This window comes from Acidimicrobiia bacterium (genome assembly GCA_041394025.1).
Taxonomy (GTDB): domain Bacteria; phylum Actinomycetota; class Acidimicrobiia; order IMCC26256; family JAOSJL01; genus JAOSJL01.
This window is the reverse complement of the sequence record JAWKJA010000002.1, coordinates 115,344-576,716: the sequence shown is the minus strand read 5'-3', so window position 1 is coordinate 576,716 and position 461,373 is coordinate 115,344. Positions and strand designations below refer to the sequence as shown.

Genomic DNA, 461,373 nt, shown 5'->3' with positions numbered 1-461,373 from the left:
GGTGACGCCGACTCCTCACCGGTGACCCGGAACGTCGGGCAGTGAGGGAGGCAGAGCCCGCAGTTGACGCACGCCTTCAGGGCATCGTCGTCGAGGCCGAGGACGCCACCGCGGCCCGGCTCCGTGGTCGCCGTCGGGGTCGTCACAGCGGCAGGCGCCCGGGTGAGAACTTCCCGGTCGGGTCGAAGGCCGCGCGCACCCGGCGCATCACGCCCGAGGCGGGGAAGTCCGTCCCGAACGGGTCGACCCCGGGCGCACCCGCCACGCGTAGCAGCCACCCGCCGTTGTCCGTCGCCACGCGGCGGGCCGCGGTGAAACCGTCGAGGTCCGTGGTGCCGACGTGCACGGTCCCGACGCCCGTCTCGCTCACAGCCACGACCCCACGGAGGGCGGCGAGCTCCTCCGCCACCCGCTGGAGCCGACCGGGCGGCACCGACATCCGGCCCCGGTGTCGCCCGCTCACCGCCACCGGCGACTCAGGGCTGTCGATGGGAGTGAGGCCCGCCGTGCGGACCTGATCCGTCACGTCGTCGGCGTTCCCCTCGAGCAGCACCCGGGTGTGCGCACCGTCGTGGAGGACGCACGACGGCCGGAACAGTCGACCCAGGACGGGGCCGGGCGCCTCGGTGGTCGTCGCCCACGTGCTCACCGCGGGAAGCGGGGCGCACCGCAGCGTGACCTGCGTGATGAGCCCCAGGGTCCCGAGCGAGCCGACGAGGAGACGGCACAGGTCGAAGCCGGTGACGTTCTTCACCGTGGGCCCGCCACCGCGCACGAGCGAGCCACGGGCGGTGACGAAACGCACCTCGAGCAGGAGGTCGCGCAGCGGCCCGACACGCAGGCGGCGGTGCCCCGACAGGCCCGCGGCCAGGACCCCACCGACGGTCGCGTCCTCGTCGGGTGGGTCGAGCGCGCACTGCTGGCCGCTGTCGGCCAGTGTCGCCCGCAACTCACCGGCGGTGGTGCCCGCTCCCACGGTGACGGTGAGCTCTGCGGGGTCGTAGGCCACGATGCCGGCGGGCGCTGCCACCTCCTCACCGTCGCCGGGGACCCCACCCACCTCCCACTGCGTCCGGCCACCGACCGGCAGAACGGCGTCAGACACAGCGATCCGCTCACACACCTCGTCGAGCCCCCCTGAGGCCGCGACGCCGCGCAGAGCGGATCCCCGGGTCACGGGCCGCGAGTCCCACCGTCGGGACCCGCCCCGCCCGGCACGGGGAGCGGCCGCGCCGCACCGACCTCGGCGCACCGGCTGCCCGACGGGAGCACCTTGCCCGGGTTGGCCCGGGCCTGCGGGTCGAAGGCGTCGCGAAGGCGTGCCTGGGCGTCGAGGTCGGCGGGGGTGAACACCCGGTCCATGAGATGGCGTTTCTCGAGGCCGACACCGTGCTCACCGGAGAGGACGCCCCCGGCGTCGATGCAGGACGTGAGGATCTCGTCGCCGGCGTCGCGCACCCGCTCCCACACACCGGGAACGCGTCGATCGAAGGCGATGAGCGGGTGGAGGTTTCCGTCACCCGCATGGAAGACGTTCAGCATCTGGAGGTCGTACTCGTCGGCCACCTCGTAGACGCGCTGCAGGACGTCGACCAGTCGCGTGCGGGGAACGACGGCGTCGTGCAGGTAGTAGTCGGGCGCGATACGGGCGACGGCTCCGAACGCCGACTTCCGACCCTTCCAGAGCAGCGCCCTCTCAGTGTCGTCGGCGGCGACGCGCACGGAGCGTGCGCCGCTCTCTGCGGCCACCTCCCGGACCGTCGCTGCCTCCTCGGCCACTCCCGCCGCCAGTCCGTCGACCTCGACGAGCAGGACCGCCGCGGCGTCGCGGGGGTATCCCGCCCCGGCGAAGTCCTCCACGGCGCGGGTGATCGCCGCGTCCATCATCTCCAGTGCGGCGGGAACGACACCGCGGGCGATGAGGCCGCTCACGGTGGCACCGGCGTCCTCGACCGCCTCGAAATCGACGAGGATGGTTCGCAGCTCGGGCGGATCCGGTGTGAGGCGGACGGCGATGCGGGTCGCCACCCCCATCGTTCCCTCGCTGCCGACGAAACAGCCGCGCAGGTCGTAGCCGGGGCTGTCGGGCACGACACCCCCGAGCATCTCGATGCCGCCGTCGGGGAGGACGACCTCCACGGCGAGCACGTGTGTCCCCGTGACCCCGTAGGACAGGCAGTGCGGTCCACCGGCGTTGGTGCCCACGTTGCCGCCGATCGTGCACGCCTGCTGGGACGACGGGTCGGGGGCGTAGTGCAGGCCGAGATGCCGCACCTCGCGCGTCAGGTCGAGGTTGAGGACGCCGGGCTCCACCCAGGCGACGCGGGAGGCGGCGTCGACCTCGAGAACCCGGTTCATGCCGGTCGTGACGATCACCAGTGGGTCGCCGACGGGTGTTGCTCCTCCGGCCAGGCCGGTGCCGGCCCCACGCGCCACGAAGGGGCGCTCGTGGTGGTCGGCAACCCGCACGGCGGCGGCGAGCTCACGGGTTGTCCGGGGGAAGCAGACGGCGGCGGCACGCCCCTCCGACATGCCGGCGTCACGGGAGTAGAGGCCGAGCTCGAGGGGCTCACACCGGGCACGTCCCTCTCCCAGCTCGCGCTCGAGATCCTCCACGAGCGCCGCGGGGGACGTGTCGTCGGTCACCGCCTCAGCTTACGAGCAGCCATGTCAGTACCCGGCCTACGGGGGCGCGCCGGTACGATCGCTCCCATGACGGCGAGCACGGGCCCCGAACGCGAGTGGATCGTGTTCTCCGACCCCTCCGACGACAACCACCGCTGGGAAATCGACGTCACGTTCCTGGCGTCGTCGTGGGAGTGCATCTTCGGGTGCGGGTGCCAGGGCGTGCGCGACGAGCCCACACCCGACGACATGGAGGGGTGCTGCTCCTACGGAGCCCACTTCGAGGACACGGTCGACCGCGACCGGGTCGTGAAGGCGGCCGAACGTCTCACCGACGACGAGTGGCAGTTCGCCGCCGAAGGCCGGAAGCGAGGCATCTACGCCACGACGGGGCCGTCGACGTGGCGGACCCGACGTGTCCAGGACGCCTGCATCTTCCTCAACCGGCCCGGTTTCGCCGCCGGACCGGGCTGTGCGCTGCACCTGCACGCCTTGAACAACCCGGCCGTCCACTTCAGCGCGCTCAAGCCCGACGTCTGCTGGCAGCTCCCCCTGCGCATCGACACCCGCATCGAGGAGGACGACGACTCCGAGGTCTCGACGCTCACGGAGTTCGGCCGCGACGGCTGGGGTGAGGGTGGCGAGGACCTGGCGTGGTGGTGCACCGAGGAACCGGAGGCGTTCCGCGGCAGTCGCCCCGTCTACCGCTCGATGGAGACGGAGCTGCGGGCGATGATCGGCGACAAGCTCTTCGAGAGCATCGCGTCGTACCTCGACGCACGGTTCGCACACGCCGACACGGCCCCCGGACGCCACCCGTCGGAGGTGTCGGTCACGATCTCGGGCACGCGTCAGTAGGACGGGACGGTGGGTCGTTCAGCCCCACTCGATCGTGCCGAGGCTCATTCCGCCGTCGATGGTGAGGACCTCGCCGGTGAGCCAGGACGACGCGTCGGACACCAGGAACAGCGTGGCGTGCGCGATGTCCTCGGGCCGCCCGAGCCGCTTCATCGGGTGTGCACCGGCGAGCCCTTCCTCGTCGCTCTCGTAGAGGGCACGCGACATCGAGGTCTTGACGAGGCCGGGCGCGACGGCGTTGACGCGCACGGTCGGAGCCATCTCGAGCGCGGTCTGGCGGGTCAGGTGCACGAGTGCCGCCTTCGAGGTGTTGTAGACACCGATGAAGGGCCCCGGCTGGAGCCCGCCCACCGATGCCACGTTGACCACGGCGCCGCCGTTGTCGGCCATGTGCGCGCGCCAGGCCTCCTGCATGAGGAGGAGCGGGGCCTGGACGTTGACCTGGAGGATCTTCTCGACGGCGGGCTCCGGCGCGTCCATCATCGGTCCGAAGTGGGGGTTGGTCCCCGCGTTGTTGACCAGGATGTCGAGCGCACCGAACTCGCCCATGGTGTCGGCCACCGCATTCCGGCAGACGTCGGGATCCCCCACCGAGCCCTTGACGGTGAGAACACGCGCGCCGAGCGCCTCCAGCGCCGACTTCGTCTCCTCGAGCTCCTCGGGCTTGCGTGCGAGAACCGCGAGGTCGGCGCCCGCCGTGGCGAGAGTCTCCGCGATGGCGCGTCCGATTCCCCGGGTCGCACCGGTCACGAGGGCCGTGCGGCCCGTGAGTGAGGTGGGGAGCCCGCTCACAGGTAGAGGCCCGTCTCCCCCTCGTCGCGTTCCGATGCCAGGGCGTGCACGTCACGCTCCCGCAGGATGAGGTACTCCTCCTTGCGGATCTCGACCTCGTAACCGCTGTCGGGAGCGAAGAGGACACGGTCGCCGGGCTCGACGTTGCGGACCGTCGGGCCGACGGCGACCACCTCCGCCCAGTCGAGCCGACGGCTGCGGTCGGCGGTGGCGGGAATGAGGATGCCGGCGCGGCTCTTGCGGTCGCCGGAGTCCCTGACCGGGGCCACGAGCAGGCGGTCGGCGGTCATGCGCACCGAGTGCTTGACGTCGTCACCGGAAGTCATCGCGCCCGATCTCGTGAGGCATCAGGGCGAGACTACCGGAGGCCCCGGGCCTGACGGGCTTCGTGCTGCTCGGAAGCCCTGCGGTAGATTCAGGTCGTGGCCGCCGCAACCGATGCCTCCGATGCAGTCCTGCGCGCTCGGGGTGCGACGGTGTCACCCCTCCAGAGCATCCGGAACTACTTCCTCCTGACCAAGCCGCGGGTGATCGAGCTCCTTCTCGTCACGACGGTGCCCGCGATGATCCTCGCCGAGGGAGGCGTCCCCTCGCTCCGGCTCGTGTCCTGCGTGCTCCTGGGTGGCGCCTTCGCCGCCGGTGGTGCCAACACGGTCAACTGCTGGATCGAGCGCGACAGCGACACCCTGATGCGCCGAACCCACGGCCGGCCCCTGCCCCGTGGCGCGGTGGAACCGGGTCGCGCCCTCATGTTCGGTCTCACTCTCGAGGTGGTGGCCTTCGCCTGGTTGTGGGCAACCGCGAACCTTCTGTCCGCGACGCTCGCGGTGAGCGCCATGCTCTTCTACGTGTTCGTCTACACCATCTGGTTGAAGCCCCGCAGCACGCAGAACATCGTGATCGGCGGCGCCGCGGGTGCGGTGCCGGCGCTCGTGGGGTGGGCGGCCGTCACCGGCACGCTCGCAGCGCCCGCGTGGGTCCTGTTCGCCGTCGTGTTCTTCTGGACGCCGCCACACTTCTGGGCGCTGGCGCTGCGCTACCGCGACGACTATGCAGCCGCGGGCATCCCGATGCTGCCCGTCGTGAAGGGGGTGGCCGTGGCCACCCGCGACATCCTGATCTACTCGGTGATCGTCGTGGCCGTCAGCCTCACGCTCGGACTCACCACGACCGTCGGTCCGGTCTACGTGATCTCGGCAGCGGTGCTCGGCGTGTGCTTCGTCATCCAGGCCGCACATCTGCGCCGCCGGCCCGAGCCGTCGGCCGCCATCCGCCTCTTCACCTTCTCCAACACCTACCTCGCCCTCCTCTTCGTGGCGGTGGCCGTCGACACGCTCGTCCGCTGACACCCGACCTGCGACGCGGCTACTCCTCCCAGCGGAAGATCCGCACCGCGACGACGGGAGCGGCGACGGCCCACGCCACGAGGACGAGCGCCTCACCCGTGGGGAACGACGCGGAGGTGTCGAGCACACCACGGACGGTCTCGGCGAGTGCCGCGCCGGGCAGGATCCGCGCCACGGCCTCGAAGGCCCCGGGCAGCTTGTCGAGGGGGTAGGCCATCCCCCCCAGGAACAGCAGCACCAGGAACAGGCCGTTCGACACCGCCAGGTTGACCTCGGCGCGCAGCGATCCGGCGAGAGCGAGCCCGATGCCGGCGAAGGCAAGGGTTCCCACGAGCAGGACGAGGAAGGCCGGCAGGAGCATGGGTGTGAGCTCCCAGCCGAGTGCCCAGCCCGTCAGGACGATGAGAATCGACTGCACGATCTCGACCACGAGGACCTGGAGTGTCTTGGCGGTGAGGAGCCCCGCGCGGGACAGCGGTGTGACCCCCAGCCTCTTCAGCACGCCGTAGTGGCGTTCGTATCCCGTGTTGATGCCGAGGCTGACCATCGCCGTCGACATCACGGCGAGTGCCAGGACACCCGGCACGAGGAAGTCGATGGGCTCGGAGACCTCCGACAGCGAATCGACTCGCGCGAAGAAGATCAGGATGCCCAGTGGGATGGCGAGCGTCACGAGGAGACTCTCACCGCGACGCATCGACAGCGTGAGCTCGGTTCGCGCTTGGGCGGTCACCGCCGGCCGGTTCACGGGGCGTCGACCCCGAGGTCGCCCGGCACCACGGCGGGACGGCCGGTCCGGGTGAGGCGGAGGAACACCTCTTCGAGCGATCGACGCCCGGACCGCAGCCCCGTGAGTGTCACGTCACGTTCGGCGAGCCACGCAGCGAGGCCGGCGATGAGCGCCGGGGTGGCGGCGGTCCGGAGGACGTATTCGCCGGGTCGCTCCTCTGCGACGCGGTCGGCGCCGAGCCCCACGTGGCGGGCGAGGGCGGCGGTGTCGAGTGCCGGCGCGGCGGAGAAGCGGACCTCGGGGGGGCCGCCGCCGGTCGTGATGTCGTCGGGTGTCCCGAGCGCCACGAGACGCCCGTGATCGACGATGGCCAGCCGGTCGCACAGCTGCTCGGCTTCGTCCATCCCGTGGGTCGTGAGCACGACGGTGGCTCCCGACGCCCGGAGCTCACAGATGATGTCCCAGGTGTCGGCACGGGCGTGGGGATCCATGCCCGCTGTGGGCTCGTCGAGGAACACCAGCTCGGGTCTCCCGACGAGGGCGAGCGCCAGCGACAGGCGCTGCGACTCGCCGCCCGAGAGGCGCCGGGCCGTGGTGGCGTTGCGGTCAGTGAGGCCCACGACGTCGAGTAGGCGCTCGGGGTCGTCGGGGTCGGGGTAGTAGGCGGCGAACAACTCGAGCATCTCGAGGGGCCGCAGACCCGGGTAGAGGCCACCCTCCTGGAGCATCACGCCGATACGCGCGCGCAGGTCGGTGCCCTCCGCGGCCGGATCGAGGCCGAGGACCTCGACGGAACCGCCATCCGGACGCCGGTAGCCCTCGAGGATCTCGACGGTGGTGGTCTTTCCCGCCCCGTTGGGCCCGAGCAGGCCGAACACCTCCCCTGTCTCGACCGTGAAGCTCAGGTCGCGCACGGCGGTGTGGTCGCCGTAGCGTTTCACCAGGTCGTGGACGACGATCGCGGGACGGGTGCCGCTCACCGGTCGCGCCAGGCCACGAACACGGCGAGCTCCTTCAGGCCGATCCTCGCCTCCTCGGTGACGGGGGCCGCAGCGAGCGCGTCGAGCGACTCCGAGACCAGGTCCTCGATCGTCTCCTCCGCCGTCTGTCGGGCGCCCGTCTCCTCGATGACGTGTTGCAGCCGCTCGATGTCGTCGTCGGTGAGGTCCGGTCGACCGAGCCGGTCGAGCAGGCGCTGATCGGCGACGGAGGCCCGTTCCGCCGCAACGGCGAGCATGGGTGTGGGCTTGCCCTCGCGGAGATCGTCACCCACGGGCTTGCCGGTGAGCGCGGAGTCACCGAAGACCCCGAGGATGTCGTCGCGCAGCTGGAATGCCCGTCCGAGGGGCAGGCCGATCCTGCTCAGGGGCGCCCGCAACACGTCGAGGCGTCCTGCGATCGCCGCTCCGAGATGGAGGGGCCGCTCGACTGTGTACTTGCCCGACTTGAACACGGCGATCCGCTCGGCAGCAGCGTGGTCGCGGGTCCGAGCCGCGGTGCCCGCGAGGTCGAGGTACTGGCCGACGCACAGTTCGAGGCGGAGCTCGTCGAAGACGGCACGTGCCTGCGCCGACACGCCGGCGAGGAGCTGGTCGGAGTAGACGAAGGCGAAGTCGCCGATGAGGACGGCTCCGCCCTCACCGTACCGCCGCGACTCCCCCGCCCACTGCGAGGCGGCGTGCCGGTCCGTGAGGTGCCGGTGCGCCGTTGCCTGGCCGCGTCGCAGCGACGAGCCGTCCATCACGTCGTCGTGTACGAGGGCCATCGTGTGGAGCAGCTCGACCGCCGCCCCGGCGTCGAGGACGGTCTGCGAGGCGGGGTCTCCCCCACCTGCGACGTGGCCCCAGTGGCAGAAGGCGGGACGGAGCCGCTTTCCCCCTGCCTCGACGAGGCGGAGGAGCTCCCGGAGGGGCTCGTCGAGAACGGGATCCACTCCCGACAAGCGCTGTCTCTCGGACTCCAGCAGGTCGATGATCCGGCGCTGCGCGCGCCGCCCGATCTCGCCGAGCTGCGCCGGAAGCCGGTCGGGCGCTGCATCCATCGGCCCACTGTAGGCAAGGCCCCCTCGACGCCGGGACTCTAGGCTCGCGGGTCATGGTCGAGTTCCTGTCGCCGGAATGGGTCGCGGCCCTGGTGGAGCACGCAGGCGACCGGGGCGATGTGTCCGGCGTGTCCGTCGAGCACGTCGTGCCCGATGCTCCGTCGGGACCGGTGCGCTACCGCCTGATCCTCGGCGGCGAAGGGGTACGTGTCGACGCCGATCCCGCCGGGCCGGCGGACCTCACCGTGGAGACGGATTTCGCCACGGCGGTGCGGCTCCACCGCGGTGAGTGGAGCGCCCAGGACGCTGCGACGGCCGGTCACCTGAAGCTCCAGGGGCGGATCTCGGTGCTTCGCGACACCCGTGATCTGGTCGACGGCCTCGGCGATGTCTTCGGCGCACTCAGGACCGACACGGACATGGCGACACCCGACGCGTGACGGGAAGGACCTTCGGTGGTGACGCCCGACTTCGAGGAGCTCAGGATGCTCGCCCGGTGGTCGGGCGACGATCCGGAGGCCCTCGCCGCGGCTGCCGCTGACGCCCTGGTGTCCTTCGCCGTCGATCCTGCCGGCCTCGTCGTGGCGTGCCGCCGTCTCGTCGGCCACAACCGGGCCGTCGCCCCCGTCTGGTGGGTTGCGGCGAGCGTGCTGACCTCGGACGATCCCGCCGGTGCTGCGGGCGAGTGCGCACGTCGACTGGAACAGGCGCCGACGCTGCACGCCCTCGTCGACGCTGCACACGGCGACCCCTCCGACGACGTCGCCGGCCTCTCCCCGATTCTCGTCGAGGTCGAGGCCACCGACGGCGCGGCGGCGCTGCTCACCGGGGCGGCCGTGTCGCTGCTCGACGCCGAGGAACGGACCGCCCCGGTCTGGGCGGTCGTGCGCGTGGGGCGCTACCTGCCGGGCGAGCTGTTCCGTGCGATGTGCGAAACGCTCGCGCCGTCTCCTGGCGACGCCGCCGGACCCACGCTGCGAGAGCTGGACGGCTTCGCCGCCGTCGTCGGGCCACGCGGCCGGGGGACCGCGGAGCGCGCACTGGGCCGGCCGCTGTGCGGCGCACCACCCGAGTTGTTGCGCCCCTTCACGTAGCGCGCGGCGGGAGTCGGGCTACGGCGGGCCTCCCGGGTCCTCCTGTGGTGGTGAGCCCGGCGGGCCCGGGGGCAGGGCACCGGGAGGCGGGCGGCGGTCGGATCCGTCCGCGGAACTGGTCTCCCGACCGGTCGACACGACCGTCCAGGTGCTCGACACGCGCTGCACCCGTCTCCGCCACCGCCGGAACAAGAGGAGTTGGGCACCGGACCGGACCGGTGGGAGCAGCAGCAGGAGCCCCACGGCGTCGGTGAGGAATCCCGGAACGAGAAGGAGGAGCCCGGCGATGAGAACGAGGAGGCCGTGGACGAGATCTCGGCCGGGGATCTCCCCTGCGTTGAGCTTCTCCCGGACCCTTGCCAGGACGGCCAGGCCCTGGCGGCGCGCGAGCCAGGCTCCGCCGATCGAGATCACCAGCAGCAGGGCGACGGTTTCGGCGGCGCCGACCAGCCGGGCGACCTCGACCGCCAGGTAGAGCTCGACGACCGGGAGCGCGACCACGAGGATCACGACCAGCATTCCCATGTTCTGCAAGCGTACCGGCGGTGCCGCGCGACGCTCCGTCACATGGGGGACGGAGCACCGCCGTCGACGTAGATCGTCTGACCCGAGATGTAGCCGGCCTGCTCGGAGACGAGGTACCGCACGACGTCGGCGACATCCTCGGGGGCGCAGACACGGCCGAGGGGAAACCCCTCGTCGAGTGAGCGGATGTCGTCCACCCCCAGGGCGCCCTTGACGAGGCGCCGTCCCATCTCGGTGTCGACCAGACCGGGCGCCACCACGTTCACGTGGACGCCGTTGGCGATCTCCTCCTTCGCCAGTGTCACCGCCAGGGCCTCGAGTGACGCCTTCGCCATGCTGTAGGGCAGCGACCCGGCCGGAAGGAACTTGGTGGCGACGCTCGACACCATCACGACGTCGGAGCGGTCGTGGTTGCGCATCGACGGTACGAGCAGGCTGCTCAGTGAGAAGGCGCCGAAGGCGTGGACCCTCCACAGGTGCTCCACCTCGTCGGGGTCCGTGGCGACGACGGCATTGCCGCGGCTGGCGATCCCCGCCGAGTGGACGAGGATGTCGATCGAGCCGAAGTCGTCGAGGACCTCCGAGGCGATGCGCTCGTTGTCGGTGTGCGACCCGACCGAACCCGAGTAGGCACCCGAACGACGGCCCAGCGACTTGATCTCCCCCACCGTCGCGAGTGCGGCGTCTTCGTCCTTGCGGTAGTTGACGGCCACGTCGGCTCCGTCGGTCGCCAGGCCGAGGGCGACGGCCCGGCCGATTCCCCGCCCTCCGCCCGTGACGAGAGCGGTGCGTCCTTCCAGGGTCATGGCGGTCCTCTCACGGGGCGGTCAACGTGGCGGCCAGGGCGTGGGCCCGCTCGGCGAGACCGGGCGCGTCGAGCGATGCGGCAACCTCGGCGAAATCCTCGCGCGGGCCGTTCCAGCGCCAGGACTCCACCGACCCGATCTCGACATCGGCAGCGACGTCGGTCCGCAGACGAGCGAGGTTCCGGAACGCCTCGGCGTCGCCCATCTGGTCAGCCAGCGTGGCGGCCAGTCGCCGGGCACCGCGGACCTGCACGGACCAGTCCTCACCCAGGCGCGGAATCGCCTCGAGGTGCCCGTACTCGGCGAGAACGGTGGACGCCGACTTGGCGCCCCAGCCCGGCAACCCCGGGAAGCCATCGGCCGAATCACCGACCAGGGCGAGGTAGTCGGGAATGGATGGAGGATCGACGCCGAAGCGCTCACGCACACCGTGGGCGTCGTCGATCCTGTTGTTCCGTCGGTCGAACTGTACGACCCGGTCGCCGCGAACGCACTGGGCCAGGTCCTTGTCGGGCGTGCAGATCAGGACGGTGTCGACCTCTGGGGTCGCGTCCGCCACGGCGGCTCCGGCGGCGAGGCCGTCGTCGGCTTCGAACTCCACCATGGGCCAGACGGTCACGCCCGCGGCATCCAGGGCATCCTCGAGGGGCCCGAACTGGGACCAGAGGTCGGGGTCGATCCCCTCACCCGTCTTGTAGCCGTCCCAGAGATCGTTGCGGAACGACTCGACGACGTGGTCGGTGGCGACACCGACATGCGTGGCGCCGTCTTCCAGGAGTGCAAGCACGGAGCCGACGACACCGCGTGTCGCCGACACCTCACGCCCGTCGGCCGTCACGTGCTCCGGGAGCGCGTAGTAGTGGCGAAAGAGCTCGTAGGTACCGTCGACGAGATGGACGCGGATTCCCACAGCCGGGACGCTACCGCCCGGCACCCGTGCCCGTGAGTGCCCTGTCCCGGAACTGCTCGAAACCGGTCCGCACGATCCGGTCGTGGCCCCACAGCATGAGGGGGCGCCCGACGACGGCGAGCCGTCGCAACATGGCGGCGCGAAGCTCGAGGTCCCAGCTCAGATGCAGGCTGGTCCCCCCGGACCGCTCGGCGAGTTCCAGCCGGGCGGGGCCGGCGAGGTCGCCGTCGATCACGGCGTCGAGCCGACGGCCCGGCACGACAGCGCCGATCCGGATCTCGACGGTGAGTGTGTAGGGCAGCGGTGCCTTGATGACCCCGCGGGCACTGCCACCGGGCGTCAGACCGTCCTCGGTGTCGAGTGTGCGCAACCACGGCCACCAGTCGGTGTAGCGGTCGGTGTCGGACAGCGCCTCCCAGCATCTCTGTGGTGAGGCCGCGACCGTGAAGGCGTCGTCGAACGGGAAGCGATCGCTCCGGGCCGTCACGGCGCCGGCTCGCGGGTGAAGCACCGTTCGTGCAGGAAGACGGCCGTACTCCAGATCGCGACCGCCCCCGCCACGTGGATGCCGACGAGCACGGGTGGGAGCTCGTTGAAGTACTGCACGTAGCCGACCGTCGCCTGCGCGAGGAGGAGCAGCAGGAGGGTGCGCGCCGCGGGAACGAGGCGTTCCCGCCCGCTGTCGCGGGACTCCAGCCACGCGGTCGTCAACAGCACGATGACGAGAAGAATCACCGCGCCGGCGTGGATCCGGGTGACGTCCGGGAGTTCGAAGGAGAAGCGCTGAGCATCCTCGTCGCCGCCGTGTGGCCCCGACGCGGTGACGACGGTTCCGGTGAACACGACGACAGCGGTCAGCGCCAAGACCACCCGGGCGCGGGTGAGGAGCCGCCCTGAGACAGCACGTCGGGGTGGGCCGTCGGGCTTTCCCGCCCGGTAGTGCAGGACGACCGCGTTCCACACGAGCACCATGGACAGCAGGAAGTGCCCCATCACGAAGGGCGGTCGTAGCTCGAAGAGTACCGTCAGGCCTCCCAGGACGATCTGTGCGACCACACCGGCCACGAGGCCGAGCGAGAGGTACACGAGGTCGCGCCGTCGTGGTCGTCGCAGGATGCTGCCGAGCACGGCCGCGATGACCGCCATCGACACCAGGCCGGTCACCATCCGGTTCACGAACTCGATCATGGCGTGGTACTCGAGGGGCGCCACGAGCGATCCGGGCTCACAGTTGGGCCAGTCACTGCACCCGAGCCCGGATCCCGTGAGGCGCACGGCGGCACCGGTCACGATGATGAACGCCAGGGCGAGCAGGGCGAAAAGCGTCACCACGCGGTAGGTACGGGGCGAGATCGACACGGTGCGGGCTCGTGCGGTCGTTCTCACCGGGCAAACCGTACGGGAGCCTCCGCAGGCCGGTCCCATCGGTCCTGCACCGCCGGGCATTGCGTGTCGTCGGCTGGTCAGGGGAGACTCTCCCCGATGACCTCCTTCACGCGCATGGACGAGAGCACCGCCGAGCAGTGGGCGACAATCGGCGGGGAGACCCTCCGCAACCAGCCCCGTGTGGCCGAGGGGATCCTGGCGATGCTGCGCTCACTCGCCGCCATCACCGACGGTTTCGCCGTCGACCAGCTCACGCACTCCCTCCAGACGGCCGCACTGGCGGAGGCCGACGGCGCATCCGACGAGATGGTGGTCGCGGCCCTCTGCCACGACGTCGGCAAGGCCGTGTCGGTCCCCAACCACCCCGAGATCGCCGCTGCGATCCTCACTCCCTACGTGAGCGACGACGTCTCCTGGGCCATCCGGGTCCACCAGGACTTCCAGACGCGCCACTACAACCACCACTTCGGCGCCGACCGCAACCTCCGCGACAACCACCGCGGCCACACGGCCTACGAGATGGCCGAACACTTCGCCGACGACTGGGACCAGGTGGCCTTCGACCCCGACCGTCGCACTCCCCCACTGGAGCGCTACGAGGATCGGGTCCGCGAGGTGTTCGCGTCGCCTCGCTACTGAGTCAACACGTGCTGAAAGAGCACGTTCAGTCGATACGCCGCAGCTCCCGCCGGTAGCGGCGTGCATTGTCGACGTAGTTGGCCGCGTTCGCAGCGATCTCGTCGGCGTCGACGCTGTTGGGCCGGATCGTTGCCGGGACACCCAGCGCCATCGCCCCCGACGGGACGACCGTGTCGTTCGGCACCAGTGCTGCGGCGCCGACGAGCGCTCCCGACTCCACCGTGACCCGGTGCAGCACGATCGACCCCGAGCCGATCAGGGAGCCATCGCGGATCGTGCAGCACTCCATGTGCACGAGATGCCCGACGACGCAACCCTCGCCGACGAGGGTCGGGTGTGTCGCGGTGGCGTGGATCACCGAGCCGTCCTGGATGGAGGTACGCGCGCCGATCTCGATTCGCCCGTAGTCGCCGCGCAGGACGGCGCCGGGCCACACGCTCGCGTCGGCGTGCACCGTCACGTCCCCGATGAGCGTGGCGTCGGGATGCACGAAGGCGTCGGCGTGGACAGTGGGCTCGACGTCGCCCAGCGCGTAGAGGGTCATGGCCCGAGTCTGCCCTCCCTGAACGCTCGGGGTGCAGCCGGGGCGGGGCAACGAATCCGGCAGGCGGTCACATGGGATGGGTGGCCGCCCGGCGAGGCACCGCTACCCTGCCCTGTCCGTGGCCAACCACCTCCTCGATCTCGCCCTGTGGCCGCTCCGAACGGCCCGGCGCCTCGGCGCCCGCGCGCTCATGGACGTGCTGGACAGGCGCCGGCACCCCATCGTCCTCATGCACGGCTTCATGGGCTTCGCCCGCATGGGGCCCCTCGAATACTTCGTGGGCGTGAAGGAGGCGTTGGAGCTCGAGGGGTTCCGTGTCCACACTCCCACCGTGGACCCGCTCAACACCTTCGAGTACCGGGCCTACGAGTGGGTCTACGGGCGACCGCCAGGCACCGACGACGTTGCGAACGCCGAGCGGGTGTTCCGGCCCCGTGGCCGCGGGTACCGCGTGCTCGACCATCGATTTCGGCCGCATCTCGCCGACATCTACCTGCACACGCGGCGCCCCGTTCACCTCGTGGCCCACAGTCAGGCCGCCGTTGACGCGCGCTACGTGGCGTCGCCCGACGGGCTCGGCTCCTGGCGGCTCTTCGACGACCCCACATTCGATGAGGAGCTCCGTGATCTGACGGTCGCCGACTGCATCGCGTCGGTCACGACGATCGGTGGGCCCCACAACGGCGTTCTCGTCGCCGACGACACGGAGCTGGTCACAGATTTCGTGCAGAACGTCCTGCTCCCCGACATCGACCGTGTCATCTCGCTGTTCAGCCACGACGAGTCGGCGCTGTACCGGGCGGCGCGCGAGTTCGGACGGGCCTACATGCTCGGCGAGTTCAACCAGCGCTACGCCGACCACGACGACGTCGACTACTTCTCCGTGGCGGGAATCACCAACGAGTACCAGGTCACGTTGTTCCTCAAGCCCTTCTACGAGCTCACCCGATACAACGAGAAGTTCGAGAAGGACGACAACGACGGGTTCGTGCCGGTAGCGAGCGCGAAGTGGCCGGTCCTGTCGGTCGACGACATCACGACCGGTTCCGAGCCCTCGATGCACGGGTTCGCCCTGGATCGGCCCCACCAACCGGAACGGCATGGTCGATGGCAGTTCCTCGGCCTCGTCTACGCCGACCACGTCAATCAGATCGGGTTCCCCCTCAGCTTCCCCCGCAACCACATCTTCCACCACCTGAAGTTCTACGCCGGCCTGGCCCGGCACCTGACCGGTGAGCACCCCGACGGGACCCGCCTCCGCCCCGACGGGGCCTGGGGCCCGTCCCCGACCCCCTGACCCGCCGGGATGGTGCGTTCCCGTTGCGTATGGCAACACGAACGCACCATCTCGGGCAGGGGCGGGATGCAGCACGCGCTCAAGAATCGCTCCGGGTGTGCCGAAACGGTGGAATGCGTAACCATCCGATGCGCTTCATCGTTCCGGTCGCCGCCGCTCTCTTCGTCCTGAGCGCGTGCGTGCCACCCGATCCGCTCCCGCCGGGGACGAACCCGAGCCCGGGGATGCGCTGCCCCGTCACGGGATCGATCAGCTTCAGCAACGACTGGCATGCGCCCCGCGGCTCGTCGTTCCACGAGGGCAACGACATCTTCGCCGCCTACGGTCGGCCCAATGTCGCCGCCGTTGCGGGCACGATCGACCAGCGATGGGGATCCCGACAGGGCAACGCCATCTGGCTGCACGGTGATGACGGCAAGCTGTACTTCTACGCCCACCTGGCGTCGTGGGTCGGTCCCGACAACCGCCGGGTCAAGCCCGGCGAGGTGATCGGCTACACCGGCAACACCGGCGACGCCTCCGGCGGTGCGCACCACACCCATTTCGAGATCCGCCTCGACTGGGACAGGATCGTCAACCCGTACCCCGCTCTCACGGCGGCGTGCGGCTGACAGTATCCACCGGTCGGCTGTCGCCGAGCGCTCTGCGTCACCGCGCTAGCGTCGCAGCGATGCAGCACACCACCGGCACGACGACCCCGCCGGTCGTCGTCCACCCGCCTCGCGCTGTCGGTACGCCGTGAGCGAGACGGGTCCGGCGACGGGCCCGGGTGCCGTCGCCAAGGAGGCCGTCGGTCGTCATGCGGCCGGCCTCGTGTCCGACGGGATGAAGGTGGGCCTGGGAACCGGCTCGACCGTGTACTACACGATCCTCGAACTGGCCGAGCGCGCCCCCGACATCACCTGTATCGGAACGAGCGACAAGACCGAGGCGCTGGCGCGGGGCAAGGGGCTCACTGTCGTGACCCCCGGAGAGATCGGCACACTCGACATCGCCATCGACGGGGCCGACGAGGTCGATCCGTCGACCAACCTCGTGAAGGGTGGTGGTGGGGCCCTGACCCGGGAGAAGATCGTGGCGGAGCTCGCCGATGAGTTCGTCGTGGTCGTGGACTCCTCCAAGCTCGTCGACACGCTCGGCGCCTTCGGGCTGCCCTTCGAGGTCGTCGAATTCGGCGTCGAACCGGTCCGTCATCGCCTCCTGGGCCTCGGAGCGGCCACTGTCACCGTCCGCGAAACGACGAGCGACAACGGCAACCCGCTTCTCGACGCCGACTTCTTCCCCATCAGCGACCCGGAGTCGCTGGCGCGCGAGTGTGCCGACATCCCCGGCGTCATCGAACACGGGATCTTCCCGGCGCGGATCGTCGAGCAGGTCCTGGTGGCCGGCGACGGCACGGTCGAGCGCATGGACCGCAGGGGATGACCGGTCCGCGCTCGACCCTCGGCCCGAAGAGCGGACCCACCCGGAAGGGACAGACACGATGAGCATCACCACCTCAGCGGAATGGCAGGCACTCGCCGACCACTTCGACACCGTCGAGGACCTCCACCTGCGCGACCTCTTCGCCGATGATCCCGACCGCGGCACCACGATGAGTGCCGAGGCCGGCGACATCTACCTCGACTACTCGAAGAACCGGATCACCGCCGACACCCTGCCTCTCCTCCTCGCCCTCACCGAGCGCGCCGGCCTCCGCCGGGGCATCGACGCCATGTTCGCTGGAGAGAAGATCAACGTCACCGAGCGCCGCGCCGTCCTGCACACTGCCCTGCGGGCACCCCGCGGCGCCGTCATCGAGGTCGACGGCCACAACGTCGTTCCCGATGTCCACGCCGTCCTCGACCGCATGGCCGACTTCGCCGAGCGCGTACGCAGTGGCGCCTGGACCGGAGCGACCGGCAGGAGGATCCGCAACGTGATCAACATCGGGATCGGTGGCTCCGACCTCGGCCCGGCCATGGCCTACGAGGCCCTCAAGAACTTCTCGGACCGGGACATGACGTTCCGGTACGTGTCGAACATCGACGGTACGGCTTTCGTGGAGGCGACACGGAGCCTCGATCCAGCCGAGACGCTCTTCATCGTGTGCTCCAAGACGTTCACGACACTCGAGACCATGACGAACGCCCACACGGCGCGTGACTGGGTCGTGGAGGCACTCGACGACTCGGCGGTGGAGCACCACTTCGTCGCTGCGTCCACCAACGAGGAGGGTGTCGCCGAGTTCGGGATCGACACCGACAACATGTTCCCGTTCTGGGACTGGGTCGGCGGTCGCTACTCCTACGACTCTGCGATCGGACTCTCGCTCATGGTCGCCATCGGCCCCGAGCGATTCCGCGACATGCTCGCCGGATTCCACGCCATGGACGAGCACTTCCGCACCGCGCCCTTCGAGAAGAACCTGCCCGTGCTCCTGGGCCTGATCGGCATCTGGTACAACAACTTCTTCGGCGCCCAGACGGTGGCGATCCTCCCGTACGACCAGTACCTCTGGCGGCTCACGTCGTACTTCCAGCAACTCGACATGGAGTCCGACGGCAAGTCCGTCGACCGCAACGGTGACCCGGTCGAACTCCAGACCGGCCCGATCGTGTGGGGGCAGCCGGGGACGAACGGTCAGCACGCCTACTACCAGTTGATCCACCAGGGCACGAAGCTCATCCCGTGTGACTTCATCGGTTTCGCCCGCTCGGCCCACGACCTCGGCGACCACCACAACCTCCTGATGGCCAACTACTTCGCACAGCCCGAGGCTCTCGCCTTCGGCAAGACCCGCGACGAGGTCGAGGCCGAGGGCGTGCCCGACCACCAGGTGCCCCACCGGGTGTTCCGGGGGAACCACCCGACCAACTCGCTGCTCGTATCGGAGCTCACACCCCACACCCTCGGCCAGCTCATCGCCCTCTACGAGCACAAGGTGTTCACGCAGGGTTGGATCTGGAACATCAACTCCTTCGACCAGTGGGGCGTGGAGCTCGGCAAGGTGTTGGCCAACCGGATCATTCCGGCCCTCGACGCCCCCGAGGAGCCTGATCTCGACCACGACAGCTCGACCAACGAGCTGATCAGGCGGTTCCGCCGCCTCCGGTGACACCCGCGACCCGATGTCGCCGACCCGGTCTCGGTCAGCGGAGCGCCTCGGGGAGAGGCTGCGAGTGGATCACCGTGAGCGTGCTCGTTGCACGGGTCAGGCACACGTAGAGACGTCGCAGCCCGGCGCGACGGTCGTCCCCGACGATGTCGGAGGGCTCGACCAGGATCACGTGGTCGAACTCCAGGCCCTTCGCCTCGGTCGGCGTCACGAGGGCGATCGGGGCGTCCAGCGCGTCGGGTGAGCCCCAACCCGCTGCGAGGTCACCGAGCGACGAACCGAGTGCGACGCAGAGGCCGCCGGGGGCGATGACCGCGACAGTGCCATTCCCACCGACGCTCGCGCGGGCCGCCGCGTCCGCACTGCGCACGCGGTCGTGCAGGTCGACCCGGTCGAAGCGAGGGTGCGTCCCGGTGTGGCGCACCGCCTCGGGCGGCGTGAGCCCGGGTCCGCTGGCGCGCAGCAGTCTCACAGCGGGCTCCATGATCTCGGCCGGTGTCCTGTAGTTCACCGTGAGCGTGGCCGTCGTCGAGGAGCGCGCGTCAACGACGTCGAGTACCTCCTCCCACGACCCGGCGGCTCCCGGTCGGGACGCCTGACCGAAGTCGCCGACGAGGGTGAGCGATCTCCCCGGTGCCCGTCGCCTCACCATGCGCCACTGCATGGGTGACAGATCCTGGGCCTCGTCGACGAGGACGTGGCCGTAGCCGGGGACGTCGTCGTCGGGAGCGGACGGCGGCGTGCCGGCGCCGTAGCGGCGCGCGATCTCGGCAGCGCTGACCATTCCAGAGAGCCCGAGCTCCTCGACGACGCGTCCGGCCACCTCGAGCGAGTCCTCGTCCTGTGCGCGACGTGGTCGCCAGGGACGTGCATCCGTGGTCGGGCCGAGCAGTTCGTCGGCCTCGTCGATGAGTGCGACGTCGGCAACGGACCAGTGCATCGACGCCAGGTCGGGGCCGCGGTCCCGGACGATGAGCTCCTGCTCGTCGCGGGTGAGGATCCCGGTCGCGGCCGACTTCACGAGCTCCGGGAAGCCTGACATCTCACGAAGTAGCTCGGCTCCGGAGAGCACCGGCCAGATCCGTTCGAGTATCTCCCGCGTCTCGGGGCGCTCCCGGATCCGCCGGCGCAGGTCGTCGGACCACTCGCGCTCGGGCTCCTCGCCACGGGCGGCAGCGGAGGCGGCCGACCGGTCATCGACCGAGAGATCGTCGCGGCCGGCGAGAACCCGGAGGTACCCACGTTCGAGATGGTCGAGAACGCGCTGCTCGACATAGGGCCGCCGCGAGTTGTGGGTCCCGCGACGGCGAAGGGCTCTGCGGACGATCTTCCTCGAGGCGCTCGGGGTCATCGTGACGCGGTGACCGTCGACGCGGAGGTGGACCGGCCGGGGCAGGGGTCGCTGCCGGTCCCGGAGGGCGGCGGCGAGCACGTCGGCCATCCGCACATCCCCCTTGAGACGCTCGACCGCCGGAGGGTCCGACGCGCGCACCGCGATCGTCGGCCGGAGGCGCTCGATCGTCGTCAGGCGGGCCTCCCCCTCCCCGAGGCTCGGCAGCACCTCCTCGACGTAGCGCAGGAACACGGGGCTCGGCCCGATGAAGAGGACGCCCCGCCCGGCGAGTCGCTCACGGTGCGTGTAGAGGAGGTACGCGGCCCGGTGGAGCGCGACGGCGGTCTTGCCGGTTCCCGGCCCTCCGTTCACGATGAGGGCACCGGCGAGCGGCGCGCGGATCGCGCGGTCCTGGTCGGCCTGGATCGTGGCGACGATGTCTCCCATCCGGCCCGTGCGGTGCCCCGAGATGGCACGCAGGAGTGCTCCCTCGCCGACGAGGGTGTGGCCGGCGGCCCGGCTCCTGTCGGCATCGAAGACCTCGTCGTCGAGGCCGGTGATGACCCGGCCACGGGTCTGGAAGTGCCGGCGGCGCACCACGCCCAGGGGTTCCAGTGCGGTGGCCCGGTAGAACGGTGCCGCCACCGGTGCCCGCCAGTCGACCACGAGCGCCTCCCGCGACTCGTCGTCGACGCCGACACGGCCCACATAGGCGGGGTCACCGGCCTCGAGATCGAGGCGCCCGAACACGAGGGGGCGGTCGCCGATCTCCAGCGCGCTCAGGCGCCGGCGGGTGAGATCCACCGCAGCGTCCCGCTCGAGGCGGGCCTGGTGCGTCCCGCCTCGCCCGACCTCGCGGTAGCCGTCCTCGACACGCCGGGCGGCCGCGCGCATCGCATCGAGACGTTCGTAGGCGGCGTCGACGTAGCGCTGCTCCGAGGCGATCTCGGTGTCGTGCTGAGCGCCGGTGGCGATCACCGACTCGGCCGGATCTGGGGTGGGACGGGTCACAAGACAGGGCTCCTGGGAGCCGTCTATCGTACGCCAGCGTGACGGCCGACGACCTGATGACAATCGAACGGATCAAGCGGCTCAAGTACCGCTACCTACGGTGCCTCGACCAGAAGCTCTGGGACGACCTCGCGACGTGCTTCACAGACGACGCAGAGGCCTCCTACAGCGGAGGGCGGTACCACTTCGAGGGACGGGAGGCGATCCTCGACTTCCTCGTCCGCTCGATGTCAGCGGAGACGTTCCTATCGAGTCATCGCGTCCACCACCCCGAGATCGACCTCACCGGTCCCACGTCCGCCCGTGGCACGTGGGCTCTCGACGACGTGGTCATCGAGACCGCGTGGGACATCACGATCCGCGGGGCCGCCTTCTACGAGGACGAGTACGTCCTCCACGACGACACGTGGCTCATCGCGCGAACCGGGTACCGCCGCACCTTCGAGGAGATCCAGCCCCGTGCCAGTGTCGAGGGTCTGCAGCTGACGGCCAACTGGTTCGTCGACGGAGGACGCTCCAGCCTCGACGCGGGCTGAGATCAGGCGTTGGAGCCCGACGCCCGCCGTTCCGGGACCGGGGCCGGTGAGGTGTCGGGCATCGTCGGGGACCTCACGTCGGCCACCGGACCGGTCGAGGCCTGAGTCGGCACCGGTCCCTCGACATGCACGTCGGGCCGGTCGGTCCGTGAGCCGACGCGGCGGAAGGCCACGCGGAACGCCGTTCCGCCCGACGGTGACGGCTCGGCCCACACGGTCCCACGACAGGCCTCCGCCAGGCCGCGGACGACGGTGAGGCCACGTCCACGGCCGTGCCCTGGCTCGAAGATCCGCCGACGCCTCTCCTCGTCGAGTCCGGGGCCGCCGTCGCTGACCGTCATCACGGCACGGGTGACGTCCCGTTCGATGGTGCAGCGGATGGGTCCCCGGGCGTGCCTCGTCGCGTTCTCGAGCAGCGACCCGAGAATGCGGTCGACGGCCTCTTCGTTGGCGGTCACTACGCATGGTTCTCCCGGTCGGAACTCGACAGGGGTCCCGGCTGCCCGCGCATCGCGAGTGTGGCGGTCGACCCGGGCAGTGAGGTCCACGGCCCGCAACGGAACGTGAATGCTCCCCGCACGTCGCCATTCCTCGGTGAGGTGCGCGGTCATCTCGTCGAAGCGTTTCGCCTGGGCGTCGATGAGGTCCAGCAGCCCCTGCTGTTCGAGAGCAGCATGGGGATCGGACTGCACGGAGCCCATTCGAGCCGCACCGGCGGCAGCCGTCCGCATCACCGTGATGGGCGTGCGGAGCTCGTGACCGGCGAGCACCATCAGCTCACGACGGACCTTGTCCGACTCGAGCAGCGCCGCGATCTGTTCGGTCTCGAGCGCCCGGAGCCGCGAGTTCGCCATCGCCATGGCAGCGTGCCCCGCGAAGAGGGACAGCGTCGCGATCTCGGAATCCTCGAAGTGCGCGCCGCGTGGTGCCTCCAGGAGCACGACACCGACCAGCGACCCACGATGCAGCATCGGGGCGGCCATGGCCGTTCCGGCCTGTGTCCCCTCCCGCAGCGGGCGCTCCGCCACCCGCAGCGAGCCGAGCGCGGCGTCACGCGTGCGCAGGACGTGGCCGATGATCGAGCGCGCGGCACGGAGGGTCTCGTCGCCGGCGGCGAAGCGGCCCCGCGAGGCCACGATCTCGATGTTCTCGGCGTCCGAGCGCAGAACGGCTCCATCGTCACATCCGAAGAGCTCCAGTGCGGCCGCAAGAATCTCATCGAGGACCTCGCGCGGCTCGGCGACCGAGTTGACGGTCACGGCCGCGCGCAGGAGCGCCGCCGAGCGGTTGACGTCGCGAACGAGCTGTGAGCTGCGCTCCTCCTCGGCCGCGAGCAGCCCGAGGAGCCGGCGCAGATGCGACGCCCGGACGAGTCCGTAGACAGCCAGCACGGCGGACACCAGGAGGAGCGCAGCGGCGACCGGCCCGCGCCCGACGGTCTCCTCCGGGAAGACCTCCGGTGGGAGGAGCATCACGATCGCGACGACGAGCAGCGGGAGTGCGACCAGTGCGACCAGTTCCCACGCCCGCCGGTGGACCGAGCCCCGGACACCGACCGGCGAGAGGCGGACGCCCGCCGCCCGGGCCTCGCGTTCCAGGCTCGCCCGCGTCAGCCTGTCGGGGCGTAGTGGGTCACCCCCGTGGCGCTGTGTCGAACGGGCCGTCATGTGTCCTTCCCTGTCGTTCCCTTATCGGACGGAACCTCTCCGGACCTGAGAAGCCGGGCAACCGACCGCGCCCGTCCTACTGTGGAGAGGTGCCATCCCCCGAGCCGCCCGGTCGCCGCGCCGCGCTCCCGGCCGACGACTCCGACCCACCTGCGGACGGCCCGGCGCCCGTCCAGGGTCGGATCAGCAGGAGGAAGGTGGCTCTCCGGGTCGTGCTGCTCAGCATCACCGCGCTCAGCCTCTACCTCCTGGCTCCGAGCCTGATCCGGGTCTTCGGGCAGTGGCGCAAGCTCGAGGACATCAACCCCGTCTGGTTCCTGGTGATGGCACTCCTCGAGGCCGGGAGCTTCGCCTGCGTCTGGTACCTGTTCCATGTGGCCATCCGCGACGCCGGGTGGTTCGCCATCGCCACGGCACAACTCGCGTCCAATGCCGTGAGCCGTGTCGTCCCCGGTGGGGCCGCCGCCGGTGGAGCGGTGCAGTACAAGATGCTGGCCACGTCGGGGGCCGATCCGGCGGCCGCCGCCTCCGCGCTCACCGCTGTCTCGCTGATCTCCACGGCGACGGTCTTCGCGCTCCCTCTCCTGAGCCTTCCCGCGATCATCGGTGGGACGCCGGTCCCCAACGGTCTCGCACAGGCAGCCTGGATCGGCGCCGGTGCCTTCCTCGTGATGTTCGCTGTCGGCGTCGTCGCGTTGCGCACCGACCGGCCGGTCCGGTTCACCGGGGCGTTGATCGAGCGGTTCCTCGCCTTCGTGCGCCGCAGTGGGCCTCCTGCGGGAACCCTCCCCGACCGTCTCGTCGTGGAGCGGGACAGGATCAAGGTGTCGCTCGGCAGGCGCTGGGTCCGGGCCGTGGCGGCGGCGGTCGGCAACTGGGGTCTCGACTACCTTGCGCTGCTCGCCGCCCTCACGGCGGTGGGCGCACACCCCGACCCGTCGCTCGTCCTGCTCGCCTTCACCGCGGCGGCCGTCCTGTCGATGATCCCGATCACGCCCGGTGGGCTGGGTTTCGTGGAGGCGGGGCTCACGGCCACGCTGGCCCTCGCGGGTGTGAGTGCCGGCGATGCCGCCGTCGCGACCCTCGCCTACCGCCTCGTCTCGTACTGGCTTCCCCTCCCCGCCGGGGCGGTCGCGTACTGGTTGTTCGCGCGCCGCTACCACGTCCGCGATGACGGTGGCACCCTCATCGACACCGTCCAGTCGGCGACAGCGTCGCCGCCCGGGCGGTAGCTTCCCCCGAGGAGCCATGCCGACCCACGACTACGACCTCGTCTGCATCGGGAGCGGTCCGGCGGGCCAGCGCGCGGCCGTCCAGGCCACGAAGGTCGGAAAGCGGGCCCTCATCGTCGAGCGTGACCCACCGGTGGGCGGTGCCTGCCTCCAGACAGGGACGATCCCGAGCAAGAGCCTCCGCGAGGCCGTCCAGGCGATCACCGCCGAGAACGCCGGGCGGGGCCTGGTACCCCACGCCGCCCCCGTGCCCACCACCGGGGAGCTCCGCAGCCGTGTGGCCGAGGTCATCGAGGCGGAGGCGCGGGTCCAGGTGGAGCAGTTGCGGCGCAACCGCGTCGCGATGCACATCGGGACGGCGTCGTTCGTGGATGAGCACACACTGGAGATCGCTGCTCCGGAGAGCACCACCCGGGTGTCCGCCGACAACATCCTCATCGCCGTGGGCTCCCGCCCCGCCCGGCCCGACGGAATCGAGATCGACGGCCGCACGGTCCTCGTGTCGGACGACCTCCTCGACCTGGAGAGCCAGCCACAGCGGATCGTCGTGATCGGCGGCGGGGTGATCGGGCTCGAACTGGCGTCCATGTTCGCGACGCTCGGCGCGAAGGTCACCGTCGTCGACCAACGTGAGCGGCTCCTGGAGTTCCTGGACGACGAGATCAGTGACGAGCTGATCTCCCAGCTCCGCCACCAGCGCGTGACCTTTCGCCTCGGCGAGCGTGTCGAGCGTGTGACGACCGTGACCGAGCCACACCCGCAGGGCCTCGTCGAACTCGAGTCCGGCAAGTCCATCGTCGAGGACATGGTTCTCTTCTCGGCCGGGCGGGAAGCCAACACCGATTCGCTGAACCTCGGCGCGATCGGAGTCGGCACCGACACCCACGGCCGGATCACTGTCGACGACGCCTACCGGACGACCACCCCCAACGTGTACGCAGCCGGAGATGTCCTCGGCTTCCCTGCTCTGGCCTCGACCTCCGCCGAACAGGGTCGACTCGCCGCCTGCCACATGTTCGGCGTTGCGTCCCGCCCCATGGCCGACCGTTTCCCGATCGGGATCTACTCGATACCGGAGATCTCGATGATCGGTGCCAACGAAGCGGAGCTGACGAGCGACCGCATCCCCTACGAAACCGGCGTTGCCCGCTACAGCGAGCTCGTGCGCGGTCAGCTCCTCAACGACGAGAAGGGTCTCGTGAAGATGCTCTTCCATCGCGACACCGGTCGGCTGCTCGGAGTCCACATCATCGGCTCCGGCGCGACCGAACTCCTCCACGTCGGCCAGGCGGTGTTCATCCTGGGCGGTGGGCTCGACTACTTCCTCGAGAACGTCTTCAACTACCCCACGCTCGCCGAGGCCTACAAGGTCGCCGCACTCGATGCCGCCAACAAGCTCCAGGCCGTGGCGCGTTTTCGTGAACGCTCGGTCTGAGCGGGTGGCGCGAACGGGCCTCCCTCACGTCGCCACCCGGGTACCACGGCGCTACTGGGTCCGGACGTGGTGGTCGGCCTCCGCGTCGGGGTCCGTGTAGGGAGCGCCACGGACATCCACCACCACCTGCCGGAGACCGGCGGTGAACCGGAATGGGGCTGTGTAGTCGTCACACGGCGGGATTCCGAGGGCGTAGCCCACGGTCAGGCCGTCGCCGGTGATCGAGTAGCGGTTCAGGGTCAGACCGGCGAAATCGGCGCCGGCCACATCACGCCCGTCGACGACGAGCGTGGCCCGGCCGGCAAAATCGGCGCTGCGCTCGAACCGGAAGCCCAGGGTGTGCTCACCCGGCTCCAGATCGATCGACGCATCGAGCCTGCACTCCCTGTATCCCGAGACGTTGTGGACGTAGCTGAAGAGACCATCCACGAGGTGGAGCGACCAGCCGCCGAGCACCGAACCCTCAGCCACGATCACGCCCTCCGGCGAGCCGGTGCCCTCTGCCACGTCGATCTCGGCCGTGATCAGGTACGAGCGGTTCTTCAGGTTGACGGCGACCGGCTCCGGCACCATCGCCGCGTCCGGGTAGTAGACGTAGCGGTCACGCTCGGGTGGGCGCGGCCGGTCGAGCACGAACTCCGAGAACGGCCTGTTGTCGAGCGGGAGCACCTGGTACTTCTCGGCCTCGGCCCACCAGAGATCGACCATCACCTTCAGGCGCTCGGGCTCGGTGTCGGCGAGGTCGTCACACTCCGAGGGGTCCGCCGTGACGTCGTAGAGCTCCCACGCATCGGTGTCGAGGCCCGGCTCCTCGGCCTGGATGGGGTGGTACACAACCGCCTTCCAACCGTCGTGGTAGATCGCGCGGCAACCGAGCATCTCGTAGTACTGGGTGGTCCGGGGCGCGGGAGCGTCCGGGTCGGCCAGAGTGGGAAGGAAGCTCGCCCCCTCGAGGGGTCGTTGCGGTACGCCGTCGATCTGTCGGGGCGCGTCCACACCGACCGCGTCGAGGATCATGGGCGCGATGTCGATGGCGTGCACGAACTGGTGGCGCATCCCACCGCCCGCATCTCCGATCCCTCGGGGCCAGTACACGACGAGCGGGTCGGCGACGCCACCTTCGTGGACCTCCCGCTTCCAGCGGCGGAACGGCGTGTTGCCGGCCACTGTCCATCCCCACGGGTAGTTGTTGTGGATCCGGGGCCCACCGATCTCGTCGAGGCGCTCCGCTGCCTCCTCGACCGTGCGCGGTACGACGTTCCAGGCACGTGCGTCGTTGAGCGAGCCCGTCGGCCCGCCCTCGCTGCTCGCCCCGTTGTCGGACACCGCGATCACGAGCGTGTTGTCGAGATCGCCGGTCCGGTCCAGATGGTCGAGCACGCGACCGATCTGGTGGTCCGTGTGGGACAGGAATCCGGCGAAGGCCTCCATGTAGCGGGCGTAGACACGTCGCGCCCGTGCCGAGAGCTCCTCCCAGGCAGGCACCCACTCCGGGCGCGGCGACAACTGCGTCTGTGGAGGTACCAGGCCCTCGGCGATCTGCCGCTCGAATGTTCTCTCCCTCCAGTCGTCCCACCCTGCGTCGAAGTGGCCGCGGTAGCGGTCGATCCAGTCCGCGGGTGCCTGGTGCGGCGAGTGGCACGCCCCGGTGGCGAAGTAGAGGAAGAACGGCTTGTCGTCGTCGACGGCACGCAGGTCCGTCACGCACCTGACGGCCTGATCGGCGAGGTCCTCCGTCAGGTGGTAGCCCTCCTCGTATGTGCGCGGCGGTGTCGTCTGGTCGTTGTCGCTCCAGAGGACGGGAGCGAACTGATGCGCCTCCCCACCGAAGAAGCCGTACCAGCGTTCGAAGCCGCGACCGAGCGGCCAGCGGCTCCGGGACGCGGCGAGGTGGCACTCGTCCTCGGGGGTGAGATGCCACTTCCCCACGGCCCAAGCCGCGTATCCCCGGGGGACGAGAATCTCGGGGAGGAAGCCGTTCGAGCGGGGGATCCGCGCGTTGTAGCCGGGAAAGCCCGTTGCGAGATCGATGATCCTGCCCATGCCGTTGGAGTGGTGGTTGCGCCCGGTGAGCAGGCACGCACGCGTCGGCGAGCACAGCGCGGTCGTGTGGAAGTTCGTGTAGCGCAACCCCCGCCGCGCCAGACCGTCGAGTACCGGCGTGTCGATGTCCGAGCCGTAGCACCCGAGTTGGGCGAAGCCGACGTCGTCGAGAACGATCAACACGACGTTGGGCGCGTCGGGATCCGCGCGCACATCCTCGGGCCACCACGGTGTCGACTCCCAGTGGTACCGACCGATCTCTCCTCCGAAGGGTTCCGGTTCCATTCGACCACTCCCCCGGGTTGCCGGCGTTCTCAGTGCCCGGACTCTTTCGGGCGGTGTGCCCGCGGTCAAGTGGGACAACGCCGCGATCGGTGTGCCGGGGAGCGTGAGCACTACCATGGACGCCGCACCGCTCGACGCGTGAAGGGCCGGAGCCGGCCGTTTCCGGGCGGGAGAACGCCGGGACGGGCCTGACGAGGCGAGGAGACGACGATGGCCGGGCGCGGCAGACAGACCTTCGAGAAACGCCAGCGCGAGAAGCAGCGTCAGGAGCGCGCTGCGGCCAAGCGCGCCCGCCGCGAGGAGCGCAAGCAGGCCAAGGAGGAGGAAGACCCCGACGAGGTCGTCGACACCGACGACCTTCTCGAGCGGTTCCGCATCCTCAACGAGAAGCACGAGGCCGGCGAGATCGACGACGAGAGCTTCGAAGAGGAAAAAGAAGTCCTCTTCGAGGCCCTGGGAATGCAGTAGCGGCGCTCCCGACCTGCCCGTTCAGCCCGCACCGGGCATGCTGCCCTCGCGAACCGCCATCGTCACCGTCGAGCGGGCGCAGAGCCGCCCGTCGTCGTTGCGGCTCTCCACGTCCCACACCCAGCTCGACCGGCCTGTGTGGATCGGATGCCCGTTCGAATGCAGGGTGTCACCGAGCCGTGCGGCGTGGAGGAAGTGCGTGATGTTCGACTGGCCGACACACCACTTCCCTTGGGCGATCACCGCCAGGCCCGTCGCGATGCTCGCCAGTTCTTCGGCAATGGCGGCGTACATCCCGCCGTGCAGCAGGCCCATCGGCTGACACACCGCCTCGGTCACCGGCATGACACCGGTCGGGTGTCCGTTCTCGTCCACTCCGACGTCGAGGTCGACGGTGGCCGACCACACCCTGTCGAGCGGAACCACCAGGTCGGTCGGCTCGAGCTCGACTCTTCGTCGAGGTTGCTCCGTCACGGTGATCCCTCTCTCTTCTGGCGGAATCGAAATGGTCGCGCGTCGTGAGCCGGGTACTCGACACCTGCTTCGGTGTTGCCTAGGTTGCTCGAACAACTTTGGAAGGATGACGCACGACATGACCAAGGATCTCGGACCTCTCGACCCGGCGCTGATGGACAAGCTCGGGCCACTTGCGGCACTCGTAGGCTCGTGGAAGGGCGACCAGGGGATGAACGTGTCCCATGACCACGGCGTGGGAAAGGTCACCAAGACGCCCTACCGCGAGGAGATGACCTTCAGCGCCTTCGGGCCCGTCGACAACGGTCGTCAGCACCTCTACGGTCTCGACTACCGCACGGCTGCGTGGAAGGCCGGCAAGGAGGACCCGTTCCACACCGAAGTCGGCTATTGGCTCTGGGACAGCGCCACGAGCACGGTCATGCGGTGCTTCATGGTCCCTCGCGGCTCCACGATCCTCGCCGGCGGCCAATGCTCGCCCGACGCGATGACCTTCACGATGACGGCCGAGGCCGGTCAACCCGACTTCGGAATCGTCTCCAACCCGTACCTGGTGGAGAACGCCAACGTCGTCCGGTACACGAATACGGTCACGATCGACGGTGACACCCTGAGCTACGAGGAGAACACGGTGCTCGACATGAAGGAGTACGACGACCTCCTCGACCACCCCGATAGCAACGTCCTCACGCGCGCATAGCCGTCCGGCGTCCCCTCGACCGTCTCTACCGAAACAGGGCCTGGGGGCATCTGCCCATGGGCGAGACGCTGTGTCCGACCAGCGCCCGGCTCAGTCTGCGTCGTGGGGGATCCAGCGGTGGATCCTCCAGGTGTCGGGGACACCCTTGAGATCGACGGTTCTCGGCTCGTCGAACGCGAGGTCGGATCCCATCGTCGCGACGCGCACCGACTCGGACACGAGCACCTCGCCGGGCCCGGCCAGCCCCATGATCCGCGCGGCGGCATTCACGACGATTCCCGACACGTCGTCGCCGCGACGGTCGATGTCTCCTACGTGGACCCCGGCCCGGATCGCCAGGCCGTCGCCTGCGAGCGTCTCCTGGATCGAACGGGCTGCCCGCAGTGAGCAGGTCGCCGACGGCATCACGGCCAGGACACCGTCGCCGGTGTACTTGACGACTCGGCCCCCGAAACGTGTCACCAACCGGTGTGTGACGGAGTCGTGGACGTCGAGGAGCTCCCGCCACCGATCGTCTCCCTCACCGACGGCCCGTTCTGTGGACGACACGAGGTCGGTGAAGAGCACCGCGCCGATCGCCCGCTCCGGCGGCGGTATGGCCGCCGAGCCCGTGACGAAGCGGGAGATCTCGGCAACGACGTCGTCGACGTCCCCCGAGAGTGGGTAGAGATCCCTGCCGGGAAGCTGGACGAATTCGGAAGCGTCGATCGCCGCGGCGACCGCCCGAGCCGCCTCCTCGGCCACGATCGACTCCTGGCGGTGGATCACGAGCGTCGGGGCGCTGATGCCCTCGGGTGTGAGCGTGCCCTGGTGGCTGAGCATGCGGTCCCACAGCCTCCCGGCCGCCGTAGGGCTCGCTCCCACCCGGCCGGCACGCGACAACCATTCGCGAAACGACGGGTCTTCGTAGCGACTGGGAAAGGACTGCTTCTCCAGGGATCCCACCGAGCCGTCCCGGTCGGTCGTGTCGAAGTTCGCGAGGAGATCGTCGAGGTCGACCTCGGGGTTGAGGAGCACGAGTCGCCCGATCCGACTCCCTGGGCGCGATGCCGCCAGGCGCGCCACCCCGAGCGGCTCCCAGGAGACGACGACGGGCTCATCTGCGCCGCTCGCCTCGATGACGGCGTCGAGATCGTCGGCCCAGTGCTCCTGTGCCGAGCGGTCGTCGTCACTCAAGGTGTCGGAGAGGCCGACCCCGCGCTTGTCGAAGGCGATGAGGCGTCCGAGGGCGGCCAGGCCGTCCATGAAACGCCTCGCGACCCGGTCCTCGTGGAGCAGGTCCATGGGAAAGAACGTTCCCGCGACCATGACGACGTCGAGGGTTCCCCGACCCTCCAGAACCCGGTAGGCGACATGACCGTCGCCGACCGGAGCGTAGGTAACCTCGTCCATTCGTCCTCCCCGACGGCGACGCTATCCGAGCCGAGCCGGACGATCGCCGGGCACGATCGTCACGGCGCCCGGGGAGGAACGATCGTCACGGTGCCCTGTGCGGCACAGGCGATGTCATCGCCGACGGTGATGTCGATGCGGGCTACGCCGCTGCGCTTCGTCAGCGCGAGCACGTCGGTCGTCGCGAGGCACGTACCCGCGGTGACGGGCTTCAGCAGATTGAGCTTGAACTCTGTCGTGGCCACCCATGATCCGCGTGGTATCAACGGATAGAAGACGAGGCCAAGACAGTGATCGACGAACGCCGAGAGGCAGCCGCCGTGAAGTGATCCGAACGGATTCTTGAGGTCGTCGCGTACATCCATCTCGGCGAGAAGATGGCCCGCCGTCATCTCGACGTGACGAAAACCGAGGAATTCGCCGATCCCTCCGCCGGAGTCGGCCGACTCCAGCATGACGTCGGCCACCCTCGCATCGAAACTGCCGAGGCTCGCTTCGCTCATCGTCGTGATTCGGACTCGTCCGCCCGCCGACGAAGCAGCCACCAGACGACGAGCAGCGCGACGACCACACCGGCGATCGGTACCAGCCGTTTCGCCAACGACCCGCCGGCGATCTCCATCAGATCCACGGGCTCGGCCTCGGGGGCCGGTTCAGGATCGGCTGCGGAGGCAGCGTCCTGCTCGAGCATCGTCTCGAGGTTCCCGGCGAACTGGCCCATGAGCTTCTCGCTCACGTCGGCCAGGACACCCCGACCGAACTGCGCCACCTTGCCCGTGACGGTGAGATCGGTGCCCACCGTCACGCGGGTCCTCCCGCCTGCTGACTCGGTCAGAGTCGCCGTGATCACGGCGTTGGCGGTTCCGGCTCCCCTGCTGTCGCGACCCTTGGCAGCGAGGCGCACCTGGCGGGACGCGGCATCCTGCTCGGTGAACGACGCTGCACCCTTGTACTGAGCGGTGACCGGGCCGACCTTGACCTTCACGACACCGCGGTACTCGCCTGCTTCGTCGTCGATCTCCTGGAGCTGTGCCCCTGGAAGGCACGGTGCGATGCGTTCGACATCGTTCACCGCCTCCCACACAGTCTGGATGGGGGCGTCGATCTCGACCTCGTTGCTCAGATCCATTCCGTGCACGCTACAACCCGCCCGCCGATGCGTCGGACGTACTGCTATCGGTGGATCGGGCCGGTCCCATCGGTGAGTGCCGGCGCGTCCGTCCCCGTTCGAAGGGCGATGATCTCGGCGCAGATCGACACAGCCGTCTCCTCGGGTGTCCGGGCACCGATGTCGAGGCCGATCGGTGCGCGGAGCCTCGCGAGCCCGGCGTCGTCGACACCCGCATCGCGAAGGCGAAGGACGCGGTCGTCGTGCGTTCGGCGACTTCCCATCACTCCGATGTAACCCACGTCCGTCTCCAGCGCGGCGACGATCGCCGGGACGTCGAACTTGGCATCGTGGGTCAGGATGCACACGGCGTCGCGCGGACCGAGGGCCGTTGCGAGCTTTTCGATGACAGCCTGGGGCCACGACACGATGACGTCGGTCGCGCCGGGAAACCTTTCCGGTGTCGCGAACACCTCCCGCGCGTCGCAGACCGTCACGACGAAGCCGAGGGTCGACGCGACACGGACCAGCGCCGCCGTGAAGTCGACAGCGCCTGCGATGAGCATGGTGGGTGGCGGCGCGAACGACTCGATGAACACCGACACCTCGGTCTCGCCGGCCTCGCCGTGCTCGCCGTAGTGGCGGACCAACGAGCGGCCGGCCTCGAGCTCACCCCGTGCGTCGCGGACAACGACACGGTCGAGATCGGCGTTCCCGAGCGTGCCGACCGTCTCGCTGTCGGGCGACACGAGTGCCGTTCGGCCCGTGCCGGGTCCCGAGATGGCGGTGGCGAGTGACGCTGGCAGCCGGTTCGCGATTCGCTTCTGGAACTCCTCGAAAACGGTGCCGGTGAAAGGCTCGACGTACAGACGAACCGTGCCGCCGCAGGTGAGACCGACGGCCACGGCATCGGCGTCGCTGTAGCCGAAGCTGACGACGCGGCGCTCTCCGGTGGCCATCACGTCGAGTGCCTCGCTCACGACGGCGCCCTCCACACAGCCTCCCGACACGGACCCGACGACCTCGCCGTCGGCCGACACGGCCATGGCGGCACCGGGATCGCGCGGCCCCGAGCCCTCGAGGTCGACGACGCGGGCCACGGCGCATGACATCCCTTCCGACCGCCACCGCAGGAGATCGTCGATGATCTCTCGCACGTATGCCTCCAGTCAGCGGCCGGCGTCGACGAGCCCGCGCTGCACGAGGACCCGGGCCAGGTGCCGGCGGAACTCCGCGTCGGCGTTCAGGTCCGACGGCGGTTCCATTCCGTCGGCGGCGAGGCGCGCCGACGATGCGGCATCGGCGCCGCTTCTGACGGCCTCCTCGACGCCGGTCGCGCGTCGCGGTCTGCTGTCCATGTTCACGAGTCCGACGCCGCATTCATCCCCGTCGAGGTGTATCGCCGCACCCACGATGGCCCAGTCCTGAGCCCGTCGGTTGAACTTCTGGAACGACCATCCCGCCGTGGGGGCCTTGGGTACCCGGATCTCGGTGAGCATGTCGGTTTCGGTGAGTGCCGTCTCGAGAAACCCGGTGAAGAAGTCGTCGGCCACGATCTCGCGTCGTCCGTCGGTTCCGCTGACGACCAACGTCGCCCGGAGCGCGAGGAGGACCGCGGGGATGTCGGAGGCGGCGTCACCGTGGGACGCCGCACCACCGATGGTTCCGCGGTGGCGAACCTGGGGGTCACCCACCCGCGACGTGGCAGCCGCGAGCAGCGGCGCCTGCGATCGCACCAGAGGATGCGCTTCGACATCCCGATGGCGCGTCAGCGCGCCGATGGCGAGTTCGTCACCCGCGTCGCGCACGTACGAGAGATCCGCGAGCCGGCCGATGTCGACGAGGACCGACGGGGTGGCCAGGCGGAACTTCATGAGTGGCAGGAGAGAGTGGCCGCCCGCCAGCAACTTGGCGTCGTCGCCGTGCTCGGCGAGGGCCTCCAGCGCGACTTCCGCCGAGTCGGCACGGAGGTAGTCGAACGGGGCGGGGATCACGGAGCGGTCGCTCCCGCGCCCTGGAGAACGGCCCTCACGATGTTCTGGTAGCCGGTGCACCGGCAGAGGTTCCCCTCGAGGCCCTCGCGCACCTGCTGCTCGGTCAATTCGGGGGTCTCGCTCACCAGTGAGGTCGCCGCCATCACCATCCCCGGGGTGCAGTAGCCGCACTGGAGGCCGTGGCACTCCTGGAACGCCTCCTGCATGGCGCTCAGCGTCCCGTCGGCATCCGCGAGTCCCTCGATCGTGGTGACGTCCTGACCCTCGGCCTGCACCGCCAGGACGGTGCATGACTTCACCGCCTCGCCGTCGAGGTGCACGGTGCACGCCCCGCACGACGACGTGTCGCACCCGACGTTGGTTCCCGTCAGGCCCAGGTGGTCGCGCAGGAGGAACACGAGGAGAGTGCGCGGTTCCACGTCGACGGTGTGCGAGGTGCCGTTGACCTTGACAGTGACGTCCACGAGACTCCTCGGACCACTCCGCTGCGACCTGCGCCGTCCACTCTAGGTGAGCCCCAGGGGCATGCAGCTCAGAAGTGGACCTCGGCGACGCCGACCCCTACCGCAGACAGGGGCTGTCATCCGACCTCGCCGAGCGGGTCGGAGGTCAGTTGGCCACGCTTCCCGGCTCGGGCCGCTGGTGGATGCTCGAGGATCCGGTCGCGCCGGCGGACGCCATCCGGACGCATCAAAATCGAGAGGCCGATTCGTCGGCCCACCTGGCTGCCTGCTGGAATCGACGCCACTCGAAAGGACGCCTTCTGACCGTCAGGGGCCATCGCACATGACAGCACACAACCTCCTCGACCCGCCTCTTCTCGAGGGCAGTGTCGGGCTCCCCGACGGGCGCCAACTCGGGTTCGCCGAGTACGGCTCGCCCCACGGACGGGCCGTCTTCTGGTTCCACGGGACGCCGGGGGCCCGGCGCCAGATCCCGCCGATCGCGCGGGCCCTGGCCGCCGAGCGCGACGTGCGCCTGATAGCACTCGAACGGCCCGGTGTCGGCGACTCGACGCCTCACCTCTACGAGGCGGTCATCGACTACGCGGCCGACGTCGAGGTCGTCGCGGACCGGTTCGGGATTGGTCGCTTCGGTGCCATCGGGCTCTCGGGCGGCGGACCCTACGTCCTCTCCTGCGCGGCCGCGCTTCCCGACCGCTTCACCGCCGGCGCGATTCTCGGTGGTATTGCACCCTCCCAGGGTGACGACGCGGTCGAGGGCGGAGCCATCGGATTCGCCACACGCCTCGCCCCCGTCGTCGAACAGCTGCGCACACCCCTCGGACACGGGCTCTCCGCAGTGGCCCAGGTCCTGGCACGGATCAGCTCGCAGGTCTTCGACCTCTACATGCACGTGTCGCCCGAGGGGGACAAAGCCGTGTTCCGGCGACCGGAGATGAAGGAGATGTTCATCGACGACCTCTCGGGTGCCATCGCACGTGGCGGAATGCGGTCGCTCTTCTCCGACATCGTCCTGTTCAGTCGCCCCTGGGGCTTCCGGTTGGGCGACGTGTCGGCACCCATCCGCTTCTGGCACGGCGATGCCGACCACCTCGTCCCACTCGCGCACGGCGAGCACGTCGCCGCACTCGTTCCCGACAGCGACTTCTCGGTCCGGCCCGGTGAGAGCCACCTGGGGAGTCTCGATGCGGCCGAGGAGATCCTCGACGCCATCTTGTCCCTGTGGCCCGACGAGGACGCCGAGCGCCCGGTCGTCGCACCCCTCACCAGCGCGGAGGACTCGCCGGCCTGAGCCTCAGCCTTCCCCCGTCTCTGTCTCCTCTGCCGTCGCCTCTGCTGCCTCGGCGAGATTCTCCAAGGTGGTCTGCATCGTCGATCTGTTCCGCGCCGCCCTGTCGGCGACCCCCGTGGCGAGGCGCGCGATCGGTTTGAAGAACCCCGGGCGCAGGTCGGTCCACCACTCGGTGACCCGGCAGCCCGCGTCGATCGGCTCGATTGTGTAGCCCCAGTCGGCGACCGTCAGGGGGCCGACACTCACCCGGAAGGAGAACCGGCGGCCCGGCTCGGCGTCGGTGACCGTCGCCGTCGTCTTCCATCTCCTTCGGCCGTTGTGGTTGGCGCCGCGAAACCGGGAGCCCGCCGTCGGGCCGGTGGCGCCCTTCAGCCACTCCCCACCGTCGTTCTCGGGAGACCACTCCCCCATCCGCGTGACGTCGGACACCATGTCCCACACAGCATCGGGTGACGCCCCGATGTCCCGACTGACCTCCACACTGTCGCCCATGATGCGCCTCCGTTCGACAGGGGTGCGGGCCGGCACGTGACCGCCCGCTCGACGATCCATGGTGTCGCAGTCAGCGGATCGGCGCCATGTACGGTTCTGAGCGACGGGCCCGGTAGGAGTTCTGCGATGGGAACGATGTGAGCGTGAAACCTCAGGTGGAAGTCTTCGCCGACATCACCTGCCCGTTCACCCATGTCGGGCTGCGGACGGTGGCCGGTGCCGTCGCCGACATCGATCCCGACATCGAGCTGCGGATGCGCGCGTGGCCTCTCGAGTGGGTCAACGCCAGCCCCACACCGGCCGACATGGTCGGTGCCGAGATCCTCGCCCTCAGAGAGCAGGCCGGCATCGACGCCTTCGAGGGCTTCGATCCCGACACGTGGCCGACGACGACCATCCCGGCCCACAACCTGGCCGCCGCAGCCTACGACAAGGATTCCCGCACGGGGCTACGGGTCAGTCTCGCCGTACGCGACGCCCTGTTCGAAGACGGTCTCGACGTGAGCGACGTCGACGTCCTGGCCCGACTCGCCGCCGACCACGGTCTGGAGACCCCTTCCCCCGAACCGGTGGCGTCCGTCGAGGCCGACTACGCCGAAGGCACCCGACGGGGGGTCCGGGGCTCACCCGACTTCTGGGTCGGCTCCGACGAGTTCTTCTGCCCCGCCCTCACGGTGGAGCACGACGAGTCGGGATTCACCGTCGGGTTCGACAACGACGGCCTCCAGAGGTTCCTCGCGCGTCTCGGAAGCCTCTCGTAGTTGGGCCTGCCATGGTCGGTGACGCTCCCTCTCCCGTGCCCGACCCGGTCGGAGCACCGCGTCCGTTGGCGTACTTCGCCTACGGGTCCAACATGGACGCGCGACAGATGGCTGTGCGGTGCCCGACGGCGCGCGTCCTCGATCCGTCGGTCGCGAGTGCGAGCTGTCAACGAGCGGAGACCGCGTACGTGCGACGGCGACCGTCGATCCCCTTGAATCGTGTTCGGCGTCGGGCACGGAAACACAGATCGCCTTCAGCACCGAGTCGATCGAACACCACCTCGGAAACGAGCACCTCGCCGCCGTGAGCGTATTCGGCGACTCGTGCGGCAAGCGTGACGTTCATGCCGTGGTAGTCACCTCCGTCACTGATGACGGATCCCGTGTGGATGCCCATCCGCAGATCCAGCGTGCGGCCGATCTCATCGCTGTGTGCCAGCGCGGGGCCGATGGCGAGAGCGGCGTCGACGGCCTGCCGCGGTGTGCGAAACGCAGCCATGAAGCCATCACCCTGGGTCTTGACCACGCTTCCACCGTTGCTCGTCACCACCGATCTGACGATTGCGTCGTGAGCGCGCAACAGGCGCACCCAGGCATCGTCGCCGAGCGCACGGTTCAGGGACGTCGAGCCGACGATGTCGGAGAACAGGAGGGTGACCGTTCCGTCGGGTCCGGCGAGTGACTGGAGGCTCGCGAGCCCCTTCTTGGCCATATCGAGCAGGGACCCCAGCGGCTGCGCAACCAGGGGCACCAAGCTGGCCAGCGCGTCCGGCAGAGCACGAGCGCGGCGCTTACGGTCGCGGTTTCGACGGATGCGGCGGACAACTGCGACGGTCAGCCAAGCGAGGCCCACCGAGAACGAGTACTCCAGCGCGAGGAGCCACAACCAGTACTCGTCCACGGGGCGGGAAGCCTACGGCCGCGGCACGAGACGGCTGGTCAGACGTCTACAGCTCATGCCCTGGCCGCCGCTGGTGGTCTCGCTCGCGGACGAATGCCCCCGGTCGCTGACCGATTCCCGGGTCCGGTCTTGGTTTGTCGAGAGGGCTACGAGGTGGAGGTCCATCAGTGCCGCCGACTCGACCGGATCCTCGAGCTGTTCAAGAGAGCTACGGGACCCGCCCGACTAGACACATGGTGTGAGCTTCGGGGCTGCCGCCGTGTGCTCCGATGGTTGGGCGGAGGGTGGAGCGGCGACGAAGCGATTCGTAGTGCTCGGAGACGTTGGAGAACCGAACAGGAAGGTGACGAGCCGAGACCGAGGTGCCTTCCCTGAGCGGAGCGGTCGTGTCTCAGATGATGAGCGTGCCTCGATGAGGGGAAGACCGCCCAGCAGCAGTGGAAGCGTTCGCAGAACTGCGCGAGGAGCAATCCAAGCTGCTCCAGCTGTTCTACAAGGACCTCATCGACGAGGATCTATTCGCCGGGCTCTGGCCGCACGCCACCGAGACAGAACGCCGCACGCTCCTCGTCGACCTCGTCGACCTCGTCGAGCACGTCGAAGTACACGAGGACCGTCTCACCGTCGCCCTCCACGAAGCACCACCGCTCAACGTGGCCTTCTCCGAGGTCGGACTCGAGGACTCGGATTCGAGTCGTGTCGGAGGGGGGATTCGAACCCCCACACCCTTGCGGGCACCAGCCCCTCAAGCTGACGCGTCTACCAGTTCCGCCACTCCGACGTGAACCGTCGATTGTAACGGGCGCGCCGTTCTCTGAACGCCCCGAGATCACGGGTCGAGCGTCACTGTCAGGATCCCGGAACTCGCAACCTCTACGGTGGCTTCACCTCCAACTTGCCCTCCGGCGTCAGCTCCGCCTGCCAGTGGCGCTCGTGGAGCAACGTGTGATGTCCTCGGCATACGAGAACGAGATTCTCGAGCGAGGTGTCGCCTCCATCGGCCCAGTGCCGGACATGGTGGGCGTCGGTCCACTCCGGCGGACGGTCACACCCCGGCCACGCACATCCCCCGTCGCGAGCGACGAGGGCGTGGCGAATCCCGATCGGCACGATCCTGGTGCGCCGACCCACGTCGAGGACCCTGCTCGGCCCGTCGGTGATGATGCGGCACAGCCCCGCATCGCAGGCCAGGCGGCGGGCCATCTCACCACTCACGACACCTGCACCCTCGAGTTCCGCTGCCGTGGACCCTGTTTCGTCCCTCGAGGGTCTCGAGTGGGACGGTCAGCGCCACATGGGGTCGCTCCCCTCCCGACAGTGGGAGCTCACCTCCATCGAGTGCCCGGCGGGCAGCTCCACGAGCGTCGGCTCGCTTCCTCGAGCCGGTCCGCCGCCGTGGGCCGACGAGGCATCGCCACTGTCGGGCGCCATGAGCCGTCGAGGGCCGCCGCGACGACGGCACCACCTTCGCGTCGCTCACCGTCGAGACGGTACCGACCCGTGCAGCGTTTTCGACAGATGCACTTTCCGCGGCGGACGGACTCGACCTCGTCGGACACGACGAGTTCCGGTTTCGACGACGTGCCGCCAGTGCGTGACGACCCGTCGCAGTCCCGTGGGATCCACCACGCATGCCGCCCGCGCGAACTCGACATCGGCTTCGACCGCTGCTTCCGCCGCACGGGCCTCCAGGAGGTCGGCGTCGATACCCGCTGCGGCGCAGTCGAGCCGGTCGATGTCGTCGGTGAGATCAGTGCCACGGCCGATCACCTGAGCGTGGTCGCGGGAAATGTCGCCGGCGGCGAGTGCCTGCCGTGTCGCAGGGAGGTCACGGAGGCGCCGGGCGGTCCGAACCCGTGCGGACGCCGCTTGTGCCGTCATCCGACCGTGCGATCGGACCCACGCCTGGCACGAGAGCGACCCGTCGGCCCGCCATGCACCGGATGAGTCGAACTCGCCCAGCAGATCCAGCGCCTCGGCCTCGAGTCGGTTGATCTCGCGCAGTTTCGCCAGGTACCGGTCGCCGAGGGTTTCGTGCGGACCAACGGCGGATCTGCCATTCCCGAGGTCATGCTTCTCAGCGCGCACGTGATCACCTCCTCCCGTTCCGTGCCGGCGACGACACCGCGGAATTCAGTGCGCGCCGAGCCAAACGTCGGGGGAAGAGGTCGGATGCGGCCGACGAACCGGCCGGGCGGAGACGGCAACACGGCTCCGACCGACGAGAACAACTTAGAACCCGGGTGTGACACCTACGACCGGAACCGGGCCCTCCAGCGCAAGAAATCCCGACACTCCAGTCACGAGCGCCGGTGGGCCGGGCCCCCGCAGGGCGGGCTCAACCCTCCTCGGACGCGTCGGGTGCCACGTCGACGGCCACGCCGTCGAGGGCGCCCAGGGCGTCGACCGCCAGGTTCTCGACGCCGTCGGCCACGAGGAACCGCGTCTCGAACTGGATGAGCGGCAGCACCGAGAAGGTCCCGAGCACGGCACGCTCGGCGTCGCGGTAGAGGGACTCCCTCTCGAGCGGATCGGTGCTCGCCTGGGCGGCATCCAGGAGTTCGTCGACCTCCGGCTCGTCGACACCGATGACGTTCTCCGGCGAGGTGGAGCGGAACAGGGGTGAGAGGAACTGGCCGGCGGTCGGTGCGTCGCCGACCCAGCCCAGGAGGAAGAGCTCGGCGTCCCCCTCGGCCAGGAACGTCGCGTAGTCACCCCGGGCGTGGGGCCGGGCCTTCACGGGGATGCCGACCTCACCGAGCTGTTGGGCGATCCTGAGCACCAGGGCGTTGTTGACGGGGTTCTCGAAGTAGTCGAGTGGGAGCTCCGGCACGTCGCCGTCGGGGAAGGCCTCCTCCAGGAGGTCGCGGGCCGCCGAGACGTCCCTGGTGCAGACACCGCTGCAGGCGTTGTCGGACGCGCCGGGAACACCTGCGGGGATGAGGCCACCGAGAGACCGGACGCCGGCGTCGGCCGCAGCCGCGGCCAGTGCTCCCCGGTCGACGGCACGAACGATGGCCTCCCGGAAGGCAGAATCGTCGAAGGAGAAGCCGCGAAGGTTCAGCGCGAGGAGGGTCTCTGCCAGGTACGGCACGGACCCGGGTCCGCGCTCGACCAGCGGTGCCTCGTCGGGCTCACCACCGATGGGACCCGTTGCCAGGTCGATCTCGCCCTCCTCGAAGGCCGCCGTGGTTGCGCCCGTGTCCTCGAAGTGCGTGACCTCCACCGAATCCACGAGGGCGGCGCCGGGCATGTGATCGGCGAAGCGCTCGAGCACGAGAGGGCCCACGTCATCCTCGGGGCTCCCGGTGACACTGAACGGTCCCGAGCCCACGGGGTCGGCTGTCGGGTCGCCGTCGGTCGCGATCGCCGCCGGGAGGATCCCGAAGGCCGGGTGTGCGAGAACGACAGGCAACTCCGCGAACGGCGACGACAGTGTGATGACGAGCGTCGAGGGATCGGGCGCCGACAGGCCGCTGAGTTCCGTCGCCTCACCCGAGCGCACGGCGTCGTAACCGGCGACCGGGATGAGCTGGATGGCCAGGGGCGAGTCGGTCCAGGGGTTGGCGACACGGTCGAGTGTTGCCTTCACGTCGGTGCTCGTGACTGGCGTGCCGTCGTGGAAGGTGGCGCCGTCGGTCAGCGTGAAGGTGAACTCGGTGGCGTCGTCGTTGGCGGTCCACTCGGCGGCTACTCCGGGTCGCGGTTCGGAGGTCGCCGGATCGAGGTCGACCAGGCTGTCGTAGACGAGGTCGGCCACGAGGACCGAGTCGGGAGCGACCGACACCGCGGGGTCGAGGCCTCCCTCGTCGAGAACTCCGATCCGCAGGACCGACCGCGACGCTTCCGGGTCTCCGCCCCGGCTGTCACCGGCGGCGTCCGTCGACGATCCGCCGCCCGAGCAGGCGACGAGGCCCACGGCGAGCACAAGGGTCAGCGCGACGACTCGGGTCGTGGCACGCGAGGGGTGACGCAGGTTGCACATGCGCCGCCTCATCGGACGGTGCGCGCTCCGCTTCAGGAGCGAGGGGCTGAAAACCCGTCACGATCCGCAAAAGAAGGATCTGTCGTCACCATGTGTGGGAGCCGGCACCCCACAGACCGCGCTGGGTGGCAGCGGCGTGGGTCAGGTGAGGCGCAGGCCGAGCAGGATCGTCGTGAAGGTGAACACGACGGCCGCGGCGATCGTGAGGCGGTCGAGGTTGCGCTCCACGACGGTGGAGCCGGCCATGGCGCCGCCCATCTGGGCGCCCCCGAACATGTCGGACAGGCCTCCGCCACGCCCGGCGTGGAGAAGGATGAACGTGATCAGAAGCAGTGACATGAGGATGTGCACGACCATGAGGGCTGCGTTCAGCACGACCCACTCCTGGGGAGACTCGGACGACTCACGACGAGGCGCTCATGCTACAGGACGGCCCGTGCTGCGGCCGACACGCCCTCAGCGGCCGAAGGCCACGATCCGGGCGAAGTCGTCGGGGTCCAGCGAGGCGCCGCCCACGAGAGCGCCGTCGATGTCGGGGGTGGCCATGAGCTCCCGGATGTTGCCCGGTTTGACGCTGCCGCCGTACTGGATGCGCATGTCGTCGGCGGTGTCGCCGTAGAGGGCGCGTAGCTCCCCACGGATCATGGCGCACACGGAGTTGGCGTCGTCGGGCGTGGCGTTCTTTCCGGTGCCGATGGCCCAGATCGGCTCGTAGGCCACCACGCAGCGGTCGGCCTGTGTGCGCGCCACGCCGTCGAACGCGGCCCGCACCTGGGCACCGACGTGGTCGTGGGTCTCCCCCGCCTCGCGTTGCTCCAGCGTCTCGCCGACGCACACGATCGGCCTCATCTCGTGGCGCAGGACCGTCGTGGCCTTCCGGTTGACGTCCTCGTCGGTCTCTCCGAAGTGCTGGCGGCGCTCCGAGTGCCCGACGATCACGTACGACACGTTGAGCTTCTGGAGCATCCCGGCACTGATTTCGCCGGTGTAGGCCCCTTTGGCCTCCCAGTAGACGTTCTGCGCGCCGAGTTCGATGGGGATCTCGTCGGCCTCGAGAACGGTCTGGACGGACCGAAGCGACGTGAAGGTCGGGCAGACGACGACCTCGACGTCGCGGTAGTCGTCGTCCCTCAGGCGGTAGGCGGTCTTCTGCACGACCTGGATCGCCTCGAGGTGCGTGTAGTGCATCTTCCAGTTGCCGGCGATGATCGGCTTGCGGTCTGCCATGACGTCCTTCCGGTACTCGGGATCTGCCTAGTCGTTCGATCCGCCGTGGTGGGCCGCGGCCTCGCGCAGGGCGCTGAGCCCGGGGAGGTCGCCGTGCTCGAGCAACTCCAGTGACGCTCCCCCGCCGGTGCTCACGTGATCGACCCGGTCGGCCAGGCCGAACTGGCGGACCGCCGCCGCGGAGTCGCCACCGCCCACGATCGCGAAACCGTCGGAATCCGCCACGGCCTCGGCGACCGTTCGTGTGCCCGCGGCGAAGGGCTCCACCTCGAAGACCCCCATGGGGCCGTTCCACAGCACCGTGCCCGCTGCTGCCACGGCATCGGCGTACGCGGTGGCGCTCGCCGGGCCGATGTCGAGGCCCATCCAGCCGTCGGGGATCCCGGCAGCGGGGACGAGACGTGTCGCGGTGTCGGCGTCGATCTCGCGGGCGATGACGACGTCGGTGGGCACTTCGATCTTCCCGGCCGACAGCAGCTCGCGGCAGTGATCGACCCTGTCGGTCTCCACGAGGGAGGTGCCGACGTCGTGGCCCTGCGCAACCAGGAACGTGAAGGCCATCGCCCCGCCGATGAGAAGCGAGTCGCATCTCGTGAGCAGGGCGTCGATCACGCCGAGCTTGTCGCTGACCTTGGCGCCACCGAGGACGGCGACGAACGGCCGGGCCGGATCCGCGAGGATGCCGCTCAGGACCTCGACCTCGCGCGCCAGAAGCCGTCCGGCCGCCGAGGGAAGGCGGGTCGGGGGCCCCACCACCGACGCGTGCTCCCGGTGACAGGCTCCGAAGGCGTCGTCGACGTAGGCATCACCGAGGCGGCTCAGGCGGTCGGCGAACGCACTGTCGTTGGAGGTCTCGCCCGGGTCGAAGCGCAGGTTCTCGACCAGGAGGACGTCTCCCGGATCCAGTGCCTCGGCACGCCGGAGGGAGTCGTCGCCTGCGACGTCATCGGCGACCGGGACATCGGTGTCGAGCAGCGCGCCGAGCCGCGCGGCGACGGGCGCGAGCGAGAGCTCCGGTACGGGCTTTCCGCCCGGGCGACCGAGATGCGAGCAGAGAACGACAGCGGCGCCGCGGTCGCGCAGGTACCGGATCGTCGGAAGTGCCGCCGTGATGCGCAGGTCGTCGGTGATGGTCCCGTCGTCGAGCGGGACGTTGAGGTCGGCGCGCACGAGCACCCGGGCGGCGCGTTCGCCCCCGAGTTGCTCGAGTGGGAGGTCCTCGAGACGCGGCAGTGACGCCGCGTCGGCACCGTCACCCATGGCCGGCCCGCGTGTCCGATCCCGCTGCGCTACTCGCCGAGGAACTTCACGAGGTCGACGAGACGGTTCGAGTATCCCCACTCGTTGTCGTACCAGCCCAGGATCTTCACAAAACGCTGGTTGGTCATCGTGTCGACAGCGGAGAACACACACGACGCCGGGTCACCGACTATGTCGGCCGACACGAGCGGTTCCTCGGTGTGGCGCAGCACGCCCCGGTAGCTCTCGTCGGCGGCGGCCTTCTCGAAAGCTGCGTTCACCTCGTCGACCGTGGCGTTCTTCTCGAGGGTGGCCGTGAGGTCGGTGATCGACCCCGTGGGTGTAGGCACCCGCATGGCGAGGCCGTCGAGCCGTCCGTCGAGGGCGGGGATCACCTTGCCGATGGCGCGGGCTGCCCCGGTGCTCGACGGGATGATGGACAGCGCGGCGGCACGCATGCGCCTCACGTCGGCCTTGCCCTTGCGGCTCGTCTTGGCGATGTCCTGGAGCGACTGGTCGCTCGTGTAGGCGTGCACGGTCGTGACGTACCCGGTGTCGATTCCGAACGCGTCGTGGAGGACCTTGACCATCGGGGCGAGGCAGTTCGTCGTGCACGAGGCGTTGGACACGACGTCGTGGTTCGCGGCGTCGTAGACGCCGTCGTTCACGCCCATGCAGATCATGGCGTCGGCGTCGCCGCTCGGAGCCGAGATGACGACCTTGCGGGCGCCACCCTCGAGGTGGCCGGCGGCCTTCTCACGTGCGGTGAACAGGCCCGTCGACTCGATGACGACATCGACGTCGTGTTCGCCCCACGGGATCTCTGCCGGGTCCTTCTCCTCCAGTTTCAGGACCTCTTGTCCGTCGACGCTGAAGCCGTTGTCGGTGACCTGGACGTCGTTCGCCAGCACTCCCCCCACGGAATCGTGCTTCAGGAGGAACGCCATCGTGTCGGCGTCGCCGAACGGGTCGTTCACCGCCACGAGCTGCACGTCGGGCTTCTTGATGCCGACCTCCTCGGCGATGCCGGAGAGTGAGCCCACCCCGCCCGTGCGGTCGAGGACCGCCCGGTAGAACGAGCGCCCGATCCGTCCGAATCCGTTGACTCCGACCCGTACCGTCATCGACGATTCCTTTCGCGTGTGAGCCGTCCTCCGACCCTACCGCCTGCCCCGTCGGGCGGGCGCAGCGAGGTGCTCTCAGACGAGGTGCCCGAGCGCGGCGGCCAGGAGTTCCGGATCGTGTGCCAATCCGTTCGGCCGGGCGACCGGGGCGGCGACAGGTTCCGCGCCGAGACCGCGCACGTCGGAGGCACCGGCTGCGTCGAGCTCGTAGTGCCCGTCGGCTTCGTGCAGGAAACGGTCGACCCGACCGCCGTGGTCGAGGATGGCCCGGAGATGGTCGACGAGGGTCAGCTCCTCGGTCTCGGGGATCTGCGGCCCCAGGTTGGCGACCTGCACCACGACTCCAGGGGTGTCCCGCACAGCGGCGGCGACCTCCGGCACACACAGGACGGGCAGCACGCTCGTGTAGAGCGACCCCGGCGCCAGCACCACCTGGTCGGCCTGCCCGATCGCCTCGACGGCCTCGGGGCACGCGGCGGGAGCCGATGGAATCAGCTCCACGCGTGTGATCATCCCGGGAGCGGTGCTGACGGCGACCTGACCCTCGACGGTGCGGCCGCCGACGTCGCCACGCAGCTCCACGAGCTCGGTCGTGGCGGGCAGCACCGTTCCGGACGCCCCGATGATCCCGCCCGCCTCCGCCAGGGCCCGGGTGAAGTCACCCCCGAGTGTCTGCGTCAGCCCGAGCAGCACGAGGTTGCCCACCACGTGTTCTGCCAGCTCACCCGTCTCGAAACGGTGCTGGAAAGCACGCACCACCGGCGATCCCCCATCCGCGAGCGCACACAGCGCGCGGCGTAGGTCACCCGGTGGCGGAATCCCGTACTCCCGCCGCAGGCGTCCCGACGATCCCCCGTCGTCGGAGGTGTTCACCACGGCCGTCACCGCGCCCGCGTAGGTGCGGATCGCGCTCAGCGCCGCGGCGAGGCCGTGCCCTCCCCCGATCGCCACGACGCGCGGTCCGCTGTCGGTCATCACCACCCGGCCCGTGCGTCAGTCGCGGTCGACGTCGCGATGCCGAACTTGTGGCGTGAACCCCTCGGACCGCAGAAGGGACCCGAGTTGCTCACTGATCGCGACGCTCCGGTGGCGGCCTCCCGTGCACCCCACGGCGATCGTGAGATAGGCCTTGCCCTCGCGGACGAAGGCCGGGAGCAGCAGCACGAGCATGCGCCGCAGCTCCTCGAGGAACTCCGACGCCTCGGGCTGTTCGAGCACGTAGTCGCGGACTGGCTCGTCGAGACCCGACTGCGGCCGCAGCTCCGGGATCCAGTGGGGGTTGGGGAGGAACCGGCAGTCGAAGACGATGTCGGCGTCGAGCGGCAGGCCGTGCTTGTAGCCGAAGGACACCACGCTCACCTGGAGCGCCACGTCGGAGGAGGGATCCGCGAACAGCTCGTGGAGCCGGTCGCGTAGTTGATGGACGTTGAAGTCGCCGGTGTCGACGACGATGTCGGCGTGTTCCTTGAGCTCGTCGAGGAGGGCGCGCTCGTTGCGGATTCCGTCGCTCAGGCCCTCGGTTCCCGCCAACGGGTGACGCCGGCGTGTGGCCTCGTAGCGGCGGACGAGGGCGTCGTCGGGAGCGTCGAGGAACAGGATCGTGGTGCGTCCCCCACGGCTGCGCAGGAGCTCGAGGGAGTCGAGCAGCTCGGCCATGAACTCGCCGGAGCGCACGTCCACCACGAGGCCGTAGCGCGTCGGGCGTCCTTCACCGCCGGCGAGGTCGGCGACCTTCCCGATGAGCGCCGGCGGCAGGTTGTCGATCACGAAGTAGCCGAGGTCCTCGAGGACGTTGGCGGCCTCCGAGCGGCCGGCCCCGGACATGCCGGTGATGATGGTGACGTCCAGGGGTTGGGTCATTGCTCGTTCCGGTCTTCGGGCCGGTCTTCGGGCCGGTCTTCGTTCTGGACGTCGGGCCGGTCTGCGGACCGCTTCTCCGTCCTTCTCTCCCACGATGGCACGGCACCACCATGGAGGTGGGCATACAGGGCCCGACCCACGGCGTCGGGGAGCCAGCCGAGCCCGAGCAGCTCCTCCTCGGAGACCGCCCGGAGCTTCTTCACCGACCCGAACTGTCTCAGTAGCCGCTTCCGTCGCTTCTCCCCCAGACCGGGGACGTCGTCGAGCACGGACCGCGTCATCGTGCGGCCGCGCAGCTTGCGGTGGTACTCGATGGCGAAGCGGTGTGCCTCGTCGCGCACCTGTTGGAGGAGGTACAACGCCTCGGAGTCACGCGGGATCCGCACCGGCTCGTCATCACCCGGCACGTAGACCTCCTCGAAGCGTTTGGCGAGCGCCACCACGGAGAGATCCTCGAGGCCGAGTTCCTCGAGCACGCGCACGGCAACGCCGAGTTGGCCCTTGCCACCGTCGACGACGACGAGGTTGGGCGGGTACGCGAAGCGCTTCCCCCTGCGCGCCCCCTCGTCGCGTTCGCTCAGGTAGTTCGAGAACCTCCGGGTGAGCACCTCCTCCATCGCGGCGAAGTCGTCCTGGCCGTCGGTGGTCTTCACCTTGAAGCGTCGGTAGTCGCTGCGCTTGGCGAGCCCGTCCTCCATCACGACCATCGAGCCGACGATCTCGGTGCCCTGGAGGTTGGAGATGTCGTAGCACTCGATGCGGAGTGGGGCCTCGGCGAGATCGAGCTCACTCTGGAGCGCCGTGAGAGCACGCGCACGGGCGTTGTGGTCGGTGGCCCGCTTCATCTTGTGCCGGTTGAACGCCTCCTGGGCGTTGCGGGTGACGGTCTCCATGAGGAGGCGCTTGTCGCCGCGTTGCGGGACACGGACCGTGACCTTCGACCCGCGCGCGTCCGACAGGAACTGCTCGTAGAGCGACGGGTCGTCCGGCAGCTGTGGGACGAGCACCTGCCTGGGGATTTCGTCGGCCGAGGCGTAGAGCTGTTCGAGGATCCGGCCGACGAGGGCGGGTGTCGTGACGGGCTCGACCTTGTCGACGGTCATCCCCTTGCGGCCGACCATCCGGCCGCGTCGTACATGGAAGATCTGCACGCTTGCCTCGAGCTCGTCGTCCACGATGCCGACGGCGTCGAAGTCCTCCTCCCGGCTGCCGACGATCTGCTGGCGTTCGATCACCTTGCGGACCGACAGCACCTGGTCGCGCAGACGTGCCGCCAGTTCGAACTCCAGGGCGTCGGCGGCCTCGTGCATCCGCTTGTCGAGCCTGTCGAGGATGGCGTCGCTGTCGCCGTCGAGGAAGCGGAGCAGCTCGGCCACGAGGTCGTCGTATTCCTCGCGGGAGACGCTGCCGACGCACGGCGCCGCACACTTCTCGATGTGTGCGTAGAGGCACGGTCGACCGAGCGCCTCGTGGCGTTCGAACTTCGCCTTGGTGCAGGTTCGGATCGGGAACGTCCGCAAGAGGAGGTCGAGGGTCTCCCGGATGGCGTAGGCGTGGGCGAACGGGCCGTAGTAGCGGACGCCTTTTCGTTTCCTTCCGCGGAGGACCATCGCCCGGGGCCACTCCTCGTCGAGGGTGACGGCCAGGTACGGGTACGACTTGTCGTCCTTCAAGCGGATGTTGAAGCGGGGCTGGTGGCGCTTGATGAGCTCGTTCTCGAGGAACAGCGCCTCCACCTCGTTGCGCACCTCGATCCACTCGACGGTGTCGGCCGCGTCGACCATCTGCCGGGTCCTGTCGGGCAGGGCCGACCCCGTCTGGAAGTAGTTCGAGAGGCGGGACCGCAGGTTCTTGGCCTTGCCGACGTAGATCACCCGGCCGTGAGCGTCGAGGAACTGGTAGGAGCCCGGCGTCGTCGGGATCGTGCCGCGGGGCGGTCGTGTGATCACACCCCCATTGTGACCGCCCGTCGCGGTAGGATGGCGGTGCCGGGCCCGGACATCCGGCACAGATCAGGCTCCGAGGCCGACAACCCCGCGGCGAGGCGACCGGGCTGCCCCCGCCGGCCACATCGGAGCCATACATCGCAGGAGGCACACCATGCTTCGGCTCCAGGCTCCCCTGCCGGACCTCTACACCCTCGCGTCCGCCGAGGAGCTCGACGCCCGGATCATCGCGGCACGCGGAAAGCTCGGCGACCGGCTGCTGATCCTCGGGCACCACTACCAGCGGCCCGAGGTCTTCAAGTTCGCCGACGCCCGCGGCGACTCCTTCAAGCTGGCACGCTTCGCCGCCGAGAACTCGCAGGCCACCGAGATCGTCTTCCTCGGCGTCCACTTCATGGCCGAGTCGGCCGACGTGCTCACCGGCCCCCACCAGCGTGTGGTCCTGCCCGATCTCAACGCGGGCTGCTCGATGGCCGACATGGCCGACCTCGACCAGGTCGAGGAGGCCTGGGAGTCCCTGGCCGACGTCACCGACATCGACGCCGTCGTTCCCATCACCTACATGAACTCCTCGGCCGCCATCAAGGCCTTCGTCGGCGAGCACGGAGGAGCCGTCTGCACGTCCTCCAACGCCCGGGCCGTTCTCGAATGGGCCCTCGATCGCGGCGAACAGGTGATCTTCCTGCCCGACCAGCACCTCGGACGCAACACCGGCTTCGACATGGGTTACACCGACGCCGACATGTCCCTGTGGAACCCGCGCCTCGAGCTCGGCGGTCTCGACGAGCGCGCCGCCAAGGAGTCGACGCTGCTGCTCTGGCAGGGCCACTGCTCGGTGCACCAGCGGTTCCTCCCCGAGCACATCGACGCGTTCCGGAAGGAGCATCCCGACGGGGAGATCGTCGTGCACCCCGAGTGCATGCACGAAGTCGTGGAGCTCGCCGACCACGTGGGCTCCACCGAACGGATCCTCACCTACGTCACCGACGCGCCGGCCGGTGCCGTGATCGGTGTCGGCACCGAGATCCACATGGTCCAGCGCCTGGCCGAGGAGAACCCCGACAAGACTGTGCTCTCGCTCGACCCGCTCATCTGCCCGTGCTCCACGATGTTCCGCATCGACGCCCCACACCTGGCCTGGTGCCTCGACGAGATCGTGGCGGGCAACCCGGTGAACGCCGTCAGCGTCGACGACGACACCGCCGAATGGGCCCGCGTCGCCCTCCAGCGGATGCTCGAGATCACCTGACCCTCCGGCCCCCGACACCGGGAGCCGGATCAAGCAGACTCACCAACAATCAAGTCATAGAAATCGACGAGTCGCACGCCCTCGGGGTCCCAACTCCAGCGCTCGTCGACCAGGACCCTCCCCCGTCGCCCCATTTCTTCCGCCTCCTCCGGATGGTCGAAGATCCAGTCCACAGCCTCCGCGATGGCCGCGGGATCCAGGGGATCTACGGCGATGCCTGTCCCGGCATCCTCGACGTACTCACGCCACATCGGAAAGTCGGATGCCACGACTGGCACACCGGCCGCCATGTACTCGAAGAGCTTCACAGGCATCGATGGCAGGTGGCTGGGGGTAGGGTGAAGGACGACGAGGCCAGCCCGCGCATCAGCCAGGAGATCAGCCACGCCGGCGCGGTCTGTCCGACCGAGAAGGTCCACCCTTTCCGCTCCGCGACGTTCCTCCATCTCGCGTTCGAGTCGTGGCGGGTGAATGGGTCCGGCGATTCGGAGACGGGCACCGGAGTGCGTGACGTGACCGAACGCATCGACCATCTCCCTCGCTCCGCGCTCGGCAGTCACCGAACCGACGTAGACAACGCTGTTGCTGTCGCGGCTGTACGAGGATGTGCGGGAGAACTCGTGTAGGAGTGGGTAGTTTCGCACGACCGCCGTCCGGCTTTGCGGAAAACGGCGAGCGACCGTCGGTGTCGCCGCTACGACTCCACTGAGCGGCCTGACGAAGAGACGCATCGCCAAGCCCATCAGCCGGCCAACGGGTCGACGGAGGACAGCGGGAATCCAGTCCTTCGTGGCGATTTGATCCGGCAAATCCTCGTGGGCGTCGTAGACCACAATCTTTCCTCCGAGACCGAGGAGGAAGGCAAGCGGTAGGAGTTCCGGATCGTGAAAGTGGTACACAACGCCGCGTTCCCTCAGGGCTCGGATGACAACGGCCCACGTCGTGACCAACATTCGCGTCAATCGATTTCGCGGTCGCGCAACGCTGACGATGCGGATGTTCTCTCTGGGTTCCGACGCGCCCGGAGCCACCAGTACGACATCGAACCCAGCGGCTGCGAGTGTTCGACACTCCTTCTCGAGAATACGGACGTCCAACGCGGAATGGACCGACGTCACATGCACGACTCGACCGCGGGATCGGTTGCCTGCGCGGGTCATCGGGCCAGCAGTTGCCAATATCCATCGCCATGGCTCGGTCTGATCATCGCTACAGTCTTGCGGATGGCCAGCGTGACGGCGTTGACAGTGTGACCATCCAAGCGCACGAGGACGCAGCCGTTGAACCCGGAGCACAGATCGGTGCCGGAACCTCCATCTGGGCTCATGCTCTTGTCCGCGACGGGGCACGTGTGGGCGAGGACTGCGTGGTCGCTCGAGGGGTCTTGATCGACCGGAGCGTGGTAGTCGGCAATCGCTGCAAGCTTCAGGACGGTGCGCTCCTGTACCGGCCGGCGGTACTGGGTGATGGCGTGTTCGTAGGACCCGGCGCCATCCTGACCAACGACCGTCATCCGCGCGCTGTCGCACCCGACGGACTCCAGCTCGGTGGAGACGACTGGAAGCCCCAGCCAGTTCGTATTGGCGACGGGGCCTCCATCGGGGCAGGTGCAACCATCGTCGCCGGTGTGACGATCGGCGCCTGGGCGATGATCGGCGCCGGGAGCATCGTGACTGACGACGTGCCGGAGTTCGCGCTCGTGTACGGCGTGCCGGCGGTACACCACGGGTGGGTCGGCCGATCGGGTCGGGTGTTAACGGAGGAATCCGGCGGCCGTTGGCGCTGCCCGCTAACCGGAGAACGATTCGTCGAGACCGACGGCCACGTCCACATGGCTCCATGATTCCACTCGTTCAACCCATGATCGATCAAGCGGACCGCGGGCGAGTCGACGCCGTCCTCACATCCGGGAACCTCGCCCAGGGCTCCGAGGTTGAAGCCTTCGAGACAGAGTTCGCCGAGGCTCTCGAGAAGCGTCCCACCGTGGCCGTGAGCTCGGGTACGGCCGGCCTTATCACCGCCTTGATGGGACTAGGGGTATCGACCGGCGACGAAGTGATCGTTCCTTCGTTCACCTTCGCCGGAACTGTGAATGCCGTCACGCTGGTCGGCGCCCGTCCGGTGTTCGCCGACATCGAACCGGCGAGCTACTGCCTCGCGCCTGCCTCCGTCGAGCAGTGCATCACCCACCGAACAGCAGCGGTCATTGCTGTCCACCTCTACGGCCACACGGCTCCGATGACCGAGATCTGTGAGATCGCCACACGATCCCACCTTGCAGTCATCGAGGATGCGTGTCAGGCACTCGGAGCGACTCTTGACACTCACCCGGTCGGAACTCTCGGCGATGCCGCTGTCTTCAGCTTCTACGCGACGAAACACATCACAGCCGGCGAGGGAGGAGCGATCACGTGTCGTAGCGACGATGTCGCTCGGCGCTGTCGCACGCTCCGGAACCAGGGTTTCAACGACGAAGGTGCGGCAGTGGGCGTGGGATACAACTTCCGGATGACCGACATCGCAGCATCGCTCGCACGTTCGCAACTCGAGCGCGCGGAGGCCATGCTCAGGACGCGCCGTTCGCACGCGCGCCTGCTGGACACGAAGCTTCGAGGGGTCACGACTCCGACCGTGGCTCCGGGTGTCGAACACGCCTACGGCAACTACACGGTTCGCTGCGAACGGCGCGATCAGGCGCTTCGAGGCATCCGTGATCGAGGAGTCGACGCTCGGGTGTATTACCCGATTCCTGTACATCGGATGCCGGCCCACTCTTCCGAACTCGAGACCGGCGTTGATCTTCCGGAGACAGATCGGGCTTCAGCAGAGGTGCTCTCCTTGCCTGTCGGCCCTCATCTTTCGGCCGATGACATCAATCGCGTTGCCGCCGTCGTGAACGAGGTCACTGATCCATGAGTTCCCTCTTGCGAGCATGCGTAATCGGAATGGGCGTCATGGGCCGGCACCACGTGCGCGTTCTGGGAGAGCTCACGGGTGTCCAACTCGTCGGTGTCGCCGAACCGGAGGGACCGCATGATGCGCCACCGCTGACGTGCCCGATCTTCCGGGACCTCGATGAGCTGCTCGACCAGCGTCCGGACATGTGCGTCGTGGCAGCTCCGACAGTCGACCATGTCGAACTCGGGATGCGCCTGGCTGCGGCGGGGATACCCACGCTCCTCGAGAAGCCACTAGCTGCGACGACCACCGACGGGATGCGCCTCGTGGAGACGTTCGAGGCTGCCGGGGTTCCGGCGGGTGTCGGCCACATCGAGCGCTACAACCCCGCGGTTCAGGCACTCCATTCACGCCTGGCGGCCGGCGAGCTCGGAGAGATCTACCAGGTGGTCACGAGTCGACAAGGACCATTTCCCGACCGAATTCGCGATGTCGGTGTCGTCAAGGATCTCGCCACGCATGACCTCGACCTGACCCCGTGGGTCACGGGATCGACCTATGACACCGTGTCGGCGCACATCCTGCACCGCTCCGGTCGGCCACATGAGGATCTCGTGGCCGTCGCTGCAACGCTGTCCGATGGAGCCGTCGCCAGCCACCTCGTCAACTGGCTCACCCCCACGAAGGAGCGATACATCGCCGTGACGGGAGAACGCGGGCGCTTCGTCGCCGACACGCTGACGGCCGATCTCACCCGCTTCGCGAACGCCAGCGTCCCGGCTCGGTGGGACAACCTGGCCGGGTTCCGCGGTGTCTCCGAGGGCGATGTCCTACGTTTCGCCATCGACAAGCCGGAGCCGCTCGTCAGTGAGCTCTCGGCCTTTCGCGACCTGGTTCGTGGGGAGTCGGCTTCAGTCGTTTCGCTACACGAGGGCTTGGCAGCACTCGAAATGGCCGAACGCGTTCTCGAGGCAGCGGACTCCGACAGCGTCATCCGTCTCCACCCGATTCCGTGACCGTCGCAGTCATCGGTCTCGGCAAGATCGGATTGCCTCTGGCCGTCCAGTTCGCAGGCGCGGGCAACGAGGTGGTGGGCATGGACACTGATCCCGCCGTCGTCGTGTCCGTCAATTCTGGCGATCCATCCTTCCCCGGCGAACCCGGGCTGCGAGACGGTCTGAGAGCTGCGATCAATGCGGGTGTCTTTGCGGCAACGGTGTCAGCGGACGAGGCTGTCGCCGGAGCAACAACGGTCGTCGTGGCCGTCCCCCTCGTCATCGACGATCGTCAGGAGCCGCTCTTCGACCAGCTCGACAGCGCCACTGATGCAATCGGCTCCGCCATCCACGCGGGGACACTCGTCTCCTATGAGACGACACTTCCCGTGGGGACGACCCGACGTCTCGCAGCCGATCTCGCCGAGACGTCGGGCCTAGAGCTCGGAGTCGATCTCTTCGTGTGCCACAGTCCCGAGCGCGTCTCGAGTGGCAGTGTCTTCGCCGATCTGCGTCGTTATCCCAAGCTCGTCGGCGGAGTCGACGCCGCGAGCGGCGCGCGCGCGACAGCCTTCTTCCAATCTGTCCTCACTTTCGACACGAGGTCCGATCTTGCTCGGCCATCAGGGGTCTGGGATCTCGGTTCATCCGAGGCAACGGAGCTCACGAAGCTGATGGAGGTCATCTACCGCGACGTGAACATCGCTCTCTCCAACGAGTTCGCCGTCGCAGCGCAGCGCCTTGATCTGGACATCGAACGGCTCATCGAGGCAGCGAACTCGCAGCCCTTCAGTCATCTCCACTCGCCGGGAATCGCCGTGGGCGGCCATTGCGTCCCCGTCTATCCCCATCTCTACCTGTTCGGTGAGCCCGACGCCCGCCTTCCCCGAGCCGCCCGCGCCGTGAACGACGCGATGCCCGAGTACGGCGCCCGACTCCTCGAGGAGGCTCTGGGCGGCCTGATGGAGCGGCGCGTCGCGGTCCTCGGGCTCGCGTACCGGGGCGGTGTCAAGGAATCAGCCTTCTCCGGGACCGGACCACTCGTAGAGGCGCTCTCGGCTCGGGGCGCGAACGTCGCTGTGCACGATCCTCTCTACACGTCGGAAGAGATCCGCGCTGCCGGCTTCGAGCCCTACGCACTCGGCGAGCGATGCGACGCCGCCGTCGTTCACACCGATCACACTCAGTACGCCGAGCTGGGTCCAGCCGATCTCCCCGGAATCGCCGCCCTGGTGGACGGTCGCCGCCTGACGGACCCGGAGAACTGGCCGAACGTCACATGGCGAGCCATCGGAGGCGGCTCGCACGCTCCCGGTTAGGTCGTCGCCGTCCCCAGGCCTGAGCCACAGAGAGTCTTCATTTGTGCGACAACCACTTCCGCGGGACCAGCGAGATCAATGCTGTCGACAGCCGACGGATCCAACGATGGTACGGCGACCTGCGAGATCAGTGGGTGTGACGGCCGCTGGTCGAGCTCCTCTTCACCCCACAGGACCTCGTGGAGCTTCTCGCCGGGACGCAGACCCGTGTAGACGATCTCCACGTCTCGGTGTTTGATCGCCGCGAGTTGCCGAACCACCTCCTCGATCATGACCGGCTCACCCATGTCGAGGACGAGCACCTCACCCGGTCGCCCGATCGCTCCCGCTTGGACCACGAGCTGCACAGCTTCCGAGACGGTCATGAAGTAGCGGGTCACCTCAGGATCCGTCACGGTCACGGGCCCCCCGACGTCGATCTGCGACTGGAAGCTCTCGAGTGCGGACCCTCGGCTTCCCAGGACGTTCCCGAAGCGCACACTGACGTACCTCCGACCCGACGCAGCCGCCGCGCCCGAGGTGAGCCTCTCGGCGATGCGCTTCGAGTACCCGAGGACGCTGACAGGGTCGGCCGCCTTGTCGGTCGAGATGTTCACGAACGTGTCGACACCCGACGCAGTGCAGAGCTCGAGCAGCGTCTGCGTGGCGACGACGTTCGTTCGGAACCCTTCGGCGGGATGCCGTTCGAGAAGTGGGAGGTGCTTGAGCGCGGCGGCGTGAAACACGACGTCGGGCCTGGCCTGCTGCATGGCGGCCTCGAGGGCGTCCCTCTCGCGGATGTCGGCCAGAATCACACTCTCGTCGTTCAGGAGAGCCTTGCCGGTCAGGGAGAGCTGGACGGCGTGAAGAGCCGACTCGTCGCGGTCGAGCATCGTGAGAGCACCAGGCGCGAACCGGTAGATCTGACGGCAGAGCTCCGAACCGATGGATCCCCCGGCACCCACGACCATCACGCGCGCCCCGGTCACGTACTCCGCGATCGACTCGACGGACGTTTCGATTCCCCGTCGACCGAGGAGGTCACCGGGCGTGACATCACGGATGTCGCCCACTCCGAGGCCACCGAGTAGCTCACGTGTGGACGGAAGGACCTTGACGGCGATGTTCGCCTCGCGGGCGAGCGCCGAGAGTTCGGAGACGAGCGTCCTGTCGGCGCTCGGAATGGCGATCACGAGGGCATCGGCCCGGTGCTCCTTGGCGACGTCGACGATGTCGGCGCGTGTGCCGACGACAGGAATCCCCGAGATCTCGAGGCGTTGGCGGTGGGGAGCATCGTCGAGAAGGGCGACCGGGAGATAGGGGCTCTCGGAATCGCGCAGCATCGACGTCACGAGTCGGGTGGCGCCTTCGCCGCTCCCGAAGACGAGGACACGGGTCAGGTGCTCACCGGTGGGTCGCTTGCGACGTTCCAGGACCAGACGGGTCGCGTAGCGTGTCCCGGCCATGAGCACGAGAGCCAGGATCCCCCCACCGACCACGGCTGTCAGGGGAACCATCCGGGGGTGCGAGGCCATGAAGTCGACAACGAGGACGACGGTCGTCGCCAGGGCCGTCGTCCTGACGAGAGCGGCCACCTCGTCGAACGATCCGTGGTGCCAGCGACCGGCGTACAGGCCGAAGAGCAGCGCCGACGACATGTGCGCCGCCGCGACCACGGGCAGGATGAGCACCTGTCCGCCGGCACTGAGATCCGACAGGTTGAAATCGACGCGGAGGAACGACGCTGTGGTGATCGCCAGCATCCACGCACACACGTCGACGACCGACCACCGGAGCTGGCGGGGCGCGATCACCCGCCATCCGGCGTGTCGCCGTTCTGCGTTGTGGGCCATGCACACCCTCGATTCGGATTCCCCATACTATTCGTCCCGTTCGTTCCCCTCTTGAGGACCCGCATGACATTCGAGGCGGTCGCCGCACGCCGTGACGTGACACCGGTGACTGTGATCGTGCCGCTGTTCAACGATCGCGAGGGCATCGTGCGCTGCTGTGCGAGCCTCACAGAACAGCGTTCGGAGGTCTCGACCATTCGCGAGATCCTCGTCGTCGACGGTGGCTCCACGGACGGATCGCGCGAGGCCGTGTCCGCCTGCGCCGGTCGGGACCCGCGCGTTCGACTTCTGGACAACCCCGACCGGTACGTCTCCCACGCGCTGAATCTCGCAGTGAGCGAGGCGTCGACCGATGTGTTCATCCGGGTGGACTCACATACAACAGTCGCCGACGACTACGTCGACACCGCCGTCGCAACGCTCGAGACGACGGGGGCCGACGTCGTGGGTGGCCCGATGCGGCCGGAGGGGCGAGGGGACTTCGGAAAGGCCGTGGCCTGGGCCCTTCAGTCGCGGTGGGGAATCGGGGGTTCCCGGTTCCACCGGGACGACTACGAGGGCGAGGCCGACAGCGTCTACATGCTCGTCTGCACCCGGGCCACGTTCGAGAGGTTCGGGCCGTTCGACGAACGCCAGGTCCGGAATCAGGACGACGAGTACACGTACCGCGTGAGAGCTCGGGGGGGACGTGTGTGGCTGACCCCGAAGCTGCGTTCCACCTACGAGCCGCGCTCCGACCCCGCGGGACTCGCGACGCAGTTCTTCGGCTACGGCCGCTACAAGCCACGGGTTCTCCGGAAGAACCCCAGCGGCCTGCGGTTGCGCCACCTCGCGCCTCCCGCTGCGACGCTCGCGTGGTGCGCGTTGCCCCTGGGCCGTCGCCATCGCTGGATGGCGGCACCGGCGGTGGCACACCTCGCCGGGATCTCCCTCGCCGCGGCCACCGAAGGCCCGGCGGGATGGCGCGAGCGCGTCCTCGCACTCTGGATCATGCACGTGGCCTACGGGGCCGGGTTCCTCGTCGGGCTTCCCGACGCGTTCGAGCGCACCAGCACACCTGCGTAGTGGGTCCGCAACGATCGGAAGCCTTCGAGGAACCGGGCCACACGCGGAAGGTGTTCGAGGCGCCGCGCCAGCGGTGGGGCGAGGACCGCCCTCTCGAGGTGCCGATCGAAGCCCGGGAAGAGGCGGGCCAGGTCCGCGTCGGTGATCGGGCGGACGTGCCGGTTGCGCGGGTTGTCGCGAAAGAAGTCGAACCACACGATCGCGCCGTCGGTGCGCAGGACCCGCGTGATCTCCGACGCGATCCGGCCCGCCACACTGTCGTCGAGAACGGAGCTGAACAGCGTCGAGCAGATGACCGTGTCGACCGAGCCCGGGCGAAGGGGCAGCTGCTGGCCGTCGCCGCGTACCGCGAGGATGCTCGGATGCGAACGGGGCACCTCGCCGATCCGATCGGCGAGAACATCGATGCCAACGGCGGCGGATGCTCCGGTGTCGATCGCCCAGCGGAGAACGTCGCCGGTGCCGCAGCCGACCTCGAGGGTGGTGCCGAGCACGTGCGACACTCCACGGAGAGCCCGGCGCCATGCCTCCGAGCGCGCGGACGCGCGGGCTCTGACATCGGAGCGTGACGGGTCATAGAGGTCACCGGGCCGTCGCGCGCCGTAGACGCGTTCGACCCGCTTCCTCTCCTCCGACACGGGATCCACGGAACTACGGCACCCGGCCGTCGGCATCGGGGAGCAGCCCCTGGGCCCGCAGACGCTTCTCGATGGGGGTGGTGGTGCCGGGTGCCAACGCCCGGAGCACCAGTGAGATGAGAACCTCGGCGTCGATCCGCGGGGAGGCGTTCTCGACGTACCACGCGTCCAGCGCCACCTTGGTCGGGAGAATCCGCTCGCGGTATGCAGCGACCGGGTCCGACGCTCTGAGGGCGCGCCGTTCGTCGTCCGCGATGGCAACCTGGGTGGGCCCGCCGATGCCGGGGCGGGCCTGGAGGATCAACCGCCACCGTGGATCGTCCACGTCGACGAGCTCGGGGACCTCCGGTCGCGGGCCGACGAGTGACATCTCCCCGGTGGCGACGTCGATGAGTTGCGGGAGCTCGTCGAGGTGGGTGGCCCGGAGCCAGCGGCCGACACGCGTGACCCGCTCGTCGGAGGTACCCGTGATGCGCGCCCCGGCGGCCTCGCCTCCCGGTTCGTCGGCCGTCATCGAGCGCAGCTTCCGCATACGGAAGACCCGTCCGCCCTGTCCGACACGTTCGAGGCGGATCACCGACGGTCCCGCCGAGTCCCGGCGCACGACTATTCCCAGCGCCGCTATCACAGGAGCGGCGACCGCGGCGAGAACCGTGCCGAAGAGGCGATCGACGCACTGGCGCCACCGAAGCCATGCGCTCATGGAAGGGCGTCCGCCAGTGCGGCCACCACGCGGTCGACGTCGACGTCGGAGAGACGCGGGTGGAGCGGGAGGCTGAGGGCCCGGTCAGCGACCGACTCGGCGCCGGCCACGCCGGACGGGCCGACCGTTGCGTTGTCGCGGAACCAGCTCAGCCGGTGGAGCGGCGGGAAGTGCACACTCGTCCCGATCCCGGCTCCGCTCATCGCCCGACGCACCGCTTCGCGGTCGGTACCGGCCGGCACCAGCACCACCATCAGATGGTCGGCTCCCCCGGCCGCCAGCTCCGGCGGGACACACGTCACCCCGTCGACCTGCCGTAGCGCAGCGCGGTAGCGAACGACGATCTCGCGCCGTCGGCGCTGCATGTCGGGGAACCGTGCCAGCTGCGTGCGGCCGATCGCCGCCAGGAGGTCGGGGAGGTTTCCCTTGATCCCGGCCATGGTCACGTCGGGAACGTCCAGGGACCCCGGTCGATACCGGCCCTCGGCGCCTTCGCCCAGCCCGTGGAGCCTGTACCGCCGGGCGAACGCCGCCGTGTCGGGATCGGTGGTGGTGAGCGCTCCCCCCTCGCCGCAGGGCAGGTTCTTGGTGGCGTAGAACGACAGGCACGTGAGGGGCCCGTGGCCTCCCACTGCACCGCGGCCGTCCGTGGCACCGAACGCGTGGGCGGCGTCCTCGATCAATGGCAGGCCCGCCGCTGCGCACACCTCACGAATCGTGCTCGGCAGCGGCACACCGCCGACGTGCACACCGACGACGGCGTCGAGGCCCTGGTCGATCGCCCTCTCGAGTGACTCCTCGGCCAGGTTCAATGTCGTCGGATCGACGTCGAGGAGCACGATCTCGGCGCCTCGGCGCGTCACGGCGAGGGCGCTCGACGGAAACGTCCACGTCGGGACCCCGACCCGCGCTCGGGCGGTCACGGGCACGGAGGCGGCTGCGATCTCGAGTGCGGCGGTGCACGACGACGTGGCGACGACGAACGCCCCGTCGAGATGTGCCGCCAGCTCCTTCTCGAAGGCCTCGCACTCCGGGCCCGTCGTCCACCATCCGCTCCGGAGAACAGTCGCCACCGATGCGAGGTCCGCGTCGTCGGCAGCGGGCGGAGCGAAGTCGATGTGCCGTCCGGAGGCCTGCGCGTGATCCTGGGACACGGTGTGAGGATAACGACCACCCGCAGCGGCGACGCTCACCCCGATGGCGGGTCAGCCCACCGCCTCGTAGTGCGTGATGGTCACGTCGACACCGGGGAGGAACTGCGCGGTGTCGACCGCGTCGGGCTCGTACGGACCGACCGGCCCGACCGGAGGGCGGCCGTCGTCGATGTCGACCAGTGCGAACTCGTCGACGTCGAGCTCCTCCAGCACATCGGCGAGCTCCGTGACCAGGGAACGCCGGGGCAACGTGAGGTAGCGACCATCCTCGTAGAAGGCTCCGGCCTCACGCAGTTGGTACGGCGACGCCGAGATCACGACGGGCTCCGGGCGTTCCTCGAGGACCCGGCCGAAGTCCGCCAGGGCGTGCGACCGCTGGACGGTCCATGCAAAGCCGAAGACGGTGACGGCGATGGCGGGCCCGACGAGCAGGGCCGTCCCGACACGGCCGAGGTCGCGGAGTGCGACGGTCGCCACGACGAGGAGAAGCAGCCCCGACAGGAGGAGGTAGCGGCCGCCCCACTGGGGGCCGGCGCCTCCGACGTACGCCGTCAACAGGACGCCGGGAATGGCCAGGAGCGCTATCGCCCCGATCATCCGTCGGTCCGGTGTTTCCCACATCGCCACCACGCCGTACGCGGCGAGCGGGGAGGCGATGAAGAGCCCCGGCAGGAAGCTCAGCCGATCGGCGAACACGGCGACAAGAAGCGTCCACGCGGTGAGCATCATCGCCACGGGGACGAGACGGCCACCCCCGCGCCGCCGCAAGAACGCCGCCCCGCCGACGAGTGTCACCACGATGACGAACCCGATGGCTGCGTCGAGCGCAGGCTCCTGGATGCGGTTCAGCCCGAGCAGACTGCGGAAGGTTTCATCGATTCGCTGGGCGGAGTTCTCCACGGCGTCCCCCGCGGCGCCGGTCGCTCGCCCCGATCTCAGCGAGGCACCGAGCCACGCACGTTCGAGGAGGTCGTTGGCGAGCAACGGGAGGGCGACACCGACCAGTGCGGCACAACCCGCCGCGAGGCCCCGACGGGCCGCAGCCGTCAGCTTCCTGCGACTCGTTCGCGCATCCACGAGCAGCCGCACGAGAACGACGACGGTGGCGACGGCGCCGAAGAGAAGGGCCTCCGTGCGCATGGTTCCTGCCACACCGAAGAGGAGGCCTGCGACGCCTGCCCGCCACCACTCGCCGGAGTTCCGGAAGGCATCCACGAGGGCCACGACCGCCCACGCCATGAGTGCAAGGCCCACCGAGTGCTCCCAGAACACGAGTGCGTACAGGGCGACCGGTGACGCCAGTCCCGTGAGCCAGTAGGCGCTCCAGCCCGTGTGTGCTCCGAGCCGCATGGCGAGCGAGCGTGCAGCGAAGGCCGTTGCCACGGATCCGAGCATGGCGAGCAGGACGACCGCGCGGTAGCCGCCGACCCACCACAGCGGAATCGCAGGGCCGAGGAACGGAAGCGTCGTGACGGGGACCCACGCGTCGTCGACCCGATGCGTCTGGTACAGCGCGTGGAAGGACCCGTCCGGGTCCGCCTCCTCCGCCCAGTACCCGACGTCGATGTCGACGCCGCCGTTCTCCTCGGCGGCCCGGACGGCGGCGACCTTGGAACCGACGTCCGAGCTGAGGGAGCCACCCGGGTCGGTGACGAACGAGCCTGCGACGTAGACGAGGAAGAGCACGATCCCGGCCACGACGGGGCGGCGGAGGGCGGACGCAACGCGCGTGGAGGCGGACGGGCGGTTCCCCGTACCGGGGTCCCGCCCGATCTCGGGATCGTCTGCTGTCATCGACGGTGGAACCGGCACGGGGGGTCGCGGGTCAGCCGAGGCCCAGGATCGGTGCCAGGAAGCGCCCTGTGTGGCTCTCGGGAACCTTGGCGACCGCCTCGGGTGTGCCTTCGGCGACGACGGTGCCGCCGCCGTCGCCTCCCTCGGGGCCGAGGTCGACGAGCCAGTCGGCCGACTTGATGACATCGAGGTTGTGCTCGATCACGAGCACCGTGTTGCCGGCGTCGACCAGGCGGCCGAGAACCCCGAGCAGGCGCCGGACATCATCGAAGTGCAGGCCGGTCGTGGGCTCGTCGAGCAGGTAGATCGTGCGGCCCGTCGAACGCTTTCCCAACTCCGTCGAGAGCTTCACACGCTGCGCCTCGCCGCCCGACAGCGTGGGCGCCGGCTGGCCGAGGCGCACGTAGCCGAGACCGACGTCGACCAGGGTCTGGAGCCGTCGGGCGATGGCGGGCTGGTTCCCGAAGACCTCGAGGGCGTCCTCGATGGAGAGGTCGAGCACCTCGGCGATGTTGCGGTTCTTCCAGGTGATGTCGAGGGTGTCGCGGTTGTAGCGGGCGCCCTTGCACACCTCGCACGGCACGTAGACGTCGGGGAGGAAGTGCATCTCGATCCTCAGCGTGCCGTCGCCCGAGCAGGCCTCGCAGCGGCCACCCTTCACGTTGAAGGAGAAGCGGCCCGGCTGGTAGCCGCGCACCTTCGCCTCGTGGGTCTTGGCGAACAGGGCGCGGATCTTGTCGAAGACACCGGTGTAGGTGGCCGGATTGGAACGGGGCGTGCGGCCGATCGGCGACTGGTCGATGTTGATGACCTTGTCGAGGTGCTCCTCGCCGTCGATGCCCTTGTGGCGGCCCGGCACCTCGCGGGAGTTGTAGATCCGCTTCATGAGCGCCCGGTAGAGGATGTCGTTCACGAGCGTGGACTTCCCCGAGCCACTCACACCCGTGACGCAGACGAAGCAGCCGAGGGGGATCTCCACGTCGAGGTCGTGGAGGTTGTGCTCCCGGGCGCCCCGTACGGCGAGCCACTCCTCACCCGGGGCCCGGCGCAGCTCGGGGACAGCGATCTCCCGCTCCCCCGAGAGGTACTGACCGGTGATGGACGCGGGTGTGGCGGTCAACTCGTCGACGGAGCCCGACACGACGATCTCGCCTCCGTGCTCACCGGCGCCCGGACCGATGTCGACGACGCGGTCGGCGACACGGATGGTCTCCTCGTCGTGCTCCACGACGAGGACGGTGTTGCCGAGGGAGCGGAGGCGGAGCAGCGTGTCGATCAGTCGCCGGTTGTCGCGCTGGTGCAGGCCGATCGACGGCTCGTCGAGCACGTAGAGCACCCCGACCAGCCCGCTCCCGACCTGGGAGGCGAGGCGGATCCGTTGCGCCTCACCGCCGGCGAGCGTTCCCGACGAACGGTTGAGGCTCAGGTAGTCGAGACCGACGTCGAGGAGGAAGCGCAGCCGCTCGTTGACCTCCTTCAGCACCCGTTCGGCGATCATCGCCTCGCGTTCGGACAACTGGACCTCGGCGAAGAACTCGGCGGTCCCGCGAATGGACATGTCGCCGACCTCGTGGATGCCCTTGCCACCGATCGTGACAGCGAGCGACGCCGGTCGCAGGCGGGCACCACCACACGCCGGGCACGGAACGAGGCGCATGTAGCCCTCGATCTGCTCACGCGACCGGTCGGAGTCGGTCTCCTCGTGGCGACGCTCGAGCCAGGGGATCACACCCTCGAACCTGCTCGAGTACTGACGCTGGCGCCCGAAGCGGTTCCTGTAGCGAACGGTGAACTTCTGGCCACCGGCTCCGTGAAGGATCGTCTTCTTCGCCCTCTTGGAGAGTCGTTTCCAGGGCTTCTCGGTGGAGAATCCCTCCTCCTCGGCGAGCACTCCGAGGACGCGGCTGAAGTACTCGCCGCGAAAGCCCGCCCACGGGGCGATCGCTCCGTCGTCGAGGCTGAGATCCTCGTCGGGGACCACCAGTTCGGGATCGACCTCGTAGCGCGTGCCGAGCCCGTCGCAGGCATCACACGCTCCGTAGGGAGAGTTGAACGAGAAGTTGCGCGGTGCGAGCTCCTCGAAGGAGATCCCACAGTGGTCGCACGCCAGGTGCTCCGAGAAGGTGAGGAGCTCCGGTTCCTCGTCGTCAGGAGCGTCGCCGTCGGTCTGGCGGGGCACGATCTCGATCTCCGCGACGCCGTCGGCGAGACGGAGTGCGGTCTCGAGGGAGTCGGCCAGGCGGCGCTCGATGCCCTTCTTCCGCACGAGGCGGTCGACCACGATTTCGATCGTGTGCTGCTCGTAGCGCTCCAGCTCAGGCTGGTCGCCTCTCGTCTCCGACAGGTCGATCACCTCGCCGTCGACGCGCGCCCGGGTGAATCCCTGCTGCGCGAGCTCCGCGAGCATGCCGTCGTACTGGCCCTTGCGGCCCCGCACGACCGGCGCCAGCACCTGGAAGCGCGTCCCGTCGGGCAGCTCGAGGACCCGGTCGACGATCTGCTGGGGGGTCTGGCGGGTGATGACCCTCCCGCACTCCGGGCAGTGCGGCACACCGATGCGGGCGTAGAGAAGGCGCAGGTAGTCGTAGACCTCGGTGATCGTGCCGACGGTGGACCGTGGGTTGCGCGACGCCGCCTTCTGGTCGATCGAGATCGCCGGTGACAGGCCCTCGATGAAGTCCACGTCGGGCTTGTCCATCTGGCCGAGGAACTGACGTGCATACGCCGACAGGGACTCCACGTAGCGTCGCTGCCCCTCGGCGTAGATCGTGTCGAAGGCGAGGCTCGACTTCCCCGAGCCCGACAGGCCCGTGAAGACGATCAGCTCGTCGCGGGGAACGGTGAGATCGATGTTCTTGAGGTTGTGCTCACGCGCCCCGCGGATGACGAGGGAGTCGGTCATCGGCCCAGTGTAGCCAGGTCGGCACGTGGATCGAACGGATGTTCGGGGTGCGGTGAACCGGCTCAGCCGACCTCACGGAGCTCGCGCTTCAGGTCGGAGAGCTCGTCGCGCAGCCGCGCCGCCTCCTCGAAGCGGAGGTCGCGGGCGGCCTCGTGCATCTCGGCCTCGAGGGCCTGGATGAGGCGCCCCAACTCGTCGTCGGGCAACTCGGCGACGTCTTCAGCGAGCCGGCGCCGGCGCCCCGACCGGTCGCGGCTGCCGGCCGTGGCGTCGCCGTCTCGGGCCTGGACCATCTCCAGGATGTCGACCACCTTCTTGCGGATGGTCTGGGGATCGATGCCGTGCTCGGCGTTGTACTCGAGCTGTCGCTTCCGCCGACGCGTCGTCTCGCCGATGGCCGTGCGCATCGAGTCGGTGACCTGGTCGGCGTACATCACGACCTGCCCGTCGACGTTGCGGGCCGCGCGGCCGATCATCTGGATGAGCGACGTGTCGGAGCGCAGGAAGCCCTCCTTGTCGGCGTCGAGGATGGCCACGAGCGACACCTCGGGGAGGTCGAGGCCCTCGCGCAGGAGGTTGATGCCGACGAGCACGTCGTACTCCCCCAGCCGGAGGCTCCGCAGGAGATCGACCCGCTCGAGGGTGTCGACCTCGCTGTGGAGGTAGCGGACGCGCACACCCAGCTCGAGGAGATAGTCGGTGAGATCCTCGGCCATCTTCTTCGTGAGCGTCGTGACGAGAACTCTCTGGTCGGCCTCGGCCCGTTCGGTGATCTCGGAGACGAGGTCGTCGATCTGGCCCTTCGTGGGGCGCACGATGACCTCCGGGTCGACGAGACCCGTGGGGCGCACGATCTGCTCCACGACGCGATCTGATCTTTCGATCTCGTAGTCACCGGGTGTGGCCGACATGAAGACGACCTGGTTCACGCGCTCCTCCCACTCCTCGAAGCGCAGCGGGCGGTTGTCGAGAGCGGAGGGGAGCCGGAATCCGTGCTCGACCAGCGTGTCCTTGCGCGACTTGTCGCCGGCGAACTGGCCGTGGAGCTGCGGGACCGCCACGTGCGACTCGTCGACGACCATGACGAAGTCGTCGGGGAAGTAGTCGAGCAGCGTGTAGGGCGGCTGGCCGGCATCACGCCCGTCGAGATAGCGCGAGTAGTTCTCGATCCCCGAGCACATCCCGACCTCGCGCAGCATCTCGATGTCGTAGGTGGTGCGCATCCGCAGGCGCTGCGCCTCGAGCAGCTTGCCCTTCTTCTCCAGGTGTCGGAGCCGGTCGACCATCTCGAGCTCGATGCCCTCGATGGCGTCGCGCATCCGCTCGTCGGAGGTGACGTAGTGCGAGGCCGGGAAGACGACGAGACGGTCGAGGGGCTCCATCACCTCGCCTGTGAGGGGGTCGAACGCCACGATCCGCTCCACGTCGTCGCCGAAGAGCTCGATGCGCACGGCGTGCTCCTCGTAGGCGGGGAAGACCTCGAGCGTGTCGCCGCGCACACGGAACTTGTTGCGGGTGAACTCGTAGTCGTTGCGCTCGTACTGGAGGTCGACGAGCTTCGTGAGGATGTCGCGCTGGTCGTGGCTCTCCCCGACCCCGACCATCAGGAGCTGGCGGGCGTACTCCTCGGGGGCCCCGAGCCCGTAGATCGCGGACACCGACGCCACGACGATGACGTCGCGGCGTGTGAGGACCGCAGCCGTGGCCGAGTGGCGCAACCGGTCGATCTCGTCGTTGATCGAGGAGTCCTTCTCGATGAACGTGTCGGTGGCGGGAACGTAGGCCTCCGGCTGGTAGTAGTCGTAGTAGGAGACGAAGTACTCGACGCGGTTCTTCGGGAAGAACTCGCGGAACTCGGCCGCCAACTGGGCGGCGAGGCTCTTGTTGGGCGCCAGCACGAGCGCCGGGCGCCGGAGGCGCTCGAGCATCCCGGCGATCGTGAACGACTTCCCCGATCCCGTGATCCCGAGGAGCGTCTGGAACCGCTCACCCGCCTCGACACCCTCGACCAGACGCTCGATGGCCTCCGGCTGGTCGCCCTCGGGTGCGAAATCGGCGATGAGCTCCAGATCGGCCATGTGGCCACTGTACAGACCGGGTGTGACGACGAACGCGGCTTGTCAGTCCGCGTGCCGGGCCCGCCGGGCTGCGTCGATCTCGGCCCACAGGCGGTCGACCTCGCGCTCGAGGTCCTGCTCGTCACCGGAGTTGTCGATGACGGCGTCCGCCACGGCGCGCCGCTCCCCGTCGGTGGCCTGGCTGGCGATCCGGGCCTCGGCGTCGGCCTGCCCGAGCCCACGCCCCTCGAGGCGTCGCAGGCGCGTGTCTCGAGGCGCCTCGACGACGACGACCATGTCGTAGGTGCGGAAGCCCTTCTCGACGAGCAACGGCACCTCCATCACGATCACGGCATCCGCCGGGGCAGCGGCGACCCTCTCGAGGAGAGCCTCCCCGATGGCCGGGTGCGTGATCGCCTCGAGATCGGTGCGCGCGGCGTCGTCCTCGAAGACGAGTGCCGCCAGGGCGGGGCGGTCGAGAGACCCGTCGGGGCCCACAACCGCCTCCCCGAAACGTTCCACGACGGCGTCGAAGGCCGGGCGTCCCGGCTCGACGACCTCACGGGCCAGGGCGTCGGTGTCGATCACGATCACGCCGCGGCGGGCGAGCAGGTCGGCCACGGCCGACTTGCCGGACCCGATACCCCCCGTGAGGCCGACGGTGAACATGGGCCGGCAGTCTACGGACGTCGCTGCCGCCGGGGTCGTGGTGTCGTTCGCTCCCGCTGGTCACCGGGACGGCGACGGCATGGCATGGCGCGGCGTGGGCGGCGGCCCGTGGGACAATCGGGGGGTGAGCGTCACGCCGGGCCCCGTATCGACCACGTCGGCGCCGATACCCCCACTCGGCCGGGCGCGTACGGCGGCCGGCGACGCCTACCTCTCGGAGATCGTGCGGGACCGGTCGTTGGGTGTCCTGGCGACCTTCATCCGCTGGACGGCACTTCTCATCGCGGGCGCGCTGCTGTTGCTGCGTGTTGCTCCGCGTACGACCGGCACGGTCGTGGCGGCCGTCGCGCTCGTGGTGATCGCCACGTGGCGCTCCTTCGTCCCGATCAGGGTGGAAGGTCGCCCGGCGGGCCTCGGTGCCATCGGGATCGAACTGCTCCTGACGGTCGTCGCGGTGTCCATCAGCGGCGGATGGGACAGTGCCTTCGTCCTCACGCCCGCCACGCCCGTCGTGATCGCCGGGCTCGGCTCGGGCTATGTGGCCACGATCGGAGCAACGATCGTGGCCATCGGGGGGATCATCGTCGGTGAGCTGATCACGGGCGGCGTGAGCGACCACGCCCGATCAGGTGCGCAACTGACGCTCGTGTACGCGACGATTTCCGCGGCGTGCGGGTTTGCCCGCGGCCTCGCGCTCGACATCCAACGGCGCCAGGCCCGCGAGGCCAGCGACCTCCGGCGCCTGGGCGAGGTCAACGACCTGCTCCGGGCGTTGCAGAGCCTCAGCCGCTCACTGCCCGCCCGCCTCGATCTCACCGACGTCCTGGCGTCGACCCGCGACCAGATCCGCCGCATCACGGAGTACCACGCCCTCGTGGTGCTCCTGCGGAGGGAGGCGACCTCCGACTGGTCCGTCGAGATGGCCGACGGCACCTCCCTGCACCGAACCGTCGACGACGCGGCTCTCCCGCCGGCCGCTGTGATCGCCCTGGCCGACGACCGTGTCGTTCTCGAGACCGACCTCCTCGCCACGGGCCACACCGGCCTTTCCCCGAGCGCCCGGAGCGCGCTGTACATCCCGCTCATCGCGGGCGAGCGCACGACGGGGCTCCTGGCGCTGGAGCACCGGAGGCCGAGAGCGTTCGGAGCCGACGAGGTCCGGATCCTGAGCGGGCTCGCCACACCCGTCGCACTCGCTGTCGACAATGCCGTGATGTTCGCGAGCATCCGCACGCTGGCGGCCGAAGAGGAGCGCGCGCGCATCGCGCGTGAGCTCCACGACGACTTCGCGCAGTCGCTCGCGTACGTCTCGTTCGAGCTCGAGCGGCTCGGCGCCGAGAACGACGACCCGCAGATCGACCAGCTCCGCGACGTCGTGCACGCGCAGATCTCGGACCTGCGCCTGGCGCTGTACGACCTGCGGGTCACGGTCGACGACCGACGGAGCCTCCGAAGCGCCCTGGAGGACTACACGCGCCACTGGGCCGCCCGGACCGGTATCCAACTCGACCTCCGTCTCCCCTCCTCCGACCGTCGGCTCCCCCTCCCCGTCGAACGGGAGCTCCTCCGGATCGCCCAGGAGGCTCTCACCAACGTCGAACGGCACGCCGACGCCTCCGAATGTCGGCTGTCCTGGGAGCAGACCGGCAGCCGAACGCGACTCGAGGTCGTCGACAACGGCCGGGGCTTTCGCGGTGATGCCGAGCGGGACGGCCACTACGGTCTCACCGGCATGGACGAACGTGCCGCCGCCATCGACGCGCACATCACCCTGTGGAGCGCTCCCGGGCGCGGGACACGGGTGACCGTCGAGGTCGAGTGCCCGCAATGACGCGCGTGCTACTGGCCGACGACCACACGCTCCTCCGTCATGCACTGCGGTCGGCCCTGGAGGAAGCCGACTTCGACGTGGTCGGAGAGGCGGGCGACGGCGGTGAAGCCGTCCGGCTGGCGCTCGACACCGCGCCCGACGTGATCGTGATGGACATCACGATGCCGGTCCTCGACGGCGTGGAGGCGACCCGCCAGATCACCGCAGAGCTGCCCGATGTCAGGGTGGCGGTCCTCACGATGCACGGGGACGGGCGGCTCCTGGCCGATGCCGTCCGGGCCGGCGCCGTCGCATTCATGGGCAAGGACTCCGCCATGTCCGACGTCGTGGCAGCCGTGCGGTCCGTGGCGGCCGGAGAGGTTGTCCTCACCCCCGAGATCGGCGCCGGGATGCTCGGTGAGCTGCGGACGCCCGAACCGGGCGGCGACAGGGCGTCACCGCTCACGGGCCGGGAGGAGGAGATCCTCCAGCTCGTGGCCGACGGGCGCTCCACCGCCCAGATCGCCGAGGAGCTCTTCATCAGCACGAAGACCGTCAAGAACCACCTGGCGTCGGTGTACGCCAAGCTCGACGCCAGGGACCGCACCCAGGCCGTTCTCGACGCCGTCCGCCAGGGGATCGTGCAGCTGCGCTGACGGCGCCTCCGACACCTCCTGTTACCCGGCGGGCACCGGCACGGCGGCCGGCGGCCATCGCGCCCGGCCCGGGCCGTACCCGGCGACAGCGTACAGGTACTAGTCATTTCGAGCTAATGCGCCATCCTCACACATCGGGCACAATGGGCCGCACGACCCATACCATCCACCACGCTGCGTGTCGATAATGAGGTTGACACCCGGGAGCTCCCCGGGTTCCGTGATCCGGGACCCCCGGTCGAACAGGAAAGGCACAATCCATGAACCTCCTCTACGTGAAGGCTTGGCTCCAGACCCGCTTCGCCAACGACGAGCGTGGTGCGACCATGATCGAGTACGTGCTCCTCGCCGCGCTCATCGCCGTCGTCGTCATCGCCGCCGTGACGCTGGTCGGGAACGAGACCAGCGAGACCTTCAGCACCGTCGGCAATGAGCTCGACAAGGTCAACTAGCGAGGTCGACTAGCGGCGTCGGCGACGACGCTCAGGGCCGCCGCTCGGCGCCGGGTATCCGTGCCCGGTGACTTGGCCGGCGGCCCTGTCGCGTCTCGCCCGGCGACGGGTCGGGGGCGCTACTCCTCCCGGACGTACACAGCGGTTTGGTCGTCCTCGTAGGCCACGACCCATTCCGGATCGATGTCGAGGACCTGGTTGAGTGCCTCGTCCGTCGGCCACAGCACGACCTCGACGTCGCGTCGGTCGAGGACCTCCTCCCACCCCGAACCGACGGTCGTGACCTCGACGTAGTCGTCGAGAACCTCCCGGGGGTACATGTCGACGCGGTCGTCCATGAAGACCTTCTGGGACGGCCATTCCTCGAGAATCAGGTAGCCGGCCCACCCGTCGGTCGTGAAGATCCGGCTCCCGGTCAGGCCCTCCCCCTCGAGGAACTCGACAGCGTCGACCGGGTAGCGATCCAGGGCGAAGTCGTCCTCGGCCGCTGCCCCGGCTGTGAGCACGACGAAGGCGGCGGCCAGGACCGCCAGGAAGCCCCAAGCCGGGATCATCGCCATGGGTCGGGCTCGCCCGGCCGCCCGGTCGGTACCCACGGCCACGGCCCGTGCGGCGATGGGAAGGGTCACGAGGGGAACGACGGCGATGTTCCGCTGAGCCCAGAGTGCCATCAGGACGAACGGCACCAGGACGACGAGATCACGTCGGCTGATCCGGTGGACCCCCCGTGCGATCACGACGAGCAGGACGGCGAGCCACAACCCGAAGAAGAGGCCTGTCGGCTCCCGGAAGTCGGGGGACGCCCATTCGACGACTCTGCGGAACATGTCGCCGCGGTCGAGGACGCGCACGGGGAAGAGCACGAGCTTGTACCCCAGCGGTGTGAGGAACACTGCGACACTCGACAGCGCCGTGGCGATCAGGAGGCGCCGAGGCTCTCCCTCCCAGGGTCGGCGACCATCCCACCACCCACCGGCGAGGTGGAGCGCGATGTAGAGAAAGCCCAGGGCGAAGCTCCCGTGAACGTTGACCCACAACCAGAAGAGGAGCGGGAGGAGCCACAGCACGTGGCGCCGGGCCCGTGAGTCCCGGACCTCCACGATCCACACCAGGGCGGCGAACAGCACCAGCCCGAACGCCAGCGGGCGGACCGTCCAGAGCTGGCGAACGGTGAGCGCGGCGACGAGCGTCAGGCCGGCAGCCCGCCAGGTCTCCTTCGCCAGCCGTAGAGCCAGGCGGAACAACAGCACCATCAGGGCGGCGCCCGCCAGCGCACCCAGGAGACGGATGCCGAACGGGCCGACCGCGCGGTCGATTCCGGCATAGACCACCTCGGCCAACCAGGACTGCACGACCCACTCCGTGCCCGCGGCGGTGTACGAGTACGGGTCCGCCCGTGGGATGCCCCCGGAATCCAGGATCAGCTCGCCTGTACGCAGATGCCAGAGGAACGAGTTGTCGAACAGGCGCTGGAGCCCGAATCCGAAGCCGGCGAGCGCGAACACCACCGTGATGATGGCGTCGAAGCCCGGAGCACGAATCCGCCCACGGCCGTCGGAACCAGGGCTTCGACCGTTCTCCGCCGAGGTGGCGGGCGTCGACCCCTCGGACGACGACAAGGGGTACTACAGCGCGTCGAGGAGGCGGATCATCGCCGGCCCGATGATCACGACGAACACGGCCGGGAAGATGCAGAAGACGAGGGGGAAGAGCATCTTCACCGGCGCTTTCTGCGCCTCCTCCTGGGCACGGAACCGACGCATGACCCGCATGTCGGCAGCCTGCGACCGCAGGACCCGGGCGATCGACACTCCGAAGGTGTCGGCCTGGAGCATGGCGAGGATGAATGTGTGGAGCTCGGCAACCTGCGTGCGCTCGTCGAGAGCGCGCAACGCGTCGGCTCGCGACGAGCCGATCCGCGTCTCACGGAGCACCCGGCGGAATTCGTCGGACAGGTCACCGGGAATGGCCTGCGTGGTCCGGTCGAGCGCCTGCTCGAACCCGAGGCCCGCCTCCACGCTGATGACCATGAGATCCAGGAGGTCCGGCAAGCGTACTGCCATGGCGTGCTTGCGCGCCTCGACCGTACGGTTGAGGATGGCGTCGGGCGCCACGAACGATGCGAACCAGAGGAGCCCGACGGCGATGATCCCGAAGAGCCCATCGAGCCCGATCAGCAGCAGAAGCAGCGGCGCCCACACGATCACCGAGAGCGCCCCGAGCACCTTGTAGATCAGGAGCCGGTCGCTCGTCAGTGCCGGCGGACTGCCTGCGAACACGATCTTCTGCTCGACCTGCTCGACGTACCCCTCGGGCGTGAAGCGGCTACCGAGACGCGCCACGGCGTCGGCGAGTGGCTTGGCGACACGGTCGGTGAAGCCCTCGAGCATCTCCCGGTCGCGGGCATCGGTGACCTGGTAGCCCTCGAGCTGCTTCAGGGACTCGCGTGCCTCGGCCCGTTCACCGACCAGCGATCCGACGTACCAGACAATGGCGACGACGGACACCGCGAGGAGCCCGATGGCCAGATAGAGCATCTCAGACCTCGATCGCGACGATCTTGCGGAGCCAGAAGAAGCCGAGCACGGCGGCGGCTCCGGCAACGATCATGGCGATGATGCCCGCGGTGTTCTCGAAGAGTGCGTCGAGATACCCGGGGGACACCAGGACGAGTATGCCGGCGAAGGCGAAGGGGAATATCCCGAGCACGATGCCCGACAACTTGCCCTCGGCGGTCAGGGTCCGGATCTCGGCGCGGAGGCGCTCGCGCTGGGCCATGGTCTCGGCCACCGTGTCGAGCAGCTCGGCGAGATTTCCGCCGGCCTCACGTTGGATTCTCACGGCCAGGACGGCCCACTGGAGGTCGTCGCTCTCCATCCGGTCGGCGGAGTCCTCGAGAGCGTCCTCGAGCGTGCGCCCGAGCTGGACCTCGTTGAAGACCCGTCGGAGCTCCTCGCCCATGGGCCCCGACGCGTCGTTGGCGACGGCCTCCAGCCCCTGTTGAAAGGAGAACCCGGCACGCAACGATCCGGCGAGAAGGCCAAGCGTGTCGGGGAGTTCGGCCTCGAACCTCTGGAGCCGCTTGGCCCGTCGAGAACGGACGACGGCGATGGGAACGAGGATGGCGACGACCAGCACGATCAGCGCGGCCACCCATTCACCCGAGATGACGAAAGCCAGCACCGTGAGCACGAGCGCGCCTGCGACGTAGAAGAACAGCGCTTCGGCCGCACGGAGCGGGAGATCCGCCTGTTCGAGTTCGTTCTCGACGCGGTCCAGGAACCCGGCCCGCTCGGCGAACCGTTCGGTCGCGTCGACGGCGCTCCGCATGACGCCGGTCTCGGCGAGGTGGTAGTCCGCGTCGTCGGGGATCCTGCCCTGGAGTGCGGCGCTCTGGTACTCGGCGAGTTGCTCGGTGGGGTCGTCGCGCGTGAAGACCAGCACGAGGCCGATCGCCAGCGACACCACGGCGATGCCCAGGAGGGCGGCGATGAGGATCTGCATCGGGGCCTACCGGATCCCGACGACGCGCTGCTTGTAGGGCTGCTGCGTGAAGAGCTCGGGGGCCATCTCGAAGCCGTGGTCGGAGAGGCGCTCACTGAAGCTCGGGCGGATCCCGTTTGCCTTGAGGTGGCCGGCGAAACGGCCGTTCTCGTCGACACCCATCGAGTAGTCGTAGAGGTAGATGTCCTGGAGCACGACGACATCGCCCTCCATCTGGAGTACCTCCGAGATGTGGGTGACCCGGCGTGTGCCGTCGCGAAGACGCGACAGGTGGACGATCACGTCGAGCGCCGACGCCATCTGCTCCCGGATGGCCCGCATCGGGAGCTCCATACCGGCCATCAGCGACATCGTCTCGACGCGCGCCAGAGTGTCGCGCGGTGAGTTGGAGTGGACCGTCGTGAGCGAGCCGTCGTGGCCCGTGTTCATGGCCTGGAGCATGTCGAGCGCCTCACCACCGCGAGCCTCACCCACGACGATGCGGTCGGGCCTCATCCTCAGGGCGTTGCGGACGAGATCACGGATGGTGACCTCCCCCCTGCCTTCGATGTTCGGAGGGCGCGACTCGAGCGAGCACACGTGCTCCTGGTGCAACTGGAGCTCCTTGGCGTCCTCGAGTGTGACGATCCGCTCGTCCTCGGGGATGAACGAGGACAGGACGTTCAACAGCGTGGTCTTCCCGGTGCCGGTCCCCCCGCTCACGATCACGTTGAGGCGACCACGAACACACAGCTCGAGGAACTGCGCGGCCTGGGCGGTGAGAGTGCCGAACCGGATCAGGTCATCGACCTGATAGGGATCGGCCGCGAAGCGGCGGATCGTGAGGAACGGCCCGCCGATGGCCAGGGGCGGCAGGACGACGTTCACCCGAGACCCGTCGGGAAGCCGCGCGTCGACCATGGGTGTCGCCTCATCGACGCGACGGCCCACCTCGGAGACGATCTTGTCGATGATCCGTCGGAGGTGACCGTCGTCGATGAACCGTGCGTCGGTGCGCTTGATCTTCCCGTCGACCTCGATGTAGACCTCGTCGTGGCCGTTGACCATGACCTCGGTGAGCTCGGGGTCCCGCAGCAACGGCTCGAGAGGTCCGTAGCCGAGAACGTCGTCGGTGATGTCGGCGACGAACTGGGTCTTCTCCTCGGCGGACAGCGCCGCCTTCTCCAGCGCGAGGGCGGCGTGAACCTGCTCGTGGACCTTGCGCTTCAGCTCGAGATCGGAGAGCCGCTCGTCGTTGAGAGCGGGCCCGAGCTCCTGGATGACGAACTGGTGGACCTTGAGCCGCATCTCCTCGATCTCGGAGGTGCGGTGCGACACCGGCGTCTTCTGGAACTCCTGCCAGCGGTTGTATTCAGCCATGGGTTCTCCCGTGGACGTGGGGGCGCGGCGCCGGCTCAATCACGGTCCTTGCGGCGCCGGCGACGGCGCTTCTCCTTCTTGTCTCTCGTCTTCCGCCCGCCGCCACCGTCGGGCTCGCTCGACTCCGCAGGATCGGCCCCTTCGCTCGCGGTCGGCCCGTCGGGGCGCTCGATCGAGGGTGCGCCGTCGGTGTAGAAGTCGACGATCTTGACGAGTGCCTCGGCGGCACCCGACTTCGGGCTGTCGAAGATGACGGGAACGCCACGGTTCACGGCCTGGGGCACGGCGATGTCGGAGGGGATCGGGAACTGCACCTGGAGGTCGAGCGCTCGTTCGATCTCCTTCAGGTCGAGGCGGACCTTGGCGTTCGCCCGGTTGAGGACGAGCTTCAGCTTGGGCCCGGCGAGCGACAGCAGATCGAGCGTCTGCATGCCGACCTTGAGGTTCTTGATGCTCGGGATGTCCATGCTGGCGACGAGGAGGACCTCGTCGGCGGCCTCGATCGTGGCCAGGACGACGTCGTCGAACTGCGGGGGGAGGTCGACCACGACGTAGTCGGACATCGTCTGGAGCAGTGAGAGGATCTGGATGAACTCCGCCGGACGGATCTGGTCGGCGGCCGAGGGCTCGATCGGCGCCGCCAGGACCCGGAGGCCCGACGCAGGGTGTTCCACCGACAGGCTCTCCATGAGGCTCTCGTCGGCCGTCTGCACCGAGGCTGCGGCGTCGATGACGCTGTGCTTCGGCGGAACCCGGAGCATGACGGCGACGTCGCCGAACTGGAGGTCGGCATCCACGAGGAAGACGTTGCCGTCGGTACGCCGCGCCAGGTCGGCGGCGACGTTGACCGCGACCACGCTCTTGCCGACACCGCCCTTGGTGGAGAACGAGGCAATGAGCTTGCCGCGCTTCGAAGACGTGTCGGCCGCGACCGCCCGGGCGGCCTCCTGGACGAGTACGTCGCCGACCCGGGCGACGGCTTCACTCAGCTGGGCGTCGTCGGCGAGTGCCACGACGTCGCGCACTCCCGAGCGGAGGGCCGACTGGAGCAGCTCTGTCGTGAGCTCCTCGACCGCCATCACGACACCGGTGTTGGGCTGCGTCCTCGCCAGCCACTGGACCTGGTGGAGAGCACCGGCATCGCCGAGGCCGGGACCGAACACGACGACGGTGGGCCGGTCGACGCTCAGGTCGTCGGCCATGGCCTCGACCGTGTCGAATGTCGCCGACGGTGAGCCGCCGGACAGCTGCACCGACAGCCGCATGCGTGCCCCGGGGTCGGGGTCGACGATTCCGACGTCGTAGCGCGCGGGGCCCGGCTGGGTGTTCAGAGCGTTGTTCCCTTGATGTTCCACGGTGACCTCATCGTCGCGCGGTGGTTCGGTCGGTTGTCGGTCGGTTCAGTTGAACAGGTTCTCGTTGGTGACCTCCGGCGTGAGGGGCTCGGGCTCGAAGTCGGTCGGGGCCAGGCTGAGGTAGATCTGCCCACCGCCGAGGCTCGCCTGGGCCAGCTTCAGCGCCTGCGTGGAGGTGCCCTCGAGGGTGAAGAGACCGCTCGTGGCAGGAGCCGCCGGCTGCTCTTCGGCGTTGGCGTTGGCGTCGGCCGCGACCTGCTCGGGGAGCCCCGTCGACGAGCCGAGGGCGAGCACGTTCATGTTCTGGAGCATGAACTGCGTCCCCCCGTCGAGGAACACCATGACGTTGACCCGGTCACCGACCGATACGAGCCCGGCGACACCGCGCTCCGCGCTGGCGGAGATCGTGACGGCCTGGAGTTCCACGCCGGCATCGTCGCTGTCGTTCCGGAGGCGGTCGGCGAGCAACCCGCCACCGGGTGTGATGTCTTCGGGAGGGGCGAAGTTCGTCGGCGTGATGAACTGACCCTGATCGATGTCGGTCACGGCGACCGTGTCCGACACGGAGTTGATGTCTGTCAGTGCGTCGGGTGGGGCCTCGTCCTTGAGCGCGTCGGTTTGGGCGACGAGGCCGGACTCGGCAGCCTCGTCGCCGGTCGTGCCTTCGGGGATCGGAGCCACGGCGCGCAGGACCTTGACCGTTTCGACCTTGTCCTCCGCGCGCTCGTCGGCATTGCTGAGGTAGAGGAAAGCAAGGACGGCGGCAACAACACCGAGCCCAATGCCCACCAGGAGCAACACTGTCCGCCTGTTCTGCACTCTCTCAACTCCCGTCTCATGCGCCGAGCGCGTCGGCCGGTCCCCCCATGTATCGGATCCGGCGCCGCCGGCGTGAGGGAAGTCCCGGGTTTTTCGGCTGCGCCGGGCACAGCCCCCCGGGGCCGCCTAGTTTGCCCTATCTGTCCGGCATCCGGCAAGGACCGGCCCCCGAGGCACCCGCGCCGGGGCCGGAGCCGATCTGGGCCGTTTTCCTACGGCAGGCCCTGCCGGTGCCGACCGGAACACTGTGCGCTGCTGCCTAGACGGAATGTCACACTCCGTGTACCCTGATCGCCACGTCCGAATCGGGTCGTTTCGCGATTCGACCGTTCCTGCGGGGCGTCAGGGTCGTCGATGCGGCCGGGACGAACATCAGCGTGACGGACGGTGGGGGATCATGTCGGTGTCGACAGAGGAACGGGTGTGGTGAACGGCTCACGGCGGCGCATCTCCCGTCGGCGCGCCACACGCGGGACCGACACGCGTTCTGGCGAGCGCGGCGCCGTGGTCGTCGAGGCGGCCATCTTGCTTCCCGTCATCACCCTGCTTCTCTTCGGCCTCGTCGAGTTCGGGCTCCTCTTCAAGGACGAGCTCACGGTGTCGAGCGCCGCCGGGGCGACCGCCCGCGAGGGAGCCGCGATCCCCAAGCAACCCGACTACCAGGACGACATGATCGAGGAACTCAACAGGCGCCTCACCGGCACCGGGCTCGGCTCCGGCGACCAGTTCGTGATCTACAAGGCCGACCCCGGCCAGGACAACGGACTACCCGACGGTGCCACCAGCGAGGGAGAGATCTGGGACGCCTGTGAGGCGGCGACGGCCGATTGCACCCGGTACGAGTACAACGGCACCGACTGGGTCCAGAACGGCGCGGCCGACTGGACGGCCGCGGAGCAGTCGGCGTGCCGCGACGGCGAGCTCGACCAGCTGGGCGTGTGGGTGAACATCACCCACGACTACATCACGCGGTTCATCGGCGTGGGGTCCCGCCAGGTCACCAGCCGGTCGCTCTACGCCCTCGAACCTCGCCTGCCCGGTGAGTGCGAGGCAACCTAAGGGCTGACAACCTAAAGGCCGATACGTGTCGAAGAGAGACCGTCCATCCGGCAGCGTGCGCCGCCAGCACGGCTACATCCTGGTGTGGTTCGCCGCCATGATGGTTGTGCTGCTCGTGTTCGCGGGCTTCGCCGTCGACCTCGGCTTCTGGTACCTCACCGGCCGCAACGCCCAGCGCACCGCCGACTCGGCAGCACTGGCCGGTGTCGTCTACCGGGAAGGCGACGTCACCAACAACGACACCGCACGCGACGCCGCATTGGCCAACGCCACCGAGAACGGCTACACGACCGGCGAGGACGACACCACGGTCACCGTCCACTTCGACGACGCCGGGGGCACGACACTGCCGCTCAACCAGCTCCGCGTCGAGGTGGAACGCAAGGCCCCCAGCTTCTTCACCCGCCTGCTCGGCTTCAACGGCGTCGACATCAGCCGCGACGCCGTCGCCGAGTACGAACCACCCCCACCTCTGGGAAGCCCCAGCAACGTGCTCGGCAACGAAGGCCTGCTCCTCGGTGAGGCGTCGTGGAACTCGCTTCCGTCGGGCGACCAGATCCAGCAGTCCCTGTGGCTCGACATCCACGGCACCCGTACCCAGACGGCCCACGGCGACCAGTACCAGACCGACAACTGCCAGCCGGCCTGGGTGCCCCAGGGCGGTGGTCCCCTCTTCTTCTACGCCCAGCCCTGTGAGGCGAGCCCCGATGACACGGTGAACCAGGACTACGTGGGAGGGGGCCTGGGAGGAGGCGTCCCCGGCAAGGACGGGTACTTCTACGTGGTCGAGGTCGACGAACCGGAGGTCGGAGAAACCGTCGATATCCAGATCTTCGATCCCACCTTCATGGATCAGGGCACCGACTGCCGCGAATGGTCGATGCGGGAGGCCGCGTCGCCGGCAATCCTCTACAGCACCCCGATGGGGAAATTCGCCATCCCTCCCGTCGCCGACGGCCTGTGGGACCTGGGCCTCAAGAACAACCCTGTCCCGCTGAGGTACAACGGGTTCAACATCAGGGCGATGCCGAAGGTCTCGGGCAACGCCAGCCAGGTGGCGCAACTGGCGCTCGACCTCCTCCGGGGCCCGGCACCGCCACCGCCGACGTTCTTCTCCCCCACAGAGGTCGTGACGAAGTACAACTTCTGGGCCACGCTCCAGAACTACGGTGTGAGCGAGGCACAACTCCAGGACGCCATCGAACGCTTCAAGTCCGGCCCCGACCCGGGGCCGACGGCGCCGGCCGCCGACCGTCGTCCGACCTGCACCGGCGACACCCGTCTCCTGGCCAACCTCGCGCTCTTCCCGTGCATCTTCTGCGGCGGCGGTGGGGGTGGCCTCCCGCCGTGGGTCGGCGGCTCGACCGAGGGTCAGGGCGGCGTGACCCCTCTCCCCCCGGCAACCCCGGGCGAGGTCGGTACCGGGCCGCCTGGCTCGTTCGACTCCCCCGACCCGCCCCCGGCCGTGCCTTTCGCGTCCTCGTCGTCGGTTGCGGCGCGCCCGGAGATGGCGGCAGCCACTACCCCGCTGCGACCCGCGCGCAGCGACATGAGCGGTTTCGACAGTCTCCCCGAGACCCGCTACACCGTCTACGACAGCCGCGGCACGGTCGGCCAGCACGCCGACGACATCGCGGCCACCGAGGCCACCTTCCCGGGCGGGTCTGTCCCCGACTGCGCGCAGACGTACGGCTGGTACTCCACCTATCTCCCCAACAAGCCCGGGGTGGACCCGTGGAGCGAGTTCAATCAGAGAGAGGGCTACTGGTGGAACTGGCTCTTCAAGGGCCTGCACTCCCAGTACATCGGAAACGTCTTCGGCGTGAACTTCGGAACGGTGACCTACGGTGTCGATATCTCGTCGCCGGGTCCCTACGACTCCGGCGGAGTCCAGAATTACGGCCACACGTTCCGCGACACGGCACGCAGGTGGGTCACGCACTGCTCGGTGACAATCAGCAACGATCTGATCCACAACGGGAAGGTCCAGCTACTGGTGAAGGCGCAGACCAACTACCGCGACGGTGGGGTCACCACGGCGCAGTGCAACAGCCCGAGTTCCACCTGCGGAAAGGGCGCCAACCGGTTCTCGCTGCGGGCGCAGCGAAGTGGCGGCTCGCTGGGCACGACCGGGACGGACGTCAGCGTCTTCGCCGACCAGCGCATGGCCGTGATGGGGAACTTCCTCGATGCCTCGGGCGGCGACTTCTGGCTCAGCAAGGTTCTCGAGAACGCGTCGCGCGACCGCGCCCTGAAGGCGAGTTTCTTCGATCCCGGTGACATCGCCGTCTGTGCTGATGCCGACGGTGACGGTGTGCCCGACAGCGCCAGCGGCGACGACTGCTCACCCGCCGGCTACGGCAACAACGTTCACGGCACGCTCAGCATCATCCAGCCCGACGGGAGCGTGTTTCCGGGTTGCTCGTACGCCGTGTACGGACAGGCTGAACAGACCGTGTCGCCGTGTTCGATCGACGTCCTCGACAGCGACCTCAACGGGAAGGTTCTCGACCTCAAGATCCCGATCCCGGCCGGCGGCTACGACTGCAACGGCGACCCCGAGACCGACCCGACCGCGTGTTGGATCCGGGCGCGCTTCAACTGGAGCGACCCCGACCCGGGCTTCGTGATCCGCCCCGAGGACGTCACCACGTGGACGGTGGAGCTCGAGGGCGTCCCGGTCCGCCTCGTCGAATAGCGCCCGGGGGCTCGGGCCGAGGCCCCGGGAGGTTCTTAGTCCTTGAATGCCCGATATGTGTTATTCTCTAAGTCGGTACTGTCAGGACGTCGGCCCTCAGGCGCTGCCCCGGGCGGCCGAGTAGGGGAAATCGTGGACAGCGACCGAAGCCGACCATTCCGAAGTGGGCGCCGCCAGCACGGCTACATCCTGGTGTGGTTCGCCGCCATGATGGTTGTGCTGCTCGTGTTCGCGGGCTTCGCCGTCGACCTCGGCTTCTGGTACCTCACCGGCCGCAACGCCCAGCGCACCGCCGACTCGGCAGCACTGGCCGGTGTCGTCTACCGCGAAGGCGACGTCACCAACAACAACACAGCGCGCGACGCCGCCCTCGCGAACGCAGCCGAGAACGGCTACGTCACGGGTGAGGACGACACAACGGTCACTCCCCTCTTCGAGGATGCTGAAGGCGTCGAACTGCCGCTCAGCCAGCTCCGTGTCCAGGTGGAACGGAAGGCCCCCTCCTTCTTCACCCGGCTCCTCGGATTCGACGGCGTGGACATCACCCGCGACGCCGTCGCCGAGTACTCGCCCTCGCCTCCTCTGGGAAGCCCGAGCAACGTGCTCGGCAACCAGCCGATCATCGGCAGCGACACGTCGTGGATCGACGACTCGAGCCTCGACCTCGGCCAGAGCTTCTGGCTCGACATCCAGGGGCCCCGCACGCCGACGGTGGAAGGCGACCAGTACCAGACCGACCGGTGCAACAACATTCGCATCCCGCAGGGCGCACAGGGTCAGCCTCCGCCACCCCTCTTCAGCTGGATCGGGCCCTTCGACCCGGAGGCCTGCAATCCGGTGACCGGCACCAACGAGTACTACGAGGACGGCAGCGGAAAGGACGGCTACAACTACATCGTCGAGGTCGACGACGTGGACCCCGACAACCCCGGCACCATCGATCTCGAGATCTTCGACCCCGCCTTCCTCGACCAGGGCGTCGACTGCCAACGCTACACGATCGACGGCAACGCCGCGCTCGCCTTCGGCGCGATGAACCCCAGGAACCCCTTGGGTATCCCGTACGACGTCGTGAGCCAGCTCGGGATCTTCACCGAGGTCCCCATGGCCACTCCACTGAGGTTCAGTCTCGCAACCTGGAACCAGCGTGCGCTTCCACGGGTCATCGGCCCGATCGGTGCCGTGGCCCAGGCGATTCTCGACGACGGGATGCTCAATCCCGCCACACGACCCACCGACCCCAACATCTCCCATCCCCCGTGGCTCGGTATCTACCCCGCTCCCGTCTACAACGTCACCCGGTGGAACCTCTACGCAACGCTCTCCAATTACGGAATCACCGAGGCCATGCTCCAGGACGTCGTCGAGCGCTTCGCCCCCGGGCCGTTCGAGCCCGGCTGCACCGGCGATGACTCCAACGGCGCCAACCTCGTCCTGTCGCCCGGCCTGGCGTTCTTCGCCTGCCTCTTCGGGGGATGCGGCGGAGGTGGCTGGGGCGGTGGCACCGCTCTCGACCAGCCCGCCGACATCACACCGATCCAGCCGGTCGACCCCGGCGAGTCGCCGCCGATCGGGATCCCGGGCTCGCCGTCGTCGGAGTCGACGTCGCCGGATCCTGCCATTCCGTTCTCGGGCGATTCCGTCTTCGCTTCACCCGTGGTCGGCTCCTCCGCCACACCGCTTCGTCCTGCCCGCACCGACATGACGCAGTTCGACGGCCTGCCCGAGACCCGCTTCACCATCTCCGACGCCAACAAGACGCTGCGCGAGCACGACGACAACGTTCCCGTACCCTCTTGCCCCGGCGCCGGCGACGACGCCGCGACCTATGGCTGGTACTCGCCCTTCGTCCCCACCGCAGCCGACCTCGCCACGCCCTGGGACGACGGTGGGAGCGGATACTTCTGGAACTATGTGTTCAACGGGCGGTACGCGGCGAACGTGCCGGCGCTGTTCGACATCACATTCGGCAACGTCCGTTACGGCGAAGACCTCACCTCGGCGGCCACCTTCTGGGCCGGCGGAGTCCACGAACTGGGCCACGACTTCCGCAGCACGGCGCGCCAGTGGGTGAAGCCCTGCGGCGGGGAGATCCCCATCGATCCGAACTGGATCACCGGCGACGGCAAGGTGCAACTCGTGATCAACGTCGACACGGGGATCCGCGACGGCGGGACCACCACGCAACTGTGCAACTCCGCCGCGACGACCTGCGGACGTGGTGGGAACAGGTTCTCCATTCGGGCACGGCACAACGGAGCAGCCGACGGTGTCAACGTGTTCGCCGAGGGCAGGCTCCAGCTACTGGGTAACTTCCAGGGATCAACTGGGAACTTCTGGCTGACCGAGCTCGCCGAGAACGACACCCGCGACCGCGTGCTACGTCTCACCTTCCACGACCCCGGTGACATCGCGGTGTGCGATGACCTCGACGGCGACGGCAAGGTTGATCCCGATCCGAACCCTGACGACACCATCTCCGACGTGCGCTGCTCACCCGCCGGCTATGCGGAGGGTGACGCCGACGTGCCGAACGACGTCATCGGCACGTTGCGGATCCTCCAGCCGGACGGAACCGTGTTCCCGGATTGCGAGATCGCGAAGGTGAGCGACCCCGACACGATCCTGAACCCGGGCGACGACTGCGAGATCACAAACCTCGACTACAGCTTCAACGGCGATCTCCTCGAGATCCGGATCGACATCCCTGCCGGGGGTTTCCACTGCGACGGCGACCCCGACGTCGATCCGAGCGCGTGCTGGGTAGTCGCTCAGTTCGAGTATCCGGCTTCCTCAGCAGGCCAACTGGTGAAGCCCTCGGATGCCACCACGTGGAGCGCGATTCTCGAAGGAGTCCCCGTTCGACTCGTCGAATAACGCCCGGGCAAAGGCCCCGGCCCCCGGTGATTCCTACTCCGTGGCAGGTTCGGCGTGCTCTGGCTCGGACCCTGTGGGGACGGCACCCGGCTCGACCCCCGCAGCGTCGTCGGGTGCGGGTACTTCCGCCTGTGAATCAGCGGCTGACGACTCGGCGGGCGCGGATCCATCGGTCGGCGATACGGGTTCGGTGGTCGCAGCGTCGGTGGTGACGGCGCCGGACTCAGCCCCGTCAGCCACCTCGCCTGTCTGCTCCCCCGTGGCGGCGTGCTCCTCGACACCGGGGCCGACGTAGTTGCCCTGGTCGTCGTAGGCGTGTTCGCCGTAGAGGTCGCGGTACTCGGCGGCCACCTCGCCACCCTCGGCGGCCTGCTTGATCGACAGGGAGATACGGCGCCGGTCGAGGTCGATGTCGATGATCTTCACCCACAGCTCCTCGCCGGGGGTCACGACCTGGTCCGGGGCCTCCACGTGGTGGCCGGCCATCTCCGAGATGTGCACGAGGCCCTCGATCCCCTCGCCCACCTGCACGAAGGCGCCGAAGGGCACGAGCTTGGTGACCCGGCCGTAGACGAGCTCACCCTCCGTGTGGCCGCCGGCGAACTCCGACCACGGGTCGGCCTGGGTGGCCTTCAGGGAGAGGGAGATTCGCTCGCGCTCGAGGTCGACGTCGAGGATCTGCACCTTGACCTCGTCGCCGACGGTGACCACCGAGCTGGGATGGTCGACGTGCTTCCACGACAGCTCCGAGACGTGGACGAGCCCGTCCATGCCGCCGAGGTCGACGAAGGCGCCGAAGTTGACGACCGACGAGATGGTGCCGTCGCGGATCTCGCCGGGCTTGAGGTTGGCGAGGAACTCGTCGCGCTGTTCGCGCTGGGTCTCCTCGAGATAGGCGCGGCGTGAGAGGACGACGTTGTTGCGGTTGCGGTCGAGCTCGATGATCTTGCACTCGAGCTCCTGGCCCACGAACGGCTGGAGATCACGGACACGCCGAAGGTCGACGAGCGACGCGGGGAGGAACCCCCGCAGGCCGATGTCGAGGATGAGACCGCCCTTGACGACCTCGATGACCGGCCCCGTGACGACGCCCTCCTCCTCCTTGAGCTTCTGGATGTTGCCCCACGCGCGCTCGTACTGCGCGCGCTTCTTGGAGAGGATGAGCTGGCCCTCCTTGTCCTCCTTCTGGAGGACGAGCGCCTCGAGCTCGTCGCCGATGGTCACGAGCTCGGACGGGTCGACGCCCTGGCGGATCGACAGCTCCTTCGACGGGATGATCCCCTCGGACTTGTATCCGATGTCGAGGAGCACCTCGTCACCGTCGATACGGACGACCGTTCCGGTGACCAGGTCCCCGTCGTCGAACTCCACGATCGTCTGGTCGATCGCTTCCTCCATCGACATGCCACCGAGGTCGTCGTCGACGACCGTCGTGAGGGGCTGGATGGCGGCCGAGGCCTCGGAGGTGGGGGGCGGAGGGTCGGCGGGCGCCGGTGGGGGGCTCGGAGGTGTGGGGGGTGGCTCCGGGGGCGTATCAGGCGCTTCGGCGGGGGCGTCGGAGGTCTGTGGGGAGGTCGGGTCGTCGGACAACGTCGGGCTCGTTCCTGGTCGGTTCGCGTCCGTGGTCGTTCACGGGCCGCGGCACCCCCATCGTGAGAGTGCGAACGCACAGGCTAGTGGTGGGAACCCGTCGGAGGCGAGGCCACTGCCTGCTGACTCGATGCGTCACACGCGGTGTGCCAGGAGGAGGAGCTCGGGGTCGTCGAGCGTCGGTGGCGCGTTTCGGTACCGACCCGGCGTGACGCCGTGGACACCGTCGACCACCAGGCCCGACCGCTCGGCAAGCAGACGCAGCTCGCGGGCGGTGAAACCCGTGGTCCACAGCTCGGCGGGTCGGGTCGCACCGTCGACGTCGCGCAGCTCCGTGTGCTCGTGGAGCACGCCTGTCGACGGGTCGAGATGCTCGGACTCCTCGAGGTTCCGGGCCATGAACACGAGCGAGAAGGCGCTGAGAGCGAGTCGGCCACCCGGCCGAAGCGACGTCGCCAGGCGGTCGAACACCGCTTCGTCGTCTTCACCTCCGAGCAGGCCGAAGCCGCCCTGGCACAAACAGACCACGGCGTCGAACGCCTCACGGCGTTCGAGGTCGCGGAGATCCTCGATCTCGAAACCGGCGGGGAGGGCCTCGTCGACGGCCGCGGCCCGCGCCATGCGAATGAACTCCGCAGAGATGTCGAGACCGAGCACCTCGATCCCGCGACGGGCGAACTCCAGCGCGTGGCGCCCGGGGCCGCAGCCGGCGTCGAGCAGCCGGTCGCCGGCCGAGAGGCCGAGCGCGTCCATGAGGACGTCGACCTCGGCAACCGTGCCCTGCGTGAACGAGTAGCGCAGGTACGCCGGACCGAGGAAGCGTGCGACCTCCTCGAACCAGTGGCGGTCGCCCGGGCGTGGTGCCGGCGCGCCCGGGCCGCCCGGCTCGGCGCTCACGCCTTCGCCTCGGCCCAGTTCCTCCCGTAGCCGGTGTCGACCACCAGCGGGACCTCCAGCTCGTAGGCCGACGACATGGCGTCGCGCACGAGCTCCTCGACCTGGTCACGTTCCTCGTCGGGCGTCTCGAAGACGAGCTCGTCGTGGACCGTGAGGATCATGCGGGTTCCCAGGTCGGAGGCACGGAGTGCCGTGTCGACGTCGATCATGGCGAGCTTGAAGATGTCGGCCGCCGAGCCCTGCACGGGGGCGTTCTGCGCCATACGCTCCCCCATCTGACGGATCCGGAAGTTGCCCGACGAGAGCTCGGGCAGTTTCCGACGCCGCCCGAGGATCGTCGTGGTGTAGCCCTTCGTGCGGGCGTCCTCCACGGTGGTCTCCATGAACTCGGCGACGTTCGGGAATCCCTCGAAGTAGCTGTCGAGGATCTCCGCCGCCTGGTCCGTGGGGATGTCGAGGCGCTGCGCCAGTCCGTAGGCCTCCATGCCGTAGGCCAGGCCGTAGTTCACGACCTTGGCGAAGCGGCGCTGGAAGTCATCGACCTTCTCCTCGGGAACGTCGAAGACCGTGGCGGCCGTCGTGGTGTGGACGTCGGCACCGCGGGCGAAAGCGTCGATGAGGCCCGGGTCCTCCGCCAGGTGTGCGAGCACCCGAAGCTCGATCTGCGAGTAGTCGGCCGTGAGGAGGCCGCAGCCCTCGTCGGCGATGAACGCGCGGCGCATCTCGCGCCCGTCCTCGCTGCGCACCGGGATGTTCTGGAGGTTCGGGTGGACGCTCGAGATCCGGCCGGTGGTGGTGGCGGTCTGGTCGAACGTGGCGTGGATGCGCCCGTCGTCGGCCACGAGGGGCGGCAGCGCATCGGCGTAGGTACTGCGGAGCTTCTCGAGCTCCCGGAACCGGAGCAGGTCGGCCACGATCGGGTGCTCGTCGACGAGCTTCCCGAGCGAGTCGGCGTCGGTGGACGGTCCGGTCTTGGTCCTCTTGACCGGTGTGAGCCCGAGGTCCTCGAAGAGGACCGTTCGCAACTGCGGGGTGGACTTGATGTTGAACGCTCCCCCGGCGTGAGCGTGAATCGACGCCTCGAGCTCCGCTATCTGGTCGGCGAGCTCCCCGCGTAGTTCGTCGAGGAAATCGACGTCGATGCGGACTCCGCACTCCTCCATCGCCGCCAGCACGGACACGAGCGGGCGCTCGACGTCGGTGTAGAGGTCGGTGAGGTCCGCGCGGTCGAGTGCCTCGGCCAGCACGTCGCCGAGTTGGAGGGCCGCCGCCGCGCGGCGCGCCGTCGCCTCGATGGCGGCCCCGGCATCGAGATCGAGCGTGCCCTCCTCGGCGTCGGGTGAGCGCACCTCCACACCCAGGTGACGCAGCGCCAGGTCCTCCAACCCGTAGGTGTCGGCCGCCGGGTCGAGCAGGTACGCCATCACCTCGGTGTCACGGTCGAGGGCGCGCAGTGGTCCCCTGAGGCCGTGCATCAGCGTCTTGGCGCCGTGGACGACGAGCCGTGGCGTGTCGTCACCCAGGAGTGCGTCGAGTGCGTCGGCGGAGACACCCGTGAGGGCGTCGGCACCGATGTAGACGACACGTGGCGTCGAGTCATCCGACGCCGAGGCCGCGTCGTCGGAGAGGAAGGCGAAGCCCGCGGGCGCACCCCGGCCCGGTAGACCGTTCCAGTGGGCGTCGACAACAACACGCCCGTCGCCGGCCCGGAACCCGTCGAGGTGCTCGCGGGCAGTCGCGACGTCGCGCACGATCTCGGTCTCGAGCTCGAGCGTCGGGATGTCGTCGTCGACCTCCACGCCGGTGAACTCGACGAGCCTGTTCCACAGCGAGCGGAACTCCAACTGCTCGAAGAGCTCCCGCACGACGTCGAGGTCCCACGCCTCGGCGAGGGTCGCCACGTCGTCGGACAGAACATCCTCACCCGCGAGGTCGACGTCGCGGCGCAGCGTCATCATCTCCCGGTTCTTGAAGACCCGGTCGCGGTTCTCCCCCAGGTTCTCGCGCTGCTTCGGAGGAAGATCGTCGAGGTGCTCGTAGATGCCCTCGAGGTCGTCGAACCGGGCGATCAACTTGGCGGCGGTCTTCTCCCCGATGCCGGGCACACCCGGCAGGTTGTCGCTCTTGTCGCCCCGCATGGCGGCGTAGTCGACGTAGCGCCCCGGCGGGACGCCCGTGCGCTCCTCGATGCCCGCCTCGTCGTAGAGGACGTAGTCGGACACACCCCGCCGGTTGTAGAGCACACGGACGTGGGGGTCCGACACGAGCTGGTAGCTGTCGCGGTCGCCGGTGACGATGATCACGTCGTCCCCCGCCGCCGCGGAGCTCTCCGCGAGCGTTGCGATCACGTCGTCGGCCTCGACACCCTCGACCTCCAGGACCGGGATGCACAACGTGTCGAGAACCTCGCGAACGAGAGGAAGCTGCTCGGCGAACAGGTCGGGAGCCGACTCCCGCTGCGCCTTGTACTCCTCGTCCATCTCGTTGCGGAACGTGGGCTTCGGTGTGTCGAACGCCGCCACGATCCGGTCGGGCTCCTCGTCGGCGAGCACCTTGATCAGCATCGACGTGAAGCCGTAGACGGCGTTCGTGACCGTGCCGGACGCGGTGGCGAGGTCGGTGGGGAGTGCGAAGAACGCCCGGTAGGCCAGCGAGTGCCCGTCGAGCAGGAGGATCTTGCTCACCGGCGCGGGGCGACGACAGGCTGGGTCAAGGCGCCAGGTCGCCGGCCACGACCTGGTCGGCGACGTCGTGGATCTTGGCGCGCCGGTTCATGGCCTCCGTCTGCAGGAAGCGCCACGCTTCCTGCTCGGTCATACCCCGATCGATGAGCTTCCCCTTGGCGCGGTCGATGACCTTCCGGGCGTCGAGGCGCTCCTGGAGTTGGCCGACGTCGGCCTCGAGCGTCATGAGCTCCCGGAAGCGACCGAGTGCGATCTCGATGGCGGGCATGAGGTCGCTCTTCTGGAAGGGCTTCACGAGATAGGCGGCGGCCCCGGCCTCACGCGCCTGTTCGACCAGGTCGCGTTGCGAGAAGGCAGTGAGGATCAGCACGGCGGCGAGGCGCTCGCCGGTGATGTGCCGGGCGGCGGTGAGCCCGTCCATACCGGGCATCTTCACGTCGAGGATCACGAGGTCGGGGGCGAGCTCGCGCACCAGCTCGATGGCTTCGTCGCCACGGGCGGTCTCACCGACGACGTCGTAGCCCTCCTCTTCGAGCAGCTCCTTGAGGTCGAGGCGGATGATTGCCTCGTCCTCGGCGACCACGACACGCGTGCGCTCCACGTCGGCTGAGGTGCCGTCGTCACTCGCGGGAAGAGGATCGCCGGCTGTGCCGGGTGCCGACGCCGTCATCGCTTCGTGGTCTCCTTGTCGGGGGTCGCGTCGTTCGGATGGACCGTCGAGTCGCCGGGCTGCCCGGTGACCGTGTCGGGAGCAGTGTCGGCCGCCAGCCGGTCGAGCAGGGAATCCTGCTCCCGGACGAGCTCCTCGATGGCCTCGGCCACGGCGTCGCGGTGCCGACGGAGTGCGTCGGCATGACGGCGGGCGTCACGGGCTTCGACCTCCGCCAGCGGGGTCTCGGACACGAGCGCACGCAGGCGGGCGTCCTCTGCCTCCTCCTCCAGGAAGAGGACCTGTTCGTCGGCCACACCCAACTCGCTGCGCCGGCGCTTGAGGCGCTCGGCGATGTCCACGAGACGGCGCTGGAGGATGGAATCGGACACGGCGCCATTGTACGGGCCTTTCGGCGGGAGCCACCCACATCTAGGCTCCCGTGCGGGCAGCCGGGTTGCCCGTCCCGTCGAACCGAGGACTCATGATCGACGCCACGCATGGCGCCACTCCGATCTCGGAGTGGACAGCCGACGACATCCCCGACTGCACCGATCTCACGTTCGTGGTGACGGGGGCCAACAGCGGACTGGGGCTCGAAACAGCCCGGCAACTCGCCCGTCACCGGGCGTCGGTGATCCTGGCCTGCCGCAACACCGACAAGGGCCTCGCGGCCCTCGATGTCCTCCGAAGTGTCGACCCCGGAGCCCACGCCGAGGTCCGCGAGCTCGACCTCGCCGACCTGGGCTCGGTCCGTCGGTTCGCCGATGACCTCAGGCGCGACCGCGACAGCGTCGACGTCCTGGTCAACAACGCCGGAGTCATGGCCATCCCCCGCCTCGAGACGGCCGACGGATTCGAGATGCAGTTCGGGACGAACCACCTCGGGCACTTCGCCTTGACGGGACGCCTACTCCCGATGCTGCGCCGCGGAAACCGGCCCCGGGTCGTGACCGTCAGCAGCGGTGCCCATCGCGTCGGGACGATGAACTTCGACGACCTCCACGGCGAGGCTCGCTACCGTCGCTGGGGCGCCTACGGGCAGTCCAAGCTCGCCAATCTCCTCTTCACCTACGAGCTCGCGCGACGCATCGACGCCGCGGGCGTCGACCTCGTCGCCGTGGCCACCCACCCGGGCTACGCCGCCACGAACCTCCAGGGAGTCGGCCCGACCATGAGCGGGCGCCGGGTGAGCGAGCTCCTGGCGTCGGCGTCGAACACCCTGTTCGCGCAGAGCGTCGACCGGGGGGCGATTCCCACGCTCTATGCCGCAACCGCCGGCGACGTCGTGAACGGCGACTACTTCGGTCCCGACGGCCTCGGCGAGCAGCGTGGCCGCCACCCGCGCCGGGTGGGGAGCTCCCGTCGCTCCCGCGACGTCGCCGACGCACAGCGGCTGTGGGACCTGAGTGAGGAGCTCACCGGCGTGTCCTTCGACCTGGCGCCCTGACCCCTCACTGCACCGGGCCCGTCGACCCGTGGTCGGCCGGAGGTGCGGGCCCGACCGTCGGCCAGGCGGCACCCGCCTCACCGAGAGCTGTGCTCGGCGGTGTGTCGAGGATGTACTCGTCCATGATCCCGGCCCAGTCCCCGGTGGCGCCGAGGCGGGCCAGCAGGGCGCTGAGCCCGAGGTGGATCCGGTTGAGGAGCACCTGCTGGGGCGGCAGCGTGAGGTAGCGCACCACGTCGCTGTAGGGGCCCGACACGACGAGTGAGGCCTGGACCACCGACGCCACGTACTCCCGGGTGAACGTGAACGGCCCGGGCCCGATGGCCGAACGCAGCGCGAGCTCCGCCAACTCGGCGACGCGGTCCTGGTCGACCGGCGCGTTCTCGCGGAGCCAGCCGAAGCGGACCATCACGTCGAGGAGCTTCGCGGGGTCGCCGCTTCGAAGCGCCAGGATCTGCTCCCGCAGGGCGTCGGTGTCGCCCGGGGAGAAGCGCTTGACGAGACCGAAATCGAGGAACCAGATCGGGGTCGGGCCCGAACGGCCGCCCGCACCGAAGAAGTAGTTGCCGGGATGCGGGTCGCCGTTGAAGAGCCGCAGCCGGAAGACGGCGTCACACCAGAACCGGAACAGCTCCTCACCGACGAGGTCCTTCTCCTCCTGGGAACGGTCCAGGATCTCGTAGAGCGACTCCCCCTCGGCCCACTCCGACGTGAGCACGCGGGCGCTGGAGAACTCGTGGAGGACCTCGGGGATCCGGACCCACGGGTGGTCCAGGAAGGCCGCTCCGAACTCGTCCTGGTGGGCGGCCTCCTTGCGGTAGTCGAGCTCGTCGCCGATGCGGGCGCGCAGTTCGTCGACGAAGGGCCCGGGCTCGATGCCCGGCGCGATCGCCTTGGCGAGGGTCGTGAGGAGCAACGCGTTGTCGAGGTCCGCCCGGATGGCGACGTCGACGCCGGGGTACTGCACCTTCACCGCCACCGGCGTGCCGTCGAAGAGCCGCGCGCGGTGCACCTGCCCGATCGAGGCGGCCGCCACGGGCTCGGCGGAGAACTCGTAGAAGACGGCTTCGGGCGGACCACCCAGTTCCTCCTCGACCACCTGCGAGACGAGGCCCGGCGCCATCGGAGGTGCCGCCTGCTGGAGCCCCTTCAGCCCCTCGGCGTAGGCCTCGGGCAGGCCGTCGGAGAGCAGGGAGGCCATCTGCCCCAGCTTCATGGCCACACCCTTCATGTCGCCGAGAAGCTCGAAGGCCTGCTCGGCCGTGTGGACGTGGAACTCGTCGAGGCGCCCCCGGTCGGCACCCCCCGGCAGGCCGAGGCGCGCGGCGGCCGCCGCGCGCCGAATGGCGAGCCAGGTGAGCCGCCGGGTGCGGCGCACACGTGCCCGTGCCACCCCCCATCCGGAACGGCGGACCTCCCGGGCGGCGAGCACTCCCCCAACCGCCAGCCCGCCCAACACGCCGAGAGCTCCGGTGACGGCCAGGGCCCTGACGCTGCGCCGCCCGCGTGGTGGTGCCATGGCCCGGTTACGCTACCCACTCGCCTCCGACGCGTTGCCCTCAAGTGGCGGCCTGGAGGTCCGATGAGGCAAGGCCTTGCGCCGCAAGGGACTCCGGCCGGCACCACGCTTCGTGAACCTCTTGTCCGTTATGGGGAACCTCGCTACACTCTCTGTGGTCATGAACGCTTTCCTCCGCTCCTTCCGGTCTGCACGCGCGCGTCGCCTCGTCATTCCCGCTGTCGCGGCCGCCCTCGCGGCGGCACTGCTCGTCCCCGTGGGCGCCGCCGCGGGCGCCGATGGCCCCGACGCCGACAAGCCCGCGCCGGCCCCCGCCGACGAGCAGGCCCAGCTCTCGCCCGAGAAGCTCGACGAGCTCGAGAAGCTGCCCGACGTCGCCACCGCACGGCTCCTGGTCGAATCGACGATCGACGGCGCCTTCGAGGCGGCGGCCGATTACGACGAGCTGGCCGCGGAGGTCCGCGCCGCCCAGCAGGAGATCCGTGAGCACGAGGCCGAGATCCCACGCCTCGAGGCGGAGGTGCAGCTTCTCGACGACGTCGTGCGCGAAAGGGCCGTGCAGGCCTACACCGGACGCGACAACGAGACCGCCAGCATTCTCGATGCCACGAGCCTGATCGACGCGACCCACCGGGCGCACCTCATCGACGTGATCAACAACCGCGACGAAGACGTCGCGGAGACGCTCGAGGCCACACGCACCCTTCTCGAGGCCCGGCGTGAGCAGCTCGAGGAGCAGAAGGCCGAGCACAGCGAGCGGATGAAGGAACTCCTCGAGCTCCAGGCCACGCTCGACGAGCGCCTGGCCGAGGCCGAGGAGATGCTCAGGAAGTCGCAGGTCCTGGAGGTCTGGGAGGCCCTGGTCGACAACCGGGAGGCCGATCTCGCAGGGCCCACGCCCGAGGTCGCCGGCGAGAAGGCGACCGCCGAGCCCGACCCTCAGCCCTCAGGATCCGGCGACGTCGACGCACCCCCCTTCATCGCCGAGATCGAGCTGTGCCCGATCGACGCACCGGTGTTCTTCACCAACGACTGGGGGAACGCCCGCTCCGGGGGTCGCACGCACAAGGGCACCGACGTCATGGCCGAGTTCCTGACGCCGAACGTGGCGGTGGCCGACGGCAGGATCAGCAACGCGAGCGGCGGCCTCGGCGGCACCGCCCTCAACCTCGTCGGCGAGGACGGAACGAAGTACTACTACGCGCACCTCGCCAAGATTAATCCCGAGCTGCTGGCAGGCGACGGAACCGTCGAGGCCGGCGACGTGATCGGCTGGACCGGCGACACCGGGAACGCGAAGGGTGGTTCCCCGCACACGCACTTCCAGATCCACCCCGACGGCGGTGCACCCACCAATCCCTACTTCACGCTCTTCGTGGTCTGTCGCGACAACTTCGAGCTTCCCGGAAGCTGAGCCGACGACTCTCACCCGGCGTCGGGCGGGTCGTCGGCCGCCCGACGTAGTGCCTCCAGCCCTTCCTTGACGCCGTAGCCGATCAGCACGACGCCGCCGGCGAGGTCGGCCCACCACCACCCGAGGGCTGCGTTCAGGACGAGCCCGACCAGGATCGCCAGAGCAAGCGAGCCGTCGACGAACGTGACCTCCGCCTCGGTGAGGAGAACAACGTTTTCGGTCTCGCGGCCGGTGCTGCGTTTGGCGGCGGCGAGCCCGTACATCGCCACCACTGTCACCGAGAGCCAACCGATACCGAGCGCCGACGAGTCAGGACGGATCCCGGCCGCCAGAGTCGCAACGGTCTGCGCTGCGATGAAGGCCGCCAGGCCCAGGAACGCGGTGCCGATTCGGCGGACCGCGCGATGTTCACGCTCGGCGTCTGCGGACCCTCGCAGGTGCCACACGACGATGAGCGACGCGTAGATCTCGATCCCCGAGTCGAGAGCGAAGCCGGCGAGGGCGACAGAGCGCGCGCTGACCGCAGCAGCGACCAGGACGATGACTTCCCCGAGGTTCCAGGCGAGAGTGGCGTACTCGAGGCGGAGCCCTCGCCGCGTGAGCACCGCCGCACGATCCATCTCGCCGAGTGTCTAGCCGCCACCGGGCTGCCCATGCAGCCCGGGCGTCGTCCCGACGTGGTCCGCGCACGTGTCGTGCCCGGGGTGGGAATCGAACCCACATGTCCTCGCGGACAGCGGATTTTGAGTCCGCCGCGTCTGCCGTTCCGCCACCCGGGCCGGGGTGGGTGATCGTACCGATACAATGCGCCCCCGTAGCCATGAAACGTCGGACCCTGCGCCTCCTCGTTCTCGTGTTCGCCGCCACAGCCGTCGCCTTCGCGTTCGAGGGCCGGCGGCGGGCCCTCGACCGTAACGGCGATCCCGCCCGACGGGAGCACCTCACATGACCAACTTCCTCGTCGGCATCGTCGTCGGTCTGTCGGCGGCCGCCATCGTCGTGATCGTGTGGGCTCCCTGGCGCAAGGTTCGGGAGGAACCGCCCCTCGACGAGACGGTGGAGAGCCGGATCCTCCTCGGCGAGGATCCCGACGAGATCGCCCGCGAGATCGATGCGCAGAAGCGCCCCACGGAGCACGACGAGTGGAACACGGCCGAGATGGACGCCCTCCGCTCGCTCGACGATCCCGGCGCCTCCGGTAGCAGTCCCGGCAGCATCTGACGATCCGCGCCCGTCAGGAACCTGCGGGCCCTTCCGCACCGGCGGGTGCGATCACGAACAGGATCCGGGCCTCACATGCGAGCCCGCCGTCCACGCAGGCACGTCCGATGCCCTTTCCTCCCCGCGCACTGAGGCGCTCGAGCGTGACCTCCAGGCTGAGTTCGTCGCCGGGACGGACGAGGCGGCGGAAGCGGGCCTTCTCCACACCTCCGAAGAGGGGCAGCGACCCCGCGTAGCGCTCGTCGGCGAGTACGCCGACGGCACCGGCCTGGGCCAGCGCCTCCAGTTGGAGGACGCCCGGGAACACGGGGTTGCCCGGGAAGTGCCCGGCCAGGAGCTCCTCGTCGCCGCGCACGAGATAACGCGCCTTCACCGACTCCCCCGGCACGAGGTCGTCCACGGCGTCGACGAACCGGAATGGGGGCCGGTGAGGGAGAAGCGACACGGGATCGTTCGTCATCACCTCATGTAACCCGCCGCGCGGGTGCCCGGTCGAACGCGCCAACGGGCAGCCGGGAGACCCATGAGCGTCGCAGCGATCTTCCCAGGTCAGGGAACGCAGCAACACGGAATGGCCGCGTCGTGGCGCGACGATCCCGCGTGGGAAGCCGTCGAGCATGCGGAGGCGGCACTCGGTGAGCCGCTCGCGCCGCTCGTACTCGACGCCGATGCCGACCTCGGGCGTACACGCAACGCGCAGCTCGCCGTGCTTCTCACGTCCCTCGTCGTGTGGCGGGCCGTGACGAACCGAAGCGACCTCGCGCCGGGCTGCTTCGCCGGCCACAGCCTCGGGCAGGTGACGGCACTCATCGCCGCGGGGGTCCTCGGCCTCGACGAGGGCGTCCGGTTCGCAGCCCGCCGGGCGGAGCTCACACAGGCTGCTGCCGACGCTCACCCGGGCCGGATGGTGGCGTGTATCGGGGCCGACCCCGAGCAGGCCGCCGCCGCGTGCGACGCCGCCCCCGACGCCTGCTGGGTCGCCAACGACAACGCTCCCGGCCAGGTCGTACTGGCGGGAACGCCCGAAGGGGTCGAGGCGGCGACCGCCGCAGCCCGTGACTCGGGGATCCGCCGGGTGCTGCCGCTCGATGTCGGGGGTGCCTTCCACACGCCCCTCATGGACGACGCCCGGACAGGCCTCGTCGAGGAGTTGTCGACCATGACGTTCCACGACGGCACCGCACCCGTCGTCAGCAACGACGACGGCGCCGCGTACCGCGACGGCGAGGGATGGCGTTCGCGGCTGGCGGAGCACGTCGTTCGGCCCGTCCGCTGGCGCACGGTCATGGAGACGCTGGTCAGCGTTGGGAGCGACCCGTGGCTCGAGATCGGCCACGGCTCGATGCTCGCAGGACTGGCCAGGCGCGGCGCGCGCGACACGACGGTGTACGGGATCGCCGAGCCCGACGACGTCGACCACGCCGACGATCTCGGATGGACGACGTGAGCTCCGCCGACGTGGACCACACGCCGGGGGAATCCCTCTCGATCGAGGGGCGCATGGTCGTGTCTCCCGGGATCGGCACATTCCGTGCCGAGACGACCATCGGTGTCGGGACGAGGGTCGAGGCGGGCTCCCCCATCGGCTTCATCGAGGCGCTCGGCGACACCGTCGCTGTCGACAGCCCGTTCCGGGGCCGCGTCGAGCGACTCCTCGTCGAGCCGGGTGAGCGTCTCCGGAACGGTCAGGGTGTCGCCTGGTTGCGTCTCGAATGACGCATGCCCTCCGGGCTGCGATCGCCGGGACAGGGATATCGCTACCCGATCGCGAGCTGACGAACTCCGCACTCGAAGAACGCGTCGACACGACCGACGAGTGGATCGTGTCCCGTACGGGGATCCGGAGCCGACGCGTTGCCGCCGCGGGCGAGACAACCGCGTCCCTCGCCGTGGCGGCCGGCGCAGCCGCTCTCGACGACGCGGATCTCGCACCCGGCGACATCGACCTCCTCGTCGTGGCGACGGCCACCCCCGAGCAGCCGATCCCGCACACGGGTGCCTTCGTGGGCCACGAGCTCGGTCTGTCCTGCGGCTCCTTCGACGTGGCGGCGGGATGCGCCGGCTTCGTCACCGCGCTCATCGCAGGATCGGGGTTCGTGGCCTCCGGCGGAGCACAGCGCGTGCTGGTCGTCGGGTCGGAGACGCTCTCCCGGGTCGTCGACCCTCTCGACCGCTCCACCTGCATCCTCTTCGGCGACGGCGCCGGCGCCGCCGTCCTCGAGCGGTCCCCCGCCGACGGTCCCGGCGTGTTGACGTGGGACCTCGGGTGCGACGGGTCCGCGACGGGCCTGCTCCAGATCCCGGCCGGAGGAAGCCGGAAGCCGACCACAGCCGGCACCGTCGGCCGCGGGGAGCACGTCATCCAGATGGAGGGCCAGGGGGTGTTCCGGCGTGCCGTGCGCGCCGTGGTGCGGTCCGCTCAACTCACACTGGAGCGGGCCGGTGTGCAAGCCTCGGACGTCGCGTGGTTCGTGCCCCACCAGGCCAACATCCGGATCATCGACGCTGCAGCTCAACGACTCGGTATCGGAGACGACAGGACCGTGGTGAACATCGACCGGTACGGGAACACCTCGGCGGCATCGATTCCCGTGGCTCTGCACGAGCATGCCGCTTGCGACGGCTTCCGCGCCGGCGACCTCGTTCTCTGCGCCGGGTTCGGTGCAGGAATGACCTGGGCGAGTGCCCTCGTCCGGTGGGGACGACCGTGAGCCGGGTCGCCCTGGTGACGGGAGGCTCCCGTGGCATCGGGCGCGCGACCGCACGGATGCTCGCCGACGACAGTCACCGCGTCGCGATCCTCTACGCCGGGAATGACAGTGCGGCCCAGGAGACCGTGGGGCTCCTGGAGGAGGCAGGTGCGGAGGCCGTCGCCGTCCGGGCGGACGTTGCCGACACCGGCGCCGTCGACGCCGCTTTCTCGGAGGTCGAGGAGAGTCTCGGGGCCGTCGAGATCCTGGTGAACAGCGCCGGCATCACCGCCGACGGACTGATCGCCCGGATGTCCGACGAGCAGTGGGACTCGGTGATCGGCACCAACCTCACGGGCGCCTTCCACACCACACGCCGGGCGATTCGCCCGATGATGAAGGCGCGTTTCGGGCGGATCGTGAACGTGTCGTCGGTAGGGGGGCATTTGGGCGGGCCCGGACAGGCCAACTACTCCGCCGCCAAGGCCGGCCTCCTCGGACTCACGCGCTCCGTGGCCCGGGAGCTCGCAGGTCGCGGGATCACTTGTAACGTTGTCGCACCCGGCCCCATCGACACCGACATGACATCCGACATGCCCGACCAGTGGCGCGACGCCGCCACCAGCGCGGTTCCGATCGGTCGCTTCGGCACGGCCGAGGAGGTTGCGGCGGCGATCACCTATCTCACCGGCGAGTCCGCAGGGTACGTGACCGGGGCGCTGCTCCCCGTCGACGGCGGTCTGGGAATGGGCCACTGAGGCCCGGCCGCCCGTCACCGCTGCGCGATCGAACAGAAGCAACTCAACAGAGAGAAGGCGAGAGACACATGGAACGCGACGAAGCCCTCGGAGCCATTCGCGACGTTGCGGTGGAGGTCCTCAACGTGGAGCCCGACGTCATCGTCGACAGCGCCCGCTTCAAGGAGGACCTCGACGCCGACAGCCTCGACCTGGTCGAGCTGGTGATGGGTCTCGAGGAGCGCTTCGAGATCGACGTTCCCGAGGGCGACCTCGAGGGTGTCGACACGATCGGCAAGGCGGTCGATCTCGTCGTGGCAAAGGTCGACGCGGCCGGATGACCGCGGCCGTCGACCACCGGGGGCGTCCCCGGGTCGCCATCACAGGGCTCGGTGTGAAGACGCCCGCCGGATGCGACCTCGGCACGTTCTGGTCGACGGTCGTCAGCGGACGGTCCACCGCAGACCGGCTCACACTCGTCGACCCCGAGCCGCTCCCCGTGACGTTCGGCTGCGAGGCGTCCGACTTCGACGTGTCGCCCTACCTCGGGCCCAAGGAGGCCCGGAGGCTCGACCGCGTCACGCAGTTGGCGTGGGCCTCGGCGGCCGACGCCTTCGAGGACGCCGGCAGGCCGGCAGGAGACCCGGCCGCCAACGCGGTCGTCGTCGGCAGCGGCGTGGGGGGCCTGCGCTCGATCGAGGATCAGATCGGCGTCTACGCCGAGAAGGGCGCGGCGAGGGTCAGTCCCTTCCTCGTCCCGATGATGATGATCAACGCGTCGGCCGGTGAGATCGGCATGCAACTCGGGTGGACCGGCCCGACCTTCGTCGTGGCGACCGCGTGCGCCGCTTCCACGAACGCCCTTGGTGAGGCGGCCCGCCTCATCCGCGACGGAACCTCCGACAGGGTGATCGCCACCGGTACCGAGTCGTGCATGACGCCCACCTCGATCTCGGCCTTCGCCCGCATGGGTGCACTCAGCAGGAGGAACGACGACCCGGCATCGGCGTCCCGACCCTTCGACGCCGATCGCGACGGCTTCGTGATGGGCGAGGGCGCAGCGTCGATCGTCCTCGAACGGTTCGACCTCGCCGCAGAACGGGGCGTCGACATCTACGGGGAGGTGGCGGGTTACGGCCGTACCGCCGACGCGCACCACATCACAGCCCCCGCACCCGGTGGCGCCGGTGCCGCGGCCTGCATGCGGGAGGCTCTCGACGATGCAGGAGTGGACGCCGCGGCGGTCGGTCACGTGAACGCACACGGCACATCGACACCTCTCAACGACGCGGCCGAGTCCGAGGCGATCACCAAGGTCTTCGGCGGCCCCGGCCCGCCCGTGACGTCCACCAAGGGGGTCGTCGGCCACATGATCGGTGCCGGGGGCGCGGTCGAGGCCGTCGCGGCGCTGCTCGCGATGCGTGAGGGTATCGTTCCCCCCACCGCCAATCTCGAGCGGCCTGGCGACGACATCACCGTCGATGTCGTCGTAGGAGAGCCTCGCCGGATCGACCGGGCTCCCGCGGTCTCGAACTCCTTCGGCTTCGGCGGCCACAACGCCACCGTGATCCTCACGCCGCCCGACTGACCCGATGCTGCTCGACGGCAAGCGACTCGTCATCACCGGCGTGCTCACCGACTCCTCGATCGCGTTCGCCGCCGCCCGCCATGCTCAGGAGGAAGGCGCCGAGATCGTCCTCACCTCCTTCGGGCGCGCGGCGCGCCTCACCGAACGCGCCGCCCGGAGACTCCCCGAGACGCCCGACGTGCTCGAGCTCGACGTCACCGAGCCCGAGAACCTCGCCGCCCTCACCGACGATCTCGGCGAGCGCTGGGGCTCGGTCGACGGCGTGTTGCACGCTGTGGCCTTCGCGCCCGAGACCTGCCTGGGGGGCGGCTTCCTCGAGGCGCCGTGGGAGGACGTGAGCACGGCCCTGCGGATCTCGGCACACTCGCTCGCGGGGCTCGCCGGATCCGTCCGACCGCTCATGCAGGGAGGCGGCGCGATCGTCGGTCTCGACTTCGACAACTCCTCGGTCGCCTGGCCCGTCTACGACTGGATGGGTGTGGCCAAGGCCGCCTTCGAGTCCACCGCGCGCTACCTGGCGCGCGAACTAGGGCCGGAGAACATCCGGGTCAACCTCGTCGCTGCCGGGCCGTTGCGGACCATGGCCGCCAAGAGCATCCCCGGGTTCGAGAGGTTCGAAGAGGTCTGGGCCGAGCGCGCACCCCTGGGATGGGACGTTCGCGACCCCGAGCCCGTGGCGCGCGCCGTGACCGCCCTGTTCTCGGACCTCTTCCCCGCCACCACCGGAGAGGTCGTACACGTCGACGGCGGCTTCCACGCCGTCGGAGCCTGAGGGCGTTCCCCCACCCTCAGGGCTGGAGATCCTCGAGAACCGAAAGGACCTTCGTGACGGTCTGCTTCGGCGACACCTTGTAGAACGCCCCGGCGATCTTGCGGGAGCCATCGACGACGAAGGCCGACCGGATGATTCCCTCGTACTCGCGGCCGTACAGCTTCTTGGTGCCCCACACGCCGTACTTGTCCGCAATGGCGTGGTTCGGGTCCGAGAGCAGCGGGAACCCGAACTCGTGCTTGTCGTCCCACTTCTTCTGGGCCTCGGGCCGGTCCGGAGAGATCCCGACGACTGACGCCCCGAGCGCGCTCAGGCCCGGCTCGGCATCGCGGAGGTTGCACGACTGCGTGGTACAGCCACCGGTGTTCGCCTTCGGGTAGAAGTACACGACGACCGGAGATCCTCCATAGGCAGTGAGCCTGACCTTCTCGCCGTCCTGGTCCGGCAGGGTGAAGGCGGGGGCGCGGTCTCCCACCTCGAGCGTCGCCATGGGTGACCTCCGTGGTCCGGGGCGTCCGGGATGAGGCCGTAGCATGCCGCAGGTGCGGCGTCGGATGCTCGTTGGACTCGACGCGTCGGTCGACGACGCCGCCACCGCCGCGCGCCGGGCCCTCGGCCTGACGGGCCCGGCGCACGAGCTCACCGGACCGCTGACCGTGCAGATCGCCGGGCCGGCCGCGCTGGCGGTACGCCCGGAGGACGACCCTGGGCACGCCGGCTGCACGGTGACCCTGGAGGCCCGCAGCGACGTCCCCGTCGCCTACTTCCGTTGGTTCTTCCACCCCCTCGTGTGGGTGCTGCTGGGGCGGGCCCTGCGCCACGCCGCTGCCTCCCTGGAGGCCGCCGTCGCCGGCGTGCCCGCGCCCCCGCCGCCCGCACGAAGCCCCATCACACCGCCGGTGGCGTTCACCGCCGACCAGGCGGTGCTCCTCAGCGCCGTCGCCTGGGTCGCGGCGCTGGCCAGCTTCGGGGGTGGCCTGTTCGGCCAGAACGCCGGCTTCATCCAGGATGCCTTCGGGACCTCCGACAGCGGCCTCACGGTGTCACTGGCGTTCACGCGTGTCGGGGCGCTCGTGGCGATCGTCGCCGCCGCGCTGGCCGACCGGCGCGGTCGCCGGCGGATCCTTCTCGTGTCGCTCATCGGGATCGCCGTGGCGAACGGTGTCGCAGCCGCCGCACCCGGCCTCGGTGTCTTCACGGCGACACAGGTGGTGACGCGTGGCCTCGTGAACGCGGCCATCCCGGTCGCTGTCATCGCCGCTGTGGAGGAGGCTCCCGACGGGGCGCGGGCCTTCTCCGTGGCGATGCTGAGTCTGGCGGGCGGCGCCGGCTTCGCCGTGACCGTCCTCCTCCTCCCCCTCAGCGACCTCGGCACCGAAGCGTGGCGCATCGCGTTCGTGCTCAGCGCGCTCAGCATCGTGTTCCTCCCCCGGCTGTCGCGGGTGCTCGCCGAGACGACGCGCTACCGGGATCTCGACCTCCCGCCCGAGGAACGCGGCCAGGCCGACGAGGTCGTGTCGGGACGCTTCGGCAGGCGGATCCTCGTGTTGGCCCTCTTCACGTTCCTCACCTCCGTGCTCGCCGCCCCCTCGTCGCAGCTCATCAACGTCTACCTGGAGGACGACCGGGGGTTCTCCGGAGCGGGGATCACGCTGTTCCGTAGCGTCACACAGGGTCTTCCCGCCCTGATCGGCGTCCTGATCGGCGCGCGGCTGGCGGAGACGCGTGGGCGCAAGCCCCTGCTCAGCATCGGCCTGGCGTGCGCCACGCTCTTCACCGTCGCCTTCTACCTGTCCGACGGCGCGGCGTTGTGGATCACGTCGGCCGTGGGCATCGTGATCGTGGGTACGTACGGCCCCGCCCAGGGAGCGTTCTCCACCGAGCTGTTCCCCACGGAGGTGCGCGGCACATCCTCGGCGATGCTTCTCGTCTGCGGGGTGAGCGGGTCGATCGTCGGGCTCGTCGCCGCAGGGGCTCTCTCGGGTCCTCTGGGTGGCATCGGCCGCGCCGTCGCCCTCCTGGGGATCGCCCCCCTCGTGGCTGCGCTCGTGCTCGTCCCGTTCCTGCCGGAGTCGGCACACCGGAGGCTCGACGATCTCAGCCCCTCGCGCCGACCGGGAAGGTCCTGAACGCTCGCGTGTTCGTGCCCGGCACCGCACGCGGCAGGGGCCGCTAGCGTGGCGGGCCGGACCCGACACGGAGGAGCACATGGCCCCGGCCCCCACACTGGCGATCCTCGGCGCATCAGGCGACCTCACGGCCCGCCTCCTGCTCCCCGCTCTGTTCCGCAATGAGAAGCGCCGACAGCTGGGCGACCTCACGATCGTCGGCTACGCCCTCGAAAACTGGGAGCCCGAGCACTTCCGCGAGCACGTCCGCCAGGCCCTCGACGACTTCGAGTCGCCCGTTCCCCAGGACGCGTGGAACCGCTTCTCCGCTCGCCTCGACTACCGCTCGGGCGACATGACCGGACCGAAACTGGCGGTCCTCGACGACCTCATCGAGGGGCCGGCGGTCTTCTACCTCGCCCTCCCGCCGGGGGTCTTCGCGCAGGCGGCGCAGGGCCTGGGGGACGCAGGCCTCCACGACGAGTCGGCGGGCCCGCGTCGCCTCGTGATCGAGAAACCCTTCGGGACCGATCTGGCATCGTCCCGCCGGCTCGAGGCCGACGTGAGCCGCGACTGGACGGAGGACCAGATCTTCCGGATCGACCATTTCCTCGGCAAGGAGACGACACAGAACATCCTCGTGTTCCGGTTCGCCAACCGTTTCCTCGAGCCCGTCCTGAACTCACACCACGTCCGCCAGATACAGATCACGGCGTCGGAGCAACTCGGTCTCGAGGGCCGCTACAAGTACTACGACACGAGTGGCGCGATGCGCGACATGATCCAGAACCATCTCATGCAGCTGTTCACGATCACGGCGATGGAGCCACCGCCGCTCTGGGACGCCCGGGTGCTGCGCGACCACAAGGTCGAGGTCCTGAAGTCGGTCAAGCCCTTCGATACGCAGCATCTCGAGCACCGGGCCGTCCGCGGGCAGTACACGGCGGGAAGGGTCGGCAACGAGACCGTTCCGGGCTACCTCGAGGAGCCCGACATCCCGGCCGACTCCACGACCGAGACCTACGCGGCCATCCGGTTGGAGCTCGAGACCTGGCGGTGGAAGGGCGTGCCGTTCTACCTCCGCTCGGGCAAGCGGCTGCGCGGTGGCGTCACCGAGATCGCCATCGAGTTCGAGGCGCCGCCGAGCCAGCTCTTCCGTGAGACGGAACTGGCGGTGTGCGAGCCCAACTGGCTCGTGTTCCGCATCAAGCCCGACGAGACGATCGAGCTCGTGGCCCACGCCAAGAAGCCCGGGCTCGGCCTCGAGGCACATCCGATCTCCCTACGCACGCAGTACGCCGCCGACCGCTCCTCGGAGTACGACGCCTACGACCAGTTGCTGCTCGACGTCCTGGAGGGTGACCACACGCCGTTCCTCCGCTACGACGAGGTCGAGGCGGCCTGGGAGGTCGTGCAGCCACTCCTCGACGCGTGGTCGAGCGGTTCCCCCGAGGCGTACGAGGCCGGGTCCGACGGTCCTGCCGGTGCCGGCAGGCTCCTCGAGAAGGGCGACCACTGGCGCCCCCTCGTTCCGTGACGGGCAGCACCCCCTCCACCGACGGCGCCGTCCTGGCGGACTTCGACTGCACCGCCGAGACGTTCGACGGTGTCACCCGCGCCGTCTACCGGAAGGGCTCGGGCCCCGCCGTCGTGATCATGCACGAGATCCCCGGCATCACGCCCCAGGTGGCGGATTTCGGGAGGCGGGTGGCAGGCGCCGGGTTCACGGCGGTCATGCCCTCGCTCTTCGGGGAGCCCGGCCGCCCCCTCAGCGCTCCGTACCTCGCGAAGAGCGTCCTGTCCCTGTGCGTGTCGAAGGAGTTCTCGTTCCTCGCGACCGGCCGCACGAGCCCGGTCACGACGTGGCTGCGCGCCCTGATCGACGTGGCACACGACGAGTGCGGAGGCCCCGGCGTGGGTGTCGTCGGCATGTGCGCCACCGGGGGCTTCGCTCTCGCGCTGGCGACCGACCCGGCGGTGCTGGCCCCCGTGATGAGCCAGCCGGCGTCGCCGGCACCGCTCGGGCGTGAACGGCGCCGTGGCCTCGACATCGACCCCGACGACCTCGCCGCGGTAAAGGCCCGGGTGAACGACGAGGACCTGTGCGTTCTCGGTCTGCGTTTCACCGGCGATCCCGCGGTGCCGGCGGAGCGCTTCCGGCGCCTTCGCGAGGAACTGGGCGACGGTTTCGTCGCCGTCGAGATCGACTCCTCGCAGGGGAATGCCCACGGCATCAAGAGGACGGCCCACTCGGTGCTGACGAACGATCTCGTCGACGAGTCCGGTCACCCGACCCGCGACGCGCTCGACAGGGTCCTCGACCTCTTCGCGGAACGACTCTCCCCCCACAGCGGCCGCCACGCACCGGGCGGTTAGCCTGCGCCCATGGCTGTCGACGAAGAACGCATCGCCCTGCTGCTCGACTACGAGAACCTGGCACTGGGTGCCAAGGATCAGCTCAACGGAGCCGCCTTCGATCTGGGGCCCGTGGCTGACGCCCTGGCCGAACGCGGCCGGGTGGTCGTGCGGCGTGCCTACGGCGAGTGGAACTCCTTCGAGTCCGATGCTCGCATGCTGACGCGCCACCACGTCGAGCTCATCGAGATCCCCCAGCGGATGGGCATCAGCCGCAAGAACGCCGCCGACATCAAGATGGTCGTCGATGCGCTCGAGATCTCCTTCGAACGCGACTACATCTCGACCTTCGTGATCGGGACAGGTGACTCCGACTTCACGCCACTCGTCCACAAGCTGCGTGAGCGCGACAAGCGCGTCATCGGGCTCGGCGTCGGCGGCTCCACCTCGGCGCTCCTGCCCCCCGCCTGCGACGAGTTCCTCTTCTACGACCGTCTCGAGGGCGTGGAGGCCGGCCGGAAGAAGGCGTCGGGTCGGTCGCGTTCGCGCACGAAGGACGACACCGGTGACGACTCGGGCGACGACTCGGAGGCCACGGCCCGACCCCGCGGCGACCGTCCCGAGGACGCCGAACGGCTCGTGACACGCACCCTGTCCGGTCTCCAGCAGAACACCGGCGGGGCCGTGCAGGCGTCGATGTTGAAGAGGGCGATCCTCCGCAAGGATCCCACCTTCTCGGAGTCCGACTACGGCTTCCGCAGCTTCAGCGAGCTCCTGGCCAACCTCGAGAACCGCGCCGTGATCGAGCTGTCGCCGGGTACGGCGGCCGGGGACCCCGAGGTGCACTTCCCCGACAGCGCCGGCGGCGAGGAGGAGCAGGCCTTCGAGCTGTTGCGCACGGTCGTCGGCGGTGTCGAGAAGCGCTCGGGAGCTCCGGCGCTGTCGGGCCTGAAGGACAGGATGCGAAAGCGCGACGCCGACTTCTCCGAGAAACGCTTCGGCTACAGCGGGTTCCTCCAGTTCGCGAAGGCCGCCCGTACCCGCGGCGTCATCGAGATGGACTGGGACGACGACGCTGACGACTACGTGGTTCGCGTCGCGGGCTAAGGACAGGTTCTCTTTCCTCGGCTCGGGTGACGCTCAGCCCCGCCTCGGATCTCTGGGACCGAAGAAGCCGCCCTCGGGGCGTGCATGCATGTGGAAGTGGTCGGGGATGTTGCGCATGTTCCCGTCGAGGTAGTGCGCGCCGAGCTGCTCGTCGGCAACACGGTGCAGCGCATCGGTCATGTGCTCGCGAGCCTCGGGGGGCGGCTCCGTGCCGTGGTCGCGCCACACGACCATCGGCACGGAGCAGATCTCACACTCGGCGATCCAGCACACGTCGTCCTCGTGGTACCAGGGCGTGATCCTGGCGGCCTCGCAGAGCTCACACTCCGGCCCGAAGCGCCCCGGAGGGACACGACTGCTCATGAGCGCCTCACCGGGGTGCGGCGTCGAGCGCCTGGCGCAGCTCGCGGACGAAGTCGGCCGCCGCGTCGACCCCGCCACCCTCCAGTAGTCGGCGAACGAGAGCGCTTCCGACCACGACACCGTCGGCGTGTGCAACTGCCTCGGCGGCCTGCTCGGGTGTGGAGATCCCCACGCCCAGGAGAACGGGCGTGTCGGTGTGTGCGCGACACCGCTCACCGATCGTGGACGCCGGTGTGGCGAGGTCCGAGCGCTCGCCGGTGACGCCCAGGAGCGACACGGCGTACACGAAGCCCTTCGAGCGAGCGCAGATCCGGGCGAGGCGCTCGTCGGAGGTGGTGGGTGCGGCCAGAAGAACCGTCTCGATCCCGGCGGAGTCGGCGGCGGTTGCCCAGTCGTCGAACTCGTCCAGCGGGAGGTCCGGAAGGATCGCCGCGTCCACCCCCGCCTCGACGAGCGCCGCAGCGAAGCGCTCGTAGCCTGCGTGCATCACGAGGTTGACGTAGGTCATCACGGCGAGGGGAGCCTCCACATGGAGCGATTCCACCTCTCCGAGGATCGTCGTCGGTGTGGCGCCGGCGGCCAGAGCCTGCTGCGAGGCCGCCTGGATCGTGGGGCCGTCCATGACCGGGTCGGAGAACGGGATCCCGATCTCGACCGCATCGGCACCGGCGGCGACGACGGCCTCCACGACCTCGGTCCAGCCGTCGTGCAGCCCTCCGGTGACGTAGGGGACCAGCAGCGGCCGCCCCTGCGACCGGCGCTCCCGGAGTGTGGACTCCAGTGTCACGGCCGGTCGCGGCCCGCGAGCGCCTCGGAGACCTGCGCGGCGTCCTTGTCGCCGCGGCCCGAGAGCGTGACCAGGACGGTGGAGCCCGACGGGACCTCGCCTCCAGCCTCACGGGCGACCCAGGCGACGGCATGGCTCGACTCCAGCGCGGGCACGATGCCCTCGGTCTCGGCGAGGAGCCGGAAGCCGTCGAGGGCCTCGGCATCGGTGATGCAGCCGTAGTCGGCACGTCCGGTCTCCGCCAGGGCAACGTGTTCGGGGCCCACACCGGGATAGTCGAGCCCGGCGCTGATCGAGTGCGCCTCGCGGATCTGGCCGTCCTCGTCCTGGAGGTAGCGGGAGCGGGCGCCGTGCAGGACGCCCGGGACTCCCCGGTTGATCGAGGCGCCGTGGCGGCCCGACTCGAGGCCGTCGCCGGCCGCCTCGACGCCCACGAGGCGGCTGCCGGCGTCGAGAAACCCGGCGAAGGTGCCGATCGCGTTCGATCCCCCACCCACGCACGCGACGACGACGTCGGGGTCTTCGCCTCCCAGGATCTCGTTGCACTGCGGGCGCGCCTCGGCGCCGATCACGCTCTGGAACTCGCGGACCATCCACGGGAACGGGTGAGGACCGACCACCGAGCCGATGCAGTAGTGGGTGTCCTCGACCGTCGCCACCCAGTCGCGCAATGCATCGTTCGTGGCGTCCTTCAGCGTGGCGCTGCCCGACGTGACCGTGCGGACCTCTGCTCCGAGCAGCTGCATGCGCCACACGTTGAGGGCCTGTCGCTGCGCGTCGACGGCTCCCATGAAGACCACACAGTCGAGCCCGAACAGCGCGCAGGCCGTGGCCGTGGCGACCCCGTGCTGACCGGCGCCGGTCTCGGCGATGACGCGTCGCTTGCCCATACGCCGGGTGAGCAGCACCTGGCCCAGCACGTTGTTGATCTTGTGCGAGCCGGTGTGCGTGAGGTCCTCACGCTTGAGCAGGACCCGCACGCCGAGGCGATCGGAGAGGCGGTGGCACTCGGTGACAGGTGTGGGTCGGCCGGCGTATGCGCCGAGGAGCCCCGAGAGCTCCGACCGGAAGTCGTGCGAGCCCCAGGCGTGGCGGAACCCGTCCTCGAGCTCCTCCAGGGCGGGCACCAGCGTCTCGGGGACGAAGCGGCCGCCGAACCCCTCGAAGCGCCCGAGACCTGACGGCTCCGGGCCCGGCTCGGGCAGGACCACGGCGTCACCCCGTCGGGGTGCGACGCTCACAGGTAGTCCTCCCAGTCGAAGGGCCCCGCCCGCTCGGTGCCGGGCTCGGTCGCGTGGAAGGCCTCCTTCTCCTCGATCTCGGTCTCGGTGGCCTTGGCCTCCTCGATGAACCGGCGGAGCTTCCGGGGGTCTTTGCGCCCCGGGCCGCTCTCGACACCGGTGGACACGTCGACGCCCCACGGGCGGACACGACGGACCGCTGTGGCGACGTTGTCGGCGTTCAGGCCGCCCGCGAGCATCAGGCGCACCCCGCTCCGGACACCCTCGGCGAGCGACCAGTCGAAGATCCGGCCCGACCCGGGATCGGGTGCGTCGATGAGCAGCACATCGGCCGGTCCGTTGCCTGCCGCGGGGATCGAGTCGTCACCGGCAGCGAACGCCTGGATGACCATCGGCACCCGCTGGCGGACGTAGCGGACCTCGCTCAACGGCTCACGGCCGTGGAGCTGGGCCCCCTTGAGGCCCGCGGTGTTGACGACCTCGACGACCCGCTCACGGCGCTCGTCGCGGAAGACCCCGACGGTCAGGATCTCGGGTGGGAGGCGACGCGCGATGTCGCGGGCTGTCTGCGGGCTCACCTGACGGCGGCTCGGGGCGAACACGAAGCCGATGGCATCGGCGCCGAGCGCCACGGCGAGCAGCGCGTCGTCCTCGGTGGTGACACCACAGATCTTCACGAACATCGGGGGCCTACGGTGTCCCTGCCGGCACGACACCGGCCAGGCGCGCGACGAGTGCCGCAGGGTCGTCCGCGCGCACGAGCGCCTCCCCCACCAGAGCCGCGCGGTAGCCCGCCCCGGCCACGGTGGCGGCATCGTCAACGGTGCGGATAGCGCTCTCGGCGACGGCCAGCACCCCGTCGGGAATCGCCGTCGCCAGGTGTCGGGTGGTCTCGAGGTCCTCCTCGAACGTGGTGAGATCCCGGCTGTTGACCCCGAGGACCTCGCAGCCTGCTCCCAGCGCCCGGTCGAGCTCTCCGGCGTCGTGGACCTCGACGAGGGCCGTGAGCGCATGGTCGGCAGCCACGCCCGACAGGTCGCCGAGCTGCGTGTCGGAGAGTGCCGTCACGATGAGGAGGACCGCGTCGGCGCCCACGGCGCGGGCCTCGGTGACCTGGAGGGGGTCGATCACGAAGTCCTTGCGGAGAACCGGCAGGTTACAGGCGTCGCGGGCGGACACGAGGTCGTCGAGCGAGCCACCGAACCACTCGCGGTCGGTGAGCACCGACAGCGCCGACGCCCCACCGGCGGCGTAGGTACGGGCCGTGGCCGCCGGATCGAGGTCGGGCGCGAGGTCACCCTTCGACGGCGAGCGGCGCTTGAGCTCGGCGATGACGGCGAGGCCGGGTGCCGAGCCCAGGGCTCCCGCGAAATCGCGGGGTGGGGCCGCATCGGCGGCCAGCGCCTCGATCTCCCGGGCACGCGCGCGCAGTCGCCTCACCTCGTCGCGTTTCGTCGCCAGGATCCGGTCGAGGAACGTCACGGTGCCGATTCTACGACCCGCCCTGCACCATCCCGGGGAGCGCTGCGACGCGTGCGACCACGACGTCGCCGTCTCCGGCCGCCACGTGGCCGGCCGTTTCGGCGGCGGGCGCGACCGTGATCTGCACCGGGCCGGGCGGCTCGACCCGTCGGTGGGTGTAGCCGAGAGCCACCGGCCCGACAGGAGCCGCGGAGACGCTCGTGACCTCGCCCGCCCGCTCGCCGTCGTGGTCGAGGATCTCGGCCCCCACCGCCGGGGCGGGCCCGTCGGGTGTGAGACGTCGGAGGAACCGGTTGACCCGTCCGCGGCTGTCGATGCGGCAGACGAGCTCCTGGCCGAGGAAGCAGCCCTTCGTGAAGGACACGGCGTCGAGCTCGAGGCCCGCCTCCTGGGGAATCGTCCGCTCGTCGATGTCGTGGCCCTGCCGCGGGATCCCCGCTGCGATCCGGTGTGCCTCGGAGGCGCTGCGGCCCACGCGCACCGCCCCTGCCGCCGTGAGGTCCGCCCACGCCGCGGTGAGCGCCGCCAGAGGGCCGACGACGTCGACCCCAGCGTCGTCGGGACGCGCGACGCGGGCGATGCGCACCTCCCCCCACGCGACGTGGGCATGGGCGCCCGTCGGCGGTCGGGAAGCACCGGCGCCGGCGAGGACATCGTCGACCGCCGGCCCACGGAGCTGGAGGACGCCGAACTCGTCGGAGCGTTCCGAGATCTCGACATCGACGCGGATCCGGTAGCGATCGAGCGCGGCCACCAGGTCGGGGGCCACGCCGGGCTCGGTGTCGATCCACGCGGTGTCGCCGACGCGGAGAAGGCGGAAGTCGGCGACGAGCTTTCCCTTCGGTGAGAGGAGCAGGCCGTGGACGCCCGCGCCGTCCTCGAGGTCGGCGACATCGGCCGAGACCAGGCTGTCGAGGAAGCTGAAGGTGTCACCACCCGAGACGAGCGCCGACCCTGCGTCCGAGCGGTCGACGACACCGGCCCCGGCCTCGAGTGCCTCCCACTCGGCGGTCGGGTCCCCGTAGTGCGCCGCGACCTCGACACCCAGGTCGCTCGTCGTCGCCTCCCCGGGCTCGATCACGGGACCGGCGGGTCGTGGACGATGGGGTCGAGATCGCGTGCGGCGGCGGCGGCCGTGAGCAGCGCCCGGGCCTTGTTGTGGCACTCGAGGTCTTCGAGCTCGGGATCACTGTCGGCCACGATCCCCGCTCCGGCCTGCACGGACGCCCGCCCGTCACGCCACAGCATCGTTCGGATGGCGATGGCCGTGTCGAGGTTCCCCGAGAAGTCGATGTATCCGACGACCCCGGCGTAGGGGCCCCGCTTGGTGGGCTCCAGGTCGTCGATGATCTCCATGGCCCGCACCTTCGGCGCGCCGCTGACCGTGCCGGCGGGAAAGGTCGCACGCAGGACGTCGACGGGGCCCGTGCCGTCGGGCAGGTCGGCCGACACCTGGCTCGTCATGTGCATCACGTGGGAGTAGCGCTCCAGGGTCATGAGTTCGTCGACGCGCTCGGTCCCGAACTCGGCGACCCGCCCGACGTCGTTGCGCGCCAGGTCGACGAGCATCACGTGCTCGGCACGCTCCTTGGGGTGCTCGGCGAGCTCCGCGGCCATCCGCCGGTCGGCCGCATCGTCGGCTCCCCGCCGGCGCGTCCCGGCGATCGGTCGGCTGATCACGCGGCCGTCGAGCACCTGCACCATCGGCTCGGGTGACGACCCGGCGATCGTGAGCTCCTGGTCGTGGACGAAGTACATGTAGGGCGACGGGTTCACCTGGCGCAGGACGCGGTAGGTCGAGAAGGGGTCGACCGGCTCGTCGATGTCGAAGCGCTGGGCGAGAACGACCTGGAAGATGTCGCCCTCCAGGATGTGCTCGCGGGCGACGTCGACCGCCCGGCGGTAGTCGTCGGCGCCCATGGTGGACGTGAAGGCCGGGAGGTCGACCAGGGGGTCGGGCGGCGGGGGCGACGGGCGGACCACCAGGGGCGCGGCCAGCGCCGCCACCCTCTCGTCGAGACGCTCGGAGGCCGCTCGGTAGTGGGCCTCCAGGACCGTGTCGTTCGCGTCGGCGTCGACGAACACGTTCTCGATCAGGAACAGACGCTGTCGGAAGTGGTCGAACGCGGTCACGTGCCCGGTCAAGGACAGGACGGCGTCCGGCATGCCCTGGTCGTCGGGTGGCACACGGGGGAGCCGCTCGATCTCGCGCACGATGTCGTAGCCCAGGTAGCCGACCACCCCACCGTGGAACGGAGGCAACTCCGGAATGGCCGGCGCGGAGTAGCGGGCGAGCAGCGCGTCGAGGGCGTTCAGGATGCCGTCGCCTGTCGGGATCCCGGGGGCGTCGCCGACCGCACACGAGACGTCGGTGCCCCGGGCGACGAGGGTGACGGCCGGATCACTGCCGAGGAAGGAGAACCGCCCCCACCGGCGGCCGTGCTCCACCGACTCGAGGAGGAATCCCGGCTGCGCCCCGACGAGCTTGGCGTAAGCCGAGACCGGGGTCTCCACGTCGGCGAGGATCTCGCGCCACACCGGTACGACGGTGTGGCCGCGCGCCAGTGAGCGAAACTCCTCGAGCGACGGGCGCGGCCCGGCTCCGTCGGTGGTCACCGCGAGGCGGTCACGGGCGGTCGGGGGCGCCGAACGGGCGGAAGAAGCAGCTCCACTCGCCCGTGTGGCACGCACCGTTGCCCTCCTGCTCCACCTGGAAGAGGAGGGTGTCGCCGTCGCAGTCGTAGGAGGCCGACCGGATGTACTGGCGGTCGCCGGAGGTCTCCCCCTTGCACCAGTACTCCTGGCGACTCCGGCTCCAGAACCAGGTGCGGCCCGTCTCGAGGGACCTCCGCAACGATTCGTCGTTCATCCAGGCCATCATCAGGACCCGGCCCGTGCCGGCCTCCTGCACGATCGCCGGGACGAGCCCGCGGTCGTCGAAGGTCACCTCCGACAACTGGTCCTCCGTGGCGTCGATGGGCGTCACGTCAGGCGGTGTCACGTCGGGCACGCGGCGATGGTACCCGTCCCCCCTCCCCGGGTTGGTGCGATTGATGTGGCCACAGCCCAACAACTGCACCATCCGGGGAGGGGTCCGGCCGGGTTAGCGTGCACACGATGTCCGAGCCCACAACCCTCACGAGTCGCGGCGGGCTCCGTCTGGAAGCCGAGGTCGCCCGGGCCGAGCACCCACGCGCCGGCGCCGTGCTGTGCCACCCCCACCCGCAGTTCGGCGGCTCCATGCGCTCGCTCGTCGTGGGCGAGTGGTTCAACGCCCTCCCACCGGCCGGCGTCACCTGTCTCCGCTTCAACTTCCGCGGCGTCGAGGGCAGCGAAGGGGGCTTCGACGACGGTGACGGGGAGCGTCATGACGCCGAGGCGGCGCTCGACCACCTGGCGGCGCTCCTCCCGCCCGGGTGCCCGATCCTCATGGCCGGATGGTCGTTCGGCGCCGACATCGCCCTCGCGACGGCCGACGGCCGTGTGTCGGCCTGGGTGGCGGTGGCGCCACCGGGGCGCTACGCCCCCGACGCCGTCGCCGACGACCCGCGGCCGAAGACGATCGTGTTCGGGGACCGGGACGACCTCGTCGAGAGCGACGCGGGACGCGCCAGGGTCGCAGGATGGAAGAACACGGTCGTCGAGGTCCTCCCTGGCGCCGATCACTTCTTCGTCGGTAACACGGGGTTCATCGTGTCACTCACCGTCGACCTGGTGGACCGCGTGGTTCGCGAGGCCCGGGATTCCGGGGGGAACTGAGCCCGGCGCGGCCTGCCTTCAACGCGCCGAGCGCGCGCATTCGGTCGGATTCTTCTCAAGATGAGCACGCTCCGTGGTCGATAGACAGGAGGTCGTCGCCCCACATCCGGAGACCACGTGCCCACCCTCCTCGGAACCGCCCATCGCACCGGACTCCCCGCAGCACCGCGTCCTCTCGGTGACCTGGAGGTGCCCGCCACGCCGGACCTCCGCTCCCGGCTCGCGCACCTCTACCGGCGCGTCGGCTTCGGCGCGACGAGCGCGCAGCTCGATGCGGCGGAGGCGCAGGGCTACGAGGCGACCGTCGAGGAGCTCCTGACAGCACCCGACCCCGCGGCCGAGGCGATCCCGCCTCCCAGCCTGATGCCCCCCACCACGATGGGCCCCGACCAGGAGGTGGCCCAGCTGGAGACGGCCGCCCTCGTGACGTGGTGGCTCGAGCGGATGGTGGCCTCGCAGGTCCCGCTCCGGGAGAAGCTCCCCTTCTTCTGGCACGGGCTCCTCACGTCGTCGGTCCAGAAGGTCGGGTGGCCGTCGCTGATGTTCAGACAGCACCAGCTGTTCCGCACGCTCGGATGGGGCAACTTCGAGGACCTCCTCCAGGCCGTCACGATCGACCCGGCCATGCTCATCTGGCTCGACGGGCTCTTCAGCCACAAGAGCTCCCCCAACGAGAACTACGGACGGGAGGTCATGGAGCTCTTCGCCCTCGGGCGCGGCAACTACACCGAAAACGACGTGAAGGCCGCAGCACGGGCCTTCACCGGCTACACGGTGAACACCTCGAACCCGCTGAACCCGACGATCGTGTTCGACCCGTCACGCTGGGACTCGGGCTCCAAGACCCTCCTCGGCCAGACCGGCAACTGGAACACCCAGGACGCCATCTCGATCATCACGTCGCACCCCGCCTGTGCGCCCTACATCGCCTCGCGGGTGTGGAGCTTCTTCGCCTGGCCGATCCCGCCGGACCACCCGATCGCGGTCGAGCTGGGCTCCTCGTTCGCCGTCGACCTCGACATCACCGGGCTCCTGCGAGCGACGTTTCTCCATCCGCAGTTCGACTCCGCCGACGCCCGACAGGGGCTGGTGGAGTCGCCCGTCGAGTGGGTGGCCCGCTCCCTGCGCGCCCTGAACCTGCCCGCCAACGTCCTGACCGCACAGTCGCTCGTCGGGCTCCAGCAGGTGCCCTTCGTGCCACCCCACGTGGCCGGATGGGCACCGAACGGCTACTGGATCAACACCGCCTCCGAGCTCGAGCGGGTCAAGCTGGCTCAAACGGCCGTCATCCTCGGCAACACCTCCAGCGTCGGCTGGGCAGCTCCGGTGGAACGGCCGGCCGCCGCCGCCGAACTCCTCGGCGTCGATGCCTGGAGCCCCCGAACCGACGCGGCACTGGCCAACGCGTCCGACAGTTCCCTGGCCGTCGTCGCCCTCGCACTCGGTAGCCCCGAGTACCTGCTCGGATGAGGAGCCATCAGCCATGACGGTGTCCCGCAGGAAGTTCCTCACCGGCACGGGCTCCGCCGCGGCCCTCGCCGGGATCGCAGCATGCAAGCCGCCCGTTCCGGGGCCGCCGCCCCCACCACCACCGCCGCCACCACCGCCGCCGCTCCCGGGGGCGGAGATCCTCGTGCTCGTGACCCTCTACGGCGGGACCGACGGGCTCAACACCGTGGTTCCCCACGGCAACTCGGCGTACCACGGCGCCCGCGGGGCGCTGGCGCTCTCACCCGCCGACGGCGTGCACGACCTCGGCTCCGGCATCGGGCTGCACCCCAGCCTCGAGGGACTCGTTCAGCACTGGCGCGACGACGACCTCGCGATCATCCAGGGCTGCGGATACCCCAACCCCGACCTCAGCCACTTTCGGTCCCAGGACGTGTGGGCCTCGGGTGTGGCCGAGAGCGTGGAGAACACGGGCTGGATCGGGCGCTGGATGGACCAGGGCATCGATGACCCCCTCACCGCCATCGTCATCGGCAACTCGCTGCCGATGGTGCTGCGCGGCGAAGCGCAGACCGGAATCGCCGTTCCGAACGGCGGGTTCAGCATCCCCGGCAACCAGGTCTTCAAGAATGGCTACGGCTGGCTTGCCCAGCCCGAGCCGAGCGAGGGTGTCTGGGCGTCGGCGATCACGCGCTCGAAGGAGAACCTGATCCGCGCCGAGGAGGAGATCAACTCCGCTCTCGACGGTGAGGACGTGGATGGCGTGAACAACGCCACCAACCAGTTCGTGGCAGCCGAGGGCGTGACAGCCGCGGCGGGCCTCCCGACCTCCCTCGACGGGGTGGGCGGCCAGCTGGCGCCCCAGCTGCGTGTCGTCAGCAAGCTGGTGCGGGCAGGGCTGCGGACCACTGTCTACAACGTCAGCATGGGCGGCTTCGACACCCACACCAACCAGCTCCCGACGCAGGAGGGCCTGCTGCGCCAGCTCGACCAGGCTCTCCACGGGTTCCACGCGGAGCTCGACGGTCACAGCCGCGGGAAGCACGTCGTGACGGTCGTGCAGTCGGAGTTCGGACGGCGCTTCCGTGCGAACCAGGGCGGCGGGACGGACCACGGCACGGCTGCACCCGTGCTCGCTGTGGGGAACCCCGTCCACGGCGGCTTCTACGGGGACCATCCGAGCCTGACGAACCTGGACGGCAACGGCGACCTGAAGGCCACGACCGACTTCCGCCGCGTGTACGCGACCCTGCTGGAGCGCGCGCTCGACAGCGATTCCGCATCGGTGCTGGGCAGCGGTTACGCCCCGTTGAACTTCCTCGCCGCGTAGGCCGTACCGCCCGCAGCGGCGGGCGTCGTGGCCGGTGCGCTAGGACGCCCCCGTGGTGGCCGGGCTCTCGCGACTTGCGACACCGTGACGTTCGAGGAACGTCAGCCGGCGACTGACCGACGACCGCCACCTGTCGATGTCGGAGTCGAACACGGCCCGGTTGCCGTCCTCGTAGGCGTGCTCGAGGTCGTCGAACGCCTCGTCCTCGGCGTCGAGCAGCTCCCGGTACCGCCTCAGGAATCCCTCGTCGACCACAGCGCCGTCGCTCATCCGTGCTCCCTTCTGAAGGACAGGTCGTCGGTTCCCCGACGGTACCCGAATTCCGAGACGGGCGCCGCGGGACCGCGAGCCCGCTCAGACCGGACGCACGGTGACGCCCCGGGCTGCGAGATACTCCTTGGCTGCACCCACCGAGTGCTCGCCGAAGTGGAAGATCGAAGCAGCGAGGAGGCCCTCGGCGCCTCCGGCGGCCGCACCCTCGTAGAGGTGCTCGAGCGTCCCCACGCCTCCCGAGGCGATCACGGGGACCTCCACGGCATCGACCACGGCGGCGGTGAGGTCGATGTCGTAGCCGTCGCGTGTGCCGTCACGGTCCATCGACGTGAGCAGGATCTCCCCGGCGCCGAGATCGACGACCCGCCGCACCCACGCGATCACGTCGAGGCCCGTCGGGGTCCGCCCCCCGTGGGTGACGACCTCCCAGCCGCCCGTGCCACGTCGACGCGCGTCGACGGCGACGACGATGCACTGGGCACCGAAGGCGTCGGCGCCCGCGCGCACCAGATCCGGCTCCGCCACGGCCGCCGTGTTGAGCGACACCTTGTCGGCCCCGGCGCGGAGCAGTCGGCGGATGTCGTCCTCGGAGCGGATACCGCCGCCGACCGTGAACGGCATGAACACCTGCTCGGCCGTCCGTGCGGCGACGCCGAGGATCGTGTCGCGGTCGTCGGAGGACGCCGTGATGTCGAGGAACACCACCTCGTCGGCCCCCTCGGCGTCGTAGCGCTTCGCCAGCTCGACCGGGTCGCCGGCGTCCTGTAGGCCGACGAAGTTGACGCCCTTCACGACCCGGCCCCGATCGACGTCGAGGCACGGGATCACACGTGTTGCGAGCATGCGCCCAGCGCCTCCTCCACGGTGAAACGTCCCTCGTAGAGGGCACGTCCCACGATCACACCGTCCAGGGTCGGGTGCCGGACCGCCAACGCGGACAGCTCACGGATGTGCGCCAGCGTCCCGACTCCCCCGCTCGCCAGGACCGGGGTGTCGGTGGCCGCCAGCACACCGGTGAGCCCGTGGATGTCGGGGCCCTCCATCGTCCCGTCGGCTTCGATGCGGGTGACCACGAAGGCGTCGACCGCCCGGGCATCGAGGTCGGCAACCAGCTCGGCGGGGCTCCGCCCGCTTCCCTCCGTCCATCCCCGGACCCTCACCTCGTCGCCGAGCACGTCGAGCCCGACGGCGACGGGAACACCCACCGCTTCGTTGATGTCGTCGACGAGATCGGGCCGGTCGACGACCGCCGTGCCGACGACGACCCGCGCCACCCCCGCCTCGTGCAGACGTCGTGCGGCGTCGAGGCTCCGTATGCCGCCACCGACCTGGACCCGAACGTCGACCACCGAGCAGATCTCTGCGACCGTGCCTGCGTTGGCGGGCTCGCCGGTACGCGCCGCATCGAGATCGACGACGTGGATCCACGACGCGCCGGCCTCTCCGAAGCGCCGTGCGACCGCGACCGGGTCCTCGTCGTAGACGGTTTCGGCGTCGTAGTCGCCGCGCATGAGACGCACGCACCGACCGCCGCGGATGTCGATCGCGGGGAAGAGCTGGAACGGCATCAGCCACTCTCCGCGTGCTGCGCGGCGGCCGCCACGAAGTTGGCGAGCACGGCGAGCCCGCAGGCGCCGCTCTTCTCGGGGTGGAACTGCGTCGCCCAGACCGCCCCCGCCTCGACGGCAGCCACGAGGGTGCCGCCGTGGTCCGTCGTGGCGGACACCACCGCCGGATCGGTCGGGACCGCGCTGTACGAGTGCACGAAGTAGCACCACCGCGGTTCGGGCACACCGGCGAACAGGCCCGACCGGGGAACGGCGTCGACGGTGTTCCATCCCATGTGCGGGATCGTGACCGGCCCGTGCAGGCGCTCCACGACGCCGGGAACGACGCCGAGCCCCGGCACACCCGGGGATTCGGTGCTGGACTCGAACAGCATCTGCATTCCCACGCAGATACCGAGGAAGGGCCTGCCCGACGTTGCGGCGTCGAGGGCCGGCGTGTCGAGCCCGTGCGCGCGAAGCTCCTCCATGCAGCGACCGAAGGCACCGACGCCGGGGAGCACGACCGCTGCCGCCGACGCCACGGTGTCGGGATCAGCCGTGAGGACGGCATCGGCTCCCAGGTGTGCGAGCGCCTTCTCCGCCGACCGGAGGTTCCCGATTCCGTAGTCGAGAACCGCGATGCGGGCGGGGGTGCTCAGAGCGTCCCCTTCGTGGAGGGGACGACCTCGCCGTCGATCCGGGTTGCATCGCGCAGGCACCGCGCCGCAGCCTTGAACGACGCCTCGAGGACGTGGTGGCCGTTGCGGCCCGAGATGCTCCGCATGTGCAGGGTGACCGCGGAAGCCACCGCGAAGGCGCGCCAGAACTCCTCGGCGAGCTGCGGGTCGAACGTGCCGACCCACTCGGCGACCGGGTCGATGTCGTAGCTGAGGAACGGGCGACCGGAGAGATCGAGCGCCACGGCCACGAGAGCCTCGTCGAGCGGTACCTCGATCGACGCGAAGCGACGCACCCCGGCCTTGTCGCCGAGAGCGCGGCTGAGGGTCGTCCCGAACACGATGCCGACGTCCTCGATGGTGTGGTGGGTGTCGATCTCGAGGTCGCCCTCGGCGCGCACGACGAGATCGAACCCGGCGTGGCGCCCGAGCTGCTCGAGCATGTGGTCGAAGAACGGGATGCCGGTCTGGGCGTCCGCCACCCCGGTGCCGTCGAGGTCGAGGTCGACGGACACCTTCGTCTCGTTGGTTTCCCGGTCCCACCGGGCCGTTCGTTCGGCCATCAGGCCGCCACCTCCTCGATCGCCACCGGAAGGGCGGCGAGCAGTGCGTCGTTCTCGTCGGGGGTCCCCACCGTGATCCGCAGTGTCCCATCCAGGCCGGGCCGGCTGGTGAAATCGCGCACGAGAACGCCGTGGCCGAGCAGTCTCTCCCACAGCGAGTGGGCATCCACATCCGGGCGGATGAGAAGGAAGTTGGCGCCGCTGTCGTAGACCGTCAATGAACCGAGGTCGCGAAGCGTCCTGACGAGCCGGTCGCGCTCGCCGCACAGAATCGCGACGCGCTCGGCCATCTCGTCGCCGTGGCGCAGGGCCAGGAGCCCGGCCGCCTGGGTGGCCGCCGAGAGGTTGTAGGGCAGCGCGACCGCGTCGAGGTTCCGGACCACGGGTGCCGGTGCGACACAGAAGCCGAGGCGGAGTGCGGCGAGCGACCACACCTTCGAATAGGTCCGCACCACCACCACGGCGGCGTCGTCGGTCACGTTGGGGATCTCGGAGCGCTGCGCGAACTCGCCGTAGGCCTCGTCGACCACGACGAGCGCACCGGGGGCGGCGCCGCGCAGTCTCCCGACGAGGCCCGGCGGGTCGAGTGTGCCGGTCGGGTTGTTCGGGCTGCACAGGAAGATCACCGACGGGCGCTGCTCCTCCACGAACGTGGCGGCGGCATCGGGGTCGACGGAGAAGTCGGCGCGTCGCTTGCCGGCCACGACCTCGGTCCCCGTGATCGTGGCGATGTGGCTGTGGAGCGCGTACGTCGGCTCGAACGTGACCGCGCGGCGCCCCGCTCCGCCGTAGGCGAGGAGCAGCGACTGGAGGACCTCGTTGGAGCCGTTGCCGCAGAACACCTGTTCGGCACGGACGCCGAGCCGGTCTGCCAGAGCAGCGCGCAGCTCCCCGGCACGCCGGTCCGGGTACCGGTTGAGGGGGATCGTGCGGAGGGCGTCACACCACTCCTCGACGAACTCGTCGGGTGGCGGCACGGGGCTCTCGTTGGTGTTGAGCCGCACGGGTACGTCGAGCTGCGGCGAGAAGTACCCCGACAGGGCGGCGATGTCGTCGCGGGCGGAGGGCAGCCCGGGGCCGGTCATGGCACAGCCCCCTTCCCGTTGGACGCCCGGACGGCGACCGATGCCGCGTGGGCATCCAGACCCTCGGCACGTGCGAGCGCCTCGATGTGGGGACGCACGTACTCGAGGGCGTCGGGGGTCGCGTCGACGACGTGGATGTGCTTCAGGAAGTCGGAGACGCGCAGTGCGTCGGCGAACCGGGCGGTGCCGCCCGTGGGGAGCACGTGGTTCACGCCGGCGACGTAGTCGCCCACGGCGGCGGGGCTGGAGGCGCCGCAGAACACAGCGCCGGCGTTGCGGACCAGCGCGAGCAGCTCCGCCGGTGCCTCCACCATGAGCTCGAGGTGCTCGGGGGCCACGGCGTCGGAGACGGCCACCGCCCGGGTGGCGTCGTCGACGAGGACCGCCCGCCCACCCTCGGCCAGGGTGGCCCCGATGTCGTCGGAGCGGGTGGCGGTCGACGCCCGGCTCTCCAGCTCACGGTCGACGGAGTCGGCAACGGCCGGGTCCCAGGTGACCAACGCGGCCAGTCCCCCGGGCCCGTGCTCCGCCTGGGCGAGCAGGTCGGTGGCGACGTAGGCCGGATCGGCCGATCCGTCGGCGATCACCACGAGTTCGGACGGCCCGGCGAAGGTGTCGGTACGCACGCGACCGGCGACCTCCCGCTTGGCGAGCGCCACGAAACGGTTTCCGGGGCCCACGATCACATCGACGGCAGGAACCGTGTCGGTTCCGAGCGCCAACGCGCCGATCGCCTGGGCACCGCCGACACAGAAGACGTCGTCGACCTCGGCCAACGCCGCGGCCGCCAGCGTGGCGTCGGGCACCCGGCCGTCGGGGCCGGGCGGGACGCACAACACGACCGTGTCGACACCTGCAACCCTCGCGGGCAGAGCTGTCATCAGAACGGTGGACGGGTAGGCGGCACGGCCGCCCGGCACGTAGCAACCCGCGATCCCGAGCGGAACGACGACGTCGCTGATCGTGATGCCGAGATCCGATTCCACGGGGTCGGGGGCGACCCGCTGGTTCTCGTGGTGCGCCGTGATCCGGTCGCGGGCGAACTCCAGGGCTGCTCGAAGCTCCGAGGAGGCCTCCGACAGCGCCCGGGCACGTTCGGAGACGGGAACCCTGAGATCGGTGGGTCGGCACCCATCGAAGCGCTCGGTGAGGTCGCGCAGCGCTTCGTCGCCGCCCCGGGCGACCTCGTCGAGGATCTCCCGTACCGCACGCAGGTCATCGTCGGGCTTCGAGGAGGCCCTGCCCGCTGAGGGCGCGACACGGGAGCGGAGGTCACCCTCAAAGCCGCGGAGATCCAGTCGTTCGAGCACGGGATTCCCATCGTACCGGCCGCCTGTCCGCGCCTCGTGCCGATTCGGGCATCGATCACGGGCAGGCGCAGCGACGGACCGGCATCTACCCTCACACGGGCCACGACACGGGGGGCGGGTCACCGATGGGCAGCGAGGCACGGGCAGGGCGTACCGCAGGGTCCGCGATCCTCGTGATCCTGTCGGCTGCCATGTTCATCTACGTGATCGACACCACGATCATGAACGTGTCGATCTCCGACGTGGTGGCCGACCTCGACACCGAGGTCACCAAGGTCCAGGCGGCCATCACCGTCTACACCCTCACGATGTCGGCGTTCATGCTGACGGGCGGCAAGCTCGGCGACCGCTGGGGCTCCCTACGGGCCTTCCGGATCGGGCTCGTCGTCTACGGCATCGGGACCGTCACCACGGCCCTGGCGGCCAACATCGCCATGCTGATCATCGGCTGGTCGATCCTCGAGGGGCTGGGGTCGGCGCTCATCGTGCCCGCCATCAACACGCTGATCCGCACCAACTTCCCCGGCGACGCGCGTGCCCGGGCCTACGGGGTGGTGTGGGGCGTCGCCGCAGCCGGCGCGGCGTTCGGCCCGATCGTGGGTGGTGCCATCACGACGGCTGCGACCTGGCGCCTTGCGTTCGCCCTCGAGGCCGTGATCGTGGTCGTCGTGCTGATCGGGTCCGGAAAGCTCGCCGACAGCCGACCCGACGAGCCCGTCGACCTCGACTACGTGGGTGTGCTGCTCTCCGTCGTCGGGCTCGGCCTCGTCGTGCTCGGCGTCCTGCGCACCTCGACGGCGGGGTGGGACGACGTGGCGACCTGGGTCATGATCGGCGCCGGCCTCGCGGTGCTGGGCCTCTTCGTCGTGTGGCTGCGCCACCGGGAGCGGACAGGGACGTCGCCGCTGCTCCACCTGTCGATCTTCCGCCACCGGAGCATCCGCGAGGGCCTCCCGGTCCTGGCCACGCAGACGTTCATGCAGGCGGGCATCCTCTTCCTGGTCCCGCTCTTCTGCCAGTCCCTGCTCGGCTTCAACGCCTTCCGCACGGGCGTGACGCTTCTCCCACTGTCGATCGCCGTGCTGGGCGTCTCCTCGCTCTCACCGCCGCTCGGTCACCGGTTCTACCCCCGGTCGATCGTCGCCGGGGGCCTCGTCGTGCTCGCCGTCGGAGGTGTGCTGCTCTCCCGATCACTCGACGGTGCGGAGTCGGGATGGGACCTCGCACTGCCCCTCGCCGTCATCGGGGTCGGTATCGGGCTCGTCGTCGCGCAGCTCCCCAACCTGATCCTGTCGGGCGCCGACAACGACGAGGCGAGTGAGGCCGCAGGGCTCCAGGGCACGTCACAGAACCTCGGGATGGCGCTCGGGACAGCCGTCGTGGGGTCAGTGATCCTCTCGGTGGGCTTCGCCGCCGTCGCCGACGAGGTCGACTCGAGCACGGTCCTGGCCGATGACACCCGAGCCAGGGTCGAGGCGACCATCGACGCCGGCACGCAGTCCGTGACGAACGAGAAGGTGGAGGACTTCGCCGCCGGTCTCCCGGCGGAGGAAGGCGACGAGATCCGTCGCATCGCCCGGGACTCCCAGCTCGACGGGTACCAGGCCGCCCTCCTGGCCGGCGCCGCCGTCGCGCTCCTCGGCTTCGTGCTGGCGCTGCGGCTCCCCAAGAGGAAGCTCGGCGGTGACCGTCTCGAGGAGTCGGCCCGGGCCGGGTCGAAGGCGATCCCCACCTTCGACCTCGAGGTGCGTGACCTCGCCACCGAGGGTCCGGGCGAGAGTACGGACGACGACGCGGGAAGCGAGACAGGTGACCAGACCCGAGACCGGACACGGGAGGACCCGACGCCATGACCCGGCCCACCGACAGCTCCACCGCCGCCGAGCTCTCCACGGTCCGGTCCCAGATCGAGGACCTCGTCCGCCGGGTGACGGCCTGCGCCGAGGACTACGCCACGACGCCCGGCTCCACCGTGGCCGCCGAGTGCTTCGCCGCCGAGCGGGCCCTCATCACCGCCGGCCGCGCCGTCGACCGTGCCCGCGCCCACCTCGCCTGACCCGGGTCCACCTCAACCCCGCCAGGTTGGTGCAAGAACCCGGTCCATGGCCCGGAAAACGCACCATCTCGGAGTGGCGGAGGGCGTTACGAGAACGTGAAGGCGGAGGGGCAGATCCCGGCGAGCACGCAGGCGTCGCAGCGCGGCCTGCGGGCGTCGCACACGTTCCGGCCGTGCAGGATCAGCAGCAGTGAGAAGTCGCCACGCAGCCCGGCGGGCACCATGGGGTCGAGGTCGTGCTCGATCTTCACGGCGTCCTCCTCCTTCGTGAGTCGGAGACGTCGCGCCAGACGCGTGACATGGGTGTCGACCGGTAGCCCGGGAAGCTCGAACGCCACCGACCGGATCACGTTCCCGGTCTTGCGCCCGACCCCGGGGAGCTTCACGAGGTCGTCGAGGTCGCGGGGAACCTCACCCTCGAAGCGGTCGACGAGGCCCTGCGCCATCCCGATGAGGTTCTTCGTCTTGGAACGGAAGAAGCCCGTGGAGTGGATGAGCTCCTCGAGCTCTGCAGGGTCGGCGGCCGCGAGGTCCTCGGGGTCCGGATAGCGGGCGAACACCGCCGGCGTGACCATGTTGACGCGCTCGTCGGTGCACTGCGCCGAGAGGATCGTCGCCACGAGCAGCTGGTAGGGCGAGTCGTGGGTCAGGGCGCAGACGGCGTCGGGATACTCCTCCTGGAGCAGGGCAAGGGCCTGCTCGGCCCGCTGGCGGGAGCCCCGGGGACGTGCCATGCGGGCACCTTAGGTGGGCGGCCCCTCGACGGCCCGGGTCGGCCGGTCTCGGATCTACGCTCCGGGGGTGATCGAGCACCATCGGCTCGCGGCACTCCGCGACGACGACCGCCACGGGCTCGAGGCACTGTGCCTCGTCGCCCAGGCCGCCGACGGCCACGCTCCCCTGAGCGACGACCTGTGGCACGAGCTCACAGGCCCGCCGACGGCCGGAGCCCAGATCGTGCTCGACCGTCGCGAGGGCCACATCGTCGGTGCCGCGCACGTCTCCCATGCTCCCGGGCACTGGCAGCTGGAGTTCGTGGTGCACCCCCGCCACCGGCACGCGGGCGTCGAACGGGGCCTCCTCGAACGAGCCGCTGCGGAGATCAGCTCCGACGGCGGCGGTGAGGTCGTGCTGTGGAGCCACGATCCCGACGACACGACCGTGGCGATGATCGAACGGCTGGGCTTCGCCCCCCAGCGGGAGTTGCTGCGGATGGAGTGCGCCCTGCCGCTCGATGCCGCTCCGGCGTGGCCCGACGGGATCAGCACGCGTCCGTTCCGCCCCGGGGACGACGACGCCGACTGGCTCGCTCTCAACAATCTCGCCTTCGCGGACCATCCGGAGCAGGGCGCCTGGTCGCAGCACACCCTCGACGAGCGGATGCGCCAGGAGTGGTTCGACCCCGGCGGCTTCATCGTGGCCGAGGACGACCACGGCATGGCCGGCTCTTGCTGGACGAAGCTCCACGACGACGAGCAGGCCGGGGAGATCTACGTGATCGGCGTCCATCCCGACCGGCAGGGCACCGGCCTCGGGCGGGCCCTCGTGGTGGAGGGACTCTCGAGCATCGCCGAGCGGGGCATGCCCACCGGAATCCTCTACGTCGACGCGTCGAACGATGCGGCCGTCGGGCTCTACGAGTCGCTCGGCTTCACGACGGCACGGACGAACCGCGCGTTCAGCGCCGATCTCGACGACAGCAACGACGTGTCGTGAGTGAGCGGACGCGGTACGGCATCTCTCGGGACGGCCTGCACGACCTGCTCGAGTCGTGGGGTGAGCCGCGCTTCCGTACCGACCAGGTGTGGGCCGGAATCCACTCGGCACGCCGCCTGGAAGACTGCACCGACCTCCCGACGGCACTCCGGTCACGGCTGGCCGCCGAGCTACCGGAGTCGCTTCGAGCACTCACCATCGCGCACGGCGACGACGGCATGACGCAGAAGTGGCTGTGGGCGGCAGGTGACGACGGCGCGGAGATTGAGACCGTGCTCATGCGTTACCCGGACCGCGCGACGGTCTGTGTGTCGTCGCAGGCGGGCTGCGCCATGGGGTGCACCTTCTGCGCCACCGGTCAGGCGGGCTTCGACCGCCATCTCGACGTCGGCGAGATCGTGGAGCAGGTCGTGCGTGCAACCCGTGCCGTGCCCGAGCGCGTCGACCACGTGGTGTTCATGGGAATGGGAGAGCCGCTGGCGAACTACGACGCGACGGTCGACGCCGTGAGGCGACTGCACGACGACGTCGGCATCTCGGCCCGCAGCATCACCGTGTCGACGGTCGGCGTCGTTCCCGGCATCGTGCGCCTGGCCGACGAGCACCTCCCCGTCACGCTCGCCGTGTCGCTCCACGCGCCCACCGACGAGCAGCGCGACCTCCTTGTGCCGCTCAACCGTCGCTATCCCATCGCGGAGGTGCTCGAGGCCGCGGAGACCTACCAGCGCGCGACGGGTCGGCGGGTGAGCTTCGAGTACGCGGTGATCGCCGGTGTCAACGACGACCTCGAGCAGGCAGCGATCCTGGCCGGGCTGCTGGGCGACCTCGGCCCCCCGGCCGTCCACGTCAATCTGATCCCGCTCAACCCCACGCGCGACTACCGGGGCCATGCGCCCAACAGGGCCCGGATGGACACCTTCGCCCGGCGTCTCCGGGCTGCGGGGCTCCACGCCACCGTGCGCCGCAACCGCGGCACCGACATCGACGCGGCATGCGGCCAACTGCGCTCCCGCCACGTGGAACTGCGCCGCTGACGGCGATCTGGGCCTCGCGGTGCCCCCAGGGGCGCCGAGCGGCCACAATGGTGGTTCCACCGACGGGGGCGAGACCACCACCCGGTCGGCCCGACCCGGAGGTCCCGTGAACGAACGCAGGTTCCTGAACCAACAACAGCCGCAGACGCTCGTGATCGCGACGTTGCTGCTCTACCTCAACGGGTTCTTCAACGGATTTCGCGGTCTGAGCTGGGGCTTGCCCGTTCTCGTTGCCGTCGCGGCGGCAATGATGGCGGGTGGCTTCGGAATCGCCAACGAGAAGAAGTGGGGTTACGGCCTCGCCGTCGCGGGCGCCGTCATCAACGTCCTTCTCCTTTTCACGCTCTATGTTCGAGTTGACTTCCTGAGCCTGATCTTCGACGTCGCCCTCGTCCTCCTGCTCGTCCATCCCATGAGTCGCGACTACCAGCGGATCTGGTTCAACTGACCCACGCGGCGCCACGGCCGCACCGCTACTCTCCGGGAGCAAACGGGGAGACGGCGTGGATCTGGGCCTGGGTGGACGTGCGATTGCGGTGGCCGGCGGCACACGCGGCGTCGGGCGTGAGACAGCCGGCCTCCTGGCCGCGGAGGGATGCCGCGTCGCCGTCCTCGCACGGAGCGAGGTGGTGCTGCGCGAGACCGAGGAGGAGCTCGCCGCCGCGGGTGCCGCCGACGCCATCGGGCTTCCGTGCGACATGCTCGACACGGGAGAGGTGGAGGCGGCCTTCACGTTCCTCGACGAGCGCTGGGGGGAGCTGCACGCCCTCGTGAACGCCATCGGTCCTCCCGGTACCGGTGACCTCACCGAGCTCACCGACGACGACTGGATGGAGCAGTTCGACTCGGGCGTTCTCACGATGGTGCGTGCTGTGCGCGCGGCGCTCCCCCTGCTGCGCAAGGCGTCGTTCGGTCGCGTCGTCAACCTGGCCGCGGCCTCGATCCGCCACCAGAGCCCGGCGCTCATCAGCTACTCGGCGGCACAGGCCGCCATGGCCAGCGCGGGGAAGAACCTGGCGCGAAGCCTCGCCGGCGAGGGCATCCTCGTGAACACGGTGTGCCCCGGGCTCCTGATGACACCCGCTGTCGCCGACCACGTGGAGCAGTCCGACCCGGACCTTCTCCCCGAGGGCCCCCTCGAGGCCGCCTATGAGGTCCTCGAACGCGACTTCGGAGCCGGCAACGACCTGGGCCGGATCGGGCTCCCCGAGGAGGTCGCCCCCGTGGTCGTGTTCCTCTGCTCCGAGCGCGCCAGCTTCGTGGTCGGGGCGTCCCTACCGGTCGACGGCGGAACCGACTTCTGAGTTCACCCGAGCCGGTCTCCGAGCTCGTGCAACTCCTCCTCGGTCACGGCCAGGAGACGCCGCCCGAGAACGATCCCGACGACGATGGCGCCCACCACGAGCCACGACGACAGGCCGAGCTGGGCGACGCCCGAGAGCCCGTGCCCGAGATTGCAGCCGCCGGCGATCTGCCCTCCGAGGCCGAGGAGAAAGCCCCCCACGACGAGACGCGCGAGACGCCCGGCATGGACACGCGTGAGCGCCCACACCGATGTCGTGAGAGCCGCGACGGCGGCGCCCGGGATGAGAGCGAGCACGAAGGCACCCTCCCACCTGTCGGGACGCCCCCGCAGGAGGCTCGACACGGCACCCTCCGTGTTGGGCCCGAAGTCGTGACCGCCCAGCCCCGCCAGGACCCACGACCCCACGAGGGCCACGCCGAGGACGACACCGCCCACGACCCACCCCAGCTGGTCGCGCACGCGAGTGGACTCCTCGCGCACCGGTACGCGCGCCAGCACCACGACCGTGACCGCGGCGAACGGGACGGCCACGGTCCAGCGGGGAACGTCGAGCACGCCCGGCAGGGTGGCCCCCTCGCCCGCGGCGATGACCCCCGCACCCGGGAGGTCGATCCATCCGCCGACGGCGTCGCCGACCACGAACCCGATGAGCCCCGTGAGGCACGTCACCGTTCCGGCACCCAGGTTGTAGAACAAACCCGAGGCCGATGTGACCGCGAGCACCATCCCGAACCCGAGGACGATCCCACCGATCGTGTTCGCCACCGGCCGGAAGGCGAGACCCTCGTTCAATTCCGGCCACCAGTCACCGGCGTAGATGACCGTGAGCCCGACAGCCCCGATCGCAACGGCCAGGATCCACGTGCGGAAGACACGTGGGACGTGGTCCGGCCATCCGACGAAGCTCCCGTGAAGCGCCAGCTTCGTCCGCTGCAACGCGTAGCCCATGGCGAGGCCGGCCAGCACTCCGGTGACAACGAGGCGCACGCCGACATTGTGGTGCGCCACGACATCCCGGTCGGTGACTGCGTCGCTTACCCTGCGCAGCGTGAACCGCCTCGCCGCCGAGACGAGCCCCTACCTCCGTCAACACGCCGACAACCCCGTCGACTGGTTCCCATGGGGAGATGACGCCTTTGCGGCGGCACGCGAGCGCGACCGCCCCGTGCTGCTGTCGGTCGGGTACTCCGCCTGCCACTGGTGCCACGTCATGGCCCACGAGTCGTTCGAGGACGACGTCACAGCCGAGGAGATGAACCGGCTGTTCGTGAACGTCAAGGTCGACCGTGAGGAACGCCCCGACGTCGACGCGCTCTACATGCAGGCGGTGCAGGCCCTGACCGGCCACGGCGGGTGGCCCATGACGGTCTTCCTCACGCCCGACGGCCGGCCGTTCTTCGGGGGCACCTACTTCCCACCCGACGACCGACCCGGGATGCCGTCGTTCCGACGCCTCCTCGCCGCCATCGACGAGGCGTGGAGGGAGCGTCGTGATGATCTCGACGGCCAGGCCGAGCAACTCACCGACGCACTGGCTGCCGCCGCCACTCCCGACCCTGCTCAGGACCTCCCCGGTGCCGAGGTGCTCTCTGCGGCCCGGGCCGGGCTCGGCAACGTCTACGAGCCCATCCACGGGGGGTTCGGTGGGGCACCCAAGTTCCCGCCCTCGATGGTGCTCCGCTTCCTCCTGCGCGACCACGCCCGCACCGGGGATCCCACCTCTCTCGACATGGCACGAACCACTCTCGACGCCATGGCGGCCGGTGGCATCCGTGACCACGTCGGTGGCGGGTTCCACCGCTACTCGGTCGACGCCCGGTGGCTCGTCCCCCACTTCGAGAAGATGCTCTACGACCAGGCGCTCCTCCTGCGCGCCTACACCCAGGGGTACGTCGCGACGCGAGAATCGCGCTGGGCGACCGTCGTCGAGGAGATCGTCGACTACCTGATGCGCGACCTTCGCGACGACGCCGGCGGCTTCTACTCCGCCGAGGACGCCGACTCCGAAGGTGTCGAGGGCCTCTTCTACATCTGGGACGACGCCGAGCTCCGTTCCCTGCTCGGAGCCGATGCCGACGACGTCGTCTCGTACTTCGGTGTGACCGCCGGCGGTAACTTCGAGGGCGCCAACATCCTGAACGTCGTGGACCGCACTGCCCCACGCTCCGAAGCCGTCACGAGGGCGCTCCCCCTCCTGCGGGAGGCACGTGCCCGGCGGACCCGACCCGGCCTCGACGACAAGGTGCTCCTGGCCTGGAACGCACTCCTCGCACGCGCCCTCGCCGAGGCCGCGGCGGTCTTCGAGCGTGCCGACTGGATGGTGACGGCTCGCGACCTGGTCCGCTTCCTCGGCACGGAACTCCGTGGAGAGGACGGTCGGCTCCTCCGTTCCTGGCAGGCCGGCGTTCCACGCCACAACGCCGTCGCGGAGGACTACGCAGCCCTGCTCGGGGCACAGCTCACGCTGGCCGAGCTCGACGACATCGCGTGGCTCACCGACGCGACGCGCACCGCCGGGGACCTCATCGAGCTGTTCCACGACCCCGACGGCGGCGGGTTCTTCACGAGCGGGTCGGACGCACACGACCTCCTCGTTCGCGGCAAGGACCTGTTCGACAACGCCACACCGTCGGCCAACTCCCTCGCTGCCGACGGGCTCCTGCGCCTGGGCGCCCTCACCGGCGACCCCCGCTGGCGCGAGCCCGCCGTGGGCGCGGTGTGCCTCGTCGCCGATCACCTCGCGGCGACACCCGCCGGCTTCGGCGAGATGCTGGAGGCCCAGGAGCGCATCGTCCTCCCGTCGCGCGAGATCGTCCTGACAGGTGACAGGGACAACCCGGACTTCGAACGGCTGCGCCGTGTCGTACTCGACCGGATCCTCCCCGGGTCGATCACGGCCCTCGGTGCTGCGGGGCCAAGCGCAGGCAGCCCGCTCTACGAGGGGCGGGCGACGGGCGGGACGCCGACGGCCTACGTCTGTGAGGGGTACGTGTGCCGGGAGCCGGTCACGAGCGTCGAGGAACTCGAGCGGGTGCTCGACACCCTCCAGGCATCGCGCTAGCGCCGACTACTTGCGGCCAGGGCTCAGCCCGTCTTCGAGCGCCTCGGCCGATGCCCATCCGAAGACGATCATCGCCTCACCCGCGGCGGGATCGGGTGACCCGAGCATCTCGGCCGCCTTCGAGGTGGACGACACCTTCATCGTGCGCGTGTCGAACACCCGCGCCGGCTGTTTGCCGGGCTTCAGGCGGAACGCCTTGTCGTCGTACCTGGCCTTCGAACCGAAGCGTTTGGCGAGCCGACGGCCCCACGCGCGTTCCTCACCCGTCGGCGAGTAGCCGGGCCGCGGACAGATATCGCTCAAGCCACCGAGCAGGGTGTAGCCGGCCGGATGGGCGATCTGGCCGGCCACGAGGACGTCCTCGTCGGGGAAGGAGATGGCGGCGCGCCGGTAGAGCTCGCCGACCAGGGCCTTCAGTGACGGCCCGGCGTTCTTCCCCTTCCGAGCCGCCCCCGCACCCCACAGGACGCACGGTGTGCCGCCGATCCTCTCGAGGGACCCGAACAGGAACCCGTGGAGCTCCTCGTCGACCGACGTGAGGCAGATGAGGGGGAACGACTCGATCTGCTGGTCGAGTGCCTCGTCGTCGAGCGTGGAACCGACGTGCGTGAGGATCTGGCCGAGCACGTCGAGCTCGGCCGGCTTCACATTGACGGAGTCTCGGGATTCCAGGTCCATCGGGGATCTATTGTGCCCGATGGAGGCACCCCGACAAAAGTCGGACGCCCCGGCCCTCACAGCTCCCTGGCGTCCGAAGGGTCCCAGCAGGCCTTGGCACGGGTGACCCCGGCGTCATCGGCGAACTCGAAGTCTCCACGACCTCGAACCCCATCGCACCGTCACACACCCGGGCGCGAAGCGAGCACCCTACCGGCGCCGACGACCGCGGCGGCGCCGGCTGAACCGCACTCCTCCGGTCAGGAGCGCACACTCGACGCACAGGCTGCGCGGCTTCGAGCCCGAGCCGATCTGCACGAGGCAGTCGTCGCAGTACGGAACGTGGCACTTGGAACAGCGGGTCGACGAGCGCCGGTGGTGGTGGTTGACGCAGACAGCGACGACCGCTTCGGGGTCGGGTGCGCCCGGTGGCGCCGACCGAACCTCGGCAGGCTCCACGACCTGAGGCTCAGTGACCCCGACCTCCGGCTCCGGCTCGGCGACCACCACCTCGGGCTCGGCGATCTCCACCACCGCTTCGGGCTCCGGAACCTCGGGCTCCGGCTCCGGCTCAAACTCGGGCTCGGGCTCGGGCTCCACGACCTCGGGCTCGGCGATCTCCACCACCGCTTCGGGCTCCGGAACCTCGGGCTCCGGCTCCGGCTCAAACTCGGGCTCGGGCTCGGGCTCCACGACCTCGGGCTCGGCGATCTCCACCACCGCTTCGGGCTCCGGAACCTCGGGCTCCGGCTCGGGCTCGGGCTCCACGACCTCCGGCTCGGCGATCTCCACCACCGCTTCGGGCTCCGGAACCTCGGGCTCCGGCTCCGGCTCGGGCTCGGGCTCCACGACCTCCGGCTCGGCGATCTCCACCACCGCTTCGGGCTCGGCCGGTGCGGCGGGCGCCCGGCCGGTCCACATGCCGAGGTCGGGCAGCGGTTCGGGGTCGAGGTCGGGAACGTCGTCGTCGCTGTCGACCTCCTCCACGAGGAAGGAGTCGATCCCGCCACCGGCGCCGTGCGTGCCGTCAGCGCTCCCGGAGCCGGGGTCGTGCTCGTCCTGCTCGTCGGCGTCGTCCGCGACGGGGGTCTCCGGACAGGCCTCGGCCACGGCCTCGGCCCACCGCCACACGCGACCCCGGTCACCGTGACGGGCCGTGAGCCAGTCGTCGGCGAAATCGGCGACATCGGCATGGCCGACGACGACGACCTGACGGGTCTCCGTCTCGTCCATCAGGAAGCCGAACGCGGCCGGGAGGCACGCAGCGGGCAGGTCGTCCAGGGCCCCGTCGAGCACGACCGGCGCGTCGGCGTCGGAGCCCGGCACCAGGGCCTCCCGCATCACCGCAACGGTGTCGGCCGGGTCCATGTCCACGATGTCGGCAATGATCGGCTCGGGGCGACGGTCGAGCGCCGCCAGCTCGGCATCGAGCTCCTGCACGGGGACCGCCGAGGCAGCAGCGTTCTCTTCGAGGACGGCGATCTCCGCATCGAGGGCAGCGAGCTTCCTCTCGAGAAGACCCCGCTCGTTCTCGACAACGGGTTCGCCCATCGGGTCGTCCGCCACCGTGCGGTCGGGAGCTGTCTCGTCGTCGCCGCGATTCTCGTCGAGCCATGCCCGGGCACGATCCGGAACGTGCTCGGAGTCGCCAACGTCCACCCCGACGTTTGCAAGCGCCGCTGCGAGCTCCGCGCGCGCCGCGATGAGCTCCGGGTTGAGGACCACGCGGTTCCTCAACGCCTCGAGTGGATCACCCGACACCTCCTCTCCCAGGAGGGCGCTGATGTCGGTGCACAGGGCGTCGAGATCGCGCTGGAGGCCGGACCACCTCTCGTCGTCTGCAAGCTGGACTGCGTCGCCCGCCACGACACGTTCCTCGGCGACCTGTGTGGCCGACGCCTCTGCCTGGTCGAGGGTCGACGACTCGGTGCTGAAGGCCACCGACATCAGGTATTCCGTGTAGTCACCGAAACCGACCGACGCGAGCATCTCGCTTTCCGCGTCGCGCGCCTGCGCGAGCGCACGCCTGGCTCCCCGACCCGAGAGGGAGCTACCGGCGTGCTTCTCCGCACGCTCCACGGCACGGTGGAGCTCGAGCAGCTTCTCGGCCACCTCGGGACCGACCTGGCCGAGGTGGGTCCGCTCTTCCTTGGGTCTCGCGCCCGTGACGGCCGCAGCAGCCTGCTCGACGGTCATGCCGTTCGGCTCGGCGTTGCTGAGGAAGGCGATGCTGGTCGTGAGGTCGAGCCAACGGTCGATGAGCTCGACGGATCCGTCCTCGGGAACAACGGGCTCACTCATCTCGATCTGCTCGACCTCGGCGAGTGCCTCGCTCACGGCATCTCGTGCCTCTGAGGAGGGCGCGCCGCCTGGACCGTCGGGTGGCTCCTCGGCAACCGTTCCGTGGCCGGGCGCATCCGGGGCCCGGCCCTCGAGCATGGCCAACTCCTCACGAAGGCTCGTGCGCTCCGCCTCGCGCGCGGTGAGGCGCTCGAGTGCCTCCTGGTGGGTTGCGTCGGCTTCGACGCGGCTCACCGCCAACTCGATTCGCCGCATGTCGGCGTCGTTCTCGGCACGGCGGCGGTGCAGCGCCTCGTGCGCAGCTCGGAGGTGAGATGTGTCGACACGGAGCACGCTGCGTGCTGCGTCCTGTGCGGCCGCCTCGACCGGTCGTGAGGTGTCGAGGCCCTCGACCACCGCCTCGACATCGTCGCCGGCCTCGTCGAGGGAGGCCAGCATCTCGCCGATGCTCCCGAAACCAGCGAAACCGTCGTCGGGGCACGGGAAGTCGGCCACCACCGTCAAGTGCGGGTCGAAACGTACGACGCCGGGCGGTTCTGTTGACCACCGAATGTCGACGAATCGCATCTCCACTCCCACGCTCGCGCGCACGCACCGAAAACCGGCGTCCGCTGTGTGACCACTCTGTGCGTCACACATGCCGCCGAATATCACGTTCCGTACAAAAGGATACCTGGAACATCTCTCGGACGGCCAGTGCCCGGACTTAGCGGAACCCACACCCAACGCTCCGCGTCCCGGGAAGGCGGGCGGGTGGCCACGAACTCAGCGGAACAGGAGCAAGGCCAGGATCAGGATGAGCGCCCCGAGCGCCGCCCACAGACGCCGTACCATCGCCTCGAGGTGGCGAATCCGGCCACAGGTCGGGCAGTACCGGTGGCGGCCGACGCGGGCGAAGGCGTCGTCACCGCCGAAGGTCTCGGTCCCGCAGCGCGCACACGGCAGCTTCACGGAGGTCACGGGATCATCGTGCGGGCGCCGGCACATCTCCGTCAAGCGCTCGTCCCGAAGCCCTAGTCTCGGGGCCACGCTCGACCGACGATCGGAGTGACACTCCGTGGGACTGCTGAGGCGCCGGGCCAAGCGCCCCACCCGCGCGCAACAGGACGCCGCTGCCGCCGCGCTCAGGTCCTGGGCGGAGTCCACGCGGACAAGACTCGTGTCCCGGATCTCCTCACTCGATGGCCCCGACCGGGCCAAGGCCGTCGGGGGCGCCGACGCGCTCGAGGTCTTCGCACACGAGGAGCCGCCGGCACGGGCCACGTTCGGCCCTACATCGGTCGACGAGATCTGGCGTGACGACTACCGCGCGGGCTACCTGGAGGCCTTCGAGATGGCTGAAACAAGGAGAGCTGAGCTCTCACGGTGATCTGACGGGATGCCCGCGCGATCCGGGTGCTACCAGGCGTCGGAGGCCGGATCGGCGACGAAGCAGGGAAGGACGGCGACCCGTGACGCCACCGGGGCGTCGGGGGCGACGCGAGGTCCTCGTCGCGCGGAACTCGCGGGCGCGGGCGCACGGAGCCTGTCGAGCGCCGCCGTGTCGAAGCTCTGGTGGAGGGTCTCCCGATCTCCGTCGGGTGGCGCGCAGGCCCCACCGATGAATCTCATGGGTTCTGGCGTGTCGGTGATCGTTGTGCGAGTCATGTCGTCCTCCGACGAACGTGCGGCGGTGCCGTAGCAGCTGCGGCCGGCATGTCGTCTTCCGAGTCTCCCCCAACGATGACGAACGCTTCGCCTCCGGTCCAGCGCTTTTACCCGAATTTACGGAGACGAAACCTGCCGTTGGCACGAAGCGTTCCGGCGTCTGGATGCTCCGACCGTCGGCGACCCGTGTGGGTTACACGCGGGGTGATCGGCTCTCAACAGGTCGCCGGGACACCGGGTCTCGTGACGCTGTCGGCAAGGGCGCCGTCGAGGTAGACGTCGAGGCGCAACTCCGTCGGCGCGCACTGGCGGGGTGCTGCGAGGGAGTTCTCGAGTGTCCCTTCCCCCGTCAGTTCCCCGAACACGGCGAACTCGAACGGCTGAACCCACGCTCCCGCCTCGATCGGACGCTCGAAGAGGTACGCCGAGACGCGCGTGTCCGGAGGAAGGCCCTTGTAGCCGACCGCCACGTGCAGCTCACCGTCGTCCCACTCCAGGGTCGGCACCTCGACTGTCGCTCCGTCGGGCGCTGTCCCGGTCACAGATCCGAACGAGAGCCGTGCCTCCGCGAGCGCGATCCGCCGTATCGCGTCATCGACCGTGTCCGCCAGCTCCGGAACGGCGTACCGGGCCTGTTCGAGCTGGTTCGTGAAGTCGGCGATCAGGATCCGGTTCGCCTCCGATGCCTCGGTGGGGTCGAGAACATCGACCCCCGCCTCGTACGAATTCCGCGCTGCACCGTCGTTCCCCCGAGCGAGCTCGGCCGCGGCCTCGAGGAAGTAGACCTGTGCCGCTTGCGGGTTGATGGCGAGTGCCTGTTCGGAGGCAGCCACGGCGTCGTCGTAGCCGCCGTCGTAGAAGCTCGTGAGCGCCTCCAGGTAGAACGCCAGAAAATCGCGTCCGTCGCTCAGATCGACGGCTCGCCCTGCATCGTCCACCGACTGCTCGAACACGTCGCTGTCGACGTCGGTGACCGCGCCGGTCGTGAGATAGTCGGGGTTGGCCGCGAGGAACCCCGCTGCTGATCGTCCGCTGAACGCCGACGCATATCCGGAGTCGCGCGCAACAGCGGCGTCGAACTCGCCGAGTGCGCTGTCGTAGGTGCCCGCTGCGACGGCTGTGTTTCCGGCCGCCGTTGCCTCGATGGCGGCGTCGGGGGTATCGGGGATCTCGCGCTGCCAGATCCACGTCGTCCAACCGAGGCAGTAGATCGTCAGCAGGATGCCCGGTAGCAGGATCGGTGGCCGGACCCTCCGGCTCAGAACGAGCGTGAAGCCGACGAGGAACAGGGCCACGCCCAGGGTCGTGATCACCGTCCCGTACTGCGAGGCACGGTTGTTCCACGTGACCCGCGTCTCGGCCTGCGCCGCCTGTTTCAGGGTGAGGCGCTGGGCGTCCAGCGTGAGACGGTCGAGCTCCGGCTGCACGGCGAGGTTCTCGACCTCGGCTTGGGCGAGATCCGCGGCGCGCTCATCGGCTGAGAACAGTGAGGATGAAGCGAGAGCGGCCTGGCTCGCGTCGAGGTCCGTGTTCACCCCGACGGCCGCGGCACGCGTGACGTTGGCGGCCATGGCCTCGACACCCGTGCGGGTCGTTTCGCGTGCGTACCACGACTCGTTCGTGGACGCACGTGTCTCGACAGCGCCGACGAGCGCCGTGGCGACCGCGATCAGAGCGAGCAGGACCCCGATCCGGCGCCGGTAGCGCGCGTCGGCGGCCTCGGAGGCCTCAACGGCGTCGGCCCGTGCGACGGCCCTCTCGGCGCGCGCGGTTGCCCGGTCGGCGCGCGCCGTGGCCTCTGCGTGGGTCTCGTCGGACCCTCGCTCCGGCGGCTCTTGGGTGGGGGGACGCTCGTCGTCAGCCACGGGCCGGGCTCTCCCGACGCATCAGGACCACGCCTCAGCCGTCCCGGTGACGGCGGCTGTGAGAAACATGATGAGCCCGAGCCCCGCGGCGCCGATCCGCAGGCGGCGGCTGACGGTGAGCTCGGCTGTCGTGAAGAGGGCCACGGCACCCAGAAGGACGACGACCCACAGACTGAACGTCCGGACCCGTGACCGGATGTCGTTCGCCTCGTCGGCCCATTCGTCGGGGTCGAGAACACCCGGGGAGAGAAGCGCGGTCGCCTGTTCGGACGAGAGCTCCTCGATCCGGTCGGTGAGGTCGAACGGCTGGGGCTCCACCCCCGGCTCCTCGAGGTTGGCGCCGAGGACATTGAGGCCGAACACCCCGGCACGCGCTGCACGAAGTGACGCGGTGGCTCTCGTGGACTCGGCCGCCTCGGCCAGCTCATCGGCCTCAGCGTCATCTCCACCGGCGCGAGCGGCACCGGCCTGCGCGTCGAGCTCCGTGGCGACGGCGTAGTCGGAGAGATAGGTGTTGTACTCGTCGGCCTGTCGGACCGCCTCGACCGCCACGTTCACGTTCTGCTGCTCGACCTTGATGGTCTCGCCGACGGCCTGACGGTCGTCGAACGCTGCAGTGGAGCCGATCTGCGCGGCCCGCCAGGTGAAGAGCCCGGCGCACACCGTCGTCAGGCCGATCAGGAGTGCGATGAGGCGCTTCTGGTTCTCCTCCGACACGGCGCAGATACTAGGGGGCACCGGGCTCGGGGCCGGGACGGTCGCGGGGCTGGTTCAGGACACCTGGACCAACGGTGCCGCGACGCCCCTGGGGTCCGGGGGCGCCCGCCCGCCGCCACGTGGCGTCACATCGCGGCGCGCGCCACACGGCCCTCCTCGCGTCGACGCCGGAGTGCCCGGCCCCGACTCACCGCCACAGGGTCCCAGTCGGGCGCATGCTCCGGAAGATCCCCGGACTCCACGAGAACCGTTCCGCTCGAGATCTCGCGCATGAGGTCCCGATCCGCCACAGTCCCCGCGCACAGCACCCCGCCGACCATTGTCCCGGCAATACCGTGGCCGGCGGTCGTGCTGGCACCGACGAGGTAGAGCCCCTCGATCTCCGTGCGGTACCCGGGTCGGAGCGGGCCGGTCTGGTCGGGCGAGAAGCGCAGCCCGTAGGACGTTCCGTCCGTGGAGAGCGTGTAGCGCTCCTGCGTGAGCGGGGTGGCTGTCTCGAGATGGACGATGTGGTCCCGGAAGGGCCCGAGGACCCGCTCGGCCTGTTCGATCAGCTCGTCGGTCATCGTCTCCTTGCGCTCCCGGTACGTGGCGTCGCGCCGGTACTGGCCGCCGTCGGCGGGGCCGGCGTCCACCCCCCACGCGCCGGGCCCACGGGGGCCGAGCGTCATGATCTGGAAGTTCGAGTATCCGGGTGGGCAGAGCGCACCGTGGTCGGGATCCTTGACCGACGCCAGCGACACGTAGGAGAACGGGACCCGTCCCGGCTCGCCGGCCTCGAGTCGCTCGTACTCGCCACCCACGTCGTAGGTCGGGAACACGAAGTAGTTCGTGTTCGGCACCCGTTCGGTGAGATCGATGTCGACGATGACGTACGCCACGACGAGCGGCAGCGACATCACCGCCGACTCCGCCCGTTCGATCGTCTCGGCACTGAGGACAGACCCGTCGATGAGCGAGAGCATCGTGCGCTTGTAGTCGGCGTTCGAGACCACGACGGGAGCCTCCAGGGTCTCGCCCGACTCCAACCGGACACCGGTCACGGTGCCGTCGTCGATGACGATCTCGTCGACCTTCGCGAGCGTCCGCACCTCCCCGCCGAACGATTCGATGACCTCCACGAGACAGGCCGGGATGACCTGGCCCCCACCCTCCGGGTAGCAGGCGCCGCGCATGTAGTGGTCGGCGATGATGGCGTGCATGACCGCCGTGGAGTCGCGGGGTCCCGATCCGTAGAGACCGCTCCAGTGGTCGAGAACGGCGATCGCCTCCTGCGAGAGGCCACAGTGGTCGAACAGGTCCGCCACCGGCCGCAGCCCCCATTCGAGGAGCAGCGGTGCGTCGGTGTTGCTCCCACTCATGAGAGCATTCGCCTCACCGGGTAGGGCTCGCAGGATGGCGAAGTAGCGGTCGATTCCCTCCTCTTCGTCGGGGAACCGGGCGGTGACCCTGTCGCGGTAGGCATCCCAGCCCACAGGGATCCGGACCGTGAAGTCGGGGAAGACGAGCGTGTCGAAGCCGTCCGGATCGAGAGGGCGGAAGGTGACGCGGTTGGTCAGACCGAGACCGCGCAGCACGGTCGGGATGGAACCGTTCGGGCCGCTGTCGCCGATGTAGTGGAGCCCGACGTCGAACTCGTAGTCGTGGCCCTCGTGGTGCCGACGGAACACCTGGCAGTTACCGCCTGCGAGATCGTGCTGCTCGAGCACGATGACCCGCCGGCCCGACGCCGCCAGATACGACGCGCAGGTGAGACCTCCGGGCCCCGAGCCCACCACGATCACGTCCCACGTGCCCGTCTCAGTCATGGCGCGACGGAGGCTAACGCCCGGCCACCCTGCAAGCCACGACGACGCGCCACGGTCACTCGTGGGGAGAGCGGTCGTTTCGCTAGCTTCTTGCCCCGTGTCAGGTCGAGTCACCGTCTCCGAAGTCGAAGCGTCCGACGACGGCGCGTGGGCCACGGTCGCGTTCGGGTCCGAGGAGCACCGGGTCGGCGTCTGGGATCTGCCGGCACCTCCGCCCGTTCCGGCCGACGTCTTCGTCCTGCCCGCCGCGCTCATCGGCAGCTACCGGCACGAGGCGGTCCACATCGACGGTGCTGTCAGCCGGCCGTTACTCGACACGCTGCCTGCCGCGCTGGGGCGCTACGCACGGTGGTTCCCACAGCTTGCGGTGACCGACCTCACCGTCGAGTCGACGACGCCGAACCCCCCGTCCCGGTCCGGCCGCTCCGCCACGATGTTCTCGGGCGGGCTCGACTCCTTCCACACCGCCGTCACCCATTCGGAGCTCGACGCACTCGTCTTCGTGCGGGGCCTCGACATCGGACTCGATGACACCCCGGTCATGGACCTGGCTGTCGAGCACATCCGCGCCGCAGCGTCGGCGCTCGGCAGACCCCTGATCGAGATCTCCACCGACATGAAGCGCCTGATGTACGCCGTCAACCAGGAGTGGGGCTGGTTCTACTACGGACCACTCGCCGGGGCGGCGTTCGCACTCGGCGGTGAGCTCGGTCTCGTGCTGCAGAGCGCGTCCGTTCCCGATGTGCTCCTGACCGGGGAGTTCGCACCGCTGCTCGAGACGGCAGACCTGAGCACCGGCTACACCGACTGCGTGCGGACCGGCCAGGAGGTGACGCGCCCTGACAAGGCCCGCGAGGTCTGTGACAACGATGCCGTCCGGCGTCACCTGCGTGTCTGCTGGCAGAACCTCGGCGATCAGCTCAACTGCGGCGTGTGCGAGAAGTGCATCCGCACGGCGGTCGGTTTCGAGCTCGCCGGCTGTCTGTGCAGGATCGAGACGCTCCCCGACACCGTCGACCTGGCGGCTGTCGCGACGCTCCCGGTCGCGACGCGCAGCGACCGCTGGTTCGTCGAGGAGAACCTGCTCGTGGCACAAAGGGAGAACAGGGCCGGCATCGAGTCGGCCCTCCGTGCCGCCCTCGCACAGGGCTGCTCCGACGGGACACTGGAGCTGCCATGAGTGCGACCGGGCTCGAGGACCTCGACGACGTACGGACCCAGGATCCGATGCGGGCCTTCGACGTGCTCTGGGACTTCCTCGTCCCTGCGGCGGAGCCCCGCCCGAACGACCTGATCTTCTGCTTCGGCAGCCGCGACCCCGCCGTGCCCCGCCGCGCCGCCGAGCTACACGCGCAGGGGACAGCCGCCCCGATCGTGGTGTCCGGGGGCGTGGCCCACGAGAACGGCGTCACCGAGGCGGCGGGGTTCGCGTGTGCGCTCACCGACCTCGGCGTGCCCGCCGACCGGATCGTCACGGAAAGCGCCTCCCTCCACACCGGCGAGAACGTGACGCTCGGCCTGAGCGCAGCCCGCGACGCAGGCTTCACGTTCTCGCGCGTGGCCCTGGTGACATGGCCCGTTGCCACACGCCGCTCCCTGGCGACGTTCCGCCATCTCGAGCCGGACCTCGAGGCGTGGAGTGCCCCGACGACGAGGCGACCCGACGTCCGACACCGTGGATCCGCGAAGACCGCCCGGTCCTGCGTCGAGGAGCTGGAGAAGATTCGCCATCACGCCGAACGTGGGTGGATCGTCCCCCAAACCATCCCCTCAGCCGTGGACCGGGCCGCAGACGTTCTTCGGCTCCACCACGACCTCTGAGCGCCCTGTCGCGTCAGTCGACGACCCCCCGGTGCGGGGTCACGATGCGGCACCCGGCAACGTCGAAGCGTCGTGGAGTGGCGTCGTAGCCGAACAACCGACGGCGCTCGGGCGACATCGCTTCGGAGATCTCGCCGGGGATCGTGCGGGGAAAGTCCCAGTGCGGCCGGGCCCATGCCCGCGCGTAGAAGGCGTGGATCGCCCGCCGGGAACGACCGTCCCTGTTGGCGCTCCCCGCGTGCCAGAGTCTGCCGTCGTACGCGATGACAGAGCCGGCGGGTGCGGTCACCGGGACGGCCCGCTCCTCCAGCCTCTCGGCGTCGTTCGGATCGTGAATGATTCGGTGACTACCGGGAACGATGCGAGTCGCGCCGTTCCCCTCGTCGAAGTCGTCGAGAGCGCAGACGGCGTGGAGGTACACGGCGGGCCCCGCCACACTCTCCTCCTGGTCGATGTGGAGCCGCTGCGCCCGACCACCGGGGGTCATGGCAAGTCCGTTGCACGAGGCCACGACGGCCTCCGAGCCGAGGGCGGACCGTGCGAGATCGAGAAGAACATCCTGAGCGCAGAACTCGACGAAGAAGGGGTCCTTGGCCGGCAGCGCGTACGCGACGCGGTACCGGTCGTTGGACCATCCCCGTTCCTCGGCGACGGGTGCCTCGGCGGCGAAGATCCCGTCGAGTCCCTCACGTGCGCGAGCAACCGCGTCGGGGGGAATCACGCCGGAGAGCACGCAGTAGCCATCGTGCTCGAGATCGGGAACAGCCACGGGTCGACGGTATCCCAGCCCTCGCCGCCCGCGACGCGACGGGCAACGAGCGGCGTGGGTCCAGAGGTGAGTGGGCGATACTGGTTTCGAACCAGTGACCTCTGCCGTGTGAAGGCAGCGCTCTCCCGCTGAGCTAATCGCCCGGAGCCCGCAGGATACCCGCGTGCGTTCGCCGCTCCTCCATGGTCCGCGGGCGCCGGGTCGAGGGCAGCTCGGGCGTGACAATGGCCGGCATCTCGCGCGAGGCTCGAGCCATGACTGACACGAGCGAGACCCCCGACAACGGAACACCCGACTCCACCCCGACCGAGCCCGGGTGGTACCCCGACCCCTACCGGCGGGCGCAGCAGCGCTACTTCGACGGCTCCGAGTGGACCGCCAAGATCTCCACCAAGGGCAAGGAGTCGGTCGATCCGTTCGGAACCGACGAGAAGGCCACGTCGGGGATGAAGGACATGATCGTGGAGGGGGCCAACGCCGCCAAGTTCACGGGCACCGCCGTCGAGTGGGAGGGAACCGGGACGCTGCTCGACGAGCCGGTTCTCCTCGTGGAGCAGTCGGCCGGTCTTCTCGAGACCGGCTCCGACTACGAGATCAAGAGCAACGACGGCAAGGTCCTCGGCACGGTGAAACAGACCGGCCAGAGCCAGGCCAAGCAGCTCGTGCGGGCGTTCACGAAGTTCGACAAGTACATGACCCACAAGTTCGAGCTCGTCGACGCCGACGGGAACGTCGTGCTGCGTCTCACCCGTCCGTCGAAGATCCGCAAGTCGAAGGTGATCCTCGAGGACGGCGACGGCAACGAGATCGGGGCGATCAAGCAGGAGAACACGATGGGCAAGGTCCGTTTCGCCCTCGAGGCCGACGGCAAGAAGGTCGGCCAGCTCAAGGGCAAGAACCGCCGCGACCGCCAGTTCACGATCTTCGACGCCGACGACAACGAGATCGGCAAGGTTACCAAGAGCTTCGAGGGCCTCAAGAAGGCCTTCATGCAGGGCGGCGACAGCTACGTCGTGGCCATGAACAAGCGCCTCGAGGACCCGCTACGGCTCCTCGTGATCGGTACCGGGGTCTGCATCGACACCGCCCTGCACATCGAAGACTGAGTCGCTACGGCGTCCACCAGCCCGTGCTGTTGTTGGGCGGAGCGAACGCCTCCATCTGAGCGATCTTGTCGACCCAGCTCTGGGTGCACGCATTGCCACCCCAGTAGCCGTTGAAGGCCGTGTTCCCCCCGTGGAGCTGCGCGAAGCAGTCGGCGAACTTCTCCGCGTTGTTGATGGGGCCCTGCGCCCACGTCGACCCCACCTCGACCAGCCTCTGTGCGTAGACATGGCCCATCTCGTGCATGTAGACGGTCCCCCGATGCGCGTTCGAGGTCGGGAGTCCGAGCGTGTAGCAGACCGTGAACGGCCCCTTCCACACCCCGTGCTCGTCGGCCGTTCCCCAGTGATTCACTCCGGCATGATCCGGGCAGGCTTTCGTCGTGCCGTTTGCGCGTGGCGCCACGTTGGCGTTGAGTCCGATGGCGTAGCCGCCTGCGGTCGCTTCGAGAAACTTGTTACGGTCCTCGGTGCCCGGGTTGCCTGGTGGGACACATCCGACCACCACGGTCACGATTGCCACGGACACAATCAATAGCCACCGAACGCGTCTCACGGACTCAACCTCCCACTCTGCGTGAGTAGGTGTCTACCGTATGAATCGTTCGTTGTCTACTGTTGCGGCTGTTTTTTTCTCAAACAAGGCGGGCCGTGGACATAGTGGTCGGATCAGCACTGGAGTGCTCCGAGAACCTCCTCGGCGGCGGCCGCGGCGGCCATCAGGTCGAGATCACCCAGGCGGGGTCCCGCCAGCTGGAGCGCCACCGGGAGCCGGTCGCCGTCGTCGTCCACGAGACCCACCGGCACGACCGCCGCCGGCGAGCGTGTGAGGTTGAACGGCATCGTCATGGTGGCGGCCCAGCCCGGGCCGTAGGGCGACTCCTCCCCTACCCGTGGGGGAACGGTGAGCGTGGCGGGGCACGCCAGCACGTCGAAGCGGTCGAAGACCGCCGCGAGGGCGAGCAGCACTCCGTGGCTCTTGGCCTCTCCGTCGAAGAGCATGTCCATGTCGACGAACTCGGCCATCCCGGCGAGGAGTAGCGACGCCTCGTCGAAACGCTCGCTCCACGCCATCTCCCGCTGGTTGAAGCGGTGCCGCGTCCCGGGCGCCGACCGCGCGCCCCACGCCGTGAGCGGGTCCTCGTCCAGGACCGCGCCGATGTCCTCGACCTCGGCGCCCGCTCCGGCAAGCTTCCCGATCCCCGTCTCACAGAGCGTGGCGACCCGGGAATCCACGTCGGCCACTCCGAGCGTGGGTGACCACGCGATCCGCACGCCCCGGAGTGACCGGCGCGCGACGGCGTCGCCGAAGGAGCCGGGAATCTCCACGGAGAGGATGTCGCGGTTCGACACACCCTTGACGACGTCGAGAGCCACGGCGATGTCGGCGAAACTGCGCGCCATGGGGCCCCGGGTCGAGAAGTGGCCCCATGCCGGCGCACCCTCGTCGCCACCGGGGACGACGCCGTGAGTCGGCTTGAAGCCGGGGAGGCCGCACACCGCCGACGGGATGCGGATCGAGCCGCCTCCGTCGGATCCCGTCGCCAACGGCACCAGGCCCGCTGCCACGGCAGCGCCCGAGCCTCCGCTCGAACCGCCCGAGGTCCGCGACGTCGCCCAGGGGTTCCGGGTCGGACCGAAGACGCGGTTGTCCGTCTCCGCGCGGACGCCGTGCGGCGGTGTGTTGGTCTTGCCGACCACGACCGCGCCGGCCGACTTCAGGCGCGCCACCTCCAGGGAATCGTTCGCAGCGGGAGGGTCGTTGGCGTAGGCCGGATCGCCGTGGGTCGTGACGAAGCCCTTCGCATCCTCGAGATCCTTGACGCCGATCGGCACCCCGGCGAGCACTCCCGGATCCTCGCCGGCGGCGACGCGGGCATCGACCGCTGCCGCCTGCGTGCGCGCTGCATCCTCGTCGATGGCGACGAAGGCATTGAGCTCCGCGTTCCCGGCCCCGATCCTGGTGAGAGCCTCCTCCAGGACCGCCACCGCCGATCGGTCGCCCCTGCGGACGGATGTCGCCGTGTCGATCACACTGTCGGTCTCGTGGGTCTTCATCAGGCCTCCCCCGGGGCGGACCCGTGACCGTAGCGGGCACAGCGGCAATCCGTCCCTCATCGGGTCGCCGGACGTGCGAGACTGGTGGCGTGTTCGGAGTCGGCGCCCCCGGGGCGCCTCGTGTGTTCGAGGCAGGTGACGGTCGTGGCCAGGAAGGGACGAGCGCGACGCTTCCGCGAGGCGCGGGAGCTGAAAGAGGGCTTTGACGACGATCTCTTCCGGGAGGGCAGCAAGTCCCTGGCCGATGTCGTCGAGGGCGACGACGAGCCCGACGAGGAGGACGACTGGGAGGACGAGGAGGAGGAGAAGATCCCCTGGGATCCCGACCTCCACCCCGAGACCTGAGAAGCGCTCCCGGCGCTACCTCACAGAGTCAACGGGTCGGGCGCGTCGGCGTCGATGCCGAACCGGTCGATCGCCTCGACCACGACCTCGGCCTTCACGTCGCCCTGCTGAGCGAGCTGGTAGAGCACCGCGACCACGATGTGGGCGGCGTCGATCTCGAAGTACCGACGCAGCGCCTCGCGGGTGTCGGACAGGCCGTAGCCGTCGGTGCCGAGCGGGAGGAACGGCTGCGGTACGAACCGTGCGATCTGGTCGGGCACCGACTTCATGAAGTCGGTCACGCCCACCACGGGCCCACCGGCGTCGCCGAGCGTCTCGACGAGGAACGAGGTCCCCGGTGCCTCCGTGGGATGCAGCCGGTTCCAGCGCTCCACCTCGAGGGCGTCGTCGCGCAGCGACTTCCAACTCGTGGCCGACCACACGTCGGCGGCGACGTCGTAGTCGTCGGCGAGGATCTCCTGCGCGTCGAGCGACGCCAGCATGGCCGTGCCGCTCGTGAGGATCTGTGCGGGCTTCGACCCGCCCGACGCGGCCCGGTACCGGTAGAGGCCACGCAGGATGCCCTCGCGTACGCCGTCGGGCATGGCCGGCATCACGTAGTTCTCGTTGTAGAGGGTGATGTAGTAGAAGTCGTCGACGGGATCGTCACCGAACATGCTCTCCATGCCGTGACTCACGATCGTGGCGAGTTCGTACGCGAACGCCGGGTCGTAGGCACGGCAGTTGGGCACCGTGGAGGCGAGGACCTGGCTGTGGCCGTCGCAGTGCTGGAGCCCCTCTCCGGTGAGGGTCGTGCGCCCGGCCGTGGCGGCGAGCACGAAGCCCCGGCCGCGCTGGTCGCCGAAGCTCCACAGGAGGTCGCCGACGCGCTGGAACCCGAACATCGAGTAGAAGATGAAGAACGGGATCATGGGCTGACCCCACGTCGCGTAGCTCGTGGCGGCGGCCGTGAACGACCCCATGGCGCCCGCCTCGGTGATGCCCTCCATCAGCATCTTGCCGTCGGGCGCCTCGCGGTAGCTGAGGAGGAGGCCGGCGTCGACGGGGTCGTAGTGCTGGCCGAACGGCGCGTAGATCTTCACGTCGGCGAACAGCGCGTCGAGCCCGAACGTGCGTGCCTCGTCGGGGACGATCGTGACGACACGCCCGCCGATGTCGGGGTCCTTGTAGAGGGCCTTGACGAGACGGGCGAACGCCGTCGTGGTCGACGCCTGCACCTTGTCGCCGGTTCCCGACTCCAACTGCTCGAACGTGGCGTCGCCGGGGAGGGTGATGCTGCGGCGGCGCACCACGCGCTGGGGCAGATAGCCGTCGAGCGCGCGCCGGCGCTCCTGCATGTACTCGTACTCGGGTGAGTCCTTCCCTGGGTGGTAGTAAGGCGGCAGCGAGTCACCCTCGAGTTGGTCGTCGGGGATGTCGAGGAACAGTCGGTCGCGGAAGGTCTTCAGCTCCTCCTCGGTCATCTTCTTGATCTGATGGGTGGCGTTGCGGGCCTCGAAGTCGGTTCCGAGCGTCCAGCCCTTGACCGTCTTGGCAAGGATCACCGTGGGAGCACCCCGGTGCTCGGTGGCCACCTTGTAGGCCGAGTAGAGCTTGCGGTAGTCGTGCCCGCCACGCGTGAGCTTCGTGAGGTCGTCGTCGCTCAGGTGCTCGACCATCGCACGCAGGCGCGGGTCGGGCCCGAAGAAGTGCTCCCGGATGTATGCACCCGATTCGACCACGTACTTCTGGAATTCCCCGTCGAGGGTCTCGTTCATCCTGTTGACGAGGACGCCGTCGACGTCGCGGGCCAGCAGCTCGTCCCAGTCCCTCCCCCACACCACCTTCAGGACGTTCCAGCCGTAGCCGCGGAACACCGACTCGAATTCCTGGATGACCTTGCCGTTGCCGCGCACCGGCCCGTCGAGACGCTGGAGGTTGGCGTTCACGACGAAGATCAGGTTGTCGAGCCCTTCACGGGCGGCGAGCCCGAGCGCCGCGGTCGATTCCGGCTCGTCGAGCTCGCCGTCGCCCACGAACGCCCAGACGCGAGCGTTGCTCGTGTCGACGAGCTCGTGTTGAAGCAGGTACCGGTTGAAGCGCGCCTGGTAGACGGCGTTGAGTGGGCTGAGCCCCATCGAGACCGTGGGGAACTCCCAGAAGTCGGGCATGCGACGCGGGTGCGGGTAGCTCGGCAGGCCGGCGCCGCCGACCTCACGGCGGAAGTGGTCGAGCTGCTCCTCGGTGAGGCGCCCCTCGAGGTAGGCGCGTGCGTAGATGCCGGGGGCGGCGTGACCCTGCACGAAGATCTGGTCGCCGAATCCGCCGTCGTCCTTGCCGCGGAAGAAGTGGTTGAAGCCCACCTCGTAGAGCGACGCGGCCGACGCGTAGGTGGAGAGGTGCCCGCCGAGGCCGTCGAAGCGCCTGTTGGCACGGGCGACCATCACGGCCGCGTTCCAGCGGATGAACGCGCGGATCCTCCTCTCCACGTACTCATCGCCGGGGAACCAGGGCTCGGATTCCGGGGGGATCGTGTTGATGTAGTCCGTCGACACCATCGGGGACGTCTGCACACCGGACTGGTGCGCCCGCTCGAGGAGACGCTCGAGGAGATAGCGGGCACGCGCCCGACCTTTGATGTCGACGAGCGCATCGAGCGACTGGAGCCACTCGGCGGTCTCGTCGGGGTCCGTGTCGGGGAGTTGATGGACTGGTCCGTGGCTGATCACGCCGTCTCCTCGTGGCTACTGATGTGTCGGCCCCTTCTTCAGGCTACGACCCACGCGGACGCCGGGACGTCACATGCCGGGAGAACGGGCCGGTGAATTAGTCGTCGAGGAAGCTCTCGATGAGTCCGGCGAGCTCGAGGGGTTTGTCTCCCTGGACGGAGTGGCCCGCTCCCTCGACGACCTCGATTCGCACATCGGGCTTGCGCCGCTTCATCTCCACGACGTCTTCGTCGCCGACCACCCCCGAGAGGGCTCCCCGCACGAGCATCGTCGGAACAGTGAGGGAGTCGACGTCGCCCCACTGGCCCGCGAAGCCCTCGGCCTCGGCGACGCTGTCGGCGTCGTGGCTCCACGTACGGTCGTAGCGCCAGACCCAGGTGCCGTCGCCGTCCTCGTAGGCGTTGTGGAGTATCCCACGCCGTAGCGACGACTCGGTGCGGGTCGGGTTGTACTCCATGGTGCGGGCCAGGATGTCGTCGAAGCTGTCGAAGCGTTCCGGTCCGGCGATGAACGCGATCACCGGCTCGGCCTTGTCCCGGTCGGTGCCGGGTGTGACGTCGACGAGCACGAGGCGTGAGATGATGCGCGGCGCCCGGGCGCTGAGCGCCAGGCACGAGAGGCCGCCGAGCGACATCCCGACCACGAGCCGGGCGTCGGGGGCGAGCGTCGGGAGGGCTGTCTCCAACGCCTCGGCGTTCCGGCGTGGCGAGTAGTCGTGGTCGTCGCGCCAGTCGGAGTGGCCGTGGCCGGGAAGATCGACCGCCACGAGTGGGCGGCCGAGGGCGAGCGCCACCGTGTCCCACGTGTGGGCGTTCTGGGCGCCCCCGTGCACGAGGACGATCTCGGGTGCGTCCGTCCCCCAGCGGAGGGCACTGACCTGCTGGCCACCCCCGACGTCGATGGAGATGCGCTCGACCGTCGGTCGCCTCCAGGTGAGGCCCACCTCGGCCGCGTTGTCGGGCAGCAGCGCGAACTCGTCGTGGGGCGCAGGACCCGGCGCCATGTCAGTCCTCCACGATGCCGGGGCTCGTGTCGGGGCCGATCGTCGTGTCCGGGGCGCCGGGCGTGGCATCGGCAACGCACTCCTTCTCCACGAAGTCGTTGAACCGCGTGAGGGCCGCGTCGGCCTCCTGGAGGTTGCCCGCGTTCTCGGGTGTGGTGCCCGGGCCCGTCGCGGTGGCGATGCCCTCGACGACGAGGGCGAGGTCGTCACGCACCTCGTCGGGCGCGACCTCCTGGATCCGGGCGTAGTAGTCGAGGGTGTCCTGGATCCCCTCGTCGGTCGTCGCATCGAAGTCGATGGCGCCGTCGGCGATCGCGAGCACGAGCTCACAGAAGTCGTCGGGGTCGGGCGACGACGCCCCGTCATCGCTGCCCGAGCACGCCACCGGAGCGGCCACCAGCACGGCAACGGCAGCCGTGGCGGTGACGCGGCGCAGCATGCCCCGAGCGTACCGGCCGCTCACCCACCGTCCCGGCACCCCGTGGGAGACTCGGTGGGTGACACCTCGCTTTCCATCCACCGGCGACGACGCGCGCCGTCCCGCCTCCGGGCTCACGGGCCGTCAGCGATCGGCGATCCGGCTCGCCCGGGCAGCCGGTGCATCGTCGCGCCGCCTGGGAGTCGGCGGTGGCGCCGCGCTGCCCGGACGCGTGGCCGGCCGCCTGTCGCCGGACCTGCTCGAGGCGCTGGTGTCGCAACTGGGTGCCGGCGTCGTGACCGTCACCGGCACCAATGGCAAGACCACGACGTCGCACCTCCTGGCGGCACTGGCCACCTCCGCCGGAGCCGACCCCGTCACGAACCGGACGGGGTCCAACCTCGAGCGGGGTGTTCTCGGCGCCCTCATGGACGCCGTGGGCCGCAAGGGGGTCCTCCCCCGCGCGCCCGACCGGCTCGGCGTGTTCGAGGTCGACGAGGCGGCGCTCGTCGGGATCTTCCCCCGCGTGCGGCCGCGTGTCGCCCTGTTCCTCAACCTGTTCCGCGACCAGCTCGACCGCTACGCCGAGGTCGACCGGGTTGTTCGCCGCTGGCGGTCGATGCTCGACGAGGCGGACTGGTCCCCGACGCGTGTCCTCAACGCCGACGACCCGCAGATCTCCCAGCTGTCCGGGCACGGTGACGGCCCGGTCGTGACCTTCGGCATCGACAGCCCCGAGGTGGCCCTCGACCAGGTCGAGCACGCCACCGACGCCAACTTCTGCACGTGCGGCGCGCTCCTGGACTACGACCACGCCTACATGGGTCATGTGGGCGTGTGGCGCTGCGACACGTGCGGGCGGCGCCGCGAAGCACCCGACGTCGTCGCCACCGACGTGACCGTCGGCGACGAATCGGCCGGTTTCACGCTTGTGGCCGACGGCGGTCGGCATGAGGTCGCGCTCCCGGTCACCGGCCTCTACACCGTGTACAACGCGCTCGCCGCCTACGCCTCGGCCCGCGCGCTGGGCTTCGCTCTCGAGGATCCTGCCGCCGAGCTGGCGCGGGTCGGCCCGGTGTTCGGCCGCCAGGAGCGGATGGAGATCGACGGTCGGGAGGTGCGACTGCTGCTCGCCAAGAACCCGATCGGCCTCAACGAGGTGCTGCGGGCACTGCGTAGTGCCGACAAGCCGCTCCGGCTCGTCGTGTACCTCAACGACAACATCGCCGACGGCCGCGACGTGTCGTGGATCTACGACGCCGATCTCGAGCAGCTCGCCGGGCGGACTGAGCATGTCGTGGCGTCGGGTACCCGCGCCTCCGAGCTGGCACTACGGCTGGATCTCGCAGGCATCAGCCCCGACCACACCACGACCGACCTGCTCGGCGCGTTCGATGCCGGCCTGGCGGCGACCCCACGCGGCGAGCGGCTCGACCTCGTGCTCACCTACACCGCGATGCTCGAGGTCCGTGAGAAGCTGGTGCGGCGCACGAGTGGCGCGCAGTACTGGAAGGCGACCTCGTGAGCGCGTCCGACGCTGTGAGCCCGGACCCTGCACCGACAGACCTGGTCCTGCGAATCGTCGTTCTCTACCCCGAGCTGATGGATGTCTACGCCGACCGGGGCAACCTCATGGCCGTGCGGGCCCGCTGCCGCTCCCTGGGCGTGGAGACCGAGGTGACGCTGCTCCACGTCGGCGATCCTATGCCCGACGACGCCGATCTCGTTCTCATCGGCGGCGGCCAGGACCGCGAGCAGCGCTTCGTCGAGGGCGATCTCCGGTCACGGAGCTCGGCGATCCGCGACTGGGTCGAGGACGACACGGCCGTGCTGGCGGTGTGCGGGGGCTTCCAGCTCTTCGGTCACTCGTACCGCCCGGCCGAGGGTGACGAGATGGTGGGCGTCGGCGTCTTCGACGCCGTGACTGTGGCTCCCCCACCGGGCGCGGTCCGCTACGTCGGCGACGTGCTCGGCACGGCCGACGGGACTGACGGTCGCGAGGTCGTGGGCTTCGAGAACCACTCCGGTCGCACGACGCTCGGTGCCGGCGCCGTGCCGTTTGCCCGGGTGAGCCGCGGCTACGGCAACAACGGCGAGGACGGCACCGAGGGCGTCGTGTACCGCGAGGCCGTGGGCACGTATCTGCACGGACCGTTGCTCCCGAAGAACCCGCGCCTCCGTGACCGGCTCATCCTGGCGGGGCTGCGCCACCGCTACGGCGCCGACCTCGAGATCGAGTTCCCGCCGGACCCCATGGCCGACCGCGCCCATTCCGGTGCCGCCGCCGTGGCACGCCGACGTGGACGCAAGCCCGGCCGTTCCCGGAACAGGTCCGGGCGCTCCTAGAAATCGCCCCGGTGGGCGAGGTCGTCGTCGTTCCCGGTGGGCGATGGAGGACTTGAACCTCCGGCCTCTTCCGTGTCAGGGAACATCGGGGAGTTTCGTGACCTGCCCCGACGCGGCGAATCTAACCTCTGACCTGCGGTTTCGTTGCCGACCGTTCACGAGCTTTTCCGGCTGTTCTGAACAGCTCGCGACCGGACCGCGGCCTGGGCGAGTCCGGCGGCCTCCTACGCTGGGCAGAGGTAGTCCAGCGAGTTGGTGGTCATCGAGCGAACGACCTCAAGGTCCTCTTCGTCGGCATTCCCTTGCTCTGCCGTGATCTCGGCGGTGTCGAGAACCTCCAGTTCGGCCTCCGAACGTGTCGAACCAAAGTCGTTCATGTAGTCCTCAAGGTTGTCGCAGGTCACCTCACCGATCGAGAGCATGGTCTCGTCGTCGATCGTCGCCTCGTCCACACCCGTCTCCGCCCGCACGGCATCGACATACTCTTCTCGATCGTCCGCAGAGGGTTCCTCGTCGCACGCGGCCAGGAAGAGGAGTAGAGAGAGCGGGATCGTCCACAGCAGCGATCGACGTCGGTGCACCTGCCCACCCTATGCCGTGATCTATGCCGTGGTCGCCAGCGCGACGAGCCGGGCGTGCGGTTCGCCGTGGAGGTCGAGCACCTCGGCGAACCCCTCCACGGTCCTCGCGGCCAGCGTCCGCGCTTTTCCTTCAGATGAGGCCCTCTTTGATGCAGAGGTTGTCCAGGCTGGTCAGAGCACGACCCTGTGGCGAACCGAACGCGTCCCCGAAGGTTTCGAACTCAGAATCGCCAACTACCTCTGCCAGCTCGCGCAGCTCCTCGCGCTCGACCTCGCCAGCGTATTGTCGGATCTCCCGAACGGCTTGCTGTACGCGATCGACATCTAAGTCGTCAAGAACGGCCGCGACCGCGTTTCCGGTCGCGTCGCAGACTTTCCTGTCAGCGCTGGTGTCATCAGGAGCGCAAGCGGTGAACAGGAAGACGATCGCAGCGCATGCTCCTAGCTTCCGCACCTCCTCAGCTCGCACGAGGAATAGTCAAGACCTGTGGATCGGCACGCGTTGTTGATCACGCGGCGGCTTCCTTGCGTTAGGCGAAGGCGTCCACCCCCACGCTGGACGTGGTGAGGCCTCGAATTGGCCCGCAGCTTCGCCGCAGATCGAGGTACGGATCCACGGCGCTCTACCGTCTCACGTGAGAGAACAACCTCGGAACGTTCCAACCGGGCGACGTAGCTCCCATCGATCCGGGTCCGTTCTGAAACCTGTGCGGAGCGAGTCCCGCCGCTTGACGAGTGCCATCGACAGAGCGCCACCCCTCGTTGTGTCCAGGTCAGTCTGTGCGGGTTCCTCTATCATCACCATGTTGCGGCGAGAGAGGCAGCCGGCGGGCATGTCTGCGAACGACGTGAGTCTTCAGTCCTCGGTCTATTTGACGCTCGATCTACACCGACTGGATCGCTTACCTCGCGCTCTTTGGAATCATCGCGGGGTCATGTGGGCCGTGAATGGCTATTCGGCAACGAATGCCGTGACGGGGGATCGCCAATTCAGCATCAAGGGACAAGAGCAGCCTTCGCCATCGATCTCTCGATTGCAGTGCTGTTCCAGTTCGGTCTCTTCGGAGTCGTTCCTGCCGCGTTCCGGCGCGCGAACCGGGAAACCGCGACAGACAAGAAGGCGATAGTTCCAACACCCCCCACACATCATCTACACGCGGCAGGAAGCAAAGCGGGCACAGTCGGAGTCGAAAGTGGCGACATCGGCTAGCGGGTGAGTTCAGGAAGCGGGACCCGAACCCGAAATCGCGCGACTGCGCAGCGCGAAGCTTCGAAGGCTGGCGCAGCCTGAGCAAAGCCCGGCACGCGACGAGGGGTGCGCCTGCACCCTCTGACCTGCAGTTTCCCGGGTGGGCGATGGAGGACTTGAACCTCCGGCCTCTTCCGTGTCAAGGAAGCGCTCTCCCCCTGAGCTAATCGCCCGGGCGCACGAGGCTGCGCCGCTGGTCCGGCCCCGACACCGCCCGGAAGCCGGCCGGGTTGGTGCGGTCGATGTCGTCCAGCAACACCGATCGCACCATCTCGGGGACAGGGCCGCCGGGTTGGTGCGATTGATCACACAGCGACACGGAACGCACCATCTCGCGGGGAAGACGGGGGCTACTCTTCGGCGATGGCGTCGAGGATGTCGGCGCGGGCGGCCCGGTGGGCGGGCAGGGCGCCGGCGGCCACACCGATGACACCGGCGGCGACGAGCAGGCCGAACAGGAGAAGCGGCCGCAACGCGAACCGGTCGATGCCGTCGTCGGCCAGGGTGGACACCACCGCCCACGCCACGATCACACCGGTCACGATCCCCGTGACGGCACCGATCACGGCGACGAGGAGGGACTCCCGGCGCACCATGGTCCCGACCTGGCGCCGCGACATCCCCACGGTCCGGAGCAGGCCGATCTCCCGGCGGCGCTCGTGGACGCTGAGCAGCAGGGTGTTGACGATCCCGAAGACCGCCACGATCACCGCCAGCGCCAACAGCATGTAGAAGAGGGCGAGCACACGGTTCACCTGGTCGTGCTGGTCCTGCTTGAACTCCTCACGGGTGAGCAACTCGACATTGGGGAAGTCCGACAACACTTCCTCGATGGCCGCACGTGCTTCGGTGTCGGAAACTCCCGGAGCCGTCACCGCGTAGGCGAACGCATCGAGTTCCTCGCCGAAGCGAACGTCGTAGGCGGCGTCGCTCAGGAGCAGGTTCACGACGAAGTTGCCGGTGAAACCGTTGTTCCGGAACACGCCGGCGACCGGGATCTCCTCGACGCCCGACGGGAACGTCATCAGGATCCGGTCGCCCGCCCGGATGCCGAAGTCGTCGGCCTCCTGCTCGTGCACCAGGACCCCTCCCCCGTTCAGAGCCTCGAGCGATCCGTCGACCACGTCGAGGTCGACCAGGTCGGGAAGCCGGGAGGCGTCGACCGAGTAGAGCGCCTGGGTCGTGCTGCCCAACCCCACGAATCCGAGGCGGAAGCCACTCGCCGCTCCGACCTCGTCGAGCCCGTCGACACGCGCGACGACCTCCGGACTGAACCCCGAGAACTGCGGGCCCGAAAGCACCCACTCGGCCCGCAGGCCACCGTCGATGGCGGCGGCCACCGACGTGTTGGCCGACCCGGCGAGCAGCGCGACGAAGGTCACGAGGCACGTTCCGATGAGTAGCGACGCTGCGGTCGCCGACGCCCGGCGCGGCTGGCGTTCGGTGTTGCGGCACGCCAGTTCACCCTCGACGCCGCCCCAGCGCGTGAACGGCGCTCCGAGGAGACGGGCGAGAACGCCGATGATCGCCGGGCCGAGCACCAGCACACCGGCGAGGGCGACACCGGCGCCGATCGGCACGGAGATCCGCGGATCGTCGAGCGGGGCAACGGGCACGACGGAGCGGTCCAGCACGCCGACGACAACAGCGAGGAGCCCGGCGAGGACAACGATGACGCCGAAGACCGTGCGATTACGAAGCGACGGTGGGTCGGGAGTGAGTGTCTCGTCGTGCATGGCCTCGACGGGCGCCACCCGGGCGGCGCGGCGCGCCGGCCACGCAGCAGCGATCAACGTCACGACGATCCCGACAGCCATCCCGACGACGACCGTACGGGCGTGGAGCTGGGCCTCGCCGCGGGGAACGTCGAGGCCGACGGTGTCGAGCACCGTCGCCAGGAGCCCGGCGAGGCCGAACCCGAGCGCGACACCGGCCGCGGAGGCGACGGCCCCCACGGCCAGCGCCTCCCCGAGAACCGAGGACCACACCTGGCGGCCGCCGGCACCCATGGCGCGCAGGAGCCCGAGCTCCCGGGTACGCTGCCCGACGAGCATCGCAAAGGTGTTGTGGATCACGAAGGCCCCGACCACGAGGCCGACGCCGGCGAAGACGAGCAGGAGCACCTCGACGAAGGCGAGGCTCTGGGTCAGGGTCGCCGACGACTCCTCGCCGAGCTCCTCCACCGTCACGGCCTCGAGCCCGGGGGGCAGGGCGGCGGCGACGGAACGACGAAGCGTCTCGGTGTCGGTCCCGTCGGTTCCCTGAACGGCGATGAGGTCGTACTGGTCCGGGCCGTTGAGAACCCGCTGTGCCGTGGGGACATCGAACGCCGCAACCGTGGAGAACGCCCGGCTCGACGACCCCGCGTAGTCGAGCAGGCCCACGACCTCGAAGGACTCGGCCGGCCCAAAGAAGAGAAGGTCGACGGTGTCGCCGATGTCGATGCCGTGACCGGCGGCGGTCGACGCGTCGATCGCCACTTGACCGTCAGCCCGCGGCTGCTCACCGTCGACCAGTGACAGGACCGACAGCTCGTCGTCGACACCCCACGAGATCCCGAGGGGGATGGCGGCGTCCACTGCCTCGCCGTCGGGCGCCACGAGCTGCGCCGGGCCGTAGACGACACCCTCGGCGGCGGCGACCTCGGGAACCGGGAGGATGGCCTCGAGTGTCCCTGCGGGGATCCGGGAGCGGTCCCCACCGACGCCCGTGTCGATGGCGGCAGCCGACCGGACGGCGACCTGACCGCGGGAGAAAGTCGATAACTGGTCGTGGACGAGGCGGGCGATGGCGTCGGTGAGTACCAACGTCCCCGCCACGAACGCCACGCCGACGACGACGGCGAGCGCCGTCAGTGTGAGCCGCAACCACCGCGCTCGAAGACCCCGGAGCGTCACGCGCCACATGTCGGCCTCACCGGGTCAGCGTAACGCCGGGGGCCCACGACACCGCCCACCCCACTACGCTCACCGCGATCTCGACGTGGGGGTTCGACATGGGTCAATTGGACGGTCACACAGCGGTCGTCACCGGCGGCGCATCCGGGATCGGACGCGCGACCGCACAGGCGATGCGTGCCGAGGGTGCAGCGGTGACGGTGATCGACACCGATGCCGACGGCGCAGAGGCCGTGGCCGACGAGATCGACGGTGCGGCACTGACCACCGACGTCACCGACGCCGAGGCCATGTCAGCGGCGATCGACACGGCGGCGGCCGACATGGGGGGTCTCAGCATCCTCTTCAACAACGCCGGTTTCTCGACGATCGGTGCCATCGACGAGTGGGATGTCGAGGAGTGGCACCGGGTCGTCGCTGTGAACCTCGGAGGCGTGTACCACGGGATCCGCGCCGCGGTCCCCCACATGATGCGCGGCGGCGACGGTCGTATCGTCAACATGGCATCGATCAGCGGGGTCCGCCCGTCGGCCGGAGAATCGGCCTACTCGGCGGCGAAAGCGGGCTCGGCCGCCCTGACCGCCAACGCCGCGCTGGAGTACGGCCCGACCATCCGGGCGAACGCCGTGTCACCGGGGCTGATCAGGACGTCGCTGACCGAACCCCTGTTCGAGCTGCTGCCCGGCTACACCGATCATGTCGTGGAGCAGACTCCGGTGAAGCGCGTCGGACAACCCGCCGACATCGCCGACGTCGTCGTCTTCCTCTGCAGCGACGCCGCCCGCTTCGTGACGGGTCAGAACATCATCGTGGACGGTGGCCTCACACTGCACGGTGCGGGCGTCGACGGGGTCCTGGAACGCGTCAGGGACCTCATGGGAGGGACGGGAGCCTCCTGATCCCCACGGCACAAGGGATCCTGCCGGTACGGGCCATCGGTGGAGTTTTCTCAAGTCGGGGGCCGAACAGGACGAGACACCACCCAGAGCAGTCCTGAGCCCTGGAGTGGAACCGGCATGTCACAGGCACCGGCCCGTCGGAGGTCGCCACAGCGCTTCGTCCGTGTCCCGATCGTCCTGGCGACCGTCGCGCTCCTCGCCCTCACGGCGTGCTTCCCGGCCATCCAGAAGCCGTCGGCGTACTCGTCGCACAAGCCGAGCGCCATGGCGGCGCAGATCCTCTCGCAGCTCAACCGGGAACGCGCAGCGCGCGGCCTCCCCGCCCTCAGCTGGAACCCGAGCCTCGCCGGCATGGCGCAGCAGTGGAGCCAGCACATGGCCGACACGGGCTCCTTCGCTCACCGGGACCTGAGCGGCGCCTTCAAGCTGGCGCCGTTCAACTCCACGCTCAGCGCCATGGGTGAGAACATCCTCCGGGGCCCGGCCAGTCTCTCATCGGGCGCCACGACCGTGGCCTTCATGAAGTCGAGCGGCCACCGCCACAACATCCTCGCCCCCGGGTTCAACTCCGTGGGGATCGGCGTCGTGTGCAAGGGCGGCCGGGTCTACGTCACCCACAACTTCGGGCGCTCGATGGGCAGCCACACGACCACGGCCAGCAACGCGCCGCAGAACCCGATCCAGACGTCGTCCCTGCACGGGTCGAGCTGCTGAGCCCGGTCGTCACGACCGGCCACCGGCGGCCTACCCGGTCTCGGACCAGGGTGTGAGGGTGGCGATCCGGTCGGCGCGGTAGACACCGTCGGTGTCGATCGTCGTCGCGAGCCACACGACGTCACCGCCGTCGGGACCGTCCGCGGGGACGACCTCGTACATCGGCCGCGAGGCGTAGCCGCCGGAGCTGATGAGGACGTTCCCGTTCGGGAGGACATCGGCGTCGCCGACGAAGAACGAGTAGGCGAACTCGTCGTTGACCATCGGGATGTACTCCCACACCTGCCGGGCGACAACGTTGTCGGGATCGGAGTCGTCGATCTCGTAGCGCACGGCGCGGCTGTAGGGGTCATCCACGTGGCCGGGCCGGTCGTTGCCGTTGTCGAAGAACACGATGTCGCCGTTCTCCTGGATCTGCGGAGCGTGCTGGTGGTACATGAAGTCGCCCTCTTCGAGCTCGACGTCACCGTCGGGCCCGAATGACCACAGCAGCTCGTTCGCCGGGCCGTTCTCGTCGTCCTCGTAGCGGACGGCAAGGATCAGGTCGGTCTCGCGGTTGGACACGATGAGTGCGTTGCGGTCCTCGTCGAGAACGACCGCGTTGGCGTGCTGCCACTCACGCAGATTCGGGATCTCGTAGATGGCGTCGGCGAGACCGCCGGTGTTCACCGGGCACACCCACTTCTCGACATCGGCGGCCGGGTCGATGAGGTCGGACAGCCTGACCTCCCGGACGATGGTGCCGCTCGGGCGCTCGAACTCGACGACGACGTCGTCGACGACCGTGTAGGTGCCGTCGTCGTTCTCGGTGTCGTCTCCGCACACTCCGCCCTCGCTCGGCACGTGGAGGAGTGTCGTGCTCAGGACGGCGAGATTCCCGTTCGGGAGCGGGTAGACCTCGTGGTGGGCGGAGTCGGTCTCGAGGTTGACGGTTCCCGGAGGAAGCGGTGCCTTCTCGCCGGACTCGGCGTCCTCCACGGCGGCACGCCCGGCGTAGTTCTCGACGACGTTGCCGAGGACGTCGAGGACCCGGACCTGGTCCAGGCCGACCAGCATCAGGATGTTGCCGTCGTCGAGCTGCCGTGCGTCGGACGCTCCGCCCTCGTAGGCGTAGTACCAGACGGGAACGCCCTCGGGGTCGACAGCGATGATGTACCCCGTGCCACCGGTGGTCTTGCCCTCGGGGGGTGTTCCGTTGGCGTCGAAGAGCGTGAAGCCGGGCTCCATGCGGTCGGGTTCGCTGACGAGCACCGACGTCTTCGGAAAGTCGGCAGGAAGGGGGCCCGTCGTGAACGACTCCGCCACGGCCTCGCTCGGCTCGGAGCCACCTTCGGCCGTCGCCGTCACGCTCAGTTCGTAGGTCGTCTCGGGGCGCATGCCGACGACGGGAATCGTCACCTCTGTGCCGGGTTCGTCGGGGGACGTGATCGTGAACTCGCGCTCGGGGCCGGTGACGACGACCTGGGCCTCGGCGGGGACGTCGGTGGCGACATCCAGCACGGCCGAGAGTGTGCTGTTGGGGTTCTCGCTCACCGTGACCGACTCGATCACGGGTGGATCCGCCTGCGCCGCGTCGTCGGACGCGTCGTTCCCGGAGCCGCCCGACGAGCACGCCGCCGCGGCGACGCCCAGCGCGGCCAGGGCCGCGGCGGCCCGCAGGCACCGCGAGCGGTGGGATCGGCTCTCTCTCTGGCGGGTCTCGGATGTCACGGTTCGTCCTCGTTCTCGGCAGCGAAGCGGCCGAGCGTACCCCCGTGACCCCCCGGTCGCGGGATCGCCGTGGCCGCCCCGCGACGCCTACGCTCCCCGGCGCGGCGCTCGGATGTTCACCGAGAGTGAAGGAGTGAAGGGGTGAAGGGGTGAAGGGGTGACGGAGATGGCAGACGTCGTGATCGTGGAGGCCGTGCGCACACCGCTCGGCAAGCGCAACGGCGGGCTGTCAGCCATGCACTCCATCGACCTCCTGGGCGCCGTCCAGACCGAGGTCCTCTCCCGAGCGGGGGTCGACCCCGCCGAGGTCGGCCAGGTCGTGGGCGGATGCGTCGGGCAGGTCGGCATGCAGACCATGAACGTCACACGCAACGCCTGGCTGGCACGGGGCCTGCCCGTCGAGACCCCGGCCACGACCGTCGACGCCCAGTGCGGCTCGTCCCAGCAAGCCACGAACCTCGCCTACGCCCTCGTCGCCTCTGGTGTGGTCGACGTGGCGGTTGGCTGCGGCGTCGAGATCATGAGCCGCGTCGGCATGGGCGCGACGATCCCCAAGGACCCCTTCGTCGGAAAGCCCGTCACGGGGACCTACTGGGAGCACCACGAGTTCACCTCCCAGTTCGAGGGGGCCGAACGCATCGCCACGAAGTGGGGCATCACCCGCGGTGACACCGATTCCTTCGGCAAGCTGTCCCAGGACCGGGCCGCCCAGGCGTGGGATCAGGGCCGCGTCGAGGCGCAGGTGCTGCCGCTCGACGCCCCCGACATGGGCGACAACGGCAAGGCGGCCGACACGACACACCGTGTCGACCGCGACGAGGGGCTGCGGGACACGACACTCGAGGCACTGGCGGGCCTGAAGACGAACCTGCCCGACGGTGTCCACACCGCCGGCACGTCGTCTCAGATCAGCGACGGGGCCGCCGCGGTGCTTCTGATGACACGGGACAGGGCCGAGGCACTCGGGGCCACGCCACGAGCGACGATCGTCGACACGTGTCTCGTCGGATCGGACCCGGCGCTGATGCTCACCGGCCCCATCGGGGCCACACGGCAGCTGCTCGACGACAGCGGCCTCCAGATGGACGACATCGGCCTCGTCGAGATCAACGAGGCGTTCGCCAGCGTCGTTCTGGCCTGGGAACGCGAGCTGAAGCCCGACATGGCGACGGTGAACCCAAACGGCGGGGCGATCGCGCTGGGGCACCCTCTCGGGGGAACGGGGGCGGTGCTTCTCACCAAGGCCGTCCACGAACTGGAGCGCGCCGACGTGGAGCACGGCATCGTCACGATGTGCTGCGGTGGAGGGCTGGGAACCGGCACGCTCCTCCGACGCGGATAGACGGCGCCGGTGCCACCCGGACTCAGAGCGACCAGCCCCTGATCGTTTCGACGAGTCCCACCGGGTCGTCGGTGACGGGTGTGATCATGAGATTTGTGACACCGGCGGCTCGAAAGGCCTCCACGCGCTCGCGGACGAACCCTTCGTCACCGGCCAGTGTCGTGGCCTCGAGGAAGTCGTCGGGGATGAGTGCTGCCGCCTCGTCCTTCCTGCCGTCGAGGTAGAGCTCCTGGATCTTGTCCGCCTCCTCCTCGTAGCCGTAGCGCCGGAAGGTGTCGTTGTAGAAGTTCCTGCCCTTCGCCCCCATGCCTCCGACGTACAGAGCGGTGATGGGACGGCTGAAGTCCCGGATCTGCGCCGCCGTGTCGGCGTCGCAGATGGCGATCGGACCGCCGGCCACGACCTCGAGCGTTCCCAGTTCGGGGTCGCGCCGGTCGGCTCCGGCTTCGAGGTCGGCACCCCAGACGTCGCGTGCCTTGTCGGGGTGGAAGAAGATCGGCATCCATCCCTCGGCGATCTCGGCGGTGAGTTGCACGTTCTTGTGACCGAGACTCGCGATGTAGACCGGGATCCGCTCACGCACGGGGTGATTGATGATCTTCAACGGCTTCCCCAGGCCGGTGCCCTCGCCAGGCGGTAGGGGAAGGCGGTAGACGTCGCCGTCGTACTCCACCCGCTCGCGCTTCCAGACCCGGCGACAGATGTCGACGACCTCGCGGGTGCGGGTGAGCGGTTTCGTGTACGGAACGCCGTGCCACCCCTCGATGACCTGCGGCCCGGACGCACCGAGGCCGAGGACGAAGCGTCCTTCGGACACGGCGTCGAGCCCGGCGGCGGTCATCGCGGTGAGTGTCGGCGTACGGGAGTAGATCGGAAGGATCCCCGAGGCGAGCTCCACCGTGTCGGTCTGCGCAGCCAGGTAGCCCAGGATGCTCACAGCGTCGAAGCTGTAGAGCTCGGCCACCCAGATCATGTCGATTCCGGCCGACTCGAGGTCGGAACCGCGTTGGGCGGCCTGTTTCGGGTCACCGGTGTAGTTCAGTGCCGTGGACAGTTTCATCGGGCTCTCTCTCGCGTCGAAACGGGGTGTCGGTGCCGGGTCCGGTCAGGATGCCAGATCAGCGCGTCCGCCACCTCACCGCTCCATCGCTATCCTCCAACGGATGGGTAACGCGATCGGGCAGGTTCTCCCCCTTGCCGTGGGAGTCGCGCTCAGCCCCATCCCGATCGCCGCGGTGATCCTGATGCTGTTCACACCCCGTGCCCGTACCACCGCCGCGTCGTTCGCTCTTGGTTGGCTTCTCGGGCTGGGGATCGCAGCGACCGTCGTGCTCGTCATCTCGGGTACGGGCGACGCCGTGACAGCCGACAGCGGTGGCCCGTCGACGACGATCGGCTGGGTGAAGCTCGCGCTGGGCGTCATCTTGCTCCTCCTCGCCGCTCGCCGCTGGCGGAACAGACCGCGCGGCGACGAGAGCCCCGACACGCCGGCCTGGATGGACACGCTCGACCACGTGGGGCCGGGGAGGTCGCTCGTGCTCGGTGCGGCGCTGTCGGGCATCAACCCCAAGAACCTCGCGCTCACGATCGCCGCCGCCACCACGATCGCCTCGGTCGGGCTCTCCACGGGCGAAGAGATCGGAACGACCGTCGTGTTCGTGCTCCTGGCGTCGGTCACGGTGCTCCTGCCCGTCGTGGCCTTCCTCGTGTCCGGCGACCGCGCGACCGCAACCCTCGATCGGGCCAAGACGTGGCTCATCCGCAACAACGGCACCGTGATCGCCGTGGTGTTCCTCGTGTTCGGGGCGAAGCTCATCGGCGACGGCATCAGCATCCTGTCGTGAGCCCCGGAACCTCCCTCGACCCTCTCGAACGACAGGAGTGACGATGCGTGTCTGGCGTCTGCGCGAGCTCGGCGAGCCGGTGGAGAGGCTCCATCTCGAGGACGACTCTCCTCCCGAGCCGGGCCCGGGTGAGATCGCCGTCGATGTCGAGGCGGTCGGCCTGGCCTTCCCCGACGTCCTCATGTGCCGCGGCGAGTACCAGATGCCCACCCCCGACGTCTTCACACCCGGCGGCGAGACCTGCGGGACCGTCGCCGCCCTCGGGAGCGGTGTCGACGGGCCCGGCGTCGGTGAGCGGGTCGTCTTCCTCGGCGGTGGCGGCCTGTCCGAGCGCGTCACCGCGTCCGCCGACAGCGTCTTTGCGTGCCCCGACTCCCTCGCTCCCATCAAGGCCGCTGCGATCCCCCTCAACTACGCCACGACGTGGTTCGCGTTGCACGATCGGGCACATCTCGTCGAGGGTGAATGGCTGCTCGTCACGGGAGCAGCCGGCGGAACCGGTACCGCCGCCATCCAACTCGGTCGCGCGGCGGGGGCACGTGTCGTTGCCGTCGCCGGCGGCGAGGAGAAGGCGGCGCTGGCGCGTTCGACCGGCGCCGAGGTGGTCGTCGACCACAACGAGAATCCCGAGTGGGTCGACCTCGTGCGCGAGGCCACGGGCGGCGGTGTCGACGTGGCCTACGACCCGGTGGGCGGCGACACGTTCCACCAGGTGCGCCGCTGTATGGGCTGGGACGGCCGCCTCCTCGTCATCGGCTTCGTGGCGGGCATTCCCGAGGCGCCGATGAACCACGTTCTGCTGAAGAACTACAGCATCGTCGGCGTCCACTGGGGCGCCTCGCTCATGCGCGACCCCGACTCGCTCGGCCGTCAGATGAGCTCGATCTTCGACCTGGCCGAGAAGGGTGCTGTCGACCCGCCGCTGTTCCCGCCGTACGCGTTCGACGATGCGGCACAGGCACTCCAGGACCTCGCGGACCGAAAGACCTACGGCAAGGTCGTCGTGGAGATGCCGTGAGTACGCGGGCATCCGGGCCCATCAGCCCGAGGGCGCTCTACCTGCACGAGACGGTCGACATCGTCGGCCAGGGTCAGTACGACTACATGGACCACGTGGCCACCGAGCCCGTCCAGCGGATGCCGGGGATGTTCACGCTCCAGGGCACCTTCCACGTGTGCGCCGCCGGTGGTGGCCGCTGGCCGCAGGTCATCAACATCTGGGATGTCGGCGACGACGGCTGGGACGGCTGGGCCCGCAACGTCGACCGTATGAACCTCAAGCGGCGCAGGGCCTTCTACGGCGACTGGTGGGACGAGGCCGCCCAGTGGCGGAGCGGCGGTTTCGACCGCTTGTGCGGTGCTGTCCCGGGAAGCCCCACCACGGCGGAACTGGCGGACGCAGGTGTGTCGGGGACGCTCTTCCTCCACGAGGTCCTCACGGTTCGCCCCGGAGCGGCCCTGGAGTTCCTGCGTCACGTCGTCGACGAACGTGTCCCCGTGATGCGCGACCACGGCCACGAGCCCACCGGCCTCTACGAGGTCCTCGGCAACCAGCACGAGGTCGTGATGGTGTGGGCCACCGACGTCGCCTCACACACGCGGCTGCGGGCGGCTCGCGACGCTGCACACGGCCTGAGCGGTGAGGCGGAGCCCGACGATCGGCTCCCGGCGTGGGAACGCCGCTCCGCCGAGTTCGTGACGGGCGGCGACACGCATCTGATGACGCCGAAGCCCGGCACGATCTACGGCCCCGACGACTGGGAGGACGCGAGCCTCTCCGACTGGCTCGACGACTGACACCATGGGTGCCGCCGACCTCGTCTCACTCGGCTGGAACGAACGGTGGCAGACCTTGTGGGGTGACGAGGCACCCGACGACTCCGCGCCCGGGCGGGTGATCCGCCACGACGGTGTGGCGGCGCTCGTGGCCCTCGCGAGCGGGACCGGCCACGTCGCGCTGTCGGGGGCGGTCGGTCCCGTGACCGTCGGCGACTGGGTGGCCGTCGAGGGCGCCGGTGACGACGGAATCGGGGAGTCGGCGCGGGTCGGCGCCGTGCTCACGCGCTCGTCACTGCTCGAACGTCGCGACCCCTCGGTGAACAGCGCGCAACTCCTGGCCGCCAACGTCGACCGGGTGGTCATGGTGTGCGGTGCCGACCGGCCCCTTCGTCACGGGCGCATCCAGCGCGGCGCAGCACTCGCCTGGGAGGCAGGTGCGGTACCGGCGGTCGTGGTCACCAAGGCCGATCTGACCGACGACATGGAGTCCCTTCTCGAGGAGGTTCGAACGGCCGACCCGGGCCTCGACGTGCTCGCCACGTCGGCGGTGACCCACGTCGGCATCGACGACCTCGCCGGACTCATCGGTCATGGCACTGTCGTGTTCATCGGTGAGTCCGGAGCGGGCAAGTCGAGCCTCGTCAACGCCCTCGCCGGCGAGCAGGTGGCCGTTGCCAGGAACGTGCGCAGCGGCGACGCCAAGGGTCGGCACACGACGACGACGCGTCAGCTCCACGTGCTTCCCACGGGCGGCTGCGTCATCGACTCCCCCGGGATCCGCGAGATGGGCATCTGGGCGACCAGCGACTCGGTTGATGCGGCCTTCGGTGACATCGGTGACCTGGCGGCCCACTGTCGCTTCAACGACTGTGCCCACGGCACCGAACCCGGGTGCGCCGTCATGGCGGCGGTCGCCGACGGCACTCTCGACGCCGACCGGCTCGCATCGTGGCGGTCACTACGCGAGGAGGCGGCGGCTGCGCAGCTCCGCAACGACCCCCGGGCGCGCAAGCAGGCCGGGAAGCGCTTCGGGAAGATGGCCCGGGAGGCTCAGAAGTACCGCCAGGGCCGCTGAAACCTACAGTAGCAACGAGGGGGCGTCGACCTCGGCGAGGCGGAGCCGCTCCCCCAGGCTCTTCGCCTGCGCGTCGAAGCGAAGCGACGCCGCCACACCCTGCCCGAGAATTCCCTTCACGACGAAGTTCACCGCCCGGATGTTGGGCAGGTCGTGACGTTCGATGACGAGGCCCTTCGACTCGGGCACCAGTTCGGCGAACTTCACCGCGGTGAGGAACTCGGCCATCCAGGCATGGGTGTCGTCGTCACGGGCCCACACCCCGACGTTCGCATCTCCTCCCTTGTCGCCCGAGCGTGCCCCCAGCAAACGACCCAGGCGAACGGGAACGGTGGGGGAATCCGTGGAGGCGGCGGGTGTGGACGACACCTCGATGTCCGACCCGGGCGGTCCGGCGTCGGGTCGTGTCGCCTCGACGACCGTCTCGACCCCCTCGACCACCACACGGGAGGGAACGTGGGCGGACCCCACGAGTGCCGGCCAGTAGACACCGAAGGGACGGGCGTCGCCGGGTGGCGCCGTGAGGAAGTAGCCGGGGTAGCTCGCCAACGCCATCTCGATCGCCACGTTCGAAAAGGCCCGGCCGACCTTCTCGGGGTCCGCGTCGATCACCGTGACGTTGAGAAGCCCGTGACCGTCGCCCTCCCCCTTCACGAGTTCGGCGGCTGCACCGTCGAACGAGTCCGCCCCCGCGGGGAACGACTGCCACAGTGTGCGCGCCGCGAGCTCGGCCTTCGCTTCGATGTCGAGGCCCGTGAGGGCGAAGGTCGTCGTGTTGCGCCATCCGCCGAAGTGGTTGATCGCCACCTTCGTCGTCGGCGGCGCCGGCTCGCCACGGACGTGCGAGATCCGCACGCGATCGGGACCGTCTTCGTCGAGTCGGATCGTGTCGAAGCGGGCCACGACGTCGGGGTTCGGATAACGGGCGCCCGCGATCTCGTAGAGGAGCTGCGCTGTGACGGTGCCGACACTCACGAGACCTCCCGTTCCGGGGTGCTTCGTGATCACCGACGACCCGTCGTCCTCGAGCTCCGCTATCGGGAAACCCGGGTGCTCGAGGCCGGGAACCTCCTCGAAGAAGGCGTAGTTGCCCCCCGTGACCTGGGCACCACACTCGATGGCGTGCCCCGCGACCACCGCGCCCGCCAGGGCGTCCCAGTCCGCCCGGCCCCATCCGTGCCACCAGGCGGCGGGGCCCACGACGACCGCGGCGTCGGTGACGCGTCCCGTGACGACCACGTCCGCGCCCCGGTCGAGGGCCTCGGTGATCCCCCACCCCCCGAGGTAGGCGTTGGCGCTGATGGGGTCACCGTCGAGATCGGCCAGCGGCCGCCCCGTCTCCATGTGCGCCAACGACTCGCCGGCCGTGGCGAGCTCGTCGATCCTCGGGAGCAGGTTGTCGCCCTCCACGTGCGCAACGGTGACGTCGATGCCGAGGTCGGCGGCGATCTTGCGCACCTCGTCGGCGCATCCCGCGGGGTTCAGCCCACCCGCGTTGGACACGACGCGGATCCCACGCTCGACGCAGGTCGCCAGGACCTGGCGCATCTGTTCGACGAAGGTCCTGGCGTAGCCGGCCTCGGGGTGCTTGGCCTGCTGGCGGGCGAGGATGAGCATCGTGAGCTCCGCGAGCCAGTCACCGGTGAGGACGTCGATGTCGCCGCCCTCGACCATCTCCCGGGCGGCAGAGAGCCGGTCGCCGAAGAAGCCCGAGCAGTTGGCGATTCGGACGGGTCGGGCCCCGACGTCGGGAGGACGAGGTGGGTGCGTCATCGGGCGGACCCTACCGAGGCGTCAATGAGGTCCGCACATGAGCCTTCATCGACGCATCACTGTCAGGTCGTCGGCATGAGTGACGTCAGGGTGAACGAGCCGGTGTCGCGGTAATCGCGCCGTCCGAGAGGTGACTCGGTGGCGACGTCGGTGTCGAACGTCATCGACAGGGGGAGGCCGGTCGACTTGTCGAGGACGATCTCGATCGTCTCCGACCCCTCCTGGAACCCGGTGAGCACACTGGCGCGCTCCACCGTGACACTCTCGCGCTCCTCCCCGTCGATCTCGGTCGAGCCGGTCGCGACGGTCGACACGGTGACCTGGACGTCCGTCGACCCCTCGAGGCTGTCGTTCGTGCCGGTACACGAGCCCGTCGACACCTCGCGGGTGTCTGGGCCGCTGTGGAGCATCAGGAGCGGCGGATCGCACACGAACGTGGTGAGGATGTCGAAGGAGACGCCCGGGAACTCGCGGGTCACGAATGTCGATTCCCCGGACTCGACGACGCCGTCATCGGTGATGCAGAACGTCCAGTCACGCCAGTGGTTGGCGTTCAGGTCGACGCGTGTCGTGAAGCACCCGTTGTCGCCGTGGGTGACGGTGACGGGTGCTTCCGGGCCGAAGCTCTCGTTGAGAGGGCCGAATCCGACGTCCTCCTCCCCTTCGGCCTCGGCGGAGTACACACCCGCCTCCGGGCGGACGAGCTCTGTGTCCCCGGATCCGTCGCCGGAGCCCTGCTGTGCTCCCCCCTCGCGGAAGTCCTCGACTGCTTCGTCCCGGGACTTCTCCCCCGGATCGCGGTGGCCGAAGACGATGAAGGCCGTTCCCGCGACGATGACGACGAGGAGCGTCACGACCGCGCCCAGCAGGATCCGCAACCACAGCCGCCGCTCTGTCCGCTCGACGGGCTCGGGCTCGGTTCCGGCGGACGCACCGGTGTCGGAAGGTGACGTGTCGGACGGGGATGTAGCGGAAGGGTCGTCGGGGGTGGGCATCGCCCCTGAGCATCGTCCGACATCACGCGCAGAGGCCAATCAACGGGCTGTGTGGACGGAAGTGCCGGCCGCCCGGAGGGAGACGGGCCCACGACGCGTGCCAGTATCGGAGCATGGAGTTCACCGAAGAGCACAGCATGTTCCGTGCGTCGGCCCGCAACTTTCTCGAGCGGGAGTTCGAGCCCCGTGTCGACGAGTGGGAGGCGGCCGGTGAGATGCCCCTCCACGAGATCTTCTCGACGATGGCCGACGCGGGGTTCCTCGGTCTCGAGTACTCCCCCGAGTTCGGCGGGCAGGGTGCCGACCACCTCTACAACGCCATCTTCTGCGAGGAGATGGGTCGGATCCACGCAGCACTCGCCATGGCGTCGGGCGTCCAGACCGACATGGCCACCCCGGCGCTGGCGCGCTTCGGGACCGACGAACTGAAGCACCGCTACCTCACACCGGCCCTGCGGGGCCGCGCGGTGGCGTCGATCGCCGTGACCGAGCCCGACGCCGGTTCCGACGTCGCAGCCATCCGAACCCGGGCCGAGCGCGACGGTGACATGTGGGTCATCAACGGCACGAAGATGTTCATCACGAACGGCGCACAGGCCGACTGGCTGTGCCTGCTCGTCACGACGTCCGACGAGGGGACGCGGGGCATGACCCAGATCGTGTTCCCCACCGACGTCGAGGGCTTCTCCGTCAGCCGCGTTCTCGACAAGCTGGGGAACCGGGCCTCGGACACCACGGAGCTTGCGTTCGTCGACGCACGCGTCCCGGTCGCCAACACGATCGGTGAGATCGGCCGCGGGTTCCACCAGCAGATGGCACAGTTCCAGAACGAGCGGATGAGCGCGTCCTACAACGCCGTCGGATCCATGACCAGGGCGCTGGAGCGCACCGCCGACTACCTGCGAGAGCGGCGCGTCTTCGGGGAGCCGCTCATCGACCAGCAGTACGTCCAGTTCCGCCTCGCCGAGCTCTCGGCGGAGATCGATCTCCTGCGCCAGTACAACTACTCGTGTGCCGAGGCGTACATGCGCGGCGAGGACACCACACGCTTCGCGACCATCGCCAAGCTCAAGGCCGGGCGTCTGCTCCGCGAGGTGGCCGACACGTGCATCCAGTTCCACGGTGGGATCGGCTACATGGAGGAGACCTGGACGGCGCGCTACTTCCGCGACTCCCGACTGGCGTCGATCGGGGGCGGCGCCGACGAAGTGATGCTGTACGTCCTCTCCCGCCTGGACGGTTTCGTCGGCGCCTGACCCCGTGTCCGTGGAACGGCGTGGCCGACGTCGTCGGGCGGCGATGCCTCCTCGAAATCCTCCAGGTCGAGACGCGGGAGGAGGCGGTCGAGCCATCGGGGAATCCACCAGTTCGGCTCCCCCACCAGCGCCATCGTCGACGGGACCAGGACCATGCGCACGATCGTGGCGTCGACAGCGACGGCGGTGGCGAGACCGACACCCATCATCTTGACGACAGGATCGTCGCTCGCGACGAAACCCAGGAACACACTGACCATGATCAACGCCGCAGCCGTGATCACCTTTGCCGTCGCGCCCAGCCCCTCCACGACGCTCTCGATGTTCGAGCGACCGTGCTGGTACTCCTCGCGGATGCGCGACAGGATGAACACCTCGTAGTCCATGGACAGTCCGAACAAGATGGCGAACATCATCATCGGGACGAACGAAGCGATCGGGACGGCCTCGTCGAGTCCGATGAGCGACCGGCCCCATCCCCACTGGAAGACCGCCACCACCACGCCGTAGGCCGCTCCGATCGACAGCAGGTTGAGCAGCGCTGCCTTGAGGGGCACGAGCAGCGACCGGAACACGACGGTCAGAAGAAGGAACGACACGATCACCACAGCGGCGATGAACCACGGCAGCCGACTCGCGATCTTGTCGGACTGGTCGATGAAGGATGCGGTGGGGCCGCCGACGTAGGTTTCGACACCCGTTTGCTCCGTGATCGTCTGCAGCGTCGCGTCGCGTAATTCATGAACCAGCTCGTTCGTCGCCTCGTCTTGCGGCTTCGTGGTCGGAACCACGGTGATGAGCGCCGTGTCATCGGCTGCGTTCCGTTCGGCGGGTGATACCGCACGCACACCGTCAGTGCCGGCGAGCCCTGCGGAGACGGCGTCGAGCGCGGTGTCGGGCTCCGTCGCCGCACTGAGATCGACCACGACGAGCAGCGGACCGTTGAAGCCGTCCCCGAACCCCTCTGCCAGCAGGTCGTAGGCTTGTCGGTGGGTTGTCGAGGAGGGATCGGTTCCCGCGTCGGCCTGGCCGAGGCGCATGTCGAGCATGGGTACGGCGAGGACCAACAGCACGGCCGTGGCCGCCAGCCCCGAGCGCCAGGGGTGGTACGCAACCCAGTGCGCCCACCGAACCCACCCACCGGGACCGGATCGGTCGGCGGCGCGATCGTCGCGTCGGCGCGGGGCGATCCGTTCTCCCGCAAAGCCGAGGAGTGCCGGCAGCAGCGTCACCGCGACGATGACCGCCACGGCGACGACGATGGAGGCCGAGTAGCCGAGTGCCGCGACGAAGGGGATGCCGGCGAGCTGGAGGCCCAGGATGGCCACGACCACTGTCCCCCCGGCGAAGACCACCGCCTGGCCGGCGGTGGCGTTGGTGATGCCCGCCGACTCCTCGACACCCACTCCGGCCGCGAGATTGTCCCGGTGCCGGCTGAGGATGAACAGCGCGTAGTCGATCCCGACTCCCAGACCGATCATGGTCCCCAGCCGCGGAGCCACCGACGGGATCTCGATGCCTGCGGCGAGGAGGCCGATGAGCGACAGGCCGACGGCGAGGCCCGCCAGGGCCGTCAGAAGCGGCAGCGCCATTGCGATCACGGAGCGGAAGAGGACGAACAGGATGACGAGCGCCGCGACGATGCCGATCGCCTCGGCCGGACCGGTGGTGCGCTCCTTCAGCAAGGTGGGCAGCTCGCCTCCGAACTCGACCTGAGCACCTCCGTGTTCCGCCGGGGCTGCGGTGTCCAGGAGCTCGTCGAGGACTTTGCGTCCGAGATCAGCGGCCGGCGCGTCGAACTGGATCGCAGCGAACGCGGTGGTGTCGTCGGACGAGATCGACTGCGGACCGCCGAGGGGATCGGTCACGCCGAGCGTCGACGCCATCTTCTCGATCTCGTCGACCGACGCTGCGATGCCGTCGGCCACCTGCGGGTCGGTCACCGAGCCGTCAGCCACGTGGTAGACGGCCATCGCCGTGGCACCCGAGCGTTCGGGAAAGCGCTGGTCCAAGACGTCGAGTGCTTCCTGCGACTCGACGCCGGGTACCTGGAAGTTGTCGACCTCGGAGGCGCCAACGGCCCTGCTGAGGACCGCCGCGCCGACCAGGACCAGGAGCGACACGGCGACCACGAGGCGGCGGTGGCGCGATGAGAAGACGCCGGTGCGATACAGGAAGTGGGACATGGGTCGGACCTCCCTTCCGAGTGCTGCCGGTCCCTTCAGCGGATCCCCCCACCGTAGCCCACAGATGCAGTCGCTGCAACTTTGCTGTCACTGTATTATCGGCTAGAATTCGACCGTGACCGACGAGGGGAACGGGCTACGCGCCCGCAAGAAACGTGCCACGGCCCGGCGCATCGAGACGGTCGCCCTCGGCCTCTTCGAGAGCGACGGCTTCGACGCCACGACCGTGGAGGCCATTGCCTCCGCGGCCGACATCGCGCCCCGGACCTTCTTCCACTACTTCCCCACGAAGGAGGACGTCGTTCTGGCCGACTACGAGGACCGACTCGTGCGGGTCGTCGAGACGCTCGAGGCGCAACCCCCCGACGTGCCCGCGTGGTCCGCCCTCGCCGCTGCATTCCGTGCCGTTGCCGCCGACTACGAGACCGCCCGCGACGACCTGATCCGACGGTTCCGGGTCATGGCCACCACGGGCTCCGTGTTCGCCCGGAGTCTCCAGCTCCAAGCGGGCTGGGAGGACGCCGTCGCCGATGTGCTCACCCGACGGATGGAGAAGCGCCCCGGACAGCCCGATCCCCGCCTGCTCGCAGCGGCTGGGGTGGCTGCGATGCGCTCCGCGCTCAGCCGGTGGCTCTCGGCCGACGCCGCCGAGAGCCTCCCCGATCTCGTCCAGAACTGCTTTCGCGCTCTCGGACAGGGACTCGATCAGCCACCGTGAGTGCATTCGCCGGCGTATCCCCGCGGGTGGGCCAGGAGCAGGCCTCAGATCGCGTACTCGGCACGAAGGTGCCGCTTGAACAGCTTCCCGGTGTCCGTCCGGGGTAGTGAGTCACGGAAGCGTACGGCCTTCGGGCACTTGTACGCGGCGAGGTTCTCGCGACAGTACGCGACCAGTGCGTCAGCGAGTTCCTCGGTCGGCTCGACACCGTCGACGGGGACCACCAGGGCCGTGACGATCTCCCCCCACTCCTCGTCGGGAAGGCCGATCACGGCGCAGTCACCCACCGACGGGTGGTCGCCGAGGACCTCTTCCACCTCGAGCGGGTACACGTTGACACCGCCCGTGATGATCATGTCCTTGGCACGGTCGGAGATGAACAGATAGCCGTCGTCGTCGAGATACCCGATGTCACCCAGGGTGAACCGTGTGCCCCGGTGCACCTCGTCGGTCCGGTCGGGGTCGGGCTGCGCGTCGTCACCCACGTACTCGAAGGTGCGCCGACCCATGTCGAGGAAGATGTGGCCCACCTCGCCGGGTGGAAGCGGATTCCCGTCGTCGTCGAGGATCTCGATCGTGACGCCCCGGACGCTCCGGCCCACCGTGCCGGGCTTCTCCAGCCATCGGTGCGGTTTGGCGATCGTTGCCGCACCCTCCATCCCCCCGTAGGTCTCCCAGATGACGGGTCCCCACCAGTCCATCATCCGCTGCTTGACCGTCTTCGGGCACGGGGCCGCTCCGTGCGCCACGACCTCGAGAGTGGACACGTCGTAGCGCCGCTTCGTCTCCTCGGGGAGATCGAGCAGGCGGTGGAACATCGTCGGCACCATGTAGGCGGTCGTGACACGGTGTGTCTCGATGGCGGCCAGCACGGCTTCGGGATCGAAACGCGGGAGGATCACGAGGGCCTGCCCTGCGTTGAGCGCGCCCATGTAGAACGCGTGGGCGCCACCGTGGTGCATCCCTGCAGAGCACAGGTGCACGCCGCTCAACGGCTCGAAGGCAAAGGCCTTCCCGAACACCGCTTCGGCGTTGGCGCGCTCTGACGGGTCACCCTGGGCGTCGGGACGCCGGATCCCCTTCGGCTTTCCCGTCGTCCCGGAGGAGAATGGATAGAGCTGCCCGACGGCACGTTTCTCGGGCGGATCGTTCGTGAAGCCGTCGAGGAGCTGCTCCTCACTCACCATTCCGTCGACCGTGCCGACGACGGCCGTTGCCGCCAGGCCGCTGCGCTCCGACAGCTCACACATCACCTCGGTGAACTGCTCGTGGCCGATCAGGGCCCTGGTCTCCGAGCCCGCGAGTACACCGGCGATCTCGTCGGCGGAGAGATGCGTGTTGAGGAGCACGTAGCGCCAGCCGGCCTCCTGGCACGCCAGCCACCACTCGATGATCGTGGTGTCGTTGGGGAGCAGAGCCGCCACGGAGTCGCCCAGCCGGAGCCCGGCAGCGCGCAGGGCGTGGACGATCCGGTGGGCGCGTCCTGTCAACTCCCCGAATGTCCGCGGGCCCGATGGTGCCTCGACGACCGCGGGGAGATCCGGCCGGTCCTCGGCGATCCACCACACGCCGAGCCGATCAGTCACCGGTACTCAGCTCGTTGTGGCGGGCGAACATTGCGTTCGCCTGGCGTTGCAGCCCGACGGGGACCGGTGGAAGCGTCGGGAGGCCGGCGTCGCGGCTCGGCAGCGCGACCCGGGCAGCTCCGTAGGCCGTCTCGACGTCGTTCTGGTTGAGCATGTGCAGGTCGAGGTCGACGACGGGGCGGCCCTCGTGCTCCCGCTTGCCCGTCACCGTTCCCGACAGGAACTGGGTGTCGCCGTGGTAGTTGAACTTGCGGATGGAGTCCTCGAGGCGCTCGATGAAGGCGTCGTCACCGGCCCAGTCCGAGACGTGGTGGTAGAGCCATGACTGGCGCATGACGCCGTAGTCGTAGGCCATCGGGTTGCCGATCGCCTTCGCCCACTCCGAGTCCCAGTGGAGCCGCTGCGCCACGTCGGGAACCCCCTGCTCGTTCTTGATGTAGAACGCGGGGATTCGCCGGCGGTTCCTGTAGCCCAGCCGCGAGGAGCGCAGCCCGTAGGGCACGAAGCCGTAGCCGCCCGCGTGGAAGGCGATGATCTCGGTGACGGTGAGCGGCCCCTTCACCATGGGGTCGAGCTCATCGCCGACCTCGACGTCCTCCCAGTAGCGCCTCTCGGCACCTCGGGGCTTCTCCGACTCGTAGATCGCGTCGATCCGCTCCAGGTCCTCGTCGGTGTAGGTGGCCGGCTCGATGGCCGCGTACTTGCCACGCGACCGGGACTTCCTGCGCGCGGTCTCGACCCGGAGGATCCGGTAGACCCCGATGACCTCACCCCGCTGGTTGATGGCAACGTCGCGTCGCACCCGGACAACCGATCGCCCGGCGAACTCGGACTCCTTCTCCTCGATCGACTCCTCGCCGGCGAAGGAGTAGACACGGTCGCCCGGGTAGAGCGGGCGGTACCAGTCCCACGTGCCGCCGGACACGAACACGTGCACGCCACGGAAGAGCCCCTTCGTGGCCTCCTTGATGTCGGCGGGTATCGGGTCGCCGCGCATCGGGGTCTTGACATGGCCGACCATCGTGCCGTGGGCGATCTGGGAGCCCCACCGTGTCGACGGACCGTACGTCTCGTCGATGTAGAGCGGGTTGTCGTCACCAACTCCCATCGCCCAGTTCCTGATGGCGTCGGGCGTTGCAACCGAGTAGAGCTCCCGCGCCCTCGAGGCGGTGTCGATACCGAGGAGAAGCTGTGCCCGCCCGATGTCGTCGTCGGTGAGGTCGTGCTCGAGGGCCTTCTCGAACTCCTTCTCGAGCTCGGGATCGACCTGAAGCGAGGAGTCCGTGGAATCGGCTGTCTTCCGTGCCTCCCGGGAAGGTCCGGTGGAAGAATCCGACGACATGCGCGTGCCTCCTGCGTCCCCCCGGCACGCTGTGCGAGTTTTTCCTGGAGCGGACGACGGGATTCGAACCCGCGACCCTCACCTTGGCAAGGTGATGCTCTACCAACTGAGCCACGTCCGCGCGAAATCGCAGGATACCCGGTGGCACCCGTTGTCGGTACAGTCCGGGCGGTGCCCGACCCGGGCCGGACGCAGTCGACACACGGAGGTGGGGGCGATGACCGTGCTGCTGGACTCCCTGGCCGATGTCGTGGGGGCGTCCCACGTTCTCACGGGCGACGCCATCAGTGAGGACTACCTGCACGACGAAGCGCTCACGGCGTCGTCACAGGCACCTGTCGCCGTAGTGCGTCCTTCGACGACGGCCGAGGTCGCCGAGATCCTGCGGCACGCCGACGAGAGCGGCACGCCCGTCACCGCCCGGGGGTCCGGGACCGGTCTGTGCGGGGCGGCGATCCCCCGCTCCGACGGCCTCATGATCTCGCTCGAGAGGATGAACGAGATCCTCGAGATCGACATCGACAACCAGGTCGCCGTCGTGCAGCCCGGGGTCACGCTCGACGACCTCGACGAGGCGCTCGCACCGCTCGGCTACTTCTACCCCGTGTTCCCGGGCGAGAACAGCGCCTCCATCGGCGGGAACGTCGCCACGAACGCCGGTGGGATGCGCGCCGTGAAGTACGGGGTCACGCGCCATCGCGTCCTCGGCCTCGAGGCCGTGCTCCCCACCGGTGAGGTGATCCGAACGGGTGGGAAGTTCGTGAAGGCCACGACGGGCTACGACCTCACACAACTCATCACGGGGTCGGAAGGCACGCTCGCGGTGGTCACCGAGGTGACGGTCAAGATCGAGCGACGGCCCGAGTACTCGGCCACGGTCCTGGCCCCCTTCTCGACACTCCACGAGATCACCCGGGCGATTCCGGCGATCATCGCGAGCGGCGCCGACCCGACCCTCCTCGAGTACATCGACATGATGGGCATGGCTGCCACGACGGAGTCGGAGGGCCTCGATCTCGGCATCCCCGACGAGATCACCGAGAGCGCCCTCGCCTACCTCGTGGTGCTCCTCGAGAACAAGGACGCCGGCCGCGTCGAGGAGGACGTCACCGCCCTGGGAGAGCTCCTGACGGATCTCGGCGCCCTCGACCTCTACGTCCTCCCCGATCAGGCCGCGACGCGCCTGATCACGGCACGCGAACGTGCCTTCTGGGTCGCCAAGGCGCGCGGCGCCGACGACATCATCGACGTCGTGGTTCCCCGGGCGTCGATCCCCGACTACCTCCAGTCGGTGGCCGACATGGCGGCCGCCAACGGTGCGCTCGTGGCCGGTGCCGGCCATGCGGGCGACGGCAACGTCCACCTCGCCGTGTTCCAGCCGGATGACGGAAAACGCCACGCGCTCATGCACGACATCCTCGCCGCGGGAATGGACCTCGGCGGTGCGATCTCGGCTGAACACGGCATCGGCACCGAGAAGCGCCCCTTCTTCCTCGAGCTCGAGGACCCCGCCAAGCTCGACCTGATGCGCCGGGTCAAGACGGCGTTCGACCCCCACGGCATCCTCAACCCCGGCACGCTGCTCGACTGACACGAACGCCCCACACGACGCAGGCCCGACACAGGCCGCACGACACATCGGAGGAAGACCGTGAACGGAGCCCAGGCTCTCATCCGCACGCTGGTGGCGAACGGCGTCGACACGTGCTTCACCAACCCCGGCACGTCGGAGATGCACTTCGTGGCGGCACTCGACGACGTGCCCGACATGCGGGGCGTTCTCGGCCTCTTCGAAGGCGTCTGCACCGGCGCAGCCGACGGCTATGCCCGGATGGCCGAGAGGTCCGCCGCCACACTGCTGCACCTCGGGCCGGGTCTCGGGAACGGAATCGCCAACCTGCACAATGCCCGTCGGGCGAGGGTCCCCCTCGTGAACATCGTCGGCGACCACGCCACGTACCACACGAAGTTCGACGCACCCCTGGAGTCCGACATCGCCGCGCTGGCCTCCAACGTGTCGGGCTGGATCCGTCGCAGCACCTCACCCTCGGCAGTCGCCGGCGACGGCGCTGCCGCCGTGGCGGCCGCCGAGGGCCCTCCGGGTCAGGTCGCCACCCTCATCCTCCCCGCCGATGTGTGCTGGACCGAGGGAGCGGAACCGGTCGGTCGTGCCCGGAGACCCGGTTCCGGTCAGGTACCCGACGCCGTCGTCACCGGCGTACTCGACGCGCTCAGGAGCGGTGAGCCCGCGATGATCCTCCTGGGCGGTTCGACCCTTCGGGAGCCCGGGCTGGTGGCCGCCTCTCGCTGCGCCCGCGCGACTGGTGCACGGCTCCTGGCCGAGACATTCCCGACACGGCTCACCCGCGGCTCCGGTGTTCCCGCCGTCGACCGGGTGGCATACCTGGCGGAGCTGGCGGCCCTCCAGTTCGAGGGCCTCCGACACCTGGTGCTCGTCGACACCGCAGCGCCCGTGTCGTTCTTCGCCTACCCCGACCGCCCGAGCTCCCTGGTACCCGACGGATGCACGGTCCACACGCTCGCCTCGGGGAGCGACGACGCTGTCGGAGCGCTCGAACACCTCGCCGACGCGCTCGGTGCCGACCAGACCGTGGACCGCGCACCCACCGGGCGACCCGACCGCCCGACCGGCGACCTCACCGCCGAGACCGTGTGCGCCGCACTGGGAGCGACGCTTCCGGAGAACGCCGTCGTGTCGGACGAGGGGGCCACCGGCGGAATCTACGCAGCCGGTGCCACCGCCGGCGCTCCACCGCATGACTGGCTCACACTCACCGGCGGGGCCATCGGACAGGGAATCCCCGTCGCCACGGGTGCCGCGATCGCGGCCCCCGACCGGCCCGTCGTCAACCTCCAGGCCGAGGGCAGCGCGCTTTACACGCTCCAGGGTCTGTGGACGCAGGCCCGGGAGGGTCTCGACGTGACGACGGTCATCCTCAACAACCGCTCGTACGCCATCCTGAACATGGAGTTGGCGCGTGTCGGTGCCGGCGAGCCGGGCCCCCTCGCGAAGCGGATGCTCGATCTCTCCGGGCCGGATCTCGACTTCATGTCGATGTCGGAAGGACTCGGCGTACCGGCCGAGCGTGCCGAAGATGCCGAGGACTTCACAGCCAAACTCGAGAAAGCGATCGCCGAACCGGGGCCGCACCTGATCGAGGCGGTCGTGCCCGCCGGCTTCTGACCCCGACCCGGCAACGCCGTGGACATGAACGCCCTCCTGCACCACACGGCGTCGACGGCGACAGCCGTCGGCGAGCTCGCCCTCGGGCTCTCTCCCTGGGCGCCGAGGCCGCGTCCGGGATCGCTCGACGACATCACGCCCGACACGCTCACCCGTCTCCTCGCCCCGGCGGTGCCCCACGCCCGCGTCGTGTCGATCGAGACCGTCGGTGGTACGGCCGGGACCACCGATCGACGTCGCCTCGACCTCCGCTGGAACGAGGCAGGGCGCGAAGCGGCCCTACCCTCTTTCGTCTTCGCCAAAGCGACCGCGCGCCCTCCGCAGAACCGCGCCCTCGGCGGCTTCCTGCGGATGACGACCAACGAGGTCGACTTCTACCGGTTGGTGCGCGACGACGTGGCGGAGATCGCGCCGGTCTGCTTCGCCGCCGACAGCACCCACGGTGGGCGCTTCTTCCTCCTCCTCGAAGACCTCGAGTCGGCCGGCTGCAACGTCTCCATCCTGTCGGACCGCTGCGACATGACACGCCTCGAGGCGACCATGGACACGCTGGCCCTCCTGCACACGCGGTTCTGGGACAGCGACCGATTCGCGGGAGACCTGGCCTGGGTGGCCCCGCAGCGGCGACGGCCGGGCTTCGCCCTGGAGACGGTGCTCTTCAGGGGTTCGAGGCGTGCGGTCCTGCGGTCGGGCCGTGAAGTCCCCGATCGGGTCCGGAGCCTCACCCGACTCCTCTCACGCGAAACGTGGCCGATCGCCCGGCTGTGGGAACAGGGCCCACTCACGTTCGTCCACGGAGACAGCCACCTCGGCAACTCGTACGCCCGACCCGACGGCGCAGCCGGGTTCTTCGACTGGCAGGTCGTGCACCGGGCGCACGGTATGCGTGACGTCGCGTACTTTCTCGGGACCTCCGCGCCCACGGAGCTCCGGCGCGCCCACGAGCGTGATCTCGTCGACCGCTACGTGGAGCGCCTCCACGAGGGAGGTGTGCGCGACCTCGACCGTGACGCGGCATGGGAGATGTACCGGGTCTTCGCGGTCGACGCCTGGGATGCGGTGTGTGTGACGGCGGCCTTCAGCGGCCTCCAGAGCGAGGCGAGCATGGAGCGCGGCTTCCAGCAGGCACTCGCGACGGTCGACGACCTCGACAGTCTCGAGGCCGTCGAGCGCGCTCTGCGACGGGGCGCGCTGACGTAGCCCTTTCCGGACCGACGGCCCGGGTGGGCTCCGGCTACTGGCCGGCGAGGCGCTCCACGACCGGGGCGAAGCTCTCGATCTCGTCGCCCCCGACGACGATGTAGGAGAAGCCCCACTCCTCGCGCCGCTCGTAGCACCGGTCGACGATCTCGTCCACGGAGCCCACGAGCGCCAACGAAGATGCCAGCGCCGTTTCAGGATCGATGTCGACACCGAAACCGGCGGCGATCGCCTCCGCGTAACCACGGGCGTCGTCCGTGACAGCAGCGAGGAAGTAGCGGACCTGGAGTTCGATGTCGTCGAAGCGGTCACCGGCTGCGTCGCGCACCCACCCGATCTTCACCGTGGTGGCGTCCGCGAGAGCGTCGTCCATGATCGTGGGATCGACAGCACCGGCAGCCAGGCTGGGGTTGACGCCGATGATGTCGGCCTCACGCGCCGCCAGCGACAGGACGCGCTTGCCTCCGCCACCGATGAGGAGAGGAGGGTGCGGCTCCTGGACCGGCTCGGGCGTGGCGTCGTAGTCGGCGATCGTGTAGTGATCGCCGGTGAAGCTGAACGGTCCCGGCGACCAGGCCCCCTTCACGACCTGGATGGCCTCGGCGAGTCGGTCGATCCGCACGCCGGCCCGGTCGTAGTCGAGGCCGAGCTCCTCGTAGTCGGCGATCATCCAGCCGGCGCCGAGCCCGAGTTCGAGGCGGCCGTCCGAGAGGAGGTCGACGGTGGCGGCCTCCTTGGCCACCTCGGCAGGATGGCGGTAGTCGTTGCCGAGAACCAGCGTTCCGACGCGCAGGGTGTCCGTGGCCGCCGCCGCTGCCGCGAGTGCCGGCATCGGCGACAGCATCGTGTCGTCGTAGTGGTCGGGCATGAAGAGCGTCGAATAGCCGAGGTCCTCCAGCTTCCGGGCCTGGTCCGCCCAGTCCCGGCCGGAGGACGCCTCGGCGAGCTGGACTCCGAACCGGAAGGGGTGCATGGCTCTCCTCGTTCGCGTCGGCGATCGGGCCACGCCGCTACGGGCGTGTCGGTGTGAGCAGGCTACCGGCCGGTGGAGCCGAAGCCGCCCTGACCGCGCGTGGTGTCACCCAACTGCTCCACCTCGTGCCACGTGATGCTCTCCACACGCTGGATGACGAGCTGCGCGATTCGGTCACCGACGGACACCTCGTAGGACGTGGAGGCATCGGTGTTGACGAGGATGACGCGGATCTCGTCGCGGTACCCAGGGTCGATCAGCCCCGGGGTGTTGAGGCAGGTGATCCCGTGTCGTGCGGCGAGGCCCGAGCGTGGCTGCACGAACCCTGCATGCCCCGGCGGGATCGCCACGGCGATCCCCGTTGGGATCAGGGCGCGGCCGCCACCGGGCTCGAGGAGCGCGGCCTCACAGGCGACGAGGTCGTAGCCGGCGTCATCGAGATGGCCCGCGACGGGAAGCTGCGCCTCGGGACGCGTACGCGTGACCTCGATCTCCATGGGCGCACAATTCTACGGGCGGGTGTGTGGTCGCACCGCTCAGAGGTCGGCGGCCAACTCGTCGCGTTGCGCCGGGCTCAGCTCCACCGACTCCCGGTAGGCCGGGTGCGTCGCCTCCAGGAACGCCGGTCCCTCGCGCAGCGAGGCCGCCTGCTCGTGGCTGAACCGGAACTTCACATAGTGCACGGCCGGCGTCGTTTCGTCTTCGCGGGTGAGGCGCTCCTCGTCCTCGGGGATGGACTCGACAAAGCTCCCCGGCGAGTCCGCGACGTCATCCTGGTGACCGAGCCGGAACCGCACCTGACGCTGGATCCCCACGAGCTTGGGTAGCCACTCGCGAAGTTGCTCCTCGCTCGTGAGCTCCAGGAACAGCGTGGCTGACAACTGCCCCGGCTCGGGAATGAGCTCGTTGTAGACGTCGACCTCGTTCCTGATCTGGTCGTCGCGCAACATGTGCTCGGCGCGCGCCATCTCCTGGATCTGGAAGCGGACGGTGTCGGTGTTCTCGAACGTGAGCGTGAGGATCGTGCCGAGGTGGATTCGGCGACGCTTCTTGAGCTCGATGACGTGGCGGCGGAAGGTGTCGCGTTCGCGCTCGTAGGCACGTTGGTCGACGATCTCGTCGACGGTGAGCTTCTGCATGGGAATGGCCTTCAGTCGTCGTCGGTCAGCCCGTATGCGCGGGCGAGGATCTGGACGGGGTGTGTGGGCGTGCGCCCGGTCGCCTCGTCGATGGCGGTGTTGGCGAGGTGGCAGTCGCCCGCCACGAGCGTGGCGTCGGACTCCTCGACCGTGCGCATCAGAGGCCTGGCGACCTCCCGGGCGAGCTCGACGTTCTCGGCGCGGAGCCCCCAGGTGCCGTCGATTGCCGAGCACTTCTCCACGACCTCGACCCTCGCGCCGGTCAGCTCGAGGAGCTGCCTGCTCCGCGGCCCCATCTGCTGGGCCCGGTAGTGGCAGGCGGCATGCCACACGACGGACTCCGGTACGTCGCCGTCGAAATCTGTATCGAGTCTTCCGTCCTGGTGGAGACCGGTGAGGTGCTCTGTGACGTCCTGCACGGCGCCGGCCACCCGTCGGGCCGCGTCGGACTTGAGATACTCCGGGTACTCGTTCTTCAGGACGTAGGCACAGGTGGGTTGTGGGACGACGATGGGTCGTCCGGACGTCGCGGCCTCGTCGAGAACACCGACGTTCTTCTCCGCGTGCTTCATGAAGCGGTCGACGTCGCCGGCGTCGAGCCACGGCATGCCGCAGCACACCTGGCCCTCGGGGAGGTCGCACCCGACGCCATTGCGCTCGTAGACGCGGACCATGTCCTCTCCGATCGCCGGGTCCTGGTACTCGACGATGCAGGTCGGAAAGAGCGTGACCTCACCGTTGGGTGGGTCGGGCCGGCGAGGATGCGAGCCGAACCAGCGTGAGAATCGGACCTTGGCGAAGTTCGGGAGCAGTCGGTCGGAGGCGATGCCGACGGTCTTCTCCATGGCTCGCCGGATCCACGGTGTTCGGTTCGCCGCGTTGACGACGCCGGGCATCGTGGTGGCGACCTTCCCCTGGAGATCGGTGCGGGCGAGCACAGCCGCCGACCGGTCGACCTTCCCCTCGGCGTGCTGGATCGACAGCGACCGCATCATGAGGCGCGGGAAGTCGAGCTCCCATTCATGCGGGGGGACGTAGGGGCACTTCAGGTAGCAGAGCTTGCACTGAAAGCACTCGTCGACGATGCGGTCGTGCTCGCCCTCGGTGAGAGCCGTCGGGTCGTCGCCGTGCTTCTCGTCGATCAGCTCGAAGAGCGTCTCGAACGACGGGCACAGGTTCCAGCAGAGCCGGCAGCCGTGACAGAGGTCGAAGACACGGTCACGTTCCGCTCTGGCATCGGCGGCATCGAGGTACGCCCGGTCGTGCGGGTCGTATGTGATGGTCACTCACTCACCTCTGGTCCCCGAGGGTGTCGGTCGGTCAGGACCGGGCCGTGACCCGGTCGACGGCTGTGGGCGCCCGGAGGGGCCGCCCATCGGCCCCTCCACCGCCCTGTGTCAGCTCAGGTCTGTGTCAGCTCAGGCCCTCGAGGCCGTTGGTGAAGCGACCCGCGTGGCTCTTCTCCGCGCGTGCGAGGGTCTCGAGCCACTCGCCGATCTCCTCGAAGCCCTCGTCGCGGGCCGTGCGGGCAAAGCCGGGGTACATCTCGGTGTACTCGTAGGTCTCGCCCTCGATGGCCGACTTGAGGTTGTCCTCGGTGGTGCCGACCGCCACACCGGTGACCGGGTCGCCCACCTCGGCGAGGAAGTCGAAGTGACCGAACGCGTGGCCGGTCTCGCCCTCTGCCACCGAACGGAACAGCGCCGCCACGTCGGGCTGGCCCTCCACGTCGGCCTTCTGAGCGAAGTAGAGGTAGCGGCGGTTCGCCTGGCTCTCGCCGGCGAAAGCCTCCTTGAGGTTGTCGTGTGTCTTGGTGCCTTCCAGTGCTGGCATCACTCTTCTCCTGTCTCTTTCTTCTCTTTCTTTCTTGTGTTTCTGCTCTCGGGATCTCCGTGTGGCGTCGCATCGACGCCCTGCCGGGCCGATCAGCCCCCGGCCTCACGCACAGCGCTCGCACACGCCGCGGTAGTTGACCTCGACGCTGCCGACGGAGAAGCCGCGACGGTGTCGCGCGGCGACCTGTGGTTCGGTTGCCGGGACGTCGCGGATCATTCCACACCGGATGCACACGAGATGGTGATGAGATTCCTCGACGTTGGGCTCGACGCGCTGCGTGCCGGTCCCGAGGTCGATGAGGCTCACCTCGCCCATGTCGGCGAGATCGTGGACTGTCTGGTACACGGTCTTGAGCGACACGGTGCTCATCTCGGAGAGGACGCGCTCGTGGAGCGCCTCGACCGTCGGATGCGAGGTGTCGCCCCACAGGTGTCGGAACACGCACTCCCGCTGCGGGGTGACCCGTCGGCCCTCCTCGCGGAAGCGGGCGGCGAGCAGCTCGGGTGTCTTCACGGGAGCCAGCTTATCACCAATGGTTGTCAACAGACAATTCTAGTCGACTGAAACCCCTACGCGAGACTGACCGCCGTGTTCATCACGAGCCACGTGTATGCGGGCGCACTCATCGGATCGGTGTGTGAGGACCGGGTCGTACCCGCTTTCGTGGCGGGATTCGCGTCGCATCTCGCCATGGACGCCATGCCCCACTGGGGCGACGACACCCTCTCCTACGGCGACGAGCGGTTCCTGCGCATCGCCCGGCGCGACGGGGTGCTCGGCCTCGTGTCGCTCGTGGGGTTGGTTGCCGCCGCACCGGGTCGCCGCCGTGCCGTGCTGGCGGCCATGGCCGGCTCGACACTGCTCGACGCTGACAAGCCGTGCGCCGTGTTCTTCGGTGTGAATCCGTTCCCCCGCTGGCTCGACCGGTTCCACCACTGGATCCAGAACGAGTCACCGCGTCGGATTCCCCATGAGACGGCCGTGGGCCTCGCCCTGGCAGCCGTCACGATTCCGATGCTGCGCCGCCGAGCTGCTTCCTGAGATCGGCCTCGAACTCCGCGACGAGGGGGCCGGCGTACTGCACCTTGAGGGCGGCCAGGTTTGCGTACCCGGCGTCACGTTCTGCGTCCCACTCGTCGGCGAAGGATCCATCGTCGATGGCTTCGACCAGGTCGTGCATCGTGGTCTCGAGGTCGATTCCGGCGTAGGCGTCGCGGCGTGACAGCTGCCCGTACTGGCTGGTCGGTGAGTGGTGCTCGAGTTGGCGGGCGTAGCCCTCTTCCCTGAGCAGGCGGTAGGTGCGCTCGACCTCGCCCGACAGGAACAGCTCCGTGAGGATCGCCTCCAGTGGGATACCGCGTGCAGACATCTCGTTGACGAAGGTCTGGTTCACGTGCGAGAGCGCGGGCGAGAGCGCCTGTTCGACGGCGAGGTCGAGGACGGCCTCCTGGTGGGGAGTGAGCTCGATCGCACCCTGCCGGAGACCGCCGAGGGCCTTCGCGACGGCGAGGGTTCGCTGCCAGGCGTTGCCCGACAGGTCGCGGTGCACCCCCAGGGCCGTGATGAACCCAACCCCCTCCTCGTAGCAGCGGCGGACCTCAGGACCGAGCATGCGGGGCGCCACCATGCCGATGTCGCCGTCGGGCTCGAAGCGGCCGAAGGCGGGCGTGTACCCGCTGGCAACGACGGTGAGCGCGTCATGCCGTGGTGCGAGGTCGAGGAGCGGAATGACGTCGTCGGGAACGAGGACGCACAGGACATCGGCCGAGGAGGCGTCGGCGACCTCGTGGGCAGGGAACCCCTCCTGCTCGGCCTGCCGGCGGGACTCGTCGGCGCGGGCGTGCACCCGTACGTCGAGGCCGGAGTCCCGCAGATTGAGCGCCCACGAGCGCCCCTGGTTGCCGTACCCGACGACGGCGACCGACGTCCCGTCGAGAACGGAGACGTCGCCGTCGTCCTCGCGAAAGATCCTCGTCACTGTCACACCCCGCTGCTTTGATGCGTCCATGAAGCGCGCTATTCGAACCCCAGGGACGCATCAAATCATCGAGGCGCAGCACGGTCTCATCACGCGGCAGCAGGCGCTGCACGCTGGACTGTCAAAGAGCATGATCGCGCGGCGTCTCGGCAGCGGCACATGGGAACGGTTGGGAGCGGCGGTGTATCGACTCGTTGGAACACGGCGAGGCTGGGAGCAGCGCCTTCTTGCGGCTTGTCTGGCCGGGAACGCGATCGCTTCGCATCGCTCTGCAGCAGCACTCTGGTCCCTCGCCGGATCCACCCGCAGCGTGGTCGAGATCACGACACGTCGCCACCATCGGACGAAGAATCCGGAGGTGTCGTGTCACGAGTCCCACACGCTGTTTGCACAGGACGTGACGGAACTAGACAACATCCCCGTCACGATGCCGACACGCACGATCATCGACCTCGCCGTTGTCCTTCCCGAGGACGACGTCGAGATTGCTCTCGACGATGCCCTGCGACGCAGTCTCACGTCGCTGCCACGCATCCGGACGATGCTCGACGTTCTCGGCCCGCACCGCCCCGGGAGGGCGCGGATGGACCTCGTCCTGGACCGGCGTCCGGAGGGGGACGCTGTACCGGAGAGTTACCTGGAGACCAGGTTCGCACAGGTCGTGAGGAAGGCGGGACTACCCGAGCCGGAGCGCCAGGTTCGGGTCGAGAGCCGGAACCGCATCGCATATCTCGACTTCGCCTACCGGGAAGCGCGTGTTGCCATCGAAGTGGACGGCTACGAAGGACATGGCGGGCGCTCCGCGTGGCAGGCCGGGCTCGAGCGCATGAATCGAATCGGCGAGGTCGGTTGGCAGGTCCTGCACTTCTCGTCGACAGACATTGAGCGACGACCGGATCGGGTTGCGGAGCAGGTGCTCACTGCGCTCAACCGGCAAGCCGCATGAGCATTTGATGCGTCCGTGAGGTTCGCGTAGCGAACCTCACGGACGCATCAAAGTCACGTATTGCGCATCAGCTTGTAGATGCCGTCGAAGCGGTCCATGGTTTCGGCGGGCAGCGGGACGAGGTCACCGAGCTGGCGGGCACCCCACACGATCCGCGCCGTCCTCTCCACGAGTGACGCCACCTTCATCGCCGCCTGGGGATCTTTCCCGACCGTGAGGAGACCGTGGTTGGCCATCAGGACGGCACCGCGGTCCCCCACCCACCGGGCAACCTCTTCACCCAGCTCGTCGGATCCGGTGAGCTGGTACTCGGCCACGGGGACCTCACCGCCCACGTAGATGTCGAACTCCTCGATCACGCACGGAATCGGCTGGCGGGTGACGGCGAACATCGTGGCGAACATCGCGTGCGAGTGGATCACGGCGCCGATGTCGTCGTGGTTCCGCAGACACGCCAGGTGGAGCGCCTTCTCGGTCGTCGGCTCCCGCTCGCCCGACAGCACCTCACCGCCGGGATCGCACACCACCAGGTCGTCGAGCGTCATCTCCTCGTAATCGAGAGACGACGCGGTGAGCACGACGTTGCCATCCGGGAGCCGCGCGGACAGGTTGCCCGAGGTCCCTTCCACGAGCCCCCGGCGAAGCAGCTCCTTGGCCGTCGCCAGGAGTGACTCCTTGACAGCCTGCGTGTCGTCGGTTCCCATGATCGTCGTCCTCCACTCCGCCACACCCCGGGCTCCGGACCTCGTGCCCTGTGCAGGCTGAGCCTACGACCAGAGATCCGGGTTGGCCGCGTGCTCCGGCCGGTCGCCACGCAGGATCCTCTCGAAGTCGTCGGCCACCATCGTCGTCTGCACTGCTTCGGTGTCGTAGGTGGCGCCGCCGATGTGCGGCGTGAGCACGACGTTGCGGAGGCCGATCAGCGGATGGTCCTCGGGCAGCACCTCACCGTCCACGTGGTCGAGCCCCGCCCCACGGAGCTTCCCCGACCGAAGAGCGTCGACGAGAGCGTCGACGTCGTGCAGCGCCGCGCGTGCCGTGTTGAGGTACACGGCGCCGTCGCGCATCGACAGGAACTGCGCGGCGCCCATCATGCCCGCTGTCTCCTCGGTGACCGGTGCGTGCATGGACACGACGTCGGACTCGGCCAGCAGGTCGGGCAACGAATGCGTGGCATCGTCAGCGTACGGGTCGTGGCTGATGACCGTCATGCCCAGGCCCTCCATCCGCCACCTCGTGGCACGTCCCACGGCGCCCAGCCCGACGATGCCGAAGACGCGCCCCGCCACCTGCCAGGCGCGGAACCGCTGGTAGGGGATCGTCCCGCCGGCGAACACCCGACCGGCGCGCATGTCGGCGTCGGCGATCACGATCGAGCGGTTGACCGCCATGAGAAGCGCCACCGTCATCTCGGCCACGGCGTCCGCGTTGCGCCCCGGCGTGTGGACAACCGGAATCTCGGCGGCACTCGCGGCGGCCAAGTCCACGTTGACCGGATCACCCCGGCACACGCCGATGGCCCGCAACGGCCGCTCGAGCACCGGCCCGGTCACGGCGTCACTCTCGACGACCAGCAGGTCGGCCCCCTCGGCGTCGATGCGCTCGGCGAGCTCCTCCGCAGAGTAGATCCGCAGGGGTTCCTGGTCGATCCACGGGTCGAGCACGACGTCGGCGATCGCCCGGAGTCGTTCGAGCCCCTCACCGCGCAACGGTGCGGTCGCCAGTGCCGTGGGTCGGTCCGCCATGCCCCCTGTCTAGCCCGCGTGGTCGGGGACGTCGCTCATGCCCGCAACGGGGACCCCGAGCAGACCCTCCCGGCCCGACGCCGGCCGACCCTCCCGAACCCCAGCCATGACTACGATGCAGGGTTTCGCACCCGTGGGGAACGGACGCACATGGCGATCCACTTCGAGAAGTCCGACGACCACATCGTCGTCGTCACGATCGACCGGCCCGAGGCCAAGAACTCGGCCGACATGGAGCACTTCTTCCAGCTCCGCAGCGCCTGGGAGCGCTTCGGAGCCGACGACGACGCGTGGGTGGCGATCATCACCGGGGTCGGCGACGCATTCTTCACCGGTGCCGATCTCAAGCGCTACATCCCCGAGATCACCAAGTTCCAGAAGCAGATCGCCGATGGTGACGTGGAGGAGATCGACGGATACCGCATCGACGACGGCGTGAAGGCCGTACTGCGCGGCGTGAAGCTCTACAAGCCTGTCATCGCAGCCGTCAACGGCTACTGCACCGCCGGTGGCATGGAGATGCTCGGCGGTATCGACATCCGTCTCGCCGTTCCCGAAGCAAAGTTCGCGGTCATGGAGCCGAAGCGGGGCCTCTTCGCCGGCGGTGGCACCACCGTCCGGCTTCCGCGCCAGATCAGCTTTCCCCACGCCATGGAGTTCCTGCTCTGCGCCGACCTGATCACCGCCGAACGCGCCCTCGCCATGGGACTGCTGAACGAGGTCGTCGGGCCCGACGAGCTCATGGACCGGGCCCACGACTACGCGCGGCGCATCACGGCCAACGCGCCGCTCGCCGTCCAGGCCACCAAGCGCAGCGTCCTCGAGGGCTTCGGTATGGACATGCGCGACGCGTACAAGAACGAGAGTGCCATCGCCGCCGAGATCTTCCAGACCGAGGACGCGTCGGAAGGCCCGAAGGCCTTCGCCGAGAAGCGCGACCCGGTCTGGAAGGGGCGCTGAGCCGGCGGCGGAGGGTAGTGGAATGGACGTCGACCCCCGTACCCCCTGCATCGTGGGCGTCGGCACCCGCACCTGGCATCCGGAGGACGTCGGCGCCGACGGCGCCCCCGAGCCGCTCACCATGTGGGAGGACGTCGCCCGCCTGGCCGGGGACGACTCCGGTGCGTCGGGCGACGTGCTCGGTCGGGTCGACTCGCTCGACGTCGTCTACTGCCAGACCTGGCAGTACGACGACCCGCCGGGCCGTCTCGCCACCCGGCTGTCGGCGGCGCCCGCACGAGCCCACTACTCGGGAATCGGGGGGACGACGCCACACCAGCTGCTCGTCGACGCCTCGCGGCGGATCCTCGACGGCACGAGCGACGTAGCACTCATCGCGGGCGCCGAGGCACTCGCCACGGCGCGGGTTCTGAGGAAGCGCGGTGAGCGACCGTCGTACTCGTACGCACCCGATGAGAAGCGGCCGTTCCCCTGGGAAGCCCCGTTCCACCCGGCCGAGGTGGCCCACGAGGTGTTCCAGGCCTGGCTCACCTTCGCCACCTTCGACAACGCGCGACGCGCCCACCTCGGCATCGGACTCGACGACTACCGCAACGCCGCCGGACGGTTGCTCGCCCCCATGACCGCCGTCGCCGCGGCAAACCCCGAGGCGTGGTTCCGCACCGAGCGGACACCCGACGAAATCGTGACACCCACCCCCGGCAACCGCATGGTCGGATACCCGTACACCAAGTACATGGTCGCCGTCATGGATGTCGACATGGCGGCGGCTCTCCTGGTGACGAGCCACGAGACAGCCGACTCCCTCGGCGTGCCGACCGACCGCCGCGTCTACCCGCGTGGGTGGTGCTACGCGACCGACCCGGTGCTCGTGGCTGAGCACCCCGAGATGTGGCGATCACCCGCACTGGCCGCAGCCGGAAAGGCCGCTCTCGACGCGGCGGGAACGGGCATCGAGGACATCGCCCACCTCGACCTCTACAGCTGTTTCGCCGCCTCCCTCAACTTCGCCCGCGACGCCCTGGGCCTCGACACCGGCGACCCGCGGCCGCTCACGGTCACCGGCGGGCTTCCCTACCACGGCGGCCCCGGAAGCAACTACCTGACCCACTCGCTCGCCGCCATGACCCGCTCGCTGCGGAACGACCCGGGATCGTTCGGGCTCGTGAGTGGCGTGGGCATGCACATGACCAAGCACGCCGTCGGGATCTACTCCACCGACCCGGGGCCCCTGCGCCCCGTCGACGAGTCGGCCGTCCAGGCTCGACTCGACGCCGGAGCGCGACCCACCGTGCTCCACGACCACGAGGGCCCCGCCACCGTCGCCGCGTACTCGGTCGTCCACGACCGGGAGGGCAATCCCGACTGGGGGCTCCTGGTCTGCGATGTGGACGACAACACCCGGTGCTACGCGCGCCTCGAAGATCCCCACGGGTTGGACGAAGCGGAACGCACCGAGCTCGTCGGAACGGCCGTGACCCTCGCACCGACGGAGCGCGACGGCCCGGCGGGGACCCAGCGTGTGAACGTGGCGTACCCGGCCTGACGGGTACTCGCCGCGTCGCCTCTCGGCCCGACGGCGACGATCAGCCGACGCTCGCGGGGACCCTGGCGACGACGAGCACCGAGAGGCCGAAGGGGAGATCGAAGCGGCCGAGCAGGGCGGCCTCCATTCGGGCGAGGAAGTCGCCGAGTCGGTTGACCCAGCCCACAGCGTGGCTCACCTCGTCCTGCGTACGGTCACCGACCAGGTGACGCAACGGCGTGCGACGGAGCAGCAGCGCCAACGGAACGAGCCAGGAGTGGAAGTACGTCGCGCGCTGCACCTCGAGACCCGCGAGGCGCACCGCCCGCTCCAGTTCGCCGATCGTGTAGCGACGGCGGTGCCCGAGCTCTTCGTCGTGAGCGCTCCACGCCCACCGGTAGGCGGGCACGCTGAGGATCACCGTCCCTCCGGGGCGCACGACACGGCCGTACTCGACGAGCACCGAAACGTCGTCGTCGAGATGCTCGATCACGTCGAGCGACGTCAGCACGTCGACACTGTCGTCGGCCACCGGGACCGACTCGGCGGTGGCGCGCAGGAACTCCGGCCCGGCGATCCTGTCGGCCCGGGCGAGGTCGAGAGCGTGCGCACTCGGGTCGATGCCGACGGCCAGCCCGTAGTCGGGGATGGCGAGCTCGTTGACGGTGGCGCCCGTTCCGCAGCCGGCGTCGAGGAGCCGACCGTGGCGGACACCGGCCCGGGCGAGCTCCCGCGCCACGAGACGGCGCTTCGCGCGGAACCACCAGTGGTCGCGCTCCACGTCGGCCATCACGTCGAACCGGTCGTCGTTCATGGCGCCGGCGTCGGGCGACCAGGTCCGCAGGCTGCGCCGGAGGCGCAACACGTCGACGACGGCCCTCGTGCCATCGCGCAGTGTCCGGAAGCGGCTGTTGTCGTCGTGTGCCCACGGGATCGGAATCTCGACGATGTCGTACCCGGCAACCTGCGCGCGGGAGAGGACCTCCACGTCGAACGCGAACCGCTCGATCCGCAGATCTCGGAAGAGCGTGACGGCGCACTCGCGGGAGAACGCCTTCAGACCGCACTGGGTGTCGTGGAACTCCGTGAGGTCGACCTGGTGCAGGAGGGTGTTGAAAGCCTTCCCGGCCCACCTCCGGAACCGCGACGGCTTGGCGCGGATGTCGCTGTCGGGGTGCACCCGGGACGTGACGACGACCTCGGCCGCACCCTCCTCGACGAGCTCGAAACAGCGCATGATGGCCTCCACCGGCGCCGAGAGGTCGGCATCGGAAAAGGCCACGGCAGAGCCACGCGACACGGCGACCCCGGCAGCGACGGCACCCCCCTTCCCGTGGTTCCGGCCGAGGCGGATCACCCTCCCCCGGAGCCCGTGGGCACGGATCGCACGCTCCGCGAGATCGGCGGTGCCGTCGTCGCTGCCGTCGTCGACCAGGACCAGCTCGGTGCCGCCCCGGGCGAGCTCGGAGGCGGCCAGGGCACCGATCGAGCGCTCGATACGGGCCGACTCCTCGTACATGGGGATGACGAGGCTGCGGGCGACGGGCTGGGCGTGGGAAGCCGGCGGTGACTCCCTGCCGGCGCCCGCCACGGCGTTGCCCCCCACCCCGGTCGGACCTGCGACACCGCTTGGGCCCTGCACGACGGGCACGGTACCAGGGGGCCTCCCGGGAGCCACCGATCACAGGGGCCGGTCCCTCCCGCATCCCCGTTTCCGACGGTTGGTCCGCTAGCCTTGTGCCTTCCGTAGCACAGGAGGTCCCCGTGCCCAGTTTCGCCTACCTCGACGGTGGCTCTGCCAGCGTCCTGATCGGAGCGATCGTCGCCGGACTCGCCGGTGTGGCGGTCTTCTTCCGTTCGTTGTGGAACCGAATCCGCCACCCCTTCGGCGGCAGTTCGACGGACGACGCCGAGGACATCGACAGCGAGGTCGACCTCACCGACGACGGCGCCGACGCCGGCTCGCTCCCGACCGTCGACCAGGCCTGACGCGCGTCCGCATCCCCCACCTGCCGCCAGATCCTCGACACCTGTGACGAGTCCCCGGGCTGAGCCCTCGTCGTTTCGCGATCCGGCGAACGCCGTCTTCTACGCGGACGGACGCGTGCTGCGCGGCCTCGACAGCAAGGCGAGCGCCGAGTGGGAAGTCGTGCACGCCACGAAGTTCTTCCGGAGGGCCCTCGCCGACGGGCGTGTGGTCGGTACCCGCAAAGCCGACGACGCCGTCGTGGCGGGGCTCGGGCCCGACACGCGCTGGACGACGGTTCTCGAACACGACCGGATCCCGTTCGTGTCGTACCCGTACGAGTGGAGCTTCTCGATGCTCCGTGACGCGGCGATCCTCCACCTCGAACTCCTCTCGGAGGCCCTCGAGGAGGACGTCACGATGAAGGACGGCTACGCCTACAACGTCCAGTGGCAGGGTACGGCACCGACGTTCATCGACACGCCCTCGTTCGAGCCCGCCGGTACGGGCGGGCCGTGGATCGGCTACCGCCAGTTCTGCCAGACCTTCCTCTTCCCGATGATGCTCCAGGCACACAAGGGCGTCTCGTTCCAGCCCTTCCTGCGCGGGCAGGTCAACGGGCTCACCCCCACCCAGATGCGCGATCTCATGAGCTTCCGCGACAACTTCCGAAGGGGTGTCTTCAAGAACGTCTACCTCCATGCCGTCCTGGAGAGCCGCTACTCCGACAAGTCCACGCAGGACACCATCAAGAAGGCCAAGAAGTCGGGCTTCAACACCGAGGTCCAGAAGGCCGTGATCCGCAAGCTCCTGAAGCTCAGCACCAAGCTGAAGTGGAAGAAGGCCAACTCCACCTGGTCCGACTACCTGGGGATCTGCTCCTACTCCGACGCCGACGCGGACGCCAAGAAGGCGTTCGTCGCAAAGGCCGCAGGCTCCCGACGCCGAGCACTCGGCTGGGACCTCGGCTGCAACGAGGGCACCTACACCCGCATCGCCGCCGAGCACTGCGACTACGTGGTCGGCGTCGACGGTGACGACCTGGTCATCGACCACCTCTACCGATCACTCCGGGAGGACGGCACCACCAACATCCTGCCCCTGGTGATGGACCTCACCGACCCGTCACCGGGCATCGGGTGGCGCAACCGGGAGCGCCGCCCCTTCACCGAGCGGGCGAAACCCGACTTCGTGATGACCCTGGCGTTGCTCCACCACCTGGCGATCGCCGCCAACATCCCGCTCACCGATGTCGTCGACTGGCTGCACTCCTTCGACGCCGAGATGATCGTCGAGTTCGTCGACCGCCCGGACCCCATGGCACAGCGGCTCCTGGCCAACAAGCCACCCGAGATCCACGCCGACTACGACCTCGAGCACTTCGAGAAGATCTTCACCGCGGCGTTCGACGTGCGCGAGCGTGAGGAGCTCCCGGGCGGTACACGGGTGATGTACCACGCCACCCCGAGGGTTTGACGGCCACCAGCGGCGCCGCCGCACGCACGAAATCCGAGGCCCGCGCGTTCCTGGAGACCTTCGCGCTGTGCGGCTTCGCTCTCGCCCAGCCGGTGCTCGACGTCTTCGGGAAGGCGCCCGAGGAGTTCGTGTTCCGCGGCGCCGACACCGCCGACATCGTCCTCTTCGGTGTGGTCGTCACGGTGCTGCCCGCTCTCGTCCTCTGGGCGATCGAGGCTGCTGTCGGGCTGGTCAACGCTGCGGCGCGCCACTGGACACATGTCGGCATCCTGTCGTTGCTGGCCGCGCTGTTCGTCCTTCAGCTCGTCAAGGACGCAAGCGGCGTGCGAGGCATCCTTCTCGGGCTCGTCGCCGCAGCCGCAGGCGTCGGGTTCGGGTGGCTCTACCGACGCTACGAGACAACCCGCACGTGGGTGACCTTCGCCGCCATCGGGCCGGTGCTCTTCCTCGGCCTGTTCCTGTTCACCTCGCCCGTCTCGGACCTCATCGGCGGCACTGAGGCGGAAGCAGCAGCCCTCGACCGGGTGGAAAACCCGGTGCCGGTTGTGCTGGTCGTGCTCGACGAGTTTCCGCTCACCTCACTCATCGACAGTGACGGCGACCTCGACGAGGAGCTGTACCCGAACCTCACCCGGTTCGCCGACGACGGCACCTGGTACCGCAACGCCACCGCCGTCACCAACTACACGTCCGTTGCGGTGCCGGCCATCCTCACGGGGCGCTACCCCGAAGGGGCGAGACAGCCTCTCGCCAGCGACTACCCGGAGAGCCTCTTCACCCTCCTCGGCGGGAGCTACGACGTCTCCGCGGGCGAGTCGACCACCCGCCTCTGCCCGACGAACATCTGCGAGAGCCCCGGTGCTTCCGAGGGCGTCGGCGGGTCCGGGGGGCTCCGAGCGCTACTGGACGACGCCGGCGACATCGTGCGCGCCCGTGTCGGCCTCCAGGACAGCGACGCCAACCCGACGGCTGCTTTCATCGAGGACGTCGAGGCGCAGGAGGCAGCGGTCGTGGCCGACGCCCAGTCCGACGGCCAGCAGCTCCCCGAGTTCGGCGACGAGATCTCACGCCCACAGCCCGAGAGGTTCAACACGCTCCTCGACTCGGTGTCGCAGCCCGGGACGCAGCTCTCCTATCTCCACCTGCTCCTCCCGCACATCCCGTACCGTTTCCTTCCCGACGGACAGCGCTACCCGAGCGCCGAGCCCCAACCGGGCAACACCACGGACGCCCTCACCGGGGGGTGGATCGACAACGACGCCCCGGTCGAGCTCGGCCGCCAGCGGGCCCTGCTCCAGACGCGCTACGTCGACGGTCTCATCGGTGAGCTGATCGACACCATGGAGGAGGCGGGCACCTGGGACGACGCCCTCGTCGTCGTCACGTCCGATCACGGCAGTGTGTTCCTACCGGGTGAGTCGCCACGCGGCAGCGCCATCGAGGACGTGCCCGACACGTTGTATCCCCAGATCGCCTGGATCCCGATGTTCGTCCACTACCCCGACGCCGACGGGACCGACCCGGATGTCGAGCCGGGCACGGTCTCCGACCGGAACGTCGAGAGCATCGACATCGTGCCGACCGTCGCCGACGTGCTCGGCGTCGCCATCCCGTGGGACATCGACGGCGTATCGATGCTCGACCCCGACGGTCGGCCGACCGACGAGAAGACCTTCTACGAGGCACGCTGGTACGGAGCGACAGCCGCAGGCGACCCGGTGGAGTTCGACGGTGCCGACTACTACCCCGACGTACTGGCCCAGGGTGTCGACTCGATCCTTCCCGCGGTCGGCGACCCACTGCGCTCCTACACGATCGGTGCAGGCGTGGGCCTCGTCGGTGAGGAGGCCGCCGGCCTCTCCGCGCCTCCCTCCCCTGGCGTGACGGCCACGCTCGACCAGGACGCTCTGGAGGGCGACATCGACCCCGACGCCGCGGAGGTACCGGTCTACCTGTCCGGACACCTCGAAGGCGCGTCCACGACCGAGACGGTCGTCGTCGCCGTCAACGGCCGCGTCGGTGGCGTCAGCGGCACCTATGCCTGGGACGGTCACGACGACTTCTTCGCGCTCGTGATCCCGCCGGAGCTCCTCACATCCGGCCCGAACACCGTCGACGTGTTCCTTCTCCGCGACGGAACACTCGTGCCGGTCGGGTCATGACCGCGACGAACACGCCTTCCCCATCGCACTCACGGGTCGCCCGCGCCAGGGGTGAGGTCCGCGCGTTCCTCGAGATCTTCGCCCTGTGCGGCTTCGCCATCGCACAGCCCCTCCTCGACGTCTTCGGCAAGGCGCCGTCGGAGTTCATCTTCCGCAATGCCGACTCCCGCGACATCGTCCTGTTCGGTGTGCTCGTCACCGTCGTGCCCGCCCTCGCCCTCTGGGCCGTCGACGCCGTTGTCGGCCTGATCAGTTCCTCGGTCCGGCGCTGGGTCCATCTCGGGATCCTCGCCGCCCTGGTGGCGCTGTTCACGATCCAGATCCTGAAGGAGGTCTCCGGGCTGCGCGGTCTGCTGCTCGGCGTGCTCGCGATCCTGGTGGCTGCCGGCTTCGCCGCGCTCTACCTTCGTGCGGAGGCCACGCGGACCTGGTTGGGATTCGCCGCCATCGGTCCCGTCGCCTTCCTCGGGCTCTTCCTGTTCTCGTCACCCACGTCCGAGCTCCTCAGCGGCAACGAGGCAGCCGCGGCCCAACTCGACGGGATCGACGACCCTGCCCCCGTCGTCCTCGTCGTACTCGACGAGTTCCCGCTCACGGCGCTCATCGACAGCGACGGGAACCTCGACGAGGAGCTCTACCCCAATTTCGCGCGCTTCGCCGAGATCGGAACCTGGTACAACAACGCCACAGCGGTCTCCCAGTACACGTCGCGCGCTGTCCCGGCCATCCTCACAGGTCAGTACCCGGAAGGCCGCGACGATCCTCTCGCACGGGACCATCCCGAGAGCCTGTTCACTCTCCTCGGCGACCACTACGAGCTGTCCGTCGACGAGTCGACGACACGCATGTGCCCGTCCAACCTGTGCGAGCAGACGGACGACTCCCCGACCGGCACAGCCACCGGCCTCGGGGCACTCCTCGACGACGCAGGGGACATCCTGCGCACCCGGATCGGGCTCGAGGACAGCAACGAGAACCCCACCTCCGCCTTCGTCGACGACACAGACGTGCAGGAGGACGTTGCTCCCGACGCTGGCGCGGCATCAGACGACCAGGAGCTGCCCAACCCCTTCGGCGAGGCCGCCTTCCCGCAGCCCGAGAGGTTCGAGGCACTGCTGACGTCGGTCTCCGAGCCCGGCCCGCGCCTCAGCTACCTGCACATGCTGCTCCCCCACGTTCCCTACCGCTACCTCCCCGACGGCACGCTCTATCCCGAGCCGGAGGTGCAGCCCGGCGACGACGAGGGGATCTGGATCGACGACACCGCCGCGACGGACCTCGGCCGCCAGCGCGAGCTGCTCCAGGTCGGCTACGCCGACGCACTGGTCGGCGAGCTCATCGACACGATGCAGGAGGCCGGCACCTGGGACGACGCTCTCGTGATCGTCACGGCCGACCACGGCAGCGCGTTCCTCCCGGGCCTCTCGCAACGGGGAACGGGCCGGGGCAACTGGAACGACGCCCTCTTCCCGCAGATCGCCTGGGTCCCGCTCTTCGTCCACTACCCGGACCAGGGGGCGGGCGAGACGTCCGAGGCCAACGTCGAGACCGTCGACATCGTCCCGACGGTCGCCGACGCGCTCGGTGTCGAGATCCCCTGGGAGGTCGACGGTTTGTCGATGCTGGATCCCGATGCCCGACCGGGCAACGACAAGGTGTTCTACGAATCGTTCTCCGTCGAGGGCCACGTCGATGCCGGTGAGCGGGTGGAGCTCGACGGCGACACGTACCACCCCCGGGTTCTCGCCCAGGGCGTCGACTCCCTGCTGCCGGCAGCCGGCGAGCCGCTGAGATGGTGGCGTGTCGGCCCGGGGCGGGATCTCGTCGGTCAGGCGGCCACCGACATCGGCGTCCTCGGCACCGCGAAGGCGTCGGCCACGGTCGATCAGGCTGCCTTCACGCGCGATGTCGACCCGGACGCGCCGTCGGTGCCCGCGTACCTCTCGGGACACCTCGACGGAACCGGACCGGGGGAGACCGTGGCCGTCGCACTGAACGGGCGGATCGGAGGTGTGGCAACGACCTTCGGCTGGGACGGCCACGACCGCTTCTTCGCTGTGATGCTCCCGCCCGAGTTCCTCGTGGCGGGGCGCAACGAGATCGACGTGTACCTCGTCCGCGACGGTGGGCTGGAACCCGTCGGCCTCTGAGGCGGCGCGTTCAGCGCTTGCGGACGAGGGTCAACCCGTCGGCCAGCGGGAGGATCATCGAGTCGACGCGGCCGTCGTTCCGGACCTTCTCGTTGAACGCGCGAAGGGCGGCCGTGTCGTCGTCCTCCGCACCGTCCGGAGGCCGGACGACGAGACCGCTCCACATGACGTTGTCGACGAGGATGACGCCGCCGGTGTCCATGCGAGTCAGGAGCTCGTCGTAGTAGTCGGCGTATCCCCCCTTGTCGGCGTCGAGGAACGCCAGGTCGACGGGTTCGTCGGTCGGAAGGGCGCTCAGCGTCTCGAGCCCGGGTGCGATTCGCAGGTCGATGCTGTCGGCCACACCGGCGCGCTCCCACGCACGACGCGCGATGGCGGTCCACTCCTCGCTCACGTCGCACGCGATGATGTGTCCACCCTCCGGCAGCCCGCGCGCCATCGCCAGCGTGGAGTAGCCCGTGAACGTCCCGACCTCCACGACCAGCCGCGGGCCGATGATCTGTGTGAGCAGGGTCATGAAGGCACCCTGCTCGGGGCTGATCTGCATGGTCGCGACGTCGCCGAGCGCCTCCGTGTCGGTGATGAGGTCGCGCTGGACGTCGTCGAGCGGCGGTGCGTTCCCGAGCAGGAACGCGTGGAGCTCATCGCTGAGGAAGAAGGATTTCGGGGTCATTGCCTGCCGCTCGTGGCGCCTGTCCTGTGTGCCGCTGTACCTCGGCTCACGTGAGGATTCCGGTGGGGTACGCGATGCCCTGGTTGGCCAGGCACTCCGCGTACCGTTCGGCCATGCCGGCGGCGTCCTCCACCATGAACGGCTCGTCATCCTCGTCGAGCAGCACCATGCCACCGTCGACGGTGAAGTAGACGAGGGCCGGCTCCGATTCGGTGGCGTCGACGACGAGGGTGTGGGTGGAGCCCGTCGGCTCGTAGATGAACGACCCGGGATCGGCCACCCAGTCGTACTCCTTGTACCTCCACCGACCCGAGAGCGTGTAGGCGTGCACGGGGCCGAAGTGCTTGTGGCGGGGCAGTTCCGTGCCCGGCGCGAACCGGCTGAGGATCGTGTAGGAGCTGCCGTCGTCCGCGATGCGGAGGAGCTTGATCTCGATCCCCTCCCAGAAGAGGGCGAACGGGATGTCGTCCTCGCGGACGACACTCGTGGTGGTGTCGATCGTCGGAGCGGTCACTGCGCCTCCCGGGGGCCGTCGTGTCTCACACGCGTTCACGCTATCCCGGAGTCGAGCCCAGCTCCACGAGTTGGGGGAGCACCCAGTCGGCGGCGATAACCGCTCCGTCACCCCGGAAGTGGATGCCGTCGGGCCGGAGGACCACACCGTCCTCCTCGACCCGGCATTCGCCGTCGGGGCAGGCGAACGAGTCGAGATCGACGAGCGCTGCCCCCGTGGTGCCGGCAACGTCGCGGATCGCGTCGTTGAAGCACCCGAAGCGCTCGGCCGTGTCAGAGGGGACCCCGTCGGCGATCGCCTGTGGTGAGGTCGCGAGCACGGGTACTGCTCCGGAAGCCCGGACGGCACCTATCTCCTCGGTCATGGCCTCGACATAGAAGTCGGTGAACTCGTCGTCGCAGGCGGTGAAGGCTCGCCCGTCAACCTCCCACGTGGCGAGGCCGGGTGCACCCTGCACGATGAACACCACGTCGGGGCGGGTCTCGGCGAGATCCTGCGCCCACTCCCCGGCACAGAGGCTCGGGCTGCGGCTGAGCAGGACACATCCGGGGACCGCCTTGTTCCACGTGAACACGTCGTGGTCGCCCTGCGCCTCCTGCATGCCGACCCCGAGCAACGCGCCGACGGAGTCGCCGAGAACCAGCACCGTCGTGGTGCCTTCCGCTGCGGGATCGGGCGTGTCGGGCCCCGGGGCAGCGGTCGCGGGTGGGACGTCTCCGTCGGCGGCCAGTGCCGGATCGAACGGCGAGGACTCCCCGCCGGTCGTCGAGACGGCGAGCAGGACCACGACGACGACGACCGCCGCGGGTGTCACGACGCGGAGACGCCCTGCGGAGAGCGCGCCCCGCCGGATCGGCATCTCGAGCAGGAAGTAGGAGACGAGCGCGATCGAGAGACTCACACCAACGCGCGCGGCGAAGAGCGGCCATCCGTCGAATCCCATCCGGGACGGGCTCATGGTCACGAAGACGGGCCAGTGCCAGAGGTACAGCCCGTAGGAGATCAGCCCGAGCCAGCGCAGCGGCGCGAAGGTGAACACGCGGGCCAGTGGCCCCGGGGACGGCTTCGCCGCTGCGGCGATGACCGCCACCGACGCCACGCCGCACAGGAAGAGGCCACCGCGGTACAGAGCATCGCTCGTCCCGTCGAGGCCGATCCACGCCCACGCCAGGAACACGGCCCCGAGGAAACCCGTGAGCTCGACCGACAACGAGACCCTCGGCGAGCGGGCCGGGCCGGTCGTGCGCAGCCACACGGCCAGGGCTGCTCCGAGCAGCACCGCCATGGCGCGGGTGTCGGTGCCCAGGTAGACGCGCTCGGGATCGGTGCCGGGCGTGTAGAGGACGAACATCCACACCGCCGACGCAACAGCGAGGCCGAGAGCCGTGAGGAACACCGGGCGGAGCCGACCGTGGCGCCAGCGCAGCAGCCCCAGGACCGCGAGCGGCCAGAGCAGGTAGAACTGCTCCTCGATGGCGAGGCTCCAGGTGTGTTCCAGCGGTGACGGCGCCTGGAACAGCTGCCAGTAGCTCGTGTCAGCTGCGATCGAGTGCCAGTTGGCGACGTACGCCAGCGTGGCGAGGCCGTCGGCGCGAATGCGGTCGAGCTCGCCGGGCTCGGCGAACACCCAGGCGTAGAGCGCCACACCGGCGAGCATGCCGAACAGGGCGGGGAGGAGCCGACGGGCGCGCCGTGCCCAGAAGGCTCCGAGCCGGACGGACCCCGTCGTTCCCCACTCCATGAGGAGCAGCGACGTGATGAGGAATCCCGACAGGACGAAGAAGAGGTCGACGCCCAGGTAGCCGCCTGTGAGGTAGCCGCCGTGGAAGAACAGCACGGCCACGACGGCGGCGCCGCGCAGCCCGTCGAGGGCGGGCATGTGAGGAAGGGACCAACGGGAGACCACGGGGCAGGCCGAGGCTACCGCCGGGCCTCCTCCGGGACCGCCACCGCGCCGCGATCCGACAGCCCGCACAGTGTCCACTTTGCTCCAGTTGCCGGATAGGAAAGTATCGCCGGGAGAGGTAGCGTTGACGCCTCGTGACACGCTGGAAGAGGGTCGGGGAGACGAGCGCCGAGGCATCGTCGAGTCGTGCCGACACGGGCACGACGCCGCTCCCGACGCCCGTGACCGCGACGACGCGCGTTCCGGGCGGGCCGCCCACCACACTGCGCCACGTCCCGGCGCTCGACGGCCTCCGCGGCCTCGCGGTCGCCGGCGTCCTCCTCTTCCACGCCGGCCACCTGCGAGGCGGCTACCTGGGCGTCGACCTGTTCTTCGTCCTCTCCGGCTTCCTCATCACGTCTCTCCTACTCACCGAGTGGAACCGTGCACGCTCCGTGAGCCTCGGGCACTTCTGGGCACGGCGCGCCCGTCGGCTCCTCCCCGCCCTGTTCGGCATGCTCGCCGGGGTCGCGCTCTACGCCACGTTCTTCGCCTCCGCCGAGGAGTTCGACCGACTGCGAACCGACGCGTTGGCAACCATCGGCTATGTCGCGAACTGGCAGGCGATCACCGGTGGGCAGGGATACTGGGAGATCTTCGCGGCACCGTCACCGCTCGAGCACGTGTGGAGCCTCGCCATCGAGGAGCAGTTCTACCTGCTCTGGCCGCTCGTCTTCGTTGCGGTCTTCGCCTGGCGCCGGGGAACGCCCCGCACCCTCTTCTACGTGAGCACAACGCTCGCGGTCGTGTCGGCACTGTGGATGTTCAACCTCTACACACCCGGTGGTGACACGAACCGCGTCTACCTGGGAACCGACACACGCGTCGCCGCGATCCTCATCGGCGCTGCACTCGCCTCGCTGGTGATGTGGCGCGGCACCGTCCGCTCCCCCGCGATGCGGGTCAGTCTCGAAGTCGTTGCTGTTGTCGCGGCGTCAGGCCTGGCGCTCGCCTGGTTGTTCGTCGACGGCCAGACCGGCGGCCTCTACACCGGTGGCCTCTTCCTCTGCGGCATCGCGGTGGCCGCGATCATCGCGGCGGCCGTGCACCCGACCACCGGGCCCGTGGCACGCGCGCTGTCGCTCAGACCGCTCTGTTGGTTGGGCCTGATCTCCTACGGCCTGTATCTCTGGCACTGGCCGGTGTATGTCGTGCTCAGCGCCGAGCGCACCGGGCTCGACGGTTGGGTGCTCACCACCGTTCGCGTCGGCGTCAGCCTGGCCTTCGCTGTCCTGTCGTACTTTCTCCTCGAGATGCCGATTCGCCGCGGCGCCCTCCCCGGATGGCGGATCGGAGTCGTCGCACCTGCTGCCGCACTCGTTCTCGTCGTGGCGCTCATGGCCACGACGGTGGGTGGCGAGCAACAGGCGGAACTGGCCTTCTCCGAGGTCCCTGCGGCCGCCCTACCCACGGAGCAGGAGCTCATCCAGTCGGAGCCGAGCGTTCACGTCGCCGGCACCACCGCCGACGTCGCGGACACCGCGCGGCAGCGCCGACTGCTCGTCGTGGGCGACTCCGTCTCGGCCTTCCTCGGCTCGGAGATCGACGCCCTCCAGGGTGAATGGGACATCGTGGCCCGCAACGGCGGGCGGGGTGCGTGCGGCCTCAACGATGGCGAGCGGCGCGTCCGCACCGAGCAGGGCGGCTACATCACCCAGGCACCCCAGCAGTGCACTGAGGCCTGGGACGCCTACGTCCAGGCCTTCCAGCCCGACGTCACGCTGCTGATCCTCGGCGCTCCGAGCATCTCGGAGTGGGAGATCGACGGAACGTGGCAGGCCCCCTGCGAGGCCGACTACGACCGCTGGTACCACGACCGCCTCAGCGAGGAGGTCGACCGCCTCACGAGCTACGGCGGTACCGTCGTGATCACGACCGCCCCCGAAACGCTCTACGCGTGGGGCCCCACGGACAAGGCGGCCCGCACGGCGTGCGTGAACGAGGTCCATCACCGGGTGGCGAGCGACAACCCGCGCGCGGCGATCGTCGACCTGCGAGCACGTGTGTGCCCCGACGGCGAGTGCCACGAGTACGAACAGGGCGTGAAGCTGCGCCCCGACGGCCTGCACTTCGAGGACGAGGGTGCGCGCATCATCGCCCGGTGGCTCGTGCCCGAGGCACTGGCGGCGGCCCCTCCCGACACTCCCGAGGAGGCGGCCACCCGCCTCTGACAGAGGTCGGGAACGCGACCTCCGGTCAACCGTGACTTTGGGCCCCCCACACGCGAACATTTGACCTTGGCCACCACCACCACACCCCCTCCCCCCGCGCCCGAGGGCGCCGGCCCCGGCCCGCCGGCGGCCTCGGTCGAGCCTTCGGGGACGCTCGGCGGCGGCTCCCCCGCGCCCCCGAGGCCCTCGCACCGGCTCCGCTACATGCCGGGCCTCGACGGCATCCGGGGAATCGGTGTGGTCGTCGTCATGCTGTTCCACGCCGGCCAGTTCCATGCCGGCGCCGCTGTCATCGACGCCTTCTTCCTCCTGTCGGGTTTCCTCATCACCGGGCTTCTCCTAGGGGAACGCGAGAAGTACGGCTCGATCGGTCTCGGGGCCTTCTGGGCACGTCGCGTCCGACGCCTGCTCCCGGCCCTGTTCTTCATGCTCGCCGGAATCGCCCTGATCGCACTCGTGTGGGCCGAGGCCGACGAGCTCGCCACGATCCGCAAGGACGGGCTCGCCACGCTCGGATACGTCGCCAACTGGAACGCCATCTACGGCAGTCAGGACTACTGGGATCTCTTCAAGGCGCCCTCACCGCTCGAGCACACGTGGAGCCTCGCCATCGAGGAGCAGTTCTACCTGATCTGGCCGTTGCTTTTCGTCGGCGTGCTCACCTTCACCCGTGGAAGCGTCAAGATCCTGCTCACCGTCTGCGCCGGGCTGGCCGTCGCGTCGACGGCGTGGATGTGGTACCTCTACGAGCCCGGACAGTCGGTGCAGCGCCTCTATCTCGGCACCGACACCCGTGCCACGGCATTCCTGGCCGGGTGCGGACTGGCGTGCCTCCTGCACTGGCGAGGAGAGGTGACGTCGCGACGGGGAAGGGTCGTCCTCGAAACGGCGGCCGCGTTCAGCCTGGTGGCGATCGCACTCATCTGGGGCTTCGTCGACGGCAACAACCCCTTCGTCTACCGAGGAGGCCTGTTCACGCACGCTGCGCTGATGCTCGTCCTGATCGCGGCCGTGGCCCACAGCAGCCAGGGACCGTCGGCGCGGTTCTTGTCGTGGCGGCCCTTCGTGCTGGTCGGGCTGATCTCCTACGGTCTCTACCTGTGGCACCTCCCGGTGTTCATCGTCCTGAACGAGCAGCGCACGGGTCTGTCGGGCTGGGATCTCACCGCGATCCGTATCGCCGTGAGCATCGCCATCGCGACGCTGTCGTATCTCGTGATCGAGAACCCGATCCGCAGGGGAGCCCTCCGCGGCTGGAAGATCCAGGCCGCCGTCCCCGCCGCGGCGCTGGTGTTGGCGGGGCTGCTGCTCGTCACGACGACCGGGGCGACGTCGACCACGCAACTCGCCTTCCAGGAGGCCGAGAAGACCGCCTCGGGCACCGACCTGGGTGATGCTCCCCTCCCGTCCCCCGGTGGCGACGACGAGCCGCGCATCATGGTCGTCGGTGACTCGGTGGGCGTCTTCCTCGGGATCACGATGAAGGGCCAGGAGGACGACCTGGGCATCGTCTCCTACAACGCCAGCCAGGGCGGCTGCACGTTCACGCGGGGTGCCGACACCGTGCGCACGCCGCAGGTTGGCGGCGGTGAGCTCGAGGAACCGGCCGAGCACTGTGCCGACGACTGGGCCGAGGCCGCACAGGAGTTCCGGCCCGACGTCGTGTTCGCCGCATTCGGAGGTGGTGGGCGCGTCGATCCGAAGATCGACGGCGAGTTCCTCGTCCCCTGCACCCCCGAGCACGCGGCGTGGTACACGGAGAACTTCTCGGTAGCGGTCGACGAACTCGCCGCCACCGGCGCGCACGTGATGCTCACGACGACGCCGTACTGGCTCGCCGGTGAGTTCCAGGGTCGCGAGGACGTCGAGTCGTGGCTCGACAACGTCATCAACGACCGCATCGACTGCATTGACGCGCTCAACGCGGAGATCGCCGCATCCAACCCGAACCTCGACCTGATCGACCTCCGCGAGTGGGTGTGCCCGGACGGAGTCTGCCGGGAGGAGGTCGACGGTGTGACCCTGCGCGAGGACGGTGTGCACTACCTCGACGAGGCAGCGGCCCTCGTGAACGAGTGGGCCCTCCCGCAACTGCTGGCCGCCATCCCCGACGACCCACCGACCGCGACCGGCACATCGTGAGCCAGGCGACATGAGATCCCTCCGACCGTGACGACGACCTCCACGACACCGCCCCCGTTCCCCGAAGCCGCGCCACCCGACGGGACACCCGCCGGGACACCCGTGGCCGACACGCCGACGCCACGGGCCACGATCCTCGGCGGTGCACGTCCCGACACCCACCGCCTCCGCTACATGCCGGGCCTCGACGGCGTACGCGGTGTGGCCGTGCTGGCCGTCCTCCTCTTCCACGCCGGCCACCTCGCGGGTGGCTTCCTCGGCGTGGATGCGTTCCTCGCCCTCTCGGGCTTCCTGATCACGTCCCTGCTCCTGAGCGAGTTCGCCACGAACCGGAGCGTCGGCCTCGGCGCCTTCTGGGCGCGACGGGTACGCCGGCTCATCCCCGGCCTCCTCTTCATGCTGGCGGGTGTGGCGCTCTACGCCCTTCTCGTCGCGGAGGCCGAGGAACTCGAACGCATCCGCCAGGACGCGCTGGCGACGTTGGGCTACGTCGCCAACTGGAACACGCTCTTCCAGGGAGACGACTACTGGGCGCTGTTCGCGGCCCCGTCACCGCTGGAGCACGCCTGGACCCTCGCGATCGAGGAGCAGTTCTACCTGATCTGGCCGATCGCCTTCGCGGGACTGGTCATGTGGTGGAAGCTCACATCGAGGGCGCTCTTCGGCTTCTGCGTGACCGGTGCCGTCGCGGCATCCGCGTGGATGTGGTTCCTCTACACACCCGGAGGCCCGACACAGCGCGTCTACGTCGGAACCGACACGAGAGCGACGGCACTCCTCGGAGGAGCCGCGCTGGCGTGCTGGATCGCGTGGCGGGGTGAGACCACCTCGAGGATCGGGCGCAGTGTGCTCGAGGTGCTGGCGATCATCAGCGTCGGCGGACTCGCATGGGCATGGATCGCCGCGAGCGGGCAGTCGGCCATGCTCTACCGAGGCGGGTTCCTCCTCCACGCGGTACCCGTCGTCATCGTCATCGCCGCCGCGGCGCACTCCCGAGCGGGGCCGGTCGGCCGGATGCTGTCGTGGCGGCCGCTCGTGTGGCTCGGCTTGATCTCCTACGGCCTCTACCTCTGGCACTGGCCGGTCTACGTGTTCCTCTCCCCGACGCGAACCGGCCTCGAGGGGTGGTCCCTGACCGCCGTGCGGATCGCCGTCAGCCTCGCGATCGCGGTGTTCTCCTACCACGCCATCGAGATGCCTGTTCGCCGGGGTGCCCTCCGGGGCTGGCGCATCCAGGCACTCCTGCCGGCGGCGGTCGTGGCGATCGCCGTTCTGCTCGTCGCCACGACCACGGGCGCAGTGAGCCGGCCGACCTTCGACGAGACCGTGGCTGCCGCGGCAGCCGATGCCGAGGACCTCACACCTCCGTCACCGCCGGTGGCCGAGACCGCCGACCGACCGCCACGGATCCTCGTCGTCGGCGACTCGCTGGGCTACTTCCTCGGCCAGGACATGGCGGCGAGGGGTGACGAACTCGGCGTCGTGGCCTTCGACTCGTCGCTCCCCGGGTGTGTCTTCACGCCGGGAAACCCCCGGTACCGCTCCCGCGACGTCGACCGCATGAAGATTCGTGACGGAACCGAGTGCAGCAGGCACTGGGAACGGGTGGTCGGCGAGTTCGAACCCGACCTCACCGTGGCGATCTTCGGCGGCGGAGCCCGCGCCGATGTGGAGGTCGACGGGACCTGGCTCGAGCCCTGCACGCCCGGGTACGCCGAGTGGTACCGCCGGAGCTTCCATGAGGCGGTCGACGTTCTCGCCGCGTCGGGCTCACGTGTGGTCCTGACCAACGCCCCGCTGTGGAGTACGGCCGGCCTCGACAGCAATCCGAACTTCCTGGCGTCGCGCAACTGGGTCAACGACCGGGTCCGGTGCATCAATGATCTGACCCGGGAGGTGGCCGACGACGACCCGACGCTCGGATACGTCGACCTCGACGACTTCTTCTGCGACAACGACGGTTGCGCCGAGAAGATCGACGGGGTGACGCTGCGCGAGGACGGCGTCCACTTCAAGGACGAAGCGGCGGGAATGCTCAACGACTGGCTCGTACCCCAGCTCGTCCGGCTGGTCCCACCTGATGCGTCGGCCGGCTCGGAAGCCACCTCGGCGCGCGCGGCAGTCGGGGATCCCCCTCAGTAGGGGTAGGCGTCGCCCTCCTCGTACCCGAGCAGTCGCGTGAGCCAGCCGATCCGCCTCCACAGGGCGAACTTGGCGAGCAGGTTCCTGGCCATCCACGGAAGTTGCGCGATCTGGCGCCCGGCATTGGCCACACGGGCCATGAGGGACAGGTCCTCTCGGCGGTACTCGGCCATGGAGCGGACCCGCCCGACGTAGCGGAAGTCGCCACCGGCGAACAGCGTCATGACGACCGCCAGCGTGACACCCGCCGAGCTGAACGTGTCGTGGACGAGCAGCGTTCCCCCCCGGCGCACGCGCTCGCCCCAGGCCCTGATGTCGGCGGCCGCCTCGGTAGGACGGTGGGAGCCGTCAACGTAGAGCAGGTCGATCGAACCGTCCACGGCGTCGAGCGCCCGGCGGGAGAACTCGCGCACGTGGCGGACGCGTTCGGCCACCCCCGCCTGCTCGAGGTTGGCGACGAAGACCTCGCGGTCCCCCTGGCCGGCCTCGGCGGGACCGCTCCACTGAGAGGGCCCCCGGTCGTTGCCGGCGTGCGGATCGATGGCGACGACCTCGACCTCATCGGTCGAGGCCTTGGCGAGAACGATCGTGCTCCGGCCCCGGAAGCTGCCGATCTCGACGATCCGTGAGCCCGGTTCGAGTGCCCGTGCGCGGTCCCAGAGTCGCCGTGCCTGGCCGTCGCTCATCCATCCCTCGACGTCGGCCACCGACGCCAGCACCTCCTCGAACTCGGGATCGCGTGGCAGGTCGTCCGAGTGGCGCTCGGCACCCGGTACGTCGGTCACGGTCTCGCCCTCTTTCGTCATTCGGATCACGCAGTTCCAGGTCAGCACCTCCCGGACGCCCGGGACGCGTGTGACCGCCCTGGCCCACGGCCAGTAGCGCGGCTCGACATCGTCGATGCGCAGGCCCGCTGTCTCCCCGAACGTCCGGAGCGTGGGGCCGATGTGCACCGCGAAGAGGCCCTCACCGTAGCGGTTCTTGCGCGGCGGACCGTGCCGGCGCTCGTACAACTCCGGGCCCCGTCGCGGTCCGAGGAACTGGTAGGGCGTCATGTCGTGACCACCCCAGGGTGAGTACCAGTTGGTCCACGACAGGTAGCACCAGCCACCCGGGCGAAGCACCCGCGCGATCTCGTGCGCGACGGCATGCGTGTCGGGCGTGTGCTCGAGCATGTTGGAGCAGAACACGCCGTCGAGCGAAGCAGCGGGCACCGGGAGCCTCGTGGCATCTCCCCGGATCAGGTCGTCGGGACCTCCACCGGCCCTGATCTCGTCGGCATCACCCTCGACGGGAACGACCGTGGCGCCGACAGCTCGCAACGCCCGGGTGTAGTAGCCCGGCCCACAGCCGAGGTCGGCAATCCGCTGGTCCCGGAGCGGACCGTGCCGATACTCCAGGTCGTCGACGGCCTCCCGGGCGAGGAAGCTGTAGAAGGGCTCGGGGTTGTCCTTCTCGTCCCGGAACAGCCGCCACAGGACCCTGAAGCGGGCGGCACCGCGCAGACGCGCCCGGGGACCGTCGCCGCGGGGCGCACGGTCCCGGTGCTCCGGGTCGGACGGTATGGGGAACGGAGAGGTCATCGTGCCCGGGTTGCTATCCGCCCACGGCTCCCGCCGTCAACGCGGAGCACGGGGAACAGGGCCCCGGGCGCCTACGATGAGGCGTTCTCCGGCCCTCTCGGCGCCGGTGGGCGCGGACAAGGAGGCCCCGGTGCCCACCCCCGAACCCCGCCGCGTTCCGGCGGAATCGACCCTTGCCATCGCGGACGCGGCGGCATCGGGTGGCATCCAGCGGATCCACATCTTCGCCTGGCGCGACGTGGAGGACGTGGAAGCGGGCGGATCCGAGCGCCACGCCGCCGAACTGGCGCGCCACTGGACCGCTGCGGGACTGGAGGTCACGCTGCGAACCTCCTTCGCACAGGGCCGACCACCCGAGGAGTGGCGCGACGGCTACCTCGTTCGGCGGCGGGCAGGGCGCTACCAGGTCTTCTGGCGTGCGGTGGCCGGTGAGATCGCGGGGCGCAACGGGCCGCGTGACGCCGTCGTGGAGATCTGGAACGGAGTGCCGTTCTTCGTTCCCCTCTGGACGGCGGGGCCGCGGCTCACGTGGGTCCACCACGTGTACGGCGGGATCTGGCACCGTACACTTCCCGATCGACTCGCACGCGTCGGCGAGTTCGTGGAACTCGGCGTCGCTCCTCGCGTGTACCGCAGCAGTCCGGTCGTCACCGACAGCGAGTCAGCGCGTGCCGACATCGTCGAGCGGCTCCGGATCCCGGCCTCGCACGTGAGCGTGGTCCCGCCCGGTGTCGACCCGAGGTTCACACCCGGTGGAGACACGAGTGACCACCCCATGGTGCTGGCGGTCGGGCGTCTCATCCCCGTCAAGAGGTTCGACGCCCTGATCCGGGCGCTTGCCCCCGTGGCCGCGCGAACGCCCGGTCTCGAGCTCGTGATCGTCGGTGACGGCTACGAGCGCGACCATCTCCGGGAGATCGTCGGGTCGCTCGATGCAGCATCCTGGGTTCGCCTCACCGGGCACGTCACCGACGAGGAGCTCGTGACGTGGTACCGGTCCGCCTGGGTGCTCGCCGGCGCGAGTGCCGCGGAAGGGTGGGGCATGACCGTCACCGAGGCCGCTGCCTGCGGCACGCCTGCCGTCGTGACCGACATCGCCGGCCACCGGGACGCCGTGCAGGACGGGGTCACCGGCCTCCTCGCCCCGACGGCCGATGATCTGGCGGACGGCGTCTCGCGTCTCCTCGACGACGGTGCTCTCCGTGAGCGCCTCGGCATCGCTGCACTCGAGCGTGCGCGAGAGCTCTCATGGTCGGAAACCGCACGCGCGAGCATGGAGATCCTCGCTGCCGACGCGCGACGACGCCGCAACCGATGACCGCCGCCACGCTCTCCACTGCGCCATCCCCCACGCCGGCGAGTCGTCTCGGCGCGCATATCGGGCTCGTGTCGCACGCCGTGCTCGCCGCCGTCACGTTCATCCCGCTGCTTCTCACAGCCCCCGGCCGGGTCGTGGCCGACTCCAAGCAGCTCCTCTACCTCGACCCGTCGATGTGGCTGTCGCGCGCCCCCTACCTCTGGGACCAGCACCTCGGCATGGGGACCGTCACCCACCAGAACATCGGCTACCTGTTCCCGATGGGCCCGTACTTCTGGCTCATGGACCGCCTCGACGTGCCCGTGTGGGTCGCACAGAGGCTCTGGCTCGCCGGCATCATGTTCGCCGCGGGTGCCGGGGTTCTCTACCTGGCCCGCACCCTGCGGTGGGACGGATGGACCCCGCTCGTTGCCGCACTCGCGTTCGCCTTCTCGCCGTACGTGGTGGAGTACGCCACGACCCTGTCGGTCTTCCTTCTGCCGTTCGCCGGCCTGCCGTGGCTCATCGGGCTCGCGGCCCGCAGCCTCCGCCACGGTGGTTGGCGGTACCCCGCGATGTTCGCCCTCGTCGTCCTCACCGTCGGGGGGGTGAACGCCACGGCCCTGGCGTTCGTGGGAGTCGGACCGATCCTCTGGATCGTCTACGAGACATGGGTGGTACGCGACGCAACGACCCGGCAGGGACTGGCCACCATCGGGCGGATCGGCGTCCTGACGCTGAGCGTCTCCATGTGGTGGATCGTCGCGCTGTCGATCCAGACGGAGTACGGCCTCCCCGTGCTCGACTTCAGCGAGACGATCGAAACCGTTTCCGTCTCGTCGTCCGCCCCCGAGGTCCTGCGCGGCCTCGGCATGTGGTTCTTCTACGGACGGGATCCCGTCGAGAACTACTTCGCCGGCGCCACGCGCCTCCTCACGAGTGTTCCCGCTCTCGCACTCAGCTTCCTCCTCCCCGGACTCGCCGTTCTGGCAGCGGTCCTCACGAGGTGGCGGTACCGCGCGTTCTTCGTTCTCCTGGTCGTCATCGGGGTCGTGATCGCGGTGGCGTCGCACCCATTCGACGACCCGTCACCGCTCGGGCGTGTCGTGCGTGACTCGAACTCCGAGGTGGTGCTGTCGCTGCGGAGCTCCACACGTGCCGTACCACTGATCGCGCTCGGCCTCTCGGTTCTCCTGGCGACCGGTCTCGCCGCGCTCGTCCGCCGCCACCGCCTCACGGGAAACGTGGCCCTGGCACTCGTCGGGCTGCTCGCCGTGCTCAATCTGTCGCCCCTGTGGGACGGCACGCTCGTCTCGGACACCCGCGACCGGCCCGAGGAGATCCCCGAATACTGGATCGAGGCAGCCGCAGCCGTCGACGGGCCTGTCGAGGGTGAGCGGATTCTCGAGATCCCGGGCAGCGACTTCGGATCGTACCGGTGGGGCGACACCATCGACTTCATCACCCCCGGGCTCGTCGAGCGCGGGGTGATCGCCCGGGAGGTGACGAGCTACGGGACACCGGGGTCGCTGGGCCTGCTGTCGGCCTTCGACCTCCGACTCCAGCAGGGCACCCTCGACGCGACTGCCGTGGCTCCCGTGGCACGCCTCATGTCGGCGGGCGACGTACTCCTGCGCTCGGACCTCCAGTTCGAGCGCTACCGCACACCCCGACCGCGGGCACTCTGGGACGTGTTGAACCCCCCACCCCCCGGCCTGGGTGATCCTCTCGCCTTCGGTGAGCCGACTCCCAACGTCCCGGTCGCGTATCTCCCTCTCCTCGACGAGACGGAACTCGCCATCCCCTGGGATGCGCCGGACCCGCCCCCCGTCGCCGTGTTCCCGGTGGAGAACCCGCGCCCGATGGTGCGGTCCGCCCCGGTCGACGGGGCGATGGTGCTGGCCGGCGACGGTGACGGGATCGTCGACGCCGCCACGGCCGGTCTCATCGGCGACGACCAGCTGATCCTCTACGCCGCCACTCTCGCCGACGACGCCGAGACGCTCGAGCGCGTTCTCGGTGGCGACCCACAGCTCGTCGTGACCGACACGAACCGGCGACGGGGCCAACGCTGGCTGACGCTGCGCGACCAGGCGGGATACACCGAGACCGCGGGCGAGGAGCCGCTCGCCGACGACCCCAGTGACGCGCGGCTGGCGCTCTTCCCCGACGCCGACGACAACCGCTCGGTGACCGTGATCCAGGGCCCGTCGGCACGGGCAACCGGGTACGGCAACCCGGTGACCTTCACGCCCGACGCGCGCCCTCAGCTGGCCCTCGACGGGGACCCGTCGACCGCGTGGACAGTGGCGGCCTTCAGTGACCCCGTCGGCGAGCGCCTCGAGGTGACGTATCCCGAGCCGGTGACCACAGGCACGGTCACACTCCGGCAGGCCCCCGGCAACCGGACGATCACACAGGCGGAGCTCCGCTTCGACGGCGACGACCCGCTCGTCGTCGACCTCGGGCCCGAGTCGCTCGACGGCCAGACTGTCGACGTCGGCGAGCGGACCTTCGACACGCTCGACGTCGAGATCCTCGCTGTCGACCCCGACCCCGAGAGCTACGCCGGGCTCTCCGGTGTCGGGTTCGCCGAGATCACCGTCCCCGGCGTCGAGCCGGCGACCGAGCGTGTCCGCGTACCGGTCGATGTCACCGATGCGCTCCGAGACGCCGGCACCGGTGAGCCGTCCCTCACGTACCTCTTCACACGACTGCGGGTCTCGCCGACCGACACGATCCGTGACGACGACGAAAGGCGCATCGCCCGCATCTTCGATGTTCCCGCGAACCGGGCCTTCTCGGTGGCAGGCGTTGTCCGGGTCCGTGCCGACGACCCCCGTGCCGCGGTCGAAGCCTCGCTCGGTCTCCCGGGCGCCGACGACGGCGGGGTCGACGTCACAGCCTCAGATGTGCTGCCGGGAAACGCGCGCTCGCGTCCGGCAGCAGCACTGGACGGTGACCGCGCGACCGCCTGGTCGCCCGGTTTCGGTGAGCAGACCGGCCGCTTCATCGAGTTCACGACCGCCGACCCGGTGACGCTGGACCGCCTCGACCTCGCCCTGGTCACCGACGGGCGGCACTCGGTACCGACCGAGCTCACGATCGATGCCGGCGGCGAGACACGCGTCGTGGCACTTCCCGACCTCGAGGATCTGCCCACACCCGGAACCACCACGCTGGTGCCGGTGGGCTTCGAGGGGCTCACCGGAGACACCGTCCGCATCACCGTCACCGGGGTCCGACCGGTCACGACGACCGACTACTTCTCGGGCCAGGCAGTCGCCCTCCCCGTGGGTATCGCGGAGATCGGCGCTCCCGGGGTGACGGTCGGCCCGCTGCCCGAGCAGATCCCCCCGGTGTGTCACGACGATCTGCTCGAGATCGACGGGGAGTCGGTACCGGTCCGGGTGTCGGGGTCGACGGCTGACGCACTCGCGGGCCATCCACTGCCGTTCGAGGGTTGCCCGGCCGGGCCCGGCGCCACGTCGGACACCCCCGTGTGGATGACCGAGGGTACGCACACGCTCACGGGCACGTCGGGGGCGACCTCGGGCCTCACGGTCGACCAGGTGGTCCTCGGCCCGCCGGGCCCCGCTCCCGAGGAGGAGCAGCCACCCGACGAAGCCCACGTCCCCACGGTGGAACTCGACGGCGCCGGGCCCGTCAGCTTCGACGCCACGGTCAGCGGGGCGACCGAGCCCTTCTGGCTCGTTCTGGGCCAGAGTCACAGCGACGGATGGATAGCGGAGGCCGACGGTCAGGATCTCGGGCCACCGACACTCGTCGACGGATACGCCAACGGGTGGTACGTCGACCCCGCGGAGGTCGGATCCGACTTCTCGGTGTCGATGACGTGGGCACCGCAGCGCTGGGTCTGGGCCGGTCTGGGCCTCACGGCACTCGGCGCTCTGCTGTGCCTCGTGATCATCGTGGTCGGCCGTCGACCATCGCGCGATGATCGCCGTGACGACGACTCCGAGATGACGGCCCCGGAACTCGCCTCACCGTTCCGCCTGCCATCTGTCGGCACCAGTGTCGTGTCCGCTGTCGTCTCGGGTGTCGTGGCAGCCGGTGTCAGTGGCGTGCTCTTCTCGCCGCTCATCGGCCTCCTCACAGGGCTGGCCACCGGCCTCGCACTCCTGACCGCGTGGGGCCGCAGCCTCCTCACCGTGGGTGCCGTGGCATCCTTCGCGGCCGCTGCCCTCTACGTCGTGGTGCAGCAGTACCGGTACGGGTATCCGGTGGACTTCGCGTGGGCCGAGCACTTCGGTGTTGCCCACGGCCTGGCACTCCTGGCCGTCTCCCTGCTGGGCGCCGACGCGGCGATCGCAGCGCTGCGCGGGCGACGTCGCCGTCGAGCCGGCGAGGGTCAGGAACCCTCCCAGCGCTGAGGGAGTCGGTCGGGGTGGCGGGCCGCCTCGTCGGCCACCACCCGGAGGGTTCCCAATGCGCTTTGCGGCCACGTGAGGCGTGGCGCCCGCGCCAGCGCACCCTCGGTCAGGCGTGTTCGGAGGTCGTCGTCGGTGAGCACGCGGACCATGGCACCCGCCAGCTCCTCCGTCCCCGTGGCGAGAAGGCCCGTCGTCCCGTCGACGACAGCATCGACGTGACCGGGGATCCTCGTGGCGACACCCGGTGTGCCGCACGCCGCTCCCTCGGTGAGGGTGAGGCCCCACCCCTCGCGGATCGACGTGGAGGCCACGAGCCATGCCGAGCGGTAGCGGTCGACGAGGTCGTCGTCGGAGACACGGCCGAGGAACTCGATCCAACCGGCTCCGCCGACGCGTCGTGCCTGTGCCTCGAGCTCGGAACGCAGCGGGCCCTCGCCGGCTATCCACACGCGGAGGTCCGGCACGTGCCTGTGGACCTCGGCAACCACGTCGATCAGCAGGTCGAAGCGCTTCGGGGGCATGAACCGCCCGGCCGCCATGATCGTCGGTGCGGGAGCTTTCGTGCCCCCCGGTGAGAACCGGGCGTCGACGCCGTTGGGGACGACCGTGATCCGGTCGTTGTCGAGTCCGAGGTCGTCGACCAGTGCCTGTCGGGTCGAGTCCGACACCGCGACGATCCTCGTCTTCCTGTAGAGGGCGGGCTGGACGTAGCGCTCGACTCCGTACGCGATGTGCGATGCGGCCGGTGGGAGAAGCGAGTGCCACATGTCGAGGTGGAGGTGGTGCAGCACGGCGATCCGGGGCGCCCGTGTCCAGAGCGGCCCGAAGAAGGGGAGACCGTGGAAGATCTCCACCACGGCGTCGGGTCGGCCGTCGAGATCGAGCAGGCCTGCGAGAGCCGTGCGGGCGAAGACCGTGAAGCGCCCCCCACGGCGGATCACCCGGTACCCGTCGCGCACGACCTCGTCGGGCCCGCCGGGGACTGCCGCCGTCCGCAGGGTCACGTCGAGCCCGGCCGCCGCCCAGTGCGCGGCGATCTGCGACGCGTGCTCCTCACTGCCACCCGCCGTGGGATCGTCGCGGTCGCGCCACGCCACCATGTGGATCCTGCGCAGGCAGGCGGCGTCGGCGATGCGGGCCAGGGCCTCGGGGCTCGCGTCGGGATCGGTACCGCCAGTCATGGAACGGCGCAGGCTACAGCCGGGGCCGGGCTCCGGACGCACGGTCCGCAGGACCGCCTCGTCGGCTACGCCGAGATCTCCCCGACCTCGAGCTCCTCCGGGGCGGTCGGCTCGGGCGCCACATCCTTGGCATCACGCACGAACTCGAGCGGGATCCGAACGGGCGCCTTCTTGATCTCGGGCTTCTCCGGTCGTGGCGTGCGGTTGCGCCACCACCACCGGAGAATCCCGGTCCGCCACACGATGTAGCCCGAGTAGCCCGGGATCGTGGAGAAGTCGAGGTGCCGGAGGTGATCGACGCCGCGCTTGACCATGAACAGTGCCCGCAGGATGCGCCCGAGCACCGGATACATCCGCTGGGGCTCACCGCTCGCTCTCACCGGCTTCAGAAGGAGGTTGAACAGCCGGCGCGGGGGGCGCCACAGGGTCAGCAGGTAGACGAGGAGGTTGGCCCAGCGGGGCGGGATGTTGACGTAGTTCGAGGAGATCTCCTCGACGTCGACGCCCTCCTCCTTCATCAGCTCCTCGAGCTGCGTGTTGGGGATGACCTTGAGGGAAAAGACGTTGAGGGTGAACGGACGACGGAAGTTGTAGATGAGCTCGAGTGTCTCGATGACGTCCTCGCGCGTCTCGATCGGGTTGTCGGTGATGATGTCGTAGGCCGGGGGGATGTGGTACGTCGGAGCGAAGGATCCTGTCACCTCGGCGGCCGCGAGCACCTTCTCGGGAGGGCTCGGCCGCTTGTAGAAGTCGAGGATCCGTTGGGACCCGCTCTGGACACCCATCCGGATCCGGTTCATGCCCGCCCAGGTGAGCACCTCGATCTTGTCGCGCCGCACATAATTCGGGATGACGCCGTAGACCGCGAAGGGAATGCCGACCTCGGCACGCCAGCGCTCGGAGAAGTCGACGATCTCGTCGTAGGAGATCGCCATGAAGCTGTCGTCGTGGAAGCACACGGTGCTGATGTACGGGAAGGTCTCGCGGACCCGCTTGATCTCTTCGACCGCGTACGCGGGGCTCGGGTGCCGCAACCGGCGGTACGCATTGTCGTTGGAGATGAACTTGGTGTTGCCGCAGTAGGTGCACTTGAACGGGCAACCGATCGACCAGACCGTGTTGTAGCTGAGGCCGTTGGCCGTGAGGCGGTCGTGAAGGCTCATGCGCCGGAACCCGCTCCCGGGCGAGTAGAGGAGTTCGTCCTTCGAGTGCCGCGGGAATGGCAGCGTCTCCATCTCCTCTGCCGTCTGGAGGGGGAGGAAGTCGTTGCGGATGACGTCGTCGCCGTTCGGGAACCAGAAGTTGCACACGTCGGTGTAGTCGCGCCCGTTCTTCCACTTGTCGAAGAACTCCTCGAAGGCGAACTCACCCTCCCCGGTGCAGATGGCGTCGACGGGCGCCTGGATGGCGTCTTCGGGATGGATGATCGGGTGGATGCCGCCCCACACGATGGTCGTGTCGGGGCTCACCTCGCGCACCCGCGACATGACCGCCGTGGTGAGGCCCTTGTAGCCCGTCATGCTCGAGAACCCGATCAGGTCGCTTCCCGCGAGCTCCTGGGCGATCTCGTCGACGTACTCGGGATTGAGCACCCCACTACCGCCCTGGGCGCCCTTGATGGCGGCGATCAGCGAGCGGTAGTTGTTCGTCGACACGAAGTAGGTACGCGTGTCGGGGTACATCTTCTCGACGTACGCGGCCATCTTGCGGAAGCCACAGGCCATGATGCCGTCTTCGAGACTGACGAGTGAGACTCGCATGGGCTTCCTCGCACCGGGAGATCTGCCGTGGTGCCGCGAGGCGTCGACGCGGCGACGCAGCCAGCGTACCCGGGCGGCGCCACACGATCAGGCTTCGCCGTGCCGTCTCCGGGAGGGCGGTCCGCTCCCACGGGCCGGCGAATGGCAGACTGCACGCTTCGCGAGACCTTCTCCGAAGCACGCGGGGTCGGTCCGGCCCGGGAGCCCCCATGTCCGACGACCCCGATGTCTGTGACTGATCCGCCGCCACCTGCGGTCAAACTCGGCGACATCGCGGAGCAGGCCGGGCTACGCCGCATCCACATCCTGGCGTGGCGTGATCTCGACGACGTGGAGGCCGGCGGATCGGAGGTCCACGCCGACCAGGTGGCGCGGCGCTGGGCTGCCGCCGGGATCGACGTGACCATGCGGACGTCCCACGCCCAGGGTCAGCTACCCACCGGCATGCGCCACGGCTACCGCGTCGAGCGCCGATCCGGGCGGCACCTGGTGTTTCCCGATGTGGCACTCTCGGGCCTCCTCGGCGGGCTCGGGCCCCGCGACGCCCTCCTCGAGGTCTGGAACGGAATGCCGTTCTTCACGCCGCTGTGGGCGCGCGGCCCGCGGGTCACGTTCATCCACCACGTCCACGCCCAGATGTGGCGACAGGCCCTCACACCCGGCCTCGCACGCATCGGGGAAGCCGTGGAGTTGAGGATCGCACCCATCCTGTACCACCGGTCGCGGATCCTCACACCCTCCGAGTCGTCCCGCCGTGAGATCGTGGAACACCTGCGCATCCGTCCCGACAGGGTGTCGGCGGTCCCCAACGGCGTCGACCCGCGTTTCACGCCCGGGGCCGAGCGCTCTCCCCATCCGCTCGTCATCGCCGTCGGGCGACTCGTCCCCCACAAGCGGATCCCCGCGCTCCTCGACGCCCTGGCCGTGGTCCACGAGCGACACCGCGACCTGGAGGCGGCAATCATCGGCGACGGCTACGAGCGGGCCGCGCTGGAATCGGCAGCCCACGAGCGTGGGATGGAGTCGTGGGTCCGTTTCACGGGCCACGTCGACGACGAAGCGCTCCTCGAGTGGTGCCGACGCGCCTGGCTCCTCGTGAGTGCGTCGGGTGCCGAGGGGTGGGGCATGACGATCACCGAGGCGGCCGCGTGCGGCACACCGGCGGTCGTCACCCGCATCGCCGGCCACGTCGACGCTGTCGCCGACGGGTACAGCGGACTCCTCGCCGACACACCCGCCGACCTCGCGCCGAAGATCACCCGGGTCCTCGACGACGCCGCACTCCGGGCACGGCTCGGCCAGGGGGCCGTCGCCCACGCCGGTCAGTTCACCTGGGACCGGACAGCCCTCGAGATCCTCCGGGTCCTGGCCGACGAAGCCCTCCGGCACCGGAGACGATGACCGACTCCGGGGCGGCCACCGTCGGCAACCACGACCGGCATCCTGCACCGAGCGCGCCGTCGTCGGGGCTGTCGCAGCGCGCGGTCGCGGCGATGTCCTATGGCGGCTTGGCTGCCCTCGCCTACATCCCGCTTCTCCTCACTGCGCCCGGACGCGTGGCTGCCGACACGAGGCAGCTCATCTACCTCGACCCCGGCGGCTTCGTGCCACGGGCCCTCTCCCTGTGGGACACGTCCACCCACCTCGGGACGGTGACCCACCAGAACCTCGGGCTGGCCTTCCCGATGGGAACGTGGTTTCGGCTCACCGAGCTCCTGGGGATCCCGGTGTGGGTCGCACAGCGCCTGTGGCTGGGCACGATCCTCTTCGCCGCGGGCACCGGGGTTCTCTACCTGGCGCGCACGCTGCGCTGGCGCGGGTTGGGCCCCATGGTGGCCGCGCTCGTGTTCATGCTCAGCCCGTACATCCTCCAGTACGCGCCGCGGACATCCGTCCTCATCCTCCCGTGGGCCGGTCTGCCCTGGCTCGTGGCCTTCACCCATCGCGCCGTTCGCACCGGCGGGTGGCGGTCTCCCGCACTGTTCGGGCTCGTGGCACTCGCCATCGGCGGGGTCAACGCCACGGCGCTGGTCCTCGTCGGGATCGCGCCGGTCCTTTGGTTGGTGTTCGCGGTATGGGTCACACGTGAGGCCTCAGGCCGCGAGGCGATCGCCGCCGCGCTCCGCATCGGTGTGCTCACCGTCGCCGTGTCGGTCTGGTGGGTCGTGGCGCTGATGGTGCAGAGCCGCTACGGGCTGCCCGTGCTCCTCTACGGCGAAACTGTCGACCAGGTCGCCACCACATCGACCGCGACCGAAGTCCTTCGCGGGCTGGGCTACTGGCTCTTCTACGGCCGCGACGGGCTCCAACCCAACATCGCCGCCGCCGTCGCCTATCTCCAGAACCCCGGGCTTCTGACCGTCAGCTTCCTGCTCCCGGCGATCGGCCTCGTCTCCGCATTCCTCCTGAAGTGGCGCTACCGCGCCTACTTCGCCGCGCTCGTCGTGGTCGGCGTGGTCATCGGCGTCGGCACCTACCCGCCCGGCGACCCGGCGCCACTCGGTGAGGCGTTCTCCGATTTCGCCGGCGACTCCACCGCCGGACTGGCTCTCCGGTCATCGTCGCGCGTGGTACCGCTGCTCGTTCTCGGCTTCGCCGTCCTGATCGGTGCGGCAACAACGGCCCTACGTGTCCGCCGTCCCCGTGCCGGGTTCGCAGCGGCGGTGACCGTCGGACTGCTCGCGGTCGTGAACCTCCCGGCGCTCGCGACCGGCGACTTCGTCGACCGCAACTTCGACCGCGACGAGGAGTTGCCGCAGTACTGGGAGCAGGCAGCCGACGTCATCAACGAGCGCGCGGCCGGGAGCACGGATCCCGCCGACGTGAGGATCCTGGAGATCCCCGGCATCCAGTTCGCCGCCTACCGCTGGGGCACCACCTACGACGCCCCGGTCAGCGTCGGGCTTCTCGACACGGGTGTCGCCGCCCGCGAGCAGATCCCGTTCGGATCGGCGCCGTCGGCCGACCTCATGATCGCCCTCGACCGGCGCATGCAGGAGGGGGTGTTCGAGCCCGAGGTCCTCCCCGTGGCGGCACGTCTGCTCGACGCCCGGACGGTCCTGTTGCGCTCCGACCTCGCCTACGAGCGCTACCTGGCGCCACGCCCCCGCGCGCTGTGGTCGCAGCTCACGCCACCGCCGGAGGGCCTCGGCGACCCGCAGGGCTTCGGTGAGCCCGTCGAGAACGTCGCCGGGCCCGACTTCCCCCTGCTCGACGAGCAGGCGCTCGCCCTCCCCACCGACGTGGCCGACCCACCTCCCGTCGTGCTGTTCGATGTGGCCGGCGTCGACGGTGTCGTCACGACCAAGTCGGCGCAGAACCCGGTCCTGCTCGACGGCGACGCCGAGGGACTGCTCGACGCCGCCGCGGCCGATCTCATCAACGGGGAGGAGCTCCTCCTCTTCGGCGCCACGCTCGAAGACGATCCCGACCTGCTGGCAACGTCCCTCGGCAATGACGGCGCCGTCATCGTCACCGACACGAACCGCCTCCGCGAGCGCCGGTGGCGTTCCACCCGGGGCAACACCGGGTTCACCGAGACAGTGGACGACGAGCTCGTGGGCAGCGGGGCCGGTGAGGGTGAGGCCGTCCTCGAGGTCTTCCCCGATGCGAGCGACGACACCCGCACCATCGCTCTCCATGGCGGTGCGAGCGCCTCGGCCACGACCTACGGCGGTCCGCAGACCTTCGATCCGGCCGTGCGGCCGGCGGCCGCCATCGATGGGGATCCCGCGACGGCGTGGCAGGTGGGACCGCTCTTCGACGGCGAGGGCGAGCGGCTCGTGATCACCACCGACGAGCCGGTCACCACCGACCACCTCGATCTCCTCCAGACGCAGAACAGTTTCGGGACGTTCAGCATCCGCGAGGTGAAGATCACGCTGGACGGCAGTGAACCCTTCACCGTAGACCTGGGTCCCGAATCGCGTACCGCGGACGGCCAGAGAGTCGTGTTCGACGAGACGACGTTCTCCGAGGTCGAGATCGAGATCACCGACACCGGCGTGGAGGACCCCTCCGAGGACGAGGCCCTCACCCCGGTCGGCTTCGCCGAGGTGGGGATCCCCGGGGTCACCTTCGACGAGATCATTCGCCTTCCCGTGAACCTGACCGACGTTCTCGGCGACGGCGGCGCGGCGGCCCTCGACACGCCCCTCTCCTACGTGATGACCCGCCTGCGCTCCAACCCGGCCGAACCACTCCGACCCGACGAGGAGCTGAGCCTCTCGCGGCTGTTCACCGTCCCCGCGACGCGTCAGTTCTCCCTGTCGGGAACTGCCCGCCTCTCGGCCGCCGCGAGCGACGAGCAGATCGACGACGCTCTCGGACTCCCGGCCGACGGTGACATGGTGGTCTCGGCGCGGTCTTCCAGCCGGCTCCCCGGCTCGCTCACCTCGCGGGCGCGCTCGGCTGTCGACGGCGATCCCGACACGCGCTGGACGCCGGGGTTCCTCCAGAACGTCGGGGCATCCGTGACCGTGGACCTGGCCGAGACTGCGTCGTTCGACCGTCTCGACCTGGAGCTCGTGGCCGACGGACGCCACTCGGTACCGACGCAGATCACGGTCTCGGCGGGCGGCGAGGAACGCGTCGTCGAGATCCCCCCTCTCCAGGACCAGGACGCCGACAACCGGGCACTCACGACCCCCGTGACCTTCCCGACACTGACGGGCGATTCCGTGACCGTGCGCATCGACGACATCCGACCCGTCGTGACGACCGACTACTTCAGCCAGGGACCCATCGAGCTCCCCGTCGCCATCGCGGAGCTGGGCATCCCGGGGGTCGTGACCGGGTCTCTCAACCCCTACCCGGGAGATTTCTCGGACACGTGCCGCGACGACCTCCTGACGGTTGACGGCGCGGCAGTTGCGGTACGGCTCGTGGGCGGGGCGGGCGATGCCGTGGCCCGTGAGCCGCTCGCTGTCGAGATGTGCGACACGCAGCTGCGTCTCGACGCCGGCGACCATGAGCTGCGAGCGGCGATGGGCCGCGACTCGGGAATCGACATCGACCGAGTCGTGCTGGCCTCCGAACCCGGGGGATCCCCCGTTCCGGTGACGAACGGAGCGCTTCCCGAACCCACGATTCCGCCGCTCGGGCCCGACATCGAGGTGACCGACACGGGGCGCGTGAGCTACGACGCCACCACAGCGGCGAGCGACGAGGCCTTCTGGCTCGTTCTCGGCCAGAGTCACAACGACGGCTGGGAGGCCGACGTCGCGGGAGAGGGTTCGCTCGGATCTCCAACTCTGGTCGACGGGTACGCCAACGGATGGCTGCTCGAACCCGCCGGAAGGCGAGACATCTCCGTGACGTGGGCGCCACAGAAGATCGTGTACGCCGGCATCGCCGTCACCGCTCTGGCGGCCCTCCTCTGCCTCGTCCTGGTCTGGCGTGGGAGACGCATCAGCGAGGCGGACCGGGCCGTGTCCGGCACCGCCGTCCCCGCCCTGGCACTACCCTCCACCGGGGAACCGGCCCTGCGCAGCCTGACATCCCGCATCCTGACCGTCGCCGCGGCGGCGCTCGCGGGAGTGCTCCTCGTCGGGCCCGGCTGGGGGCTGCTGCTCGCCACCGTCACACTGGTCGCCGGCACCACACGCGGTGGCCGGGCGACCGTAGCCGGGACCGCGCTCGTGCTGGTGTTCCTCGCCTTCCTGAGCGCGATCATCGGACAGGTCACCGACCCCCACGTCCCCGACTTCGCCTGGGCCAACGAGCAGGAGCTGGGCCACCGCCTCGCCCTGTCGGGGATCATCCTGTTGGCGGTCGACATCGTCTTCGGCCGCCTCGGTGCACGTCCCGAAACTGCCGGCTCCCGACGGGGCTCCGGGAGCCCGGTTCAGTAGAATCCCCGGATGGCGCAGGACCTTCTCGACCGGGACCGCGCGCCCGAGGACGGCCCGGAGGCCACGTCCACCGGCGAGCCGCCCGATCCCATCGTCCGCGCCCTCGCCAAGAAGCGCTTCACGACCGCCGTGGTGGTGGGTGGCCTCCTCGGCGCCATCGCCTTCGGATGGATGGTGAGCGCCGGCACCTTCGACTTCACCCAGTGGCAGAAGGTCGGTTCCTTCTACGACGCCCAGGCCGAGAGCTGGCTCGACGGCCACTGGGACATCGAGCAGAAGATCCTCGGCATCGAGTCGTTCGGCCACGAGGGCAGGACCTACATGTACCAGGGCCCGTGGCCCGCCCTTCTGCGCGTGCCCGTCTTCGCCGTCACCGATTCCTTCTACGGACGGCTCACCGCCCTCTCCATGCTGGCGGCGTTCGCCGTTGCCGTCGTGTTCTCCGCACGTCTCCTGTGGAAGCTGCGCAACATCATCCGGCCGCGCGCACCCGTGCGAAACGGCGAGTTCGCGTTCACCGTCTTCTTCATGTTCGTCCTCGGGGGCGGCTCGAGTCTCCTCTACACGGCGAGCCGGGCGTGGGTGTACCACGAGGCGATCATGTGGGGCGTCGCTCTCTCGATCGCCGCGTTCGACGCCATCCTCGGCTTCTACCTGAAACCCTCGCCGAAACAACTGGCCTGGGTCGCCTTCTTCTCGATTGCAGCAATCTCGTCACGTGCCTCGATCGGGCTCGGCCCCGTCGCCGCTGTGGGGCTGCTCACGCTCGGCCTCGGCGTCGCGTGGCTCCGGAAGGCCCTCGTCGCACGACGACCCGATCACAACGAACCCCGCTGGGTCACGACCTGGGGCGAGCGGCTCGCCTGGCTGTCCCCCCGCCAGATCGCGGGCAACCCGCGCTATTTCGTTGCCGCCGCCGTTGTCTGCCTGCTTCCGGTCGTCTCCTACGCGGCGGTCAACTACATGAAGTTCGAGTCGCTCTTCAGCATCCCGTTCTGGGAGCAGAACTTCTCGATCGTCGACCGCGGTCGCCAGGCGTTCCTCGAGGAGAACGATGGAACTCTCTTCGGCCTGAAGTTCATCCCCACCACTGCACTCCAGTACCTGCGACCCGACGCCCTCTCGTTCACCGGCACGTTCCCGTTCGTCGACTTCCCCCCGTTCCCCGGACGGGTCATCGGCGGCTTCAAGCTCGACCTCTTCGACCGGTCGTCGAGCATCCCGTCCTCACTCCCCTTCTGGGTGGCCCTCACCGCCCCGGCGGTCTACGCCGTCGTGCGCCCCGCCCGTACGGCGGCCCGCAGGGCTCTCAGCGTCGTTCGTGTCCCGCTGCTCGGCGCCGCGGCCGGGGCCCTCACCCTGCTGCCCTTCGGCTACATCTCGAACCGCTACATCGCCGACGCGTTCCCGTTCCTCGTCATCGGCGGCGGCGCTGGGATGTACCTGCTGTGGCGCTACTTCGACGACAAGGACCTGCGCGTGACGACGTGGTGGATCCGTCCCGCCGTCGCCTGTCTCGTCGTCCTCGGGCTCTTCACCGTGTGGACCAACACGTCACTGGCGCTGCTGTTCCAACGGGCGTACTCACCCAACGTCCCCGAGGAGCGGATCGCCGGGTGGATCGACACCACCCACGCCGTCAACTCGGCCCTCGGCATCGACGACCTCTCCAACGTCGCCGTGGGTGACGAGCTGCCCGACAGCGGCTCCAGCGGCGATCTCTTCATCATCGGGGACTGTGACGGCATGTACCTCTCCGACGGCCAGGAGACCAACGACGTGAAGTGGACCAACTGGAACGCCGTGGAGCGGACACCCGAGACCGGGCGCTTCGTCTTCGAGGCGACGTTCGAGGAGCAGCCGGCGGGGACACGCGAGCCCATCCTGGTGTCCGGCACGCCCGAGCAGCCCGACATCGTCTGGATGCGGCACCTCGGCGACGGACAGGTCATCTTCGGCTACGACGGCGAGCCCTTCGAGGACCTCGCGACGACCCGCGACGAGCAGGAGTACCTGCCGATCGACATCGACTTCGACAAGACCTACACCCTCGATCTCGTGATGGACCCGCGGGTGTCGTCGATCCTCGTCCGGCTCGACGACGAACTCGTGTTCGAGACCTTCTACACGGGCCCGCGTGAGGTCACCGTGGGCGAAAACGTCGTCGGCTACCCCGACGTCACGCCGACGCTGAGTGCCGACCTGGAGGAGCTACCGGTGCAGACCCCGGTGTGCGACGAGCTGCTGGCGGAGCTCGATCAGTCGGAGGCGGGGAGAGCTCCGAGCTCGTAGAGATACTGGTAGGCGAAGAGGTTCGGCCACACCGACACACCGAAGCGGTCGACGGCGCCGAGCGCCCCACCACCACGAGCGGGACTACCGCCTGCCGGGCCGTCGGGACCACCACCGGTGTCGCCCGAGCCACGATCGACCACCTCGAGCGGGAGCCCCACGGCCTCGCGGCGCCGGACGTCGAAACCGACGCTGTCGACGAGACGCTCGAAACTGCGACGCGTGAAGAACCGGACATGACCGCGGTCGAGTATCCCCCGCCGGTCGTAGTCGAAGCGCCCGAGCCCCACCCGGGCCCGTGGGTACCAGTGCGCGAAGTTGGGGATGCTCGTGACGAGTGACCCACCCGGCCGGAGCCGGTGCCGGATCTCGCGCATCAGGTCTCCGGGCTCACGGACGTGCTCGAGGACGTCGGCGGCGAGCACGACGTCGAACCCGTCGCCGACCTCGTCAGGCATTCCCCGGTCGAGATCGGCCTCGACGAACTGGTCGACCCGTTCGCCGACCCCGTCGATCTTCTCGATGTCGACACCTGTGACGGTGTGCCCGTACCCCCGGAGGATCTCCGCGAGCGACCCGTCGGAGCAGCCAAGGTCGAGTACCCGGCTCGCGGGGCGACCCCGGAGCCACGACAGCAGGCGCGAGTGTGAGGTGCCGTCGGACTCCTTGAGCTCGTACGCCTGGTCGGAGAACGCCATCTCGCCCGTGCCGAAGCCCATCTTGTGTGCCCGGTAGCGCACGACGTCCTTCGAGACATCGCGCGCGTACTTCATTCCGTCGACGTAGCAGATCTCATCGCCGTAGTAGGTCGGGATCGGCACCTCGGCGATCCGCTTCGACGCCTCGCGCAGCTGGATGATGATCTGGGTGTCGAAGTTGAAGCCGTCATCGTTGTGGTGGAAGGGGATGTCCTTCAGTGCGGCGACGCTGTAGGCGCGGTAGCCCGAGTGCCACTCGCTGAGCTCGAGGCCGACGACCTTGTTCTCGAAGGTCGTGAGGATTCGGTTGCCGACGTACTTGTAGAGCGGCATCCCGCCGCGGCGGGCCTCTCCCTCCTCGAGCATCCGCGAGCCGAAGACGGCGTCGGCCTCGTCGCGCTCGAGGGGCTCCACGATCTGCGGCAGGCACTCGGGGGCGTACTGACCGTCACCGTGGAGCAGCACCACGATGTCGAGGTCGTTGTCGATCGCCCACTGGTAGCCGGCCTTCTGGTTGCCGCCGTACCCGAGATTGCGCGGGTGTCGCACAACGGTGAGAGGGAGATCGGCCTTCTCCTGCTGGTATCCGAGACCGACGAGGTACGTGGAGTCCTGGCTGTGGTCGTCGCCCACGAGCACCTCGGAGACCCGCGGGCGGAAGTCGTCGGGGATCCGGTCGAGGACGTGGGCGAGGGTGGAGGCGGCGTTGTAGGCCACCACGAGTATCCCGATGCGCTTCATGGGGCCTCCCGACCGGGTCAGTCTACGCCGTGGCCTCGTCGATGCCGTCGTCGTCGCGGTGGTCGTGCAGGCGTCGTGCCGGGTCGACAGAGCGTGGGATCGTGGGTGCGTCGCGCCCGGTGGCCGACGTCGCCTTCGCCGGCCCGTTGCTTCCCGATGTCTCGTGGTACTCGGCTTCGACATTGACCGACCAGATGTCGTGATCGGCGTTGTCGACGATGTTCTCGACCGTGAGCATCGCCGTGTACATCGAGTGGTCCTGGTTGTTGTACTTGTGCATTCCGTTGCGGCCGACGGGGTGCACGTCGGGCGCGTTGGCGGCGAGCCAACCTTTCAGGACTTCGACGTTGTCGCGATACGTCTCGTCGTAGGTCGGGTAGGCCTTGGGCTGGCGCACGACGTAGCCGGCCTCGACGCGCGCGGGGTCGACGAGACCGAGCGCCTGGAGCTCGCGCTTCCCACGCTCGATGAGCTCGTCGTCGGGCGCATTCCACAACTCATCACCCTCGAAGACGAAGTACTCGAGGCCGAGGCACGTGCGACCCTCCTTCACGAGGTAGGGCGACCATGAGCCGAAGTTCTGGATGCGGCCGAGCATCACCTCGGGGTCGTGGACGTAGATCCAGTTGTCGGGGAAACCGACCTCCTCGGGGACGACGAGCGCCACGGTGAGGAAGTCGCGGTACGTGATGTCGGCGGCGGCCGAAGCCGTGGCGCGGTCGACGGCGGGGTCCATGGCGCGCAGCAGGCCCGTGAACGGCATCGAGGAGATCACGTGGGTCGCCGGGTAGCGCGTGGTGGCGCCGTCGTCGGACACCGCCTCGACGGCCACGACCTCGCCGTCGCTGTGCTCGATCCGCGTGACACGCGTGTTCATGTGGACCTTGGTGCCTTGGGCCTCCACGAGGTCGCGGCAGCGCTCCCACATCATCCCGGGCCCGTACTTCGGGTACTGGAACTCCTCGATGAGGCTGGTGACCTGCTTGCCCTTGCCCTGCCGGCGCTTCCACCAGTCGGGCTTCAGGGCCTCCCACACCGCCCGGAACAACGACAGGTTCTTGATGCGCTGCGCCGCCCAGTCGGCCTGGATCTGGTCGGCGTCGACGCCCCAGACCTTCTCGGTGTAGGTCTTGAAGAAGTGGTTGTAGAGACGCCACCCGAAGCGTGACGCCGTCCAGCCCTCGAACGTGGTCCTGTCCTTCGGGGGCCTGATCCTCACCCACACGTAGCTCAGCACGCACCGGACGGCCTCGAGGAAGCCCAGGCCCCTCAGTGCGTTCATGGGTTTGATCGGGTAGTCGAAGTACTTGCCGTTGTAGAAGATCCGGCTCATCCGTGGGCGCTGGAGGAAGTCCTCGTCGGGAAGGATCTCGTGCCACAGGTCCTCGACCGGCTGGACCTTCGTGAAGAAGCGGTGGCCACCGATGTCGAACCGCCAGCCGTCACGCTCCACGGTGCGCGAGATGCCACCCACCGTGTCATCGGCCTCGAGGACCGTGGCGGTGAGCCCCTTCTTACCGAGCTCGTAGGCGGCGGTGAGCCCCGCCGGGCCCGCGCCGATGATCACGACCTGCGGGTCGTCCGCCTCCGACGGGGTTCCGGGGGAGGATGGCGTGGAGGCTCGGGCGGTGGGGCTCATGCGGTCCTGGTCCGGAGGGTGGTTCCCGGCCGCCGGCACAGTGTGCGCGGGCACGCGCGTCGTCGGCGCGGTGGCCGGTGGGGAGCGGGCTCCTGGGTCGGAACAGTGTACCGGCACCGGCCTCGAAGACCCGGGATCGTGATCCCCGTGGCGTTGCGTACCCAACGGTGGGGGTGGGCGTCAGGGCGTGTAGATGCCCGTGAAGGCGAGCAGGGCGTAGATCGCGAGGGCCGCGCTCGCGATGCTCACGGCCGTGCGCTCGGCCCACTGCTCGCGTGTGACCATGGCCGTGGCGATGAAGAACGGGAACGCCCCCATCGCGTATCGCTCCAGTGAGTCGAGGTTGCTGGTCGACAACGCCAGGAGGAGGGTGGCGGCCGAGTAGAGGCCGTATGAGAGGGGGAGTCGCCGGAACATGATGACGAGCAGCGCGATCAGGAACACCCCCCACAACGCGTGCAGCCCGTCGATGACCGGGTCCCGTTCGACCAGCTGGCCTGCGGAGTCCAGCAGGCTCGACACGGGATCACGCGCCGAGCCCTGCCGCGTCGGGTCACTCTGGAGCGTGAGCGGGAGGAACATGTCGGAGAACGCGATCTGCACCCACAGCAGGTAGACCCCGATACCGATTCCCGACGACAGGACGGCCAGAGCCCCGAGGAGCCGCTCCCTGGCCTTCGACTCCTTCCAGACGCGCCAGACCTCCACCGCCGCCGGGATCACCAGGAAGATGGCGAACGGCCGTGTGAGCCCTGCAAGGATCCCGAGGGCGAGTGCGGGCAGCCACCGTCGCGACCGGATGCAGAGGAAGAAGCCGACCGCGAGGGCGAGGAACAGGGCCTCGGCGTATCCCATGACGAGCACGAACGCCATCGGCCAGATTGCCGACAGCCACACGGCACGCATCGCCAGTGCCTCGTCGCCCGTCTCGCGCAGCACGAGGCGACGGAGAAGAACCATGAACACCGCCGCCGACACGTTGGCGATGATGAGCAGTGCCAGCGCCACGTTTCCGGCCAGGACCCACGAGAGGCCGCGGCCGAGCAGCGGGAACAGCGGCCAGAACCGCAGGCCCACCTCCCCCACCCCACCGTAGCCGTCACCGGCGATCCCCTTGTACCAGTCGGCGTCCCAGCCGAGAAGGCCGTCGCGCAGCTGCACCGGGTCCGGCCCGCTGCTCAGCTCGTCGATCACGACCTCGGCGGCGACGAGTGCCGCCACGGTGAGGATCCGGGCCACGACCCACGGGAAGGCGACGATGCGCAACTCCGTGGCCCACCGCCACGCCGTGTCCGACAGGCGCTCACCCCACGGCACCGACGCCCTCGGGGTGTCAGGGCTCACGGGGACCGAATCGGGTGAGACTCTGGAACTCGTAGAACTCGTCGCTGCCGGTGACCATCGTCTCCGTGTCGGGCCGGGCGCCCTGGAGGGCGGTGACCACGGCCTCGCAACTCCCCTCGAGGGTCCGGTAACCCGCCGCCCACACCAGCCAGACCGTCCCGTCGTCACCGGCGGCGTCGAGGAGGATCTGCGCGTAGGCGGAGGGGTCGGTGGCGGCGTTGCGCTCGGCGTAGTCGGTCCAGTCGACGAACTCGGGGGATGCGCCGTCGGGCCAGGCGAGCATGTCGACGTCGGCGTCGACGATCCGGGCCACGGCCGGCCCGACCTGGTCGGGGCAGAACCCGACGATGTCGCCGGGTGCAGCCCGGCTGTTGACGACGTCGGCGACCTCCCCGGCCTGCGTCCGGTCCACGGAGGCGGCCTCGATCCCTCCGGCGAGCCCCAGGGCGAGGAGGGCGACGACGACCACCATGCGTAGCTCGCGGGAGGCGAAGGCCAGGAGCCCGACGGCGGCGACGAGGAGGTACATCGGTAGCACCACGGCGGCGTAGCGGGCCTCGAAGGCGCCGGCGGTGACCCAGGCAATGCCCCCACCGACGAGGAGTGTCCCGAAGCCGACGGCGGCCTCGTGGCGTGTGACGGGTCGGGTGAACAGGTCGAGCTCGATCCGGCGACGGTCGATCGCCACGCCGAACACCCCGAGCAGCGCGACGAGGCCGAGCACCGGCCCCATGAGCCATCCTGCCGGTACGAACCCGCCGCCGAACTCGATGACCGCACGTCCGGTGGCCGTCGTGAGCGCGATGGGTGTGGCCCACGGCGTGCCCGTGTGCTCGAGCTGGTGCAGGAACGTCGGGACCCAGGGAATGAACGTCGCGCACCCCACGATGACTGCAGCGAGAGTCCTCCGGGCAGGATGGGGCTCGGCGTCGCGCCACGACCGTACGACCAGGTACACCACCGTGACGCCCACGAGGTAGAGCGACCAGTAGGCGTCGTACAGCAGCAGGCCCGTGACGAGAGCCACGACGGCGAGGCGCCCGGGTGCGGGCCTCTCGAAGGCGCGACGCAGCGCGAGCACACCGAGGGTGACGAGGAGAATCTGCAGCGAGTAGGGACGGGCCTCGGTGGCGTACCGGATGGCGAACGGCGACAGGGTGAGGAGGAGGAAGGCGAGCCACGCCACGGTGCGACCACCCAGGCGACGCCCCGCGAACCACATGGCAGGGAGCGTGGCGACCGCGAAGATGCCCGACAGGGCACGTACCGCCACATTCGAGTCGCCGAAGAGGTCGATCCAGACGTGGAGCAGGACGTAGAACAGCGGTGGGGATCCGTCACGCTTCAGGGTGTCGACGAGATCGCCGAACGGGACCTGTGCGATGTTGACCGTCAACGCCTCGTCGAGCCAGAGTTCCGAGCGCGCCACGAAGCGGAGGATCAGCCCGGCGACGACGAAGGCACCGACGACGAACGGGGCCGCCTTCCACACCCACGCGGGGAACACGCCGCCGGGAACACCGCCGATCAGGTCACGACCGGAGCCCTCGGGCGACGGGCCGCCGTCGGCTGCCGTGGGGGGAGGCACGGGCGCGCGCGTCGCCTCGTCGATCGCTTCGGGGGAGGTCCGCACCGGGTCATGCTAACGCCGGATCCGCAGGATTCCGGGACCTGAGAGGGAGCCCCGGCACCAGCGACGGGAGGTGTCAGACGCCGACGAGGGGTGCGACCTCGGTCATGAAGCGTCGCAGTGACCGGTCGTCGGGGTAGTCGCGGAACCAGAGGACGAACTCCCGACAGCCCGCATCGATGAACTCCTGCACCTTGCCGGCGACGTCAGTCGTCGTTCCCACGAAGTTGTCGCGGACGTACTCGTCGTCGGGCTGCTCGTTCCACAGGTTCCCGCCCTCGGGGCTGTCGAGCCACGACCGGAGCTCGGCCGCCGAGTCGACGATCAGGCAGTCGGGTGCGTGGGTGCGTGTGATCTCATCGCAATCACGCCCGATGTCGGCGCAGTGCCGACGGAGCACCTCGGACTTGTGGCGGAACTCGGCCGGCCCGACCTGCCAGTTCGTGGCATCCGCATGCCGCGCCGCGATCTTCAGCGTGACCCTCTCACCGCCACCCCCGATCCAGATCGGTGGGAGGCGCTGGAGCGGCTTCGGCTCGGCGTGCGCACCGGTGAGGTGGTGGTGGGGGCCGTCGATCGTGACGGTCGCGTCGGTCCACAGCCGCCGGATGGCCACCACGGTCTCCTCGAGCACGTCGAGGCGCTCACGGTCGCCGGGGTAGCGGTAGCCGTAGGACTCGTACTCCTCGCTGAACCATCCCGCACCCAGGCCGAGGATGAGCCGCCCGCCCGAGAACACGTCGACGCAGGCAGCCTCCTTGGCGAGCAGGCCGACGTTCCGGTACGACGAACAGGTGACGAGCTGCCCGAGCCCGACCCGCTCGGTCCGCTGCGACAGTGCCGCGAGTGTCGTGAACGCCTCGAACATCACCTCGGGCTCGCGCCGAGGGACCGTCTCGACGTGGTCGTACACCCAGAGGTGGTCATAGCCGAGGCTCTCGGCGAGCTGTGCCAGCTCGACCGACCGGTGCCAGGCGTCAGCCGCGGGCCAGCCCGCGTACTCCAGCTTCCATCCCTGTGGGACGAACGCGCCGAACCGCAGAGCGTGCTGCGGCTCAGGCATCGGCTGTCGCGGCTCCCTCGCGGAAGTCCCACCACTGCACCTCGAGCATCATCGGCAGGAGGAACCCGACGTAGATGCTCGTGATCGCGAGCATCCCGTGGTCGTCGACCGACTTGTCGACGATGTCGACGCGGTCATCCTTCACCTCGTACTCGCGAGCGCGCGCCAACATGTCGTCGAGCTCCACCTCGGTGGCGACGGACATGCCGTAGTGATCCATGCGCGGCGCTCTCATGGGCTCGTCGTTCGCGATGAGGAACACGAACTGCTCGTAGGTGTAGGCCGACAGCACGAGGCGCTCCCGGTCGACGGTCATCGTGGGTAGTTCCTCGAAACCGAACACCGTCCCGTAGAAGTCGGTGATCGACGCCCGGCCATCCTCACCGAGGAGGTCGGCCGGAAGGCTCATCGCCACGTGGTTGAAGCGCGGCGTTCGCATCCGGTCGGTCGCGGTCGTCGGTGTCGTGTCGCTCATGGCGTGATCAGCACCTTTCCGGGAATCGTGCCGGCCTGGAGATCCTTCAGGGCGTCGAGCATCCGGTCGAGCGGCACGTCGGCGGACTCGACGAGGTCGTCGAGAGGCAGGCAGCCACTCGCCATGAGCTCCAGCGCCGCCTCGAAGTCGGGCGGCCCCGATGCACAGGAACCGGTGACCACGAGCTCGTTCAGCAGGATCCTGTTGGGATCGAGGCTCGGGACGTCGAGGCCGGCACCGACGATGACGAGCGTGCCGGTGGTACCGAGCTGCCCGAGACACGCCTCGACCGCCGGCGCCTTGCCCGAGCACTCGAAGGCGACGTCGAACGCGTCGTCAACGACTCTGCTGGGTGATGCCGGCGTGGAGAAGTCGTCCGGCTCGCACACCGACGCCCCGAGGCGCGCCGCCAGATCACGACGTGCCGGTGACGGCTCGCTCGCGACGATGTCGCTCACGCCGCGCGCGGCGAGGACCGCGATGATCAGCGCGCCGATGGGCCCCACACCGGAGACGAGGACCCGGGCAGCCGGGTCGGTCGGTGCGCGGTCGAGGGCATGGAGCGCCACGGCCAGCGGCTCGGCCAACGCGGCGTGGCGCAGCGGTAGTCCGTCGGGAGGGTGGAGGAGCTCAGCCGCCCGGGCGACCACGAACTCGGCGAAGGCCCCCTGGAACTCCGTCTCACCCATGGGCGCACGGTTCTCGCACAGCGAGGTCCTGCCATCGTGGCAGAAGTCGCACTCACCGCAGGGGGCCGTGGGCCCGCCCACGGCCGGATCGCCCGGCGCCCACCCGTTCACCGCACTCCCGACGGCCACGACGGTTCCCGTGTACTCGTGGCCTCCGATGGTGTCGGGGATCCCCCACCCGTCGAGGACGGCGTGGAGGTCGGTGCCACACACGCCGCAGTGCTCGACCGACACGAGCACCTCGTCGGGGCCCGGGTCGGGGACAGGGATCGTGTCGATCTCGAGTACGCCGCGTCGCCGGTAAACCGCTGCCCGCATCGCAGTCGGGATCTTCATATGCTCACCCCGGCGTCGGATCCTGTACCGCCTGTTGCCTCGATCTCCTCTTCCTGGCGACCGGGCGGGATCACGAGCGCCGCGGCAAACCCGACCGCGAGCATGCCTGCGGCGGCGTAGTAGACGACCTGTTGGGCCTCCGCGAAGTCTGTTGCGGCCGCAGACGCCAACTCGTCCTCCTTCTTCGAGTCGGACGCGCTGCTGGAGAAAGCGGAGGAGTCGCCACCGCCCGACTGCGACAATGCCGCCGCGACCTCGTCGGCGCGGGAGGCGCTCAGCCCCGCAGATTCCAGGGATGCCTCGACGCGGTGCGACGTGGCGGTGATGAGGATCGTCCCGAGAACCGCCATCCCGACGCTGGCTCCGAAGTTGCGCACTGTCTGCGTGATTCCCGTCACCTCGCCGCGGCTGAGGCGGGGGCCACGATCGATGGCGTCGGTGTTGGCCTGCCCGATGACAAGACCGAGGCCCGCGCCGGTGAGCACCATTGCCGGCCACTGCGAGCCGACGGAGAGGTCGGTGAGCGTGCTCGCCCACCACACCAGTCCCGCGCACCCGAGGGCGCAGCCGAGAACGACGGGCGGTCGCGCACCCACTCGATCGAGCATTCGACCACCGATCTGGGCAGCAACCATGAAGCCGCCGAAGATGATGAGCAGATAGGTGCCCGCGTTCGACGGTGACCACCCGAGTGCGATCTGCGAATAGGTGCTCGCGAAGAACATCAACGGTATGAAGACCATGAACGCGAAGAACAGCACGGCGTTGTCGGCGGCGAAGGCACGCTGGGCGTAGATCTGCATCCTGATCAAGGGGACGTCCGTTCGCAGCTCGACGAGCACGAACGCCGCCAGCAGCACGGCACCGGCCGTGATGGATCCGATCGTGGCCGGTGACGTCCAGCCCCAGACCGAGGCCTGCTGGAGTCCCAGGACAGCGAGGCCCATTCCGGCGACGATGAGAACGAGGCCGCGGACGTCGATTCTCTCGCGCTCGTTCACGACATCCGCCGGAATCCTGAAGGTGAGGATGAGGGCGATGATCGACACGGGGACGTTCACCCAGAAGATCGAGCGCCATGTCCACTCACTCAACACGCCGCCCAGCACGGGACCGACCGCCGTCATGGCGCCGGTGACACCGAAGAAGACGGCGGTCGCCCTCCCGCGTTCGCCGAGCGGGAACGAACCGATCACGAGGGTGAGAGCAGCGGGGAAGAGGAGCGCTCCGCCCGCACCCTGAACGACGCGGAACGTGATGATCCAGGGCTCGGCGACGGCTCCCGCGGGTGTCGCACCACACAGAGCGGAGCTCGTGGCGAAGATCACGATCCCCACGATCGCCATACGCCGATGGCCCATGAGATCGCCGAGCTTCCCGCCGAAGGCGATGAGGGCCGCCGTCGACAGGAGATAGGCGTTGACGATCCACTGCACGCCGGTTGACGAGAGCCCGAGGTCCTTCTGGAGCTCGGGGATGGCGATGGAGACGATCGTCATGTCGATGAAGATCATCGACACGGCGAAGACCATCGCGGCCAGCGTGAGCCGGCCCTGACCCGACGTCGCCGCGGAGCTCATCCGTTCCCCCTGATGTGTCCCCACCCGCCGGCCGTCGCCTAGCGAGGAAGGCCGAGCACGCGCTCGGCGATGATGTTGCGCTGGATCTCGCTCGTACCCCCCGGGATCGTGCCGCCGAAGGAGCTGAGGTACTGGGTCTCCCACGAGCCGGTACGCAGGAGCTCGAAGCCCGGGAGCGACGAGTCGACCGCCGCCGGGCCGAGCGCCTCGACACCGTCGAGGCACACCCGTTGGACGGCCTCTCCCCCGAACAGCTTCAGCAGCGAGTGCTCGGGGGAGCTCTTGCCGGCGAGGAACTTGGAGAAGCCGCGGTACCCGAGGGCCAGCATGGCGGTGGCGTCGATGTACGCGTCGGCCACGCGATCGGCGAAGCGGGAATCGTCGGCGATCAACCCGCCGTGAGGCGCCGGGCGGCGGCCGAGATCGCGCAGGGCCTCGGCGCCGCGTTGGAGGTCGTAGGCGTAGTTGATCCAGAGCATCGCCCGTTCGTGGGCGAGGGAGCCGCCCGCGATGGGCCAGCCCTTGTCGATCTCACCGAGGAGGTTCTCTGCCGGGACACGTACGTCGGACAGGAACACCTCGTTGAAGTCGGTGCGTTCGGGGTCGGTGAGCTCGGCGAACGGGCGCGTCTCGAGACCGGGGGACTCCATGTCGACGATGACGACGCTGATGCCCTTGTGCTTGGGAGCGTCAGGGTTCGTGCGCACGAACAGGAGGCACCAGTCGGCGTGGTGGGCACCCGACGTCCACACCTTCTGGCCGTTCACGACGAACTCGTCACCATCGAGGACAGCGGCTGTCTGGAGTCCGGCGAGGTCGCTGCCGGCGTCGGGCTCGCTCATGCCGATACACCAGGCGATCTCCGCTCGGAGCGTCGGGAGGACGAACGCCTCGCGCTGGGCGGCGCTTCCGTAGTCGTTGATCGACGGGGCCACGATGCCGAGGCCCTGCGGGTTGGTGCTGCGCTGGAGGCGGGCGCGGGAGAACTCCTCGAAGTAGATCATCTGCTGGGTGGGCGTGGCGTTGCGCCCGCCCAGCTCGGGTGGCCAACCCGGCACCAGCCAGCCATCGTCGAAGAGCTTGCGCTGCCACGTGCGGGCCCAGGGCCGAAGATCCGCCGATGACCGGGGTGGGTCGGCCGCGCGCACCTCGGGGTCGGGCGCGTGGGAATCGAGCCATGCGAGCAGCTCGGCGCGAAAGGTCCGGTCGGCGTCGCTCTCGCGGAGATCCACAGGTACGGAAACTACCCGACACACCAAACACCCAGGGCAGATGCCGTCAGGGAGTGACGGGCCCCAGGACGGTCCGCCAGAGCCGGTAGAGCGCGCCGAGGACCGCGGAGGGCTCACCCGTGTCGGCCGACGCCCGACCGAGGACCGCCACCGAGTCCGTGGTCCACACCAGGGCCGCCCCGCCAGGGTCGATCTCGCATCGGTAGCGACCGGCGGCCGGGTCACCGGCCGAGCGGCTCCAGGCTCTCTCCTCGGTCTCACCGTCGAGGCAGCGAGGCGGGCCCGACAGCGCCGTGGGCCCGCGCAGACCGGCGGGCGCCGTGGCGGTGAACGCGGCGTTCATCGACTCGGTGTCGGCGAAGAGGCTGTAGTGGACCGGGATCGCGTCGGTGCCGCACTCGAGGACGGCGAGAGCGAGGTCGTCGGCGAGTGTTCCGCCGGGGCCGTCGGGCGCACGGCAGCCGTCGCGAAGTGCCGTGGGTACGAACGCCCTGAGCGCGGCGGCTGCACCCCGAGCTCCGGGCAGCGCCGGCACGGAATACCGCTGTGGTTCGCCCGACCCGGCCGTCGACGGGGGAGCCGGCGCGGGCACGCTCGTGGTCGTCGGCACCGGGTGGCCGGTCGTGGTGGTCGGCGTCGGTGCGTGTGACGGCGCCATCGTCGGAGAGCCGCCCGACGCCCGCGAGATGAGAACGGTTGCGAGCGCCACGACGCCGACGGTCGATGCAGCGACGGCCGCGAGGCGCCGACCCCGGTGGGTCGGGTGCCGGCGGGTGGTGCGCCCCGACCGAGATGTGGCGCGCAGGCCCTCGAGGGGGCCGGAGCGCTCGTCCCAGAAATCCATCGCGCCGGTTCCGTCGCCGGGAAGTGGGGTGACGGCCACACGTGCGGCGTCGACGAGCGCCGCACAGCTCGTCGCGCGCCGACCGGTGACCGGGTCGTGACCCCGCGCGAGCGAACGCCGATCGTCGGGCCCGAGCGTGCGCACCAGGCAGCGCACGACCAGCGACCCGAAGCTGACGACGTCACCCGGGATTCCCGCTCCCAGGCGGGGTGTCCCACCGGTCGAATGACCCTCGGGCGGGGCGCCGCGCGGGTGGCTGTACCCACGCGAGTCGCCGTCGGGCTCCTCGACCCGACCGTCGAGCGGCCCGTCGATTGGCTCCGCGAGCTCCACACCCAGTTCGCCGTCCCGCAGGCTCACCGTGACCTGGGTGGCCGACACGGCGCCGTGGGACCGCCCACGGCGGTGGAGGGCGTCGAGCGTCGCGGCGACGGGCCCGAGCACGGCGCAGGCCACATCCGGGGGCAGGTCAGCGCCCCGCCGCAGGAGCACGTCCAGAGTTCGAGCCTCTGATAGGCAGTCTGTCACAGTCTGACACACTACGAGTAGGCGCGTACGGGAACAAGGGGGAATTCGGATTCCCGGCGCGGCGCTCTCAGCGCTCGGTGGTGAGCAGCATGCAGCCCGCGAGGGGGCCACCGCCGGCGGCCGCCACGGCCACCGCCGGCTCACCCGGGACCTGACGGGCTCCCCCGTCGCCGCGGAGCTGCACGACCGCCTCGTGGAGGAACCCGTAGCCGTGGAGGCGACCGCCCGAGAGCTGCCCGCCCTGCGTGTTGAGGGGCAGTTCACCGTCGCGGGCGATCCGGTGCCCGCCCTCGATGAAGGGCCCGCTCTCGCCCTTCCCGCAGAAGCCGAGCGCCTCCAGCCACGTCATGGTGATGAAGCTGAAGCCGTCGTAGAGCTCGGCGACGTCGACGTCGGCGGACGTGAGGTCGGTTCGCGTCCAGAGCTGCGCCCCGGCGTCTCGGTCGGCCATCGTCGTGAGGTCGTCGAACTGGTCCCACGACGGTCGGCCGCGCACAGCGGACCCGACCGCTTCGACGACGACGGGGGTGTGGGGCATGTCGGCAGCGACCTCGGCGCGCGAGATGATCATCGCCGTCGCTCCGTCGGCGGGGGCGTCGCAGTCGTAGAGGCAGAACGGCGTCGTGATCGTGCGGGCCGACAGGTAGTCGTCCATCGACATGGGGTCGGTGTAGACGGCGTTCGGGTTGAGGGCGGCGTTCTTCCGGGCGTTGAGGGCGATCTGGGCCATCTGCTCACGTGTCGTGCCGAACTCGTGGAAGTGGCGCTGTGCGTTGAGCGCCAGCCAGACCGCAGCCGACGGCGCGGCGAACGGCAGCGTCCACTGCATGAAGTCGGGGGCGCGGAACCCGCCGCCTCCTCCCCCACCGTCGCCGCCGTGCCCGCCGCTTCCGGCTCCGGGCATCACGCCGGCCCGGCCCTTGTCGCCCTGGGCCGTGGCCTCCCACACGGAGCGGAAGCAGAGCACGTGGGTCGCCAGACCGGCCGCCACCGCCAGGCACGCGTCGATCACCGAGCCGAGCTGGCCGGGCAGTTCGATCCCTCCCGTGAACCAGCCGAGCTCGAGGCGGAGGGCGTCCTGCACCTCGACGACCCCTGCGCCCGAGAATCCCGGCGGGCCGAACCCTCCCCCGGGGTACGTGGCGATGCCGTCGATGTCGGCGCGGGTCAGACCGGCGTCGGTGATCGCCGCCATGCACGCGTCGAGGGTGAGATCGAGCGGATCGCGTCCGATGCGACGCCCGACCTGCGACTGGCCGAGGCCGGTGACGGCGCTGCGGCGCTCGATGCGGAGATCCGCGGCGACGGCGTCGAGAGGGTTGCTCACGACGCGGCCCCGTTGCCCGAGGGCTCGAAGAGCGGGATCCACACGTCGTCATGGTGCTCGAAGGTGACGCGTACCGGCATGCCGATCGTCACGTCGTCGGGTGGGCACCCGACGATGTTCGTGGTGAGCCGGAGGTCGTCCTGCTCCTCGATGCTGACGATCGCCACGACGTAGGGGAGTTCCGGACCGGGCATCCACGCCTGGTGGTTGATCGTGTAGGTGTGGACCGTCGCCCGGCCCGACACGGCCTCCGGGGCGAGGTCCCTGCCCTCACACGCCGGGCAGAACGGCACCGGCGGGTGGACGTAGTACCCGCAATCCCGGCAGCGCATGAACACGAGCTCGCCGCGCTCACCCCCGGTCCAGAAGGCGCGGTTGCGGTCGGTGAGCCTGGGGAGGATCCGGAAAGGCTTGTCGGGCAAGGTGTCGGCGGTCGTGTCGCCCGCGCCGCCCGTGTCGTGCCCGCTCATGTCGCTGCTCGCGGTGTCGGCGCCGGGCGGAACACCGGGATCACGACGTCGTCGTCGATCTCCTCGAAGGACACCTCGAGGTCCATGCCGATGGCCAGGTCGTCGCGGTCGCACCCGGTGACGTTCGAGATCATCCGCGGCCCCTCGGCCAGGTCGACGACCGCAGCGACGTAGGGCACCCGCTCGGGGAACGGAGGGAGATCGTTCTGGTGGACGACCGAGAACGAGTAGAGCGTCGCTGAGCCCGAGGCCTGCACCCATTCCGTGTCGGTGCTCCAGCAGACCTTGCAGAACGGACGGGGGTAGAACTGGTGGCCGCCGCACGACGCGCAGCGCTGGATCAGGAGGCGGTGGTCGCGGGCGGCGTCCCAGTACGGCTTCGTCTCGACGTCGGGGTTCGGGAGGTCGAAACGCGGCACCGGCACAGCGGGGTTCCTCTGTGAACTTCTTCTGCGGACTCGGCCGGTCAGCGGGTGGGGAGCGTCGCGACGGCCTCGCCCGAGACCTTGACCTCGCCGTCGGCGTTCGCCAGCTCGGAGGTGATGTCGATCAGGTTCTCGCCACCCTCTGTGCGCTTGGCCGTGACGGTGTTGCGCGCCGTGAGCACCTCGCCGGGCCAGGTCTGCTTCGTGAAGCGGACCTTGAAGCTCCTGAGGTTGCCGACTCCCACGTAGTCGGTGAGTGAGCGGGCGACGAGCCCGGCCGAGAACATTCCGTGCCCGAACACGCTCGGGAAGCCGGCTGCCTGGGCGTCGGGCTCGACGGTGTGCATCGGGTTGAAGTCGCCCGACGCCCCGGCGTACTTCACGAGGTCGGTCCGTTCCAGTGTGTGCGACAGCTCAGGGGCAGTGTCGCCCTCACTCACGTCGTCGAAGAACAGCTTGTCCTCGGCCATGTTCGAATCGGTCTCCCCGGATCCCCTACTCCGCACCCCTACTCCGCACCCCTACTCCGCACCCCTACTCCGCACGTGACGTCTGTCGTCGCCGTGGCGCCACGCGTGCCGCCCTTCTGCTACCCGCTCGTCGCCCGGAATGTCAACTTGCGGGTGCGCCGTCCCCACCGATCCCCCACCGAGATGGCTGAAGAACAGCGCGGTCGTTGCCTCCTCGTCGAACGACTCCCCTCGTAGCTCCAGGGAACTGAGGTGGCCGTCGTCGCTCGTCGCTTCGACGGCAGTCTGGCTTTCGAAGAAGGCACGAGGCGGGAGTGCGAAGCTGTAGGCATCGCCGCTGCGTTCGACCGAAACACCATCCACCGTGTCCGACAGTGTCTCGAGGAGACCCAGGAGGTCATCCGCGAGCGAGTACTCCTCCGGATACGGGACCTCGGTGTAGAACCCGGGTCGGCCCAAGGTCGACTGGTATGTGTCGAATCCGATCGCGATCACCTCGAAGTCGGCCTCCGACTCCGAATCGGAGCTGACATCGCGGACACGATCGGGTAGCTGGTAGTCGGTGAAGCTGGCCGGGTGGCCCTTGCCGTCGTCCGCGTCCTCGAGCCCTTCACCGGTCTCGGGATCCACGGGGATGGACGTCGTCCGAAAACCCGAGGCCGCCAGGGTCGCGTCGATGGCCGCCTGGAGCTCAGCCACCGGATCGCCCGGTTGAGCTTCGCCAGAACTCCCCGAGTCGCATCCGGCCGCCACCAGGACCAGAACGACAAGACCCGCGAAGACGCGCTCCACACGGTCCACGCTAGCTGTGTCCCGACATCCGTCGGCTCCGTGGCGGAGAGCGACGACGGGCCGTACTCTCGGCCGGCATGTGGGAACTGCGTGAGCCGCCACCGGAGGTTTCGGCGCGCTACGAAGCCGAGGGCCTGTGGGACGGGGCCACCCTTCCCGCGCTGCTCGACGCCGACCTGCGGGCCGGTGCCGACTCGGTGTTCCGCATCTGGTCATCGAGCCGGTCCTACGAGGGAACCGTCGGGGCGGTCGCCGACCTGGGGCGCCGCTTCGCCGCCGGGCTGTCGGCGCGCGGGATCGGCACCGGCGATGTCGTCGCGTTCCAGCTGCCGAACTGGAAGGAGGCCGCGGCGACCTTCTGGGGCCTGGCTCACCTCGGGGCCGTTCTGGTTCCCGTCGTGCACTTCTACGGGCCCCACGAGCTCGGCTACATCCTCACGGAGTCGGGTGCGCGGGCACTCGTGACCACGACGGGCTTCGGCCACCTCGACTACCGGGCCGGCTTCGAGTCGCTCGGGCCGACGACACCCGATCTCGGGCTCGTGGTCGTGGTCGGGGGTGAGGGCACGGGGCCCCCTGCCGAGCGCTTTGTGCGCGACGGCGTCGACGCTGTGGCATTCGACGAGCTGTCGGCCACCGACCCGATGGAGCGGCCCGCCGACGTCGACCCGTGTGAACCTGCGGTGATCGGCTACACGTCCGGCACCACGGCCGCGCCCAAGGGCGTGATCCACACGCACCGTACGATCACGGCCGAGGCCCGCCAGCTCGCGTCGATCCAGGCTCGCGGCGACCGCGCCGCCCTCGTGGGGGCACCCGTCGCGCACGCCATCGGCATGCTCGCCGGGCTCCTCCTCCCGCTGCGCCGCGGACAGGACGTGCACCTCGCCGACGTGTGGGATCCCGGCATGGTCCTCGCCGGGATGCTCGAGGCCGACCTCACGGCGGGGAGCGGCTCGACGTTCTTCTGCCAGAGCCTCATCGACCATCCCGACTTCGGCCAAGCGCATCTCGACCGAATGCGGTTCATCGGCCTCGGGGGCTCGCCGGTGCCCGATGCGGTCACCGACCGGCTCACCGACCTCGGCATCAGCGCAACGCGCTCCTACGGCTCCACGGAGCATCCGTCGACAACGGGCAGCACGCACGACGCTCCCGTCGGGCAGCGGTGCCACACCGACGGTATTCCCCTCGAGGGTGTCGAGGTCCGGATCGTCGACGAGCACGGGGAGGACGTAGCGACAGGGACTCCCGGCGAGGTCTGGAGCCGCGGCCCGGACCTCTTCGGCGGCTACACCGACCCGGCCCTCACCGAGGCCGCCATCACATCTGACGGGTGGTACCGCACGGGTGACATCGGTGTTCTCGACGGCCGTGGCGCCCTGACGATCACCGACCGGTTGAAGGACGTCATCATCCGCGGTGGTGAGAACGTCTCACCGGCGGAGGTGGAGGATCTCCTGGCACGGATGCCCGGCGTGGTGGAGGTGGCCGTCGTGGCCGCCCCCGACGAACGCCTCGGTGAGCATGCCTGCGCCTTCGTGCGAATGCTCCCCGAAGCCCCGGTGCCCGACCTCGCTGCCGTCCGCTCGCACCTCGGCGAGCAGGGCCTGGCCCGGCAGAAGTGGCCCGAAGACCTGCGCGTGGTCGACGACCTCCCTCGCACCCCCACGGGCAAGGTGAAGAAGTACGAGTTGCGGGAGATGTTCGGAGGCTGAGCGGGAGGTGCGGCGCTCAAGCGGTGCGGGCGAGCGGCTCGTGGGCCTGACGGAGGGCGGCTCCGACGGTTCGTGCGACCTCACCGTCGGAATGTGCCGACGTGAAGTGCAGGAGGCGCCATCCCCTGTTCTGGAGTGCGTTGCTCCGTCGGCGGTCGTGGTCGAAGGCCGTGCGGACTCGGTGGACGTCGAACCCGTCGACCTCGATGCCGAGCATCACATCGGGATAGGCGAAGTCGATCCGGTAGAGCGAGCCGGCGACCGAGACCTCGTGTTGCGCCACGGGTTCGGGTAGCCCCGCCTCGACGATCGCTCGGTGGATTCGGCTCTCCAGTGCGCTCTCGCCCGGCTCGAAGCGCTCCAGGCGCTCGTCGAGCAGCATCCTCACGACGCTGGTACGTCGGCCGGGGCCCGCTTGGAGACGGGAAACGCACCGGGCGACTGCTCGAAGCCCGAGAACGCCGCGCCGGATCCCGTCGTCGAGCGCCCGGGCGATCTGGCCCACCGACATCCATCCCGACAGGTCGACGAGCGTTCTCGCAGCGGAGGTGACCGGAACACCGCTTCGTGTGGTCCGGTCGGCGGTGGGCAGGGTCTTCGTCCGGTGCGCTGCGATCCCCGAACGACGCACGATCCGACCTCGCTCGACGAGCACATGCAGCGGTGGCTGGTCGAGCACGTTCGGGAACTCCCACAGCAGCGCCGCCGAGTAGTGCGACAGGAGGGCGTCGGGCCCGCAGGCGAGCAGCGCCGCCCACGCCTGCTGCTCGAACGACACCGGGCTACCGCCCACGACGTACACGCCGTGCTCTGCTCGGCGGAGCACGGCTTTCGCGCAGAGGTGGCGGAGGTCGTGCTCTCCGAATCCGACCGATGCCGCCTGGTTCGTTGACAGAGTCCCGAACTGCCGTCGTGCGAGTTCCAGCAGCACCGCGAGGTCGTCCATCGGCTCATCGTGGCGCTCCCGTATGACACCCATCTCCGATGTCGCCGCCCTTCCCCGGAAGATGGTGCGAAAACCCGGCCCATCCCGAGCAAAACGCACCATCTCGGCCCGCCCTTCCCCCGGAAGATGGTGCGAAAACCCGGCCCATCCCGAGCAAAACGCACCATCTCGGCGGGTTGGGGAGGGTGGAGAGGAGCTGGTGCGGGGGTGCTCAGTCCTTGGGGAGGCCGAGAATGCGCTCACCGATGATGTTGCGCTGCACCTCGCTGGTGCCGCCGGCGATGGTGAGCTGGCGGTTGAAGAGGAACTGGCGCCCCCAGGCGGCCGCCTCACCGTCCATGACGGCGCCCTCGGCGCCGAGGAACGCCAGGCCGACCTCCTGGACGTCCTGGTCGTGGTGGACGCTCAGGAGCTTGCGCACCGCGGCCTCCGACCCGCTCGGGTCGGCACCGGTGAGTGCCGACAGGGTGAGACGGAAGCCGAGACAGGCCAGAGCGTGACTCTCGGCCACGAGGCGACCGGCCGTGTCGAGGGCTCCCGGGTCGTCGGCACGTCCCGTGCGCTCGAGGATCTTCAGGATCCCGCGGACACCGCGTCCGACGGTCCGTCCGCTCCCCATGAACACACGCTCGTTGGCGAGCGCCGTCCGTGCCGCACGCCACCCGTCCCCCTCGTCGCCGACGAGGCAGTCGGCAGGCACCTCGACGTCGTCGAAGAACACCTCGTTGAACATGGGCTGGCCGGTGAGCTCGCGGATCGGGCGGATGTCGATGCCCGGCAGCGACATGTCGACCATGAAGCACGAGATCCCCTCGTGCTTGGGTGCGTCGGGATCCGTGCGAAACAGGGCGATCCCCCACTGGGCGTGCTGGGCGAGCGACGTCCAGACCTTCTGGCCGTTGACGCGGTACACGTCACCGTCGCGCTCGGCCCTGGTCGTGAGCCCCGCCAGGTCGGAGCCCGCACCGGGCTCACTGAACAGCTGGCACCACTCGAGCTCACCCCGCAGCGTCGGCATGATCCACCGCTCCTGCTGCTCCGGCGTGCCGTAGACGATGATCGTGGGCAGCGCCCACCCGGCGATCGTGATCACCGGCCGGCGCAGCCGGGCACGGCGGAACTCCTCGTCGATGACGAGCTGCTCGACGGCGTCGGCATCGCGTCCCCACGGTTTCGGCCAGCTCGGCGTGAGGTACCCCGACTCGGCCATCCGAGAACGCGCGTCGTCGGAGTCCTGCCCATCGACGGTCGCGAGGAACTCGCGTACCTCCGAGCGGTAGGTCTCGGCCTCGGGAGGAAGATCGGCGTCGAGGCGACGCTTCACACCGTCGGCGGCGAGCCGGGCGGCGCGCACACGCCAGCGGTCGCCCGGTCCGACGAGCGCGCGAAGTGTCGTGGCACGGCGGAGGTACAGGTGGGCGTCGTGCTCCCAGGTGAAGCCGATGCCCCCGAGCACCTGGATGAGGTCCTTGGCGTTCTCCACCGCGGCGTCCAGCGACAGGGCGGCGGCGACCGCAGCCGTGAACCCGACCGTGTCGCCGACGCTTCCCGGGTCGTCGGAGCCCGCCTCGGGGACGCCCTCATCGGCCGTTCGTGCGGCATCCCACGTGGCCGCACGGGCCAACTCGAGACGGGCGAGCATGTCGGCGCAGCGGTGCTTGACCCCCTGGAACTGGCCGATCGGCCGGCCGAACTGCTCTCGCTCTGTTGCGTAGGCCGAGGCGGTGTCGACACACGACTGGGCCACACCGACCGCCTCGGCTGCGAAGAGAACCGCCGCAGTGTCGGCCACGGCCCGGTCGTCGAGTGCCGGAAGCGTGCGATCGTCGCCGACGAGGGTGCCCGCGGTGTCGACCGTGACGCGAGCGACCCGCCGCGTGAGATCGAGGCTCGGCAACTCCTCCGCCACGAACTGGTCGTCGGCCAGGACACACCACCTCGTGGAGCCGTCGACAGTGACCGGTGCCAGCACGATGTCGGCGAGATGCCCCGACAGCACTGGCGTGGCCTCACCCGTGACCCGGAGCCCCTCGGCCGCCTCCTCGGCGACCAGCCCCGCACCGAAGGCAACCGTGGCGACGAGCTCCCCTGCTGCGATGCCGGGGAGGAAGGTCTTGGCCGCGGTGGCGTTGCCACCCCGTTCGAGCAGCGCCGCCCCCACGACACAGGGCAGGAAGGGCCCGGGAGCGGCGACCCGGCCGAGCTCCTCCACGATGACGACCAGCTCGGCGATACCGAGCCCGACACCGCCGTGCTCCTCGTCGACGGCCAGGCCCATCCAGTGGAGCTCGGCAAGGGACTCCCAGAACGTCGGCCGGGTCTCGGAATCGGCGTCGAGGAGAGCCCGGGGAACCGACGGCGGGCACTTCCCCTCGATCCAGCGGCGCGCCGCGTCGTGGAGCTCGACGTGGTCCTCGGACACCCCGATCGGCATGTGTCAGGCGATCTTCTCGCCGTCTTCGAGTACGACGATGGCCTGTGTGGGGCACCCCTGCGCGGCCAGAACGATCTTCTCCTTCGGTGCCGCCTCGACGTCGATCACGGTCGAGATGCCGTCGTCGTCGAGGTCGAAGACGCCCGACGCCCAGAAGACGCAGTTCCCGGATCCCATGCAGGTCTCCCGGTCGATCCGAATCTCGAGTGCCACGTCGACTCCTTGCTCGCTGCGCGTGCCCGCTGACTGCTCGCTTCGCCCGCGCCGCCAATCGTGGCACACCCGGCCCTCGACGGCACAACGCCGCCGGCCGTATCGTTCCGCCGTGACCGTGCCGACCGTCGACGCCGACGCCCACGTGAACGAGAACCCCTTCGACTGGGGCGGCGTGGAGGCCCGTCACCCGGGGTGGCTCGGAGTCACGTCGTCGGGCGGTCGTGACGTCCTCGAGATCGAGGGCCGTCCGTACCCCCTCCAGGAGGGGCCGGGCCGCGGAGCACCCGTCGACGCGTCGGTCAACCCGGCGGCCGCTGCGGGCGCCCGCGACGTCCGGACGCGCCTCGGCGACATGGACGCAGAGGGAATCGACATCCAGGTGCTGTACGGCGGTCTCGTCATCGGCGCCACCGGCATCACTGATGTCGGGCTCGCCGCCGACATGTGCGCCGCCTACAACAGCTGGCTTCTCGACGATGTCTGTGCGGAGGATCCCGACCGTCTGAAGGCGGTCGCCGCCGTCCCGCTCCAGGACACCCGCCGCTCCGTCGACGAGCTCCGGCGGGCCGTGGACCGTGGCGCGGTCGGCGTGACGGTTCCACCGGCGTTGTCGGACCGGAACCTCGACGACGGGACGCTCACCCCCTTCTTCGAGGCGGCGGCGGGCCTCGGCACCGCCGTCGCCGTGCACGGCGCTCCCGGAATGCACGTACCGCTCCCGGCGGCGGAGCGCTTCACCAACTACGCCCAGGTCCACGCGCTCTCGTTCCCCACCGACCAGATGGTGGCGCTCACCTCTCTCGCGATGGGTGGCGTGCTGGACCGCTTCCCGACGCTACGGGTGGCGTTTCTCGAATCGGGTGTCGGATGGGTCCCGTTCTTCGCGGCTCGCGTCGACGAGCATTTCGAGAAGCTGCGCGACATGCTCCCGGCGATGACGACGCCCGTCACCGAGTTGATCGCGCGCGGCCAGTGCTACTTCTCCTTCGAGTGCGAGGAGACCCTGCTCGAGCCGTACGTGGAGCATCTCGGCGCCGAGAGCCTGGTGTTCGCGAGCGACTACCCGCACTGGGACGGCGAGTTCCCCGGGACCGCCGCCGAGGCAACTCGTCGTGCACAGCCGCTCGGCACGGAAACTGTCGCGGCTGTCATGGGCGGGAACGCTCTCCGGCTCTACGGTCTCGACAGCTGACGGAGGTCAGCGACCGCCGGCTCTACGCGGGGAGGAGATCGGCCGCCTCGTCGGCGGCCAGGGGTGCCGTCACCACGAAACCCTGGACGGCGTCGCATCCCAGACGACGCAGCGCAACACGCTGTGCATCGGTTTCGACACACTCGGCCACGACGCGGATCTCGAGGGCGTGCGCGAACGCCACCGCTGCCTGCACCAGTGCGGAACCACGTCCCTCCTCGACGCCCGCAACGAGATCGCGGTCGAGCTTCAGTGCCGCGACGGGGAGACGGTCGAGGTCGCGCAACGACGAGTAGCCGGCTCCGAAGTCGTCGATCTGGAGCTGCACTCCCAGCGCCGCGAGCTGTGCCAGCCGATCGACCGAGCGTTCCACGCCCATGAGCGTGGTCTCGGTGATGTCCAGCCGGAGGTTCGCTGCCGGGACGCCGCTCTCGCGCAGTATGGACGTCACGTCGTCGAGAAAGCCCGGATTGGCCAGCTCACGCGACGACACATTCACCGTGATCGTGATCCGATCGCCGACGAGCTGCTCGTCGCGCCAGCTCTGCAACTGGGCGCAGGCGTCGCGAAGCACGAAACGGCCGAGATCGCCGATGAGCCCGACCTGCTCGGCCATTGGCAGGAACTCCGACGGCGGGATCAGGCCGCGCGCTGGGTGCTCCCACCGCACGAGGGCCTCGAAGCCCTCGATCCGCTCGCTGTCGAGGTCGATGACAGGCTGGTAGTGAACCCGCAGCTCTCCGCGCTCGAGGGCGCTGCGGAAATCGTTCTCGAGACGGTCGCGCCACACACTCTGGCGGTGCATCGCCTCGTCGAACACCGTGACACGCCCACCACCGAGCGCCTTGCCGTGGTACATCGCACGGTCAGCGTCGGCGAGGAGTTCGTCGGGGTGCGTCTCGCCCTCCCGGCCGAACGCCACGCCGATGCTCGCTCCGATGTCGAAGTCGTACCCGCCCACGACGACCGGCTCGGCCAGGGCCGCGAGGATCCGCGCCCCCACCTGCCGTGCGTCGGCGGTGTCCTCACAGCGCTGGAGGAGCATGCCGAACTCGTCGCCTCCCAGTCGGCCGACGGTGTCGCCCGGCCGCACGCAGTCGGTGAGGCGACCGGCAACGGCCCGCAGGGCCGCGTCGCCGGCCCGGTGGCCGAACGTGTCGTTGACCTCCTTGAAGCGGTCGAGGTCGATGAAGAGGACCGCGCATCCGGGATGAGGCGGACGGCGTGCCTCATCGAGGGCGTGACGAATGCGGTCGATGAACAACTCCCGCCCGGCGACCGCGGTGAGCCGATCGTGCATGGCCTCGTCGGCAAGACGCTGCTGCGCCCGCACACGCGCCGACACGTCGTGGAGCGACACGAGTAGCGCCGGGCGCCCGTCCCACACCGTCTCGACGGCCTGCATCTCCGCGACCCCGGTCGTGCCGTCGGGATGACCGATGTCGATCTCGACAGGCGCTCCTGCCGAGACGCGATGCCCGAAGGGCCGCCCGACGAGGTTGTCGACCGTGTCGGACAGCAGGCCGGCGGCGGCCGGGTTGGCGTGGACGACGGTGCCGCTGTCATCGAGGACGAGCATCCCGTAAGCGTTGCGCGACACGGCGGCTGCGACGTCACGGGCCCGGGAGTCGCGCCCGAAGTCGATCGTGACGTCACGCGCCGATCGAACGGCGGCCGCTCCCGCGTCACGCGCGGTGGCCAGCGCGTCGAGCGCGACGCTGCGGACGCCCTGGCGGGCGCGACCCTCGGTCATCATGCGGAGCATAGGCCCTCGAATCTCTCTCTCCGTGTCGGGGCGTGTGTGGAGAGTGCGATCAATGCAGTCAACGGGGTATCAGTGCCGCAAATCGCGAGTAGCGCCCGGCCGTCGCCCCGACCCACCGCGCGTCGGGCTCGACCCGGTGGCCGGTGCGCGCCCACCGCCGGGCGTCGGTGGCGGACGCCTCGAGACCTCCGGCGACGCGGGCCAGAAACGCCGCACCCAACGCGCCACCCTCAGGACTCTCCGCCACGTCAACGGGCAGCGACGTCGCGTCGGCGAGGGCCTGGATCCACCCCTCGACACGCGTTCCGCCGCCCGTGGCCACGATGCGGCTCGGCGCCAGGTCGGTGGAGTCGAGGAGACGACGTGTCGCGAAACCGGTGGCTTCGAACGCCGCGCGCATCACGGCGTCGCGCCCGTGGGTGAGGTCGAGATCGACGAGTTGTCCGCGCAGCGTCGGGTCGTGCAGCGGCGCGCGCTCACCTCTCAGGTACGGGGACCACACCGGAACAGCCGAGGGGTCGGCCGGTGGGGCGTCCGGGACCGGGCCGAGCAGGCGGCGCACCCAGTCGAGGAACAGGCCGCCGGCGTTGCTCGGGCCCCCGAGCAGCCAGAGCCCCGGGGTGGTGTGAGGAACGCAGAGGTAGCCGGGCACGGTGACCTCGCGTTCGACGACGGCCCACACGATGAGCGTCGTTCCGCAGATGACGAGGACGTCGCCCGGAGCGTCGGCACCGGCCACGAGCTGCTCGGCGAGGGCGTCGATCGTTCCCGGCTCCAGGACGGCGTCACCGACCTTTCCGGCCACCTGGCCGCTCGGCACGATCGTGGGGAGCTGCTCGGGGTGTACTCCGACCTCGGCCGCCACCTCCGGGTCCCAGCCGGAGAAGTCGAACAGGGGGTACGTCGTGACCGCAGACGTCGTGTCGAGCGCCGGCGTTCCTGCGAGGGCGTTGTTGGCGACCGCCTGGGCCGGCCAGTAGCCGTGGGCCCCGGGTTCCTGTTCGGCGGTCCACGCCAGGAACCGGCGCCACTCACCGCTCTCGTCGTGCTGGGGCTCGTCGACGGCGCGTCCCCGTGCGTCACCGTAGAGGAGGCCCGGCGTCACGGGTGTCCCGCTCCCGTCGACGGCGGTCAGCGACGGAACCATCGCCGCGACGGAGATGGCGACGGGGTCCGTGTCGCCGAGCTGCCGCAACGCCTCGAGCGGCCCACGGATCCACGCCTCGGCGGCGTCGTGGGCGAAGAGGTCGGGGGCGGGGATCTGGAGCTGGTGCGGGACCCGGGCCCGGGCGACGACCGTGCCATCGCCGTCGGCCGCCACGGCCTTCACCGACGTCGTCCCGATGTCGATGCCGACGGTGACCTCCGACACGCTCACGCTCCCGGATCCGTGCGGGCCGCCCCGTGACCGCTGTAGACGGCGACGGCTTCACGGTGCAGCCGACCGTTCGACGTGAGGATCCCGCTCTTTCCGTGCAGCGGCGACCCGTCGAGGTCGGTGGCGCGCCCTCCGGCCTCCTCGACGATGACCCGCAGCGGCGCCCAGTCCCAGTGGTTGACGCGCGGCTCGACGGCGATGTCGCACGCTCCCTGGGCGACGAGGACGTGCGACCAGAAGTCGCCGAAGCCCCGTGAGCGGTGTGCGCGGCGCACGAGGTCGAGATGCGCGTCACCGAGCCCGAAACGCTCCATCTCGGGAATGCTGTCGTAGGCGACGTAGGCGTCGGCAGGGTCGCTCACCTCGGACACGCGGATCCGCCGACCGTTCCGGAAGGCGCCGGCGCCACGTGTGGCCCACCAGCGCATCCCGAGAGCCGGCGCCGACACGACGCCGAGTGCGCCCTCCCCGTCGATCTCGAGCGCCAGGAGTGTCGCCCAGACCGGGACGCCCCGGATGAAGTTCTGGGTACCGTCGATCGGATCGACGATCCAGCGCCGGCCGGTACCCCCGCCGGGCCCGTCGTCGGTGCCGTACTCCTCACCGACGACCGCATCACCGGGATTCTCCGCGGCCAGGCGCTCGCGGACGAGGCGCTCCACCGACCGGTCGGCTTCGGTGACGGGTGACAGGTCGGGCTTCGTCTCCACCGCGAGCCCGGCCAGGCCCTCGAAGTGTGAGGTCGACAGCTCGTCGGCGGCGTCGACCACAGCCAGGGTACGGGCAAGATCGTCGGCCAGATCGGTACCGGCCCCCTCGCTCACGCTGTTCCCCTCGGCTCGACCGACAGATGAGGATACCCGCCGCACATGTCGGCCAGAACCCGACCGGGCTACGCTGCGCGACCCATGGAACCCGGCCACGCGACACGCCGTCACGCGCCGCCGGCCGACGGAGGACGCTGACACATGGGACTGCTCGACGGAAAGGTAGCGATCGTCACCGGAGCCGGACGCGGCATCGGGCGGGGCGAGGCGGTGCTTCTCGCGTCGCACGGCGCAAGTGTGGTGGTCAACGACGTGGGCGGTGAGTGGGACGGCACGGGCGCCGACGACCGCCCGGCCACCCAGGTCGTGGAGGAGATCACCGAGGCCGGGGGAAGAGCCGTGGCCAACGGGGACGACGTCGCCGACTGGGAGGGCGCGCAGCGCCTGATTCAGACCGCCATCGACACCTTCGGCGACCTTCACATCCTCGTCAACAACGCTGGAATTCTCCGTGACGGAATGAGCTTCAACCTCGACGAGGAGGCCTGGGACTCGGTGATCCGGGTGCATCTCAAGGGACACTTCGCGCCCTCGCACCACGCGGCTCGCTACTGGCGCGAACAATCGAAGGCCGGCGTCGAGGTACCCCGTCGCATCATCAACACCACGAGTGAATCGGGGCTCTTCGGAAACGCCGGCCAGGCCAACTACTCGGCGGCCAAGGCCGGAATCGCCTCTCTCAGCATCGTCCTGTCACGTGAGTTGGCGAAGTACGGCGTCACCGTGAACTGCGTGGCGCCCCGTGCCCGTACACGCATGACCGCCGGTACGTTCGGCGGCTTCGACGAGCCCGGAGACGACACCTTCGACGAGTGGTCGCCCGACAACATCGCACCGACCGTGGGCTTCCTCGCGTCGGACGAGGCAGGTGACATCACCGGTCAGGTGTTCGTCGTGTGGGCGGACCGCGTCCATCTCATGACCGGGTGGTCGCCCGTACACACCGCGGAGGGTGACGGGAAGCGGTGGACGGTCGAGGGCCTCGTCGCCCAGAAGTCCGAGATGTTCGCCGATCGCGACCGAGGCTCACCGCCGATGGGTTTCGGCCTGTAGCGCGACCGTCCGCCCGCCCCGTGGGGTCATGCCCAGTTGATCTCGTCGAGGAACTCGGAGATGAGCTCGACCGTCGTCGTGGGGTTGTCACCCGCTGCGTGATGTCCGGCACCGGCGATGCGCGCGAGGCGTGCATTCGGGATCAGATCCGTGATCTCCTGCGCACCGCCTTCGGAGAGCAGGTCGCTCTCCTTGCCTCGAAGGACCAGGACCGGGCACTCGAGACCTCGGGCCTCCTCCCCGACACCCTGTACGAGCGTCTGGGCACGGTTGACGTCGAAGACGCCTTCGGCCTGCCGTTGACGGATTCTCCGTCCGAAGTTGTGCTTCCACTCCCAACGGCCGTCGGGACGCTGTCGGAGGTTGCGTTTGAGACTCTCGATCCTGACGTCCTTGCGACGGGGCAGGTACTCCGCGACAGCGTCGGCCGCCTCCTCCAGATCCGCGAACGACTCGTGAGCAGTCATGAACTCGACGATACGGCGCACGCCTTCGCTCTCCATCCGGTGACCGATGTCGACGAGCACGACCGCTTCGACGAGATCCACGTGGTCCGATGCCACGGTGAGCGAAGTGATCCCTCCGAGCGACGCGCCCACGAACGCCGCACGACGCACGCCGAACTCCTCGAGGAACGAGATCACCGCGCCGGCCAGACGGCGCCGATCGAACTCGCCTGCGGGGAGTGCATCGGAGTCACCGTGGCCGGGCAGGTCGGGCGCCAGGAGGTGGCAGCGCCGCGCGAGAGCCGCGCCGAGCTCCTCCCACATGTAGGCGGTCTGGCCACCGCCATGGAGGCACACGACCGTGGGCGCCGTCGAGTGCCCCCATTCCAGATAGTGGACCTGCCGGTCATCGACGACGGCGAAGCCGCTCCGCCCACCGCGGGGAACATCGTGGCGGGGGACGAGCTCGTCGACGATCTCCTGCGCGGTGTCGTCGGCTGTACTCACGGCACCATTCTGCCCCCACAACGGGCACCACGTCAGATGCGACGCATCAGACGCGCGAACATCGGGCATCCATGACTGCTGGAGGCACCATGTCGAACACGGAGTCCGATGACACCGCGATCCGCCGGCTCCTGGCCACGTACTGCCACGCCTACGACGACGGGCGAACCGACGACTTCGCCGCGCTCTTCACCGACGACGCGCAGTTCACGGTGATGGGTGTGACCCACACGGGCCGACCCGCCATCCGAGAGAACATCGGTGCCTGGAAGCCCGGGACACCCGTGGGCCAGCACGTCACCTACAACGCCGTGATCGAGGTGACCGGCGACGCCGCCGACGCAGCGACCGACTTCTGCTATCTCCAGCGATCCGATGACGGCCTCCGCCTCACCCAGGCCGGACGCTACATCGACGAACTCGTACGCGAGGGGGGCGGGTGGCGCTTCCGGAGTCGCACGATCCGGTTCCTCGGCGACGACTCCTGAGCGGCTCGTGGCGATCGTCGTGACCTGGCGTCGTGTCGTCCGACCGACCACCACGGGTCGCGCACGGGCGTGGACGCTCACCGTGCGCGGAGTGGCGTGTGTGACGCTCCTGTCCGCCTGCACGGGTAGCGGGACCTCGAGCGGCAACGCCACGAGCACGAGCACCACGACGACCACGACCTCTCCCGACACGTCGACGACTGCCCCGAGCTCCACCGAGGCGTCGGACACGACGACGACCACCGTCCCCCGCGCACCGCTCGCGGACCGGGCGTTCCTCGATCTCCCGAGCTACGGCTACGCCGAGCTGGCCCCCGACGAGGTGCTCCTGTTCGCCGGAGGAGTCGAGGCCGACGCCTCGTCGGATGTCATCCGGGCTGTCGACGCCCGGGCCGTGGGCAACCCGGGGGAACCGGCCGGCGTTCTCGTCGCCTACGACCTCGGTCCCGCCTTCGACGACCCCGACGTCTGGCCGCGGTTCGCCGCAGGCCTCGCCGTCGGGGCGAGTACCAGCCCTCTCCACATCGACGTCAGCGGCACCCCTGCCACGTTGATCATCGACACGGCCGCCGACACCATCGGCATCCTGTGGCGGCCCGACCAACACCTCGGCCTGCTCGCCATCGCCGACGACGGCTCCGAGGCCTTCCGCATCGCCTCCGAGTGGGTCGCTGCCGGCTGACGCGCCCGCAGGCGCGTTCGGGGCGACGGCAGGCCGATCAGATCGGCGACGCCTCGAGGCCCGTGCGCCGGTGCCGGCAGCGGCACCGGCGCACGATCGTCACCCGGGTGCGGTGAGCCCTCCATGGCGACGTGGAACACGAGGTGCTCGGGCATCCACACCTAACGTCACGACGGGCTCCAGCGACCGTCGTCGTCGCGGCGCCATCCCGATGCCGCCAGGTTTCCGCCGTCGACGTGCACGGTCGTCCCGGTCACGAACGCCGCCAGGTCGCCGGCGAGGAAGCAGACCACACCGGCCACGTCGTCGACGCTTCCCTGCCGTGGAAGCGCCGCGGGCTCGGGCATGTCAGCACCGACTCCGGGTGTCGGGATCACATCGGGTGCAACGGCGTTGACGCGGACTCCCCTCGGCCCCAACTCGAGCGCCAGCGACTTCGTGAGGCTGGCCACCGCGGCCTTCATGGCCGAGTAGACAGCGAAGCCCGGTCCGCCACGGTGTGCCTCGATGGACGTGACGTTGACGATCGACGCCGGGCGCCCCTCCATGAGCGGGACCGTCGCCCGCACGAGATTCGTCACGCTCGTGAAGTTCTCGGCGACCAACGCCGCCTCGCCCTTGGCGCTGACATCCAGCAGGTCGGCGGCAAATCCCCCTCCGGCGTTGTTCACGAGGATGTCGACCGCCCCGAAGCTTTCCCTCGTGGCGTGGAGAAAGGCATCTACGGCCGTGGCGTCACGGACGTCGGCCTCGACCGCGACGACCCGACGACCGAGATCGTCGACGTCGGATGCCGTCGTTGCGAGGTTCTCGACGTCGCGGTCGCAGACCGCTAGGTCGGCGCCGAACGACGCCAGCGACATCGCCACCGCACGGCCGATCCCGACGGCTGCACCCGTGACGACCGCGACGCGGCCGTCGAGGCGCACGGCGTCGGACGTGACGGTCACGCGTCAGTCGAGGAGATCGGGCTGCTCGGCGACGATCCACTCCCAGAGCGGCTGGAACGAGAAGTGTCCCGCGACGTGCGAGCCGACCTGCGTTGCCGTGAGCGCCGCCTGCTCGGGCCGGATCGGCTTCGGCGTGCCGGCCGCCTCGGCCAGGAGTTGCGCCTGGCACGTGCGCTCCATCGTGATGAACCACCAGGCGGCCTCATCGACCGACCAGCCGGTCGTGAGCAGGCCGTGGTTCTGGAGGATCGCCGCCTTGTTGTCGCCGAGCGCCTCGGCGATGCGCTTCCCTTCCCGGGGGTCGACCACGACCCCGGTGTAGTCGTCGAAGACGGCGTGGTCGTCGTAGAACGCGCATGCGTCCTGGGTGAGGGGGTCGAGGGGTCGTCCGAGCGACGACCAGGACTTGCCGTACACGGAGTGGGCGTGTGCGGCGGCCTGCGCGTCGGGGCGCGCCTCGTGGACGTGGCCGTGGATCACGAAAGCGGCCGTGTTGAGCAAGCCGCTGCCCTCCACGACGGCGCCGCTGGAGTCGACGCAGATCAGGTCGGACACACGGATCTGCTTGAAGTTCCGCCCGAGCGGGTTGACCCAGAATCGATCGGCGTGCTCCGGATCACGTGCGGTGATGTGCCCCGCCACTCCCTCATCGAACCCGAAGGCGCCGAAGAGCCGGAACGCCCCGGCCAGCCTCTCCTGGCGGTGGCGCCGTTCGTCGGCAACTGTCCCGAAGCTCGGGAGGTACCCGCGGTCGTCTGCCCGTGATGTCCGGTCCGTGTCGTCGGTGACCGCCACGATGAGCCCCCCGTCCGCCAGTTCGTTGCTCAGGCTACGCCAGGGTCGGCGGGGTAGCCGATCGTCTTGGTCTCGAGGTACTCCTCGAAACCCTCGACGCCGTGCTCGCGACCGACACCGCTCTGGCGGTAGCCACCGAAGGGAGAGTCGGGACCGAACCACTGCCCGCCGTTGACCGACATCGTCCCGGTGCGGACACGCCGGGCGACGGCCATGGCGCGTTCGAGGCTGGCGCTGCTCACAGAGCCGGACAGGCCGTAGCGGGAGTTGTTGGCGATCCGCACGGCGTCGTCGTCGTCCTCGTAGGGGATGACCGACAGCACCGGCCCGAAGATCTCCTCCTGGGCGAGTGTGGAGTTGGGGTCGACGTCGACGAAGAGTGTCGGTTCCACGTAGTAGCCGCGGTCGAGGTTCTCAGGAGTGCCGCCACCCACGAGGAGCCGCGCCCCCTCACGGCGGCCGGTGTCGATCAGGTCGAGAACCCGTTGGCGCTGGCGCGCGTTGATGAGCGGCCCCATCATGTGCGCCGGGTCGTTGGGATCGCCGTACGCGAACGTCTCGAAGGACTCCCGCAGAAGCTCGACGCCCTCGTCGTAGCGCGAGCGCGGGAGGAGCGTCCGTGTCGCGATGGCACACCCCTGCCCGGCGTGCACGCACATCATCGCCCCGAGACCGACCGTCGAGGGGAAGTCGGCGTCGTCGAGGATGATGTTGGCCGACTTGCCTCCGAGCTCGAGGAAGACCTTCTTCAAGGTCCGTGAGCCGACCTCCATGATGTGCTTCCCCACGGCGGTGGAGCCCGTGAAGCTGACGAGGTCGACCTGAGGGTCGGCGATGAGGACCTCGCCGGTCTCCGCCGGGTCCGCGGCGGGCACGATGTTGACGACGCCCGGCGGTATGTCGGTCTGCTCCGCGATGAGGCGGCCGAGGAAGGTGGCGTTCAGCGGCGTGTCGGGAGCGGGCTTCAGCACGACGGTGTTCCCCGCAGCCAGTGCCGGCGCCAGCTTCGAGAGGTTCAGCATGAACGGGAAGTTCCACGGCGTGATCAGCGCCGCCACGCCCACGGCCTCCTTCACGACGACGCGCTCACTTCGCATTCCGAAGAACTCGTGCACTCCGAGGCTTCTCTCCCACGTGAACGTGTCGAGCAGGTCGATGTCCCATTGCATGTCGTCGATGCAACTGTCCTGCTGCACCGCGAATGTGAGGGTGACAGGGGTTCCGACCTCGGCGACCAGGATCTCGCGCAGCGTCTCACGCTCCCGTTCGAGAGCAGCCTTCAACTGCTGGAGGCAGCGCTTGCGCTCCGCGATCTCCGTCGACCAGTCGGTGGCGTCGAACGCATGTCGCGCCGCGCCGATGGCCCGTCGCATGTCGTCGACCGTTGCGTCGACACATGGCCCGACGATCTCCTCGGTCGCCGGGTTCAGAACATCGAACGTACGGCCCCCCGACGCCTCGATGAGCATGCCGTCGACGAGCATCCGGTGCTCCAGCGTTGCAGACATCTGCGGGACCCCCTCAGCCGTTGTGGCACTCCTCAGCATCGCGCGTGTTGCCCTCTGCGGGAATCGGGGTCGCCTCGAGGATGCGGGCGAGGTGAACGAGGTTGTGGGCCATCCAGCGGGGCGTCCGCCGTGGCCACAACGGCCCACCGTCGGGAACACTGCCCCTATCCGAGCTTCGTGACACTCCGGTGGAGTATCCGCGCGGTCGTGGTGATCAGCGCATCGCGCGACACGCCGCGCGGCTCGAGATCACGGTGGAAGGCGGCCATCCGCTCGATCATCGCAACGAGCGCGGCCGCCGCCGCATAGGGCGTGACCGACGCGTCGACGTCGCCGGCCGCCTGCGACCTCTCGACCTGTGCCGCCACAGCACGTGTGACGGGCTCCAGCGAGCGGTTCCGGACGTCGCGGAACCTCGTGTCACCCTCCTGGGCGGCGAGGTTCCGCGTGCGCAGCACCGCGCGGTGGTCGTCCCAGAACTCCAGGAACGCCTCCACGGCGGCATGGGCACGCTCGAGACCATCGGGCTCGGAGAGCGGCGCCTCCAGGAACACCCCGATGGGAGCGAGCTGCTCTCCGACGTCCACGGCAAGGGCCAGCACGGCGTCCTCGACCGAGCGGAAGTACTGGTAGAAGGTCGCGGGCGACGTGTCGACCGCACGGGCGATGTCGGCAACCGTGAGATCGCGCACGCCCCGTTGTTCCAGCAGGCCCTCGGTGGCATCGAGGAGCCGGCGCCGGGTGCGCGCCCCCCGCTCCCCGAGCGGTCGCCCGTCGGTGGCGAGGGTCGGCTCCTCGGCGGAGCCACCATCGGGAAGCGTGGTCACGACCGAGCAGGGTACCGGTCGTGAGGGAACGCCGTGGACCCTTTGTCACACACTCTGTCACATCCTAAGATGGTCGATGTGCCATCACCTGCCAGCACCTCCGTCCCGACCGACCCCGTGGCCGACGTCGTCCTGGCGGTCATCGGCCCGGTCCTCGCGTTCGTCGCGGCGTGGCTGGTCCTCAGCGTGGTGCTGACCGTCCTCGCCACCGCGGTGAGGATGCGTCGACCGGGGCTCTCGCGATTGCTCCGTTCCCTGGCGCTCCCGCCCGTGCGCCACCTCGTGGAGCGGGCGGTGGCCGTCTCGGTGGCCGCGTCGCTGGCGTCGTCAGGGATGTCATCGGCGCCGGCGGCCGCCTCCCCCGACGCGGGGGACGACGGTGCTGCGCAGACCATGCTCGAGGAGCCCGTCGTGCGGGGGGCCGGCGGAGGCGCAACGTCCCCACCGGTCGCGCCGCCGACCTCGCTCGCGCCGCCACATCCCCCGGCTCATCCCCCGAGCCACACCGACGCCGACGTCGAGGACCGCCGCATCGGCAGCGCTTCCCCCGAAGGGGGAGTCCACGTCGTGTCACCCGGGGAGAACATGTGGTCGGTCTCGGAGCAGGTCCTGGAACGACACGCGCTGGCCTCCGGTCGCCCCGGTACGGTCGGCGAGCCCGACGTGGCGCGCTACTGGGCACGCCTCATCGACCTCAACCGCACCACGCTTCGCTCGGGAGACCCCGACCTCGTGTTCCCCGGCGAACGACTCACGCTCCCGTCCGTGTAGGGCACGCACCGCACGGCCTCTGTACGGGTCCGGCTCCCCGACGGTAGGGTGACATCGTCGCCGGGTTCGCCGGACGGAGGAGATCCCCGTGCAGATGGACGACATGATTCTCGTGAGTGTCGACGACCACGTGGTCGAGCCGCCGGGCATGTTCGACGACCACCTGCCCGACCGCTACCGGGACGTCGCTCCCCATGTCGTCCACAAGGATGACGGCACCGACGTGTGGCAGTTCCTCGAGATCGAGGTCCCCAACATCGGCCTCAACGCCGTCGCCGGACGACCCCGCGAGGAGTACGGCATCGACCCGACGAGCTTCGAGGAGATCCGCTCCGGATGCTACGACATCAACGACCGGGTGCGCGACATGAACGCCAACGGCCTGCTCGGGTCGATGTGCTTCCCGTCTCTGCCCGGCTTTGCCGGCCGCCTGTTCGGTGCTCTCGAGGACAGGGATGCCGCCCGCGCGCTCGCCCAGGCGTACAACGACTGGCACATCGACGAGTGGTGCGGATCCGCCCCTGGGCGTTTCATCCCCCTGTCGATCCCGACGATCTGGGACCCCCAGCTGATGGCCGAGGAGATCCACCGTGTCGCAGCCAAGGGGTGCCACGCCGTGACGTTCCCGGAGAACCCGGTACCGCTGAATCTCCCGTCGCTGCACTCCGACCACTGGGACCCCTTCTGGAAGGCGTGCTCCGACGAGGGCACCGTCGTCTGCATGCACATCGGATCCAGCTCGAAGCTCGTCATGACCGCACCCGACGCACCCATCGACGTGATGATCGTTCTCCAGCCGATGAACATCGTCCAGGCGGCCGCGGACCTCATCCACTCCCCGGTCTGGCAGAAGTTCCCCGACCTCACGGTGGCCCTCAGCGAGGGGGGTACCGGCTGGGTGCCGTACTTCCTCGAGCGCCTCGACCACACGTACCGGGTTCACAAGTCGTGGACCGGCGCCGACTTCGGCGACAAGGCGCCCAGTGAGTTCTTCATGGAGCGCGTGATCCTGTGCTCCATCTCCGACAACGTGGGGGCACGTCACGCCCGCGAGCTGGGAACCGAGCGCCTCACGATCGAGGTCGACTACCCGCATTCCGACTCGACGTGGCCGCAGACGCCCGAGCGTCTGTGGGGCGAGTTCAGCGGGACCGACCTCACGGACGCGGAGATCAACCAGATCACCCACGAGAACGCCATGCGGTTCTTCCGCTACGACCCGTTCTCCGTCAGGTCACGCGAGAGGTGCACGGTGGCCGCCCTGCGGGCCGAGGCCACCGACGTCGACACCACACCCACACCTGCCACGCGTCCCGGCACCCGCGTGGAGCGCGAGGGCCGCGTCACGATCACCGACCTCAACCCCACCGCCTGACACGGCGTCGTCGACGCTGGACGCCACGGTGACCGACGATCCGGGCCCACCGAACAGGGAGACCTCGGCGATGGACCCCCTTCCGCCGCGTGATCCTCGCCCCTTCGTCGTCCACTGGGCCGTGGCGACTGCCGTTGCCTTCCTCGCGACGGTCATCCTCCTGTGGTTCATTCTCGGCGTGCCGCTCACGATCGTGATCATCGGCTCGGCACTCCTCGGCCTGGCGGTGGCGCCCTATACGAGCGGCAACGAGGGACGCGCCCTGGCGAGACGGAAGCACGAGTACGAGGCGTCGCACCATGACGGGCTCGACGAACCCACCGGGGGCCGGGGTCGGCCCGGTGGCGGTGTCAGCTGACGTCGAGTGGCGGCAGGTAGTCGGCGCGGTCGCGATACTCCTCGGCACGGTCGCGAACCGTCACGACGTAGCTGAGCGAGTGGTTGTACCCGAGGAACGCGCGGTCGAGTTGGGCGTCGTCGGTGAGATCCCCGTGTGCCACCGCACAGAGATAGCGGGCGGCCGAGTAGGCCGCGTCGTAGATGTTCTGGGGGTCGTCGAGGTCGTCGCCGTTGCCGTCACTTCCCCACCGCTCCCACGTGGACGGGATGAACTGCATGGGCCCCACCGCGCGGTCGTGGACCGTGTCCTGGTCGAGATCCCCGCCGTCGCTGTCACCGATCGCGGCGACACCCTTCCCGTCGAGGGGAACGCCGAGGATGGGCGGCGACACGTTGCCCTCCTCGTCGGGCTCGGAGTCACGGAACCGGCCGTGGTCCGACTCGGTGCGGCCGATCCCGGCCAGCGCCCACCACGGGACACCGCAGCCCGGCTCCGTGATGAGCGCGGCGCGCTCAGCCCGGAGATAGGCGTTGAGGACGACCAGGGGGATGTCGAGATCGGCGACCGTGGCCATGGGGAGCGTCTCGGCCACCTCGTCACGCGCGGCGGCCCGCTGTTCGAGCAGACCGGCGATCGTGGCGTCGAGGTCGTCGCGCAGTGACCGTACGGCCACGAGCTCGTCACCGACCTTGGCGGCGCCCTCCGAGGCGGCCGCCCGCAGTTCGTCGGCCTCGTCGGCCGCCTCGTTGAGCGTGTCACCGACGGTGTCGGCCAGGCGCCCCCGCCGTGCGACCTCCACGGGCCCCGAGGCATCGAGGATGGCGTAGTGCCTCGTCGCCGCGGGGTCCTGTGTGTAGGCCGCGGCAGCCAGACGCCGCTTGCGGTCGACGGCGTCGGCGAGCTCGGCGGCCGCTTGCTGCTCGGTGGCGGTGAGTTCGTCGATCGCCTCCTGGAGCCGGTCCTCCCGCGCCTGGAGGCCGGCGGAGGCGTCGAGCATCTCGGCGAGCTCCCGGTCCACACCGGCGAGCGCGTCGATGGCGTCGGCCGCCGGCCCGTCGGTGATCGGCGCGTCGACGAGGCGCTCGTCGAGCTCCTCGACAAGCACCGTGGCGTCGGGTGGGATCGTCGCGGCGGCCCGGGCGTCGGCCCCGCTGTCGACGTCGCCGGACGCGTGGGTCGCCGGGCCGGCCACGGCGCCCGACGGGACGACGAGGCCTGCTGCGAGGGCCGTCGTCACCGTGGCGGCGAGCAGGCAGCGTCTGCGGGGCGCCCTCGCGGAATGGGACATCGGCCTGCTCAACCTCGTGACGTCGGGGGTGGTGCCGCCTCGCCGGTACACACCGGGAGCACCGGTCGCGACGACCCTCCGGTCGCCCACGCCGGCGCTCGTGTGGTGGGCGTACCAGTATGACCGGTTCGCGGAGGAATAGCCAGAGGCGGCGCGCTCACGACGCCCCGACGGGGCCTTCGAGCAGCTCGAAGCCGTCCACCAGCCGGTCGAACCCCGGTGCGCTCTCGTAGGGGGTGATGATCATGGCCATGTAGAGGCGTGTACCCACCGGGACCATCCGCACCTTCGTGGACGCCCCCTCGACGCTGGCCACGACGTCGACGGCCCGGCGCCCCTGGTGCTCGACCGTGTCGATCGACGCGGTGTCACCACCGGCCACGAACTCCACACCCTCCCCGTCGGCCACGAGCGCGTCGAGCTCCTGCTCGGAGCCCGGCGGGCCGTCGACGTATCCCACACCGACGACGTACTCGGGCGTCACCTGGGACATCTCGAAGTGAACCGTGTAGGTCTGGCCGGCAACGGTCATCGACTGCTCGACCACCTCGGGGGACGCGGGCAACTCGGCGCGGAACCCGGCCAGGGTGTTGTCAACGGTCACCGAGCGCTCACCGTCCACCCACTCCTGCGCCGCGGGGTCGAGGTCGATGTCCTCTGCCGTGATCTGCCGGTAGCCGTACCACCCTGCGGCCACGAGGACCACAGCGCACACCACGTAGACAACCCGCGTGAGCGCCCGGGCCCGACGGGCCTTCCCGGTCGACACGACGACGTCGGGGGGGTCGGAGTCGAGCGGGTCGGCGACTCCCGCGAGGCTCCCGGGCGCGGGCTGTGACACCGGAGCGCCCGTGAAGTAGTCGAAGTGCTCGCCGGCCCCTGGGCCCGGTGGTCCGGCCGGTGTCGCGGGCCCGGGCGAGGAGTCGGCGCCGCCGGGGATACCGGGAGGTCGCGTCCCGGTCGGACCCGGGGAGGTGGTCGGCGACGACGCCGGTCGTGAGACCGCTGTCCCGGCCGTCGCTGTCCCGGCCGTCGCTGTCCCGGCCGTGGCCGAGGCGGCCCGGAACACGGACGCATCGGCCAGATCGGCACCGCACCTCTCGCACTCGTCCCACGACGGCGGGACGAGGAAGCCACATCCGGGGCACTGGCGCATGCGACCCTGATCGGCAGCCGGCAGCGCCGGTTGACGCTTCCGGGCCGGCTCGGGGGACGCCCTCGCCCGGGCAGGTCAGCGCCCCGGGTCGAAACCCGCCGATTCCCGGTCCCACGTGGCGGCTGTGACGCCCTCGTCACGCAACGTGTACTTCAGGACCCGGCCCACGGGGTTCCGGGGCAACTCCGCGCGGAACTCCACGTACCGGGGCACGGCGAAGTAGGGCAGGCGCTCCGCCGACCAGCGGCAGAGGGTCTCCTCGTCGACGTCGGCGTCATCGTCGAGGACCACGGTGACCTTCACGTCGTCCTCCCCGACGTCGCTGGGGACCGCGTGGACGGCGACGTCGCGTACGGCGTCGTGGGCCAGGAAGGTCTTCTCCAACTCGAAGCTGGAGATGTTCTCCCCCCGACGGCGGAGGTAGTCCTTCTTGCGGTCGACGAAGTAGAGGAAGCCGTCGTGGTCGACCCGGGCGAGGTCGCCCGTGTGGAACCAGAGATTCGACGTGACGGCAGCGAAGGCGTCGGGTCTGTTCCAGTAGCCCGCGAACATCGTGTTCGGCAGGCGAGGGCGCGCCACGATCTCCCCCACGGATCCCGTGTCGACCTCCTCGTCGGTGTCGTCGACGATCCGGACCTCGAAGTCATCGCGGTTGACCCGTCCCGCTGCTCCGGGGGCGTTGGTCTCACCAGCGGGGAGAAAGGCGAGCAGCGAGGCCTCCGTGAGGCCGAACCCGGCCGAGAAGGTCCGGATCCCGAGAACCTCCCGCCAGTATCGGTCGGTCTCGGGACCGAGCGGGGCCGCGGCCATCAGGCGCACCGAGTGTCCGTGCGCGTCCGCCGCCTCACTGCCGGTCTGCACCATGATCGCCAGGGGGCCGAGCAGCGAGAGCATGGTGGCCCCGGTCCGCCGGACCTCACTCCAGAACTGTGTCACGGAGAAGCGGCGGGCGATCGCCGCCGAACCCCCCGCGACAAGCGTCCCCACGACGCAGATCGCAATGGCGTTGAAGTGGAACAGCGGCAGCGGTGTCCACACGATGTCGTCACTTTGTCTGCCCCACGCACGCGCCACCTGATCACCGAGGCTGACGACGTAGTTGTGGGGCAGCATGCAGCCCTTCGAGGGACCGGTGGTCCCCGCCGTGTACACGAGGCACGCGAGGTCGGCCGGCGTGACGTCGACCTCGGCAGGAGGTCGTGACGGCGCAGTCTCCATGACCGCGGCCCACGGGCTCGTCGCCACGCCGCTGATCCCGGTTGGTGCGGCATCGGCGGGTCCGACGGTCACGGCGGCCTCCAGGTCGGGGAGCTCCCCTCCCCCCAGCTCCGACAAGCGGCCGGCGAGATCGGCGGCGATGACGATGACCCGTGCGCCGCAATCGGTGAGCTGGTGGCGGAGGAACTCCCCCTTGTACGCCGTGTTCACGGGGACGGCGATCGCGCCGAGCTTCGCCGTCGCGAAGAACGTCACGACCTGTTCGGGGACGTTCTCCAGGAGCGAGGCAACACGGTCGCCCTTCCCGACACCGAGGTCACCGAGGACATGGGCACACCGGTTGCTCAGCTCGTCGATGTCGCGAGCCGTGAACACCTCACCGGAGATGTCGAGATACGGACCGTCGGGATCGCGGTCGAGGCGCGTGGCCAGCGCACCGAGGACAGTGGTCGGTTCCCGGGGCATCCACCGATGCTAGACCTGCCGGTCGCAACGGGGCGGTGCTCCCCGCCTTCCTACAACGACGGTGCCAGCGACGCCGCGACCGCGTCGGCGTGGTCAGCCGTCGACCCGAACGCCGTGTCGAGAACCCACGCCCTCTTCATGTACAGGTGGACGTCGACCTCCCACGTGAACCCCATACCCCCGTGCACCTGCATCGCAGTCCGGGCGTTGGCCATGGCTGCCTCCCCGGCGAGGTGCTTCGCGCCTGACACCGCACGGTCGATGTCGCCGAGGTCCGGGTCGTCGACGTGGAGAGCTGCCGCCTGGACGGCGGCGCGAGCCACCTCCACTCGTACGGCCGTGTCGGCGAGGAGGTGCTTCACGGCCTGGAAAGATCCGATGGGCCGATCGAACTGCTCCCGCTCGAGGGCGTAGCCGACCCCGGACGCGCTCATGGCCCTCGCCATACCGAGGAGGTAGGCGGCTGTCAGGACCGCTCCGTCGCGCCGGACGGTGGCGGGGTCGAGGTCGAGTGCCATTCCCTCCGGGAAGACGTCCACACAGGACACCGGTGTGAGCGGGTCGAACGGACGGTCGAGGAGGGTCGACGCCACATCGGCGGGGTCGATCATCGAGACGGCACCGTCGCCTCCGAGTCGAATCAGGACGTCGACACCGTCGAGATGCTCGATGACCGTGGGCGACCCCTCTTCCCCGGCCTCCTCGACGCCACCGACCACGACATCGCCCGACGCGGCCCCGTCGACCTCACCGGCCGCGATCTCCGTCCAGACGAGAGGGCCCGGAACGAGCGCGGCGCCGAGCTCCTCGAAGACGACAGCGGCGTCGGCCATTCCCAGCCCGAGCCCGCCGTCCGACTCGGGACGGCGAAGCGAGAAGACGCCGGCCTCGCCGATCTCGCGCCAACGATCGCGGTCGACGGCACCCGGTAGATCCGCGCACGCGCGGACGCGGCCCATGTCGAAACGCCCGGCCAGCAGCTCGGCGGTCCCGTCGCGCAACGCCTCCTGGTCGGCGCTCAGCTCGAAGTCCATGCTGTCTCCCACCCGGTCGGCACGCCCGCTACCTCCTCGGCAGGCCGAGAACGCGTTCGGCGATGATGTTGCGCTGGATCTGGGACGTCCCGGCCGCGATCGTGAGGGCGAGCGTGCGCAGCCGCTCCTCGAGGAGCTCGTCGGCTCCCTCGACGACGGTGTCGCCGAACGCCAGTGAGCCGCGGTCGAGGACGGCCAGCGACAGGTCACCGAGCCTCTGGCGAGCCTCGCTGTAGGCCAGCTTGATCATCATCGACCCCGGCCCCGGAGCGCCGGTGCGCTCGGACTGCGAGACGTTGCGCTTCGTGAGCGCCCACAGTGCGTCGAGCTCGGCGGTGACGTGCCCGAGCTCCCGCCGGAGCGTGGCGTCGTCCCATGCGGTCCGCGCACCGCGCGGAAGTCGGGCGGCCAGGTGGGCCAACTCTTCGGCGAGGCGACGCGCATCCACCAGCTCGCTCACGAACGCCGTGCCGCGCTCGAAGGAGAACGTGACCTGCGTGATGCGCCACCCGTCGTTCTCGTCACCCACCCGGTTCGCGACCGGGATGCGGACGTCGTCGAGGAAGACCTCGGAGAACTCCGACGATCCGGCGAGGGTCTCGATGGGTCGGATCTCCAGGCCCGGGGAGTCCATGGGGAGGATGAGCCACGTGATGCCCGCCTGCTTCCTGGCGTCGGGGTCCGTGCGGACGAGCAGTTCGCAGAAGTCGGCGATGTTCGCCATGCTGCACCAGATCTTCTGGCCGTTGACGATGTACTCGTCGCCGTCACGCACGGCCCGGGTGCGCAGCGACGCCAGGTCGGAGCCGGCGGTGGGCTCGGAGAACCCCTGACACCAGACCTCGTCACCCCTGAGGATCTTCGGGAGGAAGCGCGACTTATGCTCGTCGTTCCCCTCGGCTATCAGTGTCGGGCCCGCATGGAGTGTGCCGACGAAGTTCGCTCCCACGTAGGGGGCACGGGCCCGCGTCGTCTCCTCGAGGAAGATGAGCTGCTGCGACGGCGACGCCCCGAGGCCGCCGTACTCGACCGGCCAGTTGAGCCCGGCATACCCGGCATCGTGGAGACGCCGCTGCCAGTCGGTGTCGTAGCGACGGCGCTCGTCCCACGCGTCACGGCCGGGGAGCTCGGGCAGACCCGGGAGGGTGGCCTCGAGCCACGCCCGCAGCTCGGAACGGAACGCCTCGTCGGCGTCGGTGTAGCGCAGGTCCATCGGCGCAGCAGGTTACGGCTCCCGTCGCCGGTCCTGCGACACGTGCTACGGGTCGCAGGTCATGCCGTCGTCGGGCACCGTCAGGTCGATCAGGTAGTCGTCGACGGCACTGTCGATACAGGAGTGCCCGAGGCCGTATGCCAAGTGGCCGCGGGCATCGAGGCGCAGGAGCACACCCGACTCGAGCTGCTCGGCGAGAGACTCGGCCCACTCCTTCGGTGTGGCCGGGTCGCCGCGGGTGCCGATCACGAGAATCGGCGGCGCTCCCGAGGCGTGGACCGGGCCCTCCCACCCGTCGGGCGGCGCGGCCCAGTACACACACGGATAGCCCAGATTCACACCCGACTCACCGAACCGGGGCGCGGCTTCACCCACGCGGGCAGCCAGGTCGTCGTGCTCCTCGGGCGTCGTCGTGGACGTGCCGTCCACGCAGCCGATGGCCTGGAACGCCGCCTGCGAACCGTCGTAGGAACCGAAGCCGTCCCGACCGACATAGCTGTCGAAGAGGATCGTGAGGGGATCGGCGTTGCCGTCCTCCGCTGCGTCGAGGGCATCGCCCAGTACCGTGAAGCCGCGCTCGCCGTTGTAGAGAGCGGTGACGACAGCGATGTCGGCTTCGCCGGGGCCCAGAACGCGCCCGTCAGAGCTTTCGATTCCCTCGTTGTCGATCTCCCGCATCAGGTCGTCGTAGGCCGTCTCGGGATCACCGTCCGAGTTGAATCGGCAGGAGCTGTCACCCGCGCACCAGTCGAGAAACTCCTCGAACTGCATCTCGAAGCCGAGCGACTGCTGGACGGCCCCCTCCTCGTCGCTCAACGTCGGATCGACCGCGCCGTCGAGGACGAACGCACGGACCCGCTCGGGGAAGAGCTCTGCGTACAGAGCGCCGAGGTACGTGCCGTACGAGAAGCCGACGTAGCTGATCTGCTCCTCACCGAGTGCCTCCCGGATCAGGTCCATGTCCTGGGCGACGTCGAGTGTGCTCACGTACTCGAGCAGTGATCCGCTCGCCTCGGCGCACGAGTCGGCATACTCCTTCGACACCGAGCGGAGCTCGGCCAACTCGTCGTCGTCGTCGGGGGTCGTGTCGAGAGCGAAGAGCCGGTCGAGGTCGAACGGGCACTCCACGGGTGTGCTCGATCCCACCCCCCGGGGGTCGAACCCGACGATGTCGAAGTGGTCGAGAACCTCGGCCCCGAAGACGTCCTCGGACTGCACCGCGAGATCCACTCCCGATGCACCCGGTCCCCCGGGATTGACGAGGAGTGAGCCGATGCGCTCGTCGGGGTCGCCGGCGGGAAGCCGGATCAGCGCGATCGAGATCGTGTCGCCGTCGGGCACCTCGTGGTCGAGGGGAACGGTGAGTGCGCCACACTGGAACCCTCCACCGCAATCCTCCCAGTCGATCGACCCGCGCGTCGCTGTGTCATTGGTCGTGGACGACGTCGTGGACGACGTCGTCGACGAGCTCGACAGGAGGGAATCGATAAAGCCCTCGTCGTCGCCATCACTGCTGCACGCGGCGAGGAGGAGGACCGACGCCAGGAGAGAAGCGGCCACGGGGAAGCGACGCATTTCCACAAGGGTAGGTGGCGCCGCCCCGTGGTAGGGAGCACCGGGACCTCGGACCGCATCCCGGCACGGCGGCGGATGGCTCACGGAAGCCGTAGATTGGATCGCGGCGCCGAAGCGGACACCATGTGTGAGGAGCGAGCCATGCCCGACGATGACTCCTACGCCGGCGAACCCCCGCCGTCCGATCCGATCGGACTGCCGCCGCCACCTGCTGCACCCCGGCAGCCACCGCAGGCGTACTCACCGGTGACGCCGAGGTACAACGGGCTCGCCATCGCAGGCATGATCCTCGGGATTCTCTGGATCTACTGGGTCGGATCGGTCCTCGCTCTCATCTTCGGGTACATCTCGAAGGGGCAGATCGACGAGTCGAATGGCTGGCAGACAGGTCGCGGCATGGCCATAGCCGCCATCGTGCTCGGTTGGGTGGGGATCGGCCTGCTCGCCGTCACCATTGTCGCGGCGATCATCGTGGCCTCGAACGACGACGTCTCCCTGGGCCGGCTCCTGGTCGGGACCTGACCGCTCGATGCGGCGCCGGACCTCGATGCGTCATGAGGTGCCACATGTAGCTGCACTGACGCGTCGTTTGCCGAGCGCTACGGACCGTCGGGACGGACGACGGCGTCGGTGCCGCCGTCGACGAAGACGTTGGCTCCCTGCACGTAACACGCGGCGTCGGACAGCAGGAACGCGATCACGTCGGCGATCTCGACGGGTGTCCCCGGGCGCCCGAGGGGAATCGGCAGGTCTCTCGTCGCGGCCCCCAGGATCTCGTCGTCCATCGTCCGGTCCAGGAGAGGGGACTCGAAGGCACCCGGCGCCACGGCGTTCAGCCTGACTCCCCGTTCACCGAGCCCCGGAGCGCGTCGGCGCATCGCGCGCGTCACGGCCAGCTTCGACGTGGCGTAGACCGTGTGGCCGGCCAGCTCGGTGGCACGGGCACGTGCTGCCGGCTCGTCGCCCGCCAGGCACAGCTCCACGAGCTCCTCGTCGACCGTCGGGTCGAGGGTCGTGCTGTTCGACGACACGAGCACGACTCGTGCGTCCCCCGCTGCGACGAGGTCGCCCGCCAGGGTGTCGAGCATCTCGACGGTACCGAAGTAGTTGACGGCGAGGAGCATTCCCCGATCGGGCTGCGTCGGACCGAGCCCGGCCGCGCACACGAGGCGGTCGATGGACCCGTCGGCAGCAGCACGGGCCTCGTCCACCGCTCGGCGACGTCCGTCGGCGTCCGAGAGATCGGCGATCACCTCGGCGTCGCGGACGTCGACACCGACGACGCGGTGCTCCACCCCGAGCCGGTCGACGACCGCTCGCCCCAGTCCCCCGGCCGCTCCTGTCACGACCGCCGTACCCATCATTTCACCGCCGTCGGTGCAACCGGGGCGCCGGCGGCACCGGTGATCGGAAGAGGGGTGGCGCTGAGGAGGAACTCGTGGCGCCCGTCGGCGGCACAGTCGTCCGCGAGGTCCTCGAGGTACCACAGCTGGCCCTGGACGAGACCCACGTCGCGCAGGTCGATCATGTGCACGGGTAGCAGCACCGCCGGATCCTCGCACGGCCACACCTCGAACACGAACGTGTCGGTGGCGACGGCCGCCACGTCGTGGCGTGCGAACCACTCGATGGCCGCGACGCCCACACCCGCCGTGTCGGTGCGGTAGAGGTCGTCGTCGCCCTGGCGGGCCAGGCGCGGCGCTGTCGACGGATCGTCGGTCTCGGGGTCGTCACGTCGGAGCGTCTGCGGCTGACCGGTGCGGATCAGCACGATGTCGCCGGGTTCGACACCGAGCCCCGTGGCCGCGAGCGCGGCATCGAGGTCCGTGTCGGTGATCGGGTATCCGCCCGGTAGTCGGTCGACGCCGTGCGTGCGAGCGACGTCGAGGAGGACGCCGCGCGTCACGACCGAGCCCAGGTGCTCGGCTCCGAGCCTCACGGCGCCGGCACCGGTCACGACGTCGAGCGACGTGTCGTTCCAGAGGCGCTCGTCGTAGCCCACGTGCGCCAGGGCGTCCCAGTGGGTGGAGGCCTGCGTCCCCAGCCGCACCACCTCGTCGGTCGTCGTGAAGTCGCCGGGGTCGCCGGTGACCGACATCCCGGCGGCGAGCACCTCTATCTCGGGGTTGACGCGCCCGGGGACGCCGCCGGTCTGTGGACCCTCCGCGTGGAACTGCATCGCCAGGGAGAACGTCCGCCCGTCGCGCACGGCGCCCGCACCCCGTTTCACGGCGTCGGGCGTGATGAGGTTCAGGGTTCCCCGCTGGTCGTCGGCGCCCCATCGCCCGGTGTTCGAGACCCGTGCGGCGAGCGCCCGTAGCTCCTCGCTGAGCGGCACGGGACGCGCTAGCCCTCGTCGGTGAAGGTCTCGCGCAGCTCGTGCTTGAGGACCTTGCCGGTGGGGTTGCGCGGCAGCGAGGCAACGACTTCGAGTTGCTCGGGAGCCTTGCGTGACGTGAGGCCCGCGTCCGTGAGGAACCGGAAGAGGCCGTCGAGTGTGGGGGGCTCGGCTCCGTCCTCGACCACCACCACTGCACAGGCTCGCTCGCCCGATGTCGCGTCGGGCAGGCCGATGACGGCGACATCGGCCACGGCCGGATGGTCGAAGAGCAGGTCCTCGACCTCCTTGGCGGAGATGTTCTCGCCCTTGCGGATGATGATGTCCTTCAGGCGCCCGGTGATGGAGATGTAGCCCTCGTCGTCCTGGTTCCCCAGGTCGCCTGTGCGGAAGAAGCCCCGGTCGTCGAAGGCGTCGGCATCGAGGGAGCTGTCGAGGTAGCCCCGGAACAGCTGCGGGCCCTTGGCGCGGATCTCCCCCTCCTCCCCGGTGCCGGCGTCGGTGCCGTCGAGGGTGACGATCCGGACCTCCACTCCCGGGGTCGGGCGCCCCTCGGTGAGCGAGAGCTTCTCGTCGGGGTCGTGGATCGACCCCATCGCCAGGATCGGGCACTCGGTGAGCCCGTAGCCCGACACGACACCGGCACCGCCGAGCTCGGCCTTGACCTCACCGTGCAGTTGCGGGGGCTTCGCCGCACCGCCCCCCGGGAACGCCCGGACGTCGGGGAAGATGGGCTCGTCGGGGTCCTCCCGCTGCGCGGCGAGGTAGGCCATGTGGAACGGCGTGCCCGCCCCGGCGATCGTGACGTGCTCGCGGGCGAGAACCGGGATCGTCGTGGCCGGGTTGAACGCCTCGATCACGATCTGTGGGAACCCGACCATGAGCCCGGCATCGAGCCAGCCGATCCCACCGATGTGGGTGAAGGGAAACACGAGGGCGTTGCGGTCGTCGGGTGTGAGCTCGAGGGCCTTCACCATGGCGTAGGCCGAGTGCATGACGGTGCGATCGGTGTGGCGGGCCCCCTTGGGGTCGGCCGTCGTGCCGGACGTGTAGAACACCCAGCGGACGGGGTCGTCGTCGCGGGAGTCGTGGACCGGCGGCGGCGCAGGCAGCGATGCAGGATCGCCTTCGGGCAGTGTGCGGTCGGCAACGAGCACCTCGAGCCCGTCGACGTCGCCGGCGATGCCACGGGACATCCCCTCGAAGTCGAAACCCGCCCACTCCGACGGGCAGATCAGCAGCGACGCGCCCGTCTGACGGGTGATGAAACCGACCTCCCGCTCGCGGTAGATCGGCAGCATCGGGTTCTGCACCGCACCGAGACGTGCCAGGGCTGCGACGAGTACGGCCGACTCGATCCACGTGGGGAGGATCCACGACACGGGTGCTCCCTCGGCGACCCCGACGCCGGCCAGCCCTGCGGCGGCACGCTCGGCCGCTGCGCGGTACTCACTGAAGCTCATGTGCCGCTCGTCCTCGTCGACGGCGAAAAGGGCGTCCGGGGTGAGCTCGGCACGGCGGTCGACCAGCTCCCACAGCGTGCGGGCGTCGTCGATCATCGGGGGCTCCTTCGTGTTCCCCGAACGCGCCAGGAATCCGGTGCTCGGGTGTCCATCAGGCTGTGATGCCACCGTCGATCGAGACGATGGAACCGGTCATGTAGCGCGCATCCTCGGACGCGACATAAGCGATGAGGGCCGCCACCTCCTCCGGGGCGGCGTTGCCCAGGGGGCTCATCAGGTGGGAGAAGTCGCGCAGGAACTGCTCGATGTCGACCCCGGCGGGTGGTTGGAATCCTGTGTCCTCGGCCAAGACCATCGGCGTGTCCATCCCGCCCGGCGCGACACAGGTGACGCGTACACCGCGTCCGTTGTACTCGACGGCAAGGGCGCGGGAGAGGTTGACGACCCCTCCCTTGGAGGCGCAGTACGCGGCCGAGTACTTCTGGCCCATGAGACCCGCATTGGAGGCGATGTTGATGATCACACCTCCACCGTCGAGCAGGTGCGGGAGCGCGGCCTGGGACACGAGGAACGTCCCTGTGAGGTTCACCCCGATGATGCGGCTCCAGTCCTCGAAGGGAACATCGACGGTGTGCTCGAAGCGTCCGATCCCGGCTGCGTTGACGACGATCGTGGGACGACCGAGCTCGGCGGCGGTCGTCGCCACAGCCTGTGCAACCGATTCCGGGTCGCTCACGTCGACGGGGACGGCCCGCGCGGTGCGTCCCGGCTCGGAGATCTCTGCGGCTGTCTTCTCGGCCGCATCCTCGGCGATGTCGAGACACGCGACAGCGCCACCTTCGGAGGACAGCCGGAGAGCCGTGGCACGCCCGAGCCCCGAGCCGGCACCGGTCACGATGGCCACCTGATCGTCGAAACGCCCCACTGCTCCCCTTTTCGCTCCCACCGGCTGTGAACGGCCGAATCTAACGCAGGTCACCGTCTCCACCAAGGTCGAGGGACCGCGGCCCGGATCAGTTCAGACCCCGCGGGCGGGCGCCGATAGGACAGCACCTCGAGATCGGACGTGACATGCGCTGTCGCCGGCCACGATTCATGCCAGTCCTTGCGCTCGTCGTCGCGCTGTCGTCGCCGGCCGCTGCAGCCGACTGGGACTACGCCCAACCCGGCACTCCGACCGAGTTGGCGCAGGACGGGACCATCTGGCGCGCCGCCAGCAGCACCCCCGACGGCTCGGGAGTCGTCTTCTACGGTGGCGACATCCTGGGGCTTCCCAACGGCTCACCCGCATCGGGGGCGATGTGGCTCTACAACGGCTCGTGGTCCGCGATCTGCGGCACGACGGTGTCGGGCGCGGACAGCCCGTGCGCTCCGGGGCCACGCTCGGCCTCTGGCATGGCGCCGGCCGGCACCGGTGTGACGCTCTACGGAGGCTCGCCGATCGGGGTCGGCAACGACGGCGGCGGGCCGGTGTCGATGGACGACGACACCTGGAACTGGAACGGCTCGACGTGGACCCAGGTGTGCGACGGATGCGCGCCCGGTCGGCGGTCGGGCCCCGCGATGGCGAGCAGCGCCGACCTGTCCCACGTCATCCTGTTCGGCGGAGCAACGCTCGACGGCGGCGACCTGTTCCCCGACGGCACATGGCGCTACGACGCCGGCTCGGGATCGTGGACACAGATCTGCGGGACCGACATGACGCCCTCCGACCCGTGCGGCCCGGACGGCCGTTGGGGCGCCAGCATGGCCTGGGACGGCACCCGGTTCGTGATGTTCGGCGGATCTCAGGGCTTCGGGCCCGCCGACACCTACTTCGACGACACGTGGACGTTCGACCCCGTCGCCGAGACATGGACGCAGGTCTGTGGGTCGAGCATTGCAACTCCCTGCGGCCCGACCCGCCGTATCTACGGCTCCCTGGTCTCCCTCCCCGACGCGTCGCCCCCGGGCGCGCTGCTCGTCGGCGGTGGGTTCATCGGCGTCGAACCGCCGCCACCCGACGATGGTCCGCGTGGCGACACCTGGTACTGGGACGGGTCCGGCTGGAGTGAGCTCCAGACCTTCGACCCCGGGTGCGGTGTCCTCTTCCCGAACGGCGCAAGCATCGGGGGTGAGACGGCGGTGCTCGTCGGCGCCCGGACCTCGAGCACAGGAATCGCGTCGATCGACTCCCTGCTCGGCGGCTGGGACCTCCCCGGCGGCTCGGTGTGCGGTGACGCCGCACCTCCCGAACCGCCCGACCCGCCCGACCCGCCCGGGCCCACGCCGCCCGACCCCGACGGGCCGAGCGGGCCCGGAGGCGGATCGGGCGACGGCACGTCCGGCGGCAGCACGGGAGAGGGAACGGGACCGTCCGCATCTCCGACGCTGCCGGCCACAGGACCCTGGTCGTCACCTGCGGGGATCGCGCTCGTCGCGCTCCTGGCTGTCGTGGGTGGCGGGGTGCTGGTCCGTCGCTCGGTCGTCCGGCGAAGCGTCTGAGCTGCCTGGCGCCGCGCTGAGTCCCTGCTAGAAAAGCGGCGGCGCGCTCGCGTCGTCGCGACACGAGGGAAGGGACCTGATGCCGGAGAAGCCGATCCGACTCGGCGGGATGCTGTTCACGCTCGTGGAGCCGCACGTCGGCCACGAGGTCGACTACAACCGCTGGTACGAGCGTGACCACTTCTACGCCGGGTGCATGATCGGCGCCGATTGCTTCGCGGGTGGGCGCTTCGTGGCGACCCGGGAGTGCAAGGACCGCCGCTACCCGGCGACGAGCTCCTTCGCCGACGACACGTCGCAGGGCTCGTACCTGGCGCTCTACTGGATCCTGCGCGGCAGCTTCGGGTCGTGGATCCAGTGGGGAACCGAGCAGGTGCACCGACTGCATGCCGACGGCCGCATGTTCCCCCACCGCGACCATGTCCACACACTCATGTACACCTTCGCCGGATCCCGGACACCGGGTGACGACGGCATGCCGGTGGAACTCGCCCTCGACCGGTGCTTCCCGGGCATCGTGGCGGTCGTGGGCGAGGTCTCCGACGGCCACACGCTCGACGACGTCGATGCCTGGTTCGCCGACCGGCCGGTGCCGGCGGAGGTCGTGGCCACCTTCACGCCGATCCCCCTCGGCGACGAGGCCCCGAAGGACGTGAAGGGTGACGTCGGTGAGGGTCGCTTCGTACAGCTGGCCTTCGTGGACGGAGATCCCCTGGCGGCGTTCGACGAGAGCTACGCCTCTCTGGGCGACGAGCTGTCGGCGTCCGGCCTGGGGGCGGTCGTCTTCGCCTCCCCGTTCCTGCACACGGTGCCGGGAACCGACACCTACACCGACCAACTCCGGTCGTCGTAGTGCGTCACTGAGGTCCGCAGGGCGGACCTCAGTGACGCACTACGAGCTAGATGTACCCGGCCATCAGGTTGGTGACAGTCGGCTGATCGGGGGCTTGCCCCCGAGGGCGCTGTGACGGCGGCGAGTGTTGTAGGTCTCGAGCCATGGCGCCAGCGCTTCGGATCGCTCGTCGTTGGAGCGGAACACTTGCCGATAAGCCCACTCGGTCTGGAGGGTGCGGTTGAAGCGTTCGACCTTGCCGTTCTGCCAGGGGCAGTGCGGTTTGATGAGCACGTGGCGGGCCCCGAGCCGTTCGAGCTTCGCAGCCAGGTCGTTGCTTCGAGTGTAGCTCCAGTGGTTGTCGGTCATGACCCGTTCGATGCGCCAGATGCCAGCGGCGGCGAAGACGTCGACGGCTCTGGCGAAGAACCCGGCGCAGCTCGCAGCGGTCTCGTCAGGAAGGATCTCGGAGTACGCGTAGCGGGAGTGGTCATCGACCATCGAGTGCACGTAGTCGAACCCGATGCGGGCCTTCTTCTTCGCTGAGGTGGAGCCCATGTGGCGGCCGTGGGCTTTCCAGCCTCCACCGTCGGGGATCCGCCCGATCTTCTTGACGTCCATGTGCACGAGCTCGCCGGGCTTGGATCGTTCGTAGCGGACCGCGGTCGTCTTCGAGGCCCGGATCACCTCTCCGGTCAACGGGTCGCACTCCACCAGGCGAGGGACCTGGTGGCGCCGCAGGATCCGGGTGATCGTGCGGGCCGGGACACCAATATCGGGGGCCAACATGTCGGGCCCCTGGCGGCGTTCCCGGCGGGCGGAGAGCACACGTTGTTCGACCTCGACGCTGGTTCGTTTCGGGCTTGAGTGCGGACGCGATGACCGGTCATGAAGACCGGCTTCGCCTTCGGCGTCGTAGCGGGCCACCCAGCGGTGCGCGCACTGCCGCGACACACCCATTGCTTTGGCCACATGCGCGACTGGCGCGCCCTCGAAGCGGATCCGTTGGACCAGCAACTGCCGGCCGTGGAACGTCAGACGAGCATTACGGTGAGACACGAAGACCTCCGGACATTGTGAAGACGGCTATCTCCACAGTGCACCCGGAGGTCTTCGCTATCGATCACCCCGCGTCACCAACGTCATGGCCGAGTACATCTAGAGGCGGGGCAACACCTCGGCGGCCGTGAGCTCGAGTGATCTCCATCCGATCTCCGGCGGGATGCCCGCACTCAGCGGGTTCAGGACGAAAGCACCCGCCGGACCGGCCTCCTCGGCGAGGGCCACCGCCTCGTCGGGGGTGACCACGTCGTAGGCACCCGTCGCCCGCACGTCGTCGACCGTCTCGACCCCCGGCACGTGTACCGCCGACGTCTGGTCGCTCGACTGGAACGAGTCGTAGAGCTGCGCCTCGTGCAGGAGGTAGGGGCCGATCTCGCCCCAGGTGCGGTCGACGTCGTCGGTCACGAACACGAACGTCGAGCCCCGGGGCTGGATCACGAAACCCCCCTCCTGACCGTGGCGGGCGGCCTCGTCGGCGTACCAGTCGTGGAAGCGCTCATCGACGTCGGCCGGGAAGAACGGCAGGCCGAGCCTGGCTGCACGGCGGCACGCCACCTCCGTGGAGCCGCCGACCATCACCATCGGGTGCGGCTGCGTGAAGGGCCTCGGCGTGGCGCGCACCGTGCGGCCTTTCCACTCGAACGGCTCCCCCGTCCAGGCCTTCAGCATCACCTGGAGGTTCTCCTCGAGGATCTTCCCACGGCGCCGCTTCTCGACACCGGCCATCGTGAACTCCTCGGGGCGGTAGCCGATCCCTGCCACGATCGACACCCGACCTCCCGACGCCAGGTCGAGCACCGCCAACTGCTCGGCGATGCGCACCGGATCGTGCAGCGTGACGAGGGCGGCTGCGGCGGTGACGTTGAGGGTCGTCGTGCGCCCGGTGACCACACCGGCCATCGTGAGAGGTGCGGGCATCCAGCCGTTGTCGAGCCCGTGGTGCTCGGAGAACACGACGTATCCGAGATCGTTCTGCTCGGCCCAGTCGCACATCTCCAGGCACGCCACGTAGTAGTCGCGGGCGGGAACCGGCGCGAAGTCGGGCACCATCAGGTCGAACCGCATCGTCACGACCGCCATGTCAGCGTCCTTTCATGAACTTGGATGCGTCCGTGGAGCGCGCTATGTGCGCCCCACGGACGCGTCAAACATCAAACACGGATCAGGTGGGGGGCGACCTGCGAGCCGAAAGCGGCGAGCTGGTCGCAGTACTCGTCGAGGGAACGGGCGTGGAGCTTCACCTGGAGGTGGCTCACGCCCCAGGAGCCGTACTCGTTGTAGGACTCCACGATCTCGTCGGGAGACGCAACGAGAGCGCCCCGGGGGACGTCCCATTCGGCCTCGCCCACGTGACAGCCCACCATGGCGCCGATCTCGATCTCGGCGCCCGGGCGAACGTCGTCACGGTGTCGCTCGAGATACTCGATCTGTTCCGGCATCTTGTCGCGGGGAGTGCCCTGGGGAATCCACCCGTCGCCACGTTCAGCGGCTCGACGTAGCGCCGGCCGCGAGGAGCCCCCCACCCAGATCGGCACGTGGTCCTGGACCGGACGCGGCGCCAGCCCGACGCCGTGGACGTGGAGCGTCGGTCCGTCGAAGGCGGGGTACTCGTCGGCGAGTGCAACCCGCAGGAGGTCGATCGACTCGTCGAGCGTGCTCCCCCGCTCTGCGAAGTCGACGCCCAGCGCCTCGAACTCCCCCTCCACGTGTCCTGCTCCGACACCGACCAGGGCCCGGCCGGCCGACAGTTCGTCGAGAGTCGACACCGCCTTGGCAGTCTCGAGCGGATGGCGGAACGGGCCGACGAGAACGTTCGTCATGAGACGTGTCGTCTCCGTGACGGCGGCGAGGTACGACAAGGTCACGAACGGGTGGTACCAGGTGGTCGACATCGTCTCCGCCGCGGCGCGCGGGATCGCCGTGTGATCACACACAGCGACGTAGAACGCGCCGGCACCATCGGCGGCCTTCGCCGACTCCACGAGAGGCCCTGCGCCGAGTCCCCGTTCCCACGGCGACGCGACCATCTTCGACTGGGCCACGACAGGGAGCTGCACGCCCCACGCGAGACGTCCGGCAGGAACGATGCCCACGTCGCGTCCGCCCGCTGTCAGGCGAACTGCTCGTCGCGCTGACGGGTCGTCGAGTGGACCGGGTCGGTGTCGAAGTCGGGGAGAACGTGCCTACCGAACGTCTCCTGCGACTCCTGGACGACCTCCAGCGGGATGATGTTGTTCAGCAACCCGAAGATGATCTGGTCGGCGCCGGCCTCGACGTACTTCTGCACGCCGCCCGCACACTCCTCGGGGTCGCCGGCCACGAGAACACCGAGCTCCACAGCCCTGCGGATCTCCTCAGGCGTCGGCTCGGGAACCAGCTCGGGCCACTCCGGAACGCCCTCGGGCTTCGCCACCGAGTCGAGCCACTTGAACACGAGGCTCTGGTAGTAGCCGGAGTTGGCGTTGGTCGCCACGTCGCGTGCCCGGTCGCCGTCCTCGAAGCAGAACAGCCGGCTCACGCACGCCACGTTGTCGTTGACGTAGCCGCCGACCGGATCACTGCACCGTGCCACCTCCTCCTTGTACGTCTCGATGAGGGGTGCGAGCTTCGACGGTGCACCCATGGCGAAGCACAGGGCGCCGACTCCCATCCTGCCCGCCTTCTCGAAGGTGGCGGGGCTCCCACACGCCATCCAGATCGGGGGGTGGGGCTGCGTGTAGGGCTTGGGCAGCACCATGCGCTCGGGCATCGAGAAGCACTCGCCGTCGTAGGAGTAGCGGCCGGGCTTCATCATCTCGAGAACCTGCGGGAGCACCTCGTCGGCCATCGCCTTGGTGGTGTCGGGGTCGGGTATGCCGAAGCCCTGGTACTCGGTGCTCGACGACCCGCGGCCGACGCCCCACTCGAAGCGGCCCTCGCTCACGTGGTCGAGCATCGCGACGCGCTCGGCGGTTCGGGCCGGCGGGTTCACCGGTGGCGTGAGGTTCCAGATGCCCGAACCCAGATGGATGCGCTCCGTGCGACCGGCGAGGTAACTCATGATGATCTCGCTCGCCGAGACGTGCGAGTACTCCTCGAGGAAGTGGTGCTCGGTGAACCAGGAGTACTTGAAGCCGACCTTGTCGCCGGTGACGCCGACCTCGACCTCGTCCATGAGACGTGTGTGCTCGAGCTTGCGCTGCGCCTCGTCGGTCTCCTGGTGGAGGACGTGGCCCGAGTGGAAGATTCCGAACTCCATGGTGAACTGCTCCTGTTGCTGTGTCGGTAGACGTCTGTCGATGTACGAACTGCGTGAACGGTTCCTGGCCGACTCGCGGCTAGCCGGGCCACACGACGGACTGGAGCTCGCTGTAGGCATGGAGCCCGAACGAGCCACCGTCACGGCCCACACCGCTCAGCTTCGTGCCGCCGAACGGCGTCTCGTGGTTGCGCTGCACCGTGTTGATCCCGACGTTGCCGGCCCGCAGACGACGGGACATCGCCAGCCCCTTCGCGGAGTCGCCGGTGAAAACGTAGTCGTAGAGGCCGAAGTCGCTGTCGTTGGCGATGGCGATGGCCTCCTCGTCGTCGTCGAACGGAATGGCGACGATCACGGGCCCGAAGATCTCCTCGCGCGCCACACGCATGTCGTTGCGGCAGCCAGCGAGCAGTGTGGGCTCCACGTAGAAGCCCCTCTCCATGGCGGCCCGGCCGCCGCCGGCGACGACCTCGGCCCCCTCGTCGGCACCGATGCCCACGTACCCCTCCACACGGTCACGGTGCGCGGCGCTGATCAACGGCCCCACGACGGTCCCCTTCTCGAGCGGGTCGCCGACCGTGAGCATCCCGGCCATCGTCGTGAGGCCCTCCACGAAGGGCTCGTAGACCGAGCGGTGCACGATCGCCCGCGTGGGCGCGGTGCAGATCTGACCCGAGTGGAACGACCAGACCGAGCCGACCTGACCGATGGCGTTCTTCAGGTCGGCGTCCTCACGCACGATCCCGGCGCCCTTGCCACCCAACTCCAGGAGAAGACGCTTCATCGTGCGCCCGGCAGCTTCGGCGATGGCCAGGCCCACACCGGTGCTGCCGGTGAAGCTGATCATGTCGACGTCGGGCGACTCCACGAGTGCCTCGCCCGTCTCGGGGCCCGATCCCGTGACGACGTTGACGACGCCGGGCGGGAACCCGACCTCCTCGAGGATGGCCACGAGCTCGATGACGGCCAGCGGGTCCTGGGGTGCGGGCTTCACGACGACGGTGTTGCCCATGGCGAGTGCAGGGCCGATCTTTCCGGCCATGTTGACGATCGGGAAGTTGTAGGGCGTGATGCATGCGACGACCCCGACCGGTGCACGGCGGGCCATCGCCCCCATGATCCCGCCGGGCGCCAGCGCCGTCGCCGGCACCTCCTGGGGCGGGAGCGGGATGACCGACGGCTCCAGCGCGCCACGCGCGTAGCGCTCGAAGCGACTGGCAGCCACCGGCACCTGCATCTGCTTCCCCACCGTGGCGGTGCAGCCGGTCTCGGCGATCACGAGCGGAATGAGCTCCTCGGAGCGTTCCGTGATCCTCCGGGCGGCCGCCCGCATGAGCTCTGCGCGTTCCGAGGGAGACGTCTGCGACCAGCTCTCGAAGGCGTCCTTCGCCGCGGCGGCAGCAGCGTGCGCGTCATCGGCCGTGCCCTCGGGCGCCTGGCCGACGACCTCCTCGGTGGCGGGATTGACGACCTCGTAGGTGCCGGCCGAGCCGGGCACCCAGGAGTCGCCGATCAGGAGGCGGTAGTCACGCGAGCGGCTCTGCGCCGCGGTTGCCTGTGCCATCTGTGAGTGCTGCCCCCCGGGAGATGAACGGCCTGCGGTGCGGCCCCGCCGAACCAGGAATCAGAAATATAACGTGTTCTAATTCCGATGTCGACCCGGGTGGCCTGAGCAGCGTCGCTACCCGTCGAGGTCGAGGTGGAGCATGCGGATGGCGTTGCCCCGCACGATCTTGTGGATCGTCTCGTCGTCGAGGTCCTTCATGATGCGCTGGGCGATCTCCAGGGTGTTCGGCCACGTGGAGTCGGAGTGCGGGTAGTCGGTCTCGAAGGTGACGGTGTCGACACCGATGGCCTCGAGGTTGTTCAGCCCGTGGGCGTCGTTGAAGAAGCACCCGTAGACGTGCTCCCGGTAGTACTGGCTCGGCGGCTTCAGCACCTTGTCGCGCACACCGGCCCATCCCCGGTTCTCCTCCCAGACGGCATCGGCACGCTCCAGGATGTAGGGGATCCAGCCGATCTGGCCCTCTGAATAGGCCACGACGAGACCGGGGTGCTTCTCGAACACCCCCGACATCAGGTAGTCGGTGAGCGACATCGCCGCGTTCATGTACGTGAGCGTGGAGCTCACGCCCGGGGGCGCGTCGGCCGACGTGGACGGCATCTTCGACGACGACCCGATGTGCATGCACACGACCGTGTCGGTCTCGGCGCACGCCGCGAAGAACGGGTCCCAGTAGCCGTCGGGATCGTGGATCGACGGCAGGCCCAGGAACGGTGGGATCTCGGTGAACGCCACGGCGTGCGCGCCGCGCTCGGCGTTGCGCCGCACCTCGGCGGCTGCCAGCTCGGCGTCCCAGAGCTGGATGATCGGAAGCGGGATCAGCCGACCGTCGGAGCCGGCGCACCACTCGTCGAACATCCAGTCGTTGTAGGCCTTGACGCAGAGGTCGGAGAGCTCCTTGTCGTTCGCCTCCATGAACGTCTGGCCGCAGAACCGGGGGAACGTCGGGAACGAGAGCGAGGCCTCGACGTGGTTGACGTCCATGTCGGCGAGGCGGGCCGTCGGGTCGTAGCAGCCGTCGCGCATCTCGTCGTAGGTGATGGCGGTGATCTTCACCTCGTCGCGGTCGAATCCGACCGCGGCCGACAGGCGCGTCTGCGGCCACTCGAGATCCTCGTAGAGCCACCAGTCGCACATCGGCCCCTCGGTGCCGCGCTCGTAGGTGAACTTGCCGCCCTTGAAGACCATGTCGCCCAGCGGCTCGGTGACCACCCGCGGGCCGACGTCGCGGTACCTGGCCGGGAGGCGGTCCTGCCAGACGTCGGCGGGCTCCACCACGTGGTCGTCGACGGAGATGATCCTCGGGAAGTCGCTCATGGGGCGCAGCCTAGACCTGACACTCCGTCAGATCGACTCGTCATCGCCGCGGAGATGGTGCGGCACCCAACGGAGCCGGTGGTGGACCGTCGGTTCCATCTCCGCCATCCCCGGCTCCTCGGCCGCCGCCTCCACGCGGCGACCGTACAGGTCGGACAACGGGACGGCGCTCAGCCCGTGGGCGAAGACGCTGGCCAGCACGGTCCACGTGACGACCGTGAAGATCTCCTCGTGGGCGGGCACGTCGGCGCTCTCGAGCACGAGGAGGCCGAACACGATCGACGCCAGGCCCCGCGGGCCGAACCACCCGACGAAGGCAACGGTGTCACGGCGCAGCCCGGCGCCCGCCAGTGCCAGGGCGACGGGAACCATGCGGATCAGCGTCAGGCTGAGAACGGCGTAGAGAGCGACCTGCCAGGTGAGCTCCCCGAGCGTCGGACCGACGAAGGCGCCACCGAAGATCATGAACGTGATCAGCGCCAGGAGCTGGCCCTCCTCCTCGGTGAAGTCGAAGATCCCGGAGCACACATCTCGCGTGACGTTCCCCACCACCAGGCCGGCGACGAAGGCGGCGATGAAACCGTTCCCGTCGATCTCCTCGGCGGTGAAGAACGCTCCGACGGCGAGCGACAGTACGGCGAGTTGACGGAACGTCCCGTCCATCCAGCCCGATTCCGTGGCGCGATCGACGAGCCATCCCCCCACGAGACCGATACCGATCCCGACGAGCACGCCGAAGCCGATCTGCTTCGTGGCGAAGCGCACCCAGAAGTCGGCCGATTCGACGCTCTGGGTCGCCGACGCCCCGGCGATGAACAGTGTGATGAACGGGACAGCGATGCCGTCGTTGAGCCCGCTCTCGACGTTCAGGGTCTGTCGGATCCTCCCGGGCACACGGGGGCTGGCGACCACCACCTGGCCGAGTGCCGCGTCGGTGGGCGTGAGGACGGCGGCGAGCAGGAGTGCGCTCCACGGCGCCACGTCGAACAGGCCGTAGGCGACGGCGGCACCCCCGGCGATCGTGAGAGGCATCCCGATCACCAGGAGGCGGATCGGCAGGCTGCTCTCCCGGCGTAGCTCCCGCAGGTGGATCCGGGCGGCGTCGGTGAACAGCACGAGCACCAGAGTCAGCTCGGCGAGGATCCGCACGAGCTCGCTCTCGAGACCGAGTGGCACCACGTCGAGCACGTCGGGACCGACCAGGTACCCGAACGTGACGAATACGATCGGGCCGGTGAGCCAGGTGCGCGAGAGCCGTGCCGACACCGCGGCGTAGGAAACGACGAATGCCGCCACGACCGCGATCCCGATCGATTCCTCCACGGAGGCGACCGTAGTGCGTACCGCGTCCGATCGGGTCGTGTGCCCTCAGGTGAGGTTGCGTCCGCAGGAGTAGCCGACGGCCGTCTCGGTGCCGTCGGCGGTGTACCGCACGAGCGAGCCGCACGGAACGGGGACCCGGTGGTTGCGCGGCCAGGAGGCGGGGCCCGCCGTGGCCTCCGCCTGCCACTCGAAGTCGTCGTTCGCCCTCTGGAGGAACCTCTCCACCGTGAGGTCGGACCCGGTGGCGTCGAGGACATCGAGGAAGGCGTCGGCCGCCCAGTACCCGGCAGCCAGATCGTCACTCAGAGGCGTCGGGTCGAGTCCCTTCGTCTCCTCGTACTCGCGCACGTCGTCGATGAGTCGTTGCACGATCGGATTCTCGTCGGCCGACTCGAAGGGGGAAAAATCCGTGAGCACGGTCGTGCCCTCCGGCAGACCCCGACCGCCAGAAGCCGTGGGAGGCGGTGGACCGGCTGTCTGCACGGTCTGCACTCCCGAGTAGCCGGCGTCGATCAACGCGTGAGCCGCGAGGTTCGTGTCCTCGTACGCCGACGGGAACACGACGACGTCCGGGTCGGCCTCGTTCACCGTCGCCACCACCGATGGCACGGAGTCGAACACGTCGTCGCCGACGGTCGTGGTCGTGAAGCCAGCGGCTTCGAAGGACTCCACGACGAGATCGGCGGCCGATCCCTCGAGCGCCATCACCAACGCCGTGCGGTCGCTATCGCCGAAGTCGCCGGCCAGGGCCACGAGGTCGCCCCAGATGGAGCTGGGCTGGGCCTGGCAGCCGATCACGGAGAAGGCGTAGTCCACCGAGCAGAACGACCCGTTGTGGGCGGCGCCGAACACGGGCCTGTTCACGATGTCGGGTGTCGTGCCGTCGTCGTCACCCGCCGCCGGGTCGAGGGAGTCGTCCGCCGCTGGGAGCAGGGCGAAGGTGTCCCCGGTCGGCTCGTCCTCGAGGAGCACACGGCGTCCCTGCACACCCCCCTCGCGGTTGGTGCGTTCGATACGCGCCGCCGCACCGACCACGGCGTGGGGCTCGGCGCCCTCGGGCACTCGCACGATGACCTCGTCGTCGGTCACGCCCGTCGTCGTACGTGTGTCGGGCTCCACCGGATCGTCGTCGCCACCGGTGCAGCCGGCGAGGATGAGAACAAGGGCGGTCGCGGCCACCAGCAGTCGTCGGAGCATGGCGCGACCCTACGTGTCCTCCACCCCGAGGTACGCAGCGGCGAGCCGTTCGGCGTCCGCCTCCTCACGCGGACCCACCCACGTGACACGACCGAGCTCCATGAAGGCGACGACGTCGGCCACCTCGAGTGCCTCGCGGGCCTTCTCCTCGACGAGCAGCACCGCGACGCCGCTGTCCCGGAGTTCCTCCACCATCGACATGATCTGCTCGGTGACGATCGGCGCCAGTCCGAGGGTGGGCTCGTCGGCGACGAGGACGTCGGGTGGGTGGAGGAGTGCCGGCGCCAGCGTGAGCAGCTGCTGCTCGCCTCCCGACAGGAGACCGGCCGGCTGTGATCTCCGGTCGGCGAGCAGCGGGAAACGCCCGAACGCGCGGTCCCGCCCGTCACCGTCCGGCAGGTGCAGCGCCAGGTTCTGTTCCACCGTGAGGTCCGGGAAGACCCCCCGGGCCTCGGGCGCCAGGTACAGCCCGCCCCGCGCCCGACGAAACGTCGGCGTGGCGCCCACGTCCTCGCCCGCCCGCAACACCCGGCCGCCCCAGGGGTCGATGAGCCCTGCCGCGACCGAGCAGAGCGTCGACTTCCCGGCGCCGTTCGCACCGAGGAGAGCGACGGCGGTGCCCGGGTGGACCGCCAGGTCGACACCGTGCAGCACCTCGGCGTCGCCGTAGCCCGCCCGGACCTGCTCGAGCGCGAGGGCGGGAGCGCGTCCGTCCTCGGTGGAGCGCTCGGCGGTGCTCGCAACGTCCGTGGTGGTGCGCGCCGCCCGCTTCTCGTCCACCGCGTCGCCCGTATCACGACGTCCGGAGCGACGTGCCCGGCCCCCGACGAGCGCCAGGAGCCCGTCGGGGTTGCGGGCCAGGGAGATGGCGCCGAACCCGAACAGGATCATGGGGACGGCGGCCGAATCGAGGGCGACGCGGACGTCGTCGGGGATCCAGGCCCACGGGGCTCCCGACCAGGTGGCGACGCCGTCGAGCAGCGCCGGTGTCGTGGCGAACACCAGCCCGGCGAGGACGGCCCCTCCCGCCCTGCGTACGCCGAACGTGACAGTGACGGTGAGCCAGATCAGTCCGAGGATCGCCGGCGCGCGTGTGTTCGTCATCGGGCTGTTCACGACGGCGAAGAAGGCTCCACCCAGTCCGGCGATCGCCGCCGAGATGACGAACGGGAACAGCCGTGCCCGCACGGGCGAGATCCCCGTCGTGCGCGCGGCGACCTCCGACGACCGGACAGCGAGCACGGCACGACCGGTGGAGGAGTTCTGGAGATTGTGGATCAGCAGCGCTCCGAGCAACACGAGAGCGAGGAGCACCATCGACATGGTGCGAGGCTGGCCCAGGTCGAACGGGCCCAGCTGCGGTGCCGGCACCGACCACCCCGACGAGCTGTTCCTCACCGAATCGAGCTGGAACACGAGCTGGTCACCGATGAAAGCGAGCGCCAGCGTCGCGAGAGCGAGTGCCAACCCGCCGAAGCGCAGCGACGGCAGTGCCACGAAGAGCCCGACGACCGATGCAACGGCCGCTGCGGCGAGCGCCGCCACGAGGAAGTTGAAGCGGCCGTTGTTCATGAGCAGAGGCGTCGACGACGGCCACTGGTGGTTGACGAGCCACCCTGCTGTGAACCCGCCCACTGTCACGAAGGTCGCCTGCGCGAGGCTCACCGCACCGCCGAGTCCGGTCACGACGACGAACGACAGGAAGATGAGCCCCAGCACGAGCCCCTGCGCGACGAGCCCCGCCCAGAAGTCGTCCGCGATCCACTGGACGTACACCGTCAAGCCGACCGTCGCGAGAATCCAGGGCAGTCGACGCCGCCACGCCGGGAGCCCTTCCCGGTGGTCGGGTGGCGGATGGTCCTCGGGAACGACCGCCCCGGCCCGGCCGACTCCGCGACCGAGGAACACGAACAGCGCCAGCAGCAGGAGGATGAAGGGCACCGCGGTGCGAAACCCGGTGACGTCCTCCAGGACCGGCGGAGCGTAGCCCTGGACGAGGTTCTGGATGACCCCGACGGCGAGGCCACCGACGAACGCCAACGGAAGCGAGCGCAGGCCGGCGAACACGACGGCGGCGAACGAGGCGAAGGTGAGGATCAGGAAGGTCAGCGACGTGATCTCGAAGATGGGTGCCAGGACCACGCCGGCCAGGCCGGCGAGGGTCGCGCTGAGCATCCACGACACCGACGACGTCCACTCCACGTCGACACCGCGTAGTTGCGCGAGGTCGCGACGGTCGACGGCGGCACGGGTCTCGAGACCGAGGCGTGTGTGGCGCAGGACGAGCCAGAGCACCAGCGCGCTGAGGGCCGCCGCTGCGAGGACGATGAGCTGGTTGCTGTCGACGGTCACGCCCTCGAACAGGGTCCAGGTCTTCTTGGGGACCGGGCCGAGGCCGGGTGGGCGGATGACGAGCGTGGTGTCGGGGAGCGTCCAGTCCAGGATCTCGTTGAGCTTCGCCACGGACCACTCGCACAGAGCGGGGAGTGCGATGACGAGGCCCACCGTCCCGACGATCCGGGCGAACTCGGGAGCGGTGGCCAGGCGCCGGAAGAGCACACGGTCCAGAACCCACCCGAGGAGCGGCGCGAACACGAGGATCGCCAGGAGTGCGGCGGGAAGCATCGGCATCCCGACACCACCGTCGGCCGTGGGCTGGTTGAGCTGGAAGTAGAAGAAGGCCGTCGCGAACGCCACGGCGCCGTGCGCGAAGTTGAAGATCCCCGACGTCTGGAAGGTGAGCACCAGCCCCGAGGCGAGGATGGCGTAGATGGCGCCCGACACGACCCCGCTGACGACGAGGCTGAGGAACTCACTCACGGGTCGACAGCATCTCGGTCTGCGGCCGCTTTGATGTCACGGCACGCCGGCAACGGCGATCGCTCTCCGATTCCGGCGTCACTCCACGTCGACGACCTCGCCGCACACGAGGTCGACGTTCGGCACGTAGGCGCCGTCACTGACGAGAGGGAGCGCCGCACACGGAACCGGCTGATCATGGTTCGTCGGCCATGTCGACGGGCCGATCACGTCCTCGGCCTCCCAGCCGAAGTCGTCGTTGGCCGTCTGGAGGAAGGTCTCGACGGTGACGTCGTCACCGGTCGCCTCCAGCACGGACAGGAAGAAATCGACCGACCAGTAGCCCGCCGCCAGGCCGAGGCCCAGAGGCTCGTCGGGGCTCACCGCCGCGACGTCGTCGAGCATCTGCTGGAGTGCCTCGGGCTTCGGATCGACCTCGTAGGGCTGCACCTGCATGATCACGGCTGTCCCGTCGAGGTCGGTGGCCGCCTGCTCGCTGCCGAGCAGTAGCGGACTGTAGAGGGGTGTGATGATGAGACCGTCGAAGCCGGCGGCCTTCAGCGCGCCCGACAGCCCGGCGGCGTCGAGATTGCTCAGTTGCACCAGGATCACGTCGGGAGCCCCGCCGTCGCTGCTGGTCATGAGGTCGTTCACGAACGGCGTGAAGTCGGACGTGGTCGCCGGCGGAGCGGGGATCGTCGCCTCGGCGTAGGGCACGCTGAACCCGACGTCCTCCAGCGAGGCCGTCAACAGGCGCAGGCCGCCCTTCCCCGAGTCGGAGTCGTCGGCGACGATCGACACGGTCTTGTCGGCGTCACCGTCGAAGTTCTCCTTCAGGGCGGTGCCGAGGGCGTTGCTGCCTTTCTGGAGGTCGGGATCGGTGACACAGCCGGTGAAGCCGAAGCCGATCTCGTTGCCACAGAACGCCGGATCGATCCCCCACCCGAAGAAGGGGACGTTCTCCTCGATCAGGAAGTCGACCGATCCTGACGCCGCCGCCGTGGCCACCGGAGCGATCGCGAAGACCTCTTCCTGGGTGACGAGACGACGGGCCTCCTCGAGGTTCGCGCCGGCGTCGTTGTTGTCGTGGGTGACGCTCACGAGCTCGATCATGCGCCCGTTCACGCCACCCTCGTCGTTGGCACGCTTCACGCGGGCCTCGGCGCCGACATCGGCACCGGAGAAGTTGACGTTGAAGTAGATCCCGCCGATCTTGATGCTGTCGTCGGTGACGCCGCGCGTCGTGCGCGTGGCGGGCTCCTCGGTCGACGACTCGTTGCCGGAGTCGTCGTCTGCGTCATCGTCGGTGGTGCTCTCACACCCCGCCGCCACCAACGCCACGACCGCCAGACCCACCAGTGCTGCGCGCCACCGTCCCACGACATACCCCCCCGTCTCGCGTTCTCGCTCCGCGGACAGTAGCCGCTACGTGGTTCCGAGGTACGCCTCCCGGACCGACGCGTCGGAATGGACTTCCTCGGGGGTCCCGGTCGCGAGGACGGCACCGCGGTCGAGGACGACGACACGGTCACAGTGGCGCATGACAAATCCGACATCGTGCTCGACCAGCAGCACCGCTGTACCGGCGTCACGCAGCTCCCCGACGATCGTGCCGAGGCGCTCGGCCTCGCGCTCCTCCAGGCCGGACGTCGGCTCGTCGAGGAGCAGCAGCTGAGGCGGCTCCACGACGGCCCGGGCGAGCTCCACGAGGCGTGCCTGGCCGATCGGCAGCGCCGACGCCTTGGCTGTCCGGACATCGGCCAGGCCGCAGGAGCGGAGGACCTCGTCGACCTCTGCGCGACGGGACCGCTCGCGGCGTCGGCGAGTGGGAAGCCGCACGAGATCGCCGACCGCCCCTCCTCCACCTCCCTGCCATTCGAGCGCGGCCAGGATGTTGTCCTCAACGCTCAACCAGCCGAAGACCTGTGCGCGCTGGTATGTGCGGTGGAGCCCACTGCGCGCCCGTCGAACGGCCGAGGCCGACGTGACGTCGACGCCGTCGAGATGCACCTTGCCGCTGTCGGGGTGCCGGACACCCGAGATCACGTCGAACAGGGTCGTCTTCCCGGCCCCGTTCGGGCCGATCAGCCCACACAGCTCGCCGGTGCCCACGTCGAGCCCGACGCCGTCGAGTGCGACGACACCACCGAAGCGGACGGTGACGTCGCGTAGGCCGAGCGCGGCGCGTGAACCACTCACTGCGAAGATCCCCAGATGGCCACGACGTCGTCGGTGGTCGTGAGGGTCGCCAGCAGGCTCAGCGTGTTGTCGAGGACGGCGTCGGCGTACTCGCGTGGCACACCGGCGACGGCATCGCGTGGCACCACGATCTGGAAGCCACGGTTCACGGCGTCGAGGACGAGGTTGGTGACACCGATGTTCACCGACACCCCGACACCCACGATCGTCGTGACTCCCGTGTTGCGCAGCACCGGCTCGAGTTGCGTACCCGCCATCGGACCGAGCCCGTGGTAGCGCTCCAGGACGAGGTCGCGGTCGTCGACACCGATCTCATCGGGCGGCAGGACAGCGGTGGACCCGGGAATGAGCGCCACCGGCGCCTTCGCGACGCCCGCGAACAGGCGTGCGTTGCGGTTGGCTCCGAGCCCGTCGCCACGCGTCGCCGCCGTGCAGTGGATGACGGGAACTCCCGCCGCGCGAGCGGCGGTCGCGAGGCGCGCGCAGCTCGCAACGAGGCCGGCCGACGCCGCCTCGGCGGCCAGCGCGGGGAGGACCGACGGCTCACCGACCACGCCCTGCTGCACCTCCTGGAGAACCAGGGCGGTGTGGCCGGGCGCCACGAGGCCACCGAGATGGACGGGCACGGACGTCTCCCCTCACTCCTCCACGAACATGGTGGGCGCATTGTCCTCCAACTGCTGCTTCACGACCTTCCCCGTGGCGTTACGCGGGAGAGGCTCCGGGCGCAACGCCACCGTGGCGGGGACCTTGTAGTACGCCAGTGTCTCGCCGACCCACTGACGGAGCTCCTCGGTGTCGGGTGACGCTCCGTCGGCGGGCACCACCACAGCATGCACCGCCTGGCCGAGGTCGTCGTCGGGAACCCCCACCACAGCCGCCTCGTGCACGTCAGGATGCTCCTCGAGCCGCTGTTCGATCTCCACGGGATAGACGTTCTCGCCGCCCCGGAGGATGAGGTCGCGCTTGCGGCTCGCCAGGAACAAACGGCCGTTCTCCATGTGGCCGATGTCGCCGGTCCTCAGCCAGCGGCCGGGGCCGATCACCTCGGCGGTCTCCTCCGGGCGGTTCCAGTACCCGAGCATGACCAGGGGGCTCCGGACATGGATCTCACCGTCGCGGACGTCGGGCAGCGCCTCGCCGGTGACGGGATCACGGATCTCGACCTGCACGGTGGGGAGCGGCCGACCGACCGAGTCGGGGTAGCGGTCGAGCTCCTCACCCGTGTTGAGACTCACCAGCGCCGAGCACTCGGTGAGCCCGTAGCCGACACCGAGCGTGGATCGAAGCCCGGGGATCAGCTCCTTCGTGCGTCTCTGGAGCTCCCGGGGAAAGGCCGCTCCGCCGCCACCGCCGCTGCGGACCGACGACAGGTCGTAGTCGGTGACGGCGGGATGCTCCACGACGCGACGCAGCATCGTCGGTGTGACGGACCATCCCGTGACCCTCTCCCGTTCGGTGAGCAACATGACCGTCTCGGGATCGAAGCGCCCGATCGTCCACACCGAGCGGATACCGCCGGCGAGGAAGACGATGGCGGCGTTGTGGAGCCCCGAGACGTGGAAGAGAGGGCTCGTCACCAGCTGGCAGTTGGGCGGGGCGTCCCCGGCGGGTGGGTGCAGCAGCATGATGCGCAGCCCGTGGAAGAAGTTGGCACCCAGGAGCGCGATCACGTTGCGGTGCGTGTGGATGGCTCCCTTCGGCCGGCCCGTCGTCCCGCTCGTGTAGAGGATCAGAGCAGGGTCGTCCTCGTCGATCGGCGTGTCGGGCAGACGGGCATCCGGTGCGTACTCCCACAGCTCCGCCATGTCGTCCTCCATCACCACGCACGGAACGCCGGGATCGGCACCCTCGAGGCGCTCGAGGCGCTTGCGGTCGGCGACGAGCAGCTTCGGGGAGGAGTCCGAGAGCCCGTAGCGGATCTCCGGTCCGGTCCACCAGCCGTTGAGCCCCACCGCCACCGCGCCGAGGCACACGGTGGCCCAGAAGGTGACGATCCACTCCGGCGAGTTGGCACCGAGGATCGCCACGCGGTCACCGGGCCCGACGCCGTAGCGGTCCGCCAGGGCGGCGGCGGTGGAGGCCACGAGTCGATGGTGCTCGGCGAACGTGAAGCGACGGGAGCTTTCACCGTCGCTGAAGATCAGGTACTCGGCGTCACCGAACCCGGTGGAGGCCTCGACGAGCTCACGCAACGACCCCATGCGGGTCGCGAAGACCTCGAGCTCCTCGCCCAGCACCGTTTCGGTCCTCGTCTCGAACGGAGCACCGGCGGCCTGGAGATCGGACTCGATCCGTGCCAGGTCTTCGGGAACGTCCGAGCTCACCGGCGCGCTACCGACTGCGATCGCGCTCGAGTGCCTCGATGATGCGGTCGGTCTGCGCCCGCTGCTCGTAGACGAGTCGGATCAGCCAGAAGCGGAAGAACCGCTGTGTCGTGAACCGCAGGTAGAGCCCTGCACCCACGATCGTGACGCCGATTCCGAATATCCCACCGCTGATGAGATACGAGATCTGCACGTTGAGCACGGCGGTGCCCGCCGCGCCCCAGTAGCCGAGCGCGATGGCCACGAGCCCGGCCGCCACACAGATCATGCCGATCACGAGCATCCTCGCCTCGACGGCCGCCGATCCGGCAGTTGCGCGCAGATCGCCGATCTCGCGCTCGAACTCCTCGGCACGCGTCGACGCGGCGTCGAGCGTGTCGGTTCCTGGTGCGCCGTCGGTGTTGCTGTCGGCATCCTGGGTCTGTGTCACGGCTCCAACCTACCCTTCCTGTCACACCTCGGCGCCGAGGTAGGCGCGCGAGAGATCGTCTTCGAGTTCGTCGGGCCTGCCGATCTTCACCATGCGGCCCGACAACATGAGGCCGAGTGCGTCGGCCACCTGCATCACGGTGCGGGCGAACTGCTCGACGATGAGGATCGACACGCCGTCCGCCGCTATCCGGCCGACCTGTTCGTAGAGCTCCTCCACGATGCGGGGCGCCAGGCCCATCGAGAGCTCGTCGAGGAGGAGCACGGCGGGGTTCGTCGTGAGCGCCCGGGCCATCGCGAGCATCTGCTGCTCGCCACCGCTCATGGTTCCCGCGAGCTGCCGGCGCCGCTCCCCCAAGCGGGGGAACTGGTCGTAGGTCCGCTCCTCGATGTCGGCCAGGGACGCACCGGCGTAGGTGGCCATCCGAAGGTTGTCGCGCACCGTGAGGTTCGGGAACACGCCGCGGCCCTCGGGAATCGTGCAGACACCGACCCGGCTGAGAGCCGCGGGGGAGACGCCGTTCAGCAGGCGGCCGCCGACCACCAGACCCCCGGCCGTGGGCTCCAGCTGACCGCACGCCACCTTGAGGGTCGTGGACTTGCCGGCACCGTTCGGACCGAGGAGAGCGACGACACTCCCCGTGGGCACGACGAGATCGATTCCGTGGAGAACCTGGATCCTCCCGTACGCCGCCTTCACCGAACGGAGCTCGAGCGCCGGTCGCTCCACCGGTCCGAACACCGCCTCCCACGCGTCGCGCCCGGTGTCGTCTCGCTCAGTACGAGTGACCGCACCCGGAGTGCTCCCTGTCGGACCGGTCTCCTCCGGCGCACGGTTCCACTTCGTCATGTCGTGGAGCTCCCCAGGTATGCAGCCTGGACCTGCTCGTCGCCACGGATCTCGTCGGGCGTGCCCTGCGCGATGACCGTCCCGAACTCGAGCACGTGGATTCTGGCGCAGGTGCTCATGACGAGGCCGACGTCGTGCTCCACCAGCAGTATCGCCAGACCCTCGGAGCCGATCTCGGTCAGGAGCGTGCCCATCTCGCGGGTTTCGGACGGGTCGAGTCCCGAGGAAGGCTCGTCGAGCAGGAGAACCTTCGGCTCGGTGGCCAGCGCCCGTGCGAGTTCCACGAGGCGCGCCTGTCCGGTGGGCAGTGCGTCGACGTACTCGTCGGCGATGTCGCCGATCCCGACGCGTTCGAGGATCGGGTCGACGACGGCGTCGGCCTCACCGGTGACGTCACTGAACACGTTGTGGATCTCCGCGGCGACGCGGACGTTGTCGCGCACGCTCAACGATCCGAAGACCTCGAGGCGCTGGAACGTGCGCGCCAGGCCGCGACGCGCTCGCACATGGGGAGCGGAGCGGGTGATGGGCCGCCCGCAGAGGCTGATCTGCCCCCGCTGCATGGACTGGAGGCCGCAGATGGCGTTGAACAGCGTGGTCTTGCCCGCGCCGTTGGGGCCGATGAGACCCGTGACGATTCCGGCCTGGGCGTCGAGGGTCACGTCGTCGAGCGCGAGAAGGCCTCCGAAACCCACGGTGACGCCGACGACCTCGAGGGCCGGCACCGGAGTCGCGTCGGGGTCGGTGTCGGGGACCGTGTCAGTGACTGGCAACGGACACCTCCTCGATGGCGAGCTCACGGTCGAGTGCCTCGACCTGAACGGGCGTCAGGTCCGCACCGAGTGGAAGTGACGCGTCGAGATCGGCGAGTGGATCGTGCTCCATGTCGCCGTCGGCCCTCGTGCGGCGCCCGAAGAACTGATCGCGCAGCCGTCCGGCGATCTCGGCCGCTGCGCCGTCGGGATTGCGTGCCAGCGAGATCCCGACCACGGCCGGTGCGATGGCGGGCAGCCAGTCGAGCTCGGGAACCTCCTGGGAGATGATCGTAATGAGGGCGAAGAAGAACCCGCCGAGCAGCGCTCCACTCGCCGTGGAAACCCCTCCGATCACCGCCAGCAGCAGGATGAGGAGGCTCGCGACCATCGTGAACTCGACGGCCGTCACGGTTCCCGTGAATCCCCAGTAGACGGCACCGCCGAGGCCGGCAATGGCGGCCGACATCGTGAAGACCAGGAGCTTCGTACGGTTCGTGCTCATGCCGAGCGTGGCGCACGCCGCGGGACTGTCGCGCATTGCTATCAGCCGACGCCCGAACGCCGCGCGCCGCATCGCCAGGATGCCGATGGCCAGCAGCGCGTAGACCACCGCCATGAACACGAAGTACGTCCCCTGGCTGTCCATCGAGAGCCAGGGCAGGTCGAGGCGTGGGACGAGGTTCGAGCCGGGCCCGAACATGCTCTCCAGGGGAAAGATGAGCACTTCCATGAAGACGGCGAAGGCCAGCGTCATGAGCGCGAGATAGAGACCGTCGAGACGAAGAGCGGGGAGCGAGACGATGGCGCCGACCGCCGCCGTGATCACCACCGCCATCAATAGCCCCAACCAGGGGCTCGTGTCCCCGAACTCGACCATGGCCCAGGCTCCGACTCCCGCGAACGCGAGTTGGCCCAGCGACACCTGCCCCGCGTACCCGGTGAGCGGAAGAAGCGAGAGGATCACGAGTGAGAGGCCCAGGCCCTTCCCGAGCTCGAAGACATTGTCGCGGGAGACGAACTGCACGACGAGCACCGCCGCCACGACGAGCACGACACCTCCGAGGAGAGACGCGCCGAATGACGCCACCTTGACCTTGGAGGCCGAGATGAGCCGCGAACCGCGCAGCCGTGCCTGCGGAAGCAGCAACAGGACGACGAAGAGCATGATCGCGGGAATGGCGCTCGGCAGCGACTGCAGGTAGCGGGGCAGCCGATCATCCGCGAACGCATACGGGAGATAGCCGACGGTGTAGTTGACGAGGAGCCCCAGGATCATCGCCCCGAGGAACGTCAGGGGAAGACTGCGAAGCCGGCCCACAACGGCCGCGGCGTAGGCGTCGACGACCAGGAGGGTGATGACGATGATGTCGAGGGAGGAGAAGGCCGACGCGAGGAGGATTCCCGCGAGGGCGGCCAGGGAGGCACCGAGCGCCCAGGCTGCCGCTCCGGCCCACGCGGGACGCGCTCCGTTGAGCGCCACGAGGTCGCGGTCGTCGACCGTCGCTCGCATCGTGGTGCCGATTCGGGTGTTGTAGAGGAGGATGCGCAGGCCCACCGCAACCGCCACCGCGACGAGGAACGTGATCGCGCGATGCCAGGTGACGAAGACGCCGAGCAGATCGAAGCCCTCCCCCTGGAAGAAGGGTGACACGACTCGCCTCTGTGGCGGCCAGCGCTCCCCGGCGATGCCGATGAGGCCGACCAGGAGGCCCACCGTCACCACCAGCGTCGTGGCCAGCGACGCGCCGTAGAGGCCCCGGATCAGGAGTCGTTCGATGAGGAGGCCGAACAGCGGCGCGACCACCACGACGATCAGCACGATCGCCAGCGGCGCTGGCCAGCCCCACTCCACCGTGAGCTGCCAGTAGAGGAAGGCAGCCATCATCCCGACGGCACCGTGGGCGAAGTTGAAGACGCCGGTGGTGGCGTAGGTCACGACGAGACCGCTCGCCGACACGAAGAAGATGCCGCCGGCCGTCAGGCCGAAGACCGTGAACTCGAGGAAGTCCCGGGCGTCCACGCCTCTACGACCGCCGTGTTCCGGCGTCGCTCCCACTGTCGATCGCGCTGCTCATCCGCTGCTCATCCACTGCTCACCCGCCCATGTGCCGGTCGCCGCCCGCTCACTCATTGCTTGGTCGACACGGGGAGACGGTTTCCCTCGATGCACTCGAAGCCCTCGTCGGGGAACTCACGCACGAACTCCCCGTCCTCCACCTGGAGGTACATGTAGCAGTCCGTCCCGATGTTCTCACCCGGATCGGTGGGGACGTGCATGCCGAGACCGTCCCACTCCGTGATCGAGCGCAGCTCGTCCATCAGCCCCTCTCTGGTGAGGTCGCTCCCCAGCGCCTTCGCCGCCGTCGCGAACAGCAACCCCGCCGACCACGACTGCACGCCGAGAGCGTCCGGTGAGGCACCCGGGACGGTCTTTTCGAGCCAGTCGAGGTACGTCTGCATCATCTCGCTCGTGTCGGCCTCCTCGAAGGGGACGGTCGTCACGTAGATGTGGAGTCCCTCCGCCGTCGCGCCCGCCGCCTCGAGGAAGGCCTCGGTGTAGACCTGCTGGCCGGCATCGACCCACTCGGGGGCGTATCCCTGCGTCTCGGCCTCGAGCAGGAAGTTGGCCAGATCGACGTCCTCGGCCTGCACGTAGACGTACTCGGCACCCTTGTCCTTCATCGACTTGACGCGGGGCTGCCAGTCGGTGGTGCTCTCCCCGATCCCGATGTCGTCGTTGATGATCCACTCGAAACCGATCTGTTCGTAGATGTCCACCTGTAGATCCGCCTGCTGGCGTGCGGCGCTCGGTGCGGCGAACATCGCGGCCTTCTTCACAGCGTCCGGCGCCTCGTCGATGACGTGGAGCCCGGGACCCTTGACCCACGAATCCGGCGGGTTGGGGATCGGCTGGACCATCAACGCCGTTTCTCCCGACGCCTGGGGGGAGCCCGTGATGCCCGGCACGCTCGGGATCCCGCACTCCTGTTGCGCCGGGAGCCCTGCGTCGTCGAAGAGCGAGCCGTTGCCCACCATCGCGAATGCGCTGTCGCACGCCTTCTCGACCGCCTGGAGGTGCTCGGTGAGCTTGGAATCCAGCTTCTCGAGCACGAGCTCACGGCCCAGGATGCCCCCGAGCGAGTTGCAGTACGCCACGAAGGCCTCCACCGCCTCCTGGTTCTGCTGGAAGAGCCCGGGCACGGCCGGTACGTCGATGTCGGCGACGTTGGCGATCGTGATCGAATCGTCGCTCACGCCGGTGTCGGTGGCACCCGAGGCGTCGCCCTCCCCGCAGGGCGACTCGATCCCGCTTTCGGACGGCTGCCCGGCCTGTTCGGTGGAGTCGGTGCCGCCACCCTGTGCCACCACGGCCTGATCATCGGTGCGCGAACCGCACGCCGCCGCCAGCAGACCGACCACGACCACGAGCACACCCAGCCGAGCCCTCACCTGATTCCCCCCAAACTGCATGAAACGCACACGAGACAGGGCAGCATGACAGAGCCACGCACGATGTTCAAAGCGCGCTCGGTTCACAGTGCTGTCCACGGTGCTCGTCACAGAGCTGTTCACCCGGGTCGACGCACCGGGCGTCCCGTCGTTCGCTCACTACTTGGTCGACACGGGGAGACGGTTGCCGTCGATGCACTCGAAGCCCTCGTCGGGGAACTCACGCACGAACTCCCCGTCGCGCACCTGCACGTACATGTAGCAGTTCGTCCCGATGTTCTCACCCGGATCGGCAAAGACGTGCATGCCGAGTCCGTTCCACTCCGTGATCGAGTGCAGCTCGTCCATCAGCCCCTCTCTGGTGAGGTCGCTCCCCAGCGCCTTCGCCGCCGTCGCGAACAGCAACCCCGCCGACCACGACTGCACGCCGAGAGCGTCCGGTGAGGCACCCGGGACGGTCTTTTCGAGCCAGTCGAGGTACGTCTGCATCATCTCGCTCGTGTCGGCCTCCTCGAAGGGGACGGTCGTCACGTAGACGTGAACTCCCTCCGCCGTCGCGCCCGCCGCCTCGAGGAAGGCCTCGTTGTAGACCTGCTGGCCGGCATCGACCCACTCGGGGGCATATCCCTGCGTCTCGGCCTCGAGCAGGAAGTTGGCCAGATCGACGTCCTCGGCCTGCACGTAGACGTACTCGGCACCCTTGTCCTTCGCGGACTTGACGCGAGGCTGCCAGTCGGCCGTGCTCTCCCCGATCCCGATGTCGTCGTTGATGATCCACTCGAAACCGATCTCCTCGTACGACTCCACCTGAGCGTCGGCCTGGCGTCGCGCCGCGCTCGGAGCGGCGAACATCGCAGCGTGCTCGGCGGCATCGGGCGCCTGCTCCACGACGTGCCGGCCCGGGCCGGTCGCCCACGAGTCGGGCGGGTTCGGGATCGGCTGGACCGTGAGAGTCGTTTCGCCCCCTGCCTCGGGAGAGCCGGTGATGCCCGGAACGTTGGGAATGCCGCACTCGAGCTGGGCCGGAATTCCCGCGTCGTCGAAGACCGAGCCGTTGCCCACCATCGCGAATGCGCTGCCGCACGCCTTCTCGACCGCCTGGAGGTGCTCGGTGAGCTTGGAATCCAGCTTCTCGAGCACGAGCTCACGACCCAGGATGCCCCCGAGCGAGTTGCAGTACGCCACGAAGGCCTCCACCGCCTCCTGGTTCTGTTGGAAGAGCCCGGGCAGACCCGGCACGGCGAGGTCGGCGACGTTGGCGATCGTGATCGACTCGTCGCTCACGCCGGTGTCGGTGGCACCCGAGGCGTCGCCCTCCCCGCAGGGCGACTCGATCCCGCTTTCGGGCGGCTCACCGGCCTGTTCGGTGGAGTCGGTGCCGCCACCCTGTGCCACCACGGCCTGATCATCGGTGCGCGAACCGCACGCCGCTGCCAGCAGACCGACCACGACCACGAGCACACCCAGCCGAGCCCTCATCTGATTCCCCCCAAACTGCATGAAACGCACACGAGACAGGGCAGCATGACAGAGCCACGCACGATCTTCAACGGGTCGCTCCTCGCGGGTCGCACACCCCGGCGACGACAGGACCCGGGGAGCACCGGTCGTCGGGGCGCTACCGTCCCGTCGGTGAGCACATCGTGAGCAGGCTCCGGCGCTCCGCGGGAGCTTCGTTGGTCGGTCTGGGCCTCCTCGCGGCGACGATCGCCTGGAGCGCTCTCGTTGTACGCGTCACGGTGCTCGACGCCGACCGGCTCGCCGATTCCGCCGAGGAGCTGCTCGGTGCCGAGGAGGTCCGCGATGCCGTCGCCGGCAACCTGGAGGACGAGATCGCCCCGCTCCTCCCCGCAGGCACCGAGACGCCCGGTTTCGACGACGCCACGGACGCCACGATCGAGGATCCACAGTTCGTCGCCGCCTTCTCGTCGGCCCTCGTGACCCTGCACGAGAACGTGTTCGCCGGCTCCGACGCACCCCTCGTCCTCGACAGCGGCGCCGTCGGCGCGGCCTCCACCAACGGGCTGGCCAGTGTCGACCCGGCACTCGCCGCCCAGGTCCCGCCCGGAACACGGCTGGATGTGCCGCTGACGACCGTCGACCCGCCCGACCTGTCGTGGGTCACGACGGTCGTGACCCTCGTCATGATCCTCGGCGCGGTCGCCGCCGTCGGACTCCTCGCGTCCGGGCTCGCGACGACACCGCACCGGGCGGTCACCCTCCGCCGGATCGGCAGGTTCGCCCTCGTGCTCGCCGCGGTCCAGCTCCTCGTCGCGGTCGTCGTTCCGTCTCTGCTGCTCCTCGTGCTCGGGAGCGGTTGGCCCGAGGTCGGTATCCGGACGTGGCGCGCCTTCGCCTGGGGCCTCGTGATACCGGCGATGGTCCTCACCGTCGTGGGTGGGGGCTGTGTCCTCGGCGCACGCGCGCTCCGTCGGACGACCCGGTCGGAGCCCGCAGCCCCGTCGCCGGGCCGGGTGGGCTCCCCGCCCCCGGCTCCCGCACCGTCGCCGGCGGGCCCTGCCCCGGCCGCGGCGCCGTCGCGGCCTGCCGGCTCCGAGCGGGAGCGCATCCGGGACTGGGTCTGGCCCGACAGCTGAGGCGGACGCGACGCCGGATCGACAGCGCCGGCACGCGCCCGCCAGGAAAGGAACACGTGGAACTCCTGCGGACACCCGACGAGCGGTTCCAGAACCTGCCTGACTACCGGTTCGAACCGCACTACGTGGAGGTCGACAGCGGTGACGGCGCGACGATTCGGGTTCACCACCTCGACGAGGGTGACGCCGGCGCCCCCGCCGTTCTCCTCCTGCACGGCGAGCCGACGTGGTCGTACCTGTACCGGCACATGATCCCGGTCCTCGTGGAGGCCGGGCTTCGCGCGGTGGCCGTCGACCTCGTCGGTTTCGGTCGGTCCGACAAGCCGACGCGACGGTCCGACTACACCTACCAGCGTCATGTCGACTGGACGGGCTCCGCCCTCGCCCGACTCGGCCTCACCGACGTCACGTTGGTCTGCCAGGACTGGGGTGGCCTGATCGGGCTCCGCCTGGTCGCCGAGAGACCTGACCTGTTCGCCCGGGTCGTGGCGGCCAACACGTTCCTGCCCACCGGAGACATCGATCCGGGCAGGGCGTTCCGGAGTTGGCGCGACTTCTCGCAGGCGGTCGAAACTCTGCGCGTCGGCGACATCGTGAACACCGGAACGACGACGGACCTCCCGGCCGACGTGATCGCCGCCTACGACGCGCCGTTCCCCGACGAGTCGTACAAGGAGGGCGCCCGCCAGTTCCCGGTGCTGGTACCCGCATCGACCGACGATCCGGCCCGCGACGCCAACCTGGAGGCCTGGGAAGTGCTGCGGCGCTGGGAGAAGCCCTTCCTCACGGCCTTCAGCGACGGCGATCCGATCACCAGGGGCGGAGACATCGTCTTCCAGGCGGAGATCCCGGGTGCCCGGGGTCAGGCGCACACGACGATCCAGGGCGGCGGGCACTTCCTCCAGGAGGACAGGGGGCCGGAGCTGGCACGCGTGGTCGCCGAGTTCGTGGCGTCGACCTGAGCGTCGACGCCGACGGTGAGCACCGTCAGCCCTCGGCGGGCTCCTCGGCCTGGGCCCCGAAGTCGATCGTGAGGCTGCCGTCCTCCTTCACGGTGACGACCGCCGTCGTGCCGTCGCCGTCCGGGATCTGCACGAGGCACTCGATCGTGGAGCCCTTCGGTGTGACCAGCACCTGTTGGCCCTCCTCGGCGCAGAACGCAACGGCACGTGTGCCCTGCTTCCGGTACTCCTCGACGAGGAAGCTCTCGATGTCGTCGACAGGGACGACGGCGTCGGAGAAGGAGAAGTCCACTTTCCCCTGGTCGTCCGTCTGTGTGACGGTGATCTCGAGGTCCTGCCCGTCGATCACTGTCGAGCAGGTGAACTGCCCGCCCTTCTCCACGACGACGTCGTTGGGGCAGGTCACACGTTCGACCGAGACTCCCGGGTTGTTGCCCTGGAGGTTCTCGGTCATCGTCTCCTCGGCCTTGTCGAGGTCGAGTGGGACGTCAGCGGACCTGACCAGCAGGACGACCAGGACGGCGAGCGCCGCCACGGCGAGAAGGGCCAGGTTCACCCAGGCGAGCACCTTGGCCGCTGTGACCAGTCCCGAGCCGCCGAGTGCGCCACCCGAGACGCTGATCCTCTGCTCAGCCCCCGCGGCCAGGAAGAGGGCCACCACGGACCCGATGAGAGGGAGCAGCACGTACGAGGCGATGGCGAGCACGAGCGCGGCAATCGCGCCGCCGTCGGTGCGTTCCGGTTCCGTGTCGACGTACTCGTCGGCGTACTCGTCGGCGTCCCAGCCGGAGCCGACCATCTCGGCCTCGACCGGCTCAGCGGCGTCGCCGCTCAGGTCCCACGGATGGGCGGTTCCGGTGTCGGCTCCACGGTCGATTCCGCCGTCGACTCCACCATCAGCGTCGTCACTCATGGCCGCTTCGGGTCCCCCGTCTCACACGTCTCTGCCCGTGCTGGGTCGTCTGCCGGTGCGGGTCGCCGCGGCAGGGCCGCCGTCGGGCGACGGGCGAAATGTAATCACACCAACGGGTTCGACCGGGACACGGACGGCCGGCGGGGGTGGCCCGGTTCGCGACCCGGTGCGGCGAAGGGGCGCACCCAGCCCTCACCGGTCACGTGCTGGCGAAGGACACGGGCGGGGTTCCCGGCCGCGACACAGAAGTCGGGCAGGTCGGATGTCACGATCGAGCCGGCACCGACGACGGCGTGGCGCCCGACAGTCACACCGGGGAGCACGACCGTGCCGTGCCCCAACCAGGCGCCGTCGAGGATGCGGACCCTCTCGTGACGCCCGATCTGGAGCCCCGGGGGCGTGCCGAGGTCCTCGTAGCCGTGGTTGTGATCGGTCACGTAGACGTAGTGGCCGGTCCACACGTCGTTGCCGATCTCGATCCCCCAGTCGGCCACGATCCCGGTTCCCCGCCCGAACACGCAGCGGTCGCCGACCCTGAGCAGGGGCTGGTTCTCGGGAACGTGGCTCGGGCTCATGCCCGCCGACAGGGTCACGTTTTCGGCGATCAGGGTGTCGCGTCCGAGCTCGATCCACTGCTCGCCCATCAGGCTGGTCGCCGGGAAGCAGATCCGGGTGCCCGACCCGAAGGCGGCAAAGCGGCCGGCCCGACGGGTTCCGCTGTCGATGGCCCCGTAGCGGGCGGCGGCGCCCCACAGGCCGTGCACGGCGGCGGCGGCGAGACGGTGCAGCGAGCCGGCCATGGCGCAGGAGCGTAGTACCCACCCTGTCGGTGGCCGTCACACGTCGTCGCTAGCGTGCGTCCCATGAAGGACCGGCCTCCCGCCTCCGCCGTCCACGCGTTCCAGCTACGGCTGGACCCCGGCCTCGGGCTCGACGCAGCACCCACGCCACCGACCCCCGCGATCGATCGGCCGCCGACTCCACGCGACTCACAGCGAAGCCGGGTCTATCGAGCCGAGTCGGCGGTCACCGACACGAACCTGAGTGCGCTCGCGGCCTGCGGCGATGAGATGGAACGGGTCGCGGCAAGTACGTGGTGGGCAGACCGGTTCCCCGACCTCACCGACGGCCGACTCCCGCGACTCCGGCCGGGCAACGGTGCGCGCCGCGCCTTCTACCGCCCGGAGCCGGAGCCCAGCATCACGCTCCCCCGCCGGTACCGCCTCCTGGGCGTCCTCCTCCACGAGATGACGCACTGGGCCCTCGACGGCACGATCGGCGTCGCCGACCACGGCCCGACCTTCACGCGTGTTCTCCTCGACGCCACCGCCGAGTTCACGGGCACACCCCGCGCCAACGCGTTGGCCCGCTCCTATCGCGACCATGGCGTCAAGGTGGGCGCTGTCGGGCGGGTCGACGGCTTCGGTCGCGTCCGCTACGGCTGGGACGAACGCCTCGAGCGGCGCCGTCACCAAGGCGTCTCGGTCGTCACCGAGGACCCCGACCCGCTCACCGGCGTGTTCCTCGGGTGGGCACGCGGCAAGCTCGCGATCCGGCTCGAGCTCCCCAATGGCGAACGGACGTCGGTGCCCGTCGCCGGCCTCCTCGACGTCGAGATCCCGCACGATTCCCCGGCGCGTGGCACCACGCCGTGAACGAGCCCGCACCGCCCGCTCTGCTGATCACGGGGATGCACCGTTCCCACACGTCGCTCCTCGCGCTCTTCCTCCAGGCCATGGGCGTCTCCATCGGCGATGCGCTGCTCCCCGGCGACGACGGCAACCCGACCGGCTACGGCGAAGACACCGAGATTCTCGAGATCCAGCGACGCCTCGTCGCGGAGGCAAGTGCCCCCCACGACGCCGGCGGCTGGCCCGACTGGGGTTGGACACCCGCTGAGCGCTTCGCGCCGCCCGAGCGCACCGAATCCGTGCTCCGGGGCTACGCTCAGCGTCGACGCGACCACCTGGGCGCAGGAGTAGCGGCGTGGGGGTGGAAGGAGCCGCGGACAACGCTCCTGCTGGAACAGTGGGAACGAGTCCTCCCCGACGCCGCCCGTGTGTTCGTGTACCGGCACCCCCGCGGCGTCCAGGAGTCGATGGAGCGCCTGGGGTTCGCCCCCGAGATCTCGGCACGAGCGCTCGACATCTGGAGCTTCTACAACGAGGCGATCGTGGAGGCACTCGTCCGCCGCCCCGAGCGCAGCGTTCTCGTCGTGAGCTCGGTGGTCGCCACCGCACCCGACACGCTGGTCCGGTTCGTCGAAGAGGCCATCGGCCGCGACCTCCCCGGCGATCCCGCAACCGCAGCCCGCGCACTCGTCGATCCCGACCGTGCCTGGCGCCCGGGCGAACCTCACTTCGGCGCCGAGACCCCTGCGTTGCCCGACAGGGCGCGAAACGTTCTCATCTCCCTGGAGACGCTCGCGGCCTGGCGCCCGTAGGCTCGGAGGGCATCGACGAAAGGTGGCAGCATGGACGCGGTCAAGGGGCGGGTTCAAGGCTGCCACAGGACTGCACAAGACGATCCCCTCGTGGCAAGGGTCGGATCGGCGGTCGGGGCTTCGGTACGCCGGTGCTCGAGCTCGCCACGACGGGACGGATCGCCACCGGCGAGGAAAAGGCCGAACTCCGGTCCGAGATCATCGAGAGATAGCGGTGCCACGCCGCACGTCGAACGGGTCGACCGTGTCAGGCTGAGCGCTTGCCCTTCTGCTCGGCCTCGTCGAGGCTCCTCTCGAGCGCCCGGGCCAGGTCGACGATCTCGGCCGTCTCATCCGCCACGGGCGCGGCCACGATCTCCTCACCCGCCGCCTTCTTCTCGATCAGGGCCAGCAACTCCTCGCGGTACGTGTCGTCGAACGCGTCGGGGTCCCACGTCTCGGTGAGCGACTCGATGAGCTGCGTCGCCATGACCCGTTCCTTCTTCGTGACCTCGAGGGCGTCGATGTCGCCCGGGAGCTCGCGGGGCAGCACCTCGTCGGCGTAGCGCATCGTCTCGATCACCAGCATGCCGTCGAGTGATCGGATCGCCGCGAGGCTCTCCTTGGTACGCAGGACGATGCGGCCGATGGCCACCTTGTTGGTGTCCGCCATCGCCTCGACGAGGAGCTTGTAGGGCTTCAACGTGTTGGGATCGGGCTGGAGGTAGTAGGGCGTGTCGAACAGGAGCGGGTCGATCTCCTCGAGGTCGACGAACTGCTCGATCTCGATGCTGCGCGAGGACTTCGGCGCCATCGCCTTCAGCTCGTCGGGCTCGACGACCACGTACTGACCGGGGGTGAGCTCATAGCCCTTCACGATGCGGCTCTGGTCGACCACCTCGCCCGTGGACTCCGCCATCTTCTTGTAGCGGACGCGCGAGCCCGACTCGCGGTCGAGCTGGTTGAACGACACGTCCTTCGACTGCGTCGCCGGCGTGAGCTTCACCGGGACGGTCACGAGCCCGAAGCTGATCGCCCCCGACCAGATGGTGGCCACACCCGTTCCCTTCTCTGCCCCTTCTCGGCGTTGCTAGCGTCAGCGTAGTGGCGGGAACGGTTCGCGTGAATCACGGAGGTCGGCACCTCACGGTCGGCAACCTCGACAAGGTGATGTACCCCACCACCGGGTTCACGAAGGCCGACGTCATCGCCTATTACGCGGCGATCGCGCCCGTGATGGTCCCGCATCTGACGGGTCGCCCGATCACGATGGTGCGCTTCCCCGACGGTGTCGACGGTGAGTCGTTCTTCGAGAAGCGCTGCCCCGGCCACCGCCCCGACTGGATCACGACGACCCACGTGGGGCGCAGCGACGACGCGAAGAGCTATACGGCCTGCGTGTTCGACGAGCCGGCGGCACTCGTGTGGGCCGCCAACCTCGCCGCCCTCGAGCTCCACGCTCCGCTGGCGCTCGCCGACGATCCCAGCACGCCGACCCAGGTCGTGTTCGACCTCGACCCGGGTGCGCCGGCCGACATCACCGACTGCGCGCAGGTGGCGTTCGATCTCCGGGCCGTTCTCGACGCCGCCGGCCTCGTCGGCTTCGTGAAGACATCGGGGAGCAAGGGCCTCCACATCGCAGTTCCGCTGAACGCCCCGGCCGGGACCGGCGCCGACCACGACACGACGCGGGAGTTCGCGCTCGCGGTCGGGCAGGTCCTGGCGAAGCGTCGCTCCGATGTGGTCGTCGACATGGACCGCTCCGCGCGACGCGGGAAGGTCTTCGTCGACTGGAGCCAGAACGCCCGCCACAAGACGACCGTGAGCGTCTACTCGTTGCGCGGCCGCGAGCGGCCCACCGTGTCGGCACCACTCACCTGGGACGAACTCGAAGACCGCGCGTCGTCGGGGCCGACCGCTCTGGGCCTCGAGACGGCGGAGGTCCTGGAGCGAGCGGAGGAGCACGACGACCTCCACGCGGAGGTCCTCACCCTCGAACAGGAATTACCCGGTTAGCCCGAGGCGAGGCAGAGAAATCGCGGTCAGGACATCCGTTCCACGATCATCGCCATTCCCTGTCCGCCGCCCACGCACATCGTCTCGAGGCCGACGGTGGTGTCGGAGTCTTCGAGGCCGTTCAGCAGCGTCGACATGATGCGAGCACCCGTCATGCCGAAGGGGTGCCCGAGGGCAATGGCGCCGCCGTTGACGTTGAGCGTGTCGATGTCGATGCCGAGAGCCTCGGCCGACGGGAGGACCTGGGCGGCGAAGGCCTCGTTGATCTCGACCCGGTCGACGTCGTCGATGGTCATCCCCGCACGCTCCAGGGCCTGACGGCTGGCGCCGATGGGGCCGAGCCCCATGATCTCGGGGTTGAGGGCGCTCACGCCGCTCGACACGACACGGGCGATCGGCGTGATCCCGAGGTCCCTGGCACGGGTGTCGGACATGACCACCACGGCGGCGGCCCCGTCGTTGAGCGGGCAGGCGTTGCCGGCCGTGATCTTTCCGTCCGGTCGGAACACGGGCTTGAGTTCGGCCAGCTTCTCGACCGTCGTGTCGGGCCGCGGACCGTCGTCGGCGCTGACGAGGGTTCCGTCGGGTGTCGTGACAGGTGTGATCTCCCGCTCGAAGAAGCCGTTCTTCTGCGCCTCGACCGCACGCTGCTGTGAGCGGGCGGCAAACTCGTCCATGGCCTCACGCGACACGTTCTCGAACTCCGCGACGTTCTCGGCGGTCTGTCCCATCGCGATGTAGGCGTCGGGAAGACCTTCAAGGGGCTCCCACGACGGTTGGTCGCCCTCGGAGCGCTGGAGAGAGCGGAGCTGGGCGTCGGCGAACTTCGGGTTCTGCGTGTCGGGGAGGCTGTCGGAGTTGCCGGCACCGAAGCGGCTGACGCACTCGACACCTGCGGCCACGAAGGCGTCACCTTCTCCGGCCGTGATGGCGTGGGCGGCCATCCGAATGGTCTGCAGCGACGAGGAGCAGTACCGGGTGATCGTGGTGCCGGGAACGTCGGGCATGTCAGCGAGAATGGCGACGATGCGGCCCATGTTGAACCCCTGCTCACCGCCCGGTAGGCCGCACCCGAGCATCAGGTCGTCGACCTCGTTGCGGTCGAGCTCGGGTACCTGGTCGAGCGCGGCGCCGACGATCGTGGCGGCCAGGTCGTCGGCACGCAGGTCGACGAGCGATCCCTTGAACGCACGCCCGATGGGGCTCCGGGTGGCGGCAACGATCACGGGCTCGGGCATGGTGGCTCCTCGGAGGTGGCGTTCACGGCGGTACCGGGCGTCGAAGAACCTAGGGTACCGGCAGGTCGGTGAGCCGATCCGGACGCCCAGAGCGCGAAAACCCTTCAGGTGCGTGCAGAGAGTGCCGAACTGTCAGGCATGGAGAGAGCCGACCCGGAGGCGGGCGAACCCGCTCGCGGCTACACCTACACCGAGGGACTCCCCGACGAGCGCGTGGGTGCGGTCCTCGCCGCCTACAGGCGGGCAGTCTGCCTGTCGCGACGGACCGTCGCCAACGAGTCCGGTCTCGACGGCCACCGGCTCAAGGCGTACGAGCTCGGACGCTCACGGATTACCGACTCCGATCTCGTGAAGCTCGCCGAGGTCTACCGGGTCGACGTCGAGGACCTGCTGCCACCCCGCCGCGCCGTGGAGGTCGACGTCGACAATGCCCTCCTCCGGCTCGGAAGCACCGTCCGCGCCGTCGGGGACCCGGACCGGGACATGACCGCCGTGTTGCGCGAGTACCTGAACGCCGTCTACGAACTCCGCAACACGCCTCCGGACCGCCCGCTGCCGCTGCGCGAGGAGGATCTCGCGGCGTTGGCCGACGCTCTCGGCCACGAGCCCGACGTGATCGAGACGCGGCTCATGGACATCATGGACTGCACACGCGACGAGGCGGCGTCGATGCGTCGCCTCATCCTGCGGCGTCGGCTCGTGGCCCCCGCAGCCGGCCTGATCATGACCGCCGGGCTCGTGGGGTGCATGGATGTCGGCGCGACCGGTGGTGGCGGCGCCCGCGGTGACGACCCCGAGGTCGAGGTGGAGATCGGCGACGCGATCGTGATCGAACGCGGCGACGACGAGCCGACGGTCCGTGGCGGCGACGACGCCGGCACCGACGAGGTCGAGATCGGTACGGCCATCGTGATCGAGCGCGGCGACGACGAACCCACCGTCCGCGACTAAGCCGAGGATCAGCGGCGCAGGTACCCTGCGACGCCCGAGGCGGGGCCCAGCGGCCTGGCGGCGCAGCCGCCGAGAGCGGCAGATCGAAGCCGAGGATCAGCGGCGCAGGTACCCTGCGACGCCCGAGGCGGGGCCCAGCGGCCTCGTGCGAAGCACGTAGAGCGGGAAGTAGGCCCGAATTACCCGAGCACGACGTCGGCGATGTTCCGCAGTGTCGGGACGTCGCCGTACACGAGGAACGTCGTGACCACCGACTCGCGCCAGCGGTCCATCTCGGCCCGGATCTTGTCCTTCGGCCCGACGAGCGCCACGTCCTCGACGAGTCGGGTGGGCACGGCGGCCGTCGCCTCGTCCTTGCGGCCGTCGAGGTAGAGCTCCTGGATCTTGTGCGCCTCGGCCTCGTAGCCCATGCGCGCGAAGACCTCCGTGTGGAAGTTCTGGCCCTTGGCCCCCATCCCCCCGATGTAGAGGGCCAGCATGGGCCGGTACGCGTCGGCGGCGACCTCCGTGTCGTCGTGAATGATGATCGGCACGGTGCACGCGACCTCGAAGTCGGCGGCCGTCCGGCGCGCACCCGGCCGGGAGAACCCCTCGTCGAGGGCATCCCGGTAGAAGGAGTCGTCGCTGGGGTTGAAGAACAGGGCCATCCAGCCGTCGGCGATCTCCGCGGAGAGCGCCACGTTCTTCGGCCCCTCGGCGGCGAGGTAGATGGGGATGTCGTTGCGTAGCGGGTGCACGATCGAGCGCAGAGGTTTCCCGAGCCCGGTCCCGCCGGTGAGCGGCATGTCGTAGTGGTCACCGTGGAACTCGACCTTCTCGTCGCGGGCGACGATTCGGCGGATGATATGGACGTACTCGCGAGTGCGTGCCAGCGGCTTCGAGTAGTCGTCGCCGTACCAGCCCTCCACGACCTGGGGGCCGGATGCGCCGAGCCCGAGGATGAAGCGCCCACCCGAGAGGTGGTCCATGGTGATGGCCGCCATGGCGGTGGCGGCCGGTGTGCGGGCCGACAGCTGGATGATGGACGTTCCCAGCTTCACCGTGCTCGTGGCGCTGCCCCACCACGCCAGTGGTGTGAGAGCGTCGGAGCCCCATGCCTCCGCGGTCCAGACCGAGTCGTAGCCGAGCCGCTCGGCCTCGGCGATCTGTTCGTCGACTCCCACGGGCGGCTGCGCACCCCAGTACCCGAGCTGTAGTCCGAGCTTCATCCGCCGTTCCTTCCTGCTCACGCGAGCGACCGTCGACGTCACCGCGGCGGCTGTGGGCGCCATGATGCCAGAGGTCGGCGGTCCCGGCACCGACGGGGATTGGCGCGGCCACGCGGCCGCCACCGCTTACGCTGCATCGTCAACGGCCCCAGGGAGGTGTGATGGCTCGGTTCCTCGAACGGCTCGGTCGCGGCGCGGCCCGCCACCACTGGGTGGTGCTCGGCCTCTGGCTCCTCCTGCTCGTCGGGATCGGAGTCGGCGCCAAGGCCGCCTCGGGCGACTACAGCGACAACTTCACGATTCCCGGAGCCGGCTCCCAGAAGGCGATCGATCTGCTCGAAGCCGACTTCCCCGCGCAGAACAACGCCTCCGCCCAGATCGTGATCGAGGCGGAGTCCGGGACCGTCACATCCGGCGACAACAAGACGACGATCGACAGCGCACTGGCCGAGGTCGGGAAGCTCGACCACGTCGTCGCCACCCCGACGCTCACGGCGGCACCCGACGGCGACTTCAAGGACAGGATCGGGCTGGCCCAGGTCCAGTACGACCAGCAGATCCAGGACCTCACGACCAAGGCCCTCGACCAGCTGGAGTTCGCCACGGCGGCTGTCGCCGACTCCGACGATCTCACGATCGCGTTCGGTGGCGAGGTCGCCGACATCGACAACCCACCGGCCGCCGGCAACGCCGACGAGATCGGCCTCGCCTTCGCGATCGTGATCCTGCTGTTCGCGCTCGGGTCGGTCATCGCCATGGGACTGCCCGTCGCCACAGCGCTGATCGGGCTGGGCACGGGTATCGGGACCCTGGCGATCGCGTCGGCCGCCTTCGACATCGGGACCGTTGCTCCGACGCTGGGGACGATGATCGGCCTCGGGGTCGGTATCGACTACTCGCTGTTCATCCTGATGCGCCACAAGCGCAACCTGGAGGACGGCACGGGGATGCTCGACTCCATCGGGACCGCCGTCGCGACCGCCGGGCAGGCGGTGCTGTTCGCGGGCACGACCGTCATCATCGCCCTCTGCGGCCTCTTCCTCTCGGGTATCCCGTACGTCGGAGTCCTCGGCGTCTCGGCCGCCCTGGTGGTCCTCGTCATGATGATCGCCGCGCTCACACTCCTCCCCGCCCTGATGGGCCTGGCGGGAAGCGGCGTCCTCCGCTGGCATATTCCGGGGATCGGTCCCCGGCCGCGCGTCACCGCGACCGCCGCCGACGAGACTCACGACCCCAGCCGGTACGCGTCGTTCGTCGTGAAGCGCCCGTGGCTCCTGTTCGCTCCCATCCTTTTCGTGCTGTTGGCACTCGCCGTCCCCACGACCGACATGCGGCTGGGTCAGACCGACGACGGCACGGCGCCCGAGAGCAGCACCCAGCGCCAGGCCTACGACACGATCACGAAGGGCTTCGGAGCGGGAGCCAACGGGCCGCTGCTCGTCGCCATCCGGCTCAGCGGCTCGGACGGCGAGAAGGAGGCCGAGGCCGTCAAGAACGCCGTCGCCGGCACCCACGGCGTCGAGGAGACCCTCCCGGTCCAGTACAGCGACTCCGACAAGGACACCTCGAAGGCCGCCGTCGTGGTCGCCGTCCCGACCTCGGCGCCGGATTCGAACGAGACGAACACGCTTGTCGCGACGCTGCGCGACACGACGATCCCCGACGCCACGAAGGGCACCGGCGCGAAGGCGTACGTGGGTGGCATCACCGCCGAGTACATCGACCTCGGCGCCCGCATCCAGAGCAGGCTGCCCCTCTTCATCGGCGCCGTGATGGGCCTGTGCTTCCTTCTGATGCTCGTGGTCTTCCGCTCGGTGCTGGTGGCACTCTCCGCGAGCCTCCTCAACCTGGTGTCGGTCGTGGCGGCCTACGGGGTCATCACCGCCGTCTTCGAGAAGAACGTCCTGTCGAGCCTCATCGGTGTCGACCAGAGCGTGCCCATCGTGTCGTTCGTGCCACTGATGCTCTTCGCGATCCTCTTCGGGCTGTCGATGGATTATCAGGTCTTCTTCCTCAGCGGCGTGCGCGAGGAGTTCACCCGCAGCAGCGACCCCAAGGAGTCGGTGATCTTCGGGCTCGGCGGAGCGAGTCGCGTGATCGTGAGCGCCGCGCTCATCATGTTCACCGTGTTCGGTTCGTTCGTGCTCAACGAGAACGTCACCATCAAGATGTTCGGGCTCGGTCTGGCCGTCGCGGTTCTCTTCGACGCCCTCATCGTGCTCGCCGTGATGCCGGCACTCATGACCGTCTACGGGCGTGCCGGCTGGTGGATCCCCCACTGGCTCGACAGGTTCCTCCCGAGGATGGAGATCGACGCGCACGGCTCGCGCGCGGCCGCCTCAGGGAGTTGAGGCGACGCTCTCCCACACGTCGGGACGCTCCAGAGCAGAGGCCAGGCGGCGCAGGTACTCGGAGCGGCTGATCTCCACGGCGCCGAGGGTGGCGAGGTGATCGGTGCGCCACTGCACATCGAGCAGCTCGGCACCGCCGGTCCGGAGGATCCCCACGAGCGCCGTCAACGCCACCTTCGAGGCATCCGACTCCCGGTGGAACATCGACTCCCCCGCGAAGAAGCCCCCGATACCGACGCCGTACAGGCCGCCGACCAGAGCTCCGGACGCGTTGCGTGTCTCGACACTGTGCGCCCACCCCATGCGGTGGAGCATGACGTAGGCGTCGACGAAGGAGTCGTCGATCCAACCACCGGAGCCTCGGCGCCGGTCGGCGCATCCGCGCATGACGTCCTCGAAGGCCGTGTCGACGGTCGTCGTGAAGCGTCGGACCGAGCGACGCAGCGACCGCGACACCTTCAGGCCGTCGAGGGGAAGCACCCCTCGCGGATCGGGCGACCACCATCCGAGCGGCCCGCCCTCTCCGAGGCGCATCGGGAAGATGCCACGTCGGTAGGCGACCAGGAGCGTGCCGGGCTCGAGATCGGCGCCGGCAGCGAGGACTCCGGCGTCGTCGGCAGTGTCGACGGCCGGGAACTCCCAGGGGCTCGGCGGTGGCTCGACGGGCACCGCGGGCGTCAGGTGGGCAGCAGGAGCTCGCGAAACGGAGTGTTCTTGTCGGGGCCGGGCTCCTTGGGCAGGCCGAGCACCCGCTCCCCGATGATGTTCCGCTGGATCTCGTCACTCCCGCCGTAGATCGACACGGCTGGGCTGTAGAGCGCACCCTCCTGGATCCCGCCGCCACCCGGTGTGGCGGGACCCATGATCATCCCGTCGGACCCGAGCACGGACAGTCCGACCTCGCGCGTCAGGCGGGTCACCTGGCTCATCGTGAGCTTGGCGATGTTGCCGGCACCGGCGACCTCTCGACCCGCCCGCCGGGCACCTTTGGCGCGTTCGGACGACATCCGTCCGACCTCGTTGAGGATGTGGAGGTGGGCGAGCTCCTGGCGCAGGACCGGATCGTTCGCGCGACCCAGTTCTCGGGCGAGCGCGATGAGCGGAGCGGCGCCACGCCCTGCTTCTGCATTCGTGCCCTTCGGACGGCGCGACACGAGGTCTCCTGCGCGGACGTCGAGCATTCCCGCCTTGCGGCCGGCCATGGCACCACCACCGCCGCCGCTGCCTCCCGTTCCGAGACCGGAGCGCTCGGCAGCGAGCGTCGTGTTGGCGACCCGCCAACCCTCGCCGAGCCCGCCGATACGCGCGCTGTCGAGCACGCGGGCCTCGTCGAGGAACACCTCGTTGAACATGGCATGACCGGTCATCTCTCGCAGCGGCCGGACGTCGACGCCGGGCTGATCCATCGGGAGGGCGAAGTACGAGATCCCCTGGTGCTTGGGGAGGTCGGGGTCTGTGCGGGCGATGAGCATTCCGAGGTCGGCCTGGTGCCCGAACGACGTCCACACCTTCTGGCCCGTGACGACCCACTCGTCGCCGTCGCGCTCGGCCCGGCACTGGAGGCTCGCCAGGTCGGAGCCGGCACCGGGCTCGCTGAAGAGCTGGCACCACCCCTCCGTGCCGGCGACGATCGGGCGCAGATAGCGCTCCCGTTGCTCGTCGGTGCCGTGCACGAGGATCGTCGGGCCGGCGAGGAGGAACCCGAGCCCGGCGGGCGCGCCGATCGCCCCTTCGTCGGCGAGCTCGTCACGCACGACGGCCGCCATGTTCTGCGGGAGCCCCTTCCCCAACCACTCCTCGGGCCACGTCGGGACCGCCCAGCCGCTGTCGGCGAGCCGCGCCCACCACTGCTCGACCGTGAGGTCGGGATCCCAGTTGTCGTCGATCCAGGCGCGTAGCTCGCTGCGGACCTCGTCGACGGTCGGGTTCATGCGGTCTCCTCCCGTGACAGCAGGTCGATGGCGATGTGGCGGATCTGCATCTCGTCGGTACCGGCGTAGATCTGGAGCACCTTGGAGTCGCGGGCCAGTTGCTCGACCTCGTACTCGGCCATGTAGCCGTTGCCACCGAAGAGCTGCACGGCCTCCAGCGCCACCTCGGTGGCCGACTGCGCGGCATAGAGCTTCATCGCCGACGCCTCCGCGAGGGTCATGTCCTCACCGGCCGCGCGCATCTCGATGGTGCGGTACACGAGGTTCGTGACGTTGAGGCGCGCGACCTCCATCTTCGCCAGCTTGAGCTGGATCAACTGGTAGTCGCCGATTCGCTTCCCGAACTGCACGCGGTCCCGGGCGTAGTCGACGGACAGCTCGAGGCACCGTTCGATCAGCCCGAGCGCCATACACGCGACCCCGCTGCGTTCGATGATGAAGTTCTCCTTGGCACCCTCGCGCCCGGAGCCCTTCGAACCCTCGGTTCCGCCGAGCAGCCGGTCGGCACCCACACGCACGTCGGTGAGGAACAACTCACCCGTCGGCGAGGAGTGCAGGCCCATCTTGCGCAGCGGTTTGGTCTGCTCGAACCCCGGCATGCCGCGGTCGAGGACGAAGTTGAGGATCTTGCGGTCCTCGGGTGCGTTGCCCTCGTCGAGCTTGCAGATGAAGACGGTGGTGTCGGCGAAGGGGCCGTTGGTGATGAAGGTCTTGGAGCCGTTGAGGATGTACTCGTCGCCATCTCGAACGGCCGTCGACTTCATGCCCCCGAAGGCGTCGGAGCCGGACCCCGGTTCGGTGATGGCCCAGGCTCCGATCTTGTCGAGTGTGAGGAGGTCGAGCCCCCACCGCTCCTTCTGCTCGATGGTCCCCTTCGACATGATCGTGCCGGCAGCGAGCCCGGTGCTCACACCGAGGGCCGTGACGAGCCCGGGCGAGCATCTCGACAGCTCGACAACGGGGATCAGCGACAGGGCCGGGTCCTTGTCCGACGAGCGCCCCGGCTTCTCGGGGACCTCGTCGCCGCGCGCCTCGGCCTCTTCGCGCTCGCGCTGCACCTCGATGCGCTTCTTGAACTGGTCACGCGCGAGGGCGTCCATGCCGAAGGTCCGAAAGAACTCCCGCAGCACGTCGTAGGGAGCGCAGTCGCCGAACTCCAGCTCCTCGCGGCGTGGCCGGATCTCGGTCTCCACGAACTTGCGGACGGCGTCACGCACCATCAGCTGTTCGTCGGACAACTGGAACATCGATCGCTCCTCCTCGGGGCCTTCAGCGCCTCTCTGATGGTAGGGCGTGACTCACCAGACGTTCGTGCCGCCGTCGACCGGAAGGGCGTGGCCGACGACGTAGGAGGCAGCATCGGAGCAGAGCCACACCGTGGCGGCGGCAATCTCCTCGGGCGTACCGAGTCGGCCCATGGGGACCGCCATCGTGAGCATCTTCTCCATCGTCTCGTCACCCGCCAGGTACGATTCGAGCATCGGTGTCGGCACACTTCCCGGACACACGGCGTTGACGCGCACGCCCGCACCCACGTACTCGAGCGCTGCCGCCTTGGTGAGACCGACGACACCGTGCTTGCTCGCCACGTAGGCCGGGAGTCCCGGAAACCCGAGAATGCCCGCACCCGATGCCATGTTGACGATGGCGCCGGCACCGGCGTCGACCATCGGGGGGATCTCGTGACGCAGGCAACTGAAGACACCCGTGAGGTTGAGATCGAGCACCCGGCGCCACTCGTCGAGGGGATAGTCGCCCACGTTGCCGCCCGGCCCCGTGGTTCCGGCATTGTTCACGGCGGCATCGAGCCTCCCGAACCGGCGGGTGCACTCCCCCACCATGGCCTCCACCGCGGCATCGTCGGTCACGTCCGTGGCAATGGCGTGGCCTGTCGCCCCTTCCCCCTCGATCATCTCCACCGTTTCGGCCGCGCCGTCACGGTCGAGATCCGCCACGACGACGACTGCTGAGCCGTGGCGCGCGAACTCGACGGCGCAGGCGCGACCCAGTCCGGAGGCTGCGCCGGTCACCACGACGACGCGGTCGCTCCATTCGCCGTTGTCGATCACCCGAAGTACTCCCCGCCGTTCACGTCGAGGGCCTGACCGGTGATCACCCGCGACATGTCGGAGGCGAAGAACACGATGGCCTGCGCGACATCGTCCTGAGGCGAGATGAACCCGAGGGGGATCCCCGCCTCGATCTCGGCGATGATCTCCGATTCGGGGACATCGCGGTTCTCCGCCTGCCAGCTCACGTAGAACTGGACCCCCGGTCCCCATATCCAACCGGGCACCACCGTGTTCACGCGAATCCCCTCGGGGGCGAGTTCCCGAGCCAGGACCTGGGTGGCGGTGTGCAACGCACCCTTCGACGTGGCGTATCCACCCTCGTCCCCCCGGATCTTGCGGGCGCTCATCGAACCGACGTTCACGATCGACGCCCCGTCCCGCTTCTTCAGACTCGGGATCGCCGCCTGAGTGACGTGCAACGCGCCGAACAGGGTCACCTCCATGATGTCGCGCCAGATCTTCAGGTCGACCTGTTCGAACGGGCCGTAGAGATCGGGCATGAAGGCCGAGTTGACGACGCAGTCGAGAGCGCCGAACTCGGCGACCGTCGATTCCACGAGCCGTCGGCACGCGTCGGGATCAGTGACGTCGGTCGGCACCGGGAGCGAGCGACCGCCGAAACCTTCGATCTCGGTCGCGACGTCGACGAGACGCTCGTCGCTTCGTGCAGCGAGCGCCACCGCGGCACCCTCGCGAGCGAACGCCACAGCGGTGGCCTGACCGAGACCCGGGCCCACGCCCGTCACGATTGCCACCTTGTCCTCCAACAGCACGGCTGCCCTCCCGACGGATTCGACACGGTTGCACAGATCTCCGAACCACCCGTCGACGGCGCGCGGACGGTGCGGGACATGACACAGTGACAGCCGTCGTGTCACCCGAGCAAGGAGCACCAGCTCTGATGATCAAGCTGATCGCACTCGTGAAGCGGAATCCGGCGCTGAGCCGAGAGGAGTTCCACCGACACTGGCGCGAACACCACGGTCCACTGATCCGCGACTCGGAGGCCGCCAACCGCTACGTCCTGCGGTACGAGCAGAATCACCGTCTCGACGACGACTACGAGCGCGACGGAACCGGCATCGGTGACGCCGGCTTCGACGGACAGTCCTTCGACGGTCTGGCCGTGCAGTGGTTCCGCTCCGTCGACGACTTCTGGGCGATGGTGGCCGATCCCGACTATCAGGCGGAGGTGGGTCCCGACGAGCAGCACATGCTGGATTTCGCCGCCACCGTGTTCCTGCTCACCGACGAGGAGGAGACCTTCATCCAACCCGTCCGAATCCAGGATCGCTGAAGCGAGTTCCGCGCTCAGCAGGCGGTGACCGCTCCCGCCGGGTTGATCAGGCCGTGCCCGAAGTAGTTGTCGAAGCCGGGTGAGCCGAGGTCGGTGGCGGTCGAGGTGAGCGCCGCCGTCACGTCGTTCGCCGACGCTGCCGGGCAGGCCGACTTCACGACCGCCGCGGCAGCCGACGCGTAGGGGGTCGCCATCGACGTCCCACTCATCGTGACGTAGGCGTTGTTGGCCCACCCTCCCGTCGACAGGATCCCGCTGCCCGGAGCCGCCACGTCGACATGGGGGCCGTAGTTCGAGAAGCCGGAGCGGATGTTGCTCGACGTGGTCGATGCCACCGTGAGGGCCTCGGGGTACCCGCCGGGGTACGACGGCGTACTCGAGTTGTTGTTACCGGACGCCGCCACCACGAGGACGCCGTCCGCCACGGCGTTCTGCACCGCCGTGCGCATCGAGGACGAATAGCCGCCGCCGCCGAGCGAGAGGTTGATCACGTCCGCTCCGTGGTCAGCAGCCCAGATGATCCCGGCCGTCACGTCCGACGTCCAGCCCGAACCGTCCTCGTCGAGGACGCGGACCGGCATGATGTGGGACCCGGGCGACCCACCGGCGACGCCCTTCCCGTTGTTGGTGGATGCCGACGCGATCCCGGCAACGTGCGTACCGTGACCGTGCGGGTCGAAGCATCCGGTCCCGCCTCCCGGGGAGACGAAGTCGGCACCGGCCTCGGTCTTGGAGCCGAGGTCCTCGTGTGTGGCACGCACCCCCGTGTCGACCACCGCGATGACTGTGCCGGAGCCGTTGGCGGTGTCCCAGGCCGACTCGAAGCTGACATTGTTCAGCGCCCACTGTTGCGAGCGTTTCGGATCGGTCGCCGTCGCCTCCACGGCCACCGGTGTGTCGGCCTCGACGGCGACGACGTCGGTCGTGGGATCCGCCTCGAGCGCCACGGCGAACTCGACGGCCTCACCGAGGTCGTCGGCTCCGTAGGTCACGACCTCGAGGTCCCCGGCGCCGTCCTCGGTGACGGCGACGACCGGAACGGTGGCCGCCTCCTGCCCCTCGCCGCCGGCGTGTGTCAGCACCTCGCTCTCGGGCCCGCCCGAGGCGCAGACCGATGGCGGCGGAGGGGGCGGCGGAGGGGGTTGCGGGATGCACGCCGCCGCCAGGAGGGCGACGCCGGACGCACAGGCGACGAGCAGCCCCCGTCGTTTCCGGGGGTCCTGTGGGTGCTCGCCGGCCATGTGACCTCCACGCGTTTGAAGCGCCCCGTGCCGCCGGGCCACTCCTGTTCGGTCTGCCTCCCCTATCGACACCCTTTGTGGTCGACTGGAGAGAAATCTCACAATGCGTGGTCACACCCCGGTGTACCTGACGGCCCGTCAGCTCGGGTACCGTCGACCGGCCGGAGGAATCCACACGGCCCGGCGAAGCGGGTCGATCGGGACGCACCGAGGAGCGTACGCGTGGGAATGCCCGACGACATCGGAGTGATCGACCTCATGATGGGTCTGCCGGCGGGTGACCCGGCGCGCTGGTACGACTTCCTGCGGACCCAGCTCCTCGACCGCGAGAGCCGGGAGGACTTCGAGTTCCCCGCCGAGTACATGTTCCACGACGTCCCCAAGGTGGAACAGCACGACGACCCGGTGGCTTTCCTCCTCCAGCAGATGGACCACCACGGCATCGAGCGGGCCATGATCGGGGTGAACTTCCGCAACGAGAACGGGGCCCGGGCGCTGCGCGACCACGGCGACCGGTTCTTCGGGAGCTTCGAGGTCGATCCCAACCGCGGGATGGAGGGAGTGCGCGAGCTCGAGCGGGCCGTCGAGGAGCTGGGCGTCAAGGCCGCCACGGCGTTTCCTGCCGGCCTGACACCGCAGGTTCCGATCAACGACCGAAAGTTCTATCCGTTGTACGCCAAGTGTGTGGAGCTCGACATCCCGATCTGCGTGTGCACCGGCGTCCCCGGGCCCCGCGTGCCGTTCGCCCCACAGGAGACCGGGCTCATCGACGAGGTGTGCTGGTTCTTCCCGGAGCTGAAGTTCGTCATGCGCCACGGCGCCGAGCCCTGGACCGAGCTCGCGGTGAAGCTCATGCTCAAGTGGCCGAACCTCTACTACTCGACCTCTGCGTTCGCCCCGAAGTTCTACCCGTCCGACGTCGTCCACTACGCCAACACCCGTGGAGTAGACAAGGTCATGTACGCCGGGTACTTCCCCATGGGCCTCAGCCTCGACCGGATCTTCTCAGAGCTCCCCGATGTGCCATTCCGTGACCACGTCTGGGAGCCGTTCCTGCGCGGCAACGCCACGCGTGTCTTCGGCCTCTCCAACTAACGCGGGACGAATCAATGTCCATGCCCAGCGACCTCGGGATCATCGATCTCATGATGGGGATGCCGTCCCCGCGCGAGGAGATGAAACGCAAGTACGACTTCCTCAAGGCCAACTTCAAGGATGCCGAGAGCCGCGAGGAATTCGAGTTCCCCGCCGAGTACATGTTCAAGGACGTTCCGAAATACGACGACGTCGAGGACCCCGTCGAGTTCCTTCTGGCGGAGATGGACCGCTTCGGCATCGAGCGCGCCATGATCAACGTCGCGGAAAACGAGGACGCGCAGCGGGCGCTTCGCGAGCACAGCGACCGGTTCCTCGGCAGCGTGTATGTCAGCCCGACCAACGGCATGGAGAGCGTGCGTCACCTCGAGAGGGCCGTGCACGAGAAAGGGGCTACGTCGGCACAGTCGTTCCCCGCCGGGCTCACGCCCCCGGTTCCGATCGACGACAAGCGCTTCTACCCCGTCTACGCCAAGTGCGTGGAGCTCGACATCCCCATCTTCCTCACCGTGGGGGTACCGGGCCCGCGGATCCCATTCTCACCACAGGATGCCGCGCGTCTCGACCAGGTGTGCTGGTTCTTCCCCGAGTTGAAGATCGTGATGCGCCACGGCGCCGAGCCGTGGACGGACCTCGCTGTGAAGCTCATGCTCAAGTGGCCCAACCTTCACTACTCCACGTCGGCGTTCGCCCCGAAGCACTACCCCGACGACATCGTGTACTTCGCCAACACGCGGGGCGCCGACCAGATCATGTACGCCGGCTACTACCCCGCGGGCCTGTCACTCGACCGGATCTTCTCAGAGCTCCCCGAGGTCCCGTTCCGCGACCACGTGTGGCCGAAGTTCCTCCGCGAGAACGCCGTGCGCGTCTTCGGACTCGAACAACTCGACTAGCTCGAGGGGCTCGTCCAGCTCGCCTCGATCTCCTCGAGCGTCCTCCCCTTGGTCTCGGGCACTCTGGCGCGGATGTACCACAGCGAACCGACACTGAGGAGGCCGAAGAGCCAGAAGGTTCCCCACGTGTGGACCTCGTCGACGAGGGTGAGGAACGTGAGCCCGACGACGAAGTTCGCACCCCAGTTCACCATCGTCGCCACCGAGATGGCCCGGCCACGTACCTTGGTGGGAAAGATCTCCGACACGATCACCCACACGATCGGCCCCAGCGAGAAGGCGAAACTGGCGATGTAGGTGCACACGAAGAACACGGCGAGGATGCCGAGCGCACCACTGTCTTCGCCCTTGTCGAGGAACACGAACGTGCCGCCGAGGGCGAACAGGCTGGCGATCATCCCCGACAGGCCGGCTGTGAGCAGCGGGATCCGTCCCCAGCGGTCGAGGTAGCGGATGGCGATGAGGGTCGCGAGCACGTTGACCGTTGACACGACCACGGTCGCCCAGATGGCGTTCTGCGCCGAACCGAACCGGGCGTCCTCGAAAATGTCGGGGGCGTAGTAGATGACGGTGTTGATGCCGGTGATCTGCTGGATGAGCGCCAGCATCACGCCGACGCCGAGAGCGGCCTTGACGCCGGGAGACAGCAGATCTGCCCAGGAGCCCGCACGCTCCTCCGCGACGGCCCCCTGCATGGCGGCGATCTCGGTGTGGGCCTCGTCATCGGACGCTCCGACCTTCTTCATCACCGCCGTGGCGTCTGCCTCCCGGTGCTGGCCGATCAGCCAGCGCGGCGACGCGGGCATTCTCGACATCCCGATGAACTGCACCGCCCCCGGGATCGCCGCCAGGCCGAACGCCCAGCGCCACCCACCGGGGTGCGAGAGGGCCTCGTCGACGAGGTCGGCGACGAGAATCCCGATCGTGATAGCGAGCTGGTAGGTGGCGACGAGGCCGCCGCGCCGCGATGCCGGCGCCATCTCGGCGATGTAGAGCGGTGCCACCGTGGAGGTGATCCCGATTCCGAGACCCAGGACGAAACGACTGGCGACCAGGAACTCGACGCCCGGGCTCAGCGCGGCAGCGGTCGCGCCCACGACGTAGATGGCGCCGGCGAAGATCAGGAGACGGCGCCGTCCGTACGTGTCGGCCGTGACGCCCGAGAGTCCGGCACCGAAGAACGCTCCGGCGAGAACCGACGACGTGACGACCCCCTGCTCGAAGCTGTTGAGGTCGAACTCGTCGGCGATGAAGCCGATGGCGCCCGAGATGACGCCGGTGTCGTAGCCGAACAGGAATCCGCCGAGAGCCGCGAACGCCGTGACGACCGGAAGGAGGGACTTCCGGGGCTGTGTCGCCGCGGGGTTCATGCGCGCAGCGTAACGACCCCCCGGCGTGGAGCAGCGGACCCATGGTGCGTCAATGAGGTCCGGATACGACACCTCATTGAAGCACTTCTTGCTGTTCGGGTTCGGGCGCGGCGCTGTAGGCCAGTGCCGCGATCAGGTCTCCCGCCGGTAAGCCGATGCGACGCTCCACGGAAAGGGTGTCGATGTCGACACTCGCGACGATGCTGCTGCCGTCGGTGCGCTGCAGGAGTGCGTAGACACGGTTGTCACCGGTCACGGCGGTGGTCGGGGCGTCGGCAACATCGTCCCCCGCCTCTGCGAGGCGCACCGACCCACCCGAGTCGAGTGACGGGCCGATGCGCGACAACGTCGGCCCGTCGCGGTTGACGAGCCATGCATCGTCGCCGACCGCGAGGAGGGCGTCGAACCGGGCTCCGAGCTCGCTGTCTGCGAGCGTCAACCGGCCTGTCTCGACGAGATCCGTCGCTGTCACCCGCACGAGCGATCCGTCGACGACGAGCCATACGGCATCCTCGCCGGCAGCGACGAGGTCCACACCGGTCGTCGCCCGCTCGGTGAGTGCGGCGACGGTCCGGATCTCGCCACTCGTCGCGTCGATCGACGCGAGACCCACGGCGACGGCCCCGTCCGACGTGGACACGTCGAAGACCGCCGTCACCGTGTCGGCGAACGCGACCACGCGTGTCGCCAGCACCTGTGCGCCGTCGGCCAGGCCGGTGAACGAGGCGGGCAGCGTTGTCTCGGCTGTCACGCCCCCTGAGGTGGCGTCGACGCGCGCCAGCGTGTCGGGCCCGGTCACGATCCATGCCGCTCCCGGAACGGAGGCCAGGATCGGCGCCGTCTCCGGGTCCACATCGCCGGTGAGATCCACGTCGGCCACGGTGGTCACGGCGTTCTCCCCGGTGTCGAGAACCCGGAACTCGGCTGTGGAGACGGACCACGAGTGGACCGAGCCCGTCGCTCCGTCGACGACGCCGAACATCTCGACAGGAACGATGGCAGGCGCACTGAGAGCCGAGTTGGTGCGAAGCGTCTGCGACCCGAACATCCACAGTGCCTCGGGCGAGTCGGGCAGATCGGGATCGAGCGCCACGGTCGTCGTGGGTCCGGAACCGCCATCGCTGTCGTCGTCGAGGCGCTGCACGAGCAAACCGAGCCCGGTCCCGACCACGGCGGCGACCGCGAGGATCAGGAGGAACGTCGTCGCCGCGATCGGCGAGCGCCGCGGGCTCACGGCGACGCCGTCTCGTCGCCGGCTGCCCGCCAGCAGTACCAGGCAACCACGGACCGGTAGGGCCGGTACGGATCACCGAGCGGCTCCAGGTCGCGGGCGGTCGGAGCCTCGCCGTCGCGCCTCCACGCCCGTCCGTACCCCTTGCGGACGCCGAAGTCACCGCTGGGCCACACGTCGAGACGTCCCAGCTGGAACATGAGGAACATGTGGGCGGTCCATGACCCGATGCCGCGCACGACGGTCAACTGCTCGACCACCGCGGCGTCGTCGTGGCGCCCGATGGTCGCCAGCCGTACGTCGCCGTTCTCCACGTGGAGGGCGAGGTCGACGATCGACGCGGCCTTGGACCCCGACAGTCCGACAGCGCGGAGCTCGTCAGGGTGCGTGGCGAGAACCGCTTCGGGTGTCGGCGAGCCGTCGTAGAGAGCGAGGAACCGGCCGTGAATGGCACGGGCCGCCGCCCCGGCGACCTGCTGACCACAGATCGAGCGCGTGAGGGCCTCGAAGCGACCGCCCGCCGGGAGGGACCCCGGCAGCCGGCAGGGTCCGTGGCGGTCGACGAGATCCGCCATGACAGGGTCACGGGCGACGAGGTCGTCGACGGCAGAGGTGAGCTCGCGGCGCACAGCGAGCAGGCTAGAAGGGGCAAGCCCCACACCGGGAGCGCACCGGATCGACACCGGCGCGGCACGCGAGCCAGAATGCAAAAAGAGAACGCGTTCTCATCGGCGGGCGGTCTGCCCGACGAGCCGGCGACGGAGCCGCGATGCACATCGGCCTGACCGACGATCAACAGGCGCTGCGCGACGAGCTCCGCGCGTACTTCGACGACCTGATGACCGACGAGATCCGCGCCGAGATGACCGGCGGCGAACTCGGTGGGCCGAACGCGCTGGAGGCGTGCCGGAAGATGGGCGCCGACGGCTGGCTCGGCGTGGGCTGGCCGAAGGAGTTCGGCGGGCAGGGCCGCTCGCCCCTCGAGCAGTTCATCTTCTACGACGAGGCGCAGCGTGCCGGTGCCCCGGTGCCCATGCTGTCGATCAACTCCGTCGCACCCACCATCATGCAGTTCGGCACCCAGGAGCAGAAGGACTTCTTCCTCCCGAAGATCCTCCGCGGCGACATCCAGTTCGCCATCGGCTACACGGAGCCGGGAGCAGGCACCGACCTTGCCTCTCTCACGACCCGGGCGGAGCGCGACGGTGACGAGTGGCTCATCAACGGCCAGAAGATCTTCACGAGCATCGCCGAGCACGCCGACTACGTGTGGTTGGCGTGCAGGACCGACCCGGACGCCGAGAAGCACCGGGGTATCTCGATCATCATCGTGCCGACAGACACCGAGGGCTTCAAGCTCACACCGATCGACATCATGGGGTCCGCGCGTACCAACGCGACGTACTACGACGACGTCCGGGTGCCGGTGTCGAACCTCGTCGGCGAGGAGAACCGCGGCTGGGATCTCATCGTCAACCAGCTGAATCACGAGCGCGTCGCCCTCGGCCCGACGGGGTGGGTTGCGAAGCGACTGGAGGAAACCACCGGGTGGGCCGGCAACACGCTGCTGCCCGACGGGCGGCGCGTGATCGACCAGGAGTGGGTGCAGCGGAACCTCGCGCAAGTCCGCGCCAAGATCGAGTTCCTGAAGCTGCTCAACTGGAAGGTCGCCTGGGCAGCCACCGAGGGACGCCTCAACGTCGCCGACGCCTCCGCCACGAAGGTGTTTGCCACCGAGTTCTTCACCGAGGCCTACCGGCTCCTCATGGAGGTGGCCGGGCCAGAGTCCGCGCTGAAGGACGACGGACCCGGGTCGTCGCTCCTGCGGCGCCTCGAGACCGCCTACCAGGGAACGTTGATCCTCACGTTCGGGGGTGGCACCAACGAGGTGCAGCGTGACCTGATCGCCATCTTCGGCCTGGGTATGCCCCGGTCGATCCGGTGACCCCGGCGAGCCTGCCCATCCGCAGAAGGACACCATGGACTTCTCACTCACCGAAGACCAGGAAGATCTCCGGGGCCTGGCGCGCAGGATCCTGTCCGACCGGGTCACCCACGACCACCTGAAGGAGGTGGAGGCCGGTGACGGCCTCGACCGCTCCACCTGGGACGAACTGGCGACGGCCGGCCTCGTGGGGATCGCCTGCTCCGAGGAGAACGGCGGCGGGGGGCTCGGTTTCCTGGAGGTCGCCATCGTGCTCGAGGAGATCGGGCGCCACGTGGCGCCCGTTCCGTACCTGTCGAGCGTGACGTCGGCGCTCGCCGTCGACCGCTTCGGAACCGATACGCAGCGCAGCGCCGTCGTCCCGGGCGCGGTGGCAGGTACCGCCCTGCTCACGCCCGCTCTCAGCGAGCAGGCCAACCCGGACCCGGCCCGCCCGACCACCACCGCCCGCGAGACGGACAGCGGGTGGGCCCTCACGGGTTCGAAGCACGCGGTGCCGTGGGCGGGCGTCTCGGACACCATCCTGGTTCCGGCGTCCACACGGGACAGCGCCGCTGTCTTCCTCGTTGCAGCCGACGCCGACGGAGTCTCGATGAATCACGAGACGGCCACCAACGACCACCCTGTGTCGACGATCACGTTCGACGGCGTCGAGGGCGAGCCACTGGGTGATTCCGACGTCCGCGCAGCTGTGCTGCCGTGGCTGCTCCGGCACACGGCGGCCGGGCTGTGCGTCACCCAGGCAGGGGTGTGCGACGCCGCGTTGAAGATGACAGCGGAGTACACATCGAGCCGTGAGCAGTTCGACCACCCGATCGCGTCGTTCCAGGCCGTGTCGCAACGGGCGGGCGATGCCTACATCGACACCCTCGCCGTGAACCTCACGGCTTGGCAGGCGGCGTGGCGACTCGCCGAGGGAGTCCCGGCCGACGACGAGATCCGCATCGCCGGCTTCTGGGCCGCCGACGGCGCATCGCGGGTCCTGCACGCGGCCTCGCATCTGCACGGCGGGATCGGCGTCGACGTCGACTACCCGCTGCACCGCTACTTCACCTGGTCCCGCTGGATCGAGCTCTCACTCGGATCGGGCAGCGAGCAACTCGTGGCGCTCGGCGCCTCGATCGCCGCCGACGCCTGATTTCTCAGGCGTCGACACCGACGAGACGGTGGGCCGTCTCCTTGGCCCACGTGTAGTCGGGCTTGCCGTTGGGAAGCCGGGCCACCTCGTCCACGTAGAACACCTCGCGGGGCACCTTGTAGCCGGCGATGTGCTGCCGGCAATGCTCCCCGAGCTCCCCCACGGACGGGTGGGTGTCGCCGCGGGCCTGGACGACGGCCGCGACGCGCTCACCCCATCGTTCGTCGGGAACACCGACAACCAGCACGTCGAAGACGTCCGGATGCGACTTGAGCGCCGCCTCGACCTCCTCGGGGTAGACCTTCTCGCCGCCCGTGTTGATCGACACGGACCCGCGGCCCAGGAGTGTGATGCGTCCGTCGTCGTCGATCGTGGCGTAGTCACCGGGGATCGAGTAGCGGACACCGTCGACGACCGGGAACGTGGCGGCGGTCTTCTCGGGATCCTTGTAGTAGCCGATTGGGACGTTCCCGGACCTGGCGAGCATCCCGACCGTGCCGGAACCGGGGACAACGGGCTTCATGTCCTCGTCGAGCACGGTCGAGCCCGGCCCCGGGTCGACCGTCGTGACACCACCCTCGGACTTCGAACCCTTCTCCGCGATCCGCATGCCGTTCATCCCACCCTCGGTGGAGCCGACGGCGTCGAGGATCATGGCGTTCGGGAGCAGCTCCAGGAGCTGCTCCTTGATCGACGGCGAGAAGACGGCCGCGGTGCTGTTGAGAGTGAGAAGGCTCGAGAGGTCGAGCTCGTCGTGGAGCGTCTCGAGGGTCTCGGCGAGAGGACGCGCCATGGCGTCGCCGGTGATGCTGAGGGTGTTGGCACGCTCCTTGGCGACGAGCCGCCACACGGCCTCGGCGTCGAACCCCGCGATGAGCAGCACCGCGTAGCCGTTGTGGAAGGCGTTGAAGCAGCCGAACTGCCCGGCACCGTGCATCAGCGGCGGCACGGGGAACATCAGGACGGCGGCGTCCTCACCGGCGGCCGCGGCCTTCTGTGAGAGCTCCTCGGGCGACCGCACGGGCTCGCGGGTGAAGGGGTCGTGGCCCCCGCCGAGGGCGAAGAAGACGTCCTCCTGGCGCCACATCACGCCCTTGGGCATTCCCGTGGTGCCGCCGGTGTAGAGCAGGTAGATGTCGTCGGGCGAACGCTCCGCGAATCCCCGTTCGGGTGACTGCGCGGCCAGGGCCTCCTCGTACTCGACGGGGCCAAGCTTCGAGTCGTCGACGTCTGTGCCGTCCTCGATACGGACGAAGTGCCGGAGGGTCGGGACGTCGCCGGCAACGACGGCGATCCGGTCGGCGTACTGACGCTGGTAGACGAGTGCCGCGAGATCCGCGTTGTCGAAGAGGTAGAGCAGTTCCGCCTCGACGTAGCGGAAGTTGATGTTCACCGGTACGGCACGGATCTTGTAGCACGCGTACATCGTCTCGATCCACTGGTTGTTGTTCAGCGAGTAGATCCCGACGTGGTCACCGGGCCCGATACCCACCGACTCGAGGTGGTGCGCCATACGGTTCATTCGTTCGTCGAGGCCGCGATAAGTGAACCGCTCTTCCTCGAAAATCAGCGCCCGACGGTCGGGGAAGGCATCGACCGACAGCTCGAAGAGGTCGGCCAGGTTGTACTCCGCCACAGTGGTCCTCCTGGACTCGCCGGCGGCCCGGTCTAGCGCGCGACGGTCGCCCCGTCGAGGAGGTCGTCGACCGCGCGGTCGAGGTCCTCGTGGACCCTCTCCCCCGGGTCGACACCACCGACCCACCCCACGAGCGACGAGAGCCACACCTGCATGATGATGCGCGCCCTCGCGAGGTCGTCGTCGGTCGGGCACTCCTCCCCGATGGCGGACGTGATGATGCCGGTCATCGTCACGGTGATCTTGCGAACGGCGTCGACCTCGCTCGGCGGCGACGACGCCAGAGCCCTCACCATGGCCGAAGTGACCTCCCGTTGCTTCAGCAGCGCCTGGTTGGCCCGCCGCAGGACGTCCTTCACGCGCTCGGCGGGTGTGTCGCCCCGCGGTGGGCGCCGATCGAGCCGGGTGACCAGACCGTCGATCTGTTCGATGTTGACCTCGAGCAACAGGCGCTCCTTGCTCGAGAAGTAGCGGTAGACGGTCCCGAGCGCCACGTCGGCCTCCGTGGCGACATCGCGCATCTGGACGGCCTCGAAACCTCCCGAGACCGCCAGGGAGACGGCGGCGTCGAGGACCCGGCGGCGGCGGGCGGCCTGGTTGCGGGCGAGCGCGGTCGTCACGGGAGAAAGTGAAACACGTTTCAGTTTCGTGCGCCAACACCGAGCCCGTGTCCCACGGGGTGCAGCGCGGCTATACCGGAGCCCGTGAGCGACCTCCTCGACCTCGCCGACGAACTGTGGGCGGGTGAGCCGACCACCACGCGCTTCGACCCCATGCGGACGTTCGGCGGTGAGGACATCGCCGACGGGGTCTTCTTCCTGGCGAGCTTCGGAAACGTCACGGCCGTCGACACCGGTGACGCTCTCCTGCTCGTCGACACCGGCCTCGAGGCCCTCGCCACCGGCAATCACGCGGCAGTGCGGCAGTGGAGCGACGCACCGGTCCACACAGCGGTGTTCACCCACGGGCACATCGACCACGTCGGGGGCCTGGCACCCTTCGAGGCCGACGCCGCCGCCCACGGCCGAACGGTGAGCGTTGTCGCCCACGAGGCCGTGCCGCGACGGTTCGACCGGTACGCCGCCACGAACGGTTACAACACGGTCATCAACCGCAGGCAGTTCGGTGCCGAGACCGGCTTCACCTTCCCCGGCACCTTCCGCCTGCCCGACACGACCTACACCGACCGGCTCACGCTCACGATCAACGGTGAAGACTTCGAACTCCACCACGGCCGCGGCGAGACCGACGACGCCACGTGGGTGTTCATGCCGCAGCGGTGCACACTCTGCTCGGGCGACTTCTTCATCTGGGCGTCACCCAACGCCGGCAACCCCCAGAAGGTGCAGCGCTACGCCGCCGACTGGGCACGCGCACTTCGCGACATGGCGGCCTGCAACGCCCACACGCTCCTGCCGGGACACGGCCCACCGATCCTGGGTGCAGACCGGGTGCGCCGGGCCCTCGTCGACACCGCAGAGTTCCTGGAGGTACTCGAGGGTCAAACCCGAGATCTGATGAACGCCGGTGCCTCCCTCGACGACGTCCTCCACACGGTGGAGGTTCCGGCACATCTCGCACAGCGGCCGTATCTCCAGCCCATCTACGACGAACCCGAGTTCGTGGTGCGCAACGTGTGGCGACTGCTCGGCGGATGGTGGGACGGAAACCAGGCCACGCTGCATCCTGCACCCGAGGACGCCGTGGCGACCGAGATCGCCGACCTCGCAGGCGGTCCCGGTGTCCTCGCCGATCGTGCCCGGGCGCTCGCATCGGCAGGTGATCTCCGCCTCGCCGGGCACCTCATCGAGCTCGCTGCGAATGCCGCCCCCGACGATCCCGGTGTCCACCGGATCCGGGCTGCGATCATGCGGAAGCGCCGCGAGGCCGCCACCTCGACGATGGCACGCGGCATCTACGGATACAGTGCTCAGGAGTCGGAAGCCGTGCTCGAGAGCGCATCCACCGACGACGAGGACGACGGCAGGCGCTGAGCAGTCATCGGGCGCGGTGGTACCGTCGCCCGCCGGCGGCCGACCGGCCCACACGACAGGGAATCGTCATGGAACTGTCCGGCTCACACATCCTCCTGACGGGCGCGTCGTCGGGAATCGGCGCCGCTCTGGCGCGTCAGTTGGCCGAGGCGGGCGCAACGCTCGGCCTCGTGGCGCGTCGCGCCGATCGCCTGGAGGAGGTCGTGACCGACTGCCGGGTGCACTCCCCCGACTCCCGCTTCTGGCCCGTCGACCTCTCCGACCTGGCGGACGCCGAAGCCGTCGTCCACGAGGCCTGGGATGCATTCGGAGGCCTCGACGCGCTCATCAACAACGCTGCGATGCCGATGCGCCGGCCGGTCGCCGAGCTCACGGCCGATGCCGTCGACGAGGTCATGAACCTCAACTTCGCGTCCCCGATGCGTATGGGACAGGCGGCTCTCCCCCGGATGCTCGAGCGCGGCTCGGGATTGATCGTCAACGTGTCGAGCATGGGGGGGCGGATCCCGATCGCCCACGAGGCCGCCTACTGCGCGGCCAAGTACGCGCTGGCCGGGTGGAGTGAGAACTCGGCGCTCGACCTGGCGCAGGACCCGGTCGACATCAAGCTGATCCTCCCCGGCCCCATCGACACCGAGATCTGGGACGTGCCGGACAACGTCGAAACCGTCTACGAGGGCGAGATGGTGTCGGCCGACGAGTGTGCCGCGGGGATCATGGAGGCCATGGTCGACGACGGCTTCGAGTACTACGTCCCTCCGGTGTTTCCCGGTGACATCGACGCCAAGAACCTCGCGATCCAGAAGACCACCGACTGCGACGCCTTCATCGACCTCATCGCCGAGGTGGCCGCCGCGGCAGGCGACGACTGAGCGCGACGGTGCGGGCACTCGTCTTCGGGGGTTCCTCCGACCCGGCCGACACGGATCCGCCCGACGCGTCGCTGTCCGGGTCGGACAACCCACGGGTGCGGAACCTCGCCAGCACGCCGATGGCCCTGACGCAGGTGGACGACCTGACCCCGCGGGCCGACGACTGGGTCGTGCTGAGCCCGCGGCTCACGGGCGTGTGCGGCTCCGACGCCAAGCAGGTCTTCATGGACACCGACGGTGACGCCTCCGACTTCTCGCTGACGGCCTTCATCTCCTTTCCGCAGGTCCTCGGCCACGAGGTGGTCGCCGACGTCACCCAGGTCGGCGACGCAGTGAGTTCCGTGTCCGTCGGCGACCGCGTCGTCCTGAACTGCTGGCTCTCGTGCGCTCCGAGAGGGATCGACCCGGTCTGTCCCGCCTGCGCGGCCGGTGATCTGTCGCTCTGCTGGAACTTCACCAGCGGCTCCCTGGCGCCCGGTATCCACTCGGGCAACTCGAGCGATGGGCCCGGGGGCTTCGCCGACGCGATGCCTGCACACGAGTCGATGTGTGTCCCGGTCCCCGACGGCGTGTCCGACGAGGCGGCGGTGCTCGCCGACCCCTTCGCCGTGTCACTCCACGCCGTCGCACGCCATCCGCCCCCGAACGGTGGCCGGGCCCTCGTGTGGGGAGCAGGCGCCCTCGGTCTCACGACGGTCGCGATCCTCGCCGCCCTCCATCCCGACGTCGACGTCCACTGCGTGGCGCTGCACGCGGCCCAACAGGACCTGGCGCGACACTTCGGCGCCACGGTCGTCGACGCAGCCGAGGACGCAGAGACGATCGTCCGCCGTCTCGCCGACGACACCGGTGCGGTACTCCACCAGCCGTGGAAGGGGCTCCCCGTGGCCCACCCGGGAACGATCGACATCACCTACGACACAGTGGGCAAGCCCGCAACTCTCGAAACGGCCCTCCGGCTGATGGTCGCGCGCGGGACGATCGCCGTCACGGGGGTGAGCGCCGCCGGGCGCTTCGAGTGGTCGCCCTGGTACTTCAAGGAGGTCGACATCGTGGGGTCCAACGCCTTCGGTGTCGAAGAGGTCGACGGCGTCCGGCGCCACGCGCTGGAGCACTACCTCGATCTCGTGAGCAGCGGCCGGATCGACGTCACACCGATGCTCACACACACCTTCCGCCTCGACGAGTGGCGCGACGCGTTCCGTGCGCTGGCCGACCAGCACGACACGGGAGCGGTCAAGGTTGCCTTCGACCTCCGCCCGCCCACTGATGGAACGCCCGCATGAGTGACCGTCTCTACTTCCGTCAGCTCCTCTCGGGTCGCGACTTCGCGACGAGCGACCCGCTCGCCTCCCAGATGGTGAACTTCAGCTATCTGATCGGTGACCGTGAAACAGGCGACGCCGTGGTCGTCGATCCCGCCTACGCCGTGGACGACCTGGTCGACACGCTCGAGGCCGACGGGATGACGCTCACAGGTGTTCTCGCCACCCACTTCCACCCCGACCACATCGGCGGTGACCTCATGGGGTACTCGATCGAGGGGGTGCAGGCACTTCTCGAGGGGGACCGGCTCGACGGCCCCGTCCACATCCAGCGCAGCGAGGAGGAGTGGGTACGACGTGTCGTTGCGCTCGGCGACACCGACCTGGCGGTTCACGACTCGGGCGACACGGTCATGGTCGGCGAGATCCCCGTCCAGCTCATCCACACACCGGGCCACACCCCCGGCAGCCAGTGCTTCTACGTCGACGACCGGCTCGTGGCCGGCGACACCCTGTTCCTCGACGGCTGCGGACGCACCGACCTCCCCGGCAGTGATCCCGACGCCATGTACGAGAGCATCCACACGAGGCTCGCCCGCATCCCCGATCACGCCACCCTGTTCCCCGGACACCTCTACTCACCGGAACCGTCGGCGTCGCTCGGCGACACGCGGGAGCGCAACTACGTGTTCCGCTTCTCGACCCCCGAGCAGTGGCGCGCGATGTTCGGCGGCTGACCCACGACCGCTGCGGACACTCGGCGCTAATCTGCCGCCGTGCAGGCAGACGGAGCCGACCCTTTCGCGGAGACCGACGACCAGCAGACCCTGCGCGATCTCGCCCGCGGCGTCGCAGAACGCGAGCTGGCGCCCCGTGCGCGCCACTGGGACGAAACCGAGGAGTTCCCCGAGGCGTCGTGGGAGGCGCTGCGTTCCGCGGACCTGTTCGGCATCACCGTCGGCGAGGAGTACGGGGGATCGGGCCTCGGTGACGTCGAGTCGTCCATCGTGCTCGAGGAGCTGGCCCGGGTCGACGTGTCGTCGGCGATCCTGACTCAGCTCACCTTCAACGGCCCGCCCCGGGCGATCGAGCACCTCGGCAGCGACGACCTGAAGCAGCGGTGGCTCCCCCTGGCCGCCTCGGGTGAAGGGCTCTTCTGCATCGGCATCAGCGAGACCGAGGCGGGATCCGCCGTGAACCACATGCGCTCCCGGCTCGTGCCCGACGGCGACGGGTTCCGCCTCGAGGGCTACAAGAACTACGTGACGGGCGGTCACAAGGCGTGCGCCTGTCTCGTGTGGTGCCGCTTTCCCGGCAGCGAGGGAACCCGCGGCATCGGGGCGGTCGTGGTGGATCTCACCTCCGAGGGCGTGTCGGTCGCCGGCACCCACGACAAGATGGGGCTGCGCGGCACCTCCGAGGCCGAGTTGGCCTTCGACGGTGTACGGGTCGATCCCGGCGACATCCTGTTGCCGGGTGACCCGGGCAGCAGCGAGTCCTTCAAGACCCTGATCGGCCACATCAACCATGAGCGGTGTGGGAACGCCGCGATGTGCGTCGGTGCGGCGGCCGGCTCGCTGGAGTACGCGGTCCGCTACATGAACGAGCGCACCGTCGGAGACCGGAACCTGGCGTCGTTCCAAGGGCTCCAGTGGAAGATCGCCGACATGACGACCCGCCTCGAAGGCGCACGGATGCTTCTCGGGCGTGCGGTCCGCCTCGCCGGCCCGGGTGGCACTCCCCCGGCTCTGGAAACCGCCATCGCCAAGACGGCCGCCAACGAGGCGGCACGGTTCGTGTGCGACGAGGCCATCCAACTCCTCGGGGGCTACGGCTACTCACGCGAGTACCCCGTGGAACGTGCCTACCGCGACATTCGTGGCCTGCTCATCGGCGCCGGGACCGTCGAGATCCAGAAGAACTTCATCGGCGGACAGGTCCTGCGCGGCGCCACCACCACCAGCCCCGGCTGGATCGCCGGTCCCTGACCGGGGCCGGCATGTCCCCGCGACCGCTTCGTCCCACCTACGACGCTCCGGAGGCCGAGCGCTACACCGCCCCGGGTGGGCCGTGGGACGTCGCCGACCTCGACACGACCTTCTCGTCGGTGCCGGGCACGCCTCACCCCGCAGACGTTCTCGTCGACCCGTCGAACGGGCAACGCCTCGATGGCCCGGCTCTCGACGGCGCGGTCGGGGCGCTGGCGGGAGGACTTCGCGCGCGGGGGATCCGCCACGGTGACGTCGTGGCGTGGCAGCTGCCGAACATCCACGAGTCGGTCCTCCTCTTCCGCGCGTGCTGGCGCCTCGGGGCCGTCGCCACCCCGCTGCACCACCGCGCCGGCGAGTCCGATCTCGACGCGATGCTGTCGGCCCTCCATCCCGAGATGATCCTGGCCGGCGACGGGCTCCCCCTGTCGACTCGTGCCGATGTCGTGGCGGTACGCGGCGCCACACCGTCGTTTCCCGACCTGGTCGCCGCCGGTGAGCCCGTGACCGAGGCGTCGGCTTCTCCCGGCGATCCGGCGTTGGTGCTGTTCACCTCGGGCTCGAGCGGCACCCCCAAGGCAGTGCTCCACACACACCGGGCGCTGGTCTACAAGGCCCGCCGGATGGCCGAGGTCCATGGCCTGGTGCCTGATGACTGCGTCCTGATGCCCGCGCCGCTCGCCCACATCTCCGGACTGCTCAACGGTGTGCTCATTCCCGGCGTGATGCCGATACGCACCGTCCTCATGGACGTCTGGGACCCCGAACGGGCCCTCGGGCTCATCGAGGAGGAACACGTGAGCTTCATGATCGGGCCGCCCACGTTCTTCGTGACGCTGATGGACACACCGGGCTTCGACCCGTCGCGCGTCCGCCCCCTTCGTCTCGTCTCATCGGGTGGCGCCGGGGTCACACCGTCGTTCGTCCTCGACGCCGCCCGCAGGCTGGGTGCCCACGTGAAACGCACGTACGGCTCGACCGAGGCACCGACGGTCACGACGAGCGGGTCCGACGACGACGAGGAGACGGCTGCCCACACGGACGGTCGCTCCACGGGCGACGCCGAGCTGCGGATCGTCGATCCCGGAACGGGCGAGGAGCGGAACGCGGGAGAAGAGGGCGAGCTGTGGCTGCGCGGGCCGGAGCTCTTTGCCGGCTACCTCGATGCCGCACAGACCGATGCCGCCATCGTCGACGGGTGGTTCCGCACCGGCGACCTCGCGACTGTCGACGACCGCGGTCGGCTCCGCGTCGTCGGGCGGATGAAGGACGTCGTCATCCGGGGCGGTGAGAACATCTCGGCCTCGGAGGTCGAGGGCCTTCTCGAGGCGCACCCGGCGGTTCGCCAGGCGGTGGTCGTCGGTGTCCCCGACGAGACGCTGGGGGAACGGGTCGCCGCCTGCGTCGTCGCCGACGGAACGTTCGACCTCGACACGTGCCGGGCCTGGTTCGCCGAGTGCGGTGTCGCCCGCTTCAAGACGCCCGAGGTGCTGCGGACCTTCGAGGCGTTCCCGCTCCTGGCCGCGGGCAAGCCCGACCGCGCCGCCCTCGCCGAGATGGTGCGAAAACCCCGCCCATAGCCCGGAAAACGCACCAACCCAACGGGGCCGATGCGGAGATGGTGCGAAAACCCCGCCCATAGCCCGGAAAACGCACCAACCCGGCCGGGACGAGTGGAGCGGGGGTGGCGTCAGAGGACGGGATCTCCGGCCTCCACCTTCTCCCGCAGCAGCCCGGCCAGGCGCTGGCGGTGGTACGCGGCGTCACCGAAGGACACCTGGTCGAGTTGGGAGCGCTTCATGAACAGGTGGAGATCGTGCTCCCACGTGAAGCCGATTCCCCCGTGTACCTGGAGCCCCGAGTCCATGACCCGCTTCGCTGCGTCGGAGCACCAGATCTTGGCTGTGGATGCGGCCACCGGCGCCTCGGAGTCGGCGGCACCCAGTGCCCACGCGGCCCAGTAGGCCGACGAGCGCATCCCCTCGACGTCGACGAGCATGTCGGCGCAACGGTGCTTGACGGCCTGGAAGCTCCCGATCGGCCGCCCGAACTGCACGCGTTCCTTGGCGTACTCCACCGACATGTCGAGGACGGCTGACGCAGCGCCGAGCATCTCGACCGACGTGAGCGTGGCGGCAGCGTCGAGCACAGCACCCGCAGCATCGGCTCCCCCCAGACGGACCGCCGGCGTGTCGTCGAACTCGAGCCACCCGACCTGGCGGGTGCGGTCCATGGCCGGCTGCGGGTCGGGACGGCCCACCGTGTCGAGGTCGACGGCGTACAGGGCGGAAGGGGCCCGCTCCCCACCGTCAGCAGCCCTGTCGGTTGCGCACACGACGGCAACACCTGCGGCCGGTGCACCGACCGCGGGAGCCGTCCGTCCACTCAGGAGCGACTCGTCGCCACCCGCCGCGACGACGGCCGCGGACCGTGCGCTCCATCCGATCGCCGCTGTGGTCGTGCCACCGAGAAGGGCGCCGATCCAGGTGTCGAGCCCGTCGACGCCGTCCGAGCGGGCCGAGCGGAGCGCGTCGAGTGCCACGAGGGTCGGGAGCAACGGCACGGGTGCCAGGTGCCGGCCCGCCTCCTCGAGAACGACCGCCACCTCGACCGTGCCGAGCCCCAGCCCTCCTTCCATCTCGGGGACCGCCAGGCCCGTCCAGCCCTGATCGACCATCGCAGACCACAGTCCGGCGTCGAACCCCCCTGCGTCGGCCGCGGCGCGCACGGCCGTCGTGTCGGATCGCGCATCGAGGAGCGCAGACGCCGCCTCCCGTAGTGCCACCTGATCGTCGGAGAGCTCGAAGTCCACGTCAGGCCGATGCCCGTGCCGCACTGCTCATCCGTCGGACGGTACCGGCACGCACCGAATCGTGGCAACGGCGGAGTCGCCTACGATCAGGGCTGATGGACCTCACCGAGACCTCCGAGGAGCAGCAGTTGCGCGACGAGGTCCGGTCATGGCTGCGCGACCATCTGCCGTGGGAGTACGGCACCGGGCTCCCCCCGCGCTTCGACTCGCTCGACGAGGAGGTGGCGTTCGGCCGGCAGTGGCAGGAGTCCCTGGCCGAGGGACGGTGGGTCGGTGTGGCGTGGCCCGAGGAGTACGGCGGGCGCGGGGCGGGGCCCGTCGAGCACTTCCTCGTGACCGAGGAGCTCGCACGCGCACGCGCGCCGGAGCTCGTGGGGAGGATCGGCGTCAACCTCGTCGGCCCCACACTCCTCGCCAACGCCACCGAGGAGCAGAAGAGCCGCTGGCTCCCCCACATCCTCTCCGCTCGCGAGATCTGGTGTCAGCTCTTCAGCGAGCCCGGTGCGGGGAGCGACCTCGCATCGGTGGCGACGCGTGCCGAGCCCGTCGAGGGTGGTTGGCGCCTGTCGGGCCAGAAGGTGTGGACGAGCTACGCCCAGTTCGCCACCTGGGGGGTCTGCCTGGCCCGCACCGACGTCGATGCCGCCAAGCACCGGGGCATCTCGTACCTCGTCGTCGACATGCGGGATCCCGGAGTCGATGTCCGGCCACTCCGGCAGATCACCGATGAGGCCGAGTTCAACGAGGTATACCTCGACGATGTCTTCGTCGCCCGCGACAAGCTGATCGGTGCGGAGAACGAGGGGTGGACGGTCGCCAACTCCACCCTGTCGCACGAACGCGGGGTCAACCCCCGACAGCTCGTGATCCACATGCAGCTCCTCGAGGAGCTCCTCCGCCTCGGTCTCGACGATGGATGCTTCGATGACCACCGGATGCGGGCCCGGCTCGCCCAGGCCTTCGTGGAGGTCCGCCTCTTCCGCCTCCACAACCAGCGTACGCTCTCCCGCCTCGCGCGTGGTCTCCCACCGGGCCCCGAGGGGAGCCAGTTGAAGCTCTACTGGAGCGAGATGTCGAAGCGCCTCCACGAAACGGCCATGGCGGTTCTCGGCGATGCCGCACCCCTCTGGCTCGACGCCGCGGCCAACCCGGGTGGGGGGACGTGGCAGCGTTCGTGGCTCTACTACCGTGCGTCGTCCATCTGGGCCGGCACCAACGAGATCCAGCGAAACGTCCTCGGCGAGAGGGTTCTCGGACTTCCCCGGGAGCCCCGCCCCGATCCACCGAAGCAACCGGCGAAGGAATCGGCCTGATGCCCGAGACCGTGCGCTACGGGGTCGACGGCGCTGTCGCGACCATCACGCTGAACCGTCCCGACGTGGCCAACGCCCAGAGCTCGGAGCTGCTCGACGCTCTCGATCACGCCTTCACGGCGGCCGACAACGACGACGCCGTGCGGGTCGTGGTCCTGGCAGGCGAGGGCAAGCACTTCTCCGCCGGCCACGACCTGAAGGAGATCCTGGGCAAGACCGACCACTGGTCGAAGATGCGCGACACGGCCGAGGGGAAGCTCCACCACGAGCAGGTCATGTACTACGACCGCTGCATGCGGATCCACGACTTCCGCAAGCCGACCATCGCCGCGGTGCAGGGAGCGTGCAGCGCAGCCGGACTGATGCTGGCCGCCATGTGCGACCTCATCGTGGCCGCCGACGACGCCCGCTTCTCCAACCCCGTCCTCCGCATGAGCGGCGCCGGTGTGGAGCTGCTCATCGAACCGTGGGAGCTCGGTGCCCGCCAGGCCAAGGAGTTCCTGCTGTGCGCGCAGACCCTCGGCGCCGAGGAGGCCCGGCGCCTGGGACTGGTCAACCGCGTGGTTCCGCGTGCCGACCTGGAATCGGCGGCGCGCGCCATGGCCGACGAGGTCGCTCTCGTCCCGCCGGTCACGGCGCAGGCCGTGAAGGCGACGATCAACCACGCCACCGAGCTCCAGGGCAAGAAGCAGTCGTGGCGGCACCACTTCATGGTCCACCAGTTCGTCAGCAACACAGAGACAGCGCTGGATGCCTCCCGCCAACGTGGTGACGGCTCGGACATGAGCCGGATCCGCGACGAGCAGCGCGGCAGAGCCGCCGACGAAGAGGCCGACTGACCCGTGACGTCCGACGGGCCACTCACCGGGCTCCGGGTCCTCGATCTCGGGACGAGGATCGCCGCGCCGTTCTGTGCGGGCCTCCTCGGTGAGCAGGGGGCCGACGTCGTCAAGATCGAGCAGCCCGGCACCGGCGACTTCATGCGGGAGATCGGCCCGTTCGAGGACGGCTACTCGCTGTTCTGGGCCGTCGAGGGCCGTGGTCGGCGCAGCGTCGCCCTCGACCTGCACACCGACGACGGCCAGGACATCCTGCGGCGCCTGGCCGACACGGCCGACGTGCTGGTGGAGAACTTCCGGCCCGGGACCCTCGAGCGGTGGAACATCGGACCCGACCGGCTGCCGGACTCCCTCGTGACGGTGCGGATCTCGGTGTTCGGCCAGGACGGCCCGTCCTCATCGCGGCCCGGGCTCGACCGCCTCGGTATCGGCTACGGCGGTCTCCTCCACCTCACGGGGGAGCCCGACCGCCCGCCGGTGCGGCCCGGCGTCACGATCTCCGACTACCTCACTGGGGTCTTCACCGCCCAGGCGGCCACCGCGGCGCTCTACGCGCGCGACGCCCGCGGTGGCTCCGGGGCCGTCATCGACGCCGCGCTCTACGGTTCGGTGCTGCGGGTCCTGGAGTGGACACTGGTGAGCTACGACCGGCTCGGGACGGTCCGCACCCGGCAGGGGAACCGTCTCGACAACTCGGCACCGCTCGACAACTACCCCACGGCCGACGGCCGCTTCGTGTGCATCGTGGCCGGCTCCGACACCAACTTCGCGCGCCTCTGTCGAGTGATGGGTCGCCCCGAGCTCATCGACGACGGTCGCTTCGCGACTCTCGCCGCACGGGCGGAACGAGCCGACGAGATCAACGGGATCGTCGCCGACTGGGCCCGCGGGCTCTCGGCGGGCGACATCGAGAAGCGCTGCATCGCTGAGGACGTCCCCGTCGCCACGGCCTACACGGCCGCCGACATCTTCGCCGACCCCCACATGGCGTACCGCCACGACCTCGTCGACGTCGACGACCCCGTGCTCGGGGTCGTCCGGCAGCAGGCACCGTTCCCGAGGTTCGTGGGTCACTCCGACCCGACACCGACGGGCGCGCCGGTCCTCGGCTCCGACACGCGCAGTGTGCTCGGCGACCTGGGCCTCGACGAATCCGATCTCGACGACCTCGAGGCGGCGGGTGTGATCGCCACCGGCGCGGCAGCGGCCAACGCCCGGACGACACCGTGACATCCCCCGGCTTCTATCCCGTCCACGAGGGGCTCATCCGCCTCGGGCCCGACGGCCCGTCGCTCATCACCGGTCGGTGCGCGTCGTGCGACCGCCTGCACTTCCCCCTGCTGCCGACGTGCCCTTACTGCGCGGGTGACGACGTCTCCGAGACACTTCTCGCCGGTGAGGCGACGCTCTGGAGTTGGACGTCCGTGCTGCGCGAGCCCCCCGGATACCGGGGGACCGTCCCGTTCGGCTTCGGCGTCGTGGAGCACCCTGCCGGGATCCGCCTCGTCACCCGTCTCACGGAGGCCGATCCCACGAAGCTGTCGGCCGGCATGCCCATGGTGCTCGTGACAGACGAGCTCCACACCGACGAGGGCGACCGTGCCGTCAGCACGTACGCGTTCGCGCCCGTGGGGGACACGCCGTGACGCCCGGCGTGGCGGTTGCCGGGGTGGGGATCCACCCGTTCGGTCGCTTCGACGGCATCGGCGTCACCGGGCTCGGAGTGGCGGCGGTTCGCCGGGCCCTGGCAGACGCGGACCTGCTCTCCTCCGGCGCACCACCGTTCCAGGCGGCGTTCTGCGCATCGGTGTACTCCGGCGTCGCCTCGGCCCACAAGGTCCTCGGATCACTCGGCCTGACCGGCATGCCGATCTTCACCATCGAGGCGGGCTGCGCAAGCGGTGGAGCCGCTCTCTCGCTTGCCTCGGACGCGGTCCGGTCTGAGAAGTACGAGACGGTGCTCGTCTTCGGGATGGAGAAGATGCCGGCCGGGATGATCCGGTCGAGCTTCTTCGAACCGTGGCGCGAGGAGGCCGGCCTCGCCGCGACCCCCGCGTACTTCGCTCTCAGGGCACGCCGACTGATGGAGACGGCGGGCCTCACACGCGAGAACCTTGCCGACGTCTCCGTCAAGAACCACGCCAACGGGGTTCACAACCCCGACGCCATGTTCCGGAAACCCTTCACGCGCGAGCAAGTTCTCCAGTCCCCGATGGTCTGCGACCCGCTGACCCTCTACATGCTGTGCTCCCCGAACGAGGGTGCGGCAGCAGTCGTTCTTCGGCGCTCGACCGGCGAGCGCGGCGAGGTTCTCCTGGCGGCCGCCGAGGTCCGGTCGCACCTGCCGGGCGGCGTTCTCGGCGAGGCCACTCCCCTGTCCGGACTCGTCGACGACTCGATCCCCGCCCCCACCACGCTCGCCGCCGATGCCGCCTACGAGGCCTCCGGGATCCCGCCGGGCGACCTCGACATCGTCGAGTGCCAGGACACCGACTCAGCCCGCGAGCTGCTCTCCTACGAGGAACTCCGGCTGTGTTCGCCCGGCGAGGCCGGTTCGTGGATCGAGAGTGGCCACACGGCACTCGACGGCCCCCTGCCGGTGAACCCCAGTGGCGGGCTGCTCTCCAAGGGCGAGCCGCTCGGGGCGTCGGCACTCGGCCAGATCGTCGAGCTCACCCACCAGCTACGCGGTGACGCCGGCCCGCGTCAGGTCGACGGAGCCCGCGTGGCGCTCGGCCACACCGTGGGCCGTGGAGCCAACGCCGGCGTGGCGATCCTCACCCGCTAGGTAGTGCGACGCACTAGTTCAACTCGTTGTACTGGGTGATCTCGTCGTCGGCGCCGGCTGCAGCGCTCGCCAGCGCATCGGCGGGCGACTGGCCCTCGCCGAGCATCCTCTCGAACGAGGCGATGATCACGTCGCGCACCTCACGGTACGGACCGATCACCGGCCCCTCGATGGCGACGTTGTCTTCTCCGCCCTGGAGTTGGTCGTAGGCCACCTTGAACTCCGGCTCGCCGGCCCAGAGTTCCTGGATCTCGGGCATGTCGACCGCCGATTGACGGATCGGGATGTAGCCCGTCGCCACCGACCAGGTGGCCTGCTGCTCGGGCTCGTTGAGCCAGGTCATGAACCGCCACGCAGCTTCCTGCTCGGCGTCGGAGCCGGCGTTGATCATGTAGTTGGCACCCCCCGCCACGACGGCGTTGGGCTCCTCGCCCTCCAGGTTGGGCCGCGGCCCGACAGCGAGGGTGACGTTCGGGAACTGGCCCCCTCCCAGAACACCACGAATCGTCCCCAGGGCGGCGGTGGTGTCGATCGTCATCGCCGCCTCGTCGGAGCCGATCGACAGGAGGTTGTCGAAGTTGCCGCCCTCGGGCGAGCCCGTGTTGAGCGCGAGACCGTCGGCCACCATGTCGTTCATCCACTCGTAGACCTCGAGCGAGGCGTCGTTGTCGAAGCTCGACGCCGTGGCGCGCTCGTCGCGGCCGTTCCCGTTGTTCACGAACTCCTCGCCGACCGACGCCGTCATCTGCTCGAGCCACCACGGGTCGAGCTTGAGGGCGAACCCCTTGTCGGCCGCACCGGCGTCGACGATGGCCTGCGACGCCTCACGGACCTCGTCGAGGGTTCGTGGCGGGGTGTCGGGGTCGAGCCCGGCTTTCTCGAACGCCTGGGCGTTGTAGTAGAGAAGCAGGTTCGAGACGTTCCACGGCATGGGGTAGAGCGTTCCCTGGACCGTGTAGAAGTCGATGGTCTTCTGGATGTAGTCGGAGAGGTCGTAGTCGTCGGCCTCCACACACGCCTGGGCCGGCAGCACCGTCTGGCTGTCGATCATGGCCTGCGTGGCGGTGTCCTCCAGCTGGATGAGATCGGGCAGGTCGCCACCGCCGCTGACCGCCGCGGTGTACTTCTTGAGGGTGTCGGCGTAGGAGCCCTGGTAGACCGCCTCCACCTGGATGTCGTCCTGCGAGGCGTTGTAGTCGGCCACGAGTGACTCGAGCGCCTCGAGGTTGGCGTCGGTCATCGCGTGCCAGAACGTGATCTCGACCGGACCGCCCGCCTCGTCGACGGCCCCGATGGGGCAGTCGGAAGCCGCCGTTCCGCCTCCGTCGCCACCACTATCCGAGTCACTTCCGCTGCCGCACGCGGCGAGTGCCAGCACGGCCACGAGAAGGAGGGCGAATCGTCGAATCCACCGGATCGGCATGGTCGGTCTCCTCGGTTTCGGGGCCGGCGCGCTCGGCGTCAGCCCTTGACGGCGCCCGAGGTGAGCCCCCGGACGAGTTGCTTCTGGAACACGATCAACAGGACGAAGATGGGGATGGCGGCGATCACCGTACCGGCGAACAGGACGTCGAGTCCTGCCGCGCCCTCACCCTTGAGGGTTCGCAGACCGATCTGCACCGTCCGGATGTCCTCGTTGTCGGCGACGAGCAGCGGCCACAGGTACTGGTTCCAGGCCAGGAGGAAGGAGAACACGGCGAGTGCGGCCACGGAGGGCCGCACCAACGGGACGGCGACACGGGTCATGAAGCGGAAGTGGCCGTAGCCGTCGAGCGCGGCGGCGTCGCGCAGGTCACGGGGCACCGAGAGAAACGCCTGGCGCATGAGGAACGTGCCGAAACCCACGGCGAGGAACGGTGCGGCCATGGCCTGGTAGGTGTCCTGCCAGCCGAGTGTCTGGATCGTCTGGAAATTGGCGACGAGGGTGACCTCGATCGGGAGCATCATCGTGGCGAGGAACGCGATGAAGAGCGTGCTCTTGAACGGGAACCGCAGCACGGCGAACGCGTAACCGGCGCAGATCGACGTGCCGACCTGGCCCACCATGATGATCGTGGTCACGATGGTGCTGTTGACGAGGTAGCGACCGAGACGACCGTTCGTGAAGGCCTCGGAGTAGTTGCTCCACTGCGGGTCGGTCGGGAACAACTTGGGCGGCCGGCCCAGAATGCCGTCGAGGGGAAGCAGCGAGTTCACGACCGTCACATAGATCGGGAACAGGACGACGAACGCGGCCGCGACGAGACCCACGTAGCGCAACACGAGGAGCGCGCGCTGCCCGAGGGTCCTCTGCGCCCGGGCCGCCCGCCTACTCACGACCGGCCTCGTAGTAGACGCGTCGCTCGAGGAACCGTAACTGCACGAGCGTGAGCACGAGGATGATGACGAACAGGATCACGGCCTGTGCGGCCGCGCGCCCGGGTGCCTGACGCGACGTGCTCACGATGTTGAAGACGATCACGTCGGTCCTGTTGTTGGGCCCGCCACCCGTGAGGAGGTCGATCTGTCCGAACGACTGGAAAGCGTTGATGGTGAGCACGACGAGCGAGAAGAGCAGCGTGGGCGACAGCAGAGGGAATGTGACCCGGCGAAAGCGCGTCCAGGGGCCGGCGCCGTCGACGGTGGCGGCCTCGAGGAGGTCGTCGGGAATGCTCTGGAGACCGGCTGACATGACGATGAAGGTGACACCGAGACTGAGCCACACCGTCGTGGCCGACACGGCGACGAGAGCCCACGTCGGGTCGTTGAGCAGGTCGATGTTCGTGTCGAGGTAGTAGTTGATGAGACCGATCTGCGGGTTGAGAAGCGTGATCCACATCACCGACGCGACCGCCACCGACGTCGCAACGGTCGACGAGAAGACCGTGCGGAACACTCCGATGCCGCGCAGCCGCTGGTTGGCCAGCAGCGCGAGGCCGAGGCCGAGGATCATGCCCGGGATCACCGTGTAGAGGGCGAAGAGGCCGGTGACCTCGAGGCTGTTGTGGAAGCTCGACGAGGTGAGAACGTCCCAGTACTGCTCGAGCCCGACGTACGTCTCCTTCGTGCGGAAGCGGTTCGTCTGGAACATCCCGTCGCGCACCGTGCGCACGAACGGGTAGTACGTGAAGACACCGAACACGATGATCGACGGCAACAGGAGAGCGAGCGCGTAGAAGCTCTCGCGGCGACGTCGGGAGAAGCGCCGCCGGCGGGGCTCGGGCGGGACCCCGCTGTCGGCGGGCTCCACTGCCGGCGGGGCAGGTGGAACGGTGGCAGCCGTCACGCCTGCACGTCGCTCCTCGCACCGGTGTCGATCCGCGCGCCGGTGTCGGGATGGAACACGTGGATCTGCCCGGGATCGGCATCGAGGCGGACCCGGCCACCCTCAGCCGGCGCCGGGTCGTCGATGACCTGCCGGACGATCACGAACGGAGGCCCGGCGACGTCACAGATGATGTGACGCTCGTGCCCCAGGGACTCGACAGCGACCACCGATGCCTCGATCGGACCGTCCTGCGAGATCGTGACGTGCTCGGGACGCACCCCGATCGTCAGCTCATCGGCCCCCTGGGCCGCAGCGGCCAGCTCCGCGCCGAGGGGAACGGTCCCTCCCCGCAACCGGACACCGGCTTCCGAGCCGTTGCGCACGACCTCGCCGGTCATCGTGTTCATCGGCGGGTTGCCGATGAACCGGGCCACGAAGAGGTTGGCGGGCTTCTCGTAGACCTCCTGAGGCGGCGCCACCTGCTGGAGGACGCCGCTGTCCATGATGGCGATGCGCGTGCCCATGGTCATGGCCTCGACCTGGTCGTGCGTGACGTAGATGACCGTGGCCTCGAGGCGACGGTGGAGGTCGACGAGCTCGGCGCGGGTCTGGACGCGGAGCTTGGCATCGAGGTTGGAGAGCGGCTCGTCCATGAGGAAGACGGCCGGTCTGCGCACGATCGCCCGCGCGAGGGCGACTCTCTGGCGCTGCCCACCCGAGAGCTGCGCCGGCCGTCGGTCCATCAACTCCGACAGGCCGAGGGTCGCGGCGGCCTCCTTCACGAGGACGGCCCGCTCCTCCCGGTCGACCTTGCGGGCCTTGAGCGGGAACTCGATGTTGGCGGCCACCGTCATGTGGGGGTACAGGGCGTAGGTCTGGAACACCATCGCCGTGTCGCGGTCGCGGGCGTCGACGTCGTTGACGACCTGGCCGGCGATCGACACCGTCCCGCTGTCGATGTCCTCCAGGCCGGCGATCATCCGCAGAGCGGTGCTCTTGCCACACCCCGACGGCCCGAGCAGGACGAGGAAATCGCGCTCGGCGACGTCGAGCGACATGTCGTCGACCGCCACCACGTCGTCGAAGCGTTTCGTGACCCCGTGCAGTTCGACCTGGCCCACCCGGCACTCCCTCGCCGCAGTCTGCGCTCCGGGCAGAATATGGGTTCACCGCCCGCTGCGCGCTGATGGGAGGCGACGGCGCGCCCGGGTGCTGCCCGGTGTGGGGCCACCTCGTCGGGCCACCCCGTTGCGCTCGTCGTCGGGACTACGCCGTCGGTGGCGGGTTCGTCGGCGAGTAGCCGCCGAAGTCGGGGTTCACCTGCGTGTCGTCGGAGGCCCCCGTGAGGCGCTCCAGGGCGTCGAAGACGTCCTGGGCGAGGTCCCACCCCGCGGAGTTGGTCTCCTCGTAGTGATCCTCGGGATGGATGCCCAGCTGATTGCCGATCCCCTGGCCGTAGCGGCACCCCTCGGCGATAGCCGCGGCCGCCTCCTCGTTGTAGTTGTCGGCGAGGTAGGAGTCGTCGGCGGCCGCCGCGTGGCACTCGGCGCCGGGGATGGCGTCGGGCAGCGGGAGTTCACCGGCGTCGTGGAGGTCCTCACACGTTCCCGGCGCACCACCGATCAGCTCGATGTCGGCGGTGCAGGTCATCCAGTAGTCACTGATCGGCACGATGTAGCCCAGTTGGTCGTTGCCGAGCCCGATCATCCACACGTACTCGTCGTCGACCTGGTTGCGCACATATCCGGGAATGGCGAAGTCGTCACCGAACGCGTGGGCCTCGGGCTCGAGGTAGTAGCGGCCCGGATCCTCCCGGAAATCGGCCGGGAGCCCCATCGTGAGCGTCGACTGGATCTCACCCGGGATGAACACCATGCCGATGGGGCCGATCTCGAGCTTTCCGACCTCGGTCTGGATGAACTCACCGCTGCGCACCTCCAGGTCGAGGTCCTCGTCGGTCTCGGTCTCGGAGCCCGTGTCGGTGCACGTCTCCTCGTTGGGCTCATCGCCCTCGCAGGTGTAGAGGACGATGGGCTCGTGGCCGAGGCCGGAGTAGCCGGTGTTCTCGTCGACGACCCCGAGGACCCGGAAGCCGATGTTCGACACGCGCGTGTAGAACACCTCGCTGTCGAAGTGCATCGTGGCGTCGTCGAGCACGACCCCCTCCGAGTCGATGAGGTCGAGTGCGGCCAGGCCGAGCTGCTCCCCGATCACCGCGGCGCGACGGAAGTTCTGGTCGACAGGAGTCTGCGCGTCCCCCGGGAGGTCGGCGCCGTCAGGGACGGTGTAGCCGTCGCCGACCGGGTGCTCGTCGTCGACCTCCCATACGGGAGCACCGAGGGGTGTGAGCAGAGCGCCGATGGCGCCGTTGGCGAAGAGCGCCTCTCCTCCCACGGTGTCTTCGATGACGCGCGACATGTGCCCCGGGTAGTCGGCCGTGTAGTAGGCGTTCTCGGCCGAGCAGCCGGCCTGCTCGCCGAGGGCCTCACAGTCGGCGTCGGGCGCGGCGATCTCCCAGTTCAGGGTGACCTCGGGGTGGTTGCTCCAGTTGACGAGGGTGGCGATGACAGCGCCGTCGTCGCCCACGGCCTGGAGTACGTTGAGCACGGGGTCGATGACCTGCGGGTCGCGGGTGGAGGTGACGCCGAAGTAGTGCTCACCCGACGCGGTGGTGAGCGTTGCCGGCTCCACCGACGTGACGGCATCGACGACGGCGTCGGCCCAGCGGTCGAGAGCCGAGTCGTACCACGCGTGGTTCACCTGGAACGCCGTGTCGGGACCGTGGTGATTGTGGCTGGAGGCCACCTGGACCTGCACGCGGTCGACAACGTCGGCGGGGAGACGCTCAGCCACCAGATCGCGCAGGGCGTCGATGTCGGGGCGGAACACCATGTAGAGGTCGTTGGTGGCGATGACCTGGATGGCGCCCGTGTCGGGGTCCTCGATGGCGAGCGCCTTGGCGCGCACGTCGTCACGGACCCAGTGCGCCTCGGGGGCGCCATTGCCGACGGCGACCCGGCCGGCATCCCACTCCTGCACGAAGTTGCCGAGCGACGTGGCGTCGTCAGGACCGGGGAGCCCCTCGAGGTACGCCTGGCCTCCGTCGACGAGCGGGAGCACCGACGTGCTCGCAGCCCCGACGTTCACGCGGGCGACACTCTCTCCGGCCACCTCGGGCTCACCGTCGACACTGTCGTCGGCGCGGTCGTCGCCCGACGAGGTGCAGGCGGCCGCGACCAACGCGGAGACCAGGAGGAGAACTGCAATCCGGGTCCGCACCTGTGACCTCCACGTTCGACTGCGCTCCACCGGGCTGGTCCCGTGGACGACGCAAGAGTAGCCGAGATGCCTAAAGTGGACAAACCTCTCCATTGAGGCTGGCGATACGCCCCATGGTGGGAATCATGCCACTATGAGTGAGACCAGGTCAGCCCGGGCGGAGGAACCAGCCCCGTGGATCCCACGAGCGCAGCGCCAGGATCTCGCTCGACGTGGGCTCGGCCAGCTCCGCCACGGTGTCGGCGACCTGCAGGTCCCAACCGCACGAGGCACGGGCGGTGCTCACGCGCTCGGGAAGTGGGGCGGGCCCCTCGGGAACGGCGGTGAGGACGAGCTCGGTGTCGTCTCCGTCGCCCGTCCTCTCGAGGATGCCGAGGTCGGTGACCACGGCACGCACCGCCCGGCCCGGCGAGGTGACGTAGCCGCAGTCGGCGGGGGTCCGCTGCCGCGTGAGCGTGGCGACGACGATCGCCTCGTCGCACGTGCTGGCCGTGTCGTTCCCCCCGCCCGAGCCGACGAGGAACGGGCCGCCGGGTACGAGCGTCGAGTTGATGTTGCCGAACCGGTCGACCTGCGCCGCTCCCATGCAGGCAACCGTCGTGGTGCCCGGGCCCGCGACGAGGGTTCCGAGCACCATGTCGGCGTCGCCGAGCATCGTCGATGTCGGGAAGTTGCGGTGGTTGAGCACGAACGGATCGGCCGGCGTGGGCTCGTAACCCCACAACCCGATCTCGGCGGTGAGCTGTACGTCGGAGCCCTCCGCGCGTGCTTTCCCGACACCCAGCCACGCGGCGAGATTCGCGACGCCGGCACCCGCCAGGACGGCGTCGGCGTGCAGGTCGTGGACGCGCTCGACGAGGTGGCGCGCGCCGAACACCGCGGCGGCCTCCCAGGCGTTGACCGGTGCGTCCTCGTCGACGGGATGGGCCTCCATGTCCTGGTGCCACGACTCCCGGTCGGCACGCTCGAGCAGCACCTCGATCCTGTCGCGGCCCAGCTTCTTCACGTATCCCCGGTGCCCGTCGACGTCGAGGACCCAGTCGTGGATCCAGTCGTCGAAGTCGTCCTCGCGGGAGCGGTTGCGGACCTCCACCCAGAAGTCGTAGTCCTCCCCGTAGCCGGTGACGGGAAGTCCGGCCGCGAACAGCCCGCCGGGATGCGCGCCGAGGGGCGCCTCCACGACGGCCAGCGTCCGGTGGGCGGGGATGCGGATCAGGTGCGCCCACGGCCGGAGGTTCTCGACGACCCGCTCGACGGTGACGACAGCCCCCCTCCTCGCGGCCAGGGCACCCCACACACCCTCCAGGAGCGGCGGGTGGATCGCGACGTTCCCGTGCCGGTCGGCCACGGGCGCGTGCAGCACGGCGACGTCGGGTCGCAGGGGAGAAAGAAGGCCGACCTCTCCGAAGTCGGTGTCGATCCGGGTGTAGTCGGAGTTCTCGGCCATCGACGACCCGGCCAGTGATCGGGTGGTGACGGCGGGGAGCCCGCGCGCAGCGGCCTCCAGCCGCTGGGCGAACGTGAGGAACGACCAGTGCTCGACCTCGACCCGGCCCTCGGAGTAGGCCGCGGCGAACACCGGATTCGGCGTGAAGTTGGGGAATGTGTCGCCCGAGTAACCCGTCACGACCCTGCGGACCATGCCGCCGCGGAAGAACAGCGTGCCGAGGCTCGACAGGCTCAGCATCACGAGCTCGAACGCCGGATCCCTCTTCCAGAACTGCCGGACGATCTCGAAGGCACCGGCGCTCCAGCGCGTGTGCCCGACCACGAGATGGAGTGAGTCGCCGGGGTGGACGTTCTCGGCGACGGCGTCGTGCAGCGTCACCGTCCCGGGTGCCGGCCGATCTGGGGTCACGAAGCAGCCACGGGCCGGGGTGGCTCAGGCGTCGGCGAGCACGAGGGAGGCCAGGCGATCGCGCTGCCAGCCCTGGTAGCCGCACAGGAGGTCGTTGACCTTCGCGCGCTTGTAGAACCAGTGGGCGTCGCAGTCCCAGGTGAAGCCCACACCGCCGTGGATCTGGATGTCCTGGCCCGACACGAAGACCGCCGCCTCCCCCACGAAGCCCTTGCACATGGCGGCCGCGTGCTCACGCTTGGGGTCATCGGCGTCGGAGGCCCAGGCGGCGTAGTGCGTGCCCACCCGCGCCAGCTCGACCGCCTGGAGCATGTCGACCGCCTTGTGCTTGATGGCCTGGAAACTGGCGATGGGCCGGTCGAACTGCACACGCTCCTTGGCGTACTCGACACCGAGGTGCCACGCGGCCTCGGAGGCACCCACCGACTCGGCGGCGAGCATCACGGCGCAGTCGTCGACGATCCGGCGCCAGAGCGCGGCGTGGTCGCCGACGGGACCCACGGGCTCGGCCGGTCGGTCGGACATCTCGAGGCGTGCCGCTTTGCGTGTCGGGTCCATCATTGGTACGGGCTCTCCGGCCGGCTCCTCGACGAGGAAGGTGCCCAGTCCCTCCTCGGTGCGTGCCGCCACCAGTGCCCAGTCGGCGGTGTGCCCGTCGAGCACGACGGGCTTCGTGCCCGTGATGACCCACTGCGCACCCTTCCGTCGCGCGCGGGTACGAACACGCTCGACGGGATCACCGGCGCCCGACTCCTCCACCGCCACCGTCCCCCGCTTCGACCCCTCGGCCAGACCCGCCAGGAGCTCGTCACAGCCCAGCGTGCGTGCGGCGAGGGTGGCGGCCACGGCCGACGAGAAGTACGGACCGGGATAGGCCACCTTCCCCATCTCCTCGAGGACGGCGACCATGTCGACGAGACCGAGGCCGAGCCCGCCGTGCTCGGCCGGAACGAGCAGTCCCGGCCACCCGAGTCCGACGAGGTCGGACCACTGCCCGTCGGTGATGCCGGCGTGGTCCTCCGCCATCGCCGCGCGGTAGGACGCAGGGGCCTCGCGCTCCAGGAAGTCGGCCACAGCTGAGCGAAGGTGGTCCTGGTCCTCGGAGAACGTGAAATCCATCTGCTCCGTCCCGACTCGCGATTTCCAGACTTGACGTACGGTCCATGATGCCCCGTGTCGTGCACGGCCTCGAGGAACCCGGTACGACGTTAGTCATCGCAGCCGCCCGGGGCTATGGTCACCGTTCGTGGACTTCGCCGACACACCCGAGGACATCGCCTTCCGCGACGAGCTCCGGACGTGGCTCGACGACAACCTCCCCGACTTTCTCGCCGACTTCTCCGACGACGACGACCTCGGTGGAGGCCAGGCCGCGGGATCCTCGCGCAGCAACGAACGGCGCCGGGCATGGCAGCGACGTCTGAACGAGGGCAGATGGGCCGCCATCAACTGGCCGGAGTCCTGGGGCGGGCGGGAGGCCACACCGACCCAGAACGTCATCTACTCCGAGGAGATGGCGCGCGTGCGCGCGCCGGGGATCTACAATGCCAACGGCCTGTGGCAGATCGGTCCCATGATCATCGACTGGGGTACCGAGGAGCAGCAGCAACGCTGGCTGCCCGGGATCCTCTCGGCCGACGAGCATTGGTGCCAGGGCTTCTCCGAGCCCGAGGCGGGAAGCGACCTCGCCAACCTGCGAACCACCGCGCTGGCCGACGGCGACGAGTACGTCGTGAACGGTCAGAAGATCTGGACCACCACCGCCCACATCGCCAAGTGGGGGCTGTTCCTGCTTCGTACCGATCCCACCGCCATCGAACGCGGCGCCAAGCACGAGGGCATCACGGCCTTCGTCATCGACATGGACACACCAGGAATCGATGCCCGGCCGATCCGCGACATCGTCGGCGAGGAGCTGTTCTGCGAGGTTTTCTTCACTGACGCGCGCATTCCCGCCACGTCACGTCTGGGCGGCGACGGCGAAGGATGGCAGGTGGCGATGGGCACCCTCGGCCGTGAGCGGGTCGGCACCGCCGGGCTGGCCATCACCCTCGGCAACGACCTGCGCTCGATCATCAACGCCACGCGGGCGACCAACCCCGGGGCGCTCGACGATCCCGGCATCCGCGAGCGCATTGCGCGCACCTGGACCCAGATCGAGCTCACGAAGCTGCTCAACTACCGGGCGCTCACCAAGATCATCAAGAAGGAGAAGAACTGGCCCGAGGTACCGCTCGCCAAGCTCCAGTGGTCATACCTCGCCCAGGATCTCGCCGAGCTCTCGATCGACATGCTCGGGCCCAACGGCCTGATCCTGCGCGGCGGCGAAGGCGCCGTCGACGGCGGCAGCTGGACGCGCCTCTACTCGTTCCAGCGCTTCACCACGATCGGCGCCGGCGCCACCGAGGTGCAGAAGAACATCATCGCCGACAAGGCCATCAAGCTCCCCCGCAGATAGCAGCGAGCGGCCGCGGGCCGGGTATCCCGGTCCGCAGCGAGCGCGACGATCAGAAGACGCAGCGAGCGGCCGCGGGCCGGTATCCCGGTCCGCAGCGAGCGCGACAATCAGAAGACGCAGCGAGGTCGCTAGCTCAGCCGCTCGATGACGGTGGCGTTGGCCTGGCCGCCGCCCTCGCACATCGTCTGGAAGCCGTAACGGCCCCCCGTGACCTCGAGGTGGTTGAGCAGCGTCCCCATGATGCGAACACCGCTCGCACCGAGCGGGTGACCCAGGGCGATGGCGCCACCACGCGGGTTGTAGCGCTCCGGGTCGGGCTCGAACTCGCGGGCCCACATCAACGCGATGGCGGCGAACGCCTCGTTGCACTCCATGGCGTCGAAGTCGTCGATCGTCATGCCGCTGCGCTCGAGGAGCTTGCGCGTCACGGGGTTCGGCGCCGACAACACCAGCACGGGATCTTCCGCCGCGACCGCGAAGTGTGCGAAGCGTGCCCGAACCGGTAGCCCGAGACGCTCCGCCGTGGCGCGCTCGGCGATGAGCATGGCCGCGGCACCGTCGCTCGTCTGCGACGAGTTACCCGGCGTGATGTCCCTGGCCTGATCGGGATCCCATGACATGGCCGACTCGAGCGATGCCAACTTCTCGAGGGTCGTGTCGCGGCGGATGCCCTCGTCGGCCGTGAACATCTCCCCGGTCTCCTCCCCGCCCTCCCCCTTGAGTGGCACGGGGGTGATCTCCCGCTCGAAGAAGCCGTTGTCGGTGTTCTCCGCGGCGCGCCGGTGGCTCTCGAGGGCGAACTCGTCCATCTCCTCGCGGCTGACTCCCCACTTGTCGGCCAGGACCTGCGCCACCCAGAACTGGATCCCGAGCGTGTTGTCCGTCGCCTCCATGAAGCTGGGGCTGAACGGACCGGTGCCACCTTCGGCGTTGCTGGCCATCGGAGTGCGCGTCATCGACTCCACTCCGCAGGCGATGGCGAGGTCGTAGGCGCCTGCGATCACACCCTGGGCCACGAAGTGGACGGCCTGCTGTGAGGAGCCACACTGCCGGTCGACGCTCGTGGCCGGGACGTGCCACGGAAGACCGGCGGCGATCCACGCGTTGCGCGTGACGTTCACACCCTGCTCGCCGACCTGGGACACGCAGCCACCGACCACGTCGTCGATCGAGCCGGGGTCGACATCGGTGCGCTCGAGCAGCGCGTTGAGCGTGTGGCCCAGGAGATCGGTGGGGTGCCACTGTGCCAGCGCACCGCGGGTCCTCCCGATGGGCGTGCGGGTGACGTCGACGATGACGGCTTCGCGAGCTTCCATGCTTCCTCCGGTCCCCGGTACGCTGCCAGCGTAGCCAGCAGGGTGTCCACGGCGTGACCGTGCGCACAGCCTCGCGAGGCTGCACACCCGCACGCCGTTCCCGGGATCGCATGGCCGCCGACGCACAACCCGCGCTGCGCATCGCCGCACTCGTCAAGCAGATCCCCACGTTCGAAGACATGGAGCTCGACGCCGACGGCCGCCTCCGTCGCGAGGGCCTCGAGCTCGAGATGAACCCGTACTGCCGCCGTGCTGTCTCGAAGGCGTGCGAACTCGCCGCCGAAACCAATGGAGAGGTGGTGGTCGTGACCCTCGGACCGCCCAGTGCCGAGGACGCGCTACGCGAGGCGATCGCGTGGGGCCAGGATCGCGACACGCAGATCCGCGGCGTTCTCGTGTCCGATCCGGCGTTCGCCGGCTCCGACACGTTGGCAACGGCCCGTGCCCTGGCGGCGACCATCGAACGCGAAGGGCCATTCGACCTGGTCCTGGCCGGCCGCAACTCGGTCGACGCCGACACCGGGCAGGTCGGCCCCGAGGTCGCCGAAATGCTCGGCCTGCCGTTCCTGACCGGCGTCAAGGCGCTCGAGCTCGACGGCAGACTTCTCCGCGCACGCTGCGAGCACGACGACAGCTCCGTCACCGCCCGCGTGGAGCTCCCCGCCGTCTGCTCCGTGGCCGAGCGCCTCTGCGACCCGTGCAAGGTGGACCCACCCGGACGGGTGGCGGTGGACCCGGCGGCGATCTCGAGGCTGGCGGCCGGTGACCTCGGCGACGGTCCGTGGGGTGATGCCGCCAGCCCCACACGTGTCGGCGACATCCGCGTTCTCGAGGTCGCGCGCGAGCAGCGCCGACTCTCCGGCCCGGTGGTGAACCAGGTCGACCAGGCGGTCGCGGCGCTTCGCGCACGGGGCGCACTCGACCACACGCCGCGCACGCCGGCCTCCGTCGTGCCTGTGACCGGCGGAGACGGGCCCGTCACCGTCGTGCTCGGGGAGCCCGACCGCCACCGCGAGACCGCAGAGCTGCTCGGCACGGCCGCTCTCCTGGCCGCGGCCACCGACGGTTCGACGGTGCTGCTCGACGTCACACCCGAGGGGCTCCTCGACGTGAGCTCGATGGGCGCGGAGCCGGCGGTCGGTCGCCCCAAGTTCGGCGCTCAGGGGGCCGACCGCGTGGTTCAGCTCGTGGGCTCCACCACGGAGGACGACGTCGCCGACGTCGCGGGGCGCTGGGTGGCCGACACCCGGCCGTGGGCCGTGCTCGCCCCGAGCACCGCGTGGGGCCGCGAGGTCGCGAGCCGCATCGCCGTGCAGGTCGACGGAGGGCTCACGGGTGATGCCGTCGAGATGGAGGTGGTCGACGGTCGGCTGTGCGCGTGGAAACCGGCATTCGGTGGGCGGCTCGTGGCCGCCATCACCGCCACGTCCGACGTGCAGCTCGTGACCGTGCGCGCCGGTGTCCTGCCTCTGCTCGCCCCCCGCGACACCTCACCCGAGGTCGAGCGGCTCCGCGTTCCGCACCGCAACCGCGTCACCGTGACGCAGCGGACCCGCGACGACGACATCGAGACCCTGGCGCTGGCGGACGTCGTCGTCGGCGTGGGACAGGCGGTCGAGCCTGGCGAGTACCCCCTGCTCGACCCGCTGCTCGACGTCCTCGGGGCGGAGCTCGGCGCGACCCGCAAGGTGACCGACAGGGGCTGGCTTCCCCACGCGCGCCAGATCGGCATCACGGGCCGCAGCATCGCCCCCCGTCTCTACCTGGCGCTCGGGCTCTCGGGGAAGTTCAACCACTCGGTCGGCATCCGCTCGTCGGGGACCGTGCTCGCCGTCAACCCCGATCCCGACGCTTTCATCCACGACCACGCCGACGTGTCGGTGTTCGCCGACTGGCGGGAGGTGGTGCCGCACCTGGTGGACGCCCTCAGGAACAGCGCCTAACCCTCCGCAGGTCGCTCCGGTCGCCAGAACACGAGCATGAGCAGCGTCGCGGCACCCGTTCCCCCCAGGAGCGCCACGAGGAAGCCCGCCCAGCCGTTGATGGGGACGTCGAGAGCCTCGTCGAGCGACCACTCCCCTGCGCCGGTGGCTCCCAGCGCGGTGGCGGCGATCATGAGGAAGAGGACGTACTCGTAGCCCTCGCCCGGGCGGAAGATGAAGAACCCGTTCTTCAGGTGGTTGGTGATGAGAGCCACGAAGAGCACACCGACGACACCGGCGGCGGCGAGGGGTGTGAGCAGGCCCGCGAACAGCATCACGCCGACACCCAGCTCGGTGAGGCTCGCCAGCCATGCGTGGAGGATTCCCGGCTTCATGCCGAGGCTGTCGAACCACCCGGCGGTGCCCTCGATCCTCCCGCCGCCGAAGATGTGGTTCCAACCGTGGGCGACCATCACGAGACCGAGGCCGCAGCGCAGGACGAGCAGGCCCCAGTTGAGACCGTCGACGTCGAACGTGTCCATGGCGTGCGCTCCCTCAGCTCGGTGTTGCGAACGGGCCCACCCGGCCCGCTGCAACCCTTGTCGGCCATGGCCAGGGCCCGCAAGCCGCACACGCGGTGGAGCACCCGTCAGCCAACCGACCGGAAGTAGCGGAGCCGCGGGACCATGCCCTCCCCGGCGAGAGCGCGCAGGCTCCGCTCCTCAGCGGCGTCGAAGACCACCGCCTCGCCGGGCTCGCGGTTCACGACGACGTTCACGAGGCAGTCGTCGCAGGCATCCGTTTCCCTCATCGCACAGCTGTCGCAGTCGATGGTCACGACAGGGCCCGTTGTACAGAACGCTGATTCGTTGTCCATGGGAGGAGCGTCGCAGACCGGTGTGACGGCTACGTCCCTCACGCGTCGGATCCGCCCCACCGGACTACATTTCCCCCTGGCGTACAGCGACACGGAACGCACAGGAGCCCCCGCATGACCAAGATCCAGGAGGTCCACATCCAGGGCCTCGATCCCGAGCGCCTCGCACCGATCATCGGGCCCGAGCGCGCCGACCGCTTCCGGGCGGTCGCCGCCGCGGCCCGCGAGCAGCTGGCCGGTCGACGGGTCCTCAACGTGAACTCCACCGCCACGGGTGGTGGTGTGGCCGAGATGCTCCAGACGTTGCTGGCCTACGCCCGTGGAGCGGGTATCGACGCCCCGTGGGCCGTGATGCACGGGAATCCCGAGTTCTTCGCCATCACGAAGAGGATCCACAACGGCCTCCACCGCTCACCCGGCGACGGCGGCCCCCTCGGCGAGGCGGAGCACGAGGTCTACGACACCGTGACCGCCGAGAACGCCTCCCAGCTCCGGGAACTGGTGCGCCCCGGCGACATCGTTCTCCTGCACGATCCCCAGACGGCCGGTCTCGTCGCCCCGATGCAGAAGGCGGGGGCACTCGTCGTGTTTCGCTGCCACGTCGGCAGCGACGACTTCGAGGAGTACGTCAACCGGTCGTGGGAGTTCCTCCACCGCTACCTCGAGGGTGCCGACAGCTTCGTGTTCACCCGGGAGCACTTCGCCCCGTCGTGGGCCAACGACGGTCGCCTCAACATCATCCCGCCGTCGATCGATCCCTTCTCACCGAAGAACCAGGACATGGACCCCGACGTCGCTCACGCCATCCTCGGCCAGAGCGGGCTCCTCAGCGGTGTCGCGCCCGGTGGCGACACCGGCTTCACGCGACGCGACGGCACTCCCGGGCGTGTCGACCGCCTGGCCGACATCCTCCAGACCGGCCCCCCACCCGACGTCGACGAGCGCGTGGTCGTCCAGGTGTCGCGCTGGGACCGCCTGAAGGACATGCTCGGGGTGATGCAGGCCTTCGAGCAGTACGTCGTCGGGAACAGTGAGGCCCACCTGATCCTCGCCGGTCCCAACGTGAGCGGCGTCACCGACGACCCGGAGGGCGCGGAGGTCCTCGACGAGTGTGTGGCGGCGTGGCGGACGTTCCCGCACGCCGCTCGTGCACGTATCCACCTGGCGTGTCTGCCGATGGCCGACGTCGACGAGAACGCGGCCATCGTGAACGCTCTTCAGCGTCATGCCGACGTCGTGGTGCAGAAGAGCCTCGCCGAGGGGTTCGGCCTCACGGTCTCGGAGGCCCTGTGGAAGTCGCGACCGTTCGTCGGGACACGCGTGGGCGGGATTCCCGACCAGGTCACCGACGGCGAGGACGGCCTCCTCATCGACGACGGGAGTGATCTGGCGGACTTCAGCGGCGCGGTGCTGCGCCTCCTCAAGGACCGGGACCTCGCACACCGGCTCGGTGCCAACGCCCACGAGCGGGCACGCCGGGACTTCCTCGGAGACCGCCACCTCGAGCAGTACGCACGGCTGTTCGACGGGCTCGACTCCCCCTGAGAGCGGGCCGGGCCCCCAGAGCCCGGCGTCAGACGGTACGGATGACGCGCACGTCGACGCCGACCGAGCGTGAGTCGAACGCGCGAATCGCCTGGACCACGTGTGAGGACACCGCCGCCAGTTCCGATTCGGGAAGGGCACCGGGGATGCTCAACGCCACCCGCAGCGTCCCGTGGTGACGCGTCACGACCGCCTCTGTCGCCCCGGGAGCGAGACCCAGCTCCGATACGGCGCTCCGAGCGACCTCCGTGCCCACCTCTGAGTGCGACGTGAGGGGCGAGGCGGCCGTCTCCTCGCAGGCGCGGACGATCTCCACGGGGTCGGTCGAGTCGACGACGGCCACCGCGTGGGCCTCAAAGGGGTTGAAGGCGGGGCGGCCCGCCACGACGAGCGGTAGCCGGTCACGAAGTGCGCAGGTGACGCCGGTCTCGGTGACCGTCGGGCGCGACCGCGGGTGCGACCGGACATCGAGGACGAGGTCGACGCCTCCGCCGTCGAGCGGGCAGCTCGAGCCCGTGGCGAGTGCGCTGCACGGGAACTCCTCACGGTCGGAGTCGTGGCAGCGCACGACACGATGGCCGGCAGCGACGAGCTCCTCACTCACCTGGGACGCGGCACCCGGATCGGCTTCGATGACGAGAACCCCGAGCGTGTCCGCCGAGCTCATCACGCAACCTCCTTCGCGGCCTCCCCCGCGGCGTTCTCCGCGCTGTCCGCCTCCTCGGGAAGCGCACGGGCGTGGATCAGCAGGGCCAGCCCGGCGACCACGAGGCCCGACTGGTAGGTGCTGCGAAGCCCCACCGCCCCGACGAAGAGCAGGATGAGACCCGCCGCCGTGAGCCGTCGCCGGTGACGGTACGCCGCCATGACGGCGACCACAACAGCTCCGCAGGCCGCACCGTAGAGAAACCCGGGGAACCGCCCGGCCAGGCCGAAGTTCCACAGTGTGAGGATCTTCACCGTGGCCCCGTTCGCCATGAGGCCACCTGCCACGACGAGGCCGACGACCCCGCCGGTCACGAGCTCACGCCGCGACGGGCGGGCGGCGACCACCAGAGGAGCACACAGTGCCGCGCCGAGTGCCAGGAGTTCCGACGCCGTGAGCAGCCATCGCGCGTCGATGTCGGGCCCACCCGCCGAAGCGAGCTGCTGGACGACCGTGAACGACCCGGCGAGGACGAACGCTGCGCCGAAGAGCCCGAGCGCCACACCTCCCCGACCCCGACCCATCGCAGCACCTGCCGCCAGAAAGGCCACGCAGGTCATCGTCAGGACCGCTGTGGTGGGGTCGTCGAGGAGCCCGACCCTCGCAGCGACGGCGGTGATGCCGAACACGCCCACGGCCGCGGCCGCGGAGCGGAGCCGGCGGACGTCCTCACGGGCGAGCGCCACCCCCAGGCTGACGAGCGCCGCGATCAGCAGGACGGCCGCGACGTGGAACGTGAAGCGGCCGAGCGTCGCACCGGCCCGGTAGGTGCCGCCCAGGAACTCGAGGGCCGGGATGTGGATGGCGGTACGCGTGAAGAGGCGCAGGATCACGAGTTCGGCGAGCACCGTTGGTACGAGAACCGCCACGACGATCGACACGATCTCCGCCGCGCTCACGAAGGGAGCGGCACATGCGCCCACCGCACCGCCCCGCTGTCGGAGGAGCCGCCCCCCCACGGGCGTTGCGTCGGAGCCGACGGTCGTCACGCCGACTTTCGGGACCCGAACCGGGCGATCGTGATCACGACCGCCGCGAGCAGGAGTGCCACGAACGGGATGATCCACTTCGACCCTTCGCCCGGAACGGTGTCGTCAGTGAGCGACAGGGTCGCGAACGCCGAGACCGACTTCTGGCCGTTGCGGTCCTTGTTCGTGCCGTCCCACACTGCGAACGCCACGTCGGTGTCCTCACCGTTCACGAACGCAGGCTCGGTGGCGGCATCGGACTCGAGCCCGCGCGTGTAGACGACGCTCCAGGTCTTGTCGTCGTAGTCGCCGTGCCCCTCCACGATCTGCTCGTCGGCCGGGCCGAGTGTCCCGAAGCCCTCGGCGACGAGGTTCTGGACCACCGCCGGCTCGGCCTGGGCGAACGGGTTCCCGACGACCCGCGCCGGGTAGTCGTCGTCGGCGTCCTGGGGGATGTCGACGACCGCGTTGGGTGAGACCTCTTCGGCAGTGTGGGGCACGCCTGCGTTTGAGTCGGCACGCCAGTGCCAGATGTTCACACCCGAGTTCGCCTGACCCATGCAGATCGCGGGCACGCTCGAAGCGGCCTGTGCGGGGAACTGGACCGCAACGGCGTCGGCAAAGGAGTCGGGCGCATCGGTGCCGATGTCGCTCGTCGTGTCCTGCCACGTGACCCGCAGGTAGAGGTCGTTGTCGTCGTGCACGGCCTGTGCCGTGATCGCAGCGACGCTCCCTCCTCCGAACGGATAGGTCGTCTGCTGCGCGGTGAGAGGAACCTCGACCTCGGGGACCCGGTCCCACACTCCCGCCGTCGGGTTGGTGCCGGGTCCATCGTCGACGCGCAGTGCCGTGATGGCGGTCGTCTGCGACGTCGCAGGGTTGGCGTCGAGGATCTGGAGGCCGCCCGCCACGACGACCGCAGCCACCAGGACGAGGCCCATCCCGATCCGTCGGGTCCGGCGTGTTCTCCGCTCGTTCGACCACGCTGCGGAATCACCGACCCGTGACGTGGCGTGAAGGGTCTCTGTCACCGCGACCTCCCCAACTCGACGGGTGTGCCGGCGTCGCCACCGGCCGGCGTGACCTCCACACCGCACATCTCGCCCGCTCCACAGGAGTCGTCGTCGGGTGGGAGTTGTGGCGAGGGGTCCTCGAGCACTTCGACAGGCGTGAGGTCGCACGCGCGCAGGTCGGCCATGATCCACGCCTCCAGGGCGCGAGCGTGCGCACGGAACACCGCGTCCTGGGCCATGACGGCGACCCTGCGGGCGAAGCCCGGCGCCCAGCACCCCAGGTGGTCGGCCAGGAAGTGGTCCTGTGTCCGCCGGCACTCCTCGACCGAGGCCTCGTCGAGGTGTTGGAGGGCGTAGGCCTCCTTGGTCGCCATGAAAGCCATGAACTCGAGCTCGGTGACGATGTGGTCGGGGCGCTCCCGCTCCCGCCCACCGACCTTCAACCCGTGCGCGCGGTAGAAACCGGCGACGTCGGCCATCACCTCGGTCTGGCGGAAGATCTCCGATCCCACGAATGCGCTTTCGTAGGGCGGATGGTCCATGGGCTCGATGTGCGTGAACAGTTCGCCGTGCAGTTCGCGAAGCTGCGCGAGGGGAAGGCGGCGGGCCTCGAGGGCAAGAGCGAGTAGCCGGTCCAACTCGCTGTCGCCGGACTCGAGGCCCGCCAGCACAGGGGCGAGGTGCTCGGTGATGCGCGCCTCGCCGCGATCCGTCGGGAATGCGAAGCCGAGCGCCAGGAACTCGTAGCAGGCGCTGCGGCCGACCGCTGTCGCCAACTCGGGTGATGCGGTGGCTGTGGTCATCGGTGGGTCTTCCCCATCGCCCGTCTCCTCAGATGGAATTGATCTTGCCGAAGCGTTCGGTCACCGGCTCCTGGACGTTCACGCGCACGATCTCCTTGCCCGTGCTGTCGTAGCCGATCACACGGTCGTCGAAGAGCTCGACCGTTTCGCCGTTGACGTTGATCTCGTCGAACTTCGGGCCGCGCTCGATGTCGTAGGAGAAGACGATCTTGCGGCTCGCCCGGAAGAGCTGGAGGATCGCGAGCAGGCGCCTGCTCGGTTTCGTGTACCGGTCGATGGCGTGCTGCACACCGGGACCGAACATCTGCTCGAGATACGGACGTGGGACCCAGCGCGGCGGGATGTAGTACACGTTCGGCTGCGTTCCGAACTGCGGGTAGAGCGGAAGCGCCACCTTCTCCTCGTGCACCATGTAGTAGAGGGGGTGCTTCGGGTCGTCGGCCCACGAGCCGTCCTCGTTGGTCTTGACGAGGCCCTGGAGACGGATCTTTCCGACACACGCAGCCATGCAGCGCGTCTCGGTCGGCACACCGTCGGTGAGTGGGTCGGTGCCCTCGATGCGCGGGTAGCAGGCGATGCACTTCTCGGTCGTGCGCGTCGTCGGCCGGTACATCGTCTTCTTGTAGGGGCACGCCTCCACGCACTTGCGGTACCCGCGGCAGCGCTCCTGGTCGAGGAGCACGATGCCGTCCTCGGGGCGCTTGTAGATGGCATTCCGGGGGCAGGCGGCCAGACATCCCGGGTAGGTGCAGTGGTTGCAGATCCGCTGGAGGTAGAAGAACCACCCCTCGTGCTCGGGAAGTGACACGCCCTGCTTGGAGAACGTGGTGGCGTGGTCCTCGAAGGCGTTGGGCGCCTTCCACTCCTCCTCGCTGGGGAGATACCCCGTCACCGTCGCCTCACCCGCGACCGTGCCGTCCAGGGCCCGCTTGGCGTCGGCCGACTCGAAGATCGTCGTTCCGTCGAAGCGACCGTAGGGAGCCCGGACCGAGCCGTCCCCGGCCGAGGCGTCCCACGTCTGGGCGCCGGGGTTCTTCTCCTCCAGGAGCTCGAGTGTCTTGAGGTCCCAGTTCTCGGGGTAACCGCCGTAGGGCTTCGTCTCGACGTTGTTCCACCACATCAGCTCCTGGCCGGCCTGGAACGTCCAGGTGGACTTGCAGGCCATCGTGCACGTCTGACAGCCGATGCACCGGTTGATGTTGAACACCGCGGCGAACTGGCGCTCGGTCCGTCCGCCCGGGTGGACGTATTCCATGTCGCGACCGAGCTGCCAGTTGTGGACCTGGGGCATCAGCACTCCTCCTCGTGGCCGCCGTCGGCCCACACGGGGTCGCTCAGTTCGCGCTCGACCGGATCGTGGCCGAAGACCTCGGTGATGAGCTCCTCGACGAAGTCCGTCCCCCGGCGTCGTGCGACGTCGTGGGTCCCCTGGAACTCCTCGGCGCGGAACAACTGTCGGACCCGCCGTGCGGGCCATCCCATGAGCGCGTAGTCCTCGATCATGCAGCGCGTGACCTCGCGGTCGGCGTCGACGCCTTCCGCCACGGGGAACCGGACTCCCACCCGCTCGTACGGGTCGTCGATCTCCATGACTTGTCGACCCCCGATGTCGGGGGCATCGACCGGTCGACCCGACCGAGGAAGCTCACAGGGTGCTGTGTGCACGCTCACGCCCCCTTCACCGAGTTGTACCCACCGGCGAGGTATGCCTCCATCGAGGCGTTCTCTCCACCGGGGTGTGACCGCTGTTGCCGCTCCCACTTCCCGCGTCCGCCCAGGCCGCCGTCCTCCGCCTTCGTGATCCGCACGATCGTCTCCTTGGGCACCGTGTTGATGGCGTGGTTGTCGACATCGAAGCCGAACACGAACCCCATCCCGGCCGCCTTCTTGTGGAACAGCGAGTCGGTCTGGTGCATCGGGGGCGCCCAGCCGCGAGTGATGCTCTGTTGCGACCCGTGCCGGAAGCTCGACTGGTACCCTGTCTTCGCCGCGAGGGCGCGCCCGTCGCTCCGTTCGGCAGCGGCCTTCACCGTGCGTGGAGTCGCCATGTAGAACGCGTGCTTCAGCATCGTGACACCACGCGGGTACCCGCCGTTGTAGCTGGCGCGGACCATCATCCGGGCGGCGTCGTAGAACTCGTCGTCGGAGTCGGCGCCGACGTAGGGCCGGTCCTCGGGGTTCGCATCGACCCAGATGTAGTCACCGTTGGCGATCCCGAGCTCCTTGGCGTCGTCGGGGTTCATGTGCAGCATCGTGTCGCCCACACCGGGCATGCGCGACTCGACGCGGTAGGGGTCGGAGAAGTTGGTGTTCCACAGCCAGTGCCAGTCGGTCACGGCCCACGACGAGTGCACCGAGTGACGCGACTTCGGTGTGAGGCACAGGAACGAGTAGCCGTCACCCGCCAGCGGGTTCGTGGTCTCCTTCACCTCACTCCACGGCATCATGATGTTGCGGACCTGGCGGGCGTCGGCACTGGCGTCGTCGGGGGCGAACCCGTAGCTCTTCGGACGGAGAAACGGGCTCGACGAGACGATCACGTTCGGGAGGTACAACGTGGCTTCCACCGCCTCGCGGTGCACGATCATGTTCTCGCCGTAGTCGATGGCCTCGGGGATGTCGACGTAGGCGTGCATCCTCCCGGTGTCGGTGTAGAAGGGCAGGTCGTCCTGGACCTGTTCGAGGAAGGGGATCCGCGGGTAGCTGCGGTACTGGAACAGCGCCCCGCCGGGCTCGCCGTACTTCCCGCCGAGGATGTCGGCGCTCGTGTAGCCCGCCGTGGTGAACGAGGCGTCGAGAACGCGGTCGATGTAGACCTCGGGCGTGTCGGAGAAGCCGAAGTACTGCGAGAAGCGCTCCTCGTCGACCTCGTCGGCCAGGGCGTCGGCCACGCCGGCGAACACGGCGATGTCGTCTCTCGTGTCGTGCAGCGGATCGATCCCACCCTTCCAGAGCTGGAGGAACGGGTTCGAGCACGACCCCGCCATCTCGGTGGTCTGCATCTCCATCCAGGAGTTGACCGGGACGACGACGTCGGCGAACTCGGCCGAGCCGGTCCACTCGATCTGCTGGTCGACGATCATGTCGACCTTGGGGTTCACGTTCTTGACGAGCTCGTAGACCCACTTGGCCTGGTTGATCAGGTTGGCGTTGTTGTACCAGAGCACCTTCGTGGGCCGGGGCAGGTGCGTCGACCCCGTGAAGACCTTTCTGCCTTCCTCGGGTGTGTCGATCACCATCGGCTTGTCGCCGTAGCCCCAGTAGCTGGTCTCCTCACCGTGGATGAAGTGGTGTGTGCTGTCAGCGGTGAAGCGGTCGGACGGGTCCATCAGGGGGTGGAACGGGTTCTCGTTGACGTAGCCGCCGACGCCGGGGCCGTGCCACGGGGCCGCGTGGAAGATGCCGCCCTTGTAGTTCCCCGCCCACGTGCTGACACCACCGCCGGGCACGCCGATGCTGCCGACGAGCATGGCGATGAGGTAGGTGGCGCGGTTGTGGAGCGTGGCGTGGAAGTAATGGTTGATGCCCTCGCCCACGTGGAACGCGACCGGCTTGATCGTGGCGATGTCGTCGACGAGACGCTCCACGAGGTCCTTCGGTGCACCTGTGATCTCGACGACGGTGTCGAGGTCGTAGTCGGCGAGGTGCTCCTTGTACATCGAGAACACCGTGGCCACCTCGACGATGGAGCCGTCGGCCAGCGTGATCTCACCGCGCCAGTCGAGTGTGGGCACCACACCTGCGTCGGAGAGCTTCCCGCCGACGTCCTCACGCGTGATGGCCTTCGGGCCCTGCGCGACGGCGTCGTACACGACCCGGTCGCCGATTTGGTCGTACTGCTCCTCGGTCATCCCGTGGAGGGTGAAGCTCGGCGCGTCCTTCGGGAGGCCGTTCACGTACCCGTCGAACACCTCGTCGGCGCGCACACGCTGAAGCGTGTCGAGACGCACGAGCAGCGGCATGTCGGTGAACTGCGTGAGGAACGGACGGTCGATGGCGTCGCGGTCGATCAGCGCCTTGGCGATGCCGAGCATGAGGGCCGTGTCGGACAGGCCGGCCCGAACGGGGATCCAGTAGTCGGACTTCGACGAGGGTGCGCCGTACTCGGGGATGATCGACACGATCTTGCCGCCGCGCTCCATGGTCTCGTGGAACCAGTGGGAGTCGGGCATCTTGTTCTCGACGAGGTTCTTGCCGACCATGACGACGAGGCGGCTGTGGCGCATGTCGTTCATGTCGACCTCGGAGGTCTGGAGGCCGTGCACGAAGGGGAACCCGGGCGCCTGGTCGCCGCGCCACGTGTACTCCGACCAGTCGCTCGCTCCCTTGGCGTCGTCCTCGCCCACGTCGCGGACCTTGGCGTCGAGCAGCGCCAGGCTGGTCGCGAAGCGGAACAGGCCGAACTTGCCGGCCACGCCGTGCACGGGCAACGACGACCCGAACTTCATCGTGCGGACGCCGGACTCCTCCCAGTGCTCGAGCATCTCGGGCTCGTAGCCGTCCTCCTCGATCAGGCGACGGCGCCCCTCGTCGCCGCTGTAGGTCTCCGCGACGGCCACGAGGCCCCGGGCGAGGTAGCTGTCGACCTCCTCCCAGCTGAGGCGTTCGAACTCGTCGTTGCCGCGGTCGTCGAAGCGGTACTGCGTGCGGAGCTCGGGGTTGTCCGACAGCGACGGGAAGCCGTCGTCGGCCCACTGCTTCCAGCCTTTGCGGACCATCGGGTACTTGGCCCGGTAGGGCCCGTACACGCGGCGGTGCATCGTGTACCCCTTGGGGCAGCCCCGGGGGTTCCACGCGACCGTGGAGCGGTTGCCCTGGGGATCGCCGTAGTTGCCACCGTCGTAGTTCTGCTCGATGCGTGTGACGATGCCGTTGCGCTGGAAGGCGCGCAGGCGGCACATGTGGGTGTCGTTGGGGGCGCAGATGAAGGTGAAGGAGTCGTCGTAGGCGTACTGGTCGCGGTACACCTGCTCCCAGTCGCGGCTCGGGTACGCGAGCAGCGGGTTGTCGACACCCTCGGCGGCGCTGAGGAACGAGAGGCCGTCGAAGTGCGTCGCTGCGGTGCCGACCAGGACCGCGGAGCCTCCGAGCTTCAGAAACGACCGTCGGGAGACGCCTGACGGCGCCTCCCCCTCGGGGTCCGCTCCCATGACACCTCCCGGCTTGACCAGCTTCTCGTGGCATCGTGACGGGACAGCCGCTCCGCCGGTAGTGACCAAGGTCCCCTTCGGGCCACGCGAGGGTCACCTTGTTCGACACCCTCTGCGATGGGTCATCAGCGCCACAGATGGCCGGGCGCCACCCGTCGGCCTGCCCCGTTCCCGTTCCGGGCCGGGAGGCCGTAACGTGACCCGGAGCCGCCCCGGGAACGGGCGGAACGGGACACCGGGAGGACGAAGTGGCGCGTGTGGTGGGAATCGTCGGGGCGAGCGGGTCGGGCAAGACGGCCCTGGCGTCGGCCCTCGTGGCGAGGCTCGGCGCCACAGGCCTGACGGTCGGCTATCTGGAGCACGCCCACGCCGGCTTCGAGATCGACCGTTCCGACTCCGACTCGGGGCGCCTCCACACCGCGGGCGCTGACCCCGTCGTGGTGCTCGGGCCCGACGAGATCTTCAGCCGGGAACGTGGACCCGCCACCACCGAACAGGCGCTCGGACGTCTCGTCCACTGCGATCTGGTCCTGGCCGAAGGGTTCCACGACGCACCGTGGCCGAAGATCCGGGTGACCCGCCGGGGAGGCGAGCGGCGCGACGTGACGCCACCTGTTCTCGCGGAGGTGGAGACCGGGCCGAACGGGGAACCCGCCGATGACGATGTCGAGAGGCTGAGCGCTGAACTCGTCGACGTGAGCAACCAGGCGGGCGAAGCCGTGCAGATCACCCTGCGCGTCGACGGCCGCGACGTCTCGCTGGTAGGCTTCGCCGGCCGGATCGTGGCCGGGACCGTTCTCGGGATGGTGGGAACGCTCAAAGGGGTCGACAACCCCGGCACCGTGGAACTGACGGTCGGGCCGGCCCCGCCGGACGGGGAACTTCGACCCTAGGTACACGGGCCCAGGAACACCGACCACGCCCGCCGTTCCCGGGCGCAAGGAGAATCCTGCGACAATCGGGGTCGGCACCGGCGTGGTTCACGACGGTCCCGAGTGGGAGGGAGATGAGGATGGCGCTGGGTATCTTCGGGCGCAGCAAGGTGCCCCGACAGAGCCCCTGGCGGGACTCCGACCGGGACCGACCGCGCGTTCTCATCGAGCATCACGGCGTCGCCGAGTCGGAGGTGGTCGCCCGTATCCTCGGCGAGGCCGGCTACGTCGTCGCCACCTGCGAGGGTCCCGACGCCTCGCACGGCACGGCATGCACGATGTCGAAGACAGGCGATTGCTCCCTGGTCGACGAGGCGGATCTCGTCTACCACGGCCTGCGCGTCAGCGACGAGGTCAACCGGGAGGTCCTCGCTTCGATCCGACGCCGGTATCCCGACACGCCCGTGATCGTGGAGGCGGCAGGTCCGACGCTCGAACGCTACGCCGAGGAACTCGAGGGCTTCACCACCGTCGCCTTTCCTGCTACGTCGGCGGGGATTCTCCGGGCTGTGGAGGCGGAGCTCGGCGCAGCACCCGCACCCTGACGAACGGGGCTGTGCGACCCTTGAACGCATGATCTTCAGGAATCGGGAGATCGCGGGCAGAGCCCTCGCCGGGCCCGTCGCCGAGGTCCTCGACCGCCGCGGCCAGGACCCCGCGCACGATCCTCCTCTGGTGCTCGGCCTGCCCCGGGGCGGGGTCCCGGTCGCAGCCGTCGTCGCCCGTGCGCTCGACGCGCCTCTCGACGTTCTGGTGGTTCGCAAGCTGGGTCACCCGGCCCAACGTGAGCTGGCCGTCGGCGCCATCGGCGAGGACGGCGTGCGCGTGATGAACCGCGACGTCATGGCGGGCTTCCGGCCCACCGATGACGCGCTCGCCGCGGTCGAGCGTTCCGAGAGAGAGGAGCTCGACCGTCGGCTGCGGCTCTACCGGGGTGGCCGCTCCGCCCTGGCCCTCGACGGACGGACGGTCGTCATCGTCGACGACGGTATCGCCACGGGCGTGACCGCCCGCGTCGCGGTTGATGTCGCCCGCGCTCGCGGTGCTGCAGCGGTCGTGGTCGCGGTTCCGGTCGCTCCCGTGGAGGCGGTCGAACTGCTCGGTAACCACGCCGACGAGGTCGTGTGTCTCGAGACCCCGCGCGACTTTCGCGCCGTGGGTCTCTGGTACGACGACTTCACCCCGACGAGCGACGAGGAGGTCGTCACGCTCCTCGACGAGGCCGCGCGCCGCTGCGGTTGAGAAGACCGCGTCGTGGATGCGGCCGTCCACACGTCGGTCATCTCGCGGGATCGGCCCCGGCGCCGGCATCGGCGTCGGGTTCGAGACGGGCCGCGTAGACCGCTGCCTGGGTACGGCGCTCGAAGCCCATCTTCGACAGGAGGTTGGACACGTAGTTCTTGACCGTCTTCTCGGCGAGGTGCATCCTCTCGCCGATCTGGCGGTTGGTGAGGCCCTCGGCAATGAGGGAGAGGACGGTGCGCTCCTGGTCGGTGAGCCCGGAGAGGCGCTCGTCCTGCTCGGGGGGCTTGCGCAATCGCTCGAGCACGCGCGCCGTCACCGCCGGGTCCAGGAGGGACTGTCCCGACGCCACCCGCCGGACGGCATCGATGAGGTCCGAGCCGCGTACCTGTTTGAGCATGTAGCCGGCGGCGCCCGCCATGATCGCCTGGAACAGGGCCTCGTCGTCGGAGAACGACGTGAGGATCAGGCACTGCACCTGCGGGTGTGACGACCGGATCTCCCGGCACACGTCGACACCGTTGCCGTCGGGAAGCCGTACATCGAGGACCGCCACATCCGGGCGCGTCGGCGGGATGCGCGACAGGGCCTCGGCCGCCGTGGACGCCTGCCCCACGACCTCGACGTCGCCGTCGGCCTCGAGAAGCTCCTGGAGCCCGCGCCGCACGACCTCGTGGTCGTCGAGGAGGAACACCCGTACGCTCGCGTCGTGGTCGGCCATGTGACACCCACCCTTTGCCCTGCGGCCACGTCGGCCGGAGGGCGCCCTTCACCGTATCGGACCGCTCCTCGTTCCCCGACTCGGCTTCCTAGACTCGACGGGGATGAGACCGCCACGCGTCATCGGCGACCCACGACTCGACGAACTCCTCTCGGCCGTTCTCAGCGTCGCCGGCGACCTCGAGCTCCCGACCGTCCTCCGTCGAATCGCCGAATCCGCCCGCTCGCTCCTGGGCGCGCGCTACTGCGCGCTCGGGGTCCTCGGCGACGACGGCGTTCTCAGCGAGTTCGTCCCCATCGGCCTCGACGAGGACGAGGTGGCCGCGATCGGGCACACACCCGAGGGCCTCGGGATCCTCGGCCTTCTCGTGCGCGAACCCCTCCCTCTCCGCCTCGAGCGCCTCCAGGACCACCCGGAGTCGGTCGGCTTCCCGCCGGCTCACCCCCCGATGACGTCGTTCCTCGGCGTCCCGATCGTCGTGCGCGGTGAGGCCTACGGAAACCTCTATCTCTGCGACAAGGAAGACGGCAGCAGCTTCAGCGCGGAGGACGAGAACCTCGCCGTCACCCTCGCTGCGGCGGCCGCCATCGCCGTCGAGAACGCCCGCCTCCACACGCGCGTCCAGAACATCGCCGTGCTCTCGGAGCGGGAGCGCATCGCCCGTGATCTCCACGACACGGTTATCCAGCAGCTCTTCGCCATCGGTATGGCCCTTCAGGCGGCGTCGCGCGCTATCGATGATCCCGCGGCGCGCGCCCGCGTCGACGAGTCGGTCGACCGCCTCGACAACACCGTCCGCGAGATCAGGACGACGATCTTCGGTCTCGAGACCGAGGCCCTCCCGGGCCGCCAGGTACGCAGCGAGATGCTGCGTGTCGTCGATGAGATGACCCCCGGGCTCCGGACACGCCCACAGGTGAGCTTCGACGGCCCTGTCGACGTCGTGACACCCGATGCCGTCGCGGACGACCTCGTGGCGACACTGCGCGAGGCGTTGGCCAACGTCGCCCGCCACGCCGATGCGACCCGGGTGGAGGTCGCCCTCCGCGCGGACGACGTGATCGAGCTCGTGGTACGCGACGACGGGTGCGGCCCGAGCGGCCCGGGGCCGCCCGAGGGCCGCGGCCACGGGTTGAACAACCTTCGCCAGCGGGCAGAGGCCCACGGCGGCCGCCTCGACGTACGGGAGCGAACCGACGGGGGAACAGAGCTGACGTGGGAGGTGCCCGTCGGGTGAGGGTCAGCCCGACCCGAGGCGGCGCCCCGTCACCTGTTTCGAGTCGATACGCACGAAGTGGTCGCGGTCGCCGCCCGCCCATGCCTGGAGCGGGAGGGCACGGGCCGCGTCGAGCTCGGGGCCTTCCCGGATCTCCCGGGCATGGCCGACGACGAGGACGCTCCAGCCCGAGTGGTCGACGCACTCTGCCTCGTCGACCTCGAACGCGACGACGGTTCCGAGAACCGCGGCACTGAGCTTGGTTCCCGGAGCGCTCCGGAAGACCACATCGCCGTCGAGCATCGCGTAGTTGACGGGCAGTACGGCAGGGACGGCTCCGATGGTGACGGCCACGCGGCCGAGCGTCGACTGCCCCAGGAACTCGAGGCACTCCGCACGCGTCAAGCCTTCCAGTCGATCGTCGGTCATCGCACCCGTCTCCCGCTTCACGCCGTCACCGACTGCACGGGCACAGCGTCCCGCAGCTCCTCGAACGCCGCCTCCGTGTGGCTTGTCAGCTCCCACGGGTCCGCGACCACGTCGGGGCAGACCAGGAAGCCGAGGTGCAGCGACTCGGCGGAGCTCATGACCGTGAGGTTCAGACCCCCGCCGTCGAGCAGCGGCCCCATCGGGTACGTGGCCTCCAGGCGGGCGCCCGCCGTGTAGAGCGGGAGGTCGGGACCGCGGACGTTGGAGACGATCAGGTTGAACACCGGTGGGTGGAACTCGGTCAGCCGCAGTCGTGCATAGCTGCGCACGCCCGCGGCCAGCAGCCCGGGCGGTGTGGACTCTGCGAGGCGCATGATGACGTCGTCACCGAGGTCGCGCTGGAGCCGCTTGGCGCTGCGGGTCGAAGCTGCCACCTCGTGGACCCTCTCGATCGGATCGCCGAGGTTCGTCGGGAGGGAGGCTCCCATGACCGCCACGTGGTTCCCCACGGCGGCCTCCTCCCCCTCGACAGGCTGCACGGCGACCGGTACCTGCGCGACGAGCGGTGCGTCGGGGAGCTCGTCCCGGGCGGTGAGGTAGCGTCGGAGCCCTCCCGCGCAACCGGCCAGGACGACGTCGTTGACCGTGACGTTGAGTGCGTTCTTCACGGCTTTGACGTCGGCCAGGGAGACGTCGGTGTAGGCGAGCTCACGCCGCGCTGTGATGGCGTGGTTGAGAGACGTCCGCGGGGCCTGGAACGGCAGCGGCGGGTTCGTGTCGTCGTCGCCGTAGCGCGAGCGCAGCAACGGCAGCAGCGTGTGGGCCAGGCGCCAGGTCGTCTTGGCGGCCCGCACGGGTGTTCCGGCGAGGCGCCAGAGGGCGCCGGCCACGAGTTCGAGGTCGCTCGGCGGGGCGTCGTCGTCGGAGTCGGCGACCGGCGTGGAGAGCTGGAGGGGAGCGTCGGGCTCCAGGTCGAAGAGGACCTCGTAGAGCCGTGCGCCACCCACGCCGTCGACGAGAGAGTGGTGGACCTTGGCCAGGAGCGCGACACGCCCGTCGGGCAGGCCCTCGATGAACCAGATCTCCCAGAGCGGCCGGCTGCGGTCGAGCTTGCTCGAGAAGAGCTCACCGACCAGGCGCCCGAGCTCACGGGAGCCACCCGGGGCCGGCACTCCGACGGCGCGCACGTGCGCCTCGATGTCGACGGTGGGGTCGGTCACCCAGATGGGGACGTCGAGGCCGAACGGGACCTCGAGGATCCGACGACGAAAGACCCCCAAGGCAGGGGTGCGCGCCCGCAACAGGGCCCGGAACGACTCGACACCGAAGCCCTCGGGGGCGTCGCCGGGGTCGAGGATGATCAGGGCACCGGCGTGCATGTGCCACGCCGCCGTCTCACCGGAGACGAACGCGGCGTCCATCGCGCTCAGCCGTTCCATGCCCCCATCCTGTGCTCATCGTCCGGGCCCCGACAGGGACCTTGGTCCCCCGGGGAACCGCCGTCCGCCCCTCGGGTAGACCTTCCCTCCGAGGGGTATTCCCGATCGGCGTCTGAAATATCCTCACCGAAGCCCCACGAGACACAGGAGCAGCCATGGGACTCCCCCGAGCCGTCGGAAGTCACCACACCGTCTGGATCGACGCCCCCGGTCTCCGGGAGCCGGTTCCGGTCCGGTACGCCTCCGACGACGACACGATCTACTGCTTCGGGGACAACGGCCTGGAGAACGTCCCGAACGGTGAGCGCGTGAGCGCCACGGTGCACGAGATCACGGGCAAGGGTGGTCACCGCCTGGCTCAGGTCTCGGGGACCCTGCGTGAGATCGACGGTGACGACATCACCGACGACGCGCTTCTGGAGCTGCTCGCCCACGTGTCACTCGGGCGGGACCTCGACGAGGTCCGTCGCAACCTCGACCACCACCGGGCACGACGCCGGATCCTCGCCATCGGCCCGTGAGCGTCGCTCGGGGCGTCCCTGTCTCGCTGTCGGCACGTGGCCCCGGCGAGGGCCCGCCGACCCCTCCGCCCGACGTACCGCTCACCTTCCTGGCCGCCGCGGGAGGCGGGCTCGTCGCGGCCGGCGTGGCTGTGGCACTGGCCGCCGACCGGGTCGTCGTGTGGCCGGGTCATCCGGGAGTGCTGTCGGCGACCCACACGGTCATGCTCGCCTTCCTCACGGTGGCCGTGCTCGGCGCCCTGCACCAGTTCGGCCCCGCTGTCGCCGGGCGGCGCCTCCGCTCCGTCGCCGCCGCGCGGGTGACGGCCCTCGTGCTCATACCCTCGGTCGCCGTTCTCGCGGGCGGCTTCGCGCACGGCCCGTCGTGGACGATCCGCGTCGGCGGAACGGGCGTGGTCCTGGGAATCCTCCTGGCAGCCTGGAACCTCTCGGGCCCCCTGGCGGTGCGGGGTGGCGGTGTGCCCATCGCCGGCCTCCGCTGCGCGGTCGCCCTGCTCGTCGTCACCGCCGCGTTCGGCATCGTCTACGCCTTCGACCGGGAGCACGGCTGGTTCCCCCTTCTCGCCAACCGCGTGATGGCCCACGCCCACCTCGGCCTGCTGGGCTGGATGGGGCTGACCTACGTCGTGATCGCCGAGAAGCTGTGGCCGACGTTCCTCGTCGCCGAGCGGCGGCACCGGCGCAGCGACGACGTCGCCGTGGCCGGTGTCGCCATGGGGGCGCCCGTCCTGAGCCTCGGGCTCCTCTTCGCGTGGCCCGTGGTGGCCACCCTCGGAGGGGTGCTCACCGGCGTGGGGCTCGGGGCGCACTGCGTGTCGCTCGTCGGCGTCATCGGCGACCGGACCAGGGGTCTCGGGCTCCTCCACGCCTACGTGATCTCCAGCACCGCCGCCCTCGTCCTGGGGGCCGTCCTCGCCGTGGTGGGCGGTCTCGCACCGCTGGATGCCGCCGACCGTCCGACGGTCGTCGCCGCCGAGATCGCCGCGCTGGCGACCTGGCTGGGCCTGGCCGTGATCGGGCACGCCCACAAGATCGTCCCGCACATCCGGTGGACCGCCCTCTTCTCCCGCGGGAGGGCGCAACGCCCCGACGGAACTCCGCTGCTCTTCGAGGACCTCCGCAGCGGGCGTGCCGAGGCCGCGACCTACGTCCTGTGCACCGCAGGGTTCTTCGCCGTCATCGTGGGCCTGCTGGCCTCGTCCGCGACCACGATCGTGGGCGGCGGCCTGTCGGTCGCGGCCGGTGGTTTGATCGCCGTGGTCAACCTCGGTACGGGGGCCCGGCGCGCGACCGGCGGTACGCATGCGGCCCGTCCCCATTCCACGCCCCTGAGCCGCTCCGGGGCCGCCCGGTGACCGGACCGGACACGCGCGTCCGCGATGTCCAGCGACAGGTGCGACCCACGTTCCTCCTGGCCGTCGTGTTCGCGGCCTCGGCCGTTGTCGTTGCCGTCGTACCCCACGACACGGGCGTCTGGCTCCCTCTCCACCTGTTCCTGGTCGGGTCACTGCTCCTGGCGATCTCGGGAGCGTCGCTGCTCTTCGCCGTCACCTGGTCGGCGGCCCCCGCACCGGCGCGGCACCTCGTCGTCGCACAACGCCTGCTCCTGAGCGCCGGTGCCGCCGGGTTGGCCATCACCCGGGAGATGTCGGCACCCGGGGCAGCCACGGTCGCCGCCGCCGCCGTCGTCGCCGCGCTCGCTCTCCTGGGAGTGATGCTCGTGACGGTCACGGCCGCCGGGCGCAACCGCCGCTTCGACGCGCCCGTCGGCAACTACGTCCTGGCCCTGGTCGCCGGGGTCGTCGGATGCACCATGGGTGCGCTCCTCGTGCTCGAGCCACGCAGCACCGGCTTCCGGGCCGGCCATGTCGCCGTCAACCTGCTCGGGCTCGTCGGGATCGTGATCGCCGCGACGCTGCCGTTCTTTTCCGCCACCGAGGCCCGCACGAAGATGTCGCCCCGCGCCACAGCGACCGGGCAGCGGCTCCTCGGGGGGATTCTGGCCCTGTCCCTGACCGTCGCGATCGTCGGCCTGCTCGGTGAGGCCACCGCCGTCACCGGCACGGCTCTCGTGGTGTACGCGCTCGCCCTCGTGTTCCTCGTCGCGCTGCTCCCGCGTCTGCGTGCGAAGCAGTTCCGCTGGGCGGGCCCGCGTCTCGTGGGCCTGTTGGCCGGGATCGCCTGGTGGGTGTCGGCCGTGATCACGGCGTCCGTGCACGCCTTCGACGGAAGCGAGGTCTTCACGCGGCCCGTCCTGATGGCCCTCGTGGTCGGGGGCTACACGCAGATCCTCTTGAGCTCCCTCGCCTATCTCGGGCCGGTCCTGCGCGGTGGTGGGCACGAGACGCTGACCGCCGGGTTCCGCACGACGCGGTCCTGGATCGCGCTCTGTGCCGTCAACGCGGCGGCCGCTGCGCTCACCGCAGGGTTCCTCCCCGTCGGCTGGGTTCTGCTCGCGGCGACGGGTCTCGACGCGGCGACGCGGACCGTGACTCTCGTCACAGGACCCCGCGGGAGCACGTTTCCAGGCACGGCACCGTCCTCGTGACAGACTCGGGCGAGTCGCCGGGCCGGACGAGAAAGGATCATGCGATGAGCTTCCTCAGCACCAGGACACCACGAGGCGGAGCCGCTGCCGCACATGTCCGGCAGCGTGGTCAGGCCGGTATCGTCGCCCTGGTCATCGCAGCGCTGGCGCTGGGCGTGGCCGCCCTCGCCACGGCCGCCTACACGGGCAACGACTCCGGGTCGGGCTCCGGTGACTCCGCCGAGGAGGGCACAGGGGTCGCCACCGGCAACGCGCCGGGCACCGCGGCACCCGCGGAGTCGATCTCGAGCGGCGCCAACGACATCCGCCGTCCGGCGAACGAGGTGGCGGCACCGCTCGGTGAGCGGGGCCCCGAGAACGTGGAGGTGGACCTCACCACCCAGGAGCTCGTGGGCCAGCTCGCCGACGGGTCGACCTACACCTACTGGACGTTCGACGGCAAGGTCCCCGGACCGCTGGTGCGCATCCGCGAGGGCGACACCGTGTCACTCACTCTGGCCAACGACGAGAGCAGCAGCAACGTGCACTCGATCGACCTGCACGCCGTGAACGGTCCCGGCGGTGGAGCCGTGGGAACACAGGTCGGCGCGGGTGAGAGCAAGACCTTCACGTTCAAGGCCCTGAACCCAGGCGTGTACGTCTACCACTGCGCCACGCCGAGCGTGCCGACGCACATCGCCAACGGGATGTACGGCCTCATCGTCGTGGAGCCCGATGGAGGCCTCGAGCCCGTCGACAAGGAGTTCTACGTGATGCAGGGCGAGGTCTACACCGACCAGCCACGCGGCACGGAGGGCCAGCTCGACTTCAACTTCGACCAGATGGTCAACGAGGACCCGAACTTCGTCGTGTTCAACGGCTCGTTCCAGGGGCTCACGGGGCCCGACGCCCTCCAGGCCGAGGTGGGCGACCGTGTGCGGATCTTCGTCGGCAACGGTGGCCCCAACCTCATCTCGTCGTTCCACGTGATCGGTGAGATCTTCGACTCGGTGCACCAGGAGGCTGCGTCGCAGGCGGTGTCGAACGTGCAGACGACGCTTCTGCCTGCCGGGGGCGCGTCCTGGGTGGAGTTCACCGTGGACGTTCCGGGAACGTTCCTCCTCGTCGACCACGCGCTCACACGGGCGGTCGACAAGGGAGCCCTGGCGGAACTGGTCGTGACCGGACCCGAGGACCCCGGGATCTTCTCGGCTCCTGACGCGGAGCCCGAGGCGTAGACCGGGCGCGCAACCGCCGCCCGCACCCTCCAGCCGTGTTGGTATGGTCGCCCCGATGACCGAGGCGACCATCCCGGCGCCCCCGCGCGGGCCGACCGACGAGCCCACGGGCCTCGACCGGCGCGGCGTCGCCGTCGGCCTGTCGGTGGTGGCTCTCACCGTCGTCGGCGTGTTCGTCGGCAGTGAGGGCCTTCGCTGGTTCGACGCCGCTTTGGCGGGCTACCTCGCCGGAACGCTCTTCGCCATCTTCGGCGTCGCCTACCGCTACACCGTGTGGCTGCGCCGGCCTCCGACCGCCCGCCTCAACCGTCGCGGCTGGGAGGCCTTCCTCCGGCCCGGTCGGCGGGGCCGCAACGTGGCACACCTGCCGGGGCTCGCCGTCCGGAACATCCTGCTCCAGACCTTCATCTGGAAGCGGTCCGTGTCACGCTGGCTCGCCCACCAGCTCATCTTCTGGGGCTGCGTGCTCGCTGTCGCCGTCACCTTCCCGCTCACGTTCGGCTGGCTGCACTTCCAGTCGGTCGGCCAGGACGCCCAGCAGTACCAGGCGTACGTCGCCGGGTTCGGCACGATGGAGTTCGACAGTCGCAGCGTGCTGGGCTGGACGATCTTCCACCTCCTCGACATCTCAGCGATCCTCGTGCTCGCCGGCGTGGCGATCTTCCTGGCGCGTCGCCTCCGCGACCCGGGAGCCATCGCCGTGGAGCGCTCCAACGACTTCCTCGCACTGGCCGGGCTCTTCGCCGTGTCGGTCACCGGGCTCATGCTCACCGTGTCGAGCCTGTGGATGGAGGGCCGCTTCTACATCTTCCTCACGACGCTGCACGCGCTCACCGTCATCCTCGGGCTCCTCTACATCCCATTCGGCAAGCTCTTCCACATCTTCCAGCGCCCGGCCAACCTCGGCATCGAGTACTACAAGGCCGAAGGTGCCCGCGGCGACGCCCAGGAGTGCCGTACCTGCGGCGAGCCGTTCGCTTCGCGACTCCAGATCGGCGACCTCGAGGCGATCCTCCCCCGCCTCGGCTTCGACTACTCCCTCGCCGACGGGGGCAACTACCAGCAGACATGCCCGCGGTGCCGGCGTCGGCTCGTGACCCAGGCACAGACGGCCCGGGTGGGTGGATTCGGCTGATGGCACGCCCGCCGCTCACCGACGAGGCCCTGATCGAGCGCTACGGGCCACACCTCAACCAGGCGCCCCCGGGCGGATGGGGCGCCGACCTCGAGATCGACCGCCAGGTGAAGACGCACTGCTGCTTCTGCGGGCAGCAGTGCGGGATCATCCTGAAGGTCCACGACGACGAGGTCGTGGGCTTCGAGCCGTGGTACGACTTCCCGTTCAACGAGGGGAAGCTCTGCCCCAAGGGCGTGAAGCGCTACCTCCAGGGTGCGCACCCCGACCGCCTCACCGAGCCCCTCGTGCGCACCGACACCGGCTTCGACACGACGACGTGGGACCAGGCACTCGACCGCGTCGCCGGGGAGATCCGCCGCATCCAGAACACCTACGGGCCCGACTCCTTCGCGCTCTACGGCGGTGCCTCGCTCACCACCGAGAAGGCCTACCTCATGGGCAAGTTCGCGCGACTCGGCGTGAAGACCGCCAACATCGACTACAACGGCCGGCTCTGCATGGTCTCGGCCGGAGCCGCCTACAAGAAGACGTTTGGTGTCGACCGTGCGCCGAATCCGTGGTCCGACATCCCGCTCGCCGACTCGGTGTTCGTCATCGGCGCCAACGTCGCCGAGTGCGCGCCGATCACCACGAGCTACATCTGGCGTGCACGCGACAACGGAGCGAAGCTGATCGTCGCCGATCCCCGGGTCACACCACTGGCGCGTACCGCCGACGTGTTTCTCGGGCTGCGCCCCGGCACCGACTCCGCTCTGATGGGGACGATCCTGCACATCCTCCTCGAACGCGGCCACGTCGACGAAGGTTTCATCGATGCGCACACCGAGGGTTTCGAGGAGGCCGCGGCGGCCGTGGCCGACTACACGCCCGCGTGGGGCGCAGACGTCACCGGCGTCCCGGCGGCGCGCATCGAGGAGGCCGCCGAGATCTGGGGTACGACCGACACGGGGATGCTGCTGCACGCCCGGGGCCTCGAGCACCAGTCCAAGGGTGTCGAGAACGTGCTCTCCTGCATCAACGTGGCGCTCGCCACCGGCAAGATCGGGCGGCCCGGAGCGGGTGTCTGCATGATCACCGGCCAGGGCAACGGCCAGGGCGGTCGGGAGCACGGCCAGAAGTGCGACCAGCTCCCGGGTGCGAGGGACCTGCGAAACCCCGAGCACCGCGAGGCCGTGTCGGAGGTCTGGGGCTGCGACCCCGACGACCTCCCCGGGCCCGGGGTGAGCGCCCAGGAGATCATGGACAGGATCCACGCCGGCGAGATCAAGGGTCTGCTGTCGATCTGCTTCAACCCCGTCGTCTCACTGCCCGACTCCAACTTCATCGCCGAGGCCCTCGACAACCTCGAATTCTACGGCGCCATCGACTTCTTCCTCTCCGAGAGCGCACAGCACGCCGATGTCGTGCTGGCCGGATCACTCCACGAGGAGGACGAGGGAACCGTCACGTCGGCCGAGGGCCGCGTGATCAAGATCAACCAGGCCGTGTCCCCGCCGGGTAACGCCCGCAAGGACTGGGAGATCATCTGTGACCTGGCCGACCGGCTCGGGGCCGGGAAGTACTTCGGGTTCGACTCCTCCCGCGCGATCTTCGACGAGCTGCGCCGTGCCTCGGCCGGCGGGACCGCCGACTACGCCGGGATCACCTACGAGCGCCTCGAGGCCGAGCACGGCATCTTCTGGCCGTGCCCGAGCGAGGACCACCCCGGCACGCCCCGGTTCTTCGAGGGCGGAGTGTTCCCCACCGAGTCGGGCCGGGCGCAGATCACACCCGTCAGCTACCGACCACCCGCCGAGGTCGTCGACGACGAGTACCCGGTGTGGCTCACGACCGGGCGCGTCATCAGCCAGTACCTCTCGGGCACGCAGACCCGCCGCATCGGTCCTCTCGTCGACCAGTATCCCGAGCCCCTGTGCGAGATCCACCCGACCCTCGCCGAACAGCACGGGATCGGCGACGGCGACATCGTGCGCGTGCGCTCGCGCCGCGGCGAGATCACCCTGCCCGCCCGGGTGGTCACCACGATCCGCCCCGACACGGTGTTCATCCCGTACCACTGGCCCGGCACCAAGGCCGCCAACCAGCTCACCCAACGCGTGCTCGATCCCGTGAGCAAGATCCCCGAGTACAAGGTGTCGGTCGTCAACATCGAACGCGTCGCGGCAGCGCCCGAGAAGCCCGTCGACATCCGCGATGTCTCTGTCACGTTCGGGGAGACACGGTGATCGGGCCGAGCGCACTCGGCGACAACCTGTTCGTGGTCGACCCGAGCCGATGCATCGGGTGCGAGGCGTGCGTCCAGGCCTGCGAGGAGTGCGGGACACACCGCGGGTTCTCCCTCATCCACCTCGACCAGGTCGACCGATCCACGACCGTGCAGACTGTCCCGATGGTGTGCATGCACTGCGAGGAACCCACCTGCGCGCACGTCTGCCCCGCCGACGCCATCAAGAAGAACGAGGACGACGTCGTGCAGTCGGCACTCAAGCCCCGGTGCATCGGTTGCTCCAACTGTGTGCTCGCGTGCCCGTTCGGTGTCCCCAAGTACGAATCCGACTTCGATCTCATGATGAAGTGCGACATGTGTTACGACCGCACGTCGGTCGGACTGGCTCCGATGTGTGCATCGGTGTGTCCCTCGCAGGCACTCTGGTTCGGAAGCCCCGAGAAGTTCGCTGCGACGCGACGCGGCGAGCTGACCAACGAGTTCCTGTTCGGGAACGCAACGGTCCGCACGAAGGTGCACGCCGTCGTCGGGGATCCCGGGCCCCTGCAGGTCACCGACGGGCCGTTCGAGGCGCCCTGGCAGGACGACCCGTTCGGACTCGGGCACCGGGAGCAACCGGGAGGAGCGACGTGACCGGGGAGCGCCACGACACCTGGCGAACCGACTTCCCCATCACCTCGCGTGGCGAGGACGACGTGACACGGCGCGAGTTCGTGCGGTACCTGGTGCTCGCATCGGGAGCCTTTGCCGCCGGCTCGGTCGGCGTGGCCGCCTGGGCGTCGGTCCGCGAGCCCGACCGTGGGGAGCCGATGCCCATCGTGGAGGCCGATGCCGTCGTCGTGGGGGAGGCGCACCTCTTCCGCTACCCGACTGAGAACGATCCCGCGATCCTGCTCCGGCTCCCCGACGACGAACTGCGCGCCTACAGCCAGAAGTGCACACACCTGGGGTGCGTCGTCTACTACTCCCCTGACGCCGACGAGCTCGTGTGCCCCTGCCACGAGGGCTTCTTCGACGCCACGACCGGTGTTCCGACGGCCGGCCCGCCCGAACGCCCGCTCCCCCGCATCGCGGTCGAGGTCCGCGACGGCACGGTCTGGGCCGTTGAGGTGGAGACCGCATGACCTCCGAGACGCCACGCACACCTCGCCGCGTCGCCGGGTCGGTCGGCTTCTTCGTGATCGTCCTCGTCGCCCTCCAGATCTTCCTGTTGTCGGTCGGCCTCGAAGCACTCCTCGACGACGATGCGGGCCTGGCGTGGGTGGCCGCTGCGTCGTCGGCCGTGCTCTTCGCAGGGGCGCTGCTCTTCTACCGTTTCGTCCGACACTGAGGACACGGACATGACGACACCCCACAAGAACGAGTCCGACGACGCGCCGCGACGCCCCGGACCCATAGGAGGCGACATCGCCGCCATCGTGTACGGGCTGTCGAGCCGCTTCAGGATCCCGGCGCTGAAGCAGCGGCACTCCAACACGGCCGTCATGGGTCTGTTCGCCCTCGTCAACGGGGTCATCGCCATCGGCCTCATGTCGCTCGCAGCCCTCGCCACCGGTGAGCCATTCATCTTCCCCTCCCTCGGGCCCACGGCGTTCCTGCTCTTCTACACACCCTCGGTGCCGGCAGCCTCTCCCCGCAACACCTTCTTCGGGCACCTCATCGGCTGCCTCGCGGGGTACCTGGCGCTCGTGGTCTTCGGCCTCACCAACGACGGGCCTGCCCTCGCCACGGGCGTCACGGCGGCACGCGTCGGAGCGGCCGCCATGTCGTTGGGCCTCACGAGCGGCTTCATGGTGTGGCTGCGTGTCCCACACCCTCCCGCGGGAGCCACGACGCTCATCGTGTCGCTGGGCATCCTCCACGAGCCCTGGCAACTGGTCGTCCTGATGCTTGCCGTCGTGCTGCTCACGATCCAGGGATTCGTGATCAACCGACTGGCCGGAATCGACTACCCCGTGTGGGCGCCGCGGAGCTGAGGCCCCCGCTCAGGCGCGCAGCGCGTCGAGAAAGTTCTCGGACGCCACCACGCGGGCACCCTCCTTGCGGGCGTGCTCACGAACCCACCCGTCGGACGACACCACGAGTGCCGGCACGCTCTTCGGGAGTACCTCCACCTCCTCGATCACGAGGTCGTCGGCTTCCTGGCCGGCCGCCGAGAAGCGGACACGGACACCGGGACGCGACCCGACCGGCCCGAAGACATCCGATCCGTCGAACACGACGGTGCAGTGCACACGCGAGCGTGCATGGAGCTCGGCGAGGAGGCCGATGAGGCGCTCCCGCTGCTCGGAGGCCGCCTCCTCGCCCCATACGCGCTTCGTCACGTTGTAGCCGTCGACGACGAGTACGACACCGGGAGTTCGCAGCATGGACCGCACGGCATCGCGCGAGTCGGCCACCATGCCGGGCGGCACGGGCACCTCGGCGCGACGCGTCGGGGCTGTGGGACGCGTCGACCCGGTGGGCGGAGAGACGGGTGCCGGGCGTGGATCGAGCCGAAGTGTGCCATCCGAGCGCGCCGACGCCGCCAACGTCGTGAGGCTGTCCGCGACGCGCTGTGCCGCGTCGGCGGCGTCACCGAGGACTCGGAGATCGCCGGGCGCCAGGGCACCTGCGTTGTCCGACGCCTCGTCGAGGTCGCGGGTCGCCTCGGCGAGCTGGGTCCGGGCCTCCGTGAGATCCGACCGGAGCTCGGAGACCTGCTTCACGAGGTCCTGGTTCCGCTCCTGCTCCTTTCCGAGACGGGTTTCGAGCTCCTCGATCTCGAGCTCGAGCTCCGAAACCCTGTCGAGAGCGTCGGCGGCCTCCTTGTCGGCCTCGCGTGCCGCTCGCTCGAGGTCCTGCTCCCGCTCGCGTCGCTCCCCCCGCGCCGAGCGGAGCTCGTCGGCCAGCAGCTCACGCGCCTCCTCGGCGTCCTCGGCACGTCTCTCGGCGCGCCGGGTCTCGTCCTCGAGGTCGTCGATGCGGTTCTGGTGAGCCTCCTCGTCGGCCACCGTCTCGGCGTCGAACCGTCGCTGCTCGGCCGCACCGATGACCATGCCGAGGGAGAGCATCCATTCCTCGGGCTGTGCCGCGATGAGAGCGGACGCCATGAGCGGCAGGTCACCGCGGTCGGCGAGCGCATCCAGGACGCCGTTACTCCCGACGGGATCCCAGACGTCGATGATGTCCTGAACACCCGGGCGCTCGAGAAAGTGTTTGCACACGGCGTCGCGAAAACCGATGTCGAGCTCGAACGCCGTGCGGAGCTGCTTGCGTGCCGCCCGGCGACTCAGCCCCCGTCGATCGAAGCCGACCAGGGGCCGCAACGATGTGGGGACCTCCTCGTCGTCGAGATGACCGAGCGTCTCGCCGGCCTCGTCGAGCAGCGGGGTCAGCAGTGAGTCGGGGATCATCCCGAGCCACGGCCCCGTGACGGCCCTCACGGCGCGTCCGGCGCGTCGACCGGCGCCTCTGCACCGGGGACACCGGCGCCGATCTCCTCGATCGATGAGCCCGATGCCCCGCACCAGCGGCACGTCACCGACTCGACGACGTGGTCGAGGACGTCCTCGTCCTCCACCGTGAGCTCGCCACCCACGCTGAAGTGGTGGAAGGCACGGGTACGGCGGGTCGACACCACGTCGAAGCGGGTGAGGTTGCCGCAGGCGTCGCAGCGGTAGCGGGTGGTCATGGCGCGGCGAGTGTACCGACGGGGTGGGGCACCCGGCCCGCCGTGGGACGGTCCGAAGGGTCAGGCGTCGACCGTCTCGGGCTCGTCGACCGGGTCGGCGCCGAACGCCCGGCGGCGCCGGACCGTGGACTTCCACAGGACGTCGACGCCCTGCACGATCAGCGCGGCGAGCAGCGCCCACACGGGAAGGACTGCCGCCAGGCGCCCGTAGGCGGCGAGGCGGGCCTCCAGGAACATGTCGGTGAGCTGCGAGCCCGTGAGAAGGCCGGTGGCGTTGGCCACGCCGAACACGAGGACCGCCGCGACGGGGAGTGCGAACATCCAGGCGAGGACCCGGAGCCACACGGGTGACCGGACGGGGCCGTCGGAGTCCCCGCCGGCGGCACGGTCCTGCTCGTCGCGTTGGTCGGGTCGGTCGGGCTGGTCTGCGGGGCCTGTGCCGGCGCGCCGCGGGAGAATCGTCGCCCCGGCGCCGGTGGAGCCGGCGCGGGGCCGTGCGCCCGACGACGACGATGACGACGATGCACTCCGCTTCTTCGTCGGCACCTTGAGGATGCGCCCGCACTCGTCGCACTCGAACGTCGGCGCGTCGGGAAGATCGTCGACCGCGTGCCTGTGCCCGCACACGGGGCACTGAAGAGCTCGGGACATCAGCGACAGCTCCCCTTCACGAGCTCTGCCCGGAGCGCTGCTGCACGCTCACCCGGATGAAGTCGTCGAGCACGCGTCGGGCGCTTCCGTCGTCGAGGGCGGCGACCGCCTGATCGACGCCGGCAGCCAGATCGTCTGCCACACCGGCTGCGACGAGCGCAGCGGCTGCGTTGAGCGCCGCGATGTCGCGCAGGGGCCCGCGCTCACCGTCGACGACACGGCAAACGGCCCCGGCGTTCGCGGCGGCGTCTCCACCGGCCAGCGACCCGGGATCGGCAGCGACGATCCCGAGGTCCGTGGGATCGAGGTCGTAGCGGCGGACATCACCGTCGCGGAGCTCCAGCACGGTCGACGTGGTCGTCGTGGTGAGCTCGTCGAGGCCGTCGTGGCCCCAGAAGACGAGGGCGTGGCGGGCACCGAGGCTGTGAAGGGTGCCCAGCATGCGCTCGGCCATCGCAGGGTCGGAGACGCCCAGCGCCTGACGCCGGACGCGGGCCGGATTGGCCAGCGGGCCGAGGTAGTTGAAGGTCGTCGGGACCCTGATGGCCTGCCGGGCGGGAGCGGCGAAGCGCATCGCGGGGTGGAACCGCTGCGCGAAGCAGAAGCCGAGCCCCGCCTCCGCGACGCACGCCGCCACGCCCTCGGGGCCCAGGTCGATGGCCACCCCCAGCTCCTCGAGCACATCGGCCGATCCGCACTGCGACGACGCGGCCCGGTTGCCGTGCTTCACGACGCGAGCGCCTGCACCGCTGGCGATGAGAGCAGCCATGGTGGACACGTTCACCGTGCCCGCCCGGTCACCACCTGTCCCACATGTGTCGACGGGGTCACCGTCGACCTCCATGGGCTCGGCGAATCGGAGCATCGTGCGAACGAGGGCTGCCAGCTCGTCGGGAGTCTCCCCCTTGGCGCGCAGCGCCACGGCGAAGGCGGCCACCTGTGCGTCGTCGGCGCGGCCTTCGAGGATCTCGGTCATCACCGTGTCGACGGCGTCGGGTGTCAGGTCGCGACCGGCCATGAGGTCGCCCAGGACCGCCGGCCAGGGGTTCGGTGTGTCCATCTCACTGCCGGTCCCCACCGCTCAGTCCCACCAGAGGTCGTGATCGAGCACGCCCCGTGCGATCAGGCCGAGCTGCACCTGGGAGGTGCCCTCGACGATCGTCAGCTGGCGCGCATCGCGGTAGTAGAGCTCCATGGGGTGGTCCTTCATGTAACCCGCCGCCCCGAGGAGCTGAAGGCACTCACCCGACGCCCTCACCGCCAGCTCGGTGGCGTAGTACTTCGCCATCGAGAGGAAGGGCACCCACTCCTTGGTATAGCGCCCCTGGTCGGCGAGCCATGCCGCCCGGTAGGTGAGCAGGCGGGCCGCCTCGATCTCGGTGGCCATCTCGGCGAGCTTCCACTGGATCCCCTGGAAGTCGGCGATCGTCTTCCCGAACGCCGGCCGCTCCTTGATGTAGCCGGTGGCGTACATGAGGGCGCCTTCGGCGAGCCCGATCCCCCGCGCCGCGACGACCGGTCGCATGGCGTTCAGTCCCAGCATGGCCGTCTTGAAGCCCCCGACCTCTCCGAGCAGGTTCTCGCCCGGGACGCGCACATCGTCGAGGAGGAGCTCTCCGGTGTCGACACCCTTCACGCCCATCTTTCGGTCGAGCACCCCGACCGACACTCCGGGCCACGATCGCTCCACGACGAACACGGAGACAGCGTCGTGGGCGCGTGATTCGACGTCGCCGGTCTTGGCGAACACCGTGTACCAGTCGGCCTGATCGACGCCCGACATCCAGCACTTCGTGCCGGAGAGGATCCAGTCGTCGCCGTCGCGGGTGGCCCGCGTCCGCATCCCCATCACGTCGGAGCCGGCCTGCGGCTCCGAGAGGCCGAAGGCCGCACGGGCGTCGCCTGTTGCCGACGGGCGAACGTAGCGCTGCTTCTGGGCGTCGGTGCCGGCGATGAGGACGGGGCCCGTCGGCAGGCGGGTGAGCAGGAGCATGAGGGCCGCGGCGTTGGAGTACTTGGCGACCTCCTCGATGGCGATGCTCAGCCCCAGGATGCCGGCGCCGGATCCGCCGTACTCCTCCGGGACACACAGCCCCGTGAGCCCCGCGTCGACGAACGCCGTGAAGAGGTCGTCGGGGTACTGCTCCGTGTCGTCGATCTCGCGTGCCCGGGGGGCGACCTTGTCGCGGGCGAGGCGCCGAACAGAGGCCTGGAGCTGCGCGAGCTCGGGGCTGAGCTCGAAATCCACGCCGGGAGCCTAGCGGTGCCCGCCCCGGAGTCCGTTGCTCTGGTAGTGGTGGGTGGAGGCGGCTCAGGCGCTCCGGCGCCGGCGGCGGATCTCCCGGCGACGCTCGCGCTCCGTGTAGCCGCCCCACACTCCGAACTTCTCCCGAGCGGCGAGAGCGTGCTCGAGGCAGGCCTCCCGGACCGGGCAGAGCGTGCAGATCGCCTTGGCGTCCTCGCCCTCCTCCTCGGCGGGCGGATGGAAGATCTCCGGGTCGACGCCCTTGCACCGGGCGAGCTGTTGCCACGGGAACGTCGTGGTTCTCTCCATCGTGTGCACGGGTCTCCTCCCGGGCGGGACGAAGTGCGCGTCGGGGAGTCCTCTGTCGGTCGCGTGACCCGTGGAGTTGAGGCGAACGCCGGGGAACGCCGGGGAACATGGCACGACCCAGCGGCTTTCGGCCCTTTTGCTCCGTTCGGAGCCGGAGGGAGGCCGTAGGATCGGCGGGTGCCCATGCCCCCCGACCAACGGCGCGACCGCTGGAACACGCTCACCTCGTCCGCCTTCGACGTGCTCGTCGTGGGCGGCGGTATCACGGGTGCCGGTGTCGCCCTCGACGCCGCGGCCCGTGGCCTGTCGGTCGCTCTCGTGGAACGCCACGACTTGGCGTCGGGCACATCGTCGAAGTCCTCGAAGCTCGTGCACGGCGGTGTCCGCTACCTGCGCCAGGCGCAGTTCGGCCTCGTGCACGAGGCGCTCACGGAGCGTCGACGGCTCCTGCACAACGCCCCGCACCTCGTGCACCCGTTGCCGTTCCTGGTCCCCACCGTGGCGGCCCACCGTCGGCACCGCACGCGTGCCCGGCTGCTCGGATGGGCGGCACGGATCGGTCTCGGCCTCTACGACCTGATGGGCGGACGCGCGTTGCACCGCACGCGGAAAGTGCCGCTCGACGAAGCGGTGCAGATCATGCCGTCACTCGACGTCGAGCGCGTCACCTCGGCCTACTGCTACTACGACGCACATGTCGACGACGCCCGCCTCACACTCACCGTGGCGCGTACCGCCGTGGAGGACTACGGCGTCACGTTGCTCACCTACGCCGAGGTCACCGGATTCGTCCGGGAGGGCGACCGGACCACCGGCGCCGACGTCACCGACGTCCTCGGAGACCTCGGCACGTGCAGGGTCCGTGCGGAGGTCGTCGTCAATGCCACCGGGGTGTGGGCCGACGAGGTGCGGAAACTCGACGAAGGCACCCACCCCGAGTCGATCCGCCCCGCCAAGGGGGTCCACCTCACCGTGCCGGCCGAGAGGCTGCCGCTCGAGACCGCGGCCGTGCTCGGCGTGGCGGGCGACGACCGCATCATCTTCGTCATCCCCTGGGGTGGCCACACCTACATCGGCACGACCGACACGGACTACGACGAGTCACTCGACACACCCACCTGCACCACCGAGGACGTGCGGTACCTCCTCGACGCCGTGAACGCCGTGGTGACCGAGCCCCTGACGGCCGCCGACGTCACGGGAACCTGGGCAGGCCTCCGCCCACTCGTGCGGACCGGCAAGGGCGACACGACCGACCAGCTCTCGCGCAGGCACGCCGTGATCGTGGGCGAGTCGGGTGTGGTGACCGTCATCGGCGGCAAGCTCACGACGTACCGGCGGATGGCGGCCGACGCGGTCGATGCGGCCCTCGGTGTGCTGGCCGCCCGTCGTCGGAACGGCGGGCGTCACTTCCGCCACCAACGGTCCCCGACCGTCGACCTCCCACTTCGGGGGGCACCGACTCGTGACGGCGTCGCCGACGGCACCGCGCCCGACATCGCGGGGCTCGTGGGCGACGACGCCGCCACCCATCTCGTCGACACGTACGGCACCGACGCCTCAGCCGTGGCGGCGCTCGTCGTCGACAACTCGGCTCTTGCCGACCCCCTCGTTCCCGATCTGCCGTACCTGGCCGCCGAGGCCGTCCACGCGGTGCGTGCCGAGTACGCCCTCACGCTCGGGGACGTCCTCGCCCGACGGACCCGCGCGCTCCTCCTCGACGCCGACGCCACGGCGGACGCCGCACCCGCCGTGGCCGCGCTCATCGCCCCCGAGCTCGGGTGGGACGACATCGAGACACGCCGCCAGGTGGAGGCGTTCGCCGCGCTCGCGGCCGGCGACGAGCGGGCCCCCCATGCCCTGGCGGGCCGTGCCCCCGGAGCGGCCACACGCCCGGCGCACCCTGCCCACGTCGGCTACGCCGACTCCGACGGGCGCTCCTGACATGCCCCGGCGCCGGCCCCTCGATCTGGCACCCGGCCTCCCGACGGAACGCCTCGACGCCCCCGTCGTCGAGGTCCCCGCGGATGCCCGGGCCGCGCTCGCCGACGTGGTCGGCGACGCGCTCACGTCCGACGATGCTGCGCTGGTGGACGCAGCCCGCGACTGGTGGCCGCTCAGTGCCGTGTGGGCCACCCAGGGGCGCGTCGCCCGGCGCCCGGCGGTCGTGGTCACACCCGCCGACACCGACCAGGTGGCCGGCGTCCTGCGGGTTGCATCGACCCACGGGATCCCCGTCACGCCCGCGGCGGGGCGCTCGGGTGTGGGTGGCGGTGCCGTTCCGGTGTGCGGCGGCATCGTCGTCGACCTGACCCGCCTCGACGCCGGGCCCGAGATCGACGAGACCTCGCTGCGGGTGACCGTCGGGCCCGGCGTGTTCGGCGACGTCCTCGAGTCCCGGCTCCGCAGTCGTGGCTACACACTCGGCCACTGGCCGCAGTCCATCGACATCTCCACCGTCGGAGGCTGGCTGGCGTGCCGGGGCGCCGGCCAGTTCTCGACGCGCTACGGAAAGATCGAGGACATGGTCGCCGGTCTCGAGGTCGTCCTGGCCTCGGGCGAGACGTTGCGCACCGGCGGTGCTCCCCGCTCGGCGGTCGGGCCCGACCTCGACCAGGTGTTCGTCGGTAGCGAGGGGGCACTCGGTGTCATCACCGAGGCCACGCTGCGGGTGCACGCCGCTCCCGCGTCCGAGGAGCGCGAGGCGTGGACGCTCCCGACCTTCGAGGCCGGGCTCGAGACCTGCCGCCGGATCCTGCGCCGCGGCGCCACCCCGGCGGTTCTTCGGCTCTACGACGAGCACGAGACGCGCCAGACCTACGACGTCGACGGCTGCGTGCTGCTCGCGCTCGACGAAGGTGATCCCGCTCTCGTGCTGGCCACCATGGCTGTGGCCGCCGAGGAGACGCGGGAGATCGAAGGCTCGCAGCCCGCCGACGTGGGCCTCGTGGAGCAGTGGATGGGCCACCGCAACGACGTGTCCGCGCTCGGTCGCGCCATCGAGGCCGACGTGGTCGTCGACACGGTGGAGGTCGCCGGAACATGGTCCGATCTCCCCGCTGTTTACGCGCAGGTCACCGAGGCCGTCCGGGCGGTGGAGGGCACCGTCGCCGTGTCCGCACACTGCTCGCACTCCTACATCGACGGCGGATGCCTCTACTTCACGCTCGCCGGGATGGTGGGCGATGACCCGGCGGCCAAGGACGCCTACTACGCCGCGGCGTTCAACGGCGCGGTGGAGGCCGCACGGGTTGCAGGCGCGGCGATCAGCCACCACCACGGCGTGGGGATCAACCGCGCGCCGTTCGTGCGTGACGCCCTCGGCCCCGTGGCCTTCGACACGCTCGCCGGGATCAAGAACGCCCTCGACCCGCGGGGAATCCTGAACCCGGGTGCGCTCGGGCTACCGTCGCCGTTCCTCCCCGACGGATGGACATGGGAATGAGGACGCCGTCATGAGCAACGACGTGATCAGTCCCCTCGCAGTCGGCCGCGGCGCCCTCTACGCCCTCCTCGCGCTCCTGCCGGTGGTGCTCGTCGGCGCCGTGGCCGAGTCGAACATCGACGACTTCGAGACGAGCGGCTGGGCCGCCCTGGCGTTCCTCGCACTGGTGCTCTGCTTCGGCTACGGAGGGTGGGTGGCCGGTGCGGTCGATCCCGAGGCGCCGCTCACCAACGGGAGCCTCGCAGGCCTCGGTGCCTTCGTGATGTGGATCCCCCTGCGCGTGCTCATCTGGGCCGTGCGCGGCGACCAGGGCCTGTTCTCGGGCGACAACGCCGTGTTCCACCCGGGGGCGATCCTCGTGTTCGTCGTCATCGCAGGCGTCGCCGGCATGGTCGGTGCCGTCGTCAGCGCCCGCCGCTCGACGGCCCGCGACGAGGCCGCCGACGACGGGTGACCGACCCTGGCATCCCAATCACCCTCAGCGGTCGTGTCACCTCTCCTCGCGACGAAGCGATTCCGTGGAACCGCCCGAGGGCAGACTGGACCGACACGGCTGAGTCGGCGATTCCGGGATGGCCCGTGTACCCGGGTGCGCGACAATGTCGGTGGTGAGTCGGCCGGACGGCCGCGTGCGGGGCACCCGCCCCGCCCGAGGAACGTCCGGACTCCACAGGGCAGGGTGCTGGACAACTCCCAGTCGGGGCGACCCGCAGGACAGTGCCACAGAGAACAGACCGCCGATGGCCGGGGCGACCCGGCACAGGCAAGGGTGAAACGGTGCGGTAAGAGCGCACCAGCACCCGGGGCGACCCGGGTGGCTCGGTAAACCCCACCCGGAGCAAGACCAGACAGGGGGCACGGGTTGCCCGCCCCCGGGGCCTCGGCCCCGGAACCCCCGGGTAGGTCGCTGGAGCCGGCGGGCAACCGTCGGCCGAGATGGATGGCCGTCCCGGGCCCACCGCCCGGACAGAATCCGGCGTACAGGCCGACTCACCGCGCCAATGCGCCAGACAACTCGGGCCGAACTACCCGACGATGGGACCCGCTGCGTCCTGATTCGAACGCTCCAAGCGGCGCCGATTCCACCACCACACGGCGACACCGACGACGATGTCGAGCACCGCCAGCGCGATCGCCAGCGCCAGGGCAGCCCACCTGCCCCACGACGCACCCTGTTCGACCGGAGCACCGATCCCACCAAGCGTTCCGCCCGACTCGAGGTGGATGAAAATCGCACCCACGTACCACGTCACAACGAGTACAGGCGCCGCCACAAGCGAAGCGAGCGTTCCCCAGACGACCGGTCGCATCGACGTTCGGGTCACAGGCATGCGCCTAAACGGCCCGAGGGCATTCGTCTCCCATGCACGAAGTGTCCCACGTCCGGGAGACGCCTCCTCCGCTGCTCGGTCTGTTCGCGCGGACCGGCGGGGCCACGATGCCTCGCCGCGGTAGGTTCGACGGGTCACACGGGCCGACGAGCCCGCTCGTGTCCGGTTTCCATTCTCGGAGGAGCTTCACCGTGTCCGTTCCACCAACCGTCCGGTGGAATCCGGAGACCGACACAGTCGATCTGATCGACCAGCGCCTGCTGCCGGCGGAGTTGGTCGTCCTCAGCATCGACACGCTCGACGGGCTCTGCGACGCCATCACGACCCTCGCGGTACGCGGGGCGCCGGCGCTCGAGATCGTCGGCGCCGCCGGTATGGCCCTGGCCGCATCCACTCACGTCGAGCCCCACGACGCCTACGAGAGGATCGTTTCCACGCGGCCGACGGCCGTGAATCTCGAGGTCGGGGCCAGGCGCGCGCTCGAGGCCTGGCGCACCGACGGTGAGGGCTCCGTCTCCGACGTGGCGATCCGCGTCTTCGAGGAAGACGCCACGCGGAACCGGGCGCTCTCGACGCGTGGCGCATCCATCCTCGGCGATGTCGCCGAGCAGACCGGGCGTGCGGTGAGCGTGATCACACACTGCAACGCCGGGCATCTGGCGTGTGGCGACGTGGGCACGGCGCTGGGAGTCATCAAACAGGCGTGGACCGATGGCGCTGTCGACAGGGTCTTCGTCGACGAGACCCGGCCACTCATGCAGGGTGCGCGGCTGACGGCGTGGGAGCTGGAACAGTCGTCGATCCCGTACGCGATCATCCCCGACTCGGCCGCCGCCCACATCATCGGCACTGAGGGAGTGGGCGCTGCGGTGGTCGGTGCCGACCGCATCGCGGCCAACGGCGATGTGGCCAACAAGATCGGCACGTTCGGTCTCGCCCTCGCTGCGCGGCACTTCGACATCCCGTTCGTCGTCGCCGCACCGGAGTCCACGATCGATCCGCAGACCCCCACCGGTCACGGAGTGCCGATCGAGACGAGGAGCGGACGGGAACTGCTCGACAGTGAGGGGTGGCCGGAGGGCACGGGCCGAGCCCTCAACCCGGCCTTCGACGTCACGCCCGCAGAGCTCGTCTCCCACATCGTGACGGATCGCCGCATCATCGGCCCCGCCGGTGGGCCGCCGGTCTGACGTCCGGGAGGCGCAGGCGCCACCGCGCCCGCGAGCCTCCCGTCGGGTTGCATAACGTCCGGGTGTGGGCGGACAGAGGCACGAACAGGACGACGACCTGCCGCTGAAACTCGGGCCGTGCTCCAACGGCGAGTACGTCCCGGTGCCGCACTCACCGGTTGTCGCCGAAGCCGTCCGTCGCACGAGGGAGGCGGTGTACGAGCACAGCCGGCGCCTGGGCGTCTCCCGCCGCTCGTTCCTGCGCTCGGCGGGTGGGACCGCTGCGATGCTCATGGCGCTCGGAGCCTGCACGAAGGAGTCCGCCGAGGATGCCGGTGAGCAGGTCGGAGGACAGTTCGACGTTCCCGAGACGGCGCCCGAGGACACCGAGGCCGCCCGAGAGGCACTCGGCGGTGACGGCTCCGTATTCGACGTACAGACCCACTTCCTCGAGTACGACGGTCCGTCGCAGGGATTCGGGTCGGGCTTTCCGCAGGCCGACTGCGGCCTCGACGACCCCGATGACTGCTACTCGATCGAGACCTACCTCGGCGAGATCTTCCTGCGTAGCGAGACCGCCATGGCCGTGGTCTCGGCCATACCGGTGGTGGCCGATGACGACCCCCTGTCGATGGAGGACATGCAGCGTGCGCGACGGACGCTCGATGCACTCTGTGAGGACGAGCGCCTGCTGCTCCACGGTCGGGTCCGACCCACGATCGAACCGCTACCGGCCGTGCTCGACGAGATGAGCCGGCAGGTCGATGAGTACCCCGTCTCGGCGTGGAAGGCGTACACACACGCCGCCGGACCGGGCTGGTGGCTCGACGACCACGACCCGTCCGTTCCGCTCGTGGGCGACGCGGTCCTCGACCACGCGCGCGAGCTGGGCGTCACGACGTTCTGCGTCCACAAGGGGCTGGGTGGCGACAACCCGTTCCTCTCCCCCGGGGACATCGGACCGGCCGCGGCGCGACATCCCGACATCGACCTCGTCGTCTACCACTCGGGATACGAGAACGAGTTCGTCGAGGGACCCTACGACGACTCGACGGAGCCGCGCAGCGTGGACCGCCTCGTGGCCACCGTGGCGGACGCGGGCATCGAACCCAACCAGAACGTCTACGCCGAGCTCGGCTCCACCTGGTGGCTGAACATGCGTGACCCGACCGCCGCGGCACATCTCCTGGGCAAGCTGCTCCTCGCCGTCGGAGAAGACAACGTCCTGTGGGGAACCGACAGCATCTGGTACGGCTCACCCCAGGACCAGATCGAGGCCTTCCGCGCGTTCGAGATCACCGAGCCGTTCCAGGACCGGTACGGCTACCCGGCGCTCACACCCGAGCTCAAGGCGAAGATCCTCGGAGGCAACGCCGCCCGTCTCTACGGCGTCGATCTCCCCTCGGCGGCCTGCGACTTCGACCCCGACGAGCTGGCGGCGTCGCGGGTGGCGATCGACGCTGCGTGGACGACCCACGGCCCGGAGACGGCCTCGGCCGTCCGCGAGCACGTCGCCACCCACGGCTGGGCGTGACGAAACGACGACAGCCCCTTGTGCCCGGGCCACGAGCGGCGGATGATCGAGGAGCCGCCACGAAGGAGGTGCGCGATGTTCGTGCAGATCATCGAAGGACGCGTGTCGGATCCCGACACACTCAAACGTCAGATCGACCGTTGGGAGGCAGAGTTGCGCCCGGGCGCCACAGGGCATCTCGGAGCCACGGGCGGGGTCGCGGCCGACGGTCGGGCGGTTCTCCTGGCCCGCTTCGAGTCCGCCGCGGCCGCCGAGGCGAACTCGAAAAGACCGGAGCAGGGCGAGTGGTGGGCCGAAACCGAGAAGTGCTTCGACGGCGACGTCGGCTTCGCGGACTCCGACGACGTCGACGTCTGGCTCGGGGGTGGGTCCGACGACGCGGGCTTCGTGCAGATCATGAAGGGGTCCGGTGATCGCGACAGGGCGCGTGAGATGGATGCCCTGCTCACCGAGCGCATGGCCGACTACCGTCCCGATGTCCTCGGTGGGTTCCGCGTCTGGACGGGACCCGACACAGCTGTCGAGGTGGCCTATTTCGAGAGCGAGGAAGCGGCGCGCGCCGGCGAGAAGAAGGAACCGCCACCCGACCTGGCAGCGGCCATGGCAGAACTGGGCGACGACGCGGCCGACGTCGACTACATCGACCTCACCGATCCCTGGTTGTACTGACGCACCACGACGGGGCGGAGCTGGGACATTCCGTGGTGTCCCGGGCGACCTCTAGCCTGATGCTCCGATGGCCTGCCGACGCTCGATCTCTGTTGTCGCCGCGGCCCTGGCCGCTCTCGTCCTCGCTGCGGCGTGCGGTACCGGCGATGACGACAACACCCCGGTAGCCGGCTCCGTGGGCTCGGACGGGCTCCCCGCCGGCGACGACGCGGTCATCGAGCGGGTCGTCGACGGTGACACGCTCGTCGTGGCCGGCGGGACCCGAATCCGCCTGATCGGCATCGACACACCCGAGACCGTGCACCCGTCGAAACCCGTCGAGTGCTTCGGTCGCGAGGCCAGTGCCGTCACCGAGCAGCTGCTCGCACCGGGCACCGAGGTGCGCCTCGTCTACGACGTCGAGCGCACCGACCGCTACGACCGGACCCTGGCCTACGTGTACCGGCTCGACGACGGCCTCTTCGTGAACGCAGAACTGCTGGAACAGGGCTACGCGCAGATCTCCACGTTCCCACCCAACGTGGCCCACGTCGACGAGTTCCGCGACCTCCAGACCGAGGCGCGCGAGGAGCAACGCGGGCTCTGGCAGGCCTGCGATCCCGACCTCCCTCCGCCCGACTGACCCGAGCCGGGCCCGGTCAGCCGGCGGGTGTCAACGTCGCCAGGAGGCCGTAGTGGTCGGAGAGGTTCATCATGACGTCCTCGCCGTCGACGGCCACCGACACCGGCTCGTCGAAGATCCGCTGCGTCTCCACGGTTCCGTCGAACCCGCTCACGAGGATGTGGTCGATCGTCACCCCGCCCTCGCCCTCTGCGTCGACCAGGGTGTTGTCGTTGCAGAACGTGCACGTGGCGGACTCGTCGTCGGTGTACGCGTTGTCGTAGTCACGCCCGGCGACGAGCGCGTCGTAGTTCTCCTCGAACTCGGCGGTGAAGGTGTCTCCCGCGGGACCGGTGTTGAAGTCGCCCATGAGCAGGACGGGGCTGTCGTCGTCGACCTTCTCGTCGATGTACGCGTTCATCGTCTCGATCTGGTCGGCCTGCTCCTGCGCCCAGGCCTCGCGCCCACCACCGTCGGGGTAGGGGATGTCGGAGAAGATGGCCGAGAGGTGCGTGGCGAACACGTGCACCGTGCCGATCTGATCGGTCTCGAGCTCGGCGTAGATGACCGCCCGGCGGTTGAGGGAGCTGTCCATGACGAGCGTGTCCTCGTCGACGATCTCCTGGTCGGTCAGGATTCCGATACCGAACGTCCCGCCGTAGGCGTACCCCTCACCCGGCTGAGGGTCGAGGAAGATCTGGTTCGGGTACCTCTCGGCCGCCGCCTCCTCCACCATCGCCACGTGCTCGGGCTCCCACACCTCCTGGACGACGAGGAGGTCCGTGTCGAGCTCCCCGAGTTCCTCGGCGACGACCGGGGCCCGCTCCTCGGCGAAGTCGACGAAGTTGAGGGCCAGACCGGCGTTGAAGGTGGCCGCCCGGAACGGCGTCGCGTCCGACGACGCGCCGTCTGTGGACGAGCTGTCGCCTGATGTCCCGTCGTCGCTGTCGCACGCCGCCGCGACGATCACCAGCGAGACGACGAGGACACCGACGACCCGTCGCAGCCGTTCAGATTGCATACGCCACCCCCGTGAGACTGAGGACCCCTGTCTAGTCCGTCGTACAGCGTCATGTCGCGCATAGCGTTCGGAACCGTGCCCGAGAGCCGCCGCGACGCCCAGGCCGACGACACCCGTGCGGCACTCATCGCGTCCGCGACCATTCTCTTCGCCGAGCAGGGCTACGCCGCCACAGGGACCGAGGAGATCGTGCGCAGGGCCCGCTGCACGCGCGGCGCCCTCTATCACCACTTCAGGAACAAGTCCGACCTGTTCCGCGCCGTTCTCGAAGACGTGGAACGAACTCTCATCGAAGGTCTGGCAGCCGAAGGCGCACTCGGAGCCGACAACTGGGAGCGCTTCCGAAACGGGTGCGGGCTCTTCCTCGATGCCTCCCTGGAGCCCACGGTTCAGCGCATCATGCTCGTCGACGGCCCGGCCGTTCTGGGCTGGCAGGCCTGGCGCGACGTCGAGCGCCGGTACGGGTTCGGCCTCGTGGGCACGTGGCTCACGCGCGTGATGAACGACGGGCTGATCGACGAGCAGCCCGTGGACGCCCTCACGCACCTCATCGCCGGGGCCATGAACGAGGCCGCGATGTCCATCGCCCACGCTCCCGACCCGGCGGCGCGCCGCGCCGAGATGGGCGCGACCCTCGACCGCCTGCTGGATGGCCTGCGCCCGCGGGGGTGACGGACCCGTTCCGACAGAACGGGACGACCCACCACGGCAACATGCAGTCTGTATGTAAGATACGGGAGGTATGGCGGACAACCATCCCAACCCGTGGTCGATTCTGGAGCCCGCCAACGCGGCCGATCCCCACGCTGCCTACCGTGACGTGCGCGAGACGTGCCCCGTGGCGCACGTCAGCGACGTTGAGCAGCACACGGTGTTCGTCCTACGCGACGAGCACGTGCGGGCGGTGTTGCGCGACCCGGCGACCTTCTCGTCGTCCATGGACGCCGTCCACATCGGCCAGGACCGCCCCCTCATTCCCCTCCAGCTCGACCCGCCCGACCACGCGCGGTACCGGCGGATGCTCGACCCCCACTTCTCGGCGGCACGGATGGCCGCGCTCGAGGACGACATCCGCAAGCTCGTGGCCGAGCTCGTCGAGCCGTTGATGACCTCGGAGACCTGCGACCTTCACGCCGAGTTCACCGAGCCGCTCCCCTCGACGATCTTCGTGCGGTTGATGGGACTTCCCTTGGAGGACCTCCCCACGTTCCTCGAGATCAAGGAGGGCATCGTCCGCCCCGACGGCGACACCGCCGAGGAGCAGAACGCCGAGCGTGCACGTGCCGGCGCGGCGATGTACGAGTACTTCGGTGAGGCGATCGAGCACCGGCGGCGCCATCCTGACGACGGCCTGTTCAGCGCTCTCATCACCTCGGAGATCGACGGGCGCCCGGTCACGAACGAGGAGATGCTCGACATCTCCTTCCTGATGATCCTCGCCGGCCTCGACACCGTGACCGCGACCCTCGACTGCTCCTTCGCCTATCTGGCGCGTCACGCCGACCGGCGACGTGCGATCGTGGAGCGGCCCGAGATCATTTCCTCCGCTGTGGAGGAACTGCTCCGACACCAGACACCCGTGCAGGTCGTCCTCAGAATCGTGCGCGAGGCCGGCGAGATCGGAGGTGTGGAGATCGCTCCCGGCGACAGCGTCGCCGTGGTGCTGGGCGCGGCCAACACCGACCCGCGCGGTTTCCACGACCCCGAAATCGCCGACTTCGAGCGTCAGCCCAACCGCCACCTGGCGTTCGGCAGCGGTCCGCACCGCTGCCTGGGCTCACATCTCGCCCGTCTCGAGCTGCGCGTCGCGCTCGAAGAGTTCCACCGCAGGATCCCCGACTACGAACTCGAAGCCGGCACAGAGCTCGAGTTCTCGGTGGGGGTCCGCCAGGCCACAGCGCTGCCCCTGCGGATCCGTGCCGCGGCCCCGGTCGTGTGACGCGCGGGTGCGTCGCAGATCGGGCCATCACGCACCGACCTGCGACGCACGTCGCGGGCTGGGGAGCTGCTAGAAGCCGTACCAGCTGAGGCACTCCTCGAGCGTGGGTGGCTCGTACGACAGGACTTCGGAGTCGTATGTCACCTCCGCTCCGTCGCTGGAGGTTGCGCTGTACTCGACGAAGCCGTCGTCCCATCCGTCGATCGTCGACTGGCACTGTTCGGTCGCCCAGGCGGCGAGGTCGACGTCCTCGGTGTAGGTGATCGACACGTCGTGGGTCGTCGGTGCCGCGTCCGTCACGTTGATCGTCACCGGACCGGAGTAGGTCCCGGCCTCGATCACCTCGGGCACGTCGCTCATGATCCACGAGAGCATGTACGGGTCGACCGTGATCCCGAGCGACGTCTCCTCCCCGGCCTCGACCGTGACCGGGAGACCGATGCGGAAGCTCCCCGAGAAGACCACACCGTCGGGTCCGTTCAGCGTGAAGTCGACGCTCGACACCGTCGCCCGGGCGGTGCGGTCGCCCGTGTTCACGGCGACGAGCTCGGCGAGGAACGTCCCGTCCGACCCGACCTCCGTGGGGGTGAGGCGAATCGAGAAGTCGATGGCCTCGGCGCCCAGGGGTGGGAGCTCTTCGAATCCGCCCTCGTGTCCACCGCTCGGAGCCTCCGGCGCCGGCGGGCTCGACGGCGTGGTCGGAGGCGTGGTCGGAGGCGTGGTCGCCGCCCCTCCCCCGGTCGGGGCTCCCGCCGTGTCGCCGGGTGCGGCGGCAGCACCGGCGAAGGCCGCCGCCGCGGCGATCGCATCAGCGGCGGCGTCGAAGACGGGGTCCTCGAAATCGGCCGTCGGGAAGGCAACCGCCGCCTTGCCGGCCGCCTTGCCCTCCGCCGGGGCACCCGCGGCGGCGGGCAGTCCCGCCGTTGCCACGGCGAGTGCCGCGACTCCGGCTGCAACGAGTCGGAAGCGGTTCCGCAAGGCGAATCGGCGGGAGGAACGCAGTCTGACGTGTCCCTCGACGGTGTCGGGATGTGCGACCCCGTGTTCCCAGTACTGCATGGCTGGACCTCCGTGGTGGTCTCGTGACGCTTTCGCGCTGACACGAGGACAGACGTCCGAGACCGCGGGAGGGTTGACACCATTCGGAGATTCCCTACAAATACCGCGTTCCGCGCGCGGCTAGGAGCAGGAGGTGAGCAGGTCCGCACCGACCGCGGACAGGTCGAGCTCCGCGAGGGCCTCGGGATCACCGAGGGTCGCGATGTCGACGCTGTCGACGACGCCGTCGGCGACACAGCGCGATGTGTCGAGGGTGCCGCCGGCGCTCAGGCCGCCGACGAGGATTCCCGAACGGGCCGCGAGTGCGCCGAGTGCCTGCGAGGCCTCTCCCACCTCACCCGCCGGTGCCGCTGCGCCACCGCAGACATCGAGGTGTATCCGACCGTCTGTGCTCGACGCCGTGGCGGAGCCGGTGGGCATCGTCGCCGCCCACGCCGACAGGTTCCGTTCGATGAGCGACGTCCCCTCGTCACCGGCCCCGACGAAGACCGCGTCCACGCACACCTCGTCGCCCGAGCGGTAGGCCACGTAGCCGTCGCCACGCCAGGCGAGAGCGGTGTCGACCGCTTCGGGTGCGCCCACGCGGTCGCCGATCATCATCGTGAGCGCGAGGATCCCGAACTCGCCGTCATCGATCACGTCGGCGCCGTCGGGTGCCGCGGGCACCTCGACCTCGGTCAACTCCGCGCCGTCGAGAAGGAGGCCGGGGTCGATGAGCTCGACGTCGAGCGTCGGCGGATCCTCGAAGGCGTCATCGATGCTGTCGGTGCCGTCGCCCTCACCCCCGAAACGCAGGGCCTCCCGCATCAGCAGGCCGAACGTGTAGGGCGCCGATTCGCCCAACAGGATCGATTCCGGGAGCCCCTCGAGGTCGATCCCGGCCTCCTCCACGATCTCGGTCTCCTCGTCGTCGTACTCCTGCTGCTCCCCGGCCGACAGGCTCTCGACGTAGTCGAGCTCGACGGCGACGGCGTCGCCCTCCACGAGGCCACGGTACGCGATCCCGGTGTCCTCGTCGTCGAGGCGCTCCTCCAGGTCGAAGTGCTGGTCCTGGAGGGCATGGACCATCTCGTGGACGACGGTGCCCGCCACGTAGGGCGTGATCTCGTCACCCTTCACGAAGAGGCGCTGCGTCGTCGGGTCGTAGAAGCCGGCGGTGCCCTCCCCCACGATCCGGTCGGCCGCCTCCTCGGGGTCGTAGTCGTCGCCGACGAGACCGAGGACCGCGAGCACGTCGGCGACATCTCGCGCGTCGGTGACGTCCTCGTCGGTGATGTCGTTCGTCTCACGGAACGCCGCGAGATACTCGTCGTCGTCGGCGATGAACTCCACGTCGACCGGCTCCCGGAAGGCCAGGCCGCGCGACTGCTGCACGAAGTCGCGGTACTCCACGATGCGGTCGTCCCACGTCGTCGGCTCCGATCCGTCGGATGCCAGTACGACGACAACGACCACGACCGCGATGCCCACGACACCGAGGACGCCGACGACGAGCAGCACCAATAGGCCCGGCGAACGCCGCGATGTCCCGCTGTCGGGTGGTCCGCCCGCCCCCACACCGAACGGGTCAGGATCGGCCATGCAGATGTCCCGTCTCGTTGAAGCTGAGAAGCGTCGGGCCCGGACCGACGCGTGTGAAGGATGCCAGGTCGAGAAACGAGCGGAACGTCACCCCGTCGCCCACGCCGAGCGCCCAGGCGAACGCCGCCTTGATGGGAGACACGTGCGAAACCGCCACGACCGGGGTTTCCCTGCTCAGCCACTCCTCGGCGAACGACACGACACGCCCCCGCACGTCGTCGAGGCTCTCCCCACCCGGGGGAGCGAACGAGGGGTCGCTGCGCCAGGTGGACCAGGCGTCCGGGCCGATCTCGTGATGGGCGCGGCCGTCCCAGTCGCCGTAGTCGAGCTCGATCAGCCGCTCGTCGGGCGCCACCGTCGTTCCGAGAGCGGCGGCGATGGTGGCGGCGGTATCCGCGGCACGCTCGAGGGGGCTCGTGACGACGGTGAAGGATCCCGTGGCGGCGAGTGCCGCACCCATCGCGTCCGCCTGGCTCCGACCGTGCTCCGTGAGTGGAGCGTCGTTGCGCCCGAGGAGGCGGCCTTCCCGGTTGGGAACCGTCTGGCCGTGGCGGGCGAAAACGATCACGACAGTTGGCCGACGGCGTCGAGACGACCGTTACGGAGAAAGAAGCGGCGTCGCTTCCGGTCGCGGAGCCCGAAGTTGTTCCAGATCCAGAGCCACCCGGCCAGGCCGAGCGCCTCTTCGGCCAGGAGGACCGGCAGCGGCGGAAGGAGCGGCACGTCCGGGGTCGCCGTCCCGAGGACGGGCCACGCGAAGATCTCGGCGTTCAGCCATGCCCCCGACAGGACGAGCCCGCAGAGCATCCCGAACGGGAGGAAGAGGAGCCGCCGGCGCAGCCTGCGATGGCCGATCGTGGCGGCCATGACACCGGCCAGCACCACCGCGGCCGCCAGCAGTGAGTGGCCCACCGCCTGGCGTCCGGCGGGGAGATCGGCGGCAAGCGGGAGGAGCGCCCCCAGGGCGACCATGCGGTGGTCGACGGCGGGGTCCCGCAGGACGGTCCACGTGATGACGATGGCGCCTGCGGTGTACCAGAGAAGCACGGCCTGATCAGATCGCCGGCAGACGTCGGCGTGACGATGTCACGACGGGACCAGGATGCAGCCGCAGTTGTCGCAGTAGGCAGGGACGTCGTCGTCCTGCTTACGGAGCCGCGCCACTTCGGTGGCCGGTAGCGACAGGTGACATCCCTGGCAGGTGTCACCGACGAGACGAGCCGCACCCACACCACCCACACGTGCGCGAACCCGGCGGTACTCGTCGGCGAGTGATCCCGGAACCGTCGCGACCAGCTCGTCACGCGCCTGCTCCTCCTGGGCGATCTCCTCATCGCACGTCGCTTCGGCCTCGCGAAGGGCTTCGGCGAGGCCGTCGGCACGAGCGGAGACCGCGGCGCGACCCTCCTCGACCTCGGCGAGTCGGGCCTCGATGCCCTCCCGCTCCTCCATGACCCCCAGCTGCCGGTCTTCGACACCTCGCTGGTGGCGCCGCAACTGGTCGATGTCGGCTTGGAGCGCCTGTAGCTCGCGGGGTGAGGCGATCTCTCCCGAGTAGAGCTTCGCCTCATCGCTCGTGATGCGCTCCTCGAGCGTGGCGACCTCGTCGGACAGCGCCCTCTCCCGCGCAGTCAGCTCGTCGCGGTGGGCTCCGAGTGCGGCGGCCTGGTCGTCGAGTTCGGAGAGCTCGCGCTGACGGGCGGCGAGGTCGTCGCGCTCGGGGATCGTCGCGCGGCGGTGACGGACCTGATCGGCTGCTGTGTCATGTGCCTGGATGTCGAGCAGCGTGTGCAGCGCTCCCATGGGCTGGCGAGCCTACCGCCCGCGTCGCGGGGTACCGGTACCTGTCAGGGGCCCGTGGACGGTGGTGGCTCCGTCGTCGGAGGAGGTTTCGTCGTCGGGGGCGCCGTGGGCGGTGGCTCCGTGGGCGGTGGCGCCGTGGGCGCCGGCTCCGTGGGCGCCGGCTCCGTGCTGGGTGGTGCGGGCTCGGTGGCCGGTGGCGGCGTGAAGTCCTGCACGGGGGCGGACTCTCCGCGCCCGTTCTCCGTGATGTTCGCGGGGCTCGGCCACTGCGACTCGTCGGGTGACGGGAACGTGCACGAATCCGAGCCCGCCAGTGCGTCGGACATGTACTTCCCGAAGATCTCGGCCGGGTAGGTGCCACCGAACACGGTACGACCGCCGACGCTGGTCATCTCGTTGATCGTGGAGTCGGGGTCGCCCATCCACACGGCTGATACGAGGTCGTCGCACGAGTAGCCCACGAACCAGGCGTCGACGTTGCGGTCTGTCGACCCCGTCTTGCCGGCGACCGGGCGGCCCGGGATGGCCGCGGCCGTTCCCGTTCCGCGTGTCACGACGCCCTGGATCACGTCGGTGATGGTGTAGGCGATCTGAGGATCGAGCACCTGCTCGCCGGCGAGCGACTCCTCGAAGATCAACTCGCCCTGGGAGTCCTCGACGCGCGTGACGAACACGGGCTCGTGCTTGACGCCACCGTCGGCAAACGTGGAGTAGGCCGTGGCCATGTCGAGAGGCGACACCGTACTCGTCCCGAGGCTCAGCGAGAGGTTGGCGCCGAGCTCCGACTCGATACCGATCCGGTTGCCCATCTCGACGGTCTTCTCCGGGCCGAGTGCCTTGTTGAGCCGCACGTACGCGCAGTTGATCGAGTTCTCCGTCTGCGAGCGCAGCGTCGCCGTACCGGACGTCTGCCCACCGGGGGCGTAGGGCTTGTCCTCACCGATGTCGAACGAACAGCTCGACCCCGAGATCCGGTCCTCCACCGAGTAACCGTTCTCGAGAGCGGCGGCCAGGGTGATCGGCTTCATGCTCGAACCGGGCTGTCGGGTTCCCTGGACCGCCAGGTTGAACTGGGTCTCGGAGAAGTCACGCCCGCCGACCATGGCCTTGACCTCGCCGGTCTTCGGGTCCATCGACACGACCGCGGCGGTGAAGGTCGGCTGTGGAGGCACGATCTCGTCGACGGCCTGCTTGGCGAGCTGCGACAGGCGCGGGTCCTGGGTCGTGTGGACCCGGAGGCCTCCCGTGAGCAGTGTCGCTTCGCGCTCCTCGGCGGTCTTCCCGAGCCGCTCGTCCTGGAGGAGACGCCGCTGCACCTCCTCGACGAAGTAGGTATTCGGGCGCAGCTCGGCAGGTGGGCGTAGCGTCGGGAGCGCTGCGAAGTTGCAGAACGCCTGCGTGTCGCGGTCGATGTAGCCCTGCTCCTCCATGGCCTCGAGGACCGCGGTACGGCGCTCCACCGCGCGTTCGGGGAAGTCGAACGGGTTGTTGCCCGACGGCGACTGGATGAGGCCCGCCAGGAGTGCTGCGCTGCACACGTCGATCTCGGCCAGCGGCTTCCCAACGATCCGTTCGGAGGCCGACCGGATCCCGTAGGAGTTCTCGCCGAAGTACACGGTGTTCATGTATTCGGTGAGGATCTCCTCCTTGCTGAGTTCCAGGTTGAGCTGGTACGCCAGCACGACCTCGCGGATCTTGCGGCTCACCGACCGTTCGGGCGTGAGCACGCGCTGCTTCACGAGCTGCTGCGTGATCGTGGATGCACCCTCTTCGATACCACCCGAGCCGAAGTTCCTCAGCGCCGCGCGACCCATCGCCTCGATGTCGATACCCGGGTTGTCCCAGAAGCTGCTGTCCTCGATCGCGATGACAGCCTCGATCACGACGTCGGGGAGATCGTCGTACTCGACGGTCTCGCGGTTCTCGAGACCGAGCTGGCCGATCTCGTTGCCGTCGGCGTCGAAGACGATGGAACGCTGGGCCACGGGCGTGAGCTCGCTCGCGATCGCCGGCTGCGACTCGGCGGCGTCGGACCACTCGACGATCCCGGGCGCGGCGAGGGCGGCGGCGGCGCCGACGGCGACGCCACCGACCGCGACGATGACGATGAAGCGGAGGATCTTGGTCACGTGAGTCTCAACGCTCCCACAGGATGCGGACGGTGCTGATGCGGTCGGGCCTCCGGTGACAACGTCGTCGGCGCCGGGCGGGTTCCCGAACGCCCGAAAGGCCTGATTCGGACGTGGTGGTCACACGGCGGCCGTCAGCGACAGGCCACTGCCGCCTGCACCCCACCGTGGTCGGAGGCCCAGACGACACCGTCGACAGGCTCCGGCGCCGGTTCGGCGGCGAACGGACCGGTCCGTGAAGGGTCGATTCTAGGCGTGCACGACCCGGTTCCCCGCACCAGAACGAAGTCGATCCGGGAGTCGTAGACCTGGGACGGGTCACCCAGGTCGCCGAGAACCCCACCCGTACCCACACAACACGTGCAGCCCTCGCCGGTGGCGGGGTCGCATTCGGGGTTGCCACCCTGCGTCCAGGTGTCCTCGAAGCCGGCGTCCAGGAACGTGGTGATGCGGGGGTGGTCGACAGGCTGGTTCAGGTCGCCCGTGATCACGGTCAGGTCGGCGGGTGACGGGACGCCGTCGAGGAACGCCAGAAGTTCCCGGGCCTGGCACGTCCCGGTCTCGAGCCCGTTCTCGCAGAGAGGCTGCGGGCAGTTCGTCGCATCGCAGCCGGGGTTGTTGGAACTGCTCGCGAGGTGCGTCGTGACAACGTCGACGGGCCCGAGCGCCGAGTCGACCCGCACGTACTGCGCGCCCCAGGGGAAGCCCGCGAGATCGATGAAGCTCTCGTCGAGCACGGGTAGAGAGGTGAGCACCATCTCCTGGTCGAGCGTGTTGTGAGGTTCCCCCTCCGGGGTGAAAACGAGATCGTACGCGCCATCACACAGATCGGGAAGCCGCTCGGGAACGAGCTCGGTCTGACGCGGGCCGATCTCCTGGAGCCCGACGATCTCGGGGCACCCGGACGCCTCGATCTCCTCGAACAGGAAGTCGAGGCGCGCCGGCGCCGCACAGGCGTCGGTCGCGGGCGGGCAGATCGACGGGTCGATGCCATGCAGCACGTTCAGCGTTGCGATGTGGAGGATCTCGCTGTCAGGGGCATCCGACGGGGACGACTCGACAGGTCCGTCCGCTGTCGACGGATCCGATGCGGATCCGTCGTCACCGCCCCCGGAGGTGCACGCCACTCCCAGGACGACGGCAACGGTGGCCAGTACAGCTAGTTTCTTCATGTTGATTCCCGCGATGCCGTGTCGCGGACCGTACTGGAGGAGACGCCGTGGCGCGTCGGTCGCGTAGGAGACAGCAGGTCGTGGCCGTCGTGGTGGTGGCGGCGATGGTGCTCGCCCTCGTCGCCTCGGCGGTGGGCCTGCTCCTCAGCTAGAGGGGGTCCTGGAAATTCTGGCCGCCGTTCGCGACGTTGGCGGTCCACTGCGCGCCGTCCCAGTAGCGGTACTCGTAGCGACCCATCGGATCAGGGTGCCACGCTGCGGGCTGTGACGACTCCGCGGCCGGCTGCGGAGTCGGCTCGGCTCCGGGGGGCTGCGCCTCGGCGGGCGCCGCCCACCCCGCCGCTGTGGGGTCGTCGCCGCCACTTCCGGGCGCGTCCCCCGCGGGCGCCGCCTGGGCAGGTGGCTGCTGGGCAACGGGGGGGACCGTTCCGGCAGCCGGCGCGCCGGGTGCCGTTCCGGCGACCTGGGGCGGCGGCTGGCTCCACCCGCCGGCCGGAGGGGTCTGCCACGTCTGGGGCGTCTTCTTCACACGGCTCTTCACGATCTCGACGATGCCGCCGGCCAGCATCAGGCACGCTGCGACCCACGCCAGGATCGTGCCGGCACCGGGATCGAAGAAGCTTTCGTCGCTCTCGGTGAGGTCGAAGCCGAGTCGGTCGTTGAAGAGGGCGTCGAGCGCCGCGATCCTCCCGATGGCCAGCCAGAAGATTGCGACCGAGGCGACAATCGCGAGGATCCCGAGGGTGAGACGCGCCGCTCGCGTGGGCGGCGTGGCGTTCGCCTTCGAGTACACGACCATGACGGCGTAGACAGCGATCCCGACACCCACGAAGACCGCGGCGATCGACAGGCCCTCGTAGCCGAATCCGTCGGGCAGCGACGTCCACGCGTTCGCCGACTCGTCGCCGATCGGCACCTCGACCCAGGGGAGGAAGGAGACGGGAACGAGGGCGAAGCCCGCGATCGCCGTGAGGAGGGCCCCGAGAGTGCCGCCGGTCGGTCGCTCCGGCTGTGTCGTGCCTGCCGTTTCCCACGTGTTCGTCATGGCGGGGAGCATAGAACGGCACCAGGACACCCGCGGGGACCCGTCTCCCCCGTCGTGTCCGGTTTCACCGGTTTGTGAGACTTCCGACTGAGCGGTAGTTTTCCGGGCCATGTCACGACTCAGCCTGCGCACCCGCCTGTTCACCGTCGCCACGTTGCTGCTGGCACTTCCGGCCTTCGCCGGCTGCACATCCGACAGCAACTCCGAGGATGGTGGCGGTGACAACGACGCCGTCACCGTCGACCTGAGCGACGCCACGACCGCGTCGTACACGGCGGTCGGCGGTACGAAGCAGGTGACGGTCACCGGGGCCGACGCGGGCGTCGAGCTCGAGATCGTGAACAGCGATGACGAGGTCGTGGCCACGGGAACGACCGACGACGCCGGCCAGCTCCTGGTCCGCAGCCTCGATCCCGGCGACGGCTACGTCGTCGTCCAGGAGACCGACGACGGCGTCGCCGCTTCGGAGCCCACCGACGTCGGTGGGCTCGACGACGCGCCCGACGAGTCGTTCTACACCGACCAGACCCTCGACACCGGCGACGACGGCACCGGTGGCTACGGCTACCTCGAGACGCGTGATGGCACGCTCCTCGCCTACAACCTCACACTCCCCGGCCCGGCCGACGAAGGCCCGTACCCCACGGTCGTGGAGTACTCCGGCTACGACCCTGCGAACCCCGACTCGCCGCAGCCCAGCACGCTCATCGCCGGACTGCTCGGCTACGCAACGGTCGGCATCAACATGCGCGGTACCGGGTGTTCGGGCGGTTCGTTCTTCTTCCAGGAGCCCGCTCAGGTGACCGACGGCTACGACGCCGTCGAGGTCGTCGCCGCGCAGCCCTGGGTGCTCGACAACGAGGTCGGTCTCGTCGGCCTCTCCTACCCGGGGCTCACCCAGCTGTGGACCGCGCAGACCAACCCGCCGAGCCTCGAGGCCATCGCCCCCCTCTCGGTGATCGACGACACGTACCGCTCCACGCTGTACCCGGGCGGCATCTTCAACACCGGCTTCGCCGAGGACTGGGCCACCGAGCGCCAGGAGGAGAGCGAGCCCGGCGGCCAGGAGTGGGCCCAGAAGCGGATCGACGACGGCGACGAGGTCTGCATCGAGAACCAGGAGCTGCGCAGTCAGAACCCCGATCTGCTCGAGCTCGTGTCGGAGAACGACTTCTACGACAACGCGGAGCTCGGCGACCCGCTGGCGCCGATCACGTTCGTCGACGAGATCGACGTGCCGGTGTTCATCGCCGGCGCCTGGCAGGACGAGCAGACCGGCGGCCACTGGCCGGCGATGCTCCCCGAGTTCACGGGCACCGATCAGCTCCAGGCCACGTTCGTGAACGGCACGCATCCCGATCCCCTGGGCCCGGAGATCTTCTCGCGCTGGGTGGAGTTCCTGTCCTTCTACGTGAAGAAGGAGATCCCGTCGATCGACCCGCTCGTGCAGGCCGTCGGGCCCAGCGCCCTCGGTGAAGAGATCTGGGGCACCGCCGACTTCGAGATCCAGGACACCCGCTTCTCCGAGTACGACGACTACGACGAGGCGCTGGCGGCCTTCGAGGCCGAACAGCCCGTGCGTGTCGTGTTCGAGAGCGGAGCGGGTGGCACGACGCCGGGCGCTCCGGTCGCCACGTTCGACCTCACCTTCGACGACTGGCCGATCCCCGAGACCGAGGCCACCACCTGGTACCTCGGAGCGGACGGCACGCTGAGCGACGCGGAGGGCCCCGACGACGCCGCCGCCGACGTGTACACGAACGACCCCACCGGCAAGGACGACACGACCCTCGACGTCGAGAGTCAGAGCGACGCGTGGGTCACCGAGCCCCCCTACACGTGGGTGCAGCCCGACGAGGGTGAGGGGCTCAACTACGTCACCGACCCGTTCGACGAGACCACGATCATGGCCGGTCACGGCAGCGCCGACCTGTGGATCTCCTCGACGGCCGAGGACGTCGACCTCGAGGTGCAGGTGTCGGAGGTCCGCCCCGACGGCAAGGAGGTCTACGTGACCGCCGGCTGGCTCCGGGCCAGCCACCGTGCCCTCGACGAGGAGGCCTCCACCGAGCTGCGCCCGGTCCACACCCACGAGAGCGCCGACGCCGAGCCGGTTCCCGACGACGAGTTCGTCGAGGCGCGTGTCGAGCTCTTCCCGTTCGCGCACGTGTTCCGTGAGGGCTCGCAGTTGCGCATCACGATCGATGCTCCAGGGGGCTCACGCCCGCTGTGGCAGTTCGACACCGTCGAGGAGGCCGAGCCCGTCGAGGTGGGTCGCTCCGCGGCGGCGCCGTCGGCCGTGGTTCTCCCGGTGATCCCGGGCGTCGGCTCCGAGGCTCCCGCCGAGTACCCGGCGTGCGGCGCGCTGCGCGGCCAGCCGTGCCGCGACTACGCCGCCTTCGCGAACAGCCCCGCCGAATAGGCTGAGTCGTTCGCGGGCGCCGGCCCGCTCGCGCTGCATCCCGACGACCACGACCCCAGGAGTCACCGATGGGTTTCATGGACAAGGTGAAGGAAACCGCCTCCCAGGTGTCCGACAAGAGCAAGGAGCTCGCCGACAAGGGCAAGGACAAGGTCGACGACACCAAGGCGAAGCGCCGGATCAAGGAGCTCGAGGGCGAGATCGGACGCCTCGTCTACGACCAGCGCACCGGGTCGGCCGACGACGACGTCGAGACCCACATCGCTGCCCGCATCACCGAGATCACCGAGCTGCGTGACGGCCTCGGTGATGGAGACGGCGAGGACTCGGACGACTCGGGATCCGACGACGCATAGACCACCCCCACTGCGGGCTTGCCCACCCCGGCGCGGGGCCGGTCAGTAGCCACCCTGCGACGCGGGGCGTGTGACGCGGGGCACGATCCCGCTGAGCAGTGACACGATCGCCACGCCGGTCACGACGTGGATCACGGCGAGCGCGATCTCGCTCGCCCGCTCGTCGGGGATCGGGGCGTTGAGCGTGAACGGGTAGATCGCCGCGGCGGCGATCACGACGAGCGACAGCCACTGAAAGAACAGCAGCGGTCGGGGCGCGACGAGGAGCAGCCCGTGGAGGACCGCCGTGGCGATGATGCCGGCGGCGAAGCCCACGAGGAGTGTGGGCCCGGCGCCGAGCTCCTTGTAGACATCGGAACCGGGCGAGTCGGGGACGGCCACCGTGACGTCGAAGACGCCCGTCGCCGCCCACAGGGCCACCAGCGCGACAACGGCCCCGATCACCGCTGCGGCGACTCCGCCGCCCCACAGCCGCCCGGCGTTGATGTCGAGCTTGTCGCTCGGCGGCTGCCGGCGTGGGGGGCCGGGTGGCGGGTTCTGCGAGTACTGCGGCTGAGCCATAGCGGTCTCCTACGCGACGCGGCGGACGGTGTCGGCGGGCCGTCGCCCGTGTTCACACCAGCATGACAAACGCCGACGGGGTGGCGTGTGATGTCCGTGCGACGCACTCGACCGGATTCTCATTCCAAGAGACTCCGCTGCCTTCGGTGGATATCCTCTCGCGCAGGTCAGACACGGGGGAAACAGGTGGCAAGACTCAGCTACCCCGGAACTCGGGAACGATCGTTCGCTGGGATCATCGAGAAGATGGCGACCACCGCGTTCGTAGTCGGTGGAGTGATCGCGTGCCTCTGGGTTCTTGCCGTCATCGACGCCATCGACGATGTCAACACGGCCACCGACGCCCTCAACAGCGCCGCGGACGCTCTGGACGACGAACCCGACCTCCCCTTTTCGGATTCGGAGAACGACGAGAAAGCCTCCGCCAACATCCTGGATTACACCGGTGAGATCGCCACGCGGTCGTCATTACTCGTGGCATCGATCGCCGCTCTCGGTTTCGGATGCCTTCTCTGGGCCTTCGGTCGGCGAGTGCGCGTCGTCGATGTCGACGCCGCGATGCGGCATCAGCACGAGGGCAACGACGAGGCCACCCGACCCAAGGGCAACGACACGACTCCCCCGCCTCCTCGGATCGATTAGTCAAACACGACGCCCAGCGCCGGCCTGACCAGCGGACCACTGGTTCGTTTCCCTTCGGATGACGCAGTCCGGTCCGGCAAACCGCAGCGCGGTGCTTGACGACCGGGTGACGCGCGACGAAGCTCCGAACATGACGGCTTCTCCAGTGGCGCCACCCGAAGCCGGTCGAGACCGGCACCTGCCCGTGGGCCGAGTCGTCGCTGTCGTCATGGGAGCCGTGCTCGCGCTCTTCGCCGTCGTCTCCTTCCTCGGCGGAGCTGCCCTCACCGTGCTCTACGCCACCCAACGCGACGCCGACGGTTTCTTCACCACGCCGACGGAGCGATTCGACACGTCGACCTTCGCCATCACGTCACCGAAGATCGACCTCGGTGCGGAGCCAGGTAGTGACGACTGGGTTCCCGACCTGGGAGACCTCGCCACCGTTCGGATCGAGAGCCGTCCCGCTGAGGAAGGGTCGGTGTTCGTCGGCATCGGCCCCGAAGCCGACGTGGAGGACTTCCTCGACGGGGTTCCCCACGCGGAGATCTCAGACCTCGACGTCGCTCCCTTCTCGGTGGACTACGACTTCAAGCGAGGGAGCAACGAACCGCCCGCCCCACCATCGGACCAGGACTTCTGGGCGGCGGTCGCCGAAGGACCCGACACGAGCGAGCTCGAGTGGGAGCTGGAGTCGGGCAACTGGTCCGTCGTGATCATGAACACCGACGCGGCGCCGGGGGTCAGTGTCGACGCGTCGATCGGTGCCAAGGCGGACTGGGTGCTGCCGCTCGGCATCGGCCTGCTCGTCGGCGGGACGGTTTTCGGCCTGATCGCCGTCGCGCTGATCGTGTTCGGCGCCGTCGGACTCTCCCGTCACGGCACGTGGGAGCCGGCACCCGTCGTCGCCGGTGTGGCCCCGGTCCGCCTCGAGGGTCGAGGGGGCGAGCCCCTCAGCCGCTGGCTCTGGCTGGTGAAGTGGGTGCTCGTCATCCCGCACGTCATCGTGCTCGTGTTCCTCTGGGTCGCCCTGTCGATCACGACCGTGATCGTGTGGTTCGCCATCTTGTTCACGGGCCGCTACCCGCGGGGTCTGTTCGACTTCAACGTAGGCGTGCTGCGCTGGAGCTGGCGGGTGGGCTACTACTCCTTCGGAGCGCTCGCGACAGACCGGTATCCGCCGTTCACTCTGGCGCCCGATCCCGACTACCCGGCTACCTACGACGTCGACTACCCCACCGAGCTCTCGCGGGGCCTCATCTGGGTGAAGTCGTGGCTGCTGGCGATCCCCCACTATCTCGTGCTGGGTGTCATCGGTGGGGGCCTCTTCTGGGGTGCGTCCGACAGGAACATCCCGTTCGGCGGCCTGCTCGGAATCCTGGTGATCTTCGCCGCCCTGGCCCTGCTGTTCGCCGGTCGGTACCCCCGAGGTCTGTTCGACTTGGTCATGGGCCTGAACCGTTGGGTCTTCCGTGTCCTGCCCTACGTCCTGTTGATGCGCGACGAGTACCCGCCGTTCCGCCTCGACCAGGGGGAGTCCGAACCGGGGCTGGCCCCGCCGCCGGCGCCAACGGGCCCGCCGCCGGTGTCCATGGATCAGGGCGCGGGATCCGGCGGCTCGCCAGAGAACTGACTCCGGAGAACTCGACCGGGGTAGCTGTCACACCGGGTTGTTAGGTTGGTCCTGTCGATGCGGAGGGCTTCGCCCCTCTGGTCGGTTTCTTCCCCCGTTCGCTTCGGCCGCGTGTTCTTTGGCTGTGCGCGGCCTGGAATCCGAAGGGGGTGGAGATGCCAGTGTCCGACGGCGCCGACGAAGGTCTGGAGCCGGGTGACGCCGCCGGGTGTAGGGATCAGGGCGAGCCCGGCGTGAGCAGCGCGCCCCGGGCGCCTCGCCTTGCGGGTGTGCGGCGCGCCCCTGCGCCACCGGCCGATCCGACCGGGCCGTCGGGTCGGAGACTTCTGGATCTCCTGGGGGAGATCAACCGTCTCGAGGCCCGGTTCGCAGCAGTATGCAGAACACACCACACCACAGTCCACGAACACCGCTGGAACGTGAAACTCACATCCGAAGGACAACTCAAGGTCAAGCCGCCTTGAGTAGCTGGGGCACATGCGGTCCCGATTCGTGCGACGAAGCGCCGTCGTCGTGGCGCCTCACGTCGTGCCCGACAGGTTGCAGCAGACTCGGTGTTGTCGAGGTGCGCATTGCCGCGTCGACGACCTGTGACCGATCTAGAGTTGTCGTTGACGCTAACGGTCGTTCACGCCCGCGGAAGAGGGGGAGACGCCATCGAGGGCTACGCGCACTCCGACTTCAGCGGGGTGGAACGGACGTTCCGTCGCCAGCTGCGGCGAACGACGGGTGGCGCGGCCGTCGCCGTGTACCACCGCGGCGAGCTCGTCGTCGACCTCTGGGGTGGCCGCCGGACCGACGACGGGGACCCCTGGCTGGCCGACACGCTGGCCATGTGCTTCAGCACCACCAAGGGCGTGACGTCCACCGCCCTCCACATCCTCGCAGACCGCGGCCTGGTCGACTACGACGCGCCGGTCCGCGAGTACTGGCCCGAGTTCGCCCAGAACGGGAAGGAAGCGACCACGGTCCGGCACGTGATGAGCCACGCCGTCGGGCTCCACAGGCTCAAGCCCCTCGTCGAGACGGCGGATGACATGCTCGACTGGGACCACATGGTGGGGGCGCTCGCCGCCGCGAAACCTGCCTATGAGCCCGGCACGTCCGCCGGCTACCACGCACTCACCTACGGCTGGCTCGTCGGTGAGCTCATCCGGCGCGTGTCGGGACAGCCCATCGGGGCGTTCATCCAGGAGGAGATCGCCGGGCCGCTCACCCTCGACGGCCTCTACATGGGATGCCCACCCGGGGAGCGACGCAGGGTCGCTCCTCTCGCGCCCATCGGAATACCGAGGGTTGGGCCGCAGGCGTTGAAGCGGGCGCAGAACGAGGTCGGGCGTGCGCTCGCGCAGGTGGCGTCCGCATTCCCGCTCAACCCGAAGCGGTTGCTGGGCGCAATCGTCCCCCGCGGAATGGAGGACGTGCTCTACGGCCACGACATCATGGACGCCGAGATCCCGTCGGCGAACGGCTTCTTCACAGCGCGGTCGCTCGCCCGCATGTACGCCCTGCTCGCGGGCAGTGGCGAGATCGACGGCGTCCGGCTCCTATCGCCCGAGACGGTCGAGCAGGCCGGCCGGATCCAGCACACACGCCGCGACCGGGTGCTCATGGTCCCGATGCGCTGGCGTCTCGGCTACCACATGGTCTTCACGACCCGGGGGGTCCTCGACGGGGCCTTCGGCCACTTCGGCTTCGGAGGCTCGGGGGCATGGTGCCATCCGGGCCACGACCTCGCGGTGGCGATGGTCTGCAACCGGGGGACGGGCACACCGCTCGGCGACTTCCGCCTCAGTCAGCTCGGCACGGCCGCGACGGCAGCAGCTCAGGGACGCGACCCCGAGGACCTTGCGGTTGCATCCTGAAGCGGGCTGCTGCAGGTTTCCACCACACACCATCCGGCACGTCTGGATCACGGCGGGCCGTGTCGGACACGACGAGATGACGCGATGAGAGACGTGACGGGCAATGTGGGCGCTACAGGGCTCGAACCTGTGACCTCCGCCTTGTAAGGGCGGCGCTCTCCCGACTGAGCTAAGCGCCCGGGCCCGCGACGCTACCCGGCCCGCGACGCAGTCACGTCCTCGACCGGGGCGCCGCCGGGATCGACCGCCGGCGGGCCGGGGCTCGTCGTGAAACCGACGGGGGGATCGGTTTCGTGCGTCACCCCGGCCCGCCCTGTATCGGCGGTGTGATCTCGTGCGGTCCTCGGCGCAGCCCGGGTCAGGCCGACCGCGCGGCCGCGATCGGGTCGGCCGGCTCAGCGGGGGCCACCTTGGGTGGACGACCGCGGCGGCGCTTCTTCGCCAGAACCTTCCCGTTGGCGAAGAGCTCGCCGCCCCAGACGCCCCACGGCTCCCGCCGCTCGAGGGCGGCGTCGAGACACTCCTTCTTCACCGGGCACTCCTGACAGAACGCCTTGGCGGCCGCGATGTCCTGGAGCTCCTCGGAGAAGAAGAGCGGCGTCGACGCGCCCGTGCCGTCACGGCACAGGGCGCGCGCCTGCCAGGTCTCGCGCTCCTTCTCGGATGTCGTCTGGAGGATCTCGATGGCTGCCATGGCCGTGTCTCCGTTGTCGGTATCTGTCGGTCGGGCGATCTGTCGGTCGGGCGGTCGGGGGGTGTGTCCGGTGTCCTCGGTGGGCGGTCGTGTCGGATGTGTTCTGTTCGACGGTCGGTGGGCTGGATGGGTTGACGGGCGGTCCGGGGTCGGGGGTGATCCTTCCTGTCGGGTGCGACAACGAAAAGGCCGCCGGGTTGCCCCGGCGGCCTTGGAGGGTGCTCCTGCGTGTGGTGTCGCTAGGAGGAGTCCTGGAGCCGCCGGGGCCTGCCGGTCTTGTGGAACCCGGTGAGGAACATCGGAATGTCCCACGTCGCCGGTGCCGGAACGTCGGAGCCGACCGAGGCACAGGCGCGCGCGACGTCGACGTTTCCGGCCGGGAGATAGCTCCCGTGGAGGTCGTGCCGTGCGCTCATGGCCTGTGGTCCTTGTGGTGGATGGGTCGGTTCTGCGCCGAGAGCCCCGTGGCGACTCGGTTCGTGCATGGAAGCACCCGACGGGGACCTGCGTCAAGCCATTTGCCGCCGACAGGCCCCTCCACTACGAAAATCGGCCGGAATACGAGAAAAAGGGAACCTCTGGCCGCAGTCGGGCGTCCTACTCATGTGACCACGATCGCCGCCCTGCCCGGGGGCTCGCGCAGGGCCGCCTCGCCGTCGACCGGTTTCGCCACAGACGAGTCGGTGCCCGACACGGCTGGGCACACGGTCGTCGCCGAGACGACCGACACCTCCGAGCCGTCGGCAGTCACCACCTGGGACGCCGAACTCGAACAACTGTACGAGGACGAGATGCCCGCTGCGATCCACGTCGCGTACCTCATGACGGGACGACACGCCCTTGCCGAGGACATCGCCCAGGACGCCTTCCTCCGTGTGGCGGCACGCATCCGACGGCTACGAGACCCGGCGGCGTTTCGGAGCTATCTCCGTCGGGCGGTCGTCAACGGCACCAACTCGCACTTCCGGCATCAGCGCGTTCGCCGCAGGTACCTCGAACGCGAAGGTTCGCAGCCCCCCGCCCACGCCGGCGAGCCCGACCTCGAAACCCGTGACGCCGTCACCACCGCGCTTGCCGAACTCCCCCACCGCCAGCGTGCGGCCATCGTGTGCCGCTACTTCCTCGACCTCACCGAGAAGGAGACAGCGAAGGCGCTCAGCGTCCGGGCCGGAACCGTGAAGTCCTGCGTCTCACGTGCCCTCACGACCCTTCGGGCCCACCTCGCCGACCCTGACGAAGCCCCGCGCCGGGACCCCGGCCACCACCCGCAGCTCCGCGCTGCTCACGAGGGAGAACAGCCATGAACGACTTCGACGACCGGCTTCGCGACGCCCTCCGGAGTGCGGGCGGCGGTGCCCCCGGCGAGGCGACAGCACCCGAGGCTCTGGCCGCGACGGCCAAGCGGCGCCGCGCACGCCGGATCAGCGCACTCGCTGGAGGAACCGCCGGGCTCGTGGTCCTGATCAGTGTGACCGGGCTCACCCTGGCCTCGCGCGACGACTCTTCCGACGTCGTCGCGGCACCGCCGACGAGTATCCCCCAGACCGGCGATCTCGCCATTCCCAAGGAGCCCACGCCCACCTCGTCGCAGCAGACCACGGACGTTGCGGCGCCACCGGTCACCGAGGAGACCATTCCCGAGTCACCCGATGTCGAAGCACTGACGGCTCCACCTGTTCCCGGCGACCTGTCCGACGACGAGTTGCCCCCTACCGACTCCGACGAACGGGAGTGGACAGGCTCCGAGTCGGTCGACGTCGAAGCCGAGATCCTGACACCCGTCGTCGGGCCCGACCAGACCCTGAAGGTTCGGATCACCGCGCACAACACCTCGGGCCTGTGGGCACGCGGGTCGATTCAGCGGGTGACGATCTCCCTCGACGGTCCCACCGCCACGCCCATCACTGCAAAGCTCAATGATCGCGGCGACGACGTACCGACGATCGGGATCCCACTGCAGCTCGCACCGAACGACACGTGGACACGCGACTACGACGTACGCCTCATCGATGTCGCCCGCTTCGCCGCCCGCACCGTCCCCGACGTCCTGCCGGCGGGAGACTACGCGACAACGGTCGACCTGGTCATGAGCGGTGGTGGGACCTTCCACTTCACCGACGCGTTCACGATGACCGAGAGCCTCGACCTCACCGGGGGCGCCCTCTTGGGATGCGGCTCCCTGTTCGACGTGTGGACCATCTGCCTCGATGGATTTGCCTCCAACTGAGGTCACCGCTGGCGGCCCGACGGCCACCTACTCGACCGTGACCGTGCCCCTCATCGACGGGTGCAGCGAGCAGTAGAAGCTGTACTCCCCCGGCTCGTCGAAGGTGAGCTCGGCCGTCTCCGCGGGGCCGAAGTCGGCGGTTCCGAAGGAACCGTCGGGGTCGCTCGGGGTTCCCGCCGTGATGTTGTGCGACACGCCGTCGGTGTTCGCCCACACCACGGGGAGTCCGGCCGCGACCTGCACGTCGGGGAACGTGAGGTTGTCGATCGACGCGAACGCCGCCCCCTCGGGGAGGTTCTCGGGCTCGTTCACCCGGGAGTCGAGCAGGGCCTCGGGATCGGAGACGGGCCAGATCGTCGGGTTCCACATCCCGAACACCCCGAGCTGGTTGTCGTGGTCGGGATCGACCCACGCGTGCATCATCCACCCGTAGGTCGGCGTGAACGTCCCGCCCTGCTCGTTGCACGTCTCGCGGGCGAGCGTCCCACCGGTGACGCGTGGCCCGGTGCAGAGGTTGTAGTGGATGTGCCAGTTGTCGAGCGGGCCTGCGAACCCCTCGGGGTGGTCGTCGCCCTGGGTGGAGAGCGGAAGGATGAGTGAGGCTCCCACGAGTTCGACCTCGGAGCCGGTCCAGCGGCCGGCGACGCACTGCCCGTAGTCCGACGTGTCGGGTGGCTCGGCGCCGCCGGGAGTGGCGAAGAGGAGGACCTCGGGCCTGCTCGGGTCGAACTCACCGTCGTTGATCCGGCCGTTGTGGAAGAAGTGCGCACCCATGTTGGGGGTCTGGTCGGTCGTGCGGTGGAAGCCCTCGGCGCACGCCTTCTCGACCGTGTAGCCGCTGATGGCGGCGTTCACCTCGTCGAGCTGAGCGACCAGCTCCTCGAGCTCGTCGCGAGACATCGCCAGCGCGTCGGGCACCTCCCCGCCCGACTCGGCGAGATCCTTCAGCTCGGCGTACGAGCAGGGCCCCTCCGCGTCGATGCACCGCACCTGCTGTGTGGCGGGGCCCTCCACGAGTCCGAGTAGGACGTCGCCGTCCACCTCCTCGAACACGAAGTGCGACGACCCCTGCGCTCCGGCCGGCTCAGTGGGGAAGACGTCGGGCGGCGCAGCATCGGAGTCGACGGCGGGCATGACGGGAGTGGCCAGCGTGTCGGCCACATCGTCGGGCCCCTCGGACGGCTCGGAGTCACTGTCTCCGCCGCTCGTACAGGCTGCCGCTACGAGTCCCGTGAACGCGACCGCCAGAGCGAACTTCCGCATCGGAGCAGAGCCTATCCCCCACCCGTCGACCACAATGGTCGGATGATCTCCGGCACACGGGCGCCCGACGCCACTGATCCCGACTTTGCCCACGTGGCCGAGCTCCTCGACGCCCGACGAGCCGAGGACCTCCACGAGGGAGCGCAGGTCTACGTGTCGCTCAGCGGAGAGGCTCTTCTCGACACCGCCGTCGGTGAGTCCCGCGAGGGCCGCGACCTCGACCGCGATGACGTCATGCTCCTCTACTCAGCGGGGAAGCCGCTGACGACCGTGGCCGTTCTGCGCCTCTGGGAGCAGGGCCGCCTCTCGCTCGATGACCGCATCGCCGAGTTCGTGCCCGGATGGTGCGGCGGCAAGGAGTCCGCGACGATCCGGCACGTCCTCACCCACACCGGCGGCTTCATGAGGGCCGCCGCCGGCCTCTACGACACGGACGCGTCCTTCGACGACCTCCTCACGGCCATCGCCGTATCGCCCGCCGAGTGGGAGCCCGGGACAGCGGCGGGTTACCACCTCTTCGCCGGCTGGGTCGTCCTGGCTGCCGTGGTGGCCGCCGTCGACGGCCGGCGCATCGACACCTTCGTGCGCGAGGAGATCACGTCACCGCTGGGAGTCGACGACGTGTCGATCGGTGTTCCGCTCGACGAACAGCAGCGGCTCGGGGACCGCCTCGCACCCGTGTACTGGAAGGGCCATGTCATGATGCGTCGCGAGGGCGGCAAGGCCCGCTTTGTCCCGTACCGGGTCGACGAGCGCCACAACGACCCTGCGCACGTCGCCCGGCCCGAGCCCGGGGGCAACGCTCGCGGCTCGGCCCGTTCGCTCGGGCGTTTCTACGAGTCCCTCCTCGGTTTCGGGCCGCCGCTGCTCGAGGCGCGCACGGTCGAGGCGGCGAGCGCCGCGCACCGGCGCGGAATGAAGGACCGGCTGTTCACCGCCGACGTCCCGTGGGGGCTCGGGTTCCAGCTGTCCGAGGCCATCGGTGGCGGGCCGGGCCGACGAGTGTTCGGCCACGGGGGCATGAGCTCCACGGAGGCCTTCGCCGACCCGGATCTGGGTCTCGTCGTCGTGGTCACGGCGAACGGCCTGCCGGCCTTCCTGGACCACGACCGCAGGATGTCCGCCGTCGTCGACGCCGTGTACTCATCGCTCGGCGACGAGGCCCAGCACGTCCGCCGCCCCGTCCAGACCCTGGCGAAGGCGTGGGGCTTCGCCTGAGCGACGACGACACTGACGGCTCAGCGGCGGCTGCCCACACCCGAGGTCAACTCGAGCAGCGACCCGTGAACCGGCGGCGGAGCAGCGACGATGTCGCCCGAGTGCAGCCAGGCGTCGGGATCACCCGACCAGTCGGTGACGACTCCCCCGGCCTCCCGGACGAGCACAGCGCCGGCGGCGACGTCCCACGTGCCCAGGGCCAGCTCGAAGTAGCCGTCGAAGGTCCCCGAGGCCACGTACGCCAGGTCCATGCTGGCCGCGCCGGCGCGTCGGAGGTCCTCGAAGCGGCGCAGTGCGGCGTCGAGCACGGGGAGGTAGTCGTCGAGGAGGTCGTTGCGGCGGAATGGAAAGCCCGTGGCACAGATGGCGCTCCCCACGTCGCGGTCCGAGACGGCGAGCGGCACGCCGTTGCGGAACGCGCCTCCGCCGTCGGTGGCCCGGTAGAGGTCGCCGAGCATCGGGGAGTGGATCACCCCGACCACGGGGCGGCCGTCGACAACGAGAGCGACCGACACGCCGACCATCGGAAATCCGTGCAGGAAGTTGGCGGTGCCGTCGAGCGGGTCGACGTACCAGCCCACCGGCCCCTGTTCGCCACCGCCCTCCTCGCCGAAGAAGGGGATGTCGGGGTGGGACAGTGCCAGCGACCGGCGAACGGCCTCCTCGCTGGTCGTGTCGACATCGCTGACCCAGTCGCCGGGTGACTTCTCGCGAACACCCCTCGCACTCCCGAAGCCGTCGAGCACGACCTCACCTCCGGCGCGGGCAGCCTGCTCGGCGGCGTCAGCCAGCGAATCGAGGTCGAGCCCTCCGCCCGCCGACGTCATGGCGTCGCCCGCGCGGCGATCGCGGCGTAGAGCGCCGGCGTTGCCGCGGCGGCGATGTGGCGCCGTGCGTCGGGGTCGTCGGTGATCAGCGGCTCGCCGGCCAGGTCACCCACGACTGCTCCCGCCTCGGTGCACGCCAGCATGCCACCGAGGTAGTCCCACGGCGCATGGGTCGGCGCCGAGTCGATGAACGCGTCGACGTTGCCGGCAGCGACGTCGCACAGGGCCAAGGCCCCCGACCCGAGTGAGCGGAACTGCTTCCAGTCCATCTCATAGGCCGGCGCACCGTTCCAGGCGATGAGCGCGTCGCCGGGTTCCTCGACCCCGGACGACGTGATCGGCTCACCGTCACGCCACGCCCCCCGGTCGCGTACGGCCGTTGTTTCCGTTCCGGTGACCTGGTTGACGACGAGGCCCACCAGCGCGCCGGTTGCGTCGAGTGCGCAGATCGACGTGCCCCAGTAGGGAATGTCGCGCGCGCAGTTCGTGGACCCGTCGACCGGGTCGAGCACGACGGTGACGGGAGCGTCCGGGTTCCCGCTGAACCCGGACTCCTCACTCAGCACCCGCACATCCTCTCCCCGCAGCACGTCGAGCGCGGCATCGTCGGCCACGAGGTCGACCGCGTACTGGGTGGGCCGGTCTGTTCGCTCGCGCCGTCGGGCCGGGTCGGCCGCGGCGAGGGCGGCGTGGATCCTGCGCCCGACCTCGTGGAAGAGGGCCAGGAGGTCGTCGGGTGTCGGTGCGTCGCCCACGTCGGGGAGTCTGGCAGACACCTCATCCGAGGGCCCCACAGGAACGCCCGTGGCACTTCGATGCTGCCCGGACCCGGGTGGAACCCCGCGGGATGGTCCGCGGATGCGAACGACCACTAACGTCGCTGCGGTGCCGGTTCCAGGGCTCTGCGGCTCTACGATCCACCGGCAGCGCCGGCCCGACGGTCGGCGACACGGCCACACCATCGGCAACGACACGGAAGAGGAAGAGATCCATGGGCTCACTCGACGGACGCATCATCGTCATCACCGGCGCAGGCCGCGGCATCGGCCGCGAGCACGCCCTCCTGTTCGCCTCCGAGGGCGCCAAGGTGGTCGTCAACGACCTGGGCGGGAACATCGACGGCACGGGTGAGGACCGGGCGCCGGCCCAGGTCGTCGTCGACGAGATCACCGAAGCCGGCGGCGAGGCCGTGGCGAACACCGACAACGTCGCCGACTGGGAGGGCGGCCAGAACCTCATCAACCAGGCCATCGACACATACGGCGACCTCCACGCCGTCGTCAACAACGCCGGCATCCTGCGTGACCGGGTGCTCGTGAACATGACGGAGGCCGAGTGGGACGCCGTGATGGCCGTCCACCTGAAGGGCCACTTCGTCCCCACCCGCTTCGCCGCCGCCTACTGGCGCGAGCAGAGCAAGGCCGGCAAAGAGGTGAAGGCCAACGTCGTCAACACCTCGTCGGGCGCCGGTCTGCTCAACAACTTCGGGCAGACCAACTACGCCGCCGCCAAGTCGGGTATCGCCACCTTCACCATGGTGGCAGCCATGGAGTTGGCCAACTACGGCGTGCGCGTCAACGCCATCGCCCCTCTGGCCCGCACCCGCCTCACGCTCCAGACGCCCGGGATGGACTCCGTCGTGGCGGCACCCGAAGACGCTGCGGAGTTCGACATCTGGGACCCGGCCAACATCTCACCGATCGTCGGCTATCTCTGCACCGAGAACCTCCCGTTCACGGGCGGTGTGTTCCACGCCGGGGGCAGCGAGATGGGCCTGTTCCAGGGTTGGACACTGAAGGACGTCGCCACCTGCCCCGACGGTCGCTGGACGATCGCCGGCCTCGAGGAGGCTGCGCCGGCGATCGTCGACGACGACAAGGCGCTGGTCTCGTCGGGCAACTCGCTCGAGGAGTTCACCCCCGAGTTCCTCGTGCGCCACGGCGTCGACCTGAGCTCGCTCGGCTGAGCGGGAGGGGCTTCTAAGAGGGCTCGGCGCCGACGACCGAGACGAAACTGACGCACTCGCCGGGGGCGCCACCGAGGTTGTGTGTGAGGCCGAGCTTCTTGCCGTTGCTGATCTGGCGCTCCGGTGGCGCTTCGGCGCGGAGTTGGAGCCAGCACTCGAAGAGCATCCGCAGGCCGGACGCCCCGATGGGGTGGCCGAAGCTCTTCAGGCCCCCGTCGGGGTTGACCGCGAGGTCACCGTCGATGTCATACGTGCCCGCGAGCACCTCCTTCCAGGCGGTGCCGCGCTCGGCGAACCCGAGATCCTCCATGAGGACGAGCTCGGTGGGTGTGAAGCAGTCGTGGACCTCGGCGAGGGCGAGCTCGGCTCGCGGGTCCTCGATACCGGCCTGGGCGTAGGCGTCCTGCGAGGAGCGAACGACCTCCTCGAAGGAGGTGTAGTCGTAGTCGGGGTCCATGGGCCCGTTGGCCGGCCCGGCCACGAATGACAGCGCCTTCACGTAGATCGGGTGGTCGGTGTAGTTGTGGGCGTCCTCGGCCCGCACGATCACCGCAGCCGCCGACCCGTCGCTCACGCCGGAGCAGTCGAAGATCCCCAGCTGGCCGGCGATGAGTGGTGCGTTGCAGATGACCTCCTTCGACACCTCCCGCTGGAACTGCGCACGCGGGTTGAGCGCGCCGTTGTGGTGGTTCTTCCACGCGATGTGCGTGAGAACCTCCTTCATCTCGTCCTCGTCGACCCCGTACTTCTCCCGGTAGGCCGGTGCCAGGAGGCTGAACATCGCCGGTGCCGTCAGTTCCACGGCGGTGCCGTCGCTCGGGGGTGGTGACATCACGAGCCCGGAGTACCCCGAGTCCTTCAGCTTCTCGACGCCGACCGCCATGACGGTGTCGTAGGCGCCCGACGCCACGGCGTAGCAGGCGTTGCGGAACGCCTCCGAGCCGGTGGCACACATGTTCTCGAGCCGGCTCACGGGCTTGTAGTCGAGGTGCAGAGGACGCGACAGCGTGAGCCCGCTCACCCCCGAGCCCATCGTTCCGAGCCAGTAGGCGTCGACGTCGTCGACAGTTGCTCCCGCCGACGCCAGTGCCTCCGTCGTGGAGTCGATGACGAGGTCGTCGACGCCCTTGTCCCAGTGCTCACCGAAGGGTGTGCACCCCATACCGACGATGGCGACGCGGTCACGGATTCCGTGCGATCCCATACTCAACCTTCCCGCTTCGGTCGGGCCTTCCAGAAGTAGTTGTGGACCCCGTCGACCGACGAGATCCGGCGGAACGTCATCTCCACGCGGTCGCCGATGGCGACGTGGGCGGCGTCGACGTCGGTGAGCTCTCCCTGGTAGCGGCCACCACCATCGAAGTCGAGCACCGCCGCGACCACAGGTGGGTTCAGTGACGGTGCGAGCCGGTCGAGCGTGAACGTCGCGACCGTGGCGGGTACGTCGGCCAGCGGCTCCGGTTCCATGTGGTCGACGGCCCGGCACCGTACACAGACACGCGACGGTGGAAGGTTGCGGGTGCCGCACTCGGTGCAACGGCTTCCCATGAACCCGAACTTCCAGTCCTCACTGCGCAAAGCCGGTGGCCCGGCCGGTGAGACCGGGTCGGGGCGCCGAGGACCCTCGCGCACGAGGGCCTCGCGCCAGGTGAGATAGGTCGGATAGTCGAGGTCATCGCGGCCACTGGCGATCTGCTCGGCGACGCTGGGAGCCGAACGGTGTTCCACGAGCGCGTCGGTGGTGCGGAAGACGAGGGCATCGGCACCGTCGGCCAGGACGACCAGCGCGATCAGGGCGCCGGGCTCCGCCGTGTCGAGTACCGAGGCGAGGAGCAGGCCCGCCTGCGCGGTTCCGGCGTTTCCGACGGTGCTCGACAGGTCGTCGACGACCGACTCGGGTCGTGCGCCGCTCTTCACCAGACCCTTGACCGTCGCTCCCACAGCCCGCGACTGCGTTCCCGTCACGATGAGGTGGTCGACGCCGTCGGGCGTGCCGTCGGCCGCCTTGAGGGCGTCGCTCACGACCTGCTCGGCGAGTGGGGCGTAGGCGTGGGCACCGAAACGTTCCTCCCACACGGCGGACGAGCGCGCTCCCGGCACGCGCCACCGGTCCATGAACTCCGCGGTTGCCGACGCCGTTGTGATGAGTTCCGCGAGCACCGGCGTCCGGGTAGAGCCCGGGCCGCACACCACGGCAGCGGCGGCGTCACCGCCGTCACGCTCGTCGGCGCCTCCGGCCAGGCCGTTGCGCAGGTCGGACAGGATCGCGAGGGTGGGCTCCGAGGCATCGAGTGCCGCCCTCAGTGCGCCGACACCCGAGCGCACGGAACCCATCAGGTCGTAGGCCGCGCAGTCGGCGGGGAGCCCGAGGGCGCCGTGGATCGCCGCGGCGTTCGTCTTGTCGAGGTAGGCGGGGTCGGCCGTGGCGAAGTAGACGGATCGTGGTGAGACGCCCTCGCCCAGGCCGCGGAGTGCCACCCGGCCGGCCTCCACTCCCATGGTCGTCGTGTCCTCGTCGGCCGAGGCCACGGCCCGGGCTCCCGAACCGGCGGGTGTGCCGAGACTCGCCGCGATCGCCTCGCGGGAGAGTCGGTAGTAGGGCACGTAGGCCCCGTAGCTCAGGATTCCCGCCATGGTGCGCTGCTCCCGGAGATGCGGCGGGACGAGATGCCCGCGCCGGTTTCAGTGTAAACGCCGGTTCACGGTTCGGACATCTCGACGGTGGCGTCGATCTCCTGCTCGGGCTTCTTTTCGACGGCGCGGACCTTCTTGGCCGCCTTGCGGAGCTGACGGAGTGCCGTGGGAACACCGTCGGCGATGAGCGCGGGGTTCGGTACCGATTCCCGGCACGACATGAACCCGAAGTCGATGGTGTCGATGTAGCTCAGCACGGTGGCGTTGAGTCCGCTGCCGTACAGCAGCGGGCCCATGGGCCACAGTGCCTCGAGCTTCATGCCGGCCACGTAGATCGGGACCGGCGGACCGGGGACGTTGGAGATGATGAGGTTGTACACCGGTGGAACCGACGACTCGAGCCCGCTCGCGGTGTACGTACGGGCCGCGAGCGACAGAAGCCCCGGTGGCGTCGTGTCGGAGAGGTTCATGATCTTGCGCGCCGCCATCGCGCGCTGCATCTCCTTCGACGCCTGCGTTCCCCTGTAGATGGCCTCGAGCCGCTCGACGGGGTCGTCGATGTCGGTGGCCAGCGACGCGAACATCGCGGCGACCTGGGTACCGACCGAGTTCTTCGAGCCGTCGGTGTGCAGCGACATCGGGACCTGGGCGACCAGCGGCGCGTCGGGCAACTCGCCGCGTTCGTCGAGATAGTTGCGCAGGGCTCCGGCACACAGAGCCAGCACGACGTCGTTCAGCTTCACCCCGAAGGTGTTCTTCACCTTCTTCACCTCGTCGAGCGACACGGAGCTGTATGCGAAGCGTCGGTGCGGGCTGATGACGCGGTTCAGCGAGGTACGCGGTGCCCGGAAGGGAATCGCCGGGGACTCGTCACGGCGCATGAAGCTCGCGAGCGTTCCACCCTGGAGGGCGATCTGCGGCGTGAACTTCAGAAGACGCCACGGTGTGACGGCCGTGCGACCGAGACCGCGCAGGAAGAGCTCGGCGCCCGACGGGACGCGTTCCGTCGGCCGTGCCGGAACGGGTTGGCGCTCGTCACGCGGCGGATCGGGCTCGAGGTCGAAGAGCTTGTCGAACAGGCCCACACCTGTGACGCCGTCGATTATTGCGTGGTGGACCTTGGCCAGAAGGGCCACCCGATCGTCTTCGAGACCCTCGATGACCCAGAACTCCCACAGCGGGTGGTCGCGGTCGAGCTTGTAGCTGACGAGGTCGCCCACCAGGTTGCCGAGCTGCTCGGGACCTCCCGGTGGCGGCACGGCGATCCGCCGGATGTGGTAGTCGAAGTCGAAGTCGGGGTCCTCGACGAACACCGGGTTGTCGAGACCGAGCGGGACCTCGTGGAGTTTCCAGGAGAACTGCGGTGCGAGGGGCAGGCGCTCGGCGAACGACTCGCGCAGCCGGTCGAAGCTGTAGCCGTCGGGGGTCTCCGACGGGTCGAGGAGCATCAGAGCCGAGACGTGCATGTGCCAGGCGTTCGTCTCGCCGTAGAGGAAGGCGGTGTCGAGGCCACTCGCTCTGTGCATGAGGCGTCCTTGGGTCGCGAGAGCACATCCTCCCACTTTGCGTCGCCGCGTGTTCTCTCGACGCTCGTCCGGTCCCGACCACATCTGCAGGCCGTGCCGGGAGCACGATGTGTCACCTCCCGACCGCAGCTCGACGCCCATGTGAACGATCATTAACATCGTGCCCGTGCAGGAGACTCGTCAGCAGGCACGGCAGGCATCGTCGCGGGCGCGCGCTCCGTGGACGGCGGCGGCCGTGTGGGCTGCCATCGTGGCCGTGTCGGTGCTCGTCGTCGTCGACTTCCGGGCGCCCGACCCTGCACCGTCGGACGCCCCGGCCGACACGTTCTCGGCGGAGCGCGCCTGGGACGACCTCGTCGAGATCACACAGGCCCCCCACCCCGCCGGGACGCTCGAGAACGCCCGCGTGCGGGACCACCTCGCCGGGACCCTCGACGACCTCGGGTTCGACGTGAAGATCCAGCAGGCCGCTCTCGACGACGTCCCGGTCGTCAACAACATCGCGGCACGTCTCGAGGGCTCGTGCGGCACCGACGAAGCCGTGATGCTCGTCACCCACTACGACAGTTCTCCCGCAGGCCCGGGCGCGGGCGACGTGGCGAGCAGCACGGCCGCGCTGATCGAGGTGGCGCGCGCACTCATCGACGGTGAGCCGGTCTGCAACGACGTCATCGTTCTCCTGACCGACGGCGAGGAAAGCGACCTCGTGGGTGCCCGCGCCTTCGAGGACGGAGACCCGTGGACAGACGACGCCGGATTCATCGCCAATTTCGACGCACGGGGCGGAACCGGGCCGCTCCTCCTCGGCGAGTGGAGCGAGTTCAGCCCGGCGCTCGTCCGGGAAGTATCGAGCGTGGTCGACCGGATGCCGGGCGCGAGCTCGCTCGCGAACGAAGGCCCGAGCCGAATCGACACGCACACGACCGACTTCGAGATCTGGCGCGAGATGGGGATACCGGGTGTGAACGGCGTCAACGTCGGTGACTCCGTCTACTACCACACGCCCCTCGACACTCCCGAGGTCGTCAGCAAGTCGACGGTGCAACACAACGGAGAGGTGGCACTCGCGCTGGCTCGCCACTTCGGCAACGAGGACCTGGACAACCTCCCCGACGCGGGAACCGGCGTCTGGATCGCGCTCACGTCAACCTGGCTCGTCGCCTACGGCGCGACGGTGGGCGCTCTACTGGGTGTAGCGGTTCTCGCCCTCGTGGCGGCCGTCGTGTGGGCGGCGCGCCGGCACGGAGTGCGCTGGAAACGGATCGGCGTCGGCGCACTGGCGCTCCCCGTGGCGGCCCTGGGTACGTTCGCTCTCACGACGTTGCTCCTCGCGTGCGTGCGGTGGCTCCACCCCGGCGCCGACGTCCACCTCTACGCGATCCTGCCCCACAACGCCGACCTCCCCGACCCCGAGGCGTACTACTGGGCCTTCGCGGCAGCCGGCGCGGCGCTGTCGGCCACCGTCCTCACCGTCTGGCGCCGCTGGACATCCGCGGTGGAGCTCGCGGCCGGGGGCGTCCTCGTGATCGGAACCCTCGGGGTGCTCACGACCTTCGGCGCGCTCCCGATCAGCTACGTCTTCGTGCTGCCGGCGCTCGGCAGCCTGGCAGGCGTCGTGATCTGGCTGCGGATGCTCCACGCTCGCCTCGACGGCGTGGCCGTCGCCGCCACGCTCGCCCTCACCGCCGTTCCCGCTCTTCTCGTCTACATGGGGTTCCTCCGCTTCTCGTCGTCGGCTCGCCTGGGCCTGTCGGCGTTGTTCGTTCCGATGGTGGCCTTCCTCTTGGTCTTGCTCGTTCCCCACGTCGAGCTCGTGGAGCGCGTCCGGCGCCGGCTGGCCCCGGCGGCCCTCGGTGGCGTGGCACTGCTCCTCTTCGTCGTCGCCGCCGTTACGACCCGTGCTGATCCCGAAGCGACGCGGCCCGAGCGCCTGGAGCAGGTCGTGGGCGAAACCGTCACAGGCGCGGTTCCGATCGATGGTGACGGCGGCAACGGCGTATGGCAGGTCGATGCGGTCGAGACCGGCACCGGCGACGAGTGCCTGGTGGCATCGGTCGATGACGACCTGACCGGCAACGTCGGTTGGTGCCCGATCCCGGCACGGTGGGCTCCGGTGCTCGACTTCCAGTGGGGGCGCACGCCGTCGGCCGGGTGGAGCCTGGCCGCCGGGATCCGGGCCGCCCGGTACGACCCCGACTACGACGACGAAGACAACGACCTCACGTCGAGCACCGTGCTCTTCGGCGGCGTGACACATCCCGAGCCGACCACCGTCGTCGTGACCGCAGACGGAGTCGACCACAACGCCACGACACACCCGGTCGTCATCGAGGGCGTTCGGACCTGGGCGATCGAGCTCCCCGCCGGATCGACAGCCGTCGACGGAATCGAGGTCGTCGACGAAGCCGGCACGACGATCGCCTCGGTTCCCGGCTTCAGCGTGGCCCCCGACGACGACACATGACCAGCCCCGGTGGTCCACACTGTGAACGACCATTGACCTCCATCACCCGCGGGAAGGACTGCGATGGACGCTGACCTCGTGGTCACCGGGGGAACGGTCATCGACGGCACCGGTTCACCGCCACGCCGCGCTGACATCGCCGTGGAGGGTGACACAATCGACGTGGTCGATCCGCTCCCTGAACCCGTCGACGCCACCGACACACTCGACGCCGAGGGTCTCGTGGTCACGCCGGGGTTCATCGACGTGCACCTCCACACGGACACCGCAGCGCTCTCCCCCGACCCCGACACGAACGGTGGGCTCCCGAGCCTCCGCCAGGGCGTCACCACGGAAGTGTGCGGCAACTGTGGCTTCTCCCCGTTCCCGATCCACGGTGACGCCGCCGAGGAGCTCGGGGTCCTCATCAGCACCGCACTGGGTGAGGGTGCGCGGCTGTTCCGGGACGCGCCCTCCCACCGCGCTGCTCTCGAGGAAATGGGTCTCGGGCCGAACTACGCCCCTCTGGTCGGGCACGGCGCCTTGCGGATCAGTGCCGTGGGCTTCGACGACCGGCCGGCCACCGCCGATGAGATCGCGACCATGTGCGCGGAGCTCGACTCGGCGCTGGCCGAGGGTTGCTTCGGGATGTCCACCGGCTTGATCTACCCGCCGGGGATGTTCGCCCCCACCGAGGAGATCGTGGAGCTCGCACGTGTCGTCACCCGCCACGAGTTGCTGTACACGACCCACATGCGCAACGAGAACACGTTCGTGGACGAAGCCATCGAGGAGGCGTTCACGATCGGGCGTGAGTCGGGGGCGCCCGTGCAGATCTCGCATCACAAGGTGACCGGCCCACCCAACTGGGGTCGTAGCGAGGAGACGCTCCGCCAGATCGACGACGCCCGCGCCGAGGGACTCGACGTGGCCTTCGACGTCTACCCCTACACGGCGTCGAGCACGGGGCTCGTGGCCCTACTCCCCCGCTGGGTGCTCGACGGTGGCTTCTCGAGCCTCGACGCTCTCCGTGACGCGAGCGCCCGGGACCGGATCCGGGAGGAGGCACGCGCTGCCCGGCCGGGAGCCGGAAGCGCGGTGGTCACCGCGCCCGACATCGTCGTCCTCTCGTCCGTTCCGGCCGATCCGGCGCTCGAAGGCCGACGTCTCTCGGAGATCGCCGACGAACGCGGTGTGGATGCTCTGGACGTGGCGTGTGACCTCCTCCTCGAGGAGCCTGCGGTGCAGGTCGTCGTCCACCAGATGAGCGACACCGACGTCGAGCGGATCCTCACGCACCCCCTGGCGATGATCGGGTCCGACGGTGCCATGGGAGGCGGGCGGCCGCACCCGCGTCGTGCGGGGACATTCGCCAGGGTCCTCGGTCGGTACGTCCGCGTCGAGGGCGCCCTGGACCTGGTCGACGCCGTCCACAAGATGAGCGGAGCGCCGGCAGAGCGCTTCAGGATGTCGGATCGCGGCACGCTCGCACCGGGGAAGCGCGCCGATCTCGTCGTCTTCGATCCGGGGGCCGTCATCGACGGAGCGACCTACGAGGACCCACTCGCACGTCCGACCGGGGTGTCCCACGTCGTCGTGAACGGTCGCGTCGCCATCAAGGACGGCAACGACACAGGCCGGCGTCCGGGACGCGTCCTCGAACCGACCTGATGACCCCTCGAGATCGCAACGGTGCAGGTCTCAGGACGCCGTGACGTAGCCGCCGACCTTCCCGTCCCAGGTCCGGTCGTTGAGTGCCCCGTCGCGAAGCAGCACCTTCTGGATCCGCTGGGTGGGTGTCTTCGGTAGTTCGTCGACGAACTCGACGTAGCGGGGGAACATGAACTTCGCCATGGTGGGCTTCAGGTACTCGAGGAGCTCGGCCTCGGAGAAGCCCTGGCCCTCGTGGCGGACCACGAGGACCTTCACCTCGTCCTCGCCGGGTCCGAACTCCGACGGGGCCGCGATGGCGGCCACTTCGAGTACTCCGGGGTGCTCGCGCACGTGGCCCTCGACCTCCAGCGACGAGATGTTCTCACCGCCCTTGCGCATGGCGTCCTTGAGGCGGTCGACGAAGTAGTAGTTGCCGTCCTCGTCGACGCGGAAGCCGTCGCCGGTGTGGAACCAGCCGTTGCGCCAGGCCTCCGCGGTCTTCTCGGGCATCCCCCAGTAGCCGACGTTGAGCTCCCACGGCTCGTGGCTCCGGATGATGAGCTCGCCCACGTCGCCGACGGGGACCTGCTCGTCGTACTCGTCCACGATCCGGATCTCGTAACGGTCCCGGGCCTTCCCGCAGCTGCGCCAGTCGACGCGGTGGTCGGGGTCGCCGTAGATCGGGGCGCCCACCTCGGTCATGCCGTAGCCCGTGAAGATCTTGAGGCCGAATCGCCGCTCGAAGTCGTCGACCTCCGGGAAGAGTGGCCCTGTCTGGATGACCGTCAGGGGATTGTCGGCATCGTCGTCGGATTCGGGCATCGAGAGGAGGAACTGCGCCATGACTCCGACGAGCCCGGTCGTGGCGCAGTCGAACCGCCTGATGTCGTTCCAGAACTCGGTGAGGCTGAAGACCTCCCGCAGAACAGCGCGAGCGCCGCCGAGCGAGGTCAGGTACACGAGGGACTTCCCGCCCACGTGGAACGTGGGCAGGCACGCGTAGAAGCCACTCCCCTTCCGCAACACTCCCGGAGGGGTGGCAGCGGGGAACTGGTGGAGCTCGGCCCACGGTACGAGGACGCCCTTGGAGGGCCCGGTGGTGCCGCTCGTGTAGATGATGCAGGCGATGTCGTGGTGGGCAGGCCCGTCGAGATCGGTGGCGGGCGTTGCATCGGCGAAGAACTCCTCACCCCCGACGACCGGAACACCCAGATCGGGAGCGGCTCCTGACAGGTCGGGAACCACGATCGCTTCGAGATCGCCTCGGATCGACGGGTCCACCGTCGCCACCTGGTCGAGATAGCGCTCCGAGCACACGAAGAGCTTCGCCCGCGAGTTCGCGACCAGGTAGCCGAGCATCTTCTCGGAGTAGGCCGTGTTCAACGGAACCTCGAGGGCCCGGAGCCAGGCCACAGCCATCCAGGCGTAGAACGACTCGAACTGGTTGGGAAACATCGTGAGGACGGTGTCGCCCGCAGCCACCCCCCGGCGACGCAGCGCGTCGGCCCATGTCAGGTTGGCCGTGTGGAACTCGCCGTACGTGACCTCCCGGCCGTCGACGTCCTGGAGCGCGACGTTGCCGGGATCCTCGCTCGCCCGTGCGGCGATCGCGTGCGGGAGAATGCGCTCCGGCTCGAGCACATCAGCCTCCGGAGCCGGTGGGGTCGGCCAGCTTCTCGGGGAGCTCGGTGCTCTTGGAGCCGGTCCACACCGGATCGCGTTTCTCCAGGTAGGCCATCACCCCCTCCACAGCATCGGGCTGCTCGCCGACCCACCAGGTCAGCTTGGTCTCCCGCTGCATGGACGCGAGCCGGTCCGTCTGGGTGAGCCCCTCCGACACGAGGCGCTTGATCAGCGCCGTCGGCAGGGGCGCACAGTTCACGGCGATGTCACGGGCGAACTCCTGTGCGGCAGGAAGGACCTCCCCGGCGGGAAGTGCCCGGGACACGAGACCGATCTCGGCCGCCTCGGTACCGAGGACCGTTTGCGCCCCCACGAGGAGCTCCATGGCCCGTGACACCCCCACGAGCCGTGGAAGCAGCCACGTCGAGTTGGCCTCGGGAATGATCCCCCGCCGGGAGAACACGAAGGCCAGCTTGGCGTCCTCGGCCGCGAAACGCACGTCGAAGAGCAGCGACAACGTGAGCCCTGCACCCACCGCCGCGCCGTTGAGTGCGCCGATCACCGGTGTTCGCATCGTCCAGAAGGCGGACTTCTCGGCGATCGTGTCGGAGTCGACCCCGAGCTCGGCGTCGTGCTCGGCGTGTGCCTCGGCCCCGAAGGCGCCGCTATCGGCGAGATCCACTCCCGAGCAGAAACCCTTCCCGGCCCCCGTCACGACGATCGCTCTCACAGCGTCGTCGGCCTCGAACTGCCACATCGCCTCGAAGAACTCGCGCTGCATCGTGAGGTTGAAGGCGTTACGGGCGTCGGGGCGATTCAGCGTGACGGTGGCGACACCGACGTCGTCGACGTCGGTGATGATCGTCTCGTGGCTCATGTGAAGCTTCTTCTCCTCGTGGTCGTCGTCTAGCGGCCTGTGAAACGCCCCTCGCGCCCTTCCGTGAAGGCCGCGACCGCCTCGGCGTGATCGTCGGTGTCGAAGAGGGTGACGAGCGTGCGCGAGATGAACTCACCCAGCCCGGCGAGGTCGGCGTAGGTCATGTGTGTGCCCTTGGCGAGCCCCGCCTTCATGTACCTGAGGGCGGCGGGTGGCTTGGCCGCGATCCTGGCGGCGAGTGCCTGCGCCTCCTCGAGGAGGTCGTCGGCGTCAACGACACGGCTCACGAGCCCGATGCGCTCCGCCTCGTCCGCCCCGATGAGGTCTCCGGTGAAGAGCAGCTCGGCAGCCCGGGACGGTCCGACGAGCTGCGGGAGCCGTCGCATGCTGGCGAAGTCGGCGATGAGGTTGAAGTTCACGTAGAAGGCGCCGAACTTCGCGTACTGGTTGGCGAGGCGGATGTCGGCCACGAGGGTGAGGTCCATCCCGACACCCACCGCGATGCCGTTCACCGCCGCGATGACCGGCTTCTCGAACTCGAGGAGGCGGGTCGTCTCGGGCGTCGTCTTCGGGATCGCCTTCTTCAGGGGGGCGAGACCCTTCTCGAGGCTGTCGCCCTCCCACGCCTCGTTGACGTCGTCGCCGGCGCAGAACGCCTTGCCGGCCCCGGTGAGGACCAGGCAGCGCACGTCGGGGTCCGACTCGGCGTCGGCGAGAGCCTGCTCGATCTCGGCGGCCATCTCGAGGGTCAGGGCGTTCATGGCGTCGGGCCGGTCGAGGGTGAGTGTGCCCACACCGTCGGTGATCTCGTACGTCGCGAGCGCAGTCACCTGTGCCACCCTTCCTGTGTGATCGGTCGCCCGCCTGGGTCGCTCAGGCCGGGAAACGAAGATGTTAACCCAGGTTAACTAGCCTGTGCCGACGAGTCGCCCCACCGGAAGGACGAAAGCCATGTGGCCCGGCCCCCACGCAGAGAAGAACCCCGACAAGCCGGCGGTGGTCCTCGACGACACCGGCGAGATCCTCACGTACAAGGAGCTCGACGACCGCTCGAACCGCCTCGCGCAGCTCCTGGCGGATGCCGGCCTGGGCTTCGGCGACCACCTCGCCTTCGTGTGCGGCAACGACCTCCGCTTCCACGAGCTGTGCTGGGCCGCCCAGCGCAGCGGGATCTACTACACCGCCATCAACTGGCACTTCAATGCCGACGAGGTCTCCTACATCGTCGACGACTGCGACGCCACGGCCCTGATCGTCTCCGACGAGTTCCGGGGAATGGCCGCCGAGATCACTCCGAAGCTCGACGACTCGGTGGCGACGCGTCTCATCATCGGCGGGACGCTCGACGGTTGGGAAAACTACGAGGACGCTGTCGCCCGCTTCCCCGCCGAGCCCATCGCCGAGGAGCTCGAGGGCCACGCCATGCTCTACTCCTCGGGAACCACGGGTCGCCCCAAGGGCGTGAAGTACCACCTCGAGCGTCAGCCCATCGGTACCACACCGATCCTGGTGGAGGTGTTCCGCAACCTGTACGGGTTCGACGAGGACTCCGTCTACCTGCACCCCGCCCCGCTGTACCACTCGGCACCGCTCCAGTTCACGATGCTGGCTCTGCGGCTGGGCGCCACCGTCGTGATCACGAGGCGCTTCGACCCCGAGGGCGCGCTGCGCGCCATCGACCGGCACGAGGTCACGCACTCGCAGTGGGTCCCGACGATGTTCGTGCGGATGCTCAAGCTGCCCGAGGAGGTTCGCAACGGCTACGACGTGTCGTCGATGAAGGTCGCCATCCACGCGGCCGCGCCATGCCCGGTATCGATGAAGCGGGCGATGATCGAGTGGTGGGGACCGGTGATCCACGAGTACTACGCCGCTACGGAGGGGATCGGCGCCACCTTCATCGACTCCGAGGAGTGGCTGGAACACCCGGGCTCGGTCGGAAAGCCCGTCCTCGGCCCCATCCACATCGTCGACGACGACGGCAACGAGGTCCCCGCGGGCGAGGTCGGGGTCGTGTGGTTCGAAGGGGGCGGGAGCCCCGTCACGTTCGAGTACCACAAGGACGAGGAGAAGACGAAGGAGTCGCACAACGAGGACGGCTGGGCGACGACGTTCGACATGGGCTACGTCGACGAGGAGGGTTACCTGTACCTCACCGACCGCAAGACGTTCATGATCATCTCGGGCGGCGTGAACATCTACCCCCAGGAGGCCGAGAACCTGCTGGTGGAGCATCCGAAGGTCATGGACGCCGCCGTGTTCGGGGTGCCCAACGAGGAGATGGGCGAAGAGGTCAAGGCGGTCGTGCAGCCCATCGACATGGCCGACGCCGGCGACGACTTCGAACAGGAGCTCATCGCCTACCTCCGGAGCAACCTCGCGCACTACAAGTGCCCCGCCTCGGTCGACTTCGAGGCCGAGCTCCCCCGCCACGACACCGGCAAGCTCTACAAGCGACTCCTGCGCGACCGCTACTGGGGCGAGGCCGGGTCGAGAATCGTCCAGTGAGCACCCACCGACAGTCCCGGGCGCAAGACGCACAGGGAGTCCGTGCATGAGTCGTGAAGAAGACCTGAACGCCGTCGCCGACGATCTCGAGGCCGAGGAGCAGGTTCTCGACGACCTCGTTGCGAGTCTCGACGACGTGGGCTGGAACACGGCGACGCTCGCCGAAGGGTGGACGGTGCGCGACACCATCGGACACCTCACAGCCTCGGAGGAGATGGCGTCGGTCGCCGCCTCCGACCCTGACGCCTTCGCCGACTACCTGGCAGGTGTCATCGAGCGGCTCGACGAGTTCGAGGGCGGCATCACGCCGGATCTGGTGCCGCTCTTGAACGACGAGCTGCTGGAGCAGTGGCGCAGGCGCCGCCGGGTGACGATCGACGCCGTACGCGCCCTCGGGCCGGACGCACGTATTCCGTGGGCAGGCCCGTCGATGAAGGGGCGGGCGTTCCTCACGGCACGGCTCATGGAGACCTGGTGCCACGGCCGCGACGTCTTCGACGCCCTCGGAGCCGTGGCACCCGCCACGGACCGTCTGCGTCACGTCGCCCACCTGGGCGCGGTGACCCGCGAGTTCGCGTACGCCAACCGCGGGCGGGAGGCGCCCGGCGGCGACATCCGCATCGAGCTCGAGCCACCCGACGGTGGTGAGCCGTGGACGTGGGGCCCGACCGACGCCGCCGACAGGGTGACCGGCGTGGCGGAGGACTTCTGTCTCGTCGTCACCCAACGCCGCAACGTCGCCGACACGGGGCTCGTGGTCGAAGGCGGCGCTGCCGAGGACTGGATGACGGTGGTCCAGTGCTTCGCGGGGCCGGCGACGGACCCGCCGGCACCGGGCACCCGCGTGCCCTGAGCCTCAGGGAAGCCCGGCTCCGGGGACGTCGACGTCGACCGCCACGACCTCCGCGTCGCGCCTCGCGGTGACGTCGGCGGAGTGGGCCGAGTTGGCGAGCATCAGGTAGAGGGTCCGGCGGTCCTCGCCACCGAGCATGCAGGCGAAACATCCCCGGCCCGGCTCGATGCGGTCGAGGACCGCACCGCCTTCGGCGACCCGCACGCACGCCGCACCCAGGGCGTCGGCGAACCACACCGCGCCGTCGGAGTCGAGGCACATCCCGTCGGGAAAGGAGCCCGCCACGTCGGCCCAGACACGCCGGTTGGAGAGCGTGCCGTCCTCGGCGAGGTCGAACGCCGTGATCCTCTCACCCACGGTCTCCGCCACGATCATCGTCCGCCCGTCGGGCGTGATCACGCTGCCGTTGGGAAACGCCATCCCGTCGGCGGCCGGGCTGACGTCACCGTCGGGGGTCACGCGGGTGATCGTGGCGTCGACCGGGTTCACCGGCTCGGCCTCGAGGTCGAACCCGAAGTTGCCCACGAACGCATTGCCGTGGGAGTCGACGACCATGTCGTTGCAGTGCCACGTGGCGAGCGACGACAGATCGGCCGCCGCCGAGAGGGCGCCGTCGGCCTCGCGCCGCAGGAGCCGACGGTCGGTCATCGACACCACCAGGAGGCGCCCGTCGGGCAGCCAGCCCAGACCCGACGGCTGACCGGGAACCTCGCAGACCGTCTCGACGTTCGAGCCGTCGGCGTCGCAACGCAGGACGCGGTGCGTGTAGAAGTCGGAGAACCACAGCCGGCGGTCGTGCCAGCGTGGTCCCTCGGCGAAGGTGAGTCCGCCGACGATGGTCCGTATCTCGCGGTCTGCGGCCACAGGCGTCCCCCCCTGGTTCATCGAGGTCCGGGCGTTTACGTGTCGTCGACCGCCATACCGGAGAGGTACGCCCGCTCGATCGCACCGAAGTCGTCGGCGAGCTCGGCGGCGCTGCCACTGACGGCCAGGCGCCCGTGGTGAAGAACATAGGCGCGGTCGGCGAACTCGAGCGCCTCGCGTGCGTGCTGCTCCACCAGGAGTACGCCGACCCCGTCGTCTGCGGCGGCCCGCACCGCCCGGAGCAGCCGCCGGACGACCTTGGGGGCGAGACCGAGCGACAACTCGTCGACGAGGAGAAGAGACGGCTCGGCCGCCAGGGCGCGTGCGAGCGTGAGGATCTGCTGCTCGCCACCCGAGCACAGGCCCGCACGACGTCGGAGGAGTGGTGCGAGCTCCGGGAAGATGTCGACCGCGGTCTGGCGGTCGCCCCGACCGAGGCGGAGGTTGGCTCCCACACTCAGCCCCATGATCACCGAGCGCTCCTCGGGGACGAAGCCCAGGCCGTAGCGCACTCTCCGGTGCAGCGGCGCGCTCGTGTCGGCTCCGAACAACTCCACGCTCCCCGCGAGCGGCGACAGCTCGCCGGCCAGCGTCAGCATCGTGGTCGACTTCCCCGCCCCGTTCGGGCCGAGCAGCGCCACGACCTCACCGGGCCGAACGTCGAGGTCGAGGTCGCGCACAGCCGCGAGATCGCCATAGCCCGCCGAGAGGCCTGCAGCGCGCACCAGTGGCTCCGCCAGAACGGATGCCGGCCCTCCCGGAATGTCGTCGACCGTCCCCGCCCCGGGCCCGGACGTGACCGCGACACGAGACGACGGCGGCCTGTCGGCGTCACCGCCCATACCGACCTCCCAGCCCACCGGATCCTCCGGTCCGGGCCCGCCCGTGTCGTCGACACCGAGATAGGCGGCCACGACAACGGGATCGTCTCGCACGTCGGCGGGGGTGCCTTCGGCGATCTTCCGACCGAAATCGAGAACGCTCACCCTGTCGCAGATGTCCATGACGAGCGACACGTCGTGCTCGATCATGAGCACGGCCATGCCCCAGTCGTCGGCCAGGCGCCGCACCAGACGGCCGAGCTCCTCCGATTCGGATCCGTCGAGGCCGGCCGCCGGCTCGTCCAGCAGCAGGACCGCCGGAGCGGTCGCCACGGTCCGCGCAATGGCCACCTGCCGACGTACCCCGTACGGCAACTCGTCGGGAAACTCGTCGAGCGTTGCTTCGATCCCGAACTCACGGACGGCTGCCACCGCACCCGCCCCGAGCGGTGCTCTGCCCGGAGCGACGAGGTCGGTGACGTAGGCGCGCACATCGCGTGGATCGGACGCGGTCCGCAGGTTGTCGCGCACGGTCATGGACTCGAAGAGCTCGAGGTTCTGGAACGAGCGCCCGATGCCCGACACCGCGCGGCGTCGGGCCGACCACCGGTCGACCGGCACGTCGTCGAGAAGGATCCGACCGCCCGAGCACGACACGAAACCCGTCATGGCATCGATGAGAGTCGTCTTGCCCGCACCGTTGGGCCCGATCAGGCCGTGGATCTCCCCGGGCCTGATCTCGAGGCTCACGTCATCGAGTGCCGTGACACCGCCGAAACGGACCGTGACGTTCTCGGCTCGAAGCCTCATCGTCGGGATTCGCGGTCGCCCGACATCGGGGAGTGCGTCGACCGGGCGGGCCTCACGTCGCTTCGCGACCCACGCCCGGAACTTCGGGACGGGCAGCTTCGAGGCCCTCAGGCTGGCGATGCCGTTGGGGATCAAAACGAGAATGACGATCAGCGCCACCCCGAGAATGACCTGCACGGTCCGCTCGTTGTCGAACGAGCCCCCCACGAGCTTCACCACGAAGTTGCCCGGGGCGACGGCCGCGCCGATCACCGCGCCGAGGACGAACCCGATGCCGCCGATGACGGCGTAGATGACGACGAAGATCGACTGGAACACCGAGAACGTCGGGAAGAACGTGACGTTGGGGCGACGGAAACCGATCAGGACGCCTCCCACGGCCGCCAGGGCTGCCGAGAGCCCGAAGGCGTAGAGCTTGGCGCGAAAGACGCTGATGCCGAGAGCGGTCGCCGCCCGCTCGTTGGCACGCACCGCGACGAGGCGGCGTCCCGCGCGGCCCCGCCGGAGGTTCGCGACGAGGAGCCCGCAGCCGACGAACAGGAGGAGCGCCAGGAGGGCGTAGCGCTCAGGATGAGCGAAGGTGTCGAAGTCGATCCCGAAGAAGCGCACGGAGCCGATCGATGTCCCGGTGACGCCGCCCGTTCTGTCGAAGTTGGCGAGGATCAGGCTCTCGATCACGAGCGCCAGGCCCAGGGTGGCCACGGCGAGATTCACGCCTCGAGTCCGAAGCGCCGGAAGTCCGACCAGGACGCCGATCGGCACCGCACCCACGACCCCCAGGAGGAACGCGAGCTCGAAGGGGACGTCCCAGTTGGCGATGGCGCGCGCGCCGATCCACGCGCCCATTCCGGCCAGGGCGAACTGCGCCAGCGACAACTGCCCCGTGTAGCCCGTCACCACGACCAGCGACAGGATGATGATGCCCAGGGCGAGGGTCGTGGTGGCCGCCTCCACGAGGGTCGTGGAGAACACGAACGCGATCAGAACCGCAACCACGGCCGAGGCTGTGAGCAGGGCGACAGGCCGGATCCGTCCTGTGCCGATCTCGGGCGGCTTCTCGATGCCCTCACCCCGGAGCGGCAGAGCCCGTCCGCGCACGACCAGCACGATCACGATCACGAGGAACGGGATTGAGCGGGCCCATCCGTTGAGTGTCACATCGAAACGGATCTGCGTGTAGGCCACCTCCGACTCGAGGATCCCGATGAGCAGCCCACCGGCGAGCGTCAGTCCGAACGACCGGAAATTCCCGACCAGGGCCGCAGCCAGCGCGGGGACGACCAGCAGCGTGAGGCCCACGACATCGAGGCCGGTGAGGTTCACGATGAGGATCGCCGCGAGTGCCGCCAGGACCCCGCCGAGTGCCCAGTTGGCGGTGGCGATGACGTCGGGGGAGATCCCCTGGGCCGATGTGGCGCGGCGGTTCTCGGCCACCGCCTGGGTCGAGAGGCCGAACTTCGTCCACCGGTAGACGGCCGTCAGCGCGACAGTGAGGCCCACGCCGATGGCGAGAATGAACAGGCGGTCGCGCCCGATCGAGACGTCACCCCACAGCGTCACGCCGTCGACGGGCAGCAGCTTTGTGACGATGCGGGGGGTGTCTCCCCAGCGGGACTGCCCGAAACCGAGCAGGACGGTGAACAGGCCCAGCGTGGCGATCAGGCGTGACAGCACGGGTGCCCGGCGAAGCGGCCGCATCACGAGGATGTGCGTCAGCGCTCCGATGGCCGCTCCGAGGAGAAGGGCCTCACTCCAGGCGACGAGAGTCGATGTGCCGGAGTCGCGGGCGTTGTAGAACACGAAGGCGCACACCATGCCGACGGCACCCTGGGCGAAGTTGACGATGCCCGATCCGCGGTAGGTCAGCACGATGCCGAGCGCCGCGAGGCCGTAGACGGCGCCGGAACCCAGGCCGAGGATTGCGAAACGTAGGAACTCGTTCATACACTCCCCACCAGGTGTCCGGCACGTTAGTCTTCGTTCACACGTCGGACAAGCATGCGGCGCCCCCGGCGTCGACGAGGTTGCGCATGGCCGGAAACAGCACGAACTCCACGGCCTCCACCGACAGCGACGGCGACGCAGCGCCCACACGCAAGGCACTCATTCTCGAGTCTGCGGTCGAGCTGTTCCGCAGGAAGGGCTATGAGGCCACCGGGATCGACGAGATCGGAGCAGCCGCCGGGATCACCGGCCCCGGTGTCTACCGCCACTACGGAAGCAAGCAGGAGATCCTCGACGAAGTGGTGCGCCAGAGCGCTGCGGTCGTTCTCCAGCACGCCGACCGGATCGTCGAGGGCAAGCTGGCGGCACGCGACCAGCTCGATGCGCTGGTCGACGGGCTCGTCGACGACGTGCTCGTCCGTCCCGACATGGTCACTGTTCTGCTCCGCGAGCGACGCCACCTCTCCCCCAACGGGAAGCGGACCTGGACCCGCAGCGTGAGCGACTACCAGGCTGAGTGGTTCGCAACCGTCAGCGAGCTACGCCCCGACCTGTCCGAGAGCGAGCTCGACGCGGCCGTGTGGATGGCCATCGGCATGGCGCTGGCCGCCGCACAGTACGACCGGTCGTTCCCACGCGAGAAGCTCGCCCCGCTGCTCCACGACATGCTCGTGGGCGCGCTGCTCGGCCCCGACGGCCGCTGAGACCGCCGGGGCGCCCTCCTACTCCGACGAATCCCCCGAGTCGCCGGAGTCACCGGAATCACCCGTGGAACTGCTGCCGAGGTCGACGGCGTCGCCACTGGCGTCACACGGGTCGCCGGTGAACACGTCGATGAGAGTGTCGAACATCGGTGAGGTGTTCGCGTCCTCGTCGTACTCGAGCGGGACCGCGCACGTGCTGAACACGCGCGGGAGCGGCAAGCCGAAATCGGCCGGTGTCTGCCACTGGAGCGGCGGGTAGAGGCCCACATCGAGAGCGGTCTGCGCCTCCAGGGCGTCCCACAGCGCCGCGCTCGAGATCTCCGCCGCGTCCTCCAGCAGGAGGTCCGCGATCGTCACTCCGGACCATGCCATCAGCCGGTTCCCTGTCGTTTCCTCGAAACCGGCGGCGTGCATCGAGTCGATGTACTGGTCGCAGGCCGCAGAGTCGAACTCGCATGTCGTCGACCCGGACGTGACGATCCCCGCCAGGTCGGGTCCCAGTGCCTCACGGAACGCTGTTGCGTCGGTGGTGAAGGTCCCGAGCGGGATGTCGGGCTCGGTCTGTCGTGCCGTGATGACGAAGTTGGTGGCGTCCTGGCCGGACAGGAACACCGCGATGCCGTCGGCACCACCCTCGAGGGAGGCCTGCACGTAGGTCGCCATGTCGGGGGCGAGCTCCGGAACCGGGACGTCGTTGCCGTAGGACGCGCCGAACGCCTCGAGCGCGGGCGTCACGAACGTCGGGATGGCAGCTCCCGCCGCCAGGTCAGGACGTGGCGTACTGACCTTTTCGGCTCCCTGTTCCGCCACACCCACGGCGACACTGGGCGCCGTCGACACGATCCCGCCGGTCACGGGGAACGACGCCGGGGAGGTGAACCCGGGAACACCCGCCATGACGTGACCCACCGAGGGGATCTTGTTCTCCTCCATCAACGGCATGAACTCACCCGCGTGCACCGACAGCACACCCGCCAGCGCCACGACGCCCTCCTCGACCATCTGGCGCCCACACTCCGCAGCCGTGTTCGGGTCGTTGGCCGTGTCGCAGGTGATGATCTCGACGGGACGACCCTGGATGCCTCCCGCCTCGTTCACGAGCAGCTGTGCTCCCTTGGCGCCCTCGGGGATCTCCGGGTTCGCCAACGCTCCGCCCGTCTCCTCGACGATGACGCCGATCTTGACGGGCTCACCGGTGAGCCCGGCGGTGAAGTCGACATCCTCCGGATTCACCGTCTGATCGCCGTCGTCTCCCGAGTCGCCGTCGGAGCTGCTGCTGTCGCTGTCGCACGCGACCGCCACGAGCATCAACACGGCCAGCACGGCCACCACCCGGATCCATCCCCAGCGCTGCATCTGCGTCTCCCCCTCCACATCCCCGAACCGCAGCACGCGTCCGCAGAACGCGTCGTCGGGACCGGCGGCCCTACCGCCGACGAGACGGGACGCTAACGCTCGTTCACAGCTCCGTCAATCACCCTGACTCCGAGGCGGCTCTCGATCCCACCGTGATGTTAGTCTTCGTTCACATCCCGCACAGGCAGGCTGGGAGCCCGCGACGATGGATTTCGAGGACACACCGGCGGAGGCCGAGTTCCGGGCGGAGGCGCGCTCGTGGCTCGAAACGCACGCAGAGCCACGCAGCGACGACAGCTCCCACGGAGTCCTGTCGGTCCTTGGACGCGAGAGTGACTCGCCCGACGACATCGCTGTGGCGCGGGAGTGGCAGGCGAAGGCCGCCGGCGACGGGTGGGCCGGCATCAGCTGGCCGACCGAGTACGGCGGCCGGGGCGCAACCTTCATGGAACAGGTCATCTGGGGCCAGGAGTGCGCCCGTTTCGACGTCCCCGACTCGGTGTTCCGCATCGGAGTCTCCCTCGGCGGCCCGACGGTGATCGCTCATGGCACCGAGAATCAGAAGCGGCGCTTCCTGCCCCCACTCCTCATGGGTGAGGAGATCTGGTGCCAGCTCTTCTCCGAGCCCGGTGCCGGCTCCGACCTCGCCTCGCTGCGCACCGGGGCCGTGGCCGACGGCGACGAGTGGATCATCAACGGCCAGAAGGTGTGGTCGTCGGGAGCCCACTACTCGAAGTGGGGGTTCCTGCTGGCCCGCACCGACCCCGACGTGCCCAAGCACCAGGGCATCACGTGGTTCCTCCTCGACATGGAGGCTTCGGGCATCGAGATCCGCCCACTGCGGCAGATGACGGGCCTCTCCCACTTCAACGAGGTGTTCTTCGACGATGTCCGGATTCCCGACGGCTGCCGCGTCGGCGATCTCCACGACGGGTGGCGGGTCGCCCAGACCACGCTGCTGCACGAGAGATCCATGATGGGTGAGTTCGGTGCCGGAGGAATCGTCGACGCACTCGTCGCCGCGGCGAAACGTCAGGCCGCCGAGGAGGGCGTCGACCCCCGCACCCGACAGGACCTCGCCGATCTCCATGTGCGAGCCGAGACCGTCCGTTTCATCGGCCTCCGGATCATCACCGCCATCTCCCAGGGCGGTTTCCCGGGCGCGGAGGCATCCGTCGCCAAACTCGCCATGGCGCGGCTCCTCAACGACGCCGGAGCCCTGGGTATCCGCATCAGCGGTCCCGCCGCCGTGGTCAAGAAGCCCGACGAGTACGCCAACGAGTGGTGGGAGACGCTGCTCGCCGCGCCTGCGCTCCGCATCGCCGGCGGCTCCGACGAGGTGCAGCGCAACATCATCGGAGAGCGCGTGCTCGGGCTGCCCAAGGAGCCGGGGCCGCCACGCGACACACCGTTCAGGGACCTGCTGACGTCGTAGGAGCCCGAACGAGGGGCACGTGCGGAGGGGGAACCCGCCGATCCCGTAGTCTGGCGCCCGCCGGTGGAGAAGGTTTCGCATCGGCGCCACGGGCGCCCGGCCGTGACCACCACCCGACACCCACCTGCAACGTAGCGACCGGAGGACCACATGCCCGTCAGTGACAAGAACGTCGGCGTCTCGCTCGAGCCCTCGCGTGGCTCGTGGAGCACCACCGACTCCATCCTCTACGCCCTCGGGGTCGGTGCCGGCATCCAGGACCCGGTCGGCTTCGAGCTCGAGTTCACGACGGAGAACTCCCAGGACGTGGCCCAGCGCGCGCTCCCCACGATGCCGGTCGTCATCGACACCGGTGGTATCGCCGATGCCACGGGTCTGATCGGTGACTTCGACTGGACGGGGCTTCTTCACGGTGGCCAGGCGGTCACGCTCCACCGTGAGTTGCCCCCCGAGGGCGAGGTCGAGGCCGTCACGACCCTCGCCGAGGTGTGGGACAAGGGAAAGGCCGCCATCGTCGTCCTCGAGAGCGACGCCAGGCTCGTCGGTGACGACAACCCGCTCTACACCACCCGCACGACCCTCGTCATGAGGGGCGAGGGCGACTTCGGCGGTGAACGCGGGCCGTCGGGCGAGAGCAACCCGACACCCGACCGCGACCCGGATCACGAGGTGGCCTACGACATCCGACCCGACCAGCCGCTCCTCTACCGGCTGAGCGGTGACCGCAACCCCCTGCACTCCGATCCGTCCTTCGCCGAGCTGGCGGGGTTCGACCGGCCCATCCTCCACGGGCTCTGCACCTTCGGCCACGCCGGCCGGGCACTGCTCCACACGCTGTGCGACTCCGATCCGGCACGCTTCGGCCACATCGAGGGGAAGTTCACGTCCCCGGTGATGCCCGGCGAGACGCTGACCACGCGCATGTGGGTCGACGGCGACAGCGCCGCCTTCGACGTGACGGGAAGCGACGGTCGCGTGGTCTTCGGCGACGGCCTGTTCCGGAAGGCTTCGTGAGCGGAGGTGATGCGCCGCGCGTCCTCGTGGAGGAGCGCGGCGACGGGGTTCGGCTCATCACGATGAACCGGCCCGACGCCCTCAACGCGTTCGACGCCGACCAGTACGAGCAGACCACGGCGGCACTGACCGACGCCGCAACCGACGACAGCGTCGTCGTGGTTGTCATCACGGGAGCGGGCCGCGCCTTCTCGTCGGGAGCCGACACGCAGGTCCTGGCCGGTGACACCGACGATCCGGAACGGATCTCGAAGGCGTTCCCCGAGTTCTGCGAGCGCCTCGTCGACTTCCCGAAGCCCCTGATCGCGGCGGTCAACGGGGTCGGCGTGGGCATCGGCATGACGATGCTCCTGCACTGCGACATGGTCGTGATCGCCGACGACGCACGGCTCCGCACGCCCTTCGCCCGGATCGGCGTCTCACCGGAGGCGGGGAGCAGCGTCCTGCTCCCCGCGACGATCGGCCCCCAGCAGGCGGCGCGCATGCTGATGGTGGGCGACTGGGTCGGTTCGTCGGAGGCCGTCAACCTGGGCCTCGCTCTGCGAGCCGTTCCCGCCGAGCGGCTGCTCGACGACGCTCTCGAGCTCGCCTCGGAGGTGGCCGCCCGCGACCCTCATTCGCTGCGGGCCACGAAACAGCTCCTGATCGAGAGCCGCACCAGGCTCCTGGGCGACACGATCCACCGGGAGATCGAGGTGCTCAGCGAGCTCGTCGTGCGCCGCCTGGCCGCCGACGCCGGCTGAGCGCTCGAGCCGCTGAACACGCTCGACACCGGCGTGAACCACCGTTAACATCGGTGGGATGAGCGCAGGCCCGGCCGTGGCGCAACGGCTGATCGCCGACGACATCCTCACATCGTCCGGCGACGATGCACGGCTGATCGGGAGCCGATGCGCCGACTGCGGCACCACGACGTTTCCCGCGAGTACCGGGTGCCCGAAGTGCTCGGGCGAGCAGATGGAGGAGACGCCGCTCCCCCGACGCGGAACGCTGTGGACGTTCACCACGCAGAGCTTCCCCGTCAAGGACCCCTACATCGGGCCGAGTGGCGACGACTTCGTTCCCTTCGGCGTGGGCTATGTCCAGCTGAGCGACGACGAGAACGGCGACGTCGTGAAGGTCGAGGGACGCCTGACCGAGCCCGACCCCTCGAAGCTCACCATCGGGATGGAGATGGAGCTCACGGTCGTGCCGTTCGCCGGCGATCCCGACGGCACCGATGTGCTGACCTACGCCTTCCGGCCGTGCGGGCAGCAGGAGACGGCGTCGTGAACGTCGCCATCGTCGGAGTCGGGATCCACCCGTTCGGGCGCCACGAGGGCGTGTCGGCAACGGAGATGGGCGCGCTGGCGACGCGTCGGGCTCTCGCCGACTCCGGCGTCGCCTGGTCCGATCTCGAGTTCGCGTTCGGAGGAAGCCTCGGGGCGCAACTGGGGCACGCGGGCTCTGCGTCGGCTGACACCCTCGTCAACCAGCTCGGCCTCACCGGACTCCCGTTCATCAACGTGATGAACGGCTGTGCCACAGCGGGAAGCGCCGTGGCGATGGCCGCCAACTCGATCGAGGCCGGAGCGTTCGACCTCGGCCTCGCCGTGGGTCTCGACAAGCATCCCCGCGGCCACTTCAACGCCGAGGCCGGCGCCGTGGGGCTCGAGCCGTGGTACGGCGAGAGCGGGATGATGGTCACGACGCAGTTCTTCGCCCAGAAGATCAACCGCTACATGCACGAGTTCGGGATCTCCCGGCGCACGCTCGCCCGTGTGGCCGCCAAGGCCTACCGCAACGGTGCGAAGAACCCGAACGCCTGGCGTACGAAGCCGATCAGCGAGGAGGAGATCCTCGGTTCACGGCTCCTGAACTGGCCGCTGACCCAGTACATGTTCTGCTCACCCGACGAGGGTGCTGCCGCGCTGGTCCTGTGCCGCGCCGACCGGGCGCACGAGTACAGCGACCGGCCGGTGTTCCTGAAGTCGTCGACCGTGACGACCCGTGAGTTCGGGTCGTTCGAGGTCTTCAGCCCGTGGCTCCCCGTGGAGCGCACACCGGCCCCCACGGTGGAGGCAGCGCGCCTGGCCTTCGAGCAGGCGGGTGTGGAACCGGGCGATGTCGACGTCGCACAGCTCCAGGACAGCGAGTCGGGCGCCGAGATCATGCACATGTCCGAGTGCGGCTTCTGCGAGGACGGCGAGCAGGAGGGGCTGATCGCCGACGGTGAGACCGAGATCGACGGCCGGCTACCCGTGAACACCGACGGTGGGCTCATCGCCAACGGTGAGCCCATCGGAGCCTCCGGCATGCGTCAGTTCCACGAGATAGTGCTCCAACTACGCGGCGACGCCGGCGAGCGACAGGTGCCGGGCAACCCCTCGGTGGGCTTCACCCAGGTCTACGGCGCCCCCGGCATCGGCGCCTGCGCCGTCCTCACGACATGATCTCCACCGCCTGATCTCCGCCCGCGCCGTCCGCACCCCTGCCGGCCCCCACCGAAATGCAGGGGTGTGGCGGCGCGGTGCGGACCACCGCGTGGGGATCAGCCGGTGAAGTCCGGACGTCGCTTCTCCACGAAGGCGGCGACACCCTCCACGCCGTCGGGCCGGCCGGCGGCTGCGGTCAGCTCCTCGCTCTCACGCTCCATCTGCGACTCGAGCGACTCGTTCCACGCGTCGCGCAGCAGCCTCTTGGAGGCTCCGTAGCTCCGGGTCGGGCCTGCGGCGAGCCGACGGGCGAAATCCTCGGCCGCCGCCGCCAGCTCGTCGTCGGGAACCACGGTGGTGACCAGGCCCCACTCGCGTGCCTCGCCGGCCGACAGGACCCGGTTGGTGAGCGTGAGTTCGAGGGCACGCCGGGGCCCCACGAGACGGGGAAGGAAGTAGGTCGACGAGCCGTCGGGCGAGAGGCCGATTCCCGTGTAGGCCATCACGAACTTCGCCGATTCGGCTGCCACGACCAGATCGGCCGCCATCGCGAGCCCCAGACCGGCGCCGGCAGCGCTCCCCTGCACCGCCGCCACCACCGGGGCGTCCAGTCGCACGAGCCGCGAGACGGCCGTATGCAGGTGGGTCGTGATCTCGCGCAGGGCCGGGCCGAGGTCGGCCTCGCTCGCGAACGACTTCACGTCGCCGCCACCACAGAACATGGACCCCTCGCCGCTGAACAGAACCGAGCGGACGCCATCACTGTCGGCGAGGTGTCGCGCCGCATCGGAGAGGTCGCGGGCCATGTCGAGATCGATGGCGTTGGCGTCATCGGGTCGGCGGAGCGTCAGCCGTGCCAGGCCGTCGTCCTCCACCTCAACGCCCAGTGTCGAGTACGTCACGTCGCCTCCGGGTGAATTGTCGGTCCGGCCACCGTGTCACAGGACGGCGGGGGCACTCACGCCGGAGATCGCGGTGTGCTCAGCTGCGCGGGATCTCCGACCACGGGAGATCCCTGTCGACCGAGGGCTCCTTGGGGAGGCCGAGGACCCTTTCGCCGATGATGTTCCTGGAGATCTCCGAGGTTCCTCCACCGATCGTGGCGCCCTGCACCTCGAGGAAGGTCTTCTGAAGGCAGGCATCGGCCGGGGCGCCACCGAGAATCGACTCCGAGACGGTGTCGGGCCGTCGCATCTCGTAGTCGTCGATCAGCATCCCCTCGGCTCCCAGCAGGTCGATGCACAGCTTGTAGGTGCGCTGCTGCTGGGGTGAGACCGAGATCTTGCCGAGCGAGCTCTCAGGGCCGGGCGTGCCGAGCTTGCGGTTCTGCTCCGCGCGCTGCATGAGCAGGCGCACCACGGCGTCGTCGACCCACACCTCCATGAGCCGGTCGCGCAGGACGGGGTCGTCGAGGCCGCGGCGGCGCCAGAGGTCGAGCGCGTAGTTCCCGAGGTTGGGTGCCCGGGACGGGTCGGCCAGTTTGCCGAGCATCGTCCGCTCGTTCATCAGCGTCGTGATCGCCACGTTCCAGCCCGCACCGACATCACCGATCCGGTTGCTGTCGGGCACGCGGACGTCGGTGAAGTAGATCTCGTTGAACTCCGCGGCCCCTGTGAGCTGGCGGAGCGGGCGTACGTCGACGCCCGGGGAGTGCAGGTCGATCCAGAAGTAGCTCAGTCCCTTGTGCTTCGGCGCGTCGGGATCCGTGCGTACGAGGAGGAGGCCCTTGGCGGCGACGTGCGCCTGCGTGGTCCAGACCTTCTGGCCGTTGACGACCCACTCGTCGCCGTCGCGCACGGCGCGCGTGGAGAGGCCGGCGACGTCGGATCCGGCGCCGGGCTCGGAGAACATCTGGCACCAGACGTCCTCCACGGTGTAGATGCGTCGGAGGTGCTCGTCCTGCTGCTCCTCCGTGCCGCAGGCCACGAGGGTGGGGCCCGCCATACCGACACCCATCATGTTGAAACGGATGTTCGACTCCACCCCCGCGTCGGCGAACCGCCGGTCGATGTACTCCTGGTACTCGGCGTCGAGGCCCAGGCCCCCCTTGCCCTCCGGGAAGTGCACCCAGGCCAGTCCGGCGTCGAACATCTCGCCCCAGATCACCGCTGCGTCGGTGGTGGCCGGATCCCGTCGGGCGAGTATCCCGTCGATCAGCTCGTCGAGTCGCGCGTGCTCCGGGCGGCGGGCGTCGGTGGACGGTTCAGCGGTCGTGGTCATGGATCGCGGGGACTCCCCGGGGTCGGAACACTCGCCCTGGATGTGAACGGTGGCTAACCTACCGTCCGAACACGGCCGCACGCCACAGGCAGCAACGTCCCAGGAGGCCCGATGAAGCTCGCCGTCAGCCTTCCCTACGCGGAAGGGGCCATGATCCCCGAGGAGATCGTCGAGTTCGTCGAGAGGGCCGACGACCTCGGCTACCACTCCGTGTGGGCCGCCGAGGCGTGGAGCTTCGACGCCTTCCAGATGCTCACCTCTCTGATCCCCCACACGTCCACGATCGGGCTCGCCACGGGGATCGCCAACGTCTACTCGCGCACGCCCGCTCTCCTCGGCCAGTCCATCGCAACCCTCGACATGCTGTCGGGGGGCCGGGCGATCCTCGGGCTCGGCACGTCGGGACCGCAGGTCGTGGAGGGCTGGCACGGTGTGCCGTTCGACCGGCCGATGCAGCGCCAGCGGGAGGCCATCGAGATCGTCCGTACCATCCTTCGGCGCGAGCGGCTCGTCCACGACGGCGAGGTCTACCGACTCGACATGGGCCTGAAGCTCATCAACCACCCGGTCCGCGACTCGGTTCCGATCGTGCTGGCGTCGCTCGGGCCGAAGAACGTCGAGCTCACGGCCGAGATGGCCGACGGCTGGCTGCCCGTCCTGTTCTCACCCGACAAGGCCGCCTCCGTGTGGGACGAACCACTGTCGGCCGGTCGGGCGAAGCGTTCGGCCGAACTCGACGACCTGGAGATCATCCCCAGCGTCGCGTGTTCCGTCACCGACGACCCGGTGACGGTGAAGGGCTTCGCCAAGCTCGGCATGGCTCTGTACCTCGGTGGCATGGGATCACGCGAGAAGAACTTCTACAACAAGCTGTTCCGGCGATACGGCTACGTCGACGAGGCGAAAACCGTGCAGGACCTCTACCTCGACCGCAAGCGGGAGGAGGCGGTGGCGGCGATCTCCGACGAGATGGTCGACGAGGTGAGTGCCATCGGCGACGCTGCCTACGTCAAGGACCGCCTCGCGGCCTACGGCGAGGCAGGCGCCTCGGTGGTCAACGTGTCGTTGCTGGCGTTCGACCAGGCCTCACGGCTCACCCAACTCGAGGAACTGGCGAAACTCACCTGAGGCGAGGACAAGTGGCGCAGGTACCCTGCGCCACCCGAGACGAAGCAGGGAACCCGAGGCGCTAGCCGAGGAAGTCGCGCACGAGCACGTCCCACATGTCGACGATGAGGCGCAGCGAGTCGAGGTCGATCCGCTCGTCGTCGCCGTGTCCCATCGTGGCGATCTTGTCCAGTTCCATCCGGCGGGAGTAGATCCCGAAGCCGTAGCAGGTGGCGCCGAGGCTGCGGAAGTGCCGGGAGTCGGTACCACCCGGCATGAGCATCGGGAGGAGAGAGGAACCCCCGTAGAAATGGTTCGCCACGCGACCCAGCGAGTCCCACAACGGCGTGTCGGCGGGTGACTCGCTGGCCGGGATCACGACCCCGGGGTCGAACTCGACCTGGTCGGCGAGATCACCCAGCGCCTCGCCGATCATCCCCCGTACCGACGCCGGATCGTCACCGGGCAGCGTGCGGATGTCGAGCTCGATGTCGACCGAGTCGGGGATCACGTTGCGCTTCGTGCCGCCCGTCATGACGGTCGGGGTGAGCGTCGTGTGGTTGCACGAGTACGCGATCTTGCCGATGGCCGTGGGGAGTGCCGCACACGTTGCGGCGAGGGTGTCCTCGTCGGTGAGCGGGCCCGTGAGCTCGGGCGGGTATCCGAAGCCGTCCACGAACCGCCGCCAGTGGTCCGACACCCGCGTCGGAGGTTGGTAGTTGTCGAGCCGTTTCAGCACCTCCGCGGCCTTCACGAGGGCGTTGTCGGTGCCGTACGGCATCGACCCGTGGCCGGGGGTCCCCGTGACCCGGAGCCGCGAGGCCATCGTGCCCTTCTCCGCGACCAGGATCGGCATGGAGATCGACCCGTCGCCGGCGTCGATCGGGAAGCCTCCCGACTCGGTGATCACGTAGTCGGTACGGACCGCGTCGGCGTGCTGCTCGACCAGGTACTTGGCGCCGTAGACCCCCGACGCCTCCTCGTCGGCGACGGCGACGAAGCGGAGCGTTCCACGGGGCGTGAACCCGCTACCGGCGAGGCGGCGAATCGCGACGGCCATCGATGCCGTGAGGTTGAACATGTCGATGGCGCCGCGACCCCACAGCTCACCGTCGACGATCTCTCCGCCGAACGGGTCACGGCTCCAGCGGTCCTCGTTGACAGGGACCACGTCGGTGTGGCCGAGCAACGTGAGCGTCGGTGCGTCGGGATCGCTGCCCTCGATCGTGGCCACCAGGCTCTCCCGACCCGGGCTCGCCGTGTAGCGCTCGACATCGAGGCCGACTCCCTCGAGGTACCCCGCGAGGAGGTCGACGTTGCGCGTCTCCTGGCCCGACCCGGGAGTGCCGTCGTTGACGCAGCGGTTCCGGATCAGGTTCTGGACGAGCTCGGCGACCTCACCGACGTCGCTGTCGAGGGCGGCATCCACACCCGCACCCTACCGCGCCCCGTTAACCACCGTTCACGAACCGAGACGAGGACGAGCGGGGCAGGTATCCTGCGCCGCCCGAGTCGAGGCATCGGACAAGCTGCCAGGAGCGGAAGAGAAGCGAGGTGCGGCGCGCGTCAGCGCGTCGCACCGAGTGACACTTCCTGCTCGCGGGCGATGCCGGCGACCTCGCCGATCGGCGCGACTCGCCAGAACTCGGTGCGCGTCTCACTCCAGCGCTCGAGGAGATCGGCCGCCACCGCGGAGCCCGTGAGCAGCGCGTGCTGTTCGATGAGGAAGTGCAGGTCGTGGTCGTCGTCGGGCCGGCGGGCGTCGACGAGCTGGCGGTTCATCGTGTTCAGGAGCCGGCCTGTCGGGTCGTGGACGTAGGCCTCGCCACCGGTCATGCCGGCGCCCAGATTGCTGCCGATCTCGCCGAGGATCACGACGGTGCCGCCGGTCATGTACTCGCACGCGTGGTCCCCGGTTCCTTCGACAACGGCCACCGCACCGCTGTTGCGGACGCAGAACCTCTCGCCCACCGATCCGGCGACGAAGAGCTGGCCTCCGGTCGCGCCGTAGAGAACCGTGTTGCCGGCGAGCACGGGACGACCGGCATCGTTGTCCGGCGGGCGGATCACCAGGCGCCCTCCACCGAGACCCTTCCCGACGTAGTCGTTGGCCTCCCCGGTGAGCTCGAGTGTCACGCCGTCGGCGAGAAACGCCCCGAAGCTCTGGCCCGCCGACCCGGTGAAGCGTGCGGTGACGTGGCCCGGTGGCAGGTGGTTCCCCCATTCGAGGCCGATCGCCCCGCCGAG

Annotated in this window: 410 protein-coding genes, 6 tRNA genes, 1 other RNA gene and 2 pseudogenes (2 of these 419 running past the window's edge); 169 read left to right on the top strand and 250 right to left on the bottom strand. The window is 69.4% G+C overall.

Annotated elements, in window-relative coordinates; genetic code table 11:
• The 3 genes in view from R3A49_02605 to R3A49_02595 are tightly spaced (each overlapping or abutting the next) and all read right to left on the bottom strand, a layout consistent with a single transcriptional unit that may run on beyond the window.
• Nucleotides 1-146, bottom strand: partial view of a (Fe-S)-binding protein gene (locus tag R3A49_02605; GenBank protein MEZ5169621.1) — the start only. The gene continues 1,114 nt to the left of window position 1, outside the view; only the first 146 of its 1,260 coding nucleotides appear in the window; its start codon is at nucleotides 144-146; its stop codon lies off the left edge, out of view.
• The gene (locus tag R3A49_02600) at nucleotides 143-1,177 is read right to left on the bottom strand and encodes an FAD-binding protein (GenBank protein ID MEZ5169620.1); all 1,035 of its coding nucleotides are present in this window, start codon (nucleotides 1,175-1,177) and stop codon (nucleotides 143-145) included. Before R3A49_02600 ends, R3A49_02605 begins: the two co-directional genes overlap by 4 nt.
• Entirely contained in the window at nucleotides 1,174-2,646 is a 1,473-nt protein-coding gene (locus R3A49_02595) for an FAD-linked oxidase C-terminal domain-containing protein (protein ID MEZ5169619.1), read from the bottom strand. The genes R3A49_02600 and R3A49_02595 overlap by 4 nt, the downstream gene beginning before the upstream one ends.
• Before the next feature lie 66 nt (nucleotides 2,647-2,712).
• Between R3A49_02595 and R3A49_02590 the strand changes: the two genes are divergently transcribed.
• Nucleotides 2,713-3,483, top strand: a complete 771-nt coding sequence (locus R3A49_02590; protein MEZ5169618.1) for a hypothetical protein — start codon at nucleotides 2,713-2,715, stop codon at nucleotides 3,481-3,483.
• 18 nt (nucleotides 3,484-3,501) lie between these two features.
• On the opposite strand, the gene R3A49_02585 is transcribed toward R3A49_02590, so the two are convergent.
• Both R3A49_02585 and R3A49_02580 read right to left on the bottom strand, forming a co-directional pair.
• Nucleotides 3,502-4,275 (bottom strand): SDR family oxidoreductase, encoded by a 774-nt coding sequence (locus tag R3A49_02585; protein MEZ5169617.1) that lies wholly within the window; start codon nucleotides 4,273-4,275, stop codon nucleotides 3,502-3,504.
• Complete coding sequence (locus R3A49_02580; protein MEZ5169616.1) at nucleotides 4,272-4,601, bottom strand: co-chaperone GroES; 330 nt, start codon at nucleotides 4,599-4,601, stop codon at nucleotides 4,272-4,274. Before R3A49_02580 ends, R3A49_02585 begins: the two co-directional genes overlap by 4 nt.
• A gap of 96 nt (nucleotides 4,602-4,697) precedes the next feature.
• Between R3A49_02580 and R3A49_02575 the strand changes: the two genes are divergently transcribed.
• Nucleotides 4,698-5,621 (top strand): heme o synthase, encoded by a 924-nt coding sequence (locus R3A49_02575; GenBank protein ID MEZ5169615.1) that lies wholly within the window; start codon nucleotides 4,698-4,700, stop codon nucleotides 5,619-5,621.
• A 19-nt stretch (nucleotides 5,622-5,640) separates the two neighbouring features.
• Here the strand turns inward: R3A49_02575 and R3A49_02570 are convergent, their stop codons facing one another.
• From R3A49_02570 to R3A49_02560, 3 genes are read right to left on the bottom strand one after another with little or no spacing between them, the layout of a single operon-like run.
• Nucleotides 5,641-6,354 (bottom strand): ABC transporter permease, encoded by a 714-nt coding sequence (locus tag R3A49_02570; protein ID MEZ5169614.1) that lies wholly within the window; start codon nucleotides 6,352-6,354, stop codon nucleotides 5,641-5,643.
• 11 nt (nucleotides 6,355-6,365) lie between these two features.
• Nucleotides 6,366-7,331, bottom strand: coding sequence for an ABC transporter ATP-binding protein (locus R3A49_02565; protein MEZ5169613.1), 966 nt, complete (start codon nucleotides 7,329-7,331; stop codon nucleotides 6,366-6,368).
• Nucleotides 7,328-8,392, bottom strand: coding sequence for a polyprenyl synthetase family protein (locus tag R3A49_02560; GenBank protein MEZ5169612.1), 1,065 nt, complete (start codon nucleotides 8,390-8,392; stop codon nucleotides 7,328-7,330). Before R3A49_02560 ends, R3A49_02565 begins: the two co-directional genes overlap by 4 nt.
• A 53-nt stretch (nucleotides 8,393-8,445) precedes the next feature.
• Between R3A49_02560 and R3A49_02555 the strand changes: the two genes are divergently transcribed.
• Nucleotides 8,446-8,832: an SCP2 sterol-binding domain-containing protein gene (locus R3A49_02555; GenBank protein ID MEZ5169611.1), complete on the top strand. Its 387-nt coding sequence runs from the start codon at nucleotides 8,446-8,448 to the stop codon at nucleotides 8,830-8,832.
• Nucleotides 8,833-8,850: 18 nt separating this feature from the next.
• Nucleotides 8,851-9,486 (top strand): hypothetical protein, encoded by a 636-nt coding sequence (locus R3A49_02550; protein ID MEZ5169610.1) that lies wholly within the window; start codon nucleotides 8,851-8,853, stop codon nucleotides 9,484-9,486.
• 18 nt (nucleotides 9,487-9,504) lie between these two features.
• Here the strand turns inward: R3A49_02550 and R3A49_02545 are convergent, their stop codons facing one another.
• The 5 genes from R3A49_02545 to R3A49_02525 are packed head-to-tail and all read right to left on the bottom strand — an operon-like array spanning nucleotide 9,505 to nucleotide 13,113.
• Nucleotides 9,505-10,011 (bottom strand): FxsA family protein, encoded by a 507-nt coding sequence (locus R3A49_02545; GenBank protein MEZ5169609.1) that lies wholly within the window; start codon nucleotides 10,009-10,011, stop codon nucleotides 9,505-9,507.
• A gap of 38 nt (nucleotides 10,012-10,049) precedes the next feature.
• On the bottom strand, nucleotides 10,050-10,817 hold the full coding sequence (locus R3A49_02540) for an SDR family oxidoreductase (protein MEZ5169608.1): 768 nt from the start codon (nucleotides 10,815-10,817) through the stop codon (nucleotides 10,050-10,052).
• A gap of 10 nt (nucleotides 10,818-10,827) precedes the next feature.
• Entirely contained in the window at nucleotides 10,828-11,727 is a 900-nt protein-coding gene (locus tag R3A49_02535) for a 5'-3' exonuclease H3TH domain-containing protein (protein ID MEZ5169607.1), read from the bottom strand.
• Between the two features lie 10 nt (nucleotides 11,728-11,737).
• Nucleotides 11,738-12,214 (bottom strand): SRPBCC family protein, encoded by a 477-nt coding sequence (locus tag R3A49_02530; protein ID MEZ5169606.1) that lies wholly within the window; start codon nucleotides 12,212-12,214, stop codon nucleotides 11,738-11,740.
• Nucleotides 12,211-13,113 (bottom strand): COX15/CtaA family protein, encoded by a 903-nt coding sequence (locus tag R3A49_02525; protein ID MEZ5169605.1) that lies wholly within the window; start codon nucleotides 13,111-13,113, stop codon nucleotides 12,211-12,213. The genes R3A49_02530 and R3A49_02525 overlap by 4 nt, the downstream gene beginning before the upstream one ends.
• Nucleotides 13,114-13,209: 96 nt before the next feature.
• On the opposite strand from R3A49_02525, the gene R3A49_02520 reads away from it, so the two are divergent.
• Complete coding sequence (locus tag R3A49_02520; protein MEZ5169604.1) at nucleotides 13,210-13,752, top strand: HD domain-containing protein; 543 nt, start codon at nucleotides 13,210-13,212, stop codon at nucleotides 13,750-13,752.
• Between the two features lie 25 nt (nucleotides 13,753-13,777).
• Here the strand turns inward: R3A49_02520 and R3A49_02515 are convergent, their stop codons facing one another.
• Nucleotides 13,778-14,296, bottom strand: a complete 519-nt coding sequence (locus R3A49_02515) for a gamma carbonic anhydrase family protein (protein MEZ5169603.1) — start codon at nucleotides 14,294-14,296, stop codon at nucleotides 13,778-13,780.
• A 118-nt stretch (nucleotides 14,297-14,414) separates the two neighbouring features.
• Here R3A49_02515 and R3A49_02510 point away from each other — a divergent pair, with 118 nt between their 5' ends.
• From R3A49_02510 to pgi, 4 genes are all read left to right on the top strand, one after another.
• The gene (locus R3A49_02510) at nucleotides 14,415-15,593 is read left to right on the top strand and encodes a hypothetical protein (GenBank protein MEZ5169602.1); all 1,179 of its coding nucleotides are present in this window, start codon (nucleotides 14,415-14,417) and stop codon (nucleotides 15,591-15,593) included.
• Between the two features lie 113 nt (nucleotides 15,594-15,706).
• Nucleotides 15,707-16,204 carry a M23 family metallopeptidase gene (locus tag R3A49_02505; protein MEZ5169601.1) on the top strand — a complete coding sequence of 166 codons (498 nt, stop codon included), beginning with the start codon at nucleotides 15,707-15,709 and terminating at the stop codon, nucleotides 16,202-16,204.
• Between the two features lie 127 nt (nucleotides 16,205-16,331).
• Nucleotides 16,332-17,018 carry a ribose-5-phosphate isomerase RpiA gene (rpiA, locus tag R3A49_02500; protein MEZ5169600.1) on the top strand — a complete coding sequence of 229 codons (687 nt, stop codon included), beginning with the start codon at nucleotides 16,332-16,334 and terminating at the stop codon, nucleotides 17,016-17,018.
• 58 nt (nucleotides 17,019-17,076) lie between these two features.
• Nucleotides 17,077-18,690 (top strand): glucose-6-phosphate isomerase, encoded by a 1,614-nt coding sequence (gene pgi / locus R3A49_02495; protein ID MEZ5169599.1) that lies wholly within the window; start codon nucleotides 17,077-17,079, stop codon nucleotides 18,688-18,690.
• 34 nt (nucleotides 18,691-18,724) lie between these two features.
• Here pgi and R3A49_02490 read toward each other — a convergent pair whose 3' ends face one another.
• Nucleotides 18,725-21,034, bottom strand: a complete 2,310-nt coding sequence (locus R3A49_02490; GenBank protein MEZ5169598.1) for a UvrD-helicase domain-containing protein — start codon at nucleotides 21,032-21,034, stop codon at nucleotides 18,725-18,727.
• A gap of 38 nt (nucleotides 21,035-21,072) precedes the next feature.
• On the opposite strand from R3A49_02490, the gene R3A49_02485 reads away from it, so the two are divergent.
• Entirely contained in the window at nucleotides 21,073-21,570 is a 498-nt protein-coding gene (locus R3A49_02485) for a nuclear transport factor 2 family protein (protein MEZ5169597.1), read from the top strand.
• 2 nt (nucleotides 21,571-21,572) lie between these two features.
• Here R3A49_02485 and R3A49_02480 read toward each other — a convergent pair whose 3' ends face one another.
• On the bottom strand, nucleotides 21,573-23,237 hold the full coding sequence (locus tag R3A49_02480) for a GAF domain-containing sensor histidine kinase (protein ID MEZ5169596.1): 1,665 nt from the start codon (nucleotides 23,235-23,237) through the stop codon (nucleotides 21,573-21,575).
• An 89-nt stretch (nucleotides 23,238-23,326) separates the two neighbouring features.
• Between R3A49_02480 and R3A49_02475 the strand changes: the two genes are divergently transcribed.
• Entirely contained in the window at nucleotides 23,327-24,469 is a 1,143-nt protein-coding gene (locus R3A49_02475; protein MEZ5169595.1) for a lysylphosphatidylglycerol synthase transmembrane domain-containing protein, read from the top strand.
• Between the two features lie 16 nt (nucleotides 24,470-24,485).
• Nucleotides 24,486-25,904 (top strand): Si-specific NAD(P)(+) transhydrogenase, encoded by a 1,419-nt coding sequence (gene sthA, locus R3A49_02470; GenBank protein ID MEZ5169594.1) that lies wholly within the window; start codon nucleotides 24,486-24,488, stop codon nucleotides 25,902-25,904.
• A gap of 51 nt (nucleotides 25,905-25,955) precedes the next feature.
• Here sthA and R3A49_02465 read toward each other — a convergent pair whose 3' ends face one another.
• Entirely contained in the window at nucleotides 25,956-28,232 is a 2,277-nt protein-coding gene (locus R3A49_02465) for an arylsulfatase (protein MEZ5169593.1), read from the bottom strand.
• A gap of 210 nt (nucleotides 28,233-28,442) precedes the next feature.
• Here R3A49_02465 and R3A49_02460 point away from each other — a divergent pair, with 210 nt between their 5' ends.
• Nucleotides 28,443-28,700 (top strand): hypothetical protein, encoded by a 258-nt coding sequence (locus R3A49_02460; protein ID MEZ5169592.1) that lies wholly within the window; start codon nucleotides 28,443-28,445, stop codon nucleotides 28,698-28,700.
• A 21-nt stretch (nucleotides 28,701-28,721) separates the two neighbouring features.
• On the opposite strand, the gene R3A49_02455 is transcribed toward R3A49_02460, so the two are convergent.
• Nucleotides 28,722-29,174, bottom strand: a complete 453-nt coding sequence (locus tag R3A49_02455) for a PaaI family thioesterase (GenBank protein ID MEZ5169591.1) — start codon at nucleotides 29,172-29,174, stop codon at nucleotides 28,722-28,724.
• Between the two features lie 118 nt (nucleotides 29,175-29,292).
• Between R3A49_02455 and R3A49_02450 the strand changes: the two genes are divergently transcribed.
• On the top strand, nucleotides 29,293-29,874 hold the full coding sequence (locus tag R3A49_02450) for an FABP family protein (protein MEZ5169590.1): 582 nt from the start codon (nucleotides 29,293-29,295) through the stop codon (nucleotides 29,872-29,874).
• A 90-nt stretch (nucleotides 29,875-29,964) separates the two neighbouring features.
• On the opposite strand, the gene R3A49_02445 is transcribed toward R3A49_02450, so the two are convergent.
• From R3A49_02445 to R3A49_02420, 6 genes are read right to left on the bottom strand one after another with little or no spacing between them, the layout of a single operon-like run.
• Nucleotides 29,965-31,266 (bottom strand): adenylate/guanylate cyclase domain-containing protein, encoded by a 1,302-nt coding sequence (locus R3A49_02445; protein ID MEZ5169589.1) that lies wholly within the window; start codon nucleotides 31,264-31,266, stop codon nucleotides 29,965-29,967.
• 59 nt (nucleotides 31,267-31,325) lie between these two features.
• Nucleotides 31,326-31,769 carry a PaaI family thioesterase gene (locus tag R3A49_02440; GenBank protein ID MEZ5169588.1) on the bottom strand — a complete coding sequence of 148 codons (444 nt, stop codon included), beginning with the start codon at nucleotides 31,767-31,769 and terminating at the stop codon, nucleotides 31,326-31,328.
• On the bottom strand, nucleotides 31,766-32,395 hold the full coding sequence (locus R3A49_02435; protein ID MEZ5169587.1) for an SRPBCC family protein: 630 nt from the start codon (nucleotides 32,393-32,395) through the stop codon (nucleotides 31,766-31,768). The genes R3A49_02440 and R3A49_02435 overlap by 4 nt, the downstream gene beginning before the upstream one ends.
• A 44-nt stretch (nucleotides 32,396-32,439) precedes the next feature.
• Nucleotides 32,440-33,531, bottom strand: coding sequence for an XdhC/CoxI family protein (locus R3A49_02430; protein MEZ5169586.1), 1,092 nt, complete (start codon nucleotides 33,529-33,531; stop codon nucleotides 32,440-32,442).
• A gap of 12 nt (nucleotides 33,532-33,543) precedes the next feature.
• Nucleotides 33,544-34,368: a xanthine dehydrogenase family protein subunit M gene (locus tag R3A49_02425; GenBank protein ID MEZ5169585.1), complete on the bottom strand. Its 825-nt coding sequence runs from the start codon at nucleotides 34,366-34,368 to the stop codon at nucleotides 33,544-33,546.
• Nucleotides 34,365-34,832 carry a (2Fe-2S)-binding protein gene (locus R3A49_02420; protein ID MEZ5169584.1) on the bottom strand — a complete coding sequence of 156 codons (468 nt, stop codon included), beginning with the start codon at nucleotides 34,830-34,832 and terminating at the stop codon, nucleotides 34,365-34,367. The genes R3A49_02425 and R3A49_02420 overlap by 4 nt, the downstream gene beginning before the upstream one ends.
• 322 nt (nucleotides 34,833-35,154) lie before the next feature.
• On the opposite strand from R3A49_02420, the gene R3A49_02415 reads away from it, so the two are divergent.
• Complete coding sequence (locus R3A49_02415; GenBank protein MEZ5169583.1) at nucleotides 35,155-36,123, top strand: alpha/beta hydrolase; 969 nt, start codon at nucleotides 35,155-35,157, stop codon at nucleotides 36,121-36,123.
• 3 nt (nucleotides 36,124-36,126) lie between these two features.
• On the opposite strand, the gene R3A49_02410 is transcribed toward R3A49_02415, so the two are convergent.
• Complete coding sequence (locus tag R3A49_02410) at nucleotides 36,127-36,615, bottom strand: SRPBCC family protein (GenBank protein ID MEZ5169582.1); 489 nt, start codon at nucleotides 36,613-36,615, stop codon at nucleotides 36,127-36,129.
• A gap of 137 nt (nucleotides 36,616-36,752) precedes the next feature.
• Here R3A49_02410 and R3A49_02405 point away from each other — a divergent pair, with 137 nt between their 5' ends.
• Nucleotides 36,753-37,376: a DsbA family protein gene (locus tag R3A49_02405; GenBank protein ID MEZ5169581.1), complete on the top strand. Its 624-nt coding sequence runs from the start codon at nucleotides 36,753-36,755 to the stop codon at nucleotides 37,374-37,376.
• 166 nt (nucleotides 37,377-37,542) lie between these two features.
• Here the strand turns inward: R3A49_02405 and R3A49_02400 are convergent, their stop codons facing one another.
• The 13 genes and pseudogenes from R3A49_02400 to uvrC all read right to left on the bottom strand — a co-directional run bounded on the left by R3A49_02400 (nucleotide 37,543) and on the right by uvrC (nucleotide 49,661).
• Nucleotides 37,543-38,277 carry an adenylate/guanylate cyclase domain-containing protein gene (locus tag R3A49_02400; GenBank protein MEZ5169580.1) on the bottom strand — a complete coding sequence of 245 codons (735 nt, stop codon included), beginning with the start codon at nucleotides 38,275-38,277 and terminating at the stop codon, nucleotides 37,543-37,545.
• A 697-nt stretch (nucleotides 38,278-38,974) separates the two neighbouring features.
• Nucleotides 38,975-39,058 (bottom strand) — tRNA-Leu (locus tag R3A49_02395).
• 92 nt (nucleotides 39,059-39,150) lie between these two features.
• Nucleotides 39,151-39,387: an HNH endonuclease signature motif containing protein gene (locus R3A49_02390; protein MEZ5169579.1), complete on the bottom strand. Its 237-nt coding sequence runs from the start codon at nucleotides 39,385-39,387 to the stop codon at nucleotides 39,151-39,153.
• Nucleotides 39,361-39,513, bottom strand: a pseudogene (locus tag R3A49_02385) (HNH endonuclease). The gene R3A49_02390 and the pseudogene R3A49_02385 overlap by 27 nt, the downstream one beginning before the upstream one ends.
• Before the next feature lie 240 nt (nucleotides 39,514-39,753).
• Complete coding sequence (locus R3A49_02380) at nucleotides 39,754-40,365, bottom strand: DUF222 domain-containing protein (protein MEZ5169578.1); 612 nt, start codon at nucleotides 40,363-40,365, stop codon at nucleotides 39,754-39,756.
• Nucleotides 40,366-40,615: 250 nt separating this feature from the next.
• Nucleotides 40,616-42,262, bottom strand: coding sequence for an ABC transporter substrate-binding protein (locus R3A49_02375; GenBank protein ID MEZ5169577.1), 1,647 nt, complete (start codon nucleotides 42,260-42,262; stop codon nucleotides 40,616-40,618).
• Between the two features lie 141 nt (nucleotides 42,263-42,403).
• Nucleotides 42,404-42,637 carry a preprotein translocase subunit SecG gene (secG, locus tag R3A49_02370; GenBank protein MEZ5169576.1) on the bottom strand — a complete coding sequence of 78 codons (234 nt, stop codon included), beginning with the start codon at nucleotides 42,635-42,637 and terminating at the stop codon, nucleotides 42,404-42,406.
• Nucleotides 42,638-42,718: 81 nt separating this feature from the next.
• Nucleotides 42,719-43,489: a triose-phosphate isomerase gene (gene tpiA / locus R3A49_02365; protein MEZ5169575.1), complete on the bottom strand. Its 771-nt coding sequence runs from the start codon at nucleotides 43,487-43,489 to the stop codon at nucleotides 42,719-42,721.
• 27 nt (nucleotides 43,490-43,516) lie between these two features.
• Complete coding sequence (locus R3A49_02360) at nucleotides 43,517-44,749, bottom strand: phosphoglycerate kinase (protein MEZ5169574.1); 1,233 nt, start codon at nucleotides 44,747-44,749, stop codon at nucleotides 43,517-43,519.
• 29 nt (nucleotides 44,750-44,778) lie between these two features.
• The gene (gene gap / locus R3A49_02355) at nucleotides 44,779-45,852 is read right to left on the bottom strand and encodes a type I glyceraldehyde-3-phosphate dehydrogenase (protein ID MEZ5169573.1); all 1,074 of its coding nucleotides are present in this window, start codon (nucleotides 45,850-45,852) and stop codon (nucleotides 44,779-44,781) included.
• A 75-nt stretch (nucleotides 45,853-45,927) separates the two neighbouring features.
• The gene (locus tag R3A49_02350) at nucleotides 45,928-46,827 is read right to left on the bottom strand and encodes a YvcK family protein (GenBank protein MEZ5169572.1); all 900 of its coding nucleotides are present in this window, start codon (nucleotides 46,825-46,827) and stop codon (nucleotides 45,928-45,930) included.
• 18 nt (nucleotides 46,828-46,845) lie between these two features.
• On the bottom strand, nucleotides 46,846-47,712 hold the full coding sequence (gene rapZ / locus R3A49_02345; protein ID MEZ5169571.1) for an RNase adapter RapZ: 867 nt from the start codon (nucleotides 47,710-47,712) through the stop codon (nucleotides 46,846-46,848).
• Complete coding sequence (gene uvrC, locus R3A49_02340; GenBank protein ID MEZ5169570.1) at nucleotides 47,709-49,661, bottom strand: excinuclease ABC subunit UvrC; 1,953 nt, start codon at nucleotides 49,659-49,661, stop codon at nucleotides 47,709-47,711. The genes rapZ and uvrC overlap by 4 nt, the downstream gene beginning before the upstream one ends.
• Nucleotides 49,662-49,812: 151 nt before the next feature.
• Between uvrC and nadA the strand changes: the two genes are divergently transcribed.
• Complete coding sequence (nadA, locus tag R3A49_02335; protein ID MEZ5169569.1) at nucleotides 49,813-50,907, top strand: quinolinate synthase NadA; 1,095 nt, start codon at nucleotides 49,813-49,815, stop codon at nucleotides 50,905-50,907.
• A 29-nt stretch (nucleotides 50,908-50,936) separates the two neighbouring features.
• On the opposite strand, the gene R3A49_02330 is transcribed toward nadA, so the two are convergent.
• Nucleotides 50,937-52,004, bottom strand: coding sequence for a glycosyltransferase family 4 protein (locus R3A49_02330; GenBank protein MEZ5169568.1), 1,068 nt, complete (start codon nucleotides 52,002-52,004; stop codon nucleotides 50,937-50,939).
• A gap of 152 nt (nucleotides 52,005-52,156) precedes the next feature.
• Between R3A49_02330 and R3A49_02325 the strand changes: the two genes are divergently transcribed.
• Genes R3A49_02325 through R3A49_02310 form a run of 4 tightly spaced genes read left to right on the top strand, consistent with a single transcriptional unit; the run spans nucleotide 52,157 to nucleotide 56,119 of the window.
• Nucleotides 52,157-52,750 (top strand): acyltransferase, encoded by a 594-nt coding sequence (locus R3A49_02325; protein MEZ5169567.1) that lies wholly within the window; start codon nucleotides 52,157-52,159, stop codon nucleotides 52,748-52,750.
• Nucleotides 52,751-52,767: 17 nt separating this feature from the next.
• Complete coding sequence (locus R3A49_02320; GenBank protein MEZ5169566.1) at nucleotides 52,768-53,823, top strand: DegT/DnrJ/EryC1/StrS family aminotransferase; 1,056 nt, start codon at nucleotides 52,768-52,770, stop codon at nucleotides 53,821-53,823.
• A complete protein-coding gene (locus R3A49_02315) occupies nucleotides 53,820-54,821 on the top strand; it encodes a Gfo/Idh/MocA family oxidoreductase (GenBank protein MEZ5169565.1) in 1,002 nt (333 codons plus the stop codon). The genes R3A49_02320 and R3A49_02315 overlap by 4 nt, the downstream gene beginning before the upstream one ends.
• Nucleotides 54,818-56,119 (top strand): nucleotide sugar dehydrogenase, encoded by a 1,302-nt coding sequence (locus tag R3A49_02310; GenBank protein MEZ5169564.1) that lies wholly within the window; start codon nucleotides 54,818-54,820, stop codon nucleotides 56,117-56,119. Before R3A49_02315 ends, R3A49_02310 begins: the two co-directional genes overlap by 4 nt.
• Here R3A49_02310 and R3A49_02305 read toward each other — a convergent pair.
• The gene (locus tag R3A49_02305) at nucleotides 56,116-57,951 is read right to left on the bottom strand and encodes a nucleoside-diphosphate sugar epimerase/dehydratase (GenBank protein ID MEZ5169563.1); all 1,836 of its coding nucleotides are present in this window, start codon (nucleotides 57,949-57,951) and stop codon (nucleotides 56,116-56,118) included. The two genes, R3A49_02310 and R3A49_02305, sit on opposite strands and share 4 nt — an antisense overlap.
• A 63-nt stretch (nucleotides 57,952-58,014) precedes the next feature.
• Here R3A49_02305 and R3A49_02300 point away from each other — a divergent pair, with 63 nt between their 5' ends.
• A complete protein-coding gene (locus R3A49_02300; GenBank protein ID MEZ5169562.1) occupies nucleotides 58,015-59,016 on the top strand; it encodes a glycosyltransferase family 2 protein in 1,002 nt (333 codons plus the stop codon).
• Here R3A49_02300 and R3A49_02295 read toward each other — a convergent pair.
• From R3A49_02295 to coaE, 7 genes are all read right to left on the bottom strand, one after another.
• Nucleotides 58,953-59,663 carry a class I SAM-dependent methyltransferase gene (locus R3A49_02295; protein MEZ5169561.1) on the bottom strand — a complete coding sequence of 237 codons (711 nt, stop codon included), beginning with the start codon at nucleotides 59,661-59,663 and terminating at the stop codon, nucleotides 58,953-58,955. The genes R3A49_02300 and R3A49_02295 overlap by 64 nt on opposite strands.
• 4 nt (nucleotides 59,664-59,667) lie before the next feature.
• Entirely contained in the window at nucleotides 59,668-60,357 is a 690-nt protein-coding gene (locus R3A49_02290; protein ID MEZ5169560.1) for a sugar transferase, read from the bottom strand.
• A complete protein-coding gene (locus tag R3A49_02285; GenBank protein MEZ5169559.1) occupies nucleotides 60,354-61,511 on the bottom strand; it encodes a DegT/DnrJ/EryC1/StrS family aminotransferase in 1,158 nt (385 codons plus the stop codon). The genes R3A49_02290 and R3A49_02285 overlap by 4 nt, the downstream gene beginning before the upstream one ends.
• A 51-nt stretch (nucleotides 61,512-61,562) precedes the next feature.
• On the bottom strand, nucleotides 61,563-63,323 hold the full coding sequence (locus R3A49_02280; protein ID MEZ5169558.1) for a hypothetical protein: 1,761 nt from the start codon (nucleotides 63,321-63,323) through the stop codon (nucleotides 61,563-61,565).
• 13 nt (nucleotides 63,324-63,336) lie between these two features.
• Nucleotides 63,337-66,207, bottom strand: a complete 2,871-nt coding sequence (uvrA, locus tag R3A49_02275; GenBank protein ID MEZ5169557.1) for an excinuclease ABC subunit UvrA — start codon at nucleotides 66,205-66,207, stop codon at nucleotides 63,337-63,339.
• A gap of 62 nt (nucleotides 66,208-66,269) precedes the next feature.
• A complete protein-coding gene (gene uvrB / locus R3A49_02270) occupies nucleotides 66,270-68,285 on the bottom strand; it encodes an excinuclease ABC subunit UvrB (GenBank protein ID MEZ5169556.1) in 2,016 nt (671 codons plus the stop codon).
• A 42-nt stretch (nucleotides 68,286-68,327) separates the two neighbouring features.
• A complete protein-coding gene (gene coaE, locus R3A49_02265; GenBank protein ID MEZ5169555.1) occupies nucleotides 68,328-68,933 on the bottom strand; it encodes a dephospho-CoA kinase in 606 nt (201 codons plus the stop codon).
• 124 nt (nucleotides 68,934-69,057) lie between these two features.
• On the opposite strand from coaE, the gene R3A49_02260 reads away from it, so the two are divergent.
• From R3A49_02260 to R3A49_02250, 3 genes are all read left to right on the top strand, one after another.
• On the top strand, nucleotides 69,058-70,764 hold the full coding sequence (locus R3A49_02260) for a GAF domain-containing protein (protein ID MEZ5169554.1): 1,707 nt from the start codon (nucleotides 69,058-69,060) through the stop codon (nucleotides 70,762-70,764).
• Complete coding sequence (locus tag R3A49_02255) at nucleotides 70,761-71,399, top strand: response regulator transcription factor (protein MEZ5169553.1); 639 nt, start codon at nucleotides 70,761-70,763, stop codon at nucleotides 71,397-71,399. Before R3A49_02260 ends, R3A49_02255 begins: the two co-directional genes overlap by 4 nt.
• Nucleotides 71,400-71,659: 260 nt before the next feature.
• A complete protein-coding gene (locus R3A49_02250; protein ID MEZ5169552.1) occupies nucleotides 71,660-71,851 on the top strand; it encodes a Flp family type IVb pilin in 192 nt (63 codons plus the stop codon).
• Nucleotides 71,852-71,970: 119 nt separating this feature from the next.
• Here the strand turns inward: R3A49_02250 and R3A49_02245 are convergent, their stop codons facing one another.
• The 6 genes from R3A49_02245 to cpaB form a co-directional block, all read right to left on the bottom strand.
• A complete protein-coding gene (locus R3A49_02245) occupies nucleotides 71,971-73,470 on the bottom strand; it encodes a hypothetical protein (protein MEZ5169551.1) in 1,500 nt (499 codons plus the stop codon).
• Nucleotides 73,471-73,476: 6 nt separating this feature from the next.
• A complete protein-coding gene (locus R3A49_02240; protein MEZ5169550.1) occupies nucleotides 73,477-74,388 on the bottom strand; it encodes a type II secretion system F family protein in 912 nt (303 codons plus the stop codon).
• Nucleotide 74,389: 1 nt separating this feature from the next.
• Nucleotides 74,390-75,355: a type II secretion system F family protein gene (locus tag R3A49_02235; GenBank protein ID MEZ5169549.1), complete on the bottom strand. Its 966-nt coding sequence runs from the start codon at nucleotides 75,353-75,355 to the stop codon at nucleotides 74,390-74,392.
• Nucleotides 75,356-75,361: 6 nt separating this feature from the next.
• Nucleotides 75,362-76,642, bottom strand: a complete 1,281-nt coding sequence (locus R3A49_02230; GenBank protein MEZ5169548.1) for a CpaF family protein — start codon at nucleotides 76,640-76,642, stop codon at nucleotides 75,362-75,364.
• Nucleotides 76,643-76,749: 107 nt separating this feature from the next.
• Nucleotides 76,750-78,069 (bottom strand): AAA family ATPase, encoded by a 1,320-nt coding sequence (locus R3A49_02225; GenBank protein MEZ5169547.1) that lies wholly within the window; start codon nucleotides 78,067-78,069, stop codon nucleotides 76,750-76,752.
• A 45-nt stretch (nucleotides 78,070-78,114) separates the two neighbouring features.
• On the bottom strand, nucleotides 78,115-78,888 hold the full coding sequence (gene cpaB, locus R3A49_02220) for a Flp pilus assembly protein CpaB (GenBank protein ID MEZ5169546.1): 774 nt from the start codon (nucleotides 78,886-78,888) through the stop codon (nucleotides 78,115-78,117).
• A gap of 426 nt (nucleotides 78,889-79,314) precedes the next feature.
• Between cpaB and R3A49_02215 the strand changes: the two genes are divergently transcribed.
• The 3 genes from R3A49_02215 to R3A49_02205 all read left to right on the top strand — a co-directional run bounded on the left by R3A49_02215 (nucleotide 79,315) and on the right by R3A49_02205 (nucleotide 85,522).
• Complete coding sequence (locus R3A49_02215; GenBank protein MEZ5169545.1) at nucleotides 79,315-79,947, top strand: pilus assembly protein; 633 nt, start codon at nucleotides 79,315-79,317, stop codon at nucleotides 79,945-79,947.
• Nucleotides 79,948-79,972: 25 nt separating this feature from the next.
• Nucleotides 79,973-82,645: a TadE/TadG family type IV pilus assembly protein gene (locus R3A49_02210; GenBank protein ID MEZ5169544.1), complete on the top strand. Its 2,673-nt coding sequence runs from the start codon at nucleotides 79,973-79,975 to the stop codon at nucleotides 82,643-82,645.
• Nucleotides 82,646-82,777: 132 nt separating this feature from the next.
• Nucleotides 82,778-85,522 carry a Tad domain-containing protein gene (locus R3A49_02205; GenBank protein ID MEZ5169543.1) on the top strand — a complete coding sequence of 915 codons (2,745 nt, stop codon included), beginning with the start codon at nucleotides 82,778-82,780 and terminating at the stop codon, nucleotides 85,520-85,522.
• A 33-nt stretch (nucleotides 85,523-85,555) separates the two neighbouring features.
• Here the strand turns inward: R3A49_02205 and rpsA are convergent, their stop codons facing one another.
• From rpsA to R3A49_02180, 5 genes are all read right to left on the bottom strand, one after another.
• Nucleotides 85,556-86,926, bottom strand: coding sequence for a 30S ribosomal protein S1 (rpsA, locus tag R3A49_02200; GenBank protein ID MEZ5169542.1), 1,371 nt, complete (start codon nucleotides 86,924-86,926; stop codon nucleotides 85,556-85,558).
• A gap of 321 nt (nucleotides 86,927-87,247) precedes the next feature.
• On the bottom strand, nucleotides 87,248-88,009 hold the full coding sequence (locus tag R3A49_02195; protein MEZ5169541.1) for a methyltransferase domain-containing protein: 762 nt from the start codon (nucleotides 88,007-88,009) through the stop codon (nucleotides 87,248-87,250).
• Nucleotides 88,006-90,693, bottom strand: a complete 2,688-nt coding sequence (gene polA, locus R3A49_02190; protein ID MEZ5169540.1) for a DNA polymerase I — start codon at nucleotides 90,691-90,693, stop codon at nucleotides 88,006-88,008. Before polA ends, R3A49_02195 begins: the two co-directional genes overlap by 4 nt.
• A 25-nt stretch (nucleotides 90,694-90,718) precedes the next feature.
• Nucleotides 90,719-91,363: a response regulator gene (locus R3A49_02185; protein ID MEZ5169539.1), complete on the bottom strand. Its 645-nt coding sequence runs from the start codon at nucleotides 91,361-91,363 to the stop codon at nucleotides 90,719-90,721.
• The gene (locus tag R3A49_02180) at nucleotides 91,360-91,734 is read right to left on the bottom strand and encodes a hypothetical protein (GenBank protein ID MEZ5169538.1); all 375 of its coding nucleotides are present in this window, start codon (nucleotides 91,732-91,734) and stop codon (nucleotides 91,360-91,362) included. The genes R3A49_02185 and R3A49_02180 overlap by 4 nt, the downstream gene beginning before the upstream one ends.
• Nucleotides 91,735-91,856: 122 nt before the next feature.
• On the opposite strand from R3A49_02180, the gene R3A49_02175 reads away from it, so the two are divergent.
• On the top strand, nucleotides 91,857-92,792 hold the full coding sequence (locus R3A49_02175) for an oxidoreductase (protein MEZ5169537.1): 936 nt from the start codon (nucleotides 91,857-91,859) through the stop codon (nucleotides 92,790-92,792).
• Nucleotides 92,793-92,796: 4 nt separating this feature from the next.
• Here the strand turns inward: R3A49_02175 and R3A49_02170 are convergent, their stop codons facing one another.
• A complete protein-coding gene (locus R3A49_02170) occupies nucleotides 92,797-94,311 on the bottom strand; it encodes an AarF/ABC1/UbiB kinase family protein (protein ID MEZ5169536.1) in 1,515 nt (504 codons plus the stop codon).
• Nucleotides 94,312-94,471: 160 nt separating this feature from the next.
• On the opposite strand from R3A49_02170, the gene R3A49_02165 reads away from it, so the two are divergent.
• Nucleotides 94,472-95,725 carry a peptidoglycan DD-metalloendopeptidase family protein gene (locus R3A49_02165; protein ID MEZ5169535.1) on the top strand — a complete coding sequence of 418 codons (1,254 nt, stop codon included), beginning with the start codon at nucleotides 94,472-94,474 and terminating at the stop codon, nucleotides 95,723-95,725.
• Between the two features lie 11 nt (nucleotides 95,726-95,736).
• Here the strand turns inward: R3A49_02165 and R3A49_02160 are convergent, their stop codons facing one another.
• Both R3A49_02160 and R3A49_02155 read right to left on the bottom strand, forming a co-directional pair.
• The gene (locus R3A49_02160; protein MEZ5169534.1) at nucleotides 95,737-96,345 is read right to left on the bottom strand and encodes a cation transporter; all 609 of its coding nucleotides are present in this window, start codon (nucleotides 96,343-96,345) and stop codon (nucleotides 95,737-95,739) included.
• A 76-nt stretch (nucleotides 96,346-96,421) separates the two neighbouring features.
• Nucleotides 96,422-96,504: transfer RNA gene (locus R3A49_02155), tRNA-Leu, on the bottom strand.
• Nucleotides 96,505-96,545: 41 nt separating this feature from the next.
• Here R3A49_02155 and R3A49_02150 point away from each other — a divergent pair.
• Together R3A49_02150 and R3A49_02145 are read left to right on the top strand one after the other, a co-directional pair.
• The gene (locus R3A49_02150) at nucleotides 96,546-96,674 is read left to right on the top strand and encodes a hypothetical protein (GenBank protein MEZ5169533.1); all 129 of its coding nucleotides are present in this window, start codon (nucleotides 96,546-96,548) and stop codon (nucleotides 96,672-96,674) included.
• Nucleotides 96,671-96,946, top strand: a complete 276-nt coding sequence (locus R3A49_02145) for a hypothetical protein (protein MEZ5169532.1) — start codon at nucleotides 96,671-96,673, stop codon at nucleotides 96,944-96,946. Before R3A49_02150 ends, R3A49_02145 begins: the two co-directional genes overlap by 4 nt.
• 13 nt (nucleotides 96,947-96,959) lie before the next feature.
• Here the strand turns inward: R3A49_02145 and fabZ are convergent, their stop codons facing one another.
• Nucleotides 96,960-97,406: a 3-hydroxyacyl-ACP dehydratase FabZ gene (gene fabZ, locus R3A49_02140; GenBank protein ID MEZ5169531.1), complete on the bottom strand. Its 447-nt coding sequence runs from the start codon at nucleotides 97,404-97,406 to the stop codon at nucleotides 96,960-96,962.
• Nucleotides 97,407-97,469: 63 nt separating this feature from the next.
• Here fabZ and R3A49_02135 point away from each other — a divergent pair, with 63 nt between their 5' ends.
• The 7 genes from R3A49_02135 (at nucleotide 97,470) to fabI (ending at nucleotide 102,733) form a co-directional block, all read left to right on the top strand.
• Nucleotides 97,470-98,393, top strand: a complete 924-nt coding sequence (locus R3A49_02135; GenBank protein ID MEZ5169530.1) for an ACP S-malonyltransferase — start codon at nucleotides 97,470-97,472, stop codon at nucleotides 98,391-98,393.
• Nucleotides 98,381-98,662 (top strand): biotin/lipoyl-containing protein, encoded by a 282-nt coding sequence (locus R3A49_02130; protein MEZ5169529.1) that lies wholly within the window; start codon nucleotides 98,381-98,383, stop codon nucleotides 98,660-98,662. The genes R3A49_02135 and R3A49_02130 overlap by 13 nt, the downstream gene beginning before the upstream one ends.
• Nucleotides 98,659-99,657: a beta-ketoacyl-ACP synthase III gene (locus tag R3A49_02125; GenBank protein MEZ5169528.1), complete on the top strand. Its 999-nt coding sequence runs from the start codon at nucleotides 98,659-98,661 to the stop codon at nucleotides 99,655-99,657. The genes R3A49_02130 and R3A49_02125 overlap by 4 nt, the downstream gene beginning before the upstream one ends.
• On the top strand, nucleotides 99,654-100,394 hold the full coding sequence (gene fabG, locus R3A49_02120) for a 3-oxoacyl-[acyl-carrier-protein] reductase (protein MEZ5169527.1): 741 nt from the start codon (nucleotides 99,654-99,656) through the stop codon (nucleotides 100,392-100,394). The genes R3A49_02125 and fabG (R3A49_02120) overlap by 4 nt, the downstream gene beginning before the upstream one ends.
• Before the next feature lie 68 nt (nucleotides 100,395-100,462).
• Complete coding sequence (acpP, locus tag R3A49_02115) at nucleotides 100,463-100,714, top strand: acyl carrier protein (GenBank protein MEZ5169526.1); 252 nt, start codon at nucleotides 100,463-100,465, stop codon at nucleotides 100,712-100,714.
• Nucleotides 100,711-101,961, top strand: a complete 1,251-nt coding sequence (gene fabF / locus R3A49_02110) for a beta-ketoacyl-ACP synthase II (protein MEZ5169525.1) — start codon at nucleotides 100,711-100,713, stop codon at nucleotides 101,959-101,961. Before acpP ends, fabF begins: the two co-directional genes overlap by 4 nt.
• A gap of 4 nt (nucleotides 101,962-101,965) precedes the next feature.
• Nucleotides 101,966-102,733 (top strand): enoyl-ACP reductase FabI, encoded by a 768-nt coding sequence (fabI, locus tag R3A49_02105; protein ID MEZ5169524.1) that lies wholly within the window; start codon nucleotides 101,966-101,968, stop codon nucleotides 102,731-102,733.
• Nucleotides 102,734-102,749: 16 nt separating this feature from the next.
• Here the strand turns inward: fabI and bcp are convergent, their stop codons facing one another.
• Complete coding sequence (bcp, locus tag R3A49_02100; protein MEZ5169523.1) at nucleotides 102,750-103,223, bottom strand: thioredoxin-dependent thiol peroxidase; 474 nt, start codon at nucleotides 103,221-103,223, stop codon at nucleotides 102,750-102,752.
• A 43-nt stretch (nucleotides 103,224-103,266) separates the two neighbouring features.
• Between bcp and R3A49_02095 the strand changes: the two genes are divergently transcribed.
• The 4 genes from R3A49_02095 to R3A49_02080 all read left to right on the top strand — a co-directional run bounded on the left by R3A49_02095 (nucleotide 103,267) and on the right by R3A49_02080 (nucleotide 108,303).
• Nucleotides 103,267-104,862 (top strand): MFS transporter, encoded by a 1,596-nt coding sequence (locus R3A49_02095; protein MEZ5169522.1) that lies wholly within the window; start codon nucleotides 103,267-103,269, stop codon nucleotides 104,860-104,862.
• A 79-nt stretch (nucleotides 104,863-104,941) separates the two neighbouring features.
• The gene (gene zwf, locus R3A49_02090; GenBank protein ID MEZ5169521.1) at nucleotides 104,942-106,378 is read left to right on the top strand and encodes a glucose-6-phosphate dehydrogenase; all 1,437 of its coding nucleotides are present in this window, start codon (nucleotides 104,942-104,944) and stop codon (nucleotides 106,376-106,378) included.
• On the top strand, nucleotides 106,375-107,217 hold the full coding sequence (locus R3A49_02085) for a dienelactone hydrolase family protein (GenBank protein ID MEZ5169520.1): 843 nt from the start codon (nucleotides 106,375-106,377) through the stop codon (nucleotides 107,215-107,217). The genes zwf and R3A49_02085 overlap by 4 nt, the downstream gene beginning before the upstream one ends.
• A 9-nt stretch (nucleotides 107,218-107,226) precedes the next feature.
• Nucleotides 107,227-108,303: an NYN domain-containing protein gene (locus R3A49_02080; GenBank protein MEZ5169519.1), complete on the top strand. Its 1,077-nt coding sequence runs from the start codon at nucleotides 107,227-107,229 to the stop codon at nucleotides 108,301-108,303.
• A 33-nt stretch (nucleotides 108,304-108,336) separates the two neighbouring features.
• On the opposite strand, the gene R3A49_02075 is transcribed toward R3A49_02080, so the two are convergent.
• The 8 genes and pseudogenes from R3A49_02075 to hisI all read right to left on the bottom strand — a co-directional run bounded on the left by R3A49_02075 (nucleotide 108,337) and on the right by hisI (nucleotide 115,162).
• Nucleotides 108,337-108,666, bottom strand: coding sequence for a hypothetical protein (locus tag R3A49_02075; protein ID MEZ5169518.1), 330 nt, complete (start codon nucleotides 108,664-108,666; stop codon nucleotides 108,337-108,339).
• 7 nt (nucleotides 108,667-108,673) lie between these two features.
• Complete coding sequence (gene trpA / locus R3A49_02070) at nucleotides 108,674-109,453, bottom strand: tryptophan synthase subunit alpha (protein ID MEZ5169517.1); 780 nt, start codon at nucleotides 109,451-109,453, stop codon at nucleotides 108,674-108,676.
• Nucleotides 109,450-110,658 carry a tryptophan synthase subunit beta gene (gene trpB, locus R3A49_02065; protein MEZ5169516.1) on the bottom strand — a complete coding sequence of 403 codons (1,209 nt, stop codon included), beginning with the start codon at nucleotides 110,656-110,658 and terminating at the stop codon, nucleotides 109,450-109,452. The genes trpA and trpB overlap by 4 nt, the downstream gene beginning before the upstream one ends.
• A gap of 32 nt (nucleotides 110,659-110,690) precedes the next feature.
• A complete protein-coding gene (locus R3A49_02060) occupies nucleotides 110,691-111,377 on the bottom strand; it encodes a phosphoribosylanthranilate isomerase (protein MEZ5169515.1) in 687 nt (228 codons plus the stop codon).
• Nucleotides 111,378-111,384: 7 nt separating this feature from the next.
• Complete coding sequence (gene trpC / locus R3A49_02055; protein MEZ5169514.1) at nucleotides 111,385-112,176, bottom strand: indole-3-glycerol phosphate synthase TrpC; 792 nt, start codon at nucleotides 112,174-112,176, stop codon at nucleotides 111,385-111,387.
• A 10-nt stretch (nucleotides 112,177-112,186) separates the two neighbouring features.
• Nucleotides 112,187-113,257 carry a folate-binding protein gene (locus tag R3A49_02050; protein ID MEZ5169513.1) on the bottom strand — a complete coding sequence of 357 codons (1,071 nt, stop codon included), beginning with the start codon at nucleotides 113,255-113,257 and terminating at the stop codon, nucleotides 112,187-112,189.
• Nucleotides 113,254-114,792, bottom strand: a complete 1,539-nt coding sequence (trpE, locus tag R3A49_02045; protein ID MEZ5169512.1) for an anthranilate synthase component I — start codon at nucleotides 114,790-114,792, stop codon at nucleotides 113,254-113,256. Before trpE ends, R3A49_02050 begins: the two co-directional genes overlap by 4 nt.
• 37 nt (nucleotides 114,793-114,829) lie before the next feature.
• Nucleotides 114,830-115,162: pseudogene (gene hisI, locus R3A49_02040) on the bottom strand (phosphoribosyl-AMP cyclohydrolase).
• A gap of 131 nt (nucleotides 115,163-115,293) precedes the next feature.
• Here hisI and R3A49_02035 point away from each other — a divergent pair.
• The 3 genes from R3A49_02035 to R3A49_02025 all read left to right on the top strand — a co-directional run bounded on the left by R3A49_02035 (nucleotide 115,294) and on the right by R3A49_02025 (nucleotide 118,714).
• Complete coding sequence (locus R3A49_02035) at nucleotides 115,294-115,935, top strand: alpha/beta hydrolase (GenBank protein MEZ5169511.1); 642 nt, start codon at nucleotides 115,294-115,296, stop codon at nucleotides 115,933-115,935.
• A gap of 117 nt (nucleotides 115,936-116,052) precedes the next feature.
• Nucleotides 116,053-117,405, top strand: coding sequence for a DUF1800 domain-containing protein (locus R3A49_02030; GenBank protein ID MEZ5169510.1), 1,353 nt, complete (start codon nucleotides 116,053-116,055; stop codon nucleotides 117,403-117,405).
• Nucleotides 117,406-117,418: 13 nt separating this feature from the next.
• The gene (locus R3A49_02025) at nucleotides 117,419-118,714 is read left to right on the top strand and encodes a DUF1501 domain-containing protein (protein ID MEZ5169509.1); all 1,296 of its coding nucleotides are present in this window, start codon (nucleotides 117,419-117,421) and stop codon (nucleotides 118,712-118,714) included.
• Nucleotides 118,715-118,753: 39 nt separating this feature from the next.
• Here the strand turns inward: R3A49_02025 and R3A49_02020 are convergent, their stop codons facing one another.
• From R3A49_02020 to hisD, 7 genes are all read right to left on the bottom strand, one after another.
• On the bottom strand, nucleotides 118,754-118,984 hold the full coding sequence (locus R3A49_02020; protein ID MEZ5169508.1) for a hypothetical protein: 231 nt from the start codon (nucleotides 118,982-118,984) through the stop codon (nucleotides 118,754-118,756).
• Nucleotides 118,985-119,068: 84 nt separating this feature from the next.
• Nucleotides 119,069-119,830, bottom strand: a complete 762-nt coding sequence (gene hisF, locus R3A49_02015) for an imidazole glycerol phosphate synthase subunit HisF (GenBank protein ID MEZ5169507.1) — start codon at nucleotides 119,828-119,830, stop codon at nucleotides 119,069-119,071.
• Nucleotides 119,812-120,555, bottom strand: a complete 744-nt coding sequence (hisA, locus tag R3A49_02010; protein ID MEZ5169506.1) for a 1-(5-phosphoribosyl)-5-[(5-phosphoribosylamino)methylideneamino]imidazole-4-carboxamide isomerase — start codon at nucleotides 120,553-120,555, stop codon at nucleotides 119,812-119,814. The genes hisF and hisA overlap by 19 nt, the downstream gene beginning before the upstream one ends.
• The gene (gene hisH / locus R3A49_02005) at nucleotides 120,555-121,193 is read right to left on the bottom strand and encodes an imidazole glycerol phosphate synthase subunit HisH (GenBank protein MEZ5169505.1); all 639 of its coding nucleotides are present in this window, start codon (nucleotides 121,191-121,193) and stop codon (nucleotides 120,555-120,557) included. The genes hisA and hisH overlap by 1 nt, the downstream gene beginning before the upstream one ends.
• A complete protein-coding gene (gene hisB, locus R3A49_02000; GenBank protein ID MEZ5169504.1) occupies nucleotides 121,190-121,774 on the bottom strand; it encodes an imidazoleglycerol-phosphate dehydratase HisB in 585 nt (194 codons plus the stop codon). Before hisB ends, hisH begins: the two co-directional genes overlap by 4 nt.
• A complete protein-coding gene (gene hisC / locus R3A49_01995; protein MEZ5169503.1) occupies nucleotides 121,774-122,859 on the bottom strand; it encodes a histidinol-phosphate transaminase in 1,086 nt (361 codons plus the stop codon). Before hisC ends, hisB begins: the two co-directional genes overlap by 1 nt.
• On the bottom strand, nucleotides 122,856-124,169 hold the full coding sequence (gene hisD / locus R3A49_01990; protein ID MEZ5169502.1) for a histidinol dehydrogenase: 1,314 nt from the start codon (nucleotides 124,167-124,169) through the stop codon (nucleotides 122,856-122,858). The genes hisC and hisD overlap by 4 nt, the downstream gene beginning before the upstream one ends.
• A gap of 125 nt (nucleotides 124,170-124,294) precedes the next feature.
• On the opposite strand from hisD, the gene R3A49_01985 reads away from it, so the two are divergent.
• The gene (locus tag R3A49_01985; protein ID MEZ5169501.1) at nucleotides 124,295-126,022 is read left to right on the top strand and encodes an MFS transporter; all 1,728 of its coding nucleotides are present in this window, start codon (nucleotides 124,295-124,297) and stop codon (nucleotides 126,020-126,022) included.
• On the top strand, nucleotides 126,019-126,225 hold the full coding sequence (locus R3A49_01980; GenBank protein MEZ5169500.1) for a hypothetical protein: 207 nt from the start codon (nucleotides 126,019-126,021) through the stop codon (nucleotides 126,223-126,225). The genes R3A49_01985 and R3A49_01980 overlap by 4 nt, the downstream gene beginning before the upstream one ends.
• An 86-nt stretch (nucleotides 126,226-126,311) precedes the next feature.
• Here R3A49_01980 and nth read toward each other — a convergent pair whose 3' ends face one another.
• Nucleotides 126,312-126,959: an endonuclease III gene (gene nth, locus R3A49_01975; protein MEZ5169499.1), complete on the bottom strand. Its 648-nt coding sequence runs from the start codon at nucleotides 126,957-126,959 to the stop codon at nucleotides 126,312-126,314.
• A 67-nt stretch (nucleotides 126,960-127,026) separates the two neighbouring features.
• Between nth and mshD the strand changes: the two genes are divergently transcribed.
• The 4 genes from mshD to R3A49_01955 all read left to right on the top strand — a co-directional run bounded on the left by mshD (nucleotide 127,027) and on the right by R3A49_01955 (nucleotide 130,279).
• Nucleotides 127,027-127,941 carry a mycothiol synthase gene (gene mshD, locus R3A49_01970; GenBank protein ID MEZ5169498.1) on the top strand — a complete coding sequence of 305 codons (915 nt, stop codon included), beginning with the start codon at nucleotides 127,027-127,029 and terminating at the stop codon, nucleotides 127,939-127,941.
• Nucleotides 127,938-128,975, top strand: coding sequence for a 23S rRNA (adenine(2503)-C(2))-methyltransferase RlmN (gene rlmN / locus R3A49_01965; GenBank protein MEZ5169497.1), 1,038 nt, complete (start codon nucleotides 127,938-127,940; stop codon nucleotides 128,973-128,975). The genes mshD and rlmN overlap by 4 nt, the downstream gene beginning before the upstream one ends.
• A gap of 106 nt (nucleotides 128,976-129,081) precedes the next feature.
• Nucleotides 129,082-129,423, top strand: a complete 342-nt coding sequence (locus R3A49_01960) for a hypothetical protein (GenBank protein MEZ5169496.1) — start codon at nucleotides 129,082-129,084, stop codon at nucleotides 129,421-129,423.
• 55 nt (nucleotides 129,424-129,478) lie between these two features.
• Nucleotides 129,479-130,279 carry an SDR family oxidoreductase gene (locus tag R3A49_01955; protein ID MEZ5169495.1) on the top strand — a complete coding sequence of 267 codons (801 nt, stop codon included), beginning with the start codon at nucleotides 129,479-129,481 and terminating at the stop codon, nucleotides 130,277-130,279.
• Nucleotides 130,280-130,281: 2 nt separating this feature from the next.
• Here the strand turns inward: R3A49_01955 and R3A49_01950 are convergent, their stop codons facing one another.
• Complete coding sequence (locus R3A49_01950; GenBank protein ID MEZ5169494.1) at nucleotides 130,282-131,289, bottom strand: YeeE/YedE thiosulfate transporter family protein; 1,008 nt, start codon at nucleotides 131,287-131,289, stop codon at nucleotides 130,282-130,284.
• Nucleotides 131,290-131,302: 13 nt separating this feature from the next.
• On the opposite strand from R3A49_01950, the gene R3A49_01945 reads away from it, so the two are divergent.
• Nucleotides 131,303-133,342, top strand: a complete 2,040-nt coding sequence (locus R3A49_01945; protein MEZ5169493.1) for a thioredoxin domain-containing protein — start codon at nucleotides 131,303-131,305, stop codon at nucleotides 133,340-133,342.
• Nucleotides 133,343-133,348: 6 nt separating this feature from the next.
• Here the strand turns inward: R3A49_01945 and R3A49_01940 are convergent, their stop codons facing one another.
• The 3 genes from R3A49_01940 to R3A49_01930 all read right to left on the bottom strand — a co-directional run bounded on the left by R3A49_01940 (nucleotide 133,349) and on the right by R3A49_01930 (nucleotide 137,260).
• Complete coding sequence (locus R3A49_01940; protein ID MEZ5169492.1) at nucleotides 133,349-133,990, bottom strand: hypothetical protein; 642 nt, start codon at nucleotides 133,988-133,990, stop codon at nucleotides 133,349-133,351.
• A gap of 219 nt (nucleotides 133,991-134,209) precedes the next feature.
• A complete protein-coding gene (locus tag R3A49_01935) occupies nucleotides 134,210-136,867 on the bottom strand; it encodes a B-box zinc finger protein (GenBank protein MEZ5169491.1) in 2,658 nt (885 codons plus the stop codon).
• A 198-nt stretch (nucleotides 136,868-137,065) separates the two neighbouring features.
• Nucleotides 137,066-137,260, bottom strand: a complete 195-nt coding sequence (locus R3A49_01930) for a hypothetical protein (GenBank protein MEZ5169490.1) — start codon at nucleotides 137,258-137,260, stop codon at nucleotides 137,066-137,068.
• Between the two features lie 97 nt (nucleotides 137,261-137,357).
• On the opposite strand from R3A49_01930, the gene R3A49_01925 reads away from it, so the two are divergent.
• Entirely contained in the window at nucleotides 137,358-137,669 is a 312-nt protein-coding gene (locus R3A49_01925) for a hypothetical protein (GenBank protein ID MEZ5169489.1), read from the top strand.
• Between the two features lie 29 nt (nucleotides 137,670-137,698).
• Here R3A49_01925 and R3A49_01920 read toward each other — a convergent pair whose 3' ends face one another.
• The 4 genes from R3A49_01920 to R3A49_01905 all read right to left on the bottom strand — a co-directional run bounded on the left by R3A49_01920 (nucleotide 137,699) and on the right by R3A49_01905 (nucleotide 142,337).
• The gene (locus tag R3A49_01920) at nucleotides 137,699-137,947 is read right to left on the bottom strand and encodes a hypothetical protein (protein ID MEZ5169488.1); all 249 of its coding nucleotides are present in this window, start codon (nucleotides 137,945-137,947) and stop codon (nucleotides 137,699-137,701) included.
• A 215-nt stretch (nucleotides 137,948-138,162) separates the two neighbouring features.
• Nucleotides 138,163-139,812: a hypothetical protein gene (locus R3A49_01915; GenBank protein ID MEZ5169487.1), complete on the bottom strand. Its 1,650-nt coding sequence runs from the start codon at nucleotides 139,810-139,812 to the stop codon at nucleotides 138,163-138,165.
• A 21-nt stretch (nucleotides 139,813-139,833) separates the two neighbouring features.
• Entirely contained in the window at nucleotides 139,834-140,529 is a 696-nt protein-coding gene (locus tag R3A49_01910; protein MEZ5169486.1) for a hypothetical protein, read from the bottom strand.
• A 125-nt stretch (nucleotides 140,530-140,654) separates the two neighbouring features.
• On the bottom strand, nucleotides 140,655-142,337 hold the full coding sequence (locus R3A49_01905) for an NAD(P)/FAD-dependent oxidoreductase (protein ID MEZ5169485.1): 1,683 nt from the start codon (nucleotides 142,335-142,337) through the stop codon (nucleotides 140,655-140,657).
• Between the two features lie 97 nt (nucleotides 142,338-142,434).
• Between R3A49_01905 and R3A49_01900 the strand changes: the two genes are divergently transcribed.
• A complete protein-coding gene (locus R3A49_01900; GenBank protein ID MEZ5169484.1) occupies nucleotides 142,435-143,517 on the top strand; it encodes a hypothetical protein in 1,083 nt (360 codons plus the stop codon).
• Nucleotides 143,514-144,158 carry a YdcF family protein gene (locus R3A49_01895; protein MEZ5169483.1) on the top strand — a complete coding sequence of 215 codons (645 nt, stop codon included), beginning with the start codon at nucleotides 143,514-143,516 and terminating at the stop codon, nucleotides 144,156-144,158. Before R3A49_01900 ends, R3A49_01895 begins: the two co-directional genes overlap by 4 nt.
• Before the next feature lie 13 nt (nucleotides 144,159-144,171).
• On the opposite strand, the gene R3A49_01890 is transcribed toward R3A49_01895, so the two are convergent.
• Together R3A49_01890 and R3A49_01885 are read right to left on the bottom strand one after the other, a co-directional pair.
• Nucleotides 144,172-144,927: a phytanoyl-CoA dioxygenase family protein gene (locus R3A49_01890; protein ID MEZ5169482.1), complete on the bottom strand. Its 756-nt coding sequence runs from the start codon at nucleotides 144,925-144,927 to the stop codon at nucleotides 144,172-144,174.
• 71 nt (nucleotides 144,928-144,998) lie between these two features.
• Nucleotides 144,999-145,070: transfer RNA gene (locus R3A49_01885), tRNA-Val, on the bottom strand.
• A gap of 111 nt (nucleotides 145,071-145,181) precedes the next feature.
• On the opposite strand from R3A49_01885, the gene R3A49_01880 reads away from it, so the two are divergent.
• Nucleotides 145,182-146,033 carry a phospholipid scramblase-related protein gene (locus tag R3A49_01880; protein ID MEZ5169481.1) on the top strand — a complete coding sequence of 284 codons (852 nt, stop codon included), beginning with the start codon at nucleotides 145,182-145,184 and terminating at the stop codon, nucleotides 146,031-146,033.
• A 4-nt stretch (nucleotides 146,034-146,037) separates the two neighbouring features.
• Here R3A49_01880 and R3A49_01875 read toward each other — a convergent pair whose 3' ends face one another.
• A complete protein-coding gene (locus R3A49_01875) occupies nucleotides 146,038-146,553 on the bottom strand; it encodes a hypothetical protein (protein MEZ5169480.1) in 516 nt (171 codons plus the stop codon).
• Nucleotides 146,554-146,699: 146 nt separating this feature from the next.
• Nucleotides 146,700-148,088 carry an amidase gene (locus tag R3A49_01870; GenBank protein ID MEZ5169479.1) on the bottom strand — a complete coding sequence of 463 codons (1,389 nt, stop codon included), beginning with the start codon at nucleotides 148,086-148,088 and terminating at the stop codon, nucleotides 146,700-146,702.
• Between the two features lie 144 nt (nucleotides 148,089-148,232).
• Between R3A49_01870 and R3A49_01865 the strand changes: the two genes are divergently transcribed.
• Nucleotides 148,233-148,433 carry a hypothetical protein gene (locus R3A49_01865; protein ID MEZ5169478.1) on the top strand — a complete coding sequence of 67 codons (201 nt, stop codon included), beginning with the start codon at nucleotides 148,233-148,235 and terminating at the stop codon, nucleotides 148,431-148,433.
• A 20-nt stretch (nucleotides 148,434-148,453) separates the two neighbouring features.
• Here the strand turns inward: R3A49_01865 and aceE are convergent, their stop codons facing one another.
• The 3 genes from aceE to R3A49_01850 all read right to left on the bottom strand — a co-directional run bounded on the left by aceE (nucleotide 148,454) and on the right by R3A49_01850 (nucleotide 152,583).
• Nucleotides 148,454-151,141, bottom strand: a complete 2,688-nt coding sequence (gene aceE, locus R3A49_01860; GenBank protein MEZ5169477.1) for a pyruvate dehydrogenase (acetyl-transferring), homodimeric type — start codon at nucleotides 151,139-151,141, stop codon at nucleotides 148,454-148,456.
• 97 nt (nucleotides 151,142-151,238) lie between these two features.
• A complete protein-coding gene (locus tag R3A49_01855) occupies nucleotides 151,239-152,144 on the bottom strand; it encodes an alpha/beta hydrolase (GenBank protein MEZ5169476.1) in 906 nt (301 codons plus the stop codon).
• A 1-nt stretch (nucleotide 152,145) separates the two neighbouring features.
• Complete coding sequence (locus tag R3A49_01850; protein MEZ5169475.1) at nucleotides 152,146-152,583, bottom strand: hypothetical protein; 438 nt, start codon at nucleotides 152,581-152,583, stop codon at nucleotides 152,146-152,148.
• Between the two features lie 58 nt (nucleotides 152,584-152,641).
• Between R3A49_01850 and R3A49_01845 the strand changes: the two genes are divergently transcribed.
• Nucleotides 152,642-154,087: a MurT ligase domain-containing protein gene (locus R3A49_01845; GenBank protein MEZ5169474.1), complete on the top strand. Its 1,446-nt coding sequence runs from the start codon at nucleotides 152,642-152,644 to the stop codon at nucleotides 154,085-154,087.
• On the top strand, nucleotides 154,084-154,908 hold the full coding sequence (locus R3A49_01840) for a glutamine amidotransferase (GenBank protein MEZ5169473.1): 825 nt from the start codon (nucleotides 154,084-154,086) through the stop codon (nucleotides 154,906-154,908). The genes R3A49_01845 and R3A49_01840 overlap by 4 nt, the downstream gene beginning before the upstream one ends.
• 224 nt (nucleotides 154,909-155,132) lie before the next feature.
• Here R3A49_01840 and R3A49_01835 read toward each other — a convergent pair whose 3' ends face one another.
• From R3A49_01835 to R3A49_01820, 4 genes are all read right to left on the bottom strand, one after another.
• Nucleotides 155,133-155,489, bottom strand: a complete 357-nt coding sequence (locus R3A49_01835) for a hypothetical protein (protein MEZ5169472.1) — start codon at nucleotides 155,487-155,489, stop codon at nucleotides 155,133-155,135.
• A gap of 130 nt (nucleotides 155,490-155,619) precedes the next feature.
• Nucleotides 155,620-155,958: a hypothetical protein gene (locus tag R3A49_01830; GenBank protein ID MEZ5169471.1), complete on the bottom strand. Its 339-nt coding sequence runs from the start codon at nucleotides 155,956-155,958 to the stop codon at nucleotides 155,620-155,622.
• An 881-nt stretch (nucleotides 155,959-156,839) separates the two neighbouring features.
• Nucleotides 156,840-156,911 (bottom strand) — tRNA-Val (locus tag R3A49_01825).
• Nucleotides 156,912-157,088: 177 nt separating this feature from the next.
• Nucleotides 157,089-159,644: an ABC transporter permease gene (locus R3A49_01820; GenBank protein MEZ5169470.1), complete on the bottom strand. Its 2,556-nt coding sequence runs from the start codon at nucleotides 159,642-159,644 to the stop codon at nucleotides 157,089-157,091.
• Between the two features lie 89 nt (nucleotides 159,645-159,733).
• Here R3A49_01820 and R3A49_01815 point away from each other — a divergent pair, with 89 nt between their 5' ends.
• The gene (locus R3A49_01815) at nucleotides 159,734-160,534 is read left to right on the top strand and encodes an SDR family NAD(P)-dependent oxidoreductase (protein ID MEZ5169469.1); all 801 of its coding nucleotides are present in this window, start codon (nucleotides 159,734-159,736) and stop codon (nucleotides 160,532-160,534) included.
• 117 nt (nucleotides 160,535-160,651) lie between these two features.
• Nucleotides 160,652-161,248, top strand: a complete 597-nt coding sequence (locus R3A49_01810) for a CAP domain-containing protein (GenBank protein ID MEZ5169468.1) — start codon at nucleotides 160,652-160,654, stop codon at nucleotides 161,246-161,248.
• A 30-nt stretch (nucleotides 161,249-161,278) separates the two neighbouring features.
• On the opposite strand, the gene R3A49_01805 is transcribed toward R3A49_01810, so the two are convergent.
• Entirely contained in the window at nucleotides 161,279-162,958 is a 1,680-nt protein-coding gene (locus R3A49_01805; GenBank protein ID MEZ5169467.1) for an aryl-sulfate sulfotransferase, read from the bottom strand.
• A gap of 166 nt (nucleotides 162,959-163,124) precedes the next feature.
• Here R3A49_01805 and R3A49_01800 point away from each other — a divergent pair, with 166 nt between their 5' ends.
• A complete protein-coding gene (locus tag R3A49_01800; GenBank protein MEZ5169466.1) occupies nucleotides 163,125-164,300 on the top strand; it encodes a steroid 3-ketoacyl-CoA thiolase in 1,176 nt (391 codons plus the stop codon).
• A 22-nt stretch (nucleotides 164,301-164,322) separates the two neighbouring features.
• Here R3A49_01800 and R3A49_01795 read toward each other — a convergent pair whose 3' ends face one another.
• Nucleotides 164,323-165,360: an LLM class F420-dependent oxidoreductase gene (locus R3A49_01795; protein ID MEZ5169465.1), complete on the bottom strand. Its 1,038-nt coding sequence runs from the start codon at nucleotides 165,358-165,360 to the stop codon at nucleotides 164,323-164,325.
• 103 nt (nucleotides 165,361-165,463) lie between these two features.
• Between R3A49_01795 and R3A49_01790 the strand changes: the two genes are divergently transcribed.
• From R3A49_01790 to rsgA, 4 genes are read left to right on the top strand one after another with little or no spacing between them, the layout of a single operon-like run.
• Nucleotides 165,464-166,144 carry a GAP family protein gene (locus R3A49_01790; GenBank protein MEZ5169464.1) on the top strand — a complete coding sequence of 227 codons (681 nt, stop codon included), beginning with the start codon at nucleotides 165,464-165,466 and terminating at the stop codon, nucleotides 166,142-166,144.
• A gap of 43 nt (nucleotides 166,145-166,187) precedes the next feature.
• Nucleotides 166,188-167,162: an NADPH:quinone oxidoreductase family protein gene (locus R3A49_01785; GenBank protein ID MEZ5169463.1), complete on the top strand. Its 975-nt coding sequence runs from the start codon at nucleotides 166,188-166,190 to the stop codon at nucleotides 167,160-167,162.
• Nucleotides 167,159-167,941: a hypothetical protein gene (locus tag R3A49_01780; protein ID MEZ5169462.1), complete on the top strand. Its 783-nt coding sequence runs from the start codon at nucleotides 167,159-167,161 to the stop codon at nucleotides 167,939-167,941. The genes R3A49_01785 and R3A49_01780 overlap by 4 nt, the downstream gene beginning before the upstream one ends.
• Nucleotides 167,942-167,945: 4 nt before the next feature.
• A complete protein-coding gene (gene rsgA, locus R3A49_01775) occupies nucleotides 167,946-168,998 on the top strand; it encodes a ribosome small subunit-dependent GTPase A (protein ID MEZ5169461.1) in 1,053 nt (350 codons plus the stop codon).
• Nucleotides 168,999-169,001: 3 nt separating this feature from the next.
• Here the strand turns inward: rsgA and R3A49_01770 are convergent, their stop codons facing one another.
• Complete coding sequence (locus tag R3A49_01770; GenBank protein MEZ5169460.1) at nucleotides 169,002-170,771, bottom strand: acyclic terpene utilization AtuA family protein; 1,770 nt, start codon at nucleotides 170,769-170,771, stop codon at nucleotides 169,002-169,004.
• A gap of 62 nt (nucleotides 170,772-170,833) precedes the next feature.
• The gene (locus R3A49_01765; protein ID MEZ5169459.1) at nucleotides 170,834-171,766 is read right to left on the bottom strand and encodes a hypothetical protein; all 933 of its coding nucleotides are present in this window, start codon (nucleotides 171,764-171,766) and stop codon (nucleotides 170,834-170,836) included.
• A 113-nt stretch (nucleotides 171,767-171,879) separates the two neighbouring features.
• Here R3A49_01765 and R3A49_01760 point away from each other — a divergent pair, with 113 nt between their 5' ends.
• Entirely contained in the window at nucleotides 171,880-173,022 is a 1,143-nt protein-coding gene (locus R3A49_01760) for an acyl-CoA dehydrogenase family protein (GenBank protein MEZ5169458.1), read from the top strand.
• Here the strand turns inward: R3A49_01760 and R3A49_01755 are convergent.
• Entirely contained in the window at nucleotides 172,926-175,208 is a 2,283-nt protein-coding gene (locus R3A49_01755) for an MMPL family transporter (protein ID MEZ5169457.1), read from the bottom strand. The two genes, R3A49_01760 and R3A49_01755, sit on opposite strands and share 97 nt — an antisense overlap.
• Before the next feature lie 115 nt (nucleotides 175,209-175,323).
• Between R3A49_01755 and R3A49_01750 the strand changes: the two genes are divergently transcribed.
• Nucleotides 175,324-175,926 (top strand): TetR family transcriptional regulator, encoded by a 603-nt coding sequence (locus R3A49_01750; GenBank protein ID MEZ5169456.1) that lies wholly within the window; start codon nucleotides 175,324-175,326, stop codon nucleotides 175,924-175,926.
• 44 nt (nucleotides 175,927-175,970) lie between these two features.
• On the opposite strand, the gene R3A49_01745 is transcribed toward R3A49_01750, so the two are convergent.
• From R3A49_01745 to R3A49_01735, 3 genes are all read right to left on the bottom strand, one after another.
• Nucleotides 175,971-177,512 (bottom strand): AMP-binding protein, encoded by a 1,542-nt coding sequence (locus tag R3A49_01745; GenBank protein MEZ5169455.1) that lies wholly within the window; start codon nucleotides 177,510-177,512, stop codon nucleotides 175,971-175,973.
• On the bottom strand, nucleotides 177,505-178,854 hold the full coding sequence (locus R3A49_01740; protein ID MEZ5169454.1) for a MaoC family dehydratase N-terminal domain-containing protein: 1,350 nt from the start codon (nucleotides 178,852-178,854) through the stop codon (nucleotides 177,505-177,507). The genes R3A49_01745 and R3A49_01740 overlap by 8 nt, the downstream gene beginning before the upstream one ends.
• Before the next feature lie 45 nt (nucleotides 178,855-178,899).
• Nucleotides 178,900-178,975, bottom strand: a tRNA-Gly gene (locus R3A49_01735).
• A 96-nt stretch (nucleotides 178,976-179,071) separates the two neighbouring features.
• Here R3A49_01735 and R3A49_01730 point away from each other — a divergent pair.
• The 3 genes from R3A49_01730 to R3A49_01720 are packed head-to-tail and all read left to right on the top strand — an operon-like array spanning nucleotide 179,072 to nucleotide 183,259.
• Entirely contained in the window at nucleotides 179,072-180,445 is a 1,374-nt protein-coding gene (locus R3A49_01730) for an FAD-linked oxidase C-terminal domain-containing protein (protein ID MEZ5169453.1), read from the top strand.
• A 60-nt stretch (nucleotides 180,446-180,505) separates the two neighbouring features.
• Nucleotides 180,506-182,059 carry an acetolactate synthase large subunit gene (locus tag R3A49_01725; GenBank protein MEZ5169452.1) on the top strand — a complete coding sequence of 518 codons (1,554 nt, stop codon included), beginning with the start codon at nucleotides 180,506-180,508 and terminating at the stop codon, nucleotides 182,057-182,059.
• Nucleotides 182,060-182,083: 24 nt separating this feature from the next.
• Nucleotides 182,084-183,259, top strand: coding sequence for a hypothetical protein (locus R3A49_01720; GenBank protein MEZ5169451.1), 1,176 nt, complete (start codon nucleotides 182,084-182,086; stop codon nucleotides 183,257-183,259).
• A 34-nt stretch (nucleotides 183,260-183,293) separates the two neighbouring features.
• Here R3A49_01720 and R3A49_01715 read toward each other — a convergent pair whose 3' ends face one another.
• From R3A49_01715 to R3A49_01690, 6 genes are all read right to left on the bottom strand, one after another.
• Nucleotides 183,294-184,232, bottom strand: coding sequence for a TIGR03621 family F420-dependent LLM class oxidoreductase (locus R3A49_01715; GenBank protein MEZ5169450.1), 939 nt, complete (start codon nucleotides 184,230-184,232; stop codon nucleotides 183,294-183,296).
• Between the two features lie 62 nt (nucleotides 184,233-184,294).
• On the bottom strand, nucleotides 184,295-184,729 hold the full coding sequence (gene dut, locus R3A49_01710) for a dUTP diphosphatase (GenBank protein MEZ5169449.1): 435 nt from the start codon (nucleotides 184,727-184,729) through the stop codon (nucleotides 184,295-184,297).
• A 39-nt stretch (nucleotides 184,730-184,768) separates the two neighbouring features.
• A complete protein-coding gene (locus R3A49_01705; protein ID MEZ5169448.1) occupies nucleotides 184,769-185,371 on the bottom strand; it encodes a DUF3501 family protein in 603 nt (200 codons plus the stop codon).
• Between the two features lie 11 nt (nucleotides 185,372-185,382).
• A complete protein-coding gene (locus R3A49_01700) occupies nucleotides 185,383-186,657 on the bottom strand; it encodes a heterodisulfide reductase-related iron-sulfur binding cluster (protein ID MEZ5169447.1) in 1,275 nt (424 codons plus the stop codon).
• Nucleotides 186,658-186,784: 127 nt separating this feature from the next.
• Nucleotides 186,785-187,204 (bottom strand): rubrerythrin family protein, encoded by a 420-nt coding sequence (locus tag R3A49_01695; protein ID MEZ5169446.1) that lies wholly within the window; start codon nucleotides 187,202-187,204, stop codon nucleotides 186,785-186,787.
• Nucleotides 187,205-187,309: 105 nt separating this feature from the next.
• Nucleotides 187,310-187,720, bottom strand: a complete 411-nt coding sequence (locus tag R3A49_01690; GenBank protein MEZ5169445.1) for a Fur family transcriptional regulator — start codon at nucleotides 187,718-187,720, stop codon at nucleotides 187,310-187,312.
• A 75-nt stretch (nucleotides 187,721-187,795) separates the two neighbouring features.
• Between R3A49_01690 and R3A49_01685 the strand changes: the two genes are divergently transcribed.
• Nucleotides 187,796-188,248 (top strand): hypothetical protein, encoded by a 453-nt coding sequence (locus tag R3A49_01685; protein MEZ5169444.1) that lies wholly within the window; start codon nucleotides 187,796-187,798, stop codon nucleotides 188,246-188,248.
• Here the strand turns inward: R3A49_01685 and R3A49_01680 are convergent.
• Nucleotides 188,211-189,191 (bottom strand): ketol-acid reductoisomerase, encoded by a 981-nt coding sequence (locus R3A49_01680; GenBank protein ID MEZ5169443.1) that lies wholly within the window; start codon nucleotides 189,189-189,191, stop codon nucleotides 188,211-188,213. The two genes, R3A49_01685 and R3A49_01680, sit on opposite strands and share 38 nt — an antisense overlap.
• Before the next feature lie 22 nt (nucleotides 189,192-189,213).
• On the opposite strand from R3A49_01680, the gene R3A49_01675 reads away from it, so the two are divergent.
• Nucleotides 189,214-190,131 (top strand): DUF559 domain-containing protein, encoded by a 918-nt coding sequence (locus R3A49_01675; GenBank protein ID MEZ5169442.1) that lies wholly within the window; start codon nucleotides 189,214-189,216, stop codon nucleotides 190,129-190,131.
• Between the two features lie 53 nt (nucleotides 190,132-190,184).
• On the opposite strand, the gene R3A49_01670 is transcribed toward R3A49_01675, so the two are convergent.
• Together R3A49_01670 and R3A49_01665 are read right to left on the bottom strand one after the other, a co-directional pair.
• Nucleotides 190,185-190,838 carry a class II aldolase/adducin family protein gene (locus tag R3A49_01670; protein MEZ5169441.1) on the bottom strand — a complete coding sequence of 218 codons (654 nt, stop codon included), beginning with the start codon at nucleotides 190,836-190,838 and terminating at the stop codon, nucleotides 190,185-190,187.
• Nucleotides 190,839-190,898: 60 nt separating this feature from the next.
• Nucleotides 190,899-191,876, bottom strand: coding sequence for an NAD(P)-dependent oxidoreductase (locus R3A49_01665; protein ID MEZ5169440.1), 978 nt, complete (start codon nucleotides 191,874-191,876; stop codon nucleotides 190,899-190,901).
• Nucleotides 191,877-192,026: 150 nt separating this feature from the next.
• Here R3A49_01665 and R3A49_01660 point away from each other — a divergent pair, with 150 nt between their 5' ends.
• Both R3A49_01660 and R3A49_01655 read left to right on the top strand, forming a co-directional pair.
• Nucleotides 192,027-192,836 carry an enoyl-CoA hydratase-related protein gene (locus tag R3A49_01660; protein ID MEZ5169439.1) on the top strand — a complete coding sequence of 270 codons (810 nt, stop codon included), beginning with the start codon at nucleotides 192,027-192,029 and terminating at the stop codon, nucleotides 192,834-192,836.
• A gap of 22 nt (nucleotides 192,837-192,858) precedes the next feature.
• The gene (locus R3A49_01655) at nucleotides 192,859-194,382 is read left to right on the top strand and encodes an acetyl-CoA acetyltransferase (GenBank protein ID MEZ5169438.1); all 1,524 of its coding nucleotides are present in this window, start codon (nucleotides 192,859-192,861) and stop codon (nucleotides 194,380-194,382) included.
• 40 nt (nucleotides 194,383-194,422) lie between these two features.
• On the opposite strand, the gene R3A49_01650 is transcribed toward R3A49_01655, so the two are convergent.
• Nucleotides 194,423-196,003 (bottom strand): glycosyltransferase, encoded by a 1,581-nt coding sequence (locus tag R3A49_01650; protein ID MEZ5169437.1) that lies wholly within the window; start codon nucleotides 196,001-196,003, stop codon nucleotides 194,423-194,425.
• A 122-nt stretch (nucleotides 196,004-196,125) separates the two neighbouring features.
• Here R3A49_01650 and R3A49_01645 point away from each other — a divergent pair, with 122 nt between their 5' ends.
• From R3A49_01645 to R3A49_01630, 4 genes are read left to right on the top strand one after another with little or no spacing between them, the layout of a single operon-like run.
• Nucleotides 196,126-196,350, top strand: a complete 225-nt coding sequence (locus R3A49_01645; GenBank protein MEZ5169436.1) for a hypothetical protein — start codon at nucleotides 196,126-196,128, stop codon at nucleotides 196,348-196,350.
• 43 nt (nucleotides 196,351-196,393) lie between these two features.
• Complete coding sequence (locus R3A49_01640; protein ID MEZ5169435.1) at nucleotides 196,394-197,803, top strand: class I SAM-dependent methyltransferase; 1,410 nt, start codon at nucleotides 196,394-196,396, stop codon at nucleotides 197,801-197,803.
• A complete protein-coding gene (locus R3A49_01635; protein ID MEZ5169434.1) occupies nucleotides 197,800-199,965 on the top strand; it encodes a sulfatase-like hydrolase/transferase in 2,166 nt (721 codons plus the stop codon). Before R3A49_01640 ends, R3A49_01635 begins: the two co-directional genes overlap by 4 nt.
• On the top strand, nucleotides 199,962-202,115 hold the full coding sequence (locus R3A49_01630) for a sulfatase-like hydrolase/transferase (GenBank protein ID MEZ5169433.1): 2,154 nt from the start codon (nucleotides 199,962-199,964) through the stop codon (nucleotides 202,113-202,115). Before R3A49_01635 ends, R3A49_01630 begins: the two co-directional genes overlap by 4 nt.
• 10 nt (nucleotides 202,116-202,125) lie before the next feature.
• Here R3A49_01630 and R3A49_01625 read toward each other — a convergent pair whose 3' ends face one another.
• Genes R3A49_01625 through R3A49_01615 form a run of 3 tightly spaced genes read right to left on the bottom strand, consistent with a single transcriptional unit; the run spans nucleotide 202,126 to nucleotide 205,181 of the window.
• A complete protein-coding gene (locus R3A49_01625; protein ID MEZ5169432.1) occupies nucleotides 202,126-202,788 on the bottom strand; it encodes an O-methyltransferase in 663 nt (220 codons plus the stop codon).
• A 46-nt stretch (nucleotides 202,789-202,834) separates the two neighbouring features.
• Nucleotides 202,835-203,302: a 2,4'-dihydroxyacetophenone dioxygenase family protein gene (locus R3A49_01620; protein ID MEZ5169431.1), complete on the bottom strand. Its 468-nt coding sequence runs from the start codon at nucleotides 203,300-203,302 to the stop codon at nucleotides 202,835-202,837.
• Between the two features lie 40 nt (nucleotides 203,303-203,342).
• Nucleotides 203,343-205,181, bottom strand: a complete 1,839-nt coding sequence (locus R3A49_01615) for an acyltransferase family protein (GenBank protein ID MEZ5169430.1) — start codon at nucleotides 205,179-205,181, stop codon at nucleotides 203,343-203,345.
• Nucleotides 205,182-205,342: 161 nt separating this feature from the next.
• Here R3A49_01615 and R3A49_01610 point away from each other — a divergent pair, with 161 nt between their 5' ends.
• From R3A49_01610 to R3A49_01600, 3 genes are all read left to right on the top strand, one after another.
• Nucleotides 205,343-207,418 (top strand): acyltransferase family protein, encoded by a 2,076-nt coding sequence (locus R3A49_01610; protein MEZ5169429.1) that lies wholly within the window; start codon nucleotides 205,343-205,345, stop codon nucleotides 207,416-207,418.
• A 66-nt stretch (nucleotides 207,419-207,484) separates the two neighbouring features.
• Entirely contained in the window at nucleotides 207,485-209,560 is a 2,076-nt protein-coding gene (locus tag R3A49_01605; protein MEZ5169428.1) for an acyltransferase, read from the top strand.
• A 27-nt stretch (nucleotides 209,561-209,587) separates the two neighbouring features.
• Nucleotides 209,588-211,702, top strand: a complete 2,115-nt coding sequence (locus tag R3A49_01600; GenBank protein ID MEZ5169427.1) for an acyltransferase family protein — start codon at nucleotides 209,588-209,590, stop codon at nucleotides 211,700-211,702.
• Here the strand turns inward: R3A49_01600 and R3A49_01595 are convergent.
• Nucleotides 211,696-213,285 (bottom strand): class I SAM-dependent methyltransferase, encoded by a 1,590-nt coding sequence (locus tag R3A49_01595; protein ID MEZ5169426.1) that lies wholly within the window; start codon nucleotides 213,283-213,285, stop codon nucleotides 211,696-211,698. The genes R3A49_01600 and R3A49_01595 overlap by 7 nt on opposite strands.
• A gap of 130 nt (nucleotides 213,286-213,415) precedes the next feature.
• On the opposite strand from R3A49_01595, the gene R3A49_01590 reads away from it, so the two are divergent.
• Together R3A49_01590 and R3A49_01585 are read left to right on the top strand one after the other, a co-directional pair.
• Nucleotides 213,416-214,603 (top strand): glycosyltransferase family 4 protein, encoded by a 1,188-nt coding sequence (locus R3A49_01590; protein ID MEZ5169425.1) that lies wholly within the window; start codon nucleotides 213,416-213,418, stop codon nucleotides 214,601-214,603.
• Nucleotides 214,600-218,976: an alpha-(1->3)-arabinofuranosyltransferase family protein gene (locus R3A49_01585; protein MEZ5169424.1), complete on the top strand. Its 4,377-nt coding sequence runs from the start codon at nucleotides 214,600-214,602 to the stop codon at nucleotides 218,974-218,976. The genes R3A49_01590 and R3A49_01585 overlap by 4 nt, the downstream gene beginning before the upstream one ends.
• Here R3A49_01585 and R3A49_01580 read toward each other — a convergent pair.
• Both R3A49_01580 and R3A49_01575 read right to left on the bottom strand, forming a co-directional pair.
• Nucleotides 218,955-220,157: a glycosyltransferase family 4 protein gene (locus tag R3A49_01580; GenBank protein ID MEZ5169423.1), complete on the bottom strand. Its 1,203-nt coding sequence runs from the start codon at nucleotides 220,155-220,157 to the stop codon at nucleotides 218,955-218,957. The genes R3A49_01585 and R3A49_01580 overlap by 22 nt on opposite strands.
• A gap of 65 nt (nucleotides 220,158-220,222) precedes the next feature.
• Entirely contained in the window at nucleotides 220,223-221,917 is a 1,695-nt protein-coding gene (locus R3A49_01575) for a radical SAM protein (GenBank protein MEZ5169422.1), read from the bottom strand.
• Nucleotides 221,918-222,148: 231 nt separating this feature from the next.
• On the opposite strand from R3A49_01575, the gene R3A49_01570 reads away from it, so the two are divergent.
• Genes R3A49_01570 through R3A49_01560 form a run of 3 tightly spaced genes read left to right on the top strand, consistent with a single transcriptional unit; the run spans nucleotide 222,149 to nucleotide 230,061 of the window.
• The gene (locus R3A49_01570) at nucleotides 222,149-223,318 is read left to right on the top strand and encodes a glycosyltransferase family 4 protein (GenBank protein ID MEZ5169421.1); all 1,170 of its coding nucleotides are present in this window, start codon (nucleotides 222,149-222,151) and stop codon (nucleotides 223,316-223,318) included.
• Nucleotides 223,315-227,769, top strand: coding sequence for an alpha-(1->3)-arabinofuranosyltransferase family protein (locus R3A49_01565; protein ID MEZ5169420.1), 4,455 nt, complete (start codon nucleotides 223,315-223,317; stop codon nucleotides 227,767-227,769). The genes R3A49_01570 and R3A49_01565 overlap by 4 nt, the downstream gene beginning before the upstream one ends.
• A 9-nt stretch (nucleotides 227,770-227,778) precedes the next feature.
• On the top strand, nucleotides 227,779-230,061 hold the full coding sequence (locus tag R3A49_01560) for a hypothetical protein (GenBank protein MEZ5169419.1): 2,283 nt from the start codon (nucleotides 227,779-227,781) through the stop codon (nucleotides 230,059-230,061).
• Here R3A49_01560 and R3A49_01555 read toward each other — a convergent pair.
• From R3A49_01555 to R3A49_01485, 15 genes are all read right to left on the bottom strand, one after another.
• Nucleotides 230,028-231,500 carry a bifunctional glycosyltransferase/class I SAM-dependent methyltransferase gene (locus R3A49_01555; GenBank protein MEZ5169418.1) on the bottom strand — a complete coding sequence of 491 codons (1,473 nt, stop codon included), beginning with the start codon at nucleotides 231,498-231,500 and terminating at the stop codon, nucleotides 230,028-230,030. The genes R3A49_01560 and R3A49_01555 overlap by 34 nt on opposite strands.
• A 22-nt stretch (nucleotides 231,501-231,522) precedes the next feature.
• The gene (locus R3A49_01550) at nucleotides 231,523-233,139 is read right to left on the bottom strand and encodes an NAD(P)/FAD-dependent oxidoreductase (GenBank protein ID MEZ5169417.1); all 1,617 of its coding nucleotides are present in this window, start codon (nucleotides 233,137-233,139) and stop codon (nucleotides 231,523-231,525) included.
• 180 nt (nucleotides 233,140-233,319) lie between these two features.
• On the bottom strand, nucleotides 233,320-234,483 hold the full coding sequence (locus R3A49_01545; GenBank protein MEZ5169416.1) for a hypothetical protein: 1,164 nt from the start codon (nucleotides 234,481-234,483) through the stop codon (nucleotides 233,320-233,322).
• Complete coding sequence (locus R3A49_01540) at nucleotides 234,473-236,116, bottom strand: glycosyltransferase family 39 protein (protein MEZ5169415.1); 1,644 nt, start codon at nucleotides 236,114-236,116, stop codon at nucleotides 234,473-234,475. Before R3A49_01540 ends, R3A49_01545 begins: the two co-directional genes overlap by 11 nt.
• 73 nt (nucleotides 236,117-236,189) lie before the next feature.
• Nucleotides 236,190-237,176, bottom strand: coding sequence for a TIGR03560 family F420-dependent LLM class oxidoreductase (locus R3A49_01535; GenBank protein MEZ5169414.1), 987 nt, complete (start codon nucleotides 237,174-237,176; stop codon nucleotides 236,190-236,192).
• Complete coding sequence (locus R3A49_01530) at nucleotides 237,169-237,651, bottom strand: hypothetical protein (protein MEZ5169413.1); 483 nt, start codon at nucleotides 237,649-237,651, stop codon at nucleotides 237,169-237,171. The genes R3A49_01535 and R3A49_01530 overlap by 8 nt, the downstream gene beginning before the upstream one ends.
• Nucleotides 237,648-238,658, bottom strand: coding sequence for an alcohol dehydrogenase catalytic domain-containing protein (locus R3A49_01525; protein MEZ5169412.1), 1,011 nt, complete (start codon nucleotides 238,656-238,658; stop codon nucleotides 237,648-237,650). The genes R3A49_01530 and R3A49_01525 overlap by 4 nt, the downstream gene beginning before the upstream one ends.
• 14 nt (nucleotides 238,659-238,672) lie before the next feature.
• Nucleotides 238,673-240,256, bottom strand: coding sequence for an MFS transporter (locus R3A49_01520; protein MEZ5169411.1), 1,584 nt, complete (start codon nucleotides 240,254-240,256; stop codon nucleotides 238,673-238,675).
• A gap of 38 nt (nucleotides 240,257-240,294) precedes the next feature.
• Nucleotides 240,295-241,488: an acyl-CoA dehydrogenase family protein gene (locus tag R3A49_01515; GenBank protein ID MEZ5169410.1), complete on the bottom strand. Its 1,194-nt coding sequence runs from the start codon at nucleotides 241,486-241,488 to the stop codon at nucleotides 240,295-240,297.
• A gap of 46 nt (nucleotides 241,489-241,534) precedes the next feature.
• Nucleotides 241,535-242,824, bottom strand: coding sequence for a hypothetical protein (locus tag R3A49_01510; protein MEZ5169409.1), 1,290 nt, complete (start codon nucleotides 242,822-242,824; stop codon nucleotides 241,535-241,537).
• 103 nt (nucleotides 242,825-242,927) lie between these two features.
• Nucleotides 242,928-244,187 (bottom strand): thiolase family protein, encoded by a 1,260-nt coding sequence (locus R3A49_01505; GenBank protein MEZ5169408.1) that lies wholly within the window; start codon nucleotides 244,185-244,187, stop codon nucleotides 242,928-242,930.
• Nucleotides 244,184-244,657 carry a Zn-ribbon domain-containing OB-fold protein gene (locus R3A49_01500; protein MEZ5169407.1) on the bottom strand — a complete coding sequence of 158 codons (474 nt, stop codon included), beginning with the start codon at nucleotides 244,655-244,657 and terminating at the stop codon, nucleotides 244,184-244,186. Before R3A49_01500 ends, R3A49_01505 begins: the two co-directional genes overlap by 4 nt.
• Entirely contained in the window at nucleotides 244,654-245,082 is a 429-nt protein-coding gene (locus tag R3A49_01495; protein MEZ5169406.1) for a Zn-ribbon domain-containing OB-fold protein, read from the bottom strand. Before R3A49_01495 ends, R3A49_01500 begins: the two co-directional genes overlap by 4 nt.
• A gap of 41 nt (nucleotides 245,083-245,123) precedes the next feature.
• Nucleotides 245,124-245,552, bottom strand: a complete 429-nt coding sequence (locus R3A49_01490) for a MaoC/PaaZ C-terminal domain-containing protein (protein ID MEZ5169405.1) — start codon at nucleotides 245,550-245,552, stop codon at nucleotides 245,124-245,126.
• Nucleotides 245,553-245,603: 51 nt separating this feature from the next.
• Complete coding sequence (locus R3A49_01485; protein MEZ5169404.1) at nucleotides 245,604-246,344, bottom strand: hypothetical protein; 741 nt, start codon at nucleotides 246,342-246,344, stop codon at nucleotides 245,604-245,606.
• 77 nt (nucleotides 246,345-246,421) lie between these two features.
• Here R3A49_01485 and R3A49_01480 point away from each other — a divergent pair, with 77 nt between their 5' ends.
• Nucleotides 246,422-248,062, top strand: coding sequence for an AMP-binding protein (locus R3A49_01480; GenBank protein ID MEZ5169403.1), 1,641 nt, complete (start codon nucleotides 246,422-246,424; stop codon nucleotides 248,060-248,062).
• Nucleotides 248,063-248,078: 16 nt separating this feature from the next.
• Here the strand turns inward: R3A49_01480 and R3A49_01475 are convergent, their stop codons facing one another.
• The 3 genes from R3A49_01475 to R3A49_01465 form a co-directional block, all read right to left on the bottom strand.
• The gene (locus R3A49_01475; GenBank protein ID MEZ5169402.1) at nucleotides 248,079-249,008 is read right to left on the bottom strand and encodes a hypothetical protein; all 930 of its coding nucleotides are present in this window, start codon (nucleotides 249,006-249,008) and stop codon (nucleotides 248,079-248,081) included.
• A 211-nt stretch (nucleotides 249,009-249,219) separates the two neighbouring features.
• The gene (locus tag R3A49_01470; protein ID MEZ5169401.1) at nucleotides 249,220-251,442 is read right to left on the bottom strand and encodes an acyl-CoA dehydrogenase; all 2,223 of its coding nucleotides are present in this window, start codon (nucleotides 251,440-251,442) and stop codon (nucleotides 249,220-249,222) included.
• 3 nt (nucleotides 251,443-251,445) lie between these two features.
• On the bottom strand, nucleotides 251,446-251,655 hold the full coding sequence (locus R3A49_01465; protein ID MEZ5169400.1) for a ferredoxin: 210 nt from the start codon (nucleotides 251,653-251,655) through the stop codon (nucleotides 251,446-251,448).
• A gap of 112 nt (nucleotides 251,656-251,767) precedes the next feature.
• Between R3A49_01465 and R3A49_01460 the strand changes: the two genes are divergently transcribed.
• Nucleotides 251,768-252,850 carry an amidohydrolase family protein gene (locus R3A49_01460; GenBank protein ID MEZ5169399.1) on the top strand — a complete coding sequence of 361 codons (1,083 nt, stop codon included), beginning with the start codon at nucleotides 251,768-251,770 and terminating at the stop codon, nucleotides 252,848-252,850.
• 22 nt (nucleotides 252,851-252,872) lie between these two features.
• Here the strand turns inward: R3A49_01460 and R3A49_01455 are convergent, their stop codons facing one another.
• From R3A49_01455 to R3A49_01445, 3 genes are all read right to left on the bottom strand, one after another.
• Complete coding sequence (locus R3A49_01455) at nucleotides 252,873-254,603, bottom strand: EAL domain-containing protein (protein MEZ5169398.1); 1,731 nt, start codon at nucleotides 254,601-254,603, stop codon at nucleotides 252,873-252,875.
• A gap of 70 nt (nucleotides 254,604-254,673) precedes the next feature.
• Nucleotides 254,674-255,993: an FGGY-family carbohydrate kinase gene (locus R3A49_01450; GenBank protein MEZ5169397.1), complete on the bottom strand. Its 1,320-nt coding sequence runs from the start codon at nucleotides 255,991-255,993 to the stop codon at nucleotides 254,674-254,676.
• On the bottom strand, nucleotides 255,990-256,817 hold the full coding sequence (locus R3A49_01445) for an inositol monophosphatase family protein (protein ID MEZ5169396.1): 828 nt from the start codon (nucleotides 256,815-256,817) through the stop codon (nucleotides 255,990-255,992). The genes R3A49_01450 and R3A49_01445 overlap by 4 nt, the downstream gene beginning before the upstream one ends.
• A 144-nt stretch (nucleotides 256,818-256,961) precedes the next feature.
• On the opposite strand from R3A49_01445, the gene R3A49_01440 reads away from it, so the two are divergent.
• Complete coding sequence (locus R3A49_01440; protein ID MEZ5169395.1) at nucleotides 256,962-257,873, top strand: SDR family oxidoreductase; 912 nt, start codon at nucleotides 256,962-256,964, stop codon at nucleotides 257,871-257,873.
• 26 nt (nucleotides 257,874-257,899) lie between these two features.
• On the opposite strand, the gene R3A49_01435 is transcribed toward R3A49_01440, so the two are convergent.
• On the bottom strand, nucleotides 257,900-258,826 hold the full coding sequence (locus R3A49_01435; GenBank protein ID MEZ5169394.1) for an alpha/beta hydrolase: 927 nt from the start codon (nucleotides 258,824-258,826) through the stop codon (nucleotides 257,900-257,902).
• 89 nt (nucleotides 258,827-258,915) lie between these two features.
• Here R3A49_01435 and R3A49_01430 point away from each other — a divergent pair, with 89 nt between their 5' ends.
• Together R3A49_01430 and R3A49_01425 are read left to right on the top strand one after the other, a co-directional pair.
• Complete coding sequence (locus tag R3A49_01430; protein MEZ5169393.1) at nucleotides 258,916-259,314, top strand: nuclear transport factor 2 family protein; 399 nt, start codon at nucleotides 258,916-258,918, stop codon at nucleotides 259,312-259,314.
• 7 nt (nucleotides 259,315-259,321) lie between these two features.
• Nucleotides 259,322-259,996: a hypothetical protein gene (locus tag R3A49_01425; GenBank protein ID MEZ5169392.1), complete on the top strand. Its 675-nt coding sequence runs from the start codon at nucleotides 259,322-259,324 to the stop codon at nucleotides 259,994-259,996.
• Between the two features lie 167 nt (nucleotides 259,997-260,163).
• On the opposite strand, the gene R3A49_01420 is transcribed toward R3A49_01425, so the two are convergent.
• From R3A49_01420 to R3A49_01405, 4 genes are all read right to left on the bottom strand, one after another.
• The gene (locus tag R3A49_01420) at nucleotides 260,164-260,946 is read right to left on the bottom strand and encodes an SDR family NAD(P)-dependent oxidoreductase (GenBank protein ID MEZ5169391.1); all 783 of its coding nucleotides are present in this window, start codon (nucleotides 260,944-260,946) and stop codon (nucleotides 260,164-260,166) included.
• A gap of 3 nt (nucleotides 260,947-260,949) precedes the next feature.
• Entirely contained in the window at nucleotides 260,950-261,741 is a 792-nt protein-coding gene (locus tag R3A49_01415; protein MEZ5169390.1) for a class II aldolase/adducin family protein, read from the bottom strand.
• Nucleotides 261,742-261,770: 29 nt separating this feature from the next.
• Nucleotides 261,771-263,249: an aldehyde dehydrogenase family protein gene (locus tag R3A49_01410; GenBank protein ID MEZ5169389.1), complete on the bottom strand. Its 1,479-nt coding sequence runs from the start codon at nucleotides 263,247-263,249 to the stop codon at nucleotides 261,771-261,773.
• A gap of 164 nt (nucleotides 263,250-263,413) precedes the next feature.
• On the bottom strand, nucleotides 263,414-264,076 hold the full coding sequence (locus tag R3A49_01405) for a TetR family transcriptional regulator (GenBank protein MEZ5169388.1): 663 nt from the start codon (nucleotides 264,074-264,076) through the stop codon (nucleotides 263,414-263,416).
• A 78-nt stretch (nucleotides 264,077-264,154) separates the two neighbouring features.
• Between R3A49_01405 and R3A49_01400 the strand changes: the two genes are divergently transcribed.
• From R3A49_01400 to R3A49_01390, 3 genes are all read left to right on the top strand, one after another.
• Nucleotides 264,155-264,847, top strand: coding sequence for a hypothetical protein (locus R3A49_01400; protein ID MEZ5169387.1), 693 nt, complete (start codon nucleotides 264,155-264,157; stop codon nucleotides 264,845-264,847).
• An 88-nt stretch (nucleotides 264,848-264,935) separates the two neighbouring features.
• Nucleotides 264,936-266,222: an amidohydrolase family protein gene (locus R3A49_01395; protein ID MEZ5169386.1), complete on the top strand. Its 1,287-nt coding sequence runs from the start codon at nucleotides 264,936-264,938 to the stop codon at nucleotides 266,220-266,222.
• Between the two features lie 28 nt (nucleotides 266,223-266,250).
• A complete protein-coding gene (locus tag R3A49_01390; GenBank protein ID MEZ5169385.1) occupies nucleotides 266,251-266,580 on the top strand; it encodes a hypothetical protein in 330 nt (109 codons plus the stop codon).
• Here R3A49_01390 and R3A49_01385 read toward each other — a convergent pair.
• From R3A49_01385 to R3A49_01360, 6 genes are all read right to left on the bottom strand, one after another.
• A complete protein-coding gene (locus R3A49_01385) occupies nucleotides 266,573-267,940 on the bottom strand; it encodes a lytic murein transglycosylase (GenBank protein ID MEZ5169384.1) in 1,368 nt (455 codons plus the stop codon). The genes R3A49_01390 and R3A49_01385 overlap by 8 nt on opposite strands.
• A gap of 67 nt (nucleotides 267,941-268,007) precedes the next feature.
• Complete coding sequence (locus R3A49_01380) at nucleotides 268,008-269,006, bottom strand: zinc ribbon domain-containing protein (protein ID MEZ5169383.1); 999 nt, start codon at nucleotides 269,004-269,006, stop codon at nucleotides 268,008-268,010.
• 75 nt (nucleotides 269,007-269,081) lie between these two features.
• Nucleotides 269,082-270,689 (bottom strand): AMP-binding protein, encoded by a 1,608-nt coding sequence (locus tag R3A49_01375; GenBank protein MEZ5169382.1) that lies wholly within the window; start codon nucleotides 270,687-270,689, stop codon nucleotides 269,082-269,084.
• A gap of 50 nt (nucleotides 270,690-270,739) precedes the next feature.
• Nucleotides 270,740-271,723 (bottom strand): acyl-CoA dehydrogenase family protein, encoded by a 984-nt coding sequence (locus tag R3A49_01370; protein ID MEZ5169381.1) that lies wholly within the window; start codon nucleotides 271,721-271,723, stop codon nucleotides 270,740-270,742.
• Between the two features lie 28 nt (nucleotides 271,724-271,751).
• Nucleotides 271,752-272,936, bottom strand: coding sequence for an acyl-CoA dehydrogenase family protein (locus tag R3A49_01365; GenBank protein MEZ5169380.1), 1,185 nt, complete (start codon nucleotides 272,934-272,936; stop codon nucleotides 271,752-271,754).
• Nucleotides 272,937-272,981: 45 nt separating this feature from the next.
• Complete coding sequence (locus R3A49_01360) at nucleotides 272,982-274,496, bottom strand: alpha/beta hydrolase (GenBank protein MEZ5169379.1); 1,515 nt, start codon at nucleotides 274,494-274,496, stop codon at nucleotides 272,982-272,984.
• A 156-nt stretch (nucleotides 274,497-274,652) separates the two neighbouring features.
• On the opposite strand from R3A49_01360, the gene R3A49_01355 reads away from it, so the two are divergent.
• Nucleotides 274,653-275,033: a DUF4190 domain-containing protein gene (locus tag R3A49_01355; GenBank protein MEZ5169378.1), complete on the top strand. Its 381-nt coding sequence runs from the start codon at nucleotides 274,653-274,655 to the stop codon at nucleotides 275,031-275,033.
• Nucleotides 275,034-275,110: 77 nt separating this feature from the next.
• Here R3A49_01355 and R3A49_01350 read toward each other — a convergent pair whose 3' ends face one another.
• Genes R3A49_01350 through R3A49_01335 form a run of 4 tightly spaced genes read right to left on the bottom strand, consistent with a single transcriptional unit; the run spans nucleotide 275,111 to nucleotide 279,237 of the window.
• The gene (locus R3A49_01350) at nucleotides 275,111-275,872 is read right to left on the bottom strand and encodes an SDR family oxidoreductase (protein MEZ5169377.1); all 762 of its coding nucleotides are present in this window, start codon (nucleotides 275,870-275,872) and stop codon (nucleotides 275,111-275,113) included.
• Nucleotides 275,872-276,849 carry a cyclase family protein gene (locus tag R3A49_01345; protein ID MEZ5169376.1) on the bottom strand — a complete coding sequence of 326 codons (978 nt, stop codon included), beginning with the start codon at nucleotides 276,847-276,849 and terminating at the stop codon, nucleotides 275,872-275,874. Before R3A49_01345 ends, R3A49_01350 begins: the two co-directional genes overlap by 1 nt.
• Before the next feature lie 8 nt (nucleotides 276,850-276,857).
• The gene (locus tag R3A49_01340) at nucleotides 276,858-278,408 is read right to left on the bottom strand and encodes an AMP-binding protein (protein MEZ5169375.1); all 1,551 of its coding nucleotides are present in this window, start codon (nucleotides 278,406-278,408) and stop codon (nucleotides 276,858-276,860) included.
• A 55-nt stretch (nucleotides 278,409-278,463) separates the two neighbouring features.
• On the bottom strand, nucleotides 278,464-279,237 hold the full coding sequence (locus R3A49_01335; GenBank protein MEZ5169374.1) for an SDR family oxidoreductase: 774 nt from the start codon (nucleotides 279,235-279,237) through the stop codon (nucleotides 278,464-278,466).
• 170 nt (nucleotides 279,238-279,407) lie between these two features.
• On the opposite strand from R3A49_01335, the gene R3A49_01330 reads away from it, so the two are divergent.
• Nucleotides 279,408-280,796, top strand: coding sequence for a hypothetical protein (locus R3A49_01330; protein MEZ5169373.1), 1,389 nt, complete (start codon nucleotides 279,408-279,410; stop codon nucleotides 280,794-280,796).
• A 79-nt stretch (nucleotides 280,797-280,875) separates the two neighbouring features.
• A complete protein-coding gene (locus R3A49_01325; GenBank protein MEZ5169372.1) occupies nucleotides 280,876-281,649 on the top strand; it encodes a hypothetical protein in 774 nt (257 codons plus the stop codon).
• A 63-nt stretch (nucleotides 281,650-281,712) separates the two neighbouring features.
• Here the strand turns inward: R3A49_01325 and R3A49_01320 are convergent, their stop codons facing one another.
• The 19 genes from R3A49_01320 to R3A49_01230 all read right to left on the bottom strand — a co-directional run bounded on the left by R3A49_01320 (nucleotide 281,713) and on the right by R3A49_01230 (nucleotide 305,617).
• Entirely contained in the window at nucleotides 281,713-282,687 is a 975-nt protein-coding gene (locus tag R3A49_01320) for an IS481 family transposase (protein MEZ5169371.1), read from the bottom strand.
• A 99-nt stretch (nucleotides 282,688-282,786) separates the two neighbouring features.
• Nucleotides 282,787-283,770 (bottom strand): LLM class flavin-dependent oxidoreductase, encoded by a 984-nt coding sequence (locus R3A49_01315; protein ID MEZ5169370.1) that lies wholly within the window; start codon nucleotides 283,768-283,770, stop codon nucleotides 282,787-282,789.
• A gap of 71 nt (nucleotides 283,771-283,841) precedes the next feature.
• Nucleotides 283,842-284,783, bottom strand: coding sequence for a TIGR03619 family F420-dependent LLM class oxidoreductase (locus R3A49_01310; protein ID MEZ5169369.1), 942 nt, complete (start codon nucleotides 284,781-284,783; stop codon nucleotides 283,842-283,844).
• Nucleotides 284,784-284,800: 17 nt separating this feature from the next.
• Nucleotides 284,801-285,928, bottom strand: coding sequence for an LLM class flavin-dependent oxidoreductase (locus R3A49_01305; protein MEZ5169368.1), 1,128 nt, complete (start codon nucleotides 285,926-285,928; stop codon nucleotides 284,801-284,803).
• A gap of 79 nt (nucleotides 285,929-286,007) precedes the next feature.
• Entirely contained in the window at nucleotides 286,008-287,492 is a 1,485-nt protein-coding gene (locus R3A49_01300; GenBank protein ID MEZ5169367.1) for an aldehyde dehydrogenase family protein, read from the bottom strand.
• A gap of 117 nt (nucleotides 287,493-287,609) precedes the next feature.
• Nucleotides 287,610-288,809 carry an amidohydrolase family protein gene (locus R3A49_01295; GenBank protein MEZ5169366.1) on the bottom strand — a complete coding sequence of 400 codons (1,200 nt, stop codon included), beginning with the start codon at nucleotides 288,807-288,809 and terminating at the stop codon, nucleotides 287,610-287,612.
• 27 nt (nucleotides 288,810-288,836) lie between these two features.
• Nucleotides 288,837-290,132, bottom strand: a complete 1,296-nt coding sequence (locus R3A49_01290; protein ID MEZ5169365.1) for a cation:proton antiporter — start codon at nucleotides 290,130-290,132, stop codon at nucleotides 288,837-288,839.
• A 45-nt stretch (nucleotides 290,133-290,177) separates the two neighbouring features.
• Nucleotides 290,178-291,329 carry an ABC transporter substrate-binding protein gene (locus R3A49_01285; GenBank protein ID MEZ5169364.1) on the bottom strand — a complete coding sequence of 384 codons (1,152 nt, stop codon included), beginning with the start codon at nucleotides 291,327-291,329 and terminating at the stop codon, nucleotides 290,178-290,180.
• Nucleotides 291,330-291,338: 9 nt separating this feature from the next.
• Nucleotides 291,339-294,149, bottom strand: coding sequence for an ATP-binding cassette domain-containing protein (locus R3A49_01280; GenBank protein MEZ5169363.1), 2,811 nt, complete (start codon nucleotides 294,147-294,149; stop codon nucleotides 291,339-291,341).
• A gap of 78 nt (nucleotides 294,150-294,227) precedes the next feature.
• Entirely contained in the window at nucleotides 294,228-295,508 is a 1,281-nt protein-coding gene (locus R3A49_01275; protein MEZ5169362.1) for an ABC transporter substrate-binding protein, read from the bottom strand.
• Between the two features lie 45 nt (nucleotides 295,509-295,553).
• On the bottom strand, nucleotides 295,554-296,327 hold the full coding sequence (locus tag R3A49_01270) for an ABC transporter ATP-binding protein (protein ID MEZ5169361.1): 774 nt from the start codon (nucleotides 296,325-296,327) through the stop codon (nucleotides 295,554-295,556).
• Nucleotides 296,324-296,953, bottom strand: a complete 630-nt coding sequence (locus tag R3A49_01265; protein ID MEZ5169360.1) for an isochorismatase family protein — start codon at nucleotides 296,951-296,953, stop codon at nucleotides 296,324-296,326. Before R3A49_01265 ends, R3A49_01270 begins: the two co-directional genes overlap by 4 nt.
• Before the next feature lie 12 nt (nucleotides 296,954-296,965).
• On the bottom strand, nucleotides 296,966-298,654 hold the full coding sequence (locus R3A49_01260; GenBank protein MEZ5169359.1) for a class I adenylate-forming enzyme family protein: 1,689 nt from the start codon (nucleotides 298,652-298,654) through the stop codon (nucleotides 296,966-296,968).
• 7 nt (nucleotides 298,655-298,661) lie between these two features.
• Nucleotides 298,662-299,084: a hypothetical protein gene (locus tag R3A49_01255; protein ID MEZ5169358.1), complete on the bottom strand. Its 423-nt coding sequence runs from the start codon at nucleotides 299,082-299,084 to the stop codon at nucleotides 298,662-298,664.
• A 21-nt stretch (nucleotides 299,085-299,105) separates the two neighbouring features.
• Nucleotides 299,106-299,933: an ABC transporter ATP-binding protein gene (locus R3A49_01250; GenBank protein ID MEZ5169357.1), complete on the bottom strand. Its 828-nt coding sequence runs from the start codon at nucleotides 299,931-299,933 to the stop codon at nucleotides 299,106-299,108.
• Nucleotides 299,930-300,706, bottom strand: a complete 777-nt coding sequence (locus tag R3A49_01245) for an ABC transporter ATP-binding protein (GenBank protein MEZ5169356.1) — start codon at nucleotides 300,704-300,706, stop codon at nucleotides 299,930-299,932. Before R3A49_01245 ends, R3A49_01250 begins: the two co-directional genes overlap by 4 nt.
• Complete coding sequence (locus R3A49_01240) at nucleotides 300,693-302,708, bottom strand: ABC transporter permease (GenBank protein MEZ5169355.1); 2,016 nt, start codon at nucleotides 302,706-302,708, stop codon at nucleotides 300,693-300,695. Before R3A49_01240 ends, R3A49_01245 begins: the two co-directional genes overlap by 14 nt.
• A gap of 107 nt (nucleotides 302,709-302,815) precedes the next feature.
• Entirely contained in the window at nucleotides 302,816-304,138 is a 1,323-nt protein-coding gene (locus R3A49_01235; protein MEZ5169354.1) for an ABC transporter substrate-binding protein, read from the bottom strand.
• Nucleotides 304,139-304,297: 159 nt separating this feature from the next.
• Complete coding sequence (locus tag R3A49_01230; GenBank protein ID MEZ5169353.1) at nucleotides 304,298-305,617, bottom strand: ABC transporter substrate-binding protein; 1,320 nt, start codon at nucleotides 305,615-305,617, stop codon at nucleotides 304,298-304,300.
• A 164-nt stretch (nucleotides 305,618-305,781) separates the two neighbouring features.
• On the opposite strand from R3A49_01230, the gene R3A49_01225 reads away from it, so the two are divergent.
• Together R3A49_01225 and R3A49_01220 are read left to right on the top strand one after the other, a co-directional pair.
• Nucleotides 305,782-306,735 (top strand): hypothetical protein, encoded by a 954-nt coding sequence (locus tag R3A49_01225; GenBank protein MEZ5169352.1) that lies wholly within the window; start codon nucleotides 305,782-305,784, stop codon nucleotides 306,733-306,735.
• Between the two features lie 56 nt (nucleotides 306,736-306,791).
• Nucleotides 306,792-307,697: a haloalkane dehalogenase gene (locus R3A49_01220; protein MEZ5169351.1), complete on the top strand. Its 906-nt coding sequence runs from the start codon at nucleotides 306,792-306,794 to the stop codon at nucleotides 307,695-307,697.
• 25 nt (nucleotides 307,698-307,722) lie between these two features.
• Here the strand turns inward: R3A49_01220 and R3A49_01215 are convergent, their stop codons facing one another.
• Nucleotides 307,723-308,610 carry a DUF4333 domain-containing protein gene (locus tag R3A49_01215; protein MEZ5169350.1) on the bottom strand — a complete coding sequence of 296 codons (888 nt, stop codon included), beginning with the start codon at nucleotides 308,608-308,610 and terminating at the stop codon, nucleotides 307,723-307,725.
• 104 nt (nucleotides 308,611-308,714) lie between these two features.
• The gene (locus R3A49_01210) at nucleotides 308,715-309,410 is read right to left on the bottom strand and encodes an acyltransferase (GenBank protein ID MEZ5169349.1); all 696 of its coding nucleotides are present in this window, start codon (nucleotides 309,408-309,410) and stop codon (nucleotides 308,715-308,717) included.
• 63 nt (nucleotides 309,411-309,473) lie between these two features.
• On the opposite strand from R3A49_01210, the gene R3A49_01205 reads away from it, so the two are divergent.
• Both R3A49_01205 and R3A49_01200 read left to right on the top strand, forming a co-directional pair.
• Nucleotides 309,474-310,265 carry a hypothetical protein gene (locus tag R3A49_01205; protein MEZ5169348.1) on the top strand — a complete coding sequence of 264 codons (792 nt, stop codon included), beginning with the start codon at nucleotides 309,474-309,476 and terminating at the stop codon, nucleotides 310,263-310,265.
• Entirely contained in the window at nucleotides 310,262-311,053 is a 792-nt protein-coding gene (locus R3A49_01200) for a hypothetical protein (protein ID MEZ5169347.1), read from the top strand. Before R3A49_01205 ends, R3A49_01200 begins: the two co-directional genes overlap by 4 nt.
• Nucleotides 311,054-311,300: 247 nt before the next feature.
• Here R3A49_01200 and R3A49_01195 read toward each other — a convergent pair whose 3' ends face one another.
• Nucleotides 311,301-312,089, bottom strand: a complete 789-nt coding sequence (locus tag R3A49_01195) for a Ku protein (protein ID MEZ5169346.1) — start codon at nucleotides 312,087-312,089, stop codon at nucleotides 311,301-311,303.
• A 47-nt stretch (nucleotides 312,090-312,136) separates the two neighbouring features.
• On the opposite strand from R3A49_01195, the gene ligD reads away from it, so the two are divergent.
• Nucleotides 312,137-313,048 (top strand): non-homologous end-joining DNA ligase, encoded by a 912-nt coding sequence (ligD, locus tag R3A49_01190; protein MEZ5169345.1) that lies wholly within the window; start codon nucleotides 312,137-312,139, stop codon nucleotides 313,046-313,048.
• A 26-nt stretch (nucleotides 313,049-313,074) separates the two neighbouring features.
• Here the strand turns inward: ligD and R3A49_01185 are convergent, their stop codons facing one another.
• The gene (locus R3A49_01185) at nucleotides 313,075-314,286 is read right to left on the bottom strand and encodes an acetyl-CoA C-acetyltransferase (protein MEZ5169344.1); all 1,212 of its coding nucleotides are present in this window, start codon (nucleotides 314,284-314,286) and stop codon (nucleotides 313,075-313,077) included.
• A gap of 138 nt (nucleotides 314,287-314,424) precedes the next feature.
• On the opposite strand from R3A49_01185, the gene R3A49_01180 reads away from it, so the two are divergent.
• Nucleotides 314,425-315,237 carry a helix-turn-helix transcriptional regulator gene (locus R3A49_01180; protein ID MEZ5169343.1) on the top strand — a complete coding sequence of 271 codons (813 nt, stop codon included), beginning with the start codon at nucleotides 314,425-314,427 and terminating at the stop codon, nucleotides 315,235-315,237.
• Between the two features lie 179 nt (nucleotides 315,238-315,416).
• On the opposite strand, the gene R3A49_01175 is transcribed toward R3A49_01180, so the two are convergent.
• Nucleotides 315,417-316,445, bottom strand: a complete 1,029-nt coding sequence (locus R3A49_01175) for an LLM class F420-dependent oxidoreductase (protein ID MEZ5169342.1) — start codon at nucleotides 316,443-316,445, stop codon at nucleotides 315,417-315,419.
• A gap of 161 nt (nucleotides 316,446-316,606) precedes the next feature.
• On the opposite strand from R3A49_01175, the gene R3A49_01170 reads away from it, so the two are divergent.
• On the top strand, nucleotides 316,607-318,796 hold the full coding sequence (locus R3A49_01170) for an MMPL family transporter (GenBank protein ID MEZ5169341.1): 2,190 nt from the start codon (nucleotides 316,607-316,609) through the stop codon (nucleotides 318,794-318,796).
• On the opposite strand, the gene aat is transcribed toward R3A49_01170, so the two are convergent.
• The 5 genes from aat to R3A49_01145 are packed head-to-tail and all read right to left on the bottom strand — an operon-like array spanning nucleotide 318,785 to nucleotide 323,572.
• Nucleotides 318,785-319,465 (bottom strand): leucyl/phenylalanyl-tRNA--protein transferase, encoded by a 681-nt coding sequence (gene aat, locus R3A49_01165; GenBank protein ID MEZ5169340.1) that lies wholly within the window; start codon nucleotides 319,463-319,465, stop codon nucleotides 318,785-318,787. The genes R3A49_01170 and aat overlap by 12 nt on opposite strands.
• A gap of 8 nt (nucleotides 319,466-319,473) precedes the next feature.
• Nucleotides 319,474-320,727: an acyl-CoA dehydrogenase family protein gene (locus R3A49_01160; GenBank protein MEZ5169339.1), complete on the bottom strand. Its 1,254-nt coding sequence runs from the start codon at nucleotides 320,725-320,727 to the stop codon at nucleotides 319,474-319,476.
• Nucleotides 320,724-321,974: an acyl-CoA dehydrogenase family protein gene (locus R3A49_01155; protein ID MEZ5169338.1), complete on the bottom strand. Its 1,251-nt coding sequence runs from the start codon at nucleotides 321,972-321,974 to the stop codon at nucleotides 320,724-320,726. The genes R3A49_01160 and R3A49_01155 overlap by 4 nt, the downstream gene beginning before the upstream one ends.
• A gap of 51 nt (nucleotides 321,975-322,025) precedes the next feature.
• Nucleotides 322,026-322,793, bottom strand: a complete 768-nt coding sequence (gene fabG / locus R3A49_01150; protein ID MEZ5169337.1) for a 3-oxoacyl-ACP reductase FabG — start codon at nucleotides 322,791-322,793, stop codon at nucleotides 322,026-322,028.
• Complete coding sequence (locus R3A49_01145) at nucleotides 322,793-323,572, bottom strand: SDR family oxidoreductase (protein ID MEZ5169336.1); 780 nt, start codon at nucleotides 323,570-323,572, stop codon at nucleotides 322,793-322,795. Before R3A49_01145 ends, fabG (R3A49_01150) begins: the two co-directional genes overlap by 1 nt.
• A gap of 128 nt (nucleotides 323,573-323,700) precedes the next feature.
• On the opposite strand from R3A49_01145, the gene R3A49_01140 reads away from it, so the two are divergent.
• Nucleotides 323,701-324,096: an EthD domain-containing protein gene (locus tag R3A49_01140; GenBank protein MEZ5169335.1), complete on the top strand. Its 396-nt coding sequence runs from the start codon at nucleotides 323,701-323,703 to the stop codon at nucleotides 324,094-324,096.
• Nucleotides 324,097-324,110: 14 nt separating this feature from the next.
• Here R3A49_01140 and R3A49_01135 read toward each other — a convergent pair whose 3' ends face one another.
• Nucleotides 324,111-325,337 carry a S8 family serine peptidase gene (locus tag R3A49_01135; GenBank protein MEZ5169334.1) on the bottom strand — a complete coding sequence of 409 codons (1,227 nt, stop codon included), beginning with the start codon at nucleotides 325,335-325,337 and terminating at the stop codon, nucleotides 324,111-324,113.
• 228 nt (nucleotides 325,338-325,565) lie between these two features.
• Here R3A49_01135 and R3A49_01130 point away from each other — a divergent pair, with 228 nt between their 5' ends.
• Both R3A49_01130 and R3A49_01125 read left to right on the top strand, forming a co-directional pair.
• The gene (locus tag R3A49_01130) at nucleotides 325,566-326,432 is read left to right on the top strand and encodes an amidohydrolase family protein (GenBank protein MEZ5169333.1); all 867 of its coding nucleotides are present in this window, start codon (nucleotides 325,566-325,568) and stop codon (nucleotides 326,430-326,432) included.
• Between the two features lie 20 nt (nucleotides 326,433-326,452).
• Nucleotides 326,453-327,328, top strand: a complete 876-nt coding sequence (locus tag R3A49_01125; GenBank protein MEZ5169332.1) for an amidohydrolase family protein — start codon at nucleotides 326,453-326,455, stop codon at nucleotides 327,326-327,328.
• On the opposite strand, the gene R3A49_01120 is transcribed toward R3A49_01125, so the two are convergent.
• The 3 genes from R3A49_01120 to R3A49_01110 form a co-directional block, all read right to left on the bottom strand.
• Nucleotides 327,325-328,698, bottom strand: coding sequence for a sugar porter family MFS transporter (locus tag R3A49_01120; GenBank protein ID MEZ5169331.1), 1,374 nt, complete (start codon nucleotides 328,696-328,698; stop codon nucleotides 327,325-327,327). The genes R3A49_01125 and R3A49_01120 overlap by 4 nt on opposite strands.
• Nucleotides 328,699-328,771: 73 nt before the next feature.
• Nucleotides 328,772-329,932, bottom strand: a complete 1,161-nt coding sequence (locus R3A49_01115) for a hypothetical protein (GenBank protein MEZ5169330.1) — start codon at nucleotides 329,930-329,932, stop codon at nucleotides 328,772-328,774.
• The gene (locus tag R3A49_01110) at nucleotides 329,929-330,558 is read right to left on the bottom strand and encodes a DNA-3-methyladenine glycosylase 2 family protein (protein MEZ5169329.1); all 630 of its coding nucleotides are present in this window, start codon (nucleotides 330,556-330,558) and stop codon (nucleotides 329,929-329,931) included. The genes R3A49_01115 and R3A49_01110 overlap by 4 nt, the downstream gene beginning before the upstream one ends.
• 140 nt (nucleotides 330,559-330,698) lie before the next feature.
• Here R3A49_01110 and R3A49_01105 point away from each other — a divergent pair, with 140 nt between their 5' ends.
• Complete coding sequence (locus tag R3A49_01105; protein MEZ5169328.1) at nucleotides 330,699-331,874, top strand: acyl-CoA dehydrogenase family protein; 1,176 nt, start codon at nucleotides 330,699-330,701, stop codon at nucleotides 331,872-331,874.
• A gap of 34 nt (nucleotides 331,875-331,908) precedes the next feature.
• Nucleotides 331,909-333,012 (top strand): acyl-CoA dehydrogenase family protein, encoded by a 1,104-nt coding sequence (locus R3A49_01100; GenBank protein ID MEZ5169327.1) that lies wholly within the window; start codon nucleotides 331,909-331,911, stop codon nucleotides 333,010-333,012.
• 4 nt (nucleotides 333,013-333,016) lie between these two features.
• On the opposite strand, the gene R3A49_01095 is transcribed toward R3A49_01100, so the two are convergent.
• Together R3A49_01095 and R3A49_01090 are read right to left on the bottom strand one after the other, a co-directional pair.
• Nucleotides 333,017-334,648, bottom strand: a complete 1,632-nt coding sequence (locus R3A49_01095) for an acyl-CoA synthetase (GenBank protein ID MEZ5169326.1) — start codon at nucleotides 334,646-334,648, stop codon at nucleotides 333,017-333,019.
• 32 nt (nucleotides 334,649-334,680) lie between these two features.
• Nucleotides 334,681-335,268, bottom strand: coding sequence for a TetR family transcriptional regulator (locus tag R3A49_01090; protein MEZ5169325.1), 588 nt, complete (start codon nucleotides 335,266-335,268; stop codon nucleotides 334,681-334,683).
• 84 nt (nucleotides 335,269-335,352) lie between these two features.
• On the opposite strand from R3A49_01090, the gene R3A49_01085 reads away from it, so the two are divergent.
• From R3A49_01085 to R3A49_01060, 6 genes are all read left to right on the top strand, one after another.
• On the top strand, nucleotides 335,353-336,642 hold the full coding sequence (locus R3A49_01085; GenBank protein ID MEZ5169324.1) for an alkyl sulfatase dimerization domain-containing protein: 1,290 nt from the start codon (nucleotides 335,353-335,355) through the stop codon (nucleotides 336,640-336,642).
• 68 nt (nucleotides 336,643-336,710) lie between these two features.
• Entirely contained in the window at nucleotides 336,711-337,514 is an 804-nt protein-coding gene (locus R3A49_01080) for an SDR family NAD(P)-dependent oxidoreductase (GenBank protein ID MEZ5169323.1), read from the top strand.
• Between the two features lie 8 nt (nucleotides 337,515-337,522).
• A complete protein-coding gene (locus tag R3A49_01075) occupies nucleotides 337,523-338,800 on the top strand; it encodes an alcohol dehydrogenase catalytic domain-containing protein (GenBank protein MEZ5169322.1) in 1,278 nt (425 codons plus the stop codon).
• The gene (locus R3A49_01070) at nucleotides 338,797-339,516 is read left to right on the top strand and encodes an MBL fold metallo-hydrolase (protein MEZ5169321.1); all 720 of its coding nucleotides are present in this window, start codon (nucleotides 338,797-338,799) and stop codon (nucleotides 339,514-339,516) included. Before R3A49_01075 ends, R3A49_01070 begins: the two co-directional genes overlap by 4 nt.
• A 39-nt stretch (nucleotides 339,517-339,555) precedes the next feature.
• Nucleotides 339,556-340,767, top strand: a complete 1,212-nt coding sequence (locus R3A49_01065; protein ID MEZ5169320.1) for an acyl-CoA dehydrogenase family protein — start codon at nucleotides 339,556-339,558, stop codon at nucleotides 340,765-340,767.
• An 11-nt stretch (nucleotides 340,768-340,778) separates the two neighbouring features.
• On the top strand, nucleotides 340,779-342,347 hold the full coding sequence (locus R3A49_01060; protein ID MEZ5169319.1) for an AMP-binding protein: 1,569 nt from the start codon (nucleotides 340,779-340,781) through the stop codon (nucleotides 342,345-342,347).
• Between the two features lie 110 nt (nucleotides 342,348-342,457).
• Here R3A49_01060 and R3A49_01055 read toward each other — a convergent pair whose 3' ends face one another.
• Nucleotides 342,458-343,579 (bottom strand): acyl-CoA dehydrogenase family protein, encoded by a 1,122-nt coding sequence (locus R3A49_01055; GenBank protein ID MEZ5169318.1) that lies wholly within the window; start codon nucleotides 343,577-343,579, stop codon nucleotides 342,458-342,460.
• 95 nt (nucleotides 343,580-343,674) lie between these two features.
• Between R3A49_01055 and R3A49_01050 the strand changes: the two genes are divergently transcribed.
• From R3A49_01050 to R3A49_01030, 5 genes are read left to right on the top strand one after another with little or no spacing between them, the layout of a single operon-like run.
• Complete coding sequence (locus tag R3A49_01050) at nucleotides 343,675-344,892, top strand: acyl-CoA dehydrogenase family protein (protein MEZ5169317.1); 1,218 nt, start codon at nucleotides 343,675-343,677, stop codon at nucleotides 344,890-344,892.
• Nucleotides 344,892-345,731: an enoyl-CoA hydratase gene (locus R3A49_01045; protein ID MEZ5169316.1), complete on the top strand. Its 840-nt coding sequence runs from the start codon at nucleotides 344,892-344,894 to the stop codon at nucleotides 345,729-345,731. The genes R3A49_01050 and R3A49_01045 overlap by 1 nt, the downstream gene beginning before the upstream one ends.
• Nucleotides 345,732-345,734: 3 nt before the next feature.
• Entirely contained in the window at nucleotides 345,735-346,961 is a 1,227-nt protein-coding gene (locus tag R3A49_01040) for a CaiB/BaiF CoA-transferase family protein (GenBank protein MEZ5169315.1), read from the top strand.
• Nucleotides 346,958-347,377 (top strand): OB-fold domain-containing protein, encoded by a 420-nt coding sequence (locus R3A49_01035; protein ID MEZ5169314.1) that lies wholly within the window; start codon nucleotides 346,958-346,960, stop codon nucleotides 347,375-347,377. The genes R3A49_01040 and R3A49_01035 overlap by 4 nt, the downstream gene beginning before the upstream one ends.
• Complete coding sequence (locus R3A49_01030; protein ID MEZ5169313.1) at nucleotides 347,374-348,519, top strand: thiolase family protein; 1,146 nt, start codon at nucleotides 347,374-347,376, stop codon at nucleotides 348,517-348,519. Before R3A49_01035 ends, R3A49_01030 begins: the two co-directional genes overlap by 4 nt.
• A 13-nt stretch (nucleotides 348,520-348,532) precedes the next feature.
• Here the strand turns inward: R3A49_01030 and R3A49_01025 are convergent, their stop codons facing one another.
• From R3A49_01025 to R3A49_00995, 7 genes are all read right to left on the bottom strand, one after another.
• A complete protein-coding gene (locus tag R3A49_01025; GenBank protein MEZ5169312.1) occupies nucleotides 348,533-349,942 on the bottom strand; it encodes an ABC transporter substrate-binding protein in 1,410 nt (469 codons plus the stop codon).
• Between the two features lie 38 nt (nucleotides 349,943-349,980).
• Nucleotides 349,981-350,835, bottom strand: coding sequence for a carbohydrate ABC transporter permease (locus R3A49_01020; protein ID MEZ5169311.1), 855 nt, complete (start codon nucleotides 350,833-350,835; stop codon nucleotides 349,981-349,983).
• Entirely contained in the window at nucleotides 350,828-351,784 is a 957-nt protein-coding gene (locus R3A49_01015; GenBank protein ID MEZ5169310.1) for a sugar ABC transporter permease, read from the bottom strand. The genes R3A49_01020 and R3A49_01015 overlap by 8 nt, the downstream gene beginning before the upstream one ends.
• Nucleotides 351,781-352,887 (bottom strand): ABC transporter ATP-binding protein, encoded by a 1,107-nt coding sequence (locus R3A49_01010; protein ID MEZ5169309.1) that lies wholly within the window; start codon nucleotides 352,885-352,887, stop codon nucleotides 351,781-351,783. The genes R3A49_01015 and R3A49_01010 overlap by 4 nt, the downstream gene beginning before the upstream one ends.
• A 145-nt stretch (nucleotides 352,888-353,032) precedes the next feature.
• Nucleotides 353,033-355,045 carry a hypothetical protein gene (locus R3A49_01005; GenBank protein ID MEZ5169308.1) on the bottom strand — a complete coding sequence of 671 codons (2,013 nt, stop codon included), beginning with the start codon at nucleotides 355,043-355,045 and terminating at the stop codon, nucleotides 353,033-353,035.
• 148 nt (nucleotides 355,046-355,193) lie between these two features.
• On the bottom strand, nucleotides 355,194-356,873 hold the full coding sequence (locus R3A49_01000) for a CoA-transferase (protein ID MEZ5169307.1): 1,680 nt from the start codon (nucleotides 356,871-356,873) through the stop codon (nucleotides 355,194-355,196).
• Between the two features lie 54 nt (nucleotides 356,874-356,927).
• A complete protein-coding gene (locus tag R3A49_00995; GenBank protein ID MEZ5169306.1) occupies nucleotides 356,928-358,022 on the bottom strand; it encodes an acyl-CoA dehydrogenase family protein in 1,095 nt (364 codons plus the stop codon).
• Nucleotides 358,023-358,149: 127 nt separating this feature from the next.
• Between R3A49_00995 and R3A49_00990 the strand changes: the two genes are divergently transcribed.
• Entirely contained in the window at nucleotides 358,150-359,361 is a 1,212-nt protein-coding gene (locus tag R3A49_00990) for an acyl-CoA dehydrogenase family protein (protein MEZ5169305.1), read from the top strand.
• A 128-nt stretch (nucleotides 359,362-359,489) separates the two neighbouring features.
• Here the strand turns inward: R3A49_00990 and R3A49_00985 are convergent, their stop codons facing one another.
• Nucleotides 359,490-360,677: an acetyl-CoA C-acyltransferase gene (locus R3A49_00985; GenBank protein MEZ5169304.1), complete on the bottom strand. Its 1,188-nt coding sequence runs from the start codon at nucleotides 360,675-360,677 to the stop codon at nucleotides 359,490-359,492.
• Between the two features lie 110 nt (nucleotides 360,678-360,787).
• Between R3A49_00985 and R3A49_00980 the strand changes: the two genes are divergently transcribed.
• Nucleotides 360,788-362,620, top strand: a complete 1,833-nt coding sequence (locus tag R3A49_00980) for an FAD-binding protein (GenBank protein MEZ5169303.1) — start codon at nucleotides 360,788-360,790, stop codon at nucleotides 362,618-362,620.
• On the opposite strand, the gene R3A49_00975 is transcribed toward R3A49_00980, so the two are convergent.
• Nucleotides 362,617-363,141 (bottom strand): DoxX family protein, encoded by a 525-nt coding sequence (locus R3A49_00975; protein ID MEZ5169302.1) that lies wholly within the window; start codon nucleotides 363,139-363,141, stop codon nucleotides 362,617-362,619. The two genes, R3A49_00980 and R3A49_00975, sit on opposite strands and share 4 nt — an antisense overlap.
• A gap of 107 nt (nucleotides 363,142-363,248) precedes the next feature.
• On the bottom strand, nucleotides 363,249-363,476 hold the full coding sequence (locus R3A49_00970; protein ID MEZ5169301.1) for a hypothetical protein: 228 nt from the start codon (nucleotides 363,474-363,476) through the stop codon (nucleotides 363,249-363,251).
• 114 nt (nucleotides 363,477-363,590) lie between these two features.
• Here R3A49_00970 and R3A49_00965 point away from each other — a divergent pair, with 114 nt between their 5' ends.
• Nucleotides 363,591-365,021 carry a glycosyltransferase gene (locus R3A49_00965; GenBank protein MEZ5169300.1) on the top strand — a complete coding sequence of 477 codons (1,431 nt, stop codon included), beginning with the start codon at nucleotides 363,591-363,593 and terminating at the stop codon, nucleotides 365,019-365,021.
• A gap of 28 nt (nucleotides 365,022-365,049) precedes the next feature.
• Here R3A49_00965 and R3A49_00960 read toward each other — a convergent pair whose 3' ends face one another.
• The 7 genes from R3A49_00960 to R3A49_00930 all read right to left on the bottom strand — a co-directional run bounded on the left by R3A49_00960 (nucleotide 365,050) and on the right by R3A49_00930 (nucleotide 373,661).
• The gene (locus R3A49_00960) at nucleotides 365,050-365,688 is read right to left on the bottom strand and encodes a hypothetical protein (protein ID MEZ5169299.1); all 639 of its coding nucleotides are present in this window, start codon (nucleotides 365,686-365,688) and stop codon (nucleotides 365,050-365,052) included.
• Entirely contained in the window at nucleotides 365,688-366,716 is a 1,029-nt protein-coding gene (locus tag R3A49_00955) for a hypothetical protein (GenBank protein MEZ5169298.1), read from the bottom strand. The genes R3A49_00960 and R3A49_00955 overlap by 1 nt, the downstream gene beginning before the upstream one ends.
• Nucleotides 366,713-367,726, bottom strand: a complete 1,014-nt coding sequence (locus R3A49_00950; GenBank protein MEZ5169297.1) for an ethylbenzene dehydrogenase-related protein — start codon at nucleotides 367,724-367,726, stop codon at nucleotides 366,713-366,715. The genes R3A49_00955 and R3A49_00950 overlap by 4 nt, the downstream gene beginning before the upstream one ends.
• Entirely contained in the window at nucleotides 367,723-368,511 is a 789-nt protein-coding gene (locus R3A49_00945) for a molecular chaperone TorD family protein (protein MEZ5169296.1), read from the bottom strand. Before R3A49_00945 ends, R3A49_00950 begins: the two co-directional genes overlap by 4 nt.
• 28 nt (nucleotides 368,512-368,539) lie before the next feature.
• Nucleotides 368,540-369,802, bottom strand: a complete 1,263-nt coding sequence (locus R3A49_00940; GenBank protein ID MEZ5169295.1) for a 4Fe-4S dicluster domain-containing protein — start codon at nucleotides 369,800-369,802, stop codon at nucleotides 368,540-368,542.
• Nucleotides 369,802-370,101 carry a hypothetical protein gene (locus tag R3A49_00935; GenBank protein MEZ5169294.1) on the bottom strand — a complete coding sequence of 100 codons (300 nt, stop codon included), beginning with the start codon at nucleotides 370,099-370,101 and terminating at the stop codon, nucleotides 369,802-369,804. Before R3A49_00935 ends, R3A49_00940 begins: the two co-directional genes overlap by 1 nt.
• Nucleotides 370,102-370,178: 77 nt before the next feature.
• Nucleotides 370,179-373,661 carry a molybdopterin-dependent oxidoreductase gene (locus R3A49_00930; GenBank protein MEZ5169293.1) on the bottom strand — a complete coding sequence of 1,161 codons (3,483 nt, stop codon included), beginning with the start codon at nucleotides 373,659-373,661 and terminating at the stop codon, nucleotides 370,179-370,181.
• A gap of 248 nt (nucleotides 373,662-373,909) precedes the next feature.
• Between R3A49_00930 and mobB the strand changes: the two genes are divergently transcribed.
• The 3 genes from mobB to R3A49_00915 all read left to right on the top strand — a co-directional run bounded on the left by mobB (nucleotide 373,910) and on the right by R3A49_00915 (nucleotide 375,835).
• Entirely contained in the window at nucleotides 373,910-374,554 is a 645-nt protein-coding gene (gene mobB, locus R3A49_00925) for a molybdopterin-guanine dinucleotide biosynthesis protein B (GenBank protein MEZ5169292.1), read from the top strand.
• Nucleotides 374,555-374,673: 119 nt separating this feature from the next.
• On the top strand, nucleotides 374,674-375,138 hold the full coding sequence (locus R3A49_00920) for a hypothetical protein (protein ID MEZ5169291.1): 465 nt from the start codon (nucleotides 374,674-374,676) through the stop codon (nucleotides 375,136-375,138).
• A gap of 28 nt (nucleotides 375,139-375,166) precedes the next feature.
• On the top strand, nucleotides 375,167-375,835 hold the full coding sequence (locus R3A49_00915; GenBank protein MEZ5169290.1) for a phosphoribosyltransferase family protein: 669 nt from the start codon (nucleotides 375,167-375,169) through the stop codon (nucleotides 375,833-375,835).
• Nucleotides 375,836-375,872: 37 nt separating this feature from the next.
• Here R3A49_00915 and R3A49_00910 read toward each other — a convergent pair whose 3' ends face one another.
• Nucleotides 375,873-376,556, bottom strand: coding sequence for a response regulator transcription factor (locus R3A49_00910; protein ID MEZ5169289.1), 684 nt, complete (start codon nucleotides 376,554-376,556; stop codon nucleotides 375,873-375,875).
• Between the two features lie 103 nt (nucleotides 376,557-376,659).
• On the opposite strand from R3A49_00910, the gene R3A49_00905 reads away from it, so the two are divergent.
• Nucleotides 376,660-377,793 carry a GAF domain-containing protein gene (locus R3A49_00905; protein ID MEZ5169288.1) on the top strand — a complete coding sequence of 378 codons (1,134 nt, stop codon included), beginning with the start codon at nucleotides 376,660-376,662 and terminating at the stop codon, nucleotides 377,791-377,793.
• A gap of 3 nt (nucleotides 377,794-377,796) precedes the next feature.
• Here R3A49_00905 and R3A49_00900 read toward each other — a convergent pair whose 3' ends face one another.
• Nucleotides 377,797-378,201 (bottom strand): pyridoxamine 5'-phosphate oxidase family protein, encoded by a 405-nt coding sequence (locus R3A49_00900; GenBank protein MEZ5169287.1) that lies wholly within the window; start codon nucleotides 378,199-378,201, stop codon nucleotides 377,797-377,799.
• Nucleotides 378,202-378,218: 17 nt separating this feature from the next.
• Nucleotides 378,219-379,640: a wax ester/triacylglycerol synthase family O-acyltransferase gene (locus R3A49_00895; GenBank protein ID MEZ5169286.1), complete on the bottom strand. Its 1,422-nt coding sequence runs from the start codon at nucleotides 379,638-379,640 to the stop codon at nucleotides 378,219-378,221.
• A gap of 155 nt (nucleotides 379,641-379,795) precedes the next feature.
• Here R3A49_00895 and R3A49_00890 point away from each other — a divergent pair, with 155 nt between their 5' ends.
• The 10 genes from R3A49_00890 to R3A49_00845 are packed head-to-tail and all read left to right on the top strand — an operon-like array spanning nucleotide 379,796 to nucleotide 389,267.
• Nucleotides 379,796-380,161, top strand: a complete 366-nt coding sequence (locus R3A49_00890; protein ID MEZ5169285.1) for a hypothetical protein — start codon at nucleotides 379,796-379,798, stop codon at nucleotides 380,159-380,161.
• Nucleotides 380,158-381,516: a hypothetical protein gene (locus tag R3A49_00885; GenBank protein ID MEZ5169284.1), complete on the top strand. Its 1,359-nt coding sequence runs from the start codon at nucleotides 380,158-380,160 to the stop codon at nucleotides 381,514-381,516. Before R3A49_00890 ends, R3A49_00885 begins: the two co-directional genes overlap by 4 nt.
• The gene (locus tag R3A49_00880) at nucleotides 381,513-382,709 is read left to right on the top strand and encodes a hypothetical protein (GenBank protein MEZ5169283.1); all 1,197 of its coding nucleotides are present in this window, start codon (nucleotides 381,513-381,515) and stop codon (nucleotides 382,707-382,709) included. Before R3A49_00885 ends, R3A49_00880 begins: the two co-directional genes overlap by 4 nt.
• Before the next feature lie 44 nt (nucleotides 382,710-382,753).
• Complete coding sequence (nirK, locus tag R3A49_00875; GenBank protein ID MEZ5169282.1) at nucleotides 382,754-383,926, top strand: copper-containing nitrite reductase; 1,173 nt, start codon at nucleotides 382,754-382,756, stop codon at nucleotides 383,924-383,926.
• Between the two features lie 55 nt (nucleotides 383,927-383,981).
• Nucleotides 383,982-385,061 (top strand): MFS transporter, encoded by a 1,080-nt coding sequence (locus R3A49_00870; GenBank protein ID MEZ5169281.1) that lies wholly within the window; start codon nucleotides 383,982-383,984, stop codon nucleotides 385,059-385,061.
• Nucleotides 385,061-387,289 (top strand): molybdopterin oxidoreductase family protein, encoded by a 2,229-nt coding sequence (locus R3A49_00865; protein ID MEZ5169280.1) that lies wholly within the window; start codon nucleotides 385,061-385,063, stop codon nucleotides 387,287-387,289. The genes R3A49_00870 and R3A49_00865 overlap by 1 nt, the downstream gene beginning before the upstream one ends.
• Complete coding sequence (locus R3A49_00860) at nucleotides 387,286-387,924, top strand: 4Fe-4S dicluster domain-containing protein (GenBank protein MEZ5169279.1); 639 nt, start codon at nucleotides 387,286-387,288, stop codon at nucleotides 387,922-387,924. The genes R3A49_00865 and R3A49_00860 overlap by 4 nt, the downstream gene beginning before the upstream one ends.
• Entirely contained in the window at nucleotides 387,921-388,415 is a 495-nt protein-coding gene (locus tag R3A49_00855; GenBank protein MEZ5169278.1) for a ubiquinol-cytochrome c reductase iron-sulfur subunit, read from the top strand. Before R3A49_00860 ends, R3A49_00855 begins: the two co-directional genes overlap by 4 nt.
• Nucleotides 388,412-388,621 carry a DUF6755 family protein gene (locus tag R3A49_00850; GenBank protein ID MEZ5169277.1) on the top strand — a complete coding sequence of 70 codons (210 nt, stop codon included), beginning with the start codon at nucleotides 388,412-388,414 and terminating at the stop codon, nucleotides 388,619-388,621. Before R3A49_00855 ends, R3A49_00850 begins: the two co-directional genes overlap by 4 nt.
• A 10-nt stretch (nucleotides 388,622-388,631) precedes the next feature.
• On the top strand, nucleotides 388,632-389,267 hold the full coding sequence (locus R3A49_00845; GenBank protein ID MEZ5169276.1) for an HPP family protein: 636 nt from the start codon (nucleotides 388,632-388,634) through the stop codon (nucleotides 389,265-389,267).
• 9 nt (nucleotides 389,268-389,276) lie between these two features.
• On the opposite strand, the gene R3A49_00840 is transcribed toward R3A49_00845, so the two are convergent.
• From R3A49_00840 to R3A49_00815, 6 genes are all read right to left on the bottom strand, one after another.
• Nucleotides 389,277-390,716: an NYN domain-containing protein gene (locus tag R3A49_00840; GenBank protein ID MEZ5169275.1), complete on the bottom strand. Its 1,440-nt coding sequence runs from the start codon at nucleotides 390,714-390,716 to the stop codon at nucleotides 389,277-389,279.
• A complete protein-coding gene (locus R3A49_00835; GenBank protein MEZ5169274.1) occupies nucleotides 390,713-390,964 on the bottom strand; it encodes a hypothetical protein in 252 nt (83 codons plus the stop codon). Before R3A49_00835 ends, R3A49_00840 begins: the two co-directional genes overlap by 4 nt.
• Nucleotides 390,965-391,024: 60 nt before the next feature.
• Nucleotides 391,025-391,615, bottom strand: a complete 591-nt coding sequence (locus R3A49_00830) for a hypothetical protein (GenBank protein MEZ5169273.1) — start codon at nucleotides 391,613-391,615, stop codon at nucleotides 391,025-391,027.
• 16 nt (nucleotides 391,616-391,631) lie between these two features.
• Nucleotides 391,632-392,693: an anthranilate phosphoribosyltransferase gene (trpD, locus tag R3A49_00825; GenBank protein ID MEZ5169272.1), complete on the bottom strand. Its 1,062-nt coding sequence runs from the start codon at nucleotides 392,691-392,693 to the stop codon at nucleotides 391,632-391,634.
• 3 nt (nucleotides 392,694-392,696) lie between these two features.
• On the bottom strand, nucleotides 392,697-393,863 hold the full coding sequence (locus R3A49_00820) for an acyl-CoA dehydrogenase family protein (GenBank protein MEZ5169271.1): 1,167 nt from the start codon (nucleotides 393,861-393,863) through the stop codon (nucleotides 392,697-392,699).
• 63 nt (nucleotides 393,864-393,926) lie between these two features.
• Nucleotides 393,927-394,169: a WhiB family transcriptional regulator gene (locus R3A49_00815; protein MEZ5169270.1), complete on the bottom strand. Its 243-nt coding sequence runs from the start codon at nucleotides 394,167-394,169 to the stop codon at nucleotides 393,927-393,929.
• Between the two features lie 183 nt (nucleotides 394,170-394,352).
• Here R3A49_00815 and R3A49_00810 point away from each other — a divergent pair, with 183 nt between their 5' ends.
• The 4 genes from R3A49_00810 to rnpB all read left to right on the top strand — a co-directional run bounded on the left by R3A49_00810 (nucleotide 394,353) and on the right by rnpB (nucleotide 398,611).
• Complete coding sequence (locus tag R3A49_00810; GenBank protein ID MEZ5169269.1) at nucleotides 394,353-396,113, top strand: glycerol-3-phosphate dehydrogenase/oxidase; 1,761 nt, start codon at nucleotides 394,353-394,355, stop codon at nucleotides 396,111-396,113.
• A 1-nt stretch (nucleotide 396,114) separates the two neighbouring features.
• Nucleotides 396,115-397,614, top strand: coding sequence for an FAD-binding oxidoreductase (locus R3A49_00805; GenBank protein ID MEZ5169268.1), 1,500 nt, complete (start codon nucleotides 396,115-396,117; stop codon nucleotides 397,612-397,614).
• A 10-nt stretch (nucleotides 397,615-397,624) separates the two neighbouring features.
• Complete coding sequence (locus R3A49_00800) at nucleotides 397,625-398,068, top strand: hypothetical protein (protein MEZ5169267.1); 444 nt, start codon at nucleotides 397,625-397,627, stop codon at nucleotides 398,066-398,068.
• A gap of 155 nt (nucleotides 398,069-398,223) precedes the next feature.
• Nucleotides 398,224-398,611: RNase P RNA component class A (gene rnpB / locus R3A49_00795), an RNA gene on the top strand.
• 28 nt (nucleotides 398,612-398,639) lie between these two features.
• On the opposite strand, the gene R3A49_00790 is transcribed toward rnpB, so the two are convergent.
• On the bottom strand, nucleotides 398,640-398,939 hold the full coding sequence (locus tag R3A49_00790) for a hypothetical protein (GenBank protein ID MEZ5169266.1): 300 nt from the start codon (nucleotides 398,937-398,939) through the stop codon (nucleotides 398,640-398,642).
• 197 nt (nucleotides 398,940-399,136) lie between these two features.
• Here R3A49_00790 and mtnA point away from each other — a divergent pair, with 197 nt between their 5' ends.
• From mtnA to R3A49_00770, 4 genes are all read left to right on the top strand, one after another.
• A complete protein-coding gene (gene mtnA, locus R3A49_00785) occupies nucleotides 399,137-400,135 on the top strand; it encodes an S-methyl-5-thioribose-1-phosphate isomerase (protein ID MEZ5169265.1) in 999 nt (332 codons plus the stop codon).
• Between the two features lie 64 nt (nucleotides 400,136-400,199).
• Nucleotides 400,200-401,648, top strand: a complete 1,449-nt coding sequence (locus R3A49_00780) for an amidohydrolase family protein (protein MEZ5169264.1) — start codon at nucleotides 400,200-400,202, stop codon at nucleotides 401,646-401,648.
• 75 nt (nucleotides 401,649-401,723) lie between these two features.
• Nucleotides 401,724-402,317 (top strand): hypothetical protein, encoded by a 594-nt coding sequence (locus R3A49_00775; GenBank protein MEZ5169263.1) that lies wholly within the window; start codon nucleotides 401,724-401,726, stop codon nucleotides 402,315-402,317.
• Nucleotides 402,318-402,384: 67 nt separating this feature from the next.
• Nucleotides 402,385-402,939 carry a thermonuclease family protein gene (locus R3A49_00770; protein ID MEZ5169262.1) on the top strand — a complete coding sequence of 185 codons (555 nt, stop codon included), beginning with the start codon at nucleotides 402,385-402,387 and terminating at the stop codon, nucleotides 402,937-402,939.
• A gap of 16 nt (nucleotides 402,940-402,955) precedes the next feature.
• Here the strand turns inward: R3A49_00770 and R3A49_00765 are convergent, their stop codons facing one another.
• Nucleotides 402,956-403,939, bottom strand: a complete 984-nt coding sequence (locus tag R3A49_00765; GenBank protein MEZ5169261.1) for an endonuclease/exonuclease/phosphatase family protein — start codon at nucleotides 403,937-403,939, stop codon at nucleotides 402,956-402,958.
• 75 nt (nucleotides 403,940-404,014) lie between these two features.
• Here R3A49_00765 and R3A49_00760 point away from each other — a divergent pair, with 75 nt between their 5' ends.
• Both R3A49_00760 and R3A49_00755 read left to right on the top strand, forming a co-directional pair.
• Complete coding sequence (locus R3A49_00760; GenBank protein ID MEZ5169260.1) at nucleotides 404,015-404,611, top strand: TetR/AcrR family transcriptional regulator; 597 nt, start codon at nucleotides 404,015-404,017, stop codon at nucleotides 404,609-404,611.
• Between the two features lie 70 nt (nucleotides 404,612-404,681).
• On the top strand, nucleotides 404,682-405,878 hold the full coding sequence (locus R3A49_00755) for a cytochrome P450 (GenBank protein ID MEZ5169259.1): 1,197 nt from the start codon (nucleotides 404,682-404,684) through the stop codon (nucleotides 405,876-405,878).
• Between the two features lie 69 nt (nucleotides 405,879-405,947).
• On the opposite strand, the gene R3A49_00750 is transcribed toward R3A49_00755, so the two are convergent.
• The 8 genes from R3A49_00750 to R3A49_00715 all read right to left on the bottom strand — a co-directional run bounded on the left by R3A49_00750 (nucleotide 405,948) and on the right by R3A49_00715 (nucleotide 414,667).
• Nucleotides 405,948-406,937 carry a hypothetical protein gene (locus R3A49_00750; protein ID MEZ5169258.1) on the bottom strand — a complete coding sequence of 330 codons (990 nt, stop codon included), beginning with the start codon at nucleotides 406,935-406,937 and terminating at the stop codon, nucleotides 405,948-405,950.
• A 120-nt stretch (nucleotides 406,938-407,057) separates the two neighbouring features.
• The gene (locus R3A49_00745; protein MEZ5169257.1) at nucleotides 407,058-408,518 is read right to left on the bottom strand and encodes a hypothetical protein; all 1,461 of its coding nucleotides are present in this window, start codon (nucleotides 408,516-408,518) and stop codon (nucleotides 407,058-407,060) included.
• Nucleotides 408,505-409,086, bottom strand: coding sequence for a histidine phosphatase family protein (locus R3A49_00740; GenBank protein ID MEZ5169256.1), 582 nt, complete (start codon nucleotides 409,084-409,086; stop codon nucleotides 408,505-408,507). The genes R3A49_00745 and R3A49_00740 overlap by 14 nt, the downstream gene beginning before the upstream one ends.
• A complete protein-coding gene (locus R3A49_00735; protein MEZ5169255.1) occupies nucleotides 409,083-409,565 on the bottom strand; it encodes a PH domain-containing protein in 483 nt (160 codons plus the stop codon). The genes R3A49_00740 and R3A49_00735 overlap by 4 nt, the downstream gene beginning before the upstream one ends.
• A gap of 39 nt (nucleotides 409,566-409,604) precedes the next feature.
• Complete coding sequence (locus R3A49_00730; protein MEZ5169254.1) at nucleotides 409,605-410,321, bottom strand: C4-type zinc ribbon domain-containing protein; 717 nt, start codon at nucleotides 410,319-410,321, stop codon at nucleotides 409,605-409,607.
• Between the two features lie 44 nt (nucleotides 410,322-410,365).
• Nucleotides 410,366-412,450: a transglycosylase domain-containing protein gene (locus tag R3A49_00725; GenBank protein MEZ5169253.1), complete on the bottom strand. Its 2,085-nt coding sequence runs from the start codon at nucleotides 412,448-412,450 to the stop codon at nucleotides 410,366-410,368.
• Nucleotides 412,451-412,584: 134 nt separating this feature from the next.
• Nucleotides 412,585-413,622: an endonuclease/exonuclease/phosphatase family protein gene (locus R3A49_00720; protein MEZ5169252.1), complete on the bottom strand. Its 1,038-nt coding sequence runs from the start codon at nucleotides 413,620-413,622 to the stop codon at nucleotides 412,585-412,587.
• 148 nt (nucleotides 413,623-413,770) lie between these two features.
• The gene (locus R3A49_00715; GenBank protein MEZ5169251.1) at nucleotides 413,771-414,667 is read right to left on the bottom strand and encodes a DUF2510 domain-containing protein; all 897 of its coding nucleotides are present in this window, start codon (nucleotides 414,665-414,667) and stop codon (nucleotides 413,771-413,773) included.
• A gap of 109 nt (nucleotides 414,668-414,776) precedes the next feature.
• Between R3A49_00715 and R3A49_00710 the strand changes: the two genes are divergently transcribed.
• Together R3A49_00710 and R3A49_00705 are read left to right on the top strand one after the other, a co-directional pair.
• A complete protein-coding gene (locus tag R3A49_00710) occupies nucleotides 414,777-417,089 on the top strand; it encodes a CocE/NonD family hydrolase (GenBank protein ID MEZ5169250.1) in 2,313 nt (770 codons plus the stop codon).
• Nucleotides 417,090-417,157: 68 nt separating this feature from the next.
• Complete coding sequence (locus R3A49_00705) at nucleotides 417,158-417,445, top strand: hypothetical protein (GenBank protein ID MEZ5169249.1); 288 nt, start codon at nucleotides 417,158-417,160, stop codon at nucleotides 417,443-417,445.
• A gap of 42 nt (nucleotides 417,446-417,487) precedes the next feature.
• Here the strand turns inward: R3A49_00705 and R3A49_00700 are convergent, their stop codons facing one another.
• The gene (locus R3A49_00700; protein MEZ5169248.1) at nucleotides 417,488-418,006 is read right to left on the bottom strand and encodes a DUF6069 family protein; all 519 of its coding nucleotides are present in this window, start codon (nucleotides 418,004-418,006) and stop codon (nucleotides 417,488-417,490) included.
• A 246-nt stretch (nucleotides 418,007-418,252) separates the two neighbouring features.
• Here R3A49_00700 and R3A49_00695 point away from each other — a divergent pair, with 246 nt between their 5' ends.
• The 3 genes from R3A49_00695 (at nucleotide 418,253) to R3A49_00685 (ending at nucleotide 422,125) form a co-directional block, all read left to right on the top strand.
• Entirely contained in the window at nucleotides 418,253-418,648 is a 396-nt protein-coding gene (locus R3A49_00695; protein MEZ5169247.1) for a hypothetical protein, read from the top strand.
• A 130-nt stretch (nucleotides 418,649-418,778) separates the two neighbouring features.
• A complete protein-coding gene (locus R3A49_00690; protein MEZ5169246.1) occupies nucleotides 418,779-420,260 on the top strand; it encodes a DUF4389 domain-containing protein in 1,482 nt (493 codons plus the stop codon).
• A gap of 611 nt (nucleotides 420,261-420,871) precedes the next feature.
• On the top strand, nucleotides 420,872-422,125 hold the full coding sequence (locus R3A49_00685; protein ID MEZ5169245.1) for a serine hydrolase domain-containing protein: 1,254 nt from the start codon (nucleotides 420,872-420,874) through the stop codon (nucleotides 422,123-422,125).
• A gap of 106 nt (nucleotides 422,126-422,231) precedes the next feature.
• On the opposite strand, the gene R3A49_00680 is transcribed toward R3A49_00685, so the two are convergent.
• The 3 genes from R3A49_00680 to R3A49_00670 form a co-directional block, all read right to left on the bottom strand.
• Nucleotides 422,232-422,304 (bottom strand) — tRNA-Val (locus tag R3A49_00680).
• A gap of 179 nt (nucleotides 422,305-422,483) precedes the next feature.
• Nucleotides 422,484-422,819 (bottom strand): WhiB family transcriptional regulator, encoded by a 336-nt coding sequence (locus R3A49_00675; protein MEZ5169244.1) that lies wholly within the window; start codon nucleotides 422,817-422,819, stop codon nucleotides 422,484-422,486.
• A gap of 239 nt (nucleotides 422,820-423,058) precedes the next feature.
• Nucleotides 423,059-423,235, bottom strand: a complete 177-nt coding sequence (locus tag R3A49_00670) for a hypothetical protein (protein ID MEZ5169243.1) — start codon at nucleotides 423,233-423,235, stop codon at nucleotides 423,059-423,061.
• 267 nt (nucleotides 423,236-423,502) lie between these two features.
• Here R3A49_00670 and R3A49_00665 point away from each other — a divergent pair, with 267 nt between their 5' ends.
• Nucleotides 423,503-424,123: a SigE family RNA polymerase sigma factor gene (locus R3A49_00665; protein ID MEZ5169242.1), complete on the top strand. Its 621-nt coding sequence runs from the start codon at nucleotides 423,503-423,505 to the stop codon at nucleotides 424,121-424,123.
• Nucleotides 424,120-425,046 carry a hypothetical protein gene (locus tag R3A49_00660; GenBank protein MEZ5169241.1) on the top strand — a complete coding sequence of 309 codons (927 nt, stop codon included), beginning with the start codon at nucleotides 424,120-424,122 and terminating at the stop codon, nucleotides 425,044-425,046. Before R3A49_00665 ends, R3A49_00660 begins: the two co-directional genes overlap by 4 nt.
• A 27-nt stretch (nucleotides 425,047-425,073) precedes the next feature.
• Here R3A49_00660 and R3A49_00655 read toward each other — a convergent pair whose 3' ends face one another.
• Nucleotides 425,074-426,309: a plastocyanin/azurin family copper-binding protein gene (locus R3A49_00655; GenBank protein MEZ5169240.1), complete on the bottom strand. Its 1,236-nt coding sequence runs from the start codon at nucleotides 426,307-426,309 to the stop codon at nucleotides 425,074-425,076.
• Between the two features lie 42 nt (nucleotides 426,310-426,351).
• On the opposite strand from R3A49_00655, the gene R3A49_00650 reads away from it, so the two are divergent.
• Complete coding sequence (locus R3A49_00650) at nucleotides 426,352-427,527, top strand: serine hydrolase domain-containing protein (protein MEZ5169239.1); 1,176 nt, start codon at nucleotides 426,352-426,354, stop codon at nucleotides 427,525-427,527.
• A 20-nt stretch (nucleotides 427,528-427,547) separates the two neighbouring features.
• Here the strand turns inward: R3A49_00650 and R3A49_00645 are convergent, their stop codons facing one another.
• Both R3A49_00645 and R3A49_00640 read right to left on the bottom strand, forming a co-directional pair.
• Nucleotides 427,548-428,354, bottom strand: coding sequence for an inositol monophosphatase family protein (locus R3A49_00645; GenBank protein MEZ5169238.1), 807 nt, complete (start codon nucleotides 428,352-428,354; stop codon nucleotides 427,548-427,550).
• Entirely contained in the window at nucleotides 428,351-429,109 is a 759-nt protein-coding gene (locus tag R3A49_00640; GenBank protein ID MEZ5169237.1) for an inositol monophosphatase family protein, read from the bottom strand. Before R3A49_00640 ends, R3A49_00645 begins: the two co-directional genes overlap by 4 nt.
• Before the next feature lie 236 nt (nucleotides 429,110-429,345).
• On the opposite strand from R3A49_00640, the gene R3A49_00635 reads away from it, so the two are divergent.
• Nucleotides 429,346-430,320 carry an SDR family oxidoreductase gene (locus R3A49_00635; GenBank protein MEZ5169236.1) on the top strand — a complete coding sequence of 325 codons (975 nt, stop codon included), beginning with the start codon at nucleotides 429,346-429,348 and terminating at the stop codon, nucleotides 430,318-430,320.
• A gap of 13 nt (nucleotides 430,321-430,333) precedes the next feature.
• Here the strand turns inward: R3A49_00635 and R3A49_00630 are convergent, their stop codons facing one another.
• The 3 genes from R3A49_00630 to R3A49_00620 form a co-directional block, all read right to left on the bottom strand.
• The gene (locus R3A49_00630; protein ID MEZ5169235.1) at nucleotides 430,334-431,524 is read right to left on the bottom strand and encodes an acetyl-CoA acetyltransferase; all 1,191 of its coding nucleotides are present in this window, start codon (nucleotides 431,522-431,524) and stop codon (nucleotides 430,334-430,336) included.
• 2 nt (nucleotides 431,525-431,526) lie between these two features.
• Nucleotides 431,527-432,954, bottom strand: coding sequence for an OB-fold domain-containing protein (locus tag R3A49_00625; protein ID MEZ5169234.1), 1,428 nt, complete (start codon nucleotides 432,952-432,954; stop codon nucleotides 431,527-431,529).
• Between the two features lie 65 nt (nucleotides 432,955-433,019).
• Complete coding sequence (locus R3A49_00620) at nucleotides 433,020-434,480, bottom strand: wax ester/triacylglycerol synthase family O-acyltransferase (protein ID MEZ5169233.1); 1,461 nt, start codon at nucleotides 434,478-434,480, stop codon at nucleotides 433,020-433,022.
• A 166-nt stretch (nucleotides 434,481-434,646) separates the two neighbouring features.
• On the opposite strand from R3A49_00620, the gene R3A49_00615 reads away from it, so the two are divergent.
• Both R3A49_00615 and R3A49_00610 read left to right on the top strand, forming a co-directional pair.
• Complete coding sequence (locus R3A49_00615; GenBank protein MEZ5169232.1) at nucleotides 434,647-436,944, top strand: M28 family peptidase; 2,298 nt, start codon at nucleotides 434,647-434,649, stop codon at nucleotides 436,942-436,944.
• 63 nt (nucleotides 436,945-437,007) lie between these two features.
• Entirely contained in the window at nucleotides 437,008-438,594 is a 1,587-nt protein-coding gene (locus tag R3A49_00610; GenBank protein ID MEZ5169231.1) for a D-aminoacylase, read from the top strand.
• Nucleotides 438,595-438,624: 30 nt separating this feature from the next.
• On the opposite strand, the gene R3A49_00605 is transcribed toward R3A49_00610, so the two are convergent.
• The 3 genes from R3A49_00605 to R3A49_00595 are packed head-to-tail and all read right to left on the bottom strand — an operon-like array spanning nucleotide 438,625 to nucleotide 441,906.
• Complete coding sequence (locus R3A49_00605) at nucleotides 438,625-440,217, bottom strand: AMP-binding protein (protein ID MEZ5169230.1); 1,593 nt, start codon at nucleotides 440,215-440,217, stop codon at nucleotides 438,625-438,627.
• A gap of 1 nt (nucleotide 440,218) precedes the next feature.
• Entirely contained in the window at nucleotides 440,219-441,076 is an 858-nt protein-coding gene (locus R3A49_00600; GenBank protein ID MEZ5169229.1) for an enoyl-CoA hydratase-related protein, read from the bottom strand.
• Between the two features lie 29 nt (nucleotides 441,077-441,105).
• Nucleotides 441,106-441,906, bottom strand: coding sequence for an enoyl-CoA hydratase-related protein (locus R3A49_00595; protein ID MEZ5169228.1), 801 nt, complete (start codon nucleotides 441,904-441,906; stop codon nucleotides 441,106-441,108).
• A 121-nt stretch (nucleotides 441,907-442,027) separates the two neighbouring features.
• On the opposite strand from R3A49_00595, the gene R3A49_00590 reads away from it, so the two are divergent.
• Both R3A49_00590 and R3A49_00585 read left to right on the top strand, forming a co-directional pair.
• A complete protein-coding gene (locus R3A49_00590; GenBank protein MEZ5169227.1) occupies nucleotides 442,028-443,584 on the top strand; it encodes an AMP-binding protein in 1,557 nt (518 codons plus the stop codon).
• A gap of 46 nt (nucleotides 443,585-443,630) precedes the next feature.
• Nucleotides 443,631-444,437 carry a TIGR03084 family metal-binding protein gene (locus R3A49_00585; GenBank protein ID MEZ5169226.1) on the top strand — a complete coding sequence of 269 codons (807 nt, stop codon included), beginning with the start codon at nucleotides 443,631-443,633 and terminating at the stop codon, nucleotides 444,435-444,437.
• Nucleotides 444,438-444,440: 3 nt separating this feature from the next.
• Here R3A49_00585 and R3A49_00580 read toward each other — a convergent pair whose 3' ends face one another.
• Both R3A49_00580 and R3A49_00575 read right to left on the bottom strand, forming a co-directional pair.
• Nucleotides 444,441-445,301: an SMP-30/gluconolactonase/LRE family protein gene (locus R3A49_00580; protein ID MEZ5169225.1), complete on the bottom strand. Its 861-nt coding sequence runs from the start codon at nucleotides 445,299-445,301 to the stop codon at nucleotides 444,441-444,443.
• Between the two features lie 35 nt (nucleotides 445,302-445,336).
• A complete protein-coding gene (locus R3A49_00575; GenBank protein ID MEZ5169224.1) occupies nucleotides 445,337-448,876 on the bottom strand; it encodes an ATP-binding cassette domain-containing protein in 3,540 nt (1,179 codons plus the stop codon).
• A gap of 86 nt (nucleotides 448,877-448,962) precedes the next feature.
• Here R3A49_00575 and R3A49_00570 point away from each other — a divergent pair, with 86 nt between their 5' ends.
• Nucleotides 448,963-449,580 (top strand): TetR/AcrR family transcriptional regulator, encoded by a 618-nt coding sequence (locus R3A49_00570; GenBank protein MEZ5169223.1) that lies wholly within the window; start codon nucleotides 448,963-448,965, stop codon nucleotides 449,578-449,580.
• 18 nt (nucleotides 449,581-449,598) lie between these two features.
• On the opposite strand, the gene R3A49_00565 is transcribed toward R3A49_00570, so the two are convergent.
• Nucleotides 449,599-450,972: an ABC transporter substrate-binding protein gene (locus tag R3A49_00565; GenBank protein MEZ5169222.1), complete on the bottom strand. Its 1,374-nt coding sequence runs from the start codon at nucleotides 450,970-450,972 to the stop codon at nucleotides 449,599-449,601.
• A gap of 169 nt (nucleotides 450,973-451,141) precedes the next feature.
• On the opposite strand from R3A49_00565, the gene R3A49_00560 reads away from it, so the two are divergent.
• From R3A49_00560 to R3A49_00540, 5 genes are all read left to right on the top strand, one after another.
• Complete coding sequence (locus tag R3A49_00560) at nucleotides 451,142-452,371, top strand: acyl-CoA dehydrogenase family protein (protein MEZ5169221.1); 1,230 nt, start codon at nucleotides 451,142-451,144, stop codon at nucleotides 452,369-452,371.
• A gap of 150 nt (nucleotides 452,372-452,521) precedes the next feature.
• Nucleotides 452,522-453,385, top strand: a complete 864-nt coding sequence (locus R3A49_00555) for a MaoC/PaaZ C-terminal domain-containing protein (protein MEZ5169220.1) — start codon at nucleotides 452,522-452,524, stop codon at nucleotides 453,383-453,385.
• Nucleotides 453,382-454,128: an enoyl-CoA hydratase-related protein gene (locus tag R3A49_00550; GenBank protein ID MEZ5169219.1), complete on the top strand. Its 747-nt coding sequence runs from the start codon at nucleotides 453,382-453,384 to the stop codon at nucleotides 454,126-454,128. Before R3A49_00555 ends, R3A49_00550 begins: the two co-directional genes overlap by 4 nt.
• Nucleotides 454,129-454,186: 58 nt before the next feature.
• On the top strand, nucleotides 454,187-454,657 hold the full coding sequence (locus tag R3A49_00545) for an OB-fold domain-containing protein (protein ID MEZ5169218.1): 471 nt from the start codon (nucleotides 454,187-454,189) through the stop codon (nucleotides 454,655-454,657).
• A complete protein-coding gene (locus R3A49_00540) occupies nucleotides 454,654-455,817 on the top strand; it encodes a thiolase family protein (GenBank protein ID MEZ5169217.1) in 1,164 nt (387 codons plus the stop codon). The genes R3A49_00545 and R3A49_00540 overlap by 4 nt, the downstream gene beginning before the upstream one ends.
• A 98-nt stretch (nucleotides 455,818-455,915) precedes the next feature.
• On the opposite strand, the gene R3A49_00535 is transcribed toward R3A49_00540, so the two are convergent.
• Nucleotides 455,916-456,701: an enoyl-CoA hydratase-related protein gene (locus R3A49_00535; protein MEZ5169216.1), complete on the bottom strand. Its 786-nt coding sequence runs from the start codon at nucleotides 456,699-456,701 to the stop codon at nucleotides 455,916-455,918.
• A 79-nt stretch (nucleotides 456,702-456,780) separates the two neighbouring features.
• Nucleotides 456,781-458,019 carry an acyl-CoA dehydrogenase family protein gene (locus tag R3A49_00530; protein MEZ5169215.1) on the bottom strand — a complete coding sequence of 413 codons (1,239 nt, stop codon included), beginning with the start codon at nucleotides 458,017-458,019 and terminating at the stop codon, nucleotides 456,781-456,783.
• 111 nt (nucleotides 458,020-458,130) lie between these two features.
• Between R3A49_00530 and R3A49_00525 the strand changes: the two genes are divergently transcribed.
• Nucleotides 458,131-459,147 carry an LLM class F420-dependent oxidoreductase gene (locus R3A49_00525; GenBank protein ID MEZ5169214.1) on the top strand — a complete coding sequence of 339 codons (1,017 nt, stop codon included), beginning with the start codon at nucleotides 458,131-458,133 and terminating at the stop codon, nucleotides 459,145-459,147.
• A gap of 61 nt (nucleotides 459,148-459,208) precedes the next feature.
• Here R3A49_00525 and R3A49_00520 read toward each other — a convergent pair whose 3' ends face one another.
• Both R3A49_00520 and R3A49_00515 read right to left on the bottom strand, forming a co-directional pair.
• Nucleotides 459,209-460,555: a M20/M25/M40 family metallo-hydrolase gene (locus R3A49_00520; GenBank protein MEZ5169213.1), complete on the bottom strand. Its 1,347-nt coding sequence runs from the start codon at nucleotides 460,553-460,555 to the stop codon at nucleotides 459,209-459,211.
• A gap of 137 nt (nucleotides 460,556-460,692) precedes the next feature.
• Nucleotides 460,693-461,373 carry the 3' portion of a glutamate synthase-related protein gene (locus R3A49_00515; protein MEZ5169212.1) on the bottom strand. 3,987 nt of this gene lie beyond the right edge of the window, so the window shows 681 of its 4,668 coding nt (coding positions 3,988-4,668); the start codon falls outside the window, past its right edge; it ends in the stop codon at nucleotides 460,693-460,695.

What these genes read in the sequence shown, in the direction of transcription:
- dut (MEZ5169449.1), bottom strand. Translation starts at nt 184,729, where the DNA reads ATGGAGATCGAGGTCACGCGTACGCGTCCCGAGGCGCAGCTTCCCGTC.
- R3A49_01300 (MEZ5169367.1), bottom strand. Translation starts at nt 287,492, where the DNA reads ATGGCACAGGCAACCGCGGCGCAGAGCCGCTCGCGTGACTACCGCCTC.
- R3A49_01985 (MEZ5169501.1), top strand. Translation starts at nt 124,295, where the DNA reads ATGGGCAGCGAGGCACGGGCAGGGCGTACCGCAGGGTCCGCGATCCTC.
- R3A49_00800 (MEZ5169267.1), top strand. Translation starts at nt 397,625, where the DNA reads ATGAGCAACGACGTGATCAGTCCCCTCGCAGTCGGCCGCGGCGCCCTC.
- R3A49_00900 (MEZ5169287.1), bottom strand. Translation starts at nt 378,201, where the DNA reads ATGACCGACGATCGACTGGAAGGCTTGACGCGTGCGGAGTGCCTCGAG.
- R3A49_01440 (MEZ5169395.1), top strand. Translation starts at nt 256,962, where the DNA reads ATGGGACTGCTCGACGGAAAGGTAGCGATCGTCACCGGAGCCGGACGC.
- R3A49_01410 (MEZ5169389.1), bottom strand. Translation starts at nt 263,249, where the DNA reads ATGTCTGCAACGCTGGAGCACCGGATGCTCGTCGACGGCATGCTCATC.
- R3A49_01880 (MEZ5169481.1), top strand. Translation starts at nt 145,182, where the DNA reads ATGACTGACACGAGCGAGACCCCCGACAACGGAACACCCGACTCCACC.
- R3A49_01580 (MEZ5169423.1), bottom strand. Translation starts at nt 220,157, where the DNA reads ATGACTGGCGGTACCGATCCCGACGCGAGCCCCGAGGCCCTGGCCCGC.
- R3A49_00895 (MEZ5169286.1), bottom strand. Translation starts at nt 379,640, where the DNA reads ATGGAACGGCTGAGCGCGATGGACGCCGCGTTCGTCTCCGGTGAGACG.
- R3A49_02410 (MEZ5169582.1), bottom strand. Translation starts at nt 36,615, where the DNA reads ATGGGCGACAGTGTGGAGGTCAGTCGGGACATCGGGGCGTCACCCGAT.
- R3A49_01455 (MEZ5169398.1), bottom strand. Translation starts at nt 254,603, where the DNA reads ATGACCGAGGGTCGCGCCCGCCAGGGCGTCCGCAGCGTCGCGCTCGAC.
- R3A49_02560 (MEZ5169612.1), bottom strand. Translation starts at nt 8,392, where the DNA reads ATGGATGCAGCGCCCGACCGGCTTCCGGCGCAGCTCGGCGAGATCGGG.
- R3A49_01850 (MEZ5169475.1), bottom strand. Translation starts at nt 152,583, where the DNA reads ATGCTGCGCCGCGTCACCGCCACGGCTGCCGTTGCCGTGCTGGTGGCC.
- R3A49_01025 (MEZ5169312.1), bottom strand. Translation starts at nt 349,942, where the DNA reads ATGCCGATCCGGTGGATTCGACGATTCGCCCTCCTTCTCGTGGCCGTG.
- R3A49_01060 (MEZ5169319.1), top strand. Translation starts at nt 340,779, where the DNA reads ATGTCCCCGCGACCGCTTCGTCCCACCTACGACGCTCCGGAGGCCGAG.
- R3A49_02170 (MEZ5169536.1), bottom strand. Translation starts at nt 94,311, where the DNA reads ATGGCACCACCACGCGGGCGGCGCAGCGTCAGGGCCCTGGCCGTCACC.
- R3A49_01210 (MEZ5169349.1), bottom strand. Translation starts at nt 309,410, where the DNA reads ATGGCCGGCTCGCTGCACCGTCTCGCCGCCGCCGCCGTGCACGGCCTG.
- R3A49_02415 (MEZ5169583.1), top strand. Translation starts at nt 35,155, where the DNA reads ATGACAGCACACAACCTCCTCGACCCGCCTCTTCTCGAGGGCAGTGTC.
- R3A49_01285 (MEZ5169364.1), bottom strand. Translation starts at nt 291,329, where the DNA reads ATGCTCCGACGACTGCTGGTGGCCGCGACCGCCCTTGTTCTCATCCTC.
- R3A49_00620 (MEZ5169233.1), bottom strand. Translation starts at nt 434,480, where the DNA reads ATGCACAGAGCGAGTGGCCTCGACACCGCCTTCCTCTACGGCGAGACG.
- R3A49_01305 (MEZ5169368.1), bottom strand. Translation starts at nt 285,928, where the DNA reads ATGGAGTTCGGAATCTTCCACTCGGGCCACGTCCTCCACCAGGAGACC.
- R3A49_01380 (MEZ5169383.1), bottom strand. Translation starts at nt 269,006, where the DNA reads ATGCGCCAGTGCCCCGGATGTGGCTTCCTCGTCCCGCCGTCGTGGGAC.
- R3A49_01325 (MEZ5169372.1), top strand. Translation starts at nt 280,876, where the DNA reads ATGCCGGAGAAGCCGATCCGACTCGGCGGGATGCTGTTCACGCTCGTG.
- R3A49_00775 (MEZ5169263.1), top strand. Translation starts at nt 401,724, where the DNA reads ATGTTCGTGCAGATCATCGAAGGACGCGTGTCGGATCCCGACACACTC.
- R3A49_02305 (MEZ5169563.1), bottom strand. Translation starts at nt 57,951, where the DNA reads ATGGCCCACAACGCAGAACGGCGACACGCCGGATGGCGGGTGATCGCG.
- rsgA (MEZ5169461.1), top strand. Translation starts at nt 167,946, where the DNA reads ATGGGTGCCGCCGACCTCGTCTCACTCGGCTGGAACGAACGGTGGCAG.
- nadA (MEZ5169569.1), top strand. Translation starts at nt 49,813, where the DNA reads ATGCTTCGGCTCCAGGCTCCCCTGCCGGACCTCTACACCCTCGCGTCC.
- R3A49_01705 (MEZ5169448.1), bottom strand. Translation starts at nt 185,371, where the DNA reads ATGCAGAAGCTCACCGTCGACGAGATCGTCGACCAACGTGCCTACGAG.
- R3A49_00995 (MEZ5169306.1), bottom strand. Translation starts at nt 358,022, where the DNA reads ATGGATTTCACGTTCTCCGAGGACCAGGACCACCTTCGCTCAGCTGTG.
- uvrB (MEZ5169556.1), bottom strand. Translation starts at nt 68,285, where the DNA reads ATGGCCGATCTGGAGCTCATCGCCGATTTCGCACCCGAGGGCGACCAG.
- R3A49_02020 (MEZ5169508.1), bottom strand. Translation starts at nt 118,984, where the DNA reads ATGAGCGACGGCGCTGTGGTCGACGAGGGATTCCTGAGGCGGTACCGG.
- R3A49_01870 (MEZ5169479.1), bottom strand. Translation starts at nt 148,088, where the DNA reads ATGAAGACCCACGAGACCGACAGTGTGATCGACACGGCGACATCCGTC.
- R3A49_01140 (MEZ5169335.1), top strand. Translation starts at nt 323,701, where the DNA reads ATGATCAAGCTGATCGCACTCGTGAAGCGGAATCCGGCGCTGAGCCGA.
- R3A49_01180 (MEZ5169343.1), top strand. Translation starts at nt 314,425, where the DNA reads ATGGAGAGAGCCGACCCGGAGGCGGGCGAACCCGCTCGCGGCTACACC.
- R3A49_02520 (MEZ5169604.1), top strand. Translation starts at nt 13,210, where the DNA reads ATGACCTCCTTCACGCGCATGGACGAGAGCACCGCCGAGCAGTGGGCG.
- R3A49_00695 (MEZ5169247.1), top strand. Translation starts at nt 418,253, where the DNA reads ATGGCGACCACCGCGTTCGTAGTCGGTGGAGTGATCGCGTGCCTCTGG.
- R3A49_01045 (MEZ5169316.1), top strand. Translation starts at nt 344,892, where the DNA reads ATGCCCGAGACCGTGCGCTACGGGGTCGACGGCGCTGTCGCGACCATC.
- R3A49_01125 (MEZ5169332.1), top strand. Translation starts at nt 326,453, where the DNA reads ATGCCCAGCGACCTCGGGATCATCGATCTCATGATGGGGATGCCGTCC.
- R3A49_01760 (MEZ5169458.1), top strand. Translation starts at nt 171,880, where the DNA reads ATGGAGTTCACCGAAGAGCACAGCATGTTCCGTGCGTCGGCCCGCAAC.
- R3A49_01770 (MEZ5169460.1), bottom strand. Translation starts at nt 170,771, where the DNA reads ATGACGCACCCACCTCGTCCTCCCGACGTCGGGGCCCGACCCGTCCGA.
- R3A49_00675 (MEZ5169244.1), bottom strand. Translation starts at nt 422,819, where the DNA reads ATGGCAGCCATCGAGATCCTCCAGACGACATCCGAGAAGGAGCGCGAG.
- R3A49_00750 (MEZ5169258.1), bottom strand. Translation starts at nt 406,937, where the DNA reads ATGCAGTACTGGGAACACGGGGTCGCACATCCCGACACCGTCGAGGGA.
- R3A49_00765 (MEZ5169261.1), bottom strand. Translation starts at nt 403,939, where the DNA reads ATGCAATCTGAACGGCTGCGACGGGTCGTCGGTGTCCTCGTCGTCTCG.
- R3A49_00560 (MEZ5169221.1), top strand. Translation starts at nt 451,142, where the DNA reads ATGGATTTCGAGGACACACCGGCGGAGGCCGAGTTCCGGGCGGAGGCG.
- R3A49_01595 (MEZ5169426.1), bottom strand. Translation starts at nt 213,285, where the DNA reads ATGACCTCTCCGTTCCCCATACCGTCCGACCCGGAGCACCGGGACCGT.
- R3A49_02450 (MEZ5169590.1), top strand. Translation starts at nt 29,293, where the DNA reads ATGACCAAGGATCTCGGACCTCTCGACCCGGCGCTGATGGACAAGCTC.
- R3A49_01575 (MEZ5169422.1), bottom strand. Translation starts at nt 221,917, where the DNA reads ATGCGAGTCTCACTCGTCAGTCTCGAAGACGGCATCATGGCCTGTGGC.
- R3A49_00850 (MEZ5169277.1), top strand. Translation starts at nt 388,412, where the DNA reads ATGACCTCCGAGACGCCACGCACACCTCGCCGCGTCGCCGGGTCGGTC.
- R3A49_01340 (MEZ5169375.1), bottom strand. Translation starts at nt 278,408, where the DNA reads ATGATCGACGACGCCCGCACGCTGTGGGAGCTGGTCGACCGCCGTGCC.
- R3A49_00870 (MEZ5169281.1), top strand. Translation starts at nt 383,982, where the DNA reads ATGACCGAGGCGACCATCCCGGCGCCCCCGCGCGGGCCGACCGACGAG.
- R3A49_02240 (MEZ5169550.1), bottom strand. Translation starts at nt 74,388, where the DNA reads ATGCTCTATCTGGCCATCGGGCTCCTCGCGGTGTCCGTCGTCGCCATT.
- R3A49_01795 (MEZ5169465.1), bottom strand. Translation starts at nt 165,360, where the DNA reads ATGAAACTGTCCACGGCACTGAACTACACCGGTGACCCGAAACAGGCC.
- R3A49_02460 (MEZ5169592.1), top strand. Translation starts at nt 28,443, where the DNA reads ATGGCCGGGCGCGGCAGACAGACCTTCGAGAAACGCCAGCGCGAGAAG.
- R3A49_00810 (MEZ5169269.1), top strand. Translation starts at nt 394,353, where the DNA reads ATGCCCCCCGACCAACGGCGCGACCGCTGGAACACGCTCACCTCGTCC.
- R3A49_02250 (MEZ5169552.1), top strand. Translation starts at nt 71,660, where the DNA reads ATGAACCTCCTCTACGTGAAGGCTTGGCTCCAGACCCGCTTCGCCAAC.
- R3A49_02300 (MEZ5169562.1), top strand. Translation starts at nt 58,015, where the DNA reads ATGACATTCGAGGCGGTCGCCGCACGCCGTGACGTGACACCGGTGACT.
- R3A49_00590 (MEZ5169227.1), top strand. Translation starts at nt 442,028, where the DNA reads ATGTGGCCCGGCCCCCACGCAGAGAAGAACCCCGACAAGCCGGCGGTG.
- R3A49_00920 (MEZ5169291.1), top strand. Translation starts at nt 374,674, where the DNA reads ATGGCGCTGGGTATCTTCGGGCGCAGCAAGGTGCCCCGACAGAGCCCC.
- R3A49_00655 (MEZ5169240.1), bottom strand. Translation starts at nt 426,309, where the DNA reads ATGCGGAAGTTCGCTCTGGCGGTCGCGTTCACGGGACTCGTAGCGGCA.
- R3A49_02025 (MEZ5169509.1), top strand. Translation starts at nt 117,419, where the DNA reads ATGACGGTGTCCCGCAGGAAGTTCCTCACCGGCACGGGCTCCGCCGCG.
- R3A49_01500 (MEZ5169407.1), bottom strand. Translation starts at nt 244,657, where the DNA reads ATGAGCGGGCACGACACGGGCGGCGCGGGCGACACGACCGCCGACACC.
- R3A49_02150 (MEZ5169533.1), top strand. Translation starts at nt 96,546, where the DNA reads ATGAAACGTCGGACCCTGCGCCTCCTCGTTCTCGTGTTCGCCGCCACA.
- R3A49_02480 (MEZ5169596.1), bottom strand. Translation starts at nt 23,237, where the DNA reads ATGACGGCCCGTTCGACACAGCGCCACGGGGGTGACCCACTACGCCCC.
- R3A49_02580 (MEZ5169616.1), bottom strand. Translation starts at nt 4,601, where the DNA reads ATGACTTCCGGTGACGACGTCAAGCACTCGGTGCGCATGACCGCCGAC.
- gap (MEZ5169573.1), bottom strand. Translation starts at nt 45,852, where the DNA reads ATGACGGTACGGGTCGGAGTCAACGGATTCGGACGGATCGGGCGCTCG.
- R3A49_01810 (MEZ5169468.1), top strand. Translation starts at nt 160,652, where the DNA reads ATGTCACAGGCACCGGCCCGTCGGAGGTCGCCACAGCGCTTCGTCCGT.
- R3A49_01630 (MEZ5169433.1), top strand. Translation starts at nt 199,962, where the DNA reads ATGACCGCGACGAACACGCCTTCCCCATCGCACTCACGGGTCGCCCGC.
- R3A49_01070 (MEZ5169321.1), top strand. Translation starts at nt 338,797, where the DNA reads ATGAGTGACCGTCTCTACTTCCGTCAGCTCCTCTCGGGTCGCGACTTC.
- R3A49_01905 (MEZ5169485.1), bottom strand. Translation starts at nt 142,337, where the DNA reads ATGACTGAGACGGGCACGTGGGACGTGATCGTGGTGGGCTCGGGGCCC.
- R3A49_01815 (MEZ5169469.1), top strand. Translation starts at nt 159,734, where the DNA reads ATGGGTCAATTGGACGGTCACACAGCGGTCGTCACCGGCGGCGCATCC.
- R3A49_01625 (MEZ5169432.1), bottom strand. Translation starts at nt 202,788, where the DNA reads ATGACCCCGAAATCCTTCTTCCTCAGCGATGAGCTCCACGCGTTCCTG.
- R3A49_02375 (MEZ5169577.1), bottom strand. Translation starts at nt 42,262, where the DNA reads ATGTGCAACCTGCGTCACCCCTCGCGTGCCACGACCCGAGTCGTCGCG.
- R3A49_02135 (MEZ5169530.1), top strand. Translation starts at nt 97,470, where the DNA reads ATGAGCGTCGCAGCGATCTTCCCAGGTCAGGGAACGCAGCAACACGGA.
- R3A49_02255 (MEZ5169553.1), top strand. Translation starts at nt 70,761, where the DNA reads ATGACGCGCGTGCTACTGGCCGACGACCACACGCTCCTCCGTCATGCA.
- R3A49_02125 (MEZ5169528.1), top strand. Translation starts at nt 98,659, where the DNA reads ATGACGCATGCCCTCCGGGCTGCGATCGCCGGGACAGGGATATCGCTA.
- R3A49_01175 (MEZ5169342.1), bottom strand. Translation starts at nt 316,445, where the DNA reads ATGAAGCTCGGACTACAGCTCGGGTACTGGGGTGCGCAGCCGCCCGTG.
- R3A49_01720 (MEZ5169451.1), top strand. Translation starts at nt 182,084, where the DNA reads ATGAACGCCCTCCTGCACCACACGGCGTCGACGGCGACAGCCGTCGGC.
- R3A49_01470 (MEZ5169401.1), bottom strand. Translation starts at nt 251,442, where the DNA reads ATGCCGATCGGGGTGTCCGAGGACCACGTCGAGCTCCACGACGCGGCG.
- R3A49_00545 (MEZ5169218.1), top strand. Translation starts at nt 454,187, where the DNA reads ATGAGCGCAGGCCCGGCCGTGGCGCAACGGCTGATCGCCGACGACATC.
- R3A49_00645 (MEZ5169238.1), bottom strand. Translation starts at nt 428,354, where the DNA reads ATGACGTCGGCGGGCGGAGGGCTCGACCTCGATTCGCTGGCTGACGCC.
- R3A49_01675 (MEZ5169442.1), top strand. Translation starts at nt 189,214, where the DNA reads ATGAAGCGCGCTATTCGAACCCCAGGGACGCATCAAATCATCGAGGCG.
- R3A49_00865 (MEZ5169280.1), top strand. Translation starts at nt 385,061, where the DNA reads ATGGCACGCCCGCCGCTCACCGACGAGGCCCTGATCGAGCGCTACGGG.
- R3A49_00770 (MEZ5169262.1), top strand. Translation starts at nt 402,385, where the DNA reads ATGGCCTGCCGACGCTCGATCTCTGTTGTCGCCGCGGCCCTGGCCGCT.
- R3A49_01170 (MEZ5169341.1), top strand. Translation starts at nt 316,607, where the DNA reads ATGGCTCGGTTCCTCGAACGGCTCGGTCGCGGCGCGGCCCGCCACCAC.
- R3A49_01920 (MEZ5169488.1), bottom strand. Translation starts at nt 137,947, where the DNA reads ATGACTCGCACAACGATCACCGACACGCCAGAACCCATGAGATTCATC.
- R3A49_01525 (MEZ5169412.1), bottom strand. Translation starts at nt 238,658, where the DNA reads ATGCGGGCAGCGGTTTACCGGCGACGCGGCGTACTCGAGATCGACACG.
- R3A49_00555 (MEZ5169220.1), top strand. Translation starts at nt 452,522, where the DNA reads ATGCCCGTCAGTGACAAGAACGTCGGCGTCTCGCTCGAGCCCTCGCGT.
- zwf (MEZ5169521.1), top strand. Translation starts at nt 104,942, where the DNA reads ATGGCCCCGGCCCCCACACTGGCGATCCTCGGCGCATCAGGCGACCTC.
- R3A49_01715 (MEZ5169450.1), bottom strand. Translation starts at nt 184,232, where the DNA reads ATGCACCCCTTCCGGTTCGGAGTCCAGCTCGCCGAGGCGTCCTCCGGC.
- R3A49_01755 (MEZ5169457.1), bottom strand. Translation starts at nt 175,208, where the DNA reads ATGTCCCACTTCCTGTATCGCACCGGCGTCTTCTCATCGCGCCACCGC.
- R3A49_00845 (MEZ5169276.1), top strand. Translation starts at nt 388,632, where the DNA reads ATGACGACACCCCACAAGAACGAGTCCGACGACGCGCCGCGACGCCCC.
- R3A49_00720 (MEZ5169252.1), bottom strand. Translation starts at nt 413,622, where the DNA reads ATGAAGAAACTAGCTGTACTGGCCACCGTTGCCGTCGTCCTGGGAGTG.
- hisB (MEZ5169504.1), bottom strand. Translation starts at nt 121,774, where the DNA reads ATGGCCGAACGAACGGCCCGGTGGGACCGGGAAACCAACGAGACGAAG.
- R3A49_02445 (MEZ5169589.1), bottom strand. Translation starts at nt 31,266, where the DNA reads ATGGACGAGGTTACCTACGCTCCGGTCGGCGACGGTCATGTCGCCTAC.
- R3A49_00530 (MEZ5169215.1), bottom strand. Translation starts at nt 458,019, where the DNA reads ATGACCACGACCGCTGAACCGTCCACCGACGCCCGCCGCCCGGAGCAC.
- R3A49_01155 (MEZ5169338.1), bottom strand. Translation starts at nt 321,974, where the DNA reads ATGTTCCAGTTGTCCGACGAACAGCTGATGGTGCGTGACGCCGTCCGC.
- R3A49_00630 (MEZ5169235.1), bottom strand. Translation starts at nt 431,524, where the DNA reads ATGGGATCGCACGGAATCCGTGACCGCGTCGCCATCGTCGGTATGGGG.
- R3A49_02185 (MEZ5169539.1), bottom strand. Translation starts at nt 91,363, where the DNA reads ATGACGGCGTCGGCACCCGGCACAGCCGGCGATCCTCTTCCCGCGAGT.
- R3A49_02160 (MEZ5169534.1), bottom strand. Translation starts at nt 96,345, where the DNA reads ATGGATCGTGCGGCGGTGCTCACGCGGCGAGGGCTCCGCCTCGAGTAC.
- R3A49_00715 (MEZ5169251.1), bottom strand. Translation starts at nt 414,667, where the DNA reads ATGACGAACACGTGGGAAACGGCAGGCACGACACAGCCGGAGCGACCG.
- nirK (MEZ5169282.1), top strand. Translation starts at nt 382,754, where the DNA reads ATGAGCTTCCTCAGCACCAGGACACCACGAGGCGGAGCCGCTGCCGCA.
- R3A49_00635 (MEZ5169236.1), top strand. Translation starts at nt 429,346, where the DNA reads ATGGGCTCACTCGACGGACGCATCATCGTCATCACCGGCGCAGGCCGC.
- R3A49_00610 (MEZ5169231.1), top strand. Translation starts at nt 437,008, where the DNA reads ATGGACGCTGACCTCGTGGTCACCGGGGGAACGGTCATCGACGGCACC.
- R3A49_01555 (MEZ5169418.1), bottom strand. Translation starts at nt 231,500, where the DNA reads ATGAAGCGCATCGGGATACTCGTGGTGGCCTACAACGCCGCCTCCACC.
- R3A49_02590 (MEZ5169618.1), top strand. Translation starts at nt 2,713, where the DNA reads ATGACGGCGAGCACGGGCCCCGAACGCGAGTGGATCGTGTTCTCCGAC.
- R3A49_02130 (MEZ5169529.1), top strand. Translation starts at nt 98,381, where the DNA reads ATGGACGACGTGAGCTCCGCCGACGTGGACCACACGCCGGGGGAATCC.
- R3A49_01120 (MEZ5169331.1), bottom strand. Translation starts at nt 328,698, where the DNA reads ATGAACCCCGCGGCGACACAGCCCCGGAAGTCCCTCCTTCCGGTCGTC.
- R3A49_01135 (MEZ5169334.1), bottom strand. Translation starts at nt 325,337, where the DNA reads ATGGCCGGCGAGCACCCACAGGACCCCCGGAAACGACGGGGGCTGCTC.
- hisA (MEZ5169506.1), bottom strand. Translation starts at nt 120,555, where the DNA reads ATGCCGTTCCAGCTCTTCCCCGCGATCGACATCCGCGGCGGTCGGTGC.
- R3A49_01765 (MEZ5169459.1), bottom strand. Translation starts at nt 171,766, where the DNA reads ATGCCCACCCCCGACGACCCTTCCGCTACATCCCCGTCCGACACGTCA.
- R3A49_00755 (MEZ5169259.1), top strand. Translation starts at nt 404,682, where the DNA reads ATGGCGGACAACCATCCCAACCCGTGGTCGATTCTGGAGCCCGCCAAC.
- R3A49_01355 (MEZ5169378.1), top strand. Translation starts at nt 274,653, where the DNA reads ATGCCCGACGATGACTCCTACGCCGGCGAACCCCCGCCGTCCGATCCG.
- R3A49_02315 (MEZ5169565.1), top strand. Translation starts at nt 53,820, where the DNA reads ATGAGTTCCCTCTTGCGAGCATGCGTAATCGGAATGGGCGTCATGGGC.
- R3A49_02080 (MEZ5169519.1), top strand. Translation starts at nt 107,227, where the DNA reads ATGGCTGTCGACGAAGAACGCATCGCCCTGCTGCTCGACTACGAGAAC.
- R3A49_02360 (MEZ5169574.1), bottom strand. Translation starts at nt 44,749, where the DNA reads ATGGGTGACGGTGCCGACGCGGCGTCACTGCCGCGTCTCGAGGACCTC.
- R3A49_00930 (MEZ5169293.1), bottom strand. Translation starts at nt 373,661, where the DNA reads ATGGGAGCGGACCCCGAGGGGGAGGCGCCGTCAGGCGTCTCCCGACGG.
- R3A49_01430 (MEZ5169393.1), top strand. Translation starts at nt 258,916, where the DNA reads ATGTCGAACACGGAGTCCGATGACACCGCGATCCGCCGGCTCCTGGCC.
- R3A49_01660 (MEZ5169439.1), top strand. Translation starts at nt 192,027, where the DNA reads ATGGCGATCCACTTCGAGAAGTCCGACGACCACATCGTCGTCGTCACG.
- R3A49_01655 (MEZ5169438.1), top strand. Translation starts at nt 192,859, where the DNA reads ATGGACGTCGACCCCCGTACCCCCTGCATCGTGGGCGTCGGCACCCGC.
- R3A49_01520 (MEZ5169411.1), bottom strand. Translation starts at nt 240,256, where the DNA reads ATGAGCTCCGCGGCGACGTCGGGTCAGGGCCGGCTCACGCTGGCCGCG.
- R3A49_00905 (MEZ5169288.1), top strand. Translation starts at nt 376,660, where the DNA reads ATGAGACCGCCACGCGTCATCGGCGACCCACGACTCGACGAACTCCTC.
- R3A49_02035 (MEZ5169511.1), top strand. Translation starts at nt 115,294, where the DNA reads ATGTCCGAGCCCACAACCCTCACGAGTCGCGGCGGGCTCCGTCTGGAA.
- R3A49_00915 (MEZ5169290.1), top strand. Translation starts at nt 375,167, where the DNA reads ATGATCTTCAGGAATCGGGAGATCGCGGGCAGAGCCCTCGCCGGGCCC.
- R3A49_01100 (MEZ5169327.1), top strand. Translation starts at nt 331,909, where the DNA reads ATGGACTTCTCACTCACCGAAGACCAGGAAGATCTCCGGGGCCTGGCG.
- R3A49_00970 (MEZ5169301.1), bottom strand. Translation starts at nt 363,476, where the DNA reads ATGGACAACGAATCAGCGTTCTGTACAACGGGCCCTGTCGTGACCATC.
- R3A49_02320 (MEZ5169566.1), top strand. Translation starts at nt 52,768, where the DNA reads ATGATCGATCAAGCGGACCGCGGGCGAGTCGACGCCGTCCTCACATCC.
- R3A49_01490 (MEZ5169405.1), bottom strand. Translation starts at nt 245,552, where the DNA reads ATGGCCGAGGACAAGCTGTTCTTCGACGACGTGAGTGAGGGCGACACT.
- R3A49_00805 (MEZ5169268.1), top strand. Translation starts at nt 396,115, where the DNA reads ATGCCCCGGCGCCGGCCCCTCGATCTGGCACCCGGCCTCCCGACGGAA.
- R3A49_00660 (MEZ5169241.1), top strand. Translation starts at nt 424,120, where the DNA reads ATGAACGACTTCGACGACCGGCTTCGCGACGCCCTCCGGAGTGCGGGC.
- fabZ (MEZ5169531.1), bottom strand. Translation starts at nt 97,406, where the DNA reads ATGACGAACGATCCCGTGTCGCTTCTCCCTCACCGGCCCCCATTCCGG.
- R3A49_02555 (MEZ5169611.1), top strand. Translation starts at nt 8,446, where the DNA reads ATGGTCGAGTTCCTGTCGCCGGAATGGGTCGCGGCCCTGGTGGAGCAC.
- R3A49_01800 (MEZ5169466.1), top strand. Translation starts at nt 163,125, where the DNA reads ATGGCAGACGTCGTGATCGTGGAGGCCGTGCGCACACCGCTCGGCAAG.
- R3A49_02350 (MEZ5169572.1), bottom strand. Translation starts at nt 46,827, where the DNA reads ATGACCGACAGCGGACCGCGCGTCGTGGCGATCGGGGGAGGGCACGGC.
- R3A49_01130 (MEZ5169333.1), top strand. Translation starts at nt 325,566, where the DNA reads ATGCCCGACGACATCGGAGTGATCGACCTCATGATGGGTCTGCCGGCG.
- hisC (MEZ5169503.1), bottom strand. Translation starts at nt 122,859, where the DNA reads ATGACCGGCCCCGGGCTGCCCTCCGCCCGCGACGACATCGCCGCCCTG.
- R3A49_01330 (MEZ5169373.1), top strand. Translation starts at nt 279,408, where the DNA reads ATGCCAGTCCTTGCGCTCGTCGTCGCGCTGTCGTCGCCGGCCGCTGCA.
- R3A49_02515 (MEZ5169603.1), bottom strand. Translation starts at nt 14,296, where the DNA reads ATGACCCTCTACGCGCTGGGCGACGTCGAGCCCACTGTCCACGCCGAC.
- R3A49_01215 (MEZ5169350.1), bottom strand. Translation starts at nt 308,610, where the DNA reads ATGAGTGACGACGCTGATGGTGGAGTCGACGGCGGAATCGACCGTGGA.
- R3A49_01080 (MEZ5169323.1), top strand. Translation starts at nt 336,711, where the DNA reads ATGGAACTGTCCGGCTCACACATCCTCCTGACGGGCGCGTCGTCGGGA.
- R3A49_01665 (MEZ5169440.1), bottom strand. Translation starts at nt 191,876, where the DNA reads ATGGCGGACCGACCCACGGCACTGGCGACCGCACCGTTGCGCGGTGAG.
- R3A49_01480 (MEZ5169403.1), top strand. Translation starts at nt 246,422, where the DNA reads ATGTGGGAACTGCGTGAGCCGCCACCGGAGGTTTCGGCGCGCTACGAA.
- rapZ (MEZ5169571.1), bottom strand. Translation starts at nt 47,712, where the DNA reads ATGACCCAACCCCTGGACGTCACCATCATCACCGGCATGTCCGGGGCC.
- tpiA (MEZ5169575.1), bottom strand. Translation starts at nt 43,489, where the DNA reads ATGGCAGACCGCAAGCCGATCATCGCCGGCAACTGGAAGATGCACTAC.
- R3A49_01530 (MEZ5169413.1), bottom strand. Translation starts at nt 237,651, where the DNA reads ATGAGCGACACGACACCGACGACCGCGACCGACCGGATGCGAACGCCG.
- R3A49_01730 (MEZ5169453.1), top strand. Translation starts at nt 179,072, where the DNA reads ATGACCGTGCTGCTGGACTCCCTGGCCGATGTCGTGGGGGCGTCCCAC.
- R3A49_00600 (MEZ5169229.1), bottom strand. Translation starts at nt 441,076, where the DNA reads ATGAGCCACGAGACGATCATCACCGACGTCGACGACGTCGGTGTCGCC.
- R3A49_00730 (MEZ5169254.1), bottom strand. Translation starts at nt 410,321, where the DNA reads ATGGGAGCGCTGCACACGCTGCTCGACATCCAGGCACATGACACAGCA.
- R3A49_00960 (MEZ5169299.1), bottom strand. Translation starts at nt 365,688, where the DNA reads ATGAGCTCGGCGGACACGCTCGGGGTTCTCGTCATCGAAGCCGATCCG.
- R3A49_01790 (MEZ5169464.1), top strand. Translation starts at nt 165,464, where the DNA reads ATGGGTAACGCGATCGGGCAGGTTCTCCCCCTTGCCGTGGGAGTCGCG.
- R3A49_01895 (MEZ5169483.1), top strand. Translation starts at nt 143,514, where the DNA reads ATGAGTGCGACCGGGCTCGAGGACCTCGACGACGTACGGACCCAGGAT.
- R3A49_00830 (MEZ5169273.1), bottom strand. Translation starts at nt 391,615, where the DNA reads ATGTCCCGAGCTCTTCAGTGCCCCGTGTGCGGGCACAGGCACGCGGTC.
- R3A49_01250 (MEZ5169357.1), bottom strand. Translation starts at nt 299,933, where the DNA reads ATGACGAAGTGGAACCGTGCGCCGGAGGAGACCGGTCCGACAGGGAGC.
- R3A49_01050 (MEZ5169317.1), top strand. Translation starts at nt 343,675, where the DNA reads ATGGACCTCACCGAGACCTCCGAGGAGCAGCAGTTGCGCGACGAGGTC.
- fabI (MEZ5169524.1), top strand. Translation starts at nt 101,966, where the DNA reads ATGCTGCTCGACGGCAAGCGACTCGTCATCACCGGCGTGCTCACCGAC.
- R3A49_00835 (MEZ5169274.1), bottom strand. Translation starts at nt 390,964, where the DNA reads ATGACCACCCGCTACCGCTGCGACGCCTGCGGCAACCTCACCCGCTTC.
- R3A49_02540 (MEZ5169608.1), bottom strand. Translation starts at nt 10,817, where the DNA reads ATGACCCTGGAAGGACGCACCGCTCTCGTCACGGGCGGAGGGCGGGGA.
- R3A49_01365 (MEZ5169380.1), bottom strand. Translation starts at nt 272,936, where the DNA reads ATGGACCTGCGCTACACCGACGCCGACGAGGCGTTCCGTTCCGAGCTG.
- R3A49_01535 (MEZ5169414.1), bottom strand. Translation starts at nt 237,176, where the DNA reads ATGCCTGAGCCGCAGCACGCTCTGCGGTTCGGCGCGTTCGTCCCACAG.
- R3A49_00975 (MEZ5169302.1), bottom strand. Translation starts at nt 363,141, where the DNA reads ATGGACACGTTCGACGTCGACGGTCTCAACTGGGGCCTGCTCGTCCTG.
- R3A49_00890 (MEZ5169285.1), top strand. Translation starts at nt 379,796, where the DNA reads ATGGGACTCCCCCGAGCCGTCGGAAGTCACCACACCGTCTGGATCGAC.
- R3A49_00525 (MEZ5169214.1), top strand. Translation starts at nt 458,131, where the DNA reads ATGAAGCTCGCCGTCAGCCTTCCCTACGCGGAAGGGGCCATGATCCCC.
- R3A49_01615 (MEZ5169430.1), bottom strand. Translation starts at nt 205,181, where the DNA reads ATGCCCGCCCTCGACGGGCTGCGCGGCGCCGCCGTCGTGGCCGTGCTG.
- R3A49_01160 (MEZ5169339.1), bottom strand. Translation starts at nt 320,727, where the DNA reads ATGAACCCGACCGTCGACGAGGTCCGCAGCGAGCTACGCGCCTGGATC.
- R3A49_02505 (MEZ5169601.1), top strand. Translation starts at nt 15,707, where the DNA reads ATGCGTAACCATCCGATGCGCTTCATCGTTCCGGTCGCCGCCGCTCTC.
- fabF (MEZ5169525.1), top strand. Translation starts at nt 100,711, where the DNA reads ATGACCGCGGCCGTCGACCACCGGGGGCGTCCCCGGGTCGCCATCACA.
- R3A49_00910 (MEZ5169289.1), bottom strand. Translation starts at nt 376,556, where the DNA reads ATGGCCGACCACGACGCGAGCGTACGGGTGTTCCTCCTCGACGACCAC.
- R3A49_00585 (MEZ5169226.1), top strand. Translation starts at nt 443,631, where the DNA reads ATGAGTCGTGAAGAAGACCTGAACGCCGTCGCCGACGATCTCGAGGCC.
- pgi (MEZ5169599.1), top strand. Translation starts at nt 17,077, where the DNA reads ATGAGCATCACCACCTCAGCGGAATGGCAGGCACTCGCCGACCACTTC.
- R3A49_00700 (MEZ5169248.1), bottom strand. Translation starts at nt 418,006, where the DNA reads ATGGCTCAGCCGCAGTACTCGCAGAACCCGCCACCCGGCCCCCCACGC.
- R3A49_00650 (MEZ5169239.1), top strand. Translation starts at nt 426,352, where the DNA reads ATGATCTCCGGCACACGGGCGCCCGACGCCACTGATCCCGACTTTGCC.
- R3A49_01855 (MEZ5169476.1), bottom strand. Translation starts at nt 152,144, where the DNA reads ATGGCGCCGGGTCCTGCGCCCCACGACGAGTTCGCGCTGCTGCCCGAC.
- R3A49_02075 (MEZ5169518.1), bottom strand. Translation starts at nt 108,666, where the DNA reads ATGAGCAGTCGTGTCCCTCCGGGGCGCTTCGGGCCGGAGTGTGAGCTC.
- R3A49_00670 (MEZ5169243.1), bottom strand. Translation starts at nt 423,235, where the DNA reads ATGAGCGCACGGCACGACCTCCACGGGAGCTATCTCCCGGCCGGAAAC.
- R3A49_00570 (MEZ5169223.1), top strand. Translation starts at nt 448,963, where the DNA reads ATGGCCGGAAACAGCACGAACTCCACGGCCTCCACCGACAGCGACGGC.
- R3A49_01295 (MEZ5169366.1), bottom strand. Translation starts at nt 288,809, where the DNA reads ATGAGCGACTTCCCGAGGATCATCTCCGTCGACGACCACGTGGTGGAG.
- R3A49_01695 (MEZ5169446.1), bottom strand. Translation starts at nt 187,204, where the DNA reads ATGCCAGCACTGGAAGGCACCAAGACACACGACAACCTCAAGGAGGCT.
- R3A49_01550 (MEZ5169417.1), bottom strand. Translation starts at nt 233,139, where the DNA reads ATGAGCCCCACCGCCCGAGCCTCCACGCCATCCTCCCCCGGAACCCCG.
- R3A49_02440 (MEZ5169588.1), bottom strand. Translation starts at nt 31,769, where the DNA reads ATGAGCGAAGCGAGCCTCGGCAGTTTCGATGCGAGGGTGGCCGACGTC.
- R3A49_01820 (MEZ5169470.1), bottom strand. Translation starts at nt 159,644, where the DNA reads ATGTGGCGCGTGACGCTCCGGGGTCTTCGAGCGCGGTGGTTGCGGCTC.
- R3A49_01205 (MEZ5169348.1), top strand. Translation starts at nt 309,474, where the DNA reads ATGAAGGACCGGCCTCCCGCCTCCGCCGTCCACGCGTTCCAGCTACGG.
- bcp (MEZ5169523.1), bottom strand. Translation starts at nt 103,223, where the DNA reads ATGGCGACGCTCGAGGTGGGAGACCGCGCCCCCGCCTTCACCCTGCCG.
- R3A49_00815 (MEZ5169270.1), bottom strand. Translation starts at nt 394,169, where the DNA reads ATGGAGAGAACCACGACGTTCCCGTGGCAACAGCTCGCCCGGTGCAAG.
- nth (MEZ5169499.1), bottom strand. Translation starts at nt 126,959, where the DNA reads ATGGCACGTCCCCGGGGCTCCCGCCAGCGGGCCGAGCAGGCCCTTGCC.
- R3A49_00575 (MEZ5169224.1), bottom strand. Translation starts at nt 448,876, where the DNA reads ATGAACGAGTTCCTACGTTTCGCAATCCTCGGCCTGGGTTCCGGCGCC.
- R3A49_01565 (MEZ5169420.1), top strand. Translation starts at nt 223,315, where the DNA reads ATGACCGACTCCGGGGCGGCCACCGTCGGCAACCACGACCGGCATCCT.
- R3A49_02235 (MEZ5169549.1), bottom strand. Translation starts at nt 75,355, where the DNA reads ATGCAGATCCTCATCGCCGCCCTCCTGGGCATCGCCGTGGTGTCGCTG.
- R3A49_02290 (MEZ5169560.1), bottom strand. Translation starts at nt 60,357, where the DNA reads ATGAGCGCATGGCTTCGGTGGCGCCAGTGCGTCGATCGCCTCTTCGGC.
- R3A49_01980 (MEZ5169500.1), top strand. Translation starts at nt 126,019, where the DNA reads ATGACCCGGCCCACCGACAGCTCCACCGCCGCCGAGCTCTCCACGGTC.
- R3A49_01740 (MEZ5169454.1), bottom strand. Translation starts at nt 178,854, where the DNA reads ATGTCGTCGGATTCTTCCACCGGACCTTCCCGGGAGGCACGGAAGACA.
- R3A49_01560 (MEZ5169419.1), top strand. Translation starts at nt 227,779, where the DNA reads ATGGCGCAGGACCTTCTCGACCGGGACCGCGCGCCCGAGGACGGCCCG.
- R3A49_02230 (MEZ5169548.1), bottom strand. Translation starts at nt 76,642, where the DNA reads ATGCGGCTCAAGGTCCACCAGTTCGTCATCCAGGAGCTCGGGCCCGCT.
- R3A49_00980 (MEZ5169303.1), top strand. Translation starts at nt 360,788, where the DNA reads ATGGCCGCCGACGCACAACCCGCGCTGCGCATCGCCGCACTCGTCAAG.
- R3A49_00710 (MEZ5169250.1), top strand. Translation starts at nt 414,777, where the DNA reads ATGTCACGACTCAGCCTGCGCACCCGCCTGTTCACCGTCGCCACGTTG.
- rpsA (MEZ5169542.1), bottom strand. Translation starts at nt 86,926, where the DNA reads ATGTCGATGGAGGAAGCGATCGACCAGACGATCGTGGAGTTCGACGAC.
- acpP (MEZ5169526.1), top strand. Translation starts at nt 100,463, where the DNA reads ATGGAACGCGACGAAGCCCTCGGAGCCATTCGCGACGTTGCGGTGGAG.
- R3A49_00945 (MEZ5169296.1), bottom strand. Translation starts at nt 368,511, where the DNA reads ATGACCACAGCCACCGCATCACCCGAGTTGGCGACAGCGGTCGGCCGC.
- R3A49_00965 (MEZ5169300.1), top strand. Translation starts at nt 363,591, where the DNA reads ATGACCAAGATCCAGGAGGTCCACATCCAGGGCCTCGATCCCGAGCGC.
- R3A49_01230 (MEZ5169353.1), bottom strand. Translation starts at nt 305,617, where the DNA reads ATGAGGGCTCGGCTGGGTGTGCTCGTGGTCGTGGTCGGTCTGCTGGCA.
- R3A49_01105 (MEZ5169328.1), top strand. Translation starts at nt 330,699, where the DNA reads ATGCACATCGGCCTGACCGACGATCAACAGGCGCTGCGCGACGAGCTC.
- R3A49_01785 (MEZ5169463.1), top strand. Translation starts at nt 166,188, where the DNA reads ATGCGTGTCTGGCGTCTGCGCGAGCTCGGCGAGCCGGTGGAGAGGCTC.
- sthA (MEZ5169594.1), top strand. Translation starts at nt 24,486, where the DNA reads ATGCCGACCCACGACTACGACCTCGTCTGCATCGGGAGCGGTCCGGCG.
- R3A49_02095 (MEZ5169522.1), top strand. Translation starts at nt 103,267, where the DNA reads ATGCCGCAGGTGCGGCGTCGGATGCTCGTTGGACTCGACGCGTCGGTC.
- R3A49_00935 (MEZ5169294.1), bottom strand. Translation starts at nt 370,101, where the DNA reads ATGGAGATCGACGACCCGTACGAGCGGGTGGGAGTCCGGTTCCCCGTG.
- R3A49_00690 (MEZ5169246.1), top strand. Translation starts at nt 418,779, where the DNA reads ATGACGGCTTCTCCAGTGGCGCCACCCGAAGCCGGTCGAGACCGGCAC.
- R3A49_00940 (MEZ5169295.1), bottom strand. Translation starts at nt 369,802, where the DNA reads ATGCCCCAGGTCCACAACTGGCAGCTCGGTCGCGACATGGAATACGTC.
- R3A49_01350 (MEZ5169377.1), bottom strand. Translation starts at nt 275,872, where the DNA reads ATGGGTACGGCGGTCGTGACAGGAGCGGCCGGGGGACTGGGGCGAGCG.
- R3A49_02165 (MEZ5169535.1), top strand. Translation starts at nt 94,472, where the DNA reads ATGAACGCTTTCCTCCGCTCCTTCCGGTCTGCACGCGCGCGTCGCCTC.
- R3A49_02465 (MEZ5169593.1), bottom strand. Translation starts at nt 28,232, where the DNA reads ATGGAACCGGAACCCTTCGGAGGAGAGATCGGTCGGTACCACTGGGAG.
- hisF (MEZ5169507.1), bottom strand. Translation starts at nt 119,830, where the DNA reads ATGCTCGCAACACGTGTGATCCCGTGCCTCGACGTCGATCGGGGCCGG.
- R3A49_01315 (MEZ5169370.1), bottom strand. Translation starts at nt 283,770, where the DNA reads ATGGCGGTCGTGACGATGCGGTTCGACCTGATGGTGCCCGACTTCGCG.
- R3A49_00985 (MEZ5169304.1), bottom strand. Translation starts at nt 360,677, where the DNA reads ATGGAAGCTCGCGAAGCCGTCATCGTCGACGTCACCCGCACGCCCATC.
- R3A49_01475 (MEZ5169402.1), bottom strand. Translation starts at nt 249,008, where the DNA reads ATGGACGACCTCGCGGTGCTGCTGGAACTCGCACGACGGCAGTTCGGG.
- uvrA (MEZ5169557.1), bottom strand. Translation starts at nt 66,207, where the DNA reads ATGACCGACTCCCTCGTCATCCGCGGGGCGCGTGAGCACAACCTCAAG.
- coaE (MEZ5169555.1), bottom strand. Translation starts at nt 68,933, where the DNA reads ATGTTCACCGTCGGCCTCACGGGGGGTATCGGGTCCGGCAAGTCGGCC.
- R3A49_02435 (MEZ5169587.1), bottom strand. Translation starts at nt 32,395, where the DNA reads ATGGATCTGAGCAACGAGGTCGAGATCGACGCCCCCATCCAGACTGTG.
- R3A49_01375 (MEZ5169382.1), bottom strand. Translation starts at nt 270,689, where the DNA reads ATGCCCCGGGAACCGACCACTGTCCTCGGTGCGCTGGCCACGCGCCTC.
- R3A49_00705 (MEZ5169249.1), top strand. Translation starts at nt 417,158, where the DNA reads ATGGGTTTCATGGACAAGGTGAAGGAAACCGCCTCCCAGGTGTCCGAC.
- R3A49_00745 (MEZ5169257.1), bottom strand. Translation starts at nt 408,518, where the DNA reads ATGGCCGATCCTGACCCGTTCGGTGTGGGGGCGGGCGGACCACCCGAC.
- R3A49_01370 (MEZ5169381.1), bottom strand. Translation starts at nt 271,723, where the DNA reads ATGGACTTCGAGCTGAGCGCCGACCAGGAGGCGTTGCGCGACGGGACC.
- R3A49_02545 (MEZ5169609.1), bottom strand. Translation starts at nt 10,011, where the DNA reads ATGGGAATGCTGGTCGTGATCCTCGTGGTCGCGCTCCCGGTCGTCGAG.
- R3A49_02145 (MEZ5169532.1), top strand. Translation starts at nt 96,671, where the DNA reads ATGACCAACTTCCTCGTCGGCATCGTCGTCGGTCTGTCGGCGGCCGCC.
- R3A49_01585 (MEZ5169424.1), top strand. Translation starts at nt 214,600, where the DNA reads ATGACCGCCGCCACGCTCTCCACTGCGCCATCCCCCACGCCGGCGAGT.
- R3A49_01935 (MEZ5169491.1), bottom strand. Translation starts at nt 136,867, where the DNA reads ATGCGATTCGTCGACATTCGGTGGTCAACAGAACCGCCCGGCGTCGTA.
- R3A49_02060 (MEZ5169515.1), bottom strand. Translation starts at nt 111,377, where the DNA reads ATGTTCGTGAAGATCTGTGGTGTCACCACCGAGGACGACGCGCTGCTC.
- R3A49_01185 (MEZ5169344.1), bottom strand. Translation starts at nt 314,286, where the DNA reads ATGCCCGAGCCCGTGATCGTTGCCGCCACCCGGAGCCCCATCGGGCGT.
- R3A49_00625 (MEZ5169234.1), bottom strand. Translation starts at nt 432,954, where the DNA reads ATGGCGGGAATCCTGAGCTACGGGGCCTACGTGCCCTACTACCGACTC.